Genomic DNA, 461373 nt, shown 5'->3' on the forward strand with positions numbered 1-461373 from the left:
TCTCCGTCTGCGCTGTAAACCTGCATCGGCGTCTGCATTTTGACGTCTTTGAGGGTATTAACATCGGGTAATTGAGGTTCAATATATTTATATAAGCCATATATCGAGCCTACTCCCAGAAAAATGCAGCAAATGAATAATATGAATAAATACTTTAAGAACTTCACCTAAACTCTCTCACTCGAACGGTATTGGGTAGTTTATAAACAATTACCTCGTAGTATAAAGGCATCATCGCTGCTTTGATACGTCAAAATATCTCATCAACCTTTGGGAGGTTGGAAAATGTTTAGCCAAGGATGGCAAATAGGTCTTCATATTAATACTGATCAAGTCAGTGTTGTGGCCATTAAGAGAAATCGAGATAAGTGGTGTTTACAGGGGTGGTGGGCATTTCCGTTGCATGAGCCGATTTTCACTTCAACGGGGTTATTAGTTGCTAGTGCAGAGTTCTGTTCTATTTTGGGGAAGCTTCGTGCTCATATACCTTATCGTTATTCGTTGCGTGTCAGCTATCCAGTACAGTGTGTATTGCTACGAACCCTTTCATTACCAAGCCCGTCACTAAAAGGCTTACCACTGGAGCGTTTTGTTCAGCTCTCGGTGGAACGATTATTTTCTCATCTCAATGAGTTAACGTGGGATTACTGTTTAGGTCCCGATAAAGCAACAGAGATCAGTGTTACCGTGACTAGGAGTAAAGTACTCCAGGATTATTGCGATTTATTCAACAATACTGGCTTCACCGTGGAGGTCGTCGAGTTAGCCTCATCAGCGCTCTACCCTTTATTAGGATCTCATGGTAGCGAGACATTAATTGTTGAGGAGGACGATATTTGGCTATGGGCGGCTTGCCATCAGCACTGCTTTCATCATGGTCAATGTTTGAAAATAGATTTTCCTACGATTGAAAGCGTAATCCACTCGACTGCACTCCGTACTGAAACCTATTTCTTTGCGGGTGAACAAAATGACGTTAACGATGAAAATATCCACTCATTCAGTTTACTCAATATCCTCAGACATTCTCCGTCAGTAATCACCACGCGGTCTGACTTGATAGTGGCTTTGGGACTTGCTTTACGTAAGGCCGACCAACTATGAGTTGTATTAATTTACTGGATTGGAGAAGAAAAAAGCTTTCGCAGCGTAGCATCACTATTATGGCTACCGGTATTTTCTTGATAATGCTGTTTATCCTTGGCGTCTGTTTTAGCCTTAATAAGCTCCAGCATAATTTCCGCGAACTCGACAAGTTACCTCAGCTGTATCAACGGCTCATGATCCAATTATCAGAACGGTTCGACCAGCAGCAACAGGGGTTACAGCAACTCGCTTCACTGGAGCGTCAACGTCAGCAGATGAAGGGCGTACGCGATGAAATGGAGACTTACCACTTTCTTTTTCAGTGGCTGACTGAAAGATTACCTGAATATTTGTGGCTGACCACGCTCACCGTGGGGAAAACCGGTTGGATAATGACTGGAAAAAGTTTGAGCTTGGAAAAGATTGAACAGCTCATTCAGGAATTAGTTAACGTCGATCAGGTGACAAAATTTAGCTTTAATGACCTCAAAAGAGAAGCATGGCATTACGAATTTAGAGTGAGTTTTTCAGTATCAGCTGAAGTGGGAGGTGAGACGATAAATGAAAAATAAATTATTCCTAAAAATCATCTATCTGTCAGCAATTTCACAGTGGCTCATTACCTTAGGTATCGTCACGGTAACAGGTGTTTCCATCATATTTTATTTTTGGATACCTGAATACGACCAGCATAAGAGACAGGTAGCACTTGTCCACTCCTCATTAAAGGATATGAACCAACGGCTTGCGGTATATCGTCAGGCAAAACCCTATTACCTGATATCAAAGCAACTGGCCCAACAAGAGAGCGAGCGGCAGAGATCTTACCCAATGTTTATCTTGTCATATGGCGCTGCCATTGTGAATTGGCAGCAAAGTGATACCCAACAAAGCGCGACAATGATGTTGGGATGGCAAGAGTTTCTACAACTTTGGCACCGCTTAACTCAGTTAAACTCAAAAATAATGCCTGAACAACTGCAACTCTCCGCGCAAGAAGGTCGTATTCTGGTAAAGCTCACCTATGAAAAAAGCTAAGACAATGTATTACTACTTAAGCCTTTTAGTCGTGATGATGGGGTATCGAGCTCTAGCTCTCGCGAAAGATCCTTTTCAACCCTTCGATTCATCGAAGTGTGTTCCATTGACGACACAGCTTAATGGCTGGGAATTGAATGCTGTTCTTATCAGCCCTACCTTTCGTTACGCGATACTTTCGCACCGTCTGTTGGGGATAAGACAAGTGGAAGTCGCATCACTGACTTCCTTCGTCCATGGTCACGTTACAAAAATCGAATGGACGCATATTCAAATTACTGCTTTGCCACCCTGTCCAGAAAATGGGGTCAAACTGTCTTTTAAAGGAGTTTTGTAATGCGTCTAGCGAGGTTCTGCTTCTCTTTGATATTGCTACTTGCTTTCAATGCTAACGCTGTTGAGAGTAATAAAATATCAATCAATGTCGAGGATGCACCCGTCGCGCAGATATTCTCCTTACTCGCATCAGCAAAAAACCTCAATATCGTGGTAGATCCCAAGATAAAACAATCACTAACTCTGCGTCTCAATAATGTTGAGTGGCAGGATGCGCTAGATATTCTGAAAGATTTAACCAGAGTGGAGATTACCCAGTACGCGAATGTATTAGTTGTTCATGAAATAACGCCGCTGAATGCTGAGGATAGAGGTGAAGAACCTTCGCTTTTATCCCAGCATGCGCACTGGGATAAAAGGGTATTTAGCGTAAAGTTTATTGAGGTGGCTGAACTGGAAAAACAGTTGGCATCGCTACCGAATAGTCGTACAGGTGGGAAAGGAAAACGATTCATAAACCGTGACCAGCAACAGCTTATTGTTTGGGATGATGCCGAAACTATAAAGAGCATAGAGCAGTGGATTGCTTTACATGACCATCCTCAACAACAAATCGAAATCACTGCCCAGATGATTTCGATTAGTCAGGATAATTTACGTGAGCTCGGTATATCATGGTCAAATGATATACCGACTTCTGAGCCGTCACAAAAAACCAGGTATGATTTCAGAACATCACTAGCAGTTGGCGCACCGACATTGCACGCCAAAGCGGCGATTACGCGTATTGATAGCCAGCTACTCTTTCTCGAACTCTCAGCTTTAGAGCATGAAAACCAGCTAGAAATCCTCGCAAGTCCTCACCTCGTTACCTCCCAAGGTCGAACTGCCTCAATTAAACAGGGGACAGAGATTCCTTATCAAACGGTGAGTGGTAAGAATGAAAACCCAGTCATTAATTTTAAAGAGGCCGTGTTAGGCATGGAAGTTACCGCTGAGCGGGTTGGACAGGAATATATTCGTCTACGATTAAGGCTTAACCAAGACGTGCCTGGAAAAGTGTTGCAAGGTGATGGTAAAGGGCCGCCCTCTATCGATAAACAGGAAATTACGACCGACGTATTGGTCGCAAATGGGGCAACCATTGCATTAGGTGGTATTTTCCAACAGCAACACCGGCAAGATATGTCGGCCGTTCCTTGGTTAGGGAAGATACCGTTATTGGGTGTATTGTTTCAAAAGCAGAGCAGACAACATCAAAAAAGAGAATTGGTTATTTTCATTACTCCGCGCCTGTTATCCATTCCTAATGTCCCGTAAATTCAGGATAGATTGAGGTTCACCGTTGACGTAAAGCGCTAATTAGCATAAAAGGTTATCAATTTTTAAGAACCTCGAGCACTGAGTTTAATTAATCATCACTCAATGAGTCTGGATATAGTACTATAAGAGTGGCTGACAGTGATGCTTCACGGTTTGGACCGTTGAAGAGTTACTGATAAATCATTTAATTGGTTGCCAAATGGTCTTGAGTGTTGAGATAATTTTTCACCTGACTCTTGTTACATGCTTATGAGGTCTCAGTTTCTGTCCCATTGTCTGTAGTGGCTATGGGGTATCATCAACGAATTCTTAGTAGTACCGATAAAAATGGCAGAGAAACGTAATATCTTTCTGGTTGGGCCTATGGGTGCCGGCAAAAGCACTATTGGTCGTCAGTTAGCTCAACAACTTAATATGGAATTTTATGATTCCGATCAAGAGATTGAGCGCCGTACCGGGGCTGATGTGGGTTGGGTCTTCGATGTTGAAGGCGAAGAGGGCTTCCGGGATCGTGAAGAAAAAATCATCAACGAGTTAACCGAGAAGCAAGGCATTGTCTTAGCGACAGGCGGCGGCTCAGTTAAATCTCGCGAGACGCGTAACCGTTTATCGGCTCGTGGTGTTGTTGTATATCTTGAGACGACTATCGAGAAACAACTTGCTCGGACGCAACGTGATAAGCGCCGTCCTTTATTACAAGTGGACTCTCCTCCGAGAGATGTCTTGGAAGATCTTGCGGGTGAACGTAATCCTCTGTACGAAGAGATTGCGGACGTCACCATCCGCACTGATGAGCAAAGCGCAAAAGTGGTCGCTAATCAGATCATTCATATGTTAGAAAATAACTAAGTTGATATATCGCAGTTAAATCAGTTGAGGGTCAGTAACATGATGCAGAAGATGGTGGTTTCACTTGGCGAACGCAGCTATCCCATAACGATAGCCGCAGGCTTATTTAGTGAATCTGCATCTTACTGGCCATTAACCGCTCATCAATCGGTTATGGTTGTGACCAATGAAACGATTGCGCCGCTCTATCTACAGACCGTTTTAGCACAACTTGCTGCGTTAGGAATTAACGCTGATTCCGTCGTGTTACCCGATGGTGAGCAATATAAGTCGTTAACCGTACTCGATACAGTATTTACTGCATTATTAGAAAAGCCTCATGGTCGTGACACAACTCTCATTGCATTAGGGGGTGGTGTGATTGGCGACATGGCGGGTTTTGCTGCCGCTAGCTACCAGCGTGGTGTGCGTTTTATTCAAATGCCTACCACGCTGTTATCTCAAGTTGATTCATCGGTGGGTGGTAAGACTGCCGTCAATCATCCCTTAGGGAAAAATATGATTGGCGCTTTTTATCAACCTGCCTCGGTTGTCATTGACCTTGATTGCTTAGCAACGCTACCAGCACGAGAGCTCTCGTCTGGACTAGCAGAAGTAATCAAATACGGTGTTATTCTTGATTACGCTTTTTTTGAATGGCTCGAAGAGAATATCGATGCGCTTCGACGCTTAGATCAAGAAGCATTGGCTTATTGCATTAGACGTTGTTGTGAACTTAAGGCTGAGATCGTTGCAGCAGATGAACGGGAGCAGGGCAATCGTGCGCTGTTAAACCTCGGACATACTTTTGGTCATGCTATTGAAGCGCACATGGGATATGGCAATTGGCTACATGGAGAAGCGGTTGCGGCAGGCATGGTGATGGCTGCACGTACTGCGGAACAACTTGGGACATTCAGTGCCTCATTAACAGAACGGCTGGTCGCGCTACTATTGCGTGCCGGACTACCCGTTAACGGTCCTCAGCAGATGTCGGCCGAAGACTACCTACCGCATATGATGCGGGATAAGAAAGTGTTATCAGGAGAGCTACGCTTAGTCTTACCCACTGATTTAGGTAAGGCCGAGGTGCGTTCTGGAGTGGGACATGATACTGTTTTAGCTGCCATAACTAAGTGTTAGCTAAGGTAAGACAATAACTAATAATGTCAGCGGGGCCACATTAGTGGTACTTAGCCGAATACGTATGAGGTGGATCAATGGATGACTTTCAACCCGAAGATGAATTAAAACCTGACACGAGTGATCGTCCTGCTCCTCGTGGTAAAAAACCTGCACAGTCCTCTAAGCTACCTATCTCTAAGCAACATCTGATGATTGCTGTTGGAATATTGGTACTGTTGCTATTAGTTTTAGGGATTGGCTCAGCAATGAATAGCTCGTCTAGCCCTAAAGAAGATGCTGCAGGCCAAGGTAACGAAAGAAACATCGACCTGTCTGGTAACGGATCAGCAGATAACTCAACGGTTAATGCAAATAATCAGCCGTCACAACAGGCTGATACGCAAACGCCAACAGCGTCTAATAATACCACCTCGAATGATTCAATTGCGCCTACTGAAAATAATGGCCAAGAGACTCAGCAACCTGCACAGGATCAAGCCTCGGTAGCCTCTTTACCGACTGCTGCAGCGACACTCGATCGTAACGCAAAACTGAGTTCTTCTACGCAGACTTCTCAGCAGCCCTCATCTGCGGATATGGCGTCGACTCCACCGATTCACCCTTCAGCACCGAGTGAACAACATACTCGTGCTAAGGCTCCTGTGACACATTCAGAGCCTCGTCAACCTAATCACCGTTCTGAAGTACGTCATGTCGTACCTGAACATCGTGAGACAGTGAGCCGTCGTCAGCCTGAGCATAGTGAAGCGAAAAAAGTGGTAGCTCCTAAGGCACCAGTGAGAACGGCTGAAAAGCAGGCTCCTGTGACAACGACCACCTCTTCTCAGCCAGCGAAAGCGACACCAGCGCCTGCGGCACCTTCACGTGAAGCGGCATCAGGTAAGGGCTATACACTCCAGCTAAGTGGCGCGAGTCGTGAAGATACCTTAAACGCTTGGGCAAAACAGCAGAATCTTGCAAGCTATCAAGTTTATAAAACCTCTCGTAATGGGCAAGCGTGGTATGTCTTAACGACAGGGAATTATAAAACACCTGCTGAAGCTAAAAGTGCTATCTCATCTCTACCTGAAGCTGTAAAAGCTAAGAGTCCTTGGGTAAAACCAATGAGCCAAGTTCGTAAAGAATCAGCTCAGTAATCTCAATAGGGCTGCTTGTAGCAGCCCTCGATTTAAGCGCCAATCTGTTGTCCGGATAACCGCAACATCTCATAATTAATCTTTGATACGACAACATGAAGAAACATCGCGCTTTTTTAAAATGGGCGGGAGGCAAGTATCTCCTTTTAGACGATATTCAGCGCCATCTACCAGAAGGTGATTGTTTGGTAGAGCCTTTCGTAGGGGCTGGTTCAGTCTTCCTTAATACTGATTTCAAAAAGTACTATCTTGCTGATATCAATAGTGACTTAATCAATCTCTATAACATTCTCAAGCACAATAGTAGTCAATTTATCGCTGATGCTCGCGGCTTTTTCACGGCTGAATCAAACAATGCGGAGACTTATTATGCGCATCGTAGTTTATTCAATCAAAGCAGTGACCCTTACTATCGAGCACTACTTTTCCTCTACTTGAATAGACACGGTTACAACGGACTATGCCGCTATAACTTACGTGGGCAATTTAATGTCCCTTTTGGCCGTTATGTTAGGCCCTATTTCCCGCAGGCAGAGCTAGAGTGGTTTGCGTTACGTGCACAGCAAGCAACTTTCGTCTGTGAATCCTATGTTCAAACGCTCTCTAAAGTTAAACGTGGGTCGGTTGTTTATTGCGATCCGCCTTATGCGCCTCTCTCATCAACCGCAAATTTTACGGCTTATCACACCAATAGCTTTTCTAGTAAGGAGCAAGCACTCTTAGCAGAATTAGCACATAAGCTGGCACAAAAGAAATCGGTACCTGTGTTAATCTCAAACCACGATACGGAATTAACTCGTAAATGGTATGAAGACGCTACACTTCATATTGTTACCGCAAGGCGTTCGATTAGCCGCAGCGCGACGGGTCGAACTAAGGTTGATGAAATACTGGCATTGTATACGTAGTATTATCGCGGTAACTCAGCATTGCTGAAACTGGAAATCATACTCTCGGAGAATTGCATGAAAAATTATTTAATTGCGCCATCCATATTATCCGCCGACTTTGCACGATTAGGTGAAGATACGGCCAAGGCTATTGCGGCCGGGGGTGATGTTGTCCATTTCGATGTTATGGATAATCACTATGTGCCTAATCTGACGATGGGGCCGATGGTGTTAAAAGCGCTCCGCGATTACGGTATTACTGCACCAATCGATGTGCATTTGATGGTTAAGCCTGTTGATGCGCTGATCCCTGAGTTTGCTAAGGCGGGTGCAAGCTTTATTACTTTTCATCCAGAAGCCAGTGAACATGTTGATCGTACAGTTCAGTTGATCAAAGAACATGGCTGTAAAGCTGGCCTAGTATTTAATCCAGCCACACCTCTTTCCTACTTGGATTACATGTTAGATAAAATTGATATCGTCTTGTTGATGTCGGTTAATCCAGGTTTTGGCGGCCAGAGTTTTATCCCTTCAACATTAAACAAGCTTCGTGAAGTACGTAAGCGTATTGATCAAAGTGGTTATGATGTTCGGTTAGAAATTGATGGTGGTGTGAAAGTCGACAATATCGCTGAAATTGCTGCAGCGGGCGCTGATATGTTTGTGGCAGGTTCCGCTATTTTTAATCAACCTGACTACCGAACGGTAATTGCTGAAATGCGTTGCGAAGTGGAGAAAGCCAATGGCTCATTTCACTGATATTCGGGGTATAGCTTTCGATTTAGACGGCACACTCATCGATAGTGCGCCAGGTTTAGCGAGTGCCATTGACTTAATGCTTGCCGATCTTCAACTTCCTGCGGCCGGGGTTGAGAATGTGATTCGTTGGATAGGTAACGGTGCGGATATTATGGTCACACGCGCACTTACCTGGGCACTGGGCGAAGCGCCAGATGAAACGCAGTTGGCTCAGGCCCGCAGCTGTTTTGACCATCACTATCTTCAGACAGCAGAGACGGGAAGTCAGTTATTTGAGCACGTGACGGATGTGTTAGCCGGTTTACAGGCAGAAAATATTCCCATGGCGATTGTCACCAATAAGCCTACGCCTTTTGTCCGTCCTTTATTAGAAAGCTTGGGAATTGACCGCTATTTCAGTTTAATTATTGGTGGAGATGACGTCCCTGTTAAAAAGCCCCATCCTGCAGCCATCTTTATGGTATTAGGGCAATTTGGGTTGCTCACCGATCAATTACTGTTTGTCGGCGATTCCCGCAATGATATACAAGCGGCGAAATCGGCAGGGGTACCATCAGTCGGATTATCTTATGGCTATAACTATGGTGAACCGATTGAAGACAGTCATCCAGACTACGTTATTCACCAATTTGATCACCTTCTCTCCCTTATTGGGAAGTAATTTCCAGGACAAGAAATAATGACAAGACCAATCGTCTTTAGTGGGGCGCAACCCTCCGGCGAACTCTCAATCGGCAACTACATGGGCGCATTGCGTCAATGGGTACAGATGCAGGATGACTATCATTGTATCTACTGTATTGTTGACCAGCATGCCATCACAGTACGCCAAGATGCGGCAGCTTTACGTAAAGCGACTCTTGATACCTTAGCGTTGTATCTTGCTTGTGGCATTGACCCTGAAAAATCAACAATCTTTGTTCAATCTCACGTGCCAGAGCATGCACAACTTTCATGGGTTCTAAACTGTTATACTTATTTCGGTGAGTTAAGCCGAATGACTCAGTTTAAAGATAAGTCATCTCGCTACGCAGAAAACATCAATGCTGGACTCTTCGATTACCCAGTATTAATGGCTGCTGATATTCTTCTTTATCAAACTCAGCAGGTACCAGTGGGTGAAGATCAGAAACAGCATCTGGAACTCAGCCGTGATATTGCCCAACGCTTCAATACAATCTACGGCGATATCTTCAAAGTACCTGAACCCTTCATTCCGAAATCGGGTGCTCGAGTGATGTCATTACTTGAACCGACCAAGAAGATGTCTAAGTCTGACGATAATCGTAACAATGTAATTGGGTTACTTGAAGAGCCAAAAGCCGTTGTTAAGAAAATCAAACGCGCCGTGACCGACTCGGATGAACCACCTGTCGTACGTTACGACGTAAAAAATAAGCCTGGCGTGTCCAACCTGTTGGATATTCTATCAGGAGTTACTGGTCAATCTATTACTGAACTCGAAAGCTCATTTGAAGGGCAGATGTACGGGCACTTGAAAGGTGCCGTTGCAGAAGCGGTCTCGGGTATGCTGACGGATTTACATGCGCGCTATCATCATTATCGTAATGACGAAGCCTTGCTCAATAAGATCATGAAAGATGGTGCGGAAAAGGCGAGTGCACAGGCTAAACAAACGCTTGATAAAGTGTATGAAGCGATTGGGTTTGTTGCGCGTCCTTAATATTGGCGCAACCCCAATATAAAAAAAGGCGGTAGATTCTCTCTACCGCCTTTTTTGTATCAATGATTTGCGCGATGCTTAGTAACAAATCCAAGTAATAAGCAGCAGACAAATACCGTGAGGTAGAGGCCATTAGAGGTCATTAGCGCGGCGAGTGGTCCATCATGACTCACAATAGGGGCTGTGACGACAAAGGTTAACATGGTGCCGACCGTCCCGCAGGTCAGAATAAAATTGACCAATTTAGGCGAAGCAACCTTGGTCTGTTGTGAACCAAGCGTAATGATTGTGGTATAAATCGCGCTTGAGAAGAAACCTAACGCAGCGATGATGATATGCAGCATATTAGGATTCTGTGCATGGTTAAACCAGTACATCAGTAAGGACGCTAATGCCGTGAGGATTACGAGTAATTTTTGAGAATCAATAAAACGTAAAACTACGCTAAATACCCACATACCGACCATATAAGCGGTCCAGAAATTGCCCACCAGTTGGCCCGCTCGTTCTAATTCAAAACCTAATATTTTAGTCGCATAATCAGGTACCCAAGCGATAAATCCTAGCTGGCCAAGAATGTAACATAAGGCTGCTAGCGCCAGCAGGAAGACACCTACTCCCCATTTTTCTTTAGGTTGACTCTTCTGTTGTGCATTTTTGGAGAGAATTGGGAATTCGGTGGAGAGCGTAATAATAAAGATAGCGACATATATGAGACCGATTGCACAATACACTAAATACCAAGGTAACTGACGCGATAAGACCGCCGCGGCGATGATGGGGAAGAGCGTTCCTGCCATACTGAAAAAAGAGTCAGTAAATAGTAATCTCGCGCCACGTTGACGACCTTCGTAGAGATGGGTAATCAAAAAGGTACCAATCGACATGGTGATCCCGCTGACAACACCTAGGATAAACATACAAGCAGAGAAGATGGCGATCGAGTGTGCAGTCACGAGTCCGGTTATCGCGATCAGCATCAAAATAAAACCAAATATCAGCTGTTTTTTGAGCGGGACGAGTTCCATCAGCCAAGCATTAAGGAAAATGGCGATCAAAATTCCTGCGTTCAAAAACGTGAAGGTATTGCTCATACTCGTAACGGGAACGTTGAAATAGTGAGCGATATTATCCATCACCATTCCCGTTACAATCACCAGTGCCCCTGTCAGTGCGTAGGAAAGAAAACTTATCCAGGTGAGCCCGGTTCTTTTTATTTGCATCATCATTAATACCTGTTAAAGGAATAGTCCGAAGAGTGAAGCGCACGATTGTAATGCTATCGCTCTGCTTTATAAATAATGATGCTCACATTGACGAGAATATTTAATCAATTACAGCCGTCGTAAAAGAAAAAATACTTCTAGCCATATTTTATGCTGTGGTTAGCAAGATATAAGTCAGGAAATTGCTAGCGGTAGGGAGCTGATACTCCTTACAATCATCACTAGTTTTATTCCATCCAAGCTAAGGACGCTTAACTATGTTAAAAAAAACACTGGCTACAGCATTAACGCTGCTTTCGTTAGCCGCCACAGCTCAACATGCGATAGCGGACACGCATGTACTAATGACGACTTCTGAAGGGAATATTGAATTAACCCTAAACGATGAGAAGGCGCCAGTTACCGTTAAGAATTTCCTCCAATACGTGAATAGCGGTTTCTATAACAACACGATTTTCCATCGTGTGATCCCAAGCTTCATGATTCAAGGCGGCGGTTTTACAGCCGATATGCAGCAAAAATCGACCCAAGCGCCAATCAAGAATGAAGCGGATAATGGCTTACGTAATACCCGTGGCACTATTTCTATGGCGAGAACGGCGGATAAGGATAGTGCGACTAGCCAATTCTTCATCAACGTTGCGGACAATGCATTTCTTGATCATGGCCAACGCGATTTCGGCTATGCCGTCTTTGGTAAAGTGACTAAAGGGCTGGATGTGGCAGAGAAAATCTCCCATGTCGAAACGACTAATAACGGGCCCTATCAAAATGTACCTGTAAAGCCTGTCAAAATCCTCTCCGTAAAAGTTTTACCTTAATGGATTATCCAAGCACGACTTAGGGCGTGCTTGGAACCTTTACTGTCAGATAAAACGATTACCTTCTCAAATTGAGAAATCATATGCTGTTAATCATAGATAACTATGACTCTTTTACTTGGAATCTGTATCAGTACTTTTGCCAATGCGGCGTAGAAGTAAAAGTTATCCGTAACGATGCGATTACGCTTCAAGAGATGGATGAGCTGGGAATGAGTCACCTTGTCATCTCACCCGGACCTTGTACGCCGAATGAAGCAGGGATTTCGTTGGCGGCTATTCAATATTTTGCTGGAAAGCTCCCTATTTTAGGGGTTTGTTTAGGCCACCAAGCTATTGCTCAAAGTTTTGGTGGGAAAGTGATCCGCGCGCAACAAGTTATGCATGGTAAAACTTCAGTTATCCGTCACAATGGGCAAGGGATATTTTCTAATCTACCCGATCCGCTTACCGTCACTCGCTATCACTCTTTGGTGGTTGAAGCCAGCTCGTTACCTCATGAGCTCGATATTACGGCTTGGGTTGAAGAAGAGGGGGAAACGATAATCATGGGGCTACGCCATCGCTCTCTTAATATAGAGAGTGTGCAATTCCACCCAGAAAGTATTTTGAGTGAACAAGGCTTAATGTTACTGAATAATTTTATCACTCGATGAGTGATTGATTTAATATGCAATATAAATGTATATTTATTCTATCTAACTCTCGGCTATTAAGGATCTCAGATGTCGGTAACACAGCCCCCCATTACTCGTGAGCTGTTTAACGAGGTAATTTTACCTATTTATGCGCCCGCACAGTTTGTTCCAATTAAAGGGCAGGGAAGTCGAGTCTGGGATCAGCAAGGTAAAGAGTATATCGACTTTGCCGGCGGGATTGCGGTGACGGCGTTAGGCCATTGCCATCCTGCCTTGGTCGAAGCACTTCAAAAACAGAGTGAGCAATTATGGCATCTGAGTAATATTTATACGAATGAGCCGGCATTACGCTTAGCGCAAAAACTCACTGCAGCGACCTTTGCTGACCGTGTTTTTTTTGCTAATTCTGGTGCTGAAGCGAATGAAGCTGCCTTTAAGTTAGCTCGCTACTATGCGTCCAATAAAATCAGCCCTCATAAAACGAAAATTATTGCCTTTCATCATGCATTCCATGGGCGTACATTCTTCACAGTGACTGTTGGCGGCCAGCCTAAATATTCTGATGGGTTTGGTCCTAAGCCTGCCGATATAATACATGTACCGTTCAATGACCTCGATGCAGTGAAAGCCGTTATCGATGATCATACCTGCGCGATTGTCGTCGAACCTATTCAAGGTGAAGGGGGGGTCACTCCAGCAACACCAGAATTTCTGGCCGGTTTACGCGAACTCTGTGACCAACATCAAGCATTATTAGTATTCGATGAAGTGCAAACAGGAATGGGACGTACAGGCAAACTATTTGCTTATGAGCACTCAGGAGTGGTTCCCGATATTCTCACGACCGCTAAAGCATTAGGAGGCGGTTTCCCCGTGAGTGCGATGTTAACGCGAGAAGAGCTCGCACAGGTTATGACTGCGGGGACTCATGGTACCACCTTCGGTGGTAACCCAATGGCTTGCGCGGTGGCAGAGGCTTCCTTAGAGATTATTAATGACCAGCAGCTCCTTGATGGCGTTGAGCAACGGCATCAATGGTTCATTGATGGATTGGAAAAGATCAATCAACAGTATCACCTGTTTGCAGCGATTCGCGGCCAAGGGCTGCTTATTGGTGCACAATTAACCCCAGAGCATGCAGGCCGTATGCGCGAAATCATTCAGGCGGCAGCTGAACACGGTTTACTGATCTTATCAGCAGGAAGTGATGTGTTGCGCTTTACCCCTTCACTTATTATCCCTGAACAGGATGTTCAGCAAGGAATGACCAAACTCCACCAAGCTATCGCCCAAATTATGGACTAGTTTAGTCGCCCTGAGTGATTTACTGCTCAGGGCTCTTATGAGTTCGGGAAAACCATGCACCGTGTTTTGGGCGCTGGGTCCAGATAATGGCTGAAATCGTCCGCATAGATTTCACATGCACAAGAATCCGCTCGATATGCCGCTCGACAATTGTGCTTGGCCCCTTATCGAAATTAGCCGCTTCATCCATCACATGGGTAGAGTGATAGTTCTCTTGATCGTTAGCATACAATAATCGCTGTTGGCATTGCTGTAAGGCTATCTCACAAGCCTGTAAATAGCGCTCGGCCAACGTTGGGGTTAGCATCGTGTGCTCACGGGCTAAAGCAGTAAGCTCATTAATATGTTCGACGATGTACTGGCTATGGCTAACCCATAAATGCATCTCTTCAAGATATTCATCATCGAAACCAGGCTCCTGCATGGCTTGATTAAGGGCGTTAAATAGCGCGTTATGTTTTTGGTTTGCCTCTACACGCGCGGCTTCAAAAACCTCATCCTTCTGCTCTGGGCCTAGCAATACTTTTAGGGCTTGTTGATAGGCATTGAGCACATCCAAAGTATTATCGCGTAACAGCGCACTCTGCCATTGTGGCCATAACCAAAGCGTGCCCCCGAAGGCGATTAAGCAGCCGAGTAAGGTATCTAATAAACGAGGAACAAGAAATTGGTGCCCGTTTAAGGAAAGCAGTTGCAGTGAATAAACTGCCGTCACCGTAAATCCAATCGTCGCCCAGCCATAATATTGGCGATTGAACAAGTTACTGAAAAAGGTAATCAGTAACATGATGATTAGTATCCAAGACTCAGGTGCATGGAGATTGAGGGTAATTGCCGCAATGATTAATCCAGCAAAAGTTCCTAATGCCCGGTGCTGTATACGTACCCGTGTAGCGCTATAGTTATTTTGACTCACGAATACGATAGTCATCAAAATCCAATAAGGTTTGGGCATATTGAGCGCTATACCGACGATTCCACCACACATCAACATGATCGAGAAACGTGCAGCGGAACGTAAGGCAGTTGATTTCAGCGATAAATAACTTTTTAAGGCGGGTAATAAAGGTAAACGGCGCTGCCTATCGCGCATCAGGTCACGTTGATACAGAGGTTTCTCATTCTGTAAGACTCGAGCAATTCGCGTAAAGTGATAAAAGCAAAATTGGGGGACCGGATTGTGGGGAAATTGTTGAGCCAGTTTTTCCAATGCTGAAATTTGCTTACTCATTGAAAAAGGCTTCACAAATTGGTGGTATAAAATATCGTCAGCTAAGCGGTGGAGTTGTGCCGTGACAGTATTCGCATTCCAATTTAAAATTTCCCTACCAAAACTATCGTGGCAAAGTTTTTTGATTTCCTCCGGCTGATTCAAGCTAATCGTAATATGCTCTTGAATATCTTGAGCCATCAAAAAATAGCGAATCAGGAACCGGTCATTACGGTTTCTCGCTGCCGGTAACATATGTAATTGTTGATAGCATTGAGTAATCAGGTCAATCACTTTCTGTTGGCGCTTGAGAAGGTCCTGTAAGCTTTCGGGAGAGTCATCTGCACTAAAGATACGGTGATATTTATGCTCGCAGTAGTTTCCCAATTCGCGATAAAGCAAACTGAGTGTTTCACGAAGTTGCTGAGCTTGCGAGAACTTAAACCAAGCCCAATTGAACACGCCATACCAAACTGTCCCACCTAGATAGAGTAAGGGAGGGCCCCATATCGGCATGCGTCCAGCTAGGCTAATCGACAGCACAGCTGCCACCAGTGAGGCAGGTAAGAGCCGGCCGTGTAATGGACTAATCTCCCCCGTCACCCCGATGATTAATGGTAACGCGAATAGAAAGAGCGGTAAGGGATAGTGCTGCGCTAAACACCAAAGAAGCAAAAAGCTGCTGCAGGCGAAAAGTAATCCCCCCACGACGAGACGTTTAAAAAAGCGTTTATGTGGAGTATCTAATCCAGCCAGATTACAGCAGGATGGGACTAAAGAAAAAAGTAAGCCTGAGTGGAGATCGCCTAACAGCCAGCCTAGTGCGATCGGTAGACAGAGCACTAACGTTTGGCGGAAAGCATAATTTACTTCAGGGTGATAAATAAGTCGACGTAGCATTGCCACTGCAATTTGTTATATGAATGATAGTGATCGGTAAAAGGCAGGGTAGCTCCCTGCCTTCTGCACCGATTAGCGTGTGCCGTACACTACGATAGTTTTACCATGGGCCGAAATTAGGTTTTGATCTTCTAACATCTTGAGAATGCGTCCAACGGTTTCGCGTGAACATCCGACGATCTGCCCAATTTCTTGACGGGTAATTTTTATTTGCATCCCATCAGGGTGCGTCATCGCATCGGGTTGGTGAGCAAGATGCAGCAGAGTTTGCGCAATACGACCGGTGACGTCCAAGAAGGCTAAGTTACCGACTTTCTCTGAAGTGACCTGTAGGCGTCGTGCCATCTGTGCTGAAAGGCGGATAAGAATTTCCGGATTTACCTGTATCAATTGGCGAAATTTTTTGTAGGAAATTTCAGCGACTTCACACGCGGACTTAGCTCTGACCCAAGCACTACGCTCTTGTCCTTCTTCAAATAAGCCAAGCTCACCAATAAAATCGCCCTGATTAAGGTAAGAAAGGATCATCTCTTTGCCTTCTTCATCTTTAATCAGTACCGCGACAGAACCTTTAACAATGTAATAAAGCGTCTCTGCTTTTTCACCTTGATGGATCAAGGTGCTTTTTGACGGATACTTATGAATATGGCAATGGGAGAGGAACCATTCTAATGTAGGGTCTGTTTGTGGTTTACCAAGAACCATTCGCTTCTATCCTCTATTGTAATCGAACCTGGATGAAACCAGGGTGAGCCACTTTTGTGACCCTTATGAAAGCATCAAGTGCCATTTCTTTTTTTATTGGGCGATAAAAGTACCTTAGCCTATTCCGAGGTATTTTATCTTGGGATTAACGAAATAAATAATCCTTTCCCTGTTTTTAGCACAGGTTAGCGTCACTGTCTTGTATTGTATGAGTCCAAATGAGAGGTTTGCGAATTAATCCACCTCAGAGTATCTTAGCTTACAAATTCTGAAACCGGAGGCATAGGAGTGGAAGCGAAAGTAAAGTGGGTCGATGGGCTTTGTTTTGTCGCAGAATCGGCTTCAGGGCACCAAGTCGTCATGGATGGTAATCGCGGCGAAAAAGGACCGAGCCCAATGGAAATGGTCCTAATGTCGGCGGGAACTTGTAGTGCAATTGATGTGGTGTCGATATTAGAAAAAGGTCGCCATGAGGTTCTAGGATGTGAAGTTAAATTAACCTCAACTCGCCGTGATGAGGCGCCGCGACTTTTCACCCACATTAATCTGCATTTCATTGTGACGGGAAAGACATTGACCGATAAAGTGGTCGAGCGGGCGGTTTCCCTTTCCGCGGAAAAATACTGCTCAGTAGCACTTATGTTGGAACAAGCAGTAGAAATCACCCATAGTCACGAGATAGTTATCGTTTAGCATTGGCTTGTTAACAAGGTCTGTTGGCGCTTTTCAGCTAGTTTTTTAATGACTGGTGTCAAGATAAGTTCCATCGCCAAGCCCATTTTTCCGCCGGGGACTACCAAGGTGTTCATGGCGGAGATAAAAGATCCTTGGATCATGGCGAGGAGATAAGGGTAGTTAATCTCTTCCACACCGCGAAGATGGATCACCACTAAGCTCTCATCCATTGAAGGAATCGCATGAGCCGCAAAGGGGTTAGAGGTATCGACCATCGGGACGCGCTGAAAGTTAATGTGGGTACGAGAGAACTGCGGCGTGATGTAGTTAACGTAATCTTCCATAGAGCGAATCACTGAGTCCATTACTGCTTCGCGAGAATGACTCCGCTCTTGCATATCTCGTATTAACTTCTGAATCCATTCTAAGTTTACAATGGGTACGACTCCGACTAACAAATCCACTAAATCGGCAACGTTATGCTCTTCAGTAACCACCGCGCCATGTAATCCCTCGTAGAATAAAACATCTGTCTTTTCAGGGAGCGCTTGCCATGGTGTGAAGGTTCCGGGAACTTGTTTCCAAGGGACGGCTTCATCGTAGGTATGGAGATATTTACGAGAACGGCCGGAGCCAGTTTCAGAGTATTGCTTAAATGTCTGTTCTAACAGTAAAAAGTCGTTAGCGTCAGGACCAAAATAACTAATGTGTTTCCCTAAATCTCTCGCTTTACGGATGGCAACGTCCATTTCTGGTCGAGTGTAGCGATGATAACTGTCTCCCTCAATTTCAGCGGCTTGAATACCTAGCTGTTGGAAGATCTTCCGGAAGGCTAGGCTAGTTGTCGTTGTCCCGGCACCGCTTGAACCTGTTACAGCAATAATGGGATGTTTGGCTGACATAATGGTCTCCTTAGCGGGTGAGGGGGCGACAACTACGGCGTACAGTTATCCTTCAGCGTATATCTCGTGCAGCACGGAGGCTGACTGATTCATGTAATTCCGACCAAACAATGACGATCTCCCCTGCTTTAAGTTGCCGGGTAATATCAGCAACTTTCTCGGACAAGGTTTTCTCTTGCTCACCATAATCTGTTCCTTCTTGTAATACAAAGGACTCGATGACGCTCTGTAACGTTTCTGTCGGGAGTTCTTGCCAAGGTATGATCATGATGGCGTATCCAATTGTGTTGAAAGCCACTGAGGAATACGTTGTTCAAGCCACATTACTGGCTTAAACAAGCTACCCGTAACGAAACCAACATGTCCACCATATTCACTTAACTGATAGTCAATCGTTGGTGAAAGCTGTTCAGGTAAAGGGATAACATCGTCAGTCATAAAGGGGTCATCTGCCGCATGAATAATTAATAGTGGTTTAGTAATACTCGCAAGCCAAGGCATACCACTAGCTTGTCGGTAATAGTCTAAAGCATCAGAAAAATGATAAATACGAGAGGTAATCTTATCGTCAAACTCGCGAAGCTTTTTTATCTTCTTAAGTTCACCCGGAGCAATTGAAAAGAGATGTGGATGCGCCTTTAGTTTACGGCGTAGACTTTTTTTCAAACGTGTTAATAAATAATGCTGATAAAAACGCGAAAAGCCATCTTCGATTTTGACGCTACAGGGCTCAAGCATGAGTGGCGCTGAAACTATTACTCCCGCATCGAGCAGGCACTCGTCCCCTTGGCTTCCCATAAGACAAGCAAGCATGTTTCCACCTAGGGAGAACCCGGTTGCGGAAGTCCAGCCTGGCCCCAACTTCTCTTTCATCCAACGAAGAAAATAACTAGCATCCTCGATATCCGCCGAGTGGTAGCTCTGCTTTAATCGATTTGGCTCGCCACTGCAGCCGCGATAGTGCATGACCACTCCTAACCATCCTTTCTGTTGAAAAGAGGCGAGTAGGCCATGAGCGTAAGGACTTTTTACACTGCCTTCTAGGCCATGAAAAATAACCGCGCGTGGCTTATGTTTTGCCAACATTGGATCTTCGCTCCAAGCGAGATCGACAAAGTCCCCATCGGGTAGCTCTAGACGCTGCCAAACAGGTTTGATACGGACCATACGGCGTAAGATTCTGGGTAATAGAGTCTGAATATGTGCATTTCTCAAACAACGAATAGGGGTGAAATCATTCTCGTCATTATGATAATTATTCAGGTTCTCAGGGCTTGTCTGATCCATAACTCACTGTATAGTTTCAAAGGTTAATCTGGATGATGGTACTTTTATGGAACTCAGTCTTTTTCTCTCATTATTTGGTTTTTTGTGGGTCGCAGCCATTACACCGGGGCCCAATAATATGCTACTTACGACCTCTGGCGCCAATTTTGGTTTCGTTCGTACTATACCATTGATGCTAGGCATTATGTTTGGCATGCAAATCATGCTGTTACTGATTGCCTTCGGTGTCGGTAATCTTATTATCCTCTATCCTGCATTACACTTGTTCTTAAAAATCGCAGGAAGTGCTTATCTACTGTGGTTGGCATGGAAAATCACGACGGCTGCCTATGAATCTCTTGAGGTGAAAGACCATCCAGAAAAGACGTTGCCATTATGGCAAGGTGCGGTATTACAACTCGTCAACCCTAAAGCCTGGTTAATGTCCTTGGGCGCGGTTGCCAGTTTCAGTCTAAGCGGTAACGCCTATATTACCTCGATTGTCGGCATTAGTTTAGCCATGTTTTTAGTCAACCTTATTGCGGGATGCATCTGGCTAGCCTTCGGTACGGTGATTGGTCGTTGGCTACACAGTCCACGCGCATGGCGACAATTCAATATGATTATGGGATTGTTAACCGCCCTGAGCGTGGTATTTATCTGGTTGTAATGGCTTAGCGATGAGACTTGGACAGCGTTAGCTTTCACTCGCAAGTAACGCTTCAAGTTCCTCTTGCGCATCAAGCCAAGCGAGCTCTATTTCTTCAAGCTGTGCCTGAACGGCGGTCCGATGCTGTAAAGTATCGGTCAGTTCAGGCTTACGGCTGGCTTCATAGATTGTAGGATCAGCGAGCTTTTCTTCGTCTTCTGCTAATTTACGCTGATGCTCGCTCATCTGTTTTTCGAGCTTCTCGATTTGTTTTCGTAAGGGCTGCGTTTTAGTTCGCAGTTCAGCATCACGCCTTTTCTGATCCTTCCGTGACTGTGCACTTTGGCTATTATCACGAGAAGTCTCGCTTTTTTGAGAGGGAGTCGTCTCTTTTTGCTGGTCAGCGAGCCATTGCTGATAGTCATCAAGATCGCCGGCAAACATTTCGACACTGCCACTATGAACGAGATAGAGGTCATCGGTTGTCGCACGGAGTAGATGGCGATCGTGCGATACGACTACCAACGCGCCTTCAAAATCGATCAGCGCTTCAGTCAGCGCTTGACGCATATCGAGATCAAGGTGGTTAGTCGGTTCATCGAGTAGCAGCAAGTTTGGACGTTCCCAGACAATCAGCGCTAATACTAAACGCGCTTTCTCCCCACCCGAGAATTGCGCGGTAGGCGCTTTAACTTGATCGCCTTGAAAGCCAAATCCCCCTAAATAATCACGTAAGTGTTGTTCCAGCTCTTTCGGGGCCTGGCGTTGCAGGTGTTGTAGCGGGGACTCTTCTGCCCGCAGATACTCAAGTTGGTGCTGTGCAAAATAGCCGAGCTTTACTCCTTTGGCCAAGTTGACCACACCGGACTGTGGATTAAGCTCACCGGACAGTAACTTAATCAGGGTTGATTTACCTGCCCCATTTTTACCGAGTAGGCCTATGCGCGATCCCGGCACCAAATTGAGTTTAATTGACTGTAGAATAACCTTATCACCATAGCCAGCAGTGACCTTCTCCATGGTTAATAACGGAGAAGGGAGCGACTCTGGGGCACGGAATTTGAAGGTAAATGGGTTATCGACATGCGCGGGGGCAATCATCTCCATTCGTTCCAACATTTTTAGGCGACTTTGTGCTTGTTTCGCTTTAGTTGCTTTAGCGCGAAAACGGTCAATATAGTGCTGAAGGTGTGCAACTTTAGTCTGTTGGCTTTGATATAAGGACTGTTGTTGCGCCAATTTAGTCGCGCGCTGCCGCTCGAAATCACTGTAGTTACCGGTATAATCCATTAGCTTCTCTTGCTCTATATGCAAGATCTTACCTACAGTAGGATCGAGAAAATCCCTGTCGTGTGAGATGAGGATTAAGGTTCCAGTATAACTTTTCAGCCATTTCTCTAACCAAATGACCGCATCGAGATCTAAGTGGTTGGTCGGTTCATCCAGCAGTAAAAGGTCTGACCGGCAGATGAGCGCCTGAGCTAGGTTTAGGCGCATACGCCATCCCCCGGAGAAATCTTTCACTGGCGATTGGAGTTGAGTATGGGAAAAGCCCAATCCATAGAGCAAGCTAGCCGCACGGGCCTGTATACTCCAGGCTTGAATAGCCTCTAATTTACCGTGAAGTAGTGCAATTTGATTCCCATCATTGACCTGATTGGCGACTGAGAGTTGAGCTTCTAAATCCCTAAATTCTCTATCACCATCAATTACATAGTCTATAGCTGAGGTAGACAGTGCCGGTGTTTCTTGATTCACCCAGGCTAAGGACCAATTCGCTGGGTAATTAACGTTACCGCTCTCTGCGCTAATCTCTTGTTTGAGTAGCGACAATAGGGTCGATTTACCGCAGCCATTCTTACCGACTAAGCCTACTTTTTGACCCGGATTAATGGTTGCTGAGGCATTGTCTAAGAGTACGCGGGTTCCGCGTCGTAATTGTAAGGAAGAGAAGACAATCATAAGCGCCGTAATTTATGGAATATGGTAAATTAGTGGCATAACTAAAATCGCTCACCACACATCTTTGTATCGCAGCATGGTAACGGAAAACCATTACTAAGACGATAACTTGGAGGACGACAATGTCATCTTCACCGAAAATACTTTTGCTTTATGCTCACCCTGAGGCACAGGAATCAGTGGTAAACAGCAAGCTACTCAAGTCAGCTCGCCAAGTTGAGCATGTTACGGTGCATGACCTTTATGCGACGTATCCCAACTTTTTTATTGATATCTATCGTGAACAACAATTGTTACGGGAGCACGATATTATTGTGTTTCAATATCCCCTTTATACTTATAGTTGTCCCTCGCTACTCAAAGAGTGGCTGGACCGAGTACTATCCCGTGGATTTGCTTCGGGGATGGGGGAATCAGCCTTAGAAGGTAAGACCTTACGCTGTGTTGTCACTACCGGTGAGCCAGAAAGTGCTTATCAATCTCAGGGATTGAACCGATATCCACTTGGCGAGATTATGCGACCGTTCGAATTGGTCGCGCAGACTTGCCATATGCAATGGATGTCGCCAATGGTTATTTATCATGCAAGGCGCCAGCCTTTAGATGTCTTAAAGTCCCTTGCTGCAGCATATTCAGACTGGCTCACTCAGCCATTACCAGAGGAGATAATGGATGGGCGGATCTGATTTATTAACCGCAGGTGTCATTTATCTTGCTGCGGCGGTAGTCGCCGTGCCGATTGCCGCAAGATTAGGTATTGGTGCGGTACTCGGGTATCTCTTAGCGGGGATAGCGATTGGCCCTTGGGGCGCAGGATTTATTAGCGATGTTGAGGAAATTCTCCACTTCTCCGAATTAGGGGTCGTGTTTTTGATGTTCATCATCGGGCTTGAACTCAACCCAGGCAAGCTGTGGCAGTTAAGGCGTTCTATTTTTGGTGTTGGCGCCGGACAGGTTATTTTCTCTAGTGTGTTACTCGCAGGGCTACTATGGGTAACGCAGTTTTCCTGGCAAGCCGCGGTTATTGGCGGTATCGGTCTGGCAATGTCATCAACGGCTATGGCATTACAATTAATGCAGGAAAAAGGCATGAACCGAAGTGAAGCCGGACAACTCGGCTTTTCGGTTTTACTTTTTCAAGATTTGGCCGTGATACCTGCCTTAGCGCTCGTACCATTATTAGCAGGAAATGATTCAGGGCATCCAACTGATTGGATGAAAATTGGGATGAAAGTCCTCGCTTTCGCTGGAATGTTGGTTGGTGGACGCTTCTTATTGCGGCCCATCTTTCGTTACATTGCGGCATCGGGCGTAAAAGAGATTTTTACCGCTTCTGCATTATTGTTAGTTATCGGCTCTGCGCTTTTTATGGATGCTTTAGGACTATCGATGGCCTTAGGGACCTTTATCGCAGGTATCCTGTTAGCGGAAAGTGAATATCGTCATGAGTTAGAGGTCGCGATCGACCCCTTTAAAGCGCTACTGCTTGGGTTATTTTTTATCTCTGTCGGGATGGCGTTAAATATTGGCGTATTATTTACGCATATAGTAGAGGTATTGGTCGCCGTAATCGCGCTGGTCGCCATCAAAGCGTTAGTCCTGTACATACTTGCACGGCTCTATGGAATGAGAAGCTCGGAGCGTTTACAGTTCTCTGGCGTACTAAGTCAAGGCGGGGAATTTGCTTTTGTTCTCTTCTCAGCCGCGTCCAGTGCAGGTCTGTTCCATCAAGAGCAGCTCTCATTACTACTGGTCATCGTGACCCTCTCGATGATTACTACCCCTTTATTAATGAAGCTGATTGACCTCATCTTGGTACGTCGTTTCAATAATAAAGATGATGAAAATGCGGAAAAGCATTATGTGGAAGATGACGAACCTCAAGTTATTTTGGTTGGTTTTGGGCGTTTTGGTCAGGTAGTTGGGCGCTTACTGATGGCCAATAACATGCGAGTGACAGTATTAGAGAAAGATATCAGTGTGGTAAGTTTGACCCGTAGTTATGGCTATAAAGTGTATTATGGCGATTCCAATGATCTTGAGTTATTGCGTGCAGCAGGAGCGGAACGGGCGCAATCGATCATTGTGACCTGCGATGATCCATCCGATACCATGGCAACCGTCGCGCTGTGTCAGCAACATTTCCCTCATCTAAAAATACTCGCACGTGCAAGAGGTCGGGTCGAGGCACATGAGCTCTTACAAGCGGGAATTACTGATATTACGCGCGAAACTTTTTTAAGTGCGGTTCAGTTAGCAGGGAAGGCATTAGTATCCTTGGGTATCCATCCTTACCAAGCGGAGCGCGCCCAGCAATATTTTACTCAGCTTGATGAACAAATGCTGAAGGACCTGATGCCACACCACGATGAAACCGGCCACATCTCACGGGTGAAGGAAGCTCGTCGTGAGCTTGAGGATGTTTTTCGTAGAGAGATGCAGCAGGATAAACAGACATTGGGACGCTGGGATGCCGCAGATTAATGCGTATTCCCACCCTCACTATTTTAAGGTTAAAGCATGCGTAAACGTTTTATTGCCGGAGCGATATGCCGGCACTGCCAAGCAAAAGATACTCTAGCCCTTTGGAAAGAGTCGGGCGTTGAAGTGGTTGAATGTGTTAACTGCGGTGACCAGATGCGTGAGGCGGACAAACAAGTGCAATCAGCGGTGCGAAAAGATGAACAAATTATTGGGGTGTTTACACCTGAGTAAGTTTTTTTACGCTATTTTCTGGTTGGGGCATTGAATTTTTCACTCATCGTTCCCACTATAATTGTTTACGGAAGAACTGATAGAGTTTTTCAACATAGTCAGGGCCTTTCTGGTTGGTATTATTGCAGGCAAAAATAGACCAATGAGACGGGAATACAGCGCTCAACGGTTAGGAGTTATCATGAAAATTGCAAAAGACTTGGTAGTAAGTATCGCATATCAAGTACGTACTGAAGATGGTGTACTGGTAGATGAAGCACCAGTTACCGCACCGCTGGACTATTTACATGGCCACGGTTCTTTAATTTCTGGCTTAGAAAATGCGTTAGATAACCGCGAAGCTGGTGATAAGTTCGATATCAATGTTCCTGCAAACGACGCTTATGGCCAATATGACGAAAATTTAGTACAACGTGTTCCTAAAGATGTCTTCGTTGGCGTTGACGAACTACAACCAGGTATGCGTTTCCTAGCAGAAACAGATCAAGGTCCAGTTCCAGTAGAAATTACTGAAGTAGGCGAAGATCACGTTGTTGTTGATGGTAACCATATGCTAGCAGGCCAAAACCTAAGCTTTAATGTCGAAGTTGTTGCCATCCGCGAAGCGACGGAAGAAGAGTTAGCACATGGCCACGTACACGGTGCGGATGGTCATCACCACGACCACGATCATGGCCAAAATGATGAAGGTTGTGGTACTGGCGGCTGTGGCTGTCACCACTAAGTAGAAAAGGCTGCGTAATGCAGCCTTTTTTATTAATAATGCGGTGGTGGTGTTTCTTCTGACTGAGACGCCACCGTGGAAGGGGAGACGGCCTTCAACTTACTAATTAATAACCGCACATGTTCTCGCATCTTTGCCATCTCAAGCTCATGGCTGATTAGCGTTTGATTTAGCTCCTCAAGTGTGTGCTCTTGATAAGCGACCTTTGTTTCGAGGTTGTCTAGCCGATGAATGAGTTCCTCAACATTCATAATCAAGTCTCCGTCGTTGAACTTACGAATATATGTGACAGTATACCGTTCCCTTCTCAAAGAAATCCTGTTGTGTTAGCGATATTTTATTCGGGCTTGAAAAACAGAACTGCGCCCCAATATGATGAGTAACCTCGAAACTTTATCCTGAGTGTATTGTCGTAGAGGGGCCGTTTAACTCGTAATGGTACAGTTGTAAGCCATTAAAAAAAGTCATTGTGTAGTGTCATACACTTATAAAGCGCCAAAGTACCTGACTTTGGTTAGGAGATATGGATGAAATCATTGTTTAAAGTCTCACTGTTGGCTGCAACTTTAGCGGTTGGCCTTAACGCCCCTCTAACCATGGCTGCAGAAACTACTGCTCAGCCATCAGGACAAGTTGCACTAAACTCTGCATTTAAAGATCAGAGCCAACAATCGGCTTACGCACTGGGTGCCTCATTAGGTCGTTACATGGAGAATTCTCTCAAGGAACAAGAGAAACTAGGCATCAAGCTGGATAATAAGCAATTGATCGCAGGTGTGCAGGATGCCTTTGCAGGGAAAAGCAAACTTTCTGATAGCGAAGTTGAGCAAACATTGAAAGCGTTTGAAGCTAATGTGAAATCTGCAGCGCAAGCGAAAATGGAAAAAGATGCTAAAGAAAATACCGATAAAGGTAATGCCTTTGCCGCAAAATTCGCTAAAGAAAAGGGCGTGAAGAAAACGTCATCCGGTTTACTGTATAAAGTTGAAAAACCAGGTACTGGTGCAGCCCCTACTGATAGCGACACTGTCGTGGTTAACTATAAAGGGACTCTGACTGACGGGACGCAATTCGATAGCTCTTATGATCGCCATGAGCCACTATCTTTCCGTCTTGATGGTGTTATCCCCGGTTGGACTGAGGGATTAAAACACATTAAGAAGGGAGGTAAAATCCAACTAGTGATCCCACCAGCACTGGCTTATGGACAGAATGGCGTACCTGGTATTCCACCTAATTCGACGCTTGTGTTTGATGTTGAGTTATTAGACATTAAACCTGCAGCTAAAGGTGAGTCAGCTCCGCAAGCACCAGCGGCTGACGCAAGTTCAGCGGCTAAAAAGTAAAGCTCTCTCGCATTATCAACACCGCTGCGTTCCGCAGTGGTGTTTACTCCTTGCTATCATTTCTTGATTGGCGTAAACAATAGTCTTAAAACCAATAATTATTTTATCTCTTCACCACTCCGTGATTAAGTGATTGGGAATTATCCTTTGTCATATTTGGATGATGTAAGCTATGTCTAAACCGTTATATAACACAGACGACTCGAATGGGGTTACGGGCCCTAAATATGTATTAAATGCAACGGATCACGAGATACTACAGTCTTACAAACCAATGGTTGAAGGCTTAGCATTAATGCTTGGTGAGCATTGCGAAATCGTATTGCATACATTGGATAATATTGAAAATTCGGTGATATGTATCGCTAATGGCGAATTAACGGGCCGCAGAGTGGGCTCGCCCATTACTAACCTTGCCTTGCAAACATTACATGAGCTTGATGTAGGGGGGAACCCACAATCGCGAACCCGTTTTACACGGTCGAAAAGCGGTGCGTTAATGAAATCGACGACTATTGCGATAAAAAATAGCTCGCAGCGAGCCATTGGCCTATTGTGCATAAATATGAATTTAGATGTGCCGTTTTCTCACATCCTCGCGACCTTTTGTCCATCTGAAATTAAACACGATAGTAATGCGCATTTTGCCAGCTCAGTCGATGACTTAGTTTTGCAAACACTTGAACATACAATCGAAGAAGTCTGTAATGACCGTTCAGTGGCGAACAATCTCAAGAATAGACAAGTTGTTTTGAATTTATACGCAAAAGGAATATTTGATATTAAAGATGCTATTAATCAGGTAGCCGATCGTTTGAATATTTCTAAACATACCGTATATCTCTATATCCGCCAATTCAGGCATGAAGACTTTCCTGAAGGGGAGGCGTAATGCGTTACGCATTGATTATCACGGGTCCAGCTTATGGTACGCAAAACGCGACCAGTGCCTGGATGTTCGCTAAAGCTTTATTACAAGCTGAACATACTATTGCGTCGGTTTTTTTCTATCAAGAGGCGGTGAGCAACGCAAATATGCTTACTTCTCCCGCCAACGACGAGCACAACCTAATTGAAGAGTGGGTAAAATTGAGTCGAGAGGAAAACATTGCACTAAATATATGTGTATCAGCCGCTTTACGGCGTGGAGTCGTCGACCAAGAGCATGCGCAAGCTGGACTGTATAATTTTCATCCACAATTTAATTTTTCAGGGTTGGGGGAACTCGCAATTTCCTTGCTGACCTGTGAACGAGTAATACAATTTTAATGAACTCGATAGCTTTTATTTTTAAAACGGCTCCGCATGGTTCGAGTTCGGGGCGTGAAGGACTCGATGCTCTACTTGCCACTGCAGCATTAAGCGATACTATTGCAGTATTTTTTATCGGTGAAGGTGTGTTTCATCTCGTAGGCTCTCAACAGCCCACGGTAATCTATGCACGAGATTACATCAGTACCTTTAAGCTGCTTGAAATTTATGACATCGATAAGGTTTATGCCTGCCAACAGTCCTTAGAAATGCGAGGTCTTGATGAGCTGCTGATGGGGGATATACCCGTAACGCTCTTACCTCTAAATGAACTTCAACGGCAGCTATGTCATTACGACAAAATTATTAATTTTTAGGGGGGCGTATGCTTCACCTCATCATGTCCTCTCCAGCAAAACTTGATATGGACTATCTCGAGATATTTATTGGTCAGACAGACGATATTTTACTCTTACAAGATGCAGTCTACGGTGGAGTGGCCAATAACCAATATTTTTCAAAGTTGGTAGCGAAAAAGCAGTCAGGGCTTTATGTGCTTCAGGAAGACGCCCAAGCCCGAGGAATTACGGCATTATTAGAGTCTAAATTTCGAATAATCAGCTATCCACAGTTCGTCGAGCTGACTGTAAAGCATTCGAAACAGATCACTTGGTGAGACGATATGTTGGTTATTTCTTGACACCCTCTATACTCAGCCCTAAAATTCTGCGTCCTCATAGAAATATGAGGTAGATTTAATACGTGTTTACGAAGCAAAAGCAAAACCAGGAGCTATTTAATGGCAACAGTTAACCAGCTGGTTCGCAAACCACGCGTACGTAAAGTTGCAAAAAGCAACGTACCTGCGCTGGAAGCTTGCCCGCAAAAACGTGGTGTATGTACTCGTGTATATACTACTACTCCAAAAAAACCGAACTCAGCATTACGTAAAGTTTGTCGTGTTCGTTTAACCAACGGTTTTGAAGTTACCTCCTACATTGGTGGTGAAGGTCATAACCTGCAGGAGCACTCCGTGATCCTGATCCGTGGTGGTCGTGTTAAAGACTTACCAGGTGTGCGTTACCATACCGTTCGCGGCGCACTTGACTGTTCCGGTGTTAAAGACCGTAAACAGGCTCGTTCTAAGTACGGTGTGAAGAAGCCAAAGGCTTAATGGTTCTCCGTTAAGTAAGGCCAAACGTTTTAACATAAATGTCAAAATAAACTCGTAGAGTTTTGGACAATCCTGAATTATCAACGGAGATATTCCATGCCACGTCGTCGTGTAATTGGTCAACGTAAAATTCTGCCGGATCCTAAGTTCGGATCAGAACTACTGGCAAAATTTGTAAACATTCTGATGGTAGACGGTAAAAAATCTACTGCAGAATCTATCGTATACAACGCGCTTGAGACCCTGGCTCAGCGCTCTGGTAAATCTGAACTGGAAGCGTTCGAAGTTGCTTTAGACAACGTTCGTCCAACAGTCGAAGTTAAATCACGCCGTGTTGGTGGTTCAACTTATCAGGTTCCAGTTGAAGTACGTCCGGTTCGTCGTAATGCTCTAGCAATGCGTTGGATCGTTGAAGCTGCTCGTAAACGCGGTGATAAATCTATGGCTCTTCGCCTGGCGAACGAACTTTCTGATGCTGCAGAGAACAAAGGTACTGCAGTTAAGAAACGTGAAGACGTTCACCGTATGGCAGAAGCCAACAAGGCGTTCGCTCACTACCGTTGGTAATCCCTTCGGTGTAGTTGTTAACCCAGCGGGCGCTCTAATAGCTAACCCGCTGTGGTTAACTTAAATAGAACGTCCTAGAATTCAGAGGAATCAAATGGCTCGTAAAACACCCATTTCACGTTACCGTAATATCGGTATCAGTGCACACATCGATGCCGGTAAAACTACTACTACCGAGCGTATCCTGTTCTATACCGGTGTAAGTCACAAAATCGGTGAAGTACACGATGGTGCAGCGACAATGGACTGGATGGCACAGGAGCAGGAGCGTGGTATTACTATCACCTCAGCTGCGACGACTGCATTCTGGTCTGGTATGGCTAAACAATTTGAACCACACCGTATCAACATCATTGATACCCCGGGACACGTTGACTTTACTATCGAAGTAGAGCGTTCAATGCGTGTTCTAGACGGTGCAGTAATGGTTTACTGTGCAGTTGGTGGTGTTCAGCCACAGTCTGAAACCGTATGGCGTCAGGCTAACAAGTATAAAGTTCCACGTATCGCGTTCGTTAACAAAATGGACCGTATGGGTGCGAACTTCCTGAAAGTCGTTAGCCAAATTAAAGCACGTTTAGGTGCTAACCCTGTTCCATTGCAATTAGCGATCGGTGCAGAGGAAGGTTTTACCGGTGTCGTTGACCTGGTGAAAATGAAGGCTATCAACTGGAATGATGCTGACCAAGGTACTACCTTCGATTACGAAGAAATCCCAGCAGCGATGCAAGAGCTAGCAGAAGAATGGCGTCAAAACCTGATCGAATCTGCAGCAGAAGCTTCTGAAGAGCTGATGGAAAAATACCTAGGTGGTGAAGAACTGACTGAAGCAGAAATCAAAAATGCTCTGCGTCAACGTGTTCTGAACAACGAAATCATCTTGGTTACCTGTGGTTCTGCATTTAAGAACAAAGGTGTTCAAGCGATGCTTGATGCCGTTATCGAATATCTGCCGTCTCCAACTGAAGTTCCTGCAATTAAAGGAATGTTAGACGATGGTAAAGATACTCCAGCTGAACGTCGTTCAGACGATAGCGAGCCATTTGCCGCTTTAGCATTTAAAATTGCGAACGACCCGTTTGTTGGTAACTTGACGTTCTTCCGTGTTTACTCAGGTGTTGTTAACTCTGGTGACACCGTACTGAACTCAGTAAAATCACAACGTGAGCGTTTAGGCCGTATCGTTCAGATGCATGCTAACAAGCGTGAAGAGATCAGCGAAGTTCGTGCTGGTGACATCGCTGCAGCAATCGGTCTGAAAGATGTTATTACTGGTGACACCCTGTGTGACCCTAATGCCCCAATCATCTTGGAGCGTATGGAGTTCCCAGAGCCAGTAATCTCAATCGCGGTTGAACCAAAAACCAAAGCTGACCAAGAGAAAATGGGTCTAGCTCTGGGCCGTCTGGCTAAAGAAGACCCATCATTCCGCGTATGGACTGATGAAGAATCTAACCAGACAATCATCGCTGGTATGGGTGAACTTCACCTGGATATCATCGTTGACCGTATGAAGCGTGAGTTCAACGTTGAAGCGAACGTGGGTAAACCACAGGTAGCTTACCGTGAAGCAATTCGTAGCAAAATTACCGATGTTGAAGGTAAACACGCTAAGCAGTCTGGTGGTCGTGGACAATATGGTCACGTTGTGATCGATATGTACCCACTTGAGCCAGGCTCTAACCCTAAAGGTTACGAGTTCATCAACGACATCAAGGGTGGTGTAATTCCAACAGAATACATCCCTGCGGTTGATAAAGGTCTGCAAGAGCAGCTGAAATCAGGTCCATTAGCGGGTTACCCGGTAGTTGACTTAGGTGTTCGTCTGCACTTTGGTTCTTACCATGACGTTGACTCATCAGAACTTGCGTTTAAACTGGCTGCATCATTAGCTTTCAAACAAGGCTTTAAACAAGCGAACCCAGTTCTGCTTGAGCCAATCATGAAAGTTGAAGTTGAGACTCCTGAAGAGCACACTGGTGATGTTATCGGTGACCTGAGCAGACGTCGTGGTATGTTGAAAGGTCAAGAATCTAACGCAACTGGCGTTGAGATTCATGCCGAAGTACCATTGTCTGAAATGTTTGGGTATGCAACTCAGTTGCGTTCTCTGACTAAAGGTCGTGCTTCTTACTCCATGGAGTTCTTGAAGTATGACGATGCGCCGAACAACGTTGCGCAGGCTGTTATTGAAGCACGTAGCAAATAAAACTACGGTTTAAATTTGATCCCATGCCCTCATCGAGAATGAGGGCATAACAGTAAGGAATATAGCCATGGCTAAAGAGCAATTTCAACGTAATAAACCACACGTAAACGTGGGCACCATCGGTCACGTTGACCACGGTAAAACCACTTTAACTGCTGCAATCACTACCGTTTTAGCAAAAACTTACGGCGGTGCTGCGCGTGCATTCGATCAAATCGATAACGCGCCAGAAGAAAAAGCACGTGGTATCACCATCAACACTTCACACGTAGAGTACGAAACTCCAACTCGTCACTACGCGCACGTTGACTGCCCAGGACACGCCGATTACGTTAAAAACATGATCACCGGTGCTGCGCAAATGGACGGAGCGATCCTGGTTGTTGCGGCAACTGATGGTCCTATGCCACAAACTCGTGAGCACATCCTGTTAGGCCGCCAAGTAGGTGTTCCTTACATCATCGTGTTCCTGAACAAATGTGACATGGTTGATGATGAAGAGCTGTTAGAGCTAGTTGAAATGGAAGTTCGTGACCTGCTGTCACAATACGACTTCCCAGGCGACGACACTCCAATCGTTCGTGGTTCAGCGCTTAAAGCACTGGAAGGCGACGCAGAGTGGGAAGCTAAAGTTGTAGAACTGGCTGGTCACTTAGACGCTTACATCCCAGAACCACAACGTGCAATCGACCTGCCGTTCCTTCTGCCAATCGAAGACGTATTCTCAATCTCAGGCCGTGGTACTGTTGTAACCGGTCGTGTAGAGCGCGGTATCGTTAAAGTAGGTGAAGAAGTTGAAATCGTTGGTATCAAAGATACTGCGAAATCTACTTGTACTGGTGTTGAGATGTTCCGTAAGCTTCTTGACCAAGGTCAAGCAGGTGAGAACGTTGGTGTTCTTCTGCGTGGTATCAAGCGTGAAGAAATCGAACGTGGTCAAGTTCTTGCAAAACCAGGTTCAATCAAGCCACACACCCAGTTCGAGTCAGAAGTTTATATTCTGTCTAAAGACGAAGGCGGCCGTCATACTCCGTTCTTCAAAGGCTACCGTCCACAGTTCTACTTCCGTACAACTGACGTGACTGGAACCATCGAACTGCCAGAAGGCGTTGAAATGGTAATGCCAGGCGACAACATCAAAATGGTTGTTACCTTAATCCACCCAATCGCAATGGATGACGGCTTACGTTTCGCAATCCGTGAAGGTGGCCGTACTGTAGGTGCGGGCGTTGTTGCTAAAGTTATCGCTTAATTGAGAAAACTTTATTAGAAAAGAGCGCTTAGGCGCTCTTTTTTTTACCCAAAATCTAGCCTTATTGAAAACATTTAATTTAAATATAAAACTTAAATAGATTTATAAACACAATATTTTAATAAGAAAATATTGTTTGTTTTATTTTATGCAGGGAATATAATTTTATGAATTTCTAGATAAATTAGTCGGAGTTTCATGAGCTTAAATCCATTAATATATACTTTAGTATGTATATTCATGATCTTCGGTTGTGATAACCATAAAAGTATAACAATGGGATATATTGAGGATGAATATATCTATCTATCAACCGAAACCACATCTCAAATTAGGCATATAAATATCAATAAGGGGGATAGAGTTAAAAAGGGAAGTATCCTATTTAGTACTGATAGCTATACATTTGAAAAAAAGAATGAAATATTAAATAAAAATAAGAAATACGAAGAAGCAATGTTAAAAAATATGGAGAAAGGAATCAGACAAAGCGAGGTTGATATAATTAATCTAGATATAGAAAGATTAGAAAAAGAGATAGTTAAAGCAGAATCTACTTTGGAAAGGAAAGTAAAATTAAAAGAAAAAGGATTCATTTCCAAAGAAGATATAGAAAGTGAAGAATTGAATTTAGTTATAAAAAGAAATAATTTAAATAGATTAAGATATGAATTAATTAATAAATCTTTACCGGCAAGAGTTGATGAGTTGATTGCTCAGAAAGCGAAAATTGAAAAGATTGATATTGAAATTGAAAATAATAGATATGAAATATCTAAAACTCAGGTTAAAAGCCCTATAGATGGTATCATAAATGATGTTTTACGGAAAGAAGGTGAATTGATTACTCCTAATAATCCAGTAGTAGTTATTGTGCCGAATGAAGGCAAGAAGGTTAAATTTTATATTAACAGAAAGCAACTATATAACATCAAAGTTAGTGATTCTATCAGAGTGAAAGTAAACGACCTCAGTAAAAAATATAGTGCAGACGTGGTATACATTTCCCCGAAGCCAGAATATACCCCACCCATGTTGTACGATGATAAAAATGATACTTTAGTTTATTTGATAGAAGCCAAACTTGAAGATAAAGGGCTGCACCTTCCAGCTGGTATACCTGTGGAGATCGAGCTAAAATGAAAGAATGTATTATTTTAAAAAATATCAATAAGTCTTTTAATAACGTAAAAGTCATTAATGACGTAACACTTACTATTAATCACGGAAATATAATTGGTTTCATTGGACCAAATGGTAGCGGTAAATCAACAATAATAAATATTATATGTGGACTCGTACCTATAGATAGTGGTTACGGTTATTGTATGGGGTACAATATCGCGACGGAACAATCTTACATAAAAAGACATGTAGGTTATATGACTCAATATTTCACATTGTGGGATTCTTTGACGGTATATGAAAACCTAGTTTTTATGGGAAAGATGAGAAGCTTAGAAAGGGTAGAAATAGAGTCAGAGCTATTAATTATTAAATTAGGCTTAGAGCGATTTAAAAACACGCTTGCAAAGAATCTTTCAGGGGGATGGAAACAAAAATTATCATTAGCTTGTGCAATTATCCATCGTCCTAAAATTCTTTTCTTAGATGAGCCCACAGCAAGCATCGACCCACTCTCACGTAAGGAATTTTGGTCATTGGTCTTTGAACTCTCTGCAGAAGGGATGACCATTATAATCATTACTCATGCGATCGATGAAATCGAGAAGTGTAATAACCTAGTTTACTTAAAGAACGGTGTGCTGAAATTTGCAGGTAATTTGGACGAACTTTTTGACTCCCAAAACCTAACGACCTTTTTACTTGAAGGAGAAGGAAAATTACACTTTATTGAAGAAATCTCTCATGATATAGATGTTCAGATCATCCCTAGAGGAAATGCTATAACGGTTTCAGGGAAATTATGCATTGAGGTTTTAAAGAAAAAATATCCAAACCTTATCTTTAGTCAAATACCAACGCCATTAGACGCTTTGCTTTACAGCTTATAGACTAGCTTAGGTATACGATATCCATGATCAAAGTAATGATAATATGCGCACTAATCAATAAAGAAATAAAAGAGATTGTCAGAGACAGAGTAATTATTGTCATGATTTTAGTTATGCCACTCTTAAATCTGATTATTATGGGGTACTCGATCAATTTGGATGCACGGAACGTCCCCACGAGCGTGATAGATCACGATAATTCACCTTTTTCTCGTAGCCTACTTTATGCAATGAAAAATAGTGAATACTTTGATATTGAAGTAATGCATGATGAAACATTAGCTAGAAAAAAATTCGCTTCAGGTACAGTAAAAATAATTGTGCATATTCCTCACGATTTTTCTAAAAGCATTTTAAAAAATTATAATACTGACCTACTTGTGGAAACCGACGCGACCGACCCTAGTAGTACAGCTAATGCCTTGCAAACTCTACAGCATCTTATCGAAAATGCTCAATACAGAGAGCTATATAACTATTCATCCTTATCGGCGAGCCCAGTAGGTAATGCAAAGTTAGTTTTCAGAAAATGGTTTAATCCAAGGGGGAATTCTCAGATCAATATTGTACCTGGATTGATAGGTATGATCTTATCCATAATGCCTATGCTTATGGTCTCATTATCAATTGTCAAAGAAAGAGAACGGGGTACATTACAGCACATTAAGAGCTCTGGGATAAATCCCTTTATCTATTTGACCGGCAAGTCTATTCCTTACGTGAGTATTGGGTTACTGCAACTCATTCTTATGCTTGGAATGAGTATTGTGATATTAGATATTCCGATGAAAGGTTCTTATATCGAACTCTTATCAGTTTCAGCCTTTTTTATCATATTGAGTGTTATCATAGGAGTCAGCCTAACAACTGTGATTACCAATCAGCTTCAGGCAATGCAATTGCTCTCATTTTATTTTCTATTCTCGAATATGTTATCTGGATTCCTCTCTCCATTCGAAGCGATGCCTCAGTGGTCTCAATGGTTAGGCAATTTGATCCCTCTCACTCATTTTATGCGTGTAATTCGGGGGATAATGATTAAAGGAAATAGCGTGACTATTATGAGCACCGACTTACTCCATCTGGCATCAGTATTTCTTACCATCGGTATTGTCGGCTATATTCTGGTTAAAGTCCGTTGGACTGAAAGTACATAGTAGTCAAAAATTCGTTGTAGAAAAAATAGGCGCAGAAGATAGCAGATAAAGATAGAAAAGCACCAAAGGGGACGATAATAGCGTCTAGCGAATTTATGTTTCGACAGCGAACTAGACAAAAGGGGAGTGTAGTGATTGAAGCTAAAAGAACAATCAAAGAGAGTTGTTGAATATCGAACCAGCACGCTAACGCCGTAATTAATTTTACATCCCCTGAACCAAGGCCGACTTTATGTCTAAGTAAATGGTACAGGCTTTGGAGAGCCCACAAAACTGAGTAACTGAGTCCACACCTCAGCAATACGTTGGTGAGATCAGCATGAAATAAGTAAGTTGACGCGTAAAATCCAACCACCATGAGTATAAGAGTGAGAATGTTAGGCAGAAGGAAATAAAACCAATCTATGCATGCGTGCAATAACAACACTGCGATAAAAGTGGCCACCACAATAAGCGAAAGGGGCAATAATCCTTGAAGTGTTTGATTGACAATGTAGGAGAGACTTAACAACATCAGCCAAGGAGCTATCCATTTATGTTCAACGAGGTGTTTTATTGAACATGAGCATTTTCTGACGTGAGTTGAGTGTAATGCTGAAATACACCAATCGATTGTGCTCAGTGAAGGATGAAAGGCCAGTAGGGCACGTCTTATCAAATTGAGCAGGAAAAACGTCAATACAAATTGGCTAATCATGGATTCAAACACTATCTCAAATGAATGGCTCAGGGGCTTTCATATTGAAACGTCCAAGAAAACCTTAACACTACCATAATCCATTATTGAGAGTTAGCTAACAACAAAGTGTTCAAACCGATGAAAGATATACTCTACAAGATACGTTAATTTATAATGTACAAAAAGCAGTCAAGGCTTGCATTGGGGTAATTTATCAGTATAATGCGCTGGCTTGCTCGTAATAGGAGCGCGATTCGAGCAGAATCGCAGAGTAGCGATTTGCTACCTCTAATAATACTCCCGATTGGGGAGTTATATGCTGAACGATTACACTCTCCCATCAATCGTAATGGGTACGAGGAGTAATCATTTTCGTTTATAAAATGTTTGGAGCTCTGGTCTCATGCAGAACCAAAGAATCCGTATTCGTCTTAAAGCGTTTGATCATCGTCTGATCGATCAATCAACCGCGGAAATCGTCGAAACTGCAAAGCGCACTGGTGCGCAAGTACGTGGTCCGATCCCGCTGCCGACTCGTAAAGAGCGCTTTACCGTTCTGATTTCTCCGCACGTTAACAAAGATGCGCGTGATCAGTACGAAATTCGCACTCACAAACGTCTGGTAGACATCGTTGAGCCAACTGAAAAAACCGTTGATGCTCTGATGCGTCTAGACCTGGCTGCAGGTGTTGACGTGCAGATCAGCCTGGGTTAATCAGGACATCGAGCGATTGAGAGGTTGATACAATGATTGGTTTAGTCGGTAAGAAAGTGGGCATGACGCGTATCTTCACTGAAGAAGGCGTTTCTATCCCAGTAACCGTAATCGAAGTTGAAGCAAACCGCGTTACTCAGGTTAAGAGCCTGGAGAATGACGGTTACCAAGCTATTCAGGTCACTACTGGTGCTAAAAAAGCAAACCGTGTAGTTAAACCAGAAGCAGGTCATTTTGCTAAAGCTGGCGTTGAAGCTGGCCGTGGCTTATGGGAATTCCGTGCTGAAAGCGCAGAATATACTGTTGGTCAAAGCATCAGTGTTGAAATTTTCGCTGACGTTAAAAAAGTAGATGTAACTGGCACCTCTAAAGGTAAAGGTTTCGCAGGTACCGTTAAGCGCTGGAACTTCCGTACCCAAGACGCAACACACGGTAACTCCTTGTCTCACCGCGTTCCGGGTTCTATCGGTCAGAACCAGACTCCGGGCAAAGTGTTTAAAGGCAAGAAAATGGCAGGTCAATTAGGTAATGAGCGTGTAACCGTTCAGAGCTTAGAAGTCGTTCGCGTAGACGCAGAACGCAACCTGCTGCTGGTCAAAGGTGCTGTCCCGGGAGCTACCGGTAGCGACCTGATTGTTAAACCAGCTGTGAAGGCGTAAGGGGATAGCAATGGAATTAGTATTGAAAGACGCGCAGAGCGCGCTGACTGTTTCCGAAACTACCTTCGGTCGTGATTTTAACGAAGCGCTGGTTCACCAGGTTGTTGTTGCTTACGCAGCAGGTGCCCGTCAAGGTACCCGTGCGCAAAAAACTCGTGCCGAAGTCACTGGTTCTGGAAAGAAACCATGGCGTCAAAAAGGTACTGGCCGTGCACGTGCTGGTTCTGCTAAGAGCCCAATCTGGCGTTCTGGTGGAGTAACCTTCGCTGCACGTCCGCAGGACCACAGTCAGAAAGTTAATAAAAAGATGTACCGTGGAGCGCTGAAAAGCATTCTGTCTGAGCTGGTACGTCAAGAACGTCTGATCGTTGTCGAAAAGTTCTCTGTAGAAGCGCCTAAAACTAAGCTGCTGGCACAGAAACTGAAAGATATGGCATTGGAAGATGTACTGATCATCACTGGTGAACTGGATGAGAATCTGTTCCTAGCAGCACGTAACCTGTACAAGGTTGATGTGCGTGATGCAGCAGGAATCGATCCAGTTAGCTTGATTGCCTTCGACAAAGTCGTAATGACTGCTGACGCAGTTAAGCAAGTTGAGGAGATGCTGGCATGATTCGTGAAGAACGTCTGCTGAAAGTAGTGCGCGCGCCGCACGTTTCTGAAAAAGCGTCTGCCGCGATGGAAAAATCAAACACCATCGTACTCAAAGTTGCAAAAGACGCGACCAAAGCAGAAATCGTAGCTGCCGTAGAAAAGCTGTTCGAAGTTGAAGTTAAAGATGTGAACACTTTACTGGTTAAAGGTAAAGTTAAGCGTCACGGACAGCGTGTTGGTCGTCGTAGCGACTGGAAAAAAGCTTACGTGACCCTGAAAGAAGGCCAGAATCTGGACTTCGTCGGCGGCGCAGAGTAAGTCGGAGGAGAGAAACAATGGCAATTGTTAAATGTAAACCGACATCTCCGGGTCGTCGCCACGTAGTTAAAGTGGTGAACCCAGAGCTGCACAAAGGCAAGCCATACGCCCCGTTGCTGGAGAAAAACAGCAAGTCTGGTGGTCGTAACAACAACGGACGTATCACTACCCGTCATATCGGTGGTGGTCACAAGCGTGCATACCGTATTGTTGACTTCAAACGCAACAAAGATGGTATCCCAGCAGTTGTTGAACGTCTTGAGTATGATCCGAACCGTTCTGCAAACATTGCACTGGTTCTGTACAAAGACGGTGAGCGTCGTTACATCCTGGCCCCTAAAGGCCTGAAAGCTGGTGATCAGATCCAATCTGGTGTTGATGCAGCTATTAAAGCAGGTAACACCCTGCCTATGCGTAACATCCCAGTAGGTTCTACTGTTCATAACGTAGAAATGAAACCAGGTAAGGGCGGCCAAATGGCTCGTTCAGCTGGTGCTTACGTGCAAATCATTGCGCGTGACGGTTCTTACGTTACCCTGCGTCTTCGTTCTGGTGAAATGCGTAAAGTTGAAGCTGACTGCCGCGCGACATTAGGTGAAGTTGGTAACGCTGAGCATATGCTTCGCGTACTTGGTAAAGCAGGTGCAACTCGCTGGCGTGGTGTTCGTCCTACCGTTCGCGGTACTGCAATGAACCCAGTCGATCACCCGCACGGTGGTGGTGAAGGTCGTAACTTTGGTAAGCACCCGGTAACTCCGTGGGGCGTTCAAACCAAAGGTAAGAAGACCCGTAGCAACAAGCGTACTGATAAGTTTATCGTACGTCGCCGTAGCAAAAAATAATATTAGAGGATAAGCCATGCCACGTTCTCTCAAGAAAGGTCCTTTTATTGACCTGCACTTGCTGAAGAAGGTAGAGAAAGCGGTGGAAAGCGGAGACAAGAAGCCTTTGCGCACTTGGTCCCGTCGTTCAACGATCTTTCCTAACATGATCGGTTTGACCATCGCTGTCCATAATGGTCGTCAGCACGTACCTGTATTTGTTTCCGACGAAATGGTCGGTCACAAGTTAGGTGAATTTGCGCCGACTCGTACTTATCGCGGCCACGCGGCTGATAAGAAAGCTAAGAAACGCTAAGGCAGGAGGAAGAGATGGAAACTATCGCTAAACATCGCCACGCTCGTTCTTCTGCGCAGAAGGTTCGTCTGGTAGCGGATCTAGTACGCGGTAAGAAAGTGTCGCAGGCTCTGGACATTCTAACCTACACCAATAAGAAAGCGGCTGTATTGGTTAAGAAAGTCTTAGAATCTGCCATTGCTAACGCTGAACACAACGATGGCGCTGACATTGATGATCTGAAAGTTACGAAAATTTTCGTAGATGAAGGCCCAAGCATGAAGCGTATTATGCCGCGTGCAAAAGGTCGTGCAGATCGTATCCTGAAGCGCACCAGCCACATTACTGTGGTTGTGTCCGATCGCTGAGACTCTGGAGACTAGCAATGGGTCAGAAAGTACATCCTAATGGTATTCGCCTGGGTATTGTTAAACCCTGGAACTCTACTTGGTTCGCCAATACCAAAGAATTCGCTGACAACCTAGACAGCGATTTTAAAGTACGTCAGTTCCTGACTAAAGAACTGGCTAAAGCGTCTGTATCTCGTATCGTTATCGAGCGTCCAGCTAAAAGCATTCGTGTAACTATTCACACTGCTCGCCCTGGTATCGTTATCGGTAAGAAAGGTGAAGACGTAGAAAAACTGCGTACGGTCGTCGCGAAAATCGCTGGCGTTCCTGCTCAGATCAATATCGCCGAAGTCCGTAAACCGGAACTGGACGCTAAATTGGTTGCTGATAGCATTACTTCACAGCTGGAACGTCGCGTTATGTTCCGTCGTGCAATGAAGCGTGCTGTACAGAACGCAATGCGTCTTGGCGCTAAAGGAATTAAGGTTGAAGTTAGTGGCCGTTTAGGCGGAGCTGAGATCGCACGTACCGAGTGGTACCGTGAAGGTCGTGTTCCATTGCACACTCTGCGTGCAGACATTGACTACAACACTTCTGAAGCGCACACCACTTATGGTGTAATCGGCGTTAAGGTATGGATCTTCAAAGGTGAGATCCTGGGTGGTATGGCTGCTGTTGAACAATCGGAAAAACCGGCTGCTCAACCTAAAAAGCAGCAGCGTAAAGGCCGTAAGTAAGGAGAGTCGCTATGTTACAACCAAAGCGTACGAAATTCCGTAAAGTGCACAAAGGCCGTAACCGCGGTCTAGCGCAGGGCACGGATATCAGCTTCGGTACTTTCGGTCTGAAAGCTGTTGGCCGTGGTCGTCTGACTGCTCGTCAGATCGAAGCAGCACGTCGTGCTATGACCCGTGCAGTTAAGCGTCAAGGTAAAATTTGGATCCGTGTATTCCCGGACAAACCAATTACTGAAAAGCCGCTTGAAGTGCGTATGGGTAAAGGTAAGGGTAACGTAGAGTATTGGGTTGCCCTAATCCAGCCTGGCAAAGTCCTTTATGAAATGGACGGCGTATCAGAAGAGCTGGCCCGTGAGGCATTTAAGCTGGCAGCAGCAAAACTGCCTATCAAAACCACCTTTGTAACTAAGACGGTGATGTAATGAAAGCAACTGAGCTGCGTGAAAAAAGTGTTGAAGAACTAAACACTGAGCTGCTTAACCTCCTGCGTGAACAGTTTAACCTGCGCATGCAGGCAGCATCTGGCCAGCTTCAGCAGACACATCTGCTGAAACAAGCTCGTCGTGATGTTGCACGTGTTAAGACTTTACTGACTCAAAAGGCGGGTGCGTAATGACCGATAAAATTCGTACTTTGCAAGGTCGTGTAGTTAGTGACAAAATGCAAAAATCTGCAGTTGTCGCTATCGAACGTTTCGTGAAGCACCCGATCTACGGTAAATTCATTAAGCGTACGACTAAGCTTCACATCCATGATGAGAACAATGAATGTGGAATTGGTGACGTGGTAGAAATCCGCGAATGCCGTCCACTATCTAAGACTAAGTCTTGGACACTTGTTCGTGTTGTGGAAAAAGCGGTTCTGTAATAGAATCACTTTTCTGTGAAAACAGATAGACGGCTCGCAAGAGCCGTTTATTTTTTCTACCCATCTGCGAGAAGCGGTGTTATAATGCCGCGCCCTCGGTAATGGGGCTTTTAAACGACCTAGTAATTGTAGGTCCCGAAGTAGTAGTTGACATTAGCGGAGCACTAAAATGATCCAAGAACAGACTATGCTAAACGTCGCCGACAACTCCGGTGCACGTAGCGTAATGTGTATCAAGGTTCTGGGTGGCTCGCACCGTCGCTACGCAGGCGTCGGTGATATCATCAAAGTTACCATCAAGGAAGCAATTCCTCGTGGTAAAGTTAAAAAGGGTGATGTCCTGAAGGCGGTAGTGGTGCGCACCAAGAAGGGTGTTCGTCGCCCCGACGGTTCTGTCATTCGCTTCGATGGTAATGCATGCGTTATTTTAAACAATAACAGCGAGCAACCTATCGGAACGCGTATTTTTGGGCCGGTAACTCGTGAACTTCGTACTGAAAAGTTCATGAAAATTATCTCTCTGGCACCAGAAGTACTCTAAGGAGCGAGCCATGGCAGCTAAAATCCGTTGTAACGACGAAGTTATCGTGTTGACCGGTAAAGATAAAGGTAAACGCGGTAAAGTAAAAAATGTATTGTCTTCCAGCAAAGTTATTGTTGAAGGTATCAACCTGGTTAAGAAACATCAGAAGCCTGTACCGGCTATGAATCAACCAGGTGGCATCGTTGAGAAAGAAGCAGCAATTGAGCTTTCCAACCTTGCAATCTTCAATGCGGCAACTGGTAAGGCAGACCGTGTAGGCTTTAGATTCGAAGACGGTAAAAAAGTCCGTTTCTTCAAGTCTAATAGCGAAACTATCAAGTAATTTGGAGTAGTACGATGGCGAAACTGCATGATTACTACAAAGACGAAGTAGTTAAGAAGCTCATGACTGAGTTTAACTACAATTCAGTCATGCAAGTCCCTCGGGTCGAGAAGATTACCCTGAACATGGGTGTTGGTGAAGCGATTGCTGATAAGAAACTGCTGGATAACGCAGCAGCTGATTTAGCATCAATCTCCGGTCAAAAGCCGTTAGTCACCAAAGCACGCAAATCTGTTGCAGGCTTCAAAATCCGTCAGGGCTATCCGATCGGCTGTAAAGTAACCCTGCGTGGCGAACGTATGTGGGAATTCTTTGACCGCCTGATCACTATTGCTGTACCTCGTATTCGTGACTTCCGTGGTTTATCTGCGAAGTCTTTCGATGGACGTGGTAACTACAGCATGGGTGTCCGTGAGCAGATCATCTTCCCAGAAATCGACTACGATAAAGTCGATCGCGTCCGTGGTTTGGATATTACCATTACCACTACTGCGAAATCTGATGATGAAGGCCGTGCTCTGCTGGCAGCCTTTAACTTCCCGTTCCGTAAGTAAGGTAGGGTTACTAATGGCTAAGCAATCAATGAAAGCACGCGAAGTTAAGCGTGTAAAATTAGCAGACAAATTCTTCGCGAAACGCGCTGAACTGAAAGCGATCATCTCTGATGTGAACGCTTCTGACGAAGATCGTTGGAATGCTGTTCTCAAGCTTCAGTCACTGCCGCGTGATTCCAGCCCGTCCCGTCAGCGTAATCGTTGCCGCCAAACAGGCCGTCCACACGGTTATGTAGGTAAGTTCGGGCTGAGCCGTATCAAGTTACGTGAAGCCGCTATGCGCGGTGAAGTACCTGGCTTGAAAAAGGCTAGCTGGTAATTGTCACCAATTGAATCACGGGAGTAGACACTGATGAGCATGCAAGATCCGATCGCGGATATGCTGACCCGTATCCGTAACGGTCAGTCCGCGAACAAAGTTGCGGTCACCATGCCTTCCTCCAAGCTGAAATTGGCAATCGCCAACGTGCTGAAGGAAGAAGGTTATATTGAAGATTTTAAAATTGAAGGCGACATCAAGCCAGAACTTGAAGTGACTTTAAAGTACTTCGAAGGAAAGGCTGTTGTAGAAAGCATTCAGCGAGTAAGCCGTCCAGGCCTGCGCATCTATAAAAGAAAAGATGAGCTGCCAAAAGTTATGGCTGGTTTAGGTATCGCAGTTGTTTCTACATCTAAAGGTGTTATGACTGATCGTGCAGCGCGCCAAGCTGGTCTTGGTGGCGAAATTATCTGCTACGTAGCGTAATCGGAGGGTAAAATGTCTCGTGTTGCTAAAGCACCTGTCGTTGTTCCTGCCGGCGTCGACGTAAAAATCAACGGTCAGGAAGTATCGATTAAAGGTAAAAACGGCGAGCTGTCTCGTACTATCAACAAAGCTGTTGAAGTTAAACATGCAGATAACGCATTAACTTTCGCACCTCGCGAAGGTTTCGCTGATGCATGGGCGCAAGCAGGTACTGCACGCGCTCTGTTAAACTCAATGGTTATCGGTGTTACCGAAGGCTTCACCAAGAAGCTGCAGTTAGTCGGTGTTGGTTATCGTGCGGCTATTAAAGGTTCTTCAGTGAACCTCTCACTGGGTTTTTCTCACCCGGTTGAGCATAAATTGCCTGCGGGAATCACTGCCGAATGTCCAACTCAAACTGAAATCGTACTGAAAGGTGCTGATAAGCAGGTAATTGGACAGGTTGCAGCGGACTTGCGCGCCTACCGTCGTCCTGAGCCTTACAAAGGCAAGGGTGTCCGTTACGCCGACGAAGTCGTGCGTATCAAAGAGGCTAAGAAGAAGTAAGGTAACACTATGGATAAGAAATCTGCTCGTATCCGTCGTGCGACCCGTGCGCGTCGCAAGCTCAAAGAGCTGGGTGCTACACGCCTGGTGGTACATCGTACCCCGCGTCATATTTACGCACAGGTAATCGCTCCGAACGGTTCCGAAGTTCTGGTTGCTGCTTCTACTACAGAAAAAGCTATCACTGAACAACTGAAGTACACTGGTAACAAAGACGCAGCAATCGCAGTAGGTAAAGCTATTGCAGAGCGCGCAATTGAAAAAGGCATCACAGGTGTTTCTTTCGATCGTTCTGGTTTCCAATATCATGGTCGTGTCCAGGCACTGGCAGATGCTGCCCGTGAAGCTGGCCTTCAGTTCTAAGGTAGAGGTCTAAGATGTCACACATCGAGAAACAAGCTGGCGAACTGCAGGAAAAACTGATCGCGGTAAACCGTGTTTCTAAAACTGTTAAAGGTGGTCGTATTTTCTCCTTCACAGCACTGACTGTGGTAGGTGATGGTAATGGTCGCGTAGGTTTTGGTTACGGTAAAGCGCGTGAAGTTCCAGCAGCAATCCAGAAAGCGATGGAAAAAGCCCGTCGCAACATGGTTAATGTCGCGCTGACTAACGGTACCCTGCAACACCCTGTTAAAGGTGTTCACACTGGTTCCCGTGTATTCATGCAACCGGCTTCTGAAGGTACAGGTATCATTGCCGGTGGTGCAATGCGTGCAGTATTAGAAGTTGCTGGAGTTCATAACGTTCTTTCCAAAGCATATGGTTCTACTAACCCAATTAACGTGGTTCGTGCAACTATTGATGGTCTGAGCAATATGAAATCTCCAGATATGGTCGCTGCCAAGCGTGGTAAATCCGTCGAAGAAATTCTGGGGTAATTATCATGGCTAAGACTATTAAAATTACTCAAACCCGCAGTGCAATCGGTCGTCTGCCAAAACACAAGGCAACACTTCTGGGCTTAGGGTTACGTCGTATTGGTCATACTGTTGAACGTGAGGATACTCCTGCAGTTCGCGGTATGGTTAACGCGGTTTCCTACATGGTTAAAGTGGAGGAGTAACAGATGCGTTTAAATACTCTGTCTCCGGCCGAAGGGTCTAAGCACGCCGCTAAGCGTTTAGGTCGTGGTATTGGTTCTGGCGTCGGTAAAACCGGTGGCCGTGGTCACAAAGGTCAGAAGTCTCGTTCTGGCGGTGGCGTACGTCGCGGTTTCGAAGGTGGTCAGATGCCTTTATACCGTCGTCTACCAAAATTTGGTTTCACCTCTCGCAAATCTATGGTTACTACAGAGATCCGTCTGTCTGACCTCGCGAAAGTTGAAGGCGGTATTGTTGACCTGAACACTCTGAAAGCAGCTAACATTATTGGTGTACAGATTGAATTTGCGAAAGTAATTCTTTCTGGTGAAGTTACCGCACCAGTAACTATTCGTGGTCTGCGCGTCACCAAAGGTGCTCGTGCTGCTATCGAAGCTGCTGGCGGTAAAATCGAGGAATAATTGAACTGATGGCTAAACAACCGGGATTAGATTTTCAAAGTGCCAAGGGCGGGCTAGGTGAACTCAAGCGCAGACTAATGTTTGTAATTGGTGCCCTAATTGTCTTCCGAATTGGTTCTTTCATTCCAATTCCTGGTATTGATGCCACAGTTCTTGCTAAATTGCTCGAGCAACAGCGTGGCACCATCATTGATATGTTTAACATGTTCTCTGGTGGTGCTCTGAGTCGTGCTTCTATCTTCGCTCTGGGTATAATGCCGTATATTTCTGCGTCCATTATCATCCAGCTGTTAACTGTGGTTCACCCCGCATTAGCAGAGATTAAGAAAGAAGGGGAGTCTGGTCGTCGTAAGATTAGCCAGTACACCCGTTACGGTACTCTCGTTTTGGCAGTGTTCCAAGCAATCGGTATTGCTACCGGATTGCCTAACATGCCAGGTATGCAAGGGTTGGTCATCAATCCTGGTATTGCCTTCTACGTCACCGCTGTTGTAAGCCTTGTCACAGGAACAATGTTCCTGATGTGGCTAGGTGAACAGATTACTGAGCGGGGTATCGGAAACGGTATCTCGATCATTATCTTTGCTGGTATTGTTGCAGGTCTCCCGCAGGCCGTTGGCCATACCATCGAGCAAGCACGGCAAGGCGGCCTACACTTCCTCTTATTATTGTTGGTTGCAGTTTTAGTATTTGCAGTGACTTACTTTGTTATTTTCGTTGAACGTGGACAACGTCGTATCGTTGTTAACTACGCGAAACGTCAACAAGGTCGTCGTGTCTATGCTGCGCAAAGTACACATTTACCTTTAAAAGTGAACATGGCAGGTGTTATTCCAGCTATTTTTGCTTCAAGTATCATTCTGTTTCCAGCGACTTTAACCTCCTGGTTCGGCGGAAGTACTGGGTGGTCATGGTTAAGTGCTATTTCGGATAATTTAGCACCAGGTCAGCCACTTTATGTGTTACTATACGCAACTGCTATCATCTTCTTCTGCTTTTTCTACACGGCGTTGGTGTTTAACCCTCGCGAAACTGCAGATAATTTGAAGAAGTCCGGCGCATTTGTACCGGGTATTCGTCCGGGAGAGCAAACGGCGAGGTACATCGATAAAGTGATGACACGCCTTACTCTTATTGGCGCCCTGTATATTACCTTTATCTGCCTGATCCCGGAGTTCATGCGTGATGCGATGAATGTTCCATTTAGCTTTGGTGGTACATCACTGCTAATTGTCGTCGTTGTTATCATGGACTTTATGGCTCAAGTGCAAACTCTGATGATGTCTAGTCAATACGAGTCTGCATTGAAAAAAGCAAACCTAAAAGGCCAAGGCCGTTAATTTAGGTGCTTGAGAAGTTACGGAGAGTAAAAATGAAAGTTCGTGCTTCCGTCAAGAAAATGTGTCGTAACTGTAAAATCGTTCGTCGCGACGGTGTCGTACGTGTGATTTGCAGCGTAGAACCAAAGCATAAACAGCGTCAAGGCTGATTTATTGCAGATTTTTCTTGCAAAGTCGGGTTGAGCTGGCTAGATTAGCCAGCCAATCTTTTTTATGTAAGTGTATTCTTCATTTGAGTATCCTGAAAACGGGCTTTTCAGCATGAGAATACAGTTAATTAGTAATAGGAGTGCATAGTGGCCCGTATAGCAGGCATTAACATTCCTGATCATAAACACACCGTTATTGCTTTAACTGCAATCTTCGGTATCGGTAAAACTCGTTCAAAAGCCATTTGTGCTTCAACGGGTATTGCTGAAGATGTTAAGATCAGTGAGCTGTCTGAAGAACAGATTGAGCAACTGCGTGAAGCAGTTGGCAAATTCGTTGTTGAAGGTGATCTGCGTCGTGAAGTTACCCTGAGCATCAAGCGTCTTATGGACCTTGGTTGCTACCGTGGTTTGCGTCATCGTCGTGGTCTTCCGGTTCGCGGTCAGCGCACCAAGACCAATGCACGTACCCGTAAGGGTCCGCGCAAACCGATCAAGAAATAATCGGGGTGAGTAAATAATGGCAAAGGCACCAGTTCGTGCACGTAAGCGTGTAAGAAAACAAGTCTCAGACGGCGTGGCTCATGTCCATGCGTCTTTTAACAACACCATCGTTACTATTACTGATCGTCAGGGTAACGCACTGGGTTGGGCAACAGCCGGTGGTTCCGGTTTCCGTGGTTCACGTAAATCTACGCCGTTCGCTGCTCAGGTCGCTGCAGAGCGCTGTGCAGAAGCTGTAAAAGATTACGGTATTAAAAACCTGGAAGTTATGGTAAAGGGTCCGGGTCCAGGACGCGAATCAACGATTCGTGCACTGAACGCCGCAGGTTTCCGCATCACTAATATTACTGATGTGACTCCGATCCCTCACAACGGTTGTCGTCCGCCGAAGAAACGTCGCGTATAACGCGCCTGTTTCTAGGTTAGTTGGAGAAAGAAAATGGCAAGATATTTGGGTCCTAAGCTCAAGCTGAGCCGTCGTGAGGGCACCGACTTATTCCTTAAGTCTGGCGTTCGCGCGATTGATTCCAAGTGTAAGATTGAACAAGCCCCTGGTCAACACGGTGCGCGTAAACCGCGTCTGTCTGACTACGGCGGTCAGTTACGTGAAAAACAAAAAGTTCGTCGTATGTACGGTGTTCTTGAGCGTCAATTCCGTAACTATTATCAAGAAGCAGCTCGTCTGAAAGGCAACACCGGTGAAAACCTGTTAGCGTTGCTTGAAGGCCGTCTGGATAACGTCGTTTATCGTATGGGCTTTGGAGCTACTCGCGCTGAATCGCGCCAGTTAGTTAGCCACAAGTCAATCCTGGTAAATGGTCACGTTGTTAACATCGCTTCTTATCAGGTATCTCCGAATGATGTTGTAAGCATCCGTGAGAAAGCCAAAAAGCAAGCTCGCGTTAAGGCGGCTCTTGAGCTGTCAGAACAACGTGAAAAGCCAACCTGGCTAGAAGTTGATGCAGCTAAGATGGAAGGTGTGTTCAAGCGCAAGCCTGAGCGTACTGATCTGTCTGCGGACATTAACGAGCACCTGATCGTCGAGCTTTACTCCAAGTAAAGCTTGAGTACCAAAGAGAGGACACAATGCAGGGTTCTGTGACAGAGTTTCTAAAACCGCGCCTGGTAGATATCGAGCAAGTAAGTTCGACGCACGCCAAGGTGACCCTTGAACCATTAGAGCGTGGCTTTGGCCATACTTTAGGTAACGCACTGCGCCGTATTCTGCTTTCATCCATGCCGGGTTGCGCGGTGACCGAGGTTGAAATTGATGGTGTACTTCATGAGTACAGCACCAAAGAAGGGATCCAAGAAGATATTCTCGAAATCCTGCTCAACCTGAAAGGGCTTGCGGTAAGAGTTCAAGGTAAAGATGAAGTTATTCTAACTTTGAATAAATCTGGCATTGGCCCTGTGACTGCAGCCGACATTACCCATGATGGTGATGTCGAAATCGTCAAGCCACAGCATGTGATTTGCCACCTTACTGACGAGAGCGCATCTGTAAATATGCGTATCAAAGTTCAGCGTGGTCGTGGTTACGTGCCGGCTTCTGCCCGAATTCATTCGGAAGAAGATGAGCGCCCAATTGGACGTTTGTTAGTAGATGCTTGCTACAGCCCTGTAGACCGTATTGCCTACAATGTTGAAGCAGCTCGCGTTGAGCAACGTACAGATTTGGACAAGCTAGTCATCGAAATGGAAACTAACGGCACAATCGATCCTGAAGAGGCGATTCGTCGTGCAGCGACCATTCTGGCTGAACAACTTGATGCTTTTGTTGATTTACGTGATGTACGTCAACCAGAAGTTAAAGAAGAGAAACCAGAATTCGATCCGATCTTGCTGCGCCCTGTTGACGATCTGGAATTGACTGTCCGCTCTGCTAACTGCTTGAAAGCAGAAGCTATCCACTACATCGGTGATCTGGTACAACGTACTGAGGTTGAGCTTCTTAAGACGCCTAACCTTGGTAAAAAATCTCTTACTGAGATTAAAGACGTGCTGGCTTCACGTGGACTTTCTCTGGGCATGCGCCTAGAAAACTGGCCACCTGCAAGCATTGCAGATGAGTAACCGGATCACAGGTTAAGGTTTCACTGAGAAGGATAAGGTCATGCGCCATCGTAAGAGTGGTCGTCAACTGAACCGTAACAGCAGCCATCGCCAGGCTATGTTCCGTAACATGGCTGGTTCATTAGTCCGTCACGAGATTATCAAGACGACTTTACCAAAGGCTAAAGAACTGCGTCGCGTTGTTGAGCCGCTGATTACACTTGCTAAGACTGACAATGTTGCTAACCGTCGTCTAGCATTCGCCCGTACTCGCGATAACGAGATCGTGGCAAAATTATTTAATGAGTTAGGCCCGCGTTTTGCGAGTCGCACTGGTGGTTACACTCGTATTCTTAAGTGTGGCTTCCGTGCTGGAGACAACGCTCCGATGGCATACATCGAGTTAGTTGATCGTCCTGAAGCTCAAGCTGAAGCTGCAGAGTAATCTGCCAGTCGATGCTATTAAAAAACCCGCTCCGGCGGGTTTTTTATTTTCTCCAATCTAAGGGTATCCTATGATGTTTCTCGATTCTCTTGTTGAACGGCACATTCAAACTGCACAACAACAAGGGCAGTTTGATGATTTACCCGGTGCAGGTAAACCTTTGGTATTAGATGATGATAGCCAAGTACCCGAAAATTTAAGAATGGCTTATCGCATATTGAAGATGAGTGGTTTTTTACCTGATGCACTGCAACTTAGGCAAGAAGCGCTTACTGTTCAGTCTCTTTTAATTAACGCGACAGATGCTGATGAGCAGTTTACTCATAATGCTCATTTAGAAGTGCTTAAACTGAAGATAGCTCAGGCAGGTTTTTCGACTCAATTTCTTGAGGAAGTGGGCTATGGAGAGGTTGTGAAAGACAAACTATTAGGAAAAAATGGAGTATAAAAAAGCCATAACATCGTGCTATGGCTTTTTTTCAAAAATTTATTGTTTCGTTTTTAGTAGATCACGAATTTCTGTCAACAACACTTCTTCTGCGCTTGGTTTGGCAACTGGTTTCTCAACTTCTTTCTTTTTATAAAGCTTATTCATCACTTTAATCGCTAAGAAAATAGCGAATGCGATGATGATAAAATCGAAAATTGATTGAATGAAGATACCGTACTGTAAAAGAACTGCTGGCGTATCACCCACGGCAGGCTTCAGCGTAACTGCCATATTTTTGAAATCGATACCACCGATCAATAAGCCTAGCGGCGGCATAATGATGTTTGCAACGAGAGAAGAAACGATCTTCCCAAATGCAGCACCAATTACCACACCGACAGCCAAATCGACCACATTCCCACGCATAGCAAAATCACGGAACTCTTTAAATAAACTCATGCAGGCTATTCCCTTAAAAGATGAATGAAACGGTACTTTACTAAAATAAAATTTATATTACTACGTATGGGTGCCTATCAATTACGGCATCAAGTTATAAGAAGAAAGGACTTGGTTGGAAAAGCTTCTCTACATCGCTCACATATTTCTTATCGGTTAAAAACATAATGACATGATCGGCTTGCTCTATTCTGGTTGAGCCATTAGCAATAATAACTTCATCACCTCTTACTATTGCCCCGATAATCGTGCCGGGTGGCAGTTTTATTTCTTGTATAGTCCTTCCTACTACCCGAGAAGTACTCTCCTCACCATGAGCAATTGCCTCGATAGCTTCTGCTATACCTCTACGCAGAGAATGCACACTTACAATATCTGCTTTCCTGACATGTCCTAGTAAAGCTGAAATAGTGGCTTGTTGAGGAGATATTGCAATATCAATGACACTACCTTGCACTAAATCGACGTAAGCTCGTCTTTGTATCAAGACCATGGCTTTTTTCGCCCCCATTTTTTTAGCTAACATGGCAGACATGATATTGGCTTCATCGTCGTTAGTAACGGCGATAAAGAGATCAACCTGGTCGATATTCTCTTCAGCCAAAAGCTCTTGATCTGAGGCATCACCATAAAAAACGGTAGTATTATTGAGCTGCTGTGCCAGCTCAGCCGCACGTTCTTTATTACGTTCAATAAGCTTAATACTATATTGTTTTTCAAGTTTCTTAGCTAAACCGAAACCAATGTTGCCCCCACCCACAAGCATGATTCTCTTATAAGGTTTTTCCAGGCGCTGCATTTCACTCATTACTGCCCGAATATGCTGATTCGCAGCGATGAAGAAGACTTCATCGCCTGCTTCAATAATGGTGGTACCTTGGGGGCGAATAGGGCGGTCTTGTCTAAAAATCGCGGAGACCCGACTTTCTATGTGAGGCATATGTTCGCGCATCGTTGAAAGCGGATTACCAACGAGGGGGCCACCGTAATAAGCTTTGACTACCGCAAGACTGACTTTATCATCCGCGAAGTTAACGACCTGCAATGCCCCAGGATATTCGATCAGTCTAAATATGTTATCGATCACTAATTGTTCTGGTGCGATGAGATGATCAATTGGGATCGCTTCTGGAATAAAGAGCTTATCCATATCGTGTAAGTATTCAGATGCTCGGATCCTAGCAATACGATTAGGCGTATTAAAAAGCGTATAGGCAATTTGGCAGGCGATCATATTGGTTTCATCAGAACTGGTGACGGCTACCAACATATCAGCATCTTCCGCTCCTGCCTCTTCTAAAGTACGGGGATGGGATCCGGACCCGGTAACTACCCGAAGATCGAACTTATCTTGTAAACCACGTAAACGCGTTGGGTCAGTGTCTACGACGGTCACATCATTATTCTCGCCTACTAGATTTTCTGCAAGCGTACCGCCAACTTGACCAGCGCCCAGGATAATAATTTTCATCGTCGTGACACTCTTATCGTTAAATTAATGTTTGATGAGTTTTGCGTAGAAGAAACCGTCACCGCCCAATTCAGAAGGGAGTACCTGTAAACCTTGCTCTGTACCTCCTGGAAGGACGACGTGGCTCGCGTCAGAATGCGAGGTTAGGAAATCTGCCACTTGGCGACTGTTCTCTTCCGGAAGAATCGAACAGGTTGCATACAGTAATGTACCGCCTGATTTAAGTCGCTTCCAAGCGGCTTCGAATATCTCTTTTTGCAGCAAGGCTAACTCAGCAATATCATTATCTCTTCTAAGCCATTTGATATCAGGATGTCGGCGTATTACACCGGTTGCTGAGCAGGGTGCATCAAGAAGAATGCGATCAAATAGCTGGTCTTCAAGCCACTGATCAGGATAGCGGCCATCCCCACAAATCAAGGTTGCGGTTAAATTTAGACGATCAAGATTTTCGGCTACTCTTGCTAGACGTTGTTCATCAATGTCAACTGCAGTGACCTCTGCATTGCTGGCGAGTTCAAGTATGTGCGTAGTTTTTCCGCCAGGTGCGGCACAAATATCAAGAATCTTCTCGCCTGGTTGTGGGTCTAAATAAAGGGAACAACGTTGGGCAGATAAATCTTGTACCGTTACCCAGCCATCTTGAAACCCAGGGAGCAAGGTGACACCTACTGGTTTTTCAAGACATAACGCTTGAGGAGAGAGGGGGCTAGTTGTCGCAGAGATACCCGCTTCTTGCAGTAAGTTAAGCCAATCATCTGTTGAATGGTGAAGTGCATTTACTCTTAGCCACATAGGAGGACGACTATTGTTTGCTTCTAAAACAGAAATCCATTGATCTGGCCAAGCGGCTTTTATTCTATTAATAAACCATGATGGGTGAAGATGCTTAACAGAATCTGGGGCTTGGTCAAAGGTAAATTCTGACTGGCGTCTTTGATAAGTCCTCAATACACCGTTAATAAGACCTTTCAGGCTCTGACGTTTTAGTGAAACCGCGGCTTGGACTGTCTCTGCGAGAGCTGCATGAGGGGGGACTCGTGTATTTTTTAGCTGATAGATACCTACCATTAATAAGTAATGAATAACCCTATGCTTACCTTTCATTGGCTTATCCATTAACTGCAGGATAATGTGATCGAGTTGTGGTAAGAAGCGTATCACCCCAAAACACAGTTCTTGAAGTAACCCTCGATCTTTTTCAGGTAATTGTCGTTGTGCTTGTGGGAGAACTGTTGATAAAGATTGGCCTTTATCAATAACCTGCTCAACCAATTGTGCGGCAATCCCGCGCAGGTTAGCTGTATTTTTCATGCATTACTCATATGGTGATTGAAAGGCCAAGGCTTTCTAATTAAGAACCGTTCCAGGCGTAAACCACTCTTGACGGGAATTTAGGAGATCTTGTGCCGTCATGGGTTTTTTACCCGCGGGTTGCATTATCTCAAGATTTAAGATGCCTTCACTGGTTGCCACTTGAATACCTGATTTATCAGCAGATATGATCGTTCCGGGCTCACCTTTGTCATCAGAAGGAAGCACCGAAGCTCGCCAAACTTTGATACTCTGCTCCTGTATTACAAAATGGCTAAATGGCCACGGATTGAATGCTCTAATACAACGCTCTAAGGTCGTAGCTGGCAGGCCCCAATTCATACGGGCTTCTTCTTTACTTAGCTTGTGAGCATAAGTCGCTAGGCTGTCGTCTTGTTTTTCAGGAACTAGCGTATTTTGTGCGAGCTGGTGTAAGCTTTTTAAAAGAGCTTGAGGGCCCAATTCAGCAAGCTTGTCGTAAAGTGAGGCGCTAGTATCATCAGGAAGGATAGGGCAAGAGACTTTCAATAGCATATCGCCAGTATCTAAACCAACATCCATCTGCATAATAGTGACCCCTGTTAGCTCATCACCCGCCCATAACGCTCTTTGGATAGGTGCTGCGCCACGCCATGCGGGCAGCAAAGAGCCATGCACATTCAAGCATCCTGATTTAGGCATCTCTAATACTTTAGCGGGTAAAATAAGACCATAAGCGACAACGACCATGACGTCTGCATCCAGATCAGCCACTAATTGCTGCTGTTCAGGGCTTCGCAGTGATTCGGGTTGGAATACTGGGAGGCCATGGGCTTCGGCGACAACTTTAACGGGCGACGGCATCAGTTTTTTCCCGCGCCCAGCAGGACGGTCGGGCTGAGTGAAGACTCCAACCACTTGATAAGGTGAGTTGAGCAAAACTTCTAAATGTTTTGCAGCAAAATCCGGTGTCCCGGCAAAAATTATTTTTAAGGAGTCTGACACTGTACCGTTCTCTACGTAAAAAGTAATAGGTTAGCTGCGGTTTTGACGAGCGAGTTTCTCAAGTTTTTGACGAATACGTTGACGCTTCAACGGTGAAAGGTAATCGATGAAGAGTTTACCCTCTAAGTGGTCAATCTCGTGTTGAATACAAATTGCGAGTAAACCATCCGCATCAAGTTCGAATTGCTCACCTTCACGGTTTAATGCCCGAATACTCACTTTTTCAGCTCGTGGAACTAACGCACGCTGTTCAGGAATAGAAAGACATCCTTCCTCAATACCTGTTTCGCCACATTTAGTGAGAATCTCGGGATTGATCAATACCAGGCGTTCATTGCGTTCTTCAGAGACGTCAATCACGATAATACGCTGATGAATATCAACTTGAGTGGCGGCAAGACCAATACCTTCCTCGGCATACATTGTCTCGAACATATCATCGACGATCTGTTTGATGTCGTTAGTGACTTGAGCAACAGGCTTAGCTACTTTGCGAAGCCGCTCGTCAGGATAATGTAGTACTTGTAACACTGACATAAATTTCCAAATATCTATTCAAAAAGGGTTAATTATCTACCCTTATTGTAGCCCTTTCACTGCATGATTGACAGTCTTGTTAAGGCAACGGAGTGGTCAATATGCAATCGGAATTAAAGGAAATCGAAACATGGCTTCGATGCGCAGCCATTAAAAATATTAAGCATCCTCATCGTCTCCACCTGATAAATGTCCTGTTGCAACATTCTCAGATAAGCAATGATACGCTTCGGCAATTGCGACTTAATGGAAGACAAATTACTCAATATAATGATTTTTCGATAAAAGAAGTTACGCAGGCTCAGCAGTGGATTAACGATAAGGAACAATATTTTATCCATTACAATCATCCCTTTTACCCTAAATCCCTCAAGCAATGTGCCTCGCCTCCTTTGTATCTCTTTGCTAAAGGAAATATCAAACTTTTAGATGAGGTACAACTGGCAATTGTGGGAAGTCGTAACTGCTCATACTATGGGAAGTATTGGGCTGAAAGGTTATCGAGCGATATTGCTTCCCACAATGTCGTTATTACTAGTGGGCTAGCAGTAGGGATTGATGCAATTGCACACCGTGCAGCATTAGAGAGTAAAGGGGCGACGATAGCGGTATTAGGGAGTGGATTAGGGCACATCTATCCACCAGAAAATATTTCCCTTTATTATGAAATTATTGATAAAGGAGGGCTGGTGGTTAGTGAGTTTCCGTTAGGCATACCTCCTAAAGGTGTTAATTTCCCAAGAAGGAATCGGATCATTAGTGGGCTAAGTGTTGGAACCTTGGTTGTTGAAGCTTCGCAGCGAAGTGGTTCGTTAATTACTGCTCGGTATGCTTTAGAACAAAATAGAAATGTGTATGCGCTGCCTGGTTCATTACATAGCCCATACTCAGCTGGCTGCCATTGGTTAATTCAACAAGGAGCATTATTAGTTCGAGAGGCCGGAGATATTATTGAAGATCTCCATTCTTCTCATCCTTCTGTGCTTTATCCGCCACACAAATCAATAAATTTTGAACAGAGTGACAAAGTACCATTGCCATTTGCTCATCTCTTGGCTAACGTAGGAGATGAAGTAACATCTGTTGACGTTGTCGCTGAACGTGCCGGCCAACCTGTGCCAGAAACAGTTGTCGCATTACTGCAGCTGGAGTTAGCAGGATGGATCGCAGCTGTACCCGGCGGCTATGTCCGATTAAGGAGGGCAAGCCATGTTCGACGTTCTAATGTACTTGTTTGAGACATATATCCATAGTGAAATAGAAATGCAGGTGGATCAGGATAAGTTAACCAATGACTTAACTGATGCAGGTTTTCACCAAGAAGATATATACAATGCTCTGAGTTGGTTAGAGAAGCTTGCAGATTATCAAGATGGGTTAGTCGAACCATTATTGATGCTTAATGACCCACTCTCTGTTCGTATCTACACTGAACAGGAAAGCATGAAATTAGATGCAGAATGTCGGGGCTTCATTTTACTGCTTGAACAAATGCAGGTCCTAAACATTGAAACACGTGAAATGGTTATTGAACGTGTGACTGCTCTCGATACTCAATCATTCGAATTGGATGATCTCAAATGGGTTATATTGATGGTTCTTTTCAATATACCTGGGTGCGAGAACGCCTACCAACAGATGGAAGATCTACTATTCGACGTAACGGATAGAGTGATCCACTGAAAATTGTTGTTAATTGTGAATCCATGTCTAAAGTCGAATTATTTTCTGCAGCGCAAAAAGAGCTCTGCCCCCAGTGTGGTGCAGAGCTTGTTATACGCTCGGGCCCACATGGCCCATTTCTAGGTTGCTCAACGTTCCCTCAATGTGATTACCTTCGTTCATTATCACCCTCTGCCGATGGGCATATTATCAAAGTACTCGAAGGTCATGCCTGTCCGAAATGTGGGGCTGATAAGGCATTGAGGCAGGGGCGTTATGGAATGTTTGTTGGTTGTACTGACTACCCAGCCTGCGATTATTCAGAGGCAATCACACATACAGATTCGACAGAGGTGCAGTGCCCTGAATGTCAGAATGGGACTCTAGTAAAAAGACAGTCGCGCTTCGGTAAAACGTTTTACGCTTGTTCAGAATATCCCAAATGTCGCTACGCATTGAATAATCGCCCTGTTAACGGAGTCTGCGCCCACTGTGGGTTTAAGCTGCTCTACAATAAAAAGAGTGTGAAAGGCTTAAAAACCTTTTGTGCTAATAAATCCTGTGGAATAGAAGTAGATTCTATTTCTGAAGAGTAAAAGAATGTCTAACATCACTTATCAAGAATCGTTAACCCGCTGTATTCAGTCACTACATGATGGAAAAGTTATCGCTTACCCTACCGAGGCAGTATTTGGTCTTGGCTGTGATCCTGATAATCAACAAGCTGTGGAGAAATTACTCCAGCTTAAACAGCGACCCGTGGAGAAGGGACTTATTCTTATTGCGGCATCTTATGAGCAATTACGTTCTTATATAGCCGTTGATGAAATAAGTGAGTTACAGGAAAAGAGGATGTTAGGCCACTGGCCGGGACCGGTAACTTTCGTTGTACCCGCATCGCCCAGCGCTCCAAAATGGATTACTGGGAAATTTGAAAGCATTGCGGTACGAGTCACCGACCATCCTGTTGCTAGACAACTTTGCGAATCTATTGGTAAACCATTGGTATCAACCAGCGCCAATCTGTCGGGACAGCCTCCCGCTAGAGTCTGGCGTGAGGTTATCGAGCAGTTTGGAGAAGATTTTGCAGTGGTCAAAGCTTCGACCGGAGGACGTGAGAATCCTTCAGAGATAAGAAATGCTTTAACGGGCGAACGTATTCGTGAGGGGTAACCAAATGCATAAATATGACTATGTCGTGATAGGGAATCCCATTGCTCACAGTAAATCCCCTTTCATTCACCAACTGTTTGCTAAACAAACGGGGATTCCTCATCACTATGGTAGCTTATTGGTAGAGTTGGGAGCGTTCGAGAAATCGGTTAAGCAATTTTTCGAACAGGGCGGTAAGGGGGCCAACGTTACCCTACCCTTTAAGCAAGAAGCTTTTACGCTCGCTGATCAGTTAACAGAGCGAGCCCAATGTGCTGGGGCCGTGAACACGTTAAAACTTCTCAAGAATGGCGAGATTTTGGGTGATAACACTGATGGTGTCGGTCTTGTCTCAGACATTCATCGACACTTCGATTTAAATGCGAATGCTAAGGTACTTATGTTAGGGGCTGGTGGTGCTGCAAGAGGAGCAATTCAACCACTACTGCAGGCTGGCTATCAGCTATCAATAAGTAATAGAACGCAATCTAAAGCGGAAGCGATGATTAATGAATTTAGCGAGATAGGCATACTCTCTCTCCATCTAGAAGGTGATACGCATTGTGATTACGATCTTATTATTAATGCAACGTCTAGCGGAGTAAGCGGTAAACGCCCATCACTGAGTGAAGATTGTTTGAAGCTTAGTACGAGTTGTTACGATATGTTCTACCAATCGGGTAATACGCCTTTTATAGATTGGGCGATAAGCCATAATGTAAAAGACACGGCGGATGGCCTTGGTATGTTAGTCGGGCAAGCTGCACACGCTTTTGCGCTTTGGCACGAGACTATGCCTGATATTGAACCTGTGATTAAGCAGCTGCGTAGCGAGATGTCTGCATGAATCAAGCTATACAATTTCTAGAGGATGAGTATCTCGACTCTGAGAGCCAAGCAGTTATGTTCTCGGCATTGGACAGCGGCCGTAAATTGACCTGTGCAATTAGTATTGCCGACTTAAGCATCCACTTCGGCGTTGGCGATGCACTAACCCTTTTTGACCAAAACCGTTGGGATATTGAAGAAATGGCCGAGAAGGCCATTACCTCTGAGCTTGACGATTCAGACGGCCGTTACTGGCTATCAAGATAATCTTGCTTCCAAGTTTTGTAATTTTCTGCTGATTTCTTTAAACCTTTTATTTCGTCATCTGTTAATGGGCGTATCTGTCTGACTGGATTACCCATATAGAGATAACCACTTATCAATTTTTTGTTTGACGGAATAAGGGTACCTGCACCAATTAATATGTCATCTTGAATTTCAGCTGCATCAAGGATGATGCTACCCATCCCGATTAACACTCTATTACCGATCCGACAACCATGCAGCATAACTTTATGGCCGATAGTGACGTCATCACCGATTATAAGAGGATGGCCGAGTGGATTCTTTTCGGAACGATGGGTTACATGTAATACAGAACCATCTTGTATATTGCTTCTTGCACCAATAGTGATCTGATTAACGTCGCCACGAATAACCACAAGTGGCCATATGCTTGAATGATCCTTAAGGATCACATCGCCGATGACTACCGCTGAGGGATCAATGAATACCTCTTTACCAACAGTTGGGGAATACGCCTTAAAGCGTCGCAATGGGTTTTGCATAATCTTTCAACCTTTTGAATATGAAATCACGGTAATGATCGCTTATTTCTAAGGCAAAATGCATCCTTTTCATACGGAATGATTTAATAATCACCACTCAGTAAAAAAGTTTAAATAATCCCTTGCGCTCTGAGCGGAACTCCCTATAATGCGCATCCACTGACACGGCAAAGCACGATACGCAGCGCGGTGACAGGGACTGAAGCGATTCGGTCCAGGAGAAAAAATCAAAATAATGATTGACTCCTGAGGTGAAGCGAGTAATATACGCCACCTCGCGACAACGAGTTAAAACGTTGATTCGCAATGCTCTTTAACAATTTATCAGACAATCTGTGTGGGCACTCGCAGGATTGATATCACAAAAAACTTTGTAGTATCAAGTCTTGAAGAGTGACACTGAAAATTCATTTACGAATAACAGAATAATTTCTTTGAGCATCAAACTTTAAATTGAAGAGTTTGATCATGGCTCAGATTGAACGCTGGCGGCAGGCCTAACACATGCAAGTCGAACGGTAACAGAGAGTAGCTTGCTACTTTGCTGACGAGTGGCGGACGGGTGAGTAATGTCTGGGGATCTGCCTGATGGAGGGGGATAACTACTGGAAACGGTAGCTAATACCGCATAATGTCGCAAGACCAAAGCGGGGGACTTTCGGGCCTCGCACCATCGGATGAACCCAGATGGGATTAGCTAGTAGGTAGGGTAATGGCTTACCTAGGCGACGATCCCTAGCTGGTCTGAGAGGATGACCAGCCACACTGGAACTGAGACACGGTCCAGACTCCTACGGGAGGCAGCAGTGGGGAATATTGCACAATGGGCGCAAGCCTGATGCAGCCATGCCGCGTGTATGAAGAAGGCCTTCGGGTTGTAAAGTACTTTCAGTCAGGAGGAAGGGTGTGAAACTAATACTTTCATGCATTGACGTTACTGACAGAAGAAGCACCGGCTAACTCCGTGCCAGCAGCCGCGGTAATACGGAGGGTGCAAGCGTTAATCGGAATTACTGGGCGTAAAGCGCACGCAGGCGGTTTGTTAAGTCAGATGTGAAATCCCCGGGCTCAACCTGGGAACTGCATTTGAAACTGGCAAGCTTGAGTCTTGTAGAGGGGGGTAGAATTCCAGGTGTAGCGGTGAAATGCGTAGAGATCTGGAGGAATACCGGTGGCGAAGGCGGCCCCCTGGACAAAGACTGACGCTCAGGTGCGAAAGCGTGGGGAGCAAACAGGATTAGATACCCTGGTAGTCCACGCCGTAAACGATGTCGACTTGGAGGCTGTTCCCTTGAGGAGTGGCTTCCGGAGCTAACGCGTTAAGTCGACCGCCTGGGGAGTACGGCCGCAAGGTTAAAACTCAAATGAATTGACGGGGGCCCGCACAAGCGGTGGAGCATGTGGTTTAATTCGATGCAACGCGAAGAACCTTACCTACTCTTGACATCCAGAGAATTTAGCAGAGATGCTTTAGTGCCTTCGGGAACTCTGAGACAGGTGCTGCATGGCTGTCGTCAGCTCGTGTTGTGAAATGTTGGGTTAAGTCCCGCAACGAGCGCAACCCTTATCCTTTGTTGCCAGCACGTAATGGTGGGAACTCAAAGGAGACTGCCGGTGATAAACCGGAGGAAGGTGGGGATGACGTCAAGTCATCATGGCCCTTACGAGTAGGGCTACACACGTGCTACAATGGCGCATACAAAGAGAAGCGACCTCGCGAGAGCAAGCGGACCTCATAAAGTGCGTCGTAGTCCGGATTGGAGTCTGCAACTCGACTCCATGAAGTCGGAATCGCTAGTAATCGTAAATCAGAATGTTACGGTGAATACGTTCCCGGGCCTTGTACACACCGCCCGTCACACCATGGGAGTGGGTTGCAAAAGAAGTAGATAGCTTAACCTTCGGGAGGGCGTTTACCACTTTGTGATTCATGACTGGGGTGAAGTCGTAACAAGGTAACCGTAGGGGAACCTGCGGTTGGATCACCTCCTTACCTGTAAGATACATTGCTGCGTAGTGCTCACACAGATTGTCTGATGAAAATGTAAAGAAGCAAGGCGTCTTGCGAAGCAGACTTATGTCCCCTTCGTCTAGAGGCCCAGGACACCGCCCTTTCACGGCGGTAACAGGGGTTCGAATCCCCTAGGGGACGCCACTTGCTGGTCTGTGAGTGAAAGTCGCCGACACTATTATCTTAAAGCTGACTTACGAGTCGTCTTTAAGATATTGCTCTTTAAAAATCTGGAAACAAGCTGATAAATTGAAAACACTGAATAATGAAAATTATTCGGAGTCTCTCAAAGACTTTTACAGTCTACAACGTCTAAGACGTCTGTGGGTTGTGAGGTTAAGCGAATAAGCGTACACGGTGGATGCCCTGGCAGTCAGAGGCGATGAAGGACGTGCTAATCTGCGAAAAGCGTCGGTAAGGTGATATGAACCGTTATAGCCGACGATATCCGAATGGGGAAACCCAGTGTGTTTCGACACACTATCGTTAACTGAATACATAGGTTAACGAGGCGAACCGAGGGAACTGAAACATCTAAGTACCTCGAGGAAAAGAAATCAACCGAGATTCCCCTAGTAGCGGCGAGCGAACGGGGAGGAGCCCAGAGTCTGCATCAGTCAGTGTGTTAATGGAACGGTCTGGAAAGTCCGGCGATACAGGGTGATAGCCCCGTACATGAAAATGCACTGATTGTGAGCTCGAAGAGTAGGGCGGGACACGTGGTATCCTGTCTGAATATGGGGGGACCATCCTCCAAGGCTAAATACTCCTGACTGACCGATAGTGAACCAGTACCGTGAGGGAAAGGCGAAAAGAACCCCGGCGAGGGGAGTGAAATAGAACCTGAAACCGTGTACGTACAAGCAGTGGGAGCACGCCTTGAGCGTGTGACTGCGTACCTTTTGTATAATGGGTCAGCGACTTATATTTTGTAGCAAGGTTAACCGAATAGGGGAGCCGCAGGGAAACCGAGTCTTAACTGGGCGTTAAGTTGCAAGGTATAGACCCGAAACCCGGTGATCTAGCCATGGGCAGGTTGAAGGTTGGGTAACACTAACTGGAGGACCGAACCGACTAATGTTGAAAAATTAGCGGATGACTTGTGGCTGGGGGTGAAAGGCCAATCAAACCGGGAGATAGCTGGTTCTCCCCGAAAGCTATTTAGGTAGCGCCTCGTGAACTCATCTTCGGGGGTAGAGCACTGTTTCGGCTAGGGGGCCATCCCGGCTTACCAACCCGATGCAAACTACGAATACCGAAGAATGTTATCACGGGAGACACACGGCGGGTGCTAACGTCCGTCGTGAAGAGGGAAACAACCCAGACCGCCAGCTAAGGTCCCAAAGTCATAGTTAAGTGGGAAACGATGTGGGAAGGCCCAGACAGCCAGGATGTTGGCTTAGAAGCAGCCATCATTTAAAGAAAGCGTAATAGCTCACTGGTCGAGTCGGCCTGCGCGGAAGATGTAACGGGGCTAAACTATGCACCGAAGCTGCGGCAGCGACACTATGTGTTGTTGGGTAGGGGAGCGTTCTGTAAGCCGTTGAAGGTGAACTGTGAGGTTTGCTGGAGGTATCAGAAGTGCGAATGCTGACATAAGTAACGATAAAGCGGGTGAAAAACCCGCTCGCCGGAAGATCAAGGGTTCCTGTCCAACGTTAATCGGGGCAGGGTGAGTCGACCCCTAAGGCGAGGCTGAAAAGCGTAGTCGATGGGAAACAGGTTAATATTCCTGTACTTGGTGTTACTGCGAAGGGGGGACGGAGAAGGCTAGGTTATCCGGGCGACGGTTGTCCCGGTTTAAGCGAGTAGGCTGATAGTTTTGGTAAATCCGGACTATCTTAAGGCTGAGACGTGATGACGAGGTTCTACGGAACTGAAGTAATTGATGCCATGCTTCCAGGAAAAGCCTCTAAGCTCTAGGTAACATTGAATCGTACCCCAAACCGACACAGGTGATCAGGTAGAGAATACCAAGGCGCTTGAGAGAACTCGGGTGAAGGAACTAGGCAAAATGGTGCCGTAACTTCGGGAGAAGGCACGCTGGCGCGTAGGTGAAGGGACTTGCTCCTGGAGCTGAAGCCAGTCGAAGATACCAGCTGGCTGCAACTGTTTATTAAAAACACAGCACTGTGCAAACACGAAAGTGGACGTATACGGTGTGACGCCTGCCCGGTGCTGGAAGGTTAATTGATGGGGTTATCCGTAAGGAGAAGCTCTTGATCGAAGCCCCAGTAAACGGCGGCCGTAACTATAACGGTCCTAAGGTAGCGAAATTCCTTGTCGGGTAAGTTCCGACCTGCACGAATGGCGTAATGATGGCCAGGCTGTCTCCACCCGAGACTCAGTGAAATTGAAATCGCTGTGAAGATGCAGTGTACCCGCGGCAAGACGGAAAGACCCCGTGAACCTTTACTATAGCTTGACACTGAACATTGAGCCTTGATGTGTAGGATAGGTGGGAGGCTTTGAAGTGTGGACGCCAGTCTGCATGGAGCCAACCTTGAAATACCACCCTTTAATGTTTGATGTTCTAACGTAGACCCGTGATCCGGGTTGCGGACAGTGTCTGGTGGGTAGTTTGACTGGGGCGGTCTCCTCCCAAAGAGTAACGGAGGAGCACGAAGGTTAGCTAATCACGGTCGGACATCGTGAGGTTAGTGCAAAGGCATAAGCTAGCTTGACTGCGAGAGTGACAGTTCGAGCAGGTGCGAAAGCAGGTCTTAGTGATCCGGTGGTTCTGAATGGAAGGGCCATCGCTCAACGGATAAAAGGTACTCCGGGGATAACAGGCTGATACCGCCCAAGAGTTCATATCGACGGCGGTGTTTGGCACCTCGATGTCGGCTCATCACATCCTGGGGCTGAAGTAGGTCCCAAGGGTACGGCTGTTCGCCGTTTAAAGTGGTACGCGAGCTGGGTTTAGAACGTCGTGAGACAGTTCGGTCCCTATCTGCCGTGGGCGTTGGAGAATTGAGGGGGGTTGCTCCTAGTACGAGAGGACCGGAGTGAACGCACCACTGGTGTTCGGGTTGTCATGCCAATGGCATTGCCCGGTAGCTAAGTGCGGAAAAGATAAGTGCTGAAAGCATCTAAGCACGAAACTTGCCCCAAGATGAGTTCTCCCTGACTCCTTGAGAGTCCTGAAGGGACGTTGAAGACTACGACGTTGATAGGCTGGGTGTGTAAGTGCAGCGATGCATTGAGCTAACCAGTACTAATGACCCGTGAGGCTTAACCTTACAACGCCAGAGGCGTTTTGGATTGAGAGATTTATCAGCGCGTTGACAGATTTTAAGAAACGAATTTGTAGAAACGATGGATTTTTATCGTAATCAAGGCGACAACCGAGCGATAAGAAGGAGCATACACCGGTATGTGACTGAATAGCGCGAGGGAAGTTAACGCCGAGTACGTTAAAAAGACACGTTTTTAGCACAAAGAATTTGCCTGGCGGCACTAGCGCGGTGGTCCCACCTGACCCCATGCCGAACTCAGAAGTGAAACGCCGTAGCGCCGATGGTAGTGTGGGGTCTCCCCATGCGAGAGTAGGGAACTGCCAGGCATCCAATTAAGACCAATAGGTCATGACCACACCCTTGACACGGTGCGGGAGAAACAAGCAAGGTAGCAATGCTGCTTTGAGACAGAATCGGTGGAGCGGTAGTTCAGTTGGTTAGAATACCTGCCTGTCACGCAGGGGGTCGCGGGTTCGAGCCCCGTCCGTTCCGCCACCTTTTTAGGGGCGTAGTTCAATTGGTAGAGCACCGGTCTCCAAAACCGGGTGTTGGGGGTTCGAGTCCCTCCGCCCCTGCCAGAAAGTAAAATCCTTTACACAAGTAAAGGATTTTTTTTTGCCTAAAATTTATGTTTTTTCAATTCTTATTTAAAAAGGTGCTATCCGTCTTTTGACGTCTAACACCGATTTCTTAGCCAATACTGACCGGTATATCAATCAATTGCTTTAATTCTTGAAGATGGTCACTATTTTGTAGCCATACAGCGTACAGTGTTCTGGGTATTAATGGCGAATTTTCAACTTTGATAAGATCGGGGTAAAGTTCGTCCCAGTAGTCAGGTAGGAAAGCGCAGCTATTCGTCGAGCCAAGTAACTCACGAGCGATATTAGCTGAGGTCGTGGTTAACAGATACGAGTCATCGATTTCTGCAAGATACTCATCATGGTATTGAAAATCCGCTCCCCATTCGACTTTTATATAACGGCTTTTTTCATCTTGATGACTATTTTTAGAACGGAATAACGCCAAATTTAATGAACCAATAGGCTGGCTGGCTAACTCATCCATTTTTGGTGCTTCAGTGGTGATGAGTAAGTCGAGTTGACGTTCATGTATTTGTTTAACCAGCAGGTGTCGTTGTGCAACTCTTGCTTCAATATGTAGCTCGTCATACTCTTTGTAGAGTGATCTCAGCCAATTGGTTAAGTACCCCTCCCATAATGCCGTACTCGCCCCTACAGACAGCTCATGGTGTTGTAAGGCTAATGCGACGTCTTTCTTTGCCTGAGCCCAAGTCGACATCAGCGCATCAGCATAGGGTCTTAGCTTTTCTCCCGCAGTGGTTAATCTGATATTATTGCGGTGTCGAGTAAATAAACTGACTCCTAGCTGATTCTCAAGCTGCCTAATTCGAAAACTTACTGCCGATTGTGTGAGATATAAAGCTTCGGCAGCGCGACCGAAGTGTCGTGTACGACTCACTTCTAAGAAAGTTTTCAGTAATTCAGTGTCCAAAGCATATCTCCAAAAAAATTTATCGTATCAATTTAAATCTTTTGTTTTACACTTTGTCAAGCCTAACTAATACTCCGCGGCATGAACCACACAGCTATTAATAGAAGCAGGAGCGTGTTATATGGCGGAAAGCTTTGTAACTACCCACCGTTTTTTTGATAATAAGCATTACCCGCGTGGATTCTCCCGTCATGGAGATTTTACGATTAAAGAAGCTCAGTTTTTAGAACGTTTCGGTTTCGCGATGAATGAGCTCGACCTCGCTAAGCGTGAGCCAGCCAACGAAGAAGAAAAACAATTTGTTGAAGTTTGTCGCGGACAACGTCCCGCAGAGACTGAAGCAGAGAAAGTTTGGTCTAAGTATATGGCTCGTATCAAACGTCCTAAGCGCTTTCACACCTTATCCGGCGGTAAACCGCAAATGGATACGGTCGAAGATTACAGTGATAGCGATGACTGATAAAAGGGCTCACTGAGGTGGGCCCTTTTTTTATTGGTATAGTTGCGCTAGGTATTGAACAATACGGTCAGTGTACCGATAACTTAATGCCTCCTGTAACGCTGATCGAGTTACCTTAGGCTCACGGTTGAGGTCAGAAATGGTTCGTGCCACTTTTAAGAGATGACTAAGAGCCCTTTGTGATAGTAATAGTTGATGCAGGCAATCCTTCAACCAATCCCAATCTTCTGACGACAGCTGACAATATTGATTTATTTCACTCGCGTCGAGACGCGCATTTTCTTTCTTTTGTCGTTCAATCTGACAGGCTCTTGCTGACAAAACTCGCGCCTTAACTGTTAGGCTGGATTCATTGTCGAGTAATGTCGAACTCTCTGACGGAGCTGAAACCTCTATAGACAGTTGAAAGCGGTCAATTAACGCCGTTGAGAGTACCTCTACGCTTTTCCCTAAGGTGCGTCGAGTATTCTTAGCCTTCAATTCCGGCAGAGCATAGTAATAGGGTAGGTTGGTTGCTGCGATTAATTGAAAGATGGCCGGATAGGTAACCTGTGTTCTAGCACGTGATAGGAGAACATAACCTTGTTCCCATGGTGTCCTCAACGCATCTAATGTTTTCTTGTCGAACTCCAGTAATTCATCTAGAAAAAGTATCCCACGATGAGCGAGTGTAATTTCACCAGGTGAATCGGGATGAGTACTTCCAATTAGTCCAGCCGCCGTAACGCTGTGGTGCGGACTTCGGAAAGGGCGTGATAGTGGCTGAGACAAAGTGTTTTTAGAAAAATTTTCTACTTGGGCTATAGCGATCTTTTCTTCATGTGTTAGCTCGGGTAGCAGACCGGGTAGACAACGAGCTAACGTTGTTTTCCCAGTACCAGGAGGGCCAACCATTAATAAACTATGTCCACCCGCTGCAGCGATTTCTAAGGCACGTTTAGCATGATGGTGTCCAACGATGCTTTGCAAATCAATAGTAGGGTATTCAATATCATCGGTTAGGTTTTTAGGTTTTTTTTTGATGAGGCTCACTTCGTTTTGAAGATAGCGGCAAACTTGTCGAAGATTCTCGGCATAATAAACACTATCGTCAGCGAAAATTAATTCGGGTGAAAGGAGTTGTTGAGCGACGACAATTTGATGTTTCGCATCAGATGCCGCAAGCATAGCGGAAATAGCCCCCTTACAGCCGGTCAGTGAGCCATTGAGCGACAAGCCTGCATAAAACTCAACATGACCTTGACGTTTCAACTGAACCTGTCCTGAGGCGATAAGTATTGCTAGGGCTATGGGCAAGTCATAGCCATTAGTGTCACTGAGTTGAGGGCTGGGTGTTAGGCTTAATGTTATTTTTCTCGCGGGGAAGTGATAGCCACTATTTAGCATGGCACTACGCACTCGTGCTCTAATACCACGTGAAGTGCTATCAGAGAGTCCGACCAAAATAAATCCAGGTAAACCTTGGTTAATATCAATCTCAATCTTGATTCGTGTGGTATTTATGCCAACGACATAACGAGTATAAACTTCTGCTAGTGACATGAACGTCTCCCCCTCATAGAAGCATGCTAAGAAATAAAAGATTTTGCTATCAATCAGATTTCACGTTACGAGACTCGTCGATAAATTAAGTAACAATTTCAGGATATTTTATTTTTTATGATATTTATCTTTTAATTCAGAGTAATCATGGGGTTATCTGCCTATGATGAAGATTGAGTCTTATTGCTAGGTAAAAAAACATTGCATCATAGCCAAAAACTATGATAACTCTGTAGGTATTGATTCGATTAAGATGAATATCTGAACTGATTATGAAAGCCCTTTTACGAGTGATTAGCCTTATTCTCATTAGCGTGGTGGTGGTGATTCTCCCATCCTGCGGGGCTACGTTCGGAAGAGAAAAGGCTTAAAAATCAAGTCGTAATCTTAAGAAAACCCCCGCACTTAATAGTCCGGGGGTTTTTTTTTGGTCCAAACACAACAAAATAATAAAATCTGAGGTGACAGAGTTTTCAGCATAAAATTCTGTATAACCCAAAAAATGCAGAGGTTTAGTGATGACTGGAGCGCAGTGGGTAGTTCATGCTCTGAAAGGGCAAGGAATAAAGACGGTATTTGGGTACCCCGGTGGAGCGATCATGCCAGTGTATGACGCATTGTATGACGGCGGTGTTGAACATTTATTATGCCGACATGAGCAAGGTGCGGTGATCGCGGCAATCGGTTATGCGCGTGCGACGGGAAAAACGGGCGTCTGTATTGCGACGTCGGGACCGGGAGCAACTAATCTGATTACCGGTCTGGCTGATGCCATGATGGATTCAGTCCCAATTGTCGCCATCACAGGCCAAGTCTCTTCGGCGGTGATTGGTACTGACGCCTTCCAAGAAATCGATGTACTCGGCCTTTCCTTGGCTTGTACTAAGCATAGCTTTATGGTTCAAAGTGCTGAGGAGTTACCACAAGTTTTAGCGGACGCCTTTGCAATTGCTCAATCAGGTCGTCCCGGCCCTGTGTTAGTCGATATCCCTAAGGATATACAAATGGGCGCTGCAGATTTTCAACCTGTTCTTAGCGCAGTATCAGAAGACGATGCTTCTTTTCAAGGCTCACTCGACGAAGCGAAGGATTTATTGCTGAAGGCAAAGAAACCCATTGTTTATATCGGTGGTGGAGTCGGGATGGCTGGCGCGGTTTCTGAGCTAAGAACCTTTTTATCGGCTACCTCTCTGCCTTCTGTATGCACCTTAAAGGGGCTGGGAGCGGTTCCCCATGCTGAGCCCACCTATCTAGGGATGCTGGGAATGCACGGCAGTAAGGCGGCAAACCTAGCCGTTCAGGAAAGTGACTTACTGATTGCTGTGGGTGCACGTTTTGACGACCGTGTTACCGGAAAGCTTGATACTTTTGCCCCCAATGCCGCAGTGATTCATATCGATATCGATCCTGCAGAGTTAAACAAATTACGTCGGGCGCACGTTGGATTACAGGGAAGCATTGCAGCGATATTACCTGAGCTGGCGACGACATTATCAATCGCCCCTTGGTTAAAACATGTTGTAGACCTGAAAACGGAGACCGCTCCTGATTATGATCACCCCGGTGCGCCCATTTTCGCTCCTGCATTGCTAAAAAAACTAGCTGAAAAAATGCCTCACAGTGCTGTTGTGACCACGGATGTTGGCCAACACCAAATGTGGGCAGCACAACATATGTTTTTTAACCAGCCGGAAAACTTCATCACATCAAGTGGGCTCGGCACAATGGGGTTTGGTTTACCTGCAGCGATTGGAGCCCAAGTGGCGCGTCCCCAAGACACAGTGATCTGCGTATCGGGTGATGGGTCGATCATGATGAATATCCAAGAACTGGGAACCATAAAGCGCAAGCAGTTACCGGTAAAAATTCTACTATTGGATAATCAGCGGCTGGGTATGGTACGTCAGTGGCAGGAACTGTTCTTTGAAGAACGTTATAGCGAAACATTACTGACAGATAACCCTGATTTCTTAATGCTTGCTTGCGCTTTTGATATCCCTGGTAAAAGCATTAGTAGAAAAGATGAGATCGATGCGGCACTAGACGAATTCTTAAAAGCGCCGACGGCTTATTTTTTACATATTCAAATTGATGAAAACGAAAATGTTTGGCCTCTCGTTCCACCGGGTGCGAGCAACACTAATATGATGGAGAAAAGCGCATGAATCAGCATCAACTTACTATCGCCGCAAGTCATCGTCCTGAAGTATTAGAGCGCATCTTAAGGGTGGTACGTCATCGTGGATTTGAAATAAAAACGATGCAAATGGCACAAACTTTGGGTCTTGAGCAAATTAACATCGAAATGACAGTCGCCAGCCACCGTGCTATTGAGTTACTTTCGACACAGTTGACTAAATTAATCGACGTTGACAGCGTTAACGTTACTCAAAATAAAACACAACAAATACGTGCATAATCGTAAGGGACAGACAATGAGTACAAAAAAAGCAGAATTCATTTGGTTTAATGGCGAAATGGTAAAATGGGAAGAGGCAAAAGTTAGCGTTATGTCTCACGCCCTGCATTACGGCACTTCAGTCTTTGAAGGCGTTCGTTGCTACGATTCGCACAAAGGCCCTGTGGTTTTCCGCCACCGTGAACATATGCAACGTCTACACGATTCAGCCAAAATCTATCGCTTCCCGATTACCCAATCTGTCGACGAATTAATGACAGCATGCCGTGAAGTATTACGTAAAAATAATCTAAAAAGTGCTTACATCCGTCCTCTAGCATTTGTTGGTGATGTGGGACTGGGTGTAAACCCTCCAGACGGTTTTAGTATGGATGTAATTATCGCAGCCTTTCCATGGGGCGCTTACTTAGGTGCAGAGGCCTTAGAACAAGGTATTGATGCGATGGTTTCTTCTTGGAATCGCGTGGCACCGAATACGCTTCCTACCGCAGCCAAAGCAGGTGGTAACTACCTATCCTCATTATTAGTAGGGAGCGAAGCACGTCGCCATGGTTATCAAGAAGGTATCGCCTTAGATACTCAGGGTTATATTTCTGAAGGGGCAGGGGAAAACTTATTCGAAGTTAAAGATGGTGTTTTATTTACGCCACCTTTCACCTCTTCGGCGCTACCCGGTATCACTCGCGACGCCATCATCACGCTAGCAAAATCACTGGGTATTGAAGTACGTGAGCAGGTGTTGTCTCGTGAGTCACTTTACTTAGCTGATGAAGTCTTTATGTCGGGTACGGCGGCAGAAATTACTCCGGTAAGAAGCGTAGATGGTATTACTGTTGGCGCAGGCAGACGAGGACCTGTGACTGAGCGTATCCAACAAGCCTTCTTCGGTTTATTCACCGGTGAGACGGAAGATAAATGGGGCTGGTTAGATCCGGTCAACGCGTAATATTATTCATTTTATAACGGGCATGATGAGCCCGTTTTTGCTGTTATTTGGAGTAGATTGAGCATGCCTAAGTACCGTTCTGCAACCACCACCCATGGCCGAAATATGGCTGGCGCTCGTGCCTTATGGCGCGCAACTGGAATGACCGATGATGACTTTGGTAAGCCTATCATCGCTGTTGTCAACTCCTTCACCCAATTCGTCCCGGGCCATGTCCATTTACGGGATCTCGGTAAACTGGTCGCGGAACAAATTGAAGCGGCGGGCGGCGTAGCAAAAGAATTTAATACTATCGCGGTCGATGATGGTATCGCCATGGGACATGGCGGAATGCTTTATTCCTTACCTTCACGCGAACTCATCGCTGATTCTGTGGAGTATATGGTTAATGCTCACTGTGCTGATGCCATGGTCTGCATTTCAAACTGCGATAAAATCACGCCAGGAATGTTAATGGCGTCAATGCGCTTAAACATCCCCGTCATTTTTGTCTCGGGTGGACCGATGGAAGCCGGTAAAACTAAGCTTTCTGATCAAATCATCAAACTCGATTTGGTCGATGCGATGATCCAAGGCGCTAACCCTAACGTGAGTGATGCCGACAGTGAACAGATTGAGCGCTCAGCTTGCCCTACTTGTGGTTCTTGTTCAGGCATGTTCACCGCTAACTCGATGAACTGTTTGACTGAGGCCCTAGGTCTTTCGCAACCAGGTAACGGGTCACTCTTGGCAACACACGCTGATCGTGAGCAATTATTTATCAATGCGGGTAAACGTATTGTTAGTCTGACTAAGCGTTATTATGAACAAGACGATGCCAGCGCTTTACCTCGTAATATCGCTTCAAAAGCGGCATTTGAAAATGCGATGACCTTAGATATCGCGATGGGTGGATCAACAAATACCGTATTACACTTACTGGCTGCGGCACAGGAAGGGGATATAGATTTCGATATTTCCGATATTGATCGTCTATCCCGTCAAGTTCCGCACCTATGTAAAGTCGCGCCAAGTACCCAAAAATATCATATGGAAGATGTGCACCGTGCAGGAGGGGTTATCGGTATTCTTGGCGAGCTTGACCGTGCCGGGTTATTAAAAACCGATGTGCCGAATGTATTGGGTTCGACGCTAAAAGAGACCTTAGCGCAGTACGACATCATGTTGACTCAAGACGAAGCGATCAAAACCATGTACCGTGCAGGGCCTGCGGGGATTCGTACAACCAAAGCGTTTTCACAATCTTGTCGTTGGGATACGCTGGATGATGATCGCCAAAACGGCTGTATCCGTGAGCGCCAATATGCCTTTTCACAAGATGGCGGACTCGCGGTACTCTACGGAAACTTGGCAGAAAAGGGCTGTATCGTTAAAACCGCAGGGGTAGATGAAGAAATTCTGACCTTCCGTGGCCCGGCTAAAGTTTACGAAAGCCAAGATGATGCTGTCGAGGCAATACTCGGCGGTAAAGTTGTGGCGGGCGATGTGGTTGTTATCCGCTATGAAGGACCGAAAGGCGGTCCGGGTATGCAAGAAATGCTCTATCCAACGACCTACTTGAAATCAATGGGATTAGGCAAACAATGTGCCTTAATCACTGACGGTCGTTTCTCTGGTGGCACCTCTGGACTCTCAATTGGGCACGTCTCTCCTGAGGCAGCGAGTGGCGGCATTATCGCGCTGGTGGAGGAAGGGGATATGATATCGATCAATATCCCACAACGTGGTATCACATTGGATATTAGCGACGCGGAACTTGCCGAGCGCCAAGCTGCACAAGTTCAGCGTGGCGAGCAAGCCTATACGCCAAATAACCGTGAGCGTGAAGTTTCCTTTGCGTTGCGTGCCTACGCGTCCTTAGCAACCAGCGCTGACCAAGGTGCGGTGCGTGATAAGAGTAAACTTGGGGGATAAGTCGATGGCGACAGTAAAACCCTTGCCTGCTGAGCCATCAGCAGGCGAATATCTTCACGCCATCCTGCGCTCTCCGGTGTACGATGTTGCGCAGGTCACGCCGTTGCAAGTGATGAATAAGCTTTCAGATCGTTTGGGTAACACCATACTGGTTAAGCGTGAAGATCGTCAGCCCGTGCATAGTTTTAAACTGCGCGGCGCTTATGCCATGATTGCGGGGCTAAGTGAAGAGCAAAAAGCCCGGGGAGTCGTGACGGCTTCGGCAGGAAACCACGCACAGGGTGTTGCACTTTCCGCGGCAAAATTAGGTATCAAGTCGAAAATTGTAATGCCGCTGGCGACAGCGGATATCAAAGTTGATGCGGTGCGAGCTTTTGGTGGAGAAGCACTGTTACACGGTGCTAACTTCGATGAAGCGAAAGCTAAAGCGATTGAGCTGGCGGCAGATCACGGCCTGACCTTTATACCTCCCTTCGACCACCCTTCAGTGATTGCGGGGCAAGGTACTCTGGGCATGGAACTCCTTCAGCAGGATGCACACTTAGACCGTATTTTTGTGCCGGTGGGTGGTGGAGGCTTAGCTGCAGGGGTAGCCGTCTTAATCAAACAGCTGATGCCTGAGATTAAGGTGATTGCTGTCGAAGCCAGTGACTCGGCTTGCTTAGCTGCTGCACTGGAAGCCGGACAGCCTGTTGAACTACCACGTGTAGGCCTCTTTGCTGAAGGGGTGGCAGTCAAACGTATTGGTAGCGAAACCTTTCGTTTATGTCAGCAATACATTGATGATATTGTGACGGTTGATAGTGATGCTATTTGCGCCGCGATGAAAGATCTATTTGAAGATGTACGGGCGGTTGCTGAGCCTTCTGGCGCGTTAGCCTTGGCTGGAATGAAGAAATACATTCAACAGCATAGTATTGAGGGGGAACGGCTCGCGCACGTTCTCTCTGGTGCGAATGTTAATTTTCATGGCTTACGCTATGTATCTGAACGCTGCGAGTTAGGTGAGCAACGTGAGGCTCTCTTAGCAGTAACTATCCCAGAACAGCAAGGAAGTTTCCTTACCTTTTGCCAAACATTAGGTGGGCGCTCAATTACTGAGTTTAACTACCGTTACGCTGATGAAGGGAAAGCCTGTATTTTTGTCGGCGTCAGATTGACGCGAGGCGATGACGAGCGAAAAGAGATAGTGACTCAGCTTCAAAACCATGGCTATCAAGTTGTTGATCTCTCTGATGATGAAATGGCTAAGTTGCATTTGCGTTACATGGTTGGTGGGCGTCCAAGTAAAGCTTTAGAAGAACGTCTCTTCAGTTTTGAATTCCCTGAGTCGCCTGGTGCATTACTCAAATTTTTGGAGACTCTTGGGACACATTGGAATATCTCGTTGTTTCACTATCGCAGCCATGGCACCGATTATGGGCGAGTCTTAGCAGGATTCGAGCAAAACCCGCGCGAAACGGATTTTGAACCTCACCTCGATGCTTTAGGCTATGCCTATCACGACGAAACAGAAAATCCAGCGTTTAAATTCTTCTTAGCAGGAAAATAGCTAGAGAAGATTCCAAAAAGCCTCAATCAGCGGCTCTCGTAGCCGCTGTTTTTGTACACAGATCCCCAATTCTAATGGTGCGCCTAAATCTTCTCCCTCTAGCATCATGATCCGGTTACGGACCATCTCAGGGCTATTTTCAATCACTACCGCCGGAAGTAGTGCGACTCCGCAGCCAAGTGCAACCATGGAAACAATAGCCTCATGCCCCGCCACAGTTGCGTAGATCATTGGGTTTGGTAAACGTTGACGGCGAAACCACAGGTCGATACTGCGTCTAACAGGTCCCTGTTCTGGAATGATAAAAGGGATCTCTTGCCAATTGCGTGCTTCGTGGTTCATCGCTAACTGACGTACAGGGCAAGGGAGTGCAGGGGCGATCATCACGAGAGGCAATGTCGCAAGAGGGGTAAAATCTATCCCGCTTGGGAGCGAGAGAGGTTTACCGGCAATTGACACATCGGCATGGCCTGAACTGACAATTTCGACTGCATCAGCAGGGTCACCCGTGAATAATTTAATTTCGACTTGCGGGTGGACGATTCTAAATCGATCTAATATGGGGGGTAAATGGCTATAAGCCGCAGTGACTGAACAGAATATTTTTAACTCTCCATTCAGAGAAGGACTATCTACTGCCATCGCGTGTTTCAACTGTTGATATTGCAATAACGTTTGCTGCGCAAATAGCTTTAATTGCTCGCCTGCTTCGGTAAGAGACACCGAGCGGTTGTCCCGTAGAAATAATGGGTAGCCTAGCTCATCTTCTAAGCGTTGGATCTGTCGAGAAAGTGTAGAGGGGCTGACATGCATTGCCCGGGATGTCTGCCCGAAATGGCAAGATTCAGCCAAATGGAGAAACAATTTTAAATCGCGTAAATCCATCATCACCATGCCTTTTAATGTTGCGTTAACTGCAATGTAATATTGTTAATATATCAATTTAAGCAATGCATTTCCTGTCATATGATGGGGTCATAATGAAACGACAGACGTTTCAATAATTACACAAAATATGCACAACATTATCTGGAGTATTCATGGCTAACTATTTCAATACGCTGAATTTACGTAATCAGCTGGCGCAATTAGGTAAATGTCGTTTTATGTCTCGCGAAGAGTTTGCTGACGAAGCTAACTACCTGAAAGGTAAGAAAGTCGTCATCGTCGGTTGCGGTGCGCAAGGTCTGAACCAAGGGTTGAATATGCGCGATTCCGGCCTAAATGTTGCCTATGCACTACGTCAAGAAGCTATCGATGAGAAACGCGCATCATGGCGTAAAGCTTCAGATAATGGATTCAAAGTTGGCACCTACGAAGAATTAATCCCTGAAGCGGATTTAGTCATTAACCTGACGCCAGACAAACAACACTCAGCAGTGGTTCAAGCGGTTCAACCGCTGATGAAAGAAGGTGCAGCGTTAGGCTATTCTCACGGTTTCAACATTGTTGAAGTAGGCGAAACGATTCGTAAAGATATTACTGTCGTTATGGTTGCACCGAAATGCCCAGGTACCGAAGTACGTGAAGAGTACAAACGTGGTTTCGGTGTACCGACACTGTTAGCAGTACACCCAGAGAATGACCCGCAAAAAGAAGGTTTGGCGATTGCTAAAGCTTGGGCGGCAGCAACTGGCGGCCACCGTGCCGGTGTTTTAGAATCCTCTTTCGTCGCTGAAGTAAAATCCGATTTGATGGGCGAGCAAACTATTCTTTGCGGTATGCTACAAGCCGGTTCAATCTTATGTTTCGATAAATTAGTCGCCGAAGGGACTGATGCCGCTTACGCTGAGAAATTAATCCAGTTTGGTTGGGAAACCATCACAGAATCCCTGAAGTTCGGGGGCATCACTCTGATGATGGACCGTTTATCTAACCCAGCGAAACTACGTGCTTACGCGCTGTCAGAGCAATTGAAAACGTTAATGGCACCACTTTTCCAAAAACATATGGACGATATCATCTCGGGTGAGTTTTCATCTGGCATGATGGCCGATTGGGCTAACGATGACAAAGATCTTCTGACTTGGCGTGAAGAGACGGGTAAAACGGCTTTCGAGAACGCGGCACAGTTTGAAGGTAAGATTGCTGAGCAAGAATACTACGATCAAGGCGTTGTGATGGTCGCGATGGTTAAAGCGGGCGTTGAATTGGCCTTCGAAACTATGGTTGATGCGGGCATTATTGAAGAGTCAGCGTATTACGAATCTCTTCATGAGTTACCACTGATTGCTAACACCATCGCGCGTAAGCGTCTGTATGAAATGAACGTGGTTATTTCAGATACCGCAGAATACGGTAACTACCTATTTAGTTTCGCAGCTGTCCCACTATTGAAAGACTTTATGGCTAACTTGAAGCCTGGTGATTTAGGGAAGCCTGCGACAACAGATAATAACGTCGATAATGCGCAATTACGTGAAGTGAACGAAGCCGTTCGTCATCACCCAATCGAAGAAGTGGGCCGTAAACTGCGTGGGTACATGACTGATATGAAGAGTATCGCCGTAGCAGGCTAATAGCTTGTAGCACCAGACATCTCTTTCAAGCCCCTATATTGTTTAACAATGTAGGGGTTTTTTTATTAGAGTAATGAACAGCGTGTTACGGAGTTAGTCACTGTAGTGTTAATTCATTCGCCCGAGCTTATCATTGAGGAATAGTGATGCACTGGTTCAGTCAGGGAAAATTTGAGATCCGTCTTGAGTGGGGCCTCTCCGCTGTAGAGAACCTTGGCAGTGAAGTCGACTGTGCGATTATTGTTGACGTTATGTCTTTTTCAACCTGCGTAAGTCTTGCGATTGATAAGGGGGCTTCTATTTACCCCTATCCATGGAAGGACGCATCAGCGATTGAATATGGTAAGGCACTCGGAGCGAGTACAGCGAATATAGATAGACGGTTTAGTAGAGAGGGATACAGCCTGTCACCTGCATCGATTAAGAATATAAGCAAAGGTGTAAAGCTAGTCCTTCCATCTCCTAACGGATCAGCGGTATCGTTTAAGGCAAGTGAGGCTGGTATTACCGTTTTTAGTGGTTGCTTTAGAAATATGACTGCCACTGCAGATGCTTGTCGTGCATTTAAGCGTATTTTACTTATTCCTTGTGGGGAGCGTTGGGCAGATGGCAGCCTTCGTCCTAGTATTGAAGATTACGTGGCCGCTGGTGGAATTATTGATGCGCTCAATCGTGAGAATTGTTCACCAGAGGCCCAAGCTGCTGTCGCTGTTTGGCGTCATTACCACGCGCAAAACTTGGCATTACTCCGAGACTGTTCATCTGGGGGAGAACTTATACAGCGAGGGTTTGAGGAGGATGTCGAGCTCTGCCTTGAGATCGATAGATCTACTCAAGCATGCTGTCTTCGTAATAATGCTTACGTATCAGCGTCAATACTTAAAGGTAGTGTTTAACAGAGTTAGTAGAGGATACGGCATGCTGGAAGAACAGCTGATATTACTAGAGTGCACTCTACACGGTGAGAGACGTTATGACCGAGCATGGCTGGAGCAGATTCTACATCCAAATTTTCAAGAAATTACTCGATCAGGCTTGATAGTTAACCGCTCGCAAACGATCTCATCGCTACTCGGCGAAAAAAATCCCCCACCAATCTCAAGTAGTGATTTCAGGCTCACCCAATTAGGCGAATACTCCGCTATTCTTCACTATAGATCGTCCTATGCGGACGGTAGCCACCAAGCACTACGCACTTCTCATTGGTTACTCACCGAAATACAACAGTGGGTACTCGTGTTTCATCAGGGAACCCCCGTGGCGAAGGATATTTGTCGACAAGCTCTAACGCGGTAAGACAACCAAAAGTTAAGTGTCTCGTAGAATGCTTAAAAGGCTCTGCAGGATTTATGAGGGTTCCTCATAAAAATTAACCTTTTAGTTGGGTGTGTTATTTCATAAATAATAAAAGAATGTTTAAGGTAAATTGTAGATTGATAAGGCACTCAATAGCCACCTTTTGAGAAGGTGGCTTTATCGATTGAAATCCTTTACCTAGGTAGGAGGCAACCTATCAAGAACGATATGAAGAGAGCATAGTGTGACGTGTTTCTTTACTTAGTATTAGCGCGATGAGTGTGAGTACTGCCATCGAAGCAAGATAAAGGCCCACAGCAAAGAGTCCCCATTTAGCATTTAACCAGGTCGCAATATAGGGCGCGACAGAAGCACCTAATATTGATGCTAAATTATAGGAGAAGGATGCTCCGGTATAGCGAACCTCAGTCGGAAAGAGTTCGGGTAACAAAGCACCCATAGGGCCAAAGGTTAAGCCCATGATGGTTAATCCTAGCGTTAAAAAGAGCATTACCAACCACTGCGATCCGCTGGCCAAAATAGTGGGGAATACTAAGGCGAATACGATGATCAATAAGGTAATAGTGATCATTGTAGGACGACGACCGAAGCGATCCGCCAAGATCCCGGCTATCGGGATCGCGATACCAAATCCGATCACTGCCACCATCAACATCCATAAAAAACTATTCCGTGAAAAACCTAATCCTTGCGGTACAGGAGCGGTTCCATAACTCATGGAATAAACAGTCATAATATAAAATAGGGTATAGGTGGCTAGCATAATGAAAGTACCGAGCACCATTGCGCTGAAGTGCTTCTTGAACAAGGTACTGATAGGTAGACTGACGTGTTGCTGTGCTTGTTGAGCTCGGGTAAAGACAGGGCTTTCATGCAAAGATACCCTGACATACAGCCCGATAATGACAAGAACTGCGGATAGGATAAAGGGTACACGCCATCCCCACTGCATAAATTGCTGGTCAGTCAGCAGCCATGAAAGCAGTAAAAAGGTTCCGTTAGCAAAGAAAAACCCGATTGGTGCGCCCAGTTGTGGGAAGGAGCCGTATAACGCTCTTTTCTTTGCAGGTGCGTTCTCCGTGGCGAGCAACGCCGCTCCGCCCCATTCGCCACCTAGACCTAAACCTTGACCGAAACGGGCAAGAGCGAGAAGAAGTGGTGCAGCCACACCGATTGTTTGGTAACTCGGTAATAAGCCGATTATGACCGTAGAAACACCCATCGTCATTAATGAAGCAACCAAGGTTGCTTTGCGGCCAACTTTATCGCCAAAATGTCCAAAGAGTGCAGAACCAATTGGACGAGCGACGAAGGCAATTGCGAAAGTCGCTAACGATTGTAATGTTGCAACCGTCGGATCGCCTTGCGGGAAGAATATATGGGGAAAAACAATTACCGCGGCGGTGGCGTAGATATAAAAATCGAAAAATTCAATTGCTGTACCGACTAAGGATGCGACGATCACTTTATTACGTGAGTTGATGGGGGGCGCTTGCTGAGAATGTTCAGCCAGAGTTTCTGAAGTTTGCATAATTCTATTTTCTTATTTTTGTTACATCGGAAAATCATATTACGCAGCCCTGACCGATGGTTCAATTCACCTCCAGTCAGCCAAATAAGATAAATAGCAAATAATCGCAGTAATATGGCGTTAAACAAACAATGTTAGAGGATAATTGAGAATAAGCTGGTGGGATACGCTGAAAATAGGCTAAAAAAAATGGTTTATTTAATTTAGCCTACCAAGCAGTTATTCAGTTACTGAAGCCTTATTTTCTTTATCAGTAGCGGGAGGATTAGCTGTGGCTATCCATGCTGCGCAGAACAACGTTAAGCGAGCAAAGAAATAGAAGAAGGCCATTAACCCTAATACTGAACCAAATGCCGCACCTGAAGGTGAAGAAGCTAATTTTGGGAGGGTAAAGGTCATAATAAACTTAATCAGCTCAAAGCCAATCGCCGCAAGTAAAGTCCCCCGGAATAGGGCTTTCTTATGAGGTTTATGACGTGGAAGTATCCAGAAAATCCACAAGAAGATAAGGTAGTTACAGCCTATAGAAATACACAGCGCGCTGACGGTAATCAACGGTCGCAGCCAACTAATATGATCTAATCCTAATGCACTAATGATCGTTGATTGCGCCGAACCCGCAATTGAGTTGAGGGAAATAGAAATCACTAATGCGATGACTAAGCCAGTTAGCGAGATAAAATCGCGCAAATACTTATGCCACATTTTCTCCTGATCTTTCGGTGCGCGCTCCCACACGTCTCGGGATTGAGCGCGAATAGCTTCGCGTAGATTACCGACCCAGCTGATCCCCGAATATAAGGCTAATAATAATCCCGTTATTCCGACTGTAGTACGTTGTTGAATCGCCGTATTGACCGTATTTTTTAAGGTCGATGTCAAAGTTGGATCGCTAATACTATTAACGATTTTATCAATCAACTCTGCAAGGAGTGCTTGGTTGGAAGCCAATACAAATCCTAATGCGGCAAAGGACACCATTAGAATAGGGATTAATGAAAGGAATGAGAAATAGGTGATAGCAGCACCGAATTGACTACCCAATCGATCGTTAAAGCGTTCAATAGCCCGTAAAAAATGAGCTACAGGTTTCAGAGAGGTAAACCAAATATAAAAGCGCGAAGCCTGCTTAATAGAATGATCGACTGAGGCATTCCCCGTTTTAATTGGAATGACCGACGCTTCGTGATCGTCATTATCCTTTTTCGAATTATTTTTTGTCTCAACCATAAAAATTCCATCATTGTGGTTTGGGCGATAAAAGTCTTGATTACTACAGTATAGCTTATGGTTCGCTGTATCCTTCATCGAGAGGGATTGTCCCCGTTATCTGGAAGTCTTGAGGGGGGATCCCCGTCATCTCACAGGCTAGTTCACCGGTACGGCGCAATGCATAACGGTAGCGTTCATCAAAAGGATAGCAGCAGGATAAGCGTAATGCATGATGGTAGTGCTCACTGAGTGAATAGAGAGAGCCAGGTGTAACGCAAATACGTTCATTCAATAACTGTTCGAATAAATCAACGGTATTAATTTTCCCCGGCAGCTCAGCCCAGAAAACGAAACCGCCCATTGGCCGAGTGGCTTGTGTACCTTCTGGAAAATAGCGCGAAATCATATCCCGCACTTTATCCATATTGCTAGCATAGCGTCTACGCAGTGAACGTAGATGGTGGTCGTAACCGCCATTAGCGATAAATTCAGCCAAGGTAGAAGTTAAAAGCGCCGACTCACCCAAGGTGCTTAGCCCTTTTAGGCGAGAGATTGCATCATGAAAACGGCCTGCCATCATCCAGCCAATACGAAAGTCAGGAGCTAAGGTTTTGGTAAAACTGGTGCAGTAGATTACCCAACCTTCTTTATCGAAGCTTTTTACCGCGGGAGATTCTGGGTTGTGGAATTGCAGTTCGCTATAAATACCATCTTCAATCACCGGTAATTGGTAGTGTTGTGCTAACTGCGCCAGCCGCTTTTTATCTGCGATAGAGGAAGTAAACCCTAATGGATTGTGGACTGTCGGGATGGTAATGAGTGCGGAGATCCGCTTCTCTTTCAGCATCAATTCAAGAACGTCCATCTTGATCCCTTGCCGAGGATCCGTGGGGATCTCGACGGCTTTCAATCCTAACTCTGCTAGTAAAGGAAATAGGAAAAAGTAGGTCGGACTTTCCACCCCAATACAATCCCCGGGAGAAGTGATAACCCGCAAGGCTAACTGAATTGCCTCTGAACAACCATGGGTGATGATGATCTCTTCGGCAGAGAGGGATAATCCTGAATAGAGGGCGCGTTTCGCAATTTGTTCGCGTAATGCTTCACCATTATTTGGGAGAGCATATTTGGAGATAATTTCAGGCTTTCGACGTAATAATGAGGCAGCAATTTTTGTTAGTTTAGCCGTGGGGAAAAAATCTTCATGCTGAGGGCAGGCGAGGGAAATATTTGTGTACGCCGGATTCCGTTGGGCTGCGAAAGCGGCTTCAATTAACGCCATTTTTTCTCGACCTAGCTCGCGGGGCTTTAACTGCCTAGGTGCCGAACTAGCGACCTCCGCTAATACGCTGCGTACGTAGAATCCAGATTGAGGTCTTGCCTCAACCAATCCTCGATTTTCTAAGCGTTGCCATGCCGAGAGTACTGTGTTGACACTTACCTGATGAGTTTCAGCAACACGCCTGATAGCCGGTAGCCTCTGACCTGCCTTGATTTTGCCTTGATGGATTAAGGTTGCAAATTCGTCGGCAAGTTGCTGATAACGAGTGGTAGCTGCTGTCATGGATACACCTGGTCGTAAGTTCGATGAGTACAATTTACTATAATTAAAATTGTACTCATTACAATAAACATTTTTTGTCTCTGTTACCATTTTTGTTGCTGAGGTAGCATAGCCACATTCTTTGTTTGCAGGACACCCATCATGCTCGATCCCTCTTATATTAGTTATGTCGTCGTTATGTCGGTCACACCTGGGCCAAATAATGTCATGTTGGCGACCTCTGGGGTTAACTATGGTCTGAGAAAGACCTTGCCCATGGTATTAGGGATTATCGCGGGGTGTTTAGTGCAATTACTCTTCTCCATCCTCGCCTTTGAACAGCTGTTACACTGGATGGCAATGATCCGCATCCCGCTAACGCTAGTGGGCAGCGGATACCTATTCTGGTTAGCGTGGAAAATTTTTCGTTCAGCAGCACCTGAACTCACGCAAGCTTCAACACCCATGAGTTTTTTTGGAGCCGTCATATTTCAAGCGGTAAATCCTAAAGCATGGCTGATGTGTTTGAACGTTGCACTGGTTTATGCTGCCGATATCCCATTGAGTTGGATGCTGCTGAGCTATGGCTTAATGACATTACCTTGCGTCATTATTTGGGCGATGCTCGGTGATAAGATGAGTGGACTATTACAAGACGCGAGTAAACGTTGGGTGTTTAATAGCGTAATGGCGCTAACATTGGTGATGACAGCAAGTTGGATGCTAGTCGAAGTGATCATGGCATAGTGTAAACGGCCTGCTTAAAGCAGGCCGTTTACTATTATACGGAGAGAGGTTCACTCTCAGTAACAGGGAGTGGGCTAAGTGTTAACGCGGTTTGCTCACTCTCTGGCGTTGGATAATCGAGTTCTAAGACTTCACTAGTATGTTTTAATACCTGCTCAGTCGCTTGTTCATCATCGTTAAGCGCGGTTTTCCAATAGGGGATTAATTGCTTAATCTTCTGTTGCCAGCTTTCTGAAGCAATTTCATCCTTAAAGATCCTACCCATCACCTCGAGCATTGCTTGTGCAGCGGTTGACGCACCCGGCGACGCCCCCAAGAGTGCTGAAATCGTTCCATCCTGAGAGGTAATAATTTCGGTGCCCAGTTTTAAGGTACCACCTTTGCTTCCATCATTTTCAATCACTTGTACACGCTGACCGGCAACAACTAATCGCCAATCTTCCGCTTTAGCGTGAGGGACATATTCACGTAGTGCATCGAGGCGATCTTTATCGGTGAGTAAGACTTGCCCGATAAGATATTTCACTAAGCTGAAATTACGCGCCCCGACTTGCATCATTGGAATGATATTATTTGGCGTCATCGAGCCAAACATATCGAGTAAAGAGCCCTGTTTAAGGAATTTAGTCGAAAAGGTAGCAAATGGCCCAAACAGGAGCACTTGTTTACCATCGAGGACGCGTGTGTCGACATGAGGAACCGACATTGGCGGCGCTCCAACACTGGCCTTACCGTAAACTTTAGCTAAGTGCTGTTGGACTAATTCTTGGTTTTCAGTCACTAAGAAGGAGCCCCCTACGGGGAAACCCGCAAACTTTTTCGCTTCTTCAATCCCAGTTTTTTGGAGAAGGGGAAGTGCGCCACCGCCGGCGCCAATGAAGATATGTTTTGCGGTCAGGGTACGCGAGGTGTTATTCATCAGGTTATGCAACGTGACTTGCCACAAGCCATTCTCTAGACGCGTAATCGTCCGCACTTCTTGACGAAGTGATAAGGTGAAATTATCGCGTTGGCTTAAGCTCTCAATGAGCTGTTTAGTAAGTTCACCGAAATTCACATCAGTCCCGAAAGGGGAGTGGGTCGCAGCCACTTTCTCTCCTGGTCGACGCCCTTTCATAATCAGGGGTGCCCACTGTTGGATCGTTTCCGCTTTGTCAGAAAAGGTCATTCCGCGGAATAAGCAACTGTTACGTAAACTCTCGGCGCGCTTTCTTAGGAAATTGACGTTATCATCTCCCCACACAAAGCTCATATGTGGCGTAGTATTGATAAAACTGCTCGGTTTACCCAACCGACCCTGCTCTACCAATGAAGCCCAAAACTGACGAGAAACCATAAAGGCCTCGTTAATCGAAATCGCCTTAGAGATATCAATCGAACCATCTGCACGTTGCGGCGTATAATTCAACTCCGCGAGCGCCGAGTGGCCGGTCCCAGCATTATTCCAACCATTTGAAGACTCTTCTGCAACGCCAGGTAGGCGTTCAACCATCTCAAGACGCCAAGTCGGTTCAACTTCTTGCAATAAAGTACCTAAGGTTGCGCTCATAATTCCCGCACCGATCAATAACATATCGAGGGGAGAAGATTCGGGTACATTAGCAGTCATAGCGTGGCTCGCACTCATAGAGAGTGGTAGATGTAGTGGTGATTTCGACATGAGGCAATATCCTCTTCTGTAAGACGCCGATCCGCTTACAGCGTGGTGACAGTAAATGAAGCTCTCGGTAAGATACCGATAAATATAACATTTCCCGCTTTAATTTAAACATCGGATTTAAAGTATTTTTTGAAAAAAAAATACAATTCAAATAGCTTAAAAATCATAATTGGGTCTATTTTTTTAATAAAAAAATCAATAGATTATTATTTAATTCTACTATTATTAGCGAGTTTAAGGTGACTATTAACTATATTGCTAATATTCAAATTTTTATTCTATAAGCTAATGATAATCATCAACATAATCATACAGCAATCGATAATGTGATTTATGTCACATAGTGGTTAATTAAGTGTTAAAATTACCACTAATTGATCAAGAAGCGTTGGAGATAAAACGCCGCCAGATAAATCGGATAAGTAAATATTCCAACGTTCCTAGAAAGAGAAACCATAGAGCGAAAACGATAGTATAAAGCTGATTCAGGTCCATGAGATGGAACCATTGCATCATTGATTTGGCCAAACCAATGCCAAACGTCGGCGCGGGCAGCAACAGTGCCGACAAAAAGCCGAGTAGTAAAATTCCTGCAGGGATGAAGAGGGTTTCAAGTGGGTTTTTCATAAGGCACTCATGTTTTCTTCACGCTGAGCGTGATTCTAGCTAATCATAAAGTCGAAACTAATTTTACCAAGAATATCCACAGCTTGCGCCTCGTTTATGTATTAGGGTAAAAGTTATAGCCTTTGCTATACTTAACTCTATGATTTTATTGCTTTTTTATTTCCCCCTTTGCATGGTAGACTCCTCTGCATAATGATTTCCCGATTAGGGAAAATGACTGTTACTTTGTAAAGCTACTCAGATTACTATGAATATACTGACCACACTTATTCTTGCCTTAGGCATGTCGATGGACGCTTTTGCCGCAGCCTTAGGTAAAGGCGCTGTACTTAAACAGGTGACCTTTAGAGAAGCCCTCCGTACAGGACTGATTTTCGGTGTGATTGAAACATTGACGCCCTTACTGGGGTGGGCCCTCGGTATTGCTGCAAGTAAATATGTGATGGCTTGGGACCACTGGATCGCCTTTGTATTACTCACCGTTCTCGGTGGTCGTATGGTTATAGGTGGATTGCGCCATCGTAATGACGAAAATATCAGTGCCCCAGAACGTCACGGATTTATGGTACTCGCCTTAACAGCCGTAGCGACAAGTTTAGATGCACTCGCTGTTGGCGTTGGGCTCGCTTTTCTGCAAGTAAATATTGTGCTGACTGCGTTGACCATTGGGATTAGTACAACCGTTATGGCAACTACCGGTATGTTAATCGGGCGATTTATTGGGCCAGTCTTGGGTAAATGGGCAGAAATTTTAGGCGGTATTGTGCTCATCGGCATTGGTACTTCGATTTTGGTTGAACACCTCGGTTTACTTAACTAAAGCGGCTCGGGCTCAAGGATATATATCAATATGAAAGTAATGACTAGTCTGTTTACCGGTGCCATGATGCTTTTATCATTACCCCTATTTGCCGCACAGACCCACCCTAAAATTGAAGGCGCTAAGGGCAAACTTATTCAATTTTCCGTTGAGAGTAACCCGACGACAGGTTACCAGTGGATGATTAGCAGGCTTCCTCAGGAATTAATGTTTGTATCGAGCGATTATCAGCAAAATAAGGACTGCCCTAAAGGTGCGGTAGGTTGCCCAGGTAAGCAAACCTTCACCTTCCTAGCTCAACAAGCGGGTACCGCTAATTTAACGCTAATCTATGGTCGAACTTTTGATAAAACCTCTTGGCAAGAAATAACGGTACCGGTGATCATTAACTGAATTTCACCCTATCGGGCTATACCGTTGTGACCGATTCTACGGGGTCTTCTCTTTTACGCTCACTGCTTTCTGTGTAGCAAATTAGCCGGATAATCGTTGCAGAAAGCGGAAGTTCAGCAGATTTTACAGTAGACTTATCCATTCATGCACTGCATAGAGTCGATATAGTTATGATTTCTGAGCGTTTTGAACGATTGATTGATATTTTCCGCGAGGCCCCAAAGGCCGAGCCGCCTAGAACGATTGGCGCCTTCTACCTTTTCTATTTACGGCAAGTATGGCCCTGTTTTGCTGGGTTACTTGTGGTCGGTTTTCTGGGTGCACTGATTGAAGTCGCACTCTTCAGCTACTTAAGCACCATCATCGACCTTGTGAATCATAGCCAGCCAGCAACGATCTTCCGCGAGCATTGGCCGATTCTCTTGTGGATGGGGGCGGTCGCATTAGTGATCCGCCCGGTAATGATTTGGTTGCATGATTTGCTTATTCATCAAACCATTAACCCACGTATGACCAGCATGATCCGCTGGCAAAATCATCGCTATGTCTTACGCCAAAGTTTATCCTTTTTCCAAGGCGATTTTGCTGGACGTATTGCACAGCGTATTATGCAAACGGGTAACTCCGTCCGGGATTCTGCGGTACAGCTGGTCGACGCTATTTGGCATGTCTTAATCTATGCAGTGACTTCTCTGGTGCTCTTTGCCGAAACCGATTGGAAATTAATGATCCCATTAATTGTTTGGATGGTGGTGTACGTCGCAGCATTGCGTTATTTCGTTCCACGCGTCAAACAACGTTCAGTGGTCTCTTCGGAGGCACGTTCCAAATTAATGGGGTTCATTGTTGATGGTTATACCAATATTGCTACCTTAAAACTTTTCGCACACAGCGCACTGGAAGAGCAAAACGCCAAAGAGACTCTCCAAGATCAAACAGAAAAAACGCAGTTAGCCGGCAGAATGATTACGGCGATGGACGTTACGCTTTCTACTATGAATGGCGCCTTGATTGTGACAACGACTGGTCTGGCGTTGTGGCTATGGAGTCAATCATTGATCTCCGTCGGAGCTATTGCTTTAGCGACAGGGCTAGTCATCCGCTTGGTTAACATGTCTGGATGGATCATGTGGGTGGTGAATGGTATTTTCGATAATATCGGCACTGTTCAAGATGGAATGAAAACCGTCTCTCAACCCCTTAGCGTGCAAGATATACCGCAGGCGAAGCAGCTGCATGTCACACAAGGCGAAATCGTCTTCGATCATGTGCGTTTTGGTTACTCGAAAGAACGGACCATTATCGATGACCTTAGGTTAACCATCCACCCGGGCGAAAAAATTGGCTTAATCGGTTCGTCAGGAGCCGGTAAGTCGACCTTGGTGAACCTATTATTGCGAATGTACGACGTTGATCAGGGCAAAATCAGTATTGACCATCAAGATATTGCGCAGGTCACTCAAGATAGTTTACGCAGTCAAATTGGGATGATCACCCAAGATACGTCGCTGCTTCATCGCTCTATCCGGGATAACCTGTTATATGGTCGTCCTGAAGCGACTGAGGAAGAGCTTGCCACGGCAATTATTGGCGCGCGCGCCGACGAATTTATCCCCCAGCTTTCCGATAACGAAGGGCGCGTCGGTCTGAATGCGCAAGTCGGAGAGCGAGGCGTTAAATTATCCGGTGGACAGCGTCAGCGGATTGCAATTGCCCGCGTGCTATTAAAAAATGCGCCGATCTTGATTATGGACGAAGCGACCTCAGCGTTAGATTCTGAGGTCGAAGCAGCAATACAGGAAAGCTTAGAATCGCTAATGAGCGGTAAAACTGTTATCGCTATTGCACACCGCCTCTCCACTATCGCGCGTATGGATCGTCTTATCGTATTACACCAAGGAAAAATTGCCGAACAGGGCACTCATCAACAATTATTGGCGCAGCAAGGCATCTATGCCCGTTTATGGCAACGCCAGACCGGCGGATTTGTGGGGGTTGATGAGTAATTGATAAAGATTAGTGGGTCAGTTTGAACGCGTGCTTTGCTATAATGGCCCACACGTCTTTTCATCCTCGGAATATTATGGAACGCTTTGTAGAAAATTTAATGTATGCCACCCGCTGGATTTTAGCGCCTGTCTATTTCGGCCTATCCCTTGGGCTACTGGCCCTGACGGTGAAATTTTTCCAAGAAGTCATTCACGTTCTCCCTGAGCTATTTACGGTAAGTGAAAATGACCTCATTTTATTATTACTTTCCCTGATTGATATGTCGCTGGTGGGCGGGCTACTCATCATGGTGATGTTGTCTGGGTATGAAAACTTCATCTCCCGGCTTGATATTGATGAGAGTAAAGAAAAACTGAGTTGGTTAGGTAAAATGGATGCGGGCTCGTTGAAAAATAAGGTCGCTGCATCAATCGTCGCTATCTCGTCCATTCATCTTCTGCGGGTTTTTATGGAAGTCCGCACTATCGATAATACGAAGATTCTTTGGTATGTCGTGCTACATGTCACTTTTGTTTTCTCTGCATTTGTGATGGGTTATTTAGATAAACTCTCTCGTTATGACAAAGCAGCACACTAATCATTAACGCCTATACCTTGGGGCAGTTTATACTCTCGCCCCAAGGCTTAATAAAATAGACCGCGCATATGTTCCTGACACCCGTAAAATATCGACTTGCAGCAGTACTTGCCGTGCTGTCGATTTTACTGTTGTTCATCGCGCCATTAATCTCGCAATCACTTTATCTCTATCATGCTTCCCACACCATGCACACAGAACCACGCTGCAGTGAGGATATGACGGGAATGGGGGATATGTCGCAGATGTCGGACGCGATGATGTCACACAACATGTCAGCGGATAAAAGCGATCACACCTCTCTACCCGCGTCAGGCATGGTCTGTGGTTATTGTGAATTACTGGTCCATTTCCCCTTCTTCGCCTGGATTGCTGCGGCTATCCTTTGGCTGCTAAGCGCTCTAGCGCTAACGCCGCCTCAGCTACCTTATCGCACCATTGTCTTAACGCCTTGTTATCCACCTCAGTTGTCGAGGGGGCCGCCGCGGGTCCTGAATTAAATCATTAGTGCACTGAATACAGTGCGTTGACTTTTTTCTTGAACCGTGAGAGCGCTATGACTCAGTCTGTTAAAGCGACGTCGAACAGCAATAACGCATTAATGTTACTGCTACGTCGTCTACATTTTTATGTTGGTCTATTTATTGGACCTTTTATTTTTATTGCATCCCTGACGGGGATGCTTTATGTCGTGACCCCAAGTGTGGAGAGTCAGTTATATGCCTCGACACTTAACGTGGTTCCTCAAGGGGCGGTTCAGCCTCTCTCCGCACAAGTTGCCGCGGCGAAGCGTGCGCTTCATCAACCCGCCACGCTTGCAGCGGTGCGTCCTGCGCCGAGCAAGACGGATACTACTCGCGTTCAATTTTCTCAAGCTGGTCTGGGTCCTTCGGAAACCCGAGCGATCTTCATTGATCCTTACCGCCTTACCGTAACAGGCGACTATATTGTCTACGGGACATCAGGGATATTGCCGTTTAGAACCACATTGGATCATCTCCATCAAAGCCTGTTATTAGGGAATGTCGGACGTGCTTACAGTGAACTTGCCGCCTCATGGATGTGGATTGCTGCAGTGGGAGGCATCATCCTATGGATTGGGGCACGTCGACAGTCTACCCAAAGCACAGGCAAGAAAAGTTTCAGCCAGCGCTGGCACCGTCGGTTGGGGGGGATATTATTGTTAGGAATGTTATTTCTTTCCGCAACAGGGATAACCTGGTCACAGTGGGCGGGGAACAATGTTAATCAATTGCGACATGCCTTTGGATGGTTAACCCCGCAAGTTACCGCCGTTGTGGGAGGCGTCACGGATCCTGCACCGAAAAATGCGCATGCTGAACATCAGGCTATGGATATGGGCAGTATGCCTGGAATGGATATGAGCCAACCTATGCCAACGCCCGCACCTGCCTATAATGTGGCGGATAGCGACTGGGACCGGGCATTAGTCGAGGCAAGGCAAAGTGGGATACATGCCGCGAAAATTGAAATTCGTCCACCTAAGGATAGCGACCATACTTGGACGGTCACCGAAATCGACCATCGTTGGCCAGTTCAGGTCGATGCCGTCGCGTTGGATCCGAAAACCCTTAGCGTTATTGACCACGTCGAGTTTAGCGATTACCCACTTCTGGCAAAATTAACCCGTTGGGGAGTTGATGCACACATGGGGCTTCTTTTTGGCTGGGTAAATCAGCTGATACTTGCCCTGTTCGCACTTGGACTCTGCGCGTTGATAATTATGGGTTACCGTCAATGGTGGCGACGCCGGCCTCAACCGGCCAAGCACTCACCGGCACAGACACTGAGCGAAGCGTGGCGAAACTGTCCGATTATCACGCGCAGTCTCGTGCTCGTCTTCGCTGCGTTAATCAGTTATGCCTTACCTGTACTTGGGGTAAGCCTTGTTTGCTTTATTTTGATCGATATTTATCGCTGGAAGAGGGCGTTAATCATGCAACATACACCGATAAGTGAGTCGTCTCAACGGACGGCAGAGCAGTCTCAACAGCGTAAAAAGAAGCGTAATTTCATCCGTGGGGTTATCGTTATTTGGTTACTGACCTGTATAGTGATGTCGCGGGCCATCATTGGTGGCGTGATTGACGAATATCACCTTTCCTTTAACGAGTGGTCAGGGGGGATGTATGCCATGCAAGGAATGATGATCATCATCTATACCAGTGTCTTTACTGGGTTGATGTCGATCCCGCTCTGGTACTTTTTCCTCGGTGAAAGCGATCCCCAAGGGAAATGATAAGTTCGACGCTGAGTCATGAACCTTGGCGTCATAGCGATAAAAAAACCACCCTAAGGTGGTTTTTTTCGTTCAAGTGACTTAACGCATGGTCACAAATTCTTCCGCAGAAGTCGGGTGAATCGCCACCGTATTATCGAAGTCACACTTAGTAGCACCCATCTTCAATGCCACAGCGAAGCCCTGTAGCATCTCATCCATGCCGTAGCCGATCCCGTGGATACCGACGATTTTTTCTTCTTTACCGACGCAGACTAACTTCATCCGGCAAGGTTGGCGGTATTGCGTGACTGCCGTGTACATCGCGGTAAATGAAGAGGTATAAACCTTCACTTGCTCATCGCCGAATTGTTTACGCGCATCTGGCTCGCTAAGTCCAACAGTACCAATCGGTGGATGGCTAAACACGACGGTCGCGATATTAGAGTAGTCTAGATGCTCGTCGGGCTTATTGTTGAATAAACGTTCAGAGAGGCGGCGTCCAGCAGCCACTGCGACAGGCGTTAATTCCACTGCACCAGTGTTATCACCGACTGCATAAATGCCCGGAACAGAGGTGTTCTGGAACTTATCGACAGTAATGTAACCTTTATCGTTCAGTTCAACACCCGTCACTGAAAGATTAATGCTATCGGTAGATGGCGCACGGCCAATAGCCCAAATCAGGCAATCGGTATTATGTTCTTTACCGTTGGTGAAATGGATGGTTAAGCTGCCATCGCTGTTCTTCTCAATACGCTCGGCTTCACACTCTTTATGCAAGTGTGGCCCCTCTTTTTCCATCACCTCAACCAGGGTATCGGAAAGTAGTGGGTCAAAGCCTCGTAACGGCTTATCTTTACGTAAGAAGAGGTCAGTTTCTGCACCCAATGAGTTCAGTACGCCAGCCACCTCTACAGCGATATAACCTGCCCCTATCACCGCAACACGGGCAGGTAGCTCATCTAACTCAAAGAAACCATCGGAATCAATCCCGTATTCAGCCCCTGGGATGCTTGGTAGGACAGGATGACCTCCTGTGGCAATCAAAATATGGTCAGCCGTGTAGGTTTCACCATTCACTTCCACAGTATGGGCGTCGACAAAGGTTGCAAACCCACGGATGACGTCGACATTATTTTTCCCCAACACGTTATCGTAAGAGGTGTGAATACGATCGATATACGCTGAGCGATTTTTGATCAACGTTTTCCAATCAAACTTATTCACTGTGGTATCGAAGCCGTAATCTGGGCCGTACATATGAATCGCTTCGGCGATTTGTGCGGCATGCCACATGACTTTTTTAGGGACACAGCCTACGTTAACACAGGTGCCGCCTAACGCTTTAGCTTCTACCAAGGCACATTTTTTACCGTGCATCGCTGCGCGATTGATCGAGGCGATACCGCCGCTCCCGCCACCAATTGCGAGATAGTCATAATGTTTCGTCATCGTTCCTTCCATCTTAGTTGAGGTCGATATATGAATAAATTTCTCAGTACAGTGTAACCTGCGGCAGAAAAACTATGCAAAGTTTGCTTCTATAGCTGTGATAGGCTTAGATCATGCAATTAAACCTAATGGGATGCAGCGATGTATTTAACTTTTCTTGGTACCTGTGCCGGCGCACCCAGTCTACAACGTAATGTCACCAGTATAGCACTCAGCTTCTCGCCTAAGGGGGAGACTTGGTTATTTGATTGCGGTGAAGCGACACAGCACCAGTTTATGCGGACCGACCTAAAGCCGGGCCGATTAGAAAAAATTTTTATTACTCACCTTCATGGTGATCATATTTTCGGTCTTCCCGGTATCTTGACCAGTCGCTCGATGAGCAGCATCGCCACACCTCTCACTATCTATGGTCCGAAAGGTTTGAAAACCTTTATTGATACGGCACTGATGATTAGTGGGTCGTGGGTGGATTTTCCTTTAGAGATTATTGAAGTGGAGCCAGGTATCGTTGTAGAGAGCGACGAGTTACGGGTTATTGCCCAGCCGTTGAACCATGTTATTCCCTGTTTTGGCTACCGTGTCGAGCAGCGAGATCGCCCCGGGAAGTTGGATCAGCAGCGGCTAAAGGACGATGAGATTCCTGCGGGGGCTTGGTTGCAGCAATTGAAAAAAGGAAAGAATATTTGTCTAGCCGATGGGCGTGAAATTATCGCAGAACATTATCTTGGGCCGAGTAAAAAAGGGAAGGTCGTGACTATTCTCGGTGATACGGCACCCTGTGATAATGCAATTATTTTGGCTCAACACGCGGATATTTTAGTGCACGAAGCCACACTTGAAGCATCGATGGCAGAAAAAGCGAATAGCAGGGGACATTCCACGACGGCGCAAGCGGCATCGATTGCGGAGCAGGCACGAGTAAGTAAATTGATCGCAACACATTTTAGCTCTCGTTATCGCCAGCAAGATATGCCGCGGCTACTGGCAGAATGCCGAGCAACATTTGCGAATACCGAACTCGCTTACGACTTTATGGTCGTTAATCTTTAACAGACGGTTAGCTCGTATCGTATCAATATTGATAGCAATATTGGGTGATATGAGCTTTTGATGGAAATTCGGTTGCCATATTAGAGATGTACTCTATGGGAACGCTAAATTATCATTCTTTTCAACTGTTACAATCCTTACGGCGTTCCCCGTGACTTATATACTCATCACGGAGAAGTACACTCTTCTTACTGGATATGGCTGTTGTAGTGGCAAAAGATTTACTTCGACATCGTCGATTTTTTTCGGTTTATTGGGATTTTTTTATATAAATAGCTTGGTGATATTCTTTTTAAAGAAGACTTTATTTTTTCTGCAATGGTTTTTTTCACTTTGTAGTTTTTAGTATATTTTTGTGAATTAACCACACTTGGATACGAAATTGAATCTTTAGCGTTAAGTACCGTATCTTGTATACATAATGCCGGTTCTATTTGATAAGTGACACCAAATGAATTTAGATAAAGTCTAAATAGCTCATGATCAACAGGCACAAGATCGGCTCTATTTTTTATGCTATTCATTAAAGATATAGCACAATTCTTGGTTATTATATAGCCAGCAGCACCTGGATTTATAGTTTTTAAAGGGAATATTATATGTGATTTAAAATATTTTTTGTTTGTGAATAAAAAATCGTAATAGTATTTTTTAAATTTTTCTAACTTTACTATGCCTGCATCTACCGGTATCCAGCTAGTATTTTTTATAAAAATGGATAGGTTATCACTTATGTGAACATCATCTTCAAAAATAGCAATCTGGTCAGATCCAGAATCACTGTTGGCAAAATCGGCGATGATTTTTAAATGACTAAGCATGCACGATTTTTCCAAATCATTCATTCTACTCTCGCCAAAATGAATCCCTAACTCCCTACTAGTAGTATCGTTTTCGGAGGGGGTTATGGCATCAAAAAAAGAGAAATCTACTTCAATGCGGCTCATCTGCTGCTTGATATTCTCTCTTCTTTTTTCGTTTTTTTCTCTTAAAGAAATAACTTTAACTTTCACTGTAACTCTCAAAAATTGAGTAATTTATAAATTTACTATTACGATGAATTATTAGCATGCTTACTTTATTTCACATAATGCTGCATTTGAAAATAATTGAATGCGTAAGTAAATCCTATAATAACAAATCTTAATCACTCTTAGAACGTTAATCCCACCCATCACCAATTTTTAAAAAAGGAAATAGGCAAGGGTTCTTTCTATGATAAAAATCAGTAAAAAGATTTTGGGCACAACTGATAAAAATTTCGCTACTTATTTCTTGAACGCTGGAAAGTAAATAAAGACGTGATGAATTGTTATTTCTTGAACAGAGTAAGGATTGTTTTCAGAGTATTTTACTATCCGAAGGGAAAATACTCTTGGTTAAGGCCGATCAGGAATATAAGAGCGCTATATATAACATAGCGCTCGCTGATCATTATTCTGGAACAATCCACTCGACTAAAGTATGCCCAGTTCCTTGCGGGACAAGTTGCTCATGTAACCATGGCAGCACTGAACGCATTTGTTGTTCCAACTTCCAGGGTGGATTGATCACTATCATACCGGAGGCTGTCATGCCGCGTTGGTCACTATCTGGCTTGACCGCAAGTTCAATCTGCAGGATCCGACGGATGCCGGTATCTTTCAGGTCGGTAATCATTCGTTTGATCTGCTGGCGTAATACAACCGGATACCACAAAGCATAAACACCGGTGGAGAAACGCTTATAGCCTTCTGCGATCCCTTGTACTACTGCCTGATAGTCTGTTTTGATCTCGTAAGGGGGATCGATAAGGATCAGACCACGACGAGAGGGAGGCGGCAGCTTGGCTTTTAATTGTTGATATCCATCGCCTCGAGCGACAACGGCACGAAGATCTTTTTGGAACTCACCACGCAGCAACGGATAGTCACTCGGGTGCAGCTCTGTCAGTTGTAATTGATCCTGCTCACGTAATAAGTGACGAGCGATCAACGGCGATCCTGGATAATATTTGAGTTGTCCGGAAGGATTTAGATCACGTACTGCTTGCAGATAGGGGGCGAGTTCAGCAGGGGGATTACTTTGTTGCCAAATACGGGCGATACCTTCCATATATTCGCCTGTCCGCTCAGCTTGTTCGCTATTAAGAAGATAACGGCCGGCCCCTGCATGGGTATCCAAATAAAGAAAAGGCTTATCCTTCTCTTTTAATGCCGAAATAATAAGGCTCTGCACGGTGTGCTTTAAAACGTCGGCATGGTTACCCGCGTGGAAGCTGTGGCGATAGCTCAGCATGTGATTTCCTTTATAACAGAACACGACAAAAACGAGACAGATACAGCTGTCTATGAAGGATGAGTATAACAAATTGCGCCCCGTGGCAGTAGCATTACGCCGGATCGATGGTGGGGTAATTGATATTTTTCTATTCATCCCCATATCTTAAAAATACGCTCAGCGTTCAACTTAACCCTTTATAGGACGGTGCTATGACAAATCCACTACTCACCCCTTTCAGCTTGCCACCTTTCTCAGCGATCAAACCCGAGCATGTTGTGCCAGCAGTCACGGCGGCGCTAGACGAATGCCGTACAACCGTCGAACGAGTGGTCGGCCAGCCTGGACCCTACACATGGCAAAATCTTTGTCAGCCTTTAGCGGAAGCCGATGACCGCTTGGGACGTATTTTTTCACCTGTTAGCCATCTTAATTCGGTCAAAAACAGCCCCGAGTTACGTGAAGCCTATGAAGGTGTACTCCCCCTCTTATCAGAGTATGGTACTTGGGTTGGGCAACATGCTGGGTTATATCAAGCCTACCGTAGCTTAAAGGACAGCCCTGAGTTTACTGCGTTATCCTTAGCGGAGCAGAAAGCGGTAGACAACGCTCTACGCGACTTTGAGCTATCAGGGATTGGTTTACCGAGCGATAAACAGAAACGTTATGGTGAAATCTCTGCGCGTCTGTCCGAAATTGGTGCGGCATACAGCAATAACGTGTTAGACGCGACGATGGGCTGGAGCAAACTGATTACAGAGGAGAGCGAACTGGCCGGTATGCCAGAAAGCGCTCTCGCCGCTGCGCAGGCGCAAGCTGAAGCCAAACAGCAGCAAGGCTGGTTATTAACCTTGGATATTCCAAGCTACTTACCGGTAATGACTTACTGCGACAACCAAGCATTACGTGAAGAAATGTATCGTGCCTATAGCACCCGTGCCTCTGACCAGGGACCAAATGCCGGGAAATGGGATAATGGCCCACTTATTGAAGAAGAACTGGCATTACGTCATGAAATTGCTCAGTTACTGGGTTTTGGTTCCTTCGCAGAAAAATCCTTAGCCACCAAAATGGCAGAATCAACGGAGCAAGTCATTGGATTCCTTAATGACCTTGCTGATCGCGCTCAACCACAAGGCCAGCGCGAGCTAGCTCAATTACGCGAGTTTGCTCAACAGCATTACGGGGTGAGCGACTTACAGCCTTGGGATATCACGTGGTATGCCGAAAAGCAGAAACAACATCTTTATACCATCAGTGATGAGCAATTACGTCCTTACTTCCCTGAGCAGCGCGCGTTAAGCGGCCTGTTCGAGGTTATCCGTCGAGTCTATGGTCTACGTGCAGCAGAACGTCACGATGTCGATGTATGGCATCCTGAAGTACGCTTCTTTGATCTGTTTGATGGTGACGATCAGCTGGTGGGGAGCTTCTATCTTGATCTTTACGCACGTGAACATAAGCGTGGTGGGGCTTGGATGGATGACTGTGTTGGGCGTATGAAAAAAGCCGATGGCTCACTACAAAAACCGGTGGCTTACCTCACTTGTAACTTCAACCGTCCTGTTGGCAATAAGCCAGCACTCTTCACGCATGACGAAGTGGTGACGCTGTTCCATGAGTTCGGTCATGGCCTTCACCACATGTTAACGCAGATCGATACGGCTGGCGTTTCGGGGATCAATGGCGTGCCATGGGATGCTGTCGAACTCCCGAGTCAATTTATGGAAAACTGGTGCTGGGAGCCGGAGGCGCTTGCCTTTATCTCCGGTCACTACGAGACAGGTGAGCCTCTACCTCAGGCTTTACTGGAAAAAATGTTGGCAGCAAAAAATTATAATGCCGCGATGTTTATTCTCCGTCAGCTTGAGTTCGGTCTCTTCGACTTCCGTTTACATGCCGAATATCAACCGGAGAAAGGGGCGCGAGTCCTTGATATCCTGCATGATGTGAAGCAGAAAGTTGCGGTAATGCCTTCTCCAGCATGGGGACGCTTCCCACACGCCTTCAGTCATATTTTCGCTGGCGGTTATGCGGCGGGCTACTACAGCTACCTCTGGGCTGATGTACTGGCTGCCGATGCTTGGTCACGTTTTGAAGAAGAAGGGATTTTTAACCGCGAAACCGGACAATCCTTCTTGGATAACGTCTTAAGCCGTGGCGGCTCTGAGGCACCCATGGCATTGTTTAAGCGATTCCGTGGACGTGAGCCGCAAATCGACGCCATGCTTAAGCAATACGGTATCGAAGGCTAGTAAGTGAATATTTACTTACTTGATGAAACAGGCACCCAATCGGGTGCCTTAACTGTTATCGCCGATCGATGGCGCCTAGTTCACGATGAAAATGCGCCACTCGCGCTGGTATTAACCGATCAGCAATTAGAACTGCGTAAACGCGATGAGCCTAAGCTCGGTGGCATTTTCGTTGACTTTGTCTCTGGAGCAATGGCACATCGCCGTAAATTTGGCGGGGGACGTGGTGAAGCGGTAGCAAAAGCAGTAGGTATTAAAGGTACCTATCTCCCCGATGTTGTTGATGCGACGGCTGGCCTAGGCAGGGATGCTTTCGTATTAGCATCCTTAGGTTGCCGAGTACGTATGATTGAAAGACATCCTGTGGTGGCGGCACTACTTGAAGATGGATTACAACGGGGATATAAAGACCCTGAAATTGGCGAATGGTTGCAGCAACGATTGACCCTCATCTATGGTCCAAGCGTACAGCAACTCAGTACCTTATGTCCGCGTCCAGACGTCGTCTACCTTGACCCGATGTATCCCCATCGTCAGAAGAGTGCTTTAGTCAAAAAAGAGATGAGAATCTTTCAATCTTTGGTTGGTCCAGATGAAGATGCTGACAGTCTATTAGAGCCCGCTAGGGTATTAGCTAAGCGCCGAATTGTGGTGAAGCGTCCAGATTACGCGCCACCGCTTAATGGCGTAGCGACCAGTTCCGCCGTTGTCACGAAAAGTCATCGCTTTGATATTTACCCTTCGCTTAATCCAGAAACCCCTTAAGAAACGCTCCCGATCTTGAGCAATACGATCGGGAGACCATTACCGATTATTCTTCGTCACGGAATGGTACGATCAACATGTCGACATGAACGTTATTAATCAGTTGTCGGGCTGAAGACATCAATTTACTCCAGAAGTCTTGGTGATGGCCACAAATGACTAAATCGATATCGTATTTATTAATGGCGTCGATCAAGACTTGCGCTAACTCGCCTGTACCACTCAGAATCTCGCTGAAAGGATAACCCGCTTGGTTAGCAAGGGTCGTCAAGGCTTGCGAAGTCTCCTGAGAAATACGTTTTTGCATATCGCCTAAGTTCACATCAATCAGACCGGTATAAAGATCGGAATAGTTGACATCTACATGAATTATCGAGACTTTGGCGTTATAAGGTTTCGCTAACGAAACCGCTTTCTGGACTAATTCTTCGCTTTCTGGTGAGAGATCGACGGCCACCAAAACATGATGATATGACATGATAAACTCCTTATTGGCGCAATAGTCACGACACAGCGGTTCGCTCATATTGATGTTTCTGTGAAGAGACAATCATAGCGTTAAGCGCAAGAACTGTCATGACGAAACCATTGAATAAACTTAAGAGAAGTATAGCCTGACTTGGCGAGGAGAGCAGTGGATCAGAGGGAAAAGTAAGACACAGATCAATGACCTGTGTCTTAATTGTCTTAAAGCAGTTGCAGGGCTATCCAGTACAGTGCACCCGAAAGTAGGATGGAGACCGGCAGGGTCAATACCCAGGCTAACGCGATACTACGAATCGTTTTCGACTGTACGCCGCCGCCATCAACAATCATGGTCCCCGCTACGGAAGACGAGAGGATATGTGTGGTCGACACGGGCATGCCTGTGTAACTCGCAATACCAATCGATACGGCAGCAGTAATCTGGGCTGACATACCTTGCGCGTAGGTCATACCATTCTTACCAATTTTCTCACCGATAGTTGTGGCGACACGACGCCAACCGACCATCGTCCCTAAGGACAGAGCCAGTGCTACCGCTAAAATAATCCAAATGGGAGCATACTCGATGGTACCGTTGAGGTCGCTTTTCAAGTTACCTAAGAAACGCTTATCGTCAGAAGAGGTTTCCGGTAATTTAGCAATCTTATCGGCCGTATCAGACATACATAACAATAAGCGGCGGACTTGAGAGCGGTTTTCGACGCTCAACTGGTCGTAGCTTGACAGATTGTTTAGTAAATCTTGTGCATGATGGACAGTCGCTAAACCATTCTCACTACTACAGTGGAAGGGCTCATTAGGATCAATCGCCGTACTTTTAGTAGTCGGTGGAGCAATCAGCGTGGAAACTTGTGGGTTATGTTGCTGATAGTATTGCTCAAGGTGGTTCACCGCATCACGGGTTCGTGTGATGTCATACCCTGAGGCATTCATATTCACTACAAATCCCGCAGGCGCGACACCAATCAGTACTAACATCACTAGCCCGATACCTTTCTGGCCGTCGTTCGCACCGTGTGAATAGCTCACGCCAATTGCGGAAACGATTAAGGCTATACGTGTCCAAAAAGGTGGTTTTTTCTTACCATCTTTTTTCTCGCGTTGAGCGGGTGTCATATGGTTACGGCGGCGCTTCTTAGTACCACTCCAATACTTACGAAGTAGGAAGATAAGAAAGCCTGCAATCACCATCCCGACGATTGGCGATAGAATCAATGAGAGAAAAATATTGATTACTTTCGGTAGGTTGAGCGCTTCGACTAGCGAACCACCCGTCACCAAGGCGTTCGTTACCGCAATACCAATAATGGCACCGATTAACGTATGCGAGCTTGATGCAGGTAAACCAAAATACCAAGTCCCTAAATTCCAGATTATTGCCGCAAGCAATATCGAGAATATCATTGCTAGCCCATGGGAGGAGCCAACGTTCAGCAGCAGATCGGTTGGCAGTATGTGCACTATTGCATAGGCAACACTTAACCCGCCGAGTAAAACGCCGAGGAAATTGAATAAACCAGCCATCATTACAGCTAGTTGCGCACGCATGGCACGGGTGTAAATAACGGTAGCAACCGCATTCGCCGTATCATGGAAGCCATTGATTGCTTCGTAAAACAGAACAAACAGAAGTGCCAGAACTAAGAATAGACTGGTACTTAAATCAAGACCGGTAAACAGATGGAACATAATGTTACGCCATTTTAAGGGACATACCCTAGGCATTATCGGCGAGTTAGGTCCTTGCAGGAAAGCAAAATATCACACTTTTTTACCTTAACCCGCTATTTTCATTTAACGATCTATCAATTTTCTTATAAAAAAGAGTAGGTTATTTAATAATTGTTTAAGTTTTTTTTTTCTGACTAGCCACCAGCCTGTCTGGTCACTACAATCTGGCCTTTTAGAGGGGGGTAGTGTGGATAAATTTGATGTAGTAGTGATTGGTGCAGGGGCTGCAGGGTTATTCTGTGCCGCGCAAGCGGGGCAATTAGGGCTAAAGGTCTTGGTGGTGGATAACGGTAAGAAAGTCGGCCGCAAGATATTGATGTCCGGTGGCGGACGCTGCAACTTTACTAACTTATACATTGAGCCCGCAGCCTATCTTTCCGCTAATCCTCACTTTTGTAAGTCAGCACTTGCTCGCTATACACAATGGGATTTCATTGACCTAGTCGGTAAATACAATATTAATTGGCACGAAAAAACCTTAGGCCAATTATTTTGTGACGACTCAGCCCAGCAGATTGTGGAGTTATTGCTGGCTGAATGCGAGTTAGGCAAGGTCACTCTGCGTCTTCGCAGCGAAATTCTCGACCTGCAGAGAGATGACTCAGGTGAATACCACTTAACACTGAATGGATCTAATGTAAGCACTCGCAAACTTGTTATTGCTTCAGGCGGGCTTTCGATGCCAGGTTTAGGCGCAACGCCCTTTGGCTATAAAGTGGCGGAGCAGTTCGGCTTAGCGGTTCGACCCGTCAGTGCCGCATTAGTACCTTTTACCTTGCACAAGCCAATACTGGATACGTTACAACAAATTTCGGGTGTTGCTGTCCCTATTACCGTTGATGCGGCGGACGGTACTCGCTTTAAAGAATCGATGTTATTTACCCATCGTGGACTATCGGGACCTGCAGTGCTTCAAATTTCCAGTTACTGGCGCCCGGGGCAAGCGGTTACTATCAATCTTGTGCCTGATACTGATGTTAACCATTTTATTGAGGCTCAGCGCAGAGAACATCCAAACCTTTTATTGAAGAACAGTTTAGCCCGTTTATTACCGAAGCGATTAGTGGACAGTTTAGTCGAACTTTCTCTGTTACCTGAAGTGACACTAAAGCAACTGAATGCTCGTCAACAACAGCAAGTGGTCGAACACCTTACAGCCTGGACGGTTTACCCTAATGGTACCGAAGGCTACCGTACCGCCGAGGTGACTTTAGGTGGCGTTGATACGCAGCATTTATCCTCGCAAACCTTCGAAGCTCGAGATGTGCCGGGCCTTTATTTTATTGGTGAAGTGGTAGACGTCACCGGCTGGCTGGGAGGCTATAACTTCCAATGGGCGTGGAGTTCAGCGTGGGCCTGCGCACAGGCGTTAGCGAAGAGTGCAGGTCGCTAACAGCAGTCCAACGCTTACGTGGAGCTGTTTATCCCCCTGGCCCAGAAACTGAAGTTGTCATGGTACAGACGATAATAATCAGGTCGAAGCCGCTGATTAGCGATTCATTATCTTCACTGTACCATGATAGGCATCACTTACTCAGGTAGCACTAAGGCGCTGCGATCAATCTGATCGATCGACGTCACACCCGTAAGGGTCATCGCAACGCGCATCTCCTGGGAGAATATCTCCAATAAATTTTTAACACCGCGTTGGCCGTCTGCCGCGAGGGCATAGGCCATTGGGCGTCCTATTAGGCAGGCCTTAGCCCCTAATGCCAGCATACGCACAACATCCAGTCCGGAACGAATGCCTGAATCGACTAACACAGTGAGGTCATCACCGATTTTATCGGCAATGGTCGGTAACGCTTTCGCCGTCGATAAAACACCATCGAGTTGCCGACCCCCATGGTTCGATACCACGATGCCATCCGCCCCAAAGTTAACGGCATCTTGAGCATCTTGCGGGTCGAGTATGCCTTTGATAATCATCGGCCCTTTCCAAAACTCCCGAATCCATTCGAGATCTTTCCAACTAATTGATGGATCGAAATTATTCCCTAGCCAGCCAACGTAATCTTCCAGTGTCGTGGCTTTACCTAAGTATCTTGATATGTTACCCAAGTCGTGAGGGCGTCCCCGCAGGCCCACATTCAATGCCCAGTCCGGCCGCGTACAGGCTTGTAAAATTCGGCGCGAAGCTGCAAAGGGGCCAGACATGCCTGAATGCGCATCTCGATAGCGAGCGCCTGGCGTTGGCATATCAACGGTGAAAACAAGTGTGGTAATCCCCGCAGCCTGTGCTCGCTCCAGCGCGTTGCGCATAAATCCACGATCTTTGAGTACATACAGTTGAAACCAGAGCGGTTGTGCGCTTTGGGCAGCGACCTCTTCAATTGAGCACACTGAGACGGTTGATAAACAGAAAGGAATCCCTTTGGCTGCCGCGGCGTTTGCAGCTTGCACCTCACCTCGACGCGCATACATGCCCGTTAACCCGACAGGGCTAAGAATGACGGGAAGGTCGAGTTGCTGGCCGAAGAGTGTCGTTTGAAGGCTAAGGTTTTCAACATTTCGTAAAATACGTTGGCGTAAACTAATCGTCGCTAAATCCGCGCTGTTGGCACGCAAAGTATGCTCGGTATAGGCGCCGCCATCGATGTAATCAAACAAGAATCTAGGCAACTTACGTCGTGCGGCTTCCCGGTAATCTGATGCGGATGAGATAATCATAGTTATCATTCCTATATTGGCTCTATTCAACTCAACCCTATAAGGGCCGGCTTGCGTATAAGCTAAAATAAGGTATTTTTGATTATGATAAAAACAACTTTTTCAACTGAAAATAAGTCAAAAAAAGAATAGCTATGAACCTTAGAACGTTACGCGTTTTTGTCGAAGTTGTCCGTCAAGGAGGCTTTACCCAAGCCGCAGATGTCGTGTCGTTGACCCAATCGTCGGTCAGCAAAGCGGTGAAAGCGCTAGAAGTTGAAGTGGGTGTTCCTTTGCTGAACCGTATTGGCCATAAAACGGAATTAACGGCTGCAGGAGAAATCGTTTATCGACGCGCGCTCGTCCTCCTTACCGAGAAAAATCACCTCCTCGCAGAGATCGATGCGTTACAGGAACTTAAGGGGGGCACGCTCCGTATAGGCTTGCCGCCAGTGGGCTGTGGGGTGTTATTTGCTAAGATGTTTACAGAGTATCGACGTCGTTACCCGCAAGTGGATATTGAATTAATTGAACATGGCGGCAATAGATTACGTGAGTTTCTAGAGGCCGGAGCGATAGATATCGCCGCATTGCTGGTATCGAAAAACGATGCCATTGCCTATCAAGACGTGCGAAATGAGCCTCTCGTTGTGGTCTTACAGGCAGATCACCCCTTAGCAGGCTATCACCAACTCAATTTTAAGGATTTACACGCTGAGCCCTTTATTCTGTTTGAAGAGGGGTTCACCCTGAACCAATTAATATTGGCCGCTTGTGAACGGCGAAAGGTGAGTCCTCGGATAACGGCTCGAAGTGGGCAAATCGATTTTATCGTCGATCTGGTGACAGCGGGATTGGGGGTTGCATTTTTACCGAGGATGCTGGCTACTAAGCACCGTCATCCCGGTATCTCATTAGTACCTCTCAATGAACCGCATACTGACTGGCGTATAGCCCTAGCTTGGCGTAAGGGTACGCAACTTCCTCCCGCGGCGATAGCTTGGTTGGAACTGGCAAAAACGTTGGCCCCGCTAAAGGAGTAAGCTTTCTTCAACCTCTCAAATAATGTTGGCGTTCACTCCACTTACCACTTTATTGGGTAGGTATATCAATATTTACCCGTTTTAAAAGTTTTAATAGATGATTTACAGTTCCTCTCTACAGGAGGAGCTTATGTCGCAGATAATAAAAAATTTGAACAAGCCGTTAACCCATTTGACTTCGTTTCAAGAGGTGGTGCGCTTTTTTACGCCAAATTGGTTTGCAGTGACCATGGGGACCGGTGTACTCGGCTTAATCCTTGCACAAGTTGCCTCACCGGATAGCCTTATATTGACTCTCGCTCGCACACTCTGGGTAATTAATATTGGCTTCTTTACCCTATTTACGCTGCTGTATGTGAGTCGTTGGATACTCTTTCCGCAAGAAGCGACTAAAATATTTAGTCATCCTCAAATGTCGATGTTTCTCGGCACCATTCCTATGGGACTAGCAACCATTATTAATGGCTTTATCAGTTTCGGTCTTCCCATCTTAGGGAACGCCGCGGTCGATATTGCTTATCAGTTATGGCGCGTCGATGCGTTTCTCGCCATAGCCTGCGGTGTTGGATTACCTCTGTTTATGTTCACACGACAATCCCATCAACTTTCGTCGATGACAGGTTTATGGTTACTCCCCGTCGTTGCGGCAGAAGTTGCCGCAGCCAGTGGCTGGATTATTGCTCCCTATGTAACCGACCCGGCACAACAACAGATGATGGTTATTTTCAGTATGGTGTTGTGGGCGTTTTCTGTGCCAGTCGCCTTATCCCTACTCGCTATTTTACTTTTACGTATGGCGCTCCATAAACTTCCTCCAGTTGCCTTATCAGCCACTACTTGGCTAGCCCTAGGACCTATAGGAACGGGGTCATTGGGGATGTTTTTACTGAGCCAGCAGAGCAGGTTACTCGCCAGTAATCCAATTTTTGAGCCTTTTAGCCACGTTATGACAGGGTTTGGCTGGATAATGGGAATTCTTTTATGGGGATTTGGGGCATGGTGGTTGCTGTTAGCTCTGGGTGTCACTTGCCATTACCTGAGGCAGGGAATTCCCTTTAATTTAGGTTGGTGGGGTTACACTTTTCCATTGGGGGTATTTACCTTAGCAACCTTCAAGCTCGCTCAGTTAACCACATTTCTATTTTTTTCAGCCCTAGCGATAGTACTACTTATCCTTTTAAGCGGAATATGGATATTGGTCATGGCTCTAACGTTACGAGGAGCGTGGAGCGGGAAACTTTTCTTCGCACCTTGTTTACAGGAAAGTAAAACCTTTAATAAGGAAACTGAAGGAAAGTTATTTTAATGAAGCATTGATGTTATTGCACGTAACAGTATTATAACGGCTCTTTATATCTTTTTGGCAGGAAAATTCCATGGGAAATACTTCTTTAAAGCCGTTATGGCTAAAGATTACTGCCCGCTTATTTGGCCTAATACTGTTATTAACCGCTCTCTTCTTTATCATCGAGGGCGGGAAATTATTGAGTTTAGGCGGTAGTGGGTACTTCTTAATTTCAGGCATCGTCTTGTTAGTGAGTAGCTTTCAACTCTTTCGTTTGAAAGCGTCAGGTGCGGTGCTTTACCTTCTGTTCGCATTGGGTACGTTAGTGTGGGCACTGATGGAAGTGGGCCTCGTGTTCTGGCCATTGATCTCACGCCTGATGTTCCCTGCTGGCTTGGCAATTGTTGCCTTTTTGTTGTTACCTTCACTGCGTCGCCCCCAAACAACACGCGGCGTCAGTATCGGTAGTTACGTGTTAGCCTTAGTGACAACAGTCGGTTTCGTGGCGGCGTTTGCCGCTATGTTTCAACCTCACGATCCTGTTGCGTTCCAAGGCGAGCCTAAGCCATTAGTGCCAGTCTCAAAACAAGCGCCGTTAACCAATTGGGATAATTATGGTAACACGCCGGGCGGAAGCCGATTCGTCGCGGCAGACCAGATAACTCGTGATAATGTCCAACACTTAAAACCGGTTTGGACCTTCCATACGGGCGATATTCCTCTTAGCCCAGACGGTAATGGTGCTGAAGACCAACAAACACCGTTGCAAGTTGGCGACAAGATATTTCTGTGTACTCCACATAATAACGTTATCGCGGTGGATGCTGACAGTGGTAAGGCGCTATGGAAAGCTGAAATCAATGCAAAATCTTCGGTTTGGATGCGCTGTCGTGGGTTAGCCTATTTTGATGCGACAAAATCCCTCCCACACCCTGAGCTTCCAGGTAGCAGCCAGCCCCTGGCTGTAAACACCGCTGATATTGCAAACTGTCCCCGTCGTATTCTGATGAATACCATTGACGGACGTTTAATTGCCTTGAACGCTGACAATGGTCAGTTTTGTGAAGGTTTTGGCGATCACGGAACGGTTAATTTATTAACCGGTATGGGCAATGCCCCTGATCCACAATATGTACTGACCTCCGCGCCGACCCTTGCTGGGACGACTGTGGTCGTCGGCGGGCGTATTTCTGATAATGTCAGTACTGATATGCCTGGCGGTGTGCTACGTGGCTTTGATGTGTTGACGGGTGCATTACGCTGGGCTTTCGACCCTGGTAACCCAAATCCTAATGCAACACTGCAACCGGGACAGCACTATGTTCGCAGTACCCCGAACTCTTGGGCGCCAATGTCCTATGATCCGCAGTCCAATACCGTGTTCATGCCGATGGGAAGTTCTTCTGTCGATATTTGGGGTGCTAATCGTACGCCGTTAGACCATAAATACGGTGCCTCAATACTGGCGGTCGATGCCAATACCGGTAAAGAGAAGTGGGTATATCAAACGGTCCATAACGATCTTTGGGACTTTGATATCCCTATGCAACCAAGCTTAATCGATTTCAAAACACCAAAGGGTGAAAATCGTCCTGCGGTGGTAGTCGGTACGAAAGCCGGGCAGATTTATGTATTAGACCGCCTGACGGGTCAACCATTAACTAAAGTCGAAAATGTGAAAGTGAAACGCGGCAACATTCCAGGCGAACAGTATAGTGATACCCAACCACGTTCAGTGGGTATGCCGCAGATTGGTGCCCAGACGCTGAAAGAATCTGACATGTGGGGCGCCACGCCGTTCGACCAGCTGATTTGTCGCGTTAACTTTAAATCGATGCGTTACGAGGGGCTTTACACCGCTCCAGGTACGGATAAGTCATTAAGTTTTCCCGGCTCTCTCGGTGGGATGAACTGGGGTAGCCTCTCAACGGATCCGAATAACCATCTGATCTTCGTTAATGATATGCGCTTAGGCTTATGGCAGCAGCTGATCAAGGCGGATCCTAACGCATCGACGGCAGCAAATACCGGCGGCGAGGCGGTTAATACCGGAATGGGTGCGGTACCGATGAAAGGCGCGCCCTATTCGGTGAATAAAAATCGCTTTATGTCGCCATTGGGTATCCCTTGCCAAGCACCGCCATTTGGTACCCTCTCTGCTATCGATATGACCACACAGAAAATTTTGTGGCAGGTTCCACTGGGTACCGTTCAGGATACTGGACCAATGGGGATCAAGATGGGCATGAAAATGCCAATCGGCATGCCTTCCTTAGGTGGTAGTCTCGCCACACAAGGTGGTTTGGTCTTTATTGCGGGAACTCAAGACTACTACTTACGGGCATTTGATAGTTCAACGGGTAAGGAAGTTTGGAAAGCTCGACTACCAGTTGGTAGTCAAGGTGGCCCAATCAGCTATGTCTCACCGAAAACCGGTAAGCAGTATATCTTGATCTCAGCAGGTGGAGCGCGTCAGTCACCTGATCGGGGTGATTATGTTATTGCCTACGCATTAAATTAACAGCTATCTTTGTACGAGAAGCGCCCCCAGTCGTGGGGCGCTTTATTTCATACCGATGGCAACCAGTCAATCAGTCATCTAGAGGCAGCTACTTTCCTCCTCCTTAACCCCCAGACGCTCACCTCGATATAGGCAATCTAATCGTTTTGCTAAGTTAACGATTCTCCCCTCTATCCGCCAGAATACCTCTGCACCAGCAGTAATGATGGACTACGCTTAGTATTTCCCGTCACGACTTAGGAGCGACCCATGGCACATCATGCAGGGCTACAGATAGCCGGCCAACCACTTCCTTCTCTGGGAATGGGCAGTTGGCGGTTGGGACAAGGCCGTTATAGTGAACAGCAAGAGATTTCGGCGCTACACCGTGGTCTAGAGCTTGGATTACGCGTCATCGATACTGCGGAAATGTATGGAGATGGGAAATCTGAGACGTTGATTGGCAAAGCGATCGAGGATCGCCGTGAACAGACTTACCTCGTTTCGAAAGTTTATCCTTGGAATGCGACGCAAAGCCAACTTGAAACCAGCTTAGATTCATCGCTCAATCGGTTACGCACTGACCATCTTGATTTATACCTTTTGCATTGGCAATCGGGTAATGATCTACAAGAAGTGGTCACGCTAATGGAAACGATGAAGCAGAAAGGAAAGATTAATGCTTGGGGCGTATCTAATTTCGACTTATCTGCAATGCAATCTCTGGTAGAGGTTGAAGGTGGGGAACGTTGCGCGGTGAACCAAGTCTTTTATAACCTTGCCGGACGAGGTATCGAATACGATCTCGCTCCTTGGTGTGCTGATCAGGACATTGCCATGATGGCGTATTGCCCGCTCGGTGGCGCAGGGTCGCACTTACTCGAATTAGATGACGTGAACACGCTTGCTGCCAAATATCAGGTAACGCCTGCAGCCTTACTACTCGCTTGGGTGATCCGACAGAATAAGATATTGGCGATACCTGAATCCGGTAATATTCAGCATGTTGAAGACAATGCGCGAGCCTTACAACTCGAGATCAGTGAGCAAGATTGTGCACAACTCACGCGCTATTATCCTGCCCCTCAGACAGCTGAGCCACTTGAAATTCGCTAAGTCGCGTCAATAAAGCGGGTATTTTTAGTAAAAGGGTGGTGAAAAGATTAGCTGCGGGATCGTCAGGCTGTTAGAATCAGCCGCTCACGGCGTCACCACCGCAATGCTCAATTACATCTAGAATTCGCTTGCAGGGAGATGACGATTTTCTCATAGACATCAACGAAAGCCGAATTTTATGCAGGTATGTAGCTTTATTATTAATAGTAGTGGCCATGAAACCTTTGGTCTGGTCTGTGAACAAGGGGTAATTGATGCAGGAAAACTGCTCGACTACCGCGATTTGAAACACCTACTGGAAGATGATGGCCTTGCCGCATTGCAGCCGCTCGCTACGCGCTCAGCAGACTACGCGTTTCATGAGATTAGTTTTCTGCCAGTGATTAAGACCCCTAATAAAATTTTGTGTGTAGGGATGAATTATTCAGAGAAGCGCATCGAATTTGGTGAAACCAACCCTGCGCCAACGTTATTTATACGTTTTGCGGATAGCCTCACCGCGCATCTCCAACCTATCCAAAAACCGGTAAGCAGTGAGCAATTCGACTATGAAGGCGAGTTGGCAGTAATCATTGGTAAATCGGCTCACCAAGTGACGGAAGATGAAGCCTTAGATTATGTGGCGGGCTACAGCTGCTTTATGGACGCCACGGTGCGTGATATGCAGTTTACATGGTTTACCGCGGGTAAAAACTGGCCAGCCACCGGGGGATTCGGACCTTGGATGACGACTCACGATGAAATCCCTGATCCGCAACAACTCGAGTTAAAAACATTCTTAAACGGCGTACAGGTTCAAAAAGACTCAACTAAAAATATGGTTCACAGTGTTGCGGCGATCATCGCCTATGTGACGCATTTCACACCGCTGTCGCCGGGTGATGTCATTATTACCGGATCACCAGGCGGTGTCGGTAAATCTCGGACTCCACAACTGTTTATGTTCCCAGGCGACGATGTTGCTGTCGAGATTAGTCAGATTGGCCGCTTATCACACATTATTCGTTAAAAAGAACCGATAGCAGGGAGTCGCTATCGGTTGAAGAGCGGTAAGTCCTGCTTACCGCAAAACACTTAACGATTAGACGCGGCGACCCCCTTTCCCGGGTGGTTGACCGCCTCATCCTCAGGCTGGATATCACACTGTTTAGGTAGCGTTACAGATAAGACCGCTGCGATAAGCAGTGAGACGGAAAGCGCATAGATAGCAACGTTATGACCATAGAAGTTAATCATTACGCCCACTAAGTATGGCCCACAAAACCCGCCCAGATTACCTAATCCGTTAATCACTCCCCGCGCAGCCCCTGCGGCTTCAGCCGAAGCAATTCGCCCTGGAATACTCCAGAACGGGCTGGTGGCAGCTTTCAAGAAGAATCCGCAAACTACTAAGGCGATATAGGCCGCCACCACATGATGACGTAATACAACGGAGGCAACCAACGAGGCCGCAAAGCAGAGCAGTGATACGCAAACCCATAAGCGACGCTTACCTGACCGGTCGCTGAATAACGAGATAACATAGATACCCGCAGCCATGGCGACAAAGGGAAGAATCGCGAGTCCGCCGACATCAGCCATGTTCCCACCCGTCAGATTTTTTAGAATCGCAGGCAGCCATAGGGTGTAACCATAGTCGCCAGTTTGGTAAAAAAAGTTGAGGAAAATAAGCGTAACTAAACCACGGTTTTTGAAGACATCTCTTAACGGTGCATTACTGACTTTGACTTTTTCTTCACGTGCTTCACGTTCTGCTTTAAGTTGTGTTAGTAAGTATTCACGTTCTTTTTCAGGCAACCAACGCGCCTCATCTGGACGGTCACTGATGAGCGCCCACCACATCATCATCACGATGGCAGAGAGGATACCTTCGATAAAGAATAACCAGCGCCAATCAAGAGCAGAGATGATTGCTCCAGAGACCGGTGCGGTGAAAATACCGCCTAGTGGTGCAAACATCATGACAATGGCATTTGCACGACCCAGCTCTTTTTCAGGGAACCAGTTGCTCACCATGGTTAGTACAACCGGTAGCATTCCCCCCTCGGCAATACCGAGTAAGAAGCGTAGAACTAGAAGTTGATATTCATGGGTCACAAAACCGGTCGCAATCGAAATCACGGCCCAAGCGGTTAACGAAGCCGCTATAAATTTCTTACCGCTACCGTGAACGGCAATGCGGCCGCCAGGAATTTGGAGGAAGAGATAGCCAATGAAAAAGATTCCGCTCACCACACCCGCCATCTGGCTGGTGATCCCTAACTCTTGATCCATCCCTCCTGGTAAAGCAAAACTAATGTTTACCCGATCCATAAATGAGATGATACAAGCAATCAGTATCGGTACGATTATCCGATACCAACGTGTCCTTGGAACATTATGACTCATAGTACTCCTCCCTCCAGAAAATGGTTTTCTGAAATAAATCTTCGCTTATCTTCCGTGAAAAATTATCCATTATCGTCTTCTTTTGCGGTCTGAATTTATAAGCATAGTCATTATATTGAGCAAAAGAGCGGATATTTTGTAGTGACTATGAAACAATGTTTTTACAAATGTTTTTGCGAGTTGTATCACGCTGAATCGTGTTAAGAAATCATGTTACGGATAACGTGATCCGGCGGGTGTTTTCCTAACCATCATTAGGAGAGCGGGAAAGTATCGCCAAGGAGAAAATGCGTCTCAAGGATGACTTGGTTGACAGTCTTGTTCCCTTGAACGCGTTGCAGTAGCAGTTCAGTTGCCTGTTGACCGACCTGATAACGAGGGGTCTTGATGCTGGTGAGACGAGGCGTTGTAATTTGCCCTATTTCTAAACCATGAAAGCCGACAATCGCAATACGTCGCGGAATATCAATACCGGCAGATTGGCACGCCCGTAATACGCCTATTGCTAAATCATCGTTAGTACAGAAGATAGCATCAAGATTAGGCACGCTATCCAAGGCTTCTCGCATCATCATTGCCCCCGTTTCAATGGAGGAGACTTTCTCTGGGCTGATATGAGTGGTGGTCAGCCCCGCGGCATTCATGGCATCACAGTAGCCTTGATAGCGTTGTTGGTCGCGTAAATCAGACATCGAACCAAAATAAGCGATATGCTTGCGTCCCGCCTCAATCAGGGCTTGAGTCGCTTTAAAACCAGCCTGTAAGTTATCAAAGCCAACATTAATACGCTCTGGTTGATGAGCAATCCCCATCACTTCCGCAATCGGGATTTTCGCGGCCTGGAGATATTTTTCGGCTCTCAAAGAGTGCGCGGTATCGGTAAGGATCAATGCCTTGATATTGAAAGCGAGTAATGCCGCAATCTGTTCCTCTTCTTTTTGAAGGGAGTAGTCGTAGCTGACGACTAGGGTTTGATAGCCCTGTGCCTCAGTAACGGTCTCAATTCCTGCTAATAACTCGCTAAATATCTGATTATTAAAGGAAGGGATAAGTACGCCAATCCGTGGGATGGACTGACTCGTGATTTGTGGATTATCTGAGTCCGGCTCAAAACCAACCTCCTCAATAACATTGGCAATGCGTTTGGCCGTATCGGCTTTCACTTTTTCAGGGGTGCGCAAAAAACGACTGACTGTCATTTTGGTTACACCCGCTAGCACTGCGATGTCATTTAAGGTAATACGTTGTTTTTTCATAGATTACGTATTGAGTGATTGGTCGCTTATTATGCCGTGAGTGACGTCAAAAAGATATGTCTCCCCCTCATCATGGTTAAGATATTTTTATCTATAAACCTTGGCACAAAGCTTGCTCCGGTTAACGTATTGAACCAAGGGAGGATAGCCGATGAGTGTACAAACTGAAGTCAGTATTAACCCGATAGCAATCCGGACCACGCAAAAGTGGCAACAACTGGTCATCGGTCTGCTCTGTATGGCGTCGATTTCTAGCCCGCAGTATGTCTGGACGTTATTAACTAAGCCATTTCTTGAGCGCCTTGATGTTCACTTACCTGTGCTGCAAGTCACTTTCTCCTTATTGATCATCTTTCAAACCTTTTTATCACCATTACAGGGCAAGCTTATTGACCGCTTTGGTGCACGCCGATTAATTGGTGTGGGGACGCTAATGACAGGGGCTAGCTGGGTAGGTGCAGCATACAGCCACTCTTTATGGATGCTTTACCTACTGTATGGCGTTGTCGGCGGGCTTGGCACCGGTATTGTTTATATTGGGATTGTCGGGCAGGTGGTTCGCTGGTTCCCTGAACAGCGAGGCTTCGCAGCCGGTATGGTTGCGGCAGGATACGGTATGGGGGCAATTGTGACGACGTTGCCGATTTCTCTATCGCTCAGTCGTTATGGATTGACCTCCACACTACTCATCTTCGGGGTAGGTTTTGCCACATTAGGTTGGTTAGCGAGTCGAGGCTTACGTGATGCACCTAATGTTACTGTGACCGTGAATCATCATCTCAGCCTTCAACGTCACTACTCATCTTCTCAGATGCTAAAACAGCCGCTCTTCTGGCTACTATTTTTTATGATGGCTTGTATGTCTACTTCGGGCCTGATGGTCACTTCTCAATTGGCAAGCTTTGCCGCGGATATTGGTGTGGGACAAGTCCTGGTTTGGGGAATGGCCGCACTGCCTTTGGCAATGAGTATTGACCGCTTAACGAATGGATTAACCCGGCCGTTATTTGGCTGGGTTTCTGATCGGATTGGTCGTGAAAATACGATGTTTGTCGCCTTTATTCTCGAAGCATTAGCGATGAGCCTATGGCTAACGTTTCGTCATGATCCCTTGTTATTTATTCTGCTTTCAGGTGTCGTTTTCTTAGGATGGGGCGAGATCTTCTCTCTTTTTCCGGCCACGTTGACCGATACTTTCGGTAGCCAACATGCCGCCAGTAACTATGGGTGGTTATATATGTCACAAGGGGTGGGTTCAATACTGGGAGGCCCCCTCGCGGCATTGCTTTATCAAGCCAGCCACGGTTGGGTCCCAGTATTTAGTTTAGCGATAGGTCTCGATATTCTGACCGCATTATTAGCAATAGCGGTCTTAAAACCTTGGCGTCAACGCTTTATCAGCGGTTAGTGAGTGCATGCTGCTGCGTGGCCAATGCTTGGATATCTTTGGGAGAAGTTCGACAACAACCACCTATGAGTTTTGCTCCAGCAGCCAGCCAGTCAGAAAGATAATCGCTAAGTTGTTGGCAGTGAGGGCCACCTTGATGCCAGGTTTTGCTCTGCGCATCGTAGGTTTCACCGGAATTAGGGTACACCACCAAGGGCAATGGGGTTAGGGAGTGCAGGTGTTTTAATGCCGCCGTCGTCTCCGTCAAGGCAATACAGTTAATGCCTAAGGCAACGACCTGTGGTTGAGTCGTTAAGTAACTCACTACTGTCGTTAAAGGTGTTCCGTCACTTAGGTGGTGCGCATCCTTAAGCGTCATGCTAAACCATGCACTTGCCTCAGGGAAGGTTTGGATCAACTCGCACAAGGCTTGGATCTCAGCAAAGGATGGCTGAGTTTCGCATGCCAAGATATCGGCGCCCGCGGCCAAAAGCTGTGTCATCCGTGGGCGATGAAAATCCATAAAATCTTCGCGGCTTAGCGAATAATCACCACGATATTCCGAACCATCGGCCAAGTAAGCACCATATGGACCAACGGAACCTGCAATGATGGGGCGAGGTGAGCTCGGCGATTCAGCAAGAAATTGCGTACGAGCCTCAACCGCTAGGGTCACACTGCGCGCAATAAGCGCTTCTGCATCATTACGATCCAATCCACGTTGCGCAAACCCTGCCAGAGAAGCTTGATAACTCGCGGTAATGGCACATTGCGCTCCGGCCCGGAAATAGTCGAGATGAACTTGTCGAATAATATCAGGTTGATTAATTAAGACATTGGCTGACCAAAGGCTATCGGTAATCTGGCAGCCTCGTGTTTCAAGCTCGGTCGCCAATGCCCCGTCCAGCACGATAAAAGGAGACTGTTCCAGTAACGAACTCAGTGGATTAGTCAGAGACATGCTTCACGTCCTTAGATTTTTTTGCAGAAGTTAAATAGTAGGCCGCATAACAACACGCAACAAAGGGAATACCACACCATAACGCTATTCTTTGGCTAGGGTCAAAAGCGAGACCTAAACAGGCAATGAGACACAGAACAAAACCCAGAACGGGTAAAACTGGGAACCAAGGGGCACGATACGCTAGCGCTTCGACCTTTTGACCCGAGGCCACATAACGCCGGCGAAAGCTAAAGTGGGAAGCACAAATACTTAGCCATACGGCAACCACTGCAAATCCTGATATAGCAGAGAGAGCCACAAAGACGGTATCGGGTGCGATGATGCTCGAAAAGAGGGCTAAGATCCCTCCCAACATACTAATGCTAATGGCAAAAACAGGTATTCCTCTTCGATTAACCTTTGCAAAAGCTTGGGGTAGGGTACGCTGATTTGCCAGCGACCACAGCATACGACCAGAAGCATATAGCCCAGAATTGGCCGCTGAAAGTATTGCCGTTAAAATAACGAAATTAAAGATATCGGCTGCATACGGAATCCCTATTTTTTCAAAGACGAGTACAAAAGGACTCTTTTCTACTCCCGCTTGCTGCATCGGAATCAAGGCAGCGAGTACAAAGACAGTGCCTAGGAAAAAGATGATTAAACGGGCAATAGTGGTACGAATAGCAACAGGAATAACCTTTTCAGGGTTTTCTGTTTCGCCGGCTGCAATCCCAATCAATTCGGTACCTGAAAAGGCGAAGTTAACAGCCACCATGGTCATCAAGATGGGCAACGTCCCATGGGGAAACCACCCTTGAGCGGTGAGATTATGTAAGAAAGGGGCGGGAGTCCCGTCGTGCATAGGAATGATGCCAAAGATGGCGGCAGCACCTAAGATAATAAACACCAGAATAGTGATAACTTTTACGAGTGAAAACCAAAACTCACCCTCTGCGAAAAAACGGGTCGAAATAATATTTAACCCAAAAATTACCACACAGAAAAGTAGACACCACTGCCAAATCGGAACTTGGGGAAACCAATACTGCATACAAAATCCCGCAGCAGTAAAGCTTGAACCCAAGGCGACTGTCCAGGTCAACCAGTATAGCCAAGCAACGGTATAGCCAGTAGCAGGGCCTAAATAGCGGGTGGCATAGACGTGGAAGGCCCCTGTTTCAGGCATGGCGACAGAAAGCTCGCCTAAGCTTTGCATCACCAACCATACCACCAACGCTCCTATCAGGTAGGCGAGTAGCGTTCCCGCCGCCCCTGTGGTGGAGATAATATACCCCGTATTAAAAAATAACCCTGTCCCGATTACTCCACCTAATGACAGCATCACTAAATGACGGGCTTTCATTGTGCGGTGTAATGTTCCGCTCTGTTCTACTTCTGGTTGCATGCGACCTTCTAAACGTTTAGACATCTAAATAGCTATCAGCACTTTATACGTTGAATTTTTTTAGAATGCAAAATTCAGCGAACCGTGAATCTAAAAAACCGGAAAAATTTTATATTTTTTTTATATTTACCGGATTTTTTCTACGAATTTTTTATCTTAAAAATCTTATTATTCAGTTAGTTAAAATAACTGGAGCGAACGCTATGTCGCTATTGTTTATAGTTGGGACGTTACTTATTCTCGCCTTATTAGTGTACCTCTTTTATGCGCTATGTTACGCGGAGGAATTCTAATGCCTACCCAAGCTGTACTGCTCGTCGCAAGCTTCCTACTCGTCGTGCTGTTATGCGCCAAACCCCTCGGGAAAGCGCTCGCCATTATTATTAGGGATGATCCTTTACCGGGTTGCCGAATGATAGAGAAAAGTTTGTTTTCTCTCTGTGGGATACGCCGTCATGGGATGACGATGACGCACTATTTATTAGCTATCGGTCTCTTCAACCTGCTCGGGCTGATCCTACTCATGGGAATACTGCTTTGTCAGCAATGGTTACCGCTGAACCCGCAGCATTTACCAGGGCTATCTTGGGATCTGGCCTTCAATACTGCAATAAGCTTCGTGACCAATACCAATTGGCAAGCTTATGCGGGAGAGACCACTATTAGTTATTTTAGTAGCTTAGTGGGCCTCACCGTACAAAACTTCCTTTCTGCGGCAACCGGCATGGCAGTACTATTCGCCCTGATACGTGGTTTAGTTTGCCGTAATCAAACGCACTTAGGGAATGCATGGCGAGATATATTACGTATCACGCTGTTTATTTTACTTCCGCTCGCTCTCCTTTTCGCCATCTTTTTTATGGGACAAGGAGTGGTTCAGACTTTACACAGCTACGTGAATTATACGTCGTTGGAAGGTGTTCCACAGAAACTCCCCCTAGGCCCCGTTGCCTCAATGGAATCGATCAAATTATTAGGAACCAATGGTGGCGGTTTTTTTAATGCTAACTCCGCTCACCCCTTCGAAAATCCCACTGCGCTCACTAACTTCGTACAAATGGTACTCATTTTTCTGATTCCTGCGTCACTGTGTTTTGCCTACGGTGAAGTATCTACTCATCGTCGACATGCGAATGCGGTGTTATGGGCAATGGGGGTTATTTTTGTCTGTGCAGTGATCGGGGTAATGATGGCTGAAATGAAAGGTAATCCTCATTTCATCCTGAGCGGAGCAGAGAGTGCGATGAACTGGGAAGGAAAAGAGAGCCGATTCGGCATCCTTGCCTCGTCACTCTATACCGTCGTCACCACCGCAGCCTCTTGTGGTGCTGTGGTAGCAATGCACGACTCATTGACAGCATTAGGCGGATTAATTCCACTTTGGCTGATGCAAATCGGTGAAGTGGTTTTTGGCGGAGTAGGGTCCGGGCTATATGGCATGTTAATTAACGTTATGCTCGCGGTCTTTATTGCCGGTCTAATGATAGGACGAACCCCTGAATATCTGGGTAAAAAAATTGGTCCAACCGAAATGAAGATGGTGGCGCTTTATATTCTCATCACACCACTATTAGTGTTAACCGGGACAGCCCTTGCATTAATGACGGAGGCAGGACGTGCGGGAATCATGAATCCCGGTCCACATGGTTTTACCGAGGTATTGTATGCCCTCTCTTCTGCTGCCAACAACAACGGTAGTGCTTTTGCAGGGTTGTCAGCGAATACTCCCTTTTGGAACCTTCTGCTAGGTGTTGTCATGCTACTTGGACGCTTCTTACCCTTTATTCCCTTACTGATTATTGCCGGACGGATGGCACAACGTACTACCCAGCCAAGGGGTGCAGGAACACTCCCGACTTATGGTGGCTTATTTGTCGGACTATTAATTGGAACCGTATTACTTACCGGAGCCTTAACCTTTATCCCATCCTTAGCATTAGGACCGGTGGCCGAACATATGCAATTTATTGGGAGCCGCTAATATGCGTACTTCAACAATTAATCGTCATGCTCTTTTACAGGCATGTGGCGCTTCATTTAAAAAATTGTCGCCTATTACCCAGTTAAGAAACCCTGTGATGTTTGTGGTGTGGTTAGGCAGCGCACTTACTAGCATTATGGCGCTTCAAGCGGTCTTTCAACATCAGTGGATGAATGCTTCATTTACTGGGGCAATCAGTATTTGGTTATGGTTTACCGTACTCTTTGCCAATTTCGCGGAGGCTTTAGCCGAGGGAAGGAGTAAAGCACAAGCCGAGAGTTTAAAAGGATTAAAGCAGACTAGTTGGGCGAAAAAAATTACTCAGCCTATCGAAACAGCGACCTACTCCAGAGTTCAGGCCGATACCCTTCGTAAGGGCGATTGGGTTCGTGTGGAGGCCGGGGATATCATCCCTTGCGATGGTGAAATCTTAATCGGTGGTGCTTCTGTTGATGAAAGTGCCATCACCGGCGAATCTGCACCGGTGATCCGCGAAGCGGGGGGAGATTTTGCCTCGGTAACGGGCGGAACACGTATCCTCTCTGACTGGTTAGTCATTCAATGCAGTGTTAATCCAGGTGAAACCTTTATTGACCGGATGATCACCATGGTAGAGGGCGCTAAACGCCGTAAAACACCGAACGAAATAGCGTTATCGATTCTATTGATCTCATTGACCATCATTTTTGTTATCGCGACGGCAACCTTATATCCATTCTCACTTTGGGGCGGGAAATCGATCGATATCGTTGTTCTGGTGGCATTACTCGTTTGTTTAATTCCGACCACTATTGGCGCATTGCTATCCGCCATTGGCATTGCGGGAATGAGTCGTATGCTGAACGCCAATGTTATCGCAACCAGTGGACGAGCGGTTGAAGCCGCCGGTGACGTTGATGTCCTATTAATGGACAAAACCGGCACCATTACTTTCGGTAATCGCCAGGCTGCAGCCTTTTATCCTGCAGAAGGGGTGACGGAGGAAGCGCTGGCGAATGCGGCACAATTAGCCTCGTTGGCGGATGAAACACCGGAAGGACGCAGCATTGTTGTGCTGGCAAAACATCGCTTCAATTTACGTGAACGGGAGTTAAGCAGCTTACAGGCGACCTTTATCCCTTTTACCGCGCAAACACGAATGAGCGGGATTGAGTTTGCTCAGACACGAATTATGAAAGGCGCGATGGAAGCAGTACGTCAGTATATCCACTCACTCGATGCCATTTTCCCTGATAGTGTTGCACAGCTCGCTGATGAGATTTCTCGTAAGGGAGAAACGCCGCTGGTGGTGGTTGAGAATAAGAGGGTAATGGGTGTCGTTGCACTGAAAGATATAGTGAAAGGCGGAATTAAGGAACGTTTTAGTCAATTAAGGAAAATGGGGATTAAAACGGTAATGGTGACTGGCGACAATCCATTGACCGCGGCAGCGATTGCCGCCGAAGCGGGAGTGGATGATTTCTTGTCACAAGCAACGCCAGAAGCGAAGCTCGCGTTGATTCGTCAATACCAATCAGAAGGCCGTATGGTGGCGATGACGGGGGATGGCACTAACGATGCACCCGCCTTAGCGCAAGCAGACGTTGCGGTAGCGATGAACTCAGGTACGCAAGCGGCGAAAGAGGCGGGGAATATGGTTGATCTAGATTCCAACCCGACCAAGCTATTGGAAGTGGTCCACATCGGTAAACAGATGCTAATGACTCGCGGATCACTGACCACTTTTAGTATTGCAAACGACGTAGCGAAATACTTCGCGATTATTCCTGCTGCTTTTACCGTGGTCTATCCACAGCTAGCGGGGTTGAATGTTATGCACCTGCACTCACCCGCCTCTGCTATTTTATCGGCGGTCATTTTCAACGCCTTAATTATTATTGCGTTAATTCCATTAGCCTTGAAGGGTGTTCCTTACAAAGCGGTTTCGGCCTCGGCATTGTTACGGCGTAATTTATGGATCTACGGTTTGGGCGGGTTGATCTTACCTTTTCCTGGTATCAAGGCTATCGATCTATTACTGACCTTTATGGGCGTTGTGTAGGGGATTAATGATGAATATGTTACGACCTGCGTTGTTGTTATTTATCCTGTTAACGGTGATAACGGGGGGTGTTTATCCCTTAATCACTACCGTTGTAGGTAACCAGCTATTCCCACAGAAAACTCAGGGGTCACTGATTGTTCAACAGGGACAGGTCAGAGGATCACAACTGATCGGCCAAGATTTTAACCAGCCAGGCTATTTCCAAGGACGCCCTTCAGCGACCGCTGAACATGCCGATAATCCTATGGCCTCTGGCGGCAGTAACCTGTCTGTCAGTAATCCACAATTGGTCCAACGGATCGAACAACAGATAGCGTTGCTACACAGCCAGAACCCTGAGGCGAGCAAAAGGGTTCCGACTGAGCTAATTACCACCTCAGCCAGTGGCCTCGATCCGATGTTATCGGTTAGCGCAATGGCATGGCAAATCCCGCGCGTTGCACGCGCACGCAAACTACCGATAAGTGAGATCGAAAAAATAGTCGATCGCTTTACCATAAAGCCTCTGCTGTCTTTCATGGGGCCCACTGTGGTAAATGTAGTGTCAGTAAATGTAGCGCTTGACCACTATTCGCAAGGAAAGTAATGCATGACCGCCGATGACGTTCGCCGACCCACGCCAGAACACTTGCTGTTAGAAAACCAGAAGGCAACCCGCGGGAAGCTCAAAATCTATCTTGGTGCCTGTGCAGGGGTTGGGAAAACCTGGGCAATGCTACAAGAGGCGCACCGATTACAAGAGCAGGGTGTCGATATACTGGTAGGGGTTGCTGAAAGTCATGGGCGTGTGGGCACACAAGCGCAATTGGAAGGACTCCCGCTTCTTCCTCGTCAAAAAGGGCGCGGGGAACTCTATGATGAATTTGATTTGGATAGCGCGTTACAGCGTCATCCGGAAATTATTTTAGTTGATGAACTGGCGCATACTAATGCACCAGGGAGTCGTCACCCTAAGCGTTGGCAAGATGTTGAAGAGCTATTGGATAGCGGAATTGATGTCTTCACGACGCTGAATATTCAGCATTTAGAGAGTCTCAACGACGTCGTCCGTGGAATCACTGGCATTCAAGTTCAAGAGACCCTGCCAGACCCTTTTTTCGATCAAGCCAATGAAGTGGTTTTAGTCGATATCTCTCCAGATGACTTACTTGAGCGCTTAAAAGAAGGGAATATCTATGTGGGCGCGCAAGTGGAGAGAGCCATCGAGAATTTTTTTCGGAAAGGGAACCTTTTTGCCTTGCGTGAACTCGCTTTACGCCGAACGGCTGAACGGGTCGATGGGCAGATAAGAGCTTGGCGCGAAGGGAGGCGTTTAGCCGATCGTGTTTGGCACACGAACGATGCGTTACTGGTCTGCTTGAAGAGTGATCAAGGTAGTGAAAAACTCATCCGCGTTGCGGCGAGACTCGCTAAGCGTTTAGGCTGTGAATGGCATGCGATAAGCATCGATACCATTGGCTACCGGCGACGTTCTCGCGAGCAACGTCATCGCGCCTTACAACATTTACGTCTAGCCGAAAAATTGGGCGCACTTACCGCGACGCTTTCCGATACGGATCGCTGTTCGGCGGTCATTCGCTATGCTCGAGAGCATAACTTAGGAAAAATAATCATTGGGCGTCCCTCTACTCCGCGCGCCTTCCTAGAAATAGGGTTTCCAGGGTTAGCTCGACAACTGGCAAGAGCCGCTCCAGATCTCGATCTACTGATTACGGCCTGTGGGGAAACTCAGCAGCAGTCCACACTGATTCCCTCGCTGGATTGGGCATCGGCACCTTGGAAAGGGTGTTTTGCTGCGGCATTATTTTGTGCAGTGATCACTGCATTTTTCAATTTTTTTCTTCCACAGTTTTCTCCGATCAATTTGGTGATGGTTTACCTCTTGGGAGTGGTACTCACCGCACTAAAATTTGGTCGCCTACCCGCTGTCTTTGCCTCCATAATTAATATTGTGATGTTCGATTGGTTCTTTGTGGCGCCGACCGGACAATTAGGGATCTCCGACGCACAGTATGCCGTGACCTTTGGCATCATGTTAGGGGTAGGATTATTAATTGGAAATCTTACCGCGAGTCTACGGTACCAAGCTCGGGTCGCTCGTTCACGAGAAAAACGGAGTACTCAACTTTACGAGTTGGCCAGTGAACTCAGTCAGCAGAGTGCGATGGGTGATATTGCGCTCGCTGGTGAGAAAGCGGTGAGTCGAGCCTTCTCGGCGCACTGTGAAATTTGGCTACCGGATGAACAGAACATACTGCAACCTATCTCAGTCGAAACACGTCAATTTCTACCCGACCGTGCCATCTTGAGATGGTGTTTTGAAAAAGGTCAGGTGGCTGGTGCGGGGACAGATACCTTACCGGGGGTTCCCTATAAGATGATCCCGCTCTTAAGTGGTGACCAGTGTTATGGTGTGGCGATATTAACGATTAACGATGCCCATACGCTAATCAGTCCAGAGCAACAAAGATTGTTGGATACTTTCGTATTACTGCTCGCCGGCGCACAGCAACGCGTAACATTGACGCAACGTGAACAGCTGTCTCAAGTTACCCTTGAACGTGAAGCTTTACGCAATACGCTACTCTCCGCACTATCTCATGATTTAAGGACCCCCCTGACGGTACTCTTTGCTCAAGTAGAAATGCTAACACTCGAAGTAGACTCCCAAGACCAGCCAATCATCGAACAGCTTTCTGCGCTACGAGAACAAACCTTAGGGATGATCCGCTTAGTAAGTAATATTCTAGATATGGCGAGAATAGAAGCGGAAGGTTTTCATCTGAATACCGATTGGTTGAGCGTGGAAGAAATTCTACAAAGTGCGCGCGAAGCCATAGAACGTCTCTTCCCAGAAGTACAAATCGATTTCCAATGTCCAGAGCAAGTGATATTGATTCGCGGCGAAGGCCCTTTACTCGAGCGGGTGTTTGTTAATCTCTTCGAGAATGCGGTCAAGTATGGGCAAGGCCGTGTGAAGCCTATTAGGGTAGAAGTTAACCTCCTTTTAGAACAGGTTGAGATCAGCGTCTGTGATCAAGGCGCGGGGCTAAGCACAGAGGACACAGCGTCATTGTTTGCAAAATTTAGTCGCGGTAAGACTGAGTCGACTATCCCCGGCGTGGGAATGGGGCTGGCAATCTGTAAAACTATTGTCGAATTACATGGTGGCCAAATCTATGCTGAAAATAGCCCACCAGGTGGGGCATGCTTTACACTACGTCTACCCGCCACAACCCTACAGGGTGACGGAACATCATGACCACTTATTTAATTATTGAAGATGAAGTACAGATTAGTCGTTATCTAAAACGGATCTTGGCGGCAGAACATGTCAAAATTCTGCACGCCGAAAGCTTACATCAAGGACTTGCCTTAGCCGCAGCACGCCCGCCTGACTTAGTACTGCTCGATTTGGGGCTCCCTGATGGAGAGGGGCTGGACTTTATTCAGCAGTTTCGTTCTTGGAGCGATAAACCGATTATTGTTTTGTCGGCACGCCATGAGGAATCAGTAAAAGTTACGGCCTTGGACCGAGGTGCGGATGATTACTTAACTAAGCCTTTTGGTATGGGAGAGCTTCAAGCAAGAGTCAGGGTTGCACTACGACGTCGTGAATCGGCTCCGCACAGGGTGAAACGCTTTGGGGAAATTGAAATCGACTTTGAGGCGCATACCGTGAAGCGATCAGGAGAGATCGTTCACTTAACGGCGATGGAATATAAATTATTAGAATTACTGATTCGCCATGCTGGAAAAGTCCTGACACAGCATTTTATCCTATCGTCGTTATGGGGCCCTAATGCTGAGGATAGCCAATATCTTCGGGTATATATTGGTCATCTGCGTAAAAAATTGGAACCCGATCCACGGCGGCCTCAATATTTTATTACCGAAAATGGTATTGGCTATCGATTTGTCGAGTAATTTAAGCGATTGCGATGGAGAGTGAATCGCTGTTTTTGTCGACGAAGATCACTATTTAAGGTAACGGAGTATGGTTAAGTGAGACGAGTGCAGGGATGACATTTGTAATAAATATGTTAATAATCACGCCATAAATGTTTTCCCGATAAGTTTGCCCTAACGCTTCAACGATAAGAAGCGCAGCAGGGTGTCCTGATAATAAGTCAAGTGAGCTGAAGAATGTCGAATAAACCGTTTTTTTTCCAAGAACCGTTTCCCCTGTCTGAAGATAAAACTGAATATTACTTACTAAGCACTGACCATGTTTCTGTCTCCGAATTCGAAGGGCAACCGGTGCTTAAGGTCGCTCCTGCTGCACTAACACTACTCGCCCAACATGCATTTCACGATGCCTCATTTTTATTACGTGCCTCACATCAACGACAAGTGGCTGCCATCCTTGATGACCCTGAGGCCAGCGAGAACGACCGCTATGTAGCCTTACAATTCCTACGTAATTCTGAAATTGCAGCACGCGGTATCTTACCGACCTGCCAAGATACAGGTACTGCGATTATTGTTGGTAAAAAAGGCCAAGCAGTGTGGACTGGTGGTGGCGATGAGGCAGCACTTGCGCAGGGGGTTTACAACACCTATACCGAAGATAATTTACGTTATTCGCAGAACGCACCATTGGATATGTATAAAGAGGTCAATACGGGAACCAACCTTCCGGCTCAGATTGATTTATACAGTGTTGAGGGCGATGAATATAAATTCCTTTGTATGGCGAAAGGCGGTGGTTCAGCTAACAAAACGTATCTTTTTCAAGAAACTAAAGCCTTATTATCGCCGGGAAAACTTAAAGATTACTTAGTCGAGAAGATGCGCAGTTTAGGCACCTCCGCCTGCCCGCCTTACCATATTGCTTTTGTTATTGGGGGAACCTCAGCAGAAGCGACACTTAAAACGGTAAAACTCGCCTCCGCGCACTATTATGACAATCTGCCGGCAACGGGTAATGAACATGGGCAAGCCTTCCGCGATCATCAATTAGAGCAGGAGCTGTTAGAAGCGGCACAGAATTTAGGGATCGGTGCGCAATTTGGCGGGAAATATTTTGCGCACGATATTCGCGTTATTCGCTTACCCCGTCACGGCGCATCTTGCCCTGTCGGCATGGGCGTTTCCTGCTCCGCTGACCGAAATATCAAAGCGAAAATCAACCGTAAAGGGATTTGGATCGAGAAACTTGAAGCCAATCCAGGCCGCTATATCCCGGAAGCGATGCGCCAACAAGGTGAAGGGGACGTGGTGAGCATCGATCTGAACCGTCCGATGACCGATATTTTAGCGCAGCTTTCACAGTATCCGGTTTCCACGCGCCTCTCCTTATCAGGCACCATTATCGTGGCGCGTGACATTGCCCACGCAAAATTAAAAGAGTTAATGGACAGTGGGGAACCGCTGCCGCAATACGTGAAAGACCATCCTATCTACTATGCAGGACCGGCCAAAACTCCTGAAGGCTATGCTTCAGGCTCCTTGGGCCCGACCACCGCCGGCCGCATGGATTCGTATGTCGACCAGCTGCAAGCGAATGGCGGCAGTATGATTATGCTGGCGAAGGGTAACCGCAGCCAACAAGTAACGGATGCATGCCATCAATACGGTGGGTTCTACTTAGGGAGTATTGGCGGTCCTGCCGCCGTACTTGCCCAACAAAGTATTACTAAATTAGAGTGTGTCGCTTATCCTGAATTAGGCATGGAAGCGATCTGGAAAATTGAGGTCACCGATTTCCCGGCCTTTATTTTGGTTGACGATAAAGGCAATGATTTCTTCCAAAACATCCAGAACGGTAAATGCCAAGGATGTGCGATGAAAGGTTAATATCAAAAGGCGTATATCGATACGCCTTAATTGTAGAGTGAGAGGATAAAATGTTCAGTCACGTTATGCTGGGTTCTGATGATATTGCCGTATCTCAAAAATTTTATGATGCGTTATTCACCGTCATTGGTGCTGACGCGCAGGGTACCGATGATAAGGGGCGCCTCTATTACATAAAAGGACAGCAAATGTTCTTGGTAACGCGTCCTATCAATGGTGAGGCCGCGAGCGGTGCTAACGGTGGGACAATCGGTTGGGCGCTTCCTAGTGAAGAAGCGGTTAATCAGTGGCACCAAGCTGGAGAGCAAGCGGGGGGAACCGCCATCGAAAACCCTCCTGGAGTGAGAACCGTGGGGAACCGTGAGCTTTACCTTGCGTATCTACGCGATCCGTTCGGTAATAAACTTTGCGCATTGTACAGTAAGGCATAATAACTGACCCAAGGTTGCCCTATTGTTGAGTTTCGTACGTATTTGCTAAGGATTTACGGCTGCATATCTGACAGCCAGAGGGTATACTAGCCTTCACTTTTTTTAGCGTATCGCGTGCGGAACTCATAATGCAAAAGTTTGATACCAAAACCTTTCAAGGACTGATCCTGACATTACAGGATTACTGGGCAAACCAGGGCTGTACTATTATCCAACCTTTGGATATGGAAGTCGGTGCGGGCACCTCTCATCCAATGACTTGTCTGCGCGCGTTAGGGCCAGAACCTATGGCGTCGGCCTATGTGCAACCCTCACGTCGCCCGACTGACGGCCGCTATGGTGAAAACCCCAACCGTTTGCAACACTATTATCAATTTCAAGTGGTTATCAAACCGTCTCCTGAAAACATCCAAGAACTCTATTTAGGATCGTTGAAAGCACTTGGTCTGGACCCTACCGTTCATGATATCCGCTTTGTTGAAGATAACTGGGAAAACCCAACGCTTGGTGCGTGGGGATTAGGCTGGGAAATCTGGTTAAACGGAATGGAAGTCACACAGTTTACCTATTTCCAACAAGTAGGTGGACTCGAATGTAAGCCTGTTACGGGTGAAATTACTTATGGTTTAGAGCGTCTGGCCATGTATATTCAAGGCGTTGACAGCGTTTACGACCTGGTTTGGAGCGATGGTCCTTTCGGTAAAACCACCTATGGTGACGTATTCCATCAAAATGAGGTGGAGCAGTCGACCTACAATTTCGAGTATGCCGATGTTGACTTCTTGTTCAGCTGCTTTGAGCAACACGAGAAAGAAGCACAGCAGCTTTTGGCACTTGAAACACCGTTACCTCTCCCTGCCTATGAGCGGATTTTGAAAGCCGCACACTGCTTTAACTTGTTAGATGCCCGTAAGGCGATTTCGGTGACAGAGCGTCAACGTTACATTCTGCGCATTCGTACCCTGACAAAAGCAGTAGCTGAAGCGTATTACGCTTCTCGTGAAGCCTTAGGCTTCCCAATGTGTAATAAAACCAAATAAGGGACGGGGATGAGCGAAAATACTTTTCTGGTGGAAATCGGAACTGAAGAGTTACCACCTAAAGCGCTGCGTCAACTTGCGCAAGCCTTTGCCGATCAATTAACGCAAGAAATTGACCAAGCAGGCCTTTCACACCAAGCGGTAGAGTGGTACGCGACCCCTCGTCGTTTAGCCGTCAAAGTGCTTAGCCTCAGTGACAAGCAAGAGGATCGTGTCGTTGAAAAGCGTGGACCGGCGATCAGCGCGGCTTATGACAGTGAAGGTAAGCCAACGAAAGCAGCAGAAGGTTGGGCGCGTGGTAACGGGATCACCGTTGAGCAAGCCGAGCGCTTAGCGACTGATAAAGGTGAGTGGCTGGTTTATCGTGCGCAAGTACCGGGTGAATCTGCTGCAGCGCTATTACCGGAGATGGTTGCTAAAGTCTTAGCGAAACTACCCGTACCGAAATTGATGCGCTGGGGGGCTAGCAGCGAGCAATTTGTTCGTCCAGTCCATACGGTAACCCTATTACTCGGGGCAGAAGTCTTGCCTGCGACCATTCTTGGCGTGGCATCCGGACGTACACTTCGTGGACATCGCTTTATGGGGGAAAGTGCTTTTGATATTGCCCATGCTGATGAGTATCCAACCATTCTTGCTGAACGCGGCAAAGTGATGGCCGATTACGATGCACGTAAAGCAAAGATTGAGGTCGATGCTAAAGCCGCTGCCTTACAGGTCGGTGGTATTGCTGACCTGAGCGATAGTCTGCTGGAAGAAGTGACCTCGCTGGTGGAATGGCCAATCGTGCTGACGGCGCAATTTGAGCAGAAATTCCTCACAGTTCCGAAAGAAGCCTTGGTTTACACGATGAAAGGCGATCAGAAATACTTCCCTGTCTATTCAGCACAGGGAGAGCTGTTGTCGCACTTTATTTTCGTCACCAATATCGAATCTAGCGATCCACAGCAAATTATCTCTGGTAATGAGAAAGTTGTGCGTCCTCGCTTGGCCGATGCCGAATTCTTCTTTAATGCCGATCGTAAGCTGCGTTTAGAAGATCAATTGCCGCGTCTCGAAACTGTCCTCTTCCAAAAGCAATTAGGAACGTTACGGGATAAAACGGATCGTATACAAGCCCTTGCGGGTTGGATTGCCGGACAAATTGGTGCAGATGTCAACCACGCGACACGGGCAGGGTTACTCTCTAAGTGCGATTTAATGACGAATATGGTTTGCGAATTTACTGATACGCAAGGCATTATGGGCATGCACTATGCCCGTCACGATGGTGAAGCTGAAGACGTCGCTGTCGCCTTAAATGAACAATACCAACCGCGTTTTGCTGGCGATGCCTTACCCTCAAGCTTAGTTGCCTGTGCGTTGGCTATCGCTGATAAAATGGATACCTTAGCCGGAATCTTTGGCATTGGTCAGCATCCAAAAGGTGATAAAGATCCTTTCGCATTGCGTCGTGCAGCGCTGGGTGTATTACGGATTATCGTCGAGAAGGATTTGAATCTTGATCTTCAGTCTCTGACCGAAGAAGCCGTAAAATTATATGGCGACAAGCTGACGAATACCGACGTTACTACCGATGTGGTTGATTTTATGTTGGGACGTTTTAGAAGCTGGTATCTGGAAGAAGGTCACAGCGTCGATACGATTCAGGCGGTATTAGCGCGTCGACCTACACGTCCTGCCGATTTCGATGCACGAATGAAGGCCGTTTCTCACTTCCGTACCTTACCTGAAGCGGAAAGTCTTGCTGCGGCAAACAAGCGTGTTTCTAATATCCTGGCTAAATCGGATGTTGAAGTGGATACTGCTGTTCAAGCGTCTCTATTAAAAGAGAATGCTGAAATTAAACTGGCTACCTACGTTAGCGCGCTGAATAGCAAATTACAGCCTTACTTTGAGCAAGGTCGTTATCAAGAAGCCTTAATTGAACTCGCACAATTGCGCGAGGCGGTGGATAACTTCTTTGAACAAGTTATGGTGAATGCTGAAGATCAAGCGGTACGAGTTAACCGTCTCACTTTATTAGTGAAATTACGGGAATTATTCTTACAAGTCGCGGATATTTCACTGCTGCAATAGCCATTAGGCGGATAACGATAAAGCCCGGAGGAACTCTTCGGGCTTTTTTTTTTACTAGGAATCCATCATGACAGCGAAAAGCTTTTCTATCATCGAATGGTCCCCAGATGGGGTGAGGTATCAGGACGACATTCTTGCTGAAGAAGTCGCAGTAGCCTTAGTTTACAACGGTATTTCTCATGTCGTCATGATGTGTACTCCCGAGCATTTAGCAGAGTTTGCGCTAGGGTTCTCTTTGTCAGAGGGGATAATCGAAGGACCGGAACAGATTTATGGTATCGCAGTCTCGCCGCAAGCGTTAGGGATTGAAGTCCATATTGAGTTAGCGAGTCGCTGTTTCGTTGCGCTAAAACAGCGTCGTCGTTCTTTAGCGGGACGAACGGGATGTGGTTTGTGCGGAACTGAGCAATTAGCGATGGTCGAACATTCGCTGCAACCTTTACCTTTTACACAGCAGTTCAGGCTATCCTATCTCTCCTCTGCATTAAACCAAATAAAGTCACTGCAACCTATTGGCCAGCAGACCGCTTGCACCCATATTGCTGCTTGGGTTGACGGCCAAGGCCAGGTTTGCGCGGGCTATGAAGATATTGGCCGTCACGTCGCACTAGATAAATTGTTGGGGGCTCGGTCCAAAGCCGAGTGGGGCAAAGCGGGATGCGTGTTGATCTCTAGTCGTGCCAGTTACGAAATCGTCCAGAAAGCCATTAGCTGTGGCGTTGAGATCCTGTGTGCGGCATCGGCGGCAACACAACGCGCGGTCGATCTCGCTCAGGCACAGGGATTAACTTTAGTAGGCTTTAGTCGCGGATCTCGGGCGATAGTTTATACCCATGCTCAGAGAGTTATCAGCGAGTTTACCGATATGCTTAGTCAAAAAACGAGATAATAGCGTTATGATGCTGCGATTTTCGGTGATATGGCCCCATTAGCGGCTAATTGTAAGGAAATTACTAAAATACCGAAAAAACCATACGCTTAATAGGGCATTGTTTCTTCTTTTCCAGATCAATTATTTAACTATAATGAAGGGACAGTCTGAGCAGTTTCATTTTATTGACGCTGTATGATAAACACCTAATTGGAGAGGTTGAACATGAGTTATTCACTGCCATCCCTGCCGTATGCTTATGATGCGTTAGAGCCACATTTCGACAAAGAAACAATGGAAATCCATCATACTAAACATCACCAGACTTATGTAAACAATGCTAATGCTGCCCTAGAAGGGACGCCATTTGCTGACCTACCGGTCGAAGAGCTGATCACTCAATTAGATAAAGTCCCTGCCGATAAGAAAGTTGTATTACGCAACAACGCGGGTGGTCACGCTAACCACAGCTTCTTCTGGAAAGGACTGAAAACCGGCACCACCCTGCAAGGTGAATTGAAAGCCGCGATCGAAAAAGATTTTGGTAGCGTTGAAAAATTCCAAGAAGAGTTTGAGAAAGCAGCGGCAACGCGCTTTGGTTCGGGCTGGGCATGGCTGGTTAAAAAAGGCGATAAATTGGCGGTAGTATCTACAGCTAACCAAGACAGCCCATTAATGGGTGAAGCAATCTCTGGTGCTTCAGGCTATCCAATTGTGGGCCTGGACGTGTGGGAGCACGCTTACTACCTGAAGTATCAGAACAAACGTCCTGACTATATTAAAGCGTTCTGGAATGTTGTGAACTGGGATGAAGCTGCCACCCGTTTTGCTAACGCAAAATAAGTGCTGTACTGAAATTAACCTCATGCAGATTGAAATATCTGCATGAGGTTTTCTTTTTTATTATTTTTCGCATTTTATTGAGTACAAGTTTATTTAATTAGACATAAAATCCACTCAATACACACCCTATAGCCCAGAGATATCTATGTCGACTTCGATCTCTTCGAATAAGTCCCTTACTCATAAGCAATTACTCGTTGATTTGCTGAAGCGCAAATACAAGCCACATCGTGCTTGGAAGCGTGGGCGCTTTTATAATAAGTTTATTTTCCGTAGCGCGTGTGCCCCAGTGACCAGCTACCGCTATTTTTCCGCGTTATCGCGATTGAAAAATTTACCCCTTATTTTAGAGACTCACGGGATTTTACCGGCAAAAATTCATCGACCCTACTTAATTGGTGGATTGAGTGCTTCGCAACGCGCAGAAAAAATTATTTCTCATTATCAACGCCTTGAACAACTCAAACCCAGTGAGCTGAGCGCATTTTTATCAGGACAACGGCATAATATACCGCTCTTAAGTTGGGTTGGTAAGAATGACGAACCTATCGCTATCTATTGCGTACCCGCTATTTTTGATCGTGAAGGTGAACTCACGCTCATATTCCAATTTCGTAATGAAGCAATTACTAGCCTAAGCTTTTCGTTAGCCGATTATCAGAACAAGCCAAGTATTATCATTGCTGGACTTCAAGGCCCGGGTCGTCATCTTGATCAACATATTATTCGTGATGCGACCAAAGCGTGTGAGGGAATATTTCCAAAACGTCTACTCATTGAAACACTGATGCTCATCGCGAAGGCCTGTAATCTGTCGCAAATTTATACGGTGGGTGACGATACTCATATCTTCGTTAAGGAATTACGTTATCGCTTCAGTAAACGTGAACTGATTCATGCGCGTTATAACGAGTTTTGGGCGACTTTGGGGGGGATTGAACAACCTAATAAACTGTTTTCATTGCCTTTGACCCAGCCAAGGAAAAACCTTGAGGATATAGCCAGTAAGAAACGTGCCGAATACCGCAGACGATATCAATTGTTGGATGATTTACAGCAGCAGATCGATCAAAAATCAGCATAATTAAAAATGAGGAGAAGTCGGCTAGCGACTTTCTCCTTGCGTAACGTTTAAAACTTATCGCGGGCAAAGCCGGTGACGGCTTCTAAACCCATCTCACGCCCCAATGCCGTCATTGGATGGACAACGATAATGCCACGAACGCGTTTCTTCAAGGCACCCATATCGGCTTGCTCTTTTTTAGTAATCGGGCGCTGAAAAGCCATTTTCTGTAGTTTTTGCGCTTCTTTACTCAAGCTTGCCGTGTGAGCTTCACGCAGACGTTGCAGTTCTTCTTCGATGGTTAATTTTTCTTTCATTAACTCGCCAAGCTTTTCCACATTACCGCTTTCTAATAGAGGCTGTGATTTATGGTTAATACTGTCGAGTTGATCGCTGAGACGTTTAATTTCAGCTTTAATGGGGTCTTTCATAATTGGGCTCCTTTCTGCGTAGAGATAGGATACACGAAAAATCAGGTGGGGGCAGCGTAGGTGGAGCAGAATCCACCTACGGGGGACGCTTTATTACTGAAGTAAACCTTTTGCTTGGCTTAAAGAGTTAGCATGACTGCTAATGTTACCGACTAAGGTGTTGTATTGGTTGACTTGATCTTGGGTAGGGAATTGCACTGCATTGTTATTGAAGCTCAGACGAGAATCCTGTGCTTGTAAAAAGTCAGCGGTATCCAACACAGCCTGCGTGAGTGCTTGTAGCTCAGGTAAAATAGGCTGTAAATTGTCTGCTGGCGTAGTAACCGCCTTTTTATAAGCGTCTTCATACACTTTTTGAAGATCTTCAGGTAATTTCAATGAACTTTTGCTGCTATCCGCTAAATTACGCGCATTTTGAACTTGTTGAGAAACCACGTTGAGCGCGCCACCTGCCTGACGTAATGCATCACGCTGAGCTAAGTAATCCTGAGGCGTATGAATCGCAGAAAGTTGATCCGTGACGGGACGGATTCCGTCGTTCAATGCACGAGTAAGTTGTTGGGAGAAACCGTACAGAATGGCATAGTCTCCTACATAGTTACCGAACGATTTCTTTTGATTCTCGCTAAGTGCCGGGAGTTGCGTTCCGCTGCGCATAACCGTGTTTTGTAAGAAGTCACCAAATGCTTTACGTTGATCCGCATCTTTATCGCCACACGCAGTGAGTTGACACACCACCATCAGTAACGCAATTAACCCACCTACTTTTTTCATCATTTGTGAAAGTCCTGATGCCATTGATTACAACTCCTGTATTAAATCGGTTTGCAGCCTATGAGAGATCTCAAGCGCGTGATCAGTAGAATAGAGCAAACCGCGCTCAACGCCAACGGGGCAATATGAAAATTACAGGAATATTGCCAGCAAGTAGATGAACGCGAGCAAGAATTAATTCCGCTATCACCGGTATAACTTAAGAAATTTATATTCCCATAATCTTATTTTTGATGTTTTTCTTAATTTTTTGTGCTTTTTTCTTTTTTTTCGAACTCATTTTCATTCTAATACTCTCAGTCTTGTCCTGATAGATAGTCTATTTTTTTAAGTTGGGTGTAATGATTAAAGTTCGTACATTGAGTCAAACTCAAGTATCTCTCTTTCTCGCGATGTATGTGGGATGGTTTTTAAACAGTGTAATCTTTTACAGACATATCAAATTAGCCGTTCAGCAGCCCACTTTGCTGGCGTGGTGTACGATTCTCGCAGAGGTTTTCGCGACTTTTTTCGCGACTTTTTTAGTCCTACGGTTGACGTCCCTCGGGGGAAGGTGGTGTTTCAAAATCCTTTCCTCCGTCATCGTGCTGGTCTCAGTGGCCAGTGCTTATTATATGTTCATGTTCAACGTCATTATCGGTTATGGAATCATTGCTTCAGTGCTAACGACTACCGATACGGACCTCACGACTGAAGTAGTAGGAATATGGTTCTATCTTTGGCTGATTATTCTTGGGGCGCCGCCACTTTTCTTGATTTGGCTAAATGAGTGCCGCGCAAGTTTAGCAGCACAAACACGCCAAGCTAAGTCGGCTCTACTGAGTTGGGGAACGTTATGCTTAGCGGTGGCCTTAGCCTGGGTACCTATCCGCAGTCTCGATAAGGTCTATAAAAAGCAAGAACATCAAACTAATCGTGATATGCCAAGTTATGGTGGGACTGTTGCGCATACCTATTTGCCCGCAAACTGGTTATCTTCACTGGGTATTTTTACCTGGTCACGATTAAATGAAGATATCTTTTCTGAAGATCTCGTCGACCCCGCTGAGCGTTTTCACTACACGGCACCGAAAAGCCTCGATGACACCTACGTTGTTTTCGTCATCGGTGAGACGACACGTTGGGACCATATGGGGATTTTTGGATACGCTCGTGATACCACGCCAAACTTAGCCAAAGAGCCTAATTTAGCCGCGTTTAGAGGGGTATCTTGTGATACCGCAACTAAACTCTCTTTACGGTGCATGTTCGTGCGAGAAGGCGGTGCAGCCGATGATGCGGGACGTACACTTAAAGAGGAAAATGTTTTCTCAGTGCTCAGAGAGCTAGGGTTCACCTCCGAGCTCTATGCGATGCAGGGTGAGGTATGGTTCTACAGTAAAACCGATGCGAACAACATTGAGTTTCGCGAGCAAATTGGCTCAGAACCTCAGAACCGAGGGAAAACGGTTGATGATATGCTGTTGGTGCCTAAAGTCGCGCAATCAGTTAATCGCTTCCAAAAAGGGAAACATTTAATCATTTTACACACTAAAGGTTCCCATTACTTATATTCGCAGCGTTATCCGAGAAGTTTTGCCAAGTACACACCAGAATGTATTGGCAGTAACGATTTCTGCACTAAAGATCAGTTGATTAACGCTTATGATAACTCGGTGCGATATGTCGACCATACTCTAGCAGCGATTTATGATCAGCTTCGCGATAAGAAAGCCATAGTATTTTATGTGGCGGATCATGGTGAATCGATCAGTGATAACATGCATTTTCATGGCACGCCACGAGAAATGGCACCACCGGAGCAATTCCGCGTACCAATGATTGTTTGGGCCTCGAATCCTTTCCTAGAGGATAATGATAATAAGCAGCGTTTTAGCTTGTTACAACAGCAAGCGAAGGCCGGTGTTATGCATAAACACACCGAGATTTTCGATTCGTTAATGGGGTGCTTAGGCTATAGTTCTGATGATGGCGGTATAAAAGCAACAAACAACTGGTGTGACCACGCAACCTCTGAAGCTGCAATCAAGGCTGCTACTGCGCAGCATTAAGGCTTGATGAGTTTTTAGGCACTCGCCATCGAGGGACGTAAAAAGCGGTTGACGCTAAGCGGGTAGCGCAGTAATATGCGCCCCCATCGGCGAGTAGCGCAGCTTGGTAGCGCAACTGGTTTGGGACCAGTGGGTCGGAGGTTCGAATCCTCTCTCGCCGACCAAATTTAAGAAACCTGAACAATATGTTCAGGTTTTTTTTTGCGTAAAATTCGAGACGTCATACTAACCTGCTGGCAAAATATCAGACTAATCTCTACACACACCCATCACTTCGATAGAATTTTTTGTTATAAAAACTTAACACCAGAAAATATCCCTTCTTTTAGATAAGCAATCTGGAAAATAGAAACGTTTAGGTTGATACGACTTATACAATTTTCTTTAGAAGCGTAATCCACTTCTCATCTTCCAAAAGCTTTAGGCTTAACCGTACAAGAAATATTGACTTTATCCCCTCTCTTTCATCACATTGGGCTATCCAGCCGCAACATGGCTGAATAGCATCTCACTCGTTGGCGATGCGTAATAATAAAAATAATTCATCAAGCAGACTCTTTTGCTGACTTGTGCACACAACATTTGTAATTCATGGAGTGACAATGATTAAGACTCAGTCTCATCTTCGTAAGTTTTCCTCACTAGGTATTTTGACAGGTGCTTTACTAATAAGTGGGGGGGTCAGTGCAAAAACCTTAGTGTACTGCTCAGAAGCTTCACCTGAAGGCTTTAACCCCCAATTATTTACCAGCGGAACAACCTATGATGCGAGTTCTGTTCCCATTTATAACCGTTTAGTGGATTTCAAAGTCGGTACTACCGACATCCAACCATCATTGGCTGAACGCTGGGAGGTCAGTGCAGATGGTAAAACCTATACCTTCCATCTTCGCCCAGGAGTTAAGTGGCAAACGACGAAGGATTTTACTCCGAGCCGCACGCTGACCGCTGATGATGTGGTGTTTTCGTTTGAACGCCAGCTGGATAAAAACAATCCCTACCATAATGTTTCGGGGGGAAGTTACGAATACTTCGAAGGCATGGATATGCCTAAGTTAATTAAAAGTGTCGAGAAGGTAGACGACCTTACCGTTAAAATCACATTAACTCGTCCAGAAGCCCCTTTCTTAGCCGATTTAGGAATGGATTTTGCCTCCGTTCTATCTAAAGAATACGCAGATGCGATGTTGAAGGCTGGAACGCCGCAGAAAGTAGACCTCAATCCGGTCGGTACTGGGCCTTTTATTTTACAGCAGTATCAAAAAGACTCTCGTATCCTTTATAAAGCGAATCCAAATTATTGGGGACCTCATCCTAAAATTGATCGCTTAGTGTTTTCAATCACACCTGATGCATCAGTACGTTATGCAAAATTACAAAAGGGCGAGTGCCAAGTAATGGCTTTCCCTAATCCGGCTGATCTCGCCAGTATGAAACAAAATAAATCGATAAATTTATTACAGCAGCCTGGATTGAATGTTGGATATTTATCCTTTAATACTGAGAAAAAACCGCTAGATAATGTTCAAGTTCGCCAAGCATTGAATTATGCCGTCAACAAAGAAGCAATTATCAAAGCGGTTTATCAAGGTGCAGGCGAGGCGGCTAAGAACCTAATCCCGCCAACGATGTGGGGATATAATTCTGCCATCAAAGATTATGGGTATGATCCCGAAAAAGCCAAGGCGCTTCTAAAAGCGGCGGGGATGGAAAAAGGATTCACCATCGACCTCTGGGCAATGCCAGTACAACGCCCTTACAACCCTAATGCAAGACGTATGGCGGAGATGATCCAAGCCGACTGGGCTAAAGTTGGGGTTAAAGCCAATATCGTGACCTATGAATGGGGTGAATACCTTAAGAGAGCCAAGGCCGGCGAGCATCAAACTGTCATGATGGGCTGGACCGGCGACAATGGTGACCCAGATAATTTCTTTGCTACATTATTTAGCTGTGCGGCGGCGAAGGATGGGTCTAACTACTCTCGCTGGTGTTATAAGCCTTTTGAAGATCAAATTCAGCCGGCTCGCTCAGAAAGTGACCATCAAAAGCGTATTGCTTACTATCAACAAGCGCAAGTCATCATGCATGACCAAGCTCCCGCACTGATTATTGCCCACTCAACGGTTTATGAGCCAGTAAGTAATAAAGTGATTGGTTATCTTGTTGATCCTCTTGGTAAACATCACTTCGAAAATGTCGATTTAAAAGAATAATTATGATGATGCACCTGGTTACTTCATACCAGGTGCATGACTTTACGACAGGCTATTTTTGCAAGATGAGCGATAACCCAACGTTACGATTGGGATTTGAACGAGATTTTATATGCTGCAATTTTTATTTCGACGATTGGGTCTGCTAATTCCCACCTTTATCGGTATTACCTTACTCACGTTTGCTTTCGTACACCTTATTCCCGGTGATCCGATCATGATCATGGCGGGAGAGAGGGGAATCTCCCCTGAACGGCACGCGTTATTAATGCATCAACTTGGTCTAGACCTCCCGATATGGAAACAATATTTCAACTACATTCAGGGGGTAGTGCACGGTGATTTAGGGATTTCGCTAAGCAGCCGTACGCCAGTATGGAATGAGTTCGTGCCGCGTTTTCAAGCAACGCTAGAGCTAGGCATCTGTGCGATGTTATTCGCGATAATCGTTGGTATTCCTGTGGGGATCATCGCAGCGGTAAAACGCGGATCCATTTTTGACCACACTGCTGTAAGTATTTCCTTGGCCGGTTATTCCATGCCAATTTTTTGGTGGGGAATAATGTTAATTATGTTTGTTTCCGTAAAGCTCAATCTTCTCCCCGTTTCCGGTCGTATTAGCGATGTGGTGTTTTTAGATGACAGTAAACCTCTCACCGGATTTATGTTGATTGATACCTTACTGTGGGGCGAGCCAGGTGATTTTAAAGATGCTATCCAACACATCATCCTACCTGCCATTGTACTAGGGACCATCCCTCTGGCGGTAATTGTACGCATGACTCGTAGTGCGATGCTGGAGGTATTAGGTGAAGATTATATTCGGACGGCGAGAGCGAAAGGACTTACCCCATTACGCGTGATTTTAATCCATGCCTTACGCAATGCCCTATTACCCGTTATCACTATCATTGGATTACAGGTTGGCTCGTTATTGGCAGGGGCCATTCTCACTGAGACCATTTTCTCATGGCCGGGATTGGGCCGTTGGCTCATAGAGGCGCTACAACGTCGAGATTACCCCGTTGTGCAAGGGGGAGTATTGTTGGTCGCTATTCTAATTATCGCAGTAAATTTTATTGTCGATATTTTGTATGGGGTGATCAATCCCCGTATTAGACATAAGAAATAGGGGGCGTCTATGTCTATTCAAAAGACTCACAATAAGAATTTACCTACTCAGCCTCTGACCCCTCTTCAAGAGTTCCGCCTCTATTTTTGCCAAAATCGCGGCGCGCTAGTAGGGGCTATTTTTATCGGCATTATGCTTCTGGTGGCTATATTTGCCAATATTCTTGCGCCACATGGTCCAGCTGAACAGTTTCGTGATGCGCTTTTGCATCCACCGGTTTGGCAAGCAGGAGGTAGTTGGAAGTTTATCCTAGGTACCGATGATGTTGGGCGTGACATTCTTAGTCGGCTTATGTATGGAGCACGTTTATCTCTATTAGTCGGTTGCCTTGTCGTTATCCTCTCTCTCTTTTTCGGCGTCGTATTTGGCCTCATTGCAGGTTATTTTGGCGGGGCGATTGATGCGGCAATAATGCGTATCGTTGATATTATGTTGGCGTTACCGAGTTTATTACTGGCATTAGTGCTGGTAGCCATTTTTGGCCCATCGATTTGGAATGCCTCATTAGCCTTAACCTTCGTAGCCTTACCACACTACATTCGATTGACTCGTTCAGCGGTGCTCGTTGAAGTACAGAGGGATTACGTTATTGCTTCAGGTGTCGCAGGCGCAAGTGCTAGTCGGCAAATGTTTATTAATATTCTCCCCAACTGTTTAGCCCCACTAATAGTTCAAGCTTCACTAGGATTCTCTAATGCGATTTTAGACATGGCTGCATTAGGTTTCTTAGGGATGGGGGCTCAACCGCCTACCCCAGAGTGGGGGACGATGCTTTCCGATGTCTTGCAATACGCTGCCAGCGCTTGGTGGGTTGTGACTTTCCCAGGTCTTGTCATCCTGCTTACCGTCCTTGCCTTTAACTTGGTCGGTGATGGTTTGCGCGACGCGCTTGATCCAAAACTTAAACAATAAGAGGCATCGACATGGCATTATTAAACGTAAATAAGCTATCGGTGCAGTTTGGCGATCCTGCTTCACCTTTCAAAGCCGTAGACGGTATTAGTTATAAAATCGACGCAGGACAGGTCGTTGGAATTGTTGGGGAGTCGGGATCCGGTAAATCGGTAAGTTCTCTGGCCATCATGGGGTTGATTGATTTTCCAGGTAACGTTATCGCTGAAGATCTCCATTTTAGCGACAATGATTTGCTAAAAATCTCAGCAAAGCAGCGCCGTAAAATTGTTGGGTCTGATATTGCAATGATCTTTCAAGATCCGATGACCAGCTTAAACCCCTGTTTCACCGTCGGCTATCAAATCATGGAAGCGATTAAAGCCCACCAAGGTGGTAGTCGTCGTGCAAGGCGACAGCAAGCTATAACTCTCCTTGAAAGGGTAGGGATTCCTGATCCTGCTTCACGGCTGAATGTTTACCCCCATCAGCTTTCTGGAGGGATGAGCCAGCGAATCATGATAGCAATGGCTATCGCGTGTAAGCCCAAACTACTGATTGCCGATGAACCCACCACAGCACTCGATGTCACCATACAAGCGCAAATTATTGAACTGCTGCTTGCGCTGCAACAGCAAGAGAATATGGCGTTAATTCTCATTACTCATGATTTAGCATTGGTCGCGCAATCGGCCGATCAGATCATTGTTATGTATGCTGGCCAAGTTGTAGAAGTAGGCCGTGCCGCAGAAATATTCACGACCCCGCGCCACCCTTATACTCAAGCTCTTCTTAACGCTTTACCTGAATTCTCAACGGATAAAGCGAAGCTGGCATCATTACCGGGGGTTGTACCCGGAAAATATGATCGGCCGGAGGGCTGTTTATTAAGTCCACGCTGCCCCTATGTCACCGACACGTGTCGAGCTAAAGAGCCAGAGATAGATGAGTTCGAAGGTCGGCAAGTCAAATGCTATTACCCATTGAATACGTCAGGGAGACCAAGCTATGACGCATAACGTTGAACAGCCCTGGCTAATTGATGCGAGAGGTCTAAAAAAACATTATTCGGTTAAAAAAAGCCTATGGGGCAAACCTGCAAAGGTAAAAGCATTGGATGGTATAACCTTCACACTTGCTCGTGGCCAAACATTAGCAGTGGTAGGTGAGTCAGGCTGTGGTAAGTCCACGCTAGGACGTTTACTGACAATGATCGAGACGCCGACATCAGGCGAGCTTTACTGGAATGGCCAGAATCTCCTTGAAGCGGACCGACAGGCAGAAGCCTTGCGCCGAAAAAAAATTCAGATCATTTTCCAGAACCCTTATGCCTCGCTCAATCCGCGTAAGAAAATAAGTCAAATTCTGGAAGAACCTTTACTGATCAATACCGATCTGAACAAAGCACAGCGACGTGAAAAAGTTCTGGCAATCATGAGTAAGGTCGGACTTAAAGCGGAACATTATGATCGTTATCCGCATATGTTTTCGGGTGGGCAACGGCAACGTATTGCGATTGCTCGTGGTTTGATGTTGAATCCTGAAGTCCTTATTGCCGATGAACCTGTCTCCGCATTAGATGTTTCGGTTAGAGCCCAAGTGCTTAACCTAATGATGGAGCTCCAACAGGAACTGGGATTATCTTATATATTTATCTCTCACGATCTCTCTGTTGTTGAACATATTGCGGATGAGGTCATGGTAATGTACTTGGGGCGTTGTGTTGAAAAAGGGACGAAACAGTCAATTTTTACTCAGCCGAAGCATCCCTACACCCAGGCCTTACTTTCAGCTACGCCACGTTTAAACAGAGAGAGTCAACGAGAGCGCATTAAGTTAACGGGTGAGTTACCCAGTCCCTTGAACCCCCCTGCTGGCTGTGCTTTTGCTGCGCGCTGTCGCCATAGAATGCAGCAATGCGAGGAAAAATCGCCGCCCCTCAAGTCCTACGACGGTCAACAAGTGGCATGTTTTTACGTGGAGCAAGGTGAAACTATCATATAAGGATGTGTCATAAAGCAAGGATGCTGAGTGACTATTAATAATTTAAAAATATTTAAGCAAAATAGCCAGATTAATGGATAATTCCTGATAATTAAGGTAAAAGGCTGAGATATACTGGTTATTGAAAAGTTTCTGCAATTTGAAAAGGATGGCTCTCCATTGCGCGTGCACCGCTCACTAACAATCAAACAAATGGCGACAGTTTCTTCTGTGGTTGTGGTGGTTGTCTGTATATTTATTATCATTCAGCTATTTCATTTCGTTGGCCAGCGTCGTATTGAATATGCACAACAAATGGAAAATATTGCACATACCATTCGCCAACCTTTGTCGGATGCGGTCTTACGTGGAAATATCGAGGATGCCCAGCGTTTATTGAATTCACTTAAACCGGCCGGGGTGTTGGGTAAAGCAGAAATTACGCTGCCAGATGGTTTTCAAGCGTTACAAGTCGATTTTACGGATTACGATAGCGTACCGGTCGTCATCGCACGGTTATTTAATTTACCCGTTATTATATCCTTACCACTCTACTCGCCAGAACATACCAGTATACCTAAGCCTTTAGCCTATTTAGTGCTGGAAGCTGACTCAACCCGCGTTTATCAATTTATACGCTCTACGATAGGAACGATGGTTGTCACCTATCTATTGTTGGCATTAGTGCTCTCCATAGCAATCAGTTGGTTTATTAATCGTTTAGTGGTCTATCCGCTACGCCATGTTGCACGTTCTTTGCAGAGTCTGCCTTATTGCGGGGTAGATGTGGAAGTGCCCCTTCCAGCAGGGCATCGAGGAGACGAAATTGGTGTGTTAGTCCGGGGTATTAATCACCGGCAGCGAATGAGCGGAACTATTTATGAGCAACTTGAACAAGCGAAAACACATGATGCATTAACCCAGTTACCCACTCAGGCGCTGCTGCTGGGGTTGATGCAACAACATATGGTTTCCCAATCGAGCCACGTAGCGTTAATGGCTGTCAAAGTTGCCCCGCTAGATGGTCTTCTTAACTCCGAAAATCAGCGTGAAGTAAAGCGACTTTTCGCAAAGAAAATCAGCGAACTGGTCAATGAGGATATTGTGGTCGGGCAACTCGCGGATAATCAATTCATTCTCTTTTTCAAGTATGCGCCTGCACCCTTAGCATTGATGGGATATGCGGAGGCTTATATTGCAGCCTTAGTCGAGCCTTTTCATATCGATAACCTCTATTTACAAGCACAAGTACATATCGGCATTGCCTACTCATCCCCAGATAAGATGAGTGCTGAATCCCTTCTGGAATCTGGGTTAGCAGCGATGCAAAGTGCGGTAGCGAAAGGTTCGAATCAAGCACTCTTTTTCGATCAAGAAATGACTGAGATATCCCATCGACGTTTGGTTCAAATTAAAGAAATCCTAAAAGGGATCCAGCAGAAACAATACGCCCTGTTTCTCCAACCGCAAATTGATATGAAGACAGGTAAAATAAGCGGTGCTGAAGCGTTACTACGGGTTTGTCGCGATGATGGTCGTTATTCGCTACCCGAGAATTTTATTACCACAGCCGAAGAGATAGGGGTGATGCCGGAGATCGGGCGCTGGGTTTTCGAAGAAGCTTGTCGCATGTTGGCGAGTTGGCAAGAGAAAGGGATTAATCTTCCGCTGAGTGTCAACCTGTCTGCTGCACAGTTACGCGATAGCTCAACGGTTGAGTTTTTAAAGCAGTTGCTGACCGATTACCATATCCGACCAGGTACTTTGGTGCTGGAACTCACCGAAACGGCACAAATTACCAACACTGCCTGGGTAATGAAGGTACTTCGTCCTATTGAGCAAGCGGGCGTCTCGATGGTGCTCGATGACTTTGGGATGGGGTACTCAAATCTTCATTATCTGCATCAGTTCCGTTCCTTACCGGTACGCAGAATTAAGCTTGATCGCAGTTTTGTCTCAGAACTTCCGGTTGACGATAAAATGGTGCGGGTTATTGCGGCAATATCGAACATTATCAATGTTGACGTGGTTGCTGAAGGTGTGGAAACGGAAGTTCAGCGGGATTGGTTGCTTGAGCGAGGCATTCGTATTGCCCAAGGATATCTTTATTCACCGGCAATTCCTGAGGATGAGTTTATTGAGCGTTGGCTATCTTGATAGGTGGTTTTTCGTTTTAGACGTTTTTTTATCCGCTTACCCAGTTTTTTCGTTAAAAGATGTTTATAGCGGTGCCTGAGACTTGCCCTGAGAGCTGAGATTAGGATAATGGCAAAAGAACCACATTATTCTCTATTCGCCATCGAATATTTGGCGACTATTGTGGTCTTAAGATTAACTTTTCCTAATTTACTACTACTCTCAGAGGTCCTCATGCCGGGCATTAAATCACTGCTTTGGGTTAGCGGAGTGCTTTTATCAGCATTCAGCCTAACGGTCAAAGCAGAATCTTTACATCCTGATCCGGCTTGGCAACAAGGTCAGTTGAGTAATGGTTTTGGTTGGCAAGTACTGACTACCCCTCAGCGTCCTTCCGATCGTGTTGAATTACGACTTGTTATTAAGACAGGTTCGTTAAATGAAGGCCCGAATCAGAAAGGTTTTAGCCACCTTATCGCCCGCTTAGCGATGGTACATAATCTTGCCTTAACCCCTGAGCAGCAACGGACGCTTTGGCATGCTGATATGTCAAAGTCTGGTGCCTTACCGCCGGTCATTACGTCTTATGACTACACTCAATATAATCTTAGCTTACCCGTTAATCGCCCAGACCTGATCAAGTCAGCCTTAGAGTGGCTAGCGGCTACGGCTGGCACTATGCAAGTTACGCCGACAACGGTTGCGACAGCATTAGCCGCAACTGACCCCACTGCAACCTGGCCAGATAATACTCAAGATCAACTGTGGCGTTATCGTTTACAGAATTCGGCTCTCTTGACCCACGATCCCAGTGAGCAACCTAGTGCCATCACTAATTCACAGCCTCTCGCACAGTACTATCACCAATGGTATACCCCAGATGCTATGACTTTATATGTTGTGGGTAACCTAGAGAACCGCGCGATTGTTGAGCAGATCACTAAAACCTTTAGTGCATTAAAAGGGAAGCGTAAATTACCGACACCCGTACCGGTACTTTCCCCGTTATCAACCCAACCGACGAGTATGGTTGATAATTCTTTACATACTCCACGGCTGGTAATGAATTGGGATACGATGTGGCTACCGATTCAGGATTCGCAAAGTCTAGAGCACTACTGGCTTTCAGATTTAACCAGAGAAGCGCTGTATTGGCATCTGCAATCAGTAACCGAATCAAAGCAAACTGCGCTGGAGCCAGTTGACCTACAATGCCAAGTGCTATTTTCCCGTGCGCAATGTGGTTTGAAAATCGATGCGGAAGGTGAAGCATTAACCAAACAGTTGGCGGTAGTGGGTAATGAGATTGTTCGATTACGAGATCAAGGATTAACGCAAAGTGAATTTGATCAATTACTGACGAAACAAACAACTGAGCTAAGTGGTTTATTTGCCACCTATGCGCGTACTCCTACCGATATGTTAATGATGCAACGATTACGTTCTCAGCAAAATGGCATGGTTGATATAGCGCCTGAACAATATCAAAAGCTTCGCCAAGAGTTTTTAGCAAATCTGACGCTTGACGCGGTAAACCATGAATTGCGCCAGCAGCTTTCTCAACCTGCAAGCTTTGTTTTACTGCATCCGGAAAACACTTCAGGCCCGAGCGTTGAGCAGTTACAAGCGCAATATAATGATTTGGTTACCGAAGGTGAAGAGGGCGCAAGCGAGACTGCTGATGCAGCCTCTTCAGAGGGCCATTAATTGCGCCATAATACCTTAATGATGTGATACCCAAAGGCAGTCTTTACGGGTCCGTAAGGCGTTAACAGCGGACAGCTAAAGGCTGCCTTATCAAAGGCTGGTACCATCTGCCCGCGTCTAAACTCGCCAAGATCGCCGCCCTGTTTGCCTGAAGGGCAGGTAGAGTATTTCTTTGCCAAGGTTTGAAAATGAGCGCCTTGTTGTAAGTCCGCTAATAACTTTTCGGCTTGAGCTTTCTGTTTAACTAAGATGTGCAAGGCCGCTGCTGTTTTCGCCATAACATTTTTTCCTAAGCGTCGTGAGTGTATACTTGCTGCCTTATATATCACTTTCTTCACAGTTCACTGAGCGATTTTTTTATGCGTCTTAATCCTAGCCAGCAGCACGCGGTAGAAGCGGTCACCGGCCCTTGTTTAGTTCTAGCCGGTGCAGGCTCCGGTAAAACACGCGTGATCACTAATAAAATTGCTTGGTTGATTAGACAAAGTGGTTACCAAGCGCGGCATATTGCGGCAGTGACTTTTACCAATAAAGCCGCACGTGAGATGAAAGAGCGTGTTGCGCAGACCTTAGGCCGTAAAGAGGCGCGTGGGCTACAAATTTCGACCTTCCATACCTTGGGATTAGAGATAATTAAGCGTGAAGTCGCGGCATTAGGGATGAAGGCTAACTTTTCACTGTTTGATGATCAGGACCAGCTCGCCTTATTGAAAGAGCTGACTCAGCCTTGGTTACAGGAAGACAAAGACCTGTTACAACAATTAACCTCGACCATCTCAAATTGGAAAAATGACCTGATAGGTCCAGAGCAAGCGATGGGATTAGCAAGATCCGAGCGTGACCAAATCTTCGCTAAATGTTATCAGTTGTATGAGCAACATCTACGTGCCTGTAACGTACTGGATTTTGATGACCTTATTTTAAAACCTACACTTCTGCTGCGAGATAACGCTGAAGTCCGTGAACGCTGGCAGCAGCGCATACGTTATTTGCTCGTCGATGAATATCAAGATACGAATACCAGCCAATATCAATTGGTAAAATTATTAGTCGGTGCGAGAGCGCGCTTCACCGTGGTCGGTGATGACGACCAATCTATCTATTCTTGGCGGGGAGCGAGACCGCAAAACCTCGTTTTACTTAAAGAAGACTTCCCGCAATTAGAAGTGATTAAACTTGAGCAAAATTATCGTTCGTCGCAACGCATTTTACGTGCCGCAAACATACTGATTGCTAACAATCCTCACGTCTTCGAAAAACGGCTTTTCTCTCAGTTAGGAGAGGGTGATAGTTTAAAAGTGATCCACACTAATAATGAGGATCACGAAGCCGAGCGTGTTGCTGGAGAATTAATCGCGCATCATTTTATCAATAAGACGGCTTACCGAGACTATGCGATCTTATATCGTGGCAACCATCAATCGCGTGTTTTCGAAAAGCTATTGATGCAGAACCGTATTCCTTATCGGATTTCGGGGGGTAACTCCTTTTTCTCGCGACCAGAAATCAAAGATATCCTATCTTACTTACGGCTCATGACTAACGTCGATGACGATAGTGCCTTCTTACGTATTGTAAATACGCCACGCCGTGAAATTGGCTCAGCGACGTTACAGAAATTAGGCGAATGGGCGAATCTACGTAATAAGAGTTTGTTCCGAGCCAGTTTTGATCTCGGGTTAGCGGAGACGCTTTCTGGACGAGGGCTGAAAAGCCTACAAGGCTTCACCGAATGGTTTGCCTCGCTGATTACCCTAAGCGAGCGTGAACCCATCGATGCGGTCCGGGATTTAATTCGGGGTATCGATTACGAGAGTTGGTTATACGAAAGCTCAGCCAGCACCAAAGCGGCTGAAATGCGAATGAAGAACGTGAATACTCTCTTTCAGTGGATGACGGAGATGCTTTCAGGTTCTGAATTAGACGAACCTATGACGTTGACCCAAGTTGTTACGCGTTTCACGCTACGTGACATGATGGAACGAGGCGAAAGTGAGGAAGAGCTTGACCAAGTTCAGTTAATGACATTGCATGCCTCTAAAGGCTTAGAGTTCCCTTATGTCTATTTGGTAGGGATGGAAGAAGGATTACTACCACACCAAAGTAGTATTGATGAGAATAATATCGAAGAAGAGCGCCGGTTAGCTTATGTGGGGATCACCCGTGCTCAGAAAGAGCTCACCTTTACCCTCTGCCGCGAACGTCGGCAGTATGGTGAGATTAATCGCCCTGAACCGAGCCGTTTTTTATTGGAACTGCCCCAAGATGATTTGCAGTATGAGGAGCAGAAAAAAGTGATGACTAGCGAGCAAAGGATGGTGAACAGTCAAAGCCGCGTCGCAGGGCTCAGAGATATGCTAAATCGGTCCAAATCGTCTTAGTGAGTCAGAATAAATTCCCAGTGGACATAACTTTGTAAATGTTCTTCCTGCTCAAGCAACTCTAAACGATAAGGATGATGGCTAGCCCAGTGCTTATCAATCTGTAACGCTAAGCGCTCTCCTATCGCGGATAGGCGGAAGCAGGCAGCTTCACTTGGCGACCGCGTGCTACAAAGAATAACGGCCACACGCAGTAGCCTGCAGAGTTGTTCGGCTTGTTTTAAAGGAAGTGCGCTCTGTTGGCTTAAGCTCGGCAGATCGATATTACCTTTCTGGTTTAATACAATCGCGGCGACCAACTGTTTTTGTGCTGGGGTGAATCCTGGCAATTCAAGTTGTCTAATCAGATAGGCGCTATTTTCAGCACCATGGCGATAATTAATCGCAAGCCCTAATTCATGTAAGGCTGCTGCGCTAAGTAACAATTGTTGGCAATAATCACTCAAGGCCCAACTTTCATGGACTTGTTTGACGAGTAGCGAGCAGACTGCTTTGACCCGTTCAGCTTGCTCAAGATCGACAGCAAAACGTTGTTGAGTTGATTCCAATGTCCGTTTACGAATATCCTTATCCACTGGAAGAGTGATCATGCCGTAGATAAGCCCTTCGCGTAATGCTCCCCCCGCTAGGCTCATGCGTGTGATGGAGAGTTCGTGGAAAATAGCGAGTAAAATCGATAATCCGCTAGGAAAAACGAGCGCACGTTCAAGGGTTAACCCTTGAATTTCTAACTCTTCGAGTTTGCCGCATTGGATGGCACGCTGCTTGAGTTGTTCGAGTTTAGCGAGCGTGATTTGCTCATCCATCCCCTGGGCAACCATAATCTCTTGTAAGGCTTGTACCGTGCCGGAAGCTCCTACGCAAATCTGCCAGCCTTTTGCCAGTAGAGTCTGTTTTACTTTACTGATTTCAGCCCGTGCGGCAGCTTCTGCTCGATCAAAGTTTTCCCGTGTAAGATAGCGATCGGTAAAATAACGTTCTAACCAGGTCACGCAGCCCATGGATAAGCTGAACAGTGCGGTCGCCTCGGTACCTAAACCGGTGACTAGCTCTGTGCTACCTCCACCAATATCCACAACCAAACGTTGATCTGAACCACTGGTGGTTTGTGCAACACCTTGATAAATCAGTTTGGCCTCTTCTTCACCCGAAATCACGTCGATAGGGAGCCCTAACACTTCGTGAGCTCGGTTCAGAAAAGTCTCGGCATTGGTGGCAATACGCAGTGTCGCGGTTGCCACCGCACGAATTTGCGTTAAGGGAATATGCTCCAGTTGCTCAGCGAAAAGTGCTAAGCAGTTGAGGCCTCGTTGCATTGCCTCTTCAGAGAGCTGATTATCCGCATTTAACCCTGCTGCTAACCGAACCTTACGTTTTATCCGAGCTACTGTCTGTAACGACCCTGAAATCTCGCGCACCACCAACAGATGGAAACTGTTTGAACCCAAATCAATGGCAGCATGGAGTGATGATGCGCTTCGCATGGTGATTAACCTGTACGTTTGTTACGGTTATTGTTACGTGGCTGATTACCACGACGATTATTATTATTTCCACGACGCTGGTTATTTTGCGAACGTGGACGTGGGAAACGTTTTGGCGCCGGTAAGTCGGTGAGTAATGCATCACTATTATATTTGCTTACAGGGATACTGTGGTCGATGTACTCTTCGATACCCGGCAGATTAAGTGAGTACTCTTCACACGCTAAGCTGATAGAGTGTCCACTTGCCCCCGCACGCCCAGTACGGCCAATACGATGCACATAATCTTCACGGTCATCCGGTAAGTCGTAGTTAAAGACGTGGGTTACTTCTGGAATATGTAAACCCCGTGCGGCAACATCGGTCGCCACCAGAATATCGATATTTCCCTGAGTAAAGTCTTCTAAAATACGCAGACGTTTCTTCTGTGGAACATCGCCAGTGAGTAATCCAACGCGGTGACCATCAGCGACCAAATGACCCCAAATATCTTCGCAGCGATATTTAGTGTTAGCAAAGATTACCGTACGATCAGGCCACTCTTCTTCAATCAGAGTCTGTAATAGACGCATTTTTTCTTCGTTAGAAGGGTAGAACAGCTCTTCTTTTATGCGATGTCCTGTTTTTTGTTCCGGCTCAACTTCCACATATTCCGCATTATTCATATGTTCGAAGGCTAATTCGCGAACGCGGTAAGACAGTGTCGCAGAGAACAGCATACTTAAGCGTTCAGTTGCGGGCGGCATTTTACGAATCAGCCAACGAATATCTTTGATAAAGCCTAGGTCAAACATCCGATCCGCTTCATCTAAGACTAGAACTTGTAACGCGCCGAGATCGACGTGGTTTTGCTTAACATAATCGATGATACGACCCGTGGTACCGATAAGGATATCTACGCCTTGGGCAAGTACTTTCAATTGTTTATCGTAGCCATCGCCACCATAAGCGAGACCGATTTTTAAGCCTGTTTCCTGCGCTAATGGCTCTGCGTCAGCGTGAATTTGTACCGCTAATTCACGCGTAGGGGCCATGATCAAGGCGCGAGGTTGGTTGACTTGACGCCCTTCGGCAGCAGGTCGAGATAAGAGATAATGAAACGTTGACGTTAAGAACGCCATCGTTTTCCCAGTACCGGTTTGCGCCTGACCTGCGATGTCATGCCCAGCAAGAGCATAAGGCAATGTTAAGGCCTGAATAGGCGTACATTGCGTAAAGCCTTTGGTATCAAGGGCTTTAATCACCGTAGGGTGCAGGGCGAAGTCGGAAAACTTCTTTTCTGTTAAGTGTGTTTTGCTCATAGTGTGGTAGAATATCAGCTTATTGGCGCTTTACGAAAGCGTATAAGTTGAAATAAAGTTAACTATATTGATTTAACAGAAGCCGAATCACCAGGCATAAATTTGTGGAGCCAACTATGAGCAGCGAAAAAATTGTTCACCTGACCGACAGTAGCTTTGATACTGATGTACTTAAAGCTGAAGGCGTTACTCTGGTCGATTTCTGGGCAGAGTGGTGTGGCCCTTGTAAAATGATTGCCCCGATCCTTGATGAAATCGCGGAAGAATACGAAGGCAAACTGACTATCGCCAAACTTAACATTGACGATAACCCAGAGACAGCACCGAAATATGGTATTCGTGGTATCCCTACTTTACTGCTTTTCAAAGCGGGTGAAGTCGTGGCGACGAAAGTTGGCGCACTCTCTAAAGGCCAATTAAAAGAGTTTTTAAACGCTAATCTCGCTTAATACTCTTCGAGATGCCAGTGATGGTTTATTTTTGCGCTATCACTGGACGTCTCTTGAGTGGCATGCTAAGTTATAACCACTGCATTACGATCTTACCTGTAGTCAGAATCTAGATTTCTCATCAAATTTGTTGTCCATCACCGATGAATTAACAGGTTTGGTAACATCAGTGGAATCTCCACTTTAATTAATAAATTACGCAGCCTCATTTCTTCCTATGAATGATTAGGGCTGATACCTAAACGATATTATCTATAACAGGCGTGGGACGTTTCCGACCACTCATGACTAACATTCCAAGAAGTACCCCAAGTCAAGAACCCATCACTATGAATCTTACCGAATTAAAAAATACTCCAGTGTCTGAATTAATTTCACTGGGTGAAAATATGGGGTTAGAAAACCTCGCGCGCATGCGCAAACAAGATATTATTTTCGCAATCTTGAAACAGCATGCGAAAAGTGGCGAAGACATCTTCGGTGATGGTGTGCTGGAGATACTGCAGGATGGATTTGGTTTCCTCCGCTCTGCAGACAGTTCCTACCTCGCCGGTCCCGATGATATCTACGTTTCTCCAAGCCAAATTCGACGCTTCAACTTAAGAACAGGTGACACCATCGCCGGTAAAATCCGTCCACCAAAAGAAGGTGAGCGCTATTTTGCCCTGTTAAAAGTCAACGAAGTTAACTTCGACAAGCCTGAGAACGCCCGTAATAAAATCTTATTTGAAAACCTTACGCCACTGCATGCTAATAACCGTTTACGCATGGAGCGGGGAAATGGTTCGACTGAAGACTTAACTGCACGTGTTTTAGACCTTGCTTCACCCATTGGGCGTGGGCAACGCGGACTAATCGTTGCACCGCCTAAAGCGGGTAAAACGATGCTGTTACAAAACATCGCGCAAAGTATTGCCTATAACCATCCTGACTGTGTCTTAATGGTGCTGCTCATCGATGAGCGTCCTGAAGAAGTCACCGAAATGCAACGTTTGGTTAAAGGTGAAGTGATCGCTTCGACCTTTGATGAACCAGCCTCTCGCCACGTTCAGGTTGCTGAAATGGTGATTGAGAAAGCTAAACGTTTAGTCGAGCATAAAAAAGACGTCATCATCTTGCTTGATTCCATCACCCGTTTAGCACGTGCTTACAACACCGTTGTTCCGGCCTCAGGTAAAGTTCTGACAGGCGGGGTTGATGCCAATGCATTACACCGTCCTAAGCGCTTCTTTGGTGCTGCACGTAATGTCGAAGAAGGCGGTAGCTTAACCATTATCGCTACTGCCTTAGTCGATACAGGCTCGAAAATGGATGAAGTGATCTACGAAGAGTTCAAAGGTACCGGCAACATGGAATTGCATCTCTCACGTAAAATCGCTGAGAAGCGCGTATTCCCTGCGATCGATTATAATCGTTCAGGTACACGTAAAGAAGAGTTACTGACCTCTTCTGAAGAACTGCAAAAAATGTGGATCCTGCGTAAAATTATTCATCCAATGGGTGAAATTGATGCGATGGAATTCCTCATTAATAAGTTGGCGATGACCAAAACCAACGACGAATTCTTCGATATGATGAAACGTTCCTAATTCTGAGAAGCATAACCGCGCGTTAAGCTCAGAATTATTGTAAAGTTAAGAAACGTCACGTGTTTACGTGGCGTTTTTTTTTTAATGCATATAGCATTAACAATCTGAAATGGACTTACTCCGAGTGTTGCAATAGAGAGTTTGAATGTGAATATGCTCAATATGAGTGTTGAATTAGGACTGACATTTCTCTTTTCCCTGACCTTTATTTTCTTGGCTCGTAAAGTGGCTAAAAAAGTGGGATTAGTTGATAAGCCTAATTTTCGAAAACGCCATCAGGGAACGGTGCCACTCGTGGGAGGGATCTCCGTGTTCGCGGGGGTCTGCTTCGCTTTTTTAATCACCAATTACTATCTACCGAATGACACGCTATACCTCAGCTGTGCGGGGATCTTGGTGCTGGTCGGCGCCATTGACGATAGATTTGATATCAGTGTAAAAATTAGAGCAGCAGTGCAGGCGGCTATTGCCGTAGTAATGATGGCTGTTGCTAACCTCTATCTGCACTCATTGGGATTTGTTATTGGTCCTATCGAACTGCGTGTCGGCCCCTTCGGTTATGTCATTACCCTCTTCGCGGTATGGGCTGCCATTAATGCCTTCAATATGGTTGATGGTATCGATGGCTTGTTGGGTGGCCTCTCCTGCGTCACCTTTGGCGCTTTAGGTTTAATTCTTTATTACCAAAGTCAGCCTAGTCTGGCTTTTTGGTGTTTCGCTATGATTGCAGCGATTGTCCCTTACATACTTCTTAACCTCGGTGTGTTTGGTCGACGCTACAAAGTCTTTATGGGCGATGCCGGCAGTACCATGATCGGCTTTACCGTTATCTGGATACTCTTAGATGCGAGCCAAGGAGAATACCGTCCATTACGCCCAGTGACAGCATTATGGCTGATAGCTATACCTTTGATGGACATGGTAGCGATCATGTACCGACGCTTACGTAAGGGGCAAAGTCCCTTTACAGCTGACCGTCAGCATATACATCACCTCATCATGCGAGCCGGCTTCACTTCTCGCCAAGCCTTTGTATTAATTACTCTCGCTGCAGCAATTTTGGCCGGAATTGGGATGTTGGGAGAGTTTTTCAGCGTCATTCCCGAGTGGGTCATGATGGTATTGTTCCTCATGGCTTTCTTCGTTTATGGATACTGTTTGAAACACGCTTGGCGTGTCGCTCGCCGTATTCGTCGTAATAAACGCGCATGGCAGTCACGCCATAAAGCACGCAATGGACAAACACAGGATTAGATCATGCATTCTTCTATTGATAACGAACTCGATGTGGAAAGCTGTGTGCAGCGTCTTTGGCGCGGTAAAAAATGGATTGGATTAGGTCTGATCTTAGGGATTCTGCTCGCATGGACTTATACGTTATTCGCTACACAAAAATGGGTGGCCGTGGCGCAATTTAGTCGACCCGATTTATCGAAAATCACGCGCTATTACCAAGAGCTTTCAAAATTAAACCAGCTCAGTACCTATTCTGATCCTGCGACAACCACTGATGTTGCCGAGGTAGAAACAGTAACGGATGCGGTATACCAAACCTTTTTACAGCAACTGGTCTCGGTTGATAATCGCCGCCGATTTTGGGACGAGCAGGTAAAAGCCGACCACGCTAATGCCTTGACGCCAACGCTTTTGGACCGAAAAGTGGCAAGTATTCAATTTACCGCAGGGGATAAGTTACACGGTACCGTCGATACCCTAAGTCTGACTGCAGAAAGTGCGGCGATCAGTAGCCAACTACTCAACCGCTATCTGGCGTTCACTAACCAGCAGGTGATGGAGCAAATCCAACAGCAATTATCAGCAGCTTGGCAATCTGAAATCGCCAAAATCGAACAACAGATCACGTTCGAGAAGTCAGTCGCACAAGCGGCTTATGATCAACAAACTTCACAACTGAAAAGTGAAGCAGCGCAAGCTGACGATAAGCAAACTAGAGCGGCGTTGAATATTATCGAGCAAACGGGACCGATAGCCTCAGACAGTTTACTGCATGACCAAGCTAAACTAGCGGTACTGCAGAGCGGACCTACTTCCCTTAAGCCTTTTACGAGCTGGACAATGCTACAATCCCCGGAACCGCCGATAAGCCGACAAAGCCCGCGGTTACCCTTATTGATGGTGATGTGGGGCCTTGTTGGTGTCTTTATTGGTGCAGGGTTTGCCCTGACTCAGCGTGTAAAGAAGAAGGAATAGGACAGCGTGAAGGTATTAACAGTTTTTGGTACTCGACCTGAAGCAATCAAGATGGCCCCCTTAGTGCAAGCATTACAAAACACGACGGGAATTGAGTCTCGACTCTGTGTGACCGCACAACATCGTGAAATGCTGGATCAAGTGCTGCATGTCTTCCAGCTGGTGCCTGATTTCGATTTGAATATTATGCAACCAGGTCAGTCGCTCACCGATATCACTAACCGTATTTTGGCGGGGATGGCGACTATTTTTCAGGAGTATCAACCTGACTTAGTCCTGGTTCATGGTGATACCACTACAACATTAGCGGTGAGCCTAGCGGCTTATTATCATCAAATCAAAGTTGGGCATATTGAAGCAGGTTTACGTACGGGGAATCTTTTTTCTCCGTGGCCTGAGGAGGGGAACCGTAAAGTCGCGACGCATTTAGCGCATTGGCATTTCGCGCCAACCGACCACGCCAAGCGTAACCTGATTGCAGAGAATATTCGTGAAAGCGCGATTACCGTGACCGGAAACACCGTCATTGATGCGCTATTATGGGTACGCGATAAAATCCTCAGCGATAAAGCGTTGGAACAGCGTCTTGCGGCAGAGTTTCCGAATTTGACGTCTGGACGGCGGATGATATTGGTTACCGGACATCGACGTGAAAGTTTTGGTGGTGGCTTTGAGCGTATTTGTCAGGCATTAGTTGTATTAGCTAAGCGTTATCCGCAGGTAGATATCCTGTATCCCGTGCATATGAATCCCAACGTCCGTGAACCTGTAGAACGTTTGTTACAGGGGGTTGAAAATATCCATCTGATCGAGCCAAAAGAATATTTACCTTTTGTCTGGCTCATGAATAGAGCTTATCTAGTGCTCACTGATTCGGGGGGGATTCAAGAAGAGGCTCCCTCACTCGGCAAACCCGTATTAGTGATGCGTGAGACCACCGAACGCCCAGAAGCGGTTGAAGCAGGAAGTGTACGCCTAGTCGGAACCGAGACCGAAACTATTGTTAATGAAGCGGCACGACTACTGGATGATGAGCAGGCATGGCAAGCAATGAGTCAGGTGAAGAACCCTTACGGTACTGGTCAAAGTTGTCAGAAAATTATTGAATTTATTAAATACTCATGGGTTGAGCATGCACATTAAAACAGTCTCTATTTTTGGTCTTGGATATATTGGATTACCTACAGCCGCGATTTTGGCCGAGGCGGGGTGCCAAGTCATCGGTGTTGATGTTAATTCCGCGGCGGTAGAGACAATTAACCGTGGTGAAATCCATATTGTAGAGCCCGAACTTGCCGAGGTAGTCGCACGGAATGTCGCGGCAGGGCGTTTGAGAGCGACGTTAACCCCAGAGCCTGCGGATGCTTTTTTAATTACTGTCCCAACTCCCTTTGCAGCAGATCATCAACCTGATCTTAGCTACGTTAAGAATGCGACCTTGGCGATTGCCTCGCAACTGAAAGCGGGGGACTTGGTTATCTTAGAGTCCACTTCCCCCGTTGGCGCGACTGAACAAGTAGCTGCCTGGATCGCTGAACGACGTCCTGAGTTGCAGGTACCTGGACACAGTGAACAACCTAATATCTCTATCGCTTATTGTCCTGAGCGAGTACTGCCTGGCAAAGTCATGACTGAATTAGTCAGTAATGACCGAGTCGTCGGGGGGATTACCCCCCATTGTTCGAAACGGGCGAGTCAGTTGTATCAACTATTTTTGCAAGGTGAGTGCGTCACCACCAACGCACGCACCGCAGAAATGTGTAAGCTCACCGAAAATAGCTTTCGTGATGTGAATATAGCCTTTGCCAATGAGCTCTCTTTAATCTGTCATGCACTGGATATCGATGTGTGGGAGCTGATTCAACTGGCCAACCACCACCCTCGTGTGAACATATTACAACCTGGCCCTGGTGTAGGCGGACACTGTATTGCGGTCGATCCGTGGTTTATCGTGTCGCAGACGCCTGAGTTGGCTAAGTTGATCCGTACCGCTCGTGAGGTGAACGACAGTAAACCATTCTGGGTTCTCGATCAGGTGAAAAAAGCGGTCGCAGATTGCTTGATGGCGAACGGTAAGACAGCCGCGACGATAAAAATTGCCTGCTTTGGCCTAGCCTTTAAACCGGATATCGATGATTTACGGGAAAGCCCAGCAATGCAGGTGGCGAAGCTGATTTGTGACTGGCATCAAGGAGAGACGCTACTCGTTGAACCGCATATTCGTCAGTTACCTCAGACGTTTACGGATAAAGCTTCCCTAATAAGTATGGATGAAGCCTTACAGCGTGCCGATATTGTCGTGCTCCTTACGGATCATAAGGTTTTTAAAGCACTCGATAAGGCATTAATAACCACTGACTTTGTGATCGATACTCGTGGGGCGTGGCGTAACTGAAATGCGTATTAATCTCTTAGCATGGGAAAGTGCTTTCTTCTCTCAGCGAGTGGGTAAGGTCGACCTTACTGAACTCGAACAGCTGACGGTAGAGGAGTGTGCTGACTGGGATCTGGTTCAGGCCAAAGTATCCAGTACAGACTATCAATCACTAGATAGATTGACAGGCATCGGCTTTGCTTTAGTGGAGGGAGAAGCTGAACTTGTTATCCCTATCAGTGAAACAACACGGCAACCAGGTATCCGTATTGCTCGCCCAGCTCATATTGATGCATTACGTCATCTGGCAGGGGGCTTGTTTACCGGAAGTCGTTTTCGCGCGCCTTGGTTTGAGCATTCTCTCACTCAACAGTTTTATGCTCAGTGGATTGAGAATGCAGTACAAGGGGCTTTTGATGATCAATGCTTGATTACCCTCGATGAGCAGAATGCGGTGTCTGGTTTTGTGAGCTTACGACATTCAGATCAAATTGCTAGGATTGGGCTATTAGGGGTGGCTAGCACTCACCAAGAGCGAGGGCTAGGTCAGCAGCTAATGCTCGCCGCCACTGATTGGGCGCGTAGTAGAGGCTTATCAGAACTGCATATCACCACCCAACTCAGTAATCTGTCCGCGATGCGTCTTTACCTGCGTCACGGTGCGCGTTTAACCTCGACGAGTTATTGGCTCTATAGGAAAAGAGATGATTCCGTTTAATGCTCCTCCGGTCACCGGCAGTGAAGCCGATTACATGCACTCAGCGATGGCGAGTGGCAAATTATGTGGTGATGGGGGATTTACCCGCCGTGTACAACAATGGTTTGAGCAACACTGTCAGGTACCTAAGGTTTTATTGACGCCTTCCTGTACCGCCTCTCTAGAAATGGCTGCCTTGCTGATCAATATTCAGCCGGGTGATGAAGTGATCATGCCAAGTTATACCTTTGTTTCCACCGCTAATGCGTTCGTCTTGCGTGGGGCAAAGATAATATTTGTTGATGTCCGCCCAGACACCATGAATATGGATGAGACCTTAATCGAAGCAGCGATTACCAACAAAACACGCGCTATTGTGCCGGTTCATTACGCGGGAGTTGCCTGTGAGATGGACACCATTATGGCGTTAGCGGATAAATATAAACTCTATGTGATCGAAGATGCTGCGCAAGGTGTAATGAGTCGCTGGAAGGGAAAAGCACTGGGATCGATTGGACATATCGGCTGCTTCAGTTTCCACGAAACTAAAAATTACACGGCAGGTGGGGAAGGGGGGGCGACCTTAATTAACGACCCTAGCTTGATCGAGCGAGCAGAGATTATTCGCGAGAAAGGGACTAATCGTAGCCAATTCTTTCGTGGACAAGTTGATAAGTATACGTGGCGCGATTTGGGATCCAGTTACCTGATGTCAGATCTCCAGGCTGCCTATCTCTGGGCGCAATTAGAAAATGCAGACCTTATAAATCAGCGGCGCTTAGCCTTATGGCAACGTTACTATGAGGCGTTACGTCCTATCGCTGATCAGGGGCGGATCACCCTTCCTACGCTGCCGACAGACTGTCAGCATAATGCCCATATGTTCTATCTTAAACTGCGTGATCGAGATGACCGTGACCGCCTCATTACTTGGTTAAAAGAAGCAGAGATCCTCAGTGTTTTTCACTATATCCCTCTGCACAGCTCACCTGCAGGCTTACAATTTGGTGAGTTCAAGGGGGAGGATCGCTACACAACTCTCGAGAGTGAGCGATTAGTCCGATTACCGATGTATTACAACTTAACGGACAACCAGCAAAAAATTGTTATAGGCTCGCTGCTGAGTTTCTTCTCCTAATGTCTTTTGCTCGAGCCTCTATCTGGACGGCAAGTTCAACTCTCACCAAGATCCTTTGCGGCTTGGTGATTATCAAATTACTGGCGGTTACTTATGGGCCAGAAGGGATTGGGCTGGCAAGTAACTACCGGCAATTGATTACTGTGCTCAGTGTGATGGCAGGCGCAGGGATCTTTAACGGTGTAACACGTTACGTGGCCGAATACCAAGACTCTTCCCATCAGCTACGCCAGCTTTCTGCTACCGCGTCGACCCTAGTATTAGGCGCGGGCACACTGATTGCTCTTCTATTTTTACTGTTTGCAGGCCCCATCAGCCAAGGGCTCTTTGGACACTCTGATTATGCGCAAGTCATTCGTTACCTGGCTTTCTTACAGTGTGGGATAGGCTGGGCTAACCTCTTACAAGCAAAATTGAAAGGGATTAAAGATGCACGCAGTAACGCCTTAATTATTATTACGGGCTGTCTTCTGGCAGTGCCGGGTTACTTAGCTTGCTGGTCGATAGGTGGATACCTAGGAGCATTGGTGGGATTAGCGGTAGTCCCTGCGATTGCATTGTTACCTGCAGCGTATTTCTATCACCGTTCGACCACTGATCGATTGGGATCGCTTCGTTTAGGCTGGAATAGTGAGATAGCTGGTCGCTTACTAAAATATACCTTAATGACGGGGATAACCGCCGTTACACTCCCTCTTGCATGGGTCATTATGCGTCATCAATTGGCGGACGCTAATGATTGGCAAGCCGTAGGCCTCTGGCAAGGCGTGGCGAGCGTTTCCGATGCCTATCTACAGTTTATCACGGCCACTTTTAGTGTGTGGTTGCTTCCTGCCCTGAGTCGCTTGCAAGAAAAGAAGGCGATTGCGGTAGAGATCCAACGCACACTCTTACGCGTTATCCCTGCTGTCACCGTATTAAGTTTTGGGGTTTGGTTATTACGGGATCAAGTGATTGCGCTGCTCTTTTCCAACCAATTCATGGCGATGCGAGATCTCTTTGCTTGGCAGCTACCTGGAGATATCTGCAAAGTGGCCGCATATGTATTTGGTTATCTGGTTATCGCCCGCGGAAGTTTACGTGCTTACATTCTGACAGAAATCACACAATTCTGTTTATTACTGGTTACCAGCCATTGGCTGATTGCTGAACACGGCGTTTTGGGGGCAGTACAAGCGTATTGCGTGACCTATGGCTGTTATTTACTGTTAGTCATTGCAGCATTTTTTTATTGGTATCGAAAATAATGGCGATTTTTCATGTACTGGGGGCCGATATCCCTCACCACAATAAGACGTTATTGACCTTTTTTAATGAGGTATTAGCCACCGAAGTTCCCAGCACACAAGCGAGGAAGTTTATTGTGGTCACTCAGGATATCGGGTTCGCTGAGCAGTTTCCGAACCTATCAATCCACTGTGTGACGTCAAAAAAGCACGTGGCGCAAGTGATTCTCGATTTGGCGAAAAATCGACAGACCGTATTTTTTTGTCACGGCCAATTCAATCCTTACTTATGGCTAGCATTGCTCAGTGGCAGGATAAGAAGGCATCAGTTACATTGGCATATCTGGGGTGCGGATCTTTACGAAGCATCACAGTCACTTAAATTTAAGCTTTTTTATCTTTTAAGACGCCGGGCACAGAGACGTGTTGCCGCGGTTTATGCCACCCTAGGCGACCTCAGTGTCTATAAGCAGAAAAACCCGAAGGTAGCTGGCCATAAGCTCTATTTCCCGACCAAGATGGCGACAACACAGCAAAAGGGCGGTAGTGAGGATACTAACCGACCTTTGACCCTGTTATTAGGAAATTCGGGTGACCCGGCTAACAGGCACTGTCAGGCCCTGACGCAAATCGCGCAGCGTTTTGGCGATGAGGTTACCGTGATTATTCCTATGGGTTATCCTGAAAATAATCAAGAGTATATTGCTAAAGTCAGCTCACATGCCTCACAGCTCTTTGTAGCAGGACAGGTTGAGATAATAACTGAGAAGTTAACCTTCGAAGCCTATTTGAAGGTTGTCGATCGTTGTCAGTTAGGCTATTTCATTTTTGCTCGTCAACAAGGGGTAGGAACGCTCAGTCTATTGATTGATAAAAATATTCCGTTCGTTATTAGCCGAAAAAATCCGTTTTGGCGTGATCTGGCTGCGCAGCAACTACCGGTATTATTTGATGAAGATTCACTTGATCGAGAAATTATTCAGCGTGCCCGTCAACAATTAGTGCATCACGATAAAACAACCATTGAGTTTTTTTCGCCAGGTTATCTACAAGGCTGGCGTGAGACGTTACAGCGATTAGAAGGAATGGAGTTATCATGACGGGTGGGCAGTTTACAGGCTTAGCCTTGGTTTATGTGCTTTCGCTTTGCTTTATCTTAACGGTAATGGTGAAAGAGTTTCGCCGTGAGCGTTTTAATTTTCATTTATTCTTTTCGTTGCTCTTTGTGCTGACGTTCTATTTTGGATTTCCGCTTACCTCAATATTAGTTTTCGATTTTCAAGAGCCCGTCGTTGATCCCCTTTATCTGTTACAAGCACTTTTATCGGCAACAGGATTTTATGCTCTCTATTACCTGACTTATAAGGTCCGATTAACACGTAAGCCGGTAACGCCAATAACCGGATTTTTTACGATGACCCGCTTAGAGACGCACCTGTTCACAGGATTATTAATGTTGGTCGCCTTAGTCAGTCTTGGTATCTTTTTTGCGCACAATGGCTTATTACTGTTTCGACTAACCTCTTATAGTCAAATTTTCTCTAGCCAGGTTTCAGGTGTAGCCCTAAAACGTTTCTTTTACTTTTTTATCCCCGGCATGCTGGTGGTCTATTTTCTTAAACCTACCTTACGGCAGTGGTGCGTATTTCTTGTTGTAACCGTAACTTTCGGTTTGATTACCTACATGGTGGTGGGGGGAACCCGTGCCAATATCATCATAGCCTTTGCACTATTCTTATTTATTGGTATTAGCCGTGGATGGATTACGCTACCCATGTTATTGGGCGCTGGCGCATTATCGATTGTAGGAATGTTTTGGTTAGCATTACGCCGTTATAATCTTAATGTCACGGGCCCAGAGGCTTGGTATACCTTTCTCTATCTGACGCGTGATACGTTTTCGCCTTGGGAAAACCTTGGGTTGATCTTTAGCCATTATTCGCAGCTTGACTTCCAAGGTCCTGCCCCGATGTGGCGAGACTTTTATGTCTTTATCCCAAGTTGGTTATGGCCAGATCGTCCTTCCTCCATCTTAAATAGCGCAAATTATTTTACGTGGCAAATTCTGGATAATCACTCAGGTTTAGCTATTTCGCCGACGCTGATAGGTTCGCTACTCGTGATGGGGGGAGTCGGGGCACTGGTGCCAGGGGCATTGTTAGTTGGCCTAATTATTAAAGGCTTCGACAGCCTCTATTATCGCGCTCGCCAAGAGCCTAATCGTTATACCGCAGCCTTGATCAATAGCTTCTGTTTTGGGGCTGTCTTTAATATGATCGTTTTGGCCCGCGAAGGACTCGATGCATTCGGTTCACGAGTGGTTTTCTTCGCGATTATTTTTCTGCTCTGTCTGCTAGTCACTAAACTCTTATTTTGGTTCTTACAACGTGTAGGCCTTGTCAAAGAGCGGGTAGGGGCAACGTCAGTAGCCTCCATCACTCCCTTCTACTCAAAACATAAGGATATCTGTGAGTAATCGTCCGATAACGTTGCCAAGTTTTATAATTCGTCATATTCCGGTCTATGGCTTTCCTTCTATGCAGGCCTTTACTGACTTCCTGCTGCCTGATGCGTTACAAGTACAGGCTGGGCGACTGATTGCATTGAATGCTGAAAAAATTTTAACGGCAGAACATAACTCACTCTTGCACCAAATTCTGACTAGTGGGGGGATAAATTACCCCGACGGCATCAGTATTGTCCGTTCTATTCGTAAAAAGTATCCCAGTAGCCAGGTCACGCGTATTGCGGGGGCAGATTTATGGCAAGCATTAATGCAGCGTGCCGGTACCTTATCAATTCCAGTCTATTTGGTCGGTAGCCAACCCGATGTGTTGGAGCAAACGAGTAATAAACTCAAGCAACAATGGCAGGTGCCGATTGTTGGCCAGCAAGATGGCTATTTTACCGAAGCAGAGACCGATCAACTCATCCAACGTATTAAAGTGAGCCAAGCTAAAGTCGTTACTGTCGCAATGGGGTCGCCACGGCAAGAACTTTTTATTCAGCGTTGTTATGAGCAATATCCCGATGCGCTGTATATGGGGGTAGGCGGCACCTACGATGTCTTTATCGGGAAAGTGAAGCGTGCCCCCCTGATTTGGCAGAAATTAGGGCTTGAATGGATGTACCGACTGATTAAGCAACCTTCTCGATTGAAGCGTCAGTTAAAGTTATTAAAATATCAAGGCTATCACTGGCGCGGAGAGCTTTGAGGCCAAAAAGGCACTAAATTGCCGAAACTTCATGCAAAGTGAACAAAGCATAAGCAAACGATAATTTAATTTAAAAAACCACTAGACAGCTAGGCAACACTACCGTAATATCCGCATCCGCAACGGCGCTAAGCGCCCGTAGCTCAGCTGGATAGAGCGCTGCCCTCCGGAGGCAGAGGTCTCAGGTTCGAATCCTGTCGGGCGCACCAGTTTTTTAGGTGTCGAGCTGCGGTGGTGTTTTACCGCGTTAGGCTGATGTGATAACATCAGTGGTAGTAAGAAGTTAGGGGTGGTGGCTATAGCTCAGTTGGTAGAGCCCTGGATTGTGATTCCAGTTGTCGTGGGTTCGAGTCCCATTAGCCACCCCAATTTTTATCTGATGAGCGACGGTGGCGGAATTGGTAGACGCGCTAGCTTCAGGTGTTAGTGTCTTAACGGACGTGGGGGTTCAAGTCCCCCCCCTCGCACCAGATAAAAAGAGAAAGTAGTACCGCAGTATTTCGGCGAGTAGCGCAGCTTGGTAGCGCAACTGGTTTGGGACCAGTGGGTCGGAGGTTCGAATCCTCTCTCGCCGACCAAATTTAAAGAAACCCCGCTTTGGCGGGGTTTTTTGTTTTTGTCCTATTCACTCTGTCGGCAGTGTGATGTCACCACTGATCACAGTGGTTGAGTGTCCACCGATAAAGATTTTCCCCGCTATTTTTTTAATCGTTACATCCCCTTCAGCGCCAACACAAATACCCTGTTGCGCACGATACTGCTCAGGTAACTCTCCTGTTTCAATCAGCCATTGCGCTAACACGGCTTGTAAGCTTCCCGTTACCGGATCTTCAGTGGCTTCTGAGCCTATCAGAGCGCGGACTATCAAGCCTTCACCCTGCGGGTTCAGGCAACAAAGTCCTAACTTAAGCTCGCCCATCGCTGAGTAATTAGGGGTGATATTAAGGAGTGTTTCTACTGAATCCACCCTTACACAATGCCATACCGGGCCATTACTTAAGACTTTAGTGGCGGTGATGGCTTCTTCAGGCAGTCCAGTAGACGCGATAAGCTGCTGATGTTCATGCGCGGAAAATGGGCGTTGTATCACTAAGGGTGGCGCTTGGAAAAATAACCGGCCGTCTTCTTGCCGTATCTCAACAATACCTATCGCGGATTGCTGATGGACCACGGCTTGTTCGCGCCCATTCAACCAACTGTGGCAGGCCCCTAATGTGGGGTGTCCAGCAAAAGGAAGTTCTTCGACAGGGGTAAAAATACGCACCTTATAGTCCGCATTAGCTTCTGTCGCGGGGGAAATAAAGACAGTTTCACTAAGCTGGGTCCACCGTGCTAACGCTTGCATGGTCGCTGTGGAATACTCCTCCTCTAGGCAATGGACAACGGCCAAAGGATTACCTTTCAAAGGATGGGTAGCAAAGACATTGATTTGCTCAAAACGCGATTTCATAACAGTAACACCTAGCAGAAAGGGGGGCTTAATAACACCACCGTCTGGCGATTATCGCAATAGGCGTTAGGAGAGGGCGGCTGTGAACAGCCGCCTAAGGGAGAGATTACTGGTCAGGATACTTCTTTAGAGTGAGATGGAGACCTTCTCGGCGCATTTTTGCAGCTTCTTCCGGACGACGCATTTTGTCGTAGACATCAGCTAACCAAGCGTAATCAAAACTATCTGGACGTTGCGCTAAGGCTGCCTTAAAGGCATCTACAGCCTGCTGCCATTCGCCCCGACGCATCAGTAATTGCCCCAACGTACTTTCTAACAATGGCGTTGAACCCTGCTGTTTGATGAGTTGGCGGACTAATTTCTCAGAATCATCGCTGTTGGCAGTTTTAATCTTAGGAATGGAAAGCACTAAATTTTCATTATAGTGACGTTTAAGCCCATCCATTGCGATCACCTGTGCCATCTCATGATCATCACACTCAATGAGATGTGTCACCATCGCCGCCTGTAAGCGCGAATCTTGGCGTGTTTTACGAGCCTGATGACCCCACCACTGTTTCAAGCCTTCACTGCCACCGGACGCCATTGCTTGCTCCATAAGACCTAACCAGGCTTGATGGGTAAGCGTTTCTGATTCTTCTTTTGTCACTAATTGGTCTTTTTCAAGTGAAGGTAAGATATCCAGTAAGGCTGACCATGCTCCCGTACGCAGGTATGCCGTCTGTGCCAAACGCAGCACTTCAGGATGACGAGGTGCGACATCCAATAAACGGTCGATGGTATGACGTGCTGCATGGTTCTCTTCACGCGCTAAGAGGATGCGTGCACGCGCAATTTCTACAGGAATCTGATTGTCTGTACAGAGCTCGGAGGCCCGCTCAAGATGTTGGTTTGCGCGGATCTCGTCGCCTCGTTGTTGGGCAGCTTCCGCCGCGAGTAGATAGTTGGCGACAGGCGTATCAGAGTGATCAGCATTTTTTGTCATCAGCTTTTCAACTTGCTGATAGTCGCCCTCGGCTAATTTAATCAAAGCAGTGTTGGTGTGTTTTTGCGCCAAGCGGTGTTTTCTACCCGTAAACCAGCGGCGAGCGCGTGAGCCGGTTCTAAACAGACGACGTATCACCCATTCAATCAGCAGAATAACAATCAATGCTACCAAAAGAATGATCACTAACCCTGTTACAGAGGTTTCGATATTCCATTGAGAGGTTTGGATCAGCACGTAGCCTTGCTTGCCGGCGAATACGGGGCCTAATACGATCCCGGCAATCAGTAAAACAAAGAGCGTTAAGACTTTAATCATCTTAACCTCCTTGTTGCGGCGCGGTGGCCGGAGTAGGAGCCGGCTGTGGATCGTTAGTACTTGGGCTACTCATTAAACCTCTGACGCGATTTTGCATTAACTTGTCGATCAGTTCTTGGCTGGAGAGTGTCTCAGGGAGATCCATCGCGATAGGCGTTTGTGACAGTTGATCGATCTGCGCTAAGAAAGCTTTAGTCGTCGGATCGTCAGTATTATACCAAGCCCTTACCCAGGTTGAGACGGCTTCAAGGGATTGTTTATAAATATCTTCTTGATGGCGAGGAATGGCTTGCGAGGCGATCAGTAATCGCGAACGAATATTTTCACGTAGATAGATATCTTGATTTGGGGCCAAGAGCGGTTGCGCGCTATTGTCGCGGCGACGGACCGTAATAAAGTTATCCATAAAATCATGCCAGCTAGCCATTAAGTTATGGCGCCATTCAGCTAAAGAGCCTGAAATATCGTGGCTATCTTTATCCATAGGGGCATCATTATCGCTATCATCAGCCAGACGCAGATTATCAACATTATTCGCTAACTGACTCACCTGCAGAATAATACCGTCGTAATCTACCTGATTAATAGTGGCTAACGTAGAGATATCTTGGTTTAGGGCACGGCGTACATTGATAATACTCGGGTCGTCCATTTGTGCGAGACTACGGTCCGCGCTTTTCAGTAAGGCCAGCGCCGTGGTAACGTCTTGGTCGCTCCATAATTTCCTTCCTGCAAGCTTCACTAAGTAATCCGCTTGGGAGACCAACCAGACACTGGCATCATTGCCGGTGAGAGAATTCACTTTATCGCGCAGGCCCTGCAGATCTTTTTCGGTCTCTTGTAGCTGAGACTGCGATTCTTTTAGTGCTTGTGCCGTGGAGGAGAGCTGTTGAGTCAACTGCTGCTGACTTGTGCTATTTTGTTGTTGCGCTTGGGCAAGTTGGTCGCGTAACGCTTGATTTGAACTCAATTGTGCATGATTGCTGTGCGTGATGTACCAGGCACTACCTAGGCCTGACGCCAACGCAATAACAATGGCTAGGCTCGCCAGCGCTTTACCATTACCTGCTGCGTTAGCAGGCTTCGGAGAAGGTGTTGTCGTGTTATCTTCTTTCACTTCTTCCGGCATGGCGGAGGGGGCTTTGTGTTCCGTCATAGAGGCTTATCCCATAAGTTTAATTTCAGCGTAATGCGCGCAATAACGCATCGTTATCCGCACCATCAGCAACAATAATATCTCGCCAACCAAACTCGGTGGCAAGCGTTGCTAAACGTTTACTGACGACAACTAGCCGACAGTGGAGTAACCATTCGTTCCGATCTAAAGCAGGAATTAATTCATAGAGTAGGTTTAACATCTCACCACTTGTCACAATTATGGTTGAGATCCCCTTTTGTCGCCAGCGAAAAGCCTGTTCTGCGCCATGATAATTTAGGGTGACTCGTTGATAACATTCGAAATAGGTGACGTTGGCACCGCGTGAATGTAATGTTTCGCCGAGGTGTTCACGTCCATTATTCCCCCGCAGGATCACACAGTTTTTACCGGTAATATTGTCCAGTAAGGGGTGGTCGAGTAAGTGTTCACTGAGTGATATTTCGGGAAATTCAACAACTTGTTGGCAGTAGTGGTGTAGCGCTAAGGCACTACTTTTACCGATTGCCAAGTAGTGCACAGTGGTTGGCCAAGTCTTATTCGCGGCCTGCAGAAAAGGGCCTATATAATTGAGGGCTCGGGCCGATACTGAGATGACCAGATCACCACTATTTAGCGTGGACAAGAACGAACAACATTCTGATAACTGGCGTCCTGGAAGGAAGTCGATGAGCGGCAGATGCCAGGCTTGACGTCCCGTCAAGCGTAACCGTTCCACCAACTGCTGTCCTTCTGGAGAGGGCCGAGTGACCAGAATAGTCATGGTATTACTGCCCTTGGTAGATTTTTTTGAGGATGTCCCCGGCGCCCCGTGCTAACAGCTCATCGGCCAGTGAGATTCCTAAAGCTTCGGCGTCTTCAGGTAACCCTTGACGTTCGCCTGCAATAATCACGTCACCTTCAGGCGTCCCGACTAACCCGCGAAGCCATAATTTACCGTCGTTGAGTAATGCATAACTGGCAATAGGGACTTGGCATCCCCCCTCTAAGCGCGTATTCATTGCACGCTCCGCCTTGACGCGAATTGCTGTCGCCTCATCATTAAGTGGTGCTAATAATTGGTGTAGCTCGGTATCATCAATCCGACATTCAATACCTACCGCACCTTGCCCGACTGCAGGAAGCGATACTTCAGGGGGCAGCGAATAACGGATCCTCGAGGTTAATCCTAAGCGAATAAGCCCTGCTGAGGCGAGAATAATGGCATCGTATTCACCTGCATCCAGTTTTGATAACCGAGTGCCTACGTTGCCACGTAACGAGCGAATAACCAAGTCGGGTCGTAGTGCGCTTAACTGGCATTGGCGTCGCAAACTGGAGGTGCCGACTATTGCACCTTGTGGCAAGGCATCAATACTGTCGTAATGGTTAGAGACAAAAGCATCTAAAGGATTCTCGCGTGGACAGATGGCGACCAGTCCCAACCCTTCAGGGAATGCCACCGGAACATCTTTCATTGAGTGAACGGCAAGATCGGCACGACCTTCCAGCATCGCAGATTCCAGCTCCTTTACAAACAATCCTTTCCCGCCCACTTTAGACAGCGGGCTATCAAGCAATATGTCGCCTTTGGTCACCATAGTGACCAATTCAACCTGTAGGTCTGGATGATGAGCCATGAGTTGTTGCTTCACATATTCCGCTTGCCAAAGGGCAAGTGGGCTTTTGCGGGTGGCAATTCGGATTGTTTTATCAGTCATACTGGTAACCATACTTTTATATTTACCTATTATCCTAACATTTAAACCTAGAATGTGGCACTTTCCACCCCATGAAAACGCAAGCCGATGTTTTTTTGACCATAACACATAGATTGTTCAATGCTGGCTGAGTAACCATGCTAGGGTGAGCAGGCTAACACGCTTTACCGGAGGGGGTGGCAGTGTTAGATTGACCGACCGCGGTAAAAAATGCAGCACAGATCACGCGGTAAAAATTTTATCAATCTCTTGTGATAAGTTCGGGTGTGATGCCTTGTATCTCTATATAGAAACACTGAAACAACGATTAGATGCAATCAACCAGTTGCGTACTGATCGTGCAACCGCAGCGATGAGCGCGGCGTTTCGTCACATCTATAGTTTGCTTCCCGTACTCTTACATTACCATCATCCTGACATGCCGGGTTACCTCTCCAATAATACCCCGCATGGTATTAGCTTTTTTACGCCAGATGAGACCCAACAGTCGCTGCTTGAGACGCTTCTTCCTAACAGGACTCATACGCTGCCCCCGCCGCCTGAAAATGCGCCTATTCTCGGGCTTTACTCAATGGGCAGTACGTCTTCTATCGGTCAGAGCAGTGACTCTGATCTGGATATCTGGGTCTGCCACCAATCTTGGTTGGATAGCGCTGAACGTCAAGCGTTACAGAACAAATGTCATCAACTTCAGCTGTGGTGTAAAAAGCAAGGGGTTGAGATCAGCTTCTTTTTGATCGATGAAAACCGCTTTCGGATGAATGAGAGCGGGGCATTAGGGAAAGAAGATTGTGGCAGTACACAACATATTTTACTGCTTGATGAGTTTTATCGGAGTGCGGTGCGCTTGGCGGGTAAACGTATTCTCTGGAATTTGGTCCCCAGCGAGCATGAGTCACATTACGATGAATACGTGATGGAGCTTTACGCCAAGGGGGCACTCGCACCCAACGAATGGATTGATCTGGGGGGATTGGGAACGCTATCTGCAGAAGAGTATTTTGGTGCAAGCCTATGGCAACTGTATAAAAGTATCGATTCTCCTTATAAGGCCGTGTTGAAGACGATTCTATTAGAAGCGTATAGCTGGGAATATCCGAATACACGCTTACTCGCGACAGAAATAAAACAGTGCTTACATGATGGGGAGATCGTCCATTTTGGTTTAGATCCCTACTGTATGATGCTTGAGCGAGTTACTGCCTATTTAGAAGCGATCAATGATACCGCGAGATTAGATTTAGTCCGCCGCTGTTTTTATTTAAAAGTTTCTGAAAAAATGACATTGGGCAGCCAGGGTGAGCTCTCACCTTGGCGTAAAGAAATCTTGGCGCAGTTAGTGATGCGCTGGGGATGGGGGAGTGAGCTCCTCGCTCAACTTGATGGGCGAATGCACTGGAAGATTGAACAAGTCCGTATTGCTCATAATGAGTTACTTGATGCGATGATGCAAAGCTATCGAAATCTGATCCGCTTTGCGCGTCGTAACAACCTTAGTGTCAGTGCCAGCCCTCAAGATATCGGTGTGCTGACGCGTAAATTGTACGCCGCATTTGAAGCTTTACCGGGTAAGGTGGCACTGCTTAATCCACAAATTTCACCGGATCTCTCTGAAGATCATCTCACCTTCATTTACGTGGCCGAAGGCCGTGCAAATCGGCGAGGATGGTATCTGTATAATCAGGCGCCAGAGATGAATGCGATCATTAGCCATCAGCCTCTCGAATATAACCGTTATTTAAACAAGCTGGTGGCGTGGGCGTGGTTTAATGGCTTATTGACGGAAAAGACGCATCTCCATATTAAGGGGACGAGCCTATGCGATCTGCCTCGCTTACAAGAACTGGTTCACGATATTGCAACGCATTTTCCTATCCGCTTAGCGGCGCCAACACCCAAAGCGCTTTATAGCCCTTGCGAAATCCGTCATTTAGCATTGATGGTAAATATAGAGTCTGATCCTACTCAGGCATTACGAGATCAAGTTGTACTGTTCGACTTTCGTAAAATGGATGTTTTTAGTTTTGGTCAGCAGCAGCAGTGTTTGATAGGAAGCATAGACCTGCTTTACCGTAATTCGTGGAATGAGGTAAGAACACTGCATTTCGAAGGTGAATCGGCGATGATTGAAGCGCTAAAGACCATCTTAGGAAAAATGCATCAAGAAGCACTTCCACCTGAGGCTGTCGACGTCTTCTGCTATAGCCCGCATTTACGTGCATTGATCCGGACTCGCGTCTTGCAGCTTGTTTCGGAATGTATTGATCTACGTCTTTCTAGTAATCGACAAGAAACCGGGCGATTCAAAGCACTGAAATTAGCCAGCGATACTTGGGGATTATTCTTCGAACGTATGGGTGTCTCGGTCCAAAAACTCAAAAATGCCGTCGAGTTTTATGGTGCGATTTCTAATAACAAGTTACAGGGACTATCGATACAGATGGACTCGAAGCAAGCAAATCTGCCGACCGTTGTTAAAAATTACGCGAGTGAAGGGATCATCCAGTTTTTCTTTGAAGATCATCCCCCAGCGGAAAGTTTCAGCATCTATGTGCTCGATGAGCAAAACCATGCTGAGGTCTATCAGCACTGTGAAGGGAGTAAAGACGAGCTGATGCGTGATGTTTGCCGGTTTTATTCAGCTTCCCACGATCGATTGACCTTTGGAACCTCCTCGATCAACTTCAACCTGCCGCAATTTTACCAAGTGGTTGAGCAACATGGACGGGCGACCATTATCAATTTCCACTCGCCTAGCCAAGATGAAGTCACGGAGAGGGTCTCTCCGCAACTTGGATTGAATAGTCTACCACAATCGCCTTATCGCCCGTGATTTTAGAAAGAAACGGGTTCACCTGCTTGTACCGTACAGGCTTCAGCGAGTAACGCCCAAAATTCACTTCCGGTCCTATCACAGATCCAATGGCCACCTTTTAGTGAAAAATGGTAGCCGCCCGCTTTTGTGGCGAGCCAAACTTGGTGTAAGGGTTCTTGGCGATTAATGATGATTTTGGTTCCATTCTCGAAACTCAGGGTCATCACATTGCCATGGGTCTCGTAGTCAATATCCGTATCGCCATCGTGCTCGTCTAAACGTTCTTCAATAGTTAGCAACAATTGGTCTGCGTGTTGATGAAATTCGCTGTCGTTCATGCTCACTCCTCTTTTTGACTAGTATAACGATTGCTTAACAGTGGGTCATCTGGGATTTAGTTAGTGAGGCTTATCATCGACCTATTCCACTATTTTCTGTTGCTTTTCCCGTTTCAACTGCGATGATACGTAGAATAGAAAGTTAAGTGAGTAAATAACAATGAAGAATGCTGTGGCTAAATATACGCTGTTTATTGCCGTTATTGCGTTAACCGGTTGTGGTTTAAAAGGTCCACTCTATTTCCCAAAAGACAGTTCGGGTAAGCAGCAGGGCCAAAATACCGGTTACGACCAAGGTGTTTTCAAAAAATCGAATAAAAAATCCGATAACTTATAGTCAGCCGACATGGCAACGGGGTGAAGCATGCAGTTTTCTAAAATGCATGGCCTAGGTAACGATTTCATGGTGGTTGATGCCGTTACTCAGAATGTGTTTTTTTCTCCAGAACTGATCCGACGCTTAGCCGATCGCCATTTAGGGATTGGTTTCGACCAATTATTGGTCGTAGAACCCCCCTATGATCCAGACCTCGATTTTCACTATCGCATTTATAATGCTGATGGCAGTGAAGTTGCACAGTGTGGCAATGGGGCACGCTGTTTTGCTCGTTTCGTTCGTTTAAAAGGGCTAACGAATAAAAACAGTATTCGGGTCAGCACACAAGCTGGACAGATGGTATTAACGGTTAATCGTGATGAGCTGGTACAGGTCAATATGGGGGAACCCAAATTTGAGCCGGCTGAGGTTCCCTTTAGAGCCAATAAAGCTGAAAGCCTCTACCTCTTAAGGGTTGAGGAGAGAACCGTCATGTTTGGTGCGGTCTCAATGGGAAATCCCCATTGTGTTATCCAAGTACAAGCGACTGCGACGGCAGAGGTTGAAGTCTTGGGGCCTATTTTAGAAAGTCACGAGCGATTTCCTGAGCGAGTGAATGTTGGTTTTATGGAAGTCATTAATCGTGAACATATCCGTTTGCGTGTCTATGAACGTGGCGCAGGAGAAACCCAAGCCTGTGGTAGTGGTGCATGTGCGGCGGTAGCGAGTGGTATCCAACAAGGTCTGCTGAGTCAGAATGTTCGGGTTGATCTCCCAGGGGGGACACTGCATATTGCTTGGCAGGGTCCGGGAACGCCTTTATTTATGACCGGACCTGCCACTCACGTTTATGATGGATTTATTCACTTATGACCACTCACCAAGAACAGGCACCTTTACTGAGTCAACCACTCGATGATGAGCGTGTGAGCGAGTATTTGCGCGAGCACCCAGATTTTTTTATTCAAAATGCCCGGCAAATTGAACAGATGATCATCCCTCATCCGGTAAAAGGCAGTGTCTCTTTGGTCGAATGGCAGCTCACCCGTCAGCGCCAACATATTGCTAATTTAGAGCAAGAAATCACGTTATTAATGGAGCAAGCGCAAGCTAACCAGCATTTGGTTGGGCAGCTTCTCCATCTGCAATCACATCTCGCGACAGCCAATGATCTCGCCGACCTACAAAGCCGATTACATCACTGGGCAAGAGGGCTTGGCTTAGCGGGCGCCACGTTTCGTTTATTTAATGATAGCTGGCAGTTGGCTGCACCATCCGGATTTCACCACTTAGGTTTGGATCGATACAGTTTCACGCCGCTTCAGCTACAACGATTTACCCATGACAGTCATTATCTTGGCCCTCTTCAAGGTCCAGAACTGCTGTTGTTGATGCCGGAAGCGAAAGCCATTGGTTCTGTGGCGTTATCGTTATTGACAGAGTCAGGACAAGACGTGGGAGTTCTTATCTTCAGTAGTCGTAATAAAGACCATTATCATCCCGGGATGGGGACTGAGCTTTTGGATTGTATAGCCGGATTCTTGCCTCATTTATTGACGCGATGGATAAGCCGTGTATGACGGAGAAAAGCGATGGGCTATTTCTGCGCTGTGAAGAGTATTTACGCTATCTACGAGTAGAGCGTCAGCTTAGCCCTTTAACGATTTCTAACTATCAAAGGCAACTACAGTTCATCTGTGCCTTTTTCACGGCCGCATCGCTTAGCGCATGGTCACAACTTACTCCTGTGTTGATTCGCTCCATGGCGGCGGCATCGCGTCGAGAAGGGTTAAAAGCGTCAAGTCTGGCTTTACGGATATCGGCACTACGCAGCTTTCTCGATTGGCAAGTCTCCCAAGGATTCTTAGCGGCTAATCCCGCTAAAGGTATTGCCACTCCCCGGGCGGGTCGGCCCCTACCCAAAAATATCGATGTCGATTCGGTTGGTCAATTACTCTCAATTGATCTGAACGATCCGCTATCGGTACGTGATCGTACTATGCTTGAAGTGATGTATGGCGGTGGCCTACGTCTCTCGGAACTTGTGAATTTAGATTATCAGCACCTTGAACTTGAGTCGGGTGAAGTGTGGGTTGTCGGGAAAGGGAGTAAAGAGCGGCGTTTACCTATCGGTCGTACAGCCGTCGAATGGTTGGTTCGTTGGCTAGAGATGCGAGAATTATTTCTGCCAGAAGATGAGGCGGTTTTTATCTCGCAACAAGGAAAGCGTATATCCACGCGTAACGTGCAAAAGCGTTTTGCACAGTGGGGCGTTCTGCAAGGCCTTAATACTCATGTGCATCCCCACAAGCTGCGCCACTCTTTTGCCACGCATATGTTAGAATCAAGCGGAGATTTGCGCGCAGTGCAGGAGCTTTTAGGTCATGCGAATCTGTCCACAACGCAGATCTATACTCATTTAGACTTTCAGCATCTCGCTTCAGTCTACGATGCCGCCCATCCCCGTGCTAAACGAGGTAAAAACTAATGCGCTTTTATCGCCCCATTAATCGCCCGCAGGCAATGACTTTCGACTTGGATGATACGCTTTATGATAATCGGCAAGTTATTCTCACTACGGTGGAAAAAACGCATCAAGCACTACAAGCGTGGCATCCGAGTTTAGCGACCCTCACCCCGCAGGACTACGATTGTGAACGGCTATGGATTGAGCAGCAACAGCCTGAAATCGTTCATGATGTCACGGCCTGGCGTCAGGCAACCTTGGTGAGCTTAATCAAAAAAGCAGGGATGAGTCTTGCACAAGCGCAAGCAGGGGCCGAAGAGGTGATGACTGTCTTCCATCAATGGCGGAGTGCAGCCCATATTCCTGAAATAACCCATAAGGTACTCGCTGAATTAGCAACTAACATCCCATTAGTCGCCATTACTAATGGGAATGCCGATGCTGAACAGTTGGGAATTGCTCAATACTTCTCACTAGTGTTACGTGCTGGGCCGGATGGTAAAGCGAAGCCTTCTGGTGACCTCTATCAGATTGCCGCACAGCACTTACGCCTAGCGCCTAACACTATTCTACATGTTGGCGATGACTTGATTACCGATGTAAAGGGGGCAGTTGTGGCAGGCTTTCAAGCGTGCTGGATCAATGACCGCCAACAGAATCTTCTCACCGCTAGCTCAGCGCGAGTGATCCCCCATCTCGAAATTTCACGGTTGGATTCACTGACCAGCTTGCTATAATGGCTGTAGATATATACAGCCTCCCCTTACAAATGCAACGGTGCTTATGGACGTTTCTGAACTGCTCGACGGCTTAAATGATAAACAGCGCGAGGCGGTAGCCGCTCCGCGGAGTAACTTATTGGTTCTAGCTGGCGCAGGCAGTGGTAAAACGCGTGTTTTAGTGCATCGAATCGCTTGGTTATTAACCGTCGAGCGCTGTTCACCTTATTCGATTATGGCGGTGACTTTTACTAACAAAGCCGCGGCCGAAATGCGCCATCGTATTGAAGAAGTGGTCGGGACGAGCCAAGGGGGGATGTGGATTGGTACGTTCCACGGTTTGGCACATCGCTTATTACGCGCGCATCCACTGGATGCAGGCTTGCCTGCTGATTTCCAAATCCTTGATAGTGAAGACCAATTACGTCTTCTTAAACGATTAATTAAAGCGCTAAATCTGGATGATAAACAGTGGCCAGCCCGTCAAGCCATGTGGTACATCAATGGGAAAAAAGACGAAGGATTAAGGCCTAAACATATCGATAGTTATGGTAACCCCGTTGAGAAAACCTGGTTATCTATCTATCAAGCTTATCAGGAAGCCTGTGACCGTGCCGGGCTGGTTGATTTTGCTGAGCTACTACTGCGCGCCCACGAATTATGGCTTAACAAACCCCATCTACTGAATCATTATCGTGAACGCTTCACTAATCTGTTAGTCGACGAATTCCAAGACACTAATAACATTCAATATGCTTGGATCAGGATGTTAGCGGGGGATAGCAGTAAAGTGATGATTGTTGGCGATGATGACCAATCAATTTATGGATGGCGTGGCGCGCAAGTTGAAAATATTCAACGCTTCCTTACTGATTTTCCTGGCGCACAGACTATTCGCCTGGAGCAAAACTATCGCTCCACACGAAACATTCTTCAAGCCGCAAACATTCTGATTGCTAATAACTCGGGACGGCTCGGTAAAGAGCTTTGGACGGAAGATGATTCCGGCGAACCTATCTCTCTGTATTGTGCATTCAATGAGTTGGATGAGGCACGTTTTGTCGTTAACCGTATTCGGCAATGGCATGAACAGGGGGGGGCATTAGCCGACTGTGCAATACTCTATCGCAGTAATGCCCAGTCACGGGTACTCGAAGAAGCCTTACTACAAAGTACTTTGCCCTACCGTATTTATGGCGGGATGCGCTTCTTCGAACGGCAAGAAATTAAAGATGCTTTGGCTTATTTACGCTTAATGGCGAACCGTAACGACGATGCGGCGTTTGAAAGGGTGGTCAACACTCCTACGCGGGGGATTGGCGACCGGACGCTGGATGTGGTTCGTCAGTTTGCTCGCGACCGACAAATGACACTCTGGCAAAGTGCTCGTGAACTTTTACAAGAGAAAGTCCTGGCTGGGCGTGCCGCATCGGCCTTACAGCGCTTTATCGAATTAATCGAATCCTTAGTGTACGAAACGGGAGAAATGCCGCTCCATGTCCAAACCGATCGGGTGATTAAAGATTCTGGTTTGTGGATAATGTATGAGCAAGAGAAAGGGGAAAAAGGCCAAGCCCGTATAGAAAACTTGGAAGAGTTGGTCACCGCAACCCGTCAATTTAGCTATCAAGATGAAAATGAAGACTTAATGCCACTACAAGCTTTTCTTTCCCATGCCGCTCTGGAAGCGGGCGAAGGGCAAGCAGACAAGTGGCAAGACGCGGTACAACTGATGACCCTGCACTCGGCGAAGGGCCTTGAATTCAGCCAAGTCTTTATTGTTGGCATGGAGGAAGGAATGTTCCCGAGTCAAATGTCCATTGAAGAGAGTGGTCGTTTGGAGGAAGAGCGAAGACTTGCCTATGTTGGGGTCACTCGAGCGATGAAAAAACTGACGCTCACCTTTGCAGAAAGCAGACGTTTATATGGTAAGGAAGTTAGCCATCGTCCATCACGGTTTATTGGCGAGTTACCAGAAGAGTGTGTCGAAGAGGTTCGATCGCGTGCGAATATTACGCGTCCGGTCGACACCAAACGAATGGGCGCGCCGGTAGTAGCCAATGATAGTGGCTGGTCATTGGGTCAGCGAGTCCGTCATAGCAAGTTCGGGGAAGGCACTATTATCAACCTTGAGGGGAGTGGCGAACATTGTCGCCTACAAATCGCCTTTCAAGGCCAAGGAGTGAAATGGCTTGTTGCAGCTTATGCACGTTTAGAAACAGTTTAATCGTGAGGGTTCTTGACGATATTTTCGTCTCGGCGTAACATGCGCGCACTATAATTCTTAGAGGACAATGACCTTGGACACACCCAGTCGATGCTGGATCAATTTCCTACTGATTAGGAAAAACTGCTAAGGTTACCGTTCTCTGACCGGTGAACTTAGCTGTTTACCGGTGATTATTTCCCGTCATCAAGATCGTCAGCACTGATATTTTCACAATCTGTGAGCCCCGTGTTCAAGTAACGCTACTTTACTCATTGAGATAAGTGAGGAATGGCTTTGTCTTGTCCCTGCCGATAAGCAAGGGGAGTCATACTGCTATGTTGAGTGCTTTCAAACTCGAAGAAAATCGCTTAAGCCGGATGGAACCTGAAGAGAGTAATGTCGCGCTCTCTAACGCCGTTTGGGTAGATTTAATTGAGCCAGAAGAAGATGAACGTGATCTGGTGCAACAAACATTAGGCCAAGGTTTGGCAACTCGGCCAGAACTGGAAGATATTGAAGCGTCAGCACGTTTTTTTGAGGATGAAGACGGCTTACATATCCACTCATTCTTCTTTTATGAAGATGCCGACGACCACGCTGGCAACGCTACGGTAGCATTTACTATCCGTGACGGACGTCTTTTCACGTTACGTGAGCGTGAACTTCCTGCTTTCCGTTTATATCGGATGCGTGCGCGCAGCCAAACGTTAGTCGATGGTAATGTCTTTGAAGTCCTATTAGATCTTTTCGAGACGAAAATCGAGCAGCTTGCTGACGAGATCGAAAATATTTATAGCGCCTTAGAAAAATTAAGTCGGGTAATCATGGAAGGGCAACAGGGGGAGGAGTACGACGCAGCACTCTCTCGGCTGGCAGAGTTAGAAGATATTGGATGGAAAGTTCGTCTATGTCTAATGGATACCCAACGCGCGTTAAACTTCTTGATTCGTAAAGCTCGCCTCCCAGCCAATCAATTGGAGCAAGCGCGAGAAGTACTACGAGATATTGACTCGTTACTGCCCCACAATGAGTCACTCTTCCAAAAAGTAAACTTCTTGATGCAAGCGGCGATGGGTTTTATCAGTATCGAGCAAAACCGTATTATCAAGATCTTCTCAGTGGTGTCAGTGGTCTTTTTACCACCGACCTTAGTCGCATCAAGTTACGGGATGAACTTTGAATTTATGCCGGAGCTAAAGTGGAGTTTTGGGTACCCAGGCGCTATTTTACTAATGATATTGGCAGGTTTAGCCCCCTATCTCTATTTTAAACGTAAAAACTGGTTATAACCTCTTTTTCGGCGCTTTTAGCGCCGTTTTTTATGGGCCTTAACTGAGAGCGAAGGCTTAAGAGCAGTGGAGGATGAATAGCTCTGGGATAATGATAAATATCATTAAATGTAAATACCGTTAGTTTTTGATATCTATCATTTTTATATGAAATCGAATCAGATTTTATGTGATGAATGGCGCATTTTGTCAAAAAATATATTAAATAATATGAATATTTAATTCAGTTTTTTACAAAAGGAAACGCTTAATTACGACCAAAAATGTACCTTTAGGGCTCACACCAAGGGAGTCTTAATTATGAAAAAAACAACTATCGCTATGCTTGCTTTACTTGCACTACCGGCCGTTTCTTTTGCAAAAAGTATCTCTGTAACGGATATCTCGTTACAAGGCGCTGAAAATAAAATTATGAAGATTGCCGATAACCACGATGCAGAGTACACCATAACGGGCGCTAGTTCAGGTAACTTCGTCCGAATGACGGCAGTACTGCACAATATTCAAGATGTATCAGGGTTAGGTCGTAAGAATTAATCAGTTGTTTTGGAGGGTGGTGCGTGGTTTTCATCCTCCTATAAAAATCATCTCTCCTACCCTTAAGTCTTTCCCGCTGCCCTCTGACCCCCACCTAAATACGTACCAATTTCAAGTAGTACAGAGAAGTTCTCTTTTATCATCATATTCTGCTGTCATAAAAAGCCATTTCAGGTCAAAATTACGCCCTTAGTCAGAATTTTTTAGTCACATTTGACGAATTTGATCAATTACGGGTGATAGGGACAACTATGCAACGAAAGTGTTTGGTATTAGCGGCAGCGCTAGCGTTACCTCTGGGCGCTAACGCAGAAAGTAATGGCTATGATGTAGGGGTACAAAATAACGCGCCTGTTCATGGCAGCATTATCTCAAATCTATTACAAAAACATGATAGCGCTTTCGTTCTCTATCCTTATGAAAGTAACTATGTGTTGTATACCTACACCAGTAATATGAATAAAGGCGCCATTGAAAGCTATAACTGGGGCCATAATGCGCGTAAAGACGAGCTGAAATTCCAATTAAGCTTAGCTTTCCCAATTTGGCGCGGTATTCTCGGCGATAACTCAGTGTTAGCGGCTTCTTACACCCAGCGTTCTTGGTGGCAAATTTCCAATAGCAAAGAATCTTCCCCTTTCCGTGAAACCAATTACGAACCGCAACTCTTCGTTGGCTGGGCAACAGATTACTCATTAGGTGATTGGACGCTACGTGATGTCGAAACCGGCCTTAACCATGAATCGAACGGACGCAGCGACCCGACCTCTCGAAGCTGGAACCGGGGTTACCTGCGTTTGATGGCGGAAAATGGTAACATGACGGCTGAAATTAAGCCTTGGGTACGCCTTGATACGGGCGGGGGTGACGACGATAACCCAGATATCATCAAATATATGGGACATTATCGTGCTAAATTGGGCTACAAATGGGGTGAAAGCGTCTTCAGTGTCGAGGGGCAATATAACTGGAATTCTGGTTATGGCGGTGCTCAACTTGGCTGGAGCTATCCAATCACCCACAACGTCAGATTTTATACCCAAGTCTACAGTGGTTATGGCGAGTCGTTGATCGACTATAATCACCGTCAAACACGGGTTGGTATTGGTCTAACTCTTAATGATGTTCTCTGATTAAAACAGGTAGCGCGTGGCAACATTGCTAGAAACGGACCGGGAGGCTGATGCCATCCAAGTACTGCAGGAAACCTTTGGTTATCAGCAGTTCCGTCCCGGTCAAGATAGTATTATTCAAGCGGCAATCTCTGGACAAGATTGTCTTGTCGTAATGCCTACTGGCGGTGGTAAGTCACTGTGTTACCAAATACCCGCGTTAGTCCGTAATGGGCTAACGCTGGTGGTTTCCCCCCTCATTTCACTGATGAAAGATCAGGTCGACCAGCTGCGTGCCAACGGTGTGAGCGCGGAGAGCCTCAATTCAAGCCAACCTAGAGAGATCCAGCAGCAGATTTATCAAGACTGTCGGGAAGGTAAAGTTAAGCTGTTATATGTGGCGCCAGAACGACTCATGATGGAGAGTTTTCTCGACACCTTGAGCAGTTGGAATCCTGCCTTGATTGCGGTAGACGAGGCGCACTGTATTTCGCAATGGGGACATGATTTTCGTCCTGAATATGGTGCTATTGGTCGTCTACGGGAACGCTTCCCTACATTACCCATCATGGCGTTAACGGCCACTGCAGACAGTACGACTCGTCAAGATATCTTACAACGCTTGCAGCTCCATGAGCCTTTTATTCAAATAAGTAGTTTCGACCGCCCTAATATTCGCTACACGCTGGTCGATAAATATAAACCAACAGATCAATTACTCACCTATCTCCGTGACCAGCGGGGTAAGTGCGGGATTATTTACTGTAACAGTCGGGCCAAAGTTGAAGATATTACTGCTCGGTTGCAAAGTCGGGGATGGAGTGTCGGTGCCTATCATGCAGGGCTCGACACTGATGAGCGAGCTCGGGTACAAGAAGCTTTTCAGCGCGATGACTTACAAATCGTTGTCGCGACCGTCGCATTTGGGATGGGAATTAATAAACCCAATGTCCGCTTTGTTTTCCATTTAGATATTCCGCGTAATATCGAGTCCTATTATCAGGAGACAGGGAGAGCGGGACGTGACGGTTTACCCGCCGAGGCGATGATGTTGTACGATCCTGCCGATATGGGATGGTTACGCCGCTGTCTTGATGAGAAAACCCCTGGGTTAAGCCAAGACATTGAACGGCATAAGCTCAATGCTATGGGCGCATTTGCCGAGGCGCAAACTTGCCGCCGTCTAGTACTGCTCAACTACTTTGGTGAAAATCGTCAAGCCGCCTGTGGTAACTGTGATATTTGTTTGGACCCGCCACGTCGTTACGACGGCTTAGTCGATGCACAAAAAGCGCTTTCGACCATTTATCGCGTCGGCCAACGATTTGGTATGGGGTATATCGTCGAAGTCCTTAGGGGAGCCGCCAATCAGCGTATTAAAGAGTTCGGTCACGATAAGTTACCGGTTTATGCGATTGGTCGTGACCAGAGTCACGAACATTGGGTTAGCGTATTACGCCAACTCATTCACCTCGGATTGGTTACCCAAAACATTAGTCAGCACTCTGCACTACAACTGACAGAAAGTGCGCGTCCTGTCTTACGTAGCGAATCTCCTCTGCAATTGGCGGTTCCTCGCATCATTGTGACTAAGTCCCGTCCGGTGATGAGCCGTTTGTCAGGAAGCCATTACGATAAAAAGCTCTTTGCTAAATTACGGAAATTACGTAAGGCGATTGCGGATGAGGAAAATATTCCTCCCTACGTAGTATTTAACGATGCAACACTGATTGAACTTTCTGAGATTCAACCCATATCACCCTCAGAAATGTTAGGCATAAATGGGATTGGACAACGTAAATTAGAACGTTTTGGACGACCCTTTATGCAATTGATTAAACAACACTTGGACGATGAATAACTCCCTCTACGCCTTAACAAGGAGCTTTGATGCTATCCCTTTTTATTACTGTTGCTATCGTCCAAATCGTAGCCTTAGCCAGCCCAGGTCCTGATTTTTTCTTTATTTCACAGACGGCGGCGAGCCAATCCCGACGTGATGCATTTAAAGGCGTAATCGGCATCACGCTTGCGGTCGCTATTTGGTCGGCGGTTGCCCTGCTCGGCCTGAATCTGCTTCTTAAACAGATGGCTTGGTTACATCAACTCATTCTGTGGGCGGGGGGAGCTTACTTGATATGGATGGGGATTCAAATGATCAGGTCTGCACGTCAGCCACAATTGCCCCGCGCAGAAGACACCCCAATTAAAACCTCGCGTAAGAAAAATATCTTTTTACGTGGCTTATTAACGAATCTCTCTAATCCTAAAGCCATCGTCTATTTTGGAAGTATCTTTTCATTAATTGTTGGGGATGATGTGAGTAGTGCGACACGTACCGCAATCTTTATGCTAATCGTGGCAGAAACATTGATTTGGTTTAGTTTGGTCGCCACACTCTTCTCACTCCCTTGGGTGAAAGTTAGATACCAGAAGTTGGCGAAGTGGATTGATGGCATCGCTGGAACGCTATTCGTCGCCTTTGGCTTACATTTGATCTTTTCGCGGTAAGAATGAAAAAACACCAGTCACAATGGACGCATCGAGAAAAATCGTTTTCTGCGTTTGTCACCGGTCCTTTGCTATCGTTTTGGCGGCAGCGGCAAGAGCGTCAATTCGTCGGTAAAGATGGCATCGTAGTACGTTATATGTGCATGACTGCGGGCTCGCACAAGAAAGCCATTTTTATTGTGCCAGGTCGCTCAGAAAGCTATAGCAAATACCCTGAGGTGGTATGGGACCTGTTTAATTGTGGTTACGATATTTTTGTTATCGATCATCGAGGCCAAGGTCTATCAGATCGGCTACTGGATGACCCACAGTTAGGACACGTGGCGCAGTTTTCTGATTATGTCGATGATTTAGAACGGTTATGTGAATTAGAATTATCAGGTGGTCGTTATCAGCAGTCCTTTGTTCTCGCCCATTCAATGGGGGGGGCTATCGCAACCCTTTTATCTCAGCGCCACCCTTCGCTATTCACGGCAACTGCGCTAGTGGCGCCGATGTTCGGCATTATTCTTCCGATGCCAGAATGGGTGGTAGAGCGTATTCTGAATTGGACGGCCTCACGCCCGCATTTACGAGAAGGTTTTGCGTTTGGGACAGGCCGCTGGCATGCCACGCCCTTTGGGATCAATAATCTGACCCATAGTCGGGTTCGTTATCAACGTAGCTTACGCTGTTACGCTGACCAGCCTGAATTACAACTTGGTGGGCCAACTACACACTGGGTACGTGAGGCGATTCTGACCGGTCGATATATCGAGAGCATCGCTTCAGAATTACACCACCCAATCTTGCTACTGCAAGCCAGTGAGGATCAGGTAGTCGATAACCACGCCCAAGATCGTTTCTCGTTGGCGAGAAATTTAGCGGGCTTTCCTTGTTATGGCGATCATCCACAGGTGATGGAAGGTGCTCGCCATGAAATTCTGTTTGAAAAAGATGAAATCCGTGCAGATGCCTTGCAGAAGATCACGGAATATTTTTCAACCTTTAGTCGTTAATTTTTCAGGTTTGAAATGGTTTTGAGCCTGTATTGTTGAGAGGTAGTCATGTACCAAATTGTTGCTTCGGATCTCGATGGGACGCTGCTCTCACCAGAGCACTCCTTGACTGACTTTGCTGCGGAAACATTACAACGTGTCACCGAAAAAGGCGTTTCTTTTGTCTTTGCAACCGGTCGCCACCATGTGGACGTGGGACAGATCCGGGAGAAACTCGGGATAGAGGCTTATATGATCACGTCGAATGGTGCGCGAGTGCATGATACTGAAGGGAACTTAGTGTTTGCACACAATCTTGAACGCTCGATAGCGGAAGAGTTGATCACACTTAGCTATAACGATCCTGAAATACTCACCCAGATCTATCGAGACGATGAGTGGTTTATTGCTCGGGAAAGCCGTGATGAGGCTTCATTTTTTATGGAATCAGATTTCCGTTATCAGCTTTACAACCCAGCCGATTTCTCGGTTGAGGGCGTAAGCAAAGTATTCTTCACCTGTAACGATCACCAGCGTCTGGTCCAGCTTGAAGAGGCACTTGTCTCCCGCTTTGGCGATCGGGTTAACGTCAGTTTCTCATTACCAATATGCTTAGAAGTGATGGCGGGTGGGGTGTCTAAAGGTCATGCGCTTGATAGCGTTTCTCGCCGCTTAGGATATAGCTTGGAAGACTGTATCGCTTTTGGTGACGGGATGAATGATAAAGAGATGCTGAGTATGGCAGGCAAAGGCTGCATTATGGAAAATGGCCAACAACGATTGAAAGACCTTTTACCGGAACTCGCTGTTATCGGCCCTAATGGACAAGATGCGGTGCCACATTATCTCCGTAAGCTGTTTGCCGTAGCGGAGTGATGAGTAAAAGGCTGCTGAGTACTCAGCAGCCTACTTGTAGGGTTAGTTAGAGAGGGGATGCGTGGCTAGCCAGGAGACAGCCTTATCCGGAAAATCGGTAAACAGTCCTGCAACATCGGCTTGTTGGTAAAGTATCTGGTATAACTCGTCAACATTACTGACATAATTAGGCAGTTGATCCGCGCGGACCGTATAGGGATGGATAGGTAGCTTGTAACGATGGGCCGCAGCGACCATCGGGGTTAAACGGATATGACCTGGGGTGGATGTTGAATCGATGAGCATATGATAATCAGGACCAATACCGTCTACTGTCTTCGATAATTTCTCGATACCCGCAGGGGTCATCATCCAATCGTAATGATAATTACGCCATTGCCCATCTTGCAGTGTCTGTGTCTCATTATCCTTGGTATAAGCAATTAACTGCACCCGCTTTAAGTCCATCCCGAGTTCTGGCTCTAGGGTCTGTTTTATTCGCTGAAGCTCATCGTAATCAAAACACTGCAACCACACTTTGTCAGATCGCTTAGTGTAGCCATACTGTTTCAAGGTCATCAGTACGGCTTTGCTGATATCTTTACCTTCTTTACGATGGAACCACGGCGATTTTATCTCGGTATAAATACCAATATTTTTTCCTGTTGAGTGGTTAAGCCCCTGAATAAATTCTAGTTCTTCCGCAAGGGTATGAACGTGGAAGGTTGAACTACTCATCGGGAAACGACCAGGGTAATTCTGGACCTGCTTTTTACCTTCGAGATGAAAGCCCTCAGTGAAGTGAAGTTGCCTGATTTCCGCTAGAGTGAAGTCAATCGCATAATAACGGCCATCTGCACGATGGCGGTTAGGGAACTGCTTAGCGACGTCGGTAACCCGATCTAAGAAGTGGTCGTGAAGGACGACAAGTTGATCATCGCGCGTCATGACAACATCTTGTTCGAGATAATCAGCACCTTGTGCGTAAGCCATCGCTTTAGCAGGTAAAGTGTGCTCGGGCAGATAGCCACTGGCCCCGCGATGGGCAATAACGAGCTTATCCGCGTTAGCTTGGGCGAAAATAGTGCAGGAGAATAAGGCAAGCCCCGTCAATATATATTTCATTCTCTTCCCCTAGTCATTTTGCAGCAAGGCTTGTTTATGTTTCTTCTCACTCACCGTGGTGAGCAGTAGCAGAAGTACCGCTAACACTGAACCGGCAATCATCACCAAGAAGCCACCGTCCCAACCAAAGAAATCAACGGTGTAACCAACAATAGCACTGGCCGCAACGGAACCGCCCAAGTAGCCGAAGAGGCCGGTAAATCCTGCCGCCGTTCCTGCCGCTTTTTTCGGGGCTAACTCTAATGCGTGTAAGCCGATTAACATGACTGGCCCATAAATAAGGAAGCCAATCACCGTCATGCAGGCCATATCGATAGCTGGATTACCCGCGGGATTTAGCCAGTAAACGATGGTGGCAATAGTCACTAGCGTCATAAAGACAACGCCAGTGATCCCACGGTTTCCTTTAAAGACCTTATCGGAAACCCATCCGCAAAGTAGGGTGCCGGGGATCCCTGCATACTCATAAAAGAAGTAGGCCCAGGACGATTTATCCAACGTGAAATGTTTAACTTCTTTTAAGTAAGTTGGCGACCAATCGAGAATCCCATAACGCAGTAAATAGACGAACACGTTAGCTAAGGCGATATACCACAAGAGTTTATTGGGCAGAATATATTGGCTAAAGATTTGCTTAGTCGTTAGCTCAGTTTCACTCTCAGCACTGTAGTTAGGGGGATAATCATTTTTATAGGCTTCGATAGGGGGTAATCCACAGGACTGCGGGGTGTCTCGCATCAGTGCGAAGGCGATTAAGGCGATGATGATCGCTAAGAATGCAGGCATGTAAAAAGCCGCTTTCCAATCACCAAACCACATCATTCCTAGTAAAAATAGCAGTGGAGGGATGCCGCCGCCTACGTTATGAGCACAGTTCCATACCGAAACGATTCCACCGCGCTCCTTTTGTGACCACCAGTGAACCATCGTCCTACCACAAGGCGGCCATCCCATGCCTTGGAACCAACCACATAAAAATAACAGGAAAAACATCACCATAATGCTTGAGGTAGCCCATGGAATAAAGCCCATCATCAGCATCACCAGCGCGGCTAAAATCAATCCTGCGGGGAGAAAATAGCGGGGGTTGGAACGGTCAGAGACCGAGCCCATAATAAATTTCGAGAAACCGTAAGCGATTGAAATCCCTGATAAGGCGAAGCCTAAATCACCCCGGCTAAAGCCCTGTTCAACCAGCGAAGGAATCGCTAAAGCGAAATTTTTTCTGACTAAATAGTAAGCTGCGTAGCCAAAAAATATCCCGATAAAAATCTGCCAACGCAGTCGTCGGTAGGTGGGGTCGATAAGCTTATCGTCAAGTGGCGCGGCATGTGCAGCCGGTTTAAAAAGATTGAACATCGTCTTCTCCCTAATCGGATGGGCACGAAAGTAAAGCTTTCGTGTGGTCATGCGGCAAGGGTAACGATTATTGTGCCCGGTAACTTTGACCTATCACACAAATGTTACAAAATATTTAAAATATTGTTCTCATGGACTAAGCCGTGATCAAGGCCCCGGAAGCATCCCTGACAAAAGGCAATTGACGTGCGTGTTGTTGAGCATGGGTAATAAAGGCATCTAACACTGGTTGACGATTTTCACCTTCTCGAGTCGCCGCGTATAGACGGCTCCAAATGCCATTATCTAATGTGCGAGTGACCACCAGTTTTTGCCGCTCAACGTTTTCAACAACCCAGTGCGGTAATGCGGCAATCCCCATATTGGCAGAGACCATCTGGATCAGTAATAGGGTGTTATCGACCGCTTTTAAGGATGGGTTTACGCCAGCAGGTTGTAGGAAATGACGCCAGATGTCCATACGTTGACGTTGCACTGGGTAGATAAGTAGTGTTTCGTCGGTCAGATCTGACGGTAAGATGACTGCTTTGGTGGCGAGAGGATGGCCGACCGCCACCACCAGTCTGACTTCAAAATCGAATAACGGTGTGTAGTGCAGTCCGCTCTTTGGCAAAATATCGGAGGTGAGTACTAGATCTAATTCACCTTGCTGTAAGGCAGGTTGAGGGTCGAAAGTGACTCCCGATGCGAATTCGACTGAGACCTGTGGCCACTGCTCGCGAAAGCTATTTAATGCTGGCGTCATCCATTGAATACAGCTGTGGCACTCTATCGCAATACGTAAAGTGGTCTGTTGAGGGGCTTGGCAGGCCTGCAACGCTTGATGAACTTGGGGTAGCACGCTGTCCGCGAGTTGTAACAATACTTCACCCTGCCGAGTAAAGCGTAGTGGCTGACTTTTACGTATAAAGAGCTTAAAGCCTAAACGCTGCTCAATGTCACTAAACTGATGGGAGAGTGCTGACTGAGTTTGGTGCAGATGTGCGGCTGCGGCGGCCAACGACCCCGTATGCTTTAATGCCTGCAGTGTTTTCAGATGCTTAATCTCAATCATGGTACGCCTTAACGGTGGGAATTATAGCTTGTCATTATCTTAATAAACCAATGTACTGATTATTGCTGGGTGTGTAAACATCTGGATGTCTAAACATCTACGTTATTTTTCTTCACTTTGATTACGCAATTTTTTCATCACTCTTTTATCGAATGAACTTTTCATCTTAGGTTCACTAATGCGTTAACAAGTGGCCCTACTTACCTTGACGTTCCGTCCTGGATTACATAGATTTTAATGAGTGGATAAATAAGGACGCTGAGGACAAGAGGTAGTCGTCCTTCAGCAGAGTTGATATGACAAAGGAGCAGTGACAGCACGATGAAAAAGAATGATACCTTGATTGCTCAGGCCACACGATCTCACCATTTGGAGTGGGAGACTTATCTAATGTGGGCGGCTGATAGTTTTAAATTGAATCATGGCGCGACCCAGTTGGAAGGACAAGCACTCACTCGGCTGATTCCATTGTTATCCCCGCATGCTGATCTCGAACACCTCGAAGCTTTCGAAGAGTACGAGTACCCGAATGAGATAGGCCCAAGCGTTTATGACATCCATGGGGCATGTTTGTCCGATATTGACTGGATGACAGAACGTCTCGATAAGGTATCCTGATACCCCGCTTGAGCGTATCGCGGGGCATGTCGAAAATCTCAATTATTGACTCTGACGGCGGGCACTACACGCCATCACATTTCCCTTCTTACAAGCGAGGCTGGCGTACTGTCTCGCTTTCAGCTGATTTTTATCAACGCCTCGTCCGTAACGATAAAGGTTCGATAAATAGAGGTAAGAGGTTGCGTCGCCCAGTTCAGCCCCTTGTTGATAGAGTTCACGAGCACGTGTTAAATCTTGCGGGACAGAATAACCGTTTTCAAACATATGCCCCAATGCACTATAGGCCGCAGGCTGCTTCAACCCAGTTCCTAACTGATAATAGCGCAGAGCTTGCGAATAATAATCGCTACCGCGTAGTTCATACATTGTCCCTGCAGCCAGGCACTCTTCACCCTGTTGCTTTTCACAGCCCTTAATATGTTGGTCGAGTTCTGCTTGCTGAGCATAAGTCGGGGTTGGGGAAGAAGAGGAAAAATAATCAACAAATCGGTGGTAAGTGCTACAGCCCGAAAGGGTTAGCGCCAATGCTGCCACACTGGCAGGGAATAGAAATTTCATAGGCCCTCTCTTTTTAATGAAGGACCCACAGGGAGAGGTTCCCTATGGGTGAGTGAGAAGAGTGTACGCTGATATTTGCTGCGGGGCTTTGCGCCGAACTCCGAAAGAGAGGGCAATCGCGTAAAAGCACACTTTTAGGTTAAGTGCCCGCGTATCGTAACTTCTCGGTCTTCAGGCACTTCATTATAGGAAAGAACATACAGTTCGCTGGAGAAGGAACGCGCATAGCGGGCAAGTAGAGGGCGTAACGTCGGAGGGACGATCAATACAGGCGGTAAATTCTCGGCCTTCATTTGTTGGGTGATCAACGGCATATTGGTCTGCAGTTGTGATAACAAGTGGGGATCGAGAGGAACATTATCCAACTCTTTATTCCCTGCTGCTTGCTGGGCTCTTAACAGTAAGTTCTCGAGTTCATCGCTCAAGGTAAATACCGCGAATTGAGAGCGATTTTTATTAATACCCTGCACAATTTGTCGACGTAACGCATAACGTACGTCGGCGGCAAGTAATAACGGATCTTTAGTGACCTGATGGCCCATCAATAGTGCCGTGGCGATGGTCACAATGTCTTTTAAACTCACGCCATCAAGCAGTAAGGCACGGTAAATACGTAATTGTTGTGCATAGGTCAGAGCCTGTTGGAGATCCTCGCTCAATCGTGGTGCTTGAGCCGCGAGGCGTTTGTGAAGTTGAGTGATATCGTCGTATTGAAAAAGATCTGGCAGATGGAGTTTGGCCACTTTATTGACATGGGTTGCAATGACACTGGCACAGTCAACGACTTGATAGCCAAAACGTAAGGCTTGGCTTTTTTGGCTCGGCTCTATCCAGATCGCAGACATTCCATAGGCCGGATCTGTTCCCAGAATCCCGTCGAGCTCACCATAAATCTCATTACTCGCTAACGCCATTAATTTATCGGCGTGGACCTCCCCCATAGCGGCTTGGATCCCCTGAACCATGATGCTGTATTGGGTCGGTTTTAGGCGGAAATTTTCTCTGACTTGGATTTCAGGCAGTAGCATACCGCTATTTTCTGACAGGATTTGCCGAACACCGGTGATACGTTGAGAGAGTAAGCTGCCTTGGGCTGGATCAATAAGTGTCACCAACTTATACCCTAGGTTTAGACCGAGGGCTTCTGTCTGGGTGAGACTCTCCCACTCTAACGGCGGAGTTTGTACGTCAAGATGAGGGGTAATCTCGGTACTTGGCATGACTTTCGCTGCCGTAATACGCTTAGACTGACGCCATGCGGTAAAAGCTAATAAAAGGGTGAAGCTGAGAAATGCGATATGCGGCATGCCTGGCACAAGAGCCATAACAAACATAATGCCCGCTACCGTATAAAGAACGGCCGGTTGGGCCAGTAACTGCTCGCGGACCTCATGGCGGATATCTTGCCCGTCGCTGACACGGGTAACGATAATTGCCGCAGCCGTGGAGAGCAGTAAGGAAGGAAGTTGAGCAACGAGTCCATCACCAATAGTTAATAAAACGTACTGCTGGAAGGCTTGGCTGGCATCGAGATGATATTTCACCATACCAATGCTTATCCCGCCGACCATGTTAATCACCAGAATCAGCATTCCGGCGATAGCGTCACCTCGAACAAACTTCGACGCACCGTCCATCGAACCGTAAAAGTCGGCCTCTCGGGTCACTTCCGCTCGTCTCTCACGAGCTTGTGTTTGAGTAATGGCGCCAGCATTTAATTCGGCATCGATGGCCATCTGTTTACCGGGCATCGCATCGAGGGTAAACCGAGCAGAGACTTCAGAAATCCGTTCCGCCCCCTTGGTAATGACCACGAAATTGACAATCATCAGTATGATGAAAACCACTAACCCTACAACAAAATCGCCGCCGATCACGACTTGGCCAAAAGCTTCAATGACTTTCCCTGCTGCGCCTTCGCCCTCATGCCCATGAAGCAGTACCACCCGAGTTGAGGCGACATTCAATGAGAGCCGTAGCAAAGTAGTGATCAGCAGTAAGGTTGGGAAGATACTAAAATCGAGCGGACGTTGGGCATTGACCGAAACGAGCAATATGAGGATGGCCAATACGATATTGAAAGTGAATAGGCAATCGAGGACCAAAGGGTTTAACGGTAAAATCACCATGGACAATACCGATAAGAGCAGAATCGGCAGCCCTAATGGGAATTTTTTGACAGAGTTAACCCATGGTGTGAGTTGAAATTTATTCACTAAATTGTCCTTCGTCTGGCAATACTAACGTTTTATTAATACGTGGTTTCTGTAACGATTGATCTTCCCGCCACCGGCGTAGCTGCATGACATAAGTTAATACATGTGCGATGGCCTGATAGAGCTGGTGGGGGATCTGTTGATTGACTCGAGTCGAGGCATACACCGCACGGGCTAAGGGGGGGAATTCCACGACCTCAATCGCATGCTCTTGGCCCAGTTGACGGATAAACAGCGCCAGATCGTCAATCCCTTTCGCGACCACATAGGGCGCTGCGGCGGCTTGAGGATCATATTTCAATGCCACGGCGTAATGGGTGGGATTGGTAATGATCACATTGGCTTGTGGAACGCTTTGACGCAGTTGACCTTGAGCTATCTGTCGCTGAAGTTGACGCAAACGGCCTTTAATCTGCGGATTCCCCTCGGTATTTTTAAACTCGTCTTTCACTTCTTGACGGCTCATACGCATTTTACGCTGGAATTGATAGCGGCTTAGCGGCCATTCCACTAAGGCAAAGACAACCATTAATACGACGAAGTACGCGAAAAGTTTTGCCGCGAGTGACAAGCCAATCGCAAGTCCACTCGGCCAGCTCAGGCGAGAGAGTAACATGATCTCCGGTAAGGCATGACGTAGTACGCTTACCAGCATCACTAAAATAAGTATGCTTTTCACCATCACCTTGCTCAACTCAATGAGGTTATCCATGGCAAAGAGGCGGGCGATACCTGTCAATGGATTGAGCCGCTTCCAATCGGGTAAGAGTTTAGACAGGCTAAAGATCCAGCCACCACTAAAAAGAGTGACTAAGCTTCCGGCTACAGGCACCATACAAAAGCTGAGCACGATGAGTAGTACACAATGCAGCGCACTTGCCACCAGAGCAAATAAGTCATCGTTTGAATTGGCGCCGATCCGGTACTGAGGGAGACGTTGAAATAACTCCGCAACCAAGTGCCAATACCAAGGGGCAAGCAGTAGTAAGGTGGCGAAGGCAACAGCCAACGATGCCGCAGAGGATAGCTCTTTCGCACGACTGGTATCCCCTTTTTCGCGAGCCTTTTTAAGTTTACCGGGGGTCGCTTTTTCCGTTTTATCACTGGCTTGAGACATTGCTACCTCGCAATAGATCAAACTGGTGAATAATCTGATTAGTTAACGATAAATAATGCTCAGATAAGGATGGGACCAGCAGCGCAATACTTAGGATACCGGCCAAGGTCGCGAGGGGAAAGCCGAGTGAGAATAAATTAAGACTAGGTGAAACCTTATTCAGTAATCCAAAAACGCCTTGGATCAGTAACATAATAATCGTCGACGGGAGCGCGATAATAACGGCTGCGGAGATAATCCAGCCAAAGCTACTGATAATCACCTGTAAGCTCGGCCAGCTTAATGCCGCACCGATAGGCCAATAGATGAAGCCTTTATATAACACGGTCACGAGGAGTAGGTGCCCGTTAGCCGCAAAGAAAATTAACATCGCGGTTAAGTTGAAAAGCTGTGCAACCAGCGTGTTACTCGTTCCATTTACCGGATCGTTCTGAACCGCCATGGATAAGCCCATATTCATCGCAATAATTTGTCCTGCCGTTTGTAACGACGAGAAAGCGAACTGAAGCAGCTGACCGAAAATCGCCCCCCAGCCAATTTGTTCCACGACTAATACCAACATAGTACCGGAGAGGAGAGCGGGTGAAGGGGGCAGGGGAAGCAGTGGTCCGATAAGTGCGGTGAGTACCACAGAAAGCAGCAGCCTAATTTTTCGCGAGATCAGAGTGCTTTCCGCTAGGGGGCTGAACTGTAAGAAAGCGAGTATGCGTACCCAAGGTAACAATAGGGTAAGAAGGTGACTGTAGAAGCCTGTTAAGTCCAGCATTCCGCTACCCAGCTAGCGAGCCCGCTTGATGGAACAATAGCTCGGTAAAATCGATTAATTTTATTAATATCCATTTCCCAGCGACGATTAAGACAAGCAGTGTCACCACTAACCGAGGTAGAAAGCTTAGCGTTTGTTCATTAATTTGCGTTGCCGCTTGGAAAATACTGACACATAGCCCGACCAATAGACCGGGCAAAATAATGACAGCTGAAATGAGTAATACCAATTGAATAGCACTTCCCATCTGATCGCTAATACTATCCAGCGTAAACATCTTAAAATCCCTGAATACTATGGGTAAGGGTACCGGTAATCAGTGTCCAGCCGTCACATAAAACAAACAGTAATAGTTTGAAAGGCAAAGAGACGACCATTGGCGACAACATCATCATTCCCATGGCCATCAGGATACTGGAGACAATGAGGTCGATGACCAGAAAAGGCAGATAGATCATAAAGCCAATCTGAAAAGCCGTTTTCAACTCACTAAGTAGATACGCTGGAGTAATGATCGTGAGATCCTGATCTTCAGGTTTACCGCTCGCTTTAGCGATACTCATTATCTGTGCCAGCGCCGGTTTACTGGTTTGCGCGAGCATAAATCTTTTCAAAGGCTCACTGGCTCGTTGCAGTGCATCAGTCAATGAAATTTGTTGCGCTTGGTAAGGCTGGAAGGCTTGTTGGTTGATGGTGGTCCAGACGGGACGCATCACCAGCAAAGTTAGGCATAGCGCGATACCGGTTAGCACTTTATTCGGGGGCGTTTGCTGTAAACCCAATGCTTGGCGCAAGATTGCTAACACGATAATAAAGCGAGTAAAGCTGGTCATCATTAAGACCATAATCGGCAGCAAACCGAGTAGGGTCATTAACACCAGAATTTCAATATTCACGCTAAATTGCTGTGCGCCATTCGCAGCTTGGGTGCTGAAGAGCGGTAACCCCGGTTGGGCAGCGAACAGGGGGGCAGAAGCTATTAGCCCCATCGACGCGAGTAAATAACCCGCTTTAGCCCTCAGACTCATGGCGTCAGGTCACTTAGCGATTGTCCAGTGAACTCGATAATACGTAAGCCATACTTATCATTGACGACCACAACTTCGGCCTTACCGAAAAGTACGCCATTTACTTTTAAATCAAGCGGCTCACCTGCCATCTTATTCAATTCAATAACAGAGCTATTATCGATCGCTAACAATTCGGCGAGGGAGACGTTCACCGAGGCGACCTCAAGTGTCAAGGTTAAGGGAATTCGATTAAAAAGCTGTCGTTTACGTTCATCCGCTTCATGTTGTGCGAAATCCTTTTTCGCCGTCGAGTCTGAGACTTGGGGGCTAAGATCGTCCAAGTGAATATCGTCCAACGAAAAAGCAGACGAAGGGGGATTATTATCGTAATTCATACTGTGTTACCTGGTGTAATGATCAATAAAATCTGACAATACGAGCTGACCTTGATGCTCAGAGACTTTTGCCTGAAACAGGGTTTCATCACCTAATACAATGGGCACAGACTCATTAAGAAAAACAGGCAATACATCCTCAACCTTTAACGCCAACAGCTGTTCTAACGTCATCTCAACGCTGGCTAACTGGGCTGTTAAGCTAAAGGGAACCCGCCTCAGTTGCCGTTCTAACTGATCTTTGGTTAACGATGTGTGAGGTGTTGGTTCCGTTTCTTGAAGTAAGCCACTCAAAATTTGGTCAATTAATGAATGATCAAAGTGTAAAGTGATAACCCCTTGCGGGTAGCCGCGCAGCTGAAAAGAGAGAGACCAAGCCCAATGACTATGTTGCTGATTTGGCTGTGACTGTAAGGTGAGCGGTAACCCAACTACCTCCGGCGTTAAAAAGATTCGACTGATCTCATCCCCAAGCCGCTCTTGTAACCGTAACTCAGTCTGAGTGATTTCAGGCGTCTCGTTCAATTCAGTGTTATCAGTGACGCCATAAAAGTCATTTAATAATCTTAATAATAAAGGCCGATCTATTTCGAAGGCTATTTTTCCAGCAGCACAGGAATAGAGTTGATGGCATTTTTTATTTTCTTCGATAGAAAAAATAATATTAGCTAGCGAAGTATTTATTCTAAATTTATTTAAAAAATAGCGGCTCAAACTAACATCGAAATTGTCATAATTTTTATTAATGTGTTCTGCGAGCTTGTGCCAAGGCTTACCTAGCTGACTGACCGCGAGGGACAGCACATTGTCATCCTTATCAATGTTTAGTTTTTTCAGTGTATCTTTAGCGCAAACCATGGTCTGTCCGGCGTTCTGATGCTGTATCTGTTAAGCAATACTAAGCATTTGGTAAGGAATTATTAAGAATATTATGAGATATTAGTTGCGGCTTGCAAGGGTTTTGTTTAGATTTGTATCAGAAGATTCCGTAAATTTGATCTAAAAACCGACACTTTTTGCCTAAAAAGTAGGCAGTATTGGGCCATCTGCCCCTTATTTGTACAAGTTATCGCCAATTAAAATAAAAATTATAACGCTAAAATCGTACTCTCTCTGAGGGCGTTCATAAATTGAACAAAAAAATTATCATTGTTAATTTTAAATATTAATAAAAATTAGCAAAACGCTTACTTTACACTTGGGAAATATCAATGAGTACTTATTCTTCTGGGATAAATACTGCTGATGCTGATCTAATTTCATGCGCTGCAAAGAGCCTCGACACCTTACGCCTAGCTGAAAAAATAGCCAAGGTGAGTGTGCCTGTTCTGATTTACGGTGAATCAGGGACAGGCAAAGAGTGCATTGCTCGTCATATCCATCGACAACAATTTGGCACTATGGGCTCCGCTCCCTACATCGGCGTCAATTGTGCGGCAATCCCCGAAAGTTTGTTAGAGGCTACGCTCTTTGGTTATGAGAAGGGTGCTTTTACCGGGGCTGTTCAATCTATGCCGGGTAAATTTGAGCAAGCGAACGGTGGCACCTTACTCCTTGATGAAATTGGCGATATGCCATTATCACTGCAAGTTAAGTTACTGAGAGTGTTACAGGAGCAAGAGGTTGAGCGACTGGGCAGCACGCGCCGAATAAAGCTTAACGTCAGGATTATTGCCGCGACACATCAAGATATTCCGCTAGCCGTGAAAGAGGGGCGGTTTCGACAAGATCTTTTTTATCGTTTAGCCGTATTACCCATCACTATCGCCCCATTACGTGAGCGGCCAGAAGATATTCTGCCGCTAGTCAGCCATTTTATGCAGAAGTACCGGGCTTTCACCTCATCAGATATCACGCTTTCTACCTCCGTTAAGCAGGCCTTAGTCAGCTATGACTGGCCTGGCAATGTTCGGGAACTCGAAAATAAGGTGCAGCGTGGCTTAATCCTTTGCCAAGGTGAAAATTTAACCGTTGACGATCTTGGATTACCTGCAATTCATTGTGCGACACAAAAGATATCGCATAGTGAAGTTGACAGTATCCCGGCTATCAGGGATTTAGGGAAACAGGTAGAGCAACAATACGTGTTAGATGTCCTTAAACAGTTTAACGGCAATAAAACGTTAACGGCTGAAAAGCTTGGTATCACGCCGCGAGCGTTACGCTACCGCCTGAGTTCGATGCGCCAAGCTGGCTTATGTCGTTAATGTCCTTGAAGGAAGGAATAAATGAGTATTGACCCGACTTTTTCACTTTTTTCAGCCGGAATACAAGGTGGGGAGGGTGGGACACCGCTGCCCACTCCTGCGCTACCGATCAATCGCCCAACAGAAAGTTTTCAGTCGGTGCTGGCTGACGCCATTGGGCAAGTAAATCAACTTCAGCTCAAGGCGAGTGAGCAACAGCAAGCGATCAACGCTGGACAAAGCGACGATCTGGCGGGGGCAATGGTGGCCAGTCAACAAGCGAACATCAGCTTTAGTGCATTGCTGCAAGTGCGTAATAAGCTGACGAGCGCGCTAGACGATGTGTTGAACACCCCTCTCTAATGTGGAGCCATAATGTTTGATTCACTCACTGCTTGGTTCGCTAAGCGTAATGGTTCACTAGAGTTAGTAAAAAAGCCCTGGGTCTTGGCAGTCGCAGGGGGAATTGTCTCCCTCATTATCGTTGCCATATTGTGGCGCGGGCAGGTGGATTATGTTCCGTTGTACGGTGCTCATCAGCGAGTCCCTAATGATGCCGTCGCGAGTGCATTAGCGGCAGAGCAGATCGAGTTTCGAATAAATCCAGAAAATGGACAAGTGTTGGTTGCCGACAAGCTATTACCCCGCGCGCGGATGGTCTTGGCAGGCAAGAATATTCAGCCAATTGTTGCCCCAGGCTTTGAGATAATGGATAAAGATGAAGTATTAGGCGCCAGTCAATACATTCAAAATATCCGCTATCAACGTGGTTTAGAAGGCGAACTGGCACGGAGTATCATGTCACTACAGGGTGTTGAAGACGCGCGCGTACATCTCGGTATTCAAGCTGATAACGGGTTTGTCCTGTCGACTCAACCGGCAAGCAGCGCATCGGTGTTGGTGACCTTGGCGCCGGGAGTTCGCTTAGCGACTCAACAAGTGAGGGCGATTAGTCAGCTTGTGGCCGGAAGTGTGCCAGGATTAACGGCAAGTAATATTCATATTGTCGACCAAACGGGGGCACTACTCAATGATTCGACTCAAGAAACGACCAGTGTCTCATCGGACGTGCTCCAAAGTATTAGCCAACCCATTACTCAGAATTTGACGCAAATTCTGGATTCTGCTGTCGGGCAAAAGAATTACCGTGTCACGGTGATGCCAGAGATTGATTTTCGTCGAACTGAAGAAACCCAAGAGACCTACCAGGGTGATCCGAAAGTACTCGAAGAGCAGGTCAATAATGATAGTAGTGATCAAGCTCCCGCTTCCGGTATTCCAGGGACCCTGAGTAACCGTCCAGCGACTGAGACATCGAACAGCGCAGAGCCGCAGAAATCTCAGCGATCCGTTAGCCAAACGCAACGTAAATATGCCTATGACCATCAGATCAAACATATTAACTATCCCGTGCAACAGTTAGCGCGTCTACAGATTGCGGTAGCATTAAATAATGGCACCGACACCGTTGCGAAAATGTCGGAAACCCAACTCGCCCAACTCAAAAGTTTGTTAGAAAATGCAGCAGGCGTGGACGCAAAGCGGGGCGATACCTTAACGCTCGATAAGCTAGCCTTTGTTATACCTGCTCCTCTCTCCGTGCCGATTCTCAGCTGGTGGCAACAGCCGGATATTCAGTTCTGGGCGATATGGGCCGGTGTTGGCGTGATCGTTATTTTGATGATGCTATTCATTTTGCGTCCTGTCATGAATACGCTGATTCGCCGCCGTACAGGGGAGTTGGCCAAGGATAACTCCGTTAATGCCGAGCAAGATGTGGTGCAAGGCAGCGCAACACATCAATTTGAAAGTGAAGCCGATCTGCCACCACGAGCCTCGGGTATTGAAGATAAAGTCAGTTATTTACAACAGCTCGCGGCGAATGAAACTGACCGCGTCGCTGAAGTGATCAAACAGTGGATAAACAGTAATGACCGATCCCGCGACAACGTCTAACGTTTCGTTGCTCACCCGGCAACGTAACAGTGTCGAACAAGCGGCAATTCTTCTGCTCAGTATTGGCGAAGATGCCGCGTCACAAGTGATGCAAAAATTATCTCGAGAAGAAGTGATTGTTCTCAGCGAGACCATGGCGAGATTACAAGGGGTTAAGGTTTCGCAAGCTCACCAAGCCTTTAATCATTTTTTCGATGATTATCGTCAACAGAGTGGCATCCATGGCGGATCGCGCGCGTATTTACAGACTATTTTACAAAAATCGCTCGGGCAGGAGATCGCGACTAGCGTGATGAATCATATCTACGGAGATGCGATTCGCTACCGCATGGCACGGTTGCAGTGGGTCGACACTTCGCAACTCTCGGCATTAATCAGCCAAGAGCATGTTCAATTGCAAGCCATCTTTCTCGCTTTTCTTCCGCCAGATGTCGCGGCTGAAGTCTTAGCGATGCAACCGCTGGCGCTACAAGATAAAATTTTATTCAAGATTGCGCGACTCGATGATATTAATCGTGACGTGATAGCTGAACTGGATCGTCTCATCGAACGTGGGATCACCACTATCTCCGAGCATGGCTCTCGTATCACAGGGGCAAAGCATGCGGCGAATATTATCAATCGTCTGCCGGAGCAGCAGAACGAGTTGCTGGCACAGATGAAACAGCAAGACGCTGGCCTATTTAAAGCACTTGAAGATCAAATGTACGAATTCTTCATTCTAAGCCGTCAAAGTGAAGAAACGCTACAGCGCCTTTTCGACGAGGTTTCACTCGAAGAGTGGGCTATTGCCTTAAAAGGTGCAGAACCTGTGTTGCGCGATGCATTGTTCAGCATCATGCCTAAGCGCCAGGTAGGACAATTAGAGCAAACCTCTACGCGTTTAGGCCCGATGCCAATCAGTCGTATCGAACAAGTACGGCGGGATATCATGACAACGCTCCGCCAGTTAGCGGAAGAGGGGGAGATTACCCTGCAAATGTACGCCGAGCGTACGGTCGAATAGTGGAAAAACCATGAGCAAAACGGTGACTACCTATCGCTTCCCCCCCCTGCATCCTGACCCGGCTGATGCTGTCGAGGAGGTTCTTGAACAGCGCCTTCCAGTTGAGGATCATTCACTCATTGATGAAGCCATTAAGGCGGGCTTTCAGCAAGGCTTAGCGGAGGGTAACGCACAGGGTATTGCTCAAGGGATGGAGGAAGGCAAACAGCAAGGTTACGACCAGGGCTACTCCGCCGGGATGGCCGCAAGTAAAGCCTTATTCGAACAAGCGAGCTCACCGCTAAGTACCTTGGTTGAGACGCTCAATACCTTTTATACACAGGCTGAACAACAGCAAAAAGCGGCAACGTTAGCCTTGGTTAAGCGGATTACCGGACTGGTCATCCAACATGAAATGGCGACGCAACCTGAGCTATTACTCACTTGGATTGAGGAAAAAATCGCTAATGAGCAGTTAGTCGGATCAAGCTTTTCAGTGAGAATTGCTGAGGAAGATTATCAAGCGATACAGCGTATAGCACCTGAAAAAATTGAACAGTGGAAATTACAGCCGCAACCGGATCTCTCTCGTGGAGAGTGTGTCATTGATACGGCTGAACAGCATTTTGACCTGGGCTGCCAGCAACGGTTGGATAGCTGCTTAGCGACACTGGAACAGAGCCTGACAACTCCGGGTGAAGATCGATGAAAGGGCTAGAGCAAGCATTATCTTCCTTAGGGGAAATTCCCTTTAGCCAAGATTTCGGGAAGTTATGTCGGGTGACTGGGCTATTGATGGAGGTCAGTGGCTGTCCACTCGCGATTGGTGAGCGCTGTGAAGTAGAAACTGTCGATAAAAAAAGAATTATCGCTGAAGTGGTAGGTTTTAACCGTGAACTGACTTATCTAATGCCCCTCCACAGTCTGACAGGGTTAAGAAGTGGTGCAAGAGTGCTCCCTGCTACCCAGCATCCTAGGCTCGCCATTGGCCCTGAGTGGCTAGGACGTGTCGTGAATGGCGTGGGGATACCCATTGATGAAAAAGGCCCGGTGACTGGGGGGGCGACGCTAGCGCACCAATTGCCGCCACTCGCAGCGCTACAACGTCGTCCAATCTCAGCGCCGCTTGATGTGGGAATTCGTGCCATCAACGGTTTATTAACCCTTGGACGCGGCCAGCGAGTAGGCCTTATGGCCGGGAGTGGTGTTGGAAAAAGTGTATTACTTGGAATGATGGCGCGTGCCACCGATGCGCAGATCGTCGTGGTCGGCTTAATAGGCGAACGCGGACGGGAAGTTAACGAATTTCTCCTTCATACACTGGGGGAGGAAGGACTAAAAAAGGCCGTGGTGGTGGTAGCCCCTGCTGATGAAAGCCCGTTAATGCGGTTGAAAGCGACGGAACTCTGCCATGCCATCGCTGCCTTTTTTCGCGATCAAGGTTATCACGTATTATTGATGATCGACTCCCTCACTCGCTATGCCATGGCACAGCGAGAAATTGCGTTATCACTTGGCGAAGCACCGGCAACTAAAGGGTATCCAGCCTCGGTCTTCTCATTGATCCCTCGTCTAGTGGAAACGGCAGGTAATAGCAGTAGTGAGGGGAGCTTAACGGCCATTTACACTGTGCTAGCGGAAGGTGACGATCAGCAAGACCCTATTGTCGATGCCGCCCGGGCTGTGTTGGATGGTCATATTGTGTTATCACGAGCGTTAGCGGAAATGGGGCATTTTCCGGCCATCGATATTAGTCAATCCGTTAGTCGTTGCATGGGATTAGTGACGACGGCAGAGCATCGTCATCAGGCGCGAGTCTTCAAGCGCTATTATAGTCGTTATCAAGAGATTAAGCCGATGATCGCCCTAGGGGGATATGTCTCGGGAGCCGACCCCGAGGTTGATCGGGCGATGCATCTCGCACCGGCGATGAGCCAATTTTTACAGCAAGCCGACCAGCAATTGAGTACGCTTGACCAGAGTCTGGTGCAACTCTCTTCTTTAATGCAGGATGAACAATGAGTTCCCCGCTCTCATCCCAGCTAAAAAGGCTAGAACGTCTGAGGCAACAACGCCGAGAACAGTGTCAACAACGCGTGATCGCGCAGCAACGTCAAGTTGAGCAGATGCATAATAAATTGAACACGTTGCAGCAATTTATCGACTCACCGATACCTGCAGTGAGTAATGGCTTAGCACTCAAAAATCATGAAAATTATGTGCAAGAACTGCGGCGGTTGTATCAGTGGCAGCAGCAACAGTGTCAGTCTGCTGAGTTGGAGTTAGGCCAACGCACGACGCAGTTACTCATTAGCCATCGTCAAGAAAAACAACTTGAGATATATAGCCAAACAGTCACTGAGACGAATGAGCGGCAACAACAGCAACAGGCTCAAAAGTTGAATGATGAACTGGCGGCGAACCGCTTTGGTCGAAAAATTTAGCCCAAGCTATCGGGATGATAAAGCCAGGCGCTAGGATCTAATTCTGGCATGCACTCTGCGAAAAGACTGTATTGCATTTCGAGTAGCTGTTGATTGGCGTTATTCGCTTGTTGGCAACGCTGCAGTTGTGCTGGGAGTTCTTGCCATATCTTCACTAAATGCTGTTGCGCGGCAGGGGCTAGACCTTCAAGTAACTGATTCATTCCTTGGGTATCGGCACTCAGCGATAATTGCTGTAGACCGCGAATACGTCGTTGAGCATGTTGATGAATCTGTCGGTAATGTTGCATCAGCTGCTGGGTATGACTATCCAGTTGCGTCGGCGTAAAGCTAATAATTGCTTGGCGCTGGGCAGACAGTAGACTTTCGATCCGCTGAAAATGTTGCTGATCATCCAGTAAGTCCGCCACTAACTGACGAACAATCTCAATCCTATTCATTCAGACCTCTGGAAAAAAGCGAGCATAGAGTGGGCGAGGGAATCGCTATCTAGCCCAATTTCACCACGGCCCAATGCTGCTTTAATTTCAGCAACCTTATCAAGGTCCACTTCAGGCAATTGCCCCAACTGGTCGCGAGCTTGTGTGAGGGTTTGCTCTGTCGACGGCGTAGAAATTGTCGGCGCGGTGACTTTCTCACTCTGTTCGGTTTTTACCGATTGAGCCATCGAGGTACTGACTCGGTCATTAGGTAAAGTTGGGGTTAGTTTTATCATAAAAAATCTCCATTTATGACTTACAACGACTCAGTGAGGAGAGAAATTAAGTCATTTCACATAATTTTATTCAATTACCGGTATTAATACTTGCTGAGCATCAAGTACGGTTCCACTGACGATTCGGCCACTACCGCTATTTTTTACGCGGATCCTGGCACCTTTACCGCCATTCTGTAGCGCGATCCCTGCTGTCGTTAATTCAAGTCCATCTTGCCGAACCACTAGCGTGACAAGTTGGTTACGCGAAATCAGCTTTGGCGTGGCTAAAAGAAGTGGGGACAAAGGTTCTCCAGCACTGACGGCACGCTTAAGGGTCAGTTGCAATGCATCCTCTATTTGCGTCATCACACGAGGGCGCGTCCCAGGTTTTAGCGTCACAGGCCTGAGCTGAATATTCTCCGCATTTAACAGGGTACCGGCCGGCAGAGCAGTTACCGCCACGACAGCCTCGAGACGTAAGGTCACGTTAGCCTGAGCCCGTATTTTCCACTCTCCACTTGATGAGGGACAGCTTATCAGCAGTGGGAAATGGGTAGGTGACTGAGGTAATAAGGGCGCCGAAAAGACCAAGGGAATATGACAAGATGAGAGGCGATTGGCGGGAGTAAAAAGCTGTATGGTCGCTTCGCTCTGTAATGACTGCCAACCTTGCTGTTGCCCCATTGAGTGTATCTGTTGTTCGACCCACAGTGTCGCTTGCTTCTCTATAGGTGATGCAGCCCAAGCTGGACTCACCGACACGATGAGAATACCGCTCATCAATGCAGAGTACAGGGTAAGGATAAAGCGGAAGTTGTCTTTCCTCTTAATAGGTCTCATAAATATAATCCACTGAAAAATAAGCTAAAAATAAAATTTATTTATTGGCATGGAAATTGCTTAAAGATTTCAGGGACTCAGAATAAGGCATCTATTAATGAGCATATCTTTCAGCCGTGCGTTAGGCAATAGCGTACAGGCTATCGACTTACGATTACAACGGGCTGAGATATTAAGCAGTAATTTGGCGAATGCCGATACACCGTATTTTCAGGCCAAAGATATTGATTTTTCAACTGAAATGCAACGCCAGCATACCGAGATGACATCACAGCCGGCACAGGTACTTTTTCGCGTTCCTCAACAAATTGGCGCGGACGGCAACACTGTTGAATTGCATACCGAGCAAGCGGCTTTTGCCAATAACAGTCAGAGTTTTCAGGTAAGTTTATCCTTTCTCTCTATGCAATTGGCCAGTATGCAAAAGGCGATCGAGGGAAAAAGTTAATGAACAGGAGTGATGATGGGATTTAATGCGATTTATCAAATTGCTGGCTCGGCGATGAATGCACAAATGATTCGCTTAAATACAGTAGCCAGTAACCTCGCCAATGCTGACACCGCCTCCTCAACTGCGGACGGTGTCTATCAAGCTAGGGTTCCCGTATTCAGTGCCATCATGAACCAAACGTCCTCGACGGATCCTGCTGCGGGGGCAAGCGTCGCCGTCACCGCGATTAGTGAACAACCTGGTTCAGTGGCGCGCTTTGAGCCGAATAACCCTTTAGCGAATGAGCAAGGCTTTGTCTATTACCCAGCCATTAATACGGTCGATCAGATGGCGGATATGATGTCAGCCAGTCGTAGCTTTGAAACCAATGTTGAGGTGCTGTCAAATGTGAAAAGTATGCAGCAAAGCCTACTGCGCCTTGGCGAGGTCACCTGATGAATATTAGTAACAGCTCGACAACCGCTACTACCACCACTACGAGCGGTACCACGGCGTCAACCAGTGGTAATAGCCAAATTAGCGATATGTTCTTACAGCTTCTGGTTGCACAGATAAAAAACCAAGATCCGACCAACCCGACCGACGGTAAAGAGTATGTCAGCCAATTGGCACAGCTGAGCCAAGTACAGTCTATGGATAGCATCACGAGTTTAATGACCAGTACTTCTCGGCAAGTTAGCTCCTTACAAAAACAGAGTATTGGCGCGTTAACGGGCCAGAAAGTGATGGTGGCGACGGACCAGTTATCGACGGATGGCACAACCGCTGTATCGGGGCGTATTACACTGGCCCATGCCGCGTCCCAGGTTACCTTAACGCTGAAAGATTCTGCAGGTAAGAGCTATCCCGTTTCGCTAGGCGCGGCATCTGCTGGCGATGTGAATTTTACTGTCGATCCACAAGCGTTAGGGTTACCAGTCGGGACTTATAGTATGAGCGTCACGACGGATAATAATCAAAGTAACCTCTCCACTGAGCTACTCGGCACGGTTAAAGCGGTACGTTTTCCGTTATCTGGCAGCGATCCGGTCTTAAGTCTGCAAGGTATTGGCGATGTAAATTACAGCACGATCACTCAATTTACGATGGCATAGCCCTCTACTCCTAAAAGGATACTAACGATGAGTTTTAATATTGCGATTCGTGGACTGGATGCGGTCAGCGCACAGTTAGATACCATCTCGAACAACATCGCCAATGCCGATACGGTGGGCTATAAATCAGGTCGCGAAAATTTTTCGGCCTTATACGTTAATGGCAAAGGAAACGGCGTACTGGATCAGGGTGTTCAGCAAAGTCTAAGTACTAATGGCTCAGTGATTAATGGCTCCAGTAGTTTGGATCTCGCCATCAGTGGTAAAGGCTTTTTCGCCTTAAAAGACACCAATGGTAGCCAAAAATTTACCCGTGCGGGATATGTACAAGTCGATAAGGATGGGTATTTAGTCAATAACGCTGGGCTGCAATACCAGGGCTACCCAGTAGGTACGACTACGGGGGCCGTCTCGTCAATTAAGATACCTCAAACAAGTCAGGGCGCCACGTTAAGCGGGGTAAATCTCGATGAGAAAGGCAACGTTCAGGCGACCTATAGCAATGGTGAGACGACAACTGTCGGGCAAGTAGTGCTGGCAAGCTTTGCCAATATGGACCAGTTAGTACCCGAAGATGGAACCCTATGGCGAGCGACTGAAGGCTCAGGTACGCCGCAATTTGGGGTGGCGCAGACGGGGGTTTTAGGCAGCTTGCATAATGGCTCTCTTGAGTCATCGAACGTCGATTTAACCAGCGAATTGGTTAACCTGATGAGTGCACAGCGTAACTATCAAGCTAATACCAAAGTGATTAGTACCGATAGCAGCATGTTTACTGCGCTGTTCCAAGCTATCTAATGGACAGATTACTTTACACCGCGCTGAGCGGGGCAAATGTGGCACAGCTTCAACAGCAAGTTCATGCCAACAACTTGGCGAACGTTAATACAGAAGGGTTTCGTGCCGACCTTGCCTTCGCACAACAACAAGCGTTGTCGCAGCGTCCGAATGAAACACGGGTGCTGAGTGCAGAACAACCTTCTGGGGTCGATCTGTCTACCGGCGCTATCCAGTCGACAGGCCGTAATTTGGATGTTGCCATTCAAGGCCATGGCTACCTCACTCTCGTCACGCCGAACGGTGAAGCCTACACCCGAAATGGCGCACTGATGATCGATCAGCAAGGGCAAATGCTGGTGCAGGGCTATCCGGTCGCCGGAGATAACGGCCCGATTGTTTTACCGCCATTTTCTTCGGTCAGTATCGGTGTAGACGGGATTATTTCCATCGTGCCGCAAGAGAGTGGTAATACCACACCGATCGAGGTTGATCGGATCAAGTTAGCCAGCCCCCCTGCGGCGAGCTTATCAAAAAATGAGCAAGGTCTACTGGTCAGCAGTAACCGAACGACGCCAGTGGATGAAACGATCAGTTTATCTTCAGGGCACCTTGAAGGGTCGAATGTCTCAGCGATCGGTGAAATGCTGGCGAGCATGTCGATCAACCGTCAATTCGAAGCACAGATCAAAATGATGAAAACCGCCGACGATTTAGCGTCAGCGGGGAATCAGTTACTGAGAAATAGTTAAGCGAGCGTAAAACATGAATCCAGCTTTATGGATAAGTAAAACAGGTTTAAGCGCTCAAGATGCGCGCCTGACCTCTATTTCCAATAACCTAGCCAACGTGAATACCACCGCTTTTAAGAAGGATCGTACCTTATTTGCGGATCTGTTTTACCAAAATCAACGTGCGCCGGGTAGCCCTCTGGATCAACAAGATAATACCCCTATCGGTACCCAATATGGGACAGGCGTAAAAATTGTGGGAACCCAAAAAGAGTTTAGTGTGGGTAACATACAAAATACGGGGCAAAAATTAGATGTCGCCATTACCGGCGACGGCTTTTTCCAAGTGCAAATGGCTAACGGCGATATCGCTTATACTCGCGCCGGAAATTTCCAGCGAAATCAAGACGGTGTCCTCACTACGGCACAAGGCCTACCCTTACAACCGCAAATTGATATTCCTGCCAACACCACGGATATCCAGATTGGTAAAGACGGAACGGTGCGTGCAACCGTTGCCGGTCAAAGCGACCCGGAAGACCTTGGGCAGCTCACCTTGGTGAATTTTATGAACCCGGCGGGACTAGCCGCACAAGGCGATAACCTTTATCAAGAAACGGCGGCGAGTGGTGAGCCAACAGAAGGAACACCGGGTGAAGATGGGCTGGGACAGTTGGAGCAAGGCGCACTGGAAGGGTCTAACGTACAGGTCGTGGAAGAGATGGTCGATATGATCACGGTACAGCGTGCCTATGAGATGAATGCCAAAATGGTCTCCGCTGCGGACGATATGATGAAATTTGTGACCCAAACGCTATAGGAAAGACAATGCGCTACCCGTTGTTTGTGATGATCGCCATGGCTTTTCTGTTGTCAGGATGCGAAAGCTCGCCTTATTTGGTTAAAAAAGACGATGAAGCTTATGCGCCACCGGATGAAATTTTGGCGCCAACGCCCACTAATCATGGGGGAGGCGTATTTACCTCTGGATTCAATTGGTCGTTGACACAAGACCGACGCGCTTATCGGGTCGGCGATATCTTAACGGTAAGGTTGGATGAAGCGACACAGGCCAGCAAGCAGGCAAAAACTGGTTTTGATAAAAAGAACGACACCACTTTCGGTATCCCGAATGTTTTCGGTCATTCGGTAAATAGCCTTTCTGCCTCGGTCGATGGCGATCGGACCTTCAATGGTAATGGCAGCTCGCAGCAACAAAACAGTTTGAAGGGCTTTATTTCGGTAGCCGTTTACCGCGTATTGGCCAACGGCGTACTGGTGATACGCGGGGAGAAGTGGTTGACCCTTAACCAAGGGGACGAATATATCCGCATCACCGGATTAGTTCGCGCAGATGATATTGATCGAGATAACTCGGTCAATTCGCAACGTATTGCTAATGCGCGGATCTCTTATGCCGGACGAGGGGCATTGAGCGATGCTAATAGCGCTGGCTGGCTCACCCGTTTCTTTAATCATCCACTTTTCCCAATGTAAGGGGCATTCAGTGCGTTATCGACTTCCACACTGGCTCTGGCTAGCGTTACTCCTCCCTACCTACGTCTTTGCCGCGCGATTAGGCGATTTAGTCGATGTTGAAGGGATTCGGGGAAATCAGCTGATTGGTTACAGTTTAGTGGTTGGACTGGACGGAACGGGAGATAAAAATCAGGTCCGTTTTACCAACCAATCCGTCACCAATATGCTGCGCCAATTTGGGGTACAACTCCCCGCCAAAATTGACCCTAAGGTTAAGAATGTCGCGGCAGTGGCGGTCAGTGCGGTGTTGCCGCCTGGTTACAGTCGTGGTCAAGCGATTGATGTCACTGTTTCATCCATCGGTGATGCAAAAAGCTTACGCGGTGGCACGCTACTCTTAGCGCAATTACGAGGTGCCGATGGTGAAATCTATGCGCTTGCCCAAGGTAGCGTGGTGGTTGGCGGAATGCAAGCACAGGGGAATAGTGGTTCAAGCATTACCATCAATACACCGACCGCCGGACTGATTCCTAATGGGGCGACGGTCGAGCGGGAAATCGCGACCGATTTTCAGAGTAATAATCTGGTCTATCTTAACCTGCATCGCCCTGAGTTTAAGACCGCGAATAATATCGCCAACGCCTTAAATCAAAATTTCGGTTACGGCACCGCAACGGCAGAGAGTGCAACGCGGATCGCTGTCAAGGCTCCGCTTAGTCCTGGCAGTCGAGTCGCCTTTATGTCTGCCTTGGAGGATGTTGAGGTAACTCCAGGGAAAATGTCACCGCGTGTCGTCTTCAATTCGCGTACCGGAACCGTCGTGATTGGCGATAATGTCGTGGTCCACGCTGCCGCGGTCTCCCATGGCAGCTTAACGGTGACCATCCGCGAGTCAAACGCCGTCAGCCAACCGGGACCATTAAGCAACGGCCGCACAGCCGTTACACCGCAAAGTGAACTCAGGGTTAACCAAGGCAACGGCCATAGCGTCGTGATTCCAACTGCGACCACGCTACGCAGTATTGTGAATGCCTTAAATGGTTTGGGTGCTACACCGGACGATATTATGTCGATCCTACAAGCTTTGCATGAAGCCGGTGCATTAGATGCGGAATTGGTGGTGATATGACCGTTTCATTAACCGGCTCAGTTGGGTTAGGTGAGGCACTGGTTCCCGGGGATATTGGGAACCAGCAGAAACCACACAGCTTATCGCAAGCCGCTGAACAGTTTGAGAACCAATTTCTCAGACAGATGATTAAAGAGATGCGCCATGCAACGGACGCATTAGTCAAAGACTCGCCAGTGGACAGTAAGCAGCAAGCCCTCTGGCGTGACTTTTATGATGACCAATTGAGTGCCAATTTGGCGGCAACCCACTCTACCGGCTTAGCGGAAATGATCGTCAAACAGCTTTCTCCTAAGGCAAGCCCTTCAGAAATCGACCCGAGCGGTCGTTCTGAATCGGTAGAACAGACATTTAGGGATCAAAGCTGATGATGAACCTTTTTACTATTGCCGCCCAAGGTGCACAAGCGGCTCAGAACCAGATTTCCGTCAGTGCGGGAAATATTGCCAATCAGCAAACGTCGGGCTATTCCCGTCAATCGATCACTCAAACCGCATCGGTGGTGGGGAATCTTGGCAACGGGGTAAAAACTAGCGATGCTAGCCGCATTACGGATCAAACCCTTAATCAAGCACTTTGGCGCACGCAGAGTTCGGTCGGGTATTATCAGTCGTTAAATAGCTGGGGGACATCATTAGAAAAGGTTATCTCCTCCAGCACCACACAGCCCTCCACGCTATTAACTAGTTTTTTTAACTCGGTCAGTGCATTAACTAGCCAGCCTGACTCTACGGCGTACCGGCAGCAATTGATCAGCTCAGCGACCAGCTTAGCCAATGGTTTGTCGCAAACCAGCCAGACTCTCGCCGACCAACAGACCAGTATTGGTCAGCAACAGCAGTCTACCCTTCAACAAGTTAACCAGCTTTCCTCACAAATTGCGGATCTCAATCAGCAGATTGAACGCTTAGGTGGAGGCGCGGAAAGTAATAGTTTGCAAGACCAGCGTGATCAACAAGTCAAAACACTGAGTGGATTAATCGAGGTATCGGTCGAGAAAACCGATAGCGGCAGTTATACCTTAACCACTCAAGGGGCTACGCTGGTTGAGGGAAAGCAAGCCGCAGTGCTTTCCTCGACTACTGATGCGCAAGGTAATTGGCAGCTACAGCGTCGTATGGGGCAAGAGTCATCAACGTTATCAGCGGCCACCGGCGGGCAGCTGGGCGCCTTGCATGACTATCAACAGCAAGTGCTTTCACCGTTACAAACGCAAGTCACCGATCTGATGCAGTCAGTAAGTGATAAGGTCAATAGTACCCTGGCCAATGGCTATGATTTGCAAGATGAGCAGGGTAAAGCGTTATTTACTGTCACAAAGGATAGCGCCGGCATCACTCGATTAGCGACCACTGACTTAACCCCCGCTCAGCTCGGCTTATCACTCGAGCAAAAAACGCCTGCAAACGGCGATAATCTTAACGCGTTGAGCGGATTACAAACGGCAAGTGATATTACCGATCAAGCCACAGCGATTACCAGTCACTTGGCCTTGGCCAATAGCCAGAGCAGTAATCAGCTCGCGGTGGCCAATGCCGTGACTCAGCAGTGGCAGCAACAACGTGACAACTTAAGCGCGGTAAACAAAGATGAAGAAGCTGTTAATTTGCAGACTTACTTACAATCTTATCAAGCCAATATGAAAGTGATGTCAGTCGGTAATCAGCTATTTAGTGAACTACTCACGCTATTTAGCTAACGGAGGAAATTATCATGCGTATCAGTAGCCTCAGTCAGCCGCAACGAATGTTGGCGACCTTAGAAACCAGTAATACTCAAATACAGAAGCTTCAAGATCAGTTAGCGACGCAGCAGAAGCAGGACTTACCCTCTGAGGATCCGCTCAATGCTGCGCGTACCGCAGCCGTGACCCAACAACAGGCGATGACTGCGCAGTATCAGCAGAATATTACCTCGGCGAATGATGCCTTAACGCGCCAAGATACGTTACTCAGTAGCATGAGTGATCTTGTGTTGTCCTTACAAGACCAGCTACGCAGTATGAATAATGCTACGCACACGGCGAGCACCTCGGCAGGCGATAAGGCTCAACTTTCCAGCCTGAGTGAAGGGATCGTTAATCTTCTTAACAGCCAAGATGCGCAGGGGCACTATATTTTTGGTGGCACCAATAACACGCAACCGCCGGTGGTTAAGGTCGAGGGTAAATACCAATGGCAGGGGAACGATGAAACGGCCAACGTGCAGGTCGGACAACAGCAACGCATTAGCGCTGGAACTTCGGTCAGTTCGCTGTTCGCGGCAGGGAGTGATTCACTGAGTTTCTTGAATCAGATCGGTGAGCTCACCCAGTCTTCGAGCCAATCTGTAGCAGATAGCACGACGCTTTCAGCATTGATCCAACAGAGTAGCGATGCGTCGGATAAAGTCAGTAGTGCTAGAGCGTCCATCGGTAGCCGTCAAAACCAGCTTACCCAGCTCTCAGATATGTATACCGATCTGACCGCTGCCAACAGTGAAGTATTAAGCCACTTACAAAGCGCGGATACTGCCGAAACGACGCTGCAATTGCAATCTTGGATGAAGACGGTGGAATACAGCAGCAAGGCGTATGGTTTAATGAATCAGTTTTCCCTCTTTGATGTAATCTAATCATGTTATCACCACTCTCTTCCGGTTCTTTTAACCGCCCCCTTAGTAGTGATGGGGCGATGCGTGCCCAACCCTCCGCCGTTCCGACGACCCACGAGGTGCTTGAGCGGGTCTCCTCATCACGGCAAGGGACAAGGTTTCCGGACGAATTGCTGATCAGTCGCGACCCTCAGCGCTTTAATACGCAATTAAATCTACAAATTACCGCTGTACAGCGGGCCAGCGACTATTTGAGCGAAGCAGAGTTATCGCTGAGAGGGTTAGCACAGACGATGAGTCGAGAGAAGCGACAGCTTCAGCTACGTCGAACTCGTCAACTGGTTGACCGGCGGCTTCAGCAATCTGGGGGAACGGTAGATCGTAATTTTACTGCCTGCTTAGATCGCCCCGCACAGATTATTTTTCAGTGTGAAGCCTTAGACACCTTATTGGCGACGGAGCAACGAGAAATCATTACTTTTGCTTTGGGCGAAGGGACTTTTCGTCGCTGGGCCTCTTTAATAATGTTGCCTGAAATGTCGTTAGGACAGCGACTTTTTGCGCTTAATCGTGCGTTGGGTCAGTTTGGGATCTGGTGTTATTACGATCTGCCAAGTCAGCGTTTGTTGTTTACGTTAGCGGAAAGCCAGTGGTTAAGCCTGGCGACCTGGACAGTACGAGGAGGGGGGATCTGTTTTGCGGCCGATAGCTTAACTCTATTACGTCCTCAGCCCATCACTTGTTTCGAACAACAGTTACAACAGCTGCTAACCGGCGATACCACTGCTGTCGGACTGAGTGCGGAACAAGCGGTGCGATATTTACAGCAAGCACAGCAAAAATTATTAAGGCATCGACAACAAGTTGACCACCAGCTGGCGCAACGCGACCTTCCTGTAGAGGGCCAACAAGCCTTACGTATGGCAAGGCTTGTCCGCCAGCAACTTTCGGCGTGCCATGGTGGATTCCGAAGTTTAAATCAAGCCTTACAATGCCAAGCGAACCTACCGATTGCCGCGGTCTACCAGTTAATTATCGGTGAATAGAAAAAATTTACGCTAGCCCTTTATTTTTGTGAGACGCCAGTCGTTATTAACTTTAGTTACTACACATCGTCCACTTTTGAAGGAGCCGTCAGATGGCTATTACACTTTTTACTAACTCATCCGCAATGTCTGCCAGCAACGCATTACAAAAAGCGAACTCAACCCTGTCGAGCGCGATGGAGCATTTAGGTACCGGTAAACGTATTAACAAAGCGTCTGATGATGCGGCAGGTCTGCAAGTCGCGACCCGTCTACAAGGTCAAACCAATGGCATGGCGGTTGCTCAGCGTAATATCGCCGATGCGTCGACGATGCTGCAAACCGGTGAAGGAGCGATGGATGAAGTCAGTAATATCATGTACCGCATGAAAGATCTGGCGACGCAAGGCGCTACTGATACCAATACTGCCGATAGCCGTAAAGCGATCGATACAGAGATGGATAGCCTGAAAACAGAGCTTAACAGCATCATGGGCAACACCTCTTATGCGGGTAATAAGTTGTTTAGCGATACGAAAGATTCATCAGGAGCAGTAACCAGTAAAGCGAAAATGGGGTCAGCAATGACTTTCCAAACGGGATCAGAAAGTGGTGAAACGACTAAAGTTGATGTTTCATCGCAGCTTGCGAGTGTATTTAGCAGCATTAGCTCATTATCTACTGCATCGGTGCAGGATACTGCAGCAGTAGCAGGAACGGCTGAAGTTAAAGATGCAAACGGCAACGTCACCACTCCCGCTGTTGCCGCGAAAGATGCTGTATCTGGCACTGCTAATGCCAATGCCCTGATCGATACCTTAAATACGGCACTCGATAATGTCTCAAGCTTACGTTCTTCATTCGGTGCGTCAATCAATGGTCTTAGCCATGCTTCCGCTAACTTAACCAATATGAAAGACAACACCGACCAAGCACTGGGTAACATCCAAGATGCGGATTTCGCGTCGGAAGCCTCGAAAATGACTCGCAGCCAAATGCTGGCACAAACCAGTACCTCAATGCTTAAGCAATCAAACAGCATGTCCAGCTTAGTGATGAGTATCTTAGGCTAAGACTCTTAGCGAGAGGGAGTGACCCTCTGCTTTCCTCTTCGTCAATAAAGCGGAAGATCTTCTTCCGCTTTGTCGTTTCTTATTCACCGCTGGACGGGATTTGACAAGCTGGCATGATTATTGCTTAAACCTAATATAACGCCGATCCCCTAGCCAGTTGATGAGTTTTTCAAGCGGGTATAACCACCATGACCGATATCAGTTCTCTTGATCCGCAAACCCTCGCGACGCAAATGGCCGGATACGATATTCAAGCGGCGCAAAGTGCCGCGACTAAACAGCAAAGCTCGCTCACCACGCAGAGTAATAATCTCAGCAAGTTAAAAACGGCACTGACCACTTTTCGTAGTAGTCTGGCCAGTTTAAACAGCACGACACAAGGGATGTTGGTCAATTCCGCGACCACAAGTCAATCAACCGTGGCGACAGTGACGACCACTTCGCAAGCGAATCGCGGGACCTATTCACTCAGTGTCAGTCAACTTGCTTCGGCCCAGCAAACCGCGTACACCGGTTTAACTGATGAGATGGTTAAGCAGGCGAGTGGTTCATTGACGCTCGCGGTGCAAGATAAAAGTATTTCGATTGATATGGGTAAGCTAACGTCATTGGCTGACTTCGCCGATGCCGTCAATCAAGCGACCGATAATCCCGGGGTCACCGCCTCATTGATTAAAACCGACGGCAAAGTGCAATTGATGTTGAGTAGTGACGAAAGCGGCATAGCCAATGCGTTAACCCTCACTACCAGCCAATTGGACAGTCAAACTGCCGCAGCGCTCAATCAAGGCGTAGAGATCTCTGCGGCAAAAGATGCGAAAGTCAGTATTGGCTCTCTAGCCTTCAGTAGTAGTTCTAATAAATTGGACTCGCTGATTGAAGGGGTCACCATCAACTTACAGACTGTCACGGCGGCAGACACCCCCTTAACCTTGACAGTCGGTACCGATACGAGCGGTACTCAAAAAAATCTGCAGACCTTTATCGACGCCTATAACAGCTTACGTTCGGTGTTGGATACGCAAGGCTCGGCGACTGGCGGTAACGATGGCTTAGTCTCCTCACTGAATACTGAGTTAAACAGCGTGATTCGTGGAACCGCTAATGGCTTTGATATGACCCGCTTTGGCGTGACTTCTGATAAAGACGGTAAGCTGACGTTAAATAGCGATACGCTGAAAACACAACTGAGTAAAAATCCACAATCGATCAACCAATTTTTTAATAGCCAAGGGCTGCTCTCGACGATTGATAAATCGATGAATAACTACCTCAGCACCAGTCATGGTGTCTTACAAAGCCGCCAAGAGGTTCTCGATCGACAACAAAGTGATATCACCGATCGGCAAACTAAAATAACCACCCGCTATAACGACGCCTATAACCGCTACTTAACGCAGTTTACGAAATTAAAAAGTGCGATGCAGGATATGAATAATACCCTGAGCAGCTTATTAGGTTAACGAGACAGACTATGTACAGTAATGACAACCTTGATGGCTACGACTATCTTTCTGCCGATTTGGAACGCCAAGTGGCGACCGCAACGCCTCATCAGCTGGTGCTAATTATGTTTAGCGGACTCATGGATGAGTTGGTCAGAGCGAAAAGCCATATTCATGCGAAACGCTATGAACAAAAAGCGCACAGTATTAATCGTTGCATCGATATCCTTAATGCCTTAAGTAGCGCGCTGGACCTTGAACAAGGGGGGGACTTAGCCCGATCCTTAGCCAGCCTTTACGATTATGCTGTCCGTTGTCTGTACGAAGCGAGCCACCAACTTTCCGTCGATAAAATTACGGAGGTTGAAGCCTTATTAACTGAAATTGAGGCCGGTTGGCGCGAGATGGCGGTATAACATATGGATGAGCGGCGCTTGCAGCAGTTAATGATCGCGATGAAAGACGCTATCCGTCTGCAGGACTGGGATGCTTTGTCCCGTGCGAACCAACAACTGGCCTTAAGCCTACAAACGGAAGGAATTACGGATCAGCAGCGTCAGCAACTCCAGCATTTCTACCGGGTAGGTTTGGCCGACTGCCAACGTCACGCGGAAACCTTGTGGCTGAAAATTCAAAAAACGCTGGATGACCGCGAAGTGATGGCGGCATATGCCTGTTTCGGTGATAACGAGAGTTTCTCGGGGTAGATGAATGGAGCTAACTTCACTAACTTCAGTGACCTTGATGTCGTCCTACACTCCGGTAGCGTCGATACCTGAGGTGTCGGCACAAGCCGACTCCTCAACGGCATCTTTTTTATTAGCTCCCGTCGTGGCAGATTCACTCTCTTTCAGTGAGGCTGCGCCTGTTACGGAAAGCGCGCTGAGTACGGAAGAAGCACAACCTTTGCTGGATAATTTACAGGCTCAATTCTCCTACCGCGAGGCGAACGGGCAGGGGCAGAGTGAGGTCGGCTTAGCGACCCACACAGACTCTCAACCCTTTGCTGAGAGTCCAGTATTAGGCCTTCCCTTAAATACAGTGAAACGACGAGTGAATGATGAACGGGTTGAAAGTGATAGTCCTACGACGTCTGAGGTTCCCCTTGCGTCAGAGCAGGTAGACCAGACCGTTGTGCCACACTTTTTCTTCTTTCCACCGCCGGATGAACGTCCAGAAACTGGCCAGAGTGACCTCAACTCACACCCATTACTTAGCGCAGAGGGGATGACCTCCCCTATGCTCGTGGAGCAAACGCCAACCGATATCTTAACGGCTTCATCCTCGGGAACGCTGTTCACCACACATAGCCTCTTACCGAAAACCGCCGGACAGGACGTGTTGACATTGCCTCTGACCTTAAGCCGCGATCAAACGGGTTACGCGCAACCCTTAGTCACCGCTCTCAGTGACCACATAACCTGGCAGATTTCTCAACATCAGCAGAGTGTTGAGCTGCAATTGCACCCCGCGGAACTTGGGGCAATGACCATTACGTTGCATATGAATGCCGGCGGACTGCAACTGCATATTCATGCTGAGCTACCGGAAATTCAGCAATTGGTGCAGCAAACGGCGAATGAATTAAAAGAGAACTTAACGCTCAATCAAGGGGGACAAGTAGAAGTCGATGTGTCGTCACAAGGCCATCAGCAACGTCGTCAGGCGCCCCAGCCGCAAAGTTCGAAGGTCATTACCGCTAACAACCCTAGTGTTACCGACACTCAGACGTCGGCAACCGATCACTCTATTTTAATTACGCTATAAGAGTCCGCTATGAAGAAATCACTCCTCCTAGTATTAATCGTTATTCTCCTCGCCATCATTGGTGTGGGCGGTTGGTGGTTAATGGCCGATCATAAAACCGAAAATAACGAGACGCAGGGGATGGGAAGTTGGTTTAAAAGTAAACCGCCTCAAGCGAGTTTCATAGAAATTAAAGATTTAGTCATTACCTTACAGGCAGAAGAGAATCGGCCACGTTATGTATTGTTAGATATCGTGTTAGTGGTACGAGGCGAAGAACAGTCGACTCAAGCTCAGGCCTTTGAGCCGGCGATACGCAGCGCGACGGTGGCTCTGTTGAATAATCAGCCATTCGATCAAGTCAGATCGCGTACGCTGCCTGAATTACACGATCAATTGCTTAAGCGCTATCAAGACGAGGCTAAACACCTTGGCTTCCAGGTGCTGCCGTTCGACGACATCATGATCAGTAAAATGGTTTTCCAATAAGTGAATAGCATGCCAGTCAATGACTATGCGCAAACCGATGCCCTCACTGCAGAGCAGGAGGCCGGTTATATTCAGCAGTATCTGCCGTTGGTGAACAAAATTTTACGGCAGCTGAGTTATCACGCGAATGCGGTCATCGATAGCAATGATTTGCAGCAAATTGCTTTAGTTGGACTATTAACGGCTTTACGTCGCTATGGCATTCCCGATGCGGAATTTCCAGGTTATGCCAAATACCGCATTCGTGGGGCTATCCTCGATGAATTGCGTCAGGCCGACTGGCGACCCAGAACGGTTAGGCAAAAAACCCATCAACTGTCGCATCAGATTCAACAAATTGGCCAAAAATTGGGGCGAGAACCCGATTTTAGCGATCTGCAACAAGCCCTCGCGATCGACGCACAAACCTATCATGACTATCTACAAAGCGAATATTTGGCCAGTGTAGAGAGTCTTGATGCTGTCATGGACGAGGAGGGCGATGGGCAGTTCGGTACCCATCGCGATAATCCTGAGCGATTTTATACCAGACAACAACAGCTCTCGCAGGCGATAGCGATTTTGGATCCACGGGAACAGTTAATTCTTACGCTCTATTACCATCATGAAATGAATTTAAAAGAGATCGCCTTGGTATTAGAAGTGAGCGAAGCACGTGTCTGTCAATTGAATAAGCGATTAAACGATAAGTTAGTCGCCCACATAAAGCAAAGTGAGTCGGTATGTTAAAGATAGGCGGAATACTTATTGTATTTATCTGTTTAATTTGGGGATATCTCCACTCGGGAGGGCGCCTTGTGGCCTTTTGGCAGCCGGGAGAGATCGTGATCATCATGGGCTGTGGAATTGGCACTCTAGTGTTGGCTAATTCTGGCTCAGTACTTAAACAGATCCTCGCGCAACTAAAAGAGGTTATGCGTAAAAGTCGCTATAACGAGGTCTATTCGCAACAACTCTTGATGCTGATGTATGAGTTATTGGATAGCGTGCAAAATGGTGGGCTAAGAAGCCTAGATAACCATATCGAAAACCCCTCTGATAGCGAACTCTTTCAACGCTATCCCCTTATTGCCAGCGACCCCGAGCTCTGCACTTTTATTGCGGACAATTTTCGCATGATGGCGATGGGAAAAATCAATGAACATGAGCTGGAAGGGCTATTAGAGCAAGAGCTTAATTCGGTCGAGGAGAACCTTCTGCAAGCATCACGTTCCTTACAGCGAATGGGGGAAGCTATGCCTGGATTTGGGATCTGTGCCGCGGTACTTGGGATTGTTATTACCATGCAATCGATCGATGGAACAATTGCGGTAATCGGCGTGAAAGTGGCAGCTGCGCTGATTGGTACGTTCCTCGGGGTATTTATCTGTTATTGCCTGATTGATCCGCTTGCCAACGCAATGGAGCAATTAGTGAAAAAGAAAATGACCTCGTTCGAATGTTTACGCACCATCATGGTTAATCAAGTGGCAGGAAAACCGCCGCTACTTGCTGTCGATGCAGGACGAAAAATGTTACCGGTGGAAAGTAAACCCTCTTTCACGCAGTTGGAAACCTGGGTTGATACCCGTCAGGATGCACAAGCGGCATGAGTGGGCGTCAGAAAGGCCACACAACGATCATCAAGCGTAGCTCCCGTCGTGCCCATAGTGGCGGGCATGGCGGGGCGTGGAAAGTTGCGTTTGCCGATTTTATGCTGGCATTGATGTCTCTTTTTATGGTGATGTGGATTATGGGGCAGGTCTCGGAAAAAGATCGTAAGGCGATTATGTATACCTTAAATAATCAGTCGATCTTCGATAGCCACTCTTACAGTCCCATTTCTTTTTCTGCCCACGATCCTGCTCCGGCCAATGCGCCAGAAGTAACGCCCAGCGCCGTGGGAAACGCCACTGCGTCGTCATCACCTACCGCCAAGCTACCTAGCGGTCAGACGAAAGAAGCCAATGCTGAACTGACCGATACTGAGCAAAGAGGATTACAGCAAGCATTAGAAAGCTTGATGATAGGCAAAAAAGCACAGAGTAATATGCGGATCGAACGGTTAGCTCAAGGTATTCGAGTTGTAGTGAATGATGATCAGCACCGAATGATGTTTGAGCGGGGGAGTGCCAAGGTGACGACCTATTTCCAACAATTGTTAGCGAGCCTAGTGCCAGCCTTGAAACAGAGTGGCTCACATCTGATGATTATTGGTCACACCGATGCGACCCCTTATCAACAAAATCCGTTTTATGATAACTGGAGTTTATCGGTTAATCGTGCACAGTCTGCGCGACAGGTGTTACTCCGTGCCGGAATCGAGAGTGATAAAATTATTCAAATTTCTGGAGTGGCTGATCAGAAACTGCTGGACCCGCAACAGCCGACCAACGCGATCAATCGGCGTATAGAATTCATCATTCTCTCCGCGGAGGGGCTATCAGCCTGGGAGAAATCCTTTACCATGCCCGCCACACATTCGATACCGGTCTCGTCAGTGAACAACGAGTGAGAGCAGGAATAGGTTTTTTAGTGCTCGCGCTGATGATGGCGGCACCGCAGGTTTATGCTGCAACGATAACGAGCTCGCCTCAATATGTTGCCGATAAGCAACAACGTGAACGAAACCGACTGCGGTTATGGCAACAGGCTACGCATCGACAGTCGAATATGACCACCACGAGTGCGCCGACTTTAGCAGAAGAGAAGAAACAGCGGCGGCAACACTCTCTTTACCTGTTAAATCGAGGAATAATTCCTGGGGGAAGTGGCTTGGGGTGGGCGTTATTGCCTCCTGAGGAGTTACTGCGGGAAACAGGGTCGCCGAGATTGTTGGCGACGCTTGAACAGGTAATCGATACGCTACAAGCGCAGATAGGGCTACCTTATCGTTGGGGAGGCCAGACGCCTAATCAAGGATTTGATTGCAGTGGACTCGTCTGGTTTGCTTTTCGACATCACGTCAATTGGCCGCTTCCTCGGACCGCAAGTACCTTATTTAGCGATAAGCGGATGAGTGTAGTTAATCTAGGACGATTACGTCGAGGGGATCTGCTTTTTTTCACGATTCATCGACAATCCGCTCCCGATCACGTTGGTGTCTATTTAGGTAATCGTCAATTTATCGAAGCGCCGCGTACCGGCCTAGCCATCCGTATCAGCCAACTTGATGCACCCTTTTGGCAACAGCACTTTGCGGGGGCTCGCCGCGTATTAACGGAATGGACAATACGTGACCGCTTTATCGGCAAAGGGAGTGAATAAAATATTAATTTTGAGAACGTTATCGATTTTTCTAGTCACAATAGTTGGCCTTCCGTTAGGGTGTCATAAGATTAACGCTAATAATTTCCAGCATAAGTGAGGGTCGTATGTCGAAAGCAGAAGTTTTTCATCTTGGTTTAACAAAAGCCGATTTACAAGGCGCGACATTAGCCATTGTTCCCGGGGCACCAGAAAGGGTTAGAAAAATTGCCGAACTCATGGATAACCCTCACCCCCTCGCCTCGCATCGTGAGTTCACCTCATGGCGGGCAGAAATCGACGGGCAATCCGTTATTGTCTGCTCGACAGGTATCGGGGGACCTTCTACCTCAATTGCGGTGGAAGAGTTAGCACAATTAGGGGTCCGGACGTTTTTACGTATCGGCACCACGGGGGCTATTCAACCGGATATTCAAGTAGGTGATGTATTGGTGACTACAGGTGCTGTACGACTTGATGGGGCGAGCCGACATTTTGCACCCATAGAGTTTCCGGCAGTGGCAGACTTTAGCTGTACCACGGCTTTAGTCGACGCGGCTAAAGCCTTAGGAGCCTCGACCCATATCGGTATTACGGCATCTTCTGATACCTTCTATTCCGGCCAAGAGCGCTACGACACCTATTCCGGTCGAGTAGTCAGTGCTTTTCAAGGAAGTTTGCAAGAATGGCAGCTGATGGGCGTACTTAACTATGAGATGGAGTCGGCTACGCTATTTACTCAGTGCGCAAGCCAAGGGCTGCGTGCAGGGATGATCGCGGGTGTGATTGTCAACCGTACTCAGCAAGAGATACCGGACGAAAGTACCATGCAAAATACCGAAAGTATGGCGGTACGGATTGTCGTCGAAGCCGCTCGTCGCTTACTGTAAACCCCTCTCGCTTTATTAGGTAGAAAACGTATAGTGTTGCTATAAGATCAATTAGCGTAATAGGTGAATTGAAATGATAGCGACACTGTTAACGTTTAGCTTTGCAGCAATGCTCCTAACCTTGACTCCTGGACTCGATACCGCTCTGATATTAAGAACCTCCATTGCAGAAGGCCGTAAAAATGGGTTTAAGGCTGCATTAGGGATCAATACAGGGTGTTATATTTGGGGGGCCATTGTGGCACTAGGGCTGGGTGCACTGCTTGCAGCCTCGCAAGTTGCTTACGATTGTTTAAAGTGGATCGGTGCCGCTTATCTACTCTGGTTAGCCATTAAACTTGTTTTGGCTCGCCCACAACCCTTAGCTATCGACTCGACCAACTCCCAATCTAAATCTACAACGACGAATTGGTTTTTGCGGGGGTGTTTAGGAAATGTGTTAAATCCCAAAATAGGTATTTTCTACGTCAGCTTTTTGCCGCAATTTATCCCAGTAGGGCAATCTCCAATGATCTGGACCTTCTTATTAGTTTCTATTCATGTGGTTATCGGGACCTTATGGTCAACCGTATTAATTAATGTCGCGGCGAAAGCATCGGGTTATTTACGACAACCCAATATTATTCAGTGGATGAACCGCGTTACGGCAGGAGTATTTGTGTTGTTTGCTGCAAAACTCGCGTTCAGTTCGCGATAATTCACCAATACAGTAAGAGGGCGATCTTGGATTTTCAGAATGTAATTTATCTGGCCTTGGTATTGTGCGGTATTGTTGTGGGGTGGCTAATTGCTATCTTACGCACAGGGCAGAGCACGGCGGTAAGGGAGGCGGAATTCGCCCATCTTTCACAGAACCTACAGCTTAGCGAACAGCGTGAACAAGCGCAGCAACAGCAGCTGCAGGCGTTACAGCAACGGCAAAGTGAGTGGCATGCGAAAGCCGCCGCTGCCCAGGAAAAACTGCAACAATTGGAGTATTGGCAGCAGCAGACCGAACAGCTTAATCAAGAATTACGCCATCAATTTGATCTTAATCGCGCACAAGAGGCAGAGTTGAGGGAAATCACCACCCGCTGGCAAGAGTCACAACGCGCGATGGAAGAAAAACATCAGCTGTTAACCGACAGTGAAAAGCGGCTCACTACGCAGTTTGAAAACCTCGCTAGCCGGATTTTCGAACAGACACACCGGCGAGTGGACGAGCAGAACCGTCAAAGTTTAACCGGCCTATTATCTCCTTTACGCGATCAGTTGGATGGATTTCGTCGTCACGTGAGTGAAAGCTTTAGCCAAGAAGCTCGGGAAAGACATACGCTTACGCATGAAATAAAACAGTTACAACAACTAAATAGCCAAATGGCACAGGAAGCGCTTAACCTAACGAATGCTTTGAAAGGTGATAATAAAATTCAGGGGAATTGGGGAGAGGTTGTTTTAGCACGGGTGCTAGAGGCCTCGGGGCTGCGCGAGGGGTATGAATACCAGACCCAAGTCAGTATCCAGAACGAACAAAAGCGTTATCAACCCGATATTATTGTTCGATTACCTCAAGAGAAAGATGTGGTGATCGATGCTAAAATGACTTTGGTCGCTTATGAACGCTATTTCAATGCTACGGATGACACAGTGCGTCAGCAAGCCGCTCAAGAACATATTATGGCCGTACGCCAGCACATCCGTGGGTTAGGTCGTAAAGATTATCAAGGTTTACCGGGATTGCGCAGCCTTGACTATGTGTTGATGTTTATCCCTCTTGAGCCTGCGTTTCTTCTGGCGCTGGACCGAGAACCCGAGCTGATCAATGAGGCGTTATCACATAATATTATGCTGGTGAGCCCTACCACGCTGCTGGTGGCATTACGGACCATTAATAATTTGTGGCGTTATGAGCATCAAAGCCAAAACGCGCAAAAAATTGCTGAACGTGCGGCAAAACTTTACGACAAAATGCGCTTGTTTGTAGAGGATATGACCATGCTTGGTGGGACCTTGGATAAGGCGCAATTCAGTTATCATCAGGCGATGAAAAAACTGACCCATGGACGGGGAAATATGCTGGCACAAACCGAAGCATTTAGACAATTGGGCGTTGAGGTAAAACGTCCTATAGACAAGCAATTAACCGAACAAGCCATGTCAGATGAGCCGGACTCTGATACACTTGATACAGACGCATTGACTAAGCAGGTAAATACAGATGGCAGATAATTCCAAGGACACCACCCACTTTGGCTTTCAAACCGTAGCCAAAGATGAAAAGGCCGGCAAAGTAGCCGATGTATTCCATTCCGTTGCGGCGAAATACGACCTGATGAACGACTTAATGTCGATGGGTATTCACCGGGTTTGGAAACGCTTCACTATCGATTGTAGTGGTGTTCGTCGTGGGCAACGAGTGCTCGACTTGGCGGGCGGAACCGGTGATTTAACTGCAAAATTTTCTCGCTTAGTGGGAGAAACAGGCGAAGTCGTTCTCGCAGATATTAATAGCTCAATGCTCAAAATGGGACGCGAAAAACTACGCAATTTGGGTATTGCTGGAAATGTCAGCTACGTACAAGCCAATGCCGAAGCGTTACCTTTCCCAGATAACTATTTTGACTGTATTACCATCTCTTTTGGCCTGCGTAACGTAACAGATAAAGATAAAGCGCTTGCTTCAATGTTCCGGGTCTTAAAGCCGGGCGGGCGCCTATTAGTGCTCGAGTTCTCTAAACCGTTACTTGAACCCCTTAGTAAAGTTTATGATGCGTACTCCTTCCATATCCTGCCGCGTATTGGGCAGTTGGTGGCGAATGATGCCGAAAGTTATCGCTATCTTGCCGAATCAATTCGTATGCATCCAGATCAAGAGACGTTAAAACAGATGATGGAAGATGTCGGGTTTGAAAACAGTACCTATTACAATCTCACTGGCGGGATCGTGGCACTGCATCGCGGGTATAAATTTTAATGCCAACCATGCCAATGATCACGGCGCTACTTGAGCAAGGGCTTAATCGGACGCTCTGGCAGGATCGTGGGGCGAAAAGCACTCGGCAGCGCTTAAAAGGGAAAATACTTACCCTCAATATTCGCGAGCTAGGGCAACCGCTAGTCCTCTATTTTAGCGATCAACAGATCGATGTATTGAGTACCGCGACGCCAGACAGTGATTGTACTGTCACGCTGAGCATCAGGGTATTGCCTCAATTACAAGACCGCAAAAATCTAACATCGTTGATTAAGTCGAGCCAAGTTGAAGTAGAAGGTGATCTGCAAGTTATACAGCTTTTTTCGACCCTGATAGATTTAGCCGAATTCGATCCCGCAGAGTACCTTGCACCCTGGGTCGGAGACTTATTGGCACAATCAGTGACCCAAAAGGGTAAGAATATCGCCACTTTTGTCCAGCGAACCTTCCTTCGACGCCAGTCACAAGTCAGTGATACGCTGATTGAAGAGTGGCGCGTCGTGCCTGGGGCACTTGAACAAGCCTGGTTTTGTGAAGAAGCGCAGGCTGTCGCACGACAATGTGATGCGTTAGAAGAACGTTTATCGAAATTGGAGACGCTATGACGTTTGGCGAGTTGCGTAGGCTCTATTTTATTATCCGCATTTTTTTAACTTATGGATTAGATGAGTTAATTCCTCGAACACGTTTAGCCTTACCACTTAGGCTTTGGCGCAGGGGCGTTTTCTGGATACCTAACAGACATCAAGATAAAGCGATCGGATTACGTTTACGTCTTGCCTTGGAGCAGTTGGGTCCTGTCTGGATCAAACTGGGACAAATGCTATCGACTCGCCGCGATCTCTTTCCTCCTGAAATTGCTGATCAATTAGCGTCGCTGCAAGATCGCGTTCCCCCTTTCGACGGCGTTCGCGCGAAAGCACAGATTGAAAAATCCTTAGGTGGCCCAGTGGAAACCTACTTCGATGATTTTGATATCAATCCGCTAGCGTCGGCATCGATTGCACAGGTTCATACGGCAATTCTCAAAGAGAACCAAAAGCATGTTGTGATCAAGGTGATCCGGCCCGATATCCTGCCAGTGATTAAAGCCGATATGCGACTCATTTATCGGCTAGCGAGTTGGTTACCGAGGATTTTACCGGACGGTCGTCGTCTTCGCCCGATTGAAGTGGTCAAAGATTACGAGAAAACGCTGATCGATGAGCTGAATCTTCTTCGCGAAGGTGCAAACGCCATTCAGCTACGCCGTAATTTTGAAGGTAACAATCTGCTGTATGTGCCGGAGGTTTACTCCGACTATGGCAGTGAAACGATGTTAGTGATGGAGCGTATCTACGGTATCCCGATCTCTGACACGCAAACACTGGTAGAGCGAGGCATTAATATGCAGCTCCTTGCTGAGCGTGGCGTGCAGGTCTTCTTTACCCAAGTCTTTCGCGACAGTTTTTTCCATGCGGATATGCACCCAGGCAATATTTTTGTTAGTCATGACCATCCTGATGACCCTCAATATATCGCCATCGACTGTGGAATTGTTGGCTCGTTAAATAAAAACGATAAGCGCTATCTCGCAGAAAACTTTATCGCCTTTTTTAATCGTGATTATCGACGCGTCGCTGAATTACACGTGGATTCTGGATGGGTTCCTCCCGATACCAATGTCGAAGATTTTGAGTTTTCCATTAGGACAGTGTGCGAACCGATTTTTGAAAAGCCCTTGGCTGAAATCTCTTTTGGTCATGTACTGCTCAATCTCTTCAATACCGCACGTCGCTTCAATATGGAAGTTCAGCCACAGCTTGTGTTGTTGCAGAAAACCTTACTTTATATCGAAGGTATTGGTCGCCAACTTTATCCGCAATTGGACTTATGGAAGACAGCAAAACCCTTCCTCGAAGACTGGATTAAGGATCAGGTAGGACTGCCTGCGCTGTGGCGTACGGTGAAAACTAAGGCGCCTATGTGGGCGGAGCGTCTACCTGAATTACCGGAACTTGTTTTTGATACACTTCATCATCACAAGTTGTTAAAACACAGCGTTGATCAGCTTGCCAATCAACTCAACCAACAGCATAACCGTCATACTCAAGTTCGATACTTATGGGGAATGGGCGCGATCTGTTTGCTCAGTAGCACAGCAGTCATGTTGGTTCATCCAGAGTCGAAATGGATGTCTGGTGGATTACTGGCAGGCGCCTTAATCAGCTGGCTAGTGGGTTGGCGAAAAACTACGTAAAGAGTTATGCCAGAGCACAGTATTGGCGTTGAACATCTGGTATGATTAATTTTAATTAACAAGATATTATCATTTTGAGGTCATCATGGCTGGGATCAGTATTACCAAACTCCTCATCATTGCCGTTATTGTTATCCTATTTTTTGGAACCAAAAAGCTTCGTAATCTAGGGTCTGACTTAGGTTCTTCCATTAAAGGCTTCAAAAAAGCAATGAGCGACGACGAGACAAAAAAAGATCAGGACGCCGATTTCTCAACAAAATCTCTCTCTGATTCTGAAAGCGTTTCGCACTCTGATGTTAAGCACAAAGACAAAGATCAGGTATAACCCGTGTTCGATATAGGATTTAGCGAGTTACTACTGGTTTTCGTGATTGGGCTGGTTGTGTTAGGCCCAGAACGGCTTCCGGTAGCAGTTAAAACGGTCGTCGGCTGGATCCGTGCGATTCGTTCCTTGGCGGCGAACGTTCAGCATGAACTGGCTCAAGAGCTAAAGCTGCAAGAGCTACAGGACAGCGTTAAAAAGGTGGAAGAGGCCGGTAAGGGAATGCTTTCCCCTGAACTGAAAGAGTCTATTGAAGAATTGCGCAAAACCGCGGATTCAGTGAAGCAAACCTATCACGAATCGATTGAAACGGAGCGAAGTGAAGATTTAGCCTCTCACTCGGATTCAGTAGACAACGCTACACCCCCTGCTCCCAGCCAGCCAAAGGCTCAAGCGCAGGCACAAGCGGTTCAGCCGACCGCGACTAGCTCACGTCTAGTGACTCCTGAAGACGAAAAAGCGGCCGCCGCAGTGAAGTCAACGCCTGTCGCTGACACCGCTCAAGGTGCCGCAAAAGAAGCAACCTCCTCTACAAGCGAAGATAAAAGTTAATGGATGTCGAAGATACTCAACCGCTAATCAGCCACTTAATAGAACTCCGTAAGCGGCTGCTTAACTGTATTATTGCCGTATTAGTTATTTTTTTAGCTTTAATCTATTTTGCTAACGATATTTACCAACTGATTGCTGCGCCACTTATCCGTCAAATGCCGGTAGGGGCGAGTATGATTGCAACGGACGTTGCTTCACCTTTTTTTACCCCGATTAAGCTAACTATCATCGTTTCAGTGTTTCTGGCGGTGCCAGTGATCCTATACCAAGTCTGGGCATTTATCGCACCAGCTTTGTATCGCCATGAACGTAAACTGGTAATGCCGTTACTCTTCTCAAGCTCTCTACTGTTCTATGTTGGAGTAGCCTTTGCCTATTTTATTGTTTTCCCACTGGCCTTCGGTTTTTTTGCCAAGACTGCGCCTCAAGGCGTACAGATTGCTACGGATATCAGTAACTACCTCGACTTTGTCATGGCTATATTCTTAGCCTTCGGTGTCGCATTTGAAGTTCCCATTGCAATAGTTCTACTGTGCTGGACTGGCTTAACCACACCTGATGATTTACGAAAAAAACGTCCTTATATCTTAGTGGGTGCGTTTGTTGTGGGCATGCTGTTAACACCTCCTGACGTTTTTTCTCAAACTTTACTCGCTATTCCGATGTACTGCCTATTTGAAGTCGGCGTATTCTTCTCACGTTATTATGTAGGAAAAGGACGTTGGGATAAGGAACAGGATAGCGAATCCTGAGGTCCCACTCTCAGGTTCTGCGGAATTAGCTGCGGAACAACGTTGAACCAGGCCACGTAAAGTGGCCTCGCGTTGGAAAATAAGATGTTTGATATTGGTGTTAACCTTACAAGTACGCAGTTTGCAAAAGATAGAAAACAAATCGTCACCCGTGCTCAGCAAGCAGGCATCACTGGGATTTTAATTACCGGAACAAATGCTCTGGAAAGCCAGCAAGCACAATTTCTCGCCACACAACATCCCGGTTACTGTTGGTCTACTGCTGGCGTTCATCCTCATCATGCTAGTGAGTGGTCGCAAGAAACCGCCGGAACACTTCGTCGCCTAGCGAGCCAATCTCAAGTCGTTGCCATCGGTGAATGTGGCCTAGATTACAACCGTAATCTCTCTAACCCAGAGCAACAAGAGTATGCATTCAATGCTCAACTTGAGTTAGCGGCTGAATTATCCATGCCTGTTTTTCTGCATTGTCGTGAAGCACATGACCGTTTCATGGCGATCCTTACACCATGGCTAGGTAAGCTTCCTGCCGTCGTGGTGCACTGTTTCACCGGCTCGAAAAATGAACTCGAAGAGTATCTTGCACAGGGGATGATGGTCGGTATCACTGGGTGGGTATGCGATGAACGGCGTGGGATGGAAGTTAGAGAGCTATTGCCTTTAATCCCAGCTGACCGATTATTACTGGAGACGGATGCTCCCTATCTACTCCCGCGAGATATGCGGCCGCGTCCACCCTCTAGGCGCAATGAACCTTGTTATCTTCCCCACATCGTCCACCAGGTTGCAACGTGGCGAGGCGAGGATCCACAAAGTTTAGCAGTACAAACCGACAGTAATGCACGTCGTTTATTTGGGCTAAGCGGTTTATAACTATTTTTTGGTAAAGGCGTCGTTCTCGACGCTACGCGTGACGGTTTTATTTAATAGATTGAGCAATAAGATTGAGCGTGTTTCGCCATCGGTTTCTTGGTAAATAGCGCTCATCCCCTCAAAAATACCTTCAGTAATGATAACGCTCTCGCCGGCTTGCGGCAGGGCGGGGGAGAAATGATTATCTGGAGGACAGGCTTGTAAGCTAGCGATGACTTGCTCGGGAACCAGAGCGAGTGTTCGACCAAAGCGAACAAAATGGCTGACGCCACGTGTGGCACTGATTGTAGTGGTATGAATGATCTCTGGATCAAACTGTAAAAAAAGGTAGTTTGGAAAAAGTGGCTCACAGACCTTTTTCACTTTTGCCCGAACCAACTTTTCTGTCTCGATCATCGGGACAAAACAGGTAACGTGCTGTCTTTCGAGATGTTCTTGCGCGCGAGCCATCTGCCCACGTTTACAATACAATAAATACCAACTAGCCATAATCTCTCCAAGGGTAACGGTAAATGATAACAAAGAGATATTTATTGGTATAGTTTACTTATAAGATAAGCCTCAGAGATCTCAGTAAATTCTGGATTTTAGCTAAATAAATCGCAGCGTCTATCGCTATTCATACATATAATGGCAGTATTGCCCATCATAATCGCAGATATTACCCGTTATGAAATATCAGGACTTAAGAGACTTTATTCAGCAGTTGGAAGCCATCGGTGAACTGAAAAGGATCACCTTACCGATCGATCCCAATCTTGAAATGACTGAAATTGCTGACCGAACCTTAAGAGCAGGGGGCCCGGCATTATTATTCGAAAACCCGAAAGGTTATGAGATGCCGGTATTATGTAACCTCTTCGGTACTCCACGACGAGTGGCCCTAGGTATGGGGAGAGACGATGTGAGTGCGCTTCGCGAAGTGGGCGAGCTATTGGCCTTTCTTAAGGAGCCGGAACCCCCTCGTGGATTCCGTGATCTTTTTGATAAACTTCCACGTTTCAAAAACGTTCTGAATATGCCAACTAAAAGGCTACGTTCAGCACCTTGCCAAGACCATATCCAGCAAGGTGACGATGTTGATTTACATAAAATTCCAGTCATGCGTTGTTGGCCTGAAGATGCCGCCCCCTTAATCACATGGGGATTAGTCGTGACCCGCGGGCCTCATAAAGAGCGTCAAAATCTCGGTATCTATCGATTACAAGTAATCGGAAAAAATAGATTAATTATGCGTTGGTTGTCCCATCGTGGTGGCGCCCTCGATTTTCAGGAGTGGTGTAAGGAACATCCTGGAGAACGTTTCCCTGTGAGTGTCGCCCTAGGTGCCGATCCTGCGACAATTCTTGGTGCAGTGACGCCAGTACCGGATGGCTTGTCCGAATATGCTTTTGCCGGGTTATTAAGAGGTACCAAAACAGAAGTGGTGAAATGCCTCTCCTCTGATTTGGAGGTTCCAGCTAGCGCTGAAATCGTGCTCGAAGGCTATATCGAACCCGGTGATTTAGCACCGGAGGGGCCTTATGGTGACCATACCGGATATTACAACGAAGTGGATGACTTCCCCGTCTTCACTGTTACGCATGTTACCCATCGCGATAAACCTATTTATCATTCGACCTATACTGGACGGCCACCGGATGAACCTGCCGTACTGGGCGTTGCCTTAAATGAGGTGTTAGTCCCTATACTGATCAAACAGTTTCCGGAAATCGTGGATTTTTACTTACCGCCGGAAGGCTGTTCGTACCGTTTAGCGGTGGTAACGATTAAGAAACAGTATGCAGGGCATGCTAAGCGCGTTATGTTTGGCGTGTGGTCTTTCTTACGTCAGTTTATGTATACCAAATTCGTGATAGTCTGTGACGATGACGTTAATGCCCGAGATTGGAATGACGTAATTTGGGCGATCACTACGCGAATGGACCCCGCACGTGACACGGTACTTGTCGAGAATACTCCCATCGATTATCTCGACTTCGCTTCACCCGTTTCAGGCTTAGGTTCTAAAATGGGGATGGATGCTACCAATAAATGGCCAGGTGAAACAGACCGGGAATGGGGACGGCCTATCGTCAAAGATCCTGACGTCACCGCCCGCGTGGATGCCCTTTGGGATGAACTAGCAATTTTCCAGAAAAATTAAGGCCAACCTTACTATAAACTTGTCAGTACCTGACAGAGGTAACGAATGACTATTTTGAGCTGTAACGTAATTTCTGTAGAAACTATCACTGAGACCGTTTATCGGGTGAGGATTGTCCCTGAAACCGAATTCACTTTTCGCGCTGGCCAATATCTAATGGTTGTTATGGACGAGCAAGATAAACGTCCCTTCTCTGTTGCCTCAACGCCGATGGAAAAAGATATTATTGAATTACACATCGGGGCTTCGGACATGAATCTTTACGCTATGGCAGTGATGGATAAAATTCGTCAGCAGAAAACGATTCAAGTGGATATGCCCCATGGTAATGCTTGGTTACGTGAAGGTGGTGAACGGCCTATCATCCTGATTGCGGGGGGAACGGGATTCTCTTATGCCCGCTCAATCTTATTAACCGCCTTAGCGGAAAATCCACAGCGGGAGATTGAACTCTATTGGGGAGGGCGTGAGCCTCAGCACCTTTATGATTTAACGGAGCTTGAAGCCCTAGCCGTCCGTCATCCTTCGCTTAAGATTATCCCGGTGGTTGAACAGCCTGACGCGCAGTGGCAAGGACGTACAGGAACCGTTCTCCCTGCGGTACTTAATGATCACGTCTCGCTTGCTGCACATGACATTTATATTGCAGGTCGCTTCGAAATGGCCAAAATTGCCCGCGAGCGTTTTTGTACCGAAGCAGGTGCGCAAGCTGAAAATATTTATGGGGATGCTTTCGCTTTCTTATAAGCCACTTTTATCCCTGTAGACTTCTTTGTTCAAGACCGATCAACTCATCGTTATCGGTCTTTTTTATTGGTTAGCTAGCCTTAATATCATGAATACCCTTTACCTCTTGTCGCTAAGGACCCAGTGCGCATTCTAGTAAAAAGCTGTGCTACCATATGCGCTGATTTTGAACCCTTTGGAGAAGGCAGAATGAATTCGTTACCCGCACTCTACCGTGCTCATCTTGAAAGTTTGATCGCTCACGCACGCATTATTCTGGCGCGGTCACAGCGCGATGCACTATTAATTCATTCTGGAGAACTGATCACTGCTTTCCAAGATGATCATGCTTACCCCTTTAAAGTGAATCCCTTGTTCAAAGCCTGGTTGCCGATCACTGAAACCGCTAATTGTTGGTTATGGATTGATGGTAAGACGCGGCCAACACTCTATTTCTATTCTCCAACAGACTATTGGCACAAAGTCGATCCATTGCCTGACACTTACTGGAGCCAAGAATTTACGATTGTGGCAGTAAAGCAGGCCAATGATATTGCGAGGTTATTACCGGCTGATCGCAGTAATGTTGCTTACCTTGGTTCGGCGACGCATCGCGCAACTGAGCTTGGTATTCCTGCCTCGCAGCATAACCCGCAACCGATCATTGACTATCTTCATTATTATCGCAGTTTTAAAACTGATTATGAGCTGTATTGCATGCGTGAAGCACAGCAAACTGCGGTTAAAGGACATCTGGCTGCACGTGAAAGTTTCTTCTCTGGCGCGAGCGAATTTGAAATCAATAATGTCTATCTTGCGGCGACAGGACAACGTGATACCAATGTGCCTTATGGAAACATTGTGGCGATCAATGAACATGCTTCTGTCTTACACTACACGCATCTCGATCATCAGCGACCAACATCACCCCGCAGTTTTCTCTTAGATGCGGGGAGTGAGTTCAACGGTTATGCAGCGGATTTAACGCGCTCCTATGCAGCATCGCCAACAACCTTATATGCCGAGCTTGTGTCTGCAGTGAATCAACATGAACTGGCACTCATTGATACGTTAAAAGTGGGGCAGCGTTACAGCGATTATCACTTGCAAATGAATCAGCGTATTGCCTCTATTCTCTGCGAAGCCGGTATTATGAAAGGTCTGAGCGAAGAAATTCTAGTGAGTGAAAATATCACTTCTACCTTTATGCCGCATGGCATAGGTCACTCACTCGGATTACAAGTTCACGATGTGGCCGGTTTTATGCAAGACGATCAAGGGACTCATCTTGCCGCCCCAGCGGAATACCCATGGTTACGTTGTACACGTGTGATCGAACCCCGTATGGTATTAACGATTGAACCTGGTCTGTATTTTATTGAGTCACTGCTCGCACCTTGGCGTAACAGTGCTTACAGTCGACACTTCAATTGGAATGTAATAGATGAATTGAAAGGCTATGGCGGGATCCGTATTGAAGATAATGTGATTATGTGGCCTGAGCGAGTCGAAAATATGACGCGTGATTTACAGCTACCTTAATGCAAAGCTATCCGATTCCTGTTCAGGCAGAAACAATAGTAGAAGAGACGATAAAGAAAAGTCGTTTCATCACCTACATTGTGCACACCGTTGGCGTAGACGCAGCAAAAAGTGTTGTTCAAATGATCAAAGAACATCACCCTGCGGCTCGCCATCATTGCTGGGCCTTTGTTGCAGGAGCCCCTAATGACTCGCAACAATTGGGCTTCTCGGATGATGGCGAGCCTTCGGGCACAGCAGGTAAACCAATGTTAGCGCAATTAATGGGGAGTGGACTGGGTGAAGTTACCGCCGTCGTGGTGCGCTACTACGGTGGAATCATGCTCGGAACGGGGGGATTAGTGAAAGCCTATGGCGGCGGGGTACAGCAAGCTCTTCAGCAAGTTGAGCGACACATTAAAATTCCCAAGAAAGTCTACCGGCTACAGTGCCAGTATAGCCAGTTAACAGAGATCGAACGTATTGTGCAGCGTTACCAAGGTGAACTACGCGATACACATTTCACCGAACACGTCACAGTTAATATTGCCCTGCCAGAAGCCCTTCTAGCAGAGTGTAATGAGGCACTGAGTCAATTTAGTCGTGGTGAATTACACTTACAGCAGCAATAAATAATCCTGAATCAGGTCGAATAGGACAGGCAGCATGCAATTCCGAGCCCTTACCCGTATTGTAGGTCTTTTAATTATTATCTTCTCTGGCACCATGATGTTGCCGGGGCTAGTGGCGTTGATCTACCGAGATGGGGCGGGGAGGGCGTTTAGCCAAACCTTTCTCACCGCGTTAGTGCTTGGCTCTCTACTTTGGTGGCCCAACCGTAAGCATCGCCGTGAACTCAAACCCCGCGAAGGTTTTTTTATTGTAGTACTATTTTGGATAGTACTGGGTAGCGTAGGGGCCTTACCCTTTATGTTCGCTGAACGACCGCATCTTTCAGTCACTGATGCCTTTTTTGAATCGTTTTCAGGCCTGACTACCACTGGTGCGACAACCCTTATCGGTCTAGATACCTTACCCAAGGCAATTCTCTTTTATCGGCAAATGTTGCAGTGGTTAGGCGGGATGGGGATTATCGTTTTAGCCGTAGCAATCTTACCGATATTAGGGGTAGGGGGCATGCAGCTTTACCGTGCAGAGATGCCGGGTCCTTTGAAAGATAATAAGATGCGCCCGAGGATTGCAGAAACAGCTAAAACGTTATGGTTAATTTATGTTTTACTCACTATAGCCTGCGCACTAGCCTTATGGTTCGCCGGGATGCCTTTATTTGATGCGATTGGCCATAGCTTCTCGACGATTTCCATCGGCGGCTTTTCAACACATGACTCAAGTGTCGGTTATTTCAATAGCCCATTAATCAACAGTATTATTGCAATTTTCCTATTAATCTCTGGCTGTAATTATGGCCTCCATTTTTCCCTGCTTTCTGGAAGAAGCCTTAAAGTCTATTGGCGTGACCCTGAGTTTCGCGTCTTTATTGGTGTACAGTTGAGTTTAGTTGTGGTGGCTACCCTAATTTTAATGACGCATAACGTCTATCACGGATTTTGGGCCACCCTTGATCAAGCCTTTTTTCAAGTCGTCTCGATGGCAACGACAGCTGGATTCACTACGGATAGTATCGCGCACTGGCCATTGTTCTTGCCTGTATTACTATTATGTACCGCGTTTATCGGCGGATGTGCCGGTTCGACAGGGGGTGGGCTTAAGGTTATCCGTATCCTTTTACTCTTCAAACAAGGTAACCGTGAGTTAAAGCGTTTAGTGCATCCTAACGCCGTCTACACTATCAAACTGGGGGATCGCCCTTTACCTGAGCGAATTATTGAAGCGGTATGGGGATTCTTCTCGGCTTATGCTTTGGTCTTTTTAGTGAGCATGATGGCGATCATCGCAACGGGCGTGGATAACTTTTCAGCATTTGCCGCGGTCGCTGCTACGCTCAATAACTTGGGTCCAGGTCTTGGCGTGGTAGCAGATAACTTTGCATCGATGAATGACACTGCGAAGTGGATACTTATTTCAACTATGCTTTTTGGGCGTTTAGAAGTTTTTACGCTATTAGTTCTTTTCACGCCAACCTTCTGGCGTCAATAAGGTGTATCAATGAAAACTCTTCTTCTTTATTCCACACGTGATGGCCAAACGCATAAAATTGCGCAAGCTATTCAACTGGATATGGTCCCGCAACAGGTCGATCTTTATGATTTAACGGCATTACCTAATATTGATTGGTCGCTATACGATAAAGTGATCATTGGTGCATCGATTCGCTACGGGCGCTTTGCGCCACAGCTGGCAGAATTTGTCGACGCTCACCTCGAGGAATTAGGGCAGCGCTATAGTGCGTTCTATTCGGTAAACCTTACGGCGCGTAAACCTGACAAGTCGTCCCCACAGACGAATGTCTACACACATAAGTTTTTGAGCGGGTCGGCCTGGGTACCTGATGAGGTCGCGGTTTTTGCTGGCGCATTACGTTATCCCCGTTATCGATGGTTCGATCGCTTTATGATCGGATTAATTATGAAGATGACCGGGGGAGAAACCGATAAGACTAAAGAAGTTGAATACACGCAGTGGGAGAAAGTTCGAGAATTTGCCCTAAAAATTGCTGAGAAAAAGAGCAAATCGGTGGCAAATTGAGTGGTTAGGTTAGAAAAGAAACGAACGAGAAATTTTTTTAAATAATCCCTTGCGCTCTGAGCGGAACTCCCTATAATGCGCATCCACTGACACGGCAAAGCGAGATACGCAGCGCGGTGACAGGGACTGAAGCGATTCGGTCCAGGAGAAAAAATCAAAATAATGATTGACTCCTGAGGTGAAGCGAGTAATATACGCCACCTCGCGACAACGAGTTAAAACGTTGATTCGCAATGCTCTTTAACAATTTATCAGACAATCTGTGTGGGCACTCGCAGGATTGATATCACAAAAAAACTTTGTAGTATCAAGTCTTGAAGAGTGACACTGAAAATTCATTTACGAATAACAGAATAATTTCTTTGAGCATCAAACTTTAAATTGAAGAGTTTGATCATGGCTCAGATTGAACGCTGGCGGCAGGCCTAACACATGCAAGTCGAACGGTAACAGAGAGTAGCTTGCTACTTTGCTGACGAGTGGCGGACGGGTGAGTAATGTCTGGGGATCTGCCTGATGGAGGGGGATAACTACTGGAAACGGTAGCTAATACCGCATAATGTCGCAAGACCAAAGCGGGGGACTTTCGGGCCTCGCACCATCGGATGAACCCAGATGGGATTAGCTAGTAGGTAGGGTAATGGCTTACCTAGGCGACGATCCCTAGCTGGTCTGAGAGGATGACCAGCCACACTGGAACTGAGACACGGTCCAGACTCCTACGGGAGGCAGCAGTGGGGAATATTGCACAATGGGCGCAAGCCTGATGCAGCCATGCCGCGTGTATGAAGAAGGCCTTCGGGTTGTAAAGTACTTTCAGTCAGGAGGAAGGGTGTGAAACTAATACTTTCATGCATTGACGTTACTGACAGAAGAAGCACCGGCTAACTCCGTGCCAGCAGCCGCGGTAATACGGAGGGTGCAAGCGTTAATCGGAATTACTGGGCGTAAAGCGCACGCAGGCGGTTTGTTAAGTCAGATGTGAAATCCCCGGGCTCAACCTGGGAACTGCATTTGAAACTGGCAAGCTTGAGTCTTGTAGAGGGGGGTAGAATTCCAGGTGTAGCGGTGAAATGCGTAGAGATCTGGAGGAATACCGGTGGCGAAGGCGGCCCCCTGGACAAAGACTGACGCTCAGGTGCGAAAGCGTGGGGAGCAAACAGGATTAGATACCCTGGTAGTCCACGCCGTAAACGATGTCGACTTGGAGGCTGTTCCCTTGAGGAGTGGCTTCCGGAGCTAACGCGTTAAGTCGACCGCCTGGGGAGTACGGCCGCAAGGTTAAAACTCAAATGAATTGACGGGGGCCCGCACAAGCGGTGGAGCATGTGGTTTAATTCGATGCAACGCGAAGAACCTTACCTACTCTTGACATCCAGAGAATTTAGCAGAGATGCTTTAGTGCCTTCGGGAACTCTGAGACAGGTGCTGCATGGCTGTCGTCAGCTCGTGTTGTGAAATGTTGGGTTAAGTCCCGCAACGAGCGCAACCCTTATCCTTTGTTGCCAGCACGTAATGGTGGGAACTCAAAGGAGACTGCCGGTGATAAACCGGAGGAAGGTGGGGATGACGTCAAGTCATCATGGCCCTTACGAGTAGGGCTACACACGTGCTACAATGGCGCATACAAAGAGAAGCGACCTCGCGAGAGCAAGCGGACCTCATAAAGTGCGTCGTAGTCCGGATTGGAGTCTGCAACTCGACTCCATGAAGTCGGAATCGCTAGTAATCGTAAATCAGAATGTTACGGTGAATACGTTCCCGGGCCTTGTACACACCGCCCGTCACACCATGGGAGTGGGTTGCAAAAGAAGTAGATAGCTTAACCTTCGGGAGGGCGTTTACCACTTTGTGATTCATGACTGGGGTGAAGTCGTAACAAGGTAACCGTAGGGGAACCTGCGGTTGGATCACCTCCTTACCTGTAAGATACATTGCTGCGAAGTGCTCACACAGATTGTCTGATAAAAATGTAAAGAAGCAAGGCGTCTTGCGAAGCAGACTTATGTCCCCTTCGTCTAGAGGCCCAGGACACCGCCCTTTCACGGCGGTAACAGGGGTTCGAATCCCCTAGGGGACGCCACTTGCTGGTCTGTGAGTGAAAGTCGCCGACACTATTATCTTAAAGCTGACTTACGAGTCGTCTTTAAGATATTGCTCTTTAAAAATCTGGAAACAAGCTGATAAATTGAAAACACTGAATAATGAATAATTATTCGGAGTCTCTCAAAGACTTTTACAGTCTACAACGTCTAAGACGTCTGTGGGTTGTGAGGTTAAGCGAATAAGCGTACACGGTGGATGCCCTGGCAGTCAGAGGCGATGAAGGACGTGCTAATCTGCGAAAAGCGTCGGTAAGGTGATATGAACCGTTATAGCCGACGATATCCGAATGGGGAAACCCAGTGTGTTTCGACACACTATCGTTAACTGAATACATAGGTTAACGAGGCGAACCGAGGGAACTGAAACATCTAAGTACCTCGAGGAAAAGAAATCAACCGAGATTCCCCTAGTAGCGGCGAGCGAACGGGGAGGAGCCCAGAGTCTGCATCAGTCAGTGTGTTAATGGAACGGTCTGGAAAGTCCGGCGATACAGGGTGATAGCCCCGTACATGAAAATGCACTGATTGTGAGCTCGAAGAGTAGGGCGGGACACGTGGTATCCTGTCTGAATATGGGGGGACCATCCTCCAAGGCTAAATACTCCTGACTGACCGATAGTGAACCAGTACCGTGAGGGAAAGGCGAAAAGAACCCCGGCGAGGGGAGTGAAATAGAACCTGAAACCGTGTACGTACAAGCAGTGGGAGCACGCCTTGAGCGTGTGACTGCGTACCTTTTGTATAATGGGTCAGCGACTTATATTTTGTAGCAAGGTTAACCGAATAGGGGAGCCGCAGGGAAACCGAGTCTTAACTGGGCGTTAAGTTGCAAGGTATAGACCCGAAACCCGGTGATCTAGCCATGGGCAGGTTGAAGGTTGGGTAACACTAACTGGAGGACCGAACCGACTAATGTTGAAAAATTAGCGGATGACTTGTGGCTGGGGGTGAAAGGCCAATCAAACCGGGAGATAGCTGGTTCTCCCCGAAAGCTATTTAGGTAGCGCCTCGTGAACTCATCTTCGGGGGTAGAGCACTGTTTCGGCTAGGGGGCCATCCCGGCTTACCAACCCGATGCAAACTACGAATACCGAAGAATGTTATCACGGGAGACACACGGCGGGTGCTAACGTCCGTCGTGAAGAGGGAAACAACCCAGACCGCCAGCTAAGGTCCCAAAGTCATAGTTAAGTGGGAAACGATGTGGGAAGGCCCAGACAGCCAGGATGTTGGCTTAGAAGCAGCCATCATTTAAAGAAAGCGTAATAGCTCACTGGTCGAGTCGGCCTGCGCGGAAGATGTAACGGGGCTAAACTATGCACCGAAGCTGCGGCAGCGACACTATGTGTTGTTGGGTAGGGGAGCGTTCTGTAAGCCGTTGAAGGTGAACTGTGAGGTTTGCTGGAGGTATCAGAAGTGCGAATGCTGACATAAGTAACGATAAAGCGGGTGAAAAACCCGCTCGCCGGAAGATCAAGGGTTCCTGTCCAACGTTAATCGGGGCAGGGTGAGTCGACCCCTAAGGCGAGGCTGAAAAGCGTAGTCGATGGGAAACAGGTTAATATTCCTGTACTTGGTGTTACTGCGAAGGGGGGACGGAGAAGGCTAGGTTATCCGGGCGACGGTTGTCCCGGTTTAAGCGAGTAGGCTGATAGTTTTGGTAAATCCGGACTATCTTAAGGCTGAGACGTGATGACGAGGTTCTACGGAACTGAAGTAATTGATGCCATGCTTCCAGGAAAAGCCTCTAAGCTCTAGGTAACATTGAATCGTACCCCAAACCGACACAGGTGATCAGGTAGAGAATACCAAGGCGCTTGAGAGAACTCGGGTGAAGGAACTAGGCAAAATGGTGCCGTAACTTCGGGAGAAGGCACGCTGGCGCGTAGGTGAAGGGACTTGCTCCTGGAGCTGAAGCCAGTCGAAGATACCAGCTGGCTGCAACTGTTTATTAAAAACACAGCACTGTGCAAACACGAAAGTGGACGTATACGGTGTGACGCCTGCCCGGTGCTGGAAGGTTAATTGATGGGGTTATCCGTAAGGAGAAGCTCTTGATCGAAGCCCCAGTAAACGGCGGCCGTAACTATAACGGTCCTAAGGTAGCGAAATTCCTTGTCGGGTAAGTTCCGACCTGCACGAATGGCGTAATGATGGCCAGGCTGTCTCCACCCGAGACTCAGTGAAATTGAAATCGCTGTGAAGATGCAGTGTACCCGCGGCAAGACGGAAAGACCCCGTGAACCTTTACTATAGCTTGACACTGAACATTGAGCCTTGATGTGTAGGATAGGTGGGAGGCTTTGAAGTGTGGACGCCAGTCTGCATGGAGCCAACCTTGAAATACCACCCTTTAATGTTTGATGTTCTAACGTAGACCCGTGATCCGGGTTGCGGACAGTGTCTGGTGGGTAGTTTGACTGGGGCGGTCTCCTCCCAAAGAGTAACGGAGGAGCACGAAGGTTAGCTAATCACGGTCGGACATCGTGAGGTTAGTGCAAAGGCATAAGCTAGCTTGACTGCGAGAGTGACAGTTCGAGCAGGTGCGAAAGCAGGTCTTAGTGATCCGGTGGTTCTGAATGGAAGGGCCATCGCTCAACGGATAAAAGGTACTCCGGGGATAACAGGCTGATACCGCCCAAGAGTTCATATCGACGGCGGTGTTTGGCACCTCGATGTCGGCTCATCACATCCTGGGGCTGAAGTAGGTCCCAAGGGTACGGCTGTTCGCCGTTTAAAGTGGTACGCGAGCTGGGTTTAGAACGTCGTGAGACAGTTCGGTCCCTATCTGCCGTGGGCGTTGGAGAATTGAGGGGGGTTGCTCCTAGTACGAGAGGACCGGAGTGAACGCACCACTGGTGTTCGGGTTGTCATGCCAATGGCATTGCCCGGTAGCTAAGTGCGGAAAAGATAAGTGCTGAAAGCATCTAAGCACGAAACTTGCCCCAAGATGAGTTCTCCCTGACTCCTTGAGAGTCCTGAAGGGACGTTGAAGACTACGACGTTGATAGGCTGGGTGTGTAAGTGCAGCGATGCATTGAGCTAACCAGTACTAATGACCCGTGAGGCTTAACCTTACAACGCCAGAGGCGTTTTGGATTGAGAGATTTATCAGCGCGTTGACAGATTTTAAGAAACGAATTTGTAGAAACGATGGATTTTTATCGTAATCAAGGCGACAACCGAGCGATAAGAAGGAGCATACACCGGTATGTGACTGACTAGCGCGAGGGAAGTTAACGCCGAGTACGTTAAAAAGACACGTTTTTAGCACCAAGAATTTGCCTGGCGGCACTAGCGCGGTGGTCCCACCTGACCCCATGCCGAACTCAGAAGTGAAACGCCGTAGCGCCGATGGTAGTGTGGGGTCTCCCCATGCGAGAGTAGGGAACTGCCAGGCATCCAATTTTGTGTGCTGATATGGCTCAGTTGGTAGAGCGCACCCTTGGTAAGGGTGAGGTCCCCAGTTCGACTCTGGGTATCAGCACCAGATACAAATAGCATGAGTTCGGAAAAATACAGAATTTTCCTGGCGGCACTAGCGCGGTGGTCCCACCTGACCCCATGCCGAACTCAGAAGTGAAACGCCGTAGCGCCGATGGTAGTGTGGGGTCTCCCCATGCGAGAGTAGGGAACTGCCAGGATCCTTTTAAAAAAGGCCACCTTTACAGGTGGCCTTTTTGCTTTTCAATTTTTGTTCAAAGTTAAGCTGAAATTATTTCACCTACCTCTTACATAACTCGACAGACTATTTCGACCACGTTATATTGGCTATCTGGACGTCTAAATAGAGTTTGAGGAATTAAGGTTATGCCGATTAAAGTACCTGATGAGCTTCCTGCAGTGAATTTTTTGCGTAATGAAAACGTGTTTGTTATGACGGATACACGTGCGCATCTCCAAAATATTCGCCCATTGAAGGTACTAATCCTAAACTTGATGCCGAAAAAAATTGAAACTGAAAATCAGTTTTTACGCTTACTCTCTAACTCACCTTTGCAACTGGATATCCAGCTGCTGCGTATTGATAATAGAGAATCTCGTAATACTCCTGCCGAACACCTTAATACCTTTTATCGTAACTTCGAAGATATTAAAGATGAGAATTATGATGGTCTCATCGTGACAGGCGCTCCATTGGGGTTAGTCGATTTTGACGATGTCGCCTATTGGCCGCAGATCAGTGAAGTATTAACTTGGGCAAAAAAGCATGTCACCTCAACACTTTGTGTCTGTTGGGCGGTACAAGCTGCATTAAATATTCTTTATGGCGTTCCTAAACAAACATTAGAAGAGAAGATATCTGGGGTTTACGAGCATCTGAATTTAGAGCCACATGCGTTACTCACCCGCGGTTTCGATGAAACCTTCCTGGCCCCACATTCCCGCTATGCCGCCTTCCCAGTCGAGATGATTGAAAAATATACTGATTTAGATATCTTGGCTAGCTCTGAGCAAGCAGGAGCTTATCTCATGGCCTCTCGAGATAAAAGATTAGTATTAGTAACGGGGCATCCAGAGTACGACGCACACACCCTGGCGGCAGAATTTAATCGTGATACCGAAGCGGGATTATCTCCGATATTGCCTGATAACTATTTCCCAGATAATAATCCGACGAATAAGCCCAAAGCGACTTGGCGAAGTCATGGCCACTTACTCTTCGCAAATTGGCTCAATTACTACGTCTATCAAATTACGCCATTCGACTTACGAGAGATGAATCCCACTTTGGAATAACAGTGTGAGGCACGCCATTCTCAAGGTTGTTTGATCATAATTTTCGTCTACGCTTTTACGCATAATAGGAAAGAGAAAGCGGGGCGAAATGCTTATATTACTTAATCTATTGGCGGCGATAGCCCTATTAGTGTGGGGCACTCAGATCGTACGTTCGGGAATAATGCGCGTATTCGGCACGGACTTGCGACGGGTGCTTAGCCGAAGTGTCGAAAAAAAACCTATCGCTTTTTTCGCAGGAATTGGGGTGACGGCTCTGGTGCAGAGCAGTAATGCGACCACATTATTAGTGACCTCTTTCGTCGCTCAGAATTTAATGACCTTAACCCCCGCGTTAACAGTAATCTTGGGCGCCGATGTCGGTACCGCGCTGATGGCGCGTGTATTAACTTACGACCTTTCTTGGCTATCACCATTATTTATCTTTATCGGTGTTATGTTGTTCATTAGCCGTAAACAGACTCGAGTGGGGCAGATTGGCCATACACTCATCGGTCTTGGCCTAATCCTCTTAGCGTTACAATTAATTGTCGAAGCTTCTCGTCCCATTACCCATGCTGCAGGCGTTCAGGTCTTATTCTCATCGCTGACCGGTGACATATTATTGGATGCACTGGTTGGGGCATTCTTTGCGATGGTCAGTTACTCAAGCCTAGCGGCAGTCCTCATTACCGCGACGCTTACTGCGACAGATGTTATTGCGTTAAAAGTTGCGCTTTGCTTGGTGGTTGGTGCAAATATTGGTAGTGGGATTCTAGCGCTGCTAAATAGCGGCAAATCCAGCGTGGAAAGCAAACAAGTTGCGTTGGGTAGCTTGCTCTTTAAACTTATGGGTGCGGTAGTCGTATTACCTTTTATCGGTATATTTGCTCATCAACTTGATAGATTAACTGTCTCAAGCGCCGACTTAGTCATCTTATTCCATGTATTTTATAATCTTGTACGATGCCTACTATTACTCCCCCTCACCGAGAAAATGGCGCACTTATGTGAACGTTGGATCCCGGCGAACAATAGCGAACCTGAAAAATTTACCACGAGATACTTAGAGCGTGCGGCGCTGGATACGCCCTCTTTAGCACTGGTTAATGCAGCGAGAGAAACCCTGCGCATGGGGGATATCATTGAAAAGATGATGATAAGCCTTAAGCGAGCCTTTCAAGGGCAACAAGGCGAAGAGAAGGTCGTTACCCGTTACGATGACCAAGTAGATGCCTTATACACAGGTATCAAACTCTATCTAGCACAGATCCCGAGAGAGGAGCTTCAAGAGCTAGAGTCGGAACGGTGGGCGGAAATCTTCAATACCGCCGTCAATTTGGAACAAGCAGGAGATATTCTTGAGACAATGACGGTAGATATTGCAGCGAAATCTTTGGCTAAGCAAAAGCCTTTTTCCACGGAAGGGCTAGAAGAGCTAAAGACCTTGTATGACAATCTATTGGAAAATCTCCAGCTAAGCCTCTCTGTCTTCATCGCTCGTGATGTGGATGCGGCACGGCGGTTGCGTCGTGCTAAACATCGTTTTCGTCGGTTAACGCAACGCTATTCGTTAACCCATGTTGAGCGATTGTCGCTACAAAATAAACAGAGCCTAGAGACGAGCTCTCTGCATTTAGGATTATTGGGAGAGATGAAAAGATTAAATTCGCTGTTTTGCTCAGTAGCTTATGGCGTGCTTGACCAGCGAGAATCAGAAGAGGAATAAAAAAAGGCTCGACAATAAAGGTTGCCGAGCCAGAAGAAGCTAAGAGGTTTTCTTACCAGACCAATAACCGGATAATAATGACCCGGAAATATTGTGCCAAACGGAGAAAAGCGCTCCGGGTAAGGCTGCTAACGGAGAGAAATAGAGCTTACCCAACGTTGCGGCGAGTCCTGAGTTTTGCATTCCCACTTCAAGAGCGAGCGTACGACAGACAGACTCATCAAAGCCGAACAGCTTTCCGCCCCAATAGCCTGCCATTAGACCTATCGCATTGTGTAGTATCACGGCGATTATTACGGTTAACCCTACACTGCTAATGTAACTCTGACTTCCTGCGACCACTGCAGAAATGATAAGTAAAATGGCGATCATTGAGAGAGTGGGGAGATAAGGTTCGACGTTGGTCACCCATTTTTTGCAACTATGATGCACAATCAGGCCCAGACTGATAGGGATCAGCACGATCTTAACAATACTCCATAACATAGCGGCAATATCGACCTGAATATGAGTATCGACATAGAATCGCGTCAATAATGGCGTGGCTACTACGCCGACTAACGCCGAAACAGAGGAGATTGTCACGGACAAGGCGACGTCTCCTTTGGCCAAATAAATCATCACATTCGACGCCGTACCGCTGGCGACACTCCCCACTAATATCATTCCTGCCGCAAGATCTGCAGGCATATGCATAACTTTAGCTAGTCCATACGCGGCTGCAGGCATAACGAGATAATGGAGAAAGGTTCCTGCCAAAACGGGGGCGGGCCGGTTTAATATTCGACGAAAATCGTCAAAACTTAACGTCACCCCCATTCCAAACATAATCAGCATCAGTAGCTCACTGACCCAAGGACCTATGGCCGTAAAGCTTGACGGGCGCCAGTAGGCGACCGCCGAGAGTGCGACTGCCCACAATGGAAACAACCGTGTCACCATGGCTAACATCACTGATATTCCTTATTCAAAAAGATGACGGTGCAGTGTTTGGACTGCAGCTTCCGCATCTTTACTCGGTAGCAAGAAGCAAAGATTATGTTCGCTTGCACCATAACAGATTAAACGCAGATTAAAGTCGGATAAAACGCCAAAGACCTCTTTTCCGACTCCCGGAGATTGCGAGAGCTGATTACCTATCAGCGCAACTAACGATAAATCTTCTTCCACTTCTACGCGGCATAGGGCCGATAACTCAGTAAGTAATGCTTGCGTAAGCAATCCACGAGCTTGGCCACTGGTATCGGTAGTATCTAAAGTCAGTGCGATACTCACTTCGGAAGTCGTAATTAAATCGACCGAAATATGGTGGCGAGCCAGGACTGCGAAAACTTCCGCTAAGAATCCACGAGCGTGCAGCATCTTCAAACTGTGTAAGGTTAAAAGCGTTTGGCGGCGACGTAATGTTAAAGCTCTAAATAGAGGTTTCTGATTCGTTTCGGGGTAAACAAAAGTCCCGCCATCGTTCGGAGCTTTGCTCGAGCCAACGAATACTGGGATATTGTTACGTACGGCAGGCAGAAGCGTAGCGGGATGAAGAACTTTTGCGCCAAAGGTCGCCATTTCAGCGGCTTCTTCGAACGAGATCTCGGCAATACGCTTAGCGGTAGGCACGACTCGCGGATCAGTTGAAAAAATACCGGTTACATCGGTCCAAATATCAATACGACTTGCGTGTAGCGCTTCACCGAGTAATGCCGCAGTGTAATCACTCCCTCCGCGCCCCAATGTTGTGGTACGACCTTTTTCTTCACTACCGATAAAACCCTGAGTAATAACAAGATTATTGTTAAGGAGTGGGGCTAAGTATTGAGTGGCCAGCTCACCGACGCACTTAAGATCGGGTTCTGCACTGCCAAAACGATCATTGGTACGCATCACTTTACGGACATCAAACCATTGCACGGCGACGTCTCGCTCACGAATAAGTTCGGTGAACAACAGTGTCGACATCAGCTCACCATGGCTGACGAGTTCATCGGTAAGTGCTAAAGATGTTGCAAGTGAGGCAGCTTCGGATAATGTGGTAATACTTTCGAGGATGCGATCAATTTCGTCGCGGACAACATCGGCGCTACGCAGATTATCGACAATCGCATACTGAATACGGCGAACCTCATCGAGTAGAAAAGCGCGGCGAGTCGTCTCTTGGCCTGAGGCTAGCTCTACCAAAATATTGGTGATACCGGCAGATGCAGAGAGAGCAACGAGTTTTACTTCTGGATGACTGAGTACGATATCGGCACTGCGGGACATTGCTTCGAAATCAGCAACACTAGTGCCACCGAATTTTGCCACAACGAATGTGGATTGGGACATGCTTAACACCCTCGATTCTAAAAAATAAATAAACATGACATTTTAGGTGAGGGGGTGAAGACACAGTCTAACTGCTCTCTACTCAGAAGCCCCCCACCTAACGTCATTTACATCAATTGATGTATTGGTGACAACTCAAGGGATTCAGCCCCTGTAGCCGACGAGCAAACATTCCGTATGTTTACTGTCTCGGCGTCACTCCCCCTGATATGTCGTCACGGAATACGGATTCTCTGACATACTGCCTGGGTGACGCGCCTCTTCTGATGCAACGAAAGAACGCCGCTAAGTACAAATATCGTTTAATCCCGATGCTGTCAACGCTAAATCGTCTATCGCAGTAATTAATTAGTAAAGTTTCAGTATGAGTCAGTGACTCGTTATCCTGTCTATAACCAAATAGCATCTCCTAGCAAATCTCTTGAAGTCGGACGTTCTAGAGTAAGAGGTAATCAGGAAGCATCCGAGTGGTAAGGCTATGGTTATCTCACTCATTTTCGTTCAAGATGGGAACGGTTGCACTGGAGTATTAAATTTCAACCCAAACATTGACGCGTGACTGGTTAACAGTACGTAGAGTGTGTTTAAGTCGACAGTTTATTAACTAACTAAGAGTGTTGTTATGAAAAATATTAACCCTACACAAACAGCAGCATGGAAAGCCTTAGAACAGCATTTTCAAACGATTAACGAAACCGATATCGCTTCACTATTTGCTCAAGATGCACAACGTTTTACTCATTTTTCGACAACCTTCGAAGATAAAATACTCGTCGACTACTCCAAAAACCGCATCACCCAGGAAACACTAGATAAGTTATTGGCCTTAGCTAAAGAGTGCGATTTATCTGGCGCAATCAAATCAATGTTTGCGGGTGAGAAAATCAACCGCACCGAAGACCGTGCTGTGCTACATATTGCTCTGCGTAACCGTAGTAATACGCCAATTTTGGTAGACGGCAAAGACGTCATGCCGGAAGTGAACGCGGTATTAGAAAAGATGAAACACTTTTCAGCGCGTATCATCAGTGGCGAATGGAAAGGGTATTCCGGTAAAGCCATCACCGACGTCGTTAATATCGGTATCGGCGGATCTGATTTAGGTCCTTATATGGTCACCGAAGCGTTAAAACCTTACAAAAACCACCTATCAATGCATTTTGTCTCGAATGTGGATGGAACGCACATTGCTGAAACGCTAAAACCCCTTAATCCAGAAACGACGCTTTTCCTCGTTGCCTCAAAAACCTTCACCACACAAGAAACCATGACTAACGCCCACAGTGCGCGTGATTGGTTCTTGGCGAAAGCGGGTGACGAGCAGCACGTTGCCAAACACTTTGCCGCGCTCTCCACCAATAGTTCAGCGGTCAGTGAGTTCGGGATTGATACCGATAATATGTTCGAATTTTGGGATTGGGTCGGAGGACGCTATTCGCTCTGGTCTGCAATTGGTCTGTCCATCGCGCTCTCGATTGGTTTTGAACATTTCGAGCAGTTATTATCTGGCGCCCACGCGATGGATAATTACTTCGCCCAAACACCGGCTGAGAAGAACTTGCCGGTGACGCTGGCATTAATTGGCCTGTGGTATAACAACTTCTTTGGTGCCGAAACCGAAGCTATCCTACCTTATGATCAGTATCTTCACCGTTTTGCCGCTTACTTCCAACAAGGTAATATGGAATCGAACGGTAAATATGTTGATCGCGAAGGCAATCCAGTGGACTACCAAACAGGTCCAATCATTTGGGGAGAGCCGGGCACTAATGGTCAACATGCTTTCTATCAGTTGATTCACCAAGGGACTAAAATGATCCCTTGCGACTTTATAGCCCCTGCTGTGACGCATAATCCACTTAGCGACCATCATGATAAGCTGCTTTCTAACTTCTTTGCACAAACCGAAGCGCTTGCTTTTGGGAAATCGAAAGAGGCGGTCGAGAAAGAGTTTGCTGAAGCAGGTAAATCCGCGCAAGAAGTCGCACATATCGTCCCATTCAAAGTGTTTGAAGGTAACCGTCCGACTAACTCTATTCTACTTAAAGAGATCACGCCTTATAGCCTCGGTGCGCTGATTGCGATGTATGAGCATAAAATCTTTACTCAAGGCGCAATACTGAATATCTTCACCTTTGATCAGTGGGGGGTTGAGTTAGGAAAACAACTTGCGAATCGTATCCTGCCGGAATTAAAAGTCGACGATAACATTGAGTCGCATGATAGCTCCACAAATGGACTGATCAACCAATATAAATCTTGGCGTTAAGCTAAGCGAATGTAGTAGTAAAAGCGGCGATGATGCCGCTTTTTTTATTTTTTTAAGAAAAAGCGGAATTTATTGAGATATCTGTCACATTAAAGCATTATTATTTTAGCTCTCCTATAATAAAAAATGAGTAAAAATAATGAATGATCAAATTGTTACACCAAAAACACCACGAGCTATTGCCAATCTTTTACAGTGGATATTGAACATCGGTCTAATCGTTTTAGCCGCCATTTTAGCGGTGTTTCTGGGGAAAGAGACCATCAATTTAGTCAGCGTGCTGTTCCATCGAGGCGAGGAACAATCGGCATATCTATTGATTGAAGGGATTGTTATCTACTTCCTCTATTTCGAGTTTATTGCGTTAATCATCAAATATTTCTTATCAGGTTATCACTTTCCCTTACGCTATTTTATTTATATCGGCATCACCGCGATTGTTAGGTTAATCATCGTTGACCATAAAAACCCAATAGATACGCTGATCTATTCAGCCGCCATTCTCGTTTTAGTCGTGACACTTTGGTTAGCAAATAGCCGCCGACTAAAAAGAGAGTAGTGAGATGACCTTGCGAGTTTGCAGAACATAAATAAATACTCTGTTATGATTAGCGACATTTCCTAGTAAAATTTGGCAGCGTTCCATGCAAAACCTCTCAGTGCAGCAGTTACTGACCCATCAATTCTGTGCACTCAATGAAACTGAATGTTCCAGCGATATTTATTCGTGGCTGGTGGATGAAGCTTCTATGACGGCACGATTGGAAGCGTATTGTCAGAAACTCGAGGTTAATATCGTTAAAGAGGGATTTATTCCTGATAGTGAGCTTACGCCTGAAGAACATGGCCTAGTCGTTGAGCATTCTAAAGCTGAGCGATTTTGGTTACGAGAAGTACAACTTGTTGCGGATGGAGAACCTTGGCTCGCAGGTAGAACGGTGATACCTGAAAGTACTTTACAAGGCCCTGAGGCTTCGTTGATGTTCTTGGGGACTCGGCCGCTTGGTCACTATCTATTTACCTCGTCATCCTTAGATCGGGACTTTTTAACGCCAGGAAGGTTATGTGGATTATGGGCGAGACGTTCCTTGTTACGCCTTGCAGGAAAACCACTTTTACTAACGGAAATATTTTTACCCGCTTCACCACTTTATCCGCCATTGGCCAAAGGATCTTTACCGTGCATTCAGGAACCTCATTAAAAATAAACGCTTACCTACAGTTAATGCGGTTAGATAAGCCCATTGGTACCTTACTTTTACTTTGGCCAACGTTTTGGGCCTTATGGCTATCAGGGATGTCTTTCCCGCCATTGCCTGTGCTCGTCGTATTCACCTTAGGCGTTATTTTCATGCGTGCAGCGGGATGTGTAGTAAATGACTATGCCGATCGAAATATTGATGGCCATGTGGAAAGAACGAAGAACCGTCCTCTGGCCAGTGGTCGAGTTACGGCTAAGCAGGCAAAAGGTTTATTTATTTTCTTAGTCCTGTGCTCATTTCTACTTGTGCTCACCATGAATCGTATGACGATCCTGCTTTCTGTCGGCGGTGTGGTCTTAGCGTCGATTTATCCTTTTATGAAACGCTATACCCATCTGCCACAAGTGGTTTTGGGCGCGGCTTTTGGTTGGGCAATTCCAATGTCTTGGGCAGCGGTAACCGAAACGTTACCCAGCGTATGTTGGTTACTGTTTTTTGCCAATATTTGCTGGACCGTCGCTTACGATACGCAATATGCGATGGTTGACCGTAATGATGATCTTAAAATAGGGGTGAAATCGACGGCTATTCTCTTTGGGAAGCATGACCGAACAATTATTGGGATACTCCAAGTGGGTACTTTACTTTTGCTGGCCATAGTGGGGCGTTCTCTTCACCTAAATAGCTTCTACTACGGTGGTTTAGTCATCGCCGGGATACTTTTCGTTTGGCAGCAAAAGCTTATCTATCGTCGGGAGCGTGGCGCCTGTTTCCAAGCGTTCTTGAATAATAATTATGTTGGATTGGTGATTTTTGCAGGGATTATTTTGAATACTCTGCCCTTTATTAATTTGATGTAGAGCGATGAGTAATAAAAAGGCGACCTATAGGTCGCCTTTTTTGATTGCTTTCTACTGACTTTCAGGGAGAAGATTATCTGAATTTTCAATCGTCTGCCTAACATCTCGATTCATTAAATCAAGAAGTAGATTGCGCATCACAATAGACTTATCAACATCTGCATCATCACGGTCGCTGATATAACCCTCATCACGTAGCGTGAGAACTAAGCCGGTAAATACTGCTTTATCGAAAAATTCTGGCGCATTGATACCATGTAAAACGGATAAGCGCTGAGCAAGTGTCCGACTCTCTTTTTCCAAAGTACCACGGTTAATACTCGGTTTCGCACTGAGGATCGTGAAGGTGATGGCATAACGTTGTAGCGTTTCACGCACACCCGCTGCAAGAAGCTGTAAAGTACGATATCTCTGGGTTGAGGTCGCGGCAATCACCCCTTCTGACTCGGTAATCAATGATTGGCGACACAATTCAGCCAGTAAGCGCTGAATCTCTGGTTCAAGCTGCTCATCACTCCAGTGCAAGAAAAGCTCGCGCTTAAGCATTGGATAAATCAGTCTCACTTGCTGCAGTAACTCAACATAGGTCAATGACTTATGTTGTAAAATAATGCTAGCTAATAACGAAGGTAGGACAAGTAGGTGATGAATATTATTGCGATAATAAGTCATCAACACTGCTTGCTCACGAGGTAGAACAATGATTTCGCCTAAAGTATCTTGCTCAATCGAAAATTTATTCATTTCCAGAGCGTGATCAAGAAGCTGTTGGGGAGTCATTTCTGGTAATGTCGACTCTGGTGAGTACGGAACATTCCTTAACAACTCACTGTAGCAACTAAGTTGATCGAGTAACTGCTCACGCGTTAGTGAGCGCTGACGAGAAGCTAATAACGCGGTAACGCAGAGGTTCATCGCATTTGCCGCTCCAGCGTTATTAATACGAGTCATGACCTGTTCCGCAATATCGTTTACGGCAGGGGTCAGCCACGTTGGACGCTGTACTTCAATCGGGTCAATATCATCACGCCAGTTTGGAACATGCTGATTAAGATAGGCGTTAAGCGGTAAAGGTTCACCGAAGTTAACAAAGCCTTCGCCAAGATTACGCAGTTTTCTTAACCCGCGAATCATCTGTACAAAGCCTTCCTTTTCTTTCGCTGCGCCGCGTAATTCTTTGGCATAAGTCGCGACTTCCATCACATGCTCATAGCCAATATAAATAGGTACTAAGGTGATAGGGCGATTGGTACCCCGTAGCATTGCTTGTAAGGTCATGGTCAACGTACCCGTCTTAGGGTCTAACAGACGACCTGTTCGCGAACGCCCACCTTCAACAAAATATTCTACGGAGTAGCCGCGGCTGAATAATTCTCCGAGATATTCACGGAAAACCGTAGAATAGAGTTTGTTACCCTTAAAGGTTCGGCGAATGAAGAATGCGCCCAAGTGACGGAAAATAGGGCCAGCTGGCCAGAAGTTTAGGTTAATACCGGCCGCAATATGAGGGGGCACAAGTCCTTGGTGATAAAGCACATAGGATAATAAGAGATAATCCATATGACTACGATGGCAAGGGACATAGACCAGCTCATGGCCATCCTGTGCCAATTGGCGAATGCGTTCTCCGCCATTGACGGTAATCCCTTTATATAATCGGCTCCATAACCAGCTCATTACACGGTCAGTAATACGGATCGCTTCATAGGTGAAATCGGCCGCAATCTCTTCCATCATTTCAACGGCGTTCTTCTGAGCTTCATCCAGTGAGATTTTTTTAGACCGTGCTTCGTCTTCGACGGCTTTTGCGATAGCAGGCGATTGTAGAAGCTTAGTAAACAGCTGTTGGCGAGCGGGTAAACTTGGACCCACGGCAGCCAGTCGTTGACGGGCGAAATGGATGTGGGCAACGCGCGCTAATTTTTGCGCAATCGACTTATCGGTGCCGTGCTCGTCAGCCATCTGGCGCATCGAGACTTTAGCGGAGAAGCGTACAAAGCTATCACGACCCAACCACAACACGGCAAAAAGCTTTTGTAATCCATTCAGTTCACGTAAGGATGGGCCAGGTTCGCCATTAATTTCACGGGCAGGCGCTCGGCCAAACATCACGGAAACGGGGACCAGCTGTACGTCTAATAGAGGGTTATTTTTGTGAAGATCCAAATAGTCATGGAAAATTTTAACCGACTCTTGATTAGGCGTAAAAGAAGGGAAAACTCGGGGGCCATCATGCATAAAAACATAGCGTGGTAAGAGTACGCCATCTATCTCGACAGGATGTAAGGGATCGGGCAGATCATGTTTTAAGCACTGCGTCCGTAAGGCGAGTAAATCCGTTTTGGAATCGTACGGGAAAACGTACATAATAGGACGCGTCGAATCGAGACCCAGCTCAATGACTGGATCACCAGGAATTACCCGACTTTTAACGATAAAAGAGAGGGGTAAGTTTAGTAATTTATAAAGTAATTCACGCCAACCTGACATAGTTGAATTCATAGCCTCTTAAATGAGCAAAGCGCTGCCATGATAACAGAAAGCTTCGCGAAGATCTGTCCACTAAAAATGTAATATCGGGCTCTATCACAGCTCTAGAAGGAGAATACCGTTAATGACTAACCAAGTTACCGGGCTACGTCGAATTATTAACGCAGCTGGTTATTCATGGAAAGGTTACAAAGCTGCTTGGAAGTATGAGGCTGCTTTTCGACAAGAAGTCGTACTTGGCATTATTGGTACATTTATTGCCTTGTTACTCCCCGTATCGGTGCTTGCCAAGCTGGTTTTGATTGGTTCAATGGTGTTAGTGATTATCGTTGAAATAATAAACAGTGCGATTGAAGCGGTAGTCGACCGGTTTGGTGATGAGTGGCATACACTCTGTGGTCGTGCTAAAGATATGGGATCTGCAGCAGTGTTGCTCGCATTACTTTGGTCATTAGTGGTCTGGATAGCATTACTCGTTGAGAGTTGGCACTATTATTTCCATTAGCCCAGTCCAATTTATCCGTGATGCTGGTTTCTATTTATAAAATACCTGTATATACTCACAGAGACTGTATAAACAACCAGGGGGTCGGATGAAAGCGTTAACAGCAAGGCAACAGCAGGTTTATGACCTGATTCGTGATCACATAAATCAAACTGGTATGCCTCCGACCCGTGCGGAGATTGCTTCGCAACTCGGTTTTCGCTCGCCTAATGCGGCGGAAGAACATTTAAAAGCCCTTGCGCGCAAAGGTGTTATTGAGATTGTCTCAGGGGCTTCACGGGGAATTCGCTTGTTACTGGAAGAGCCAGAAGCTGAAGGCCTCCCCCTGATTGGACGCGTCGCAGCAGGGGAACCGATCCTTGCGCAAGAACATATTGAAAGCCACTACCATGTCGACCCCGCATTATTCAAACCCAATGCGGATTTTTTACTTCGCGTAAGTGGGATGTCGATGAAAGATATCGGCATAATGGATGGTGACCTTCTCGCTGTTCATAAAACACAAGAAGTTCGTAACGGACAAGTTGTTGTCGCGCGTATTGATGATGAAGTGACGGTGAAGCGTTGGAAAAAAGAGGGAAGTACCGTTCATCTTCTCCCTGAAAATAGTGAGTTTAGTCCAATAGTTGTTGATACCCGCCAACAAAGTTTAATGATTGAAGGATTGGCGGTCGGTATTATTCGTAATGGCGAATGGCTATAGGAAAACGTTGATGCTGAAAGGATTTACGGTAACGGATAAAAAGCTCTGGCAACTCGCCGTACCGATGATCCTTTCCAATATTTCGGTCCCTTTACTGGGGCTTGTCGACACCATGGTGATTGGACACTTGAGTAGTGAAGTCTACTTAGCCGGTGTGGCGATTGGCAGCAGTGCGACAAGTTTTGTCTTCATGTTATTTCTGTTTTTAAGAATGGGGACGACAGGAATGACAGCGCAGGCTTGGGGAGAAAAAAATCAGCAGAAATTAGTCCAAGCACTTTTTCAGCCTCTAATCCTCGCCCTGTTTGTTGGATTTATCTTCGCGCTGTTCCGTCAGCCGATTACTGAACTAATTCTAAGTGTAATGGGTCCTCAGCAAGCAACCCATCATCAAGCGAGCTTATTTCTTTCTATTCGTTGGCTTAGCGCTCCGGCCACCTTGGTAAATATGGTGATTCTTGGCTGGTTATTAGGCGTGCAGTATGCAAAAGCACCGCTTATTCTCTTGATTGGGGGGAATGCGGTAAATATTATTTTGGAACTTCTCTTTGTCTTACATTGGCATTATGCGGTGAGTGGTGCCGCCGCGGCGACCGTTATTGCAGAATATGCTAGCCTGCTATTGGGCCTCTATTTAGTCTGGCGGGCAGCACAACAACGCAACCTATCGCTTATTCCCCGAATATCGCAATTAGGTCATGGGCTAGCTCGGCTTTTCCGCTTAAATCGCGATATCTTATTACGATCATTACTCCTACAACTTTGTCTGATCAGCTTTACCATTATTGGCGCGCGATTGGGAACGAATATCGTTGCAGTCAATGCGATATTACTGATGTTTTTGACCTTTACCTCCTATGCACTGGATGGATTTGCGTATGCTGTTGAATCCGTGGCAGGAGAGGCCTTTGGCGAGCGAAATGCCGACGCCTTATCCGCTATTTGGCATTCAGCCTGTAAGCAAGCTATTACCGTAGCATTACTCTTTAGTGGTGTTTATGCGCTCTTCGGCCAAAACATTGTTCAATTGCTTACCTCCATCCCTTCACTGCAGCAAGGTGCTAACCATTATCTGTTCTGGCAGGCAATTTGTCCGCTAGTGGGAGTGGGCTGTTACCTACTCGATGGCTTATTTGTGGGAGCAACGCGTGGTCGAGAAATGCGGAATAGTATGCTGATCGCAGCCATAGGTTTTGCGCTAACGCTATTATCTGTGCCATGGATAGGTAATCATGGTCTTTGGTTAGCACTCATGGTGTTTTTGGCGCTACGTGGGATGACGCTAGGCTATGTATGGCGCCAACACCAGCAGCGAAATAGTTGGTTCGATCTTAGCCGCTAAATTAAGCGCGTCCCGCTTTACGCTTAGGTTCTACCACGTTCTGATGGTCGTGGTGGCAATGTTCTGGATCTTCACACTGTAAAATAGCACTGCATTGCTGACATAACCCGTGGGCTTCGATAATACTATGACGAAGCGTAAAGCCAGCCTCAATAGATTGTTCCATAATCCATTTTTCTACTCCTTCCGCAGGTTTTTCCGTAACCGAAGCACATTGGTCACACACCAATAGCATCGAGGTATGAGAAGGGTGATCGAAATGTGGACACACCACATAACTATTGTTTGATTCGACACGATGAATAAATGCCTGTTCGAGCAAAAAATCTAACGCTCGGTAAACGGTAGGCGGCTTGGCTTGAGGTTCACTGAGGCGTAATTTATCCAGAAGATCGTAAGCACTGATCGCGTGGGGGTGCTCAATCATCAAACGTAAAACTTCTGCGCGTTGTGCCGTTAATCGAACACCACGCTGAATACAGAGTTTCTCAGCCTCAGCGATTATCTTCTTAGCAGGAGATGGCTGCATAAAACGCCTCAATCGTTAAATTCATTGACTCGATTCTAGCACATATCTTTACCGAAGCGCAGAGCATGGCTTAGCAGTAAGAGGGGCTCATAGGTTATTCATTGATAAGTTATTGTAGGGTAAGTTTCAGCAGCGTATAGTATGATATCTGACTTTGGCAAGGATATTACCGACCATGCATGACCTTAGCGATGAATTTGAACGTGCAAATGAAGCACAATTCTTCTTAAAATCGATTAGCAATCCGAGCCGTTTATTAATTCTTTGTGCATTGATGAAAACACCTGGTTTAAGTAATAGTGAAATCGCTACGTTATGCGGATTGAGCGTCTCCTCAACCTCTCAGTACCTGGTAAAAATGATCGATATCGGGATCTTAGAAAGAAAAAAAACAGGTAAAGAAACGCATTACTCCATTAAAGATAATCGTGTCATTGAAGTATTAACCATCCTGAAAAAAATATTTTAGCTTAACGCCGGAGTGACTCTCTTGCCGGCTTTAGGCTAACTTTCCCTTACTACGTACTAACAATATCAATCTCATGGTTTGGATGGCGTCTCGCCATCTTTGTTTATGTGGTATAGTAAAAAGTCTCCTAAGGAGATGTTACACGCCTCATCAAGCATCGGCATTGCTGGGGAAAATTACCCGCAATACGATGATTTAAAAAGACTAAAAAATGTTAGATAAAAACAGCCCTGAAGAATTACCGGTCCCTCATCGCCAAGCCCCTTATACCAGTAATCGTTTTTCCGTTGCTCCCATGCTCGATTGGACGGATCGTCACTGTCGTTATTTCTTACGGCAACTTACACAACACACTCTGTTGTACACCGAAATGGTGACGACTGGTGCGATTATTCATGGTAAAGGCGACTACTTAGCTTACAGTGAGGAAGAACACCCTGTTTGTCTACAGCTCGGGGGAAGTGATCCACATGATCTTGCCCATGCGGCTCGTCTGGCTGAGGCTCGAGGTTATGATGAAATTAACCTTAATGTTGGTTGTCCTTCTGATCGTGTACAAAATGGTCGCTTCGGCGCCTGTTTGATGGCTGATGCTGGATTAGTCGCTGATGGCATCAAGGCAATGAAAGATGCGGTGTCAATCCCTGTAACTGTTAAAACCCGGATTGGGATTGATGAGCAGGATAGTTACGCTTTTCTGTGTGACTTTATTAGTACCGTCGCAGACCGCGGTCAGTGCGATACCTTTATTATTCATGCCCGAAAGGCTTGGCTATCAGGATTGAGCCCGAAGCAAAATCGGGAAATACCGCCATTGGATTATCCAAGGGTGTACCAGCTAAAGCAGGACTTTCCACAGTTGACGCTGGCGATCAACGGCGGGATCAAAACTATCGAAGAAGCAAAAGAGCATCTAACTCATCTTGATGGTGTGATGATCGGTCGAGAAGCCTACCAGAATCCAGGTATGTTGGTGGATATTGATCGCCAATTATTCGGTGCAACGACGCCAACAGTAGATTGTGTGGCAGCGGTTGAAGCCATGTATCCTTACATCGAAAAAGAGTTAGCTCAGGGTACTTACTTAGGGCACATCACTCGTCATATGTTAGGTTTATTCCAAGGCATACCTGGCTCACGTCAATGGCGACGCCATCTTAGCGAGAATGCACATAAAGCAGGGGCGGACGTTACCGTGTTGGAGCAAGCCTTGGCAAAAGTTTCGCAGCAATACCGAGAAAGTGTGAGTTAAGTTAAGTTTTTCTTAATCATGTTCTGCGATGATAGCTATCAAGCGCTTGAGTATTCATGTGCCCTGTACCCTACATTTTTACATTAAAATTGCCTCCCTGTTGGGAGGCTTTTTTTTATGGAATGAGTAGGCATGCCCCACTGGTGGTGCGGCTCTCTAGACTACGGTGTGCTTTGGCAGCGTCGCGTAACGGAAATTGTTGACTCTCAGGCACACTAACATCAATTTTTCCATCGCTGATTAAGCTGAACAGGGTAGCACTAGCCTGATCAAGTAATTCGGGCGTCGTGAGATAGCCATTGAGTGAGGGCCTAGTTACAAATAATGACCCTTTCTGATTAAGTATCGCCAGATCAACGCCGGTGACCGGCCCAGATGCATTACCAAAACTAACTAATAAACCACGGGGTTGCAGGCAATCTAACGATGTTTGCCACGTCGCTTTACCTACCGAATCGTAAACCACTGGTACTTTCTGCCCAGAGGTGAGTTCATGGACGCGTTTCACGATATCATCTTGCGAGGTGTTGATGGTGGCCCAGGCACCGGCTTCTCGCGCCCGTTGTGCTTTATTTTCCGAACTCACGCAACCTATTAGATTAGCTCCTAAGGCTTTAGCCCACTGGCAAGCAATAAGCCCCACGCCGCCGGCTGCAGCATGAAGTAATACTGTTTCTCCCGACTGCACTTTATGCGTCATATGGAATAAATAATAGACAGTTAACCCTTTTAGAAATGACGCGGCAGCACTTTGGTAGCTGATTGAATCCGGCAAGATGACGGCTTTAGACTGATCGACATGGTGATAGTCGCTGTAGGCCCCTAAACCTGACTGGCAGTAGACAATACGGTCCCCAACTTGAAACCGCGTAACTTGACTCCCTACCGCAACGACCTCACCCGCAGCCTCCGTGCCTAATCCCGAAGGGAACTGGTTCACTGGGTATAAGCCACTACGAACATAGGTATCAATATAGTTTAGACCGATAGCATGATGGCGAACGATAATCTCGGTTTCCTTCGGTTGCTCGACATCGTAGGGGGCCCAACGTAACACTTCTGGCCCGCCATGTTGGTGAAATTCAATACGATTTGCCATAGATTCTCCAAAGCGATAGGGGCGTTTTCCCCAAGACTTGGGGCGACAATTAGCGCGAAAACCGTATAATGGGCTCGCCCCTTACTGACGACTGGTATCAATACTATGGCAGGAAATAAACCCTCTAACAAACCGACGCCTCAAGATAAACAACTTGAGGGGATAAAAATGCCGCCACACTCTGTGGAGGCTGAACAATCGGTATTAGGCGGGCTAATGCTCGATAACGAGCGCTGGGATAATGTCTCGGAGCGCGTTGTTGCTGAAGATTTCTATAGCCGTCCCCATCGTCTTATTTTTTCAGAGATGCATCGTCTACTGGAACAAGGGCAGCCGATCGATCTGATCACGCTATCCGAATCCCTAGAACTACGTGGTGAATTAGAGCTCTCTGGCGGGTTTGCTTATCTCGCTGAACTCGCCAAAAATACCCCCAGTGCCGCGAACATTGGAGCCTATGCGGATATAGTTCGAGAACGAGCGGTTGTACGTGAGATGATCTCAGTAGCTAATGAGATCGCCGATGCAGGTTTTGATCCGCAGGGTCGCTCTAGTGAAGATCTTCTCGATCTCGCTGAGTCGAGTGTCTTTAAGATCGCTGAGAAACGGGCCAATAAAAATGAAGGCCCGCAAAATATTGAACAAATTCTAGAGGCCACGATCAATCGTATCGAGGCCTTGGTTTCAACCCCACATGATGGTGTTACCGGGGTGGATACGGGTTATCAGGACCTGAACAAGAAAACTGCAGGGTTACAAGGATCGGACCTGATTATTGTCGCAGCTCGTCCATCGATGGGTAAAACGACTTTCGCGATGAACCTCTGTGAAAATGCGGCGATGTTGCAAGATAAGCCAGTATTAATTTTTAGCTTAGAGATGCCTAGTGAACAATTGATGATGCGTATGCTGGCTTCATTATCACGTGTCGATCAGACTAAAATTAGGACAGGCCAACTCGACGATGAGGATTGGGCGCGTATCTCCGCAACGATGGGGATTTTGCTAGAGAAAAAAAATATCTTTATCGATGATGCTTCTGGCCTAACACCGACAGAAGTGCGTTCGCGTGCGCGAAGAATCTATCGTGAAAATAATGGGTTAAGCATGATCATGATCGATTACCTGCAATTGATGCGTGTTCCTGCCCTGACTGAAAACCGAACCTTAGAGATTGCTGAAATCTCACGATCCTTGAAAGCCCTCGCGAAAGAACTCAATGTGCCAGTCGTTGCGTTATCACAGTTGAACCGTTCTTTGGAGCAACGAGCTGATAAACGCCCAGTCAACTCAGACCTGCGTGAGTCGGGGTCGATCGAGCAAGATGCCGACTTGATCATGTTTATTTATCGTGACGAGGTCTATCACGAAAATAGCGATTTAAAAGGTATCGCCGAAATTATCATCGGTAAGCAACGTAATGGTCCCATCGGCACGGTTCGACTGACCTTCAATGGGCAATGGTCACGTTTTGACAACTATGCGGGACCGGATTACGACGAAGAATAGTGATAGCGCAGACTAAAATTGACTTTTGCGAGATTACATCTTCTTTCTTGGTGCAAATGATAATAAGGTAGGGTAACGCTAACCAAGGCGCTTATCGTATTTAGCCCCCTGATGGAGATTTCTACTGTGTTTCAGAATGTTGATGCTTACGCTGGCGATCCAATCCTATCGCTAATGGAAAAATTCAAACAAGATCCGCGCGACGAAAAAGTTAACCTAAGTATTGGTCTGTACTACACCGAGCAAGGTATTATCCCGCAGCTCAACGCCGTTGCTGAGGCTGAGACGCGTTTACAATCGTCCATTAACGAAGCTTCGGTCTATTTACCGATGGAAGGTTTGGCGAATTACCGTAAAGCGGTAGGCCAATTGCTTTTCGGTACAGAAGTCGATGCCGAAAAGATTGCGACGATTCAAACCTTAGGGGGCTCAGGTGCACTGAAAGTCGGCGCTGATTTCCTGAAACGTTATTTTCCAGAATCCGAAGTATGGGTGAGTGATCCCACTTGGGAAAACCATATTGCCATTTTTAATGGCGCAGGTTTCCCAGTTCATACCTACCCTTGGTACGATACTGCGACTCAAGGTGTTAACTTTAACGGTTTTATTGAAAAGCTAAAAAGTCTTCCAGAACAGAGCATTATCTTATTGCATCCATGTTGCCACAATCCAACGGGTGCGGATCTGACTGAGGCACAATGGGACGAAACCATTGCTCTACTTAAAGCTCGTAAGTTGATTCCTTTTATGGATATCGCTTACCAAGGCTTTGGTGCCGGTCTGGAAGCGGATTGTTATGCGATCCGTCAAGCGGCTCAGCAAGGATTACCGGTTATTGTCAGTAACTCATTCTCGAAAATTTTCTCACTCTATGGAGAGCGGGTTGGCGGCTTGTCAGTCGCTTGCGACAGCAGTGAAGAAGCTGATCGCGTGTTGGGTCAATTGAAAGCAGCAGTACGCCGCAACTACTCCAGCCCGCCAGCGTTTGGTGCGAAAGTAGTTGCCACTATTCTGACAGATGCGGCGCTGTTCGCAGATTGGAAAGCAGAACTCGAGGCAATGCGCCTGCGTATCTTGACGATGCGTGAAGCCCTAGTCAGCGCATTACAACAAAAAATTCCTGGCAAAGATTTTAGCTTCTTAACCCGTCAACGCGGTATGTTTAGCTACACAGGTTTGAGCCCTGAACAAGTTGTTCGCTTACGTGAAGAATTCGGTGTGTATCTGATCGGTAGTGGAAGAATGTGTATGGCTGGATTAAACCAAAAAAATATTGAGAAAGTCGCCTCGGCCATGGCCGCAGTGATCTAAAGAGTAGGGCGCCTGAGGCGCCCTTTTTTATGGCGGTCATTGGGCCGAGAGGTCGACGCTTACCAAGCTATCTGGACCTTTAGCGGAATAGTCCTTATTTAATTCTTGCTTCACTGTAACAAATAGCGTTTTACCATCATCGGAGAGCAGCAGACTGTTAGGCGCACCGGCAAAGCGCCATTGTTGTTTCACCGCGTAGCTCGTGGCATCGACACGCAGAACCTGCTTAGATTCTCGCTGAGTGATATAAAGCTCGTTACGCTGTGCATTGAACTTAATGCCTAAGCTATCTCCTGGGATTTTTTTGATCACTTTACCCGTAAGCTCATCGAATACATATGTTGCTTTACCTTGCGAATTATCCGTCACGAAAAGTCTATGAGTAGCGGGATCCTCAGCAAAGTTGAGGAACAGGTTTGTTTTGCTCTCACCCGTTGTCCAACGCTTTTCGATCTTGTGGCTTTTAGGATTGATAACTAAGATTTCGCCACTTCCATTACCGGCATAAATACGTTGAGTGGTAGGAGAGTAAAGTAAGCCAGTAACCCATTTTCCAGCATGGGTAATACGGGTTTTTACAGTGAAGGTACGTGTGTCAATAACACTAATGTAACCCGGGTTAGCGACAGCACCCACATAGAGCTCGTTACCTACCCAGAGTAGCTCGCGAGCACCATCTGTCTCACCCTTACTATTCTTCTTACTCAGTGCCAAGCGTTTTACCACCTTGCCACTCTTCACTTCTACTTTCGAGACCGTGCCATCCAATGAATTGGTGGTATAGAAATAGTCGTTACCTGGTTGACTGACCATTCCAAAATTTTTCAAATCGGTGTGGGTCATTCCGGTGATCTCAAGCGTCGTAGGGTCGACTTTATAAAGCACGCCACCGTTATCATTCTTAAAGCTTTGTGCACTAGCGACATACAATGTTGATGAAGGGCCAAAAAGTGCCATCTCATACAACCCTTCACCGATCGCTTTTTCCTGAACTGCCGAAGAAGTCGCCACAGTTGGCGGTTTTGGTGCAGGCTGTAATGACGTTTTTGCAGGGGCGTGTGATTGGCAGCCACTGATCAATACGGTCGCGATAGTTAATGCACTGATTAAAAAGGGGGAAGACGAGCGTCTGGTTGTAAACATTTTTACTCCTGATTTACTCGCTTTCAAGCGAGTGATAAGGGCAAAGAGGGGGCATTAGCCCCCTCTGAAAAGTTAGAAATGGTAGTTAAGGTTAACGGAGTAGTTCCGTGATTCACCGTACACCACGTAATCGCTTAAATTACTGTCGTAATCGCGGTTAAAGAGGTTTTTCACGTTAGCTTGGACTGACAGTTGACGTGTTAGCTGATAGCGAGCAAAGAGATCTGCCAGCGGATAGCTGCCTCGAACGACGCGTACCGTATTACCATTAGGGCCGGTCGCATCTTGGTAGGTCGCATTTTGCCAGGTAATACCACCGCCGATAGTTAGGTCAGGCATAGCCGGCACCAAATAGCTGGAGAATAATTTAAACTGGGTTTGTGGCAGCTGAGGATTGATACGATCTTTGCTGCTATCTTGCGCAACGTAGCGTGATGCACTGAAAGTCATATTCAAATTATCAGTTACCGCGCCGTTAACCTCAAACTCTATGCCACGACTGACAACCCCACTTGCGGTTCGGTAAGCCGTTTCGCTACTGTTATTTACATATTGGCCTGCTATTTCTTGGCCGAGGTTAGTTTGCTCGATACGGAACACCGATAAGCTAGAGGTTAATCGGCTATCTAACCAATCAGCTTTCAACCCTGTTTCGTAATTCTTACCCGTCACCGGTTTCAGATAGTGTCCTGTACGGTCACGATAGGTCTGTGGTTGGAAAATGGAGGTATAACTTGCGTAAGCTGACAGTGAGTCAGTGATATCGTAAACCAACCCACCATAAGGGGTAATATTATTTTTCTGCATGTTGGCACTGCTGCCGTTGGTGGTGTATTCCGTATAGCGCATACCCGTGACTAACGAAAGAGGATCGGCTAATGAGAAACGTGCCGCAACATAACCGGATTTTTGACGAATGGTATCATTAGATGAAAGCGCCCAAGCTGGCCAATCCGGTTGTGGGATATTACCGTCCCACTGGTTGTAATTTCCGAGCTGCTCAGGGGTATACATCGCACTAGAATAATCGTAGCGGTTACGTTGACGACTATAATCAACACCCGCCACAAGTTGATGCTGACGACCAAAGAGCTTAAACGGACCGGTAGCGAAAGCATCGACGGCAGTCTGCGTACGAATTCCCTTATACCACCCCGCATAGCCGTAGCCGGTAGATTGTACGATACCAGTGCTCTGATCCGGGAAACCACTTAAATAAAATAAGCGGCTATCCATCTGTGTCTCACCATGCATCGCATTGATGTGCGTTTCCCAGCCATTGTCGAAGCGGGTAACTAAATTCGCAAACTGCCTACGTGCCAGCGTATTGTAGTGGGTCCAATCTGCCGCCGCGTTGGTACTGCGGCTGTAATGCGTTTTATCGCCATTCGTATACCACGTTGGTAAACCACCCCAGGTCGGATTACCCGTATTTCTTTCTTGGTAATCATAACCAATGTCTAAGGTCGTGTTATCCGTAAGGTCTGCGGCGATATCGGCATAGAAGAACTTAGAGGATTTATGATAGCGATCCAGATTGCTATCTTGGTCTTGGTAACCACTGACAAATCGACCCCGTAAAGTACCACTTTCATTCAGCGGCCCTTGTAGATCGGCGACATAACGTTGGTTATTCCAGCTACCGTAGCTCGCGCTAAGATCCCCAGTAAAGGTTTTACTTTCTGCTTTCTTACGAATTAAGTTGATGGTTGCGGACGGGTTACCTGTACCAGACATCAATCCACTTGCACCACGAATAATATCAACCCGTTGATATTTCGCCATATCGTCATCGGTTTCTCCGAAGTTCCATGGCGCAGTTTGGGTGACGGGAATATCGTCGTAGCTGTAATTGTTGATGTAAAAGCCGCGAGCAAAATAAGAATAGCGCTCGCTATCGCTTTGATTCGAGGAGATACCTGGGCTTTGTTTTAACACATCATTAAGCGTCCGCAAATCTTGGTCTTTCATCCGTTGTTCGGTGATCACGCTTACGGATTGCGGAATATCACGGTTAGTCAGATTCATCTTTGTACCGCTACGCGTAATTGGCACGGTATAGCGATGAGCTTCTTGACTGGTTGAACCCTCAGTTGAGTTTTGATCTTGTCCGGTGACGGTAAGTGTCTGTGTCGATGAATCTGCAGCGAAGGCTAAACCCGAAGTAAGGGCTAACCCAATTGCTACGCTAAGCAAAGAGAGTGCAGAGCGCTTGTTCCCTAATGGTGTAAAGTGCGATGTCATGTGTCTTACCTAATTGTAATTATAATGGCAGTTAAGAACTTCTGCTGTGTGGCACCGCTTAATAACCAAGCGATGGCGAATCATAGTGATAATTATTTTCATTATCAATACTTGAATTAAGTTCAAATTATTTTGTATGGGAACGTAACTGCTAAGCTATTCACAGGATTGATTATTTTTTTTGTTAAGAAAAAAAATAGTTACGGTCTAGGGGAATTCGAACTTTGCTAACCTTAGGCCTTGGGAGATTGCTACACTTAAGTGAAAGAGATTAAGGAGAAGTTTATGTGGGTACAAAAAGCCATTCAGTTGAAAGCGAAACAACGTGGATTTCATCTGGTGACGGATGAGGTATTATCGGCTATTCCTGACATCACTACTGTTAAAGTAGGGCAATTACACTTACTGCTTCAGCACACTTCCGCCTCCCTAACGCTGAATGAAAACTGCGACCAAACGGTGAGGGCTGATATGGAACAACATTTCCTGCGTACGGTACCCGATAATGCGACTTATCAGCATGATTACGAAGGAGCGGATGATATGCCTGCTCACATAAAATCATCAATTATTGGTGTGTCACTGCTGTTACCCATCTCAGGTGGAAAAGTGATGCTAGGAACGTGGCAAGGTATTTGGTTGGGCGAGCATCGATTTCAGGGTGGTGGGCGTAGAATTATCGCGACAATTCAAGGTGAGTCGATGTAAGAATACCGTTCCCTGTTCAGGGAACGGTAAGTGAAGACTTACTTTCTTAATGAGTTATTATCGATCACAAAACGATACTTCACATCGCTTTTCAACATCCGCTCGTAAGCATCATTAATTTGGTCGATATTGATTAGTTCAATATCCGCGGTGATATTGTGTTCACCACAAAAATCGAGCATCTCTTGCGTTTCCGCAATACTACCAATAAGTGAGCCGCCGACGGTACGGCGTTTAAAGACTAATTCCGCGACGCTCGGAGCTGGATGGTCGTGTTCGGGAACGCCTACTAGCGCTAAGTGCCCATCACGTTTCAGCAAGCGGATAAATTGCGTTAAGTCGTGTTGAGCCGCTACGGTATTGAGGATTAAATCGAAGCTATTAACCTGAGCCTCCATTTGTTCGGCATCTTTAGAAATAACGACTTCATCAGCGCCTAGACGCTTACCATCTTCTATTTTCGAAGCCGAAGTCGTAAAGAGCACAACCTTAGCACCCATTGCATGCGCGAGTTTAACGCCCATATGCCCCAGACCACCCAAGCCTACAATTCCGACTTTCTGGCCCGGTCCCACTTTCCAATGACGTAACGGCGCGTAGGTGGTTACCCCTGCACAAAGTAGTGGCGCGACCCCGGCAGGATCTAAGTTTTCAGGGACTTTCAACACGAAATCTTGGTCGACAACAATATCGGTTGCATAGCCGCCATAAGTAATGGCTTTTGAATGACGGTCCTGACTGTTGTAAGTGGCGACGAAACCATTCTCGCAATAGTTTTCCTCACCCTCTTCACAGCTGGAGCAGGTGCGACAAGAGTCGACCATACATCCGACGCCCACTAAATCACCTTTCTTAAATTTTTTGGCTGATGGACCCGCTTCGACGATCCGGCCTACGATTTCATGCCCTGGAACGATCGGATATTGAGTATTTTTCCACTCATTACGCGCCATATGTAGGTCTGAATGGCAAACTCCGCAATATAAAATCTCAATTTTGACGTCGTTATCGCGCACTTCCCTAGATGAATAATCAAATGGGGTAAGGGGGGATTTTTCATCCTGTGCTGCATAAGCATGAATCTCTGCCATGATAACTCCTCATAGTGAAATGAAAATCTGCCCAGCATCTCTGGGCAGGTAGTCTTACTTAGTCAATAGCGGTTTAAGGAAGCGAGCCGTGTGCGATTTCTCGCATTCCGCAACCGTCTCTGGCGATCCGGCAATAAGGATCTCACCACCGCCACTGCCTCCCTCCGGACCTAGGTCGACAATCCAGTCCGCCGTCTTAACAACGTCCAAGTTATGTTCGATAACCACGATGGTATTCCCTTGGTCGCGTAGCTGGTGTAATACCACCAGTAATTGTTGAATATCCTCAAAGTGTAAGCCCGTTGTCGGCTCATCCAAAATATAGAGCGTTTGTCCGGTCCCGCGTTTAGACAACTCGCGTGAGAGCTTGACCCGCTGTGCTTCCCCGCCCGATAGGGTTGTTGCAGATTGCCCTAAGCGAATATAGGAAAGACCGACGCTAATGAGCGTTTGCAACTTACGTGCCAGTGCAGGGACTGCCTCAAAAAAGTCTTTCGCTTCTTCGATGGTCATCTCCAGCACTTCGTGGATATTTTTCCCTTTATATTTAATCTCCAAGGTCTCGCGGTTATAACGTTTTCCTTGGCACTGATCACAGGGAACATACACATCAGGGAGAAAGTGCATCTCAACTTTAATGACGCCATCACCTTGGCAAGCTTCACAGCGTCCCCCTTTCACGTTAAAACTAAAGCGGCCAGGGGTGTAGCCTCGTGAACGAGCCTCAGGGACGCCGGCAAATAACTCTCGTACTGGCGTGAAAATACCCGTATAGGTCGCTGGGTTTGAACGTGGGGTGCGACCAATAGGGCTCTGGTCAATATCGATAACTTTATCGAAATGTTCGAGACCCTTAACCTCATGGTAAGGAGCTGGTTCCGCGATCGTTGCTCCGTTCAGTTGGCGTTGCGCAATAGGAAACAGCGTATCGTTAATTAACGTCGATTTACCTGAGCCGGATACACCTGTTACGCAAGTGAATAGACCGACCGGTAACGAAAGAGTCACATTTTTTAAGTTATTACCGCGAGCACCTGCAATACGTAGCATTTTCTCCGGGTCGGCTTTCGCACGTTCTTTCGGTACCTCGATGGCTTTTTTACCACTCAGGTATTGGCCTGTAAGGGAGTCTTCGTTGGCCATAATCTGATCAACATTCCCTTCTGCCACTACCGAGCCACCATGCACACCTGCGCCGGGACCAATATCGATCACATGATCGGCCGCACGGATTGCATCTTCATCATGCTCAACCACAATCACGGTATTACCCAGATCGCGCAGATGAATCAAGGTACTGAGAAGCCGTTCGTTATCGCGTTGATGTAGTCCGATAGAGGGTTCATCTAAGACATACATCACCCCGACTAGCCCTGCACCAATTTGGCTGGCTAGACGGATACGTTGTGCTTCACCCCCAGAAAGGGTTTCAGCTGAACGCGATAAGGATAAATAATTCAGTCCTACATTCACTAAAAAGCCAAGTCGTTCACGGATCTCTTTCAAGATTTTTTCCGCTATTTGCGCTTTCTGACCGCTGAGGGCGAGATGCTCGAAAAACTCACTGGCATGGCCAATGCTCATCTCTGAAATTTCGGGTAGCGTATTTTCTGCCACGAAAACGTTACGAGCCTCTTCTCTTAAGCGCGTACCGTGGCAACTGCTGCAAGCACAATTACTGATAAATTTCGCTAGTTCTTCGCGGACGGCGTTTGATTCCGTTTCTTTATAGCGACGCTCCATATTATGGAGTACCCCTTCAAAGGGGTGACGTCGTACTGAGGTATCGCCTCGATCATTCACATATTTGAATTCGATATTCGTCTTGCCCGAACCATAAAGGATGATCTTCTGTGTCTCTGCACTGAGCGATTCAAAAGGCGCTTCAATATCGAATTTATAATGGTCGCTGAGCGAACGTAACATCTGATAATAATAGAAGTTTCGACGGTCCCAACCGCGGATAGCGCCATTCGCTAAAGAAATCTCGCGGTTTTGAATCACACGTTCTGGATCAAAATATTGTTGTACGCCAAGTCCATCACAGGTCTGGCAAGCTCCAGCTGGATTGTTGAATGAAAACAGGCGCGGCTCCAGTTCGCGCATACTGTAACCACATACCGGACACGCGAAGTTAGCGGAGAACAGTAACTCTTCCGCCTTGTCATCATCCATATCGGCAACGATTGCCGTACCCCCCGATAGGGCGAGGGTCGTTTCGAATGATTCCGCTAAGCGAGTACCAATGTCGTCGCGGACTTTAAAACGATCCACCACGACTTCAATACTATGTTTTTTCTGTAGCTCAAGCTTTGGCGGATCAGACAGATCACAGACTTCTCCATCGATCCGTGCGCGGATATAGCCCTGTGCAGCCAAGCTTTCTAAGGTTTTAACATGCTCGCCCTTACGATCTTTAACAATCGGAGCAAGTAGCATCAATCGCTGCCCTTCGGGTTGTTTCAACACCTGATCAACCATCTGACTGACGGTTTGTGCGGCCAGCGGCTGGTGGTGGGTAGGACAGCGCGGCTCACCGACTCGCGCAAATAAAAGACGCAAGTAGTCATGGATTTCTGTGATGGTCCCCACGGTTGAGCGTGGGTTATGGGAAGTCGATTTCTGCTCAATTGAAATAGCAGGTGAAAGTCCCTCAATGTGATCGACATCTGGTTTTTCCATCAACGAAAGAAACTGCCGTGCGTAAGCCGATAAAGATTCGACATAGCGTCGCTGCCCTTCGGCGTAAAGGGTATCAAAAGCCAGCGAGGATTTACCTGATCCAGAAAGACCAGTGACGACCACTAGCTTGTCACGGGGGATGGTGAGGTTGATGTTTTTTAAATTATGGGTTCGTGCACCCCGTACTTCGATCTTATCCATTCACATTTCCCAATTTGATTGCCTATACGCTGAGATGACATCGCTCTGCATCGATTTCAAGCAGACTCTATAGTATGGCACAAAAAATAACCTGAATAAATATCCAGTACTTTTTGCTATAGTGATTACCTTTGTGCAGTTGCTCTAAACTACCCAACTTAAGGCGTGACGTGCTATCATCCGTTAGATAGTATCTGTGTAATTTTTCATCAGGAGAGAGTGCAATGGCCAGTCGCGGCGTAAACAAAGTGATTCTTGTCGGTAATTTGGGTCAAGATCCAGAAGTCCGGTATATGCCAAATGGAGGAGCTGTGACAAACATTACGCTGGCAACCTCTGAAAGCTGGCGTGATAAGCAAACCGGTGAAAATAAAGAAATTACTGAATGGCACCGTGTTGTGCTGTTCGGAAAATTAGCGGAAGTTGCAGGGGAATACCTGCGTAAAGGCTCTCAAGTTTATATCGAAGGGCAGCTGCGTACCCGCAAATGGCAAGACCAAGGTGGTCAAGATCGCTACACCACTGAAGTCGTTGTTAATGTCGGTGGCACCATGCAAATGTTAGGTGGCCGTCAAGGTAACAACGCTCCTCAAGGCGGCGGTGCACCAAACAATAATAATGGTTGGGGGCAGCCACAACAGCCACAATCTTCTGGCGCGCAATTTAGTGGTGGTGGACAAGCTCCACAGTCGCCTAAAGCGCCTGCTGGCGGCAACGAGCCACCCATGGATTTTGATGACGATATTCCGTTCTAAAAATTCCATTGATTGCCTAACTAACCCTCATCATACGAGGGTTTTTTTTATTATTTTATACCAGTATTCACTACGCTTAAATGAAGTAGGCGAGTCACTGAATTAGTTTACTATTATTTAGAAATGCACTATTCAATTAATTTACTAATTTCGAGTAAGTTATTTTTTCATCAATCCATTCTGATTGTCTTATTTTTATAACCATGTCAGTTTACCCAATATTTTTATACATTATTAATCATTAGATTATATTAATAAATTGAATAGAGTATTAATTTCCATTTAAAGTGAGTAACTCGATATAAATTATTAATAATATTCGATACGTATTAAAAAATAATAGATGGTAGAACAATAAGAATTTTTCTTAATATACAAAACGGACGGCGAAAAGCAGTCGCTATGCGTCTTGTATTACCGTTCCAAAATCTCATAGAGAGAATACGTCACTGTCACTTCTAAACGACAACTATCAACGGAACTGAATATGTCAGAAATTAGTCGAGCCGTTCTTTTCGGCAAACTGGAACCCTTACTTTTTTCCTCGCTAGAGCGCGCAACGGCTTTTTGCCAGCAGCGCGGCAATCCCTACGTAGAGCTAGTGCATTGGTTGCATCAACTGATGCAACAGCAAGGAGGCGATCTACAACAGATTATTCATTACTTCTCTATCGATGAGGCCGGATTAGCGCGCGATATTATTACTGCGTTAGATGCTTTACCCCATGGTGCGAGTTCAGTCTGTGACTTATCGGAGCATATCGATAGTGCGGTAGAACGTGCTTGGGGAGTGGGATCGCTAATATTTGGCGTGGATCGATTACGTTCTGGGCATTTACTGATCGGGATCCTAAAAACCTGGAATCTGGCTACTGTTTTAAAAGGGATCTCAGCGCAATTCGCGTGTATTAATGTAGAACGTTTAATTGAACAATTCGACGCGATCGTATCACAGAGCAACGAAGCAATGTGGGGCGCGATCGAGCCAGTATCCCAAGTCAGTATTCCCGCAGCATCGCAAATCTTGACTCAATATGGAGAAGATCTGACGCAGCGTGCGCGCGATGGAAAAATGGATCCGGTTGTCGGGCGCGATGAGGAGATCCGCCAACTGATCGATATTTTAATGCGGCGCCGACAAAATAATCCCTTACTCACCGGTGAGGCTGGTGTAGGAAAGACGGCAGTCGTAGAAGGCTTCGCATTCCGTATTGTCGTGGGTGATGTACCTGAACCCTTACAAAACGTTCAGTTATGGTTGATCGATATCGGTCAATTACAAGCTGGCGCAGGGACGAAAGGGGTGTTCGAAGCACGTTTGCACTCTTTGATCCACGCAGTGCAATCTAGTCCCACGCCTATTATTTTATTTATCGATGAAATCCATACCTTAGTGGGTGCGGGGGGACAGCAAGGAACGGGGGATGCGGCTAATTTACTAAAGCCTGCATTAGCAAGAGGCCAACTGCGGACGATTGGTGCAACGACTTGGGTAGAGTATAAAAAATATATTGAAAAAGACCCTGCTCTGACCCGTCGTTTTCAACCGATTCAGGTTCTTGAACCGGATGAAAGTAAAGCGGTACTGATGCTACGCAGCACGGTATCGGCGTTAGAAACCCATCACCAAGTTCTAATCGTTGATGAAGCGGTTTCAGCAGCGGTTAACCTTGCAAGTCGCTATATTCCTGCGCAGCAACTGCCCGATAAAGCGGTTGCCCTATTGGATACTGCCTGCGCTCGAGTCGCGGTCAGTCAAAGTGCTTCTCCTGCACAACTCGATAGTTGTCGTCAGCAGATAACCGCTCTGGAAATTGAAATAGCGATAGCTAAACGGGAAGCACGGCTTAGGCTAGGGGAAACTCAGCGTATTGAAGAATTAGAAAAACGATTAAAGGCACAGCTGATCGAGCGTGAGGAGCTAACGTCACGCTGGCAGCAAGAGAAAACCTTAGTGAGTCAGATCATTGCATTGCGAGCGCAGCGTAATCAAGAAAACTCAGAGAGTGAAACCGTCACACATCAGCAACTTTTGGCGATCCAGCAGCAACTTAGCACCTTACAGGGGGAAGCCCCTCTATTGTTCACCGCCGTCGATAAAAATATTGTTGCGACAGTGGTAGCAGAGTGGACCGGTATTCCCTTAGGGCGCATGGTTAAAAATGAAATCGATGCGGTATTAAATCTCGCGGATACCCTCAATCAACGAGTAATTGGCCAACGCCATGGAGTAGATCTTATCGCCAAGCGTATCCTAACTTCACGTGCGAGCCTTGATGATCCCTGTAAGCCAGTGGGGGTTTTTATGCTGTGTGGGCCATCCGGTGTAGGGAAAACGGAAACTGCGTTGGCATTAGCCGAATCGCTATATGGTGGTGATCAAAATGTCATTACCATTAATATGAGTGAGTTCCAAGAGGCTCACAGTGTATCAACCTTAAAGGGGGCACCGCCGGGTTATGTCGGCTATGGTGAAGGCGGGGTCTTAACCGAAGCCGTTCGTCGTCGTCCGTATAGCGTAGTGTTGCTCGACGAGATCGAAAAAGCACATCCAGATATTCACGAAATCTTTTTTCAAGTATTTGATAAAGGTTGGATGGAAGATGGTGAAGGGAGAACTATCGATTTTCGGAATACGTTGATTATTTTGACCTCTAATGTGGGAACGGACCAGATCACTACAATGTGCGTCGATCCCGACTTGCAACCTGATACGCAGGTGCTAACCGCCGCTTTACGTGGTCCACTATTACACTATTTTCCCCCCGCGTTATTAGGGCGGCTCTTGGTCGTTCCCTATTATCCTTTGACTGATCAAATGCTCGGCGAAATTGCCCGTCTACAATTAGCGCGTATTCAACAGCGTTTATATGATAATCACCATATTGTTACCGATATCGACGACAGCGTGGTCACACAGATCGTTAAACGTTGTACGGAAGTGGAATCGGGGGGAAGAATGGTTGATGCGATTCTCTCTAATACCTTATTACCTCAAATTAGCCAGACGTTATTAATTGCGCGCCGCGATAATAAACAATATCGCTATTTAAGGCTTAGTGTTAATCAGGATGAATTCGACTATTATTTCAGTGATCACCCCGATGATTAATAAAGAGATTGTAGTGATATGGAGAGGATATTTTTTATTCCTTATTCTCAATATGTGAAGGAGCATTAATAAAAATAAAGTATTACGTCGTGGTATCATTGACTACTTTATTTTTATGTGATGATTTTTTTATATTCTACTAAATAGGTAATACCCTTATCGTCGTTGTCCTTCTCCCCCAGTTTTGCTTAGTCGTTTTATATTCGGTTAAGCACTATTCTCAGCTTATTCTGCCGTGCTTTTACTTCCAATCTCACCAAAAAAAGTTAACAATCAATCTTCCTAATGGTTAAGGGAGTAACGATTGTGTGGCTGCGCGCTCAATGGAAAATGCCTCTGCTTTTAATGTTCGCTGGGTTACTGACTGGCTGCACACTTTCGCCTGCAATTCCAGTGTTGGGGGCGACGTTTCCTGCCTGGTTGTTTTGTAGTCTTACCGGTGCATTACTCTTAATTCCCACTCATTTTCTGTTCGTACGCCGAGGGTGGCTACGCCTATTCTCACCGCTGGTCATCAGTTATCTGGCCTTAATGTTTATCTATGCCGTCATTGTATGGCTACTTTTCTTTATAGGTTGAGTCATCATGGCAACATCGAACACCGCTTTTATTCGACGAAAATGGCCACTATTAGTGGTGGTCTGTGTGGCGATTGTGGCGTTGATTGGCGTGATTGCCTATCTACAAACCTCCCCACAGACCAATGATGCCTATGTCTATGCGGATACCATCGATGTGGTGCCGGAGGTGAGTGGTCAAATCGTTGAGATGCCTATTCGGGATAATCAGCGAGTAAAAAAAGGCGATCTTCTGTTCAAAATCGATGACCGACAATATCGGGCAATGCTACTGGATGCGCAGTCGCGGCTAGCGGCCTTAGATGCCCAAATTCGCCTCACTGGGCGAACGGTCAAAGCTCAAGAGTACAATGCGCAGTCTGTAAATGCGGCGGTTGCAAGGGCACAAGCCTTAGTCCAGCAAACGACCTCGTCCCGTCAGCGGCTTGAACCGCTGGTCCCACAAGGTTTTGCTTCACAGGAGGAACTCGACCAAGCACGTACCGCTGAAAAAGCTGCGCGAGCAGAGCTGAATGCAACCTTACTCCAAGCTAAGCAAGCGACAGCTGCGGTTTCGGGCGTGGATGCGCTGGTGGCACAACGCGAAGGGGCGCTTGCCCAGATAGCCTTAGCGACCATTAACCTTGAGCGTACTGAAGTCAAAGCGCCGTTCTCGGGTACGGTGGTGGCATTAAAAACGACGGTCGGTCAATTTGCCTCGGCGATAAAACCTATCTTTACATTGATTGATAGTGAACACTGGTATGTGGTGGCGAATTTCAGGGAAACCGATCTCAATGATATCCATCCCGGCACGGCGGCAACGCTTCGCGTAATGACTGACCACCACCGCGTCTTTTCGGGACATGTCGACTCAGTCGGCGCAGGCGTGCTTGCCAGTGGTGATAGCGTGATTGAAGGCTTGCCGGTTATTCAGAAAAGTATTAATTGGGTGCATGTTTCTCAACGTTTTCCGGTGAAAATCACCGTAACCGATGCCGATCCTCGCTTATTTCGCCTAGGTGCTTCGGCGACGGCGACCTTGGAAATTAAGGGATCTCATCAATGAGTGTGCGGTCATGGTTAGCAGAAGCCCGTCAGGTTTCCACCGAACGTTGTCACGCTGCACTACGGCTGACGCTCTCCTGCCTACTCATGACATTACTCTTCCTGAGCTTTCAGATACCGTTTCTCGCTGTCGCGATCATCGTGGTTTTTTATGTCACACAAAAAAATGTCGTCCTCACCGCTGGTATTGGGCTGGGTTTTATTGTGGTCGCGCTGTTGGCTTTGGGGGGGATGTTGCTCATCATCAAGTACACTTACGATTTTCCGTTAATTCGCCTAGTGGCGTCGCTATTTCTCTTTTTTTGGGCGATGTTTTTTATGCGAGTACTGGGGAAGTTAGGCTTAGCCTTCTTTGTCGTCGCCTTAGTCCTGATCTATGCGCAAACTTTCCCCTCTATGACTGGTGAAAGTGAAATTATCGTTCGGCTTATTTTATGGCTATGGATGTCCATGGTCCTTGCCATAGGGGTTACGGTGTTAGTGAATGCTTGCTTTATTCAAGCCTATCCGCACTACCAGTTTGCTCAACAGGTGGCAGAACTTTATGAACAGGCAGCCGAGAGACTCGCGCCTACTCAAGTACTGACCGGGCAGGCAGGCTTGATTATTACTCAGCATCTTAGCGACATTCAAACGCTCTATAAACTTGCTTGCTTAACCAACAGCGGTTTCCAACAAAATAAAGAAAGTTGGTGCTCACTATCAAATATGGCTTTGAAGTGTTTGGAGTTGGCAGAGAGTTACCGACTAAATCCTGATAAGAATGATTCAGAAAACGCTATCGTGCTCGCCCATTACCTGCGTCAACTGGCAGAGCGTACGCGTCAGCGACAAGTGTCGGTCCCCAGTAGCTTAGGGGTAGTGGCCGCAGAGGATCCCTTACTCGCCGAAATGACTAGGCTATGTCATCGTCTGACTGACGGAAAGTTAATCTCGGCACCGCCTGGTGAGAGTCAAAAGCCACCCTTAATGGCTCCCGATGCATGGCGTAATCCGGTTTATTTACAATTTGCACTGAAGACATTATTGGCTAGTCTTTTCTGTTACTTGTTCTATACAGCGACCGCCTGGCAGGGCGTACATACCATCATGTTGAGTTGTGTCATTGTCGCTCAACCGGGATTGGGCGCAACCTATCAAAAGGCAGGTTTGCGTATTGTTGGCGCGTTTGCCGCGGCGGCAGCGGCCGTATTCTGCATGGTCTTTATCCAACCTCATCTTGATACGGTTGTTGGACTGATAATCATGTGTTTACCGGTCTTCGCACTGTCGGCTTGGTTAGCTGCAGGTAGCGAACGCATCGCTTATGCTGGAATTCAATTAGGCTTTACCTTTGCGCTACTATTCCTGTCAGGGTTTGGCCCGATGAGTAATCTAACTGAGTTACGCGACCGAATGATTGGCATTGTCCTGGGGGTCATAATCGCCTCCATTGTCTACCTCTATTTGTGGCCGGACAGCGATGCCCCGAGGGTAAGAAGAGGGATGGCGACGCTCTACCATCAAGTTGCGGGTTATTTTGCCGCCCCCGCACAGCAGGCTACGCCCTTACCGGTTTACCAATCGATTGAACAGGTCAGTGTGCTGGCGACACGACTGCAGGCTGAGCCATTGGGGAGTATTACTCACCCCTATCGGGATGCGGCACGATGGCCTGTCGACCAAAGTCTTTACCTTGCCCAACAGCTCACCATTCTCGCCACGGGTTATGGCCATTATGCTGAGTGTGAGGACCCTTTTCTGGCTCAGGCATCCCGCTGGTTAGACGCTTATGCGGACCATCTTATGCAAGGGGGAGATTTGCCTGTTATAGCGCTTCCTGCTCCCACTCGCCATAACCCTTATGCCACCGAACTCAGTCAAGCTTTACATCGGCTAACCGCTTTTCAGCTATCCCAGGAAGTGAGACATGGCGCTTAAAAAAAGATTTTCATTAGCCTGCATCATGCTACTGCTCAACGGTTGCGCCTTAATTCATGATGAACCGCCGCAGGTAGACCAGTTACCGGCGCAGCAGGCGCAATTGTCTCAGGTTATTCATCTCGCGAATAGTGGATGGCCGCAAGCCCGCTGGTGGGAGGCTTATCACGATCAACAGCTCTCAAGCCTCATTGTCTTAGGCTTGGCGAATTCGCCAACGTTTCAAGCGGCTAAACTGCGGATACAGCAATCGCAATCTTCAGTTGAGGTCGCCCAATCGACATTGGGTATTCAGGCAACGGGTATAGCCGCTCAGAACACTATGAGAGTCACAGATCGACAGACGACGTGGCCTTATTCGATCTCTCTGCCCACGGATAAGCGTGGGCCATGGTACACCCTTAGTACCGTTGGGGTGGGGGCTGATCTGAATATCGATTTGTGGGGCGCCAATCGTGCGGGAGTAGCGGCTGCGATGGGGGAACAAAACGCGCAATTAGCACAGACAGCAGCGATACAGCTAGATTTAGCGTCCAGTATTGCGCAACTCTATTTTTCGCTGCAGGCGAATTACCGGCGCGAGGCATTATTAGTTCAGCAGCAAGCGATTGCTGAATTCTCTCTTAAAGCCCATCAGCAGCGTGCTGCGCGTGGTATTGAAGACCAAGTGAATATTGCTGCCGCACAATCGGAATGGTACAGCGCCCAGCAGCAACATATCGCCGTGCAGACCGCTATTATGCGTGATCGTGAAAATTTGCGTGCACTGACAGGAATGAATGCTCAGCAAGCGTTAGTGATAGCACCGCAACCTTGGCCGCAATTACAACAAAGCCTACCAGCGTCGCTCTCTTTCGATTTGCTCGCCTGCAGACCGGATTTGCAAGCGATGAGCCATACTGTTCAGGCTTCATTAAGCCGTGTAGAGGCTGCAAAAGCAGCGTTTTATCCTCATTTGGATATTAAAGCCTTTTGGGGCTATAACGCGCTGAGTATTGGTGATTTATTTAAAAGCTCTTTTCAACAATTTAATATCCTACCTGGGCTCTATTTACCGCTATTTGATGGGGGGAGGTTAAATGCAGCACTCCGCTCAACGCGCACCGCGAGTAATATCCTCATCAAACAGTATAACCAAGCGGTATTAGATGCGGTAAGGGATGTCGCGATCACCTCACAACAATTGAATGATCTCAACCAACAAGTCTTGTTACAGCAGCAGAAAGTCGCTGCCGCGCAGCTCACCACCGACAGTGTACAAGCGCATTATCAACGCGGATTGACGAGTCTTTATATGGCACAGGAAGCCAAGCGAGCCACACTCACCCAGCAGCTGCTATTGGTTGACCTGAATGCTCAGCAGCTAAGCTGTGACCTACTATTAATCAAGGCATTAGGGGGTGGGTATCGTGCTGAACAACCCGCTATTTTAGGTATGGGGAGCAAGCCTTAGTCGTCCCTTAGCTAACCTAAGGTCGCCAAGGGACGTCATGCCGATTAACCCGCCTGTACCGGACCAATCAAGCGGCGTAGTAATGGGATTAAAAGAGTGAGGACTACTGCTGTCAGCCCTGAAGCGACTGCCAGTATAATAAACAGGTGGCTGTAGCCTGGATTTGTTAAGACGGCAGTGGAACCCTGTGCAGTAGGCATTGCTTGTGACAAATAGCCCGCAAGGATTGAGGCAATACCAGAGATCATCATCCACGAGCCCATCAACAAACCTTGATATTGTTGCGGAGCGAGGCGACCAATCATTGCATAACCGATAGGAGAGATAAGTAATTCTCCGATACTCTGTAGCAAGTAACTCCAAAATATCCATTGGAAACCGACTAGCCCATCGCTACCAGCAAGACTAATACCGATAGGAAGTACTAACATACCTCCACCCATAAAGAGTAACGAGGCGGCGAATTGACTCGGAATATCGACTGTTAATCCACGCGCTCGGAGTCGTTTGAACAATAACGCAATAAGCGGGCCGCCTAAAACAATCACAATGGTATTGATATCTTGTATCCACTGTGGCGCGATATGCCAGCCAAATAGTTGTAAATTAAGATTATTTTCTGCGAATAACATTAATCCCATCGGAGCCAGTTGGTAAAGCGACCAAAATACTAATGATCCTAGGGTCAAGATTAAATAGGCAATCATTCTAGAACGTTCTGCTAGGACTTTGTGCCGCCCCGTAATGACACAAAGCGCGATAAATACTAAAGTACCTAATCCTAAAACGAAGTAACTACTTACTTCAGAATGGGTTAGCATGACTTTAACGATAGGAAGTAGTAGTAAGAGAATCACACAGCCGATGCCCAGTCGTTGTAGCATGGCGGATTTAGATGATTGGCTAAGCGGAGTGTTGAGGTCGGCTAAATGGCGCCAGAAAATAGCGGTCAAGGCAATAGCAAGCAGGTTACCTAAGGTCGCGAATAAAAAAAGATGATGATAATCCAAGCTTAACTGGAAATATCCGGCAGCGGTAAAGCCCATAAAAAAGCCCAAATTCATGCCAGCATAATTCCATAGGAAAGCTGACTCTCGGCGGGGATCATTTGGGGTAAAACGTTGAGTCAACATCATATTGATGCAGGTAACATTGAGACCACTACCAGTTAAAAACAGAGCTAGCCCCCAATATAGACCATCCATATTGGCGCTCGATAGCAGATAACACCCTATCACCTGTAACACCATACCGATGACAAACAAATTACGATTACTTAAAAAACGTCCGCCAAGGTAACCACCAAAAAGGTGTAAACCGTAATTAAATGCACCAAAAATCCCCATAATGGCGTTGGCAGAGTGCTCACTAAAACCTAATTTCTTGGTGGCATAAAGCACCAACGAAGAATAGAGTACGGCAAACCCCATAGTGGAAAAGATCTGTACGAAGCAAAGAATGTTCGCTCCAGCGATTTTATTCTGTTTTTGAAGTGTAACGTCCAACCTAACCCCTTTATGCTCATTTCGTTATAACCAAAAAGCTGATAAGGGAAATTGCCAGTTTTTAACTATCGTAACAACTGTCAATAGGATAAAAAACGTTGTGAATAACTTGTATTAGAGACTTTAACTGTAATTTTTTATTACTGTAGCCATAAAGTGAGGATTATCGATGCAATATATTCTTACCCCGACACTTAATACGACTGACCAACAAGAGTTATTTGTTGGATTACGCCGCTATAATCACACTTTTTTACCGGCCCATGAAGTGGGGCACTTCGGGGTGTACTGCCGTGATGATCAGGGAGCGATGCTCGGCGGTTTAAATGGCTCGATTAAAGGTCAATGGTTATGCATCGATTATCTATGGGTAGACGAATCGATACGGGGGAAAGGTGTGGGCGGTAAGCTGATACAGCAGGCAGAAAACCACGCTCAGCAACAGGGGTGTAACTTAAGCTTAGTCGATACCTTTAGCTTTCAAGCGCCCCTGTTCTACACAAAACTTGGTTATCAGACGGTCATGACATTGGAAGACTTCCCTAAAGTCGGCATGCAACGTCACTACTTACGTAAAGTGTTAGACTTGTAGGGATTGATAACTCACCATCACATGTCGTTGATAAGCTGGGCGTTGGGTGAGTCGATGGTAGTATGCTTCGAGGCTTGGAAAATCTTGTTGGCCAATACCTAACTGATAGTAACGATAGAGTAGGTGGCCAAACTGAATATCGGCCAGGCTGAAGTGCTCACCGGCTAAGAATGGCAATTGACTAAGTTGTTGCTCAGCAATGGCTAACTTATCTTCAAATCGAGCAATCGCCTGTTGGATCGCGGTAAGATCGCGATCCTCAGCTGGAGTGCGCACCAATTGCCAAAAAATGGGTTGAGTGAAGAGTGATGTGACACTCACTTTTGCCCACTCTGCCCATCGATCGACTTCACAGCGAGCATAAATATCCTTAGGCCAAAACGTATCAGGAGCATAGCGGCATGCTAAGTAGCGGAGGATTGCCCCACTTTCCCATAGCGGAGGATGGTTATCATCCTGTAATACCGGGATGGTTCGATTGGGATTCAGTCGATAGAATGCGTCACTATCCAATCCGCCAAAATGGTGCCCATAATCGTAACGTTGATAATCAAGCCCCAATTCTCCAATACACCACATGACGGCTTGGACATTTGAAGAGGTTTCTCTTCCCCACACCTGCAACATATTTCGCCTCCAGAGCTATAGCCTTTTTACGGGATTTCTCTTAACGTAGAAGTTTCAGGGCACTAGGTAAAGTAAAACAGATGATTATCTTGCAAGGTTTTTTACGCTGTCGCACTCTCGAAGAGTCACAAACGGTCAGTCATTATCTTCCTGAACACCAGCAGCTGTCGCGAGCTGAAGCAGGTTGCTTATCCTTTACTGTCACCCAAACCGCTGACCCGTTAGTCTGGCGGGTAGAGGAATCATTTACCGACAGGGAAGCCTTCGCGTCGCATCAGCAACGTGTGGCCGATTCACTATGGGGTCGTAAGACTGTCGGTATCGTGCGAGATTACACCCTTAGCGAGGGCTAGAACATGGCAGATGCGCTTCTCATTATTGACATGCAACAGTTCGTACAGCAACGTATCGATCAGGGTGTAGATACTTTCCCACTGCAAGCGTTGGAAAATGGTCTAACGCTACTCAACGCTTACCGGCAGCGTAAGCAACCCATTATTCACATCTATCATCACGATCTTGATAATAACGGCGCCTTACACCCCGACCAGGCGGCAGCCTTACCGCTTGAGGGATTCCAGCCACTTCCCAACGAAACGTTTTTTATTAAACATGGCTCTTCTGCATTCAGTCATACAGGGCTTTACGAGTATTTAGTGGCGCAAGGTCTCTCGCATCTCACGGTAATTGGGGCTGTGGCCGGATTTTGTGTGAATTCGACCGTACGTGCAGCAAGTGATTTGGGGTTAAGGGTTACCCTTATTGAGGATGCAGTGTTAAGTTTTGCCCTAACTGGCACTCCCTATAACGCTGAATTATTATGGAAGTCGACACTTGCCCTGCTTGCGGCGGATTTTGCAGCCCTAGACCGCTTAGCGTCAGTCCTGGAAAAGAATAAATGAAAATCGTCTCGAGTCGTCAATTTATCGGTGCCCATGCTTGGCAAGCACTGGATATTGCTGATTTTGATGGTACCTCTGTCCGGTTGCATTGGACAGATAAACCCTATAAATGGCATATCAATGATGGCCAAGAGGTGTTCGCGGTACTACAGGGTTGTGTTGAAATGTTCTACCGCGTTGCAGCAGAAGAGAAATCGGTAATTTTACAGGTCGGTGATATCTTCTATGCCAGTGTTGGCACTGAGCATGTCGCTCATCCACTCGGGGAAGCGAGAATTTTAGTGATAGAAAAAGCCGGTTCAGTGTAATGACCTCTTCAACACGCTAAAATAGTGGGTAAAGATTCGCAAAGCTACGGGATTTAACGCTGTGGCTATGTAAGAATCCTCACAACACAACTACTGAGGACAACTTTTTTCCGCAACGATGAGAAGCAACCCCGCGGATAAATTGTAATTTTTATGCGTATGCCGATCCAAAAAGAAGGATTCTTTTGTTCGACCGTTTTATCTCCATTCTCTTATTCTGCAAGTGATCAACACTGGCGCTCAGCGCTTTAGCTTCATTCTTCCTGATTATTTTTCCTTTTTCTCTCACCCACTCGTGGTGCAGAGCCCTTATGTCATGATTTGGAAGAATCACTATGTTTTATTGGATGCTATTAGTACTCGCGATAATTTTTGAAGTGACTGGCACATTATCGATGAAATGGTCCACAGTCAGTGGGTCAGCCAGTGGGTTTTATATTATGTTGCTGATGATCGGCAGTTCCTATCTTGCACTATCCGTAGCGATCAAAAAAATTGCCTTAGGCGTCGCGTATGCGATGTGGGAAGGGGTGGGCATTATCCTTATTTCGTTATGCAGTTTATGGTTATTTGACGAAATATTGTCAGTGGGCAAACTGTGCGGTTTAGCGTTACTGATCCTTGGGATCACCTTGATCAAAATAGGGACCCGTTCAGACGAACCGAAAGAAAAAGAGGTGATGCAATGATCACTCTTCTACTTGAATGGCAGCATAGCCTATGGCTGTTATTGGCCGTTATCGTCGAAATTATGGCTAACGTTTTGCTGAAGCTGTCTGACGGATTTAAAAAGAAAGGTTACGGGTTATTATCGCTGATTGCCGTGCTCGTGGCCTTTAGTGCCTTAGGGCAGGCGGTCAAAGGCATCGACTTAGCGGTGGCTTATGCCCTGTGGGGAGGCTTAGGTCTACTCGCAACCATCGGCTTTGGTTGGGTTTTATTTGGCCAACGGCTTAATTGGATCGGTGGACTCGGGATTGTTTTATTACTGCTGGGAATGGCGATCATCAAAGTAGCCTAAGGCAGATAAAAAACTTGTTATTTATGGCAGAATAAAGGAGTCTAGACGTCTAAACATCTATGTGGGGTAATGATTTTTATGACGGATAGTGCTCAGCAGCCTTCGTATATCGTGCGCAATGCCGCCGATGTTAACCGACTGATTAATACCTCCTCAGGCAAAAGTGTTAATGCTCGAATGATCGTTACCATTGCACTGGGGGGAATTTTTCTTGATGCCTACGATCTCGGAGCCTTGGCCTTTGGGGTGAAAGATATCACGCAGCAGTTTGCGTTGGATGCGACGCAAGTCGGTTTTGTGGTATCCGCGATAACCTTTGGCGCGATTATTGGTGCGCTACTAGGTGGCTATTTGACGGATAAAATTGGTCGTTATCGTGTTTTTATGGCTGATATGTTTTTCTTTGTCTTCGCCGCTATTCTTGGCGCGCTGGCCCCTAATGCAGAAATCCTCACACTTAGCCGTTTCATTATGGGATTGGGGATCGGGATTGATTTACCGGTAGCCATGGCTTTCTTGGCTGAATTTTCACGCTTAAAAGGTCGAGGTAATAAAGCGGCAAAAGTCGCGATGTGGTGCCCAACTTGGTACGCCGCTATCTCGTTTGCGTATTTATTGGTGTTAGCCCTCTACAGCTTTCTTCCTGAAAGTCAGTCACCCCATTTATGGCGCTATATTGTGGGATTTGGTGCCGTCCCTGCGTTGGTGATCCTAATTATCCGTAAAAAATATATGACTGAATCGCCCCTGTGGGCTGCCCAACAAGGCGATCTGACCACCGCAGTGTCGATCCTCAATACCACTTACCGTATACCGGCACAGATTGGAGAAGGCGCGGCAAGCCAATCCTCATCAATCCCGACTCCGCCACCTTGGGCGGCCTACCGCGCTTTATTTCGTGGGCACTATACGAAACGCACGCTTTTAAATTGTGTGCTCTCTTTTGTCTCGCCATTTGCTTATGCAGCGATTGCGTTTGGCTTACCTATTATTATTTCCACGCTTTTTGAGCAATCACTTTTAACCACCATTTTGGTCTCTCTGGCGCTCAACTTTTTTTTCGCGTTAACGGGCGGTATGTTAGCGGTACGTTGGGTGGCAATAACTGGTGCTAGGCCCCTAGCAACCGTTGGTTATGGTTTACAAATTGTCGCGTTACTAGGGTTAGCGTGGTTGGGAAAACCGCAACACTCCCTTGACGCGATTTACTGTTTCGGACTGTTAGCGTTATTTCTTTTTGGGCAAGGTATCGGGCCGGGGGCACAATCGATGGTCTATGCTTCCTTGAGTTATCCGGCCTCATTACGTGGGGTAGGCGTCGGTCTTAATCAGACAGTGGCTCGTATCAGTTCAACGATAGCATTATTTATTTTTCCGCTATTAACTCTTCACCTTGGCACTCAACTTTTTTGGGTGATTGCGTGTGCGCCAGCTTTAGGGTTTATCGCGTTGAAGGTTATCGGGTGGGAACCCGCTGGATATGATGTCGACGCGGAGGAGTACGCTTAGTAGGGTAAAAGTGGGGGGGGGCCCCCACTTAGTATTATTTATACAGGTCAACCACTGCATCGAAGTTTGGACCATGTTCCCGAGCAGCAATGATCACGTAATATTTAGCACCTTTATCATCCGCTCGTTTCGAGATCTCTTCATGTAAATCAGAAGGGGAAGAGATACCCCCTCCCGTCTCGGCAACAGAGATTGAACCGACTTTGGTTAATTTAAAATGTTTAACTTCTTCTTTTGAAATATTTTGGGCAGCTTGTGCAGAAGCGAAGCAGGTTAAACCAAATAGACCTGCAAAAATCATGGAACGTGTTATTTTCATTTTTCCTTCCTCTAGGTAGAGAAACATAGGCTAGCATCAATGCATCGCTAATCGCTTATAGCGAAAAGTGATGGTCCTTTATAATTAAACAACACTTACAGTAAACAAGATAAAATTAGCATTTTTCGTGAAGGTTTTGTGAGTTCAATCACAAGGGGTGTTGATCTACGTCAGATATTTTCACCGCTGTTGGCGGATGACGGTCGGCGTTACCCCGGTAGCCTGTTTGATACGTTGGCTTAAATGGCTGGTTGAGCTAAAACCGCAATGGTAAGCAATATCTGTCACGCTGAGATCACTTGTAGCCAGTAGTTGTATGGCCCGCTGCAAGCGACGTTTCATCACATAGTGGTGGGGAGGTATCGACATTGATACGCTGAACATCCGAGCAAAATGGTATTCACTTAACGCCGCCTGCTGTGCCAGTGTGGTGATAGTCAATGACTCGGCGAGATGGGCATCGATGTAGTCACAAACGGTGCGTAAAACATAAGGGGATAAGCCACCTGTGACCGTTGGTAGACGCCACTTTACTTGGCTGTAATGTTGAATAAGGTGGGTCAGTAACAGTGAGCTAGCCGAACTTAACGCCAGCTGATTGGCATTATCCTGCCAGTCGTAGCTGAGGAGAAAATGCCGATACAATGCGGTGACTTTGTCATCACGTTGGAAACTGGTTTCAACTAAAGTCAATTCCGCTGGGCTACGATCCCAAATTTGTTCACCAATATGTCGAAGGTGCTGTTGGGTACAATAGAGATGAACAAAAGACAATGGCCCACGGATATCCCAATGGCTCTCAATGTCTTTGGGCATGATACACAGCTTATCCGGGCCGCCACCGTTATGCCATCCACCACGACATTTTTGAAAACTCTGGTAGCCGCCATGCGTGTAAAGACTGAGAGTATGGTGGTCACTCAATACCTTAATTTGATCGCATTGATTTGACCAAGAGGCTAACTGAATACCGGAATTAAGCGCAATTTTCTGATGTAAGGTCGCTCGTTGCTGGCTCAAGGTATCGAACGTTTGGTAAGTCATGCAACGCTCCAGGTAAACAGGGGATAAGCCAGTGTATGAATCGCTAAAGGGAATTACTAGCCTTTCACATCATCGACTCATAAAAACCGCAAGAATATATAAATCGATCCTCGAGAGATGACAGCCATCTTTTACCCTTTACGTCACAGTAGGGAAAGTAAACAGAGTGAGGATGCTGATGAACGGACTATTGTATTTGTGTGTTGTGGTTATTTGGGGCACAACCTGGTTTGCCATCGCGTTACAACAAGGAGAAGCGCCTATCCTGATCTCCATTTTCTGGCGATTTGCGATAGCGGGTGGCTTGCTACTTATTATTAGTCGCTGGCGATTAGGGAAAATGCGTTTATCTTGGCGTGACCATGGCTTTTGCTTGCTGCAAGGGCTTTGTGCCTTCAGTCTTAATTTTTACTGTTTTTATCTTGCTGCCTCTCACATCACGACAGGGATAGAGTCGGTTATTTTTTCGATGGCAATACTTTTCAATGCGATAAACCAAGCGATCTTTTATCGCATTACCCCCGTAAAACGTTTTTGGCCGGCTGCGGCCATGGGGATATTGGGTATTATGATCTTGTTTAGCGACCAGTGGGGAGCTAAACACTTCTCTGCCTCACTTGGCTTAGGGGTTGCACTGAGTCTAGTCGGAACTTATGGTTTCTCTTTAGGCAATATGTTGAGTATTCGGCATCAGCGAAAAGGCTTAGCAATATTGACGACTAATAGCTTGGCGATGTGCTACGGAGCCGCGGTAGCAGGGGGAATCGCTTATTTCTTTGGCGACTCTTTTGTTTTACCGATGAAGCCTGTTTATCTCAGTGCGCTGTTCTACCTTGCTCTGTTTGGTTCAGTCATCGGGTTTGGGGCTTATTATCTTTTAGTGGGACGGATTGGTGCCGGACAAGCAGCCTATACGACAGTACTGTTTCCATTAGTCGCGCTCGCGATATCAACCCATTTTGAAGGTTACCAGTGGCATTTGCATGCAGTAATAGGGTTGAGCGTGATTTTATTAGGGAACTTAATTATGTTCTTTCCCATAAATATTTTTAGAAAAAGTCGGCTCCGCTTCCCCATCGTTTTGCCAACGGGAAGAGGGAAACGGAGCGACATTCCCTGAGTCTTATCTAGGTTAGTTGTTGCATCAGAAGATAACAGTCTTCTTACCCTGGTGAGGCGGATACCCCAAAATACGTTAGCGAGTATTTTGGGTTTCTTGTGCAATAATTTTTTTAAACGATAAGGACTCAGCAGAGAATTATAGAGATAGCTCGTTAATGCAGCAATATCTGATGCACAGTGAGAATTGATTGACATCAAGTTGCTAAGGGTTTTTTAACAATTAATTAATTGTTATAACATTAGGTGAATTTAAGTCGATAAGAAGGTCTTCGCCATGCAGCCCATTGCATTTTATAGTCGTCATGCTGAAACTGATCTGTGGTTAGCGCCTTTAAAAGCCGCTTTACCTAAAGCTACCTTAAATGTATGGCCCGCCCACGATGAACGCGCGACGGTTGCCCTGACTTGGGCACCGGATCAAAGCTTTATCGATGCACATCCCAATCTTAAAGTAATTTTTAATATGGGGGCTGGGGTCGATGCACTTTTATCTCTGACATTGCCTAAAGACGTGGCCATCATACGTGTGAAAGATGGTGGGATGGCGGTACAACTCGCTGAATACTGCTGTGAAGCTGTTATTCGTTTTTATCGCGAATTCCCGCTATATGAACAGCAACGTCAGCAACATACGTGGCAAAACAACTTACTTCAAGATCGTAACGATTTCCCCGTTGGAATCATGGGACTTGGGGTGCTGGGGGAAAAAATAGCGCACTCCCTGCGCCAATTTGATTACCCGGTAATGGGGTGGAGTCAGCAGCGTAAAACAATTTCAGGTGTCACTTGCTATGACGGCCAAGAGCTCACTGAATTCTTACGCGCTTCACGTATTTTAATTTGTGTACTACCTCTAACCGGTAAAACACGAGGGATTCTTAATCTCCAGCATCTCTCTTTGTTAAAGAAAGATGGCTATTTGATTAACGTTGCGCGGGGAGGACACCTTGTTGAGGAAGATCTCATTACGTTAATCAAAGAGGGAAAAATTCGTGGAGCAACTTTAGATGTTACCCAACATGAACCTTTAAGTGATGATGATCCCCTGTGGCAAGTGCCGCAAATTCGTATCACTCCCCATATTGCAGGTAAAACGCAGGTTGACCACGTATTAGCCCAGGTCGTACCACAAATTAACCGCTGGTTTGCACAGGGCGAAGTAGAGGGAGCGATCGATTTACATCAGGGTTATTAATCAATTTTTACCCGAAATGGCATTTTTTGAGCGGAAAAACTGGCGTGTCAGTTCTATTATTCACAATTCCATAGCTAACTTTACATTTGTTTAACTTTGCTCGCACGTCAACTTTTCCACTCACTTTTTTGCACAGGTCATCGCCATGAAAGGTAAATTGATATTGCTAAGGATCGTGTCTGTCTTGTTGCTGCTCACCAGTATCATCATGATAGCGGGTGGGGGGTATTTACTCTCTTTATCAGGATCTTCATATTACTTAATTGCAGGGATCTTCCTGCTCATCAGTGCCATTCAGCTTTTCCGCCGCAAATCTTCCGGCGCAATACTGTTCTTTGTCGTCTACATTGCCACCATCCTTTGGACTATTCATGAGAGTGGTGCCGATTATTGGGGATGGGTACCGCGCTTATCTCTATTGACCGTTTACGGTTTCTTATTAGCACTAAGCCTGCCCACATTGCAGCGCCAACCCTCAAACAAGCTGAGTTTTGGCTTAGCAGGGATTTTTGTGGTGATTTTCGCCGTTGCCTTTGGCATGGCGTTTGTGCCGACCCATGTATTCAACTCGGGTGAAGCTCTACCACAACAACCTTTGGTGAAGACGCCGACTCCTTCACAAGCTGAACAGCCAGATAGCGATTGGACTTATTATGGTCGGGATGCTGATGCGTCGCGCTTCTCTCCTTTAAGCCAAATTACGCCAGAAAATGTCGGGCAACTGAAACGTGCTTGGACGTATCGGACTGGAGATTTACCCGCTCCAGGGCAAGTGAATAAATGGGCAGCTGAAAATACGCCCATTAAGGTAGGGGATGCGGTTTACGTCTGTTCTGCTCGTAACAATATCATTAAGTTGGATGCGAAAACCGGTAAAAAAATCTGGGAACATGATACTGGGGTGAAGTACGAGAGCATTCCTTACACTGCGGCATGTAAGGGGTTAAGCTATTACACCTCAACGCAAACACCCGTTGGCCAAGCTTGCCACACGCGTTTAATCGTCGGGACCTTGGATGAACGCCTCGTGGCCGTCGATAGTGAAACGGGTCAATCTTGTCAGAATTTTGGTGATAAAGGACAGACTAATTTACTGAAAGGTCTAGGTTATACCGTACCTGGTTTCGTTGCCGTGACCGCACCAGTGCCCATCATCAATGGCACTATCGTGGTTAACCACGAAGTCCTGGACGGACAACGCCGTTGGGCCCCTTCTGGTGTGATCCGTGGTTATGATGCGGAAACCGGCCAATTTAAATGGGCGTGGGATGTCAATAATCCGACGGATCATAAAGAGCCTGCCGCAGGGAAAGAATATAGCCGTGGTACCCCGAACTCTTGGGCAACAATGGTCGGGGATAATCGTCTGGGGCTAGTCTATGTTCCAACCGGTAACTCTGCTGCGGATTACTACAGCAAACTGCGCTCGGCGAATGAGAATAAGGTCTCCTCATCCATCGTCGCGATCGATGTGAAAACCGGTGACGTGCGTTGGGTCTTCCAAACCGTGCATAAAGATGTGTGGGATTACGATATTGGTTCACAACCTACCTTATTCGACTTCCCTGGTCCTAATGGATCGACGATCCCTGCGATAATAGTGCCGACTAAACGTGGCCAAACATTCGTACTGAATCGTGAAACGGGCAAACCCCTGACACCAGTAGAAGAAAGACCGGCCCCTGCTGCAGTGGTTAAAGAGGATCCTCGAGCACCTACGCAGCCTTGGTCAGTCGGTATGCCACGTTTGGGGCTACCTGATTTGAGTGAGAAAAAAATGTGGGGCTTAACGATGTTTGATCAGCTAGCCTGTCGCATTAAGTTCCGCCAAGCGCGTTACGAAGGTGAATTTACGCCTCCGAGCTTAGATAAGCCATGGATTGAGTACCCTGGGTACAACGGCGGCAGCGACTGGGGCAGTGTGGCCTACAACCCACAAAATGGGGTACTGATCGCTAACTGGAATAATACGCCGATGTATGACCAGTTAATTACCCGTAATAAAGCCGATAAATTGGGTCTGCAATCTATCGATTCACCGAAGTATAAGCCTGGCGGCGGTGGCGCAGAAGGTAATGGTGCGATGGCTGATACACCTTATGCGATTCAAGTCTCTCCGTTCTATTTAGATAGCACGCAGATGCTTTGTAATGAACCGCCTTACGGCATGATTACCGCGATCGATATGCATACCCGTAAGGTGTTATGGCAACATCCGTTAGGAAGTGGCGAGAAGAATGGACCATTTGGCCTGCCTACTCATATGCCGATTAATGTGGGGACCCCGAACAACGGAGGACCGATCATTACAGCAGGGGGACTGACCTTTGTTGCCGCAACGACGGATAATAAAATTCGTGCTTTCGATAACCGTACAGGCAAAGAAGTATGGAGCGATACCTTACCGGCGGGTGGACAAGCCACTCCAATGACCTATTCCGCAGGCGGTAAGCAATATCTGGTCATCATGGCCGGAGGTCACCACTTCATGCGGACTAATGTGGGCGATTACGTTATTGCCTACACCCTTCCTGATAACCACTAAATGTTACGGCCCTTCGGGGCCGTTTACATATTGATAAAAAGTTTTCATCAATTCATCCGGCCAGTGTGATCTTCGTCAACTATAGTTATTAACCTAAGCCTATTTTATTTGACAACGGAGCTAACAATGGTCAAGAAAGTTGAAATTCACGCGCAATCACAAAAATTACCCGGTTCTGAAGCAAAATTGTCTCCTAAAGCGGAAATGATCCGCGAAGATTACCGTGGTAGCGGCAAGCTCACAGGAAAAGTTGCCTTAGTCACCGGTGGCGATAGTGGCATTGGTCGTTCTGCTGCCTTACATTTCGCTCGCGAAGGCGCTGATGTAGCTATCACTTATCTACCGAACAACGATGATGAAGCCGCTGATGCACGTTCAATCAAAGCCTTGATTGAACAGGAAGGCCAACAATGCGCAATCTATCCTGTCGATCTTCGTAAAGCCGAAAATTGCCGTAAGCTTATCGCCGACGTCGTGGAAGCTTTTGGTAAATTAAATATCCTCGTTAACAACGCCGGTACGCAATACCCGAACGAAGACCTTACCACATTAAGCGACGAGCAGTGGCTCAATACCTTTGATACGAATATCCATAGCATCTTCTTCCTGACCAAAGCGGCCCTGCCACACTTGAAGGAAGATGACAGCATTATTAACACGACTTCAGTCAACGCCTACATCGGTCCGCAAATGTTGATCGATTACACTGCGACCAAAGGGGCAATTGTTAGCTTTACTCGTGCGCTATCTAACCAGATTGCTGGAAAAGGCATTCGTGTTAATGCGGTAGCTCCTGGTCCAGTCTGGACACCGTTACAGCCTGCAACCCTGGGCGATTACAATCCTGAACTGCTGGAAAACTTTGGTCACGAAACGCCAATGGGACGTGCAGGACAACCGTCTGAACTTGGCCCTATTTATGTTTTCCTCGCCAGCCTAGACTCTTCTTACATCAGTGGTCAGGTGATTCACCCCAACGGCGGCACCATGGTAGGTGGCTGATTCCTGGGTTCTTTGTGAGGTGTTGTTATGCTATTTACGCAATTTAGTCACAGTTGGCTAAGCCAGGAATATCATCATCACTGGTTAGAAGATCAAGGCCGACAATTACTGGCATTCTATAAGCGCGCCAGATGCGAACGCGGCGGCTTTACGGCGCTCGACGATAAAGGCTATCAGGCGAAAGATAGCCAACCGGACACCATGCAAACTGCGCGTATGACGCACTGCTTTGCCTTGGCTTCATTACAGGGAGAGCCTGGGGCCGCGGAGTTGGCACAGTGGGGAGTGGATTCGCTACTCGGCGTATTAAAAGATTCTCAGCACGGTGGTTGGTTGAGTACCTTGCCCGAAAAGGTTGCGGATGAACGTAAAGCATCCTATCTGCATGTTTTCGTGACATTGGCCGGATGCAGTGCCAGTCTCGCAGGGATTCCACGGGCTGATGAACTCTATCAGCAAGCGGTCGAGACGCTAGAAACCTATTTCTGGATGGCAGACGAAAAAGCCTTATGTGAAAGTTATACCCGCGACTGGCAAGATCGTGAAGCTTATCGCGGTGGTAACAGCAACATGCACTGTACCGAACTGTTCTTACAGTTGGCGGACTTTACCGAAAATCCAATTTGGCGGGCTCGTGCTCTCGCGATTGTCGATAAAGTAATCCATCAGCATGCTCCGGCCAACAACTATTTCTTGGCCGAACACTTTCACGAAGATTGGCAAGAGTGGCATGATTACAATAAGGATAAACCAACCGATAGTTTCCATCCTTATGGGGTTACGCCAGGCCATGCGAGTGAATGGGCGAGGCTTCTGTTACATCTTGAGGCCGCATTGCAAGCTGCAGGGGAACCGGTTCCAGAGTGGTTGCTTACGGATGCTAAGGGGTTATTTCACGCAGGAATGGATCATGGCTGGCATGTCGACGGGACACCTGGCATCGTCTATACCCACGACTGGGAAGGCAAGCCGGTCGCCCATAGCCGAGTCCACTGGACCTTAGCTGAAAGCTGTGGTACTGCGGCCAGTCTACTTAAACGTACCGGAGAGCAGGTTTACGAAGAGTGGTATCGGCGTCTGTGGGACTACATCGGTTGCTACCTGATCGATACCCAGAATGGCAGCTGGTGGCAAGAGTTGGATCCGCAGCAGCATCCTTCCACTGAGATATGGTCAGGAAAACCTGACTTGTATCACGCGTGGCAGCTCACTCAAATTTCTCGCCTCCCCTTAACACCGATGATAGGTTTGTCCATTAAAAACGGGCATCATCAACGTTAAGTCCCTAGGCCCTGAATGATTTCAGGGCCTTTTTCGTTAATGAACAAAAGTCATACGTTTCAAGCGTAAGGCATTACCTAATACAAACACACTAGACAGTGCCATTGCCCCAGCGGCAAGGATAGGCGAAAGTTGTATCCCAAAGGTAGGATAGAGTGCTCCCGCGGCAACGGGGATAAGTACTAAGTTGTAAATAAAAGCCCAAAACAAATTCTGATGAATATTGGCCATTGTCATTTGCGACACATGCTGCGCGTTCAGCACATTCGTCAATGAATCAGACATCAGCACCACATCGGCAGATTCCATTGCGATATCTGTACCGCTACCTAAGGCGATCCCTACATCCGCTGCCGCGAGAGCGGGAGCATCATTTATTCCATCACCCACAAAACTGACACCGGTAAAGCGTTGCTGCCAATTTTGAATCGCCTCGACCTTCCCTTGGGGTTTGACCTCGGCAACCACTTCGCTGATACCGAGCTGCTTCGCCACCGCTTGTGCAGTAAGACGGTTATCGCCGGTGACCATCGCCACCGTAATCCCCTGAGTTTGTAACCGACTTACCACCTCTCGGCTCGTCGCTTTAATCGGGTCGGCAACGGCGATAATCCCAGCCAGCTGTTCGCCAATCGCGATATAAAACGGACTTTTACCCTGTTCAGCGTAATGTGTCGCAAGGGCGTCGAGATCGCTGGATACGATAGACAGGCTGTGTAGATAACGTTGAGCACCGATATCGACCCGCTTACCCTGCACCCAAGCACTCACCCCCATTCCGCTGTGGGTGGTGAAATCTGTTGCGGACAGTCGTTCAAGCTGCTGGGCCTCTGCGGCCTTCACTATTGCACTGGCCAGTGGGTGTTCAGAGTAACGCTCAACCGCGGCAGCATAGGCCAGTAGCTGTTCTGTGCGGTAACCATCAGCCGGTTGGATATCGGTGAGCGCTGGCTGTCCTTCGGTTAAGGTGCCTGTCTTATCGAAAGCGATCAGCGTCGTTTCACGAAGCTGCTGCAAGGCCCTGCCTTGGCGGAATAAGATCCCTTTTTCTGCGGCGCGGCCGGTGGCGACCATGATGGAAGTCGGAGTGGCTAAGCCCATGGCACAAGGGCAGGCTATAATGAGGACGGCGACAGCATTGACGATAGCAAGACTGATGCCGCCTTGTGGCGCAAAGTAGAGCCAGCCAATTAAGGTTAGCAAGGCTGCAACAAAGACCACCGGTACAAACCACAGGGTAACTTTATCAACGACGCCTTGGATGGGCAGTTTCGCAGCTTGAGCTTGTTCGACAGCCTGAACGATCTGTGCCAAGACGGTCTGCTCTCCCGTCGCCGTCACCTTGAAGCGTAAATAGCCTTGTTGATTTAGGGTACCACCCGTCAAAGTGTCACCGGGACCTTTACGCACGGCGAGCGGTTCACCAGTCACCATTGATTCCTCTACGTGGCTCTCTCCCGTAACGACTTCGCCATCAATTGGGATCTTCTCTCCCGGTCTGACTTCAACGATATCACCCAGCACCAGACTCTCGGTAGCCACCTCTTCGCTTTGTTCATTGTGCCAGCGATGGGCAACATTAGGTTGCAGTTGCAGTAATCGCTGCATCGCTTGTGACGTTTTGCCTTTTGCACGAGCCTCGAGTAAGCGGCCAATAAGCACTAAGCAGACGATCATCGCGGCCGCTTCGTAATAAACGTGAATACTCTGTGCTGGGAGCCACTGCGGGGCAAAGGTTGCAAAGAGCGAATAGCCCCATGCGGCAAGGGTTCCTATGGCGACGAGGGCGTTCATATCCGGTGCTCGATGCCACAGCGCAGGTAAGCCTAAACGGTAAAATTGTCGGCCAGGACCCACTAACACAAGGGTTGATAGCACCGCCTCTGCGACCCATCGTCCTGGTGCGGGAAGGTAGTCATCAACCAAAATCTGTAGTGTATGGCTCAGGTGCATCGCCATCTCTACAATGAAAATAGGCAGCGTGAGTACGACAGCAATCCAGACATTGCGTTGTAATGCCTTAATATGGCGTTGTTTTTTTTGCTGTTGTAAGGCGCGAGTCTTCGCTGCATCGACAAAGACTTTGGCTGGATACCCAGCGGCAGTGACTGCCTGCGCGATACTTTCCGCTGTCACATTACCGACAATAGTGGCGCGCTCAGTCGCCAAATTGACACTCGCTTGCTCTACGCCGGGTTGAGCGGCTAATACACGCTCCACGCGTCCGACACAGCTTGCACAAGACATCCCTTCAACCGTGAGTTGTAGGGTGGGTGGAGATGAACGGCGAGTGGCTGATAATTGACTGGACATAATGAACTCCTCTTGTTCAATTAAGCCTAGCCTACAGCTTCCTGCAAGGGAAAGGTCAAGAGAGGAAAAGCTGGACGCACTTTATTAACTACGTTGTAATAATAGACATGAAGAGAGCACCTATTAGGGAACAGACTATGCGTACTGATCCATGTACTGAACCGCACACTGCCGATCTGCCAGCGTTACCCGTACTCAGTAGCCAAGACATTGCTTTACTGGCAGACACATTTAAATTATTAGGTGATCCCTCACGTTTACGCATTTTGCTACAATGCCTGACGCAGCCCGCTGCAGTGAACGACATCGCAGAGGCATTACAGCTGTCACAATCGTTGGTCAGTCATCACTTGCGTCTGTTGAAAGCTGCTCGATTGGTGATTGGCGAACGCAGTGCTCGCCATGTCTATTACCGTGTCGCCGACAATCATGTCAGTCATGTACTGCGGGATATGGCTATCCACCTGACAGAAGAAACGACGCAAGATTAATGTGAATGAGACGTTTCAGTACAGTCATGATGCGCGTTCGTCTCATTCAACAGACACTGGGTTGAAGAGGGCTCGTCTGCCCAATCAATCGCAATGGTACTATGGCCGATAGAGAATTTTTCCTGCAAAGCTATTTCTACCGCCCGCACAACCTGCTTGGCCTGGGCATCGTCCACTGCCCGAATATGTAGGGTGGCCAGTGTATAACCGGTACTGATCTGCCAGACATGGATATGTGACACTTCGCCCAGCCCAGGAATTTTCGCTAACAGATGAGCACTGATTAAGCTTGGTGCAGCCTCATCTGGCGCCCCCTCTAGTAGGATATGCGAGGTCTTTTTGATCAGTTTCCAAGCCCCGCGTAAAATTAACACTGCAACCAGTACCGAGAGTATTGGATCGATTGGCGCCCAGCCGGTCAGACCAATGACCACTGCCGCAACGATCGCCGCGAATGAACCCAGCAAATCGCCAATCACATGTAAAATAACCCCTTTAATATTCACGTTTTCGGTTTCGCCACGCGTCATAATCCACAGCACTACCAGATTAATTACCAGCCCGGCACAGGCGACGATAAACATAGGCCAAGGCATGACCGTGGCAGGTGTAGTAAGGCGTTGCCATGCTTCATAGATAATGAATATCGCGATTAAGAACAGTGTCATGGCATTAAATAAACTTGCCAGTACTTCAAAGCGAATATACCCGAAAGTGAGTCTGTTATTCGGCTGACGTTGCCCGAAATAGAAGGCGGCCCATGCGAGTGCAAGGGCGAAAGCATCGGTCAACATATGCCCCGCATCCGCCATCAATGCAAGCGAGCCGGCATACACCCCTCCCACAAATTCGACAATCATAAAGGTAAAAATCAGCACAAACGAAAGGAGCACTTTCTTCTGATTGGCTTGATTTACTTTTGGCACATGAGAGTGATCATGATCATGGTGATGATCGTGGTCATGGTGGTGAGAGTGAGATGACATTGCTGCCTCGCTATAATTAATAAATGAACATATGAACAGATATTAATATATAGCGGGCAGTAGAGAAAGGAGTATTTTGCTTAACGCTCTGCAGAGCATCCTTGAAAAGCTTTTGTCCGTTTACGGCACAGCACGCGGATCAAGGTCAGTAAGGAGACGGCAAGTAAGATGGATCCTGCAAGAATAAAGGCATTCATCCCAAACCATTCGTAACCTAAAATACCGATCAATCCCCCTATAAAGAAGGAAATGAATGAGGTCACATAGACGCTCAGGAGATAACGGAACTGCTTCATTTGTGCCGGAGGATGGCGCATGATCGGGTGCAACAGCAGGTTAGCCAATACAATCCCTGCATCGGTTAAAGTACCTGTCACATGCGTGGTGCGTACTTTCCCTTGCGAAAGCTGGGTGGAAGTCGCGTTATGCGCACCGAGCAGAAAGCTTAAGCCAAATAGATAGTAGCCGTGCTGTAAGTCTTGGGGATACCAGAAGCCAACGACGACTGGGGCAATAAGCAGTATGCCTTCGATTAACAAGATATGTGCGTAAATAGTCCGAACATTCAATTTTTTCGCAAAGGATACCGCAACCCGTGAAGTAAAGGCGCCTGCTAGAAAACAGGTAAGCAGTAAAATGAGTGGGATCATCTCTAATTTATCCCACTGTAATAACTCTTGAGAAAGCTGTGTCGCATTGCCCGTCATATTCGAGGGGAACAGACCAAACGCCCCCAATGCCAATACATTCAGCATTCCTGCGCATCCCGCTAACGCTACGGCAAGCTGGCGGTCTTCGTTACCGGTACGGCCAGATTTTTTATCTATAAGCATAATTTTACCCTCCCTACCAGAGTAGGAGCTTTACAAAGACCGATTTTCTTATAAGGAAGGCACCTAATTAATCAGTAAGTTCAGTAGCAGACTGACTTTTCTTACTTTTCTTAGCCGCGCGAGCGTTAAGCGTTCGTTGTAAAGGACGCAAGCTATATATTCGTGGTTTTAATACAACACGGTGCATTCGACGAATCCGGCGACCTCGTTTAATTAAGCGTGGTCGTTCTAACCATAATTTTAAGCCGATCACCGTGATAGCGAGCAGAGCGGTAATGCCGTTTGCCATCATGACAGGGATATCGTGGACGCGTAAGCCATACCCCGTCCAGCAGGCGACGCCGAAGAACAGTGCAGACCACATGCCTAAAGAAAGGGCTTTAGTTTCTTTATTTTTAACGATATGAAGTACTTGAAGGCAAAACGACCCGGTAGTCACCCAAGCTGCTAATGTCCCCAGCCATACAGGCCAGGGAGTAAGAACCGCTATCGATATCAACGCTAGAGCAATAGTTATCGCAACAATAAAAATATTTTTCATGATGTTATAGGGATTCCCCTAAAGTGCTTTCAACCTGCTTCACCGCCCCACGTAAATCCTCTGTGAAGGTCGGATGTTCGGCTAAGCTGCCCATCAAGGCGGAGGATTGAGCAAACGCTTTGAGGCTATCCTCTTCAGCAAAGATGCTGTCGAAAGGAACACTCTCAATCGCCCTATCTTGGTATTCAAAAGGAAGCGTTCCCGCCGCGCGGCGTTGCATAAAGAGATACCACAATGCGACTAATACTAGCGTCGCCTTGGGGACTTCTCCTTGTTGATAGCGTGTTTTAAGGGTAGGCAAAATAAATTGCTGTAACTTGGCAATGCTATCAGACGACACGCGCTGGTTGGTATCGCGTACCTTAGCGTTACTGAAACGATGGAGCGTCGTTTTACAGTATTCATCGAGGTCGATCTGTCCTTTCGGTAGGGCTGCGGTAACGTCTTGCGCGATATAGTGACGGATCCACTCTTGAACCTGCGGCGTCAGACTTTCGTCAATAGATTGCGCTCCCAGCAACGCCCCAGCCCAAGCAATCCCGCTATGACTCGCATTGAGCACACGGATCTTAGCTTCTTCAAAGGGCAGGACATCTTCGACAAATTCAACGCCCACCCGCTCAAGCTCTGGACGACCGGCGATGAAATCATCTTCGATTACCCATTGTGAGAACGCTTCGCATGCAACCGGGACTTGGTCGTTATCGATGCCTTGCTCGGCCAACCGCTCAAGCAGTGTCTCGTCAGTTTGAGGGGTGATACGGTCGACCATGCTATTTGGTGTACTGATCGAGCTTTCGCACCATGCGGCTAACGCCTTATCACCTAATGCCGCGATATACTCATTGAGCCCGGTACGCAGGCAATCGCCATTGTGACGCAGGTTATCGCAATTGAGTAAGGTAATGGGACCAGCTTGTGTCGCTAAACGTTGCCGTAAAATCGCCACAAGTACACCGTAGACCGTAGAAATAGCATTGGATTCCGCTAACTCTTGAACGATGACGGGATGATTTAGGTCAAGATGCCCATCATCTTTCAAGAAATAACCGCCTTCGGTTACGGTGAAAGAGATAAGTTTTGTTTCAGGATCCGCACCCACTTCGATGAGTTGCGATAAATTTTCATCCCAACGGATCACTTTTTTTATTGCGGTGATGGTTTGATAATCGATATCGCCATCAGGGCTAATGACTTCAAGGGTATAAACACCTTGTTGACGACCAAGCTGATCAAGCGTGGCTTGGCTTGAGCTGTTACGAATATTACCTAGAGCGAGTGACCAGCGGGTATCACCCAGTTTATGAAGTTCGTTAAGATACCAGCTTTGGTGCGCACGATGAAAAGCGCCCGCGCCTAAATGTAGCCATGTTGATTGGTGTGAAGGTGTACTGTGTGATGAAGTTTGCAAAGGGCATCCTTAGTCGCAATCGACAATTGTTACGTTAGAATGTTACTGGTAACCATAGCACAATTAGTCAAAATGCAAAGTTTTAGGCCGAAATAAGTGATGAATTACGGAATGAGAGGTAACTAAGGCTTTACTTTGTAACAAAGTTTGATAAACAGTAGCCTAACTTAATTATAGACAGGTTTAGACGGCTTCGAGGGCAATATGGGTGAAATTTTCCAGCATTGGGATTGGGTCGCTATCTTAGCGCAGATCTTATTAATCGATTTACTGTTGGGCGGGGACAACGCCGTCGTCATTGCTATGGCATGTCGCGGGTTACCCGAAAATTTACGTCGCAAAGCGATTGTTATTGGTACGTTGGGCGCGATCGTGGCACGGATTGTGTTGTTGGTCGTTGCCGTTTACCTATTAACATTACCAGGACTGAAATTAGTCGGTGGCTTATTACTGTTGTGGATTGGCTATAAGTTAGTTTCTGGTGAAGAAGAGGGTGATGAACAAGGAAAAACGTCCTCGAGTCTTTGGAAAACCGCGCTAACCATCACTATCGCGGATGTCATCATGTCCTTAGATAATGTGTTAGCGGTAGCCGCCGCGGGTCGGGGGCACTTAATCATTGTGGCGGTGGGCGTATTGTTAAGTATCCCGATTATTGTCGCGGGGAGTCGCTTAGTCCTACATCTGCTGGATCGTTGGCCAGTCATTATTCTGGCGGGTGGCGCGTTAATTGGCTGGATAGCGGGTAGTATGCTACTGACGGATCCACTGTTACATCCGTATGTGGCAGGTAAAGACCTCGCCTTTTATGAACATTGTGCAGGGGGAGTGTGTGCGCTGCTGATCTTCATCATTGGTTGGTTTAAAACACGCAAAAGCGCATAACGAAATAGAAGAGGGTGAATCCCAACTAGGGGGTTCACCCTTTTTTTATGTGTCGGTTAACCGAAACTATGCGGTGCCCGTTCCGCCATCAGAACACCATACTTGCCCTGAGGCGAAAGAGTTTTCGTCAGACGCTAAGGTGACATACAGAGGAGCAATCTCTACCGGTTGGCCAGGACGGGCAAGCGGAGCCTCTTCCCCAAAATGGGCCACTTTTTCTTGCGGCTGCCCACCACAAACTTGTAGCGCTGTCCAATAAGGGCCAGGGGCGACTGCATTGACACGAATCCCCTTGGGTCCGAGCTGTTTCGCTAAGGCTTTAGTGAAAGCAACGTTACAGGCTTTGGTCTGAGCGTAATCGAGAAGGATATCACTCGGTTTAAAGGCTTGAACGGATGATGTATTGATGATTGCCGCGCCTTCGCCTAAATGTGCGACGGCTGCACGAGTAATCCAAAATGGCGCATAAACGTTAGTTTTGAACGTGGCATCGAATGATTCAGTAGTCAATTCGCTGATGCTCTCACAGAACTGTTGACGGCCTGCATTGTTGACCAAAATATTTAAACCGCCCAGCTCCTGAACTGCTTTGTCGACTAAAGTTTTACAAAAGGCTTCGTCGGTAATGTCTCCGGGGATAGCAACAGCGTTGCGCCCTTCAGCTTTGATCAGCTCAATCACCTCTTTGGCGTCACTCTCTTCTGCCGGCAAATAGTTGATTGCCACATCAGCCCCTTCCCGCGCATAGGCGATGGCGACTGCACGGCCAATTCCCGAGTCCCCGCCAGTAATGAGTGCTTTTTTACCGGCTAATCGATTATGTCCTTGATAACTTTTTTCACCATGGTCTGGTAAGGGATGCATCGCGGACGCTAAGCCAGGAAATTGCTGAGGCTGTTTGTCAAAAGGCGGACGTGGAAAACGTGTTTTTTCAGTTGACATCATTGACTCCCTTGGTGTGAAAAATGAGAAACCTCCGTTAAGGGTAGACTTAATTACGCGGCTGTGTGGCAAAGTTAACGAAATTTTTTGTGATCTTGATCACTGATGGCAGGGAGAAAAACACCGAAATGACGATCTTTAGCCACACTTAATGGGCTGACAAATACTTTCAAGGAGCCACCGGTGAGCCACTTTTTATTCAATAAAAAAGCAACAATCGTCGATCAAGCTATAGAAGGCCTTATCCGTACTTCTCCCCATCAAAATTTAGCGCGACTGAAAACGGACGACGGTCTGCGTAGTGTTGTACGTCAAGATTGGGACAAGTCGAAAGTGGCTATTATTTCCGGTGGTGGTTCTGGGCATGAACCAATGCACGTCGGTTTTGTGGGGAAAGGGATGTTAACTGCAGCAGTGTGCGGTGATTTATTTGCTTCGCCTGGCGTTGACGCGATCTTGCACACCATCGTTACCGTAACAGGAAAATCAGGGTGTCTACTGGTAGTAAAAAATTATACGGGCGATCGGCTTAATTTCGGTCTAGCCGCCGAAAAAGCACGGGCGCTGGGGTTTAAGGTCGAGATGGTTTTGGTCAAAGACGATATCTCCTTACCTAAAAATCCTCAGCCGCGTGGGCTGGCCGGGACAATACTCGCGCATAAAGTGGCGGGCTATCATGCCGAGAAGGGGAAATCACTCAAATACATTGTTGAGCAAACCCAACAGCTACTCGATAACGTCACCACGCTCGGTGTTGCGCTCTCTTCTTGCCATCTGCCCGGTAGTGATGAGCCGGACGGGATCCCGAAAGGAAAAAGTGAACTCGGTATGGGGATCCATGGTGAACATGGTGTTGCCACGCTCGAGACGCAAAACAGTAATAAAATCGCTAAACAACTCGCCAAAACCTTACTCAAACATATTGGTGAGGAAGATAACTTACTCCTACTCATCAATAACCTTGGCGGTCTTTCAGTGCTGGAGATGGCACTTGCCACGCAGGAAGTTTTACAAACGCCTTTAGCCGATCGAGTTAGTCACATTCAAGGACCCGGCACGCTAGTGAGTGCGCTAGATATGAAAGGGCTTTCTCTGACTGTCGTGCCCCTTAACAGCAAACTCCTGACAGCACTTGAGGCACCAGTTACTGTAGCCGGATGGTTACCTATCACGGCCTGTCAGACAATGCAGTGGCAAGAGGCCGATGCGCTTCCTCAAGTTGAACTAGCCAAACCCTCGCAGAATGCGCACGTTGCACAAGTGGTGAAAACGGTTTGCCAAGTATTGATTGATAGCGAGGACGAGTTAAACAAACTCGATAGCCAAGTAGGTGACGGGGATACCGGATCAACCTTGGCAACTGGCGCAAGCTTTGTATTAAAAGCCCTTAAACAGAAAAAACTTCCTTTAAACGACCCCCAAGCACTGTTGCATTGGTTAGGAGAGAAGATCACGACGCCAATGGGCGGATCGGGAGGCGTGTTACTTTCATTACTCTTTAGTGCCGCCGCGGCTGCGTACCCGGATACAAAAAATTTAGGGGCGAGTTTGTCTGCCGGGTTACAGAAAATGAAAGATTACGGCGGAGCGGATCAAGGCGATCGCACGATGATCGATGCTCTTCAGCCCGCTTTCGAGGCGATGGAAGCGGGCAAGAGTGGCGCAGCAGTCAGTAAAGCGGCAACCTCGGGCGCTGAGTCGACGAAAAAAATGGAAAAGGCCAAGGCTGGGCGTTCATCTTATTTGAATGCAGAAAGCTTGAAGGGGCATATGGATCCAGGAGCCTACGCGGTGAGCAAAGTCTTTGAACAATTTAAGGATAAAAAAAATTAATCATAGAGCGGCGATTTGATGAACACATGGCACAGCAATTTTTCATCGCTGTGCCACGATATTAAACGTCTAGATGAGGGAACTGATCCCCAAGACCTAAGTAAGCGTGGACTGCGCAATAACCAAAAAAAGCTAAAACTATAGCAAAAATTGCAATGGAACCGATTTCAAATGCGAGCGTAAAATGGCGTTTAGTCATAATTCCCTCCAGTACCCAAAAGTCTTTACCCTTTGAGCATAGCAATCTTATTTGACGAAACAAGGCTGTTTTACACTTGGAAATATATTAAGAATCCTATTCATATAATCAGCTATTTTAATTAACATTAGTTACTATTTTGAAATAATATCCTCGTGTTCAGTGCGGGTTTTGCTCTAAAATGGCGCTCTAGGTGACAGTGCGTCAACATTAAGTTAAACGCCATTACGTATTTACATATTTAAATGTATAAATATAATAAGCCTACATTCACTGACTCTTGAGTACGCTATGCAGCCAACACTCTTTACTCCCCTCGCATTGGGGGAGTTAACTTTACCTAATCGGATTGCACTTCCGCCATTAACTCGCTGTCGTAGTGCGCAGCCAGGCAACGTGCCTAATGAAATGATGCGTGACTACTACCAACAGCGTGCTAGCGCAGGATTTATGGTCACAGAAGGGACACAAATAGAGCCTAGAGGGCAAGGATATGCATGGACCCCTGGCATCCATACCGCTGAACAGATTGCAGGATGGCGCCAGGTCACCCAAGCCGTGAAGGCGCAAGGCGGCACACTATTTTGTCAGTTGTGGCATGTCGGGCGGGTATCGCATCGCGCATTGCAACCTCAGCAGCAGGCTCCCATCGCCCCTTCAGCGATAGCGGCGACGAATGTAAGAGTCTTTATCGAAACGGCGCCAGGTGAGGGCGAGCTGGTCGCACCGAGTGAACCGCGGGCTTTAGAGACTGAAGAAATTTCCCAATTAGTCGAAATGTATCGCCGCGCTGCGGTCAATGCTAAGCAAGCGGGATTCGATGGTATCGAGCTGCACGCTGCCAATGGCTATCTCATTAACCAATTTCTCTCGGTTCACACCAACCATCGGTCTGATCACTATGGGGGAAGTTTGACAAATCGGCTACGTTTTCTGAAAGAGGTCGTCGAAGCGGTTTCTACCGTGTTTGATAGTCGCCAAGTTGGGGTACGTTTCTCACCACTATTTTCGACGACAGAAGAAGACCGTGTCTATTTAGGTTTGGTCGAGCCGGACCCCGCAGAAACCTATCTCACTGCGGCAAAAATGTTGAATGAAATGAACATTGGTTATCTCTCCATTGCCGAAGCGGATTGGGACAATAGTCCGGCGTTACCGGAGAGTTTCCGTTTTGCGCTACGTCAGGCATTTACCTCAGTCATTATGGTGGCGGGCCGCTATGACCAGGCTAAAGCTCAGCATGTTTTATCGCAAGGATGGGCTGATTTAGTTGGATTTGGAAGGACGTTTATTGCGAACCCCGACCTCCCTGAACGTTTGGAGCGTGGGCTAGCCTTAAATCCAGTTGAGTTAAGTTCTTTGTATGGTGGGACGGCGAAAGGGTATACTGATTATCCAACCATTGATGGATAAATGATGAAAGCCGATGCTTGCTGAAAATGCGATGAAACTCTTAACCAACCCATTGAGGGTGGCCATTTTAACCTGGTTGAAGCAACCTGACGTCGCGTTTGCCGCCTATAGCCAATTGTATCCCTATGAACAATATGGTGTCTGTGCGAGCCTTATTCAGGACAAAGCAGGGCTTTCACAACCTGCCATTTCCCTCTGTTTAAAATCGCTCCAGGAATTAGGCGTGATTGAAGCAGAAAAAGTGGGAAAATGGACCTATTATCGGCGAAACGATAAGAATATTCAGGAAGTCGTCGCGACGATCACCCAGCAATTACAGCAACTCTAAAGTAGCCGTCTGGTGACGGCTACTCACCTTTTAGTGATGACGCTGCGCGCAAAACATCACCGTATCCGTTGTGAACGACCCGTCGTCCTGTAATTGGAAATAGGCGTGTACTTGGCTCGCTACTGCTCGTTGTAAAGAACGGATAGTGTCAACCGTAGAGGGGGGTGTTTTCATCCGCGTCACCCACTGTTGGAAATCCAAGCTCAGCTGTCCTGTAATCAATTGTTCAATACGAAAGCCACTTTCTGTCGCCATTTGTAGCCATTCCCCAGGTGAGTAATCTCGTACATGAGAAGGGTCGCGAAGCACCTCAATACTCTGTAACCATACGTCGTAAAGTGGGGAGCCTGGAGAGGCGATATCCATCATGATAAGTGTTCCACCGGGTTTTAAGACGCGAAAAACCTCGCGTAATGCTTGTGGAACATCCTGCCAATGGTGAGCTGAGTAACGACTGATAACACAATCAAACTGATGATCTGCAAAAGGTAACGACTCGGCGACCCCTTGTTGACAGTCGATGTTTGTCAGCTTACGACACTCGGCCGTTTCTTTAACCACTTTTAGCATTTCGCTCGATAAGTCATAAGCGGTGACCTGTCTGACGAATGGCGAGGCGGTGAAGCTAGCGTGCCCAGCCCCACATCCGATGTCTAAGATATGTCCTGCCCCAAAAGGGGATAGCCACTGTTGTAAACGCTGTAAATCTTCGCCAGCGGCATGGACAGAACTGGTTAAGTAGGCGCTGGCTTGCGGGCTAAATTGGTCGGAAATGCGTTGCGCATGGGCGGTATTGCTCATGGAGTACCCCTAATGTTTATCTGGTTGTTGACGACAGGCTACTCACTCTATTATACCGGTACAATACCTGTATTTATCCTAGTATAAAAGGTAATAGGTTATGGTGGAGAAACCTCAACACGCTACAAAACAATTGGGTGAGTTTTTACGTCTTAGACGAGAACAACTCAGCCCAGAACGCGCTGGGTTGATTAAAGGACCCCGTCGGCGTACACCAGGGTTACGTCGAGAAGAGGTCGCTCAACTCAGTTATGTCAGCACTACGTGGTATACCTGGCTAGAGCAAGGTAGGAGTATTGCGGTGTCCGCTCGTAGTTTGAGTAATATTGCGACGGCCTTACAGCTCTCCTCGGCCGAGCGAGAGTACTTATTTAGCTTAGCGGAATTAATGGATCCGCTTAATCTCGTCACGCTCTCTTCTGAATTCGACATGCACTCGATAGTGCAAATGATGACAACACCGTGCTATATCATGAATGCAGCCTGGCAAGTGATCGCATGGAATGAACCAGCGGCAACACTCTTCAGCGGTTGGTTAACGACTGGCGAAACGCCGAATATGCTTGAGTTCATCTTTACCAATCCTTTTGCTCGTCAATTGGTGGTGGATTGGCCTGAGCGAGCCCAACGGATTGTGGCTGAGTTACGGGCAGAATCCATTCATTTGCAAGCCATAGCGCCATTAAACGTCACGATTGAGAGTTTGTTACAGCAGAGTGAAGAGTTCGCCCAGTGGTGGCAAAAACACCACGTTATCCACCGAGAAGGCGGACAACGTTGTTTCCAGCATCCGCAGCAGGGACTGCTCCATTATCAACAGACTACGTGGCAGTTGGCCCCAGACCCAACGATAAAACTTGTTACGCTTATCCCGCTTTGCGCAAACGGGTCCACCGCTAGCTAAACAGGTTTATGCACAGTGACTCGATCAGCTGTTCGATATTCACTAGAAGGATGTCAGCGTCACGAACTGGATGCGTTGACGTTCATCCAGGGTGAAAGGAAGCCTCGTCCGTTACGGGGGAAGAGTCTACAGAGGAAGTAAGGAGGAAGCCCGACAGTAAAGGCTTATCCTCCTTATTTTTTTAGATTAGAAATGCACGTTAGCGGTCAGCATCCAAGTACGAGGTGCACCAGGCGTATAACGATAACCACTGCGGTTTAGCGCTGCGATATATTTCTTATTCGTTAGGTTATAGACATTAAGTTGAAGGTCGAGATTAGGATTGATGCGCCATGCTGCCATCGAATCGGCAACCCAGTAATGTCCGACCGAAGAAGGGGTTCCCGTCGCGCCATCCTTGATCTTATGCATGGTGCCGACATAGCGAGCACCAACACCGACAGTAACATTATCCAGCACATCCCAGGTCGCCCAAGAAGTAAAGGAGTGTTTAGGCGTGAAAGGAATCGCCGTTGAACCGTCATTGGTACTACTCGTTTTATCGGTGCGAGTATTTTGTTGAGCGTAACCCGCCATCAGGTGGATTGTATCGGTGACATCACCCGCAGCGCTCAGCTCATACCCCTCTACACGCTTCGAACCATTTTGAACATATTCATTAGTGGTGGCATCAAGCTCTGCATCATTTTTAATGTTGGTTCTAAAAATAGCGGCACTCAGTAGGAGTTTTTTATCAAATAATGACCATTTTGTTCCAACCTCAGTCGTCTCTGCTTTTTCGGGACTAAAGTTGATATTTTCGCCGCCACGAGAAGTCCGGTCGGTCGAATCATTCGTCAGTTTAAAATCAACGCCGCCTGGTGGCTGTTGGGAAACCCCATAGTTGGCATACAGATTACCGTTCTCAGTGAGGTGATACAGCGCACCAATTTTCCAGTTAAACAGGTTATCCGACTGCTTCAGGTTACTATGGCCGGTGGCACTGTCTGCAATGTAGTGCGTTTGATAGCTGTCGACACGTAATCCACCGTTAAGCGATAAGCGATCGGTCAACGCCAAGGTGTCGAAGGCATAAACGCCTAAGGTATTGGTCCGGCCACGCGTCGCATAGGCTGTGGTAGGGGAGACGGTAATGTCTGAAGAGGGATTGAGAAGATTGACACTATTCGAGGCAAAAGCATAAGGATAACTATTATAATTTTCCTGCGTCAGCTCCACTCCAGTACTCACGGTATGAGCGACGCCCAACGTCGAGAATTTCGCTGTCAAATTGGTTTGGTTGGTGAGGATCTTATTCACGGTATCGCTGGCATTCATCAACCGAGTACCGTACACCTCACCATTAACGTTGCTAAAGGTTCGTCCCATTACCGCAGATAATAAATAGGATTGGCGGATCTCTGACCAACGCGTGGTGTTAGTCAGGGTGAGGTTATCATTGAAATCGTGTTCGAAACGCGAGGTAAAGGTATCTTGTACATCGTGTTCATAATCTGAATCGGTGCCATAGAAGGTTTTGCGCGAAACCGGCGAGGCGCTATTCAATAGGGCATTGGTACTGCTGTAGCCCGGTAAACCAACGGTATAAACACCACCGTCTGGGGTGCTGTCTTGCTGGACATGCAGATAATCGAGATAAAGGCGTGTTGAAGTGCCAAGTCCAAAGGCAATAGAGGGGGCAATACCATACTTTTCGTGGTCGACGTCGTTACGTCCTTTCGTATTACCTTTATCGCCCATCACATTCACTCTGAAGGCGGTGGTGTCGTTAATCATCTGATTATAATCGAGGGTACCCCGACGTTCCGATGCGCTACCATAACCCACCGAAGCGTCAACGCCTGTGTACAGTTCGGGTTGTTTACTCTCCATATTGATCGAGCCTGAAGGCGCCGTTCTACCGTAATCTGAGCCAGAAGGACCTTTGATAATCTCGATATTTTTCGTATTAAAGGTATCTCTTGTAATACTTCCAATATCGCGCACACCATCGACATAGATACTGTTTGACGTATCGATCCCCCGCATCATGATGGCATCGCCCATATTGCTTGAGCCATTTTCCCCAGAGAAGAACGCTCCAACTCCGGGAGAGTTTTTTAAGGCATCGCTGAGGGTATTGGCTTGCTGCTCATGTAACACCTTCTGAGGGACGACTTGAACTGTGCGCGTTGTGTCAGCAATGGGGGCCGTGAATTTCGTTCCGGAGAGTTTTTCCGGTGCATACAGTGAAGGAAGCGCATTAGCTGAAACGACAATATCGTCGTTTTTTTTCAAAGAGGCTGTATTTTCAGTAGCCTGTGCATTCATGATCATGCCAGACAAACCCGTAAATAAGGTGACTTGGCTTAATACCTTTAGCGATGGCGAAACGTTATTTTTATTTTTCATTATTGAATTTAGATGAGTTTATTAATGTTAATCATTATCATTACTATTCAATAACAATGTAAGCTTTTATTTACATAAGTTTACATATTAATGCATTTTGAAAATACTATATTTTTCAGTGGATTATGTTGTTTTTTTGTTAAAAAATAAGTGTAGTGAAGTAATGAAGAGGATATTAGTCAACTCATTGTAAAGGAGTAAGAGTAACGAGTTGGATGCAATAACTGGCTAACTGAGCACCACTGTTTATCTATTTTTTTATACTCACCTTGGGTGAAGAAGCCGCATAAACCGTTTTAAATTAAAACAATTTCTTTATCTTTAGGCGCCGGTCAGCGCATGATGATGATGAATCATGCGCTGCAGAGCAAATTATCTTTACACCCGAAATAGGTATTAATACTAGTAATAACCTACCAATAGCTCTATTTATAAGGTGCTGAATATCAATGCGAATTCTCGCTCATTTTAAGTAAGACCGGATAACGGTAATCACCTCGTCTAAATCATTTTTTCGTGTGTCGCTGTCGGCATGCTCATCAAGTAAGTGTTCTCGTATATGATCCTCCAGTAACTCACTCATTAGGCCATTCACAGCCCCTCTTATTGCCGCGACTTGTTGTAATACCTTTAAACAATCCTCACCTGTCTCAACCGCGGTTTCGAGTGACGAGGCCTGCCCCTTAATGCGTCTTATACGGGTGATAATCGCTTTTTTATTTTTAATTACGTGTCCCATTCTCACTCTCCTGTTGATCATTACTATACTGGGGTATAGTATATTTGTCGATTTCATGGTCCATTATTACTGATTACAATTCCTTTAGGGGATTTTTATGGTCGATTTTTCGACGCTACTTTCGCAGGGTAACTCGAGTGCTTTACTGTTCATACCCAGTGCAATTCTACTTGGTGCTCTCCATGGCTTAGAGCCTGGCCACTCTAAAACAATGATGGCTGCATTTATCGTGGCGATTAAAGGTACGGTAAAGCAGGCAATACTCTTGGGTGTCGCCGCGACTATCTCTCATACCGCTATCGTCTGGCTTATCGCAATGGGAGGGATGTATCTCAGTAAGCAGTTTACCGCTGAAGCGTCGGAGCCTTGGTTACAGATCATTTCAGGGGGCATTATTCTACTGACTGCAATATGGATGTTCTGGCGAAACTGGGCCGAATACAAGGAATGGAAAGTCATAAGACATATCCATCACCATGAGGAGAACAGCGGAAAAAATATCGATACCGGCCACGGTATTATCAATATCGCTATGGCTGAGGTTGAAGGATGTCACCGACTCGTCTTCAAGACGCTAACAGGTCACGCTTGGCATGCTGAGGATATCGTTATTCATACCACTCGCTCGGACGGAGAAAAGAAAACCTACTTCTTTATCCAAAAAGGAGGGGGTATTTTTTCTGAGGGAGCAGTAACGGAGCCAGATCATTTTTCTGCCAAGTTAGAATTAGGGCATCGAAATCATCTCCACAGATTCGATTTCACACTAGGTCACCATGACCATCCCGAATTGGAAGGACTTGATAGTGCTTCAGATGAATACCAAGACGCGCATGAAAAAGCCCATGCGAACGAAATTAAGCACCGTTTTCACAATAAGAATGTAAGCAATAGCCAAATACTTTTATTCGGTTTAACCGGCGGATTAATACCATGTCCTGCGGCGATAACCGTCTTATTAATCTGTATTCAAATGAAAAAAGTCACCTTGGGTGCCACTTTAGTCTTTTGTTTTAGTATTGGTTTAGCCATTACGCTACTCACTGTGGGAGTAGGGGCGGCCCTCGGCGTTAGACATTTAACTCGACGCTGGAATGGTTTTTCCTCTTTTGCCCGTGTCGCCCCTTACTTATCGAGTCTCCTTATTGCTGTAGTAGGGGTGTATATGGCTATTCATGGCTTAACTGCAATCATTGGATAAAAAATTGAGATGGCAATTAAGTCTCCTTGTATAGATAGATGTGCTATGGATAGCAAAACTCGCTGGTGCGAGGGGTGTTGCCGCAGCAAAGAAGAAATTAAGCAATGGAAAAAACTTTCCCCCTATCATCAAAAAATATTACTCAATGAGCTTCCTTTAAGACTCGATAAGATAAAGAATAAATAATTTGTGTCGGTTTGATTAAAAAGGAATAAAAATGACGGTGATATCTGCCTATTTTGCTCTTGCACTAGCTATTATTTTGGAAGTCGCTGCTACAACATTTCTCGGGAAATCAGAAGGTTTTACTAAATTAATCCCCACACTGGTTTCTGGATTATTTTATGCAGGATCATTTTACGTACTTTCACAAGTGATACGCGTCATCCCATTAGGAGTGGCTTATGCTTCCTGGGCTGGTGTGGGTATTGTATTGACGACAATCATTGGCATCTATTTCTTCAAGCAACTTCCAGACGTCATCGCTGTAGTGGGAATAACATTGATTGTGGTGGGAGTAGTACTCATCAATGGATTCTCTAAAACGAATTTTCATTAAAAAATTTCAATAAGAGGGGGCATCATCCCAAATAATAACGGTATACGGTTGCTGAGGCTAAGAGATAACAGTAAACATAGGCAGTAAGTAACCCTGATGGAGTGTAAAAATGGGGTGGTAGGGAGGGTACAATATACCGATCCCGCTATGAGCGAGAACGGTAGCATTGATCAGGATAGGGTAATGACGACTTTTCCGATGTGTGATCCGGTATCTAAGCATTCATGGGCTTTAGCAATCTCTTCCATGGGATAGGTAGCATAGATAAGGGGTTTACAATGACCTTTCTCTAAGGCTGGCCACACTTTTTCTTTTAACTGTTCAGCAATCTCTCTTTTTTCTTCAAGATTACGTCCGCGCATTGTAGAGCCAGTGATGGTGATACGCTTGACCATCATATGGGTGATATCAAAATTATCGACCAGATTGCCGCCCATAAAACCTATAATCACCAATCTGCCATCTTTTTTCATAAGATTCATATTCTTATTAAAATAGGATGCACCCACGATATCCAAGATGACGTCGACTCCTTCACCCTCAGTTAGCGCCTTCACCTGCTCTTCAAAATCTGCCTTTTTATAATTGATAACCGTCGCAGAAGATTGCAATTCTTCGACTTTTTTATCATCTCCTACCGTCGCAAAAACCTTTAGGCCAAATTCTTTACCTAAAGCGATGGCAGTGGTGCCTATCCCACTCGCCCCACCATGAATCAGTACGCTTTCATTAGGCTTTGCCTTGCCAAGCTGGAAAAGGTTAGCCCAGACAGTGAAGAAAGTTTCAGGTATTGCTGCGGCTTCTTCAAAACTTATTCCCTTAGGAATAGGTAGCGTTTGCGCCGCGGGAACTGCACAGAATTCAGCGTAGCCACCACCGTTAGTCAGTGCACAAACCGCATCACCCACCTTAAAGTTTGTGACCTCTGACCCTACCTCTTCAACGATCCCTGAGACTTCTAGGCCGGGAATCGGAGTTAACCCCTTAGGCATGGGGTATTTCCCTTGGCGCTGTAAAATATCAGGACGATTGACTCCGGCAGCATGAACTTTGATTAACACTTCATGGTGAGCAATGGTTGGGCGATCACCCTCGACAATTTTTAGTACCTCGGGACCGCCGGGTTGAGTGATTTCAACAAATTTCATACCTTATCCTTTGTTGAAATGGTCGAGTAATGTCTTCGCTGCCACTTTACCCAGCGCATTGGCAGCAAAAGGACTATCACCGGTAATCACTTTACGGTCGGAGTGAACCTTGCCGCTGATATCATCATTGACTAAGGTCAGCCCCATCTCTTTTAGCTCTTTTCCGAAGAACCACGTGAGTCCACCTGGCATATAGCCGATATCGGGGGTTTGCTTATCGGCACTATCAGGGAAGGCGCAGATTGAATAGCCGCTTAGTGGATTATCACCGTCGCGCAACGCTAAGAAGGCTGCCGGGCCGTGGCAGATTGATAGAATAAATTTATCTTTTTCTACAGCCCAACGTAAAATTTTTGCGACGTTAGGATCATTCGGTAAGCCAATCAATGCCCCATGTCCGCCAGGAATAAAGACCGCAGCATAGTTATTATCGGCTAACTGAGCGACGACATCATGAAGCGATAAGGGCGTAAGAAATTTCTGCTGGTACTTCTCGAAGAAAGGGATCACTTTTTTGTCTTCGTTCGGCATCGCCCAATATTCAAACTTGGTCATTCTTCCAGACGGTGTGGCAATATCAAAATCGAAGCCGGCAGCATGCAGGTGATACATAGGTAAAAGTGTTTCGACAGGGTGGTTGCCGGTGGAGAATAATTTCCCATTATCGGTAGTTAAGTAGCGCTCATCGGCAGCAATCACCAGTACTTTAGCCTTACCCTGATAGGGATTACTGTATTCATCATCGCTGAGGTCAGATACCGACGAAGTAAACTGGGAAAGAGAGTAGGGTGAGGGAAAGTAAGCATTACGTTCAGCGTGATCAATCTGTGGTGCTTTATTTTCATTATCTTTCATTGTGTGAATCCTTCAGCGGTGAGAATGTGTCATTACAGAATGAAACGGCCTATTGATTAATTCAATTTAATAATAGTCGCGTTAATGTCTCTGCGCTTAACATGATGGGGGGTTGGGTTACCCTATCAAATCAGCACAGAGGACACACTTGGTCTTCTCAGGAAAGGATTAGTACTCGTTTTTCTCACCCGGAGCCGGGACGGAGAGCGGGGTTTTCGAGGTGCCCGCATAGGTTAGGATAAGCACGGTATCTTGCTTAGGATCGGTCGCAATCCCTCTGTGATATTGATCCACTGATTCCGCAAAAGCCTCGCCTTGTTTATAAACTTTCTTTTCGCCGGTTTTTTGGTCTTCAAGGGTTAATTGCCCTTGCTCAACATAACCGGCATTTGGGGCGATGTGCTTGTGCCAAGGTAAAGCATGGCCTTTTTGAATATGCAATTTAATGACGGTTAGCTGCGGAGTGCCTTGTGGATAAGGTTTGTAGGTCCCACCATTCCATGAATGATCCGATTGCACCAGGACCTGTTTTTTCCCAGATTCAACGGGGTAATTAGGATCGGCAGCATGAGCAAAGCTCCCCAGTAGTGGGACAAATAACGAAGCTAACATTACGCTTTTCAGTGACTTCTTCATTTAGGACTCCTTATTTTATCGTTATTAATAAAGATAGAAGCGAATAAAAGAATCATCGAGCGAAGTTGTTGATAGTTTATCTTCAACCATTTCATAAAAATAGAAATACGATATTATTACTACCACCATAATTATTAATTCTCTCGCTTTTATCGATAAAAAATAACTATTGCGTCTTCCCTTTCCAATGATGAAAAAAAATCATAAAGGCTATGATTTTCACTCGCTTATTATTCGCCGCTAAACCTCCTATAGTTTTAAAAAAACGACATAGGTAACGGTATTATGCAAAATGAAATTAAAGCATTGGGAACTGAATCAGCTTCTCATCCCCTAAAAGTTTTAGGTATTCATCGTCGAGCATTGCGGGCTGATGATGTTGCGATGGATATTTTATATTGTGGAATTTGTCACTCTGATCTTCACCAGATCAAAAACGATTTTGGTGGCACGACGTATCCGGTAGTACCTGGACATGAAATAGTGGGTCGCGTTACGGCGGTCGGGTCAGAGGTGAAAAATTTCAAAGTGGGCGATTATGCAGCGGTCGGCTGTATTGTGGACTCTTGTGGGGAGTGCCCAGCGTGTTCAAGAGACTTACAACAGTTCTGTGAAGTCGGGACAACTCTCTCTTTCGGCACACCTGATCCTATTTTAGGCGGGATGACCTATGGGGGATTCTCACAAACCTACGTCTGTCGTGAGAAATATACTTTAAAAATGCCCAACTTCTCCGATATGGCAGCCGCTGCACCCTTACTCTGTGCCGGCATTACGGTTTATTCGCCGCTAAAACATTGGCAGGCGGGAGCCGGTAAGGTGGTTGGTATCTTGGGGATAGGGGGCTTGGGGCATGTGGCAATTAAAATAGCCCGTGCAATGGGCGCTCATGTGGTCGTCTTCACTACGTCACAGCAGAAAGTTGAGGATGCTAAACGATTGGGAGCGCACGAAGCCGTGTTATCCACAGATAAAGACCAGATGGCGGCGTTAGCGGGGCGTGTAGATATTATGATTGATACCGTATCGGCAAAACACGACGTTAATCAATTCCTCAATACTCTTGCTATCGATGGTACCTTGGTATTAGTCGGTATTCCCCCAGAGCCTCTAGAGATAGGCGCCTTTAATGTCGTTAAAGGACGTCGAAGCTTCGCTGGATCGAATATCGGTGGAATTCGTGAAACACAAGAAATGCTCGATTTCTGTGCCGAGCATGATATTACGGCAGAGATTGAAGTCGTTAACGCTGACCAAATCAATGAGGCGTTTGATCGTCTGGAAAAGGGTGATGTGAAATACCGCTTTGTGGTGGATATGGCCACGTTGAGCGCGTAGAACCCGATCATTAAGGGGGAATGTCCCCCTTTTTTTCGCTGGGTAGGCGGTCACCACTATGATTAACAATTACTCAGCGGCTAGGCCAAGCTAGGGGTAGGATCTGATGTTCGGTGAGTGGCGCTAACTTAACCTCCCGACTGGCTTCCTGTGACAACCAGCGTGCTTCCTCTATCTCGGCGGCCGGAATAGGCGTAAATGATTTCCGCTGTATACCAAACAGATGTGCTGTCAGCTGATGTTGTGCTTCATTCGCCGCTATATCATGGAAACACCCCATAGCGACCAGTTCATCTTGAGTCACTTCCATCTGCAGTTCCTCATGTAACTCTCTTATTAAGGCCTCTTCAGGCGTTTCGCCAGCATCAATTTTCCCCCCAGGCTGCATGAAAAAAGGCGAACCGGCCTTTCTTACCAGTAAGATGTTCTGACGATCATCAAGTATGAGTGCGGCAGCAACAGTGATATGGGCTGTATTGGACATCTGATTACCTCATCAGGTGTTAAATAAGTCAGTGAGCTGATATTCAGGAGTGATCAGGGTAAGGTAGCATCCTTACCCACCGTCATCCCTAACAGAAATAGCGCCTAGGCCTTGTCACTTTTTAAGATAAATAACGTAATTTCAGAAGGGTAGCCTAAACGTAAGGCAAATCCATTCCATAAACCTGTCCCATTACTGACGTAAAGATACCCCTGACCGATGGGATAGAGTCCAGATGAAAACCCTTGATTAGCGCGCTTTACAATAGTCGCAAGACCATAAACCATCCCACCATGGGTATGACCTGAGAGCTGTAGGTCTACCCCCTGAGCAAGATTTTCCCGGGCATTTTCCGGGCGATGATCCAATAGAATAATCGGAGATTGACGGTCAACCCCTGTCAGTGCCAAGTTTAGGTCAGGGCCAGCCTGGTCATAACGTAAAGCCGCTTCATCGGTAACACCAGCGATAGAGAGCTTACTGCCCTCTTTTTCGACCGTCACTGAGCTGTTAATTAATTCATGGAATCCCAACTGCTCCATCCGTTCCATCCATGGTAAGTAGCCTGAATAGTATTCGTGGTTGCCCGGAATCGCAAAACGCCCTTGTTTAGCTTTCAGCTCGGCAAGCGGAGCCACATCTTCATAGCGCTTTTCGATACTCCCGTCGGCAACATCGCCAGTAAATAAAACGATATCAGCGTGCAGCTGATTCGTCCGGTCGACAACTTTTTTCATCCAACGCCCTGTAAAGAGGGTACTGGCATGTAAATCGGTTAATTGCACGACGCGGTAGCCATCGAAAGCTTTAGGCAAATTTTGAATGGTTAACGTAACAGTTTTGACCCGTGGCACTTTAACCGCTTGGTAAGTGGCATAGCCGGCAATGGCTAGCGCAATAACCAGCAAGATATAGTGAGTGGTACGGTGTTCTGGCCATGTGCCATGTAAGGCAAACTGGCCAACGCTAACAATGTCACAGAGGATTAGCAACAGGGTGAAAGCGATAAGCGTACCGAACAGAAAGTTAATCGCGACCATTAGGCCGTGAGGAAATTCTGGTGCGAAGCGGTTACCGAATACGATTTTATAAACGAGGTGACACTCGGCAACCAAGACTACGGCAATAAAAAAAAGTAACCGAAGGATGAAAGGAAGCGGAAGTGGCAAGATAAATCGCCCACCAATATAGAGCGCAGGTAAAAGGGTTATCCAGGAAAACACAGAGCCTCCAGAGAAATGGTATCGATTCACTTACTGTATCATCGCACCAAGCCAATGTAAGCAAAGTATAAATAATAAAAAAAATGGAACTTTTACATAGATCACTATTGATAATCATTATCATAATGATATAGATTCGCATTCACTAAAAATAAAGATTGCGACTAGCAGTCATTTGTCATTTTTTGCGGTTTGCCGCACCTTTAGGAATACACAGCCTCTATGCGTAAACACTTCAAAACCTCCATGCCTGCGGGTAAACCGCGCTTATCTCTGTTAGCTCTCAGCCTGAGTAGCCTATATTGCTGTACCGCAACCGCCGATAATCTTCCGCTAACGGGACAAACTAAACAGAGCGATACTTTAGTTGTAACGGGCGTTACGCCGAAGATTGAGGCCAACAATAAGGTCGTTGTGAGCGCGCTACAGATGCAAAAAAATGGATCGAACGATTTCGGTACACTGATGCGTTACCAACCGCTGGTTAGCGCAACCGGGAGTAGCGGTGGTTCAGGCAGCGGAAAGAGTGGTTTCGACCGAGGAGGCTATACCGGTTACAACATTCGTGGTTTAGAAAGTAACCGTGTCGGGATTAATGTCGATGGGGTATCAATGCCACAAGCGACGGGACGGCCTTATGCCGGACGTACCGGGGTAAATAGCTTTGGTATTGGTCGTGATTATATCGATCCCTATCTTTTCAGCCAGATGGATATTGAAGCTGGCGCGACAGGCGTCTCGCAACCCAATACTTCGATTGGTGGAGTGGTCGCTTTCCATACCAAATCAGCAGATGACTACTTATCGCCGACTCGCCAGCACTACTTCGGTTATCAAACGGATTACGACTCGTCAAATCGTGCTTGGCATAATGGCATCACTGCGGCCGCAGGGGATGATCAACTAAGAGGGATTTTTGTTTATAGCCGACGTGATGGGCAAGAGACACGAACTCAAGGCCAAAATCAAGCATGGCCAGAGAACTGGCACTCTGATGCGTTTGCGGCCAGTACCATCTGGCAGGCAAATGATGAACATAAACTGACGGCGAGTGGAAATTACTACCAAAAAACCAGCCATACTCATTTCGACACGTGGAATTCGGGTGGCTCCTCTGTCATTGGTACGAGCCAACAATCAAGCCAAACCCGTCGTTTTGGCGTTGCCTTACAGGATGAATACACGCCACTGAATCAGTGGGTCGATCAGCTGACTAGCCAAATCTACTGGCAGAAGACCCAGGCGCATGATAATACCTTCGCTCCGAGTGATACACTGGTCCCGACTCGCACATTATCGGATTTTAATACCAATAAATTTGGCTTCTCGTCAGAGTTGGCAAAAAGCATTGGACGTCACGATATTCGTGCCGGGTTAAATGGCGATATCGGTCGTACAGAACGACCCTTTTCACAATCGCCTACCCCTCTCGTTTATTACCGTGTCATGCAACCGCAGGCTGATAGCCAAACCACTACGCTGGGCGGCTTTGTCGAAGATAAAATTAATGGTGACTGGCAGGGACACCATGTGGCACTTACCCCGGGTATCCGTGTTGCTTATATGAAAAATAAGCCTCGTAACCTGAGTAGCTTAGCAGCGGGAAGTAGCGTCTTAACCGAAGAGAGCGTCTCGACCCTCTATAGTAGCCAAAGTGACACACAGTTTTTACCATCGTTGAGTTTCGAATACTCACTGACGCCACAATTATTAACCTATATCCGTTACCAGCGCGGCGCCCAATTCCCTGAAGCGAGCCAGTTATACGGGTCTTGGAACTTAGGTTCCAGCTATGCTGGTACGCAACAATATGCCTTAATCGGTAATAATTCTCTTAAGACCGAGACCAGTAATGATCTTGAGTGGGGGATAAAGGGGCAAGCCGTACCGGGAATCGATATCCACGGTTCCATGTTCTATAACGATTACGATAACTTTATCGCTTATAACCGTTATACCCGCAGCAGCTCGCCGAGCAAATTTACCAATGTTCCGTCAAATATTTATACCGTTTATCAAGCAGAGAATCGCGATAAAGCCTTTATCTACGGTGGAGAGCTAACCACTAAAATTCATTATGGCGAGTGGTTCCCCGAGGTAAATGGGCTAAGCACAAGTTTTGCCTTGGGCTACACCAAAGGGATGTCTAAGTCCTCGTTACAAGGCGACAAATATGTCGATCTAGACAGTGTGGCGCCGATGAAAGCGGTGGTCGGTGTTGCTTGGGATGATCCTGCGCAACGCTATGGTGCAGCGGTTACTGCTACTTTTGTCAAAGGAAAACAGGCAAAACAGACGACGCGTGATACCACTACCACAGGTAGTGCGACAGAAAGTGATAGCAGTAAATACCTGCGTATCCCAGGTTACGGTATGGTGGATATGACGGCTTACTGGCGTATCACGCCTACGGTCAAACTCAGCGGTGGCGTCTATAACCTGACTAATCGCAAATATTGGGACTATTTAAGCAGCCGCGATTTAACTACTGATACGGCTCAACACCAAGCGGATATTGCGCTGGCGACCATGCCGGGGCGTACTTTCCAGCTCGGTCTTAATGTCGATTTCTAATTTTTTGCCCCAGGTGACTGGGGCGTTATAGAGGACGTAACCGATGAATAAACAGTATCTTGATTATTTAGCGTTAAAAACGGAACACCCACACTTATATGCCCGTGACCTCGCAGCGATGATGGGGCTAAGTGAAGCTGAGTTAACCTTGATCCGTTGTGGTCACGATGCTCACTCCCTACAGCCTGAATTTGAAGCACTGCTCAAAGGCTTGGCAGCGGTTGGCGAAATCAAAAGTTTGGTACGTAACGATTATGCCGTCCATGAGCAAATTGGGCGGTACGAGAATCTACATTTTGGCCCGCATGCGGGATTAGTGTTAAATCCCCGTGCTCTCGATCAGCGCTTTTTCCCTCAACAATGGCAGAGTGTCTTTGCTTTAACAGAGTTGAGCGCTACAGGGGAAAGACAAAGTGTGCAGATCTTCGATGCTCAGGGTGATGCAGTCGTTAAAATTTATGCCATCCCGCAAACGGATGCCGCGGCTTGGCAAGCCTTAGTGAGTCAGTGGCAGCAGGTAGCTCCTACGACCCTTGCCCTACAACCTCGTCCCGCGGTCACTGAACCAACGGATATCGATTCGCACACCGTAGAGCAAGAGTGGCGAGCGATGACCGATGTACATCAATTTTTCCAATTATTACGTCGCCATCAGCTGACTCGTCAACATGCCTTCCAGTTAGTCAGCGATGATCTGGCGCGACAAGTCAGTAACGATAGCTTCGCGTTATTGCTAGAGCGTGTTCAACAGCAGCAAAACGAGATCATGATTTTTGTTGGGAACCGCGGTTGTACGCAGATATTCACTGGCCGTTTAGCCAAAGTGGTAGAAATGAAAGGTTGGTTAAATATCTTTAACGACCAGTTTACGCTTCATCTTCAAGATAAAAAAATCGCTGAAACCTGGATCACTCGTAAGCCCACCAAGGATGGACATGTCACTAGTCTGGAGCTTTTTGCTGAAGATGGTACGCAGATCGCTCAACTTTACGGACAGAGGACCGAAGGTCAACCAGAGCAGGAAATGTGGCGTCAACAGCTTGAGGAATTAGCCGGAGTACTTTGCTAATGAAATTCGCCATATTGCTACTCTGTTTATTTACGCTGCCGGTCACGGCAGCGCAACGGCTAGTCTCGATTGGCGGTGATGTGACCGAGATTATTTATGCGCTGGGCAGCGGTGACCAATTGGTGGGACGTGATACCACAAGTCAACGTCCTGAAGCCAGCCTTAAGCTGCCCGACGTTGGGTATATGCGCCAATTAAATAGTGAAGGAATATTGGCCCTCAAACCAACGGTAGTGTTGACCAATGCTCAAGCTCAGCCTTCTCAGGTCTTCCAACAGATCGAAAAGGTCGGTGTTAAAGTCGTGACCGTTCCTGCGACGCCAGACTTGTCAGGCATTGCCGTGAAGGTCAACACTATTGCACAAGCGCTAGGAAAAACCACGCAAGCTCAACCGATTTTACAGCGCTTAGATCAACAACTCAGCATGCTACAACATCCTACTGCGGGTATCCGTCATAAAGCGCTCTATATTATGGCGAATCACGGAATGCAAAGCTTAATCGCCGGGAAAGAGACGGCTGCAGATGTTGCTCTACGCAGTGCAGGGTTAACCAACGTGATGGGGCAAGTCGCCCACTACCAGCAAATGTCTCAAGAAGGCGTCATTGCCGCCGCACCTGAAGTGGTTATCATTGATCAACAGTCGCTTCAGCAAATGGGTGGCGCAAGTCAGCTTTGGAAGCTGCCTGGATTGGCCTTGACGCCTGCCGGAAAGGCTCACCGTGTTGTCGTCATCGACCAAATGGCGCTGCTAGGTTTTGGGATCGATACGCCACAGGCTATTCTTAAACTTCGTCAAGATGTGGCAGAGAGTTATGCGCGTCAGCCTTAATCGTCAAACCGCGCTGCTACTCTTTATTATCTTGCTAGTGATCAGTGCTCTAGGAGCAACCCAGCTTGGTGCGATGAAGCTCTCACTAAGGGAAATATGGTCGGAGCCTTTTGATAGCATTGTATGGCAAGTATGGTTAACCATCCGGGTGCCGAGAGTATTACTCGCCTTGCTGATTGGTGCCGCGTTAGCGGTATCAGGGACGATTATGCAGGGGTTGTTTCGCAATCCTCTCGCGGATCCTGGGCTGCTAGGAATTAGTAGCGGTGCAGGTCTTATAGTCGCATTGGCACTGCTCTTACCGCTACAATTACCCCTCTTTGCCAGTTTATGGCTACCGGTCATTGCTGCTTTTATCGGTAGTCTACTGGTCACCTTATTAATTTTTCAATTAAATAAGGTGAGTCAAGGGCAGCTCTCCCGATTACTGCTGCTAGGCATTGCCATCAATGCGCTGTCAGGATCGTTGATCGGCGTACTGTCGTGGCTGAGCAACGATCAACAGTTGCGGCAACTCTCGCTTTGGGGAATGGGCTCTTTAGCCCAAGCGCAATGGTCTGTGGTGGGGCTTTGTGCGGTGATTATCATACCCACCAGCTTATTACTGTTACGTTCGGCTCGAGCCTTGAATCTCTTACAGTTAGGGGAAGAGGATGCCTTCTACAGTGGCTTAGATGTGCTACGGACTCAGCAATATCTGTTAATCGGTAATGCCTTACTGGTGGGAACCGCAGTTTCTTTTACCGGTATTATTGGTTTTATTGGTTTAGTGATCCCGCATTTAGTCAGAATGGTATTCGGTAGCGATCACCGTTGGTTACTGCCGGGGTCGATCATTGTTGGCGGATTACTATTACTGGTATCAGATACGTTGGCGCGCACACTCGTGCAACCTGCCGAAATGCCAGTGGGCTTGCTGACCAGTCTATTGGGTGCGCCATGGTTTTTTATCTTGATTCTTAAACGCTTAAAGGCCAGCTATGTCTAGCACTCTCGTCGCCAAGCAGCTGGGGCTGCGGATCGGTTCGCGCACTTTAATTAACCCCTTGAATCTTGAGTGTCATCTGGGTGAGTTTATTACGATTATGGGTCCAAATGGTGCTGGGAAGTCGACCCTATTACGCCTATTGACGGGTTTTCTCGGTGCAACAGAAGGGGAGTGTCTATTAGCCGGAAAATCCTATGCGCAGTGGGATAGGCGGCAACTTGCGGGGCAGCGAGCCGTCATGCGCCAGCATAATCAGTTAGCTTTTGCCATGTCGGCTGAAGAGGTGATCCTCTTAGGGATCAGCCAGTATACGACGCGACGACAACGCGCGATATTGGAGCAAGTCGTTGCATTAATCGGTTGCCAAGCCCTCCGCGATCGTAATTATGCAACCCTCTCCGGTGGTGAGCAGCAGCAGATTCAGTTAGCCAGAGTCTTGGCGCAGCTTTGGAAAGAGGATGAACCCGAGGGCTGGTTATTTCTCGATGAGCCGACCTCAGCCTTAGATCTTTTTCATCAACAACACCTGCTTCGGTTACTCCATCACTTAACACGAAATGGGAGGCTGATGGTCTGCGCAGTGCTGCATGATGTCAATTTGGCGGCAACCTGGTCTGATAGAATCCTGGTCATGAAGCAGGGATCGTTAGTAGCGGATGGCTCAGTGCAACAGGTATTAACCGAATCACAGCTAACGGCATGGTATCAGGCTGAATTAAGCGTTATCCAGCCTGCCTCATCTTCGCATCCGATTGTATTACTGAATAAGTAACCGCTTAGTCATTAAATTGTAACTCATGATAATCCCCCTCATCAGGAGTAGGGCGTCGGCGTACAGAGGCGCTCGACTCATCAGGAAAGGGGCGTTGGCGGGTGGCAAATAGCGTTTCATAAAGATCATTATCATAATCACTCATAAGTAAACCTCTTAGATATGCCGTTGACTTCTGCTAGCTTGCCGCACAACTATGACAGAATCATGACATCGACCTATCTAACTTAGCGCTAGATAGGTCGGATTAAGCGGGTTAATTAAGCGGGTAGCCAAAGGTTTTAGCCGCCAACCTTAGCTTACCACTGAGGATGGGGGTGGCGGCGTCAGTTGCTTGGTAGATAATGTAGTCTTCTTCAGTAATCGACCAATGCTGTTGCGTACTGTCCCATTGTGCAATAACGCGGGGCTCGAGGCTGAGGCTGATACGTTGGGTTTCACCGGCTGCCAACGTCACCTTACGAAAGGCAACGAGTCGTGCAGGGTAGCGGCCCGATAAGGGGCGTAGATAGACCTGTATAACGTCGCTCCCGCTCCTGTCACCGGAGTTGGTTATGGTTAAGCTAGCCGTGATGTCATCAACAGTTTGGCAAAGCTGTAAATCTTCGTAGCGAAATTGTGTATAAGACAGGCCGTAACCGAAGGGGAACAAAGGTGTATGCTGCTGGCGTTCGAACCAACGATAACCAACGTCTGCTCCCTCGACATCATAATCAACCGGGAAGATATCGCCTTTTATCTCAACGCCAGGTAGAGAAGTCGTTGTACTCGGATCGATTTGCGTGGGATGCGGCAGTTGTTGCGCGTGCGCTGGGAAGGTAATAGGCAGACGTCCAGCAGGATTGACGCGACCAAATAATATGCCGGCAATAGCTTCCGCGCCACCCAAACCTGGATACCAGGCCTCAAGTAAGGCGGGCACTTTATCCAGCCAAGGTAAGGCTACCGCCCCGCCGGTTTCCAGCACTACGACTACCTTAGGGTGGACGGCGGAAAGTTGTTCGATCAATTGATTTTGATGATCATCAAGCTCTAACCCTTGTGCATCGAGCGCTTCTGAACGCCACTCTTCCGCGAAAATAATGACCGCATCACTTCCTTGGCTGGCCTCGAGTGCATCCTCAATTGACTCTCCGGAGATAAAATCGACCTGTTTCGCCAGTGAGTTACGGCGGATGGCAGCGAGTGGCGAGCTGGGGTGATAGACTTTGGGGGTTTGAATCCCCATAAAATCTACCCCTTCTAATTGCAAGCTCTGTTGCGGTGTTACCGCTGAGGAGCCACCCCCCGCCAATACACCTTTATCGGCATGAGCACCGACTACCACGATACGGGCTAACTCTGGGGGCAAGGGTAAGGTCTGATTTTCATTTTTTAGTAGAACAATACCTTGTTCCGCCTCACGTTGGGCAATCAACTGGTGCCAACTGTAGTCAATATTATTACCGCGCTGAGCTGGGTGTTGAATCGCCCCACAGGCAAATAGGCTGCGCAAGATCCGCTGGATCATGTTGTCAATCTGCGTGGCGGGGATCTCGCCTTGATCGATAGCGTGGCGTAGCGGTTGATCAAACCAAACACATTGATCCAGATTGGCGCCTGATTGCACATCGAGTCCAGCTCGTACCGCTTTGGTCGCCGAGTGGGTGGCTCCCCAGTCAGACATCACCCAGCCGGGATATTGCCAATCGCCTTTCAATACCTGCGATAAAAGAAAATGGTTTTCAGAAGCCCAATCGCCATTCACTAGGTTATAACCAGGCATCACTGCGCCGGGCTTACCGATCTCGATAGCTAATTCAAAGGCAAGTAAATCAGATTCACGTAATGCCGACTCGCTAATCCGTGAGTCGGCCAGCACTCTGCCGGTTTCCTGGGCATTAACCGCAAAATGTTTCACAGTGGAGACGACGTGCTGGGATTGAATACCCCGAACACTAAAACCAGCCATCACGCCTGTGAGAAGGGGGTCTTCGGAAATATATTCGAAGTTACGGCCACCCCGAGGTTCACGAATGAGGTTAGCGCCTCCGGCGAGTTGCACGTTAAAACCTTTACCAAAGGCCTCACGCCCGAGCATCTCTCCGGTAGCCTGTGCTAACTCAGGATCAAAAGATGCACCCAAGGCCAAACTGCTGGCCAGCGCAGTCGAATGATCGCCCGGACGCACGCCCCCAAGTGCACTGACCCCTAAACTGGCATCACTTTGTTGTAACGCTGGGATCCCCAAGCGGGGGATAGCCGGATAATAAGCGGCTGATCCGATAGCCTCCGGCGGAAGTTTATCCTCTTTACTGAGTGGGATAGCCATAGGTCCAGAAAGCCAAGCAAACTTTTCATCGGTCGTCATCTCAGCGACGACCGCCGCAGCTTGCTCATCGGCAGTTAAGCCAGGTTTTTGCCAGGGGAAAGACATCTCATAAGCTCCTAAGCGTGAGGGATAATCCTTTTAGCTTAGTCGCCTATAAAATAAGGGAGGAGGGATCTGTGCGCTTAGATTTGAAAATCGACACTGAACTCCGCATTTTCAGTGATACCACTTGCTACCTGCTTCAGCTCATCTTCAGAAAGATTAGGGTTACAGAGCGTCATAAATTGCCACAGATAGTCCCGTTGTAATTGTCCCTGCTTCACCCCTAGCCAAACGGTATTGCTATTAAACAGGTGGCGAGCCTCTAACGAAACTAATTCAGGATCATCTTTATCAGCGGCAGTCTCCGCAATGATACCGATCCCCATGCCTAAACGAACATAGGTTTTGACGACATCGGAATCCTGCGCACTCAGTACGACATTAGGGAGCAGGGAGACAGATTGGAATGCTTCATCAATGACTGAACGTCCGGTCATTCCGGCACGGTAAGTCACGAGCGGCCAATTAGCCAACTGCTCTAAACTCAGCTTATCTTCCTGCGCTAAAGGGTGGTCAGTAGGGACTAAAATACGGTGGTTCCATTTAAACCAAGGAAAGGTGGTTAGTTTTCCACTGTGTGCCAGTCCTTCGGACGCAATACCGATATCGGCCTCACCGGAAATGACCTGATCGCGGATCTCTTCGGGTGTCGCTTGATTCAAGACCACTTGAATATGAGGGTAGCGGCTACGAAACTGCTTGAGTATCGTGGGTAAGGAGTAACGGGCTTGAGTATGTGTCGTGGCAATGGTCAGCACTCCCGCCTCTTGGGCGGTGAATAATTGGCCTAGACGCTTAGCTTTCGCTGACTCGTCCAATATCCGTTGAGCAATCACTAACATCTCTTTACCGGGGCCGGTCAATCCAAGCATACGTTTACCGTGACGAATAAATAATTCAACGCCTAATTCATCTTCTAACTCACGAATATGGCGACTGATCCCGGATTGAGAGGTATATAGCGTTTTGGCGACCTCAGTTAAGTTGCACTGGCAGCGGGCAGCTTCACGAATAATTTTTAGTTGCTGGAAATTCATAAGACAGACTCTATATGCGTCGAATAACTCCCACAGTAGTGAATTGCTGTAAATTAAATAAATAATTAAAATGAAAACGATATATCACAAAAGTATAAAGGCGATAATACTCGGGAAATAACCCGCTTTTATGAAGTAAAGGGTGTTAACAAATAAAAATCAGCATAAAACACTATTATTATCTAATTAGCCTTTAGCAAATTAATAGCAATGGTTAGCATGGTTTATGATAACAACGCAATAATAGGAAAAGGTAATGATTGATAAGACGACCGCTGAACATTATCAGTGGGGAGAACAGTGTGACGGATGGTATTTACTGAAACGTGACGATCTATTAATTATCCATGAAAAAATGCCGTCACAAACCGCTGAGCGACGGCATTACCATCACCATGCTCGGCAGTTTTTTTTCGTCTTATCTGGCGAATTAACCATGGAGGTTGCCGGGATTGTCCATCAAATCAGTGCGCAACAAGGGATTGAGATCCCGCCGCACTCGCTGCATCAAGCCAGTAATCAGTCTGAACAGGTGGTCGAGTTTTTAGTTATTTCCCAACCCACGACGCGCGGTGATAGAGAAGATTTACCTATATAGCTTGATAATTATCAGCGACTCAATAATTGAAAAGTATCCTTTAGCAAAAAAGAAGCTTTTCAATTACCAATTAAGTATTTCCAACGTTTTCTTTTTTCTCATAAAACTAGGGCATGGTGATTAATTTTAGAGAAGCCCTATGTCTTTTCGTCTGAGTATTCTGGATAAATGCCCGCGCCAAGCTGATGAAACCAGCCAGCAAGCGTTACACAACAGCGTAGCCCTCGCACGTTTAGCCGAACAAGCAGGTTATTATCGCTACTGGATTGCCGAACATCATAATAGCCCTACGCTGGCTAGCCCTTCGCCAGAAATTGTCTTGGCATGGTTAGCAGCCCATACCAAGATATTACGTTTAGGGGCGGGGGGCGTGATGTTACAGCACTATAGTCCTTTTAAAGTGGCGGAAAATTTCCACCTGCTAGCCGCTATGGCCCCCGGGCGTATTGATCTTGGGGTTGGCAAAGCGCCGGGCGGCCTTCCCGCCTCGACTCAGGCATTACAAGGTAAAGTCCCCGGCCAGCATGGAGATTTTGTTCAACAGCTTAAAGCGGTAACGCGTTATCTGACGCAAGCCGATGATAGGTTACAGGCCACCCCTTTACCCGCGGTTGCGCCGCCGCGTTTTCTATTAGGTGCGAGCGCGGAGAGTGCGGAACTTGCCAGTAAAGAGGGGTGGAACTTCGTTTTTGCCGCCCACCTCAATGGCGACGATCAACAGTTAGCGAAGATCACCGCGTTTTGGCAAAAGCAAACCCAGCGACCAACCATTGTTGCGGTACAGGTGGTCATAGCCGCCAATCATTCGCAGGCCACAGCGTTGGCCGCGACACTCGAAACCTGGCAGCTGGTGTTAGAAAATGGGCAACGGGTGAATCTAGGCTCCCAGCAGCAAGCCAATAGCTTTGCACTACAGGCGCAGAGTCCTATCGTGAGTCTTGAAAGAAAGTATCCAACGCTCATCATTGGTAGTGGTGAAGAGGTGTTTGAACAATTGCTTCACCTTCATCATGCTTACCAGATCGACGAGTTTATTATTGACCTCCCAATTACCGATCCGGCTCATCGCCAGCAAGCGTTAACACGTTTGGCCGCGGCGCGCCAAGCGGCTCATCGAGTTGCTGATCACCTGTTGGTTTCAGGAGTCAGTTCATGAATAAGTTATTAACCCTTCTCGACCACTATTTTTCTCAAGATTACGATGAGGCATGGAGCCATTGGCAAAACACCACGCCCTATCTGTTGACCTGTTGCCTCGGTCTCGACTCGCTTTAGTCCCCTTTTTTATAGCTTTTACATCACCGCAATACTGGCGGAGGACCTCTTTATGCCTACAACTCGACAATTACGTTTGGGCACCATGATCCAAGGCGCTTCAGGGAACATGGCTGCGTGGCGACATCCGGCGGTAACGGCGGATGCCAGTATTAACCTCAATTTTGTCAGGCAAACGGCCCAGCTCGCCGAGGCAGGTAAGTTTGATTTTATTTTTGTTGCCGATGGACTGTATATCAATGAGAAGTCTATTCCCCATTTTTTAAACCGCTTTGAACCCTTAACGGTTCTCTCGACCTTAGCAGCATTAACCTCCCACATTGGATTAGTGGGAACCGTCTCGACCTCCTATAGCGATCCTTTTACGGTTGCGCGTCAATTCGCCAGTCTCGATCATCTTAGCGGTGGACGTGCCGGGTGGAATGTTGTGACCTCGCCGCTAGAGGGGTCAGCACGTAACTACTCCCGTGCTAAGCATCCAGAGCATGCCTTACGCTATCGTATTGCGGATGAGTATCTGCAAGTGGTGAAAGGGTTATGGGACTCTTGGGAAGAGGGGGCCTTTGTTCGTAACAAGGAGTCGGGGCAGTTTTTTGACTCCAGCAAATTACATACCTTGAACCATAGTGGTGAATTTTTTCAGGTCGCCGGCCCCCTGAATATCGAGCGCACCCCACAAGGTCGACCAGTGATTTTCCAAGCCGGTGCTTCGAGTGATGGTAAGCAGCTTGCCGCCCGTCATGCGGAGGCCATCTTTACGCATCAACATACGCTGCAAGAGGCTCAACACTATTACCGTGACGTGAAACAGCAACTTCCCCGCTATCACCGTCGGCCCGAAGAGTTACTGATTTTTCAAGGCGTTTCAGTCTTAGTCGGAACCGACGCTGAGGACGTTGAACGTCAATATCAACAGATGGCGGCATTAGTCTCCATCGACGATGCTTTAAATTACCTCGGTCGATATTTCGAGCATCATGACTTTAGCCAGTATCCGCTTGATCAGCCTTTCCCTGAATTGGGAGCGTTAGGGGCGAATAGTTTTCGCAGCACCACTGACGAGATCAAGCGTATCGCTCGTCAACGGCAGTTAACGCTGCGTCAAGTTGCGCTTGAAACCACAACCCCACGTCCGCTTTTCCATGGCACGGCAGAGCAGGTGGCCGATGGCCTACAGCTCTGGTTTGAGAATGAGGCCGCCGACGGTTTTATCATTCAAGGCGCGACGCCAGAGGTGTTAGCAAAGGTTGTTAATGAGGTGGTTCCACTATTGCAGCAACGTGGCATTTATCGTCAGGATTATCCGGGACAAAGGTTACGTGATTCGTTAGGGCTACCGACACCCGTGAATTCCTTTACTCAAGTGACCCAGCGACAGGATGTAGCATGAAAAAGATTATTACTCTCGCAGCACTTCTCTTACCCCTCTCTGCCTTGGCCGGGACAGAGGTTAATGGCACTGAAATTAACCTTAAGGCTAACGAACAGCCAATTACCACTGTTGCGAATCCCGCAGCCATCGCCAAGCTTCCTAAAGGATTGAAGTTGGCCCATCCTGGGGAATTTACCGTGGGAATTTCGGGGGAAGGCGCAGCACCGTTAACGGTTTTCGCGGAAGATAACAAAACCTTGATCGGTAGTGAACCGGATATTGCGCGTTTAGTGGCGTCAGCGCTGGGCTTAAAGCTCCGTATCGTCGTGACCTCTTGGGAAGATTGGCCGTTAGGTGTCACCAGCGGTAAGTATGATGCAGCAATTAGTAATATTACCGTGACCAAAGCGCGTAAAGAGAAGTTTGATTTTGCGACCTATCGGAAAGATCTCCTCGGCTTTTATGTGCCAAACCATAGCACGATTAAAAGTATTACCCGCGCAGAAGATATTGCTGGCAAGCGAATCATCGTCGGATCGGGGACGAATCAAGAAGCGATTTTACTGGAGTGGAACCAAAAAAATATCCAAGCCGGATTACCTTCCGTGACCCCTATCTACATGACCAGCAGCGCAGCACAGGCTCTGGCTCTCCAGTCCGGGCGCGCTGATGCCTGGTTTGGGCCCAATGTGAATGGTGCTTGGCAAGCCGCAAAAACCGGACGTACGCATCTAGTCGGTAATGTTGATGGGGGATGGCCTCAAGCCGCCCATATTGCCGTTACCCTGAAAAAAGGTAACGACTTAGCCCCCGCCGTTACGGCAGCCATAGACAGTGCGATTAAAGATGGTAGCTATCAGCGAGTGCTCAATCGTTGGGGAGAGGGCGTCGAAGCGATCCCTACCTCAGAAGTGAATCCAGCAGGCTTGGGCGATTAGGAGGCCAGTATGTTAGCAGAAGGTTTTCGTCAGGTATCACCGGACGACAAACAGTTAGTCCCTATTCTGACTGGCTTGTTTGCGGAATACAGCGCCCGATATGGTGACTATTTTTCGCGGCATAATGAGGTCGAATTGACCGAGTGGTACCTTCCCCCACAGGGACTATTTCTCCAGCTGGAACAGCAAGGTGAAATTATCGCTACTGGTGCCTTCAAACCTTATGACGACAAGACCGCTGAGGTGAAACGTATCTGGACCCGTCGCGACTTACGGGGACAGGGGATTGCCGCAAAAGTTATGCAGCAATTGGAACGTAGTGCTTGGGAGGCCGGTTATCAACGTATCTATCTCAGTACGGGTTTTCGCCAACCCGAGGCCGTAGCACTCTATCGTTCCTTAGGCTATCAGCCGCAGTTTGACCTCTCAAGAGACTTTGAAGAGTATAGCCAGCCTCCCTTCGATGGTCGCTTACGCTTTATCAAAGCACTCAATTTTAGTGCGACGCAAGACGTCGCTTAAGGATGCTTTATGTCTTTACAGCCTTCATTAAAAGTTGTTCCTGCTCGGTATCCGTGGCGAATCGTTGGGGGAATAGCCGTGCTGTTTATTGCTGCCACCCTCGTACAGTCTATCGCGTTCAATCCCCGCTGGGAGTGGGGGGTATTTAGCGAATGGTTCTTTAACCCGGTGATCCTTGAAGGGGTGAAAAATACCTTGCTGCTGATGATCTCAAGCGCACTGCTGAGTATTGTGGTGGGGGGGCTTTTAGCCTCAGCGAGAATGTCAGATTCTGCGCTAATGGCCGGATTAGCATGGGGTTATATTTGGATTTTCCGCTCGCTACCGCTGCTGGTCGTTCTGATTATTCTGTACAACTTTTCCTATCTCTATGACAGGGTCAGCTTAGGAATTCCTTTTACTTCATTGAGTTATGGCCACTTTCAAACCATTGATGTGTTAGGACAGTTCTCTTCGGCGGTGATAGGGTTGACCTTAGTCCAAAGTGCTTACACCGCCGAAATCATTCGTGGCGGCTTCAATAGTGTTGACGCTGGGCAATATCAGGCAGCAGCAGCGTTGGGGCTCTCTTCATGGCGTCGGACGTGGCGTATCATTTTACCGCAGGCACTCCGCGCGATTTTGCCCGCCGGATTCAATGAGATTATTAGCTTAGCGAAAGGGACTTCAATGGTGTATGTGCTGGCGATGCCTGAGCTTTTTTACTCGGTACAAATGATTTATAACCGCAACCAAGAGGTCATCCCATTATTGATGGTCGGTGCGGGCTGGTACTTGGTGATCACCACTGGCCTTTCGCTTTTGCAATATGGGGTTGAACAAGCTGTGACGCGCAGCGAGCGACGAGCGGCTCAACCCGCCGCGGTCAAACGTCTGGTCAATCGCTATCTCCCCTTACGCTTCGTTACCCGTCAAAAAACGGAGGCTGCTCATGCTCACACGCGCTAACGTCCCAGGTAAAATCTCTATCCAAAATGTCAGTAAGCACTACGGAAGTTTTCATGCCTTAAAGCAGATCAATCTTGATATCCCCGCGGGATCAGTCACGGTGATCATCGGTCCTTCTGGGTCAGGGAAATCGACGTTACTACGTACCATCAATCATCTTGAGGGTGTCGATCAGGGCGTGATTACTATTGATGATGACTATATCGGTTATCGGCGAAAGGGCGACAAACTCTACGTTTTAAAAGAGAAAGCCATTTTAAAACAGCGGACACAGGTGGGTTATGTATTCCAAAGTTTTAATCTCTTTCCGCATATGACGGCATTAGAAAATGTCGCCGAAGCCCCGATTGCACATAAACGATTATCCCGTAAAGCTGCCAATGAACAGGCTTTAGCCTTACTAGAGCAAGTCGGCTTGGCGCATAAAGCGAATGCGTGGTCGCGCCAGCTTTCTGGAGGGCAACAGCAACGTGTGGCGATAGCTCGAGCACTGGCGCTTCGTCCAAAAGTACTGCTCTTTGATGAGCCGACCTCGGCGCTTGATCCAGAGCTAGTCGGCGAGGTGTTGACGGTGATTGAACAATTGGCAAGGTCGGGGAAAACGCTGGTTATCGTCACGCATGAAATCGCCTTTGCACGTAAAATTGCCGATAACATTGTTTTTATGGTGGAGGGAGAGATTATTGAACAGGGACCAGTTGAGCAGGTATTAGATAATCCACAACATAGCCGAACGCGAAATTTCTTGGCAAATGTGCTTTAGGAGGCTCAATGCGTATTACTCGCTTAACGTCGCTGTTATTATTCTGTGCGATACAAGCACAAGCGGCTGTTGACCTTAAGGCTAATGAAGAGCCGCTTATGGTGCCTACCGATCCTAAAGCGATAGCCTTACTGCCGACCGACTATCGATGGGCGCATGCTGGGCAACTGACGGTCGCTGTCTCTGCGCAAAACGCGCCCCCCTTATCGCTACTGGCGAGTGATAATCGCACTCGAATAGGGAGTGATATTGATATTGCCCGCTTACTCGCGCAGAGTTTGGGATTAAAACTTAATATTGTGCCGGTCTCCTGGGAAGATTGGCCGTTAGGTATTAGTAGTGGTCGTTACGACGTTGCGCTAGTGAATATTGCCGTCACCGAGCAACGTAAGCAAAAATACGATTTCGCGACGTACCGAACCGATTCGCTGGCGTTTAGCGTGAAACAGGATAGCCCAATCACTCATATCGCCTCCGCGAAGGATGTTGCCGGCCAGCGTGTGATTGTCGGCTCGGGAACGAATCAAGAGCGTATCTTGCTTGGCTGGAATACACAATTACGCCAGCAACAACTGACACCAGCTACCCCCATCTACTTAACGGATGACGCGACCACGACACTATTTTTACAGTCAGGCAGGGCAGACATTAATTTTGGGCCACAGGCTGCCGCTGCATGGAAGGCAGCATTGAATGGGCGTACGAAAGTCGTAGGTTATGGCCCCAAAAAAGCCTGGGTTGCGACCACCACCCGTAAAGGCAACGGCCTCGTTAACGCCTTGAATCAAGCATTGAACGATGCGATTGATAACGGCAACTATCAAAAAATTATGGCGCGCTGGGGTGAGGAGAAGGAAGGGATTACTCAGTCGCAGATTGACCCTGCTGGGATTACTTATCCATAAATAGTTTCTCTTGGTGGCCTACTTAACGCTAAGCTATAACTTCAGCGTTTAGCTCGGAGAGAACCATGTTGCGCGTAGGATTACTGTTGCTTAGTCTTGTTGGGGCGATCTTTCCAGCCTTTGCCGCCCCTATTCCCTTTCAGTTAGCCGAGAGCAGTTATGTGCTGTTACGGTGGAATATGATCGGGAAATCGGATTACCATGCGCGGATCACTGGTCTTCGAGGGGATATCGTTGTCGACCCACAGCACGATGTGGGAGACCGGTTACGTATCGATATGCCGATTGCGAATCTCGATGCACACCACCGTGTGCTGACTTGGGCGCTAAAAAGTCATCAATTTTTTGACCAAGCTCAATATCCCAATGTCACCTTTACCAGTAGTCGTATTATTGACATGGGCCAAGGCCGTTATCGTGTGCTAGGGTCACTAAAAATTAAAGCAATGACTCGCCCTGTGATGCTTTATGGTAAACGTAGCGATGATTCACGATTACAGACTAGTGGCGGATATTTACGTCTTTCTGGTACTATAACCCTATCGCGTCAAGCCTTTGGTATGGGGCAATATCCGGCGTTGGTTGCGGACCCTATCCAAGTTGATATTGTCCTTGTCGCAACGACCCCCTAAGTTCAGATACATTTTCTTTCATTATTTCACGCAATACTGCGGTGACATTTTCTACTTTTCGCGGTCAAAATCATTACTGAGGCCATACGTTGCCAAGAAATGCGGAGTTTCTGGCGTAGAGGCTTCTTTTATTGAAGGCTTTATGAAAAAAACTGGGCAATTTCAGCTTAAAATTTTACATCCACGGTATTGGTTCACTTGGTTTGGACTAGGTGTACTGTGGTTATTAGTGCAACTCCCTTATCCTATATTGATTCGGTTGGGAGCCAAAGCGGGTAAAATTTCTCGTCGCGTATTAAAGCGACGCGAATCTATCACACGACGTAACGTACAACTCTGCTTTCCTAATATTCAGGAGCAGGAGTTGGAAGCCCTAATTGCTAAGAATTTTGAATCCTTAGGCATGGCTTTAGTCGAAACTGGCATAGCGTGGTTTTGGTCAGATAAAAGGGTACGTAAACTCTACTCTGTATCAGGACTCAATAACTTGCAGCAAGCTCAACAAGAGCAGCGCGGTGTCATGGTTATTGGTGTTCACTTCATGTCGTTGGAATTGGGGGGGCGTATTACCGGCCTTTGCCAACCGATGATGGCCATGTACCGGCCCCATAATAACCAGGCGATGGAATGGGCGCAGACTAAAGGGCGTATGCGTTCGAACAAGGCGATGATTGATCGCCGTGACCTACGTGGAATGGTTCAAGCCTTGAAACAAGGCGAAGCCGTATGGTTTGCGCCAGACCAAGACTACGGTCCTAAAGGCAGTGTTTTCGCGCCATTATTTGCCGTTGATAAAGTGGCCACCACTAACGGAACCTTTGTCTTATCGCGATTGGCTAAGCCTTCGATGCTGACGATTGTGTTAATCCGTAATGCTAACAAAAGTGGTTATCAGTTAATTATTCAACCACCGCTTCAAAATTATCCTTATGAAGATTCACAGGCTGCAGCAAGCTATATGAATAAGGTGATTGAGACGGAAATACTCCGTGCTCCTGAACAATACCTCTGGTTACATCGCCGATTTAAAACTCGGCCACCGGGTGAAGTCTCACTTTACGTTTAACTCGGTAAAGCGCCTTTTATAGGCGCTTTTTTTATGCTTAGGCTAACGGTCTCGTCTATAGTTAATTCATCATCAATGACTTGGAATGACCATGGAAATTACACAGTGTGGGCCGGATGAGTGGGCCGATCTGGTCGATATTTTCTCTGAGATGGAACGCTTTCATCATCCGCAAGCAATTATTGCCGCAGAGCAGATGGCTAAGTATCTAAAAGAAAGAGTTTTTCCCGCACATTCCGGAACGGAAATTTATAAAGGGATGAGTGAGGGACGTATTGTTGCCTTTGCTTGCGTCACGATTCTCTATCCTGTTCCACGTTATAGCGGTCAAATGTTTATTAAAGAGTTATTTGTTTCTGAGGCATATCGACGTAAAGGTTTTGGCCACAAAATGATGAGCTTTATTGCGCAACGCGCACAAGAGAAATCCTGCAGCCGATTAGATTGGTTATCAGTACGTGAAGATAGTGCGGCGCAGGGATTTTATGCCTCGTTAGGAGCCAAAGTGGTTGAAGAAGTAAACTATCATCGACTGGACCAACATTTTCTCGTACAGCTAGCGAACCAATAGGATTACGCTTAGCCTGCTAGGCGACAACCTAACAGGCAGTAATTATTTTTTATTGGCTAAATAATGATTGAGGAACATTTGTGCATCGCCACTCTGCGAAAGACTTTCACTGTAATGAAGCGTAATAGGTTCAGGTTCATTAGGTAAAAAGAGCTGGCCGCCATTCTGCTTTAAAATCAAGACGACATAACGTTTATTCCCTTGGCTAACCGAATAATGAAGGGCGTCATTAACTCGAGTAATCTTCATTTTTTGAATAACGAGATTCCAATCGTGATCAGCATCCTCAATCTGTACTAATGCTTCTTGCGCTTTGCGATCGCCGATTCTTAACGTCCATACTTTAACCCCCAAATCGCCAACATATCCAATTACTCGGTCGGCGACTGGTGGCCGAGATTCGGCATAACTGAGTTGAGTGAAAAAGCTTAGAAAGAGTAAGCTTATAAAAGCTAAAAAGAAGGACTTGAATTGACTAAGGGATGAGAGGTTCCTGTGAGACATAATCGCTCCTTGCGTTAAGTGGAACAATAGTATGAAAGTTGAGGTAAGCCTTGTGAAGGCGATTCTTTCTTCGACCGGAATCTATTAAGAAAAAAACTCAATCTTATTCAAACGGTTTTCGTTTTAGGGGGAGGGCGAGAAAGTAGCGTGAGGCTAAGCATCCACGATGGGGAGGCGCTTTTAGTCTTGCTGGCAATTTTATTTTTCTTACCCATCAATTGGGTTCTTAGGGATGCCATTGTGCTCAGGTAATTCGAGCCCAAGAAAAAGGGCCTGAATCGGCCCTCAATCAAAGTAAGTTTAACCTCGTTATTTCCTTAGCTTGGGATCCAGTGCATCGCGCAAGCCATCCCCTAATAAGTTAAACGCCAGTACAGTGAGAAAAATGGCTAAAATAGGAAATAGAGCGACATGCGGAGCCATCACCATATCTGAACGTGCCTCGTTAAGCATTGCACCCCATTCTGGCGTGGGCGGTTGAGCCCCTAAGCCAATAAATGACAGGCTAGCGGCAGAGATAATCGACACGCCAATACGTAAGGTAAAAAATACCACAATTGAAGAGAAGGTCCCGGGCAAGATATGTTTGAGTAGAATATGCATAGTTGAGGCACCAATACTGCGGGCCGACTCCACCCACGTTAGCTGCTTCAACACCAAGGTGTTGCCACGAACCAGACGGGCAAAGGCTGGGATACTGAAAATAGCGACCGCAATGACCACATTCGACATACCTGGCCCCATCAAGGCAACGACCGCGATGGCGAGCAGGATCCCTGGAAAGGCGAAGAGTACATCACAGACACGCATAATAATTCTATCTGCCCATCCTTCGTAATAGCCAGCAATTAAGCCTAATACCGTGCCAATTACTGAACCTAACGCCACGGAAAAGACCCCTGCTAATAACGAGATTCGCGTTCCTAAGATAACTCGGCTAAAGATATCGCGTCCTAACGCATCGACACCAAACCAGTGCATGAGGCTAGGGCCTTGATCGATACGGTCATAATCGAAGTAGTTTTCAGCATCGAATGGGGTGAGCCAAGGCGCAAAAATAGCAACGATAAAGAGAACTATCACAAATAACGCAGCCATCACCGCCACGGGCTGTTGACGAAAACGTCGCCAAAACTCGCGAAGTGGCGGCTGTGGTGTCGCCGGGTCGAGGGTCGGTAGGGATTTTAAAGCCGCTTCGCGGCGCCAATTTTTCATGACCTCTCCTCAGCGGTAACGAATAGTGGGGTTAACCACAGCATAAAGCATATCGACGACTAAATTGATCACGATAAACTCACAGGAAAAAAGTAGAACCAACGCTTGGATCACGGGATAGTCGCGGTTTTCGACCGAGTCGATGAGCAGACGTCCAAGCCCTGGCCAGTTAAATACCACTTCGACCACGATTGCCCCGCCTAACAGCAGACCGAACTGCAGTCCCATCATCGTAATAACCGGAATCAGGGCATTACGTAGGCCATGTTTAAAGATCACCTGACGTGGGCTTAAGCCTTTCGCACGCGCTGTGCGCATATAGTCTTCACCTAGTACTTCAATAAATGATGCTCGGGTAAAACGGGCCATCACTGAGGCTACTGACGCACCCAAGGTTAATGACGGCAGAATATAGTTACGCCAGCTATCAGCTCCGACGGTTGGCAGCCATCCAAGCTGAACCGAGAATATTTGCATCAGCAGAATCCCTAATGCAAAGGCGGGAAAGGAGATCCCGGATACGGCAACCAACATGCCGAGTTTATCCGGCCAGCGATTGCGCCACACCGCAGAGGCTATGCCGATCAATAAGCCAAACAGGCATGACCACGCCATACTACAAAGGGTTAACAGTAACGTTGGCGTAAAGCGGCTAGCAATCTCTTGGCTTACTGGGCGTTGTGAGGACATCGATTGGCCAAAGTCGCCATGGAGTAAGCGGACGATATAATGCCAAAATTGTTGCGGTAGGGGTAAGTCTACCCCCAATTGATGGCGTACCATCGCCACGACGGTCGCGTCGGCATTGGGTCCTGCCAACAGACGCGCTGGATCGCCGGGGAGTAAGTGGACAAACAGGAAGACGAGAATGGCGACAATCAATAACGTCGGCAGCATCCCTAGCAAGCGTTTAAGAAAATAATTGAGCATGCGTATTCTCGAGTTGTGGGCAGGACATGCCTGCCCAATTCAATTACTTCAGGTCGGCATTATCAAAATCAAAACCAGTATCTGGCATGACGTTGAAATGGGTGAGGGCTTTATTATTGGCAGAGACTAACTTTTCGACCACTAACGGGATCCAAGGTTGGTCATGCCAAATTTTATCCTGTGCATCTTTATAGAAAGCATTTTTCTTCGCCGCATCCGTCGCGTTCAAGGCATCGGCCAAATCTTTATCCACTTGTGGATTACTGTAAAAAGCGGTGTTAAAGATTGCAGGTGGCCACGAGCTGGTTGCAAAGAGTGGCGTTAACGCCCAGTTAGCTTCACCGGTAGAAGCCGTCCAACCGGTATAGAACATCCGTACACCACTCTCTTTTTGACCCTTATCTTCAACTTGAGCAGCGCGTTGCCCTGCATCCATTGCCGTGACTTGGGCTTTAATTCCGACCATGGCGAGCTGTTGCTGGGTAAATTGTAAGACTTTCTGCGCGGTAGAGTGGTTATGTGATGACCATAAGGTCGTTTGGAACCCTTGAGGGTAACCGGCTTCTTTTAGTAGCTGGCGTGCCTTTGCGGGATCATAAGGAATAGCCGGATAGTGCTGGGCATCGGCGATCGCTGGTGGAACAATGCCCGTAGCAGGGGTGGCATAACCGGCAAAGGCGACTTTGGCGAGGGCTTCGCGGTTGATTGCATAGTTTAAGGCCTCACGGACTTTCGGATTATCGAAAGGTTTTTGGGTCACATTAAGGCTGATATAGCGCTGCATAATGGATGGCCAGCTGACCACATCCAACTTGCTATTCGCTTTTAAACGTGGGGCTTGCTCGTAGGGGATTGGATAAGCAAAATCAGCTTCTCCGGTTTGTAACATCGCCGCACGGGTATTGTTATCGGCAACCGGACGCCAAACGATGCCATCTAATTTAGGTAACCCTTTCTGCCAGTAATTCGGCCATTTTTTTACCGTCATTGCATCGGTCTGGTTCCAGCTCACGAATTGGTAAGGGCCAGTTCCGACGGGGTGAAAGCCAATCTGCTTACCGTATTTCTGTAATGCGGTTGGCGAAATCATCACGGCAGAAGGGTGAGCCAAGGTATTGATAAAGGCGGAGAACGGCTTTTTCAGCGTAATTTTTACCGTATGTGCATCGACGGCTTCGGTCTTGGCTATGTCATTAAATAAGTTATAGCGTTTTAAATGGCTGTCAGGATTGCTCGCGCGATCAAGGTTGACCTTAACGGCTTGTGCATCAAACGGCGTGCCATCTTGGAAGGTCACATTCGGGCGAAGTGTCAGCGTATAGGTTAGCCCATCGTTACTGACGTTATAGCTTTCCGCCAAGACAGGTTTGATCTTCATATTTTCATCGAAACCATAAAGCCCTTGATAAAAGGACTTGGCGACGCTTTGTGAAAGTGTGTCATTGGCATCATAAGGATCAAGCGTTGTAAAATTCGACCCCACGGCAACAACAATATTTTTTGCGGCAAAGCTCGATACACTGGTCAGGCTTGCGGCCATGCCTACGGCCATGAGCCAAGGGAGCTGGCGTTTGGTGATCATAAAGTCTCTCCTGTCTGCAATAAAGGGGATGCCACATGGGTCGGCGATAAAGGTGAGGTTGATGCGTGAGTAGCAACGTAATGTCCAGGGGTAACTTCATTAAAGGTTACGCGCTCAGGGCCTTCACCTAAAGGATAAATGGCGCTCGGGATCTCTTCGACGGCGGAAGAGAGTAGGGGGCGCTGGCTTCTGGGGTCGGCAACCGGTACAGCCTGAAGTAATTTTTGCGTATAAGGGTGTTGCGGCGAGGCAAAGATTGCTGCACGCGGGCCTATCTCGACAATCTGTCCTTGATACATCACGGCGACACGGTGACTAATTCGTTCAACCACCGCCATATCATGGGAGATAAATAAGAAAGCCAAGCCCTGCTCACGCTGTAAGTCGAGCAGCAGATTAATAATTTGAGCTTGTACCGAGACATCTAATGCTGATACCGATTCGTCTGCGACAATCAGCTTTGGATTAGAGGCCAATGCGCGGGCAATACAGATACGTTGCCGCTGCCCACCGGAGAATTGATGTGGATAACGTAACGCGTGTTCTGCTGACAGACCGACTTTCTCCAAGAGCTGATGCACCCGTTGTTGAGCTTCGGCTGGGGAGGCCAGCTTATGGATCAAAAGCGGCTCCATAATCGAGTAACCCACGGTTTTACGGGGATCGAGTGAAGCATAAGGATCTTGGAAAATAAACTGAATCTGTTGGCGTAAAGTATTTAGCGCGGGTCCGCTTAACTGGTCAATACGTTGCCCATTAAAGGTAATCGATCCCTGTTGGCTTTTCACCAATTGCAGCAGTGCACGACCGGTCGTCGATTTTCCACAGCCTGATTCGCCGACTAACGCTAAGGTTTCACCTGCCCGTAAATCAAAGCTAAGATGTTCAACCGCATGCACTTCACTGACTACGCGGTTCAGGAAGCCGCCACGCAGCGGAAATCGGGTAACGAGATCCTTTACTTGTAGTAGCGGCGCGGAGTGCCGATCGACAGTATCCCAAGTGTCGGCTAACGGTTTCTCCTCGGCAGGTAACGAAAACTTCTGCGGGGTATTATAGGATTGCATATCCCCTAAACGGGGTACCGCGGCGAGTAATTGTCGCGTGTAAGGATGTTGCGGGGAATGGAATAGGGTATCAACTGCTGCGGTTTCCAGCATCTGGCCTCGGCGTAACACCGTCACCTCATCAGCCATCTCGGCGACCACGCCCATATCATGGGTGATGAAGAGTACACCGGTATCCAACTCCTGCTGTAATTCTCGAATTAGCGTTAAGATTTGGGCCTGTAACGTCACATCAAGTGCGGTGGTCGGCTCATCGGCAATTAATAGCGAGGGCCGACAACTGAGCGCCATAGCAATCATCACCCGCTGGCGCATTCCACCAGAAAGTTGATGCGGGTAACGGGTAAGGATCTGTTTTGCAGCAGGGATCCGCACGCGCTCTAACAGCTGTAAACTTTGTTGAAGTGCCTCAGCATGCGAAAGAGGCTGGTGCTGGCGTACCGATTCCGCTAACTGTTGACCCACGGTAAATACCGGATTGAGGGAGGTCATTGGTTCTTGAAAGATCATCGCCACTTCGGCGCCGCGCACCCGTTGCCACTGAGATTCGCTAAGCTGCCCTAACTCTATCTGTTGTCCGGCCCGATTACGTAACAGCCGCTGACCGCTGACCTCGGCCTCTTTGGGTAACAGCCCCATTAAGGCTAGCGAACTGACCGATTTCCCTGACCCTGACTCTCCGACTAACGCGAGAGTTTTACCTCGATAAACCGAAAGATTGAGGTTATCGACCACGGAATGAAGCCTTCCCTGTTGCGGGAAACGGATGGTCAAATTTTCCACCTGTAAGATGGGCTGAGACTGATAAGTTTGTTGATCCGCTTCCGACACCCTTAACTCTCCCTTGTATGACTGTACTAAAAACGGCAACGCTGACGTGGTGACTACGCCACTGACCGCGCGTAGATGGATTCACGCCTTATCAAAAGTATATGAAGTTTCTGAAGTTATGCCATTTTGACTATAAGAAGTCTTAGTTAGCTTGTAAATCACTAACCTTAGCTAAGTAATAACGTTTTGTTATGTTCTTCGCCAAAAAAATCTAACTATCAGGTGATGATACACGGGGTGATGCCGAGGCTAACCGGCAATTTGCTAATACCGGCAATTGCTGACGCACTGCAGTGAGATGTGCTTTATCCAGCTGAGCAAAGATAAGCTGCGGACGTTCTCCTGCTTGGGCGATCACTAAGCCCAATGGATCGACGACAAGACTATGGCCGATATTTTTCCCGCCACATTCGCCGCTTGCCGCAAGATAACAGGTATTTTCTAGCGCACGGGCGCGGGTCAGCAGCTCCCAATGTAGCTCCTTATTAGGCCCTTTTAACCAGGCAGCAGGTAGCACCAGTAACTCTGCGCCTTGCAAGGCTAAGGCTCGCGCCATTTCAGGGAAACGTAGGTCGTAGCAAGTCATGACGCCGACGGTAAAGTCATCGATTTGTAATAAGGGGGGTAAGGTTTGTCCAGCAACCACCTTATCTGATTCACGCACTGCAAAGGCATCATAGAGGTGAATTTTATCGTAGGTTAATAAGATTTCACCCTGACGCAATGCCACTAAGACATTACGCGCTTTATTATTCTCAGCGGGAACATGCAGTGTAAACAGTGTCGTGATAGCGAGTGTTTGGCTGGCCGCTAATAGTTGACGGATAAAGGGGCCGTCTAGCGGCTGCGCCGCCTCGATCACCCATTGACTGTCTTGATTATCCCGCGCGAGCACTGCCTCTGGCAGCACCAACAACCTTGCACCTTGCCGGTCGGCATCTTGCATTAGCTGGATGATGGTATTGGCATTTTCTTGCCATTCTCGACTTACTGACCATTGACCCAATGCGATATTCATTGCTGCTCCTAGTGATCAAGTGAGAGAACATGACTCACCACTGTAGAGGCTTTTACACACATCCCCAAGGGAATTATTGCAATCTCATCGCGGCTCAGGGCATGATGCCTAAAAACGGATAATGCGGAGCGTTAGCATGATTCCACTCTTTGTGTATGGCACCTTACAGAAGGGCCGTGAAAACGAGCATCTACTTACCCGTATCGGCGGCGAGTGGATAGCCGCGACCATTCGTGGGACTTATTACCCCAAGGCATGGGGACTGGCCGCCGACTTTCCTGGCGTTATTCTTGATGATCAGGCCGACCACGTCCCAGGGTACCTTTTTATCAGCCCGCAACTCGACGACCATTGGCCCGAATTGGATGAGTTCGAGGCCGGCTACGACCGCATCACCACCACCGCGACCACCGCGGAGGGGCAACAGTTTGAAGCCTGGGTCTATCAAGTTCAGCCACCTTCTCCAGCTTAAATGACTGATATTGTAATAATCCTAAGCTTTGCGAATGATCTGCCTTAAAAAACAGCAACTAACTCGACAGCACTGGATTAGACTAATCGGATGCTTTATACTCCTTGCCACATTAAGGCCCCTTAGCTCAGTCGGTTAGAGCAGACGACTCATAATCGTTTGGTCCCCAGTTCAAGTCTGGGAGGGGCCACCAAATTTACCCTGTTAAATCAGGACAAAAAGCCACTCGATTGAGTGGCTTTTTTGTTTTGTTAGACGTGGCATAATTTTTCCTTAGGAGCCGTTGGCACGTCAATCACATAGCCCTGTTCACCTCTTAGCCTAAGATTTCCTCATATCTAATTGCCTTATTGACGATTTTTCATCTACCTTCGCTTACTGTTTACAGGGTAATATCTGCGTCATATTTATATTAAGTTTACTTAAGTTATAATTTATAAAAACCTTAGCAATCAATTATCTAATTCAATTTAGCTAACTTTAATAGGGTTAATTTTTAAACATTCATCAGGATGAGAGTGTAGAAATGGGAAGAATACCAATAGGACCTAGTGTAGAAGTGGTTAAAAGTAATATGCTCGAAGCTCGCCGTAATGGAATGCCGCGAAATATGGCGGGTTTATCTACTTACTACTGGTTCTATCAGATGGTTAGAAATAGGGGGCGATGGGATTACAAGCAATTCGATCCCTATTTTTCTAACTTCGGTAATTTTAATTTCGGAGCAGCGGGAACTGCTGCAGGAATACCGGAAAATATTTTATTGAGGGGAGCCGGTTGGGCGCAAAGTCGCGCTGGGACTTCAAAACCAGAGTGGGGAAAGTGGTACCAAAACTCGCCGTATAGCGATGATCCGAATGACCAATATTACATTAAAGAAGGAATTGCCTATGCCCGACAAAACGGCTATTAACTGGATGGCAGTATGTTTTGTCTTAGCGTTACTTTTATTACTCGGTGGCTATTTTGTATTTTATGCACAAAATAGTAATAAGAATTACCAATTACAGCATAGTTATAAAATAAAGAATAATTTATGGCTTTATATCACAGAAGATAGAGAGGGTAACGCAACAGTGCCGATTACCAATCGGTTCTATATAACGGATAAAATAAGTGGGGGTGAGGATTTTATCGCCAATAAATTGAAGTATCAAATACCGTTCCTTACCGGAAGTGGAACAATAAGTCAGGTAAGGGTAAGTGATAATTATAATATCGCTATAACCTATAGTGGAAAAGTCTCTTCACTAAGTGACTCGATTAGTTATTCATTAAATGGACAACAAGTGAACGCCCATCTTTCCTATCAGATCAATTAACCATTGGCAGGGTTGGAATCCGTAGATTTTAATTAGAACATAGCAATTAGTAAGACTGACCTGATCATAAATTTAGAAAGTTGAAATGATGAGCCAGACATTATTAGTGAAAAAGCTGATAAAGAAACACTGTTGGGATATGGCGGTAGAAAACTCATTAAGCTCGGGTAATAATCCAGAATTACCTGAAGATGCTGCCATTTTTTTGAAGAGTATTTCAATCTTCTTGAAATTGAACCCAATGGTTTTACTTTTCAAAAATACTTTCCTAATGAGGGAATTCGTTTTTACCCAACGCATTACTACCCTATTTCCTCAAAACCGACCATCATGTTGCGCAAGCATTAACCCTAGAGATGTTAATCGCTTCAGCTGAAGCGGGGCGTTAGCTGTACGGTGTTTGAGTAGGCCTCATATTAAGGTTTAAAGTATCCACTATTTACCGCTGGTTATGACTTAGGTTTTGTACAAACTATTACCACTATTTACCACGACAGGCTGACGATGAAGTCAGCAAGTCGTACAAAGAATTATAAAAGAATCTTATTTGCTGGCATCCGTTACTAAATGCTCTATAAACTCAAACCACAACCCAAAGCGCCCAGGTTACGAGAAAACCACTGATCCCCATCACGGTTGTCAGTACAGTCCAGGTTTTTAGACCATCGGGCACTGATAATCCTAGATAACGCGTTACCACCCAAAATCCGGCATCGTTGACATGTGATAAGCCTAACGCACCAAAACAGGTCGATAAGGTAATTAATACAGTTTGCGCAGGGCCTAAGCCAACCAAGGCTTGAGATAATAGACCGGAGGTTGTCAAGATTGCCACGGTCGCTGAGCCTTGTGAGGCGCGTAGTACTAAAGAGAGCAGAAAGGCCGCAGGTATTAATGGTAGGTGAATAGCCTCCAAGACTTGAGCTAAAGCATTTCCGATACCTGAGGCAACTAACACGCCACCAAAGGCCCCGCCAGCTCCCGCGACGAGAATAACGTCAGCAGAAGAGGGGATTGCACTGCCCGTCACGTCGCCTAATTTTTTCAAGCTCATACCTCGACGAAGACCCAGTACCCAACTGGCTATCCCCAGTGAAATCAATAGGGCAACAGGCGGCGTCCCGATAATGGTCATGATTTGCCGCAGTAAATTACCCTCGGCTAACAAAGCTTGGCATAAGGTGCCAGAGACAATTAACGCGATAGGTATCACTATCAAGCCACCAATAACCCACGCACTGGGTGGGACTTGCTGTGCTTTTTTCTTGGCATGACCGGGCAATTCAGCGGTCTGTTGTTGCTCAAAAACATTAATAGATAATTGGTAATTACGTTTATTGAGCATTCGAGCGTAAAAATACCCAACAATACCGACAGCCATCGCCACAAATAGTCCGGTTATCATCAACCAGCCGACCTCAGCATGCAGGATACTTGCCGCTGCTGCCGCACCTGGATGAGTGGGGAGGGCTACATGTACGGCCAACATCACACCCGCCATCGGTAAGCCAAATTTCAGTGGCGAGACATGAGAAACCTTACTAAAGCCATAAATTAAGGGGATGATAATGATAAAACCCACTTCAAAAAATACTGGGGTGCCGAGGATAAAGGCAACGATGGTCAATGCGGCAATCGTTCTTTTGGGGCCCAGGACGTGAGTCAGTTTTTTGGCGAGAGATTCAGCACCTCCTGACATTTCAATCAGTACGCCGAGCATCGAACCAAGAATGATGATGCTGGCAATGTGCCCAAGAATCCCCCCCATCCCTTTTTCAATGGTCTTGATAATTTCGCTAGCCGGAATACCGGTAGTGAAGGCGACTAAAAGGCTAACAATCAATAAGGCTACAAATGGATGAGCCTTGGCTTTGATAACTAATAATAGTAGTAATACTACGCTTGCTAACGCAATGAGTAATAGCGCCGTGGTAGACATAGTAAACCTCAGAATAAGTAGGGTTAAGAGTTATATTTATTCTTGGTAAAACTTATTTTTTATATTTAGCAAACCACTGCAGTCCAGATAACGTATCTTTTTTGGGTAAGTACTCACATCCAATCCACCCTCGATAATCGATGCTATCTAAAAGTTTAAATATCCAGTCATAATTGATTTCACCTTCATCGGGTTCATGACGGTCCGGTAATGAGGCAATTTGGATATGCCGATATTGTCCGGCGTAATGAGTAATTAGCTGACTTAAATTGCCATCCACTTTTTGCGCATGAAAGAGATCGAGTTGCGTAAAGACGTTTGGGCGATCGATCCGTTTGATCATCGCGAGTGTTTGATATTGGCTGGAATATAAATAATCTGGTTTGGTCTGTGGGTTCAACGCTTCAATTAGGAGGTATTTCCCTTTTTTCGCAAAGAGGTCGGCGGCATAACGCATGTTTTCAATAAAGGTTGTTTCGCAACGTTCGCGCGACATGTCAGGGGTAATTACGCTCGCCATCACATGTACCTGTTCACAATCAAGCGCACAGGCATAATCAAGCGCCAGCTGAATGTGCTGACGTGCTAAGGGGATTTGATCAGGCAGGGCACTCACTCCCCACTCTCCTTTGGTGACATTACCTGGTTGGGTATTGAATAAGACGAGTTGCAAACGGTTTTCAGTTAGCTGTTGTTTAATTTCTGCTGCGGCATAGTCGTAAGGGAATAAAAATTCTACGCCCTCAAAACCGGCTTGCGCCGCAGCGGCAAATCGTTCCATAAAGGGAAGTTCGGTGAACATCGTCGTTAGGTTAGCAGCAAATTTAGGCATAATCGGTTATCTCAGTTCGTGAATTTCATCTGAGGTTAAATAACGAATCTCACGGTTATTTAACGTGAATATTAATCGCGCGCTTTCCTCTAACTCTTCGGTATTGTAGGTCGCCTCACGAAGTGAGGAACCGGTCACTACCGGGCCATGGTTTGCTAGCAGGAATGCATTGTAGTGAGGGGCCAGTTTGGCGAGATCGTCAGCTATACGTTGATCACCTGGCCGGTAATAGGGGACGACAGGAACATCACCAATACGCATCACCACATAGGGCGTGAAAGGACGGATACAATTTTTCGTATCCAGTCCTTGTAAACATGAAAGGGCCGTTAAGTAGTGACAATGAAGATGCACAATCGCTTTACATTGAGGGTTATTTTGGTAAACCGCCCGATGGAAGGTCACCTCTTTGGAGGGTTTATTTCCTGAAAGCCATTCTCCCTGCGGGGTGACAACGGAGAGGGTATCTTCCTGTAATTCACCTAAGCAGGAACCGGTCGGTGTGGCTAACAGGTTGCCATCGGGAAGTAATAAAGAAAGATTCCCAGCAGAACCGGTGGCATAACCGCGAGAAAAGAGTGAGGCGCCGATTTGTACCATTTCATGGCGTAATTCTTGTTCAGTCATACTGGAAACTCCTGCTGTGCGCGGGCAAAGAAATTTTCATCCCCAAAATTGCCTGATTTTAAGGCAAGGGAGAGTGCTTGTTCGGTATCGCGAACCCAAGGCACACCAGGCGAGATGACTGGCCCAATATGGAAGGCGGTGACGCCAAGAGTTTGTGCGACACTACTCGAGGTTTCTCCCCCTGCGACAATAAAGCGCTTGAAACCTTGCTCGAGTAGGTCAGCAGCGAGACAAGAAAAGAAACGCTCGACGATCTCGCTACTGGCTTTACTGCCATAGGTTGCTTGTGACTGTTTAAGCGTTTCAGGTTCGGTTGTGGCATAAACCAAGGGGGCGAGTGGAGCGTTAGCGTACTCACGAACCCAAGTAGAAATTTGCGTAACATATTGATCGAGATCCGCAAAACACTTGGCTAAATCGAGGCTTTTTGCTGGGGCTTGTTGTCGGTAGGCTTTCACCTGAGTGTTGGTCATTTCGGAGCAGGAGCCGGACAATACGATTGCAGGGCCAGATACAGGTACACCAGCACTAGAATTCTCTTTAATTTCGCCCTGTTTCTTAGCCCAAGCTTGTGCAATACCGATGGCTAATCCCGAACCACCAGAAACGAGTTTAAGCCCCTGCACCGCTTCGCCTTGAGTTAATAGGTGCTGTTCATTGAGAGCATCGAGTACGACATAGTTAATGCCAGTTTTCGTTAGTACATCTAGCTGTTGGCGTACGGCTTCTGTGCCTTGCTCGACGATTGAATAGTCGATTAAGCCAGGTTTACCCTGAGCCTGTGCGGCGATCAAATGTTGTAAATTTGCCTCTGTCATCGGCGTGACCGGATGGTGACGCATTCCCGATTCACTTAGTAATTGATGTCCAACAAATAAATATCCTTGATAAACGGTTCTGCCGTTAACGGGGAGGGCGGGTGAAATGACCGTAGTTTCTTCACTTAATTTAGCTAATAGTGCATCGAGTACCGGACCAATATTTCCTTTAGCAGTGCTATCAAAGGTTGAGCAGTATTTGAAATAAAACTGTTGGCAGCCTTGTTTTTGTAGCCAGTGAAGCGCAGCTAACGACTGTTCTATCGCCAGTTGAGGATCACAAGAACGCGTCTTTAAACTGATAACTACCGCATCACTATCTATGGTGAGTGCCTTCTGTGGGACACCATTGAGTTGAATCGCTGACATACCGTTCTTAACGAGAAAACTGGCAATATCGGTTGCGCCAGTAAAGTCATCTGCAATGACACCGAGTTGCATAGTATTACCCCTCAACCTTTTTCTCTGGCAGTGTGATACCACTGAAAATCTTAATAACCGCACTATCGTCTTCGCGGCCGTAGCCTGCATTGCTGGCGGAAGTGAACATATTCAAAGCGGTGGTCGCCAGTGGAAGCGGAAATTTGAGTGAACGTGCGGTGTCATTGACCAAGCCTAAGTCTTTGACAAAAATATCGACTGCCGATTTAGGGGTATAGTCACCTTCGAGCACGTGCTGCATGCGGTTCTCAAACATCCAAGAGTTACCGGCAGCATTGGTAACGACATCATACATAGTATCGAGTGGGATCCCGGCTCGGGCTGCTAAAGCCATCGCTTCTGCGCCTACCGCAATATGTACGCCCGCTAATAATTGATGAATGATTTTTACGGTTGAACCGAGGCCTATTGCTTCCCCAATGCAGTAGACTTTACTGGCAATTGCCTCCAAAACGGGTTTTGAGCCGGTAAATGCTTCTGCACTGCCAGAGGCCATTATAGTCATCTCGCCGCAAGCAGCCTTCACTGCTCCCCCTGATACAGGGGCATCCAGCATCAGTAAGCCGTAAGCGTGTAGATTTTTTTCGATCTCGCAAGCATCTGCAGCGGACAAGGTTGAGGAGACCATAACAATGGTTCCACGGGATAAGCGAGGTGCTAACCCCTCAGCGCCGAATAAAATAGTGTTAACTTGCTCAGCGTTGACGACCAGTAATAGGACAATATCGAGTTCTGCGGCGAAGGGGACAGCGCTATTGCCCGCATCTTTCGCACCCGCATTGATTAAGTTTTGGCAGGACGTTGAATTGATATCAACACCCCAGGTATTGAGACCTGATTTGATACATGACAGCGCAGCGCCCATTCCCATTGAACCTAGCCCAATAACGCAGACATTTGTATTCTGTACTGGCATAGATAACCTCGATGCTGTTAAATTTAGTTAAATAGTGTTACTTATTGGTAGGTTACCTTGAGTTATTGTTAAAATATGTGATTTGATTCACGAGTGGCTGAGATATTTATAAAATAATCACAACTGATCCCAGCATAATTCACATTATGATGGGTAAAATAACCCTAATATCGAGATCTTCGGCTTCTTGTGAAAATAATGATGACTTTTTTAGTTCAAGGATGTGAACAAATGGGAAGGAGAGCACTGTGATACCTATCAAACGACATCAGCATATTTTGGCATTACTTGAACAACAGGGCACCGCCAGTATTTCTGAGCTAACCGAGATTCTTGGTGTTTCGCATATGACCATTAGGCGTGATGTCGGGAAACTTGAACAAGAGGGGTTATTGGTCGCGGTGTCTGGAGGGGTTCGATCAGTCAATAGACTCGCGATTGAGCCGAGTCACTTAGTGAAAAGTACTTTATACAGTGATGAGAAAAGAGCTATTGGACGCTTAGCGGCAGAAAATATCCCGGAGAGAAGCTGTATATATCTTGATGCGGGAACGACGACTTTGGCGCTGGCGAATGAAATTTTATTACGTGATGATCTGCAAATCGTCACTAATGACTTTGAAATTACCCAGCTATTAATCAATTCAAGCCAATGCCGCGTAATCCATACGGGTGGGACATTGTGTCGCGAAAACCGCTCTTCGACTGGTGAGTCTGCTGCACGCACACTTTTACATTTAGCCATTGATATTGCCTTCATTTCCACGAGTAGCTGGGATTTAAGAGGAATATTTACGCCGGATGAAAGTAAAATACCCGTTAAGCAGGCAGCAAGCCAAGTTAGCGCTAAAAAAATTCTCTTAAGTGATAGCTCTAAATTTAATCAGATGGCGACATTTATGGCTTTACCTTTATCTACCTTCGATAAGGTTATATCCGATAGCCATTTACCTAAGTCTGCATGCGATTATATGACCCAACAGGGCATTACAGAGGTAGTTATAGGCTAATGAGTGATGGATACATCGCTATATAGTGAAAACAAGAGATATTATTCGACTATAGCGATTATTCCTTAGCAGGGTATTTATTTCGATGCCGCGATTCTCACTCATAACGCCCTAAAAATTCCGGGCAGCCAACCCGGATAAATCTATATCGAGTGCAAGCATTATCAGACATATCACTCGTTGGCCTAAAGAGGGCTATTCTCCTTCGCTTCGCATTATTTTCTATTGACGACGACTTTATCTTTTAAACGTTACAGCATCTGACTAACTGTTTTTGATCTAATGCCCGCAAAGATTGCGGGAGTTGGCAAGCCTCAGTAGCCACGGGGCAGCGTTCGCGGAAATAACATCCCTCGGGGAGTTTCCGGTTTCCTGGCAGCTCAGTATTTACCGGGGTACTGTCAAGCTCAATGCCTATTCGTGGTATAGATTCCATTAAGAGTTGGGTGTAAGGATGGCGGGGACTGTCGAGAACATGTTGTGTTTCACCTACCTCAACAATCTGGCCCAAATTACATCACCGCAACGCGATCACTCATATGGCGGACGACGGAGTGGTTATAAAAAGCAGTCTATATTTCTAACTATTATCTGTTGTCGCTACTGTGAGCTATCTAAGTATTCATATTTACATGACCCGATATCTTGAAGCGTGTTCTGTTCAATATAGAAAACCCTCTAAAGACTTGATCCTGCTTGGATCTTTACGGAATTGATCACTATTAAATCCCCATATAAAGGTGATTTTTATTCTATTAATTTTACCTTTTCATTAAAAGTGACCAATTTAAAATAAAATCAAATTATTTTGTGAAATTAATTATCTACAATTTTGTATTGTTTTTGTTTTTTTAAATGCTTCTTCTAGAAAATTATTTGCACGACTTATTTGAAATAAGCCTTTCTAAAGCGCTCTGAACATAATCAGAGCTGTAACTTCTCAATTTTTTCAGAAATTTTTTTACTCGAAAGTTAAACTTTAGTTCTGGTGAAAACCAACAGTTGGAGGTTTTTTCTGCTTAAAATTCGGGTAAAAATAGTTTTTTATTGAAAAATTTGATTATTTAGATTTTTTCACTAATCAGGCTGAATTGTAATTATTAGTTGGTTTTTTTTATTAACTTGAATTAATGTGCTGTTAAATTGGATTTTTTAGGTTAAGTAGCTGGTTGTGTTTTAATGTATAGACTTTCAATATGATTTCTATTCTGTCTCCTGAATTAATCAAAATTGGGCTGTTAAGACGTTCAGCTTTCACAATAGTCTTGATCTAGCCACCACCTAATCTCCGAAGGAATGATAAAAAATATTTATCGAACATGTCATTGCATTGTTTTTTTCTTTTCTCTAGTTTCACTAGGCAGTAAATATATTAAGAATAATCTCACTAACTTAAATCCGGATATTTGACGGAAATCAAGGGCGCACGTCCCAAAAATCTAACCACCAGAAATATTATTGAGGCTAACTCTATGTTTAATATCGTCGCTTTATCGAAAGAAAATGGAAGTAGCTCTACAATACATTCTTCGGAAGTTACGCTAGATTCTGCCTCGATATTAAAAATCTCTGTTAGCCGGGAAGATATTAAAAGCTTCTCCCGCGTCAATAATGATTTGGTCATCGAACTAAATGATCATCAAAAAATCACTATTAAAGATTTCTTCACTGTTGGCCCTAATGGACAGCACAATGATTTGGTAATAGTTGACCCACATGATGGAGCATTATGGTGGCTTGAAAATCCTGGCACTGATGCTGCGAAATATACGTCAATCAGTTCTTTGTCTGAAGTAGGCACATCAGCTGTAGCAGCAGATGAGCATATTGGTGCTTGGGTAATGGCTGGGGCGGCGTTACTTGGTATCGGTGCCATGATTTTAGGTGCTTCGAATTCTCATCACAGCGATTCGCAAGCTAGTACGAGTAATAGTGGGGGGGATTCTCCTTCTACTCCTGGTACTTCAGGCGATGACACGACAGCGCCCGCCGAACCAAGTGAGATTCAGCTAAGTAATGACGGTTTGACTATCACGGGTAAGGCGGAAGCCGGCTCAACCGTTACGATTAAAGATGCTGACGGTAATACGCTCGGCACTGCCACGGCTGGTAGCGACGGCACCTTCAGTGTGACCCTGCCTACCGCACAGACTAATGGTCAGACTTTAAGTGTGACGGCGACCGATGCGGCGGGAAATGTTTCTTCAGCAGCGTCGATTACCGCAGCAGATACCACGGCACCGGCAGCACCGACTGATGTTGCTGTCAGCGATGACGGTTTAACTGTCACGGGTAAGGCGGAAGCTGGCTCAACCGTTACGATCAAAGATGCCGAGGGTAATACGCTCGGTACTGCCACGGTCGGTAGCGATGGCACCTTCAGTGTGACCCTGCCTACCGCACAGACTAATGGTCAGACCTTGAGTGTGACGGCGACTGATGCAGCGGGAAATGTTTCTTCAGTAGCAACTATCACCGCAGCAGACACCACTGCGCCAGCAATACCGACTGATGTTGCTGTCAGCGATGACGGTTTAACTGTCACGGGTAAGGCGGAAGCCGGCTCAACCGTTACGATCAAAAGATGCCGACGGTAATACGCTCGGTACTGCCACGGTCGGTAGTGATGGCACTTTCAGTGTGACCCTGCCTACCGCACAGACTAATGGTCAGACCTTAAGTGTGACGGCGACCGATACGGCGGGAAATGTTTCTTCAGCAGCAACCATCACCGCGACGGATACCACGGCTCCAGCCGAACCAAGTGGTATTCAATTAAGTAACGATGGCACAATCCTTTCAGGTAAAGGCGAAGCGGGATCTACCATCACAGTCAAAGATGCCGAGGGTAATACGCTCGGTACTGCCACGGTCAGTAGCGATGGCACCTTCAGTGTGACCCTGCCTACCGCACAGACCAATGGTCAGACCTTGAGTGTGACGGCGACCGATGCAGCGGGAAATGTTTCTTCAGCAGCAACCATCACCGCAGCAGATATCACTGCGCCAGCAACACCGACTGATGTTGCTGTCAGCGATGACGTTTTAACTGTCACGGGTAAGGCGGAAGCTGGCTCAACCGTTACGATCAAAGATGCTGACGGTAATACGCTCGGTACTGCCACGGTCGGTAGTGATGGCACTTTCAGTGTGACCCTGCCTACCGCACAGACCAATGGTCAGACCTTGAGTGTGACGGCGACCGATGCGGCGGGAAATGTTTCTTCAGTAGCAACTATCACCGCAGTAGATACCACTGCGCCAGCAACACCGACTGATGTTGCTGTCAGCGATGACGGTTTAACTGTCACGGGTAAGGCGGAAGCTGGCTCAACCGTTACGATCAAAGATGCTGACGGTAATACGCTCGGTACTGCCACGGTCGGTAGTGATGGCACTTTCAGTGTGACCCTGCCTACCGCACAGACTAATGGTCAGACCTTAAGTGTGACGGCGACCGATGCGGCGGGAAATGTTTCTTCAGCAGCAACTATCACCGCAGCAGACACTACTGCGCCAGCAATACCGACTGATGTTGCTGTCAGCGATGACGGTTTAACTGTCACGGGTAAGGCGGAAGCCGGCTCAACCGTTACGATCAAAGATGCCGACGGTAATACGCTCGGTACTGCCACGGTCGGTAGTGATGGCACTTTCAGTGTGACCCTGCCTACCGCACAGACTAATGGTCAGACCTTAATTGTGACGGCGACCGATACGGCGGGAAATGTTTCTTCAGCAGCAACCATCACCGCGACGGATACCACGGCTCCAGCCGAACCAAGTGGTATTCAATTAAGTAACGATGGCACAATCCTTTCAGGTAAAGGCGAAGCGGGATCTACCATCACAGTCAAAGATGCCGAGGGTAATACGCTCGGTACTGCCACGGTCAGTAGCGATGGCACCTTCAGTGTGACCCTGCCTACCGCACAGACCAATGGTCAGACCTTGAGTGTGACGGCGACCGATGCAGCGGGAAATGTTTCTTCAGCAGCAACCATCACCGCAGCAGATATCACTGCGCCAGCAACACCGACTGATGTTGCTGTCAGCGATGACGGTTTAACTGTCACGGGTAAGGCGGAAGCTGGCTCAACCGTTACGATCAAAGATGCTGACGGTAATACGCTCGGTACTGCCACGGTCGGTAGTGATGGCACTTTCAGTGTGACCCTGCCTACCGCACAGACTAATGGTCAGACCTTAAGTGTGACGGCGACCGATGCAGCGGGAAATGTTTCTTCAGCAGCAACCATCACCGCAGCAGATATCACTGCGCCTACTGAACCAAGTGGTATTCAAATAAGTGACGATGGCACAATCCTTTCAGGTAAAGGCGAAGCGGAATCTACCATCACAGTCAAAGATGCCGAGGGTAATACGCTCGGTACTGCCACGGTCGGTAGCGATGGCACCTTCAGTGTGACCCTGCCTACCGCACAGACTAATGGTCAGACCTTAAGTGTGACGGCGACCGATGCGGCGGGAAATGTTTCTTCAGTAGCAACTATCACCGCAGCAGATATCACTGCGCCTACTGAACCAAGTGGTATTCAAATAAGTGACGATGGCACAATCCTTTCAGGTAAAGGCGAAGCGGGATCTACCATCACAGTCAAAGATGCCGAGGGTAATACGCTCGGTACTGCCACGGTCGGTAGCGATGGCACCTTCAGTGTGACCCTGCCTACCGCACAGACTAATGGTCAGACCTTAGTGTGACGGCGACTGATGCAGCGGGAAATGTTTCTTCAGCAGCAACTATCACCGCAGCAGATATCACTGCGCCTACTGAACCAAGTGGTATTCAAATAAGTGACGATGGCACAATCCTTTCAGGTAAAGGCGAAGCGGGATCTACCATCACAGTCAAAGATGCCGAGGGTAATACGCTCGGTACTGCCACGGTCGGTAGCGATGGCACTTTCAGTGTGACCCTGCCTACCGCACAGACCAATGGTCAGACCTTGAGTGTGACGGCGACCTGCGGCGGGAAATGTTTCTTCAGTAGCAACTATCACCGCAGTAGATACCACTGCGCCAGCAACACCCTGATGTTGCTGTCACAGACTTTAATGGTCAGACTGATGTGACGGCTGTGCAGCGATGGAAATGTTTCTTCAGCAGCAACTATCACCGCAGCAGATATCACTGCGCCTACTGAACCAAGTGGTATTCAAATAAGTGACGATGGCACAATCCTTTCAGGTAAAGGCGAAGCGTTTACCATCACAGTCAAAGATGCCGAGGGTAATACGCTCGGTACTGCCACGGTCGGTAGCGATGGCACTTTCAGTGTGACCCTGCCTACCGCACAGACCAATGGTCAGACCTTGAGTGTGACGGCGACCGATGCGGCGGGAAATGTTTCTTCAGCAGCAACTATCACCGCAGTAGATACCACTGCGCCAGCAACACCGACTGATGTTGCTGTCAGCGATGACGGTTTAACTGTCACGGGTAAGGCGGAAGCCAGCTCAACCGTTACGATCAAAGATGCTGACGGTAATACGCTCGGTACTGCCACGGTCGGTAGTGATGGCACTTTCAGTGTGACCCTGCCTACCGCACAGACTAATGGTCAGACCTTAAGTGTGACGGCGACCGATGCGGCGGGAAATGTTTCTTCAGCAGCAACTATCACCGCAGCAGACACCACTGCGCCAGCAATACCGACTGATGTTGCTGTCAGCGATGACGGTTTAACTGTCACGGGTAAGGCGGAAGCCAGCTCAACCGTTACGATCAAAGATGCTGACGGTAATACGCTGGTACTGCCTCGGTCGGTAGTGATGGCACTTTCAGTGTGACCCTGCCTACCGCACAGACCAATGGTCAGACCTTAAGTGTGACGGCGACCGATGCAGCGGGAAATGTTTCTTCAGCAGCAACTATCACCGCGACGGATACCACTGCGCCAGCAACACCGACTGATGTTGCTGTCAGCGATGACGGTTTAACTGTCACGGGTAAGGCGGAAGCTGGCTCAACCGTTACGATCAAAGATGCTGACGGTAATACGCTCGGTACTGCCACGGTCGGTAGCGATGGCACTTTCAGTGTGACCCTGCCTACCGCACAGACCAATGGTCAGACCTTAAGTGTGACGGCGACCGATGCGGCGGGAAATGTTTCTTCAGCAGCAACTATCACCGCGACGGATACCACGGCTCCAGCCGAACCAAGTGGTATTCAATTAAGTAACGATGGCACAATCCTTTCAGGTAAAGGCGAAGCCGGCTCAACTGTTACGATCAAAGATGCTGACGGTAATACGCTCGGCACTGCCACGGTCGGTAGTGATGGCACTTTCAGTGTGACCCTGCCTACCGCACAGACCAATGGTCAGACCTTAAGTGTGACGGCGACCGATGCGGCGGGAAATGTTTCTTCAGCAGCGTCTATCACCGCAGCAGATACCACTGCGCCAGCAACACCGACTGATGTCGCTGTCAGCGATGACGGTCTGACTGTCACGGGTAAGGCGGAAGCCGGATCGACAGTAGCAATCAAAGATGCCGAGGGTAATACCCTCGGTACTGCCACGGTCAGTAGCGATGGCACTTTCAGTGTGACCCTGCCTACCGCACAGACCAATGGTCAGACCTTAAGTGTGACGGCGACTGATGCAGCGGGAAATGTTTCTTCAGCAGCGTCTATCACCGCAGCAGATACCACTGCGCCAGCAACACCGACTGATGTCGCTGTCAGCGATGACGGTCTGACTGTCACGGGTAAGGCGGAAGCCGGATCGACCATTACGATCAAAGATGCTGAGGGTAGTACGCTTGGCAGTGCTACGGTGGGTAATGATGGTTCTTTTAGCGTTACCTTAAATACAGCAGAAACCAACGGCCAAAGCTTAAGTGCTACGGCAACAGATACTGCAGGCAACACCTCTTTAATAGCGACCGCTACGGCACCAGATACCACTGCACCAGTAGAACCAAGTAATGTTCAATTGGATGATGAGGGCACGACGGTTACAGGTAAAGGTGAGATAGGTTCAACTATCACAATTACTGATGAGAATGGTAAAGAATTAGGCTTAGGAACCGTTGCCGCCGATGGTACTTTCTCAATTACGTTAGATACACCGCAAACTAATGGTCAAACATTAGACGTCATTTCAACCGATAGTGCGAAAAATAGCTCTACGCCAGCTACTGTTATAGCAAAAGATTCAACTGCACCTAGTTTACCGACTGATCTTATGATCGATGAGTCTGATTTAACTTTATCAGGTAAGGGGGAAGCAGGGACTACGGTTAAGGTTTATGACAGTAATGGTGATGTGGTTATAACTGGATTAGTTGATGCAGATGGAATTTTCCAGATTAGATTACCGGACAGCCTATCAGCAAACCAAGACCTATCGGTATCCTTAACTGACTCCTCAAATAATGAGTCAGATAAAGGTTCCATTTATTACTTCGACGATACTGACTCTGACTCAGACAGCGATTCGGACTCTGATAGCGACTCGGATTCAGACAGCGATTCCGACTCAGACAGCGACTCCGATTCTGATAGCGACTCGGATTCAGACAGCGACTCCGATTCTGATAGTGACTCTGACTCAGACAGCGATTCTGACTCTGATAGTGACTCGGATTCAGACAGTGACTCCGATTCTGATAGCGACTCGGATTCTGACAGCGATTCTGACTCTGATAGCGACTCTGATAGCGACTCGGACTCTGATAGCGACTCGGACTCAGACAGCGACTCTGACTCCGATTCAGACAGCGACTCGGACTCTGACAGTGATTCCGATTCTGACAGCGACTCCGATTCTGATAGTGACTCGGACTCAGACAGCGACTCGGACTCTGATAGCGACTCGGACTCAGACAGCGATTCTGACTCTGATAGTGACTCGGATTCTGACAGCGACTCGGATTCAGACAGCGACTCGGATTCAGACAGCGACTCTGACTCCGATAGTGACTCTGACTCCGACAGCGATTCTGACTCTGATAGTGACTCGGATTCTGACAGCGACTCGGATTCAGACAGTGACTCTGACTCAGACAGCGATTCTGACTCAGATAGCGACTCGGATTCAGACAGCGATTCCGATTCTGATAGCGATTCCGATTCTGATAGCGACTCTGACTCCGATAGTGACTCCGATTCAGACAGCGATTCCGACTCAGACAGCGACTCGGATTCAGACAGCGACTCTGACTCTGATAGCGATTCCGATTCTGATAGTGACTCTGACTCAGACAGCGATTCCGATTCAGACAGCGACTCCGATTCTGATAGCGATTCCGACTCAGACAGCGATTCGGACTCTGATAGCGACTCGGATTCAGACAGCGACTCGGACTCTGATAGTGACTCCGATTCAGACAGCGACTCGGATTCAGACAGCGATTCGGACTCTGATAGCGACTCCGATTCAGACAGTGACTCGGATTCAGACAGTGACTCGGATTCAGACAGCGATTCCGATTCTGATAGTGACTCGGATTCAGACAGCGATTCCGACTCAGACAGTGACTCTGACTCTGACTCCGACAGCGACTCTGACTCCGACAGCGACTCTGACTCCGACAGCGACTCTGACTCTGATAGTGACTCGGACTCCGACAGCGACTCTGACTCAGATAGTGACTCGGATTCAGATAGCGATTCGGATTCTGACAGCGACTCTGACTCTGATAGCGATTCCGATTCTGATAGCGACTCTGACTCTGATAGTGACTCGGATTCTGATAGTGACTCGGATTCCGACAGCGATTCCGACTCTGACAGCGACTCGGACAGCGATTCCGATTCTGACAGCGACTCGGACTCTGATAGTGACTCGGATTCAGACAGCGATTCGGACTCTGATAGTGATTCGGATTCAGACAGTGACTCTGATTCCGACAGCGACTCGGATTCAGACAGCGACTCCGACTCTGATAGCGATTCGGACTCTGACAGCGATTCCGACTCAGATACTAGTATTGAAGCCAATAATGATACTCACGAGTCTACCGTGACAGCTGTGCAAGATAATCTTAACGGTACTTCTGGGTCTATTACCGAGTTAGCAGGCTTGAGTTTATTAGGAAACACGGCACTACTCTCACTGTTATCGTCAAACAGCTTCACGTTTACGGTCGATAGCAATACATCCGAGAATGTCACGTTAGATGTTTCGGGGGGGGTCACCGTAGGGAGTGCGGCAATTCTCAATACTATCTTGTCATTACTAGGTGTGAGTTCGTTAACCGCGGATCTCTCCGTGATCGATACTTCAACCGGTGAGGTAGTACAAACCATTTCTAATGCAATAAGCATTACCGGAAGTGGATTAAGTTTGGTGTATAGCGGGGACGTGAATGTATCAGGCCTAACGAAGGGTACCTATACGGTCGCGATCTCATCGTCATCAAATGGCACCTTGCTTGAAACGTTAATCAATACATTGGCTAACTTAAACTTAGCGACATCGTTAGACGTTGAAATCACTGATTCTGTTCAGTACACCTACGGAACGACATCAGGAAACGTATTAACGACCGATACGGCAGGCGATGTTGCCGATACTGGGACTAGCATTCATGTCACAAGTGTTGTCGCGAGTTCGACTGATGATAGTTCAAGTGTGGCAGTTGCGAGTACCGGTGAAACAACTATAACAGGCGAGTATGGCGTACTAACTATCGCAGCGGATGGTAGCTACTCCTACCAACCTTCAAGTGCTACCAGCAATATCGGTAAATCTGATGTCTTTACTTACACGATTACTGATGCCAGCGGTAATACAGCAACAGCGACCTTAACGCTGACGATTGAAGGCACGCATTCTACGGCGGTGGCAGATACCGTATCGGTTAGCACTGACACCGAATTAGCAGCGGGTACTAGCTTAACTTACACTACGAATACGCTTATCAGTGCCTTATCTATTGCAAAAAGCGCTACAGTTTCTAATACAGCGACAGAGTCCTTCACAGTAGCCTCAGGTACTACGTTGGATAGTGCAAGCTTGGTATTAAAGTTTAGTGCATCGAATAATACAATATTGGGGATTGCTAATAGTTCCACCACGACAGTTTCTGGAACATTGACGATCCTAAATGAAACGACAGGAGACTCTGAGTCGACAACGCTGTCAAATATCACGCTTTCTGCGTTGACTCTTTACAATTCCACTCAAACTCTTTCGCTTTCTTCTCTGGGGCTTAGCGAGTTAACCGAAGGGGACTATACGGTCACTTTTGTTTACAGTGCGTCTAATACTGCACTCTTAGGGGGATCTGGCGGGACATCACTTACTGTGACCAGCTCCTTATCTGGAACTTCGGTCGATACGACTCATCACTACACTGAATCCGAAACCGCGACCGGCAATATCCTGGACGGTACGGACTCTGATAGCGTCGCCGACACCTTTGGCAGTGAATACCAGTCCTTTACTATTACCGGTAATAACGCTTCAGGAACGGCTGTCTCTTATACGGTGAGTGCGAGCGATAAATCGATTACCGATTCGAGTGGCAGCACAGTGAGTGGTGACTCGGTCACGTTGTACGGCAAGTACGGAACCCTAGTGTTATCGGATGACGGTTCTTATACCTATACCTTAAAAGCGGGTATCGATACGTCGACCATTACCTCCAAGGAGACATTCAGTTATTCATTGAACGATAGCGATGGTACCTCATCGACCGCCAATTTAACCATCGATTTGCATCCAGTCATTACGGGTAGCGCCAATGCCGATACGATCACTAGTACGGCGTATGACGATACTTTCACGACAGAAAGTGGAGCAGATACCGTGGTTTACAAATTACTTGCCGATGACAATACCGGAGGCAACGGTAGTGATACTTGGACTGACTTCTCTGTCAGTGATGGCGACCACATTGATGTCTCTGCGCTACTTGTCGGTTGGGATGGTGAGTCGAGTACCTTAGGGAACTACGTTTCTGTCAGTCATACCGATGGTAATACCGTTGTTTCGATTGACCGAGATGGAACGGGTAGTGCTTACAGCTCAACCACACTGGTCACCCTTGAAGGGGTGAATGTCACGCTCGATGAGTTAATTGATCACAATTCATCATCATAATGATTAAGCGGGAGGTAACTCCCGCTTTTTTACGTCTGTAATAAATTAAAAAGTTTTACTATCGACGCAAGAGAGTTGTTTTATGAAGAAATTTTGCTTGGTCACCTTAAGTCATTTAGTGATTCGGGGAGTGTTGGGGATCAGCATTATCACTAGCATTTCGGCGTTAGCTGATGAGTCGATAATTAGTGCACAACAGATGATTGGTGAGGAGAAACTGCCAGACTTATATAGCGTCGCACCGAATGGCTCGGTGCAAAACGGTCAGCCTCTGGATATGTCAGCAGCCGTTGCGATGGCGGTAAATTGGCATCCCACCATCACACAAGCGGTGGGTAAATTATTTGAGCAGTCATCGAATGTCGATGTCGCCAAAGCAAAGTATTATCCGCAAGTAAATGCTGGAGTGAATAATGGCTACAGCAATACTTACATCAATAAAGGCTATTCGCCCTCAATCGATATCTCTCTTTCTCAGATGTTATATGACTTCGGTAAGGTCTCCAGTTCTGTACGTGCCGCCAATGCTGCGGTCGCTCAGCAACAGGCCGAAGTGATGCTAACCATCGACCAAGTTGCTCACGATACCGCTTCAGCAGTGGTTCAGGTGCAGGGGTATCAGCAGCTGGTCACTATGGCCACTCAACAGCTCGACTCCTTAAAACAAATTGGTAACTTGATCCGGCAGCGTAATACTGAGGGAGCCAGTCCACTCTCCGATGTGGTACAAACCGATACTCGTATCGAGGGCGCTCAAGCAACCCTGATGCAATATCAAGCCTCCTTACAGCGCTGGCAGGCGACCCTTGCGACCTATATTGGCGTACAAGGGGTTAACCGAGTCACGCAAGATGTACCCGAAACACTGACGCGGGCTTGTGCGGTGCAGCATCCCGATTATCAGCTAATTCCATCGGTCTTAGCGGCGTGGGCGGGGGCGAATCAAGCACAAGCCGACGTCGATCATGCTAATGCCCAGATGATGCCGACGATCTCCTTGGAACCTGAAGTCACCCACTATTTGAATAATCATTATTCAGGTAGTAGCGAGTTGGATAAAACCCAGTATACCGCCTCGATCCGAGTGCAAATGCCGCTCTATCAAGGTGGAGGGTTATCTGCCTCTCGTGAGGCAGCAGAGCATGCCTTATCCGCTGCGAATGCGGCGATCAAAGCCGCACAATTAGAGGCTTATCAAAAATTGGCGACCTCACAAGATGAAGCGACAAACTTGGGGCAAACTTTGGTCATTCAACAGCGGCAACAAGCCTTGGGTGAAAAAACCTTAGGGCTTTATCAAGACCAATATTTGCAATTAGGGACTCGCCCTCTACTCGATTTGTTGAACGTCGATCAAGAAATTTTCCAAGCTAAATTTAGCCAAGCCCAGACACTAGCACAACTTAACAGTTTACAACTCGATTGCCTGTTCAGTACCGGCATGATGCGTTCGGTATTCCGTCTTGATAACCGTCGAATTCAAGGAGTCGATATTCGCCCATGATAAATTACAACACTCAAACTCAACACGACGAATGGGTCGATGCCATCACATTGATTGCGAGACATTATCGACAATCCTTTTCACCGGGGGCGTTGTCTGCCGCCGTGCCATGGTTATCTGAACAAAGTCTGCAAACCAAGTTACAGCATCTTTCTCGACTCGCTGGGTTGAAATTTACCTTATTGGATCAGTCGGAAAAGATTATTTCTGGGCTACGTTTGCCGCTGGTCGCCACCTTAAAAAACGGTTCGGTTGTCGTGATCGAAAGCTTCGATGGGCAAGATTGTGCTGGCGTACGTTTTATGGAAGAGGGCGGCCTAGTTAGCCAAATCAGCGTGACCGATCTACTCGAACAAACTGAGTGGGTCGTTGCTTTTCGTCCTATCGCACCAGTGAAAGATAGCCGTACTGTTCAATATTTTTCGACCTATACGCCTGACTGGTTGAAAAAGCTAATTATCAAAGACTTAAAGCCTTATTTACATGTAATGGTCGCCTCTTTTGTGATCAACTTACTCGCGCTATCGGGGATTTTATTCTCGATGCAGGTCTACGATAGGGTGATTCCTGCACAATCTTATCCCACACTTTATGTCCTGTTTGGTGGGGTGATGATCTCAGTCATCTTTATGTTTATCTTAAAACTGGCCAGAGGACATATAACTGATCTACTGGCTAAGCGAGCCGATATTCGGGTTTCCGATCGCGTATTTGGTCATGCGCTACGCTTAAAAAATTCTGCCATTCCTCGTTCGACGGGGAGCTTTATCGCCCAAGTTCGTGAGATCGAGCAAATTCGTGAGATGGTGACCTCGCGTACCGTTTCCGTTCTGGTGGATCTCCCTTTTTTCTTACTGTTTCAACTGGTATTGGTGATCGTTTCGCCATGGTTGAGTTGGATTGCGCCCATCGCGGTAATTATTATGTTGGTGCCTGGACTGCTTTATCAAAAGAAACTGGCCCGTTTAGCCCAGCAGAATCTACAAGAAGTGACATTGCGTAACGCTATTTTGGTGGAAAGTTTACAAGGCATCCAAGATATCAAATTAATGCAGGCCGAGAGCCGATTCCTTCAGCAATGGAACAGCTATATCAGCATTACCGCGGAGTCTGGCGTAAAAACGCGTCAATTAACCCATGGCCTGGTTGCCTGGGGCACAACGATCCAAAGTTTGGTCTACGCGGCCGTCGTTGTGGTGGGTGCGCCGCTGGTGATTAGTGGAGATATTACTACCGGAGCCATGGTCGCAGCCTCGATGCTCTCGACACGAATGATCGCGCCGATGACAGCCCTCTGTGGGGTGCTTGCTCGTTGGCAGCAAGTGAAGGTGGCGAAACATAGTCTTGATCAACTGATGGCACTGCCTGTCGAAGATCATCCCGATGAGATGAAGGTTCACCGGGCGCTTCTTCATGGAAACTATGAGCTGCAGCAAGCCACCTTTAGCTACGACCAAGAACATGAATCGATCCCTCTGCAAGTGAATAAACTCTCGATTGCCGCAGGTGAAAAAATTGCGTTATTGGGGCGGATGGGGGCTGGAAAATCGACGCTGTTACAAGCCTTGAGTGGTAACTTGGAGAAGGTCTCCGGCCAAGTGCGACTCGATGACTTGAGTTTAGAGCATATCGACATGGCAGATATGCGCAGGAATATCGGTTTACTGACGCAAGAGGCCCGTCTATTCCATGGCACCATTCGCGACAATCTATTACTGGGTCGCCCCACCAGTGATGACCAAGAGATCGTAGAAGTCTTAACCCTTACCGGTGCTATCGATTTCGTTCGACAACTTCCCTTAGGGTTAGAGCATCCGATTATGGAGGGGGGAACCGGGCTGTCCGGAGGGCAGCGCCAATCGTTATTATTGTCGCGAACGCTATTACGCGATCCCAATATCGTGCTATTGGATGAACCCACGGCATCATTCGATGAGCCATCCGAAAAGCAGTTTATTGAGCGGCTTGAAAAATGGATTGGTCATCGTACTTTAATTATCGCCACCCATCGTGCAGCTATCCTATCGCTCACCGAACGCGTTATTGTCTTAAAAGAGGGACGTATCGCCATGGACACTTCACGCGAAGAGTTATTCAAGACGAAAGGTAAAGAGGCTAGCCCTCAAGGAGCGACGTCATGAGTCAATCAACAACCTCCAATAAGGGCTATTTACCTTACGATCCCACTGAAATCTTGAGTGGCGGTGAAATGGACGAAGCGCATATCGTCAAGTCAGCGTATCTCATAGCGATTCTCGCGGTGTTAGTGATTATCTTCGGCGTTTGGGCCTGGTTTGGCCAAGTCGATGAAGTCTCGACCGGTACAGGAAAGGTCATCCCCAGCTCACGCGAGCAAGTGTTGCAGTCACTGGATGGTGGGGTACTCACAGAGTTACCGGTACAAGAAGGTCAGCGTGTGAAGTTGGGGCAGGTGGTTGCACGATTGGATCCGACGCGTAGCGAGTCTAACGTTGGAGAGAGCGAAGCGAAATACCGGGCCTCGTTAGCTGCGAGCATCCGTTTGGATGCGGAAGTGAATAATCGTCCACTCGTCTTTCCAGCGAGCTTACAGTCTTACCCTGATTTGTTAGCCGCAGAGACGCACCTCTATCAAAGCCGCCGTGATCAGTTAACCCAATCGATGAGACAGCTACAAGACTCGATGTCGCTGATTAATCGTGAACTCACTATCACTCAACGCTTGGCGAAAACCGGTGCAGCCAGTAGTGTGGAAGTGCTGAGGTTGCAGCAACAGCAATCGGATATTGCGTTAAAGATTACTGATTTAAAAACCCATTACTACGTGGACGCGCGCGAACAACTTTCTAAAGCCAATGCTGACGTAGCGTCATTAGCGGAGGTGGTTCGAGGGCGTAGCGATAGCGTGAGTCGGTTAACGATTCGCTCCCCGGTACAAGGGATTGTCAAAAATATCAAAGTGACCACCATTGGCGGGGTCATCGCACCGAATGGCGAATTAATGGAAATCGTTCCCGTCGATGACCGTTTATTAATTGAAGCCCGTATCTCACCGCGAGATATTGCGTTTATTCATCCCGGTCAAAAGGCGATGGTAAAAATTACCGCCTACGATTACGCCATTTACGGTGGTCTTCCTGGTGTGGTTGAGACGATTTCACCGGATACTATTCAGGATGAGCAAAAGCCGGAAATCTATTATTACCGTGTTTATATTCGCACTGACCATGATTCACTGGTCAATAAACGTGGTAAGCATTTTGCGATTAGCCCAGGAATGATTGCCACGGTTGATATTAAAACGGGTGAGAGAACGGTGATGGATTATTTAATCAAACCTTTCAACCGAGCAAGAGAAGCCCTGCGCGAACGTTAATCGATTTGCCACAATGTAAAGGAAACGCTAAACATGGCATTAAGTGATTTATTACAACAGGCGCATTTTGAAATGATGAGCCTAAATGTGCCCGAGCATACTGCTCCTCATCCTGCTTGCATACTTTTCTTTAGTCTTAGCGATGGGAAACAGCGCGCATACACTCACATTTCAACGGGGAAAAATTTTAATCACGCTTGGACATCTGGTTCGCAATTTATTCAGCGGTATCGGCAACAACACGATCTTCAAATCTGTTGGTTACGAGTCGAGCGGGTCGATCATATCGAAGAGATGAGCTGGGCAGGGTTACAAGATAAGCTGGGTAAAACAAAGCGTAACTATTTCCGTTTCGGACTCAGCTTTGACCCAGACTTCACTCATGCCATCCTCGAACAAGAGTTAGCGGCGAATGCTATACTGTATGACGGTAAGGTGGGGGTAGCTACCCCTAATGCGACCAATCTCGATAGCTACGCTCGACGCCGGTTTTCCTGTTCGCTAGTCTGGCCAACTGAGCCCCAACAAAGGGTCTGGCGGTTTAAAACCCAGGCTGTTTTCTGCGATGCTTCAGGAACAAAAACGATTGAGCGCGAAGGTAAAGCGTCTGGATTTAGAAAAATAGCCGAACCTTGGCAAGCGCATGTGCCGAACCTTATCAATCACTCTGCACAGTATCTCGCATCGCAAATTAAATCGACGGGTGAGTACCATTATGGTTGGTTTCCCTGTTTTGACCGCAAGATCAAATCTTATAACGCACTACGCCATGCCAGCTCGACCTATGCCCTTATCGAGGGATGGGAAGTCACGCAACAGCCCCAACAACGGCAAGCGATAGAGCGTGCTTTGGCGTATCTGACCCACGAGCTTATTCAACATAAAACCCTAGCGGATGGCCGGCAGGTGGCATTTTTAGTGGATACAGGGGATGAGATAAAACTAGGTGGTAATGCGGTTAGTATCTTAGCCTATGCCAAATATACCGAAGTCACTGGCGATATGACCTATGTTCCGCTAATGGAAGCCTTAGCGGAAGGAATATTACTGATGCAAGATGAACAAGGTAAGTTCGTCCATGTCTTGGAAAACCACGATCTGTCAGTGAAGGAGCCTTTCCGAATTATTTACTACGACGGGGAAGCGGCCTTCGCTTTAATGCGTCTTTATAAATTATCAGCTCAGGCGAAGTGGATTGAGAGTGTTGAGCGAGCATTCGAATATTTTATTGAGAATAAACATTGGCAATTTCATGACCACTGGCTCAGCTATTGTGTTAATGAACTAACATTGTATCGGCCACTTGAAAAATATTTTAAGTTTGGCTTAGATAATGTCCGTGACCACTTGGATTTCATTCGTCACCGTGTCACGACTTACCCAACCTTACTTGAGTTAATGATGGCGGCGAATGCGATGATTAATCGTATTCAATCTTCTGCTATACATCAGCACTTATTGAGTGATTTCCCACTCCAGCAGTTTACTGACGCATTAGAGTATCGTGCGCGCTATTTACTCAATGGCTTTTTCTGGCCAGAACTGGCGATGTTTTTTAAAAATCCGGCCAGAATCGTTAATAGTTTCTTTATTCGTCACCACAGCTATCGCGTGCGCATCGATGATGTCGAACATTATCTCTCCGGTTATGTTGCTTACGCCAAATATTACAGCCAACAACAGCAACCGTTGGTTAGCGTAAAAAAACCTGATCCCCGCTCCCGCACTCCTGTTTTTTTGTTAGAAAACTTACGTGAAGTTGGAAATGGTATTGAAGTGGCGGCACTGCGTCGCGCCATCTTGTTTCGTGAGCAACTCCAGACAACACCTTGGATAGTGACGCTTCAATATAATGCATCGCTACTTACCACACTAAATCAACTTCGTGAGCGGGGACGACTGGCCGTGGAAGTCCCGGTAAAAAACCTTTATTTCGGGTTGGTTGAGTGTTTTCAGACTGGGCAAATCGAGGCACTAAGTCCCTTTGATGGCCAGTTTACACTACAGGTCGCTGCCAGCGAGGCGTGCCCCTTAGGTAAAAGAAGCTATCGGCTTGCGCAGGGGACGATTAAAATTGATGATTTTGTTGACCAAGCAGGAAACATTTTACTGCGTAGACATTGGCATATCCATAACGACTCATGGCAACTTAACCATATTGAAGTGAATGATCACTGCCAACGGCTTTTTACGACTGAAGAGCAATTCGCCACCTGGGCCCTAGAGAAGCAATTACCTCAAGCAGGACGTTGGCACTTTGTTATTGATAAGAATCGAGCGTGGCGAGATTTTGTCTTGTCTAAACCGAGTGAAAGAATGGATTGCTATCTTTCGGCGGTGATCCACTCTTCACACCTGCTGGGTAATGGGCAGCTAAAATCAACATATCGGCATCTTCTCGAGTCGCCAGACTGTGTCAATAAACTGATCATCTTGACGCAGGAGCAGTACCAAGACTTATGCGCGCTAGGGATCCCTGCCGAATCTATGCAGGTTATCCCCAACCATTTGGACGGAGCGATTTTATACTCTGCGATCAAGAAGACACCTTCAAAACGGGTGGTTTATTTGGCCCGCTATTCTCCTGAAAAACAGCATGCATTGTTACTAGAGGTGTTCGAGCAAGTCCTTAAAGCTGTACCGGATGCAGAACTCTATACCTATGGGGTCGGAGGACTGCACGAAGTAATCGCTGATCTCGTTATCAAAAAAGGACTCAGTAAATCAGTACAAATTAACGGTTACACATCGGATATTGCTTCGGTACACCAGCAGGCGTGCTGTGCGGTCTTGTGTTCAAATCAAGAAGGGCATCCCTTGTCGGCGATTGAGGCTATGGCTTTTGGCACCCCATTAGTCAGTTTTGCGACAAAGTATGGCCCGCGTGATATTTTGGCTGGTCAGCCTGCTGGATTGTTAGTGGATGCGGGAGATAAAGACGCATTGGCTGCAGCCCTTATCCGACTTCTCCAAGATAGTGAACTGCAAACTCAGCTACAGCGTGGGGCTAAGGCCTGTGCACAGCGATATTCCAGTTCGCGTATCGCGCAAGCTTGGCAACAATGGTTACAGGCGAGTTATGGTTTACCTGTGTTAAATGAAGAATAGGGTTGAGTGGTATGACGCGGCACTGTTTTATTATCCGACATGCAGGCCAAGCTGAACGGTTAGCATTATTACTGCCGCAATTTAGACAATCTACGACGGCGGATTATTACGTCTTTGAGGAGCGGTTCGCCGATCCTCACTCGTTGACGCAACAACTGGCCCCTGACCACTGGCGAGTTGGGCGAGATTACTTATCTGCTAATCAATTGTATGCCGTAAAGCATACCGGTTGGCAGTGTGGTGATTATATGGCCTATGCCGCGCGGGATCTTCTACCAGAATATGATTATTACTGGATTATGGATGATGATATCGCGATTAATATGCCCGTAGATCGGTTTATTTCTCATACATCGGCATTAACGCAAGAGTGCTTAGCATGTGAGTTTGCACCGCGTGAAGCGTCGTGGATGTGGCACGCCTCTATGGCAAACGCTTACCCCGATACAGTTTACGGTATGTTGTATTGTTTAGTGAGGTTATCCGGCTCCGCCATTGACCAGATGAAGGCGCATCGAATGACGATGCAGCCACAAGGTGCGGGACGTCTCGATTATCCTAACGACGAGGCATTTACCGGTACGATATTGATGCATCTGGGGCTAAGTTGTGCGGACTTAAAAAAAGTTTTACCGGAACTCTTTCAGCCTTATTTCAGCCTTACTCGGCCTATTCTGTTAGATGAGCTGTCGGCAGAGCATACTCAAGGGAAGGTAATGCATCCCGTGTGCGATACGACGCGCTGCTGGCAAAAGATTGCTACACGAGTCAAGCAACAGCAATTTTCTTCACTGCAAGACCGCTTATATACCTGCTTTCTCTACTTACCGGAAACCGTTCTAAATCAGTATTACGATCAGCGGTTTAGCGAATTACTCTCGCAGGCCTTCGAGGGTCAACCTCTGATAAAATTTTCAGATATTAGCCTGGATTTTCCCGTGCAAAATTTTCCAACGCTACTCCGATATTGGTTCTACCGCAGTTATATTTTGGTGGTTGAGCTTGAGAGTGAGTGGGGGCGCTACGCGATCGATATCCAAGCCGATCATAAAATTTTTATAGTGCCGCGTAATAAAAAAGCTAAACAGCGACTCAAGCAGTCTGTTTTTGGCGAAGAGGGTAAACAACAGCTTTATCGTCAGGGTCAATGGTTGTTGCCGCAATTAAAAACGGTGCTATTTTGTGAAAAACAGGGCCTACGATTAACGAAGTTGAGTACGCTGATATCGAAAATCGATACGCTTATCACCGGAGAGAATGTGGAGGATACTGAATGCGTAGGTTAATCGCCGTACTACCGTTAGTCGTTTCTACGGTATCTTGGGCGCAAGAAAGCAGCGATTTTCTTGCGCCTTCGCCTTGCGTCACAGGGACACAGCTTGCTTCACATACTTTACCCGATAAATATCAACAAGGTATTTTTACGCTTTATTATACGACAGTGGGCGATGACGCGTTATCGGATACCACACGGCAAAGCTCTCATACTCCGCCCTTAAGGGTCTTGGATATTGCGCGGCAATTACAAGCTGCCCAACAATTTTACGTTAAAGATTTACAGTTACGTACGCCCTTAAGCCAACCTATTTTTCAGCGCGCCAAACAAATTAGTGTGTTTATTTTGGACCTTAAAGGAAATGGTCGAGCCTTCGATAAAGTCGCCCATGAAACCTTTGCCGATGGTCAGTCGACGCCTTGTGGCTTAAAAATCATGCTCTCTAATCGTCTCGACCCCACTAATAATCCGACGCCAGCGCACGAGCTGTTCCACCTTTATCAATACGGTTACGCACTATTTAAACAGCGGTGGTATCTGGAAGGAATGGCCAAGTGGATGGAGACCGTTTTTAAACCGCAGGAGCCGGTTAGCATTGCTATGACCGCCCCTGTCGACTGCACAGCGTGGTATTCACAAAGTTATAACGGCGCAATTTTTTGGCAAGGCTTTGCAAATCATTATTCAGCAATACCAGTCACTCTCGGCCCAATGACCTACTCCAACCAACAACTGGTTTTTAGAAAGACGGTTTTTAGTGGCGGTGCGATGGCTGCCCCCTTACTTACAGCGCTGAGTCAGCAAAGTACCCGCCTTACACAGCAGTATCAGCGGCCAATGCGAGACTGGAGCGAGAAGCAACAACATCAACCCCAGGATAACGAGACGATTTGTCGGGTAGTGAATCAGTTATTCAATAAACCTCTTTAGTATGGGCATTTAATAATTTCTCCCTAAAGGAGAAGGAATTTCCGCACACGAAAGAATTGGTCGTTACTTGTGAGTATCAGAATTAAATAATTTTAATATTCTTGCTATCAATGTTTTTCACCTGATGGCACAACCCTTTCTTTTGCTCTAAAGGCTTAACATTGGGATAGAGCCTAGTTTATCCCTTCACCCACCGTCGACGCCGCTGCTCGGACCAAAGCGTAAAGATCCCCGCGCTGGCAACAACACCTGCGCCAAGAAGAGTAGAAGGCAAGGGTAGGCTATTGAGAAAAAGGTAGCCAATCATCATCGACCACACCAGTGTGCTGTAATCGAAAGGAGCAAGTAGTGAGGCATCACTAAAACGTAAGCTGAGTGTCACTAAAATCTGTGCCATTCCACCAAAAAGACCACAGCCGATCAGTAATAAGAGTTGTTGTCGGCTTGGCACGACCCAGCCCCAATAATAAGTGGCTAAGCCAATCAGTGTTGTCATCACAGAAAAGTAAAAGACGATGGCACCGGGTTTTTCTATTCCGGTGAGGAATCGAATTTGGATATTGGAGGTCGCGGTACAAAGGGCAGCAACTAGCGCGAAAATGATGCCTACCGTCATGCCACTGTGTAGGGTTCCTGATATTGCAGTGTGCTCAGCGCGTAAGCTGGCCGAAAGCATAATTACGATACCGCATAATCCGATAATCACAGCTAACCAGCGTGAAATGCGTACATGCTCTTTTAACAAGATAACGGCCATTATTACTGTAAACATGGGGGCGGCATAACTTAACGCCGTGGCATCGGCAAGAGAAATATAGACCAGTGCCAAGTAATTAAAATACATCCCTCCAGTTCCTGAAAAGCCACGAATGAAATGACCCAATAAGTTTTTAGTCTTTAAGTTATCGATCACATTACCCTGCAGTGTTAGCCAACCCAATAGCGGAAATAAGGCTACAAAGGAACGAAAGAAGATTACCTCACCCGTTGGTACGGCCCCATGTAATCCTTTTACGCATGCTAGCATCAGCGTAGAACAGAGGCATGCTGCGATCTTCAATAGGACCCCTAACTTAAGGTTCATCATTTTATCCTATACATCAATATCAAGTCTGGCCGTTAGTCTCTACCTTAAACCTATAAGAGGAGGGGGATTAACAGTATTTAATTGTGGAGAGATAAAGATTACTTATTGCCAAGCTAGCGACTACAAACTATTCGCTTAGGGGAACCAGGATGACTGAATCTCGACAAGGCTAATCAGCAATGAGCCATATAAATCCCCTATCGACCAACAGGCTTTACCTCTTAGCATCGAGTAGGGCGTCTCGATATAGTCACAATCAGTCCTGAATCCTTGTCAACATAACGACTTTTGCTGACCGTGAATTAATTATTGCTGTTATATCCAGAGGAGAACCGGGTATGAACGTTAAGACGTTTTCTTATTTAGCATTGGCGCTACCTTTATTAACAACAGTGTCTACCGCTAAAGCAGATTTATTGGCCAGCATCAAAAGCAGTGGTGTATTACGCTGTGCGGTGTATTCGGATGTCCCCCCCTTTGCAGCCCCTGACACTAAAACACGTCAGTTGGTTGGGATGGATATTGACCTGTGTCAGGCGCTTTCTAAACAGATGGGAGTCAAAGCACAACTTGTGCCGACGTCAGTCGAGGCGCGCGTCCCCGTTATTGCGACAGGCCGCGCGGATGTGTTGATCGCGAATCTAGCCTATACCAAGACACGAAGCCAGCAGATTCAGTTTAGTGATCCCTATTATGTTGCGAAAGAAATGCTGGTGGTGAAAGCCGCTAATGCGGATAAACCCTTATCTTTTTTTAAAGGCAAGCGCATCAGTGCTAATAAGGGGACGACGTCTGAACAATCCATCGTCTTAAAAGGCGGTAAGCCCGTAACCTTCCAAGATGCCGCTTCTGCGTTTTTAGCGCTTGAACAGAATAAAGTGATGGGGTTTGTCACCAACACGATGACGGCGACGAAAATGATTAGTCAGGCTAAGTCATCCGGTATTGATTTGGCGATGGTAAAAGAGCCCATGGCGTTAGAACCTATTGGGGTTGGGATGAAGCAAGGTGAGCCCGCGCTGCTTACTGCCGTGAATAGTGGCCTGAAAGCCATGGATGAGCAAGGCACTATCGATAAAATTTGGAACCAATGGCTGGGCCCAAACACCGACTACAAAATGACCCGCGAAGAACATGTTCAACCATTATCTTCGCTCACTTTCCAGCCGTTGGATTAAGCAATGGAACGGTTGTCGGATGCTGTGATGAGAGAAGTGAGCCGTCAAATTACGCACGAACCTCCTCTCTTATTATCAACCATGGGGTGTCGAGCATGGCTTGCCCAAGCACCAGGTGCTTTTGACTTAGGAAACCAACGCCGCATCTGGGCATTGGCGGCAACCTTAAAGGGTGATCCACGAGTTGAGAAGACCATTCTTGGCGTCACCAATGTGTTGGTCATTTTACGAGAGATCCCATCAGATGAGAGGGTTATCACCGACTGGCTAAAACAATTGTGGCATACCGCACTGGCGATACCTATTGCTGGACGAGAAGTGGTCATCCCCGTGACTTACGGTGGAGAATGGGCAACGGATCTTGATGCTGTCTGCCGTCATACTGGTTTATCGGCTCGGGAAGTGGTACGGCGTCATTATCAAGGCCACTATACCGTTTGCGCAGTAGGGAGTGCACCGGGCTTTGGTTACTTACATGGCTTAGATCCCGCATTGGCTACCCCCAGAAAAACGGTTCCTTCGCTAAATATGTTAAAAGGGACCGTCACGATAGGGGGGCCGCAAACCGGCGTATCAGTATTAACTGGGCCGAATGGCTGGAATGCAATAGGGTTTGCCGACATTGAGTTTTTTGATCCTCATCGCTCCCCCCCGGCGTTAATTGCCCCAGGCGATACGCTACGCTTTGTACCGGAGAAAATTGAACTGTGATCGAGATCGAGCAAAGTGCGGCATTAAATTCAATTCAAGACTTAGGACGTTACGACTGGCGTGATAGTGGCGTTTCAGTCAGTGGTGCTATGGATAGCTTAGCGCTGCGGGCGGGAAATATTTTACTGAGTAATGCTGAGAATATGGCAGCTATTGAAGTGCAGATTTTTCCTTTTCGTGTGAAATTCCATCAGCCGACGACGATCGCGATAACGGGCGCAGACTGTAGAACCTTACTTAATGGCCAACCTCTTCTCCCTTGGTGTGTCCGACCAATCGCGGCGGGTGATATAGTAGAAATGCGTTTTCCGACACAGGGCGCGCGGGGATATCTGTGCGTGGCGGGTGGGATCGATGTTCCTGAAGTTTTAGGATCGCGCAGTACTGCATTACGCGGAGAGTTTGGCGGATATCACGGAAGGCCGTTGCGGCGTGGCGATAAGGTAAAGTTTGGTGCTACACGTCAGCCAACGCTTCCGCATATGGGATTAAGTATTGCCCCACCAGAACTGGCGATGGCTGAATATTTTCCTAAGCTTGATCAAAATGATCTGTTAGTTCGTGTTATCCCCTCAGGTGAATTCACTCTATTTACGGCCGACTCTCAGCGAATTTGGCAGCAGAGTTGGAAAATATCATTGCAAAGTAATCGTACTGGTTACCGGCTGTCCGGACAGCCATTGCGGGCTTCAGAAACGATTGAACTCAGGTCTTACGGATTGATCCCTGGGATCATTCAAGTTCCACCCGCCGGCGAGCCGATCATCCAGTTGAGTGATGCAAATACCGCGGGGGGTTATCCCAAATTAGCCTGTGTGATTGAGCAAGATCTGTGGCGACTCGCACAGCTTCCCCCTGGTAAAACGCTCCGTTTAGTAGAGAGTACCGTTGCGCAAGCTCGAGATATCGCTATTGCCATTGAACGTTGGCTCCTCGGCCTCAAAGACTGTATGCGTCTTTGGGGTAATTCAGTAAGGTAATAAGGCAGGTACAGATGACTATTGATATTAACTCCGATATGGGCGAAGGATTTGGTGTCTATCAATTATGTGACGACGATAAGCTGATTCAGTATGTTTCCTCAGTCAATATTGCCTGTGGTGGGCATGCAGGGGATCCAGCATCGATGACTCATTTGGTCCGCTTAGCCCTCAGCCGTAACGTTAATATTGGCGCCCATCCTGGTTATCCCGATAGAGAAGGGTTTGGGCGCCGCGCGCTTCCTTATACAGCGGATGAGATCTGCCAACAGGTCGCTTATCAGCTTGGTGCACTTCAAGCCATTGCGAAAGCGGAAGGGGCATCGGTGGGCCACCTCAGTTTTCATGCAGCGATGGGAAACCGTATCAATGAGGATGAGCCACTTGCCGCACAAGTGATGCAAATGCTTTACCGAATTGATCCGGCGCTAACGTTGCTCTGTATGTCAGGATCGTTAATTGAATCCGCAGCCCAGGCTGCGGGGCTAGCCACACGCGCGCTCTTTTTGGTTGATCGCGCTTATCAAGACGACGGCACACTGGTTCCACGTGGTCGACCAGGGGCGGTGATTACAGACGAAGTGATGATTTGTGCTCGAGTTCGTCAATTCATTGAACAGGGGACGGTTACCACCCTTGCAGGGAACTCATTAACTATCGCGGCTAAAGCCTTATTGATTCATAGTGACACACCGGGGGCAGTACATCTCGCGGCGAAGATACGTAAAGAGGCCGATAAAGTAAGCTTAAGTTTTGTGTAGTACTATTAGATATTAAGGAAACCGTGCAGTTGACGCTGCACGGTTTTTTTCCACCATAATGGCTATCAATCTATAAAACCTTCACAAAATGCTTTGATCCGATCACAGCCAGTTTCCAGACGTTCCATGCTTGTCGCATAAGAAATACGAAGATAGGGACTCATTCCGTAAGCAGCACCCTGAACGGTAACGACTTGCTGTTCTTCCAAAAGGGCGAGAACAAAATCGGTATCGTTCTCAATTTTCTTACCATGGGCACTCGTTCTACCCATAAATGCGGCAATATTGATAAAGAGATAAAAGGCGCCTCCTGGTGTATGGCAATGTAATCCCGCTATCTCTTGTAATCGGCCTAAGACATAGTCACGTCGTTGGCTGTAAACCGTGATTCTCTCTTGTAGAAGATCTTGCGGGCCATTGAGTACTGCGACGGCCGCGGCTTGGGTAAGGGTACAAACGCCACTGCTGTTCTGAGTATTCACATTACTCATCGCATTGATTAATGGTTGCGGTCCACCGCAATAACCTAGACGCCACCCCGTCATCGAATAAGCCTTGGAAACTCCGTTAACCGTTAATACTCGATCAAAAAGAGCCGGCACCACTTCTGCCACTGTATAAAATTGACGATTATCATAAATAAGGTGTTCATAAATATCATCAGTGAGAACCCAAATATCGGGGTACTTAAGTAAGCACTCGCCGATTGCGGTTAGCTCATCTTTAGTGGCGACTGAGCCCGTAGGATTACTTGGGAAATTAAGGAATACCCATTTTGTCTTAGCCGAGATGGCTGAATCAATCGCGGTGGCTTGAGGGATAAATCCATCCTCTTCCAGACAGCTGACCATCACGGGAATACCCCCAGCGAAACGGACAATATCAGCGTAACTAATCCATGCCGGGCTAGGAATTACCACCTCATCACCAGGATTGAGAGTCGCGAGCATGGCGTTAAAAATAATCTGCTTAGCACCACCAGCAGTCAGGATCTGGCTGATGGCATAATCCAAGTGATTATCTCTTTTGAATTTATTGCGGATTGCGTCACGTAATGCTGGGGTACCATCAGTAGGGGGGTAGCGTGTATCACCGGCAAGTGCAGCGTTATATGCTGCATCAATAGCGTGTGGAGGGGTAGGGAAATCCGGTTCACCGGTGGAGAGCACGACAACATCAATACCCTGTGCCGCAAGATCTCGGGCTTTTTGCGTCATAGTGACTGAGGCAGAAACAGAAACTGTTGATAAACGTTCAGCAATGTCAGGCATAGAAATAGTTTCCAGAGGATAAGGGTGGAGTTTGTGCCGTGCACAACGCAGGTAGAGGACGTCTTACCGAAGTAGAAACGTCGCGATAGAAGCAGAATAAAGTGCGGGCAGCTAACGCTGATAATAGTGCTTTGTTGTGGCGTCATAACCTAAGCTGATGGCGGTTAGGGAAGTTTATCCTAAACCTGGGTCAGTAATAATGTGCGGTAACGTCATGAAATGCCATCGATAATGCCTTAGGGTTACTGTCGTGTTGCACCATTATGGCGCCCGTCGGCATGGGGTTCTGTATGTTCCATCCAAAAGAAAGCCTTATCTCTCTACAATCACCTCTTATTTCTCTCACTTCCTGAGCTGGCATCAATTTTGCTTATAGTTAAGTAAATATCGCCTAGCGAGGGAAGATGATGAACTTACGCCGACTGAAGTATTTTGTGAAAATCGTCGATATCGGTAGCTTGACTCAGGCTGCCGATGTTTTGCATATCGCGCAACCCGCATTAAGTCAGCAATTAGCGACACTCGAAAACGAGGTGAAACAGCAGCTGGTCATTCGTACGCAACGCGGCGTAACGCCAACGGAGGCTGGTAAAATTCTTTATGCGCATGCCCAAGCCATTCTCCGGCAATGTGATCATGCGCAAAGCGCTATCGATGGGGCGGGAAAAGCGTTGAGTGGTCATGTTTCGGTTGGCCTTGCTCCCGGTACGGCAGCTCAACAATTAGCACTACCGTTAATGCAAGCCGTACAGCGCCAGCATCCAGGGATTGTGCTCTATTTTAATGAAAACTTCGGGACCACCCTGAGTGAACTCATTATGACGGGACGTATGGATATGGCCGTTCTCTATGATAACCGCGAAATCCATGGTTTACGCTTTATCTCGTTAATGAAAGAAAATCTCTATTTTGTCTGCCCACATAGCTTGGGTTCCGCCAAACAGACTATTAGCTTAACCGAAGTGGCAGGATACACGCTCTTTCTCCCCCGTATTTATAACCTGATGCGTAAAGTTATCGATGACGCCTTCATTCAACAAGGGGTACCTTATCGCGTTAGCTGTGAGATCGAGTCGCAAACCACCCTTAACGCAGCTTTAGCGGAAGGATTAGGTTGCACCATTATGCCGGAATCTGCCGCTAGCGCGATGTTGGACCCCGCAAAGTCGTGGATGGCGAAAATTACTTCGCCAGAGATGCGGACGTCATTATCGTTCTGTATGTCTGACCATTTACCGTTATCGCAACCTGCCGAAGCGGTAAAAGAAATTCTTCTACAACTGATGGTTCCGCGCTCGCAGGATAATACGCCGCTAATGTTAGCCGGCTAATAAGCTTCTCTTATTGCGATAAAACAAAAGCCTCTTTTCGAAGGATCCTTGGCTCAAGATACATTGCTAATTCTAATCCCCTCGAAAAGATGGCGAGTAAGAAACGACGATGAAGGTAGAGACATTTAAGATTACCGATTTACGACAACTTGCTCTACATATGGCGAAGGCTCGCCTAGATGAGCTTGCGATTACCCAGCAAGGGATGTCGATACGTATGCGTTTTAGGTCATCGCCTTTCGTCGCGAATAACGAGGTTCCCACGCAAGAGACGACTCACCTCACGACACCCTCTAGTCTCGAACAGGACCTTCGACAGCCAGTTCTCGCTCAAGGTCCAGGTTACTTTTTAAGGCACCATCCTACCCATCATCAAGAATACATCTCGCAAGGATCCATAGTGAAAGCCGGCGATATGTTAGGGGTAGTAAAAATGGGACAAATTTATCTCCCTATTTACAGCCCACTTGATGGGGAGGTAGTCGAGGTCATGGCAACAGAAAGTCAGGTGGAGTACGGACAAACCGTTATTGTACTAAAAGACGGTTCAACAGAGGCGAGGGCATAAGCCGTACTTATTGGCTCACAGTGTTTACCTCTTAGGCGGTGGGAAAGAAAGCGAATACAGTCAACTTAACACTAAACGTCTTATGGCCCCAATGAGGAACGAAGTATGCCATTTTCAGATTATAAAGTTGCGTTAGTCACGGGAGCCTCTGCAGGAATGGGGGAAGCCATTGTCGAACGCTTGTGTCAGCAAGGTATTACCGTTCATGCTGTGGCTCGACGGCATGACTCGTTACAAGCTTTAGCAGAGCGAACCGGTTGTATTCCTCACGCTATAGATGTAGCGGACCTAGTCTCACTTACTGAATTATGTAAAGACCTACAGGTGGATATCCTAGTCAACAATGCAGGGGTTTCCCGCCCAGGATCAATCCTGAATGCAGATGAAGAGGCAATTGATACACAGGTTGATGTGAATCTACGGGCGGTCTTACATTTGTGCCGTTTAGTCGTACCAGGCATGATGGCAAGAGACTGTGGTCATATTATCAATGTAACGTCTATCGCGGCGATTTATAACTTTAACGGTAATTCTATTTACCACGCGACCAAAGCTGGTGTTCACGCATTATCTCGTCAATTACGTGTCGACTGTTACGGAAAGCGGGTGCGTGTCACTGAAATTTGCCCAGGCAGAGTCGCGACCGACATTTTTGGGAATGTGACTGGAGACCATGAACAAGCTCGTAAACAGTTTATCGATGGTTTCGAATTACCAACGGCGAAAGATATCGCGGACTGTGTCGCCTTTGCGTTATCTGCCCCAGTAGCCGTTAATATCGGTAATATCGAAATTACGCCAACCCTACAAGTACCTGGCGGGCTCTCTACCATGCGCCCTGCTGATAGTCATCCAACGCTGACTTAGGGAGCACTCATCATGGCACTCGATTTTAACGCAGTGTTGGCTGGCGACCATGGCTCGCTAATCGTCAAGGGTATTACGGTCAGTCTTGAGCTTGCGGTGGGTGCTTGGATAATGGCGATGTGCATCGCAATAGTGTTAGTAATTATCCGTTTGAGCCATTCTCGACTCGCCAATGCGACGGTTGCTGCATATGTCTCCTATCACCGCAACGTGCCCACTTTAATTCAGTTGATGATTTGGTACTTTGCGATCCCGACCTTGCTACCATCATCTTGGCAAGACGCATTGAACAGTTATGACACGGAATTCATTTTCTCGCTGATCGCGCTTGGGTGTTGCCAAGGGGCTTATTTTTCTGAAGATATACGCAGTGGTTTACGTGCAATTCCCGCTGGGCAGACAGAAGCCGCGCGTGCTATGGGGATGGGATATCTGCAAGCTATGTGCTGGGTCATCTTACCGCAGGCAATGCGTAATGCACTTTCCTCGCTGATTAACCATACCGTTCTACTGTTTAAAAATACCAGTTTGGCGATGGTGATTGGCGTTGCGGAGCTGACCTATGTTACACGAGATATTGAAAACGAAACGTTTCGTACCTTTGAATCCTACCTCGTTGCGAGTAGTGGCTATTTAGCCTTCTCACTCATCTTGATGGGGATAGGTGCCTTACTTGCCCGTCGCTTTCAGCGTGTCTACCAGAGGTAATCGTTATGTCTGATTTCTTAAATATCTTGCACAGTAATGGCGCATTACTCCTTATGGGGCAGTATCCGATGGGGCCGCTGGGTGGCGTGTTGTGTACCTTGTTGCTCTCTTTCTTGGCGTTGATATTTTCTTTTCCTGTCGGAATCTTAGTAGGGGTGGCACGACTCTCTCCGTGGCGGTGGTTACGAAATACGGCTGCCTGCTGGGTGTACCTGTTACGGGGAATTCCTCTAATGATGGTCATCTTTTGGACTTATTTTTGCGTCCCTCTACTCACCGGTCATGATGTCAGTGGATTCATGACAATGCTGTGCACCTTGGTAGTGTATGAAAGTGCTTATGTTGCAGAGATTGTTAGGGGGGGGATTCTCGCTTTACCCAGCGGGCAAACTGAAGCGGCGAGAGCGTTGGGGATGGGCTACCTGCGTACGCTCTTATCAGTCATATTACCTCAAGCGCTTTATAACAGTTTACCCAGCCTAATTAGCCAACTGGTCTCTATCGTAAAAGATACATCATTAGGCTATGTCATCAATGTGCCAGAACTGACCTACGCGGCGAACCAAGTCAATAATCAATTACTGACTAAACCGGTACAAGTTTTCGCTATTGTCGCGCTCGGTTATTACCTGATTAATTTTAGTTTAACTTGGCTTGCTGAAGCCTTGGAAAAGCGAATTACGACTAAACGGCAGGCTGCAGTATTGATAGTAAAGCATACGACACATCCCTTTCCCCTGACCAACACCCAATCACATTGAGGACAACTTATGCGGCCGATGATTATTTTTAACCAAGTCTACAAATGGTATGGCGAGTATCAAGCCTTAACTGACGTGAGTGCGGAGATAAAAAGTGGTGAAGTGGTCGTGGTTTGTGGCCCATCGGGTTCAGGAAAGTCAACACTTATCAGAACGGTGAACCGCTTAGAGCCTATCGAGCGGGGGGAGATTTTTTTTGATGGTTTGGATATTCATGGAAGTAGTTATCGACTAAATCACCTGCGGCGACGTATAGGTTTTGTTTTTCAGAGTTTTAATCTTTTTCCGCATCTTTCAGTGATCGATAACGTGATGTTATCCCCGGTTAAAGTGTTGGGTGAAAAAAAATCAGACGCTAAGCGCTTAGCTGGTGAGCTACTAGAGCGAGTCGGGATGTCTCATCGTGCGGGCGCCTTTCCAGCACAGTTATCGGGAGGTCAGCAGCAACGCGTCGCGATTGCTAGGGCTTTAGCGATGAAACCTCCCGTTATGTTATTTGATGAACCGACGTCGGCCCTCGATCCAGAAATGGTAGGCGAAGTCTTGAGTGTCATGCGTGGATTAGCCCAAGAGGGGATGACCATGATGTGTGTGACGCACGAGATGAATTTTGCTCGCGAAGTCGCGGATACTATTTGGTTTATGGATCAAGGTAAAATTCTTGAGAAATCCACGCCTCAACATTTTTTTAGCGCTCCCCAACATCCAAGAGCACAACGGTTTATTACTGATTTAGCGGCGCATTGATGAATGTATCAGTAAGGGTTTTTAGCTCGTAGAAATTATAAAAAAGTCTTAGGAAGCTTTTTACGCCTCTTGGCTAGCTCGGCCTAATATCGGTAGCAACATGGGTAATCCCTTCTGGTGAAATCTGACTTGAGGCGCTTTGACGATTCAAACCCTCAAGTACATGCTATATCCTATTTTATTATGAGTTATAACTCTCTGTTATTAGATGGAAATCGCTAAAAGCTCGACAATGGTAGATCATTATTTTTATTTATGATTGTTAGAGGGCATGCGCGTGGATACTTCGCTGACGGCTGAATTCGCGAAAATACTTTTTACTCACACGCCGACCAATAAAGAAAGAACCGCCGCACGTAGGGGGATTAGCGATTTTTTAGCCAGCTTGCTACCAGTTTCTCTCGGTTCACTCCCCGATGCGGGCAAGCAAGCAGTGCTGGATAATTTCCTTACAACGGCATCAGCAGAAAACACTGCGTTAAAGCTCGGCTACCTCAGCCATGCATTGGATTATGATGATTATCATGCGGCTTTTCGTGGGCATCCCTCTACTGTCATTCTTTCTAGCCTATTCGCCCTGAGCCACGCTCTGGGCCGCTTCACCATACAAGACTTTCTTGATGCTTATATCGTTGGCGTTGAGGTGGCCGGACGTTTGGGGCTAGCTATAGGGACACGCCATTACAGTATGGGACTTCATAGTACAGCGACCCTAGGCCCACTGGCTGCCACCGCGGCATGTTGTCGCTGGCTTGCACTCTCTCTCGAACAGACACAAATCGCGCTAGGCTTAGCGGCGACACAGTCTTCAGGGTTGCGCGCACAGTTTGGTTCGGCGACTAAGCCGCTGCATTCAGGATTTGCTGCACGCAGTGCGGTGAACAGCGTTCAACTTACGATGGCTAATTTTCCTGGGCAAGAGAGTGGCGTTTTGGAAAGCTTTCTGAGTATATTTGGTTACCAAGCAGAACAACCTCAACTGCTGCTAGCTGACTGGGCTACGCCATGGCGTATCATTGAACCAGGCTTAGAATTTAAGCGCTATCCAACCTGTGGTGGGACACATAGTGCCGCTGAGGCTGCTTTTACGCTACGCCAAAAATGTTTCGAATTAGGCATTAGCGATTTTTATTCGGCAATAAAACGTATTGAAGTCAGTTTTCCGCCAGGTGCAGATACGGCACCCAATATTTACCATCCTGTCGATGGGATCCAAGCTCGATTTAGCTTGGAATATGTGATTGCCGATGCTCTAGTGAATGGTTCTCTCGCACTTGAGCATTACACAGCAGTGCCTGTGAATCCATCGTTGAGCGCCTTGGCGGCACGGGTTGAACGTTGCCCTGACTTTTCGGCTCCGGCGGACGAACTTGACCCCGATAGACGTTTCCATCGAGTCACCCTCTTTTTAGATGATGGCCGGCAAATTAGCCACTGCGTAACGCGACGGGAGACCGCTGCGGCCTACACTGATGTGGATAAAAAATTAGCAGTCAGTTTGGCGTTACTTCCCTCTTCCATTGCTGAACAGTTTTCAGCAACGCTTACATTAGACAGTGATAAGCAGCTACAACAGCTCGCGTCACTACTCTGCTCATAACAATTAAGGATTTATGATGGCTGTTACTCAATTGCCTAAACGTCAATTACGTTTGGGACTTTTTGTTCAAGCACTGGGACACCATGTTGGGGGGTGGCGTGCTGACGACGCTCAAGGGTCGCCTACCGATATTGAATGGTTTACTTGGATCGCAAAAACGGCGGAAAAAGGGCTATTTGATATGTTTTTTGTCGGGGATGCCTTGGCAACAAGTGTGCACCGCTTACCATCAACCATGTCACGCCTTGAACCTTTAACCTTATTATCGGCGTTAGCGGTACAAACTACGCATATTGGATTAGCCGCAACGGCATCTACCACTTTTGACCAACCTTTTCATTTGGCACGTGCGCTTTCGTCTGTTGATCACATTAGTCATGGCCGTTGTGCTTGGAATGTGGTGACTTCGTTCTCAAGCGATGCGGCCAAAAATTTTAGCCGCAGTGATTTACCCAACCACGCTGAGCGTTATGAGATGGCACGAGAGTTTCTCGACGTAAGTTTTAAACTGTGGGAAGGATGGCAGCCAGGCGCTATCGTTAAAAATAAAGCAACGGGCCAGTATTCAGATGAGGAGAAAATACAGGCGGCTAACCATAAAGGGCGCTTTTTCCAAGTACAGGGTCCGTTAAATATTGCGCGTTCACCACAGGGACGTCCGGTCATTATTGAAGCGGGCTCTTCTCCTGCCGGGCAACAGCTCGCCGCACAAACTGCGGAAGTAGTCTTTACTGCCGCAGCGTCGCTAGATGAGGGGCAAGCTTTTTATCGAAGCCAAAAACATTATGTTCAAGAGGCTGGGCGCCAAGCCGATCATTTATTAATTTTACCCGGTGTGATGCCTATCGTTGGGCACACTCGTGAAGAGGCAATGGCGACCTGGCATCAGTTGAACGAGTGGGTCGATATCGACAATGGTATCGAACAGCTTTCGACTCGCTTTGGTGTCGATGTTTCACACTATCCGCTGGATGAACCCCTTCCAGAGATTGAGGTGGCGGAAGCAGGTCAAAGCCGAGTAAAGCTACTGTTAGACTTAGCTAAACGTGACAATCTTACCCTTAGGCAGCTGGCAGCAGTCGCGGCAGGATCGCGAGGGCATCGCGTTATCATAGGAACTGCACAAGATATAGCCGATGATTTTCAACAATGGTTAGAGCAAGAGGGCGCTGATGGCTTCAACATTATGCCTGCAGTGCTCCCTAACCAATTGGCCCTCTTTGTCGAATTAGTTATCCCTGAATTACAACGTCGTGGTTTATTCCGCACTGAATACCAATTTACGACCCTACGTCAAAATCTTGGCTTACCGACACCAGAGATTAATTTCAGCAACGTTTCTCCACTGAGTACTCATAAGGAATAACAGATGAAAAAGCGCTTACTTCTTTCTTTGTTCGCTGTAATCTTACCTGTCAAAAGCCTATTGGCTGCCGACCAGAATGTTGCCTATGTGAGTAGTGTTCACACCGCTGCAGATGCATCGTTGCATGCAAGCTTACCGCAAGATATTCAGAAACAGGGTTTTATCGTCGCGGGAACTAACCCTAATACGCCACCGACGACGTTTTATCAAGCCGATAATAAGACTTTAGCGGGGCGAGAAATCGACATTGTGAGTGCCGTAGCCGAGCGACTAGGTATTGCTGTGCATTGGCGTGATACGGGGGGGTTCGACAATATTATCCCCGGACTGAAATCGGGCCGTTACGATGTTGCGGCTGCCAATATCGATGCGACAAAGCAACGCTTAAAACAGGTGGATTTCGTCGGATATTATAACGCTTCCAAGCTCGCGCTTATTGCTCGCAAAGATTCAGCATTAGGCCCGTTTAATCAATTTATGGCGTTATGTGGTCAAACCGTCGGCGCCGGTGCGGGAACCTCGCAAGTGACTCGCCTTCAAGCAGCAAGTGACCAATGTAAAGCGGCTAATAAACCTGCTATTTCTATTCCTATTTTCCCTGACCGCCCGGCAGGGGTTCAGGCGGTAATCAGTGGGCGTGTACCGATGTTTTTTGGTCCTTATGAAGGTTTACGCTATCAAGTGAGCCAAGTTAAACCGCTCGCTCTCGCGGGGGAGCTGACGATTGAGGATACTATTGTTTCTATTGCGCTCCCTAAGGGGTCAGCGCTGGAAAAACCGATTCAGGCTGCGCTAAATTCGTTAATTGCTGATGGTACCTATCAAAAGATCCTCGATAAGTGGCAAATAGGTTTTGGTGCAATCAAGCATGCCGGGATTAATGATGAGGTTGCTCGATGAATGTGCGGCCTTCTTCCCAGCACCCAGCGTTAAAAATTATTGAACATCGACATTATGGGCGTTGGCTCAGTGCAGTAGTCGTGTTACTCATTTTGGGTTTTTTCGCCTCTTCCATTGCGAGTAACCCTAATTTTGAGTGGGATGTTGTCTTACAAAACCTCACTGAGGACTCGATCCTCAGTGGGGTAGTGATGACTATCAAGCTAACCTGCATCTCGGTTTTATGCGGCTTTGCGGGAGGGACGTTACTGGCCTTTATGCGCTTATCGGCGAACCCTGTGCTCTCCTGGGTGAGCTGGGCGTATATTTGGTTCTTTCGTGCAGTACCGATGCTAGTACAGCTATTCCTGTGGTACAACATCGCTACACTCTATCCAAAACTCTCCCTGACTCTGCCTTTCTACGGCGAGATTTGGACGGTAAAAACTAACCAATTGATTAGCCCCTTCAGTGCGGCGGTCATCGCGTTAGTGATGCACCAATCCGCTTACGCAGCAGAGATAATACGAGCGGGTATTCAAAGCGTGAACGTTGGGCAATTGGAAGCGGCGAAAGCACTCGGGTATCGTCCAGGACAAATCTTTCGCCAAACGGTGTTACCTCAAGCCATGCGCGCAATTTTACCACCTGCCGGGAATGAAGTGATTGGTCAGTTAAAAACGACTGCAGTCGTCTCGGTCATCGCGCTGCAAGATGTCCTCTATTCCGCACAGATAATCTATCAACGAACCTATGAAGTGGTTCCGCTATTACTGGTGGCTACAGCATGGTATTTATTGATGACCTCAGTATTGTCTATCGGCCAACATTATATAGAAGCCTTCTATAGTCGTGGAAATGCACCCGATAAGCGAAGATGGTTTCGTGCTAAATCAGAAAATAGTGAGGCAACATCATGAGCGAGTCGATAACGCTGCGGGGCATACGTAAGCAATTTTCCGGAAAAACTATCCTGCATGATGTTGACTTAGATATGGCAGCCGGTTCAGTCACCGTGATACTAGGCCCATCAGGTTCAGGAAAATCAACCTTATTGCGCTGTATCAATCACCTTGAAAAGGTAGATTCAGGAACAGTATATGTCGGTCAAGAATTGATTGGCTATCGGCAGAAAGGGCAGTATTTAGTCGCGCTTCCAGAGGCGAAAGCCGCGCGGCAGCGTCAAAGAATAGGCATGGTGTTTCAACAGTTTAACCTATTTCCCCATCGAACTGTTTTGCAAAATGTTATGGATGCACCGCAGCGTATCCTTAACATTAAGGCTGACTTGGCTAAAGCACGTGCTATTGATTTGTTAACGCAAGTGGGGCTAGCACATCGTATCGATGCTTGGCCGCGAGAGCTCTCTGGTGGGCAACAACAACGTGTAGCGATCGCTAGAGCTTTAGCGATGCAACCAGAAGTGATGCTGTTTGATGAGCCGACGTCAGCCTTAGATCCAGAATTAGTCGGTGATGTTCTTCATGTGATGAAAAAGCTTGCGCAATCAGGCATGACGATGGTGGTAGTCACCCATGAGATTGGCTTTGCACGTGAAGTCGCTGACAACATTGTTTTTATGGATCAAGGGAAAATTGTAGAGACCGGTACTCCCCAGTCACTACTTGATGACCCACAACATCCTCGATTACGTGAGTTTTTATCAAGCGTCTTGTAATAAGTTTTTGATTGCTAACCTGTTCGCTGATAAAGCGAGGAGGTTAGCATTATCATTCTCAGTACTGATGATTTTGCTAAAGAAAGAGGGAGTGACCTTATTTGGTGACTAGACAAGTTATTGCCTTAGCGGGTCTGGCTAGCACATTGGGACAAGGTCAAATCATTCTCTCAGTATGACTATGAGAGGAAACTTAGGCTGAGCACAGATTTCTATTTTTGTAATAAATGCACTATTTAGTATTCGTCTAAATCAAGCAAGGTCTTTTAAATTGTAATATCTCTTGAAAAATATTTACTCGTTAAAAATTTAGCGCTGCTATTCGTCGACGGATCGTCCTTCAAACTCTTGATCACTAAGAAAAATAAAATCATTATGGTTAATAATAATGACTAAATTATCCATCTCTTCTGCTAGCGAAAATTTTTGAGCACTCGTTATTTTATCTACGCTTACCGTTACGCCAATATATTGAGCGAGCAAATAGATAACACTTTTATTTTCAATTATTTTTCCAGCAGGGACGCTAATAATAATTTCTACGTTTGGAACCAGTGAAATGATTTTTGTCATTGAGATACCTTTATTAATTATACTCAATGATCATACTGAGTAAATTCCACTGTCGCATTAACAAAAAAAGAAAGGTGATATCATTTTTTGTGATAGAGAGAAAGGCATGAATTTTTTTTCTCTTGACGAATTATTTTATAATTTACTGATATAACGTCGATACAAATCAACATCATGATCCCAATAGTAAAATTCCCCAATATGAATATAAATGATCGGACTCGTTAAAAAACTAGCGCATTTTTATTGATAGGAATAATCTAAGGTTTTGGAGGTTGTGATAGAGAATACCTTGCTATAGTAATGTATAGATGTGGTGTTTTACACTACTTAGATCAGCACTGCTAGCATAACTAGGCTAAGTTAAATCGAAGGTTCTTATTGCGATGATAAAATAAGATCATCGTTTTTTTCGAAGCAGTATTAAATATTGATAAATTGAAGATGGCGTGAGGGGTATTATCGATTAGCCAGTTAACCCCGGCTAATCAATAATAGTTTTCTCTTAGAATTTTTAGCGGCTCAGCTTTAGCACTGTTATAGGGTGTAAAACAAACCTAACCCTAGCCCTAATAGTAAAATATAAGCTAAACAATATCTTAAAGTGTTAGACATTATCTCACCGCTAAGATGTTCAAGTTTACTTGCCGATACCGCAATGGCGATACTTTGAGGAGAGATCATCTTACCCCCAGTGGCTCCAGCCGTATTCGCCGCAGCGAGGGCGTGAGGATCGATTCCCAGCTGATGCGCGGCGGTGGCTTGTAGCTTACCGAATAGCACATTGGCATTGGTGTCACTACCGGTAACGAACGTTCCTAACGCCCCAATGACTGGGGAGATAAAGACATAACCCACTCCTGTCGTCGCGACCAGCGTTGTGGCGATAACGGTAATCATGCCACTTTTATCCATCACCGTAGCCATCGCGACGATAGCTAAAATCGCGATGATAGATTTTTTCAGTTGCAAGAAGGTGGTGATCAGAAGGCTCAGCATTTGTTGCGGCTGGCTACCTTGAATGGCTCCGCCAATCAAAGAGGCCAGTAATATTAATACGCCAGGAGTAATAAGCCACTCAATTTTTAATTGTAGCGTTTCCGTCGGCGTTAGGGAGAAAAGGAGTTGACTGGAGACTTCCCCTAACGTTTGTTTAATCGCTGGAAATAGGGGAGAACATAGTACAATAAAGATAAAAGTGAACAGATAAATAAGGCTTGCTTTAAACAGTACAGGGAGTGCGACGCTTTGCGTGTTGTGGCCAGATTTTCGATAACGGGCAAGAATAATGGTCGTGATTAAGCCACCCAGACTCCCGGCAAAGGCGGGTAATTCTGCGCCTAAATAGTGCGCTACGATATATTGTGGAAGCAGTGATGCGATACCGCAACAGAGTGTGATTAAAAATACCCCTCGGATAGCCTTAATACCGCCACCGATAATTGCCACCAATACGAAAGGCAGAAGAATCGTAAAGGCGGCTAATTGCACGATAATGTGCGTACTTAACGTCTGTACAGCGAGGCCGGTTTGCTCGGCAAGCATAATCACAGGAATACCTACTGCGCCAAAGGCCGTAGGGACGGAGTTGGCGATCAACGAGACCACGGCAGCCTTGAGAGGCGTAATGCCTAAGGCGATAAGAATGCCTACCGGGATAGCGACGGCGGTTCCATAACCTGCAACGGCTTCAAGAAATCCGCCAAAGCCCCAAGCGATAATCAAGACTTGTATTCGTTTATCGTCGCTGATTGCCGCTAAAGCCTGCTTAATAATCGCCATACTACCGTTTGCCAGCATCAGATTGTAACCATAGATAGCAGCAAAAATCACCAGCACGATGGGCCACAATCCTTTCGTCGCCCCATAGAGCGAGGCCATACTTAAGGCCTGTAGAGAGAGACCAAAGTGCCATCCCGCAATACACCAAGTAACAAGTAGTGTGATAGGTACGGCGTAATGCACCGCAACATTCATCATCAAAATGAGAATAATCAGTAAGGCTAGAGGGGCTACCGCTAAAAGAAACGAGGGTATATCCGTCATCATGTCCATTCCTTGAAGAAAGAGAGCAAAGATTAACCACTCAAAAACTATACGGAGTTTGCTATTGGAATATATTGATTTAGGGCATAAAGCCACGCACAGAGAGGGATTCGCTTCGATCTCTCACTATTGGAAGCCTCAGCCGATGAGCCTGCGATAAAGTCGAGTGCTGCATACTAAGACTCTTTCTAAAATAATGCGTAGAGTCTGGCACGGCACTTGCTTTAGAGCTCCTTTGGTTTAGTAGGAGTTCTCCTTATGTCGACGTATCGCTACCGTATCTTTGGATTACTGTTTTTAGTGGCACTCGTTAACTATATTGACCGTGGTGCGCTCTCTTTCGCTGCGACCGCTATTGCTCAGCACTACAATCTCAGCAAGGTGGCCCTGGGCGCATTACTCGGGTATTTCGGCATAGGTTACTTGTTGGGTTCACTGTGTGGGGGCTTTCTTGCCGATCGCTATGGTACTCGTAGAATTTGGCTGATTGCTGGGGTGAGTTGGTCTTGTTTAGAGATGATGACAGCATGGGCGGGGGAACTCGGGATCTCGTTGCTCGGCGGGTCAGCCTTAATGGGATTCGCACTATGTCGGATCCTGTTTGGAATGAGTGAAGGGCCAGCTTATGCATTGATGAATAAAACGATTGCTTACTGGGCACCTGATCAGGAGCGCGGGGCTGCACTATCAATTGGTTTACTCAGTACTCAGATTGGGGCAATGCTCACTGCGCCGATTGCGGTAGGATTAATGTTACTCACCGGTCACTGGCAAACGATGTTTATTGTGTTGGGAGGATGCTCGTTGTTGGTGATGCTGTTATTCGCTAAGGGCTTTCGCAATAGTCCCTCGGAGCATCCTACCATTAGCGCGGCTGAGCAACGCTACATTACTGAAAACCAAAAAAGTGCAGGGGACACTGGGGAAAAATTGGCCTGGTGGCAATTCTTTACTTCCCGGACTTTGGTCTGTAACGCTTTAGGCTACTTTAGTTTTCTCTACATTACGTTCACATTAGTCACTTGGATGCCTAAATATTTGCAAGATACCTTCCATTATGATCTTCACGCCCTCTGGTATGTTGCGATGATTCCATGGAGTGGCGCGGCAATAACCGTACTTTGTGGTGGCAAAATAACGGATTTTCTCTTGAAACGTTTCCAGCATTTACGTATTGCTCGCAACCTGTTCGCGGTGGTCAGTTTGGCCGGGGCCGCAAGCTGTTTTCTGGCCATTCCTTCAGTCGGATCGGCGGCGGCGGTCATCGCCTTGATGACACTTGGCAATGCGTTCAACGCATTAATCAATAATATCTATTGGTCGGTAGTTATTGATGTTACGCCTAACTCCTCGGTCGGGACTTATAGTGGAATGACCCTAGCGATTGCGAATAGTTCCGCCATTATTTCGCCCATTCTCTGCGGGGCGTTGGCGGAATATTATGGCTATAACGCGATGTTCTGGGTAACGGGGAGTTTAGCCTTAGTGAGCATGTGTGCGATGGCATTTCTGCAGCCGGAAAAGCGGCTGGGCGCAAGAAGGGCAGCGATGCCAAGCACCGTCACCTCTCCCCAACTCTAGGAATAGGCTATGCTTGAGATTCGATTCCTCGCCAAAGCGTATTGATGGATGAAAAAAGTAGGCCATAAGGTAGCCTGGTGTATAGGGCTACTTTTCTTATCTCATAAGGCAGAGGCTGAGCTTCCCCAAGTTGGGGCATTGTTACCTGCCGTGAAGGTGCAACGCGGTGGAGAAATTATTCTCAACCAAGGGGGAGAGGTGCGCCAATCTTGGCAGCCTTCTTGGCCTCAATCACGACCACAATTAATCATTCATGTTGCGGGGCGTTTGGCCGCCAAACAACAGCTGGAGCCAGTGGTTGCACAGCTTTCCCGAACTCAGTGGGTGAGTCAACGCGTCGATATGACGACGATTATTAATACCGACGACAGTATCTGGGGAAGCGCGCCTTTTGTTGAACACAGTATCTTGAATAGCAAAAAGCACTCTCCCATTAGCCATTTTGTATTGGACAGTAGTGGCGTGGTGGCCCACCGTTGGCAGCTTCAAGCCGAGAGTGCCGCCATTATTGCGACGACGGGACAGGGAAAAGTTATTTTTTTCCAGCAAGCGCCTTTTTCTGCGGTAAGTATTCAGCGACTGCTTAACCTATTACAACAGAAGGCAAAAAATGATTTAAATTCATCTTTTCACTAACATTTTTGACTGGGTCAGCTACGCTTAAAGTAATGAGAAATACTTTCCATTTAACCTGTTGGTAATAAGGGGCGGCTATGTCGATCGGTAAGGAAAAAAGCGAAGGAAAGGTGACTGATCCGATAACGCTTACCCTTAGCGCTATTGAACAGCGATTAGATGAACTTCTTCCAAACCCGTCTGAACGGGAAAAAGTGAGCTTGGCGATGCGTGAGGGGACATTAACGCCAGGTAAGCGTATTCGTCCGCTGCTGCTCCTTATGACGGCGCAGGATTTAGGATATCAAGCTTCGCCACGGGGATTGCTCGATTTCGCCTGTGCGGTTGAAATCGTCCATGCCGCATCGCTGATTATGGATGATATGCCTTGCATGGATAATGCGCTAGTACGTCGTAATCAGCCGACGGTGCATAGGAAATTTGGAGAAGCCGTAGCGTTATTGGCGGTGGTTGCTCTGATCAGTAAAGCATTTCAAATTATTAGCCAAGCAGAAGGGATCAGCGAGTTAGCGAAAAACTTGGCGGTTGCCGAACTCTCCCAGGCCATTGGTGTTCAGGGGCTGGTGGAGGGACAATACCAAGATTTAAGTGCTGACGAGAATGCTCGTAGCCCAGAAGCGATTGCACTGACCAACCACTATAAAACCAGCACACTGTTCTGTGCTGCCTTACAGATGGCTGCGATTGCGGTCGGGGCGAATGAGGTGACACGTGAGCAACTGCGTCACTGTTCCTTTAATCTCGGGCAGGCCTTTCAACTGTTGGATGATTTATCTGACGGTTCTCTCTTCACGGGGAAAGATCCTCATCAAGATCTCGGCAAATCGACATGGGTCAATGTATTCGGGGCACAAAAAAGTGAAAAGCAGTTGCGAGATCATTTAGGTAATGTGAGTCTGCATTTCTCACAAGCTTGTCAGCATAGTTGCCAAACTCAGCAATTCGTTGAACAGTGGTTTGCACAAAAACTTGCTGCGGTGGGCTAGGAAACGTCGATGAGTCATTATGCGGTGATCGCACCGCCCTTCTACAGTCACCTTAATGCCCTTGAACAGCTCTCGCTGGCATTAATCGAGCAAGGCCACCGTATTACCTTTTTTCAGCAAGCCGATGTTCGCAGCCTAATCCGTTCACCAGCCATCGGTTTTTATACCTTGGGGGCGAAGACCCATCCGGCGGGAACGTTGCGTCATACCTTATCTTTGGCGGCGAAACCCTTAGGACCGTCGATGTTTGGTCTCATTGATGATATGGCAAAAAGTACTGCGCTATTTTGTCGTGAATTACCTGCAGCGTGCCGAGCGCTATCGATCGATGGGATCATTGTCGACCAGATGGAGCCAGGGGGCGCATTGGTGGCTAAAAAACTGGATCTTCCCTACGTCTCTGTCGCCTGTGCACTCCCACTGAATCGTGAAGCCGGTTTACCTCTGGCGGTAATGCCATTTAGCTACCAGCAATCGGCGCAAGCGTATAAACGCTATGAAACCAGCGAGCGCATCTATGATTGGATGATGCGTAAACACGACGATGTTGTGGCGCACTATGCCCAAGATTTTGGGCTAAGGGAGATTACTCAGTTACATCACTGTTTCTCTCCCTTAGCGCAATTAAGCCAATTAGTACCAGAACTCGATTTTCCGCGCCATCAGCTACCTGAACATTTTCACTGTGTTGGCCCTCTGCGGGCGAGTGCTCGCACTACAAGCTTTACATCAGCCCCAACGCATCAGCGTTGTAAGGTTTATGCCTCGCTGGGGACCCTGCAAGGGCACCGCTATTCCCTATTTAAAAAGCTGGTTTCCGCTTGCCAACACGCCGAGGCTGAGTTGTTGATCGCCCATTGTGGGGGATTAACGGCAGGGCAAAGTGCGGCGTTAGCTAAGAAGGATAATGTCGAGGTGGTGGACTTTACTGACCAGCCACAAGCTATTGCTGCTGCAGATATCACTATTACCCATGGCGGGATGAACACCGTTTTGGACAGCATTCAGCACTTAACTCCGTTATTGATCATGCCGCTGGCATTTGACCAACCCGGTGTCGCTGCGCGTGTCGTGCATCATGGAGTGGGGCAGAAGTTATCCCGTTTGGCGAGCAGTAAATCGTGGGGAGAACAATTGAGTCACTTAGGTGAGCAGCCAGGGATAAGGGCAAACCTTTTACGGCTACAGCGGGCCATTGACCAAGCGGGTGGTAGTAGCCATGCCGCATCATTAGCGAGTCAAGCGCTACGCTTTGGGCAACCGGTTGTCGCTAGAGGTAAACATGGCTGATTACGATCTTATTTTAGTGGGCGCAGGATTAGCCAATACACTCATCGCCCTCAGGCTTAAGGCCATCCAACCGCATCTTTCGTTACTGCTTATAGAAGCCGACGAGCAACCCTTAGGAAACCATACCTGGTCGTTCCATCGAGATGATTTAACCGAGAGCGAATTTGAGTGGATAGCGCCTTACATTAGTTACCAATGGTCAGGGTACGATGTTCGTTTTCCCAAACTGCATCGGACCCTTTCTGGTGGATATTACACCCTGACGTCCGAGCAACTTACCACGCACCTTAGCGAACAACTAGGCGAGAGCATCTTGACCGGAACAGGGGTCAATACGCTGAACGACGAGTCGGTCAAATTGGAGGACGGTCGAGAAATCTTTGCTCACGCTGTTATCGATGGTCGAGGATTTCGGCAAGACCTATCGATGGCGATTGGTGTCCAAGCATTTGTCGGTCAAGTCTGGCAGTTGGCTGCACCTCATGGACTTACACGCCCCATATTGATGGACGCAACGGTCGATCAACAGCATGGCTATCGCTTTGTTTATACCTTACCTCTGACAGAGGATCAGTTGTTGATCGAAGATACCCATTATATCGATCACGCTGATCTCTCTTTAGCGCGTGGTCGCGACAATATCAGCGATTATGCCAACGCGCAGGGCTGGCAGCTGGCAACCCTACTACGTGAAGAACGCGGGAATTTACCTATTACTTTAGCGGGGAAGTTTAAGCGATTTTGGGCGGGGCAACCCACCGCTGCCAGTGGCTTACGCGGAAATCTTTATCATGCTACCACTGGCTATTCACTGCCACACGCCGTAGCGTTAGCCGATGAAATAGCGAAAATGTCTTGTGTGACCAGCCCTTGTTTACGCTCGCTCACTTACCAATTTTCACACCGTTCATGGCGAAAGCAGCGTTTCTTTCGCTTGTTAAACCGTATGCTTTTTCTTGCCGGTCCAGCGACACAACGCTGGGAAGTGATGCAGCGATTTTATCGTCTCAAGGCTCCACTGATTACGCGCTTTTATGCGGGAAGGCTCACCCCTTGGGATAAGCTTCGCCTAGTCAGTGGCAAACCCCCCGTGCCGGTCATCGCTGCGGTTAAAGCCATTATTACACCGCTTATTAAATGAGTCCTAGTATGAAAAAAACTGTTGTTATCGGTGCCGGATTTGGTGGATTAGCGTTAGCCATTCGTCTTCAAGCTGCGGGTATCGCCACACTACTATTAGAGCAACGGGATAAACCGGGTGGTAGAGCATACGTCTATCAAGAACAGGGATTTACCTTTGATGCAGGACCGACGGTCATCACCGATCCTACGGCATTGTTTGAACTGTTTGACTTGGCAGGGAAAAGGATAGAGGACTATGTCGAACTCCTGCCAGTAAAGCCGTTTTATCGTCTTTGCTGGGAGAACGGTAAAGTCTTTGATTATGACAACGACCAAGCTGAATTGAACCGTCAGATCTTGGCTTTTAATCCTGCCGATGTACAAGGCTATCAGCGGTTTCTTGCCTACTCACAAGCCGTCTTTAAAGAGGGCTATTTAAAATTAGGGACTGTCCCTTTCCTCTCTTTCAAAGAGATGTTACGTGCGGCGCCACAATTGGGGCGGCTACAAGCATGGCGAAGCGTGTACAGTAAAGTGGCGAGCTATATTCAAGATGAGCATTTACGCCAAGCCTTCTCCTTCCACTCGCTGCTGGTCGGGGGAAACCCCTTTGCCACATCATCGATTTACACTTTAATACATGCCTTAGAACGTGAGTGGGGCGTCTGGTTTCCCCGTGGGGGAACAGGGGCCTTAGTACAAGGCTTGGTGAAATTGTTCCAGGATCTGGGTGGGGAACTGCTGCTGAATGCAAAAGTGGACCGGATCGAGTGTGCCGATCAACGTATTACGCAAGTCGCGTTAGAAGATGGTCGCGAGTTTAGCGTTGCGGCGATTGCCTCCAATGCCGATGTCGTACATACCTATCGACATTTGCTACGCGGACATTCTCCCTCGGAGGAGTATGCCGAAAAATTGGTTAAAAAGCGCATGAGTAACTCGTTATTTGTGCTCTACTTTGGACTCAACCACCACCATGATCAGCTCGCTCATCATACTGTTTGTTTTGGTCCCCGTTATCGGGAGCTGATCGATGAAATCTTCAACCACGATGGGCTGGCAGAGGACTTCTCACTCTATTTGCATGCCCCTTGTGTTACCGATCCTTCCCTTGCCCCAGAGGGCTGTGGCAGTTACTACGTCTTAGCGCCGGTTCCTCACCTTGGTACCGCGGCGCTGGATTGGGAAGTAGAGGGACCAAAATTACGGGATAAGATTTTTGCTTACCTTGAAGAGCATTACATGCCCGGTCTGCGTAGCCAATTAGTGGTGCAGAGAATGTTTACACCGTTCGATTTTCGGGATCAGTTACAAGCGTGGCAGGGTTCGGCCTTCTCGATCGAACCGATCCTGACGCAAAGTGCGTGGTTCCGGCCACACAATCGCGACAAAACTTTAGAGAATCTTTATCTTGTCGGCGCGGGCACGCATCCTGGAGCTGGCGTCCCTGGAGTACTTGGATCGGCTAAGGCAACGGCTGGCTTAATGATTGAGGATAACCATGGACAATCGTGATCTGGATAAACATGTTAAACAGACGATGGAAGTGGGATCGAAAAGCTTCGCTGCCGCCTCTACGCTATTCGATCCGGCGACGCGACGGAGTGTACTGATGCTCTATGCGTGGTGTCGTTATTGCGACGATACTATCGACGATCAAGTCCTTGGTTTTAGTGCTACTCAGCCAGCGAGTACTACGGTTGCAGCACGCTTGGCCGATTTACGGACTCAGACGGCGAGTGCTTTCGCAGGGGAACCTCAATCTCTCCCCGCTTTTGCCGCCCTGCAGCAGGTGATCAACGAACATGGCTTAAGCCAACAATTTGCGTTCGACCATTTACAAGGTTATGCAATGGATGTCGATCAAACCCATTACGGCACCATTCAACAGACCCTAACCTACTGTTATCACGTCGCGGGTGTTGTCGGACTAATGATGGCGCAAATCATGGGGGCACGGTCATCTGCTACGCTGGACAGTGCCTGCGATTTGGGGTTAGCGTTTCAGCTAACGAATATCGCGCGTGATGTGGTAGAGGATGCCGAGGCAGGTCGTTGCTATCTCCCCGAGCAGTGGTTAATCGAGGAAGGCTTAAGCCTCGATAATTTCGCCGACCCTCATCACCGTCAAGCCTTGAGTCGTGTCGCGGCACGACTTGTCGATTATGCTGAACCTTATTATCACTCGGCTTATCAAGGTCTGGCGGCACTACCGCTTCGTTCAGCTTGGGCGGTCGCCACGGCACGGCGTGTTTACCGTGCGATTGGCCGGCGGGTAAAGCAGGCGGGGGCGGGGGCATGGCAACAGCGAGTGTCGACCTCTAAGTGGGAAAAACTCCTGATGCTTGTCGCCGCCGCGGGGGATGTCGTTATCAGTCGTTTACAGACGACGACTCAGCGTTCTGGCGCTTTATGGCAACGGCCCTAGCGCGTTGGCGCTTTTTATAGTCTTTAAGCTGAGCCTGAATTTTTTCTACCGGCGGGGCGTAGATAAAGCCAAAGGAGACACAGTCCTCTTTGCCTCTGACCGCATGGTGGAAATGGTGAGCAAGATAAAGGCGGCGTAGATAGCCTTTATGGGGAACATAACGAAAAGGCCAGCGCTGGTGGACTAATCCATCGTGCAGAATAAAGTAGATTACCCCATAAAGCGTCATCCCTGCACCGATCCACTGTAATGGCCAGATCCCATGGCTCCCTGCAAAGATCAAGGCAATAGCGATCCCAGCGAACACTACCGCATAGAGATCGTTGACCTCAAAGATCCCGTGGCGAGTTTCATGATGAGATTGATGCCAGCCCCAGCCCCAACGATGCATCACATATTTGTGCATTGCGGTGGCAACGACTTCCATCACTAATACCATTATGATGACGATTAGTAGGTTAATAAACCAGGGCATTAAGTTAATCCTTGTTAACAGATAATGATTGGGGTAATCGACTATCCGGCGTTATATTTCCAAGGGTTACCCAGAAGTCAGTCGTCAAAAAATAGCATAGTCAATAAATTGCCCCGTAGCGAGCAGTGCGTTGTCATATCAATTATTATCGAGTCAGGCCGCTACGGCGGCTTAAACCTAGCAAGGGGTGTTCATGTATAGTCATGTAGTAGTCGGTGCTAAAGATATTGCCGTAGCACAGCGTTTTTATGACGCGATTTTTTCGCATATGCCACTCGATGAGCAGGGCTTGGATAAATTGGAACGTCCTTTTTATCGGCAGGGTAAGCAGCGTTTTATTATTACGCTACCGATTAATGGCCAACCTGCCACTGCCGCCAACGGTGGTACCATCGGTTTTGAGTTAGAGAGCTGTGAGGCAGTGTATGCGTGGCATCAGGCGGGTATAGACCATGGTGGTAGCAGCGCAGAATCGGCACCGCATATCCGTGAAGACGGTAAATGCGTGGCCTACTTACGCGACCCTACCGGAAATAAACTCTGCGCGTTTTATCAGTCGTAAGGGGTGTGTGTTAAAATGCCCTTCTCTAAGGAAGGGCATAAACCATTAACTACTTTCTATCGAGAGAGTAAGGCCCTGCACCCGTCACCGACAACAGTAATAGCCCACCAATAATACTGATATTTTTGTAGAAATTAATTTCTGCGGCCATCTGTGCCGTACCACTCATTGACCAGAAAGGGTGGCCGATAATCGCCGTGGCTAAGGTATAGAGGGCCAGGATAAGTGCAATAGGTCGAGTAAAGAATCCCAATATAATCACCAATCCCGCGAAGAATTCGAGTACTACTGCCATTACCGCAGCCACTGTCGGCAAGGGAGTCCCCAATGCTTTCATATAGTCGACGGTGCCGCCGAAGTGAATCAATTTTTCATAGCCGAAGATGACAAATAATAACATCAGTAAAAAGCGGGCGATAAGGAGCACACTTGGCTGCTGTTTAGTTAAAGTGAAATATTGCATGGAATTCCTCATTATTAATATCGCAGTCATTGATGGAGCAAACTCTAGCGCTAGCTATAGATGGGATAAATAGCTAAAATGAGTAAGATAATTTCATATTTGGGATAATGGATGCGCGTCGATGCTAATGACCTACTCTTCTTTACGCGTATCGCGGAAGAAGGGAGCTTTACTAAAGCCGCTGACAGGCTTGATGTGCCGGCCTCCACGTTATCTCGGCGCATTGCCGCATTGGAGCAGCAGCTGGGAGAGCGATTATTTATTCGTACTACCCGCAAAATGACCATTACTCCTTTCGGGCAAGCAATACTCAGACATACACAACAAATCGCCGTAGAGATTAGCGCAATCGATGCCTTAATCGAACATCGTAATATCGTACCGAGTGGCAAATTGCGGATTTCCCTACCAGGGGATTTCACCCAAGCGATAATTAGCCAATTTTTGGCGGATTTTATTGCTGAATACCCACAGATCACCCTTGATATTGACGTGTCGCAGCGGCGGGTCGATTTAATCGCTGAAGGCTTTGATCTGGCGCTAAGGATTGGGACCTTAGCGGACGATGCTTCGCTTGCCGCACGACTCATTGGGCATTTCGAATTAGGCCTCTATGCGGCACCGAGTTATTTACATCATGCCGCAACGATCCGCCAGCCTGAGGATTTACTCGCTCATCCTTTGCTCCGTCTTCACAGCGATACCTCACCGTTAAGCTTAATGAAAGGCCAGCAACAATGGCAGGGAGAATTGATCACTAAAACCGTGGCAAACTCGCCCAACCTGTTGGTTAATCTTGCGCTGCGCGGTACGGGCATCACTCGAATTGCTGCCCATTCAGTGCAACCTTATGTTGAATCAGGAGAGTTGATTCGCGTGCTACCTGAGTGGCGGAGTAAAAAACGCTCAGTTTGGATAGTGTTCCCTGCGACGCGCTTAATGCCGTCAAGGACTCGTCTTTTTATTGATAGTCTGGTCAGGCGCTTTGAGCCGTTAAGTTGATGCCCCTCGTGGTAGATTGAATAATTGGCCTACACCTAAACTCATTTTATCCAAACTAAGTGAGCAAATACTGTAGTGATTCCATCGAACTTATCCGTCGGCGAATTTTGAGATTGGTCCGGGTATCTTGTCTGATAATGCCAAGCCTATAACGGATGATGAAAGTGGAATGTATCTCGGCTATTCCGTCGACAGGCTCCTGGCTTATGGTGTATTTATGATATTGTAAGTATCATATTATTTAACTTGGTTCGCATCGATTATGAAAATATATCAGGTTAAATAGTGGAATGAATTTTTCTCTAAATTCTGAAGGTGATGGCTAAATAATAGCGGCGCACGAGTTCTTTTATTTTTAGATTTGAACTTTCGTTATAAATGTCTTCAGCTAACTATGATCTTGTAGGCTAATACATTGAGAATAATGTAGATGATTACTATTGGTTACTGTTTTTTCTTATTCATATAGGCTAATAAATTTCATATTCTCTTAGGCTAATATCAAGTGATACCAAAATTTTTAAAAGATAACTATTACTTTAAGGTTGTAATAATAATGAAACCGCAAAAAGGATTGCTTACTTTTATGGCTGAAGGAAATAATACCCCTACGAGTCAATATTATTCAAGGAAACTGCATTGGCCGGGTATATCCTCAAAATGTAGTATTTACCGTTCTGGTGTTACGCTAGGACGGGGATATGATATGAAATACAGGACGGTAGATGAAATAGTGAATGATTTAACCTATGCTGGCATACCTAACGAAAAAGCGAGAGCCATTGCAAAAGGTTCGAAAAAACACTCTTGTTCTGCGAGAGATTTCGTTATTGAAAATAGGAACAAAATTACTGATATCACAGAAATCCAGCAGCTAAATTTATTTACACTAACCTATAGTCGATATGAAAAAGACTCAATTAGATTTTATAATAAATATAAAATAGCTACTTCTGCGCTCTGGGAGGTACTGAATCCGATTTTGAAGGATGTACTTGTTGATATGAAATACCAAGGGGTATTGAGTTTTGTAATGGTCCCTATCTTCGGCCTAAATAGTAAGGATAAGGTTATCGAGTTATTGAAAAATGATCGGGTCTCTACGTTATACGAAGCGTCTAGGGGAAGAATTTCATATATAGAGAGAAGTATGCAATGATTTTTTCGAAAGCAATAGCGCTATTATTGATAACATTCTCTTTTATTGCTCACAGCCATGTAGAAAATTTTGATATCCTCTGTGAGGATATCAAACATAGTGATGATGTATCTATTTGTCTGATAGAAAGCGTAGAGGAAATAAAAAAAGAATACGATAAAAGCTTTGTCGAATACCAGTTTTCAATTGGAAGTGAAGGAGTAAAGCCCTACAATAAAAAAGAGATGGTTCAATTGGTTAAGAAAGCAAAACTAAATTGGCAGAAATACATTGCTGATGAGTGTTTTATTGAATCATCTAAATTCGAAAGGAATTCTACTGGTTTTAATGATAGTTATAATATTTGCTTAATAAAAAATCATAAAAAAAGGATAGAGTATTATAAAAGTAACAGGTTTTAATTTGTGGGTATTAATGTAGACTATATCTAAAATTTACCTCTCTACTTTTTCATTTTTGATCAGTTGTCCAGATGTTATTCAATCACGATTTATCTTTGGGGAAGTGTTACGACCATTAGAAAGTCTTTTAGCTTGGGTAAGTTAAGCAGGCTTAATTTCAAATCCTTTAGCGGAATACTTGCTTTGGCGTCTACTTTTAGACGTAATGTTAGTCTGGTAAAAAAAATCTTCGTACTTATCTCCCTATTATGGCGATAGAAGCCACCTAGTGAAAAGTTTTTCTTACCTTCTAAGATTGGGATAATAGACACGCTTCGATGCCAATGATCTACACCTGTTTACGTGTATCACGGAAGAAGGGAGCTTTACTAAAGAAGCTGACAGGCTTGATGTGCCGGCCTCCGCGTTATCTCTGCGTATTGCCGCATTGGAGCAGCAGCTGGGAGAGCGATTATTTATTCGTATCACCCGCAAAATGACCATTACTCCTTTCGGGCAAGCAATACTCAGACTCACAACAAATCACCGTTTATTGATAGTCTGGTCAGGTGTTTTGAGCCGTTGAGTTAATGCCCCTCGTGGTAGATTGAGGGGCTTAGGGCTTAATGATGATCGCGAGCGGAAGGCTCAATGGGTAGCGCCAGTTTATACAACTTCACTGGATAGTCGACAGTCGATGGTTTACCGCCAGTTGTGGCCGGTGAACGGTTAATCTGTGCCGCAGGCATCCATAGTGCACCATGACTGACCCACATGGCATCGATCCAGATTAAGCGAGGATCACTAATGACGGTAGAAACTTTGCCTTCTGGGGTAATTTTATTAATCGAACGCGTATTAATATTTGAAGCATAGATATTCCCTTGGCTATCTATGGCGGTCCCGCCAGTGCTCCATGTATCGAGGAATTTCTCAGCATGACGGTTTACGTCTGCAGCAGAGAGTTTTTCGTCATCTAAATAACGGGTCTCAATGCGTGCTAGCGGGCCAGGAATCGCTTGATAATAGAGCCATTTACCGTCTGGAGACACTTCAAGTTGATCTAAGCCTACGCGTTTTTCTTTACCACTGGGGAGAAAGAGTTTTTTACCATCGGCATAAATCGGCTGATGGTCAATAGAGAGTGGGTGATTATCTAAAACGCGATGTGCCTGTTGGGTCTTAAGGTTAAGCACGACCAGACCCACGGCACCTGGATCGGTGATATAGGCATAATCGCCATTAAAGCGGACGTCGTCGAGATAACTTTCAGGTTTCTGGACCGGCGGTTTGATGACATAGGTGGCAATGACTTTATTGGTCGCGATGTTAATTTTTACGAGTTTTCCCGCACCGGCAACAGATTTTGCACCAGTACCAATACCTGTGTTCCCTGCATCCATTACCCAAAGATTACCGTCCGGCCCAATACGAACCGCATTCACATGGAGAAAGTGGTGCTCAGGATCATTCTGCTGCCAGGTATTCCAGCCTTGATCGGGGTAGGGAGTAATTTTTCCCTCAGCATCTACTTCACCGAGTTGTAAGCCTTTGCCTTCAGTTTGAGTAAATGAGGCAAAAATTCGTCCATTGGCGGCGACAGTGACGCCGTTCCAAATATGGTTTGAGGTGGCAACCTGTTGGAGTCGAGCGTCTTGCTGTGTCGGCAAGGTCGGCGGTAGCGTATCAGCGGCATAAACTGATGAAGTTAGTAGGAGTGCTGCAATAATGCTGAGTTTTCTTATCATAATGTAAAAGCCTTATTGAACAGAGGGTTGCAGGGAAAACTTCTAATCTAATTCATTTTACGCATTGTTTAGTGCGTTATCTTTAAACGGGGCAACCCTTGGCGCGTAATAAGCTATTAAAACGCTCAGGGTCGGCTGTTCCCGAAATATTGGTCTGGCGAATTTTTTCCTCACGTTGAGCGTGCGCTTGCACTTTAGGGAGAAGCCCTGAAAGCTCATCATAGGGAATCGCAATCACGCCATCGGCATCGGCAACAATCAGATCCCCGGGGGAGACAAGAAGTCCTGCACAAGAGACCGTTATATTGACCTCACCTGGGCCATCTTTGCTTGGCCCGCGTAGAATATTACCGCGTGCATAGACGGCCACACCGCCTTCCGCCCACTCATTAACATCCCGAATCGCCCCATCAATGATAAATCCCGCAATTTTTTTGGTTAATGCCGAGGTTCTCATTAGACCGCCAATCAGCGCTTGAGTGAGGTCGCCTGCCCCATCCACCACAATCACGTCTCCGGGTTGGGCCATTTCTATCGCTTTATGGATCATTAGGTTGTCCCCTGGACGAACCTTGACAGTGAGCGCGGGTCCGCAAAGTACATGATGGGGATCGTTGTGATAAGGGATGAGGCCCCTTGCGGCGACCGTGCGCCCCATACAATCGCCAATATTCGGAACAGGAAGTTGGCGGTAGGCGTCAATCAGTGACGCGTCAGGGACGGATTGTCGAGAGCCGATGTAATAGCCAGCAGGCCAGTCGTGACGATTACTCATGAGGTAAGTTCCTTATTGGATTTGAAATCAGGGTTCACACAAGCGCGAGAAGCAAAGGTTTGTTCATTGAGATAGGTCAGACATTGTTGGGCGGCTGAACGGGCAACCGCATCTAATGCAGCTTGAGTTGATCCTCCAATGTGCGGTGTAAGAATCAAATTATCAAATGACCTGAAAGGGTGGTCAGCAGGAAGGGGTTCGACGGCAAAAGTATCTAATCCCGCGGCTGCTACAGCGCCACTGCGCAGCGCTGCAACAAAAGCTGCTTCATCGATCAGTTCTCCTCTCGAGGTATTAATGACGACAGCCCGCTCAGGTAAGTAAGCAAGTGCTGTCTGATTGAGCATTTCACGAGTGGCATTATTGACCGGGCAATGTAGGCTGAGTACATCACTGACAGGGAGGAGATCGTCAAACCGATGTAGGCGAGTAATATTGGGATGTTGGACATCCTCAGGTAATCCGGGGTCGAAGAAACTGACGGTCATACCGATAGCTTGGGCGATACGTGCAACGCGCTGACCTATTTCACCGAAGCCGACTAATCCAAGGCGTTTTCCATAAAGCTCGCCCCCCACACTGCTTCGTGTCCAGCGGTTTTGTAAAATTTCTTGTTGGAAAAAGTGTAAGTGACGTGAGGCGGCAAGCATTAATCCAATCGTTAATTCAGCGACAGACTGAGCATTAGTCGCTGGGGTGGTGAGTACCGGAATACCGCGCAGGGTAGCGGCATTGACATCAATATTGGTGACGCCCACACCGTGCTTACAAATCACTTTTAAGCTAGGGCAGGCCGCGATTGCTTGTTCCGAAAGCGTAACGGTGCGCGAGATAACTGCATCGTAAGCCGTAGACGCCATTTTTCGTTCCACTTCACTGGTATCTTGGCTATCAACGAGGTAGTCGACCTGACAGCCGGCATCGGTTAATACTTGTTGACCTGCAGCACCCAGCGTCGGTGCGGTCATCAGAAATTTATAAGCCATATCCCATTCCCCTGTTGTTTTTTACATCTTGGCACTGTTAGAAGATAGAATTAACTTCTCAAGCTTATTTATTAATTCCTGTGAGGAATCGATGGACCTCAAAGATTTACGCTACTTGTTGGCGATACAAGAGACTGGGCATTTAGGGCGTGCCGCAGTTAACCTTGGTATTACCCAGCCAGCACTCTCAAAGTGTGTTCAGCGGTTAGAGAAAATCTATGGCACAGCACTATTATTAAAAGTAGGGCGAGGGATTAAGCTGACGGAAGCAGGGTGCTTGCTTTGTGATCGAGCTCAAAAAATTGTGCTCACGCTTGATGAGACCCACCGTGAAATGGATTCTTTATGTGAGGGGAAAGCTGGCTTTATTCGCCTAGGCGTTGCAGCGACAGCGGCAGAATTTATGTTGCCGACCTTGATGAATGAATTATTAAAAATTGCTCCGCAGGTACGAGTCGATGTAAAAGTCGGAATGAACGATTATTTACAGAATCTGTTGCGAGAGAACCGCCTCGACCTCATTTTAGGGTTTCTACCGGCTGAACACGATGAATTTGCCCGCCGGCCGTTATTGGATGATCCTGTTGTGTTAGCGGCTAGTCGCCACCATCCATTGGGTGGCGTGCATCCCACGCCAGAAACACTCGCGCAGTATAATTGGTTACTCCCCTCGACCAATGTGGCAACGCGCCAATGGCTTGAGCAGCGTTTAGTGGCCGGTGGCTATCAGGCACCACGGATTCAAATTCAGGTCAATTCAATAGCAACATTACGCACCGTCGTCGCACAATCGCAGTTATTAACCTTTCTATCTCGCCGCTATTTAGAGGCGACAAAAGGTCAGGTGGGATTAGTCGAACTCCCTATGCCATTGGTTGTTATGCCTAGGACCTTTGGCTGGCAATACCATTCGTTAAGTGAGTTATCGCCGATTGCCAGAAAATTGGTGTCTATTGCGGGTAAAATATGGGTATACCGAGAGTGAAATTGACGCCTCATTACACGAGGCGTCTTGAGCGCAAATTATGCGCTGTACAGTGGAAAAATACCGAGTAGCAAACTGACTACAAATAAAATTAGGCAGTTGATGAGCGACCATTTTAACGTGTATTTTTGGTTTTCTGCATAATCGAGTTTCAACATACTTACCACCAGATAAGTCGACGCCACTAATGGGCTTAAAATATGAACCGGTTGGCCGACCAACGAAGCTCGGGCAATTTCTAAACCAGTAATTCCGTGATGCTGAGCCGTATCGGCTAACACGGGTAATACGCCGAAATAAAACACGTCGTTGGAGACCAACCAGGTCATCGGAATACTTATTAAGGCCGTAACGGGGGCCATAAAAGGACCCAATGAATCTGGAATAACTTTCAATAACGCTGAACCGACTGCATCGACCATCCCTGTTCCTGTCAGTAATCCAGTGAAAACCCCTGCAGCAAAAATTAAACTACATACAGCAAGAATTGGGGGCGCGTGTTTTTCAACTTGCTCTTTCTGCGTGGTAATGTCAGGAAAGTTTACGATTAATGCAATGCAGGCTGCTAACATAAAAAGATAGCTTAGGGGGAGAACTTCAGTACAAAGTGCAATAATCAAAGCAATAGTAAGCACCCAATTAAAGTAAAAGGTGATACGACCGCGACTCCGTTCTTGGCCCTGCTGATAGATGCCGGAGAGGGCTGTAACGGGGGAATTTGCGAGACGCACACGTTCACGACGACCAAATATCCACGCCAGGATAAACGTCCACACAACACATGCCGCCAACGCAGGAAGCATCGGTACAAAGAGGTCACTAATTTCGGCATGCATTGCTGTTGCCGCCCGAGCAGTGGGTCCTCCCCAAGGAACCATATTACCTAAGCCTGATACTTGTAGTAACAAACAGCAGACCATCGGTAATGATAGCCCAAGACGCTTATATATCGGTAAGAATGCTGAGAGAACAATGATATAGATCGTCGCACCGTCACCATCTAATGCCACAATAAAAGCTAACAATACCGTACCGATAAAGATCCTTACGGGATCGCCTTTTGTTGCTTTAACGATACGGTTGACCAAAGGGTCAAACATTCCCGCTTCTGTCATCACCATAAAATAAAGCATGGCAAAAATAATCATAATCCCATTAGGAGCGACGGTACGCAGCCCCTCAATAACAAATTTACCTGCTTGGGCATAGAAACCACCAAGCAGGGCGAAAATGGTTGGAATTAAGATCAACGCGGTTAACGCTGATAAGCGCTTTGTCATTAGACACACGACAAAACAGAGCAACATTAGAACACTCAGTACAATCAGCATTGCGTTATCCTTCTTAGTCATTGTCACTTTGCAGCATTAATACCCGCTTAGTGCATACTTTATTCGGGTTAAGAAAAAAATAGTTATTCAAAGAGATTTATTAATTATCGGCCAAGTCGATTATGGCAGCCTGCAAAATCCAATATAGTGATTACTTTTTATCAATCTATTCCAGTGAGGAATGGAATGACATTTTAATTGTGGTTACCTCCTCAAGGGTAGCAAAGCGTTTTATTATTAATGTATTGATAATATTGATTTTTAATTCTTATTTTTTTTAAATTATTACAATGGGTAAGTAAAATATTGGTGGTGGAAATGTGATATCAAACGAAAAAGATGACTATTTTGTGGTCGTTCTTAAACAGAGTATTTCGATAAAGGAAGTTAGCAGTTGCTTAGACCGGAATTTTATTATTATAAATAAATAGGAGTAACGAGAAGAATAACGCGGTTAGTTGAATACTCCCCTCTCAATAATCCATTTACAACAATAATAAGCAGATGAGGCTTTTATGCAGAGCTCAACAGCATTTTTTTATGTTATCGCACGCATTTTAGCGGTAGGACTTTTTTTAACTTCGGGTATCGATAAGCTTTTCCATTACCAAGAAAATCTTGCCTTAATGACACAACATCACGTGCCAACCTTTTTTCTTCCCTTAGTTATTTTACTGGAAGTCGGCGGAAGCGTGGCGATTGCGCTCGGTTTTCTTACGCGTTTTTCCGCATTCTTTATGGCTATTTTTTCTATTTTAGCTGGGATCCTTTTTTATCAAGGATGGAGCTACGCACATCTTATTGTATGGCTAAAAAATGCCTCCTGTGCGGCAGGGTTTATTTTTTTAGTTTTACAAGGCGCTGGGCGTTTCAGTATTGATTATTGGTTATCTAGCCTTCGTCAGAAAAAAAATCACCGTTGATACGTTATTTATAGAGGTCTCTAATGAAAAAATTCTATCTGTTTTCACTCTTAGCGATGACCAGCGCATTCGCTTCGGTAAGTACACATGCCACGTTAACGCAAACGGTGTTAGCGGTTAATGATACCGACAGCCTAGTGAGTGCGGCAGTGACAAAAGCCAATGAACTGAAGGCAAAAGTATGTATCGCGGTGGTTGATCAAAGTGGGCAGTTATTAGCCTTTAAACGGATGGACAATGCTCCGGTAGGGTGTATTGACTCGTCGATCCTTAAAGGACGAGCAGCTGCGCTTTACCGTACCCCAACCGATAAATATATGGAACGCGCCAACGGTAAAGAACCCGCGATTGCTACTTTGCCTGGTCTGGTTCCACTAGGGGGAGGTGCCCCAGTGAAATACCAAGACAACGTTATTGGTGCCGTTGGCGTCAGTGGTTCGGCAAATCCGAATGAAATTGCGATAGCGAAAGCGGCGGCCGACAGTTTTCATTAGCTCCCTTAGCTAGGTCAGAGCGATCCGTTAAGAGACACATTCTCTACGTCACGCTGTTTACTTTTACAAGGCAATCTTTACCATGAAATGTTTACCTCTAGCCGTTTTATCCCTGAGTATACTGTCTAGCTCTGCTTTTTCCTCGACGACTGTGACTCGCCAACCCGTATTAACCTATGCACAAGCCCGCAGTGTAGCGGATAAAGCGGAAAATATTATCAAGGAACACCACCTCGGTGGCGTGATTGCCGTCGTCGATAATGCGGGACTGCCGATTATTACCGAACGTTTGGATGGTGCTACTTTAGCCAACAGTGAACTCGCCCCTAAGAAAGCCCATAGTGCCGCTGCCTTTGGTGTACCCACCTCCACCTTTCAACAAAAAATTGCTGCGGGAAATTTGGGGATGCTAGGCAATCCTGCAGTGATACCTCTACCAGGAGGGGAACCATTATCGTTAGACGGTGTGGTGGTGGGGGCCATCGGCGTGAGTACACCTGACGGCAATGTGGACAGTGAAGCCTCAAAGGCTGCTGCGTCAACCTTAACGGCAGGGTAGTTGAGTACCACTATGAATAGACGGCATTTTCTGCAGCTGATGGTAGGCACTTCAGCCATCGCGCTCTTTCCTTTGCAACCCGCGAGTGCGCGGGGGGCAGTCTCCCCTTATGTAGAGCAATTATTGAAAACCAGTGAAATATTGACGGGTCGCCAAGGCCTTCCCGCTGCAGTGGCAGAGCGGCTCTCGACATTATTAACAAAATATAATGCACGGTTCCCTCAACAGCTAGCCCGACTGTTCACGCGCCTCACTATGCTGAGTGAGAACGAGCGTCAAAATTTGGCAGAAAAATTGGATGATGAAGACGTTAAAACCGCGTTAGCAATCATTTCACCTTGGTATCTGGGCTTTACGGGGCACCCTTCCACCACGAAGGCGAAGGATGACGCAGAATTTGTCACTTTTTTATCGGCGTTAATGTATGAGCCAACCCAAGATATGACCATCAGGCCAAGCTATGCGCGAGCGGGAGGCGATTATTGGGCAGAGGTTCCTGCCGGCGTGATTGCGCCAGCCATGCCTGACACTATTCGTGAGTGGGGGGATAAAGCACCTAAACCGGCTTCCAGCATTCCAGCACCGGGAGCGCCTTGGCTGCTAATGGTTCAGGGAAAAGCAAACACCCTGGCCGAAGCTGAAGCATTACTCGCAACACAATAAAAATAAGAGATAACTATGAGTGAATTGGATGCGGATGTGGTGATTGTCGGTTCTGGCGCTTTGGGAGCAAATGCCGCTTACCAACTGGCGAAAGCAGGAAAATCCGTCATTATGCTAGAAGCGGGGCCTTATGTGCCGCGTTGGAAAGTCGTTGAGAATTATCGCAATATCGCCAGTAAACGTAACTGGTGTGCTCCTTATCCGAACTTACCCTGGGCCCCTAATTCTTATACTGATGGCTACATCGATGCCACGGGGGATGATGATTTTGAATATGTCACGAGTTACTTACGCGTTGCGGGGGGCAGTACACGACATTGGGCATCTGCGTGCTGGCGGCTTCTCCCCAACGATTTCAAGATGCAAAGTGTTTATGGTGTTGGTCGAGATTGGCCGATTAGTTACGAGCAACTCGAGCCTTGGTATCTTCGTGCTGAGCAAGAAGTAGGCGTTGTCGGGACGGGTGATGAAGATCAAAGTGGCCAAGGCAGAGGACATTACCCACCACGCTCTGCTGCCTATCCTTTACCTCCTGAAGCTAAGCCCTATATGGTGCAACGTATGCAGGCGAAGCTAGGGCCACTCGGTTATCAAGTCGTGCATGAGCCACACGGCCGAGTATCGCGTCCTTATGATGGTCGCCCGGCCTGTGCAGGGAATAACAATTGTGAGCCCATCTGCCCAATTGGTGCGATGTATTCTGGTGATATGCATGTTGATAAAGCCGTTGCCCTTGGCGTCGATTTACGTACTGAAAGCGTCGCCTTTAAGCTTGAAAAAGCGGGGGATGGCAAGATCACCGCGCTGCATTATCGTAAGCCCGACGGAAGTGATACGCGTCTAACGGCGAAAGTATTTATCATCGCTGCACATGGATTAGAAACGCCTAAATTACTGCTGATAAACGACTTAGCTAATAGTTCTGATCAGGTAGGTCGTAACTTAATGGATCATACTGGACTGAGCTTAACCTTTCTTGCCGATGAACCACTCTGGACCGGACGTGGATCGGTACAACATGGTTCAATTGTTAATCGCCGCGACGAGCCTAGCCGTGCTAAGCACTCTGCTATCCGATATTCGCTGCGTAATTTGGTGCCAAACGTCGATGTGACGGTCCCTTTATTAAAGCAAGGCTTAATGGGTCGTCAACTCGATGAGGCTATCCGCGATCGCGCTTCACGTATCATGAATATCAGCACAATGAGTGAGACCTTGCCGAACCCTGCGAATCGAGTTGTCCCCAATTATTCGCATAAAGATGCCATTGGTTTACCGATGCTAAAAGTAAACTATCACCTCGACAGCTATGTCCGAGGGATGCGTGACCAAGCGAATTACGATTTCGCGAATTTCTTACAGGCATTTAACGGGGAAGTCATTGAGGCGCCAACCGGCTGGCGTAATCAGTATCACATCATGGGTACAACAATAATGGGCAATAACCCGAAAGACTCCGTAGTCGATCCCGATTTACGCTGCTGGGACCATGCCAACCTCTTTTTAGCCACCACTGGTGTTATGCCTTCTTCGGCGACGGTTAACCCAACGCTGACGGGTATTGCCTTAGCGCTGCGCTTGGCTGATACCCTGCTTAAGGAGATTTAACCGTGAAATCATTGTTAATGGGTATCGCGCTAACCTGTATCATGGTTTCCCTAAGTGATGCAGCGGCCCCTGCCGCGGAGGCTCTACCTGAACTGGTGGCACGGGGCGCCTATCTCGCGACTGCCGGTGATTGTGCGGCATGCCATCGCGACACGCAAAGTGATCATCCTTTAGCGGGGGGATATGGTATTCAATCGCCGATGGGGGTAATTTACGCCTCGAATATTACCCCCTCTACACAGTATGGGATCGGTCGTTATTCACTGGCTGAGTTCATCGCCGTAATGCGTGAAGGTAAAGCACCTGGAGGTCGTTACCTCTATCCCGCAATGCCTTACACGGCGTTTGCTGGGATGTCTGATCGCGACCTGCAAGCACTTTACTCTTATCTTATGTTGTCCGTTAAACCGGTCGACCATCAAGTTCCCCAGACGGATTTACCTTTTCCATTTTCGTTTCGCCCTGTGATGCGGTTGTGGAATGCCCTCTATCTCGATTCGAGACCTATACCTGGAAGCGAAGCGGCTGGCGGCAGCGTTGAGCGAGGTGAATACTTAGTTAGAACCCTTACTCATTGCTCAACTTGCCACACCCCTCGTAACACGCTAATGGCGGAGCAGCAGGATAAGTTTTTATCCGGTAGTCAAGTAGGAGGGTGGATAGCCCCCAATATAACGCCGGATCCGCAAGCAGGTATTGGTCAGTGGAGTGAGCAGCAGTTAGTGACTTACTTACAAACCGGTGCAGTCCATGGCCTCGCTATTGCAGGGGGAGAAATGGGCACTGCGGTACAAAACTCATTTTCGAAATTGAATCAGGATGATTTACTGGCCATTGCTCGTTACATCAAATCGGTACCGGCCATTCAAGGTGAGGAGCGCCATCATGCCGTGCCAAGTGAAAACCCTGACACGCAGGCTCAAATAGAAACCGGTTTAACGATGGATCCGACGGGGTTAACCGCAACACAATCGATGAGCGGAGCGCAATTATATAACGGTGCCTGTGCGACATGCCACGGCAGTGACGGGAAAGGGACTCAAGATGCACAGCATTTTTACCCTGCATTAGTGGGGTCATCGGCAGTGATGCAACCTACTCCGGCCAACCTGATTATGACCATTGCAGAGGGAATCGATCGTAGTACGCCGGCAGGGCATGCGTTTATGCCCGAGTTCAGGTCACAATTTACACCCGAGCAGTTAGCGAGAGTGGCTGAGTTCGTGACGCAGAATTTTGGCGGTAATCGCGCCACGCAAATTTCAGCTCAACAAGTCCGCGAGGCGATGAGTGGTGTAGATAATAGTCATTGGTTGATTAAGTATGCGGCACTGCTGACGTATGGCGGGATGGCGGTTGTAATTATCATACTATTACTCGTCGTTACCTTAGTTAAACGTCGTGTTAGATAAACATGTGGCGGCGAGATACATTGATGTCTCGCCCTAACATGGTGTTTTTTCCGACATAAATAATGAAAAAAGCATAGAGGGTTAAGGCTTGTTCTAAATCAATGCCGAAATGATATTTCCCTCCTTTCATTTACTGCCTAAAATAGAGAGAGTCGCTATCGACACCAATAGTATTTATTTTTTAACTTTTTCTATGGAAGGTGGACTGTGCCAGATTGGCTGAATCTCGCCGCGGAATCATTCTGGCCGATGCTACATGCCGGATTGACCTTTACAATACCTTTAACGCTGATAGCCTTTGTACTAGGCCTATCACTCGGTTTTCTTGTGGCACTTGCCCGCTTGTATGGACCGAAACCGCTACAGTATTTCGTACGCTTTTATGTCTGGTTGTTCCGAGGCACGCCGTTATTGGTTCAGCTATTCTTAATTTTCTACGCATTACCTAGCGTAGGGATCACCATTTCTGCGTTCCCCGCAGCGGTAATAGGGTTTACGCTAAATATCGGCGCTTACTCCTCAGAAATTATCCGGGCAACCATTAAGTCGGTACCCGTCAGTCAGTGGGAAGCTGCCCACTCGATTGGGATGAGCTGGCGCCAAGCGTTGATACGCATTATCTTGCCTCAAGCGGCGAGAATTGCGGTGCCGCCTTTATCGAATACCTTTATCTCATTAGTGAAAGATACCTCCTTAGCATCGGTAATCACCGTGCCAGAGATGTTTCTAGCCGCACAGCGTATTGCGGCGGTGACTTATCAGCCATTAATTCTGTATATTGAAGCGGCGCTTATCTATCTGTTTTTCAGCACCATTCTTTCAGCATTACAAAATAAGCTTGAAAAGCATTTTTCACGTGAAACCGTGACGGGAGGTTAGCGAGATGATTTCATTACAGGGAATTAATAAATATTTTCAGGATAATCATGTACTGAAAGATATTAGTTTAACGCTCCCCAAAGGGTCAGTGACTGCCTTGATTGGTCCTTCAGGCAGTGGAAAAAGTACCTTACTCCGCTGCGCTAACCTGCTAGAAATTCCACAGTCTGGGCAACTGCAATTGGGTGACGAGAAACTGGTCTTTACCAAGAAGCCGCCACGTTCGCGAGATATCCAGAAAATTAGTCGACAGACGGGGATGGTTTTCCAAAACTTTGCTTTGTTCCCTCATAAAACCGTCATTGAAAATATTACTGAGGGCTTAGTGATTGTGCACCGGATGCCGAAAGCGGAAGCAATAGCCCGTGCGGAGGCGCTACTTGAAAAAGTTGGCCTGTCACACAAGCGCGATGTACTGCCAGCGACGTTATCCGGTGGGCAGCAACAACGGGTTGCGATAGCCCGGGCCTTGGCCCCTTCACCCCAAGTATTATTATGTGATGAGCCAACTTCGGCCTTGGACCCAGAATTAGCCGCAGAAGTTGTGGCGGTCTTACGTCAGTTAGCCAATGAAGGCACGACGATGTTGATGGCGACACACGACTTGCGGCTAGCTGCCTCGGTTGCCAATCAAACGATTTTCCTTGAAGCGGGGGAGATCGTCGAGACGGCAGATTCAGCAACCCTTTTCCATTCGCCACAAAAAGCCCGTACGGCAGAGTATATTGCCACGCTAACGGAAGGTCTGCCTGCTGGCAGCCCAACTTAATTTACCAGGAGTCGTTATGAAAAAGAATTATCTCGCAGTCGCCGCCATGTTAGTGCCTCTAGGATTTGCCAGTTCAGCCATGGCAGATACTCTTGCCAATGTAAAATCTTCAGGTCAATTAAAGATCGGTACAGAGGGGACTTATGCTCCCTTTACCTTTCATACTATCTCGGGAGACCTTACGGGTTTTGATGTTGAGATTGGTGAAGCGATTGCTAAACAGCTTAAAGTGAAACCAGTCTTTGTTGAAAGTAAATGGGATGGTCTGATCGCGGGCTTGGATGCAAAACGCTACGATGTGGTGATTAATGAAGTGGGTATTAGCCCTGAGCGCCAAAAGAAATATGCATTCTCTGCCCCTTATATTGCCTCTAAAGCGGTATTAATCGTTAAAAGTGATAATGACAGCATCCATCAGTTCAGTGATCTTAAAGGCAAAAACTCTGCGCAATCTCTAACTAGTAATTACGCACAGATTGCTCGTCAATATGGTGCGCAATTGGTGAATACTGATGGCTTTAACCAAGCAGTGGATTTAGTTGTCCAAGGTCGCGCGGATGCAACGGTCAACGATAACCTCTCTTATCTTGACTTTAAAAAGCACCGAGCTAACGCGCCAGTGAAAGTCGTCGCCTCGGAAGATAATGCCAGCGCGTCAGGTGTGTTAATGCGTAAGGACGACACTTCGTTACAAACCGCCATTAATACCGCCCTGGCAGAGCTAAAGAAAGACGGTACTTACCAGAAAATTTCTCAAAAATACTTCGGGGCAGACGTTTCGCACTAACCCCGCCACTGCCCCCTTCTGGGGGCATTATTTTGCGCGATAGGCGGCTAATGCAGCGATAGCAAAATCGGCCAAATAGCGTGCAGTGGGTAGCAGTACCTGATCGTTTATCTTGAAAGCGGGGTGGTGCAGGGGATGTTTCTCTCCGGTCCCAATCATCACAAATGTCCCCGGCGTCTGATGCAAATAATACGCGAAATCTTCGCCAATGGGGCTAGCATCAATCTCTCTAGCAATTAAGCCACTTTTTGTCGCTTGCTCTAAAGCGAAAGCAGCCCAGTGCGGATCGTTAATCACTGAAGGAGGGCCAGCCTGCCAGTCAAGATCAATCTTTAGATCAAAAGCGCTCGAGAATCCTAAGATTATCTGTTGAAAACGTTGTTCAATTCTCTGCCGTGCTTCAACGGAAAAGCTTCTTACCGTCCCTTCTAACCATGCTTGATCGGGAATGATATTCCATGCGCTGCCGCTATGAAACTGAGTGATGGAGACTACGGCATTGTCCGCTGATGGGATATTGCGGCTAATGATGGTTTGTAAGCTCGCAATTAACTGACTGCCAATAACGATGGGATCAATACTCTGCTCGGGTTTTGCAGCATGGCTACCTACCCCTTGAAGGCGAATAGCAAATCGGTCGACTGCTGCGGTTAAGGGCCCATTTTTACAGCCAATAGTCCCTGCTGGCAGTGAGGGGTCGTTATGGATACCCACTACTGCAAAGGCCTTATCCAACGCCCCCGTGGCAATAATATCTTGCGCACCCACGCCAATCTCTTCCGCAGCTTGAAATAAAATACGTACAGGTCCCGGTAGCTGATCTTCTTGTCGCTTTAGTAGGATAGCCGCGCCTAAGGCGGCGGTACTGTGAAAATCGTGGCCACAGGCATGCATGATGCCGGGATGCTCCGAGCGATAACTAACCTCTGCTTGCTCTTCAATAGGCAGCGCATCAATATCCGAACGAATCACAAAGAGTGGACCCTCGACGGGTCCAACTTCCGCCACCAATCCGGTGTTAAGCGGAAGATCGAGAATACGTATTTGATAGCGTTCAAGTTGTTGGCGAATACGGCGGGTGGTTTCCACTTCTTGCGAAGAAAGCTCTGGGAAGCGATGCAGTTCGTGGCGAAACTCGGTGAGGTAAGTCGCAAATTCCTCAGTATTCAAGGACATCTTCTCGGCCTTATCGTAGGTACGAATTGGAGTAAATAAAGATGAGCCTATCAGTAACCGTTTCTTTTGTTAAAAAAGGATAAGCGTAAAGCTTAGCAACAATCGATATATGGCTAGGGTTTTGTGTTCTCGGCAGGGCGATATCAAGTGTCACGTGATCACTTTACGCGGTCACTGGCGAGATTGTCTTGCATCTGAGAAGAGTATTCATTAGATTATTTTTAGATGGCTAGATGCCTATACATCTATTTTTTCTTTTGCGATTACTGACTTTAAGGAAACCTGATGCGTCCCCTCAAATTATTGCCATTACTCCTCGCAAGCGTCCTACTGGCGGCATGTGACAAAGCACCCGAAGATATGTCTCAGATTAAAGTGGGTGTGATCACCGGGGCAGAAGAGCAGGTTGCCGAAGTTGCGAAACAGGTCGCGAAACAGAAATACGGGTTAAATGTGAATTTAGTCAGCTTCAGTGGATCGATTCTGCCTAACGATGCGACAAATCATGGTGAGCTTGATGCCAATGTCTTTCAACATCGGCCTTTCTTGGCACAAGATAATGCCGCCCACGGCTATCATTTAGTCGCCGTGGGGAATACCTTTGTTTTTCCGATTGCGGCCTACTCTCGTCATATTCATTCTGTGTCGCAGCTCAAGGATTATGCGACCGTTGCAGTACCCAATGATCCGACTAACTTAGGGCGGGCGCTGCTGCTGTTAGAAAAGCAGGGGCTACTCAGCTTGGCGCCGGGTAAAGGCCTTTTACCCACCACATTGGACATTACCCAAAATCCTCGCCATCTGACCATTCTGCAGTTGGAAGGGGCGCAGTTACCGCACGTATTGGATGATCCTAAGGTGGCGATTGCTATTATCAGTACCACCTATATCCAACAAACCGGGCTATCGCCGCTGCGCGATAGCTTATTTATCGAAGATAAGCACTCGCCTTATGTCAACATCATCGTTAGCCGTGAAGATAACCGCCAAGCGAAAAACGTGCAGGAGTTTGTACAAGCTTATCAATCTCCAGAAGTGGCAAAAGCCGCAGAACGCTTGTTCAAAGGCGGCGCTATTGCGGGCTGGTAATCAGCGTGAGAACCGATAACAGCTGAGCATAAACGATGTTAAAAGCGTACTAACAATGCTAACTTTTTAAAGTAAGTAAAACCTACATATAAAAAGTCGTACAAAGATTCATCGCTTCATATTCCTGTGTAATGTCAGGAGGCGTTGTGGTGAAGGAAGAGTTTTCTAGTTTAGACGACTCACTGATTAGAGAGGTATTCCAGCTAACACCATTAGCAAAATCTACCCACTCTACGCCCAAATGGCTATGTCCAAATGCAGCCTGATTGACCAGACGTATTGAACCGCCGTCACCGGCGCCTGGGGTGCTGTCGGCAATAGTCAGCAGCATATCGTTCCCGTCACGGCTGACGGTTAGCTGCTCGGCGGTGATATCTTTCAGCCACAGCCGATCGTCAGTGCCGGAGTAGTACTCTTCCCGAATGGTGTCGTGTCCGTCGCCGCGGGCGTAGAGATATAGGTCATTGCCTTCACCGCCGTTAAGATAATCGTCGCCTTGTCCCCCCTGCAGCAGGTCATCCATATTTGACCCGATGATCCGGTCATCGCCCGGGGTCATGGCCGTGGCAAACATCTGTTGGCGCAGTTGCTGCTGATCCCAGGCAGTACCATCGGCAAATTCGAGCCATTCTACGCCGAAGTAGCTATCTCCAAATGCAGCCTGATTGACCAGACGTATTGAACCGCCGTCACCGGCGCCTGGGGTGCTGTCGGCAATAGTCAGCAGCATATCGTTCCCGTCACGGCTGACGGTTAGCTGCTCGGCGGTGATATCTTTCAGCCACAGCCGATCGTTACGGCCGGAGTATGATGCTTCCCGAATGGTATCGTGTCCGTCGCCGCGGGCGTAGAGATATAGGTCATTGCCTTCACCGCCGTTCAGATAATCGTCGCCTTGTCCCCCCTGCAGCAGGTCATCCATATTTGACCCGATGATCCGGTCATCGCCCGGGGTCATGGCCGTGGCAAACATCTGTTGGCGCAGTTGCTGCTGATCCCAGGCAGTACCATCGGCAAATTCGAGCCATTCTACGCCGAAGTAGCTATCTCCAAATGCAGCCTGATTGACCAGACGTATTGAACCGCCGTCACCGGCGCCTGGGGTGCTGTCGGCAATAGTCAGCAGCATATCGTTCCCGTCACGGCTGACGGTTAGCTGCTCGGCGGTGATATCTTTCAGCCACAGCCGATCGTTACGGCCGGAGTATGATGCTTCCCGAATGGTATCGTGTCCGTCGCCGCGGGCGTAGAGATATAGGTCATTGCCTTCACCGCCGTTCAGATAATCGTCGCCTTGTCCCCCCTGCAGCAGGTCATCCATATTTGACCCGATGATCCGGTCATCGCCCGGGGTCATGGCCGTGGCAAACATCTGTTGGCGCAGTTGCTGCTGATCCCAGGCAGTACCATCGGCAAATTCGAGCCATTCTACGCCGAAGTAGCTATCTCCAAATGCAGCCTGATTGACCAGACGTATTGAACCGCCGTCACCGGCGCCTGGGGTGCTGTCGGCAATAGTCAGCAGCATATCGTTCCCGTCACGGCTGACGGTTAGCTGCTCGGCGGTGATATCTTTCAGCCACAGCCGATCGTTACGGCCGGAGTATGATGCTTCCCGAATGGTATCGTGTCCGTCGCCGCGGGCGTAGAGATATAGGTCATTGCCATCACCGCCGTTCAGGTAATCGTCGCCTTTATTTCCATACAACGTATCAGCAAATTTTGAACCGGTAAGTGTGTCATTACCATCCAGTCCATACATCACAGATGCTCTATCCCCGGCAGAAAGCGTATCGTCACCGAAGTTTCCTATTATCTGGTGGGATGAAAGATCGGACATTACTATATCGATTAAGCGCTCAAAAGAATCCCCCTCGGCATTGCTAACCACCGAGAGTTGTGTCGTTAGTTGACGTGTAAAATCAGTATCCAGGTGTTTTATAACAAACAATAAATCGACGAGCTGATCCCGGGCGATCAGATCAGATTGGTTTACGCCATCCCGTAGTGTGCTGATAAGCGCGCTGGGATCCGTAACGATCTGCTGGTTTTCTATATGCCAGTTAACCCGATCGATTAATGGAGCCAGATGGGTTTGCACGACTAGCTGTGCATAGATGTTATTCATTATAATATCGTAGGCTGATTCAAGAAGTTCGGCTGCTTGAGGCAAGGGATTCGGATTACCATGTTGCCTGAATTCGCTGCCTAAAAAGGCTTCCAGAGCAAACAGCTTCTGCCCATCAATAAATGTTCCGCGGCTATCTTCGGCATAATTAACGGCTCCGCTCATCTGCCGCATAATTTTATCGGCCAATTGATAACGTAATTGTTGATCTTGTTGCTGACTAAACTGCTCCACTAGATCTCTGAGGACATCGTCGCCACGGGCGATTAACTGATGTAAATGACTGACATTACCCGTAGCCATAATATTTGGTAGACTGGCAATATCTTTACTGACCGCGACGTTATGTTTATCTCGGCTATCACTGAGAGTTTCTCTAAACCAGACATCAGCGATTTCTGCTAAGCTACCATCCGTTTTTATATATTGTCCTTGCTGCCTGAACTCGTTGCCATATTCATCGATAACCTTACTGTTCTTCCAGTTCAGGTGAATTGCCGCAATGCCAGCCTGTTCCATACTGAGAAGCTCACCTTCATCAGTCACGCCATCTTCGTTACGGTCTTGCCAGACTTGCAGGCGGCTGAAAATATCGTCTTCGTGATTAATAATTCCATCGTGGTTACTGTCATAATCTGCCAGCGCCAGAAAACCATTTTTAGCCGTATCACCAGAGGAGTTCATCGTATTATTGCCAAATAGCTCACTGCCATCATCAATGATATGGTTACCGTTAAGGTCCAGTACCAGTAAACCATCATCTTTACCTACCCAGCCGGAAAGTTGCGCATAACCATTGCCGTCGTGGTCAAAGTAAACAGGGGCCTCTGCTGTTTCTACACCATCACTGTCAAGATCGACTATCAACGGGCTGGCCAAGTTAGCCGCATTGCCAGCCGCTTCGGCGGCTTGTCCGGCAGCACTATTGGCAGCATCCTGCGCACCATCTTCTAAAAATGGGGTGATGAAATCGAGTAGTGAATTCAAGGCATTATTTATAGAGTCCGCCAGTGCATCAACTGCATTTTCGGCAGAATCCAACATATCAGACAAGTACTCTATGGTATTATCGTAGGCATCACCCAGCGTATCACTGAGCGGTTTTAAGGCATCTCTGATGTTATCCATATACTCGTCTGGAATAGTGCCTTTATCTGCTAGACTGGCTATAGTGAGTACCGCGCCAATGACAGTTAATGCAGCAGCGGCTGTAAGCGCGACTGGTGCGGATACTGCGCCAGCCGCTGCTGTCAGAGCAAGAGTGCTGGCAGCCGAAGTAATATTCCCCAGCGCCGAATAGATATCACTTTTTTTAATTTCTCCATCGAATTTATAGGATCTATTCATGGAGTGAAGATCTGTGAAAAGCCCCGCTACTGATAGACCTAATGAAGTAACTGGAATCTTTTTTCCAGCAGAATTCAGGCATGGAAGAATTTTCCCTACACTCTCTAATGCGGATCCTGTTGTCTGTAGGGCATTTACAATTGTTTTCACGTACTGAGGGTTTTCATTAAGCTCCGCGAAATTTTTAATTGTAGGGCCAATGCTTGTGTTCGAACTAATGAAAGATAATAAGTTGCCGAAACCAGCCTCGATAATTTTATTTCCCACTCTAAATATCCTTATTTATAATCATTATTATGATGGCTGTTATAATAATGTTCCCAAGTGAAAATTTTTCAAGATAATGTTTTATAGTTAATTTATTATAATGTTAATTTTTGGTGTTTTTTTCACCACTAAATGGGTCGCGATTTAAAATTATTCTTTTTAACATTATTGCAGAAAAAAACATCAGGGGTGATGATACTACTAGACAAAGGGTGACAATAAATTTGCTTTTTTCATCATTAATAGTATTGATTACTCTTTCATGTGAAAGGACTTCTTTACCATCAATGATTACCTGTACAATTCTTCTGTCAGTACTGAAGATATTATATCTCTGGGTAAACCAAGCAATCTTTGCCGGTTTCCCTTGCCATCTTTTATATAATATTGGTGTGGGATCTTTCCTTGAAAATTTACCCTTATTCCCTAACTCCTCATTTATTTGGTCGAAATGAATTCGGTTTACTTCACAAAGGTGTGAGTCTGTATAAGATGATAGACATGAAAAAAATTCAGTTTTAGCAGGGGTTATTAATCCCATCTGGTATTTATTCTTACTTAATGACTTAAAAGTAAATAAGCCTTCAGAATAGTGAATTTCATCTTCTTCCGGAAATTTAGTCATATAATTGAAATATAATGGAGTGTAAAAAAAATACACACAAAAATATATAAAAGTTAAAGCTTTTAATAGTGGCCAAGCTGGTCTTCCCAGAATGAAATAACGTTTTTTAGTAGTAGATCCCGTATTTTTTTCGGTGTTATTATCCATAAGTGGATCCTGTTGTCTGTAGGGCATTTACAATTGTTTTCACGTACTGATGATTTTCATTAAGCTCTGCGAAATTTTTAATTTTAGGGCCAATGCTTGTATTCGAACTAATGAAAGATAATAAGTTGCCGAAACCAGCCTCGATAATTTTATTTCCCACTCTAAATATCCTTATTTAAATCATTATTGTGATGGCTGTTATAATAATGTTACCAAGTAAAAAATATTTTTTGGGCGATGTTTTATAGTTAATTTTATTATAGTGTTAATTTTTAGTATTTTTTTCACCACTAAAAGGGTCCCGATTTAAAATTATTCTCTTTAACATTAGTGCAGCAAAAAACATGATGGGTGATGATACTACTAGACAAAGGATGACAATAAATTTTCCTTTTGCAGAGTTAATAGTATTGATTACTCTTTCATGTGAAAGGACTTCTTTACCATCAATGATTACCTGTACAATTCTTCTGTCAGTACTGAAGATATTATATCTCTGGGTAAACCAAGCAATCCTTGCCGGTTTCCCTTGCCATCTTTTATATAATATTGGTGTGGTATCTTGTTTTGAAAATTTACCCTTATTCCCTAACTCCTCATCTATTTGTTTTGAATAAATTCGGTTTACTTCACAAGTATTTGAGCCGGTATAAGATGATACACATGAAAAAAATTCAGTTTTAGCAGGGGTTATTAATCCCATTTGGTATCTATGTCTATCTAATGGCCTAAAAGTAAACAAGCCTTCAGAATAGTGGATTTCATCTTTTTCCGGGAATTTAGTTGCATGGGTAAAATATAATGGGGTGTATAAAAAATACACACAAAAATATATAAAAGTTAAAGATTGTAACAGCGGTACAGCTGGTCTCCCCAGAATAAAATAACGTTTTTTAGTAGTAGAGCCCGTATTTTTTTCGGTGTTATTGTCCATAATATTTTTCACCTTGTATCGCTGAAAGCGATGATATCAGGCCCATGATCCCTACAAAACTTCCTTCTACAAGAATTAATTTTCTTACTTCTCATTATTCTAGTGTTCAGCAGTAAAGTATCATTAATGACCCTCTGTTATTAATAAGTATATTTCAATAAAAAATATAAATCACATAAAATTCTTAAATATAAAATTATCTAGCCGAGAAAGAGGCTGGGGGATTTTTTGTATTGCAGAGCTAATATAATGAATTTATTGAATTTTAATAAAATAACACTTAAGTAATTAATGGTTATTCAATTGGGATATCGACAATAAGTAGTTTTCTTGGCATTATTTCTGTATTCAGTAAAGATGGTTAATCCTAAGCCTAAAAATAAATAAAGATAGGTAATAAGGCTTTGGTTTGTGATAATCGACAAGGAAGGTCGAGATGGATGTTCAATGGAAAAGATGAAAAACAACTCACCTGAAACTGCTGAAAAAAAGGAGCTAATAGGTTGCGTATTAAGCTGTAAAAAAGAGTTATGGAGTATCGGTTTTTTCAGTGTGATTATTAATATTTTTATGCTGGCTCCTTCGGTTTATATGCTCCAAGTGTATGACCGAGTATTATCTTCCGGAAATAAAATGACCCTTATCATGTTAACTGTCATGGTTGTCTGGTTATTTTTTTCAATCGGGATTATTGAATGGATTCGCAATATTTTGTTGATTCGCTTGGGCGCATATTTAGATACAAGAATAAACAAGCGTATATTTTTTAGTGCATTTGAAAGTTTTCTTCGCCAAAGTACCGCTTATTCCTCCCAATCTCTGAGTGACCTGACCCTGTTAAGGCAGTTTGCCAGTGGCAATGCATTATTTGCTTTTTTTGATGCGCCTTGGTTTCCCATCTATCTGCTGATTATTTTTTTGCTGCATCCCTGGCTGGGGATGATGGCATTGGCCGGAGCTATTATGTTAATCCTGTTGGCGTGGCTGAATCAGCGTCTAACACATGATGCCATACATCAGGCAGGATCGATCTCTGCCGCAGCGACTCTGCAGGCAAACACCTGTTTACGTCAGGCAGATACCATAGCGGCAATGGGTATGCAGGAGGCGATGTATCGCAAATGGCTGACACAACATAAGGCGTTTTTACAGCAACAAAATCTGGTCAGTGAAAAAAGTGCCTCGGTCGCGGCAACGACCCGCTTTATCAGACTGGCGCTTCAATCCGGGGTTTTAGGTTTAGGAGCATTGCTGGTACTCAACGGCGAAATCACACCGGGAATGATGATTGCCGGATCAATCCTGTCAGGTAGGGTGCTTGCACCTGTCGATCAACTGATAGCAGTGTGGAAAAGCTGGGCGCAGGCACAACAAGCTTGGCAACGATTAAGTGCGTTGTTAGAACAGTTCCCGCCGAGCGGACAAGTTATGCCTCTGCCTCCACCTTCTGGAAACCTGCGTGTGGATAATCTCTCCGCAAAACTGCCCGGCCTGGCTAAATATCCGCTTCGTGATATTAGTTTCGAATTGCAACCTGGTGATGTAATGATGGTCACCGGCCCTTCCGGTTGCGGAAAATCGACGCTTGCCAGGCTATTAGTGGGTGCAGTTCAACCCTTTGCGGGGTCAGTCCGGCTGGATGGCGCAGAGATTCATCAGTATGACCCGATCACCCTTGGACCTTATCTGGGTTTTCTTCCCCAGGATATTCAACTTTTTGAAGGTACTGTGGCTGAAAATATTGCCCGTTTCTCTGATCCTGATGAAGAAAAAATAGTGACCGCAGCTCGCAATGCAGGGATCCATAAGATGATACTGCAACTTCCGGCAGGCTACGATACGGTTCTGGGGCCGACAGGAATAATACTTTCAGGTGGTCAGAAACAACTTTTGGGCTTGGCAAGAGCACTTTATAACTCCCCAAGACTGATAGTACTAGATGAGCCGGATGCCAGCCTAGATGATGAGGGTAAACAGTCATTGATTGCCGCCATCAGGACGCAAAAAGCGGCTGGCAGTACCCAAATTGTCATTACTCATACCAGATTGTTGCTACCCAGCAGTAATAAAATACTGCTGCTTAATAACGGGCAGATGAGCCAGTCAGGCAGTACTCAGCGGTTTATGCAGCGTAGTAGTACGCCAAATCAGTCAGCGCCAGAAGTTGCCGGCAAAAATCCTCGGGTTTCGAACAGCACGACAACATTAACCTGCCCCCGGGAGTGAAGTAAAATGCTGAAACCACTATCGGAACAAAGGACTCAATTTTCCCGGCCACTCAGATTGGTGCGCAATGGTGTAGCAAGCGTTGCTTTCTTTTTTACGGGGATGCTGGTATGGGCATTATGGGCGCCCTTGGATAAAGGAGTGACGGTTCCCGGTGTAGTGATAGTGACAGAAAACAGAAAGGCTGTGCAGTCAGTGTCAGGAGGAAGGATAGCCAGGCTTGATGTGCGTGAGGGGCAATATGTACGACTCGGCCAGAGACTCGTCGTACTCGATGATACGTCAGCGCGTGCACTGCGGGATAATCTGTTACATCAGCTAGTTGAAGCGAGAGCAAGCCTGAGCCGTCTGTTGGCTGAACGAGATAATTTGCCTCAGGTCATCTTTCAGGAAGAAGCGATTAACTCAGGGACGTTACCAGACGCACAGTTTATCTCAGGATTACGTTCTGCAGAGCAACAGCTTTTCCTAAGCCGCCGCACGTCGAGGCAACAGCAAAGCATAGCCATACGTTCAGCCATTAACGGAATGACTTCACAAATTTCCGGTGCGCAGGCAATGGTAGATAACTACCAATCACAATTGCGACTGCTTAATCAGCAACTACTCAGATTGCGGCCGCTGGCAGAGCAGGGATACGTAGCGGCTAACCGTCTATCAGAACTGGAGCGACAATATTTTCAGCTATTAGGAACCCAGCAGCAGGAAAACAGCAATATTGTCAGATTGCAGCAACAACGCACTGAATTGGAACACACTTTGGTTCAACATGACAGCGATTACCAGAAAGAAATCCACAGCCAATTACTCGATAATCAACATGTTCAGCAGGATCTTACTCAGCGTTTGCGTACGGCTGAATATGAGCTCAATAGCACAGTGATTACTGCTCCTGCCAGTGGCCTAGTGGTGGGCCTAGCGTTACATACGCAAGGGGGAGTTGTCGCGGACGGCCAAACACTGATGGAGATTGTCCCCGATAAGCAACCCTTGCAGATCGCGGCACAATTACCGGTGAACTTGATAGACAAAGTTTCCCCTGGAGATCAGGTTGAGCTGCTGTTTACAGCCTTTAATCAAAGCACGACCCCACGCGTTAATGGCAGTATTACGTTAGTCGGCGCAGACCAGTTACAAAATCCCACTACCGATCAGCCTTATTACGCTCTCTATATTCAGGTTAAGGGCGAGAGTAATGACTTTATTGAAACCTTTAACGTTCGCCCGGGAATGCCTGTCGAAGCTTTTATTCGTACCGGGGAGCGTTCACTGTTCAACTACCTGTTCAAACCCCTGTCCGATCGCCTGAAATCGGCCTTTACAGAGGAGTAATGATGAAACTACCTTCTCAACAGGTAAACTATTGCCTTTTGCTTATGCTGGTGGGGATTCAGCCGGTACATGCGTTGGGGATCACAGAAGCCTGGCAGCTTGCGTTGGTGAATGATCCGGAATTCCAGTCGGCCATACAGGCCAGCCAGGCCAGCCAGGAACAGGAGTCTATCGGGCTGTCGGCATTATTGCCTAAAGTGACTTATGACTACCAAAAGTCGTATAACGACTCCAGGGTAACTTCTGGCAATCGTAGTCTTGAGCGCCAATATGGTAGCTATGTATCGTCGTTATCGCTACACCAGCCGCTGCTGGATTATGAAAGCTGGTCAGTTTACCGGCAGGGGGCTGCAGGGGCAGAACAGGCAAAACAGCTAATGCGAGATCAACAGCAGAGATTACTATTGCGGTTGTTCAAAGCCTATACGGCTGTCTTGTATCATGCTGAACTGGCCGAACTGGTTGAACACCAACAACGTGTATTCACTGAACACTATCAACTCAACCAGCGGCTGTATCGGGCTGGCGAAGGAACACTTACCGATATTCTTGAAACTGAAGCGCGGCTGAATCTAGCCAGTGCTGAGAAGATCGCCGCACAAAATAATCTGGATCTCAGTCTACAAGAGCTGGAATTAATCACCGGGATGGAAGTAAAAATAGCAGAACTTACCCCGCTGCTGAAAAAATCGGGGTTGGTGCAGTCAGAATCCAATAGCTACCAGGACTGGCTGTCACTGGCGATAAAACACAATGCTCAATTGCTGGCGCTGAATCATTCTATTGAGATAGCTAAACATGAAATTGAAAAACAGCGGGCAGGGTATTTTCCCCGTGCGACCTTCATCGCCAGCTACAGAAACACCTATTCCGACGGTGAATCAAATTATCGTCAGCGCTATGACACCGGTGCAGTGGGTATACAAATCAGTGTGCCAATTTTTTCCGGTGGTGGAACCTCAGCAGCGACCCGCCGTGCACAGGCACAATATCAGCAAGCCATTAACGGCAAGGATTTACAATATAATGAAATCCGCAAACAACTACGCAAACACTATAATTTGCTGAACAGTTCTCGAGCAAAAATTTCCGCCTATCAGCTTGCTGAGCAAACTCAAAAGACCTTGATAGTGGCGACCAAGAGCAGTGTTCAGGGGGGAGAGCGTATCAATCCTGATGTACTGAATGCAGAATTACAGCTTAGAACGGTACAAAGGGATCTGTCGGAAGCGCGTTATAGTGCTGTCTCCGCTTGGCTGGAACTGCATTATTATGCAGGGTTGGTGGATGGAAAAGTGTTACAGCAACTCGCTTCATTGTTTGAGCGCCGGTAAACCGAAGCTGAAGTGCTCAAATAATATTTGTCACTACAATATACCCCTCTAGCCACTTTCCTTTTTCCATGAGGAGATGGAACGCATCGACGTCTACCAATTAACGTCCTTGCTCGGGCATTAATACTGTTATTCGTTCTCTTGGGTTATCAGAAGCTGGTGCATTGTGGTGGGACGGTCAGCTATGTGGCTAAATTAGAGACGCCGCTACCGACGATGGTCGCGCTTAGTGCCGGAGGGATGGCGTTCTCTGTTCTAAATAGCTGCGCGAAATAGTCGGTCACTTTTAGGCAACTCGGCCCGGACTGGTAATTCGATTAATCGCTTAACTTAATTTCACTTTCCCTAAGCAATAATGCTAGATTGTCAAAGTAAGTAAAACTTACCCATAAAAAATCATACAAATTTACATAATAGGCAGACACAGTGAACAAGGTTTTTTCTTTTTCTTTTTTAGCGATGTTGGTCGCCCAACCCGCTTTTGCAGCCTCTCAACAGGAAAGTAACGGTTTTATCGAAGATGGCCATCTCAATCTTTTAATTAAAAACGCGATGATCAATCGTAACTATAAAGATGAAGGGGTACGGACTCGCCGTGAATGGGGCCAGGCCTTTATTGGTACCTATAGCTCTGGCTTTACCCAAGGTTCGGTAGGCTTCGGTGTAGACGCCATCGGCCAATACGCGGTCCGTTTAGATGGGGGGCGTGGACGCAGTGGCGCGGGCGGAATTGACTACTTTTCGCAAGACAGTGATGGCCGCGCGAAGAAAGATTTGGCGAAATTTGGCGCCACGGCGAAAATGCGCTTTTCCAATACCGTTTTCAGTTACGGTACCCAACAGCCAACGCTACCTATTTTAACGTCTGATAGTTCTCGTCTGCTAGCTGAAACCTACACCGGTTTTATGCTGGATTCTCAGGAGATCGATGGTCTGGATATTACGGGTGGCTACTTCACTGCAGAGCAGCGTAAAAGCGCCGAGAGCCACGATTCAGGCTTAGATAATATCGCTTTTGGTGGCGTGAAATACGTCTTCAATGACCAGTTTACCGCTTCGGCCTATGCGTCTCATGTGCAAGATGTCGATAACAAACAATATTTAGGTTTCACTTATACCCAGCCTTTCGATGAAAAACAGAAGATGGTTTGGGACTTTAACGGTTATAACTCTCGTCTCGATAAGGCGTATGCTGAAAGCATTAATAGCGGCCGCAGTAATACCATTTGGAGCCTAGCAGCCAGTTACACCTACGATATCCATACTTTTAAAGTTGCTTATCAACAGAATACCGGTAGCAGTGGTTATATGTATGGTGGCTACCGTAATAAAGGCGGAATCGGTGATGGCGGCAATACTATTTGGCTAGCGAACTCCTATTGGTCAGACTTTAACGGTGAGGACGAGCGTTCTTGGCAAGCGGCCTATTCCGTCGATCTCGCGGGCTTAGGGATTGAAGGACTTCGTTATGATGTGGCTTATGTCCGTGGCGATAACATCAAAACCTCGGCCTCTAGTAACGGCCATGAACATGAGTTCTTCAACCAGATCCAATATAAGATCCCATCAGGGTTCGCCAAGGATCTTCAGTTAGGTATTCGTTACTCAGTATTACGCGTCTCATCTGATGCTTCTGACTACAATGCTGGCGGGAATGAAATTCGCGTTATCGCTCAGTATCCATTGTCAATTTTCTAAGCGTTATGGGTCGTCATCCTTTCATGGATGGCGACCGGTAGGTTACTCTTCTATTCCTTCGATGTTTTGTCACTAAATCACTTTTTGTTAATCTTCAACAATATCTTTAATCAATAACTCTCACATCCTTGTTAACTCTTCTAGCCTAAACCCAGGCTTCTCATTGACGAGGTAACGATGAATCCAACCTTATTAGCATTACAACCCACTATCCAAGCGCTGCTACCTAAGCTCGAAGCGTTATATAAAGATCTTCACCAACATCCTGAGTTATCGATGCAAGAAGTGAGAACCGCAGCGATAGTCGCTAAAAATCTTCAGCATTTTGGTTATCAAGTCACCGAAAAGATCGGAGTAACCGGTGTTGTTGGGCTTTTATCAAACGGTGAGGGACCGGTCGTTATGTTACGAGCCGATATGGATGCCTTACCTATGCCTGAAAAGACTGGCCTACCCTATGCGAGCCGAGCAGTGGGCACCCTTGAAGATGGAACGCCAACCCCAGTCTCCCATATGTGCGGCCATGATATGCATGTAGCCTGGTTAATCGGTGCTGCGGAAATTTTTGCCACGCATCGAGAACTCTGGAAAGGAACGTTAATGTTGGTATTCCAACCTGGAGAAGAGATTGGTAAGGGCGCCTTAGCGATGATTGAGGCGATGGAGCATTTCCCTAAGCCAGATATTATCTTAGGGCAACATGTGATGGTGGGTAAGGCAGGATCGATAGGATATCGGGCGGGGGCCATTTTAACGGCGGGCGATAGCTTACACGTTACCTTTCATGGCCGCGGGGCACATGGCTCAATGCCGCAAAATGCGATCGACCCGGTGATGATGGCAGCACATTCAGCCGTGCGTTTACAGACTATTGTCTCGCGAGAGGTCTCTCCTCTCGATAGCGCCGTCCTGACGATCGGTTCGATTCAGGCAGGGACGAAAGAAAATATCATACCGGATGAGGCGACCTTAAAACTGAATATGCGCAGTTACAAAGATTCAGTACGCGACAAGATGATCAGTTCAGTGAAGCGTATCTGCAGTTGCGAGAGCCATGCCTCCGGCGCCGGTGACCCAGAAATTAATTTTATTGATAGTTATCCTGTCACGGTAAATGACGCTCAGGCCACGGAGAAATTGGCACAGCAATTTATTGCCCATTTTGCCGAGCAATGTTTCGAGACAGAACCGGCCACCGCGAGCGAAGATTTCAGCCAATTCGGCCGTCATTGGCAAGTACCCTATGTTTTCTGGTTTGTTGGAGGGACAGATCCGCAGGTTTGGGATCAGGCTCTGCAAACGCAAAGTGTCTCGAACATTCCTGCCAACCACTCTTCGCAATTTACGCTTCACTTGCCTGGTACGTTACAGGCTGGATTGGAAGCGATGCTGGTGGCCGCGTTAACATGGTCAGCAGCGCCTTAATCAGTCTAACGACGGCATGATTATTGCTTCTCTTCTCCTTATTGTTGAGTGGTGGAGAAGAGAAGATGACCAAAACATTTCAGGAATATGAGCATCAAGCCGTACCCATTGCAGCCCGCAAAAGTGTTTTTTCTATAGCGATTATCTGGTCGGGTTTTCCGATGGTGATGGTCGGGGCCTTTGTCGGGGCACAGATCATTAATGGGCTAGGTTTTCGACGTGGGATGTTAGCTATCCTTATCGGTAATCTGCTTCTCGCTGGCTATGTGGCAGCATTAAGCGCATTTGCCGCTAAAGAGGGAAAAAGCTTTGGCCTCATCTGCCGACAACTTTTTGGCGAGTGGGGAGGAAAGCTGATTACCTTTTTCTTGTCAGGATTAGTCGTTGGCTGGTTTGCCGTACAAACAGGACTGGCGGGAGAATCGGTTTTTAAGGTATTTGGCCTTTCGCAGCCGGTTGCCATAGTAGTGGTGGGGGGACTTTTTACCTTACTCGCGACCGCCGGTTTACCCATGCTAAAACCTATCAGTATTCTTTCGATAGTTCTATTTATCTTTACGGGGATAGTCAGTTTAGGGCTTAATTTTCAGCACCATACGCTCGCTCAAATCATAGCGTATCAACCTAGCCATTCGACATCAATGGCGCTAGGGGTTGGGGTTACGCTCGCGATCTCGGTATTTATCGATTCAGGTACATTGACCGCCGATTTCACTCGCTGGTCGAAAAGTCCGACTCAAGCGGTGATTGCTTCGTTATCAGCCTTTCCTATAGCTAATACGATCCCCATGCTAGTGGGGGGAATTGTGGCGGCCAGCCTGACTGCGACAGACGGTAATTTTGCTCAGCTACTTAATCAACTCGGCCCAGGCTATACCTTTTTTGCAGCGATCTTCTTTGTGATCAACTGTGCCTCAGTGGCCACCCATGGCCTTTATAACGCAGCAGCCGGGTGGGGGAGCTTATTTAATCTTCCTTTCCAACGTTTAGCCGTTATCCTCGGTGCCGTCGGGACAGGATTGGCCCTCGCGGGGATCACTGAATTTTTAGTCAGTTGGTTAAGTTTACTGGGTATTGTTGTACCGGGAATTGGCGGGGCAATGATTGCTTGGAGCATGATAGGACGAGGGCGTTTTACACCGAACGCGCTATTAATAAGTTGGGGATTCTCAATCTTTTGCAGCACAGTCGCCGCGGTTTATGCGCCACAATATTCGGTGGCCACGATAGCCATCCTTTCAGCCTTCATTGCCGCTTGTGTGCTGTTAACTTGTTTACCGCAGAAGGTGGCGACGAGCGAACACCTGGGATAAATCATAACCGCCCCAGTTGGGGCGGTATTAGGACTTAGGCGTGTAGCATCTCTTTCTTAATACTGTCGCAAGCACGTAACGACAGGGCAACCATACTCAGGGTTGAGTTAACGGTTCCCGCTGCGGCCATGGCACCCCCAGACGCGATATAAAGATTTTTATGGTCATGGGTACGCATCCATTTATCGACCACTGAATCTTTCGGATCATGTCCCATAATGGTTCCGCCCATAATGTGGTTATTTGGGTTAAACCAAGGGGTCATCTCAATCTCAGTTGCCCCAAATAATTTCGCAATGTTCATCAGGTGTTGACGAGAATGCACCGCAGAGCGACGCACATAATCACCGACATCATAAGTGACATGTGGGAAAGGGATACCTAACTTATCTTTACGCTCGGTACTGAGGGTCAGGCGGTTATCAGGATGGGCTAGTACATCATGGTTAACATAAATATCCATCCCGCAAGCAGCACGACGACGGATCTCTTCATCTAATTTCTTACCCACTAATCCCATTTGTAGCGCTTTTACCCCAGCTTTGTGGTTTTGCGAGGTATTATTCATCCCGATTTGGATCGCAGAGTGATCACGGCGGAAATCGCCATCACGGAAGTTAGTGATCGAACTCATTTGTACGGATCCACCGCCGGTCCAGATCGGTTCTGCCGCTTGGAAGCTCATCAGGATTCCTGGGTGATCCATCATGTTGCGGCCCACTTGGCCAGAACTGTTAGCGATCCCATTTGGGTTACGATCGTTGGCCGCCAGCAGTAATAACTTCGGTGTTTCGATACCGTTACCGGCGAGAACGAATGTCTTCGCGGTGACGGTGTGCGACACTTTATCGGGATCGTAATAGTGCATGGCAGTGATGTTATTGTCTTTATCGGTATCGATACGATAAACCACTGCATTTGCGATAAATTTAGCGCCAGCATTTTCTGCTTTGATGACACTGTGGATACCGTTATACATCGCCCCAATTGGACAAATTGGCATACAGTTGTTGTTACCACAGCACTGCGGACGTCCATCGTAAGGGCGGCTGTTGCGTCCTTGTGGAACCGGAGTATTGATATAGCCAGCTTGTGCAACCACTTCTGTAAAGCGACGATCAGCCGGACCGTAGGGCATAGGCTCCATAGGGAAGGGCTTTTTACGCGGTGCGACATACTTTAATGAAGTATCATTGGGGCCATTGACCCCAATCAGCACTTCGGCACGATAATAATAATCTTCTAACTCATCATAAGTCACTGCCCAGTCGCGACCCACACCGTAAGTACTTTTTAATTGTAAATCAGCGGGCAGGAAGCGCCAGCAAGATGCCGCCCAGTGCCATGTTGTGCCACCAATTCCTTTAATCATTCCTTGGCGGAAAGCGCTCGCATCCGGGCCTGACACCTCAGGATATTCGTTGTAAGGATTCATTTGTGGATGCACCGCCCAAGGCTGGGCGGGATAAGGTGTTGCATAGTCAGACTCTGACTTGTTCACCGGTGGCATATTACGCCAGTTTTCGACCACTTCTCCACGTTCCCAACGCGGGCCCGCTTCAAGTACTAACACGGAGAGTCCCGCTTCGGCTAACTCTTTTGCCACGGTACCGCCGCAGATCCCTGCGCCTACAACCACGACATCTGCACTATATTGTTCTGACATAACACCCTCTCACTGCGAATTCGAATGGTTTATCCACGGGACTTATTACGTGAACGGCGGATAACCAGTAATACGATAATTAACACCACTAAGACCGCTCCACCAATAGTGGCGGGTCCAGCAACACGTGCGAGTAGAGGTTGTGCCCCTCCTTGACGCAACGCGGTAACCTGTTCAGGCGTTACCTTTAGATCGGGATTACCATATTGTTGGAAAATATAATTACTGAGGCTGGCAATTTGCTGATCACTTAGGGCCTGAACTTGAGAGTCCGGTCCAAAGCTTGGCATCAAGACTTCTTTGCCTTTCACCTCACGTTGCACCCCAAATAAGATGGCAGAAACCAAGTTGTTTGGGGTATTTCCGCCAGTAGCGGTGTTATGTGACAGCGATGGGTAGAAATGGTCTGCAGTACCTTGGCCATCTGGCTGGTGACAGCTTGCACACGCACTATCGTAAAGCGCTTTACCGCTCATATTCTGCGGTAAACCAATACCTAAGTCTGCGGTACCTCGTACCTCGGTATCGACGTTAGAGGCTTGTCCAAAATCACCGGTTGCCTTGGCTTGATGAGGCTGTGCATGGGCTGGCAGGCTTTGTAGATAAGTGATAATGGCTTCGATATCGGCATCATGCAGATGTTGTAGGCTGTTGGTGACCGCCTCAGCCATCGGACCGGCTGCCTGCGCTTTACCTGGGACATCACCGGTTTGTAGATATTGCTTTAACTGATCTCGCGACCAGCTACCCAACCCGCTCATCTTATCGGAGGTCAGATTCGGCGCGTACCAGCTGCCTAACGCCGCACCACTCAGCGCATCAGCCCCTTGTTTCTGCGCCATCATTAGGTTACGAGGAGAGTGACACTCTCCGCAGTGTTCAAGGTTATCCACCAGATATTTCCCGCGGTTCCACTCTGCACTTTGTGAGGTATCGTTTTCATAAACCCCCGATTTTAGGAACAGTAAGTTCCAACCCATCATCATCTGACGGATATTAAAGGGGAAACTGAGGGCCGTGGTTTTATTCTCGGTATCGACCGGCGCAACACTCTGCATAAAGTAAGTGTAAAGCGCATGAATATCCTCATCGGTTAAGCCAGAGTAAGAAGCATAAGGCATGGCCGGATAGAGATGCGCACCGTCGCCACGGATACCGTGGCGTACGGCTTGTTCAAACTGTTGCTCGGTATAGGAACCGATGCCAAATTGCTTCGACGGCGTGATATTGGTGGAGTAGATGACGCCCATCGGTGAGTGGATCGCGTAACCGCCAGCAAAAGGTTGCTTGGTGGTAGGATCGGTATGGCACGCTGCACAGTCTGCGGCGATGGCCAAGTATTGTCCTTTGGCAATCAGGTTTTGTTGCGTTTGTTCAGGAGAAGGCGCTTGAACAGGCACTTGTTCAGCGGCTTGAGTAACGCCTACGCAGCCGCCTAATCCAAGGCAGATCGCCGAAATTTTCAGGGCTAATTGACTCGCACGAAGGCGAGTTGAAAAAAAATTTCTCACAGTAACTCCAATAGGTGGAATTAGTTATCGGTAACATTTTTTCTGAAACAACAGTGTTGGCTCAAAATTTTAGAATGTTAATAAACGATCAACCGGGGGTGGCTCAGCCGTCCAGTAGTCAGGACCATTGTGCGCATAGGTTGGGATCACCATGCCGTCACGGGGAACCTGGTACATCAGCGCATTCTGGTAAGAAAGCACCTGTGCATGGTGGCTATTGTCCACAACGCCAAGATACCAACCGCGGATGATAGACATCATCACCTCATGCAGCGGTTGACCTTGTAGTTGTTGATCAAGTGCTTCCACATCGGTAGGTTTATGCTCGTCGATCCACTGCGCTAAGGCTGCATACTGGTCTGAGAATTGCGCAGAGTGCTGATGAAGCGCTTCCCACAGACGCTGACCTAAGGTGGTATCGAGCGTATGGTGCCCGGTTAATAAGCGAGAAACCTTGAGAAATTGATTGAGAGTATGTTGATCAGGGGCCGTCACTGCGGCAGATTCTGGCGTCGCGGCAATGGCATGCCCCGTCAGAACGCTACCGATGGCGAAACTCGCCACTAAGCCACCTGATTGACCAAAGAGGCGCCGACGTGCTGCCCCTTCTTTGCTTAGACCTTGCTCAGAAAATTGTTTTTCGTCTTTCATCGTAGTTATTCTTAGTATTAGTCATTCATTGGAACGCTATGCGTAACAAAAGAGTAACGTAATTTTTTGTAAAAATACTCAAAAAAAAGATTTAGATCACAAAAAAAACATTTTTAAACAATTCTGATAAAAATTCCTTATTAATACTCTGGCCTGCAGCAGGGGGGAAAGCTTAATTGCCCCTATACGGGTTCCGTTTCACGCAGCACTAACTTGACCGGTAAGGACTTATAAGCCGGGGTTCCGCTTTGCTTGTCGCGATAACTTAACGGGATAAGAATATTGGCCTCAGGGTAGTAGGCGCCTACAGAACCTTTGGCAATAGCATATTCAATCACAGTGATCTGCTCCATCTTAGCCTCGCAATCAGTTAACGCGGTCACGATATCCACGACATCGCCATGTTCTAACCCTTGCTCACTCATATCTTCTGGGTTCATAAACAGCACATCTCTCCGCCCGAATACACCTCGATAGCGGTCATCTAAGCCATAAAGCGTGGTGTTATATTGGTCATGGCTGCGTAAGGTGATTAAACGAAAGACTGGCTGCTCGGTCAGCGCGTGATCTTCATTCAGCCCCGAGTAGACCATAAAGTGCGCCCGACCAGAGGGCGTGGGCCATTGACGCTGAGTCGGCGGTAAAGGCATGCGAAAACCACCTGGTTGTTCAATACGTTGGTTGTAGTGTGTAAATCCGGGGATGGTGGCCTCAATGGCATCGCGGATACGCGCATAATCCTCGACATAATAGGCGTAGTTCACCCGAGAGTGGGGTAAGGTCGCTTGTGCGATTCCGGCGACTATTGCGATTTCTGATAATAACGCGGGAGAGGCGGGTTTTAACTTACCAGCGGAGGCATGCACCATCGACATACTGTCTTCCACCGTAATCGATTGTCGACCTGTGGCTTGCTTGTCAATTTCCGTGCGCCCTAAACAAGGCAGGATTAGGGTTTCTTTCGCCACTAGCAGGTGGCTACGATTGAGTTTAGTCGCAATGTGGACACTCAGTTCTAATTCCTTGAGTGCTGGGAAGCAGTGTTCGGGATCGGGAAGCGCGACAGCGAAGTTCCCGCCCAAACAGACCAAGGCCTTGGATTCTCCACGAATAATCGCCTCCATCGCTGCTGCAGCATCGTGGCCGTGTTCACGTGGTGCACGTATCCCAAAGAACTGGTCCAGATCCTGTAAGAAACGTTCAGTGGGTTTTTCAGAGATCCCTACGGTTCGGTTACCTTGAACATTTGAGTGTCCGCGTAGTGGGCAGATCCCCGCGCCAGCTTTACCAAAGTTACCGCGCATCAACAGCAAACTCGCAATTAGCTGTACGTTTTCGGTACCGTGCTCATGCTGAGTAATACCCATACCGTAGGTGATAATAGTGGCTTTGGAGTTAGCATAATGTTCAGCGACACGAGTAAGCTGGTCGAGGGTTAATCCACTGGCTGACTCAATGGCTTTCCAGGAAGTTGCACGAAGATCCTCAGCAAATTCTTCGAAACCAAGCGTATGTTCGTCGATAAAAGGATGATCCAGTATATCTCGATTGACGGCATCCATCTCTAATAACGCTTTAGCAATACCTTTTAACGCTGCGGCATCCCCCCCTGCTTTAACTTGATAATAGGACGAGGCAATATCCGTCGATTGATAAGTTGCCATCTCTATGGGGTTTTGTGGATCAGCAAAGCGTTCTAACGCACGTTCTTTCATCGGATTGAAGACGATAATCGGCACGTTTCGGCGAGCCGCCTCATGTAGCGTTCCCATCATTCTTGGGTGATTCGTACCAGGATTATGGCCGATTGAGATAATAAGTTCAGTTTTATCAAAGTCTTCCAGAGATACAGTCCCTTTACCAATACCAATGGAGTGAGGCAATCCAACGCTCGTCGCTTCGTGGCACATATTCGAGCAATCAGGAAAATTATTACAGCCGTATTCGCGGATCATCAGTTGATAAAGATAAGCGGCTTCGTTAGAGGTCCGCCCAGAAGTATAGAATTCAACCTGTTTAGGTGACAAAGTCTGTAGGGTTTCCCCAATAAGGCTAAAGGCCTGTTCCCAACTGACAGGTTTTAAGGTATCGGTGTCCGCATCATAGCGCAGGGGTTGAGTGAGGCGGCCATAGCCTTCAAGTTCATAATCACTACGGGTGAGTAGGGTACTGACTGGGGTCTTACTCAGAAATTCAGCGGTAACACGTCGTGAAGTGGCTTCCCAAGTGACGGCCTTGGCGCCGTTTTCACAAAATTGGAAGGTGGAATGATGATTTTTGTCTGGCCAAGCACATCCTGGGCAATCGAAGCCATCGGGTTGATTGGTATTGAGTAGTGCTTTCGGCGCAACTAAGGTGTCCATCTGCGTTTTAACGGCAATCGCAGTAGCCTTCAATGCCCCCCAGCCGCCAGCCGGACCGTTATAAGAATGAATACCAGGAACTTTACGCTTGGTCGACATGAGTGACTCCATTAGGCTAGGGGATTGGTTTAATTATAGGCGCCTAATGATGTCAAGCAAGGGGGTGAAGTGTGTCGATACGTGAAGGGGAGTGAGAGCATCTCCTTCCCCCTAGCCAATTACTCTTTAGAAAGGCTGTATTTTCCAGCACCAATTAGCATAACGACCAGACCGCCGACTAAGTAAAGCGCCTCGGTCTCCAATGCCCAGGCCCCCACGTCGGTGGTATGCCAGAAGTTAGCGCCAGCAATAAGTATTACGGCAAACACCATGTTAATGGCATAAATAAGTCCAGCCACCCGAGTAAAGAGCCCAAGGATAATACAGAGTGGAGCGACGATCTCTCCAAGGTAAGCACCGTAAGCCAAGAAGCTTGGAAAGTGATGGGCCGCAAGGATTGGCGCAATCCACGATACACCGTGCGTTAACTTGAAATATCCGTGGAATAGCATTAACCCCCCCAGTAATACTCTGAGAAGTAAACGCCCAGCATTGGGGTGATCCACAGCATGATTGAATTTAGTGAGTAGTGTCATCACAGCATCTCCTGTTGAAAAACCAATCATAAGGCGAAATAGTTACGTGATGAAATTGAATAAATTTGAATATGATAGAAAAAAAATTTGTTCTAAATTCAATAAGTAATTAATTGAGGGTTAAAGAGTCAGTGTTTTGTATTAGGTATCAGCCAATTTATTTTATCTAGCGTTCGCGGTTAAACCGACACTAAAAGCTATGATGCTGATCATCTTATAGGGAGAAAAACCGTCGTATGATGATTGTCTTATCTTTTAAGGCTAGGTTCTCAAGGAGAAAACGCCACTATGTCTCAACAGGTTAGGTTAGAAAGCATTGCTAATTTTCGTCAATTAGGAGGGCTGATTGGGGCGAAGGGGAAAAAAGTTCGGCCAAATTGTTTATTTCGCTGTAGTGCGTTGGACCGGCTTACAACACAGGATGCTGAGCAATTAGCCCGTTTAGCAGGTGTTACTATTCTTGATTATCGTGATATTCATGAAGCGAAGGCGAAACCTGACCAGATTATCACGGCAGCAAATTATCTTAATATCCCTGCCAACCCCCCTGATCTTGCCGTCGATGCGAAGGTAGTTGAATTCTCGCCGCAGGCAATTGAAGCATTGGATGTTGACCGCTTTATGACCCAGCTCTACCAGCAATTACCCTTTAATAATCCGGCTTGGCATCAGTTGATTGCTACGCTGAGTCATCCTGAAACTAATACGGTTATTCAACACTGTGCAGTGGGTAAAGATCGAACGGGTATCGGCTGCATGATTACCCTATTGCTGCTGGGTTGTGATGAATCAGTGATCATCAATGATTATTTAGCGACCAGTGGTAGATTAACGGGGCTAGGCCATCAGGCTTTGGCGCAGTGGCCAGCAGAGGTTAGTAACAAAGCTCGACAAAACTTTCAAATTTTACTCTCGGTTGATAAAGCTTGGTTAACGGCAGCATTTACTGCTATCAAGCAGCGTTATTCAAGTTTTGAACAGTGGCTGGAACAGGAATATGGCGTTACCGCATCGCAACGCCAAGCGATACAAGATAAGTGGCTAGAAGCTTAGTGATGGATCATATCTTCAATAATGTCTTTCTCCATCATCTGGTAAGGAAAGTAAGTTGGCCAATGATGGAGCTCACTAAATAACGCCTGCTGGGAGTCATTACCTAAGAAAATATGGAAATGATCAGAGTGATGCGGCGCGATTCGATGATCGCTGAATTGTAAGTAACGCGGTGCTTTGGAGGCCGGATCACGGCATTCGAACAGATACCGCACTCCGCGTTTACCTGAAGGATATGTCAGGATCTGATGGCCCGCACTCTGGTAGTGACAGGAGGTTTTATTCTGACCTTGTATAAATTCGACCTGTCCGTTCTCGATTTCGATACTATCGATATCTGTCTGATAACCGGTTTGATAGTATTGTGCAATCTCATTTTCAGATTTATGTTGAGCGGCTGCTTTGGCTTTGAATACCGGTGCTAATGCTCCTTTTTGTAATAACGGATAAACGGATTGCCAGACACCATCCCAATCAGAGAGAGGACGGTCTGCAACCTGCTGATCACTGAACTCACCTTGCGAAATCTTTTTATCTTCTGCGCTCATAACATGGCTATGACTGCCATGTGCCCAGACTGCGTTAGGTGTACTACAAAGTAAGGCCAAAACTAGCCCTTTTTTCAGAGGTGTGAATGCCATGGTAAACCCTTAGTTATGTTTTGTTATAATATAACATAAAATAACTAAGGGGTTATTAATATAATATTTCTTGTTGAGCTTCTCTTATTAAGGATTGATTGAGATATGAACTAAAACGGCTACCTTTGAGTAGCCGTCTAGTAGGACTAGTGATTAATCTTTGGATGCTGATCGACCAAATTACGTCGTTTTTGTTTCAACTCTTCTATTTCGTGGTCAATATCTTCGATTCGCTGCTCGATACCATCGTGGTGTTCTTGCAGCAGCTCTTTTGCTTCTTCCAAAGAGGAGGCCGCAGGCGTTCCACCATAAAGCGGCTTGTTAGCCGTCTCACGCATGGTAATACCTGTAATCGCACCGATAATACCGACCACCACTAAATACCAACCTGGCATATAAAGGTTACCGGTCGTTTCGACTAACCACGCGGTGAGGGTAGGGGTAATACCTGCGATCAGAATCGAGATATTGTAGGTACTGGCCAGGGCGCTATAACGAACCTCGGTCGGAAACATAGCGGGGAGTGTCGAAGCCATCACACCAATCAGACAGTTAAGAATAATGGCTTGGATTAAGAGACCAAAAAATAGTGCCACTAAACTGTGCTGTGTGATCAGCATAAAGGAAGGAATCGAGAATAATACCATTGCAACACTACCGATAATGATAAAAGGACGACGTCCAAACTTATCACTCAGCAGTCCCATGATGGGTTGCACAAAAAGCATGGCGACCATGATCACAACGATGATAAATACACCGCTATTTTCCGAGTAGTGTAAGTCGTGGCTTAGGTAGCTAGGGACGTAGGTCAATAGCATGTAATACGCCACATTGGTAGTAATGACGATACCAATACAGGAGATCAGATTACGCCAGTGTTTACGGGCAACCTCTTTAAATGGAACAGAAGGCCCCTCGCTTAATCCCTGCTTAGATCCTTCTTCCAGTGATTCAACATGTTTTTGGAATGCAGGAGTCTCTTCTAAAGCGTGGCGAAGATACAGACCAATAAAGCCCAGTGGTAGCGCCAAGAAGAACGGGATACGCCATCCCCAGTCATTAAACGTCTCTTGGCCCAAGATGGCGTTTAAGAGGACCACGACACCTGCCCCACATATAAAGCCAACTAAGGAGCCGAAATCGAGCCAACTCCCCATAAACCCGCGTTTTCGGTCGGGAGAATATTCTGCAACAAAGATTGAAGCTCCGGTATATTCACCGCCAACTGAGAATCCTTGTACCATCTTGGCAATTAATAGCAAAATGGGTGCCCAAATACCGATGGTGTTGTAAGAGGGGATAAGGCCAATACAAAAGGTACTAAGCGTCATTAATATGATGGTCATCGCAAGAATCTGTTGCCGACCATATTTATCACCCAATCTGCCAAAGAACATTCCGCCAATCGGACGAATGATAAAAGGAACGGAGAAGGTGGCGAGTGCAGCGATGATTTGAATACCTGGTGATGCATGAGGGAAGAACACTTTACCCAATACCGTGGCGACATAGCCATAGACACCAAAGTCAAACCATTCCATGGCGTTCCCTAATGCGGCGGCAGTAATTGCTTTTTTGAGTCGACTGTCGTCAATAATGGTTACATCGCTCAGGCCGATAGGTTTTACTTTTTTTCGTTTAATTTTCAGCATAGGCTTTCCTTACGCAATTAAGACCCCGAATAAATCAAAGTTATAAGCATAGACTACTCTCCCCAAAGCGTTGCTTTGGGGAGTAAACAATTTCTTGCGTGCTATCTACTTACCGAGCTTCTGACTTATTTCGCTACCCACGAAGCTGGCGACATCGGCCAACCGACCATGGAAGAGAGCTTTAGTGGCGTATAACGCGGTGTCGGCGACTTGCGTTAATGAGATTTCGGGTGGCATCACCAGTTCATTAGGGTGGGTATGAACGTCCAAAAGAGCGGGGCCGGGGTGGGCCAGAAAACGCGCGATAGACTCTTCTAAAGTTTCAGCTTCAACCACTTTTTGGCTATAAAGACCGATGGCGCCGGCCACTTTGGCAAAATTGTCGTTTTTCAGCTTGGTGTAGTGGTCGAGTAAACCTTCGACTTTTTGTTCCAATTCAACAAAATTCAACGAGCCGTTATTAATCACAACCAGTTTCACCGGTAAAGCTTCCTGAACCAACGTAAATAGGTCGCCCAATAGCATACTTAATCCGCCATCCCCGCAGAGGGCTATCACTTGTCGTTCAGGATAGGCAACTTGTAAACCAATTGCTTGTGGCATGGCATTGGCCATGGTGCCGTGCAGCAAACTGGCGAGAGTTCGACGAGACCCTAAGCTGTCGATATGCCTTAATAGCCATACCATTGCTGACCCTCCATCGGCGGTAAAAAGGGCATCTTTGGCTGCGTGTTGATTGAGTAAGCTCACCAGATATTGTGGGTGAATAGGGTGCCCAGTGGCGCGCTGTTCTTCTTTATGGCGACGCTTAACTGACTTCTCGCGTACTTTGGCAATCTGCTGAAAGAAGGTGTCATCATCATGGCTGTTAATCAGAGGCAGTAGCGCAGTGAGGGTATCGCTAACGCGGCCTACTGCACCGAAGGTGATGGGATGGCGACGGCCCAAATGGGTAGCGTCTTGGTCTATTTGGATGATCGTGGCGTGATCGGGATAAAACTGTGACCAAGCAAAGTCTGCACCCAGGAGCAATAAGACATCACACTGCTTAATTGCCTCAAATCCGGCCTCACAGCCAAAGATACCTGTCATGCCAACAGAGTAAGGATTATCGTATTCGATAAAATCTTTACCACGAGACGTGTTGACGACCGGCGCCTTTAACTTCTCCGCTAAGGCGACGAGATCATCGTGCGCCCCCTCACAGCCGGCGCCAGCATAGAAGGCGATACGCTTACCTTTATTAAGTAACGCGGCGATGGTCTGCAGTTCGTGAAGATTGGGAATCAGTTGGGGCTGTGGCTGCCAAATTGTTTGAGTCACCGCATGGGTCTTGGCTTTACTGATGTCAACAGGGACTACGACCACGGCCACACCACGTTGGTTGAGCGCAGCTTGGCAAGCTCGACGGATCACTGCTGGAGCTTGGTCTGGGGTCAAGATTTGTTCACAGAATACTGAGCAGCTTTGATAAACAGAAAGAAAATCGACTTCTTGGGGGAAGTCATTACCCAGTAATTCACTGCTGATCTGGCTGGCAAGCAGAATAACAGGAGCGCGATTACGGTGGCTTTCAAATAGACCATTAATGAAGTGTAATCCGCCTGGGCCGCAGGATCCCGCACAGGCGGTCAGTCTATCCGTCATAAGGGCTTCAGCCCCCGCAGCAAAGCCAGCAACTTCTTCATGGCGAACATGGAGCCACTTTATACTGCTACGACTCATTTCGTCGGTAATATAATTGAGCGTATCACCCACTACGCCATAACAGTGTTGTACACCAGCTTTTTCAAGCTGTTCAATAATGAGTGATGCCACTGACCGTTCAGACATGATAGACCCTCAATACACTTTTTGACTAAGTATAGTGCGGGTCTACAACTCTGCTTGAGGGGGGGCACTTATCCCTAAAAGAGAGGAATAAGATCGAGTTGGCTCCCCACCCAAGCGACGATATTTACCAGACCAAATGCCACCACTAACAATATGGCGATCTTCTGACTAATAGGACGGCAATTACCCTGTGCGAAACGAGAATGAGCGTTCCAAGCAAGCAGTGCTGGCGTGAAGAGTGCCCAGAACGTGGCTAATAATCCCGCATAACCAATCGCCAATAAAAATCCTTGAGGAAATAAGATCGAAGCAATTAAGGGGGGACAGAAAGTGATAAGGGCGGTTTTGGCGCGCCCACTACGACTATTATCAAAACCAAGCTTATCGGCAACAAAATCAAATAACCCGACAGTCACCCCTAAGAAAGAGCAGATTACGGCGAAGTGAGAAAAAATATCTAGCAGCAATCCAAGCGATTTTTGAGAAATCCGGTCGTGCATTGCTTGAATCAACGCATGGATATCGCCCCCTTGGCGACTAATCTCTGGAAAGGCCTGACGCGGGATATTGCCCATAGTGCAGGTTAGCCAGAAGAGATAAATAATTAACGCAAATAAGGTTCCGCCAATTAATGCCCGTTTCACTTTACGCTCATTACCTTGGTAATAGGTAATTAGCCCGGTGATATTGCCGTGAAAGCCGAAAGAGGCCAGACAGAAAGGGACCACTGCTAACAAGAATGGCCAATAAGTCGTTGGCTGCTGTACATTTTCTTGCGGTGTTAGGAGCTGGGATAGGTCAATGTGATGAATTAACCCCCCAAATAACATAAAAAAGAGCAGGAGTTTCGCAACTAAACAGAGGGTAATCAGCCGACTGACCCCTTTAGTCCCTAGCCACACAACGAGCCCCACCACTGCAGTCAGCAATCCCTTCGCTTCAGCGCTATTAAGTCCAATACCTAAGGAGTTCAACGATTGTTGGTAAACAGGACCGCTGGCTGAAATATAGGCATAAGTTAGGATACCCAATACAAATGTGATGCTCAATCCATTGAGGCGTCCCCACCATTTAGGCGTGAGCGCTTGGGTGAGCGTATCGTAGCCGGCGCCGAGGGGAAAATGGAGACTGACTTTCATAAACAGTAGTCCCGATAACAGCATGCAGAACCAACTGATCACTAACATGAGGACTGACCAACTATACCACGCGCCAGCCATCACAACAGGAAGGGTAAACATGCCTGCACCGGCGACGGTACCGCAAATGATCATGGCTCCCCAGGCACTGGATGGTGACGAGGCCTTTTTGGAATGGGGCATCTGTACTCCTCAATGAGAACGCTAAAAGGCGCCGACTATAGCAGGTCTTCAGGTGAGGCACTAATGAAGATTAACTCTCTCTTTTTACTAGACTTTTAATTAATTATTCTAATGTGTTGTTGCTACAGATAATTCTTAACTTAACTTTTTTAAAAAAATTGTTTTTGGTGAAACCTATTTTTAATTTCATAGAGTTATGAGTGTTATTGCGTGAAAAGTGAAATTTTTGTTTCTTGATATAATTCAAGCTTGTTCTAGGATTAAAGTTAAGTTTACGGAATACGAAACTTTTCATTAACGTTACGCGACGAGTTTATTTAATTGAGGTGATTTATGGATAAAAGAACTGACAAGAAACTTGTGGATCCAGTAATTGATCAACAAATTATTAAGCAGAAGAAAGGCAAAGGAATTTGGTGGTTACTTCTCGCCATTATCATTATTATTCTCGCGATTTGGTTTAGTACTCAACGAAATAATAATGATGCTGCCCCAGCACCTTCATCCTCTCCGTCAGCGATGTCACAACCGGCACAGCAACCTGCGGCAACTGATCAGTCAACGCCACCTGCAGCGCCAACAACTGATAACGATAGTGCGTTAACTGCACTGCAGCAATATTATGCAGGTGAAGGGAACGACGACAGCCAGTGGATTGATTTGAACCAAGTCAGCTTTGCTACGGGCAATGCTACCCCTACGGTTACTGACGAACAGTCTTTGAATCAGGTGGCTACTTTAATCAGCCAACACCCTGACCACAGCATTGTTGTGCGTGGCTTTACTGACAGCACTGGTACTGAAGCCATTAACCAACCTTTGTCGGGACAACGAGCTAACGCCATCAAAGACTGGTTGACTCAGCACGGCGTAGACGGTTCTAAAATTACTATTGACGGCCAAGGTGCAGACCATGCTGTGGCAAATAATGACACTGCCCAAGGTCGAGATCAAAATCGTCGAGTAGCGATTCAAGTGAAAGCGGCTCAATAAGTTATCGGGGAATAAGTGTGATGAGTTCTGATAAGCCACCAGAAATAAATAACACTCCCAATGAACAACCAGAGGAACTCATTATTCCTCTGGTGGAAGAAAGAATTGAAATTGATAAAAAACAAGTAGTGCAAAGTCAATTTCATGTTGAGAGAAAAACGCAAACCAAGAAAGTCGATATTGACGAGAAGTTAATAAGTCGACAAGCAGAAATAAAACATATTCCTATCGGGAAATATATTTCTGATATTCCACAGGTACGTGAAGAGAATGGGGTGAAAATCATCCCAATCTTTGAAGAACACATAGAGATCGTAAAGAAAATATATCTTAAGGAGGAGATTAGAATAGAGAGTCATGAGAGTGTAAATGAATTTAAATCCGAAGAAACGCTGAAATATCAGATTGTTTCACATAAAAGAATATCCACCGATAAATGAGGTAAAAAATATGTCTAGCGAAAAAATCGTCACATTATTTGATACAGTTGAACATGCACAAGCGGCTGAACGTAATCTCATTAAAGCTGACTTCAAAGAAAGCGATATCAGTGTGATCCATGGTCGTGACCTTGATAGTGACAGCACCGTTTTCAAAGATACGAGTATCTGGAAGCGCCTGTTTGGAAACGATGTTGAAGAAGAACACGCAGAGCTGTACAGCGAAGCTCTTCACAAAAATGGTGCCGTGTTAACTGTCGTTGCACATGGCGAAGATGAGCACGCTAAAGCGCTAGCGATTTTGAATCGCCATCAACTGGTAGACGTACCAGCGAAAGCACGCGGTACAGAAACTGCTGCGGCCCCAGTTGCGCCAACGCCACGTGATACTCGTCCACACCTGACGGGTAACGAAACGAAAGACGAAATCCTGCAACTGGCGAAAGAAGAGCTTGAAGTTGGTAAGCGTTTAGTTAAAGAGGGCACTACCCGCATCCGTCGCTACGTGACAACCGAAGATGTTTCTCAGAAGGTTAACCTACGTGAGCAACACGCTGAAGTGGTACGTAACTCAGTCAACCGTCCGGTGACAGGTCAAAACATCGATTGGAGCGAGAAAAGCGTCGTGGTCGACGAGTTGGCTGAGAAGCCAGTCGTTAATAAAACCGCTCACGTTGTAGAAGAAGTTGTGGTGAAAAAAGTCAACACTAACCACGATGAAGAGATCAAAGATACTGTTCGTCAACAACACGCAGACGTCGAGCGTTTACGTACCGACGAAAATCTGAAGAAGTAATTTTCAGAGAAAAAACCCGGCGAATGCCGGGTTTTTTTATGTTTCATTATCAAAGTGTAATGTTATCGAAAATCGCGCTGAGTTGACTTGAGAAATTGCCATCTTGAAATGAGAATAAGTATTCTCAATTTTAGGGCTGGCCATTATGACACTCAGGTACTCACTACTTTGCATCACACTTTTTCTTACTGGCTGTGATAATTCCTCACAGAATTCCCAGACGACTTCACCTCTCAGCGTTGAAGTGCTCACGCTTACCACCCAACCAATCACTATCAATGCGGACCTACCCGGACGCCTTGCATCCGTGCAACAGGCGGAGGTACGTCCACAAGTTGGAGGGGTCGTTATTAAGCGGCTATTTAAAGAGGGTACCGAAGTTACCGCAGGTCAGCCGCTCTATCTTATCGATCCAGCGACTTATCAGGCTGCGTTTGAAAAAGCGAATGCCGAATACATTGATAGTCAACGCATCTATCGACGCTACCAACGCTTAGCGGCTGATCAAGCTGTGAGTCAGCAAGATCTGCAAACCGCGCAATCCACCTATTTACAAGCTAAAGCGGACAGAGATACCGCTAAAGTCAACTTGGGCTATACCCAAGTGCGGGCCAGTATTTCAGGTCGTATAGGGCGTTCATCTATCACACAGGGGGCGCTAGTCACCTCGGACCAAACCACGGCGTTGGCCACCATTACCCAGCTAAATCCTATGTATGTCGATATCACAGAATCGGCTAGCGATATGTTGATGCTTCGCCGGGCCTTTGCCAGTGGGCAACTCGAAAAAGTAGGCGATAACGCCGCTGGGGTTAAGCTCACACTAGAAGACGGAAGCCAGTATCCACTGACAGGTCGTTTGGACTTTTCAGAAGTACAAGTCGAGGAAGGGACGGGGAGTATTACACTACGAGCCACTTTTCCTAATCCAGATGCCATCTTGCTTCCAGGGATGTTTGTGCGCGCTAAAGTCACTCAAGGTGTTACACAGCGGGGGATCCTTATTCCACAGCGTGCAGTGTTACGCGATAGCCGCAACTTACCCTATGTCTATTTAGTCACTAAAGAGAACAAAGTGGAGCAACGAGAAGTTACTTTAGGGCAGATGCAACAAGGCCAATGGCAAGTCACCGCAGGGCTACAAGCAGGTGAGAGGGTTGCAACGAATCATATGCAAGATCTCTCGCAAGGAAACAGGGTTAATCCACAATCTACTCAGTCCGCGGCGGCGACGTCCTCTCTTACCCTTTCCACGACTGATAAAGCCGCTCAGTGAAGGACACTTTAGCTTATGTCTCGTTTTTTTATTTATAGACCCGTTTTCGCATGGGTCATCGCCATCCTGATGGTCGTGGCCGGTGTGCTCGCGATTCGCGGACTGTCAGTGAATCAATATCCATCTATTGCTCCACCCGCCATTTCGATCAGTATTACTTATCCTGGGGCGAGTGCGGAAACCGTACAAAATACCGCGGTACAGGTCATCGAGCAGCAACTGACGGGCATCGATAATCTTCGCTATCTTGAGTCAAACAGTAATAGTGACGGAAGCGCGACCATTATTGCGACCTTCGAACAAGGGACTGATCCAGATATTGCTCAAGTTCAGGTGCAGAATAAGGTATCCGTTGCTGAAACATCGTTACCCGAAGAGGTGACTGAACAAGGTGTAACTGTCGCGAAATACCAATCGAACTTTATGATGGTGATTGGTTTAGTATCGAAAGATGGCAAATTATCGGATGCTGACTTAGGCGATTTATTGGTCTCTAAATTAGAAGATCCTATTGCACGAACCAAAGGGGTCGGCGACTTTATGGTGATGGGATCTGAGTACGCGATGCGCGTATGGATGGATCCTAGTAAACTGTTTAAATATGGTTTAATGCCGAGTGACCTTTCTACTGCCATCGAAAGCCAAAATACCCAAGTCTCCTCCGGTAAAGTCGGTGGATTACCAACGGCGCCAGGGACGCAATACAGTGCTACCGTGATAGGGAAAACCCGCCTCAACTCGGCTGAACAATTTCGTAATATTTTATTAAAAGTGAATAGTGACGGCTCGCAGATACGTCTTAAGGATGTCGCCAACGTCGATTTAGGACCCGAGGATTATAGTATCTCCTCTACTTATAACGGCAAACCTTCTGTCGGGATGGCATTACGTTTAGCGACTGGTGCCAACCTACTGGATACCGTAACGCGAGTTAGGGCAACCGTCGATCAGCTCAAAGGCTCGCTTCCTCCAGGTGTGGAGCTAGTCCTTCCCTATGATACTTCCCCTGTCGTAAGTGCGTCGATTCATGAAGTAGTGAAAACCCTTGTCGAAGCAATCATATTGGTTTTCTTTGTCATGTTAGTTTTCTTACAAAATCTCCGTGCCACAATGATCACTACATTGGTCGTTCCTGTCGTATTGATGGGTACGTTTTGCGTGCTGTACCTATTTGGCTATTCTATTAACACCTTGTCGATGTTCGGAATGGTTCTGGCCATTGGTTTGCTCGTGGACGATGCCATTGTAGTGGTTGAAAACGTAGAAAGGGTGATGGAGGAGGAAGGCCTCTCACCACAAGCAGCCACGCTAAAATCGATGCAGGAAGTGCAAGGAGCGCTATTTGGTATTGCATTGGTGCTCAGTGCCGTACTGTTACCGATGGCCTTCTTTGGTGGCTCTACTGGAATAATCTATCGCCAATTTTCGATTACTATCGTTTCAGCCATGGTACTGTCGGTATTAACGGCGCTGATTTTTACCCCCGCATTATGCGCCACCTTATTGAAGCCGGTTGACCCGCAAAAAAAGCAGCGTGGGATTGCTGGGATATTTAACCGTTCTTTTGAACGAAGCACAGAGGCTTACACCCGCAGTGTGGGAGGGGTCATCAAGCGCCGTTCGTTATTTATCTGTCTCTATCTGGGCCTGGTTGCGGGGACTGTGTATCTATTTATCTCTCTGCCGTCCACTTTTCTACCTGAGGAAGACCAAGCCGTTTTAATGGTCCAAGCGACCTTGCCGCAAAATGCCTCAGCCGAACGCACGCAAGCTGTGATTAAGCAGATTAATGATTACTTTTTAACCCAAGAAAAAGGCAATGTTGATTCTGTCTTTGCCGCGAATGGCTTTAGTTTTGCTGGGCGTGGGCAAAATGGCGCCATTGCGTTCGTTAAATTAAAACTATGGCAAGACCGACCCAGCGCTCAACAAAAAGTTCCAGCCATTGCGGCGCGTGCCATGGCGCATTTTGCGCAAAATGGTTTGGCTAAGATTATCGTGATGGTTCCGCCAGCGGTGATGGAGTTAGGCAATAGTAGCGGGTTTGATATGTACCTTGAGG

At 46.9% G+C, this 461373-nt stretch carries 435 protein-coding genes, 11 tRNA genes, 7 rRNA genes, 2 pseudogenes and 1 riboswitch (2 of these 456 running past the window's edge); of the genes and pseudogenes, 329 read left to right on the forward strand and 126 right to left on the reverse strand.

Annotated elements, in window-relative coordinates; genetic code table 11:
* Positions 1–167 carry the 5' end (the start) of a peptidoglycan glycosyltransferase/peptidoglycan DD-transpeptidase MrcA gene (gene mrcA, locus QJR74_RS00290; protein WP_304372681.1) on the reverse strand. 2377 nt of this gene lie to the left of the window's left edge, so 167 of the gene's 2544 nt are visible here — the first part of the coding sequence; it begins with the start codon at positions 165–167; the stop codon falls past the left edge of the window.
* A gap of 118 nt (positions 168–285) precedes the next feature.
* Between mrcA and QJR74_RS00295 the strand changes: the two genes are divergently transcribed.
* From QJR74_RS00295 to trpS, 11 genes are all read left to right on the forward strand, one after another.
* Positions 286–1104, forward strand: a complete 819-nt coding sequence (locus QJR74_RS00295) for a hypothetical protein (RefSeq protein ID WP_304372682.1) — start codon at positions 286–288, stop codon at positions 1102–1104.
* A complete protein-coding gene (locus QJR74_RS00300) occupies positions 1101–1658 on the forward strand; it encodes a PilN domain-containing protein (RefSeq protein ID WP_304372683.1) in 558 nt (185 codons plus the stop codon). The genes QJR74_RS00295 and QJR74_RS00300 overlap by 4 nt, the downstream gene beginning before the upstream one ends.
* Positions 1648–2124, forward strand: coding sequence for a HofO family protein (locus QJR74_RS00305; RefSeq protein WP_304372684.1), 477 nt, complete (start codon positions 1648–1650; stop codon positions 2122–2124). Before QJR74_RS00300 ends, QJR74_RS00305 begins: the two co-directional genes overlap by 11 nt.
* 336 nt (positions 2125–2460) lie before the next feature.
* A complete protein-coding gene (pilQ, locus tag QJR74_RS00310) occupies positions 2461–3720 on the forward strand; it encodes a type IV pilus secretin PilQ (protein WP_304372685.1) in 1260 nt (419 codons plus the stop codon).
* 330 nt (positions 3721–4050) lie between these two features.
* On the forward strand, positions 4051–4572 hold the full coding sequence (gene aroK / locus QJR74_RS00315; protein ID WP_048912898.1) for a shikimate kinase AroK: 522 nt from the start codon (positions 4051–4053) through the stop codon (positions 4570–4572).
* A gap of 42 nt (positions 4573–4614) precedes the next feature.
* A complete protein-coding gene (aroB, locus tag QJR74_RS00320) occupies positions 4615–5694 on the forward strand; it encodes a 3-dehydroquinate synthase (protein WP_304374069.1) in 1080 nt (359 codons plus the stop codon).
* 77 nt (positions 5695–5771) lie between these two features.
* Positions 5772–6833, forward strand: a complete 1062-nt coding sequence (locus QJR74_RS00325; protein ID WP_304372686.1) for an SPOR domain-containing protein — start codon at positions 5772–5774, stop codon at positions 6831–6833.
* Between the two features lie 95 nt (positions 6834–6928).
* Positions 6929–7741 (forward strand): adenine-specific DNA-methyltransferase, encoded by an 813-nt coding sequence (gene dam / locus QJR74_RS00330; RefSeq protein WP_304372687.1) that lies wholly within the window; start codon positions 6929–6931, stop codon positions 7739–7741.
* Between the two features lie 57 nt (positions 7742–7798).
* Complete coding sequence (rpe, locus tag QJR74_RS00335) at positions 7799–8482, forward strand: ribulose-phosphate 3-epimerase (protein ID WP_304372688.1); 684 nt, start codon at positions 7799–7801, stop codon at positions 8480–8482.
* Positions 8466–9143 carry a phosphoglycolate phosphatase gene (locus tag QJR74_RS00340; RefSeq protein ID WP_304372689.1) on the forward strand — a complete coding sequence of 226 codons (678 nt, stop codon included), beginning with the start codon at positions 8466–8468 and terminating at the stop codon, positions 9141–9143. The genes rpe and QJR74_RS00340 overlap by 17 nt, the downstream gene beginning before the upstream one ends.
* An 18-nt stretch (positions 9144–9161) precedes the next feature.
* A complete protein-coding gene (gene trpS, locus QJR74_RS00345) occupies positions 9162–10166 on the forward strand; it encodes a tryptophan--tRNA ligase (protein WP_304372690.1) in 1005 nt (334 codons plus the stop codon).
* 59 nt (positions 10167–10225) lie between these two features.
* Here trpS and tsgA read toward each other — a convergent pair whose 3' ends face one another.
* Positions 10226–11392, reverse strand: a complete 1167-nt coding sequence (gene tsgA, locus QJR74_RS00350) for an MFS transporter TsgA (protein WP_304372691.1) — start codon at positions 11390–11392, stop codon at positions 10226–10228.
* A 257-nt stretch (positions 11393–11649) separates the two neighbouring features.
* On the opposite strand from tsgA, the gene ppiA reads away from it, so the two are divergent.
* The 3 genes from ppiA (at position 11650) to QJR74_RS00365 (ending at position 14156) form a co-directional block, all read left to right on the forward strand.
* Positions 11650–12213 carry a peptidylprolyl isomerase A gene (gene ppiA, locus QJR74_RS00355; protein WP_304372692.1) on the forward strand — a complete coding sequence of 188 codons (564 nt, stop codon included), beginning with the start codon at positions 11650–11652 and terminating at the stop codon, positions 12211–12213.
* A gap of 83 nt (positions 12214–12296) precedes the next feature.
* Complete coding sequence (locus QJR74_RS00360; protein WP_304372693.1) at positions 12297–12869, forward strand: anthranilate synthase component II; 573 nt, start codon at positions 12297–12299, stop codon at positions 12867–12869.
* 69 nt (positions 12870–12938) lie between these two features.
* Positions 12939–14156, forward strand: a complete 1218-nt coding sequence (locus tag QJR74_RS00365; RefSeq protein WP_304372694.1) for an aspartate aminotransferase family protein — start codon at positions 12939–12941, stop codon at positions 14154–14156.
* Positions 14157–14175: 19 nt separating this feature from the next.
* On the opposite strand, the gene QJR74_RS00370 is transcribed toward QJR74_RS00365, so the two are convergent.
* Together QJR74_RS00370 and crp are read right to left on the reverse strand one after the other, a co-directional pair.
* Positions 14176–16266, reverse strand: a complete 2091-nt coding sequence (locus QJR74_RS00370; RefSeq protein WP_304372695.1) for a YccS/YhfK family putative transporter — start codon at positions 16264–16266, stop codon at positions 14176–14178.
* A 72-nt stretch (positions 16267–16338) separates the two neighbouring features.
* Positions 16339–16971: a cAMP-activated global transcriptional regulator CRP gene (crp, locus tag QJR74_RS00375; RefSeq protein ID WP_048912889.1), complete on the reverse strand. Its 633-nt coding sequence runs from the start codon at positions 16969–16971 to the stop codon at positions 16339–16341.
* 288 nt (positions 16972–17259) lie between these two features.
* Between crp and QJR74_RS00380 the strand changes: the two genes are divergently transcribed.
* Complete coding sequence (locus QJR74_RS00380; protein ID WP_304372696.1) at positions 17260–17664, forward strand: OsmC family protein; 405 nt, start codon at positions 17260–17262, stop codon at positions 17662–17664.
* Here QJR74_RS00380 and QJR74_RS00385 read toward each other — a convergent pair.
* The 3 genes from QJR74_RS00385 to QJR74_RS00395 are packed head-to-tail and all read right to left on the reverse strand — an operon-like array spanning position 17661 to position 19835.
* On the reverse strand, positions 17661–18548 hold the full coding sequence (locus tag QJR74_RS00385; protein WP_304372697.1) for a phosphoribulokinase: 888 nt from the start codon (positions 18546–18548) through the stop codon (positions 17661–17663). The two genes, QJR74_RS00380 and QJR74_RS00385, sit on opposite strands and share 4 nt — an antisense overlap.
* A gap of 52 nt (positions 18549–18600) precedes the next feature.
* Positions 18601–18816 (reverse strand): YheU family protein, encoded by a 216-nt coding sequence (locus QJR74_RS00390; protein WP_304372698.1) that lies wholly within the window; start codon positions 18814–18816, stop codon positions 18601–18603.
* On the reverse strand, positions 18813–19835 hold the full coding sequence (locus QJR74_RS00395) for a hydrolase (protein WP_304372699.1): 1023 nt from the start codon (positions 19833–19835) through the stop codon (positions 18813–18815). The genes QJR74_RS00390 and QJR74_RS00395 overlap by 4 nt, the downstream gene beginning before the upstream one ends.
* Before the next feature lie 46 nt (positions 19836–19881).
* On the opposite strand from QJR74_RS00395, the gene QJR74_RS00400 reads away from it, so the two are divergent.
* Positions 19882–20484: a LysE family translocator gene (locus QJR74_RS00400; RefSeq protein WP_304372700.1), complete on the forward strand. Its 603-nt coding sequence runs from the start codon at positions 19882–19884 to the stop codon at positions 20482–20484.
* A 27-nt stretch (positions 20485–20511) separates the two neighbouring features.
* Here the strand turns inward: QJR74_RS00400 and QJR74_RS00405 are convergent, their stop codons facing one another.
* On the reverse strand, positions 20512–22425 hold the full coding sequence (locus QJR74_RS00405; RefSeq protein ID WP_304372701.1) for an ABC transporter ATP-binding protein: 1914 nt from the start codon (positions 22423–22425) through the stop codon (positions 20512–20514).
* A 122-nt stretch (positions 22426–22547) separates the two neighbouring features.
* Between QJR74_RS00405 and kefG the strand changes: the two genes are divergently transcribed.
* The 4 genes from kefG (at position 22548) to slyD (ending at position 25864) form a co-directional block, all read left to right on the forward strand.
* Positions 22548–23111: a glutathione-regulated potassium-efflux system ancillary protein KefG gene (kefG, locus tag QJR74_RS00410; protein ID WP_304372702.1), complete on the forward strand. Its 564-nt coding sequence runs from the start codon at positions 22548–22550 to the stop codon at positions 23109–23111.
* On the forward strand, positions 23098–24909 hold the full coding sequence (gene kefB / locus QJR74_RS00415) for a glutathione-regulated potassium-efflux system protein KefB (RefSeq protein ID WP_304372703.1): 1812 nt from the start codon (positions 23098–23100) through the stop codon (positions 24907–24909). Before kefG ends, kefB begins: the two co-directional genes overlap by 14 nt.
* A 36-nt stretch (positions 24910–24945) precedes the next feature.
* Positions 24946–25140, forward strand: a complete 195-nt coding sequence (locus QJR74_RS00420) for a YheV family putative zinc ribbon protein (protein WP_304372704.1) — start codon at positions 24946–24948, stop codon at positions 25138–25140.
* 181 nt (positions 25141–25321) lie between these two features.
* Entirely contained in the window at positions 25322–25864 is a 543-nt protein-coding gene (gene slyD / locus QJR74_RS00425; RefSeq protein ID WP_304372705.1) for a peptidylprolyl isomerase, read from the forward strand.
* 32 nt (positions 25865–25896) lie between these two features.
* Here the strand turns inward: slyD and QJR74_RS00430 are convergent, their stop codons facing one another.
* Positions 25897–26115: a SlyX family protein gene (locus QJR74_RS00430; RefSeq protein WP_304372706.1), complete on the reverse strand. Its 219-nt coding sequence runs from the start codon at positions 26113–26115 to the stop codon at positions 25897–25899.
* 276 nt (positions 26116–26391) lie between these two features.
* On the opposite strand from QJR74_RS00430, the gene fkpA reads away from it, so the two are divergent.
* From fkpA to QJR74_RS00490, 12 genes are all read left to right on the forward strand, one after another.
* A complete protein-coding gene (fkpA, locus tag QJR74_RS00435; RefSeq protein ID WP_304372707.1) occupies positions 26392–27210 on the forward strand; it encodes an FKBP-type peptidyl-prolyl cis-trans isomerase in 819 nt (272 codons plus the stop codon).
* A 172-nt stretch (positions 27211–27382) separates the two neighbouring features.
* Positions 27383–28102, forward strand: a complete 720-nt coding sequence (locus QJR74_RS00440) for a helix-turn-helix transcriptional regulator (protein ID WP_304372708.1) — start codon at positions 27383–27385, stop codon at positions 28100–28102.
* Entirely contained in the window at positions 28102–28479 is a 378-nt protein-coding gene (tusD, locus tag QJR74_RS00445) for a sulfurtransferase complex subunit TusD (protein ID WP_304372709.1), read from the forward strand. Before QJR74_RS00440 ends, tusD begins: the two co-directional genes overlap by 1 nt.
* Entirely contained in the window at positions 28479–28838 is a 360-nt protein-coding gene (tusC, locus tag QJR74_RS00450; RefSeq protein ID WP_304372710.1) for a sulfurtransferase complex subunit TusC, read from the forward strand. Before tusD ends, tusC begins: the two co-directional genes overlap by 1 nt.
* 8 nt (positions 28839–28846) lie before the next feature.
* Positions 28847–29137: a sulfurtransferase complex subunit TusB gene (gene tusB / locus QJR74_RS00455; RefSeq protein ID WP_304372711.1), complete on the forward strand. Its 291-nt coding sequence runs from the start codon at positions 28847–28849 to the stop codon at positions 29135–29137.
* Between the two features lie 123 nt (positions 29138–29260).
* Entirely contained in the window at positions 29261–29635 is a 375-nt protein-coding gene (gene rpsL, locus QJR74_RS00460) for a 30S ribosomal protein S12 (RefSeq protein WP_003852912.1), read from the forward strand.
* Positions 29636–29731: 96 nt separating this feature from the next.
* Entirely contained in the window at positions 29732–30202 is a 471-nt protein-coding gene (rpsG, locus tag QJR74_RS00465; protein ID WP_048912872.1) for a 30S ribosomal protein S7, read from the forward strand.
* Positions 30203–30296: 94 nt separating this feature from the next.
* A complete protein-coding gene (gene fusA / locus QJR74_RS00470; protein ID WP_304372712.1) occupies positions 30297–32411 on the forward strand; it encodes an elongation factor G in 2115 nt (704 codons plus the stop codon).
* Between the two features lie 67 nt (positions 32412–32478).
* Positions 32479–33663: an elongation factor Tu gene (gene tuf / locus QJR74_RS00475; protein WP_048912870.1), complete on the forward strand. Its 1185-nt coding sequence runs from the start codon at positions 32479–32481 to the stop codon at positions 33661–33663.
* A 198-nt stretch (positions 33664–33861) separates the two neighbouring features.
* Positions 33862–34806, forward strand: coding sequence for an HlyD family secretion protein (locus QJR74_RS00480; protein ID WP_304372713.1), 945 nt, complete (start codon positions 33862–33864; stop codon positions 34804–34806).
* On the forward strand, positions 34803–35678 hold the full coding sequence (locus tag QJR74_RS00485; protein ID WP_304372714.1) for an ABC transporter ATP-binding protein: 876 nt from the start codon (positions 34803–34805) through the stop codon (positions 35676–35678). The genes QJR74_RS00480 and QJR74_RS00485 overlap by 4 nt, the downstream gene beginning before the upstream one ends.
* A 23-nt stretch (positions 35679–35701) precedes the next feature.
* Positions 35702–36835, forward strand: coding sequence for an ABC transporter permease (locus QJR74_RS00490; RefSeq protein WP_304372715.1), 1134 nt, complete (start codon positions 35702–35704; stop codon positions 36833–36835).
* Here the strand turns inward: QJR74_RS00490 and QJR74_RS15200 are convergent.
* Complete coding sequence (locus QJR74_RS15200) at positions 36807–37532, reverse strand: prepilin peptidase (RefSeq protein ID WP_369685581.1); 726 nt, start codon at positions 37530–37532, stop codon at positions 36807–36809. The two genes, QJR74_RS00490 and QJR74_RS15200, sit on opposite strands and share 29 nt — an antisense overlap.
* A 385-nt stretch (positions 37533–37917) precedes the next feature.
* Between QJR74_RS15200 and rpsJ the strand changes: the two genes are divergently transcribed.
* From rpsJ to QJR74_RS00635, 29 genes are all read left to right on the forward strand, one after another.
* The gene (rpsJ, locus tag QJR74_RS00495) at positions 37918–38229 is read left to right on the forward strand and encodes a 30S ribosomal protein S10 (RefSeq protein ID WP_001181005.1); all 312 of its coding nucleotides are present in this window, start codon (positions 37918–37920) and stop codon (positions 38227–38229) included.
* 32 nt (positions 38230–38261) lie between these two features.
* Positions 38262–38888: a 50S ribosomal protein L3 gene (gene rplC / locus QJR74_RS00500; protein ID WP_048912859.1), complete on the forward strand. Its 627-nt coding sequence runs from the start codon at positions 38262–38264 to the stop codon at positions 38886–38888.
* A gap of 10 nt (positions 38889–38898) precedes the next feature.
* Positions 38899–39504, forward strand: a complete 606-nt coding sequence (rplD, locus tag QJR74_RS00505) for a 50S ribosomal protein L4 (RefSeq protein WP_048912858.1) — start codon at positions 38899–38901, stop codon at positions 39502–39504.
* Positions 39501–39803, forward strand: a complete 303-nt coding sequence (rplW, locus tag QJR74_RS00510; protein WP_048912857.1) for a 50S ribosomal protein L23 — start codon at positions 39501–39503, stop codon at positions 39801–39803. Before rplD ends, rplW begins: the two co-directional genes overlap by 4 nt.
* A 17-nt stretch (positions 39804–39820) precedes the next feature.
* The gene (rplB, locus tag QJR74_RS00515; RefSeq protein WP_304372716.1) at positions 39821–40645 is read left to right on the forward strand and encodes a 50S ribosomal protein L2; all 825 of its coding nucleotides are present in this window, start codon (positions 39821–39823) and stop codon (positions 40643–40645) included.
* Positions 40646–40661: 16 nt separating this feature from the next.
* Positions 40662–40940 carry a 30S ribosomal protein S19 gene (gene rpsS / locus QJR74_RS00520; RefSeq protein WP_004929772.1) on the forward strand — a complete coding sequence of 93 codons (279 nt, stop codon included), beginning with the start codon at positions 40662–40664 and terminating at the stop codon, positions 40938–40940.
* Between the two features lie 14 nt (positions 40941–40954).
* Positions 40955–41287, forward strand: a complete 333-nt coding sequence (gene rplV / locus QJR74_RS00525) for a 50S ribosomal protein L22 (RefSeq protein ID WP_000447532.1) — start codon at positions 40955–40957, stop codon at positions 41285–41287.
* A gap of 17 nt (positions 41288–41304) precedes the next feature.
* Entirely contained in the window at positions 41305–42006 is a 702-nt protein-coding gene (rpsC, locus tag QJR74_RS00530) for a 30S ribosomal protein S3 (RefSeq protein WP_048912855.1), read from the forward strand.
* An 11-nt stretch (positions 42007–42017) separates the two neighbouring features.
* A complete protein-coding gene (rplP, locus tag QJR74_RS00535) occupies positions 42018–42428 on the forward strand; it encodes a 50S ribosomal protein L16 (protein ID WP_099825221.1) in 411 nt (136 codons plus the stop codon).
* Positions 42428–42619, forward strand: coding sequence for a 50S ribosomal protein L29 (rpmC, locus tag QJR74_RS00540; protein WP_048912854.1), 192 nt, complete (start codon positions 42428–42430; stop codon positions 42617–42619). Before rplP ends, rpmC begins: the two co-directional genes overlap by 1 nt.
* Positions 42619–42873: a 30S ribosomal protein S17 gene (gene rpsQ / locus QJR74_RS00545; protein WP_013510766.1), complete on the forward strand. Its 255-nt coding sequence runs from the start codon at positions 42619–42621 to the stop codon at positions 42871–42873. Before rpmC ends, rpsQ begins: the two co-directional genes overlap by 1 nt.
* A 169-nt stretch (positions 42874–43042) precedes the next feature.
* A complete protein-coding gene (rplN, locus tag QJR74_RS00550; RefSeq protein ID WP_048912853.1) occupies positions 43043–43414 on the forward strand; it encodes a 50S ribosomal protein L14 in 372 nt (123 codons plus the stop codon).
* A gap of 10 nt (positions 43415–43424) precedes the next feature.
* Positions 43425–43739 (forward strand): 50S ribosomal protein L24, encoded by a 315-nt coding sequence (gene rplX / locus QJR74_RS00555; protein ID WP_048912852.1) that lies wholly within the window; start codon positions 43425–43427, stop codon positions 43737–43739.
* A 14-nt stretch (positions 43740–43753) separates the two neighbouring features.
* Positions 43754–44293, forward strand: coding sequence for a 50S ribosomal protein L5 (gene rplE / locus QJR74_RS00560; RefSeq protein ID WP_048912851.1), 540 nt, complete (start codon positions 43754–43756; stop codon positions 44291–44293).
* 13 nt (positions 44294–44306) lie between these two features.
* Positions 44307–44612, forward strand: a complete 306-nt coding sequence (rpsN, locus tag QJR74_RS00565) for a 30S ribosomal protein S14 (protein WP_048912850.1) — start codon at positions 44307–44309, stop codon at positions 44610–44612.
* 33 nt (positions 44613–44645) lie between these two features.
* Positions 44646–45038, forward strand: coding sequence for a 30S ribosomal protein S8 (rpsH, locus tag QJR74_RS00570; protein WP_048912849.1), 393 nt, complete (start codon positions 44646–44648; stop codon positions 45036–45038).
* 12 nt (positions 45039–45050) lie between these two features.
* Positions 45051–45584: a 50S ribosomal protein L6 gene (gene rplF, locus QJR74_RS00575; protein ID WP_048912848.1), complete on the forward strand. Its 534-nt coding sequence runs from the start codon at positions 45051–45053 to the stop codon at positions 45582–45584.
* A gap of 9 nt (positions 45585–45593) precedes the next feature.
* Positions 45594–45947 (forward strand): 50S ribosomal protein L18, encoded by a 354-nt coding sequence (rplR, locus tag QJR74_RS00580; RefSeq protein ID WP_304372717.1) that lies wholly within the window; start codon positions 45594–45596, stop codon positions 45945–45947.
* 14 nt (positions 45948–45961) lie between these two features.
* A complete protein-coding gene (gene rpsE, locus QJR74_RS00585; protein WP_048912846.1) occupies positions 45962–46462 on the forward strand; it encodes a 30S ribosomal protein S5 in 501 nt (166 codons plus the stop codon).
* Positions 46463–46467: 5 nt separating this feature from the next.
* Positions 46468–46647, forward strand: a complete 180-nt coding sequence (gene rpmD, locus QJR74_RS00590; protein ID WP_004846568.1) for a 50S ribosomal protein L30 — start codon at positions 46468–46470, stop codon at positions 46645–46647.
* Between the two features lie 3 nt (positions 46648–46650).
* Entirely contained in the window at positions 46651–47085 is a 435-nt protein-coding gene (gene rplO / locus QJR74_RS00595) for a 50S ribosomal protein L15 (protein WP_048912845.1), read from the forward strand.
* Between the two features lie 8 nt (positions 47086–47093).
* Positions 47094–48425, forward strand: coding sequence for a preprotein translocase subunit SecY (gene secY, locus QJR74_RS00600; RefSeq protein ID WP_048912844.1), 1332 nt, complete (start codon positions 47094–47096; stop codon positions 48423–48425).
* Between the two features lie 32 nt (positions 48426–48457).
* A complete protein-coding gene (gene rpmJ / locus QJR74_RS00605; protein ID WP_071433402.1) occupies positions 48458–48574 on the forward strand; it encodes a 50S ribosomal protein L36 in 117 nt (38 codons plus the stop codon).
* 147 nt (positions 48575–48721) lie between these two features.
* Positions 48722–49078, forward strand: coding sequence for a 30S ribosomal protein S13 (gene rpsM / locus QJR74_RS00610; RefSeq protein WP_038016625.1), 357 nt, complete (start codon positions 48722–48724; stop codon positions 49076–49078).
* A 16-nt stretch (positions 49079–49094) separates the two neighbouring features.
* Positions 49095–49484, forward strand: a complete 390-nt coding sequence (gene rpsK, locus QJR74_RS00615; RefSeq protein ID WP_004160563.1) for a 30S ribosomal protein S11 — start codon at positions 49095–49097, stop codon at positions 49482–49484.
* A 33-nt stretch (positions 49485–49517) separates the two neighbouring features.
* On the forward strand, positions 49518–50138 hold the full coding sequence (gene rpsD, locus QJR74_RS00620) for a 30S ribosomal protein S4 (protein WP_048912842.1): 621 nt from the start codon (positions 49518–49520) through the stop codon (positions 50136–50138).
* A gap of 26 nt (positions 50139–50164) precedes the next feature.
* On the forward strand, positions 50165–51154 hold the full coding sequence (locus QJR74_RS00625) for a DNA-directed RNA polymerase subunit alpha (protein WP_048912841.1): 990 nt from the start codon (positions 50165–50167) through the stop codon (positions 51152–51154).
* A gap of 40 nt (positions 51155–51194) precedes the next feature.
* The gene (gene rplQ / locus QJR74_RS00630; protein ID WP_048912840.1) at positions 51195–51578 is read left to right on the forward strand and encodes a 50S ribosomal protein L17; all 384 of its coding nucleotides are present in this window, start codon (positions 51195–51197) and stop codon (positions 51576–51578) included.
* Between the two features lie 70 nt (positions 51579–51648).
* Positions 51649–52026, forward strand: a complete 378-nt coding sequence (locus QJR74_RS00635) for a DnaJ family domain-containing protein (protein ID WP_304372718.1) — start codon at positions 51649–51651, stop codon at positions 52024–52026.
* A 39-nt stretch (positions 52027–52065) separates the two neighbouring features.
* Here the strand turns inward: QJR74_RS00635 and mscL are convergent, their stop codons facing one another.
* From mscL to def, 5 genes are all read right to left on the reverse strand, one after another.
* Complete coding sequence (mscL, locus tag QJR74_RS00640; RefSeq protein WP_071433407.1) at positions 52066–52467, reverse strand: large-conductance mechanosensitive channel protein MscL; 402 nt, start codon at positions 52465–52467, stop codon at positions 52066–52068.
* A gap of 94 nt (positions 52468–52561) precedes the next feature.
* The gene (trkA, locus tag QJR74_RS00645; RefSeq protein ID WP_304372719.1) at positions 52562–53938 is read right to left on the reverse strand and encodes a Trk system potassium transporter TrkA; all 1377 of its coding nucleotides are present in this window, start codon (positions 53936–53938) and stop codon (positions 52562–52564) included.
* Between the two features lie 24 nt (positions 53939–53962).
* Positions 53963–55252 (reverse strand): 16S rRNA (cytosine(967)-C(5))-methyltransferase RsmB, encoded by a 1290-nt coding sequence (rsmB, locus tag QJR74_RS00650; RefSeq protein ID WP_304372720.1) that lies wholly within the window; start codon positions 55250–55252, stop codon positions 53963–53965.
* Positions 55253–55288: 36 nt separating this feature from the next.
* Positions 55289–56236, reverse strand: a complete 948-nt coding sequence (fmt, locus tag QJR74_RS00655) for a methionyl-tRNA formyltransferase (protein WP_304372721.1) — start codon at positions 56234–56236, stop codon at positions 55289–55291.
* Between the two features lie 30 nt (positions 56237–56266).
* Positions 56267–56773 carry a peptide deformylase gene (def, locus tag QJR74_RS00660; RefSeq protein ID WP_304372722.1) on the reverse strand — a complete coding sequence of 169 codons (507 nt, stop codon included), beginning with the start codon at positions 56771–56773 and terminating at the stop codon, positions 56267–56269.
* A gap of 101 nt (positions 56774–56874) precedes the next feature.
* Between def and dprA the strand changes: the two genes are divergently transcribed.
* Genes dprA through QJR74_RS00690 form a run of 6 tightly spaced genes read left to right on the forward strand, consistent with a single transcriptional unit; the run spans position 56875 to position 60682 of the window.
* Positions 56875–58011, forward strand: a complete 1137-nt coding sequence (gene dprA, locus QJR74_RS00665; protein ID WP_304372723.1) for a DNA-protecting protein DprA — start codon at positions 56875–56877, stop codon at positions 58009–58011.
* Positions 57983–58456, forward strand: a complete 474-nt coding sequence (locus QJR74_RS00670; protein ID WP_048912833.1) for a DUF494 family protein — start codon at positions 57983–57985, stop codon at positions 58454–58456. The genes dprA and QJR74_RS00670 overlap by 29 nt, the downstream gene beginning before the upstream one ends.
* Before the next feature lie 23 nt (positions 58457–58479).
* Complete coding sequence (locus tag QJR74_RS00675; protein ID WP_304372724.1) at positions 58480–59031, forward strand: DNA topoisomerase family protein; 552 nt, start codon at positions 58480–58482, stop codon at positions 59029–59031.
* A gap of 4 nt (positions 59032–59035) precedes the next feature.
* The gene (locus QJR74_RS00680; RefSeq protein WP_304372725.1) at positions 59036–59608 is read left to right on the forward strand and encodes an L-threonylcarbamoyladenylate synthase; all 573 of its coding nucleotides are present in this window, start codon (positions 59036–59038) and stop codon (positions 59606–59608) included.
* A gap of 4 nt (positions 59609–59612) precedes the next feature.
* Positions 59613–60434: a shikimate dehydrogenase gene (gene aroE, locus QJR74_RS00685; RefSeq protein WP_304372726.1), complete on the forward strand. Its 822-nt coding sequence runs from the start codon at positions 59613–59615 to the stop codon at positions 60432–60434.
* Positions 60431–60682 carry a DUF1488 domain-containing protein gene (locus QJR74_RS00690; RefSeq protein WP_304372727.1) on the forward strand — a complete coding sequence of 84 codons (252 nt, stop codon included), beginning with the start codon at positions 60431–60433 and terminating at the stop codon, positions 60680–60682. Before aroE ends, QJR74_RS00690 begins: the two co-directional genes overlap by 4 nt.
* Here the strand turns inward: QJR74_RS00690 and QJR74_RS00695 are convergent.
* Positions 60664–61203 (reverse strand): gamma carbonic anhydrase family protein, encoded by a 540-nt coding sequence (locus QJR74_RS00695; protein ID WP_304372728.1) that lies wholly within the window; start codon positions 61201–61203, stop codon positions 60664–60666. The genes QJR74_RS00690 and QJR74_RS00695 overlap by 19 nt on opposite strands.
* Positions 61204–61653: 450 nt before the next feature.
* Between QJR74_RS00695 and QJR74_RS00700 the strand changes: the two genes are divergently transcribed.
* From QJR74_RS00700 to QJR74_RS00725, 6 genes are all read left to right on the forward strand, one after another.
* Positions 61654–63196, forward strand: a 16S ribosomal RNA gene (locus QJR74_RS00700).
* A gap of 86 nt (positions 63197–63282) precedes the next feature.
* Positions 63283–63358 (forward strand) — tRNA-Glu (locus QJR74_RS00705).
* 190 nt (positions 63359–63548) lie between these two features.
* A 23S ribosomal RNA gene (locus QJR74_RS00710) occupies positions 63549–66456 on the forward strand.
* 207 nt (positions 66457–66663) lie between these two features.
* Positions 66664–66779 (forward strand): 5S ribosomal RNA (gene rrf / locus QJR74_RS00715).
* The 16S, 23S and 5S rRNA genes sit together here with 3 tRNA genes alongside, the layout of an rRNA operon.
* Positions 66780–66871: 92 nt before the next feature.
* A tRNA-Asp gene (locus QJR74_RS00720) sits at positions 66872–66948 on the forward strand.
* 7 nt (positions 66949–66955) lie between these two features.
* Positions 66956–67031: transfer RNA gene (locus QJR74_RS00725), tRNA-Trp, on the forward strand.
* A 112-nt stretch (positions 67032–67143) separates the two neighbouring features.
* Here QJR74_RS00725 and hdfR read toward each other — a convergent pair.
* On the reverse strand, positions 67144–67968 hold the full coding sequence (gene hdfR, locus QJR74_RS00730) for an HTH-type transcriptional regulator HdfR (RefSeq protein WP_304372729.1): 825 nt from the start codon (positions 67966–67968) through the stop codon (positions 67144–67146).
* A 121-nt stretch (positions 67969–68089) separates the two neighbouring features.
* On the opposite strand from hdfR, the gene QJR74_RS00735 reads away from it, so the two are divergent.
* On the forward strand, positions 68090–68428 hold the full coding sequence (locus QJR74_RS00735; protein ID WP_304372730.1) for a DUF413 domain-containing protein: 339 nt from the start codon (positions 68090–68092) through the stop codon (positions 68426–68428).
* Between the two features lie 30 nt (positions 68429–68458).
* On the opposite strand, the gene QJR74_RS00740 is transcribed toward QJR74_RS00735, so the two are convergent.
* Positions 68459–69970 carry a YifB family Mg chelatase-like AAA ATPase gene (locus QJR74_RS00740; protein ID WP_304372731.1) on the reverse strand — a complete coding sequence of 504 codons (1512 nt, stop codon included), beginning with the start codon at positions 69968–69970 and terminating at the stop codon, positions 68459–68461.
* Between the two features lie 272 nt (positions 69971–70242).
* Between QJR74_RS00740 and ilvL the strand changes: the two genes are divergently transcribed.
* The 6 genes from ilvL to ilvA all read left to right on the forward strand — a co-directional run bounded on the left by ilvL (position 70243) and on the right by ilvA (position 76801).
* The gene (ilvL, locus tag QJR74_RS00745; RefSeq protein ID WP_304372732.1) at positions 70243–70341 is read left to right on the forward strand and encodes an ilv operon leader peptide; all 99 of its coding nucleotides are present in this window, start codon (positions 70243–70245) and stop codon (positions 70339–70341) included.
* Between the two features lie 147 nt (positions 70342–70488).
* A complete protein-coding gene (ilvG, locus tag QJR74_RS00750; protein ID WP_304372733.1) occupies positions 70489–72135 on the forward strand; it encodes an acetolactate synthase 2 catalytic subunit in 1647 nt (548 codons plus the stop codon).
* Positions 72132–72389, forward strand: coding sequence for an acetolactate synthase 2 small subunit (gene ilvM / locus QJR74_RS00755; RefSeq protein WP_304372734.1), 258 nt, complete (start codon positions 72132–72134; stop codon positions 72387–72389). Before ilvG ends, ilvM begins: the two co-directional genes overlap by 4 nt.
* Positions 72390–72405: 16 nt before the next feature.
* On the forward strand, positions 72406–73335 hold the full coding sequence (locus tag QJR74_RS00760; protein WP_304372735.1) for a branched-chain amino acid transaminase: 930 nt from the start codon (positions 72406–72408) through the stop codon (positions 73333–73335).
* Between the two features lie 63 nt (positions 73336–73398).
* The gene (ilvD, locus tag QJR74_RS00765) at positions 73399–75249 is read left to right on the forward strand and encodes a dihydroxy-acid dehydratase (protein ID WP_304372736.1); all 1851 of its coding nucleotides are present in this window, start codon (positions 73399–73401) and stop codon (positions 75247–75249) included.
* A 4-nt stretch (positions 75250–75253) separates the two neighbouring features.
* On the forward strand, positions 75254–76801 hold the full coding sequence (ilvA, locus tag QJR74_RS00770; protein WP_304373928.1) for a threonine ammonia-lyase, biosynthetic: 1548 nt from the start codon (positions 75254–75256) through the stop codon (positions 76799–76801).
* Here the strand turns inward: ilvA and ilvY are convergent, their stop codons facing one another.
* Positions 76802–77686 (reverse strand): HTH-type transcriptional activator IlvY, encoded by an 885-nt coding sequence (gene ilvY / locus QJR74_RS00775; RefSeq protein WP_304373929.1) that lies wholly within the window; start codon positions 77684–77686, stop codon positions 76802–76804. It abuts the gene before it with no gap.
* A 155-nt stretch (positions 77687–77841) separates the two neighbouring features.
* Here ilvY and ilvC point away from each other — a divergent pair, with 155 nt between their 5' ends.
* The 3 genes from ilvC to QJR74_RS00790 all read left to right on the forward strand — a co-directional run bounded on the left by ilvC (position 77842) and on the right by QJR74_RS00790 (position 80616).
* Complete coding sequence (gene ilvC / locus QJR74_RS00780; protein ID WP_304372737.1) at positions 77842–79320, forward strand: ketol-acid reductoisomerase; 1479 nt, start codon at positions 77842–77844, stop codon at positions 79318–79320.
* 146 nt (positions 79321–79466) lie between these two features.
* On the forward strand, positions 79467–80216 hold the full coding sequence (locus QJR74_RS00785) for a 2-phosphosulfolactate phosphatase (RefSeq protein WP_304372738.1): 750 nt from the start codon (positions 79467–79469) through the stop codon (positions 80214–80216).
* Positions 80217–80238: 22 nt separating this feature from the next.
* Positions 80239–80616 carry a nuclear transport factor 2 family protein gene (locus QJR74_RS00790; protein WP_304372739.1) on the forward strand — a complete coding sequence of 126 codons (378 nt, stop codon included), beginning with the start codon at positions 80239–80241 and terminating at the stop codon, positions 80614–80616.
* 217 nt (positions 80617–80833) lie between these two features.
* Here QJR74_RS00790 and QJR74_RS00795 read toward each other — a convergent pair whose 3' ends face one another.
* The 3 genes from QJR74_RS00795 to QJR74_RS00805 form a co-directional block, all read right to left on the reverse strand.
* Positions 80834–82168, reverse strand: coding sequence for an MFS transporter (locus QJR74_RS00795; RefSeq protein WP_304372740.1), 1335 nt, complete (start codon positions 82166–82168; stop codon positions 80834–80836).
* A 219-nt stretch (positions 82169–82387) separates the two neighbouring features.
* Positions 82388–83398: an inner membrane protein YhjD gene (gene yhjD / locus QJR74_RS00800; RefSeq protein ID WP_304372741.1), complete on the reverse strand. Its 1011-nt coding sequence runs from the start codon at positions 83396–83398 to the stop codon at positions 82388–82390.
* A 55-nt stretch (positions 83399–83453) separates the two neighbouring features.
* Positions 83454–84944, reverse strand: coding sequence for an aminotransferase-like domain-containing protein (locus QJR74_RS00805; RefSeq protein WP_304372742.1), 1491 nt, complete (start codon positions 84942–84944; stop codon positions 83454–83456).
* A gap of 141 nt (positions 84945–85085) precedes the next feature.
* Here QJR74_RS00805 and QJR74_RS00810 point away from each other — a divergent pair, with 141 nt between their 5' ends.
* On the forward strand, positions 85086–85670 hold the full coding sequence (locus QJR74_RS00810; RefSeq protein ID WP_304372743.1) for a LysE family translocator: 585 nt from the start codon (positions 85086–85088) through the stop codon (positions 85668–85670).
* A 34-nt stretch (positions 85671–85704) separates the two neighbouring features.
* Here the strand turns inward: QJR74_RS00810 and mqo are convergent, their stop codons facing one another.
* Together mqo and QJR74_RS00820 are read right to left on the reverse strand one after the other, a co-directional pair.
* Complete coding sequence (gene mqo / locus QJR74_RS00815) at positions 85705–87330, reverse strand: malate dehydrogenase (quinone) (protein WP_441007620.1); 1626 nt, start codon at positions 87328–87330, stop codon at positions 85705–85707.
* 378 nt (positions 87331–87708) lie between these two features.
* Positions 87709–87957 (reverse strand): DUF1158 family protein, encoded by a 249-nt coding sequence (locus QJR74_RS00820; RefSeq protein WP_304372744.1) that lies wholly within the window; start codon positions 87955–87957, stop codon positions 87709–87711.
* A gap of 247 nt (positions 87958–88204) precedes the next feature.
* Here QJR74_RS00820 and mntP point away from each other — a divergent pair, with 247 nt between their 5' ends.
* The 6 genes from mntP to QJR74_RS00850 all read left to right on the forward strand — a co-directional run bounded on the left by mntP (position 88205) and on the right by QJR74_RS00850 (position 94017).
* Positions 88205–88777, forward strand: coding sequence for a manganese efflux pump MntP (gene mntP, locus QJR74_RS00825; RefSeq protein WP_304372745.1), 573 nt, complete (start codon positions 88205–88207; stop codon positions 88775–88777).
* 30 nt (positions 88778–88807) lie between these two features.
* Positions 88808–89170 carry a protease inhibitor I42 family protein gene (locus tag QJR74_RS00830; protein WP_304372746.1) on the forward strand — a complete coding sequence of 121 codons (363 nt, stop codon included), beginning with the start codon at positions 88808–88810 and terminating at the stop codon, positions 89168–89170.
* A 170-nt stretch (positions 89171–89340) separates the two neighbouring features.
* Positions 89341–91176 carry an ABC transporter ATP-binding protein gene (locus QJR74_RS00835; protein ID WP_304372747.1) on the forward strand — a complete coding sequence of 612 codons (1836 nt, stop codon included), beginning with the start codon at positions 89341–89343 and terminating at the stop codon, positions 91174–91176.
* Between the two features lie 77 nt (positions 91177–91253).
* A complete protein-coding gene (locus QJR74_RS00840; RefSeq protein WP_304372748.1) occupies positions 91254–91757 on the forward strand; it encodes a TIGR00645 family protein in 504 nt (167 codons plus the stop codon).
* Positions 91758–91825: 68 nt separating this feature from the next.
* On the forward strand, positions 91826–92257 hold the full coding sequence (locus QJR74_RS00845) for a DUF2946 domain-containing protein (protein WP_304372749.1): 432 nt from the start codon (positions 91826–91828) through the stop codon (positions 92255–92257).
* Between the two features lie 56 nt (positions 92258–92313).
* Positions 92314–94017 carry a DUF2534 family protein gene (locus QJR74_RS00850; RefSeq protein ID WP_304372750.1) on the forward strand — a complete coding sequence of 568 codons (1704 nt, stop codon included), beginning with the start codon at positions 92314–92316 and terminating at the stop codon, positions 94015–94017.
* Positions 94018–94098: 81 nt separating this feature from the next.
* Here the strand turns inward: QJR74_RS00850 and gorA are convergent, their stop codons facing one another.
* Positions 94099–95451, reverse strand: coding sequence for a glutathione-disulfide reductase (gene gorA / locus QJR74_RS00855; protein WP_304372751.1), 1353 nt, complete (start codon positions 95449–95451; stop codon positions 94099–94101).
* 141 nt (positions 95452–95592) lie between these two features.
* On the opposite strand from gorA, the gene rnz reads away from it, so the two are divergent.
* The gene (gene rnz, locus QJR74_RS00860) at positions 95593–96504 is read left to right on the forward strand and encodes a ribonuclease Z (RefSeq protein WP_304372752.1); all 912 of its coding nucleotides are present in this window, start codon (positions 95593–95595) and stop codon (positions 96502–96504) included.
* 221 nt (positions 96505–96725) lie between these two features.
* On the opposite strand, the gene QJR74_RS00865 is transcribed toward rnz, so the two are convergent.
* Together QJR74_RS00865 and QJR74_RS00870 are read right to left on the reverse strand one after the other, a co-directional pair.
* Positions 96726–97517 carry a glycosyltransferase family 25 protein gene (locus QJR74_RS00865; protein WP_304372753.1) on the reverse strand — a complete coding sequence of 264 codons (792 nt, stop codon included), beginning with the start codon at positions 97515–97517 and terminating at the stop codon, positions 96726–96728.
* 421 nt (positions 97518–97938) lie between these two features.
* Complete coding sequence (locus QJR74_RS00870) at positions 97939–98781, reverse strand: 23S rRNA (adenine(2030)-N(6))-methyltransferase RlmJ (protein ID WP_304372754.1); 843 nt, start codon at positions 98779–98781, stop codon at positions 97939–97941.
* Between the two features lie 194 nt (positions 98782–98975).
* Between QJR74_RS00870 and prlC the strand changes: the two genes are divergently transcribed.
* Both prlC and rsmJ read left to right on the forward strand, forming a co-directional pair.
* Positions 98976–101018, forward strand: coding sequence for an oligopeptidase A (gene prlC, locus QJR74_RS00875; RefSeq protein ID WP_304372755.1), 2043 nt, complete (start codon positions 98976–98978; stop codon positions 101016–101018).
* 3 nt (positions 101019–101021) lie between these two features.
* Positions 101022–101783: a 16S rRNA (guanine(1516)-N(2))-methyltransferase RsmJ gene (gene rsmJ, locus QJR74_RS00880; protein WP_304372756.1), complete on the forward strand. Its 762-nt coding sequence runs from the start codon at positions 101022–101024 to the stop codon at positions 101781–101783.
* A 46-nt stretch (positions 101784–101829) separates the two neighbouring features.
* Here the strand turns inward: rsmJ and uspA are convergent, their stop codons facing one another.
* Both uspA and pitA read right to left on the reverse strand, forming a co-directional pair.
* On the reverse strand, positions 101830–102261 hold the full coding sequence (gene uspA, locus QJR74_RS00885) for a universal stress protein UspA (protein ID WP_071432661.1): 432 nt from the start codon (positions 102259–102261) through the stop codon (positions 101830–101832).
* A 209-nt stretch (positions 102262–102470) separates the two neighbouring features.
* The gene (gene pitA / locus QJR74_RS00890; protein ID WP_304372757.1) at positions 102471–103958 is read right to left on the reverse strand and encodes an inorganic phosphate transporter PitA; all 1488 of its coding nucleotides are present in this window, start codon (positions 103956–103958) and stop codon (positions 102471–102473) included.
* Positions 103959–104187: 229 nt separating this feature from the next.
* On the opposite strand from pitA, the gene QJR74_RS00895 reads away from it, so the two are divergent.
* Positions 104188–105393, forward strand: coding sequence for an NAD(P)/FAD-dependent oxidoreductase (locus QJR74_RS00895; protein ID WP_304372758.1), 1206 nt, complete (start codon positions 104188–104190; stop codon positions 105391–105393).
* Positions 105394–105530: 137 nt separating this feature from the next.
* Here the strand turns inward: QJR74_RS00895 and lldD are convergent, their stop codons facing one another.
* Positions 105531–106670, reverse strand: coding sequence for an FMN-dependent L-lactate dehydrogenase LldD (gene lldD, locus QJR74_RS00900; RefSeq protein ID WP_304372759.1), 1140 nt, complete (start codon positions 106668–106670; stop codon positions 105531–105533).
* Between the two features lie 134 nt (positions 106671–106804).
* Here lldD and QJR74_RS00905 point away from each other — a divergent pair, with 134 nt between their 5' ends.
* The 5 genes from QJR74_RS00905 to QJR74_RS00925 all read left to right on the forward strand — a co-directional run bounded on the left by QJR74_RS00905 (position 106805) and on the right by QJR74_RS00925 (position 113602).
* Positions 106805–107692 carry a LysR family transcriptional regulator gene (locus QJR74_RS00905; RefSeq protein WP_304372760.1) on the forward strand — a complete coding sequence of 296 codons (888 nt, stop codon included), beginning with the start codon at positions 106805–106807 and terminating at the stop codon, positions 107690–107692.
* Between the two features lie 130 nt (positions 107693–107822).
* Complete coding sequence (locus QJR74_RS00910; protein WP_304372761.1) at positions 107823–108998, forward strand: TDT family transporter; 1176 nt, start codon at positions 107823–107825, stop codon at positions 108996–108998.
* 70 nt (positions 108999–109068) lie between these two features.
* Entirely contained in the window at positions 109069–111498 is a 2430-nt protein-coding gene (locus QJR74_RS00915) for a glucose/quinate/shikimate family membrane-bound PQQ-dependent dehydrogenase (RefSeq protein ID WP_304372762.1), read from the forward strand.
* 249 nt (positions 111499–111747) lie between these two features.
* A complete protein-coding gene (locus QJR74_RS00920) occupies positions 111748–112593 on the forward strand; it encodes an aldo/keto reductase (RefSeq protein WP_304372763.1) in 846 nt (281 codons plus the stop codon).
* A 178-nt stretch (positions 112594–112771) separates the two neighbouring features.
* Complete coding sequence (locus QJR74_RS00925) at positions 112772–113602, forward strand: fumarylacetoacetate hydrolase family protein (protein ID WP_304372764.1); 831 nt, start codon at positions 112772–112774, stop codon at positions 113600–113602.
* Between the two features lie 65 nt (positions 113603–113667).
* Here the strand turns inward: QJR74_RS00925 and QJR74_RS00930 are convergent, their stop codons facing one another.
* Together QJR74_RS00930 and QJR74_RS00935 are read right to left on the reverse strand one after the other, a co-directional pair.
* Complete coding sequence (locus QJR74_RS00930) at positions 113668–114981, reverse strand: MFS transporter (protein ID WP_304372765.1); 1314 nt, start codon at positions 114979–114981, stop codon at positions 113668–113670.
* Positions 114982–115235: 254 nt separating this feature from the next.
* A complete protein-coding gene (locus QJR74_RS00935) occupies positions 115236–116237 on the reverse strand; it encodes a LacI family DNA-binding transcriptional regulator (RefSeq protein ID WP_304372766.1) in 1002 nt (333 codons plus the stop codon).
* Between the two features lie 151 nt (positions 116238–116388).
* On the opposite strand from QJR74_RS00935, the gene oxlT reads away from it, so the two are divergent.
* The gene (gene oxlT, locus QJR74_RS00940) at positions 116389–117645 is read left to right on the forward strand and encodes an oxalate/formate MFS antiporter (RefSeq protein ID WP_304372767.1); all 1257 of its coding nucleotides are present in this window, start codon (positions 116389–116391) and stop codon (positions 117643–117645) included.
* Here oxlT and mmuM read toward each other — a convergent pair.
* The gene (gene mmuM / locus QJR74_RS00945) at positions 117635–118585 is read right to left on the reverse strand and encodes a homocysteine S-methyltransferase (protein ID WP_304372768.1); all 951 of its coding nucleotides are present in this window, start codon (positions 118583–118585) and stop codon (positions 117635–117637) included. The two genes, oxlT and mmuM, sit on opposite strands and share 11 nt — an antisense overlap.
* Complete coding sequence (mmuP, locus tag QJR74_RS00950; protein WP_304372769.1) at positions 118572–119975, reverse strand: S-methylmethionine permease; 1404 nt, start codon at positions 119973–119975, stop codon at positions 118572–118574. Before mmuP ends, mmuM begins: the two co-directional genes overlap by 14 nt.
* Positions 119976–120267: 292 nt before the next feature.
* Between mmuP and kdpA the strand changes: the two genes are divergently transcribed.
* From kdpA to QJR74_RS01010, 12 genes are all read left to right on the forward strand, one after another.
* Positions 120268–121956, forward strand: a complete 1689-nt coding sequence (gene kdpA / locus QJR74_RS00955) for a potassium-transporting ATPase subunit KdpA (protein WP_304372770.1) — start codon at positions 120268–120270, stop codon at positions 121954–121956.
* 1 nt (position 121957) lies between these two features.
* On the forward strand, positions 121958–123997 hold the full coding sequence (kdpB, locus tag QJR74_RS00960) for a potassium-transporting ATPase subunit KdpB (protein WP_304372771.1): 2040 nt from the start codon (positions 121958–121960) through the stop codon (positions 123995–123997).
* Between the two features lie 10 nt (positions 123998–124007).
* The gene (kdpC, locus tag QJR74_RS00965) at positions 124008–124586 is read left to right on the forward strand and encodes a potassium-transporting ATPase subunit KdpC (RefSeq protein WP_304373931.1); all 579 of its coding nucleotides are present in this window, start codon (positions 124008–124010) and stop codon (positions 124584–124586) included.
* A 3-nt stretch (positions 124587–124589) separates the two neighbouring features.
* Positions 124590–127262 carry a two-component system sensor histidine kinase KdpD gene (kdpD, locus tag QJR74_RS00970; protein WP_304372772.1) on the forward strand — a complete coding sequence of 891 codons (2673 nt, stop codon included), beginning with the start codon at positions 124590–124592 and terminating at the stop codon, positions 127260–127262.
* A complete protein-coding gene (locus QJR74_RS00975; protein ID WP_304372773.1) occupies positions 127259–127927 on the forward strand; it encodes a response regulator in 669 nt (222 codons plus the stop codon). The genes kdpD and QJR74_RS00975 overlap by 4 nt, the downstream gene beginning before the upstream one ends.
* A gap of 219 nt (positions 127928–128146) precedes the next feature.
* Positions 128147–129799 carry a class I fumarate hydratase FumA gene (gene fumA / locus QJR74_RS00980; RefSeq protein ID WP_304372774.1) on the forward strand — a complete coding sequence of 551 codons (1653 nt, stop codon included), beginning with the start codon at positions 128147–128149 and terminating at the stop codon, positions 129797–129799.
* A gap of 50 nt (positions 129800–129849) precedes the next feature.
* On the forward strand, positions 129850–130230 hold the full coding sequence (locus QJR74_RS00985) for a VOC family protein (protein ID WP_304372775.1): 381 nt from the start codon (positions 129850–129852) through the stop codon (positions 130228–130230).
* A gap of 128 nt (positions 130231–130358) precedes the next feature.
* Complete coding sequence (gene glyQ / locus QJR74_RS00990) at positions 130359–131270, forward strand: glycine--tRNA ligase subunit alpha (protein ID WP_304372776.1); 912 nt, start codon at positions 130359–130361, stop codon at positions 131268–131270.
* A gap of 9 nt (positions 131271–131279) precedes the next feature.
* A complete protein-coding gene (gene glyS / locus QJR74_RS00995; protein WP_304372777.1) occupies positions 131280–133349 on the forward strand; it encodes a glycine--tRNA ligase subunit beta in 2070 nt (689 codons plus the stop codon).
* Between the two features lie 67 nt (positions 133350–133416).
* Positions 133417–134238 carry a formate dehydrogenase accessory sulfurtransferase FdhD gene (gene fdhD / locus QJR74_RS01000; RefSeq protein WP_304372778.1) on the forward strand — a complete coding sequence of 274 codons (822 nt, stop codon included), beginning with the start codon at positions 133417–133419 and terminating at the stop codon, positions 134236–134238.
* A 207-nt stretch (positions 134239–134445) separates the two neighbouring features.
* Entirely contained in the window at positions 134446–135063 is a 618-nt protein-coding gene (sodA, locus tag QJR74_RS01005) for a superoxide dismutase [Mn] (RefSeq protein WP_241607365.1), read from the forward strand.
* 145 nt (positions 135064–135208) lie between these two features.
* Positions 135209–136147 (forward strand): VirK/YbjX family protein, encoded by a 939-nt coding sequence (locus QJR74_RS01010; protein ID WP_304372779.1) that lies wholly within the window; start codon positions 135209–135211, stop codon positions 136145–136147.
* A 47-nt stretch (positions 136148–136194) separates the two neighbouring features.
* On the opposite strand, the gene QJR74_RS01015 is transcribed toward QJR74_RS01010, so the two are convergent.
* Positions 136195–136557, reverse strand: a complete 363-nt coding sequence (locus QJR74_RS01015; protein WP_304372780.1) for a YibL family ribosome-associated protein — start codon at positions 136555–136557, stop codon at positions 136195–136197.
* Positions 136558–136650: 93 nt separating this feature from the next.
* Entirely contained in the window at positions 136651–137355 is a 705-nt protein-coding gene (locus QJR74_RS01020; RefSeq protein WP_304372781.1) for a DUF3053 domain-containing protein, read from the reverse strand.
* 317 nt (positions 137356–137672) lie between these two features.
* Here QJR74_RS01020 and eptB point away from each other — a divergent pair, with 317 nt between their 5' ends.
* From eptB to QJR74_RS01065, 9 genes are all read left to right on the forward strand, one after another.
* Positions 137673–139382, forward strand: a complete 1710-nt coding sequence (gene eptB, locus QJR74_RS01025) for a kdo(2)-lipid A phosphoethanolamine 7''-transferase (protein WP_304372782.1) — start codon at positions 137673–137675, stop codon at positions 139380–139382.
* An 87-nt stretch (positions 139383–139469) separates the two neighbouring features.
* Positions 139470–139546 (forward strand) — tRNA-Pro (locus tag QJR74_RS01030).
* 432 nt (positions 139547–139978) lie between these two features.
* The gene (gene dppA / locus QJR74_RS01035) at positions 139979–141598 is read left to right on the forward strand and encodes a dipeptide ABC transporter periplasmic-binding protein DppA (RefSeq protein ID WP_441007621.1); all 1620 of its coding nucleotides are present in this window, start codon (positions 139979–139981) and stop codon (positions 141596–141598) included.
* A gap of 112 nt (positions 141599–141710) precedes the next feature.
* Entirely contained in the window at positions 141711–142730 is a 1020-nt protein-coding gene (dppB, locus tag QJR74_RS01040) for a dipeptide ABC transporter permease DppB (RefSeq protein ID WP_304372784.1), read from the forward strand.
* A 9-nt stretch (positions 142731–142739) separates the two neighbouring features.
* Positions 142740–143642 carry a dipeptide ABC transporter permease DppC gene (gene dppC, locus QJR74_RS01045; protein ID WP_304372785.1) on the forward strand — a complete coding sequence of 301 codons (903 nt, stop codon included), beginning with the start codon at positions 142740–142742 and terminating at the stop codon, positions 143640–143642.
* 11 nt (positions 143643–143653) lie between these two features.
* The gene (gene dppD, locus QJR74_RS01050; RefSeq protein ID WP_304372786.1) at positions 143654–144640 is read left to right on the forward strand and encodes a dipeptide ABC transporter ATP-binding protein; all 987 of its coding nucleotides are present in this window, start codon (positions 143654–143656) and stop codon (positions 144638–144640) included.
* Positions 144630–145625 carry a peptide ABC transporter ATP-binding protein gene (locus tag QJR74_RS01055; protein ID WP_304372787.1) on the forward strand — a complete coding sequence of 332 codons (996 nt, stop codon included), beginning with the start codon at positions 144630–144632 and terminating at the stop codon, positions 145623–145625. Before dppD ends, QJR74_RS01055 begins: the two co-directional genes overlap by 11 nt.
* Positions 145626–145817: 192 nt before the next feature.
* Positions 145818–147761: an EAL domain-containing protein gene (locus QJR74_RS01060; RefSeq protein ID WP_304372788.1), complete on the forward strand. Its 1944-nt coding sequence runs from the start codon at positions 145818–145820 to the stop codon at positions 147759–147761.
* A 108-nt stretch (positions 147762–147869) separates the two neighbouring features.
* Complete coding sequence (locus QJR74_RS01065) at positions 147870–149447, forward strand: insulinase family protein (RefSeq protein WP_304372789.1); 1578 nt, start codon at positions 147870–147872, stop codon at positions 149445–149447.
* Here QJR74_RS01065 and ppiC read toward each other — a convergent pair.
* Positions 149444–149725 (reverse strand): peptidylprolyl isomerase PpiC, encoded by a 282-nt coding sequence (gene ppiC / locus QJR74_RS01070; protein ID WP_304372790.1) that lies wholly within the window; start codon positions 149723–149725, stop codon positions 149444–149446. The two genes, QJR74_RS01065 and ppiC, sit on opposite strands and share 4 nt — an antisense overlap.
* Positions 149726–149806: 81 nt before the next feature.
* Here ppiC and rep point away from each other — a divergent pair, with 81 nt between their 5' ends.
* The gene (rep, locus tag QJR74_RS01075) at positions 149807–151828 is read left to right on the forward strand and encodes a DNA helicase Rep (RefSeq protein ID WP_304372791.1); all 2022 of its coding nucleotides are present in this window, start codon (positions 149807–149809) and stop codon (positions 151826–151828) included.
* Here rep and gppA read toward each other — a convergent pair.
* Together gppA and rhlB are read right to left on the reverse strand one after the other, a co-directional pair.
* Positions 151825–153312, reverse strand: coding sequence for a guanosine-5'-triphosphate,3'-diphosphate diphosphatase (gppA, locus tag QJR74_RS01080; protein ID WP_304372792.1), 1488 nt, complete (start codon positions 153310–153312; stop codon positions 151825–151827). The genes rep and gppA overlap by 4 nt on opposite strands.
* Positions 153313–153317: 5 nt before the next feature.
* On the reverse strand, positions 153318–154613 hold the full coding sequence (gene rhlB / locus QJR74_RS01085; RefSeq protein ID WP_304372793.1) for an ATP-dependent RNA helicase RhlB: 1296 nt from the start codon (positions 154611–154613) through the stop codon (positions 153318–153320).
* 116 nt (positions 154614–154729) lie between these two features.
* Here rhlB and trxA point away from each other — a divergent pair, with 116 nt between their 5' ends.
* The 16 genes from trxA to QJR74_RS01165 all read left to right on the forward strand — a co-directional run bounded on the left by trxA (position 154730) and on the right by QJR74_RS01165 (position 168090).
* Positions 154730–155062 (forward strand): thioredoxin TrxA, encoded by a 333-nt coding sequence (gene trxA / locus QJR74_RS01090; protein ID WP_304372794.1) that lies wholly within the window; start codon positions 154730–154732, stop codon positions 155060–155062.
* A 329-nt stretch (positions 155063–155391) separates the two neighbouring features.
* The gene (rho, locus tag QJR74_RS01095; protein ID WP_304372795.1) at positions 155392–156651 is read left to right on the forward strand and encodes a transcription termination factor Rho; all 1260 of its coding nucleotides are present in this window, start codon (positions 155392–155394) and stop codon (positions 156649–156651) included.
* Between the two features lie 162 nt (positions 156652–156813).
* Entirely contained in the window at positions 156814–157905 is a 1092-nt protein-coding gene (gene wecA, locus QJR74_RS01100) for a UDP-N-acetylglucosamine--undecaprenyl-phosphate N-acetylglucosaminephosphotransferase (protein ID WP_304372796.1), read from the forward strand.
* Between the two features lie 3 nt (positions 157906–157908).
* Positions 157909–158862 carry a Wzz/FepE/Etk N-terminal domain-containing protein gene (locus QJR74_RS01105; RefSeq protein ID WP_304372797.1) on the forward strand — a complete coding sequence of 318 codons (954 nt, stop codon included), beginning with the start codon at positions 157909–157911 and terminating at the stop codon, positions 158860–158862.
* A gap of 6 nt (positions 158863–158868) precedes the next feature.
* Positions 158869–160005, forward strand: coding sequence for a non-hydrolyzing UDP-N-acetylglucosamine 2-epimerase (gene wecB / locus QJR74_RS01110; RefSeq protein ID WP_304372798.1), 1137 nt, complete (start codon positions 158869–158871; stop codon positions 160003–160005).
* Positions 159995–161257: a UDP-N-acetyl-D-mannosamine dehydrogenase gene (gene wecC / locus QJR74_RS01115; protein WP_304372799.1), complete on the forward strand. Its 1263-nt coding sequence runs from the start codon at positions 159995–159997 to the stop codon at positions 161255–161257. Before wecB ends, wecC begins: the two co-directional genes overlap by 11 nt.
* Before the next feature lies 1 nt (position 161258).
* Positions 161259–161954 (forward strand): dTDP-4-amino-4,6-dideoxy-D-galactose acyltransferase, encoded by a 696-nt coding sequence (rffC, locus tag QJR74_RS01120; protein WP_304372800.1) that lies wholly within the window; start codon positions 161259–161261, stop codon positions 161952–161954.
* On the forward strand, positions 161941–163071 hold the full coding sequence (gene rffA, locus QJR74_RS01125; protein WP_304372801.1) for a dTDP-4-amino-4,6-dideoxygalactose transaminase: 1131 nt from the start codon (positions 161941–161943) through the stop codon (positions 163069–163071). Before rffC ends, rffA begins: the two co-directional genes overlap by 14 nt.
* Positions 163071–164318: a lipid III flippase WzxE gene (gene wzxE / locus QJR74_RS01130; RefSeq protein ID WP_304372802.1), complete on the forward strand. Its 1248-nt coding sequence runs from the start codon at positions 163071–163073 to the stop codon at positions 164316–164318. Before rffA ends, wzxE begins: the two co-directional genes overlap by 1 nt.
* Complete coding sequence (locus QJR74_RS01135) at positions 164318–165397, forward strand: TDP-N-acetylfucosamine:lipid II N-acetylfucosaminyltransferase (protein WP_304372803.1); 1080 nt, start codon at positions 164318–164320, stop codon at positions 165395–165397. Before wzxE ends, QJR74_RS01135 begins: the two co-directional genes overlap by 1 nt.
* Positions 165394–166773: an ECA oligosaccharide polymerase gene (wzyE, locus tag QJR74_RS01140; protein WP_304372804.1), complete on the forward strand. Its 1380-nt coding sequence runs from the start codon at positions 165394–165396 to the stop codon at positions 166771–166773. The genes QJR74_RS01135 and wzyE overlap by 4 nt, the downstream gene beginning before the upstream one ends.
* Positions 166760–167512, forward strand: a complete 753-nt coding sequence (wecG, locus tag QJR74_RS01145; RefSeq protein ID WP_441007641.1) for a lipopolysaccharide N-acetylmannosaminouronosyltransferase — start codon at positions 166760–166762, stop codon at positions 167510–167512. The genes wzyE and wecG overlap by 14 nt, the downstream gene beginning before the upstream one ends.
* A 132-nt stretch (positions 167513–167644) precedes the next feature.
* Positions 167645–167721: transfer RNA gene (locus QJR74_RS01150), tRNA-Arg, on the forward strand.
* An 83-nt stretch (positions 167722–167804) separates the two neighbouring features.
* Positions 167805–167880 (forward strand) — tRNA-His (locus QJR74_RS01155).
* Between the two features lie 15 nt (positions 167881–167895).
* Positions 167896–167982 (forward strand) — tRNA-Leu (locus tag QJR74_RS01160).
* A 31-nt stretch (positions 167983–168013) separates the two neighbouring features.
* Positions 168014–168090, forward strand: a tRNA-Pro gene (locus QJR74_RS01165).
* A 47-nt stretch (positions 168091–168137) separates the two neighbouring features.
* Here the strand turns inward: QJR74_RS01165 and QJR74_RS01170 are convergent.
* The 5 genes from QJR74_RS01170 to hemC form a co-directional block, all read right to left on the reverse strand.
* Entirely contained in the window at positions 168138–168962 is an 825-nt protein-coding gene (locus QJR74_RS01170) for a PhzF family phenazine biosynthesis protein (RefSeq protein ID WP_304372806.1), read from the reverse strand.
* A gap of 106 nt (positions 168963–169068) precedes the next feature.
* Positions 169069–170265 (reverse strand): protoheme IX biogenesis protein HemY, encoded by a 1197-nt coding sequence (hemY, locus tag QJR74_RS01175; protein WP_304372807.1) that lies wholly within the window; start codon positions 170263–170265, stop codon positions 169069–169071.
* Position 170266: 1 nt separating this feature from the next.
* Positions 170267–171421 carry a uroporphyrinogen-III C-methyltransferase gene (gene hemX / locus QJR74_RS01180; protein WP_304372808.1) on the reverse strand — a complete coding sequence of 385 codons (1155 nt, stop codon included), beginning with the start codon at positions 171419–171421 and terminating at the stop codon, positions 170267–170269.
* Positions 171422–171446: 25 nt separating this feature from the next.
* The gene (gene hemD / locus QJR74_RS01185) at positions 171447–172184 is read right to left on the reverse strand and encodes a uroporphyrinogen-III synthase (protein ID WP_304372809.1); all 738 of its coding nucleotides are present in this window, start codon (positions 172182–172184) and stop codon (positions 171447–171449) included.
* 4 nt (positions 172185–172188) lie between these two features.
* Entirely contained in the window at positions 172189–173121 is a 933-nt protein-coding gene (hemC, locus tag QJR74_RS01190) for a hydroxymethylbilane synthase (protein WP_304372810.1), read from the reverse strand.
* A 274-nt stretch (positions 173122–173395) separates the two neighbouring features.
* Here hemC and QJR74_RS01195 point away from each other — a divergent pair, with 274 nt between their 5' ends.
* Positions 173396–175954 (forward strand): class I adenylate cyclase, encoded by a 2559-nt coding sequence (locus QJR74_RS01195; RefSeq protein WP_304373932.1) that lies wholly within the window; start codon positions 173396–173398, stop codon positions 175952–175954.
* Positions 175955–175956: 2 nt separating this feature from the next.
* Here QJR74_RS01195 and cyaY read toward each other — a convergent pair whose 3' ends face one another.
* Entirely contained in the window at positions 175957–176274 is a 318-nt protein-coding gene (gene cyaY / locus QJR74_RS01200) for an iron donor protein CyaY (RefSeq protein ID WP_304372811.1), read from the reverse strand.
* Between the two features lie 160 nt (positions 176275–176434).
* Between cyaY and lptM the strand changes: the two genes are divergently transcribed.
* The 13 genes from lptM (at position 176435) to yigL (ending at position 189287) form a co-directional block, all read left to right on the forward strand.
* Positions 176435–176611, forward strand: a complete 177-nt coding sequence (lptM, locus tag QJR74_RS01205; RefSeq protein ID WP_092676691.1) for an LPS translocon maturation chaperone LptM — start codon at positions 176435–176437, stop codon at positions 176609–176611.
* 27 nt (positions 176612–176638) lie between these two features.
* Positions 176639–177463 carry a diaminopimelate epimerase gene (gene dapF, locus QJR74_RS01210; RefSeq protein WP_304372812.1) on the forward strand — a complete coding sequence of 275 codons (825 nt, stop codon included), beginning with the start codon at positions 176639–176641 and terminating at the stop codon, positions 177461–177463.
* A complete protein-coding gene (locus tag QJR74_RS01215; RefSeq protein ID WP_304372813.1) occupies positions 177460–178170 on the forward strand; it encodes a DUF484 domain-containing protein in 711 nt (236 codons plus the stop codon). Before dapF ends, QJR74_RS01215 begins: the two co-directional genes overlap by 4 nt.
* The gene (gene xerC / locus QJR74_RS01220) at positions 178167–179078 is read left to right on the forward strand and encodes a tyrosine recombinase XerC (protein WP_304372814.1); all 912 of its coding nucleotides are present in this window, start codon (positions 178167–178169) and stop codon (positions 179076–179078) included. Before QJR74_RS01215 ends, xerC begins: the two co-directional genes overlap by 4 nt.
* Complete coding sequence (gene yigB, locus QJR74_RS01225) at positions 179078–179794, forward strand: 5-amino-6-(5-phospho-D-ribitylamino)uracil phosphatase YigB (RefSeq protein ID WP_304372815.1); 717 nt, start codon at positions 179078–179080, stop codon at positions 179792–179794. Before xerC ends, yigB begins: the two co-directional genes overlap by 1 nt.
* 46 nt (positions 179795–179840) lie before the next feature.
* On the forward strand, positions 179841–182003 hold the full coding sequence (uvrD, locus tag QJR74_RS01230) for a DNA helicase II (RefSeq protein WP_304372816.1): 2163 nt from the start codon (positions 179841–179843) through the stop codon (positions 182001–182003).
* A gap of 317 nt (positions 182004–182320) precedes the next feature.
* The gene (gene corA, locus QJR74_RS01235; RefSeq protein ID WP_304372817.1) at positions 182321–183274 is read left to right on the forward strand and encodes a magnesium/cobalt transporter CorA; all 954 of its coding nucleotides are present in this window, start codon (positions 182321–182323) and stop codon (positions 183272–183274) included.
* Positions 183275–183574: 300 nt separating this feature from the next.
* Complete coding sequence (locus QJR74_RS01240) at positions 183575–183811, forward strand: DUF1471 domain-containing protein (RefSeq protein ID WP_304372818.1); 237 nt, start codon at positions 183575–183577, stop codon at positions 183809–183811.
* A 251-nt stretch (positions 183812–184062) separates the two neighbouring features.
* Positions 184063–184944, forward strand: coding sequence for a phospholipase A (gene pldA / locus QJR74_RS01245; RefSeq protein ID WP_304372819.1), 882 nt, complete (start codon positions 184063–184065; stop codon positions 184942–184944).
* 16 nt (positions 184945–184960) lie between these two features.
* Positions 184961–186784 carry an ATP-dependent DNA helicase RecQ gene (gene recQ / locus QJR74_RS01250; protein ID WP_304372820.1) on the forward strand — a complete coding sequence of 608 codons (1824 nt, stop codon included), beginning with the start codon at positions 184961–184963 and terminating at the stop codon, positions 186782–186784.
* A gap of 29 nt (positions 186785–186813) precedes the next feature.
* Entirely contained in the window at positions 186814–187434 is a 621-nt protein-coding gene (rhtC, locus tag QJR74_RS01255; protein WP_304372821.1) for a threonine export protein RhtC, read from the forward strand.
* Positions 187435–187436: 2 nt separating this feature from the next.
* On the forward strand, positions 187437–188432 hold the full coding sequence (gene pldB / locus QJR74_RS01260) for a lysophospholipase L2 (RefSeq protein WP_304372822.1): 996 nt from the start codon (positions 187437–187439) through the stop codon (positions 188430–188432).
* 48 nt (positions 188433–188480) lie between these two features.
* Positions 188481–189287, forward strand: coding sequence for a sugar/pyridoxal phosphate phosphatase YigL (gene yigL, locus QJR74_RS01265; RefSeq protein ID WP_304372823.1), 807 nt, complete (start codon positions 188481–188483; stop codon positions 189285–189287).
* 42 nt (positions 189288–189329) lie between these two features.
* Here yigL and glpQ read toward each other — a convergent pair whose 3' ends face one another.
* The 3 genes from glpQ to metR all read right to left on the reverse strand — a co-directional run bounded on the left by glpQ (position 189330) and on the right by metR (position 192804).
* Positions 189330–190391, reverse strand: coding sequence for a glycerophosphodiester phosphodiesterase (glpQ, locus tag QJR74_RS01270; RefSeq protein WP_304372824.1), 1062 nt, complete (start codon positions 190389–190391; stop codon positions 189330–189332).
* 9 nt (positions 190392–190400) lie between these two features.
* Positions 190401–191750 carry a glycerol-3-phosphate transporter gene (gene glpT / locus QJR74_RS01275; protein WP_304372825.1) on the reverse strand — a complete coding sequence of 450 codons (1350 nt, stop codon included), beginning with the start codon at positions 191748–191750 and terminating at the stop codon, positions 190401–190403.
* Between the two features lie 136 nt (positions 191751–191886).
* A complete protein-coding gene (gene metR, locus QJR74_RS01280; RefSeq protein WP_304372826.1) occupies positions 191887–192804 on the reverse strand; it encodes an HTH-type transcriptional regulator MetR in 918 nt (305 codons plus the stop codon).
* Between the two features lie 321 nt (positions 192805–193125).
* On the opposite strand from metR, the gene QJR74_RS01285 reads away from it, so the two are divergent.
* Positions 193126–193422, forward strand: coding sequence for a hypothetical protein (locus QJR74_RS01285; protein ID WP_304372827.1), 297 nt, complete (start codon positions 193126–193128; stop codon positions 193420–193422).
* Between the two features lie 42 nt (positions 193423–193464).
* Here the strand turns inward: QJR74_RS01285 and QJR74_RS01290 are convergent, their stop codons facing one another.
* The 8 genes from QJR74_RS01290 to QJR74_RS01325 all read right to left on the reverse strand — a co-directional run bounded on the left by QJR74_RS01290 (position 193465) and on the right by QJR74_RS01325 (position 200345).
* Complete coding sequence (locus tag QJR74_RS01290) at positions 193465–193983, reverse strand: tetratricopeptide repeat protein (protein ID WP_304372828.1); 519 nt, start codon at positions 193981–193983, stop codon at positions 193465–193467.
* 134 nt (positions 193984–194117) lie between these two features.
* On the reverse strand, positions 194118–196199 hold the full coding sequence (locus QJR74_RS01295) for a flagellar biosynthesis protein FlhA (RefSeq protein ID WP_304372829.1): 2082 nt from the start codon (positions 196197–196199) through the stop codon (positions 194118–194120).
* Complete coding sequence (gene flhB, locus QJR74_RS01300) at positions 196192–197316, reverse strand: flagellar biosynthesis protein FlhB (protein WP_304372830.1); 1125 nt, start codon at positions 197314–197316, stop codon at positions 196192–196194. The genes QJR74_RS01295 and flhB overlap by 8 nt, the downstream gene beginning before the upstream one ends.
* Positions 197300–198082 carry a flagellar biosynthetic protein FliR gene (locus QJR74_RS01305; protein WP_304372831.1) on the reverse strand — a complete coding sequence of 261 codons (783 nt, stop codon included), beginning with the start codon at positions 198080–198082 and terminating at the stop codon, positions 197300–197302. The genes flhB and QJR74_RS01305 overlap by 17 nt, the downstream gene beginning before the upstream one ends.
* A 4-nt stretch (positions 198083–198086) precedes the next feature.
* Positions 198087–198359 carry a flagellar biosynthesis protein FliQ gene (fliQ, locus tag QJR74_RS01310; RefSeq protein ID WP_304372832.1) on the reverse strand — a complete coding sequence of 91 codons (273 nt, stop codon included), beginning with the start codon at positions 198357–198359 and terminating at the stop codon, positions 198087–198089.
* Between the two features lies 1 nt (position 198360).
* Positions 198361–199110, reverse strand: coding sequence for a flagellar type III secretion system pore protein FliP (gene fliP / locus QJR74_RS01315; RefSeq protein WP_304372833.1), 750 nt, complete (start codon positions 199108–199110; stop codon positions 198361–198363).
* On the reverse strand, positions 199107–199487 hold the full coding sequence (locus QJR74_RS01320) for a FliM/FliN family flagellar motor switch protein (RefSeq protein WP_304372834.1): 381 nt from the start codon (positions 199485–199487) through the stop codon (positions 199107–199109). The genes fliP and QJR74_RS01320 overlap by 4 nt, the downstream gene beginning before the upstream one ends.
* Positions 199488–199493: 6 nt before the next feature.
* Positions 199494–200345: a FliM/FliN family flagellar motor switch protein gene (locus tag QJR74_RS01325; RefSeq protein WP_304372835.1), complete on the reverse strand. Its 852-nt coding sequence runs from the start codon at positions 200343–200345 to the stop codon at positions 199494–199496.
* 353 nt (positions 200346–200698) lie between these two features.
* On the opposite strand from QJR74_RS01325, the gene QJR74_RS01330 reads away from it, so the two are divergent.
* From QJR74_RS01330 to QJR74_RS01360, 7 genes are read left to right on the forward strand one after another with little or no spacing between them, the layout of a single operon-like run.
* Complete coding sequence (locus QJR74_RS01330; RefSeq protein ID WP_304372836.1) at positions 200699–201694, forward strand: sigma-54 interaction domain-containing protein; 996 nt, start codon at positions 200699–200701, stop codon at positions 201692–201694.
* Positions 201695–201715: 21 nt separating this feature from the next.
* Complete coding sequence (fliE, locus tag QJR74_RS01335) at positions 201716–202036, forward strand: flagellar hook-basal body complex protein FliE (RefSeq protein ID WP_304372837.1); 321 nt, start codon at positions 201716–201718, stop codon at positions 202034–202036.
* Between the two features lie 12 nt (positions 202037–202048).
* Positions 202049–203629: a flagellar basal-body MS-ring/collar protein FliF gene (gene fliF, locus QJR74_RS01340; RefSeq protein WP_304372838.1), complete on the forward strand. Its 1581-nt coding sequence runs from the start codon at positions 202049–202051 to the stop codon at positions 203627–203629.
* Complete coding sequence (locus QJR74_RS01345; protein ID WP_304372839.1) at positions 203604–204635, forward strand: FliG C-terminal domain-containing protein; 1032 nt, start codon at positions 203604–203606, stop codon at positions 204633–204635. The genes fliF and QJR74_RS01345 overlap by 26 nt, the downstream gene beginning before the upstream one ends.
* Before the next feature lie 10 nt (positions 204636–204645).
* Entirely contained in the window at positions 204646–205323 is a 678-nt protein-coding gene (locus QJR74_RS01350) for a FliH/SctL family protein (RefSeq protein ID WP_304372840.1), read from the forward strand.
* On the forward strand, positions 205320–206636 hold the full coding sequence (locus QJR74_RS01355) for a FliI/YscN family ATPase (RefSeq protein WP_304372841.1): 1317 nt from the start codon (positions 205320–205322) through the stop codon (positions 206634–206636). The genes QJR74_RS01350 and QJR74_RS01355 overlap by 4 nt, the downstream gene beginning before the upstream one ends.
* Positions 206633–207058: a flagellar FliJ family protein gene (locus tag QJR74_RS01360; RefSeq protein WP_304372842.1), complete on the forward strand. Its 426-nt coding sequence runs from the start codon at positions 206633–206635 to the stop codon at positions 207056–207058. Before QJR74_RS01355 ends, QJR74_RS01360 begins: the two co-directional genes overlap by 4 nt.
* On the opposite strand, the gene flgN is transcribed toward QJR74_RS01360, so the two are convergent.
* The 3 genes from flgN to flgA all read right to left on the reverse strand — a co-directional run bounded on the left by flgN (position 207055) and on the right by flgA (position 208595).
* Complete coding sequence (flgN, locus tag QJR74_RS01365) at positions 207055–207498, reverse strand: flagellar export chaperone FlgN (protein ID WP_304372843.1); 444 nt, start codon at positions 207496–207498, stop codon at positions 207055–207057. The genes QJR74_RS01360 and flgN overlap by 4 nt on opposite strands.
* Positions 207495–207773, reverse strand: coding sequence for a flagellar biosynthesis anti-sigma factor FlgM (gene flgM, locus QJR74_RS01370; RefSeq protein WP_304372844.1), 279 nt, complete (start codon positions 207771–207773; stop codon positions 207495–207497). The genes flgN and flgM overlap by 4 nt, the downstream gene beginning before the upstream one ends.
* 66 nt (positions 207774–207839) lie before the next feature.
* Positions 207840–208595, reverse strand: coding sequence for a flagellar basal body P-ring formation chaperone FlgA (gene flgA / locus QJR74_RS01375; protein ID WP_304372845.1), 756 nt, complete (start codon positions 208593–208595; stop codon positions 207840–207842).
* A gap of 97 nt (positions 208596–208692) precedes the next feature.
* Here flgA and QJR74_RS01380 point away from each other — a divergent pair, with 97 nt between their 5' ends.
* From QJR74_RS01380 to tatD, 32 genes are all read left to right on the forward strand, one after another.
* On the forward strand, positions 208693–209043 hold the full coding sequence (locus tag QJR74_RS01380; RefSeq protein WP_304372846.1) for a flagellar basal body protein: 351 nt from the start codon (positions 208693–208695) through the stop codon (positions 209041–209043).
* Between the two features lie 15 nt (positions 209044–209058).
* Positions 209059–209481: a flagellar basal body rod protein FlgC gene (gene flgC, locus QJR74_RS01385; protein WP_304372847.1), complete on the forward strand. Its 423-nt coding sequence runs from the start codon at positions 209059–209061 to the stop codon at positions 209479–209481.
* Positions 209481–210140 carry a flagellar hook capping FlgD N-terminal domain-containing protein gene (locus QJR74_RS01390; protein WP_304372848.1) on the forward strand — a complete coding sequence of 220 codons (660 nt, stop codon included), beginning with the start codon at positions 209481–209483 and terminating at the stop codon, positions 210138–210140. Before flgC ends, QJR74_RS01390 begins: the two co-directional genes overlap by 1 nt.
* 27 nt (positions 210141–210167) lie before the next feature.
* Entirely contained in the window at positions 210168–210938 is a 771-nt protein-coding gene (locus tag QJR74_RS01395) for a flagellar hook basal-body protein (protein WP_304372849.1), read from the forward strand.
* Complete coding sequence (gene flgF, locus QJR74_RS01400) at positions 210938–211669, forward strand: flagellar basal-body rod protein FlgF (RefSeq protein ID WP_304372850.1); 732 nt, start codon at positions 210938–210940, stop codon at positions 211667–211669. The genes QJR74_RS01395 and flgF overlap by 1 nt, the downstream gene beginning before the upstream one ends.
* Positions 211670–211682: 13 nt before the next feature.
* On the forward strand, positions 211683–212468 hold the full coding sequence (flgG, locus tag QJR74_RS01405) for a flagellar basal-body rod protein FlgG (protein ID WP_304372851.1): 786 nt from the start codon (positions 211683–211685) through the stop codon (positions 212466–212468).
* Between the two features lie 8 nt (positions 212469–212476).
* A complete protein-coding gene (gene flgH, locus QJR74_RS01410; protein WP_304372852.1) occupies positions 212477–213145 on the forward strand; it encodes a flagellar basal body L-ring protein FlgH in 669 nt (222 codons plus the stop codon).
* 10 nt (positions 213146–213155) lie between these two features.
* Positions 213156–214256, forward strand: a complete 1101-nt coding sequence (locus QJR74_RS01415; RefSeq protein ID WP_304372853.1) for a flagellar basal body P-ring protein FlgI — start codon at positions 213156–213158, stop codon at positions 214254–214256.
* Positions 214253–214624, forward strand: a complete 372-nt coding sequence (locus QJR74_RS01420; protein ID WP_304372854.1) for a rod-binding protein — start codon at positions 214253–214255, stop codon at positions 214622–214624. The genes QJR74_RS01415 and QJR74_RS01420 overlap by 4 nt, the downstream gene beginning before the upstream one ends.
* Positions 214624–215955 (forward strand): flagellar hook-associated protein FlgK, encoded by a 1332-nt coding sequence (gene flgK, locus QJR74_RS01425; protein WP_304372855.1) that lies wholly within the window; start codon positions 214624–214626, stop codon positions 215953–215955. The genes QJR74_RS01420 and flgK overlap by 1 nt, the downstream gene beginning before the upstream one ends.
* A 14-nt stretch (positions 215956–215969) precedes the next feature.
* On the forward strand, positions 215970–216869 hold the full coding sequence (locus tag QJR74_RS01430; RefSeq protein ID WP_304372856.1) for a hypothetical protein: 900 nt from the start codon (positions 215970–215972) through the stop codon (positions 216867–216869).
* 2 nt (positions 216870–216871) lie between these two features.
* Entirely contained in the window at positions 216872–217894 is a 1023-nt protein-coding gene (locus QJR74_RS01435) for a hypothetical protein (RefSeq protein ID WP_304372857.1), read from the forward strand.
* 92 nt (positions 217895–217986) lie between these two features.
* Positions 217987–218946 carry a flagellin N-terminal helical domain-containing protein gene (locus QJR74_RS01440; RefSeq protein ID WP_304372858.1) on the forward strand — a complete coding sequence of 320 codons (960 nt, stop codon included), beginning with the start codon at positions 217987–217989 and terminating at the stop codon, positions 218944–218946.
* A gap of 188 nt (positions 218947–219134) precedes the next feature.
* Positions 219135–220409 carry a flagellar filament capping protein FliD gene (gene fliD, locus QJR74_RS01445; protein ID WP_304372859.1) on the forward strand — a complete coding sequence of 425 codons (1275 nt, stop codon included), beginning with the start codon at positions 219135–219137 and terminating at the stop codon, positions 220407–220409.
* Between the two features lie 11 nt (positions 220410–220420).
* Complete coding sequence (fliS, locus tag QJR74_RS01450) at positions 220421–220807, forward strand: flagellar export chaperone FliS (RefSeq protein ID WP_304372860.1); 387 nt, start codon at positions 220421–220423, stop codon at positions 220805–220807.
* Positions 220808–220810: 3 nt separating this feature from the next.
* Entirely contained in the window at positions 220811–221098 is a 288-nt protein-coding gene (locus QJR74_RS01455; protein ID WP_304372861.1) for a hypothetical protein, read from the forward strand.
* A gap of 4 nt (positions 221099–221102) precedes the next feature.
* Positions 221103–222158 carry a flagellar hook-length control protein FliK gene (locus QJR74_RS01460; RefSeq protein WP_304372862.1) on the forward strand — a complete coding sequence of 352 codons (1056 nt, stop codon included), beginning with the start codon at positions 221103–221105 and terminating at the stop codon, positions 222156–222158.
* Positions 222159–222167: 9 nt separating this feature from the next.
* Positions 222168–222626: a flagellar basal body-associated FliL family protein gene (locus tag QJR74_RS01465; RefSeq protein ID WP_304372863.1), complete on the forward strand. Its 459-nt coding sequence runs from the start codon at positions 222168–222170 to the stop codon at positions 222624–222626.
* A gap of 9 nt (positions 222627–222635) precedes the next feature.
* A complete protein-coding gene (locus tag QJR74_RS01470) occupies positions 222636–223355 on the forward strand; it encodes a FliA/WhiG family RNA polymerase sigma factor (RefSeq protein ID WP_304372864.1) in 720 nt (239 codons plus the stop codon).
* Positions 223349–224218: a flagellar motor stator protein MotA gene (gene motA, locus QJR74_RS01475; protein WP_304372865.1), complete on the forward strand. Its 870-nt coding sequence runs from the start codon at positions 223349–223351 to the stop codon at positions 224216–224218. The genes QJR74_RS01470 and motA overlap by 7 nt, the downstream gene beginning before the upstream one ends.
* On the forward strand, positions 224215–225120 hold the full coding sequence (locus tag QJR74_RS01480) for a flagellar motor protein MotB (RefSeq protein WP_304372866.1): 906 nt from the start codon (positions 224215–224217) through the stop codon (positions 225118–225120). Before motA ends, QJR74_RS01480 begins: the two co-directional genes overlap by 4 nt.
* The gene (locus QJR74_RS01485) at positions 225117–225872 is read left to right on the forward strand and encodes a C40 family peptidase (RefSeq protein ID WP_304372867.1); all 756 of its coding nucleotides are present in this window, start codon (positions 225117–225119) and stop codon (positions 225870–225872) included. The genes QJR74_RS01480 and QJR74_RS01485 overlap by 4 nt, the downstream gene beginning before the upstream one ends.
* Positions 225873–225979: 107 nt before the next feature.
* Positions 225980–226741, forward strand: a complete 762-nt coding sequence (gene udp / locus QJR74_RS01490) for a uridine phosphorylase (RefSeq protein WP_304372868.1) — start codon at positions 225980–225982, stop codon at positions 226739–226741.
* Positions 226742–226814: 73 nt separating this feature from the next.
* The gene (locus QJR74_RS01495; RefSeq protein WP_304372869.1) at positions 226815–227438 is read left to right on the forward strand and encodes a LysE family translocator; all 624 of its coding nucleotides are present in this window, start codon (positions 226815–226817) and stop codon (positions 227436–227438) included.
* 26 nt (positions 227439–227464) lie between these two features.
* A complete protein-coding gene (gene rmuC / locus QJR74_RS01500; protein ID WP_304372870.1) occupies positions 227465–228949 on the forward strand; it encodes a DNA recombination protein RmuC in 1485 nt (494 codons plus the stop codon).
* Positions 228939–229694 carry a bifunctional demethylmenaquinone methyltransferase/2-methoxy-6-polyprenyl-1,4-benzoquinol methylase UbiE gene (ubiE, locus tag QJR74_RS01505; RefSeq protein WP_048911243.1) on the forward strand — a complete coding sequence of 252 codons (756 nt, stop codon included), beginning with the start codon at positions 228939–228941 and terminating at the stop codon, positions 229692–229694. Before rmuC ends, ubiE begins: the two co-directional genes overlap by 11 nt.
* Positions 229694–230299 (forward strand): ubiquinone biosynthesis protein UbiJ, encoded by a 606-nt coding sequence (gene ubiJ / locus QJR74_RS01510; protein WP_304372871.1) that lies wholly within the window; start codon positions 229694–229696, stop codon positions 230297–230299. Before ubiE ends, ubiJ begins: the two co-directional genes overlap by 1 nt.
* A complete protein-coding gene (gene ubiB, locus QJR74_RS01515; RefSeq protein ID WP_304372872.1) occupies positions 230296–231933 on the forward strand; it encodes a ubiquinone biosynthesis regulatory protein kinase UbiB in 1638 nt (545 codons plus the stop codon). Before ubiJ ends, ubiB begins: the two co-directional genes overlap by 4 nt.
* Before the next feature lie 85 nt (positions 231934–232018).
* Positions 232019–232261, forward strand: coding sequence for a twin-arginine translocase subunit TatE (tatE, locus tag QJR74_RS01520; RefSeq protein WP_304372873.1), 243 nt, complete (start codon positions 232019–232021; stop codon positions 232259–232261).
* 3 nt (positions 232262–232264) lie between these two features.
* Positions 232265–232810, forward strand: coding sequence for a Sec-independent protein translocase protein TatB (gene tatB, locus QJR74_RS01525; RefSeq protein ID WP_304372874.1), 546 nt, complete (start codon positions 232265–232267; stop codon positions 232808–232810).
* Positions 232810–233562: a Sec-independent protein translocase subunit TatC gene (gene tatC, locus QJR74_RS01530; protein WP_304372875.1), complete on the forward strand. Its 753-nt coding sequence runs from the start codon at positions 232810–232812 to the stop codon at positions 233560–233562. The genes tatB and tatC overlap by 1 nt, the downstream gene beginning before the upstream one ends.
* 84 nt (positions 233563–233646) lie before the next feature.
* Positions 233647–234435, forward strand: a complete 789-nt coding sequence (tatD, locus tag QJR74_RS01535; protein WP_304372876.1) for a 3'-5' ssDNA/RNA exonuclease TatD — start codon at positions 233647–233649, stop codon at positions 234433–234435.
* Here tatD and rfaH read toward each other — a convergent pair whose 3' ends face one another.
* Positions 234436–234924, reverse strand: a complete 489-nt coding sequence (rfaH, locus tag QJR74_RS01540) for a transcription/translation regulatory transformer protein RfaH (protein ID WP_304372877.1) — start codon at positions 234922–234924, stop codon at positions 234436–234438.
* A gap of 181 nt (positions 234925–235105) precedes the next feature.
* On the opposite strand from rfaH, the gene ubiD reads away from it, so the two are divergent.
* The 14 genes from ubiD (at position 235106) to QJR74_RS01610 (ending at position 250048) form a co-directional block, all read left to right on the forward strand.
* Positions 235106–236581 (forward strand): 4-hydroxy-3-polyprenylbenzoate decarboxylase, encoded by a 1476-nt coding sequence (gene ubiD, locus QJR74_RS01545; protein ID WP_304372878.1) that lies wholly within the window; start codon positions 235106–235108, stop codon positions 236579–236581.
* A 45-nt stretch (positions 236582–236626) separates the two neighbouring features.
* Positions 236627–237328 (forward strand): NAD(P)H-flavin reductase, encoded by a 702-nt coding sequence (fre, locus tag QJR74_RS01550; protein WP_304372879.1) that lies wholly within the window; start codon positions 236627–236629, stop codon positions 237326–237328.
* Between the two features lie 189 nt (positions 237329–237517).
* A complete protein-coding gene (pepQ, locus tag QJR74_RS01555) occupies positions 237518–238849 on the forward strand; it encodes a Xaa-Pro dipeptidase (RefSeq protein WP_304372880.1) in 1332 nt (443 codons plus the stop codon).
* Positions 238849–239460, forward strand: coding sequence for an IMPACT family protein (locus tag QJR74_RS01560; RefSeq protein WP_304372881.1), 612 nt, complete (start codon positions 238849–238851; stop codon positions 239458–239460). The genes pepQ and QJR74_RS01560 overlap by 1 nt, the downstream gene beginning before the upstream one ends.
* A gap of 34 nt (positions 239461–239494) precedes the next feature.
* The gene (trkH, locus tag QJR74_RS01565) at positions 239495–240946 is read left to right on the forward strand and encodes a Trk system potassium transporter TrkH (protein ID WP_304372882.1); all 1452 of its coding nucleotides are present in this window, start codon (positions 239495–239497) and stop codon (positions 240944–240946) included.
* A 9-nt stretch (positions 240947–240955) separates the two neighbouring features.
* Positions 240956–241495: a menaquinone-dependent protoporphyrinogen IX dehydrogenase gene (gene hemG, locus QJR74_RS01570; RefSeq protein WP_304372883.1), complete on the forward strand. Its 540-nt coding sequence runs from the start codon at positions 240956–240958 to the stop codon at positions 241493–241495.
* Positions 241496–241873: 378 nt separating this feature from the next.
* A 16S ribosomal RNA gene (locus QJR74_RS01575) occupies positions 241874–243416 on the forward strand.
* A gap of 86 nt (positions 243417–243502) precedes the next feature.
* Positions 243503–243578, forward strand: a tRNA-Glu gene (locus QJR74_RS01580).
* A gap of 191 nt (positions 243579–243769) precedes the next feature.
* A 23S ribosomal RNA gene (locus QJR74_RS01585) occupies positions 243770–246677 on the forward strand.
* A 207-nt stretch (positions 246678–246884) separates the two neighbouring features.
* A 5S ribosomal RNA gene (gene rrf, locus QJR74_RS01590) occupies positions 246885–247000 on the forward strand.
* A gap of 14 nt (positions 247001–247014) precedes the next feature.
* Positions 247015–247090: transfer RNA gene (locus QJR74_RS01595), tRNA-Thr, on the forward strand.
* Between the two features lie 38 nt (positions 247091–247128).
* Positions 247129–247244, forward strand: a 5S ribosomal RNA gene (rrf, locus tag QJR74_RS01600).
* 166 nt (positions 247245–247410) lie between these two features.
* Complete coding sequence (gene metA / locus QJR74_RS01605) at positions 247411–248340, forward strand: homoserine O-acetyltransferase MetA (RefSeq protein WP_304372884.1); 930 nt, start codon at positions 247411–247413, stop codon at positions 248338–248340.
* A gap of 88 nt (positions 248341–248428) precedes the next feature.
* Positions 248429–250048, forward strand: a complete 1620-nt coding sequence (locus tag QJR74_RS01610) for a Na/Pi cotransporter family protein (protein ID WP_304372885.1) — start codon at positions 248429–248431, stop codon at positions 250046–250048.
* 39 nt (positions 250049–250087) lie between these two features.
* On the opposite strand, the gene panS is transcribed toward QJR74_RS01610, so the two are convergent.
* Both panS and lysC read right to left on the reverse strand, forming a co-directional pair.
* Positions 250088–250999: a ketopantoate/pantoate/pantothenate transporter PanS gene (gene panS, locus QJR74_RS01615; RefSeq protein WP_304373933.1), complete on the reverse strand. Its 912-nt coding sequence runs from the start codon at positions 250997–250999 to the stop codon at positions 250088–250090.
* A 12-nt stretch (positions 251000–251011) separates the two neighbouring features.
* Positions 251012–252367, reverse strand: coding sequence for a lysine-sensitive aspartokinase 3 (gene lysC / locus QJR74_RS01620; protein ID WP_304372886.1), 1356 nt, complete (start codon positions 252365–252367; stop codon positions 251012–251014).
* A gap of 78 nt (positions 252368–252445) precedes the next feature.
* Positions 252446–252638: riboswitch (Lysine riboswitch) on the reverse strand.
* Between the two features lie 351 nt (positions 252639–252989).
* Here lysC and pgi point away from each other — a divergent pair.
* The 4 genes from pgi to ubiA all read left to right on the forward strand — a co-directional run bounded on the left by pgi (position 252990) and on the right by ubiA (position 256698).
* The gene (gene pgi / locus QJR74_RS01625; RefSeq protein WP_304372887.1) at positions 252990–254636 is read left to right on the forward strand and encodes a glucose-6-phosphate isomerase; all 1647 of its coding nucleotides are present in this window, start codon (positions 252990–252992) and stop codon (positions 254634–254636) included.
* A gap of 139 nt (positions 254637–254775) precedes the next feature.
* A complete protein-coding gene (psiE, locus tag QJR74_RS01630; RefSeq protein WP_304372888.1) occupies positions 254776–255195 on the forward strand; it encodes a phosphate-starvation-inducible protein PsiE in 420 nt (139 codons plus the stop codon).
* Between the two features lie 85 nt (positions 255196–255280).
* Complete coding sequence (ubiC, locus tag QJR74_RS01635; protein WP_304372889.1) at positions 255281–255838, forward strand: chorismate lyase; 558 nt, start codon at positions 255281–255283, stop codon at positions 255836–255838.
* Between the two features lie 23 nt (positions 255839–255861).
* Complete coding sequence (ubiA, locus tag QJR74_RS01640) at positions 255862–256698, forward strand: 4-hydroxybenzoate octaprenyltransferase (RefSeq protein ID WP_304373934.1); 837 nt, start codon at positions 255862–255864, stop codon at positions 256696–256698.
* Positions 256699–256749: 51 nt separating this feature from the next.
* Here the strand turns inward: ubiA and plsB are convergent, their stop codons facing one another.
* A complete protein-coding gene (plsB, locus tag QJR74_RS01645) occupies positions 256750–259188 on the reverse strand; it encodes a glycerol-3-phosphate 1-O-acyltransferase PlsB (RefSeq protein WP_304372890.1) in 2439 nt (812 codons plus the stop codon).
* 124 nt (positions 259189–259312) lie between these two features.
* Between plsB and QJR74_RS01650 the strand changes: the two genes are divergently transcribed.
* The 3 genes from QJR74_RS01650 (at position 259313) to dinF (ending at position 261738) form a co-directional block, all read left to right on the forward strand.
* The gene (locus QJR74_RS01650; RefSeq protein ID WP_304372891.1) at positions 259313–259693 is read left to right on the forward strand and encodes a diacylglycerol kinase; all 381 of its coding nucleotides are present in this window, start codon (positions 259313–259315) and stop codon (positions 259691–259693) included.
* Between the two features lie 88 nt (positions 259694–259781).
* Positions 259782–260396, forward strand: coding sequence for a transcriptional repressor LexA (gene lexA, locus QJR74_RS01655; protein WP_304372892.1), 615 nt, complete (start codon positions 259782–259784; stop codon positions 260394–260396).
* A 10-nt stretch (positions 260397–260406) separates the two neighbouring features.
* Positions 260407–261738, forward strand: a complete 1332-nt coding sequence (dinF, locus tag QJR74_RS01660) for an MATE family efflux transporter DinF (RefSeq protein WP_441007622.1) — start codon at positions 260407–260409, stop codon at positions 261736–261738.
* 1 nt (position 261739) lies between these two features.
* On the opposite strand, the gene zur is transcribed toward dinF, so the two are convergent.
* The gene (zur, locus tag QJR74_RS01665) at positions 261740–262267 is read right to left on the reverse strand and encodes a zinc uptake transcriptional repressor Zur (RefSeq protein ID WP_304372893.1); all 528 of its coding nucleotides are present in this window, start codon (positions 262265–262267) and stop codon (positions 261740–261742) included.
* A 175-nt stretch (positions 262268–262442) separates the two neighbouring features.
* On the opposite strand from zur, the gene QJR74_RS01670 reads away from it, so the two are divergent.
* Positions 262443–262736: an ArsR/SmtB family transcription factor gene (locus QJR74_RS01670; RefSeq protein ID WP_304372894.1), complete on the forward strand. Its 294-nt coding sequence runs from the start codon at positions 262443–262445 to the stop codon at positions 262734–262736.
* A 211-nt stretch (positions 262737–262947) separates the two neighbouring features.
* Positions 262948–263988, forward strand: a complete 1041-nt coding sequence (dusA, locus tag QJR74_RS01675) for a tRNA dihydrouridine(20/20a) synthase DusA (protein WP_304372895.1) — start codon at positions 262948–262950, stop codon at positions 263986–263988.
* A 115-nt stretch (positions 263989–264103) separates the two neighbouring features.
* Here dusA and QJR74_RS01680 read toward each other — a convergent pair whose 3' ends face one another.
* Entirely contained in the window at positions 264104–265087 is a 984-nt protein-coding gene (locus QJR74_RS01680; protein ID WP_304372896.1) for an NADPH:quinone reductase, read from the reverse strand.
* A 105-nt stretch (positions 265088–265192) separates the two neighbouring features.
* Between QJR74_RS01680 and dnaB the strand changes: the two genes are divergently transcribed.
* Both dnaB and QJR74_RS01690 read left to right on the forward strand, forming a co-directional pair.
* Positions 265193–266596: a replicative DNA helicase gene (gene dnaB / locus QJR74_RS01685; RefSeq protein WP_092678311.1), complete on the forward strand. Its 1404-nt coding sequence runs from the start codon at positions 265193–265195 to the stop codon at positions 266594–266596.
* A gap of 126 nt (positions 266597–266722) precedes the next feature.
* Entirely contained in the window at positions 266723–267907 is a 1185-nt protein-coding gene (locus QJR74_RS01690; RefSeq protein WP_304372897.1) for an amino acid aminotransferase, read from the forward strand.
* 36 nt (positions 267908–267943) lie between these two features.
* On the opposite strand, the gene QJR74_RS01695 is transcribed toward QJR74_RS01690, so the two are convergent.
* Together QJR74_RS01695 and fhuE are read right to left on the reverse strand one after the other, a co-directional pair.
* Entirely contained in the window at positions 267944–269050 is a 1107-nt protein-coding gene (locus tag QJR74_RS01695; protein WP_304372898.1) for a YncE family protein, read from the reverse strand.
* A gap of 72 nt (positions 269051–269122) precedes the next feature.
* Complete coding sequence (gene fhuE, locus QJR74_RS01700) at positions 269123–271294, reverse strand: ferric-rhodotorulic acid/ferric-coprogen receptor FhuE (protein WP_304372899.1); 2172 nt, start codon at positions 271292–271294, stop codon at positions 269123–269125.
* 285 nt (positions 271295–271579) lie between these two features.
* Between fhuE and QJR74_RS01705 the strand changes: the two genes are divergently transcribed.
* Positions 271580–272002: a secondary thiamine-phosphate synthase enzyme YjbQ gene (locus QJR74_RS01705; RefSeq protein WP_304372900.1), complete on the forward strand. Its 423-nt coding sequence runs from the start codon at positions 271580–271582 to the stop codon at positions 272000–272002.
* A 38-nt stretch (positions 272003–272040) separates the two neighbouring features.
* Here QJR74_RS01705 and QJR74_RS01710 read toward each other — a convergent pair whose 3' ends face one another.
* Together QJR74_RS01710 and uvrA are read right to left on the reverse strand one after the other, a co-directional pair.
* Positions 272041–273093 (reverse strand): NAD(P)-dependent alcohol dehydrogenase, encoded by a 1053-nt coding sequence (locus QJR74_RS01710; protein WP_304372901.1) that lies wholly within the window; start codon positions 273091–273093, stop codon positions 272041–272043.
* Between the two features lie 54 nt (positions 273094–273147).
* A complete protein-coding gene (gene uvrA, locus QJR74_RS01715) occupies positions 273148–275976 on the reverse strand; it encodes an excinuclease ABC subunit UvrA (RefSeq protein ID WP_304372902.1) in 2829 nt (942 codons plus the stop codon).
* Positions 275977–276200: 224 nt separating this feature from the next.
* Between uvrA and QJR74_RS01720 the strand changes: the two genes are divergently transcribed.
* The 6 genes from QJR74_RS01720 (at position 276201) to QJR74_RS01745 (ending at position 284841) form a co-directional block, all read left to right on the forward strand.
* Positions 276201–276731, forward strand: coding sequence for a single-stranded DNA-binding protein (locus QJR74_RS01720; RefSeq protein ID WP_099825125.1), 531 nt, complete (start codon positions 276201–276203; stop codon positions 276729–276731).
* A gap of 487 nt (positions 276732–277218) precedes the next feature.
* Complete coding sequence (gene tssH, locus QJR74_RS01725) at positions 277219–279843, forward strand: type VI secretion system ATPase TssH (protein ID WP_304372903.1); 2625 nt, start codon at positions 277219–277221, stop codon at positions 279841–279843.
* Positions 279844–280173: 330 nt separating this feature from the next.
* Positions 280174–280422 carry a YtcA family lipoprotein gene (locus QJR74_RS01730; RefSeq protein WP_304373936.1) on the forward strand — a complete coding sequence of 83 codons (249 nt, stop codon included), beginning with the start codon at positions 280174–280176 and terminating at the stop codon, positions 280420–280422.
* A gap of 6 nt (positions 280423–280428) precedes the next feature.
* On the forward strand, positions 280429–281469 hold the full coding sequence (gene mdtN, locus QJR74_RS01735; protein WP_304372904.1) for a multidrug transporter subunit MdtN: 1041 nt from the start codon (positions 280429–280431) through the stop codon (positions 281467–281469).
* Positions 281466–283388: an FUSC family protein gene (locus QJR74_RS01740; RefSeq protein ID WP_304372905.1), complete on the forward strand. Its 1923-nt coding sequence runs from the start codon at positions 281466–281468 to the stop codon at positions 283386–283388. The genes mdtN and QJR74_RS01740 overlap by 4 nt, the downstream gene beginning before the upstream one ends.
* Complete coding sequence (locus QJR74_RS01745; RefSeq protein ID WP_304372906.1) at positions 283378–284841, forward strand: MdtP family multidrug efflux transporter outer membrane subunit; 1464 nt, start codon at positions 283378–283380, stop codon at positions 284839–284841. The genes QJR74_RS01740 and QJR74_RS01745 overlap by 11 nt, the downstream gene beginning before the upstream one ends.
* Positions 284842–284885: 44 nt before the next feature.
* Here the strand turns inward: QJR74_RS01745 and QJR74_RS01750 are convergent, their stop codons facing one another.
* Positions 284886–286346, reverse strand: a complete 1461-nt coding sequence (locus QJR74_RS01750) for a peptide MFS transporter (protein ID WP_304372907.1) — start codon at positions 286344–286346, stop codon at positions 284886–284888.
* A 169-nt stretch (positions 286347–286515) separates the two neighbouring features.
* Here QJR74_RS01750 and QJR74_RS01755 point away from each other — a divergent pair, with 169 nt between their 5' ends.
* Positions 286516–286938, forward strand: coding sequence for a GNAT family N-acetyltransferase (locus tag QJR74_RS01755; protein WP_304372908.1), 423 nt, complete (start codon positions 286516–286518; stop codon positions 286936–286938).
* On the opposite strand, the gene QJR74_RS01760 is transcribed toward QJR74_RS01755, so the two are convergent.
* Positions 286927–287565 carry a glutathione S-transferase family protein gene (locus QJR74_RS01760; protein WP_304372909.1) on the reverse strand — a complete coding sequence of 213 codons (639 nt, stop codon included), beginning with the start codon at positions 287563–287565 and terminating at the stop codon, positions 286927–286929. The genes QJR74_RS01755 and QJR74_RS01760 overlap by 12 nt on opposite strands.
* Before the next feature lie 80 nt (positions 287566–287645).
* Between QJR74_RS01760 and QJR74_RS01765 the strand changes: the two genes are divergently transcribed.
* The 6 genes from QJR74_RS01765 to QJR74_RS01790 all read left to right on the forward strand — a co-directional run bounded on the left by QJR74_RS01765 (position 287646) and on the right by QJR74_RS01790 (position 291305).
* The gene (locus QJR74_RS01765) at positions 287646–287918 is read left to right on the forward strand and encodes a putative quinol monooxygenase (protein ID WP_304372910.1); all 273 of its coding nucleotides are present in this window, start codon (positions 287646–287648) and stop codon (positions 287916–287918) included.
* Positions 287919–287921: 3 nt separating this feature from the next.
* On the forward strand, positions 287922–288467 hold the full coding sequence (locus tag QJR74_RS01770) for an isochorismatase family protein (protein WP_304372911.1): 546 nt from the start codon (positions 287922–287924) through the stop codon (positions 288465–288467).
* Entirely contained in the window at positions 288464–288775 is a 312-nt protein-coding gene (locus QJR74_RS01775; protein ID WP_304372912.1) for a cupin, read from the forward strand. Before QJR74_RS01770 ends, QJR74_RS01775 begins: the two co-directional genes overlap by 4 nt.
* A 335-nt stretch (positions 288776–289110) precedes the next feature.
* Positions 289111–289464: a multidrug/spermidine efflux SMR transporter subunit MdtJ gene (gene mdtJ, locus QJR74_RS01780; RefSeq protein WP_304372913.1), complete on the forward strand. Its 354-nt coding sequence runs from the start codon at positions 289111–289113 to the stop codon at positions 289462–289464.
* Positions 289461–289796 carry a multidrug/spermidine efflux SMR transporter subunit MdtI gene (mdtI, locus tag QJR74_RS01785; RefSeq protein WP_304372914.1) on the forward strand — a complete coding sequence of 112 codons (336 nt, stop codon included), beginning with the start codon at positions 289461–289463 and terminating at the stop codon, positions 289794–289796. The genes mdtJ and mdtI overlap by 4 nt, the downstream gene beginning before the upstream one ends.
* Before the next feature lie 78 nt (positions 289797–289874).
* Positions 289875–291305: an MFS transporter gene (locus QJR74_RS01790; RefSeq protein WP_304372915.1), complete on the forward strand. Its 1431-nt coding sequence runs from the start codon at positions 289875–289877 to the stop codon at positions 291303–291305.
* Positions 291306–291339: 34 nt separating this feature from the next.
* Here QJR74_RS01790 and QJR74_RS01795 read toward each other — a convergent pair whose 3' ends face one another.
* A complete protein-coding gene (locus QJR74_RS01795; protein ID WP_304373937.1) occupies positions 291340–291606 on the reverse strand; it encodes a DUF1471 domain-containing protein in 267 nt (88 codons plus the stop codon).
* 198 nt (positions 291607–291804) lie between these two features.
* Complete coding sequence (locus tag QJR74_RS01800; RefSeq protein ID WP_304372916.1) at positions 291805–292668, reverse strand: helix-turn-helix domain-containing protein; 864 nt, start codon at positions 292666–292668, stop codon at positions 291805–291807.
* A 178-nt stretch (positions 292669–292846) separates the two neighbouring features.
* Here QJR74_RS01800 and QJR74_RS01805 point away from each other — a divergent pair, with 178 nt between their 5' ends.
* The 5 genes from QJR74_RS01805 to QJR74_RS01825 all read left to right on the forward strand — a co-directional run bounded on the left by QJR74_RS01805 (position 292847) and on the right by QJR74_RS01825 (position 299813).
* Positions 292847–293788: a DMT family transporter gene (locus tag QJR74_RS01805; protein WP_304372917.1), complete on the forward strand. Its 942-nt coding sequence runs from the start codon at positions 292847–292849 to the stop codon at positions 293786–293788.
* Between the two features lie 276 nt (positions 293789–294064).
* Entirely contained in the window at positions 294065–294985 is a 921-nt protein-coding gene (locus QJR74_RS01810; protein ID WP_304372918.1) for a 2-hydroxyacid dehydrogenase, read from the forward strand.
* A gap of 145 nt (positions 294986–295130) precedes the next feature.
* Positions 295131–297530 (forward strand): membrane-bound PQQ-dependent dehydrogenase, glucose/quinate/shikimate family, encoded by a 2400-nt coding sequence (locus QJR74_RS01815; protein WP_304372919.1) that lies wholly within the window; start codon positions 295131–295133, stop codon positions 297528–297530.
* 126 nt (positions 297531–297656) lie between these two features.
* The gene (locus tag QJR74_RS01820) at positions 297657–298532 is read left to right on the forward strand and encodes an SDR family oxidoreductase (RefSeq protein ID WP_304372920.1); all 876 of its coding nucleotides are present in this window, start codon (positions 297657–297659) and stop codon (positions 298530–298532) included.
* Between the two features lie 27 nt (positions 298533–298559).
* Positions 298560–299813, forward strand: a complete 1254-nt coding sequence (locus tag QJR74_RS01825) for an AGE family epimerase/isomerase (RefSeq protein ID WP_304372921.1) — start codon at positions 298560–298562, stop codon at positions 299811–299813.
* 36 nt (positions 299814–299849) lie between these two features.
* Here QJR74_RS01825 and QJR74_RS01830 read toward each other — a convergent pair whose 3' ends face one another.
* The gene (locus QJR74_RS01830) at positions 299850–302126 is read right to left on the reverse strand and encodes a heavy metal translocating P-type ATPase (protein ID WP_304372922.1); all 2277 of its coding nucleotides are present in this window, start codon (positions 302124–302126) and stop codon (positions 299850–299852) included.
* A gap of 137 nt (positions 302127–302263) precedes the next feature.
* Between QJR74_RS01830 and QJR74_RS01835 the strand changes: the two genes are divergently transcribed.
* Positions 302264–302617 (forward strand): ArsR/SmtB family transcription factor, encoded by a 354-nt coding sequence (locus QJR74_RS01835; RefSeq protein ID WP_250332965.1) that lies wholly within the window; start codon positions 302264–302266, stop codon positions 302615–302617.
* On the opposite strand, the gene QJR74_RS01840 is transcribed toward QJR74_RS01835, so the two are convergent.
* The 4 genes from QJR74_RS01840 to dalD all read right to left on the reverse strand — a co-directional run bounded on the left by QJR74_RS01840 (position 302614) and on the right by dalD (position 306388).
* Positions 302614–303603: a cation diffusion facilitator family transporter gene (locus tag QJR74_RS01840; RefSeq protein ID WP_304372923.1), complete on the reverse strand. Its 990-nt coding sequence runs from the start codon at positions 303601–303603 to the stop codon at positions 302614–302616. The two genes, QJR74_RS01835 and QJR74_RS01840, sit on opposite strands and share 4 nt — an antisense overlap.
* Positions 303604–303683: 80 nt before the next feature.
* Positions 303684–304436, reverse strand: coding sequence for a YoaK family protein (locus QJR74_RS01845; protein ID WP_304372924.1), 753 nt, complete (start codon positions 304434–304436; stop codon positions 303684–303686).
* A gap of 67 nt (positions 304437–304503) precedes the next feature.
* Entirely contained in the window at positions 304504–304977 is a 474-nt protein-coding gene (locus QJR74_RS01850) for a SemiSWEET family sugar transporter (protein ID WP_304372925.1), read from the reverse strand.
* Positions 304978–304981: 4 nt separating this feature from the next.
* A complete protein-coding gene (gene dalD / locus QJR74_RS01855; protein ID WP_304372926.1) occupies positions 304982–306388 on the reverse strand; it encodes a D-arabinitol 4-dehydrogenase in 1407 nt (468 codons plus the stop codon).
* 204 nt (positions 306389–306592) lie between these two features.
* Here dalD and QJR74_RS01860 point away from each other — a divergent pair, with 204 nt between their 5' ends.
* Positions 306593–307273 (forward strand): YjbE family putative metal transport protein, encoded by a 681-nt coding sequence (locus tag QJR74_RS01860; protein WP_304372927.1) that lies wholly within the window; start codon positions 306593–306595, stop codon positions 307271–307273.
* Positions 307274–307339: 66 nt separating this feature from the next.
* Here the strand turns inward: QJR74_RS01860 and QJR74_RS01865 are convergent, their stop codons facing one another.
* Positions 307340–308215: an SDR family oxidoreductase gene (locus QJR74_RS01865; RefSeq protein ID WP_304372928.1), complete on the reverse strand. Its 876-nt coding sequence runs from the start codon at positions 308213–308215 to the stop codon at positions 307340–307342.
* A 183-nt stretch (positions 308216–308398) separates the two neighbouring features.
* Between QJR74_RS01865 and QJR74_RS01870 the strand changes: the two genes are divergently transcribed.
* The 3 genes from QJR74_RS01870 (at position 308399) to QJR74_RS01880 (ending at position 311988) form a co-directional block, all read left to right on the forward strand.
* Positions 308399–310048: a dihydroxyacetone kinase subunit DhaK gene (locus QJR74_RS01870; RefSeq protein ID WP_304372929.1), complete on the forward strand. Its 1650-nt coding sequence runs from the start codon at positions 308399–308401 to the stop codon at positions 310046–310048.
* 490 nt (positions 310049–310538) lie between these two features.
* Entirely contained in the window at positions 310539–311660 is a 1122-nt protein-coding gene (locus QJR74_RS01875) for an alkene reductase (RefSeq protein WP_304372930.1), read from the forward strand.
* 13 nt (positions 311661–311673) lie between these two features.
* Positions 311674–311988, forward strand: coding sequence for an ArsR/SmtB family transcription factor (locus QJR74_RS01880; RefSeq protein WP_304372931.1), 315 nt, complete (start codon positions 311674–311676; stop codon positions 311986–311988).
* 30 nt (positions 311989–312018) lie between these two features.
* On the opposite strand, the gene QJR74_RS01885 is transcribed toward QJR74_RS01880, so the two are convergent.
* A complete protein-coding gene (locus QJR74_RS01885) occupies positions 312019–312789 on the reverse strand; it encodes a class I SAM-dependent methyltransferase (protein WP_304372932.1) in 771 nt (256 codons plus the stop codon).
* 100 nt (positions 312790–312889) lie between these two features.
* Between QJR74_RS01885 and QJR74_RS01890 the strand changes: the two genes are divergently transcribed.
* Positions 312890–313693, forward strand: coding sequence for a helix-turn-helix transcriptional regulator (locus tag QJR74_RS01890; RefSeq protein ID WP_304372933.1), 804 nt, complete (start codon positions 312890–312892; stop codon positions 313691–313693).
* 186 nt (positions 313694–313879) lie between these two features.
* Here QJR74_RS01890 and QJR74_RS01895 read toward each other — a convergent pair whose 3' ends face one another.
* Both QJR74_RS01895 and QJR74_RS01900 read right to left on the reverse strand, forming a co-directional pair.
* Complete coding sequence (locus QJR74_RS01895) at positions 313880–316084, reverse strand: catecholate siderophore receptor Fiu (protein ID WP_304372934.1); 2205 nt, start codon at positions 316082–316084, stop codon at positions 313880–313882.
* A 463-nt stretch (positions 316085–316547) separates the two neighbouring features.
* Positions 316548–316823, reverse strand: a complete 276-nt coding sequence (locus QJR74_RS01900) for a metal/formaldehyde-sensitive transcriptional repressor (RefSeq protein ID WP_304372935.1) — start codon at positions 316821–316823, stop codon at positions 316548–316550.
* Positions 316824–316920: 97 nt separating this feature from the next.
* Here QJR74_RS01900 and QJR74_RS01905 point away from each other — a divergent pair, with 97 nt between their 5' ends.
* The 3 genes from QJR74_RS01905 to QJR74_RS01915 are packed head-to-tail and all read left to right on the forward strand — an operon-like array spanning position 316921 to position 318583.
* Positions 316921–318024: a nickel/cobalt efflux protein RcnA gene (locus QJR74_RS01905; protein ID WP_304372936.1), complete on the forward strand. Its 1104-nt coding sequence runs from the start codon at positions 316921–316923 to the stop codon at positions 318022–318024.
* 45 nt (positions 318025–318069) lie between these two features.
* Positions 318070–318210 carry a DUF1289 domain-containing protein gene (locus QJR74_RS01910; protein ID WP_304372937.1) on the forward strand — a complete coding sequence of 47 codons (141 nt, stop codon included), beginning with the start codon at positions 318070–318072 and terminating at the stop codon, positions 318208–318210.
* A gap of 31 nt (positions 318211–318241) precedes the next feature.
* Positions 318242–318583: a DMT family transporter gene (locus QJR74_RS01915; protein ID WP_304372938.1), complete on the forward strand. Its 342-nt coding sequence runs from the start codon at positions 318242–318244 to the stop codon at positions 318581–318583.
* Positions 318584–318753: 170 nt separating this feature from the next.
* On the opposite strand, the gene QJR74_RS01920 is transcribed toward QJR74_RS01915, so the two are convergent.
* The 3 genes from QJR74_RS01920 to QJR74_RS01930 form a co-directional block, all read right to left on the reverse strand.
* A complete protein-coding gene (locus QJR74_RS01920) occupies positions 318754–319731 on the reverse strand; it encodes an NAD(P)H-quinone oxidoreductase (protein WP_304372939.1) in 978 nt (325 codons plus the stop codon).
* A 3-nt stretch (positions 319732–319734) separates the two neighbouring features.
* On the reverse strand, positions 319735–320586 hold the full coding sequence (gene hchA / locus QJR74_RS01925) for a glyoxalase III HchA (RefSeq protein WP_304372940.1): 852 nt from the start codon (positions 320584–320586) through the stop codon (positions 319735–319737).
* Between the two features lie 168 nt (positions 320587–320754).
* Positions 320755–321222 (reverse strand): cupin domain-containing protein, encoded by a 468-nt coding sequence (locus QJR74_RS01930; RefSeq protein ID WP_304372941.1) that lies wholly within the window; start codon positions 321220–321222, stop codon positions 320755–320757.
* Between the two features lie 285 nt (positions 321223–321507).
* Between QJR74_RS01930 and QJR74_RS01935 the strand changes: the two genes are divergently transcribed.
* Positions 321508–322560 carry an NAD(P)-dependent alcohol dehydrogenase gene (locus QJR74_RS01935; protein ID WP_304372942.1) on the forward strand — a complete coding sequence of 351 codons (1053 nt, stop codon included), beginning with the start codon at positions 321508–321510 and terminating at the stop codon, positions 322558–322560.
* A 73-nt stretch (positions 322561–322633) separates the two neighbouring features.
* On the opposite strand, the gene QJR74_RS01940 is transcribed toward QJR74_RS01935, so the two are convergent.
* A complete protein-coding gene (locus QJR74_RS01940; protein WP_304372943.1) occupies positions 322634–323044 on the reverse strand; it encodes an NUDIX hydrolase in 411 nt (136 codons plus the stop codon).
* Between the two features lie 104 nt (positions 323045–323148).
* Positions 323149–324267: a metallophosphoesterase gene (locus QJR74_RS01945; protein ID WP_304372944.1), complete on the reverse strand. Its 1119-nt coding sequence runs from the start codon at positions 324265–324267 to the stop codon at positions 323149–323151.
* Between the two features lie 222 nt (positions 324268–324489).
* Here QJR74_RS01945 and QJR74_RS01950 point away from each other — a divergent pair, with 222 nt between their 5' ends.
* The 5 genes from QJR74_RS01950 to QJR74_RS01970 are packed head-to-tail and all read left to right on the forward strand — an operon-like array spanning position 324490 to position 330503.
* On the forward strand, positions 324490–326841 hold the full coding sequence (locus QJR74_RS01950; protein ID WP_304372945.1) for a TonB-dependent receptor domain-containing protein: 2352 nt from the start codon (positions 324490–324492) through the stop codon (positions 326839–326841).
* A 43-nt stretch (positions 326842–326884) separates the two neighbouring features.
* Entirely contained in the window at positions 326885–327910 is a 1026-nt protein-coding gene (locus QJR74_RS01955; RefSeq protein ID WP_304372946.1) for a hemin-degrading factor, read from the forward strand.
* On the forward strand, positions 327910–328743 hold the full coding sequence (locus tag QJR74_RS01960; RefSeq protein ID WP_304372947.1) for a heme/hemin ABC transporter substrate-binding protein: 834 nt from the start codon (positions 327910–327912) through the stop codon (positions 328741–328743). The genes QJR74_RS01955 and QJR74_RS01960 overlap by 1 nt, the downstream gene beginning before the upstream one ends.
* Positions 328727–329731 (forward strand): FecCD family ABC transporter permease, encoded by a 1005-nt coding sequence (locus QJR74_RS01965; protein WP_304372948.1) that lies wholly within the window; start codon positions 328727–328729, stop codon positions 329729–329731. Before QJR74_RS01960 ends, QJR74_RS01965 begins: the two co-directional genes overlap by 17 nt.
* On the forward strand, positions 329724–330503 hold the full coding sequence (locus QJR74_RS01970) for a heme ABC transporter ATP-binding protein (RefSeq protein ID WP_304372949.1): 780 nt from the start codon (positions 329724–329726) through the stop codon (positions 330501–330503). The genes QJR74_RS01965 and QJR74_RS01970 overlap by 8 nt, the downstream gene beginning before the upstream one ends.
* 4 nt (positions 330504–330507) lie before the next feature.
* Here QJR74_RS01970 and QJR74_RS01975 read toward each other — a convergent pair whose 3' ends face one another.
* From QJR74_RS01975 to QJR74_RS01985, 3 genes are all read right to left on the reverse strand, one after another.
* On the reverse strand, positions 330508–330648 hold the full coding sequence (locus tag QJR74_RS01975) for a hypothetical protein (RefSeq protein ID WP_304372950.1): 141 nt from the start codon (positions 330646–330648) through the stop codon (positions 330508–330510).
* Between the two features lie 111 nt (positions 330649–330759).
* The gene (locus QJR74_RS01980; RefSeq protein ID WP_304372951.1) at positions 330760–332919 is read right to left on the reverse strand and encodes a beta-glucosidase family protein; all 2160 of its coding nucleotides are present in this window, start codon (positions 332917–332919) and stop codon (positions 330760–330762) included.
* Between the two features lie 77 nt (positions 332920–332996).
* Positions 332997–333953, reverse strand: coding sequence for a LysR substrate-binding domain-containing protein (locus QJR74_RS01985; protein ID WP_304372952.1), 957 nt, complete (start codon positions 333951–333953; stop codon positions 332997–332999).
* Between the two features lie 256 nt (positions 333954–334209).
* On the opposite strand from QJR74_RS01985, the gene QJR74_RS01990 reads away from it, so the two are divergent.
* The 12 genes from QJR74_RS01990 (at position 334210) to QJR74_RS02045 (ending at position 343543) form a co-directional block, all read left to right on the forward strand.
* On the forward strand, positions 334210–334551 hold the full coding sequence (locus QJR74_RS01990; RefSeq protein ID WP_304372953.1) for a cupin domain-containing protein: 342 nt from the start codon (positions 334210–334212) through the stop codon (positions 334549–334551).
* Positions 334552–334690: 139 nt separating this feature from the next.
* Positions 334691–335707, forward strand: coding sequence for an MsnO8 family LLM class oxidoreductase (locus tag QJR74_RS01995; RefSeq protein ID WP_304372954.1), 1017 nt, complete (start codon positions 334691–334693; stop codon positions 335705–335707).
* Entirely contained in the window at positions 335704–335826 is a 123-nt protein-coding gene (locus tag QJR74_RS02000) for a hypothetical protein (protein WP_304372955.1), read from the forward strand. Before QJR74_RS01995 ends, QJR74_RS02000 begins: the two co-directional genes overlap by 4 nt.
* A 52-nt stretch (positions 335827–335878) precedes the next feature.
* Entirely contained in the window at positions 335879–337216 is a 1338-nt protein-coding gene (locus QJR74_RS02005) for an LLM class flavin-dependent oxidoreductase (protein WP_304372956.1), read from the forward strand.
* Positions 337213–338136 carry an ABC transporter substrate-binding protein gene (locus QJR74_RS02010; RefSeq protein ID WP_304372957.1) on the forward strand — a complete coding sequence of 308 codons (924 nt, stop codon included), beginning with the start codon at positions 337213–337215 and terminating at the stop codon, positions 338134–338136. The genes QJR74_RS02005 and QJR74_RS02010 overlap by 4 nt, the downstream gene beginning before the upstream one ends.
* 9 nt (positions 338137–338145) lie before the next feature.
* Complete coding sequence (locus QJR74_RS02015) at positions 338146–338658, forward strand: GNAT family N-acetyltransferase (protein ID WP_304372958.1); 513 nt, start codon at positions 338146–338148, stop codon at positions 338656–338658.
* Between the two features lie 9 nt (positions 338659–338667).
* Complete coding sequence (locus QJR74_RS02020) at positions 338668–339606, forward strand: amino acid ABC transporter permease (RefSeq protein ID WP_304372959.1); 939 nt, start codon at positions 338668–338670, stop codon at positions 339604–339606.
* Positions 339590–340369 carry an amino acid ABC transporter ATP-binding protein gene (locus QJR74_RS02025; protein WP_304372960.1) on the forward strand — a complete coding sequence of 260 codons (780 nt, stop codon included), beginning with the start codon at positions 339590–339592 and terminating at the stop codon, positions 340367–340369. Before QJR74_RS02020 ends, QJR74_RS02025 begins: the two co-directional genes overlap by 17 nt.
* An 8-nt stretch (positions 340370–340377) precedes the next feature.
* Positions 340378–341274 (forward strand): transporter substrate-binding domain-containing protein, encoded by an 897-nt coding sequence (locus QJR74_RS02030; RefSeq protein ID WP_304372961.1) that lies wholly within the window; start codon positions 340378–340380, stop codon positions 341272–341274.
* A 65-nt stretch (positions 341275–341339) separates the two neighbouring features.
* Positions 341340–341906, forward strand: a complete 567-nt coding sequence (locus QJR74_RS02035; protein ID WP_304372962.1) for a YceI family protein — start codon at positions 341340–341342, stop codon at positions 341904–341906.
* A 142-nt stretch (positions 341907–342048) separates the two neighbouring features.
* Positions 342049–342972 carry a kdo(2)-lipid IV(A) palmitoleoyltransferase gene (lpxP, locus tag QJR74_RS02040; RefSeq protein WP_304372963.1) on the forward strand — a complete coding sequence of 308 codons (924 nt, stop codon included), beginning with the start codon at positions 342049–342051 and terminating at the stop codon, positions 342970–342972.
* Between the two features lie 91 nt (positions 342973–343063).
* Positions 343064–343543 carry a GNAT family N-acetyltransferase gene (locus QJR74_RS02045; RefSeq protein ID WP_304372964.1) on the forward strand — a complete coding sequence of 160 codons (480 nt, stop codon included), beginning with the start codon at positions 343064–343066 and terminating at the stop codon, positions 343541–343543.
* A 42-nt stretch (positions 343544–343585) separates the two neighbouring features.
* Here QJR74_RS02045 and QJR74_RS02050 read toward each other — a convergent pair whose 3' ends face one another.
* From QJR74_RS02050 to QJR74_RS02075, 6 genes are all read right to left on the reverse strand, one after another.
* The gene (locus QJR74_RS02050; protein WP_304372965.1) at positions 343586–344047 is read right to left on the reverse strand and encodes a hypothetical protein; all 462 of its coding nucleotides are present in this window, start codon (positions 344045–344047) and stop codon (positions 343586–343588) included.
* 309 nt (positions 344048–344356) lie between these two features.
* A complete protein-coding gene (gene gsiD, locus QJR74_RS02055) occupies positions 344357–345262 on the reverse strand; it encodes a glutathione ABC transporter permease GsiD (protein ID WP_304372966.1) in 906 nt (301 codons plus the stop codon).
* A gap of 9 nt (positions 345263–345271) precedes the next feature.
* Positions 345272–346192, reverse strand: a complete 921-nt coding sequence (gene gsiC / locus QJR74_RS02060) for a glutathione ABC transporter permease GsiC (RefSeq protein ID WP_304372967.1) — start codon at positions 346190–346192, stop codon at positions 345272–345274.
* 43 nt (positions 346193–346235) lie between these two features.
* A complete protein-coding gene (gene gsiB, locus QJR74_RS02065; RefSeq protein ID WP_304373938.1) occupies positions 346236–347744 on the reverse strand; it encodes a glutathione ABC transporter substrate-binding protein GsiB in 1509 nt (502 codons plus the stop codon).
* Positions 347745–347770: 26 nt separating this feature from the next.
* Positions 347771–349672 (reverse strand): dipeptide ABC transporter ATP-binding protein, encoded by a 1902-nt coding sequence (locus QJR74_RS02070; RefSeq protein WP_304372968.1) that lies wholly within the window; start codon positions 349670–349672, stop codon positions 347771–347773.
* A 211-nt stretch (positions 349673–349883) separates the two neighbouring features.
* Positions 349884–350690 carry a deaminated glutathione amidase gene (locus QJR74_RS02075; protein WP_304372969.1) on the reverse strand — a complete coding sequence of 269 codons (807 nt, stop codon included), beginning with the start codon at positions 350688–350690 and terminating at the stop codon, positions 349884–349886.
* A gap of 136 nt (positions 350691–350826) precedes the next feature.
* Between QJR74_RS02075 and QJR74_RS02080 the strand changes: the two genes are divergently transcribed.
* The 4 genes from QJR74_RS02080 (at position 350827) to QJR74_RS02095 (ending at position 352484) form a co-directional block, all read left to right on the forward strand.
* On the forward strand, positions 350827–351162 hold the full coding sequence (locus QJR74_RS02080; RefSeq protein WP_304372970.1) for a gamma-glutamylcyclotransferase family protein: 336 nt from the start codon (positions 350827–350829) through the stop codon (positions 351160–351162).
* 116 nt (positions 351163–351278) lie between these two features.
* Positions 351279–351355: transfer RNA gene (locus QJR74_RS02085), tRNA-Ile, on the forward strand.
* Positions 351356–351688: 333 nt separating this feature from the next.
* Entirely contained in the window at positions 351689–352075 is a 387-nt protein-coding gene (locus QJR74_RS02090) for a polymorphic toxin type 44 domain-containing protein (protein ID WP_304372971.1), read from the forward strand.
* Complete coding sequence (locus QJR74_RS02095; RefSeq protein ID WP_304372972.1) at positions 352053–352484, forward strand: hypothetical protein; 432 nt, start codon at positions 352053–352055, stop codon at positions 352482–352484. The genes QJR74_RS02090 and QJR74_RS02095 overlap by 23 nt, the downstream gene beginning before the upstream one ends.
* A gap of 580 nt (positions 352485–353064) precedes the next feature.
* Here QJR74_RS02095 and QJR74_RS02105 read toward each other — a convergent pair.
* From QJR74_RS02105 to ltnD, 5 genes are read right to left on the reverse strand one after another with little or no spacing between them, the layout of a single operon-like run.
* Positions 353065–354423 (reverse strand): GntP family transporter, encoded by a 1359-nt coding sequence (locus QJR74_RS02105; RefSeq protein WP_304372973.1) that lies wholly within the window; start codon positions 354421–354423, stop codon positions 353065–353067.
* Between the two features lie 52 nt (positions 354424–354475).
* On the reverse strand, positions 354476–355255 hold the full coding sequence (gene otnI / locus QJR74_RS02110; RefSeq protein ID WP_304372974.1) for a 2-oxo-tetronate isomerase: 780 nt from the start codon (positions 355253–355255) through the stop codon (positions 354476–354478).
* A 6-nt stretch (positions 355256–355261) separates the two neighbouring features.
* Positions 355262–355882 (reverse strand): 3-oxo-tetronate 4-phosphate decarboxylase, encoded by a 621-nt coding sequence (gene otnC / locus QJR74_RS02115; RefSeq protein ID WP_304372975.1) that lies wholly within the window; start codon positions 355880–355882, stop codon positions 355262–355264.
* The gene (otnK, locus tag QJR74_RS02120) at positions 355879–357141 is read right to left on the reverse strand and encodes a 3-oxo-tetronate kinase (protein WP_304372976.1); all 1263 of its coding nucleotides are present in this window, start codon (positions 357139–357141) and stop codon (positions 355879–355881) included. The genes otnC and otnK overlap by 4 nt, the downstream gene beginning before the upstream one ends.
* A gap of 4 nt (positions 357142–357145) precedes the next feature.
* On the reverse strand, positions 357146–358057 hold the full coding sequence (ltnD, locus tag QJR74_RS02125; RefSeq protein WP_304372977.1) for an L-threonate dehydrogenase: 912 nt from the start codon (positions 358055–358057) through the stop codon (positions 357146–357148).
* Positions 358058–358305: 248 nt separating this feature from the next.
* On the opposite strand from ltnD, the gene QJR74_RS02130 reads away from it, so the two are divergent.
* Positions 358306–359067, forward strand: a complete 762-nt coding sequence (locus QJR74_RS02130; protein WP_304372978.1) for a DeoR/GlpR family DNA-binding transcription regulator — start codon at positions 358306–358308, stop codon at positions 359065–359067.
* A gap of 244 nt (positions 359068–359311) precedes the next feature.
* Here the strand turns inward: QJR74_RS02130 and QJR74_RS02135 are convergent.
* Positions 359312–359630 (reverse strand): annotated as a pseudogene (locus QJR74_RS02135) (oligopeptide/dipeptide ABC transporter ATP-binding protein); the annotation flags it as partial.
* 909 nt (positions 359631–360539) lie between these two features.
* On the opposite strand from QJR74_RS02135, the gene QJR74_RS02140 reads away from it, so the two are divergent.
* The 11 genes and pseudogenes from QJR74_RS02140 (at position 360540) to QJR74_RS02190 (ending at position 380320) form a co-directional block, all read left to right on the forward strand.
* The gene (locus tag QJR74_RS02140) at positions 360540–361664 is read left to right on the forward strand and encodes an Ig-like domain-containing protein (RefSeq protein ID WP_304372979.1); all 1125 of its coding nucleotides are present in this window, start codon (positions 360540–360542) and stop codon (positions 361662–361664) included.
* Positions 361665–361707: 43 nt separating this feature from the next.
* Positions 361708–363792: an Ig-like domain-containing protein gene (locus QJR74_RS02145; RefSeq protein ID WP_304372980.1), complete on the forward strand. Its 2085-nt coding sequence runs from the start codon at positions 361708–361710 to the stop codon at positions 363790–363792.
* The gene (locus QJR74_RS02150; protein ID WP_304372981.1) at positions 363789–364163 is read left to right on the forward strand and encodes an Ig-like domain-containing protein; all 375 of its coding nucleotides are present in this window, start codon (positions 363789–363791) and stop codon (positions 364161–364163) included. The genes QJR74_RS02145 and QJR74_RS02150 overlap by 4 nt, the downstream gene beginning before the upstream one ends.
* 105 nt (positions 364164–364268) lie before the next feature.
* Positions 364269–364918 (forward strand): annotated as a pseudogene (locus QJR74_RS02155) (Ig-like domain-containing protein); the annotation flags it as partial.
* Positions 364919–370147: an Ig-like domain-containing protein gene (locus QJR74_RS02160; RefSeq protein ID WP_304373939.1), complete on the forward strand. Its 5229-nt coding sequence runs from the start codon at positions 364919–364921 to the stop codon at positions 370145–370147. It begins immediately after the preceding pseudogene.
* Between the two features lie 82 nt (positions 370148–370229).
* On the forward strand, positions 370230–371651 hold the full coding sequence (locus QJR74_RS02165; protein WP_304372982.1) for a TolC family outer membrane protein: 1422 nt from the start codon (positions 370230–370232) through the stop codon (positions 371649–371651).
* Positions 371648–373792, forward strand: coding sequence for a type I secretion system permease/ATPase (locus QJR74_RS02170; RefSeq protein WP_304372983.1), 2145 nt, complete (start codon positions 371648–371650; stop codon positions 373790–373792). The genes QJR74_RS02165 and QJR74_RS02170 overlap by 4 nt, the downstream gene beginning before the upstream one ends.
* 68 nt (positions 373793–373860) lie before the next feature.
* Positions 373861–375006: an HlyD family type I secretion periplasmic adaptor subunit gene (locus QJR74_RS02175; RefSeq protein ID WP_241587205.1), complete on the forward strand. Its 1146-nt coding sequence runs from the start codon at positions 373861–373863 to the stop codon at positions 375004–375006.
* Positions 375007–375039: 33 nt separating this feature from the next.
* On the forward strand, positions 375040–378114 hold the full coding sequence (locus QJR74_RS02180) for a glycosyltransferase (RefSeq protein ID WP_304372984.1): 3075 nt from the start codon (positions 375040–375042) through the stop codon (positions 378112–378114).
* Between the two features lie 11 nt (positions 378115–378125).
* The gene (locus QJR74_RS02185; RefSeq protein WP_304372985.1) at positions 378126–379400 is read left to right on the forward strand and encodes a hypothetical protein; all 1275 of its coding nucleotides are present in this window, start codon (positions 378126–378128) and stop codon (positions 379398–379400) included.
* Positions 379388–380320, forward strand: coding sequence for a peptidase (locus tag QJR74_RS02190; protein ID WP_304372986.1), 933 nt, complete (start codon positions 379388–379390; stop codon positions 380318–380320). Before QJR74_RS02185 ends, QJR74_RS02190 begins: the two co-directional genes overlap by 13 nt.
* A 178-nt stretch (positions 380321–380498) precedes the next feature.
* Here the strand turns inward: QJR74_RS02190 and QJR74_RS02195 are convergent, their stop codons facing one another.
* Complete coding sequence (locus QJR74_RS02195) at positions 380499–381404, reverse strand: DMT family transporter (protein WP_304372987.1); 906 nt, start codon at positions 381402–381404, stop codon at positions 380499–380501.
* Between the two features lie 341 nt (positions 381405–381745).
* On the opposite strand from QJR74_RS02195, the gene QJR74_RS02200 reads away from it, so the two are divergent.
* From QJR74_RS02200 to QJR74_RS02215, 4 genes are read left to right on the forward strand one after another with little or no spacing between them, the layout of a single operon-like run.
* A complete protein-coding gene (locus QJR74_RS02200) occupies positions 381746–382585 on the forward strand; it encodes an ABC transporter substrate-binding protein (protein ID WP_304372988.1) in 840 nt (279 codons plus the stop codon).
* 27 nt (positions 382586–382612) lie between these two features.
* On the forward strand, positions 382613–383296 hold the full coding sequence (pxpB, locus tag QJR74_RS02205; protein WP_304373940.1) for a 5-oxoprolinase subunit PxpB: 684 nt from the start codon (positions 382613–382615) through the stop codon (positions 383294–383296).
* Positions 383293–384276, forward strand: coding sequence for a biotin-dependent carboxyltransferase family protein (locus QJR74_RS02210; protein WP_304372989.1), 984 nt, complete (start codon positions 383293–383295; stop codon positions 384274–384276). The genes pxpB and QJR74_RS02210 overlap by 4 nt, the downstream gene beginning before the upstream one ends.
* A 14-nt stretch (positions 384277–384290) precedes the next feature.
* Positions 384291–385037 (forward strand): 5-oxoprolinase subunit PxpA, encoded by a 747-nt coding sequence (locus QJR74_RS02215; RefSeq protein ID WP_304372990.1) that lies wholly within the window; start codon positions 384291–384293, stop codon positions 385035–385037.
* A gap of 65 nt (positions 385038–385102) precedes the next feature.
* Here the strand turns inward: QJR74_RS02215 and QJR74_RS02220 are convergent, their stop codons facing one another.
* Positions 385103–386308 carry a pyridoxal phosphate-dependent aminotransferase gene (locus QJR74_RS02220; protein WP_304372991.1) on the reverse strand — a complete coding sequence of 402 codons (1206 nt, stop codon included), beginning with the start codon at positions 386306–386308 and terminating at the stop codon, positions 385103–385105.
* A 407-nt stretch (positions 386309–386715) separates the two neighbouring features.
* On the opposite strand from QJR74_RS02220, the gene nac reads away from it, so the two are divergent.
* The 11 genes from nac (at position 386716) to QJR74_RS02275 (ending at position 396813) form a co-directional block, all read left to right on the forward strand.
* Positions 386716–387639, forward strand: a complete 924-nt coding sequence (nac, locus tag QJR74_RS02225; protein WP_304373941.1) for a nitrogen assimilation transcriptional regulator NAC — start codon at positions 386716–386718, stop codon at positions 387637–387639.
* A gap of 109 nt (positions 387640–387748) precedes the next feature.
* Positions 387749–388207, forward strand: coding sequence for an acetyl-CoA carboxylase biotin carboxyl carrier protein (locus QJR74_RS02230; RefSeq protein ID WP_304372992.1), 459 nt, complete (start codon positions 387749–387751; stop codon positions 388205–388207).
* A 105-nt stretch (positions 388208–388312) separates the two neighbouring features.
* Positions 388313–389074 carry an SDR family oxidoreductase gene (locus QJR74_RS02235; protein ID WP_304372993.1) on the forward strand — a complete coding sequence of 254 codons (762 nt, stop codon included), beginning with the start codon at positions 388313–388315 and terminating at the stop codon, positions 389072–389074.
* Between the two features lie 12 nt (positions 389075–389086).
* Positions 389087–389782: an amino acid ABC transporter permease gene (locus QJR74_RS02240; RefSeq protein WP_304372994.1), complete on the forward strand. Its 696-nt coding sequence runs from the start codon at positions 389087–389089 to the stop codon at positions 389780–389782.
* A 5-nt stretch (positions 389783–389787) separates the two neighbouring features.
* Positions 389788–390543: an amino acid ABC transporter permease gene (locus QJR74_RS02245; protein ID WP_304372995.1), complete on the forward strand. Its 756-nt coding sequence runs from the start codon at positions 389788–389790 to the stop codon at positions 390541–390543.
* Between the two features lie 9 nt (positions 390544–390552).
* A complete protein-coding gene (locus tag QJR74_RS02250; protein ID WP_304372996.1) occupies positions 390553–391290 on the forward strand; it encodes an amino acid ABC transporter ATP-binding protein in 738 nt (245 codons plus the stop codon).
* 271 nt (positions 391291–391561) lie between these two features.
* Complete coding sequence (locus QJR74_RS02255) at positions 391562–392890, forward strand: MmgE/PrpD family protein (protein ID WP_441007623.1); 1329 nt, start codon at positions 391562–391564, stop codon at positions 392888–392890.
* Between the two features lie 16 nt (positions 392891–392906).
* A complete protein-coding gene (locus tag QJR74_RS02260) occupies positions 392907–394256 on the forward strand; it encodes an LLM class flavin-dependent oxidoreductase (protein ID WP_304372998.1) in 1350 nt (449 codons plus the stop codon).
* Positions 394257–394259: 3 nt separating this feature from the next.
* Positions 394260–395156 (forward strand): ABC transporter substrate-binding protein, encoded by an 897-nt coding sequence (locus QJR74_RS02265; RefSeq protein ID WP_250331831.1) that lies wholly within the window; start codon positions 394260–394262, stop codon positions 395154–395156.
* Positions 395153–396055, forward strand: coding sequence for an amino acid ABC transporter permease (locus QJR74_RS02270; protein ID WP_304372999.1), 903 nt, complete (start codon positions 395153–395155; stop codon positions 396053–396055). The genes QJR74_RS02265 and QJR74_RS02270 overlap by 4 nt, the downstream gene beginning before the upstream one ends.
* Entirely contained in the window at positions 396052–396813 is a 762-nt protein-coding gene (locus QJR74_RS02275) for an amino acid ABC transporter ATP-binding protein (RefSeq protein WP_304373000.1), read from the forward strand. The genes QJR74_RS02270 and QJR74_RS02275 overlap by 4 nt, the downstream gene beginning before the upstream one ends.
* A 318-nt stretch (positions 396814–397131) precedes the next feature.
* Here QJR74_RS02275 and QJR74_RS02280 read toward each other — a convergent pair whose 3' ends face one another.
* Together QJR74_RS02280 and QJR74_RS02285 are read right to left on the reverse strand one after the other, a co-directional pair.
* Positions 397132–397386 carry a hypothetical protein gene (locus QJR74_RS02280; protein ID WP_304373001.1) on the reverse strand — a complete coding sequence of 85 codons (255 nt, stop codon included), beginning with the start codon at positions 397384–397386 and terminating at the stop codon, positions 397132–397134.
* 537 nt (positions 397387–397923) lie between these two features.
* Positions 397924–399432, reverse strand: coding sequence for an L-lactate permease (locus QJR74_RS02285; protein ID WP_304373942.1), 1509 nt, complete (start codon positions 399430–399432; stop codon positions 397924–397926).
* A gap of 258 nt (positions 399433–399690) precedes the next feature.
* Here QJR74_RS02285 and QJR74_RS02290 point away from each other — a divergent pair, with 258 nt between their 5' ends.
* From QJR74_RS02290 to QJR74_RS02320, 7 genes are all read left to right on the forward strand, one after another.
* Positions 399691–401013, forward strand: a complete 1323-nt coding sequence (locus QJR74_RS02290) for an MFS transporter (protein WP_304373002.1) — start codon at positions 399691–399693, stop codon at positions 401011–401013.
* Positions 401014–401061: 48 nt separating this feature from the next.
* Positions 401062–401649 (forward strand): YtfJ family protein, encoded by a 588-nt coding sequence (locus QJR74_RS02295; protein WP_304373003.1) that lies wholly within the window; start codon positions 401062–401064, stop codon positions 401647–401649.
* A gap of 77 nt (positions 401650–401726) precedes the next feature.
* Positions 401727–402635: a polyprenyl synthetase family protein gene (locus tag QJR74_RS02300; protein WP_304373004.1), complete on the forward strand. Its 909-nt coding sequence runs from the start codon at positions 401727–401729 to the stop codon at positions 402633–402635.
* Between the two features lie 9 nt (positions 402636–402644).
* Positions 402645–403925, forward strand: coding sequence for a glycosyltransferase (locus QJR74_RS02305; RefSeq protein ID WP_304373005.1), 1281 nt, complete (start codon positions 402645–402647; stop codon positions 403923–403925).
* A complete protein-coding gene (gene crtY, locus QJR74_RS02310; protein ID WP_304373006.1) occupies positions 403918–405066 on the forward strand; it encodes a lycopene beta-cyclase CrtY in 1149 nt (382 codons plus the stop codon). The genes QJR74_RS02305 and crtY overlap by 8 nt, the downstream gene beginning before the upstream one ends.
* Before the next feature lie 8 nt (positions 405067–405074).
* On the forward strand, positions 405075–406562 hold the full coding sequence (locus tag QJR74_RS02315) for a phytoene desaturase (RefSeq protein WP_304373007.1): 1488 nt from the start codon (positions 405075–405077) through the stop codon (positions 406560–406562).
* Positions 406549–407475: a phytoene/squalene synthase family protein gene (locus QJR74_RS02320; RefSeq protein ID WP_304373008.1), complete on the forward strand. Its 927-nt coding sequence runs from the start codon at positions 406549–406551 to the stop codon at positions 407473–407475. Before QJR74_RS02315 ends, QJR74_RS02320 begins: the two co-directional genes overlap by 14 nt.
* Here QJR74_RS02320 and QJR74_RS02325 read toward each other — a convergent pair.
* The gene (locus QJR74_RS02325) at positions 407420–407950 is read right to left on the reverse strand and encodes a sterol desaturase family protein (RefSeq protein ID WP_304373009.1); all 531 of its coding nucleotides are present in this window, start codon (positions 407948–407950) and stop codon (positions 407420–407422) included. The two genes, QJR74_RS02320 and QJR74_RS02325, sit on opposite strands and share 56 nt — an antisense overlap.
* Before the next feature lie 193 nt (positions 407951–408143).
* Between QJR74_RS02325 and QJR74_RS02330 the strand changes: the two genes are divergently transcribed.
* Positions 408144–408512 carry a VOC family protein gene (locus QJR74_RS02330; protein WP_304373010.1) on the forward strand — a complete coding sequence of 123 codons (369 nt, stop codon included), beginning with the start codon at positions 408144–408146 and terminating at the stop codon, positions 408510–408512.
* Between the two features lie 49 nt (positions 408513–408561).
* Here QJR74_RS02330 and QJR74_RS02335 read toward each other — a convergent pair whose 3' ends face one another.
* Positions 408562–408975, reverse strand: a complete 414-nt coding sequence (locus tag QJR74_RS02335) for a DoxX family protein (RefSeq protein ID WP_304373011.1) — start codon at positions 408973–408975, stop codon at positions 408562–408564.
* Between the two features lie 111 nt (positions 408976–409086).
* On the opposite strand from QJR74_RS02335, the gene QJR74_RS02340 reads away from it, so the two are divergent.
* The 4 genes from QJR74_RS02340 (at position 409087) to QJR74_RS02355 (ending at position 412102) form a co-directional block, all read left to right on the forward strand.
* Positions 409087–409977, forward strand: coding sequence for a LysR family transcriptional regulator (locus tag QJR74_RS02340; RefSeq protein WP_304373012.1), 891 nt, complete (start codon positions 409087–409089; stop codon positions 409975–409977).
* A gap of 556 nt (positions 409978–410533) precedes the next feature.
* Positions 410534–411136, forward strand: a complete 603-nt coding sequence (locus QJR74_RS02345; RefSeq protein WP_304373013.1) for a hypothetical protein — start codon at positions 410534–410536, stop codon at positions 411134–411136.
* A complete protein-coding gene (locus tag QJR74_RS02350; RefSeq protein ID WP_304373014.1) occupies positions 411133–411537 on the forward strand; it encodes a lysozyme inhibitor LprI family protein in 405 nt (134 codons plus the stop codon). Before QJR74_RS02345 ends, QJR74_RS02350 begins: the two co-directional genes overlap by 4 nt.
* A 346-nt stretch (positions 411538–411883) precedes the next feature.
* Positions 411884–412102, forward strand: a complete 219-nt coding sequence (locus QJR74_RS02355) for a helix-turn-helix domain-containing protein (RefSeq protein WP_304373943.1) — start codon at positions 411884–411886, stop codon at positions 412100–412102.
* A 37-nt stretch (positions 412103–412139) separates the two neighbouring features.
* Here QJR74_RS02355 and QJR74_RS02360 read toward each other — a convergent pair whose 3' ends face one another.
* The 3 genes from QJR74_RS02360 to QJR74_RS02370 form a co-directional block, all read right to left on the reverse strand.
* Positions 412140–413264 carry an L-dopachrome tautomerase-related protein gene (locus QJR74_RS02360; protein ID WP_304373015.1) on the reverse strand — a complete coding sequence of 375 codons (1125 nt, stop codon included), beginning with the start codon at positions 413262–413264 and terminating at the stop codon, positions 412140–412142.
* Between the two features lie 82 nt (positions 413265–413346).
* Entirely contained in the window at positions 413347–414039 is a 693-nt protein-coding gene (locus QJR74_RS02365) for an RraA family protein (RefSeq protein ID WP_304373016.1), read from the reverse strand.
* Positions 414036–415025 (reverse strand): hydroxyacid dehydrogenase, encoded by a 990-nt coding sequence (locus QJR74_RS02370; RefSeq protein ID WP_304373017.1) that lies wholly within the window; start codon positions 415023–415025, stop codon positions 414036–414038. Before QJR74_RS02370 ends, QJR74_RS02365 begins: the two co-directional genes overlap by 4 nt.
* Positions 415026–415116: 91 nt before the next feature.
* On the opposite strand from QJR74_RS02370, the gene QJR74_RS02375 reads away from it, so the two are divergent.
* The gene (locus QJR74_RS02375; protein WP_304373018.1) at positions 415117–416010 is read left to right on the forward strand and encodes a LysR family transcriptional regulator; all 894 of its coding nucleotides are present in this window, start codon (positions 415117–415119) and stop codon (positions 416008–416010) included.
* A gap of 38 nt (positions 416011–416048) precedes the next feature.
* Here QJR74_RS02375 and QJR74_RS02380 read toward each other — a convergent pair whose 3' ends face one another.
* Entirely contained in the window at positions 416049–417341 is a 1293-nt protein-coding gene (locus tag QJR74_RS02380; RefSeq protein ID WP_304373019.1) for a CitMHS family transporter, read from the reverse strand.
* Between the two features lie 515 nt (positions 417342–417856).
* Here QJR74_RS02380 and QJR74_RS02385 point away from each other — a divergent pair.
* The 6 genes from QJR74_RS02385 (at position 417857) to QJR74_RS02410 (ending at position 423000) form a co-directional block, all read left to right on the forward strand.
* Positions 417857–418264 (forward strand): DoxX family protein, encoded by a 408-nt coding sequence (locus QJR74_RS02385; protein ID WP_304373020.1) that lies wholly within the window; start codon positions 417857–417859, stop codon positions 418262–418264.
* Between the two features lie 23 nt (positions 418265–418287).
* Positions 418288–418758 carry a GlcG/HbpS family heme-binding protein gene (locus QJR74_RS02390; RefSeq protein ID WP_304373021.1) on the forward strand — a complete coding sequence of 157 codons (471 nt, stop codon included), beginning with the start codon at positions 418288–418290 and terminating at the stop codon, positions 418756–418758.
* 82 nt (positions 418759–418840) lie between these two features.
* Positions 418841–419317 carry a GlcG/HbpS family heme-binding protein gene (locus QJR74_RS02395; RefSeq protein ID WP_304373022.1) on the forward strand — a complete coding sequence of 159 codons (477 nt, stop codon included), beginning with the start codon at positions 418841–418843 and terminating at the stop codon, positions 419315–419317.
* 12 nt (positions 419318–419329) lie between these two features.
* The gene (locus QJR74_RS02400; protein ID WP_304373023.1) at positions 419330–419980 is read left to right on the forward strand and encodes a sugar dehydrogenase complex small subunit; all 651 of its coding nucleotides are present in this window, start codon (positions 419330–419332) and stop codon (positions 419978–419980) included.
* A gap of 15 nt (positions 419981–419995) precedes the next feature.
* On the forward strand, positions 419996–421588 hold the full coding sequence (locus QJR74_RS02405; protein WP_304373024.1) for a GMC family oxidoreductase: 1593 nt from the start codon (positions 419996–419998) through the stop codon (positions 421586–421588).
* A 2-nt stretch (positions 421589–421590) separates the two neighbouring features.
* Entirely contained in the window at positions 421591–423000 is a 1410-nt protein-coding gene (locus tag QJR74_RS02410; RefSeq protein ID WP_304373025.1) for a cytochrome c, read from the forward strand.
* Here the strand turns inward: QJR74_RS02410 and QJR74_RS02415 are convergent.
* Positions 422993–423130 (reverse strand): hypothetical protein, encoded by a 138-nt coding sequence (locus tag QJR74_RS02415; protein ID WP_304373026.1) that lies wholly within the window; start codon positions 423128–423130, stop codon positions 422993–422995. The two genes, QJR74_RS02410 and QJR74_RS02415, sit on opposite strands and share 8 nt — an antisense overlap.
* 77 nt (positions 423131–423207) lie before the next feature.
* Between QJR74_RS02415 and QJR74_RS02420 the strand changes: the two genes are divergently transcribed.
* Genes QJR74_RS02420 through QJR74_RS02430 form a run of 3 tightly spaced genes read left to right on the forward strand, consistent with a single transcriptional unit; the run spans position 423208 to position 425435 of the window.
* Complete coding sequence (locus QJR74_RS02420) at positions 423208–423879, forward strand: amino acid ABC transporter permease (protein ID WP_304373027.1); 672 nt, start codon at positions 423208–423210, stop codon at positions 423877–423879.
* A 4-nt stretch (positions 423880–423883) separates the two neighbouring features.
* Entirely contained in the window at positions 423884–424648 is a 765-nt protein-coding gene (locus QJR74_RS02425; protein ID WP_304373028.1) for an amino acid ABC transporter ATP-binding protein, read from the forward strand.
* A 16-nt stretch (positions 424649–424664) separates the two neighbouring features.
* Positions 424665–425435 (forward strand): amino acid ABC transporter substrate-binding protein, encoded by a 771-nt coding sequence (locus tag QJR74_RS02430; protein ID WP_304373029.1) that lies wholly within the window; start codon positions 424665–424667, stop codon positions 425433–425435.
* A gap of 27 nt (positions 425436–425462) precedes the next feature.
* On the opposite strand, the gene QJR74_RS02435 is transcribed toward QJR74_RS02430, so the two are convergent.
* Positions 425463–426611, reverse strand: coding sequence for an amidohydrolase (locus QJR74_RS02435; RefSeq protein ID WP_441007624.1), 1149 nt, complete (start codon positions 426609–426611; stop codon positions 425463–425465).
* Between the two features lie 285 nt (positions 426612–426896).
* On the opposite strand from QJR74_RS02435, the gene QJR74_RS02440 reads away from it, so the two are divergent.
* Positions 426897–427700 carry a MetQ/NlpA family lipoprotein gene (locus QJR74_RS02440; RefSeq protein ID WP_304373031.1) on the forward strand — a complete coding sequence of 268 codons (804 nt, stop codon included), beginning with the start codon at positions 426897–426899 and terminating at the stop codon, positions 427698–427700.
* Between the two features lie 82 nt (positions 427701–427782).
* Here the strand turns inward: QJR74_RS02440 and QJR74_RS02445 are convergent, their stop codons facing one another.
* From QJR74_RS02445 to QJR74_RS02455, 3 genes are all read right to left on the reverse strand, one after another.
* Positions 427783–431175: a calcium-binding protein gene (locus QJR74_RS02445; RefSeq protein ID WP_304373032.1), complete on the reverse strand. Its 3393-nt coding sequence runs from the start codon at positions 431173–431175 to the stop codon at positions 427783–427785.
* Between the two features lie 370 nt (positions 431176–431545).
* Positions 431546–432214: a hypothetical protein gene (locus QJR74_RS02450; RefSeq protein WP_304373033.1), complete on the reverse strand. Its 669-nt coding sequence runs from the start codon at positions 432212–432214 to the stop codon at positions 431546–431548.
* A gap of 265 nt (positions 432215–432479) precedes the next feature.
* Complete coding sequence (locus QJR74_RS02455) at positions 432480–433148, reverse strand: hypothetical protein (protein WP_304373034.1); 669 nt, start codon at positions 433146–433148, stop codon at positions 432480–432482.
* 447 nt (positions 433149–433595) lie between these two features.
* Between QJR74_RS02455 and QJR74_RS02460 the strand changes: the two genes are divergently transcribed.
* From QJR74_RS02460 to QJR74_RS02485, 6 genes are all read left to right on the forward strand, one after another.
* Positions 433596–435374, forward strand: coding sequence for a type I secretion system permease/ATPase (locus QJR74_RS02460; protein WP_304373035.1), 1779 nt, complete (start codon positions 433596–433598; stop codon positions 435372–435374).
* Positions 435375–435380: 6 nt separating this feature from the next.
* Complete coding sequence (locus QJR74_RS02465; protein WP_304373036.1) at positions 435381–436706, forward strand: HlyD family type I secretion periplasmic adaptor subunit; 1326 nt, start codon at positions 435381–435383, stop codon at positions 436704–436706.
* Between the two features lie 2 nt (positions 436707–436708).
* Positions 436709–438040, forward strand: coding sequence for a TolC family outer membrane protein (locus QJR74_RS02470; protein ID WP_304373037.1), 1332 nt, complete (start codon positions 436709–436711; stop codon positions 438038–438040).
* A 426-nt stretch (positions 438041–438466) separates the two neighbouring features.
* Entirely contained in the window at positions 438467–439738 is a 1272-nt protein-coding gene (locus QJR74_RS02475; RefSeq protein WP_441007625.1) for an OprD family outer membrane porin, read from the forward strand.
* Between the two features lie 177 nt (positions 439739–439915).
* A complete protein-coding gene (locus tag QJR74_RS02480) occupies positions 439916–441163 on the forward strand; it encodes an amidohydrolase (protein WP_304373038.1) in 1248 nt (415 codons plus the stop codon).
* A gap of 65 nt (positions 441164–441228) precedes the next feature.
* Positions 441229–442476: a purine-cytosine permease family protein gene (locus QJR74_RS02485; protein ID WP_304373039.1), complete on the forward strand. Its 1248-nt coding sequence runs from the start codon at positions 441229–441231 to the stop codon at positions 442474–442476.
* A 34-nt stretch (positions 442477–442510) separates the two neighbouring features.
* On the opposite strand, the gene QJR74_RS02490 is transcribed toward QJR74_RS02485, so the two are convergent.
* From QJR74_RS02490 to QJR74_RS02510, 5 genes are all read right to left on the reverse strand, one after another.
* Complete coding sequence (locus tag QJR74_RS02490; protein WP_304373040.1) at positions 442511–444142, reverse strand: GMC family oxidoreductase; 1632 nt, start codon at positions 444140–444142, stop codon at positions 442511–442513.
* Positions 444143–444171: 29 nt separating this feature from the next.
* Positions 444172–445653, reverse strand: coding sequence for a cytochrome c (locus QJR74_RS02495; RefSeq protein ID WP_304373041.1), 1482 nt, complete (start codon positions 445651–445653; stop codon positions 444172–444174).
* A 69-nt stretch (positions 445654–445722) separates the two neighbouring features.
* Positions 445723–446304, reverse strand: a complete 582-nt coding sequence (locus QJR74_RS02500; RefSeq protein WP_304373042.1) for a sorbitol dehydrogenase family protein — start codon at positions 446302–446304, stop codon at positions 445723–445725.
* Between the two features lie 182 nt (positions 446305–446486).
* Positions 446487–448766: an FdhF/YdeP family oxidoreductase gene (locus QJR74_RS02505; RefSeq protein WP_304373043.1), complete on the reverse strand. Its 2280-nt coding sequence runs from the start codon at positions 448764–448766 to the stop codon at positions 446487–446489.
* 119 nt (positions 448767–448885) lie between these two features.
* Entirely contained in the window at positions 448886–449302 is a 417-nt protein-coding gene (locus tag QJR74_RS02510) for a DoxX family protein (RefSeq protein ID WP_304373944.1), read from the reverse strand.
* Positions 449303–449590: 288 nt separating this feature from the next.
* Here QJR74_RS02510 and QJR74_RS02515 point away from each other — a divergent pair, with 288 nt between their 5' ends.
* Entirely contained in the window at positions 449591–450355 is a 765-nt protein-coding gene (locus QJR74_RS02515; protein ID WP_304373044.1) for a tyrosine-protein phosphatase, read from the forward strand.
* Here the strand turns inward: QJR74_RS02515 and QJR74_RS02520 are convergent.
* The 4 genes from QJR74_RS02520 to QJR74_RS02535 form a co-directional block, all read right to left on the reverse strand.
* Positions 450352–450996 (reverse strand): ZinT family metal-binding protein, encoded by a 645-nt coding sequence (locus tag QJR74_RS02520; protein ID WP_304373045.1) that lies wholly within the window; start codon positions 450994–450996, stop codon positions 450352–450354. The two genes, QJR74_RS02515 and QJR74_RS02520, sit on opposite strands and share 4 nt — an antisense overlap.
* 146 nt (positions 450997–451142) lie before the next feature.
* Complete coding sequence (gene proP / locus QJR74_RS02525; RefSeq protein WP_304373945.1) at positions 451143–452648, reverse strand: glycine betaine/L-proline transporter ProP; 1506 nt, start codon at positions 452646–452648, stop codon at positions 451143–451145.
* A gap of 108 nt (positions 452649–452756) precedes the next feature.
* On the reverse strand, positions 452757–454484 hold the full coding sequence (locus QJR74_RS02530) for a thiamine pyrophosphate-dependent enzyme (protein WP_304373046.1): 1728 nt from the start codon (positions 454482–454484) through the stop codon (positions 452757–452759).
* A 74-nt stretch (positions 454485–454558) separates the two neighbouring features.
* Complete coding sequence (locus QJR74_RS02535; RefSeq protein ID WP_304373047.1) at positions 454559–455806, reverse strand: aromatic amino acid transporter; 1248 nt, start codon at positions 455804–455806, stop codon at positions 454559–454561.
* Positions 455807–456139: 333 nt separating this feature from the next.
* Between QJR74_RS02535 and QJR74_RS02540 the strand changes: the two genes are divergently transcribed.
* The 5 genes from QJR74_RS02540 to QJR74_RS02560 all read left to right on the forward strand — a co-directional run.
* The gene (locus QJR74_RS02540) at positions 456140–456799 is read left to right on the forward strand and encodes an OmpA family protein (RefSeq protein ID WP_304373048.1); all 660 of its coding nucleotides are present in this window, start codon (positions 456140–456142) and stop codon (positions 456797–456799) included.
* Positions 456800–456819: 20 nt separating this feature from the next.
* Positions 456820–457239: a DUF2382 domain-containing protein gene (locus tag QJR74_RS02545; protein WP_304373946.1), complete on the forward strand. Its 420-nt coding sequence runs from the start codon at positions 456820–456822 to the stop codon at positions 457237–457239.
* A gap of 10 nt (positions 457240–457249) precedes the next feature.
* Positions 457250–458035: a YsnF/AvaK domain-containing protein gene (locus QJR74_RS02550; RefSeq protein WP_304373049.1), complete on the forward strand. Its 786-nt coding sequence runs from the start codon at positions 457250–457252 to the stop codon at positions 458033–458035.
* Positions 458036–458180: 145 nt separating this feature from the next.
* Complete coding sequence (locus tag QJR74_RS02555) at positions 458181–459311, forward strand: efflux RND transporter periplasmic adaptor subunit (RefSeq protein WP_304373050.1); 1131 nt, start codon at positions 458181–458183, stop codon at positions 459309–459311.
* Between the two features lie 15 nt (positions 459312–459326).
* Positions 459327–461373, forward strand: partial view of an efflux RND transporter permease subunit gene (locus QJR74_RS02560; protein ID WP_304373051.1) — the 5' portion only. 1088 nt of this gene lie beyond the right edge of the window; only the first 2047 of its 3135 coding nucleotides appear in the window; it begins with the start codon at positions 459327–459329; its stop codon lies beyond the right edge, outside the window.

The sequence above is a fragment of the Tatumella ptyseos genome, from assembly GCF_030552895.1.
GTDB classification, from domain to species: domain Bacteria; phylum Pseudomonadota; class Gammaproteobacteria; order Enterobacterales; family Enterobacteriaceae; genus Rosenbergiella; species Rosenbergiella ptyseos_A.

Excerpts from the sequence above, each read along its gene's own strand:
- QJR74_RS02555 (WP_304373050.1), top strand. The coding sequence starts at position 458,181 with ATGACACTCAGGTACTCACTACTTTGCATCACACTTTTTCTTACTGGC.
- QJR74_RS02280 (WP_304373001.1), bottom strand. The coding sequence starts at position 397,386 with ATGACAAAAATCATTTCACTGGTTCCAAACGTAGAAATTATTATTAGC.
- QJR74_RS01745 (WP_304372906.1), top strand. The coding sequence starts at position 283,378 with ATGGCGCTTAAAAAAAGATTTTCATTAGCCTGCATCATGCTACTGCTC.
- QJR74_RS02345 (WP_304373013.1), top strand. The coding sequence starts at position 410,534 with ATGAAACCGCAAAAAGGATTGCTTACTTTTATGGCTGAAGGAAATAAT.
- rplW (WP_048912857.1), top strand. The coding sequence starts at position 39,501 with ATGATTCGTGAAGAACGTCTGCTGAAAGTAGTGCGCGCGCCGCACGTT.
- pepQ (WP_304372880.1), top strand. The coding sequence starts at position 237,518 with ATGAATTCGTTACCCGCACTCTACCGTGCTCATCTTGAAAGTTTGATC.
- QJR74_RS01670 (WP_304372894.1), top strand. The coding sequence starts at position 262,443 with ATGCATGACCTTAGCGATGAATTTGAACGTGCAAATGAAGCACAATTC.
- QJR74_RS02545 (WP_304373946.1), top strand. The coding sequence starts at position 456,820 with ATGAGTTCTGATAAGCCACCAGAAATAAATAACACTCCCAATGAACAA.
- QJR74_RS02255 (WP_441007623.1), top strand. The coding sequence starts at position 391,562 with ATGCGCGTGGATACTTCGCTGACGGCTGAATTCGCGAAAATACTTTTT.
- fdhD (WP_304372778.1), top strand. The coding sequence starts at position 133,417 with ATGACAGCGAAAAGCTTTTCTATCATCGAATGGTCCCCAGATGGGGTG.
- QJR74_RS01010 (WP_304372779.1), top strand. The coding sequence starts at position 135,209 with ATGTCGACTTCGATCTCTTCGAATAAGTCCCTTACTCATAAGCAATTA.
- ubiE (WP_048911243.1), top strand. The coding sequence starts at position 228,939 with ATGGCAGATAATTCCAAGGACACCACCCACTTTGGCTTTCAAACCGTA.
- rpe (WP_304372688.1), top strand. The coding sequence starts at position 7,799 with ATGAAAAATTATTTAATTGCGCCATCCATATTATCCGCCGACTTTGCA.
- QJR74_RS01865 (WP_304372928.1), bottom strand. The coding sequence starts at position 308,215 with ATGTCAACTGAAAAAACACGTTTTCCACGTCCGCCTTTTGACAAACAG.
- QJR74_RS00930 (WP_304372765.1), bottom strand. The coding sequence starts at position 114,981 with ATGAGTCATAATGTTCCAAGGACACGTTGGTATCGGATAATCGTACCG.
- wecC (WP_304372799.1), top strand. The coding sequence starts at position 159,995 with ATGCACATTAAAACAGTCTCTATTTTTGGTCTTGGATATATTGGATTA.
- zur (WP_304372893.1), bottom strand. The coding sequence starts at position 262,267 with ATGCAGCCATCTCCTGCTAAGAAGATAATCGCTGAGGCTGAGAAACTC.
- QJR74_RS00485 (WP_304372714.1), top strand. The coding sequence starts at position 34,803 with ATGAAAGAATGTATTATTTTAAAAAATATCAATAAGTCTTTTAATAAC.
- QJR74_RS01435 (WP_304372857.1), top strand. The coding sequence starts at position 216,872 with ATGTTATCACCACTCTCTTCCGGTTCTTTTAACCGCCCCCTTAGTAGT.
- rpmD (WP_004846568.1), top strand. The coding sequence starts at position 46,468 with ATGGCTAAGACTATTAAAATTACTCAAACCCGCAGTGCAATCGGTCGT.
- fliF (WP_304372838.1), top strand. The coding sequence starts at position 202,049 with ATGTTTGATTCACTCACTGCTTGGTTCGCTAAGCGTAATGGTTCACTA.
- QJR74_RS02325 (WP_304373009.1), bottom strand. The coding sequence starts at position 407,950 with ATGCCCTGGTTTATTAACCTACTAATCGTCATCATAATGGTATTAGTG.
- QJR74_RS01755 (WP_304372908.1), top strand. The coding sequence starts at position 286,516 with ATGCAATATATTCTTACCCCGACACTTAATACGACTGACCAACAAGAG.
- QJR74_RS01680 (WP_304372896.1), bottom strand. The coding sequence starts at position 265,087 with ATGGCAAATCGTATTGAATTTCACCAACATGGCGGGCCAGAAGTGTTA.
- QJR74_RS02390 (WP_304373021.1), top strand. The coding sequence starts at position 418,288 with ATGAAAAAATTCTATCTGTTTTCACTCTTAGCGATGACCAGCGCATTC.
- QJR74_RS01170 (WP_304372806.1), bottom strand. The coding sequence starts at position 168,962 with ATGAAATCGCGTTTTGAGCAAATCAATGTCTTTGCTACCCATCCTTTG.
- nac (WP_304373941.1), top strand. The coding sequence starts at position 386,716 with ATGAACTTACGCCGACTGAAGTATTTTGTGAAAATCGTCGATATCGGT.
- wecA (WP_304372796.1), top strand. The coding sequence starts at position 156,814 with ATGAGTGTTGAATTAGGACTGACATTTCTCTTTTCCCTGACCTTTATT.
- ubiJ (WP_304372871.1), top strand. The coding sequence starts at position 229,694 with ATGCCAACCATGCCAATGATCACGGCGCTACTTGAGCAAGGGCTTAAT.
- QJR74_RS01760 (WP_304372909.1), bottom strand. The coding sequence starts at position 287,565 with ATGTTGCAGGTGTGGGGAAGAGAAACCTCTTCAAATGTCCAAGCCGTC.
- QJR74_RS01135 (WP_304372803.1), top strand. The coding sequence starts at position 164,318 with ATGGCGATTTTTCATGTACTGGGGGCCGATATCCCTCACCACAATAAG.
- QJR74_RS01390 (WP_304372848.1), top strand. The coding sequence starts at position 209,481 with ATGAATATTAGTAACAGCTCGACAACCGCTACTACCACCACTACGAGC.
- QJR74_RS02375 (WP_304373018.1), top strand. The coding sequence starts at position 415,117 with ATGGACCTCAAAGATTTACGCTACTTGTTGGCGATACAAGAGACTGGG.
- mdtI (WP_304372914.1), top strand. The coding sequence starts at position 289,461 with ATGATCACTCTTCTACTTGAATGGCAGCATAGCCTATGGCTGTTATTG.
- flgK (WP_304372855.1), top strand. The coding sequence starts at position 214,624 with ATGATGAACCTTTTTACTATTGCCGCCCAAGGTGCACAAGCGGCTCAG.
- ubiB (WP_304372872.1), top strand. The coding sequence starts at position 230,296 with ATGACGTTTGGCGAGTTGCGTAGGCTCTATTTTATTATCCGCATTTTT.
- QJR74_RS00305 (WP_304372684.1), top strand. The coding sequence starts at position 1,648 with ATGAAAAATAAATTATTCCTAAAAATCATCTATCTGTCAGCAATTTCA.
- QJR74_RS02360 (WP_304373015.1), bottom strand. The coding sequence starts at position 413,264 with ATGATAAGAAAACTCAGCATTATTGCAGCACTCCTACTAACTTCATCA.
- crtY (WP_304373006.1), top strand. The coding sequence starts at position 403,918 with ATGGCTGATTACGATCTTATTTTAGTGGGCGCAGGATTAGCCAATACA.
- QJR74_RS02250 (WP_304372996.1), top strand. The coding sequence starts at position 390,553 with ATGCGGCCGATGATTATTTTTAACCAAGTCTACAAATGGTATGGCGAG.
- QJR74_RS01215 (WP_304372813.1), top strand. The coding sequence starts at position 177,460 with ATGACCACTCACCAAGAACAGGCACCTTTACTGAGTCAACCACTCGAT.
- QJR74_RS01985 (WP_304372952.1), bottom strand. The coding sequence starts at position 333,953 with ATGAATTTCCAGCAACTAAAAATTATTCGTGAAGCTGCCCGCTGCCAG.
- QJR74_RS01905 (WP_304372936.1), top strand. The coding sequence starts at position 316,921 with ATGGTCGATTTTTCGACGCTACTTTCGCAGGGTAACTCGAGTGCTTTA.
- QJR74_RS01465 (WP_304372863.1), top strand. The coding sequence starts at position 222,168 with ATGAAGAAATCACTCCTCCTAGTATTAATCGTTATTCTCCTCGCCATC.
- cyaY (WP_304372811.1), bottom strand. The coding sequence starts at position 176,274 with ATGAACGACAGCGAATTTCATCAACACGCAGACCAATTGTTGCTAACT.
- QJR74_RS01840 (WP_304372923.1), bottom strand. The coding sequence starts at position 303,603 with ATGTCATCTCACTCTCACCACCATGACCACGATCATCACCATGATCAT.
- yhjD (WP_304372741.1), bottom strand. The coding sequence starts at position 83,398 with ATGGTTGAGACAAAAAATAATTCGAAAAAGGATAATGACGATCACGAA.
- QJR74_RS01805 (WP_304372917.1), top strand. The coding sequence starts at position 292,847 with ATGAACGGACTATTGTATTTGTGTGTTGTGGTTATTTGGGGCACAACC.
- rpsH (WP_048912849.1), top strand. The coding sequence starts at position 44,646 with ATGAGCATGCAAGATCCGATCGCGGATATGCTGACCCGTATCCGTAAC.
- flgN (WP_304372843.1), bottom strand. The coding sequence starts at position 207,498 with ATGAATAGGATTGAGATTGTTCGTCAGTTAGTGGCGGACTTACTGGAT.
- tatC (WP_304372875.1), top strand. The coding sequence starts at position 232,810 with ATGGATGTCGAAGATACTCAACCGCTAATCAGCCACTTAATAGAACTC.
- rplP (WP_099825221.1), top strand. The coding sequence starts at position 42,018 with ATGTTACAACCAAAGCGTACGAAATTCCGTAAAGTGCACAAAGGCCGT.
- prlC (WP_304372755.1), top strand. The coding sequence starts at position 98,976 with ATGACAAATCCACTACTCACCCCTTTCAGCTTGCCACCTTTCTCAGCG.
- aroK (WP_048912898.1), top strand. The coding sequence starts at position 4,051 with ATGGCAGAGAAACGTAATATCTTTCTGGTTGGGCCTATGGGTGCCGGC.
- QJR74_RS00740 (WP_304372731.1), bottom strand. The coding sequence starts at position 69,970 with ATGTCACTAGCAGAAGTTTATACTCGTTATGTCGTTGGCATAAATACC.
- QJR74_RS02530 (WP_304373046.1), bottom strand. The coding sequence starts at position 454,484 with ATGTCTGAACGGTCAGTGGCATCACTCATTATTGAACAGCTTGAAAAA.
- gsiC (WP_304372967.1), bottom strand. The coding sequence starts at position 346,192 with ATGCTCAATTATTTTCTTAAACGCTTGCTAGGGATGCTGCCGACGTTA.
- tatD (WP_304372876.1), top strand. The coding sequence starts at position 233,647 with ATGTTTGATATTGGTGTTAACCTTACAAGTACGCAGTTTGCAAAAGAT.
- flgH (WP_304372852.1), top strand. The coding sequence starts at position 212,477 with ATGCGCTACCCGTTGTTTGTGATGATCGCCATGGCTTTTCTGTTGTCA.
- pitA (WP_304372757.1), bottom strand. The coding sequence starts at position 103,958 with ATGTTCCATCTGTTTACCGGTCTTGATTTAAGTACCAGTCTATTCTTA.
- rpsN (WP_048912850.1), top strand. The coding sequence starts at position 44,307 with ATGGCTAAGCAATCAATGAAAGCACGCGAAGTTAAGCGTGTAAAATTA.
- dapF (WP_304372812.1), top strand. The coding sequence starts at position 176,639 with ATGCAGTTTTCTAAAATGCATGGCCTAGGTAACGATTTCATGGTGGTT.
- QJR74_RS01915 (WP_304372938.1), top strand. The coding sequence starts at position 318,242 with ATGACGGTGATATCTGCCTATTTTGCTCTTGCACTAGCTATTATTTTG.
- QJR74_RS02385 (WP_304373020.1), top strand. The coding sequence starts at position 417,857 with ATGCAGAGCTCAACAGCATTTTTTTATGTTATCGCACGCATTTTAGCG.
- ilvD (WP_304372736.1), top strand. The coding sequence starts at position 73,399 with ATGCCTAAGTACCGTTCTGCAACCACCACCCATGGCCGAAATATGGCT.
- QJR74_RS00440 (WP_304372708.1), top strand. The coding sequence starts at position 27,383 with ATGTCTAAACCGTTATATAACACAGACGACTCGAATGGGGTTACGGGC.
- QJR74_RS00810 (WP_304372743.1), top strand. The coding sequence starts at position 85,086 with ATGCTCGATCCCTCTTATATTAGTTATGTCGTCGTTATGTCGGTCACA.
- QJR74_RS02105 (WP_304372973.1), bottom strand. The coding sequence starts at position 354,423 with ATGTCTACCACGGCGCTATTACTCATTGCGTTAGCAAGCGTAGTATTA.
- QJR74_RS02000 (WP_304372955.1), top strand. The coding sequence starts at position 335,704 with ATGAATAAGTTATTAACCCTTCTCGACCACTATTTTTCTCAAGATTAC.
- oxlT (WP_304372767.1), top strand. The coding sequence starts at position 116,389 with ATGAGTGTACAAACTGAAGTCAGTATTAACCCGATAGCAATCCGGACC.
- kefG (WP_304372702.1), top strand. The coding sequence starts at position 22,548 with ATGTCATCTTCACCGAAAATACTTTTGCTTTATGCTCACCCTGAGGCA.
- rplO (WP_048912845.1), top strand. The coding sequence starts at position 46,651 with ATGCGTTTAAATACTCTGTCTCCGGCCGAAGGGTCTAAGCACGCCGCT.
- QJR74_RS02505 (WP_304373043.1), bottom strand. The coding sequence starts at position 448,766 with ATGTCGACCAAGCGTAAAGTTCCTGGTATTCATTCTTATAACGGTCCG.
- QJR74_RS01345 (WP_304372839.1), top strand. The coding sequence starts at position 203,604 with ATGACCGATCCCGCGACAACGTCTAACGTTTCGTTGCTCACCCGGCAA.
- QJR74_RS00400 (WP_304372700.1), top strand. The coding sequence starts at position 19,882 with ATGGAACTCAGTCTTTTTCTCTCATTATTTGGTTTTTTGTGGGTCGCA.
- QJR74_RS01790 (WP_304372915.1), top strand. The coding sequence starts at position 289,875 with ATGACGGATAGTGCTCAGCAGCCTTCGTATATCGTGCGCAATGCCGCC.
- QJR74_RS00830 (WP_304372746.1), top strand. The coding sequence starts at position 88,808 with ATGAAAGTAATGACTAGTCTGTTTACCGGTGCCATGATGCTTTTATCA.
- QJR74_RS01835 (WP_250332965.1), top strand. The coding sequence starts at position 302,264 with ATGCGTACTGATCCATGTACTGAACCGCACACTGCCGATCTGCCAGCG.
- QJR74_RS02265 (WP_250331831.1), top strand. The coding sequence starts at position 394,260 with ATGAAAAAGCGCTTACTTCTTTCTTTGTTCGCTGTAATCTTACCTGTC.
- uvrA (WP_304372902.1), bottom strand. The coding sequence starts at position 275,976 with ATGGATAAGATCGAAGTACGGGGTGCACGAACCCATAATTTAAAAAAC.
- QJR74_RS02370 (WP_304373017.1), bottom strand. The coding sequence starts at position 415,025 with ATGGCTTATAAATTTCTGATGACCGCACCGACGCTGGGTGCTGCAGGT.
- mmuP (WP_304372769.1), bottom strand. The coding sequence starts at position 119,975 with ATGCAACCAGAAGTAGAACAGAGCGGAACATTACACCGCACAATGAAA.
- rho (WP_304372795.1), top strand. The coding sequence starts at position 155,392 with ATGAATCTTACCGAATTAAAAAATACTCCAGTGTCTGAATTAATTTCA.
- rpsG (WP_048912872.1), top strand. The coding sequence starts at position 29,732 with ATGCCACGTCGTCGTGTAATTGGTCAACGTAAAATTCTGCCGGATCCT.
- rhlB (WP_304372793.1), bottom strand. The coding sequence starts at position 154,613 with ATGAGCAAAACACACTTAACAGAAAAGAAGTTTTCCGACTTCGCCCTG.
- QJR74_RS01895 (WP_304372934.1), bottom strand. The coding sequence starts at position 316,084 with ATGAAAAATAAAAATAACGTTTCGCCATCGCTAAAGGTATTAAGCCAA.
- QJR74_RS02020 (WP_304372959.1), top strand. The coding sequence starts at position 338,668 with ATGTCTTTACAGCCTTCATTAAAAGTTGTTCCTGCTCGGTATCCGTGG.
- QJR74_RS01285 (WP_304372827.1), top strand. The coding sequence starts at position 193,126 with ATGAAAAAGAATGATACCTTGATTGCTCAGGCCACACGATCTCACCAT.
- QJR74_RS02180 (WP_304372984.1), top strand. The coding sequence starts at position 375,040 with ATGGCATTAAGTGATTTATTACAACAGGCGCATTTTGAAATGATGAGC.
- rpsC (WP_048912855.1), top strand. The coding sequence starts at position 41,305 with ATGGGTCAGAAAGTACATCCTAATGGTATTCGCCTGGGTATTGTTAAA.
- QJR74_RS02415 (WP_304373026.1), bottom strand. The coding sequence starts at position 423,130 with ATGAAAGGAGGGAAATATCATTTCGGCATTGATTTAGAACAAGCCTTA.
- dam (WP_304372687.1), top strand. The coding sequence starts at position 6,929 with ATGAAGAAACATCGCGCTTTTTTAAAATGGGCGGGAGGCAAGTATCTC.
- rplQ (WP_048912840.1), top strand. The coding sequence starts at position 51,195 with ATGCGCCATCGTAAGAGTGGTCGTCAACTGAACCGTAACAGCAGCCAT.
- QJR74_RS00905 (WP_304372760.1), top strand. The coding sequence starts at position 106,805 with ATGAACCTTAGAACGTTACGCGTTTTTGTCGAAGTTGTCCGTCAAGGA.
- mdtJ (WP_304372913.1), top strand. The coding sequence starts at position 289,111 with ATGTTTTATTGGATGCTATTAGTACTCGCGATAATTTTTGAAGTGACT.
- QJR74_RS02435 (WP_441007624.1), bottom strand. The coding sequence starts at position 426,611 with ATGTCCTTGAATACTGAGGAATTTGCGACTTACCTCACCGAGTTTCGC.
- QJR74_RS01330 (WP_304372836.1), top strand. The coding sequence starts at position 200,699 with ATGAGTACTTATTCTTCTGGGATAAATACTGCTGATGCTGATCTAATT.
- otnC (WP_304372975.1), bottom strand. The coding sequence starts at position 355,882 with ATGACTGAACAAGAATTACGCCATGAAATGGTACAAATCGGCGCCTCA.
- QJR74_RS00675 (WP_304372724.1), top strand. The coding sequence starts at position 58,480 with ATGTCTAAAGTCGAATTATTTTCTGCAGCGCAAAAAGAGCTCTGCCCC.
- QJR74_RS01810 (WP_304372918.1), top strand. The coding sequence starts at position 294,065 with ATGCAGCCCATTGCATTTTATAGTCGTCATGCTGAAACTGATCTGTGG.
- QJR74_RS01020 (WP_304372781.1), bottom strand. The coding sequence starts at position 137,355 with ATGGCATCAGGACTTTCACAAATGATGAAAAAAGTAGGTGGGTTAATT.
- psiE (WP_304372888.1), top strand. The coding sequence starts at position 254,776 with ATGAATGATCAAATTGTTACACCAAAAACACCACGAGCTATTGCCAAT.
- QJR74_RS01350 (WP_304372840.1), top strand. The coding sequence starts at position 204,646 with ATGAGCAAAACGGTGACTACCTATCGCTTCCCCCCCCTGCATCCTGAC.
- QJR74_RS02285 (WP_304373942.1), bottom strand. The coding sequence starts at position 399,432 with ATGACGGATATACCCTCGTTTCTTTTAGCGGTAGCCCCTCTAGCCTTA.
- dppC (WP_304372785.1), top strand. The coding sequence starts at position 142,740 with ATGTCTATTCAAAAGACTCACAATAAGAATTTACCTACTCAGCCTCTG.
- gorA (WP_304372751.1), bottom strand. The coding sequence starts at position 95,451 with ATGACGAAACATTATGACTATCTCGCAATTGGTGGCGGGAGCGGCGGT.
- rplE (WP_048912851.1), top strand. The coding sequence starts at position 43,754 with ATGGCGAAACTGCATGATTACTACAAAGACGAAGTAGTTAAGAAGCTC.
- QJR74_RS02245 (WP_304372995.1), top strand. The coding sequence starts at position 389,788 with ATGTCTGATTTCTTAAATATCTTGCACAGTAATGGCGCATTACTCCTT.
- glyS (WP_304372777.1), top strand. The coding sequence starts at position 131,280 with ATGAGCGAAAATACTTTTCTGGTGGAAATCGGAACTGAAGAGTTACCA.
- wzxE (WP_304372802.1), top strand. The coding sequence starts at position 163,071 with ATGTCTTTTGCTCGAGCCTCTATCTGGACGGCAAGTTCAACTCTCACC.
- QJR74_RS01325 (WP_304372835.1), bottom strand. The coding sequence starts at position 200,345 with ATGGTTTGCGCTAAAGATACACTGAAAAAACTAAACATTGATAAGGAT.
- rplV (WP_000447532.1), top strand. The coding sequence starts at position 40,955 with ATGGAAACTATCGCTAAACATCGCCACGCTCGTTCTTCTGCGCAGAAG.
- plsB (WP_304372890.1), bottom strand. The coding sequence starts at position 259,188 with ATGTCAGGTTGGCGTGAATTACTTTATAAATTACTAAACTTACCCCTC.
- ubiA (WP_304373934.1), top strand. The coding sequence starts at position 255,862 with ATGCGGTTAGATAAGCCCATTGGTACCTTACTTTTACTTTGGCCAACG.
- QJR74_RS02480 (WP_304373038.1), top strand. The coding sequence starts at position 439,916 with ATGAATCCAACCTTATTAGCATTACAACCCACTATCCAAGCGCTGCTA.
- QJR74_RS01970 (WP_304372949.1), top strand. The coding sequence starts at position 329,724 with ATGTCTAGCACTCTCGTCGCCAAGCAGCTGGGGCTGCGGATCGGTTCG.
- uvrD (WP_304372816.1), top strand. The coding sequence starts at position 179,841 with ATGGACGTTTCTGAACTGCTCGACGGCTTAAATGATAAACAGCGCGAG.
- QJR74_RS02335 (WP_304373011.1), bottom strand. The coding sequence starts at position 408,975 with ATGCAATATTTCACTTTAACTAAACAGCAGCCAAGTGTGCTCCTTATC.
- secY (WP_048912844.1), top strand. The coding sequence starts at position 47,094 with ATGGCTAAACAACCGGGATTAGATTTTCAAAGTGCCAAGGGCGGGCTA.
- QJR74_RS00680 (WP_304372725.1), top strand. The coding sequence starts at position 59,036 with ATGTCTAACATCACTTATCAAGAATCGTTAACCCGCTGTATTCAGTCA.
- QJR74_RS01430 (WP_304372856.1), top strand. The coding sequence starts at position 215,970 with ATGCGTATCAGTAGCCTCAGTCAGCCGCAACGAATGTTGGCGACCTTA.
- QJR74_RS00670 (WP_048912833.1), top strand. The coding sequence starts at position 57,983 with ATGTTCGACGTTCTAATGTACTTGTTTGAGACATATATCCATAGTGAA.
- QJR74_RS01480 (WP_304372866.1), top strand. The coding sequence starts at position 224,215 with ATGAGTGGGCGTCAGAAAGGCCACACAACGATCATCAAGCGTAGCTCC.
- QJR74_RS01975 (WP_304372950.1), bottom strand. The coding sequence starts at position 330,648 with ATGAGTGATTATGATAATGATCTTTATGAAACGCTATTTGCCACCCGC.
- fliP (WP_304372833.1), bottom strand. The coding sequence starts at position 199,110 with ATGAGTCTGAGGGCTAAAGCGGGTTATTTACTCGCGTCGATGGGGCTA.
- QJR74_RS01900 (WP_304372935.1), bottom strand. The coding sequence starts at position 316,823 with ATGGGACACGTAATTAAAAATAAAAAAGCGATTATCACCCGTATAAGA.
- QJR74_RS01885 (WP_304372932.1), bottom strand. The coding sequence starts at position 312,789 with ATGAGCAATACCGCCCATGCGCAACGCATTTCCGACCAATTTAGCCCG.
- QJR74_RS01560 (WP_304372881.1), top strand. The coding sequence starts at position 238,849 with ATGCAAAGCTATCCGATTCCTGTTCAGGCAGAAACAATAGTAGAAGAG.
- rpsJ (WP_001181005.1), top strand. The coding sequence starts at position 37,918 with ATGCAGAACCAAAGAATCCGTATTCGTCTTAAAGCGTTTGATCATCGT.
- panS (WP_304373933.1), bottom strand. The coding sequence starts at position 250,999 with ATGTTAGCCATGGTGACACGGTTGTTTCCATTGTGGGCAGTCGCACTC.
- lpxP (WP_304372963.1), top strand. The coding sequence starts at position 342,049 with ATGAAAAAAACTGGGCAATTTCAGCTTAAAATTTTACATCCACGGTAT.
- QJR74_RS02485 (WP_304373039.1), top strand. The coding sequence starts at position 441,229 with ATGACCAAAACATTTCAGGAATATGAGCATCAAGCCGTACCCATTGCA.
- QJR74_RS02015 (WP_304372958.1), top strand. The coding sequence starts at position 338,146 with ATGTTAGCAGAAGGTTTTCGTCAGGTATCACCGGACGACAAACAGTTA.
- QJR74_RS01940 (WP_304372943.1), bottom strand. The coding sequence starts at position 323,044 with ATGTCCAATACAGCCCATATCACTGTTGCTGCCGCACTCATACTTGAT.
- fkpA (WP_304372707.1), top strand. The coding sequence starts at position 26,392 with ATGAAATCATTGTTTAAAGTCTCACTGTTGGCTGCAACTTTAGCGGTT.
- trxA (WP_304372794.1), top strand. The coding sequence starts at position 154,730 with ATGAGCAGCGAAAAAATTGTTCACCTGACCGACAGTAGCTTTGATACT.
- flhB (WP_304372830.1), bottom strand. The coding sequence starts at position 197,316 with ATGTCTCAAGCCAGTGATAAAACGGAAAAAGCGACCCCCGGTAAACTT.
- mscL (WP_071433407.1), bottom strand. The coding sequence starts at position 52,467 with ATGAGTTTATTTAAAGAGTTCCGTGATTTTGCTATGCGTGGGAATGTG.
- QJR74_RS01650 (WP_304372891.1), top strand. The coding sequence starts at position 259,313 with ATGACTAACCAAGTTACCGGGCTACGTCGAATTATTAACGCAGCTGGT.
- QJR74_RS02165 (WP_304372982.1), top strand. The coding sequence starts at position 370,230 with ATGAAGAAATTTTGCTTGGTCACCTTAAGTCATTTAGTGATTCGGGGA.
- QJR74_RS01695 (WP_304372898.1), bottom strand. The coding sequence starts at position 269,050 with ATGTTTACAACCAGACGCTCGTCTTCCCCCTTTTTAATCAGTGCATTA.
- glyQ (WP_304372776.1), top strand. The coding sequence starts at position 130,359 with ATGCAAAAGTTTGATACCAAAACCTTTCAAGGACTGATCCTGACATTA.
- QJR74_RS00790 (WP_304372739.1), top strand. The coding sequence starts at position 80,239 with ATGCTGGAAGAACAGCTGATATTACTAGAGTGCACTCTACACGGTGAG.
- rpmJ (WP_071433402.1), top strand. The coding sequence starts at position 48,458 with ATGAAAGTTCGTGCTTCCGTCAAGAAAATGTGTCGTAACTGTAAAATC.
- udp (WP_304372868.1), top strand. The coding sequence starts at position 225,980 with ATGTCGAAAGCAGAAGTTTTTCATCTTGGTTTAACAAAAGCCGATTTA.
- pilQ (WP_304372685.1), top strand. The coding sequence starts at position 2,461 with ATGCGTCTAGCGAGGTTCTGCTTCTCTTTGATATTGCTACTTGCTTTC.
- QJR74_RS01290 (WP_304372828.1), bottom strand. The coding sequence starts at position 193,983 with ATGAAATTTCTATTCCCTGCCAGTGTGGCAGCATTGGCGCTAACCCTT.
- tatE (WP_304372873.1), top strand. The coding sequence starts at position 232,019 with ATGGCTGGGATCAGTATTACCAAACTCCTCATCATTGCCGTTATTGTT.
- fre (WP_304372879.1), top strand. The coding sequence starts at position 236,627 with ATGACTATTTTGAGCTGTAACGTAATTTCTGTAGAAACTATCACTGAG.
- fliQ (WP_304372832.1), bottom strand. The coding sequence starts at position 198,359 with ATGTTTACGCTGGATAGTATTAGCGATCAGATGGGAAGTGCTATTCAA.
- motA (WP_304372865.1), top strand. The coding sequence starts at position 223,349 with ATGTTAAAGATAGGCGGAATACTTATTGTATTTATCTGTTTAATTTGG.
- QJR74_RS02445 (WP_304373032.1), bottom strand. The coding sequence starts at position 431,175 with ATGAATAGATCCTATAAATTCGATGGAGAAATTAAAAAAAGTGATATC.
- tuf (WP_048912870.1), top strand. The coding sequence starts at position 32,479 with ATGGCTAAAGAGCAATTTCAACGTAATAAACCACACGTAAACGTGGGC.
- rpsL (WP_003852912.1), top strand. The coding sequence starts at position 29,261 with ATGGCAACAGTTAACCAGCTGGTTCGCAAACCACGCGTACGTAAAGTT.
- QJR74_RS00365 (WP_304372694.1), top strand. The coding sequence starts at position 12,939 with ATGTCGGTAACACAGCCCCCCATTACTCGTGAGCTGTTTAACGAGGTA.
- flgA (WP_304372845.1), bottom strand. The coding sequence starts at position 208,595 with ATGAGACCTATTAAGAGGAAAGACAACTTCCGCTTTATCCTTACCCTG.
- QJR74_RS00360 (WP_304372693.1), top strand. The coding sequence starts at position 12,297 with ATGCTGTTAATCATAGATAACTATGACTCTTTTACTTGGAATCTGTAT.
- QJR74_RS01060 (WP_304372788.1), top strand. The coding sequence starts at position 145,818 with ATGGCGACAGTTTCTTCTGTGGTTGTGGTGGTTGTCTGTATATTTATT.
- QJR74_RS02500 (WP_304373042.1), bottom strand. The coding sequence starts at position 446,304 with ATGAAAGACGAAAAACAATTTTCTGAGCAAGGTCTAAGCAAAGAAGGG.
- QJR74_RS02200 (WP_304372988.1), top strand. The coding sequence starts at position 381,746 with ATGAACGTTAAGACGTTTTCTTATTTAGCATTGGCGCTACCTTTATTA.
- dppB (WP_304372784.1), top strand. The coding sequence starts at position 141,711 with ATGCTGCAATTTTTATTTCGACGATTGGGTCTGCTAATTCCCACCTTT.
- hemD (WP_304372809.1), bottom strand. The coding sequence starts at position 172,184 with ATGACTATTCTGGTCACTCGGCCCTCTCCAGAAGGACAGCAGTTGGTG.
- QJR74_RS00635 (WP_304372718.1), top strand. The coding sequence starts at position 51,649 with ATGATGTTTCTCGATTCTCTTGTTGAACGGCACATTCAAACTGCACAA.
- QJR74_RS02350 (WP_304373014.1), top strand. The coding sequence starts at position 411,133 with ATGATTTTTTCGAAAGCAATAGCGCTATTATTGATAACATTCTCTTTT.
- QJR74_RS01355 (WP_304372841.1), top strand. The coding sequence starts at position 205,320 with ATGAAAGGGCTAGAGCAAGCATTATCTTCCTTAGGGGAAATTCCCTTT.
- QJR74_RS02230 (WP_304372992.1), top strand. The coding sequence starts at position 387,749 with ATGAAGGTAGAGACATTTAAGATTACCGATTTACGACAACTTGCTCTA.
- ppiC (WP_304372790.1), bottom strand. The coding sequence starts at position 149,725 with ATGGCGAAAACAGCAGCGGCCTTGCACATCTTAGTTAAACAGAAAGCT.
- QJR74_RS01950 (WP_304372945.1), top strand. The coding sequence starts at position 324,490 with ATGCGTAAACACTTCAAAACCTCCATGCCTGCGGGTAAACCGCGCTTA.
- QJR74_RS02045 (WP_304372964.1), top strand. The coding sequence starts at position 343,064 with ATGGAAATTACACAGTGTGGGCCGGATGAGTGGGCCGATCTGGTCGAT.
- QJR74_RS01360 (WP_304372842.1), top strand. The coding sequence starts at position 206,633 with ATGAGTTCCCCGCTCTCATCCCAGCTAAAAAGGCTAGAACGTCTGAGG.
- QJR74_RS01395 (WP_304372849.1), top strand. The coding sequence starts at position 210,168 with ATGAGTTTTAATATTGCGATTCGTGGACTGGATGCGGTCAGCGCACAG.
- dppD (WP_304372786.1), top strand. The coding sequence starts at position 143,654 with ATGGCATTATTAAACGTAAATAAGCTATCGGTGCAGTTTGGCGATCCT.
- glpQ (WP_304372824.1), bottom strand. The coding sequence starts at position 190,391 with ATGAAATATATATTGACGGGGCTTGCCTTATTCTCCTGCACTATTTTC.
- QJR74_RS02170 (WP_304372983.1), top strand. The coding sequence starts at position 371,648 with ATGATAAATTACAACACTCAAACTCAACACGACGAATGGGTCGATGCC.
- QJR74_RS01440 (WP_304372858.1), top strand. The coding sequence starts at position 217,987 with ATGGCTATTACACTTTTTACTAACTCATCCGCAATGTCTGCCAGCAAC.
- QJR74_RS02320 (WP_304373008.1), top strand. The coding sequence starts at position 406,549 with ATGGACAATCGTGATCTGGATAAACATGTTAAACAGACGATGGAAGTG.
- rfaH (WP_304372877.1), bottom strand. The coding sequence starts at position 234,924 with ATGGCTAGTTGGTATTTATTGTATTGTAAACGTGGGCAGATGGCTCGC.
- fhuE (WP_304372899.1), bottom strand. The coding sequence starts at position 271,294 with ATGACATCGCACTTTACACCATTAGGGAACAAGCGCTCTGCACTCTCT.
- QJR74_RS02030 (WP_304372961.1), top strand. The coding sequence starts at position 340,378 with ATGCGTATTACTCGCTTAACGTCGCTGTTATTATTCTGTGCGATACAA.
- QJR74_RS01860 (WP_304372927.1), top strand. The coding sequence starts at position 306,593 with ATGGGTGAAATTTTCCAGCATTGGGATTGGGTCGCTATCTTAGCGCAG.
- QJR74_RS01825 (WP_304372921.1), top strand. The coding sequence starts at position 298,560 with ATGCTATTTACGCAATTTAGTCACAGTTGGCTAAGCCAGGAATATCAT.
- QJR74_RS00845 (WP_304372749.1), top strand. The coding sequence starts at position 91,826 with ATGTTCCTGACACCCGTAAAATATCGACTTGCAGCAGTACTTGCCGTG.
- mmuM (WP_304372768.1), bottom strand. The coding sequence starts at position 118,585 with ATGTCTCTGACTAATCCACTGAGTTCGTTACTGGAACAGTCTCCTTTT.
- QJR74_RS01305 (WP_304372831.1), bottom strand. The coding sequence starts at position 198,082 with ATGCTGGACTTAACAGGCTTCTACAGTCACCTTCTTACCCTATTGTTA.
- rpsE (WP_048912846.1), top strand. The coding sequence starts at position 45,962 with ATGTCACACATCGAGAAACAAGCTGGCGAACTGCAGGAAAAACTGATC.
- QJR74_RS00690 (WP_304372727.1), top strand. The coding sequence starts at position 60,431 with ATGAATCAAGCTATACAATTTCTAGAGGATGAGTATCTCGACTCTGAG.
- flgM (WP_304372844.1), bottom strand. The coding sequence starts at position 207,773 with ATGATAAAACTAACCCCAACTTTACCTAATGACCGAGTCAGTACCTCG.
- flgC (WP_304372847.1), top strand. The coding sequence starts at position 209,059 with ATGGGATTTAATGCGATTTATCAAATTGCTGGCTCGGCGATGAATGCA.
- tssH (WP_304372903.1), top strand. The coding sequence starts at position 277,219 with ATGTCAGAAATTAGTCGAGCCGTTCTTTTCGGCAAACTGGAACCCTTA.
- QJR74_RS01055 (WP_304372787.1), top strand. The coding sequence starts at position 144,630 with ATGACGCATAACGTTGAACAGCCCTGGCTAATTGATGCGAGAGGTCTA.
- QJR74_RS02315 (WP_304373007.1), top strand. The coding sequence starts at position 405,075 with ATGAAAAAAACTGTTGTTATCGGTGCCGGATTTGGTGGATTAGCGTTA.
- kdpC (WP_304373931.1), top strand. The coding sequence starts at position 124,008 with ATGAATATGTTACGACCTGCGTTGTTGTTATTTATCCTGTTAACGGTG.
- ubiC (WP_304372889.1), top strand. The coding sequence starts at position 255,281 with ATGCAAAACCTCTCAGTGCAGCAGTTACTGACCCATCAATTCTGTGCA.
- aroB (WP_304374069.1), top strand. The coding sequence starts at position 4,615 with ATGCAGAAGATGGTGGTTTCACTTGGCGAACGCAGCTATCCCATAACG.
- QJR74_RS01890 (WP_304372933.1), top strand. The coding sequence starts at position 312,890 with ATGGTGGAGAAACCTCAACACGCTACAAAACAATTGGGTGAGTTTTTA.
- def (WP_304372722.1), bottom strand. The coding sequence starts at position 56,773 with ATGTCAGTGTTACAAGTACTACATTATCCTGACGAGCGGCTTCGCAAA.
- QJR74_RS01065 (WP_304372789.1), top strand. The coding sequence starts at position 147,870 with ATGGCAAAAGAACCACATTATTCTCTATTCGCCATCGAATATTTGGCG.
- kdpA (WP_304372770.1), top strand. The coding sequence starts at position 120,268 with ATGCCTACCCAAGCTGTACTGCTCGTCGCAAGCTTCCTACTCGTCGTG.
- QJR74_RS01765 (WP_304372910.1), top strand. The coding sequence starts at position 287,646 with ATGATTATCTTGCAAGGTTTTTTACGCTGTCGCACTCTCGAAGAGTCA.
- QJR74_RS01495 (WP_304372869.1), top strand. The coding sequence starts at position 226,815 with ATGATAGCGACACTGTTAACGTTTAGCTTTGCAGCAATGCTCCTAACC.
- QJR74_RS02550 (WP_304373049.1), top strand. The coding sequence starts at position 457,250 with ATGTCTAGCGAAAAAATCGTCACATTATTTGATACAGTTGAACATGCA.
- slyD (WP_304372705.1), top strand. The coding sequence starts at position 25,322 with ATGAAAATTGCAAAAGACTTGGTAGTAAGTATCGCATATCAAGTACGT.
- yigB (WP_304372815.1), top strand. The coding sequence starts at position 179,078 with ATGCGCTTTTATCGCCCCATTAATCGCCCGCAGGCAATGACTTTCGAC.
- mqo (WP_441007620.1), bottom strand. The coding sequence starts at position 87,330 with ATGTCGAAATCACCACTACATCTACCACTCTCTATGAGTGCGAGCCAC.
- hchA (WP_304372940.1), bottom strand. The coding sequence starts at position 320,586 with ATGAAAGATAATGAAAATAAAGCACCACAGATTGATCACGCTGAACGT.
- QJR74_RS01990 (WP_304372953.1), top strand. The coding sequence starts at position 334,210 with ATGATTGATAAGACGACCGCTGAACATTATCAGTGGGGAGAACAGTGT.
- lldD (WP_304372759.1), bottom strand. The coding sequence starts at position 106,670 with ATGATTATCTCATCCGCATCAGATTACCGGGAAGCCGCACGACGTAAG.
- QJR74_RS01965 (WP_304372948.1), top strand. The coding sequence starts at position 328,727 with ATGCGCGTCAGCCTTAATCGTCAAACCGCGCTGCTACTCTTTATTATC.
- QJR74_RS00490 (WP_304372715.1), top strand. The coding sequence starts at position 35,702 with ATGATCAAAGTAATGATAATATGCGCACTAATCAATAAAGAAATAAAA.
- lptM (WP_092676691.1), top strand. The coding sequence starts at position 176,435 with ATGAAGAATGCTGTGGCTAAATATACGCTGTTTATTGCCGTTATTGCG.
- QJR74_RS02380 (WP_304373019.1), bottom strand. The coding sequence starts at position 417,341 with ATGCTGATTGTACTGAGTGTTCTAATGTTGCTCTGTTTTGTCGTGTGT.
- fumA (WP_304372774.1), top strand. The coding sequence starts at position 128,147 with ATGTCGAATAAACCGTTTTTTTTCCAAGAACCGTTTCCCCTGTCTGAA.
- lysC (WP_304372886.1), bottom strand. The coding sequence starts at position 252,367 with ATGTCCCAATCCACATTCGTTGTGGCAAAATTCGGTGGCACTAGTGTT.
- QJR74_RS02520 (WP_304373045.1), bottom strand. The coding sequence starts at position 450,996 with ATGGCATTCACACCTCTGAAAAAAGGGCTAGTTTTGGCCTTACTTTGT.
- ilvL (WP_304372732.1), top strand. The coding sequence starts at position 70,243 with ATGAAAGCCCTTTTACGAGTGATTAGCCTTATTCTCATTAGCGTGGTG.
- QJR74_RS01930 (WP_304372941.1), bottom strand. The coding sequence starts at position 321,222 with ATGAAGAAGTCACTGAAAAGCGTAATGTTAGCTTCGTTATTTGTCCCA.
- ppiA (WP_304372692.1), top strand. The coding sequence starts at position 11,650 with ATGTTAAAAAAAACACTGGCTACAGCATTAACGCTGCTTTCGTTAGCC.
- rep (WP_304372791.1), top strand. The coding sequence starts at position 149,807 with ATGCGTCTTAATCCTAGCCAGCAGCACGCGGTAGAAGCGGTCACCGGC.
- QJR74_RS01875 (WP_304372930.1), top strand. The coding sequence starts at position 310,539 with ATGCAGCCAACACTCTTTACTCCCCTCGCATTGGGGGAGTTAACTTTA.
- QJR74_RS00325 (WP_304372686.1), top strand. The coding sequence starts at position 5,772 with ATGGATGACTTTCAACCCGAAGATGAATTAAAACCTGACACGAGTGAT.
- QJR74_RS00735 (WP_304372730.1), top strand. The coding sequence starts at position 68,090 with ATGGCGGAAAGCTTTGTAACTACCCACCGTTTTTTTGATAATAAGCAT.
- QJR74_RS02275 (WP_304373000.1), top strand. The coding sequence starts at position 396,052 with ATGAGCGAGTCGATAACGCTGCGGGGCATACGTAAGCAATTTTCCGGA.
- QJR74_RS02465 (WP_304373036.1), top strand. The coding sequence starts at position 435,381 with ATGCTGAAACCACTATCGGAACAAAGGACTCAATTTTCCCGGCCACTC.
- QJR74_RS00340 (WP_304372689.1), top strand. The coding sequence starts at position 8,466 with ATGGCTCATTTCACTGATATTCGGGGTATAGCTTTCGATTTAGACGGC.
- QJR74_RS01420 (WP_304372854.1), top strand. The coding sequence starts at position 214,253 with ATGACCGTTTCATTAACCGGCTCAGTTGGGTTAGGTGAGGCACTGGTT.
- rplD (WP_048912858.1), top strand. The coding sequence starts at position 38,899 with ATGGAATTAGTATTGAAAGACGCGCAGAGCGCGCTGACTGTTTCCGAA.
- QJR74_RS00935 (WP_304372766.1), bottom strand. The coding sequence starts at position 116,237 with ATGAAAAAACAACGTATTACCTTAAATGACATCGCAGTGCTAGCGGGT.
- QJR74_RS02490 (WP_304373040.1), bottom strand. The coding sequence starts at position 444,142 with ATGTCAGAACAATATAGTGCAGATGTCGTGGTTGTAGGCGCAGGGATC.
- QJR74_RS02140 (WP_304372979.1), top strand. The coding sequence starts at position 360,540 with ATGTTTAATATCGTCGCTTTATCGAAAGAAAATGGAAGTAGCTCTACA.
- rplR (WP_304372717.1), top strand. The coding sequence starts at position 45,594 with ATGGATAAGAAATCTGCTCGTATCCGTCGTGCGACCCGTGCGCGTCGC.
- rffC (WP_304372800.1), top strand. The coding sequence starts at position 161,259 with ATGCGTATTAATCTCTTAGCATGGGAAAGTGCTTTCTTCTCTCAGCGA.
- trpS (WP_304372690.1), top strand. The coding sequence starts at position 9,162 with ATGACAAGACCAATCGTCTTTAGTGGGGCGCAACCCTCCGGCGAACTC.
- corA (WP_304372817.1), top strand. The coding sequence starts at position 182,321 with ATGTTGAGTGCTTTCAAACTCGAAGAAAATCGCTTAAGCCGGATGGAA.
- eptB (WP_304372782.1), top strand. The coding sequence starts at position 137,673 with ATGATTAAAGTTCGTACATTGAGTCAAACTCAAGTATCTCTCTTTCTC.
- gsiD (WP_304372966.1), bottom strand. The coding sequence starts at position 345,262 with ATGAAAAATTGGCGCCGCGAAGCGGCTTTAAAATCCCTACCGACCCTC.
- QJR74_RS01105 (WP_304372797.1), top strand. The coding sequence starts at position 157,909 with ATGCATTCTTCTATTGATAACGAACTCGATGTGGAAAGCTGTGTGCAG.
- QJR74_RS00835 (WP_304372747.1), top strand. The coding sequence starts at position 89,341 with ATGATTTCTGAGCGTTTTGAACGATTGATTGATATTTTCCGCGAGGCC.
- QJR74_RS01015 (WP_304372780.1), bottom strand. The coding sequence starts at position 136,557 with ATGAAAGACCCCATTAAAGCTGAAATTAAACGTCTCAGCGATCAACTC.
- QJR74_RS00300 (WP_304372683.1), top strand. The coding sequence starts at position 1,101 with ATGAGTTGTATTAATTTACTGGATTGGAGAAGAAAAAAGCTTTCGCAG.
- kdpB (WP_304372771.1), top strand. The coding sequence starts at position 121,958 with ATGCGTACTTCAACAATTAATCGTCATGCTCTTTTACAGGCATGTGGC.
- ubiD (WP_304372878.1), top strand. The coding sequence starts at position 235,106 with ATGAAATATCAGGACTTAAGAGACTTTATTCAGCAGTTGGAAGCCATC.
- QJR74_RS00395 (WP_304372699.1), bottom strand. The coding sequence starts at position 19,835 with ATGGATCAGACAAGCCCTGAGAACCTGAATAATTATCATAATGACGAG.
- QJR74_RS02460 (WP_304373035.1), top strand. The coding sequence starts at position 433,596 with ATGGAAAAGATGAAAAACAACTCACCTGAAACTGCTGAAAAAAAGGAG.
- dnaB (WP_092678311.1), top strand. The coding sequence starts at position 265,193 with ATGGCAGGAAATAAACCCTCTAACAAACCGACGCCTCAAGATAAACAA.
- QJR74_RS01830 (WP_304372922.1), bottom strand. The coding sequence starts at position 302,126 with ATGTCCAGTCAATTATCAGCCACTCGCCGTTCATCTCCACCCACCCTA.
- rplN (WP_048912853.1), top strand. The coding sequence starts at position 43,043 with ATGATCCAAGAACAGACTATGCTAAACGTCGCCGACAACTCCGGTGCA.
- QJR74_RS02080 (WP_304372970.1), top strand. The coding sequence starts at position 350,827 with ATGATTCCACTCTTTGTGTATGGCACCTTACAGAAGGGCCGTGAAAAC.
- QJR74_RS02405 (WP_304373024.1), top strand. The coding sequence starts at position 419,996 with ATGAGTGAATTGGATGCGGATGTGGTGATTGTCGGTTCTGGCGCTTTG.
- QJR74_RS02330 (WP_304373010.1), top strand. The coding sequence starts at position 408,144 with ATGTATAGTCATGTAGTAGTCGGTGCTAAAGATATTGCCGTAGCACAG.
- QJR74_RS01845 (WP_304372924.1), bottom strand. The coding sequence starts at position 304,436 with ATGCTTATAGATAAAAAATCTGGCCGTACCGGTAACGAAGACCGCCAG.
- flgG (WP_304372851.1), top strand. The coding sequence starts at position 211,683 with ATGAATCCAGCTTTATGGATAAGTAAAACAGGTTTAAGCGCTCAAGAT.
- QJR74_RS02195 (WP_304372987.1), bottom strand. The coding sequence starts at position 381,404 with ATGAACCTTAAGTTAGGGGTCCTATTGAAGATCGCAGCATGCCTCTGT.
- QJR74_RS02270 (WP_304372999.1), top strand. The coding sequence starts at position 395,153 with ATGAATGTGCGGCCTTCTTCCCAGCACCCAGCGTTAAAAATTATTGAA.
- QJR74_RS01770 (WP_304372911.1), top strand. The coding sequence starts at position 287,922 with ATGGCAGATGCGCTTCTCATTATTGACATGCAACAGTTCGTACAGCAA.
- dinF (WP_441007622.1), top strand. The coding sequence starts at position 260,407 with ATGCTGAAAGGATTTACGGTAACGGATAAAAAGCTCTGGCAACTCGCC.
- QJR74_RS01955 (WP_304372946.1), top strand. The coding sequence starts at position 326,885 with ATGAATAAACAGTATCTTGATTATTTAGCGTTAAAAACGGAACACCCA.
- QJR74_RS02515 (WP_304373044.1), top strand. The coding sequence starts at position 449,591 with ATGTCTCAACAGGTTAGGTTAGAAAGCATTGCTAATTTTCGTCAATTA.
- QJR74_RS01850 (WP_304372925.1), bottom strand. The coding sequence starts at position 304,977 with ATGAAAAATATTTTTATTGTTGCGATAACTATTGCTCTAGCGTTGATA.
- QJR74_RS00805 (WP_304372742.1), bottom strand. The coding sequence starts at position 84,944 with ATGACAGCAGCTACCACTCGTTATCAGCAACTTGCCGACGAATTTGCA.
- QJR74_RS02540 (WP_304373048.1), top strand. The coding sequence starts at position 456,140 with ATGGATAAAAGAACTGACAAGAAACTTGTGGATCCAGTAATTGATCAA.
- QJR74_RS01320 (WP_304372834.1), bottom strand. The coding sequence starts at position 199,487 with ATGAATTACGATAATAATCCCCCTTCGTCTGCTTTTTCGTTGGACGAT.
- QJR74_RS02470 (WP_304373037.1), top strand. The coding sequence starts at position 436,709 with ATGAAACTACCTTCTCAACAGGTAAACTATTGCCTTTTGCTTATGCTG.
- crp (WP_048912889.1), bottom strand. The coding sequence starts at position 16,971 with ATGGTTCTTGGTAAACCACAAACAGACCCTACATTAGAATGGTTCCTC.
- QJR74_RS00795 (WP_304372740.1), bottom strand. The coding sequence starts at position 82,168 with ATGCAAACTTCAGAAACTCTGGCTGAACATTCTCAGCAAGCGCCCCCC.
- QJR74_RS02215 (WP_304372990.1), top strand. The coding sequence starts at position 384,291 with ATGACTATTGATATTAACTCCGATATGGGCGAAGGATTTGGTGTCTAT.
- QJR74_RS02005 (WP_304372956.1), top strand. The coding sequence starts at position 335,879 with ATGCCTACAACTCGACAATTACGTTTGGGCACCATGATCCAAGGCGCT.
- QJR74_RS02300 (WP_304373004.1), top strand. The coding sequence starts at position 401,727 with ATGTCGATCGGTAAGGAAAAAAGCGAAGGAAAGGTGACTGATCCGATA.
- QJR74_RS02035 (WP_304372962.1), top strand. The coding sequence starts at position 341,340 with ATGTTGCGCGTAGGATTACTGTTGCTTAGTCTTGTTGGGGCGATCTTT.
- QJR74_RS00870 (WP_304372754.1), bottom strand. The coding sequence starts at position 98,781 with ATGCTGAGCTATCGCCACAGCTTCCACGCGGGTAACCATGCCGACGTT.
- QJR74_RS02190 (WP_304372986.1), top strand. The coding sequence starts at position 379,388 with ATGCGTAGGTTAATCGCCGTACTACCGTTAGTCGTTTCTACGGTATCT.
- QJR74_RS02010 (WP_304372957.1), top strand. The coding sequence starts at position 337,213 with ATGAAAAAGATTATTACTCTCGCAGCACTTCTCTTACCCCTCTCTGCC.
- QJR74_RS00390 (WP_304372698.1), bottom strand. The coding sequence starts at position 18,816 with ATGATCATACCTTGGCAAGAACTCCCGACAGAAACGTTACAGAGCGTC.
- glpT (WP_304372825.1), bottom strand. The coding sequence starts at position 191,750 with ATGTTCAATCTTTTTAAACCGGCTGCACATGCCGCGCCACTTGACGAT.
- QJR74_RS00925 (WP_304372764.1), top strand. The coding sequence starts at position 112,772 with ATGCAGGTATGTAGCTTTATTATTAATAGTAGTGGCCATGAAACCTTT.
- pldA (WP_304372819.1), top strand. The coding sequence starts at position 184,063 with ATGCAACGAAAGTGTTTGGTATTAGCGGCAGCGCTAGCGTTACCTCTG.
- QJR74_RS01910 (WP_304372937.1), top strand. The coding sequence starts at position 318,070 with ATGGATAGCAAAACTCGCTGGTGCGAGGGGTGTTGCCGCAGCAAAGAA.
- hemG (WP_304372883.1), top strand. The coding sequence starts at position 240,956 with ATGAAAACTCTTCTTCTTTATTCCACACGTGATGGCCAAACGCATAAA.
- hemX (WP_304372808.1), bottom strand. The coding sequence starts at position 171,421 with ATGACGGAACACAAAGCCCCCTCCGCCATGCCGGAAGAAGTGAAAGAA.
- QJR74_RS01980 (WP_304372951.1), bottom strand. The coding sequence starts at position 332,919 with ATGTCTTTCCCCTGGCAAAAACCTGGCTTAACTGCCGATGAGCAAGCT.
- QJR74_RS02395 (WP_304373022.1), top strand. The coding sequence starts at position 418,841 with ATGAAATGTTTACCTCTAGCCGTTTTATCCCTGAGTATACTGTCTAGC.
- QJR74_RS01470 (WP_304372864.1), top strand. The coding sequence starts at position 222,636 with ATGCCAGTCAATGACTATGCGCAAACCGATGCCCTCACTGCAGAGCAG.
- kefB (WP_304372703.1), top strand. The coding sequence starts at position 23,098 with ATGGGCGGATCTGATTTATTAACCGCAGGTGTCATTTATCTTGCTGCG.
- QJR74_RS00695 (WP_304372728.1), bottom strand. The coding sequence starts at position 61,203 with ATGCAAAACCCATTGCGACGCTTTAAGGCGTATTCCCCAACTGTTGGT.
- QJR74_RS02240 (WP_304372994.1), top strand. The coding sequence starts at position 389,087 with ATGGCACTCGATTTTAACGCAGTGTTGGCTGGCGACCATGGCTCGCTA.
- QJR74_RS02185 (WP_304372985.1), top strand. The coding sequence starts at position 378,126 with ATGACGCGGCACTGTTTTATTATCCGACATGCAGGCCAAGCTGAACGG.
- yigL (WP_304372823.1), top strand. The coding sequence starts at position 188,481 with ATGTACCAAATTGTTGCTTCGGATCTCGATGGGACGCTGCTCTCACCA.
- QJR74_RS01705 (WP_304372900.1), top strand. The coding sequence starts at position 271,580 with ATGTGGGTACAAAAAGCCATTCAGTTGAAAGCGAAACAACGTGGATTT.
- QJR74_RS02290 (WP_304373002.1), top strand. The coding sequence starts at position 399,691 with ATGTCGACGTATCGCTACCGTATCTTTGGATTACTGTTTTTAGTGGCA.
- QJR74_RS02260 (WP_304372998.1), top strand. The coding sequence starts at position 392,907 with ATGGCTGTTACTCAATTGCCTAAACGTCAATTACGTTTGGGACTTTTT.
- QJR74_RS01800 (WP_304372916.1), bottom strand. The coding sequence starts at position 292,668 with ATGACTTACCAAACGTTCGATACCTTGAGCCAGCAACGAGCGACCTTA.
- QJR74_RS02425 (WP_304373028.1), top strand. The coding sequence starts at position 423,884 with ATGATTTCATTACAGGGAATTAATAAATATTTTCAGGATAATCATGTA.
- fliE (WP_304372837.1), top strand. The coding sequence starts at position 201,716 with ATGAGTATTGACCCGACTTTTTCACTTTTTTCAGCCGGAATACAAGGT.
- wzyE (WP_304372804.1), top strand. The coding sequence starts at position 165,394 with ATGACGGGTGGGCAGTTTACAGGCTTAGCCTTGGTTTATGTGCTTTCG.
- ilvY (WP_304373929.1), bottom strand. The coding sequence starts at position 77,686 with ATGGATTTACGCGATTTAAAATTGTTTCTCCATTTGGCTGAATCTTGC.
- kdpD (WP_304372772.1), top strand. The coding sequence starts at position 124,590 with ATGACCGCCGATGACGTTCGCCGACCCACGCCAGAACACTTGCTGTTA.
- QJR74_RS01740 (WP_304372905.1), top strand. The coding sequence starts at position 281,466 with ATGAGTGTGCGGTCATGGTTAGCAGAAGCCCGTCAGGTTTCCACCGAA.
- tusC (WP_304372710.1), top strand. The coding sequence starts at position 28,479 with ATGAACTCGATAGCTTTTATTTTTAAAACGGCTCCGCATGGTTCGAGT.
- rhtC (WP_304372821.1), top strand. The coding sequence starts at position 186,814 with ATGCTATCCCTTTTTATTACTGTTGCTATCGTCCAAATCGTAGCCTTA.
- mdtN (WP_304372904.1), top strand. The coding sequence starts at position 280,429 with ATGGCAACATCGAACACCGCTTTTATTCGACGAAAATGGCCACTATTA.
- flgF (WP_304372850.1), top strand. The coding sequence starts at position 210,938 with ATGGACAGATTACTTTACACCGCGCTGAGCGGGGCAAATGTGGCACAG.
- ilvM (WP_304372734.1), top strand. The coding sequence starts at position 72,132 with ATGAATCAGCATCAACTTACTATCGCCGCAAGTCATCGTCCTGAAGTA.
- sodA (WP_241607365.1), top strand. The coding sequence starts at position 134,446 with ATGAGTTATTCACTGCCATCCCTGCCGTATGCTTATGATGCGTTAGAG.
- lexA (WP_304372892.1), top strand. The coding sequence starts at position 259,782 with ATGAAAGCGTTAACAGCAAGGCAACAGCAGGTTTATGACCTGATTCGT.
- QJR74_RS00295 (WP_304372682.1), top strand. The coding sequence starts at position 286 with ATGTTTAGCCAAGGATGGCAAATAGGTCTTCATATTAATACTGATCAA.
- gsiB (WP_304373938.1), bottom strand. The coding sequence starts at position 347,744 with ATGGCCGTAGGCATGGCCGCAAGCCTGACCAGTGTATCGAGCTTTGCC.
- metA (WP_304372884.1), top strand. The coding sequence starts at position 247,411 with ATGCCGATTAAAGTACCTGATGAGCTTCCTGCAGTGAATTTTTTGCGT.
- metR (WP_304372826.1), bottom strand. The coding sequence starts at position 192,804 with ATGATTGAGATTAAGCATCTGAAAACACTGCAGGCATTAAAGCATACG.
- rplC (WP_048912859.1), top strand. The coding sequence starts at position 38,262 with ATGATTGGTTTAGTCGGTAAGAAAGTGGGCATGACGCGTATCTTCACT.
- QJR74_RS01380 (WP_304372846.1), top strand. The coding sequence starts at position 208,693 with ATGAGCATATCTTTCAGCCGTGCGTTAGGCAATAGCGTACAGGCTATC.
- QJR74_RS00625 (WP_048912841.1), top strand. The coding sequence starts at position 50,165 with ATGCAGGGTTCTGTGACAGAGTTTCTAAAACCGCGCCTGGTAGATATC.
- tusB (WP_304372711.1), top strand. The coding sequence starts at position 28,847 with ATGCTTCACCTCATCATGTCCTCTCCAGCAAAACTTGATATGGACTAT.
- trkA (WP_304372719.1), bottom strand. The coding sequence starts at position 53,938 with ATGAAAATTATTATCCTGGGCGCTGGTCAAGTTGGCGGTACGCTTGCA.
- fliS (WP_304372860.1), top strand. The coding sequence starts at position 220,421 with ATGTACAGTAATGACAACCTTGATGGCTACGACTATCTTTCTGCCGAT.
- uspA (WP_071432661.1), bottom strand. The coding sequence starts at position 102,261 with ATGTCATATCATCATGTTTTGGTGGCCGTCGATCTCTCACCAGAAAGC.
- QJR74_RS00370 (WP_304372695.1), bottom strand. The coding sequence starts at position 16,266 with ATGCTACGTCGACTTATTTATCACCCTGAAGTAAATTATGCTTTCCGC.
- QJR74_RS01775 (WP_304372912.1), top strand. The coding sequence starts at position 288,464 with ATGAAAATCGTCTCGAGTCGTCAATTTATCGGTGCCCATGCTTGGCAA.
- QJR74_RS00480 (WP_304372713.1), top strand. The coding sequence starts at position 33,862 with ATGAGCTTAAATCCATTAATATATACTTTAGTATGTATATTCATGATC.
- ilvA (WP_304373928.1), top strand. The coding sequence starts at position 75,254 with ATGGCGACAGTAAAACCCTTGCCTGCTGAGCCATCAGCAGGCGAATAT.
- QJR74_RS00405 (WP_304372701.1), bottom strand. The coding sequence starts at position 22,425 with ATGATTGTCTTCTCTTCCTTACAATTACGACGCGGAACCCGCGTACTC.
- QJR74_RS01820 (WP_304372920.1), top strand. The coding sequence starts at position 297,657 with ATGGTCAAGAAAGTTGAAATTCACGCGCAATCACAAAAATTACCCGGT.
- QJR74_RS00785 (WP_304372738.1), top strand. The coding sequence starts at position 79,467 with ATGCACTGGTTCAGTCAGGGAAAATTTGAGATCCGTCTTGAGTGGGGC.
- QJR74_RS02455 (WP_304373034.1), bottom strand. The coding sequence starts at position 433,148 with ATGGACAATAACACCGAAAAAAATACGGGCTCTACTACTAAAAAACGT.
- QJR74_RS02095 (WP_304372972.1), top strand. The coding sequence starts at position 352,053 with ATGCCCGACAAAACGGCTATTAACTGGATGGCAGTATGTTTTGTCTTA.
- ilvG (WP_304372733.1), top strand. The coding sequence starts at position 70,489 with ATGACTGGAGCGCAGTGGGTAGTTCATGCTCTGAAAGGGCAAGGAATA.
- rpsD (WP_048912842.1), top strand. The coding sequence starts at position 49,518 with ATGGCAAGATATTTGGGTCCTAAGCTCAAGCTGAGCCGTCGTGAGGGC.
- rffA (WP_304372801.1), top strand. The coding sequence starts at position 161,941 with ATGATTCCGTTTAATGCTCCTCCGGTCACCGGCAGTGAAGCCGATTAC.
- dusA (WP_304372895.1), top strand. The coding sequence starts at position 262,948 with ATGTTAGATAAAAACAGCCCTGAAGAATTACCGGTCCCTCATCGCCAA.
- QJR74_RS02340 (WP_304373012.1), top strand. The coding sequence starts at position 409,087 with ATGCGCGTCGATGCTAATGACCTACTCTTCTTTACGCGTATCGCGGAA.
- QJR74_RS00430 (WP_304372706.1), bottom strand. The coding sequence starts at position 26,115 with ATGAATGTTGAGGAACTCATTCATCGGCTAGACAACCTCGAAACAAAG.
- QJR74_RS00975 (WP_304372773.1), top strand. The coding sequence starts at position 127,259 with ATGACCACTTATTTAATTATTGAAGATGAAGTACAGATTAGTCGTTAT.
- fliD (WP_304372859.1), top strand. The coding sequence starts at position 219,135 with ATGACCGATATCAGTTCTCTTGATCCGCAAACCCTCGCGACGCAAATG.
- QJR74_RS02050 (WP_304372965.1), bottom strand. The coding sequence starts at position 344,047 with ATGTCTCACAGGAACCTCTCATCCCTTAGTCAATTCAAGTCCTTCTTT.
- QJR74_RS00915 (WP_304372762.1), top strand. The coding sequence starts at position 109,069 with ATGGGAAATACTTCTTTAAAGCCGTTATGGCTAAAGATTACTGCCCGC.
- QJR74_RS01960 (WP_304372947.1), top strand. The coding sequence starts at position 327,910 with ATGAAATTCGCCATATTGCTACTCTGTTTATTTACGCTGCCGGTCACG.
- otnI (WP_304372974.1), bottom strand. The coding sequence starts at position 355,255 with ATGCCTAAATTTGCTGCTAACCTAACGACGATGTTCACCGAACTTCCC.
- gppA (WP_304372792.1), bottom strand. The coding sequence starts at position 153,312 with ATGCGAAGCGCATCATCACTCCATGCTGCCATTGATTTGGGTTCAAAC.
- QJR74_RS01710 (WP_304372901.1), bottom strand. The coding sequence starts at position 273,093 with ATGGCAGAGATTCATGCTTATGCAGCACAGGATGAAAAATCCCCCCTT.
- tusD (WP_304372709.1), top strand. The coding sequence starts at position 28,102 with ATGCGTTACGCATTGATTATCACGGGTCCAGCTTATGGTACGCAAAAC.
- QJR74_RS00985 (WP_304372775.1), top strand. The coding sequence starts at position 129,850 with ATGTTCAGTCACGTTATGCTGGGTTCTGATGATATTGCCGTATCTCAA.
- rsmB (WP_304372720.1), bottom strand. The coding sequence starts at position 55,252 with ATGAAAAATACAGCTAACCTGCGCGGGATTGCCGCACAATTGGTTGAG.
- QJR74_RS01920 (WP_304372939.1), bottom strand. The coding sequence starts at position 319,731 with ATGAAATTTGTTGAAATCACTCAACCCGGCGGTCCCGAGGTACTAAAA.
- hemC (WP_304372810.1), bottom strand. The coding sequence starts at position 173,121 with ATGACTGATAAAACAATCCGAATTGCCACCCGCAAAAGCCCACTTGCC.
- QJR74_RS01720 (WP_099825125.1), top strand. The coding sequence starts at position 276,201 with ATGGCCAGTCGCGGCGTAAACAAAGTGATTCTTGTCGGTAATTTGGGT.
- QJR74_RS02510 (WP_304373944.1), bottom strand. The coding sequence starts at position 449,302 with ATGACACTACTCACTAAATTCAATCATGCTGTGGATCACCCCAATGCT.
- QJR74_RS01240 (WP_304372818.1), top strand. The coding sequence starts at position 183,575 with ATGAAAAAAACAACTATCGCTATGCTTGCTTTACTTGCACTACCGGCC.
- QJR74_RS00910 (WP_304372761.1), top strand. The coding sequence starts at position 107,823 with ATGTCGCAGATAATAAAAAATTTGAACAAGCCGTTAACCCATTTGACT.
- QJR74_RS02535 (WP_304373047.1), bottom strand. The coding sequence starts at position 455,806 with ATGCCCCATTCCAAAAAGGCCTCGTCACCATCCAGTGCCTGGGGAGCC.
- pldB (WP_304372822.1), top strand. The coding sequence starts at position 187,437 with ATGAAAAAACACCAGTCACAATGGACGCATCGAGAAAAATCGTTTTCT.
- rpsK (WP_004160563.1), top strand. The coding sequence starts at position 49,095 with ATGGCAAAGGCACCAGTTCGTGCACGTAAGCGTGTAAGAAAACAAGTC.
- tsgA (WP_304372691.1), bottom strand. The coding sequence starts at position 11,392 with ATGATGCAAATAAAAAGAACCGGGCTCACCTGGATAAGTTTTCTTTCC.
- rplF (WP_048912848.1), top strand. The coding sequence starts at position 45,051 with ATGTCTCGTGTTGCTAAAGCACCTGTCGTTGTTCCTGCCGGCGTCGAC.
- QJR74_RS02235 (WP_304372993.1), top strand. The coding sequence starts at position 388,313 with ATGCCATTTTCAGATTATAAAGTTGCGTTAGTCACGGGAGCCTCTGCA.
- QJR74_RS02450 (WP_304373033.1), bottom strand. The coding sequence starts at position 432,214 with ATGGATAATAACACCGAAAAAAATACGGGATCTACTACTAAAAAACGT.
- xerC (WP_304372814.1), top strand. The coding sequence starts at position 178,167 with ATGACGGAGAAAAGCGATGGGCTATTTCTGCGCTGTGAAGAGTATTTA.
- QJR74_RS02295 (WP_304373003.1), top strand. The coding sequence starts at position 401,062 with ATGAAAAAAGTAGGCCATAAGGTAGCCTGGTGTATAGGGCTACTTTTC.
- QJR74_RS01995 (WP_304372954.1), top strand. The coding sequence starts at position 334,691 with ATGTCTTTTCGTCTGAGTATTCTGGATAAATGCCCGCGCCAAGCTGAT.
- QJR74_RS00920 (WP_304372763.1), top strand. The coding sequence starts at position 111,748 with ATGGCACATCATGCAGGGCTACAGATAGCCGGCCAACCACTTCCTTCT.
- otnK (WP_304372976.1), bottom strand. The coding sequence starts at position 357,141 with ATGCAACTCGGTGTCATTGCAGATGACTTTACTGGCGCAACCGATATT.
- QJR74_RS00840 (WP_304372748.1), top strand. The coding sequence starts at position 91,254 with ATGGAACGCTTTGTAGAAAATTTAATGTATGCCACCCGCTGGATTTTA.
- dprA (WP_304372723.1), top strand. The coding sequence starts at position 56,875 with ATGCAATCGGAATTAAAGGAAATCGAAACATGGCTTCGATGCGCAGCC.
- QJR74_RS02090 (WP_304372971.1), top strand. The coding sequence starts at position 351,689 with ATGGGAAGAATACCAATAGGACCTAGTGTAGAAGTGGTTAAAAGTAAT.
- QJR74_RS02400 (WP_304373023.1), top strand. The coding sequence starts at position 419,330 with ATGAATAGACGGCATTTTCTGCAGCTGATGGTAGGCACTTCAGCCATC.
- QJR74_RS15200 (WP_369685581.1), bottom strand. The coding sequence starts at position 37,532 with ATGATTAGCCAATTTGTATTGACGTTTTTCCTGCTCAATTTGATAAGA.
- fusA (WP_304372712.1), top strand. The coding sequence starts at position 30,297 with ATGGCTCGTAAAACACCCATTTCACGTTACCGTAATATCGGTATCAGT.
- QJR74_RS01455 (WP_304372861.1), top strand. The coding sequence starts at position 220,811 with ATGGATGAGCGGCGCTTGCAGCAGTTAATGATCGCGATGAAAGACGCT.
- rplB (WP_304372716.1), top strand. The coding sequence starts at position 39,821 with ATGGCAATTGTTAAATGTAAACCGACATCTCCGGGTCGTCGCCACGTA.
- QJR74_RS02025 (WP_304372960.1), top strand. The coding sequence starts at position 339,590 with ATGCTCACACGCGCTAACGTCCCAGGTAAAATCTCTATCCAAAATGTC.
- QJR74_RS01815 (WP_304372919.1), top strand. The coding sequence starts at position 295,131 with ATGAAAGGTAAATTGATATTGCTAAGGATCGTGTCTGTCTTGTTGCTG.
- QJR74_RS02175 (WP_241587205.1), top strand. The coding sequence starts at position 373,861 with ATGGACGAAGCGCATATCGTCAAGTCAGCGTATCTCATAGCGATTCTC.
- QJR74_RS02220 (WP_304372991.1), bottom strand. The coding sequence starts at position 386,308 with ATGCCTGACATTGCTGAACGTTTATCAACAGTTTCTGTTTCTGCCTCA.
- QJR74_RS00420 (WP_304372704.1), top strand. The coding sequence starts at position 24,946 with ATGCGTAAACGTTTTATTGCCGGAGCGATATGCCGGCACTGCCAAGCA.
- QJR74_RS02440 (WP_304373031.1), top strand. The coding sequence starts at position 426,897 with ATGCGTCCCCTCAAATTATTGCCATTACTCCTCGCAAGCGTCCTACTG.
- trkH (WP_304372882.1), top strand. The coding sequence starts at position 239,495 with ATGCAATTCCGAGCCCTTACCCGTATTGTAGGTCTTTTAATTATTATC.
- mntP (WP_304372745.1), top strand. The coding sequence starts at position 88,205 with ATGAATATACTGACCACACTTATTCTTGCCTTAGGCATGTCGATGGAC.
- aroE (WP_304372726.1), top strand. The coding sequence starts at position 59,613 with ATGCATAAATATGACTATGTCGTGATAGGGAATCCCATTGCTCACAGT.
- QJR74_RS02430 (WP_304373029.1), top strand. The coding sequence starts at position 424,665 with ATGAAAAAGAATTATCTCGCAGTCGCCGCCATGTTAGTGCCTCTAGGA.
- rpmC (WP_048912854.1), top strand. The coding sequence starts at position 42,428 with ATGAAAGCAACTGAGCTGCGTGAAAAAAGTGTTGAAGAACTAAACACT.
- pgi (WP_304372887.1), top strand. The coding sequence starts at position 252,990 with ATGAAAAATATTAACCCTACACAAACAGCAGCATGGAAAGCCTTAGAA.
- QJR74_RS00385 (WP_304372697.1), bottom strand. The coding sequence starts at position 18,548 with ATGTCAGCCAAACATCCCATTATTGCTGTAACAGGTTCAAGCGGTGCC.
- QJR74_RS01795 (WP_304373937.1), bottom strand. The coding sequence starts at position 291,606 with ATGATTTTTGCAGGTCTATTTGGTTTAACCTGCTTCGCTTCTGCACAA.
- rpsQ (WP_013510766.1), top strand. The coding sequence starts at position 42,619 with ATGACCGATAAAATTCGTACTTTGCAAGGTCGTGTAGTTAGTGACAAA.
- QJR74_RS01935 (WP_304372942.1), top strand. The coding sequence starts at position 321,508 with ATGCAAAATGAAATTAAAGCATTGGGAACTGAATCAGCTTCTCATCCC.
- QJR74_RS02305 (WP_304373005.1), top strand. The coding sequence starts at position 402,645 with ATGAGTCATTATGCGGTGATCGCACCGCCCTTCTACAGTCACCTTAAT.
- QJR74_RS01610 (WP_304372885.1), top strand. The coding sequence starts at position 248,429 with ATGCTTATATTACTTAATCTATTGGCGGCGATAGCCCTATTAGTGTGG.
- QJR74_RS01460 (WP_304372862.1), top strand. The coding sequence starts at position 221,103 with ATGGAGCTAACTTCACTAACTTCAGTGACCTTGATGTCGTCCTACACT.
- QJR74_RS02365 (WP_304373016.1), bottom strand. The coding sequence starts at position 414,039 with ATGAGTAATCGTCACGACTGGCCTGCTGGCTATTACATCGGCTCTCGA.
- ilvC (WP_304372737.1), top strand. The coding sequence starts at position 77,842 with ATGGCTAACTATTTCAATACGCTGAATTTACGTAATCAGCTGGCGCAA.
- QJR74_RS00760 (WP_304372735.1), top strand. The coding sequence starts at position 72,406 with ATGAGTACAAAAAAAGCAGAATTCATTTGGTTTAATGGCGAAATGGTA.
- QJR74_RS00850 (WP_304372750.1), top strand. The coding sequence starts at position 92,314 with ATGACTCAGTCTGTTAAAGCGACGTCGAACAGCAATAACGCATTAATG.
- ltnD (WP_304372977.1), bottom strand. The coding sequence starts at position 358,057 with ATGCCAGTACAGAATACAAATGTCTGCGTTATTGGGCTAGGTTCAATG.
- hemY (WP_304372807.1), bottom strand. The coding sequence starts at position 170,265 with ATGATTAAAGTCTTAACGCTCTTTGTTTTACTGATTGCCGGGATCGTA.
- rpsS (WP_004929772.1), top strand. The coding sequence starts at position 40,662 with ATGCCACGTTCTCTCAAGAAAGGTCCTTTTATTGACCTGCACTTGCTG.
- QJR74_RS01880 (WP_304372931.1), top strand. The coding sequence starts at position 311,674 with ATGCTTGCTGAAAATGCGATGAAACTCTTAACCAACCCATTGAGGGTG.
- QJR74_RS01730 (WP_304373936.1), top strand. The coding sequence starts at position 280,174 with ATGCCTCTGCTTTTAATGTTCGCTGGGTTACTGACTGGCTGCACACTT.
- pxpB (WP_304373940.1), top strand. The coding sequence starts at position 382,613 with ATGAGAGAAGTGAGCCGTCAAATTACGCACGAACCTCCTCTCTTATTA.
- rnz (WP_304372752.1), top strand. The coding sequence starts at position 95,593 with ATGTATTTAACTTTTCTTGGTACCTGTGCCGGCGCACCCAGTCTACAA.
- QJR74_RS02075 (WP_304372969.1), bottom strand. The coding sequence starts at position 350,690 with ATGAATATCGCATTGGGTCAATGGTCAGTAAGTCGAGAATGGCAAGAA.
- QJR74_RS00820 (WP_304372744.1), bottom strand. The coding sequence starts at position 87,957 with ATGAAAAACCCACTTGAAACCCTCTTCATCCCTGCAGGAATTTTACTA.
- rplX (WP_048912852.1), top strand. The coding sequence starts at position 43,425 with ATGGCAGCTAAAATCCGTTGTAACGACGAAGTTATCGTGTTGACCGGT.